Consider the following 450403-nt stretch of genomic DNA (forward strand, 5'->3'; position numbering starts at 1 on the left):
CCACCACGAACGGCGCCGTCACCGGCTCCACCTTCAGCGGCACGACCACCTATTCGTCGAACACGTTGCTCGGCCCGTTCACAGTGACGCTCGCCACCGTGGGCACCGCCACCTACGACGCCCTCGGCCGCCCCACCGACGGCACCTGGACGCTCACCCTGCCCTACAACGCGCTCACGCTCGACATCGACGGTGCGGCGAATCGGGTGACGCTGATGGTCGACCACGGCGCCAACGGCAGCATCGAGCACACCTTCACCTGGACGGTGAACCAGGCGCTGAACCAGGCGGGTTGATCGACGTCAACGACTCAAAGGCAGGCGCAGGCACACGAGGTGCCCTGCGCTCGTTTGCTCGAACGACAACTCGCCGCCCAGGCGCCGGGCCCCTTGGCGTGCGATGGCCAGGCCGAGGCCGGTGCCCGCCACGTGGCGGCTCGCATCGCCCCGCGCAAAGGCCTGCTGCAGGTGCTCACGATCGGCCGGCGCGATGCCCGGCCCCGCGTCGTGCACCTCGAGCACCGCATGCGGCCCCTGCGTCGTGAGGTTCACGCGCACCGGCGGCCGGCCATGCTTGAGCGCGTTGTCGACCAGGTTGGCCACCATGCGCTCGATCAGCAAGCCGTTGACACGATGGACCGGCAGCGCCTGCGGCGCCTCGACCGACAACTCGGCGGCCGGCCGGTCGGCGCGGGCCACCACGGCCCGCACCAGCGCCGCCACGTCGACCGTCTCGTTCAAGGGCAGCTCGCCGCTGCGCACGAAGTCGACGAAGCTTTCCACCAGCCGGTCGGCCACCTGCACGTTGCGCACGATGGCGGCGCGGCGGGTGGCGGTGTCGGCGCTGTCGGGCATCAGCTCCACCGCCATGCGGATGCGCGACAGGGGGCTGCGCAGGTCGTGCGACACCCCGGCCAGCAGCAAGGCACGCTCGCGTTCCTGCTGGCGCAGGTCGCGCAGCAGCTCGGCGTGCGCCGCTTCGATCTCGGCCACCTCGGGTGGCACCTGGGTGTCGCTCGTCACGTCACCGCTGCGGCCTTCGCGGATCTGCCGGCGCAGCCGCTCGAGCGGGCGCGTGAGCTTGCGGGTGAACGACCAGGCCGCCCACGCGAGCAGCGAGCCGCCCACCAGCGTGAGCAGCAGCAGCCGCCAGGTCCACTGTGGCTCCATCACACGGCCCGGCAGGCCATACCAGACGAGGCGCCCGTCGGGCCGCTCGATCTCGAGCCAGGTGACGCCGCCCTCACCCGCCGCCTCGGCCAGCGAGAAGGCCAGGCGCCGCACCACGATGCCCTGGGCGGCGAGTGCGCCGCGCAGCGCATCGACACGCGGCGCGATGGGCCACGACCAGATCACCGGCGTGGGCTGCGTGTCGCGCTGCACCAGCGTCACGCCGTCGGCGGCCGGCGGCGGCATGCCGGGCATGGCCTGCCGCAAGATGGGCGCCCACAGCTGCGCCTGCAGCACCGCCACCGTGCGGCTGCGCTCGATGTAGAAGACCAGGCTGAAGAGCGTGATCATGGCCGCGGCCAGCAGCAGCTGCAGCACGAAGAGCCGCATGAAGAGGCTGTCGAAGCGGCGCCAGGTCGGAGCGCTCATCGACGGTCCTCAGCCTCTCGGCACGAACACATAGCCCTCGCCGCGCACGGTGTCGATCCACTCCAGGCCGGGGCTGGCCTCGCGCAGCTTGCGCCGCAGGCGTGTCACCTGCACGTCGACCGTGCGGTCGAGCGGCTTGTAGCCGCCGGTCTGCACCGACTCGCTCAGCGCCTCGCGCGACAGCGCCTGGCCCGGCACACGCGCGAGCGTGACGAGCAGCTTGTATTCCACGCTCGTGAGCGTGACCACGCCGGCCGCGGCGGTGACTTCGCGCTTCACGAGGTCGATCACGAGGCCATCGAAACGCAGCACCGGCACCTCGGCGCGGCCCGGTGCCGTGCGGCGCAAGAGCGCACGCACGCGCGCCACCAGTTCACGCGGCTCGAAGGGTTTGGCGAGGTAGTCGTCGGCCCCGATCTCCAGGCCGAGCACACGGTCGAGCGGGTCGCCGCGTGCGGTGAGCATCACGAGGCCCAGGTGCGGATGGGCGGCACGCCAGCGGCGGCACAGGTCGTAGCCGTTGGCATCGGGCAGCATCACGTCGAGCAGCACCAGCTCGGGCTGCAGCTGCTGCAGTGCGCGCTCGCCGTCGCCGCCGGTCAGCACGCCATGCACCGCCCAGCCCTCACGCTGCAGCAGCTCGACCAGCATCTCGCCCAGCTCGGCATCGTCGTCGACCAGCAGCACCAGGGGCTTGCCGCCGCGAGGAAAAGGAGAGGCCGTGCTCATGGCCGGCCAGTGTAGGGGCGTGGTCGGCGCGACAGCGCCATGTTTCAGCGCTGTCGCAAATCGTCGCAGGCGGGTGGGGAACCCGCTCGGACAGAGGACATCAGGGGGTGCAGGTGACGACGATGTTGGTGGGCGTGCCGGTGGTGACCGTGCCGGGGCTGCCGCTGGTCACCGAACAGGTCTGACCGCCGGCCGGTTGCCCCTGAACACTCACGGAAAACGCCGTGCCGTTGGATTGAATGCCAGAGAAGGCGAAGCCGCCGCTGGTGTTCACGATCAAGTCCGTGGTGTTGCCGCTGGCCGTCAACGTCAACCGCAGCGTCACGTTCGCGCCACTTGCCAGGCCGACAACGGTCCCGCTGATGGACCCCGTCACGGCGCAGGTCACCAGCACATTCTCGACGTCATCGCCCTTCGAGTTGATCGTGCCGGTGTTGTTGGACGCAGTGCAGGTGGCACTGGCAGGGTTCGTCAGCACGGTGACGTTGTAGTCATCCCCATCGTCCAGCGTGTTGTTGAAGGTGAAGCGGCCGTTCTGCGTGAGGGTGAGGTTGTCCTTGCCGTTGTTCTGCAGGATCACGCTGGTGCCGGTGGGCAGGCCGGTGAGCGTGCCGCCCACGGTGGCAAAACCGAAGAACAAGCACCCGGTCAAGGCCAGGCTGGCAACCAGCACACTCGAAATGACGACAACGCGACGGCGCATGACTCTGTCTCCCTGAACGCCCGCTCTCGAAAACGGCAGGCAACGGCCAGAAGAATAGCCGAGTCACCCGCCGCCCGCCTCTGACTCAGGTCACCTTCCCCGTCGCCTTCAGCCGCTCGATCACCACCTTCTCGCGCGCCATCGTGTCTTCGGCGAACTTGCGGTACTGCTCGGGGCTCATGTAGAGCAGCTCCTGGTCGTAGCGGCCCATCACCTCGATGTGGTTGCTCATCTCGATGGCGCGCTTGAAGGTGTCGTGCAGCTTCTTCACGACGGCCGGGTCCATGCCCTTCGGGCCCACCAGGCCGTAGGGCGAGTTCTGCACGATGGGGATGCCCAGCTCGGTGAGCGTGGGCGCATCGGGGAATTTCTTGGCGCGGGTGCCACCCCAGGTGCACAAGAGGCGCAGCTTGCCGCTCAGCACGTGCGGGCCGAAGCCGATGCTGTCGGCCACCGCCATCACCTGGCCGCCGAGGATGGCCGGGATGATCTCGGCCATGCCTTTGTAGGGGATGTGGTTCATCTCGATGCCGAGGCGGTGCGAGATGTCTTCCATCGTGAGGTGCGGCGTGGTGTAGATGCCGCTGGTGGCGTAAGTGAGCTTGCCGGGATTCGCCTTCGCCCAGGCCACGAGGTCGGCCCAGGTCTTGAGGGGCGAATCGGCCGGCACCGCGATGCCGAACGAGTAGCCGGTGATGCCGATCACGTAGCTGAATTCGGTCACCGGGTTCCAGGTGATCTTCTGCGTGTAGGGCAGGCGGAACACGCTGATCGGCAGCTGCGCGAGCGTGTAGCCGTCGGGCTTGGCCTGCAGCAGCAGCTGGCCGGCCATCGTGCCGCCGCCGCCCGGCTTGGCTTCCACGATCACCGTCTGCCCGAAGAGCGGCGAAGCGTTGTCGGCCATCACCCGGAACATCGCATCGGTGGAGCCGCCGGCCGCAAAGGCGAGCAGCAGCTTGATGGGCTGGCTGGGGAAGCTGGCCTGCGCGTGCAGCGGCCCTGCGATGCTCGAGGTGGCGGCCGCGGCACTGGCGAATCGAATGAAGTCTCGGCGTTGCATGAAAGGCTCTCCAGTGAGGGGGATGCGCTGCATCTTCACACCCACCGAACAGCACGCCAGTGAGTGCTTCCCCGCAGCTGTTCCGCGCGGTGAAACAAGCGCGCTGCCGAGGGCGATACTCGTGTCATTCGCGCTTCGGAGATTCCCCATGTTGCACGACCTGCTGCCCCCGCTGCCGCTGCTGCTGGCCTTCCTCACGGCCAGCTTCATCCTCGCGATCACGCCCGGCCCGGCGGTGGTCTACATCCTCGCGCGCACGCTCTCGCAAGGGCGCAGCTCGGGGCTCGCCTCGGTGGCGGGCGTGGCACTCGGCAACCTCGGCAACGCCATCGGCGCGGCGGTGGGGCTGGCCGCGCTCTTCGCCGTCTCGTCGGCCGCGTTCACGGTGGTGAAGTGGGCCGGCGCGGCCTACCTCATCGTGATGGGCGTGAAGATGCTGCGCTCGGCCGGCGCCGCAACCACTGCGAGCAACCCGCAGGTGGAGCCGCTGAAACGCTGGCGCATCTTTCGCGACGGGTTTCTCGTCGCGCTGCTCAACCCGAAGACGGCGCTCTTCTTCGCGGCCTTCCTGCCGCAGTTCATGACCGCGCACGCATCGCCGCTCCTGCAAAGCCTCGCGCTCGGCGCGAGCTTCGTGGCGGTGGCGGCCTGCACCGATCTCTTCTACGTGCTTGCGGCCAGCCTCGTGGCGCCACGCCTCGGCCAGCTGGGCGCGCAGGCCCGCTGGGGCCAGCGGGCGGCGGGTGCGTCGTTCATCGGCCTGGGGCTGCTCACGGCCTTCTCGAGCCGCCCCGCCACGAAGTGAGCCGTCAGCGCTGCGGCGCGAAGGCGATCACGTGGTCCATGTCGAGCCGCACGCCGATGGCTTCGTGCAGGGCATGGTTGTGGTGCGATGGCACGAGCGCCAGCACCCGCGCGCCGCTCGCCAGCTGCAGCGTGTAGAGGATCTCGGCACCACGGAAGGCCTTGTGCTGCACGGTCGCGCGCAGCGGGCTGGCGTCGTCGTGCAGCACGTCGTCGGGCCGCATCAGCACCTGCACACGCTCGCCCGCCACGCAGGGCTGGCCGGTGTCGGCATGGCGCAGCGGCTCGGGTGACGACACCTCGCCCAGCTCGAAGCGCACGCGCTGCGGCGACACGACCTCGGCATCCACGAAGACCCCCTGGCCGATGAAGTCGGCGACGAAGCGACTGTTGGGCCGGTGGTAGAGCTCGTAGGCGCCGGCGATCTGCTGGATGCGCCCGGCGTTCATCACCGCGATCTCGTCGGCCATCGCAAAGGCTTCGTTCTGGTCGTGCGTGACGAACACGGCCGTGGTGCCCGAGGCCTTGAGGATGGCGCGCACCTCACCAGCCAGCTGCTCGCGCAACTCGACGTCGAGGTTGGAGAAGGGCTCGTCGAGCAGCAGCAGGCGCGGCTGCGGCGCCAGCGCACGGGCCAGCGCCACCCGTTGCTGCTGGCCGCCCGAGAGTTCATGCGGGTAGCGATCGGCCGCCGCGGCGAGGCCGACCGTGTGCAGCAGCGCCATCGCGCGGTCGTCGGCGGCGCGCTTGTCGGCCACGCCGAAGCCCACGTTGCGCAGCACCGTGAGGTGGGGAAAGAGCGCGTAGTCCTGGAACACCATGCCGATGCGGCGCTCTTCGGGCGGCACGTGGCGCTGCGCACTGCCCACCACCTGGCCGTCGATGCGCACCTCGCCGTCGCTCACCCGCTCGAAGCCGGCCACGCAGCGCAGCACCGTGGTCTTGCCGCAGCCCGACGGGCCGAGCAGGCAGCACACCGTGCCGGCGGGCAGCGTGAGGTCGAGTTCGCCGAAGGTCGGCTGTGCGCCGTAGCGGTGGCCGAGTCGGCGCAGTTCGAGGACGGGGGGCGGTGTGGGCTGCATGGTCGGCGGTGCGAGACAGGGGCGCACCTTACACTGCCCGCGGCCCGCCATGACCTCGATTCCGCTCTCCCACGCCCCGCATCCCACCCGCTGGCTGACCTGGTGGAGCCTCGTCATCGCCGCGGTGGTGGCGGTGCCGGTGGTGTCGGTCGCCATGAGCCTCTTCAACGCCGGCACCGGCGGCACCTGGGCCCACCTCGTGGCCACCCTGCTGCCCGAATACCTGCTGACGAGCCTCGTGCTCTGCGTAGGCGTGGGCGTCGGCGTGGCGCTGCTGGGCGTGGGCGCGGCGTGGCTGGTGACGCACCTCGACTTCGTCGGCCGCCGCCATTTCGAATGGCTGCTCGTGCTGCCGCTGGCGATGCCGGCCTACGTGATGGCCTACACCTACACCGACCTGCTGCAGTACGCCGGCCCGGTGCAGCGTGCCTTGCGCGAGGCCTTCGGCTGGAGCCGCGCCGACTACTGGTTTCCCGACGTGCGCAGCACCGGCGGCGCGGTGGCGATGTTCATCTGCGTGCTCTACCCCTACGTCTACATGCTGGCACGCACGGCTTTCCTCGAGCGCGGCGGCGGTGTGATGGAAGCCGGCCGCTCGCTCGGGCTGACGCCGTGGAAGAGCTTCCTGCGGCTGTCGATCCCGATGGCGCGGCCGGCCATTGCGGCGGGCGTGGCCCTCTCGCTGATGGAGACGCTGGCCGACTACGGCACCGTCTCGTACTTCGCGGTGCAGACCTTCACCACCGGCATCTACCGCGCCTGGTTCTCCCTCGGCGACCGCGCCGCCGCGGCACAGCTCTCGATGTGCCTGCTTGGCTTCGTGCTGCTGGTGCTCGCGATGGAGCGGGTGTCGCGCGGGCGCGCCCGCTACCACGGGCCCGGCCTGCGCCCGCAGCCGCCGCGCGGTGCACGCCTGCGGGGCTGGCGCGGCGCCTTGGCTTTCGCGGCTTGCTGCGTGCCGCTGCTGCTGGGCTTCTTCCTCCCCAGCGGGGTGCTGCTGCACATGGCGCTCACCGATGGCGATGCGCAGTTCGGCGCACGCTTCTTCGAACTCGCGCGCAACAGCCTCGTGGTGTCGGGCCTCACTGCGGTCATCGCGGTGACGCTGGCCCTGCTCGTGGCCTACGCACGCCGGCTCGACCCCGGCCCCATCGCCCGCAGCGCGCATTGGGCAGCTGGCATGGGCTACGCGCTGCCCGGCTCGGTGATCGCGGTGGGCGTGCTGATCCCGGTGGCGCGGCTCGACAACGCGCTTGCCCTCTGGCTGCGCGAAAGCTTCGGCTGGCAGGTCGGCCTGCTCATCACCGGCAGCATCGCCGCGCTGGTGTTCGCCTGCGTGGTGCGTTTCCTCACCGCTGCGCTGCAAACGGTCGACTCGGCCCTGCACCGCGTCACGCCGCACATGGACGACGCCGCACGCAGCCTGGGCCTCACCCCGGCGCGCACGCTGATGCGGGTGCACGTGCCGCTCTTGCGGCGTGGCCTGCTCACCGCGGCGCTGCTGGTCTTCATCGACGTGATGAAGGAGCTGCCGGCCACGCTCGTGATGCGGCCCTTCAACTTCGACACGCTGGCGACGCAGGCCTACCGGCTGGCGTCGGATGAGCGGCTGGCGGAGGCTTCAACCGCGTCGCTCGCGATCGTGGTGGTGGGGCTGCTGCCGATGATCGTGCTGTGTCGGCAGATTGCGAAGGATCGCGGCTGACGCACATGCCCGTTTGGGCCCTGCGGCTGAGCGGCAACGCGGGCGCAGGGGGAGGGGCTCCGTTCATGTCCCTTCTTGGTGAACGCTCCCGCGTTCACCAATTCATTCCTTTACTTCACTGCGTCCCTCCCCCTGCACCCGCGTTGCGACACGCACTGCCATATGAAGAAGGAGCTTGCTCAGGCCGTGCCGGCACGCGGTGGTGGGGTGCCGCATGGAGCGAAGTAAAGGAGGAGCGCGTGATCGCGGGAGCGATCACGCGCGGGGGACATGAGCGTAATGCGGCGCCCCAGCGCCGCGTGCTCGCGCAGACGTCGAACGTTCAGCGCCAACCAGCGCGATCAAACACCTTCTGAGCCGCCGCCGTGTTCGGCGCCCACTTCGCCAGCGGCGTCTCGTCGGCCTTGAACGGCCCGAGCTTGTCGAGCGCCGGGTTTTTCACCGAGGCGCTCTTCACCACCGGCCATTCGTTGTTGCCGTCGGCGAAATAGGTCTGCGCCGAATCGCTCGCCAGGTATTCGAGGAACTTGACCGCGTTGGCCTTGTTGGGCGCGGTCTTCACGAGGCCGCCGCCCGACACGTTGACGTGTGTGCCCCAGGTCTTCTGGTTGGGCCAGACCACGGTGAGGGCGGCCATGTCCTTCACGTCTTCGGGCTTGGTCGAGCGCATCAGGCGCGCGACGTAGTAGCTGTTGGAGATCGCCACGCCGCACTCGCCGGCGGCCACGGCGCGCAGCTGGTCGGTGTCGCCGCCCTTGGGCGCGCGGGCGAGGTTGGCCACCACGCCCTTGGCCCACTCTTCGGTCTTGGCTTCGCCGTGATGCGCGATCAGCGCGGCGCCCAGCGAGAGGTTGTAGGGGTGCGAGCCTGAGCGCACGCAGATCTGGCCCTTCAGTCGCGGGTCGGCCAGGTCTTCGTAGGTCTGCACCCACTCGGGCTTGATCGTCTTGGCGTTGTAGACGATCACACGGGCGCGGGTCGAGAAGGCCAGCCAGTTGGCGGTGCGCAGGTGCGCGGGCACACGCGCGTCGAGAAGCTTGCTCTGCACGGGAGCGAACACGCCGGCCTTGTCGGCGATTTCCAGGCGCGAGGCGTCGACGGTGATGAACACGTCGGCCGGCGAGCTGGCGCCCTCGTTCTTGATGCGCTCGAGCAGCTCGTCTTCCTTGCCCTCGATGCGGTTGATCTTGATGCCGGTTTCTTTGGTGAAGTTCGCGTACAGCGCCTCGTCGGTCTGGTAGTGGCGGGCGGTGTAGAGGTTGAGCACCTGGGCCTGGGCGGCAACCGCGCCGGTGGCCAGCAGGGCCGCCGCAAGGGTGCGGAGGAAGGAAGTCGTCATGGCGTGTCCTGGAAGTGGCGGTGGGTCTTGGTAGACCCCGGAACGAAGGATCGTATCAGGAACGATTCTCATTCACGAACCGCCCTGCCACCCGCCCGGCCCGGCAATTGCTGAGACACTGCCCGCCATGCTGACCGTCAACAAACTCATCGCGCAGGGCCACGGCCTTGCCCCCGTGCTGCTCAAGCGCGCCGCCACCGTGGTGCTCGACTGGGACACCCGCCAGAAAAGTCGCTTCGACACCGAAGACTCGCAGGGCCGCACGCTAGGTGTCTTCCTGCCGCGCGGCAGCGTGGTGCGCGGTGGCGACGTGCTGGTGGCCGAAGACGGCTCGCTCATCAAGGTGATCGCCACGCCGCAGCCGGTGCTGGTGGTGCGCACCTGCCCCGAGCACGGCACGCCGCTCGACCTGCTGCGTGCGGCCTACCACCTGGGCAACCGCCATGTGCAGCTCGAAGTGCAGCCCGACCACCTGCACCTGGAGCCCGACCATGTGCTGGCCGACATGCTGCGCCACATGCACCTGATCGTGACCGAGGAGCTCGCGCCGTTCGAGCCGGAAGGCGGCGCGTATGCGGCGGGTGGGCATGGGCATGCGCACGGCGGCCACGGTCATGCTCACGGCCACCAGCACGACCACGGTCACGCGCATGACCACGGCCACGTCCACGGCCCCGGCTGCGGGCACGACCACTGACATGCGCTCGTCGCCCCGCTCGCCCCAGCCCACCCCGCTGAGCGCGTCATCGCTGCTGCAGCTGATGTGGCTGGCCTCCCCGGCCTTGCCGGTGGGCGGTTTCAGCTATTCCGAAGGGCTCGAATCGGCGGTCGAAGCCGGCCTGGTGACGAACGAAGCGCAGGCCGGCGACTGGCTGCTCGACCAACTCACCCTCTCGCTCGCCCGCGCCGACCTGGCCGTCGCCGGCAAGGCCTTCAAGGCGTGGCAGCGCGGCGACGACACCACCGTGGCCGAGCTGAACGCCTGGGTCACCACCACCCGCGAATCCGCCGAGATGCGGCTGCAGACCGAGCAGATGGGCCGCTCGCTCGTCGAGTGGGTGAAGAACCGCGGCGTGAGCGACGCGCGTGTCGCCACGCTGGCCGCGCTCTCGCCCGCGCCCACCTGGCCGTTGGCCTTCGCGCTCGCCGCCGCGCAGACCGGCGCACCGCTGCGCGAGGCCATGCTGAGCTTCTGCTTCGGCTGGGCCGAGAACATGATGCAGGCGGCCCTCAAGGCCGTGCCGCTCGGCCAGAGCGGCGGGCAGCGCGTGCTCGCCCGCTTGAGCGCCGCCATCCCCGGCGCAGTCGACCACGCCCTGGCCCTGGCCGACAGCGAGCGCCAGGCCTTCACTCCGATGCTGGCGATCCTGTCGGCGCAACACGAAACCCAGTACTCACGCCTCTTCCGATCATGAGCACCCTTCATTCCATTCCCGGCCGCACCAAGAAACTGCCTCCCCTGCGCGTGGGCGTGGGTGGGCCGGTGGGCTCGGGCAAGACGACGCTGGTCGAGATGCTGTGCAAGACCATGCGCGAGCAGTACGACCTCGTCGTCGTCACCAACGACATCTACACCAAGGAAGACCAGCGCCTGCTCACCGTGGCCGGTGCGCTGGAGGCCGACCGCATCATGGGTGTGGAAACCGGCGGCTGCCCGCACACCGCCATCCGCGAAGACGCGTCGATCAACCTCGAAGCGGTCGACCGCATGCTCGCGAAATATCCGAACGCCGACGTCGTCTTCATCGAGTCGGGGGGCGACAACCTCGCGGCCACCTTCAGCCCTGAACTTTCCGACCTGACCATCTACGTGATCGACGTGGCCGCCGGCGAGAAGATCCCGCGCAAGGGCGGCCCCGGCATCACCAAGAGCGACCTCTTCGTCATCAACAAGACCGACCTCGCGCCCTACGTCGGCGCCAACCTCGAGGTGATGGAAGCCGACACGAAGCGCATGCGGCCGAACAAGCCCTTCGTGATGAGCAACCTCAAGACGCAGGCCGGGCTGAAAGACGTGATCGCCTTCATCGAGACCAAGGGCATGCTGAAGGCTTGATCGCCATGCTGACGCTCTACACCGCCCCCGGCACCTGCGCGCTCGCCTCGCACATCGCGCTCGAACAGGCCGGTGCCGACTACCGCATCGAGCGTGTCGACTTCAAGAGCTCGCAGCAGCGCTCGCCCGAGTACCTGAAGCTCAACCCGCGCGGGCGCGTGCCGGCGCTCGTCACCGAGCACGGCGTGCTGACCGAGACGCCGGCCATCCTGCTGTACATCGCGCACCGCCACCCCGAAGCCCGGCTCGCGCCCTTCGACGACCCGTGGGCGCTCGCCCAGCTCAACGCCTTCTGCAGCTACCTCTGCTCGACGGTGCACGTGTCGCACGCCCATGGCCGCCGCGGTGCGCGCTGGGCCGACGACCCGGCCGCCTGGGAGGCGATGAAGGCCAAGGTGCCGCAGACGGTGGGCGATGGCTTCGCGATGATCGAGACCGAGTTCTTCAAGGGCCCGTGGGTGATGGGCGAGCGCTACACCATCGCCGACCCCTACCTCTACACGCTGGCCACCTGGATGGAAGGCGACGGCGTGGACCCGGCGCGCTTCCCGAAGGTGGCCGAGCACCGCAGCCGCATGGCCGCGCTGCCCGCGGTGCAGAGGGTGCTGGCGGCCGAGGCCTGATCGCTTCTCCTGGCCCGCCCCCCCTGAACGGGGTGGCCCATCGCGGGCTGCCCGATGGCTCCTCCGAGCGATGTTCGGTGGGGCCCCTCCCGGAACACTGGCGACATGCGGCCACCACGCCGCGCCAGATCCTCATACCGGGAGTCTCCATGACCTTCACTCGCCTCGGCCTGGCCCTTGCCATGGCCCTCACCCTTGCTCTGTCCGCCTGCGGCGGCGGGGGCTCCGACAGCGGCCCCAGCACGCCGACCACGCCCGCGAGCGGACAGCAGCTCACCGCCGTGGGCACCTCGGCCCACACGGTCAGCCTGGCCTGGACGCCACCGGCCACCGCCACCACCTACGCCGTGGAGCGCCGCACCGGCACGACAGGCCCCTACACCCGCATCGCGACGGTCGATGCTGCGAGCGGCGCCTATGTGGACGACGGCCTGACCCAGGGCACGACCTACAGCTACCGCCTCGTCAGCACCGACGCGGCGGCCAGCCCGCTCGCCGCCGGCAGCGCGACCACTGGTGACGACGCCGCGCTCATCACCGCCCCCGGCACCGCGCTCGGGGCCAGCACGCAGGCCACGCTCGGCAGCGCCGCCGCGAGCATCGCCTCACCCGACGGCCGCATCACGCTCGAGCTGCCTGCCGGCAGCGTGAGCACGGGCACGACGGTCGAGACCCAGGCCGTCAGCAACACTGCGCCCGATGGCCGAGGCGACGCGCTGCGCGTGCGCCTATCCGCCGTCCCGACTCAGAACGCCACCCTGCGCGTGCGTTACGACGAGGCCGACGCACCCCTCGCCGACGGCCTGCGCATCGCGGTGCAGCGCACCGACGGCAGCTGGCTCTCGCTGCCGCTCACGCAGATCGACAAGACCACGCGCACGCTGGTCGCGCCGCTGCCCATCGCGATGCTGGCGCCGTCATCCGCGCAGGCGCAGGCCACGCGCGCTCGGCCGCACGGCCCGGGCGACGTGAGCGTCGAGTTCACCGTGGTGCGCTACCTCGCCTTCCACCTCGCACCGCGCCAGGCCAGCGTGGCGGTGGGCGGCACGCTGCAGTTCGTGCCCTACGCCCGTGTGCGCGGCTACGAGGTCGAGATCGGCATCTGCGAGCCGATCAACGACGAGCAGCGCGCCTGCATCTACCAGCCGGTGCTCGAGACGCGCCAGCTGCCCTTCCTCAACACCAAGCCGGGCTACACGCGTGGGTGGTATGTGTTCCTCCAGCAAGGCGGCAGCGCCACCGACGGCACCATCGTGCCAAGCGGCGAGGTGGGCGCCACCTACACCGCACCGCAGGAGGTGCCCGACCCCGAAACCGTGGTCGTGAGCTTCCAGAGCACCCACCAGCGCACTGGCCGCACCGTGGTGCTGGCCTCGCCCGTGACGATCACCGACGACCGCTGGGTGGGCACGATCAGCGCGACCGACGGCCCGTCGATCGCGGGCACCACGGCCATCAACATCGCCCACATCACCTGGCGGCGCGACCTCACCGCCGGCAACGCCACCACGCAGGTCTACCGCGCCGAGGGCACCGTCGGCGTGACGGTGACCGACGACGACTGCACCGTGACCATCACGCCCTCGGTGCACGAGGTGTCGACCGACCGCAACTTCGTGTCGCTCGAGATCGACCGCGGCGTGACCCCGGCGCGCTACCGCCTGCGGCTCATCACCTTCTGGAACGGCAACACCTTTGCCGTATGTCCACGCGCCAGCTCATCGGTGGACGGCCTGCTCGGCTACGGCTGGGACGTGCAAGGCGTGCTGGGCGAGAGCAGCTTCAGCGGCCACACGACGCAGGAGACGGCGCGCATCGAGTGGTCGTTCCAGCGTTGACGCTCAACGCTTCGCGAGCTGGCGCAGGCGTGCCTGCAAGAGGCTCGCCGCCTGCTGCAGGCCGGTGACGAAGGCGTCGCGCAGCGGGCTCGCCGGCCGCAGCTGCGGCAGCACGAGCGTCACCGCGAAGGGAATCGAAAACGACAGCGGGCGCACCTGCAAGCCCGCGCCCGCCAGCTCCATTGCGGTGAGCGGGTTGACGATGGCCACGCCGAGGCCTTGCCGCACCAGCGCGCACACCGAGGCCGCGCTCGCGGTCTCGACGGCGAGGCGGCGCTGCACGCCTTCGCGCTCGAAGAGCGCATCGACCAGCTCGCGATACGGGTCGGCCGGCGCAAAGCTCACGAAAGGCTGGCCGGCGAAGTCTTTCGGCTTCAGCACACGGCGGGCGAGCAGCGGGTGGCTATCGGGCAGCACGCAGACCTCGTCGGCCTGCAGCAGTGTCGAGATCGACGTGGCGGCGGGCGCGTGGATGCGCTCGCACAGGCCGAGGTCGAAGCGCTGCTCGGTCAGCCACTCTTCGAGCAGCGGCGACTCCTGCGGCGTGATGGACACGCCCACCTGCGGATGGCCCGCCGCGAACTGCTGCACCGCCAGCGGCAGCAGCCCGTGCGCAAGCGCCGGCAGGCACGCGATGCTGAGCCGCCCCTGCGTGAACTCGCGCAGCGAGCGGGCCGCGGCGGCGATGCGCTCCAAGCCGAGGTAGGAGCGCTGCACCTCTTCCAGCAGCGCCAGCGCCCGCGCCGTGGGCCGCAAGCGGCCGCGCACGCGGTCGAAGAGGTTCATTTGCAGGATTTGCTCGAGCCGCGCCAGCTCGCGGCTCACGGTGGGCTGCGAGGTGTGCAGCGCCTGCGCGGCCTGGGTCACGTTGCCGGTGTTCATCACGGCGCGGAAGACCTCGATCTGGCGGTGGGTGAGCTTCATGGCGTCCTGCGGTAAAGGCCGGAGCATATCCATTCTGAATGGATGATCGACAAACAAATACTTTTCAGAATGCGCGGCCTGGCGCACGATGCGCCCCATGAACCCGTTTTCCACCCCCACCCTGCGCGAGATCGCGCGCACCCACGGCACGCCCTGCTGGGCCTATGACGCCGCCACCATCCGCCAGCGCATTGCCGCGCTGCGGTCGTTCGACACCATCCGCTTCGCGCAGAAGGCCAACTCCAACACGCACCTGCTGCGCCTGATGCGCGCCGAGGGCGTGAAGGTCGATGCGGTGTCGCTGGGCGAGATCGAGCGTGCGCTTGCGGCGGGCTACGTGGCCGGTGGCGACGAGATCGTCTTCACCGCCGACCTCTTCGACCGCGCCACGCTCGCGCGTGTCGTCGAACTGAAGGTGCCGGTGAATGCCGGCTCGATCGACATGCTTCACCAGCTGGGCGAGAGTTCGCCGGGGCACCGCGTGTGGCTGCGCATCAACCCCGGCTTCGGCCACGGCCACAGCAACAAGACCAACACCGGCGGCGAGCACAGCAAGCACGGCATCTGGCACACCGACCTGCCCAAGGCGCTCGCGGCCATCCGCCAGCATGGGCTCAAGCTCGTGGGCCTGCACATGCACATCGGCTCGGGCGTCGACTACTCGCACCTGGAGCAGGTGTGCCACGCGATGGTCGACCTGGTGGCGAAGATCGACATGCCCATCGAGGCCATCTCGGCCGGCGGCGGTCTGTCGATTCCCTACCGCGACGGCGACCCGCAGATCGACACCGCGCACTACTTCAGCCTGTGGGATGCGGCACGCCGCCAGATCGCGCAACAACAAGGCCACGCCATCCACCTGGAGCTGGAGCCGGGCCGCTATCTCGTCGCCGAATCTGGCGTGCTGATCGCCGAGGTGCGCGCCACCAAGCAGATGGGCCGCAACCAGTTCGTTCTGGTCGATGCCGGCTTCAACGAGCTGATGCGCCCGTCGATGTACGGCAGCTTCCACCGCATCGACGTGCTGCCCGCCGACGACAGCGCGCGCGCCGTGCAGCCCACGGTGGTGGCCGGGCCGCTGTGCGAGTCGGGCGACGTGTTCACGCAAGGTGAAGGCGGCGTGGTGCACACGCGTGAACTGCCGCGGGCAGCGGTGGGTGACCTGCTCGTGTTCCACGACGCCGGCGCCTACGGGGCGTCGATGTCATCCAACTACAACACGCGGCCGTTCATCCCTGAAGTGCTGGTCGACGCGGGCAAGATCCGCCTGATCCGCCTGATCCGCCGCCGCCAGACGGTGGCCGAGCTGCTGGCCCTCGAAGACACCGACAGCTGAACAGACAGCGAGCCCACGATGCGTTTGCCGATCACCGCCCTCACCTTGATCGCAGCGCTCGTGGGGTGTGGGGGCAAGTCGGAGACAGCGCCCGGGCCGCAGTGCTCGGGCTTCAGTTCAGGCACCGTGCCGACGCTGCAGACGAACCAGCTGCTCTTCGACTCCGACCGACACGACAACCGTCACGAGATCTACGTGATGCGTGCCGACGGCACCTGCGTCAGCCGACTCACGAACAACGCGCTGTACGAGAACTGGTGGCCACGCGCCTCGCCCGACCGCACCAAGATCCTCTTCTACCGTTCGCCGGCGGGCGACCCGGAGAACTACTTCAACGCGAGCCTGTGGGTGATGAATGCCGACGGCAGCGGCCAGACGCAGCTCATCGCCGACGGTGGCAACGGCTGGGCGGCGCACGGCCACGGCGAGTGGTCACCCGACGGCACCAGGATCGCGATGTTCGGCGCCCTCACCACCACGCGCGCCGAGATCTTCGTCACCGACGCGAATGGGCAGAACCCGGTGCAATACACCAACCGCAACGGTTGGAACACCGACGTGTCGTGGTCGCCGAACGGCACGACTCTGCTCTTCAACGGCTGCGCCAACCCGGCCGTGTGCGCCCCGGCGAACTACGAGCTTTTCTGGATGAACGCCGCACCGCTGGCCCCCGCCAATCAGATCACGTTCGACTCATTGGCCGACTACGACGCGTACTACTCACCCGACGGCACCAAGATCGCGTGGCTGGTCAACGTGAACCCAGCGGCCAACGGCGGCATTGGCCGTTGGGCGATCCGCATCGCCACCGTGGGCTCAGCCGCGAGCTACCTGATCGACGACGGCAACATCAACAGCAAACCGGCATGGAGCCTCGACAGCCAGACGATCTACTTCCACCGCATGGTGCCGGCCGAGGGATTGCGCTTCCGGGTGTTCAGCATCCGGCCCGATGGCACGGGCCTCACTGAACTCACGCCAGGCACGAGCACGGGCAACAGCGAGCACCCGTCGAACTGATCCCTCAGCGCAACGACGGCAGCCCGCGCATCGCCTTCACGGCACCTTCACCCACCGAGGCACCAAAGCGCTTGGCCAGCCGCTCGGCCACGTTTTCCTTCGGGGTGTAGTCGATGATCTCTTCGGCCTTCACCACCTCGCGCGCCACGTAGTCGAGGTTGCCGAGGTGATCGGCCAGTCCGAGCCTGACGGCTTCTTCGCCGTTCCAGAAGAGGCCGGAGAAGGTCTCGCCGTTCATCTTGAGCCGCTTGCCGCGGCCCTCTTTCACCACCTTGATGAACTGCTGGTGGATCTGGTCGATCATGGCCTGCGTGTAGGCGCGGTGCTTTTCCGACAGCGGCGTGAAGGGGTCGCCGATGCCCTTGTTTTCACCCGCGGTGATGAGGCGGCGCTCGACGCCGAGCTTCTCCATCGTGCCGGTGAAGCCGAAGCCGTCCATCAGCACGCCGATCGAGCCGACGATGCTGGCCTTGTCGGTGTAGATCTCGTCGGCAGCCACCGCGATGTAGTACGCCCCCGAGGCGCACTCTTCCTCGATCACCGCGTAGACCTTCTTCTTGTAGAGCGCCTTCAGGCGCTTGATCTCGTCGTTGACGATGCCGGCCTGCACCGGGCTGCCACCGGGCGAGTTGAAGCGCAGCACCACGGCCTGCGCGCCTTCGTCCTGGAAGGCGTTTTTCAAGGCGGCCACGAGCAGCTCAGCGCTGGCCTCGGTGTCGGCCGCGATCTCGCCGCGCACTTCGATCAGGGCGGTGTGCGGTGTGCTTGGCGCCGTGGTGCTGGTGCGGGCGCTCAGCGCGAGCCACACCACCAGCAGGAAGAAGATCAGCCACGACAGGCGGAAGAACACCCGCCACCGGCGCTCGGCGCGGCGGTCGGCGAGGTAGTCGCGCGCAAAAAGGGCGACCGTCTGCTCAAGCGCGCTGGGCGCGGGGGCTGGGGCGGGCGGCGGCACGGCCGCCGCAGAAGCAGACACAGAAGTGGCCGCAGCAGCGGCTTCAGCCGGCGTGGCGGCCGGCGGGAGGTTGTCTTCGGGATTCATGCGGGGGACTGCGGAGTCGGAACGGGACGGGTCTCGCGGGAAGGATACCAATACACCTCGCCGTCACGCTCGATGACCTTGAGCCGCGTCAACTTGCCGCGCCCGCACGGGCCGCCGACGCAGCGCCCGTCCTGCGGCGCGTAACTCGCCCCGTGGATCGAGCAGATGATGAACTCGCGATTGGCATCCAGGAACTCGCCGGGTTGCCAGTCGAGCTCGGTCGGCACGTGCAGGCAGCGGTTGAGGTAGGCCACCACCTGGCCGTCGTGGCGCAGCGCGAAGCCACGCAGCTTCTCGTGGAAGTGCATCACGTCGAAGAGCACAGCTTTGCCGCGCTCGGCCAGCTCGCTCGACGCGCACAGGCGCACGGCCGGCGCATCGGGCTCGAGCTCAGGCATGGCGGGCCAGCCAGTCATCGAGGTCGGCCACGGAATGCGCAATGTGCAGTGGCTTGTATTGGCCGAAGCTCTCCGGCGTGTGCGCGCCGTAGCTCACACCGACGCTCGCGGCCCCGGCGTTCATCGCCAGCTGCAGGTCGTGCGTGGTGTCGCCGATCATGAGCGTGCGCTCGGGGTCGACGCCGAACTCGCGCATCAGCTCCTGCAGCATCAGCGGGTTGGGCTTGGAGGCCGTTTCGTCGGCGGTGCGGGTGCCGTCGAACACACCATGAAGCTCGACGCTCGTAAGCGCTTCGTTGAGCCCCATGCGCGACTTGCCGGTGGCCACCGCGAGCCAGTGGTTGCGCGCCTTCAGCGCCTTGAGCATGTCGAGCGTTCCCTTGAAGAGCACGATCTCGTGCTGCTTGGCGAAGTAGTGGTGGCGGTAGCGCTGGCCGAGTTCGGGGTAGCGCTCGCGCGGCAGGCCGGGGGCGGCATGCTGGAGGGCGTCGATGAGGCCCATGCCAATCACGTAGCTCGCATCCTTGTCGCTCGGCACCTCCACGCCAAGGTCGGCACAGGCGGCCTGGATGGAGCGGGCGATGAGCGCCGTCGAGTCGAACAGCGTGCCGTCCCAGTCGAAGGCAATGAGGTCGAAACGGCGCGGTCGGGTCATGGGGTCTTGGCGGAAGGCAGTGCTTGGAGGAATGCCTCGCATTCTGCGGGCAAGGGGGCGAGGAGCTCGATCGCCTCGCCGCTGGCAGGGTGCTGGAAACGCAGCCGGCGCGCATGCAGGAACATGCGCTCGAAGCGGTGGCCCTTCACCGCCTCGCCTCTGGCCACGGCCTTGTTGAGGGCGAAGTCGCCGTATTTCTCGTCGCCGACGATCGGGTGGCCTTCGTGGGCCAGATGCACGCGGATCTGGTGGGTGCGGCCGGTCTTGATGGTCACGTCCAGCAGGGTGAAGCCGGTGTAGGCCTGGGCCACGCCCACGAGGGTGATGGAGCGGCGGCCTTCGTCGTGGTCGTCGTCCACCGTGCGCACCCGGCGCTCGCCTTCGGCGGTGAGGAACTTGTGCAGCGCCACGTCGATGACCTTGCGCTTGGCAGGCCACGCCCCGACCACGAGCGCGGCGTAGGTCTTGCCGGTTTCGCGGCCGCGGAACTGGTCTTGCAGCGCGACCAGCGCCGAGCGCTTCTTGGCGATGAGCAGGAGCCCTGAGGTTTCCTTGTCGAGCCGGTGCACGAGTTCGAGGAACTTGGCCGTCGGCCGCGCCTGCCGCAGCTGCTCGATCACACCCGAACTCACGCCGCTGCCGCCATGCACGGCCACCCCAGCCGGCTTGTTGACGGCGATGAGGTGCTCGTCTTCGAAGACGACCGGGAATTCACGCGCCGGCGCGGCCGGTGCCGCCTTCGGGTCGGCCATGCGCACCGGGGGCACACGCACCTTGTCACCGAGGGCCAGCTTGGTGTCGGCCGACGCCCGCCCTTTGTTGACCCGCACCTCCCCGGAGCGGATCACCCGGTAGACGTGGGTCTTGGGCACGCCCTTCAGCAGCTTCACGAGGAAGTTGTCGAGCCGCTGGCCTTCGGAGGCCTCGTCGATCTCGACCGTCTGCACCGCGGGTGGCGTGGCGGATGGCCTCGGACTTGCCGGTGTTTCCGCTTTGCCCCTTATAATGCGCTGCACCACGTTTCTGCTGTAAGTGATTGATTTTTCTGAGTTTACGCCGCGAGCGGCGCCCCACTCAGCCGATCACCCAGCACAACGCGGCCGGCCACGCGAAGAAGTTGTGGCCAAAAGGTGATGCAACGCACCCCGGCGTGCAGCAGGCCGAGTCCCCAAGTGACACGGCGGCAGTCAGCCCCGGTGCGGCAGAGAAACAAGAACGAACCCTCGCCAAAAGGTTTCCAGGCCAGAGACAAGCAACTTGCCGACGCGCACCGCGCCGGCCACACGTGCAAGGCTCTGGCCCGCGTCCAGTGATCAAAGCGGATGACGTGCCCCATCTCCCACCCCACGCTGCCCTTGCGCGAATGTCGCGCCGGCAGCGCCGTGGCCGGATGGCGCACCCCCCATGCCTCACGGCCCTGCCCTTTGCCCACTGCCACGCACGCGCCAACGCTGCCTGACGGGCCTCCGATCCTTCGCTGATCGGCCAACGTCACCGCAGTCCAGGGCGATTCCTTCCGGTTCATTCACGTTCCTCGTGCATCGATGAGTCGCCCCCGGGTCTTCCCGGCGGTGACGTGTTGGATGAGCTGCACCTGACCACCTGCTGGTGGCAGCGCAGCGTAGGAGCGCACATGAAACGCATGCTGATCAACGCGACGCAGCAAGAAGAACGTCGCCTGGCCATCGTCGATGGCCAGAAGCTCATGGACTTCGAGACCGAAATCGAAGGCCGCGAGCAACGCAAGGGCAACATCTACAAGGCGGTCGTCACCCGCGTCGAGCCTTCGCTCGAAGCCTGTTTCGTCGACTACGGCGAAGAGCGCCACGGCTTCCTGCCCTTCAAGGAAATCTCGAAGAACTACTTCCGCGACGGCGCCGACGTGCGCAATGCACGCATCCAGGACGCCATCAAGGAAGGCGACGCGCTGCTGGTGCAGGTCGAGAAGGAAGAGCGCGGCAACAAGGGCGCAGCGCTCACCACCTTCGTCTCGCTGGCCGGCCGCTACCTGGTGCTGATGCCCAACAACCCCCGGGGTGGTGGCGTGTCGCGCCGCATCGAGGGTGAAGACCGCGAAGAGCTGAAGGAAAACCTCGACCAGCTCGAGTACCCCAAAGGCATGAGCCTCATCGCGCGCACCGCCGGCATCGGCCGCACCGCGCCCGAGCTGCAGTGGGACCTGAACTACATGCTGAAGCTCTGGACCGCGATCGACGCGGCCTCCAAAGAGGGCAAGGGCGCCTTCCTGATCTACCAGGAGTCGTCGCTCGTGATCCGCGCGATCCGCGACTACTTCACCGCCGACATCGGCGAGATCCTGATCGACACCGACGACATCTACGAGCAGGCCCACCAGTTCATGACCCACGTCATGCCGGAGGCCGCACCGAAGGTGAAGCGCTACCGCGACGACGCGCCGCTGTTCAGCCGCTTCCAGATCGAGCACCAGATCGAGACCGCGTTCTCGCGCACGGTGAACCTGCCCTCGGGCGGCGCCATCGTGATCGACCACACCGAAGCGCTGGTGTCGGTCGACGTGAACTCCGCGCGCTCGACGCGCGGCAGCGACATCGAAGAGACCGCCACCCGCACCAACCTCGAAGCAGCCGACGAGATCGCCCGCCAGATGCGCTTGCGCGACCTGGGCGGCCTGATCGTCGTCGACTTCATCGACATGGAAGAGTCGAAGAACCGCCGCGAAGTCGAGAGCCGCCTGCGCGATGCGCTGCGGCAAGACCGCGCACGCGTGCAGTTCTCGTCGATCTCGAAGTTCGGCCTGCTCGAACTCAGCCGCCAGCGCCTGCGCCCGGCCTTGAGCGAAGGCAGCCACATCACTTGCCCGCGCTGCAACGGCACCGGCCACATCCGCGACACCGAATCGTCGGCGCTGCAGATCCTGCGCATGGTCCAGGAAGAGGCCATGAAGGACAACACCGCCGCCGTGCACGTGCAGGTACCGGTGGAAGTGACCTCGTTCCTCTTGAACGAGAAGCGCACCGAGATCACCAAGATCGAACTCAAGCAGCGCGTGACCGTGCTGCTCGTGCCCAACAAGCACCTCGAGACGCCCAACTACAAGCTCGAGCGCCTGCGCCACGACGACCCGCGCCTGGAGAACCTGCAGGTCAGCTACTCGATGATCGAGGAGCCGGACGACGAGGTGGGCATCACCCGCCGCGAGAAGGCCAAGGCCAAGCAGGAGCCGGTGATCAAGGGCATCCTGCCCGACACCGCCGCGCCGATCGCGCCGCCCAAGCCTGAGCCGGTGGTGGCCGCGCCGGTGCCGGCACCGGCCCCTGTGGCCCCGCCCGCGCCGGTGTCTGGTGGCGGCTTCTTCGCCTGGGTGAAGAAGCTCTTCGGCACGGCCGACACGGCACCGGCTGCTGCGCCGGCCGTGGCGGCACCCGCGGCCGATGCGGGCAACGAACAACGCCGCGAAGGCCGCGGCGACCGCAACAACCGGGGCGGCCGTGGTGGCCGTGACGGGCGTCGCGGAGAACGTGGTGAGCGTGGTGAACGTGGCGAGCGCAGCGCCGAACGCGGTGGGGAGCGCGGCGAACGTTCCGAACAGCGCGGAGAGCGCAACGAGCGTGGTGAGCGCGGCAATCGTGGCCGTCGCAACGAGCGCAGCGAGCGTCCGGAAGAAGCCCAAGCCGAGGGTGGCCGCCGCCCCGAGACCGCCGAAGAAGGCGCCGAGGCCCGCAACGACCAACGTCGTGACCAGCGCCGTGGCGGCCAGCCGCGCCCGGCGCCTGTCGACGCCGTCGCCGGCAGCGAAGACGCACAGGCTCGCGCCTTCGTCGACACCGTACCCGGCGATGCTGCCGAAGGCCAAGGGGGTGACGCCCAGGGCGAGCGCCAGGGCCGTCGCCGCCGCCGTGGCGGCCGCGGTCGTGACCGCGACGAGGCCCGCAACCCCGAGGTGACGGAGGCCGCAGCCGGCGACGAGTCGCAGAGCGCGCTGTCGCTGGAGCCCGCGTCCGACATGTCGGGCGAAGCCGTGACGACCGATGCAGAAGGCGCGCCGCAAGGCGAAGGCCAGGAGCGAGGTGAACGCGAAGGTGGCCGTCGTCGCCGTGGCCGCGGCGGGCGTGATCGCCAGCGCCGCGAGGAATCGGGTGAAGGCGCTGCGGCGGCAGAAGGTACCGCTGAGCCGATGACCGCTGACGCAGAAGCGGCCACGGCGCCCTCGGCAGTGGTCGCCGAAGAAGCGCAGGCACCGGCAGCCGAGCCGCAGGAGATCAAGGCAGAGGCCGCAGCAGAAGCCATCGCGCCTGTCGTCGAAGCGCTCGCGAACGAGCCGGAGCCGATGGTGGCCTCGGCCGCTGCTGCGGCGGTCGTCGAGCCCTATGTGCTCAACACCGAGCAACTGCAGTCCGTCGCCGAATCGGCCGGCCTGCAATGGGTCAACTCCGACGCCGACAAGATCCGCGCGGTGCAAGAGGCGATGGCGCGCGAGCCCAAGCCGGTGCATGTGCCGCGCGAGATCAAGCCGGTGGTGCTGATCGACGAAGGCCCGCTGGTGCTGGTGGAGACGCGCAAGGACCTGTCGCAGGTTCGCCTGCCGTTCGAGACGCAAACGCCGTCTCAGCCGTCGGCCTGATCGGGCCGCTCCAATGAAAAGGGCGCACCGCGGTGCGCCCTTTTTCTTTCATCGGTAGCGGTGGCTCAGGGCAGGCGCTCCAGTGCCCGCTGGTACACGGGGTCGTGCATCAGCTCGTCCCAGGTCAGCGGCGCGGCCTGCGGGAGCAGCCGGAGCCGGCGCATCTCGCTGTCGGCATCGGGTGTCCATTGGCCCTGCTCGGCCGCGGCCTGCAGGCCATCGAGCAAGGCATCGACCGCATGGCCACCGTCGAGTGACTGGTTGCACAAGAGCACCATGTCGCAGCCGGCTTGCAGCGCCGCCACCGCGCCCTCGACGGCGGAGCCCGCGACCTTGGCGCCTTCCATGCTGAGGTCGTCGCTGAAGATCGCGCCGGTGAAGCCCAGCTGCTGGCGCAGGATCTCTTTCAACCAGCGGGGCGAGAAGCCCGCCGGCCGCTCATCCACCTTGGGGTAGATCACGTGCGCCGGCATCACGCTCGTGAGGCTGGTGCTGAGCCACTCGTAGGGCTTGGCATCGTCGGCGAGGATGGCCTTCAGCGAGCGTTTGTCGACCGGCACTTCGGTGTGGCTGTCACCCTTGACGAATCCATGCCCCGGGAAGTGCTTGCCGCAGTTGGCCATGCCGGCTTGCAGCAGGCCATGCATCAGGCTCTTGGCGAGCATCGTGGCCACGCGCGCGTCGCGGTGGAAAGCACGGTCGCCGATCACGCTGGAGCCGCCGTGGTCGAGGTCGAGCACCGGCGTGAAGCTCAGGTCGACGCCGCAGCTGCGCAGCTCGGCGCCAAGCACGTAGCCAGCGGCGGTGGCGGCATCGGTGGCGGTGAGCGCATCGCGCATCCACAACTCGCCCAAGGCGCGCATAGGCGGCAGATGGGTGAAGCCGTCGGTGCGGAAGCGCTGCACGCGGCCGCCTTCGTGGTCGACGCTGATGAGCACGTCGGGCCGGATGGATTTGATCTCGGCCGCCAGCTCGGTGAGCTGCTGGCGGCTCTGCCAGTTGCGTGCGAAGAAGATCAGGCCGCCGGTCAGCGGGTGCTGGAGGCGGCGGCGGTCGTCGTCGTTGAGGGTGGTGCCGGCAACGTCGAGCACGACGGGAGCATGGGGTGTCATGGGGCAGCAGCAGCGTGGATGCAACGCAGGTAGGCGCGCACGGTTTCGGACATGCCGAGTTCGAGCGTGTCGGCGATCAGCGCATGGCCGATCGACACTTCCTGCACACCGGGCACGGCGCGCAGGAAATCGGCGAGGTTGGTGCGGTTGAGGTCGTGGCCGGCGTTGATGCCCAGGCCCACACGTAGGGCCGCCTCGGCGGCGGCGGTGAAGCGCGCGAGCACCTCCGCCTGCTCGGGCGTGCCGTGGGCGCGCGCATACGACTCGGTGTAGAGCTCGACACGGTCGGCGCCCACGTCACGCACGGCGGCCATCATCTCGGGCAGCGGGTCCATGAAGAGGCTGACGCGGATGCCGAGCGACTTGGCCTCGGCGATGAGCGGCTTCAAGATCGCGGCGTCTTCCGGGAAGCGCCAGCCGTGGTCGGAGGTCGGCTGGCTTTCGCTGTCGGGCACGAAGGTGCATTGCTGCGGCGCGCGGCCCTGCGCGGCGAGCTGCCGCAGCAGGTCCATCAGGTTGTGCAGCGGGTTGCCTTCGATGTTGAACTCGGCCTGGGGCCACCGGGCCATCAGCTCGGCCAGGTCGAAGACGTCGTGGGTGCGGATGTGGCGCTGGTCGGGCCGGGGGTGAATGGTGATGCCTTGGGCGCCGGCCTCCAGGGCCATCGTCGACAGGCCGGTCACGCTCGGGAACGACAGCGGGCGGCGATTGCGGATCTGCGCGACCAGGTTCACGTTCACCGACAGGGCGGTGAGGCCGCGGTGCGCATCGAGGCCGCTGGTGAGCAGGGGGTTCATGAGGGGCTATCGATCGAGGGCTTGGACGTCGAGCATCACCTGGCGGGTGCGCAACACGGGCGAGCCGAGATGATAGTGAAGCAGGCCGCGCAAGATGGCCTTGAGCTCGGGCAGCGCAGGGACACAGGCCTGTTGAAGCGCTGCGAGGCTGCCGTGTTCGAGCGCAGCCTGCAGGCCGATCAGCTGCGAGCCCGAGAGTGCGGCATCGCCGGCACGGGACGCGGTGACGCCCGCTTCGGAGCGAATGGCGTAGCGCTGCTCGAGCTGAATGTCTTCCTGTGTCAGCGTCACCAGGCCCAGGTCGGGCAGCAGGCCGATCGCTTTCAACAGCAGCACCTCGAAGGCGCGCAAGGCCGCCTGGGTGTCGTTCTCGTCGTCGGAGGCGAGCGCCGGCAGGGTCTGCGCGTAGAGGTCGAAGAGCGCCGGGTGCGGGTCGCCTCGCGCCAGCAGCTTCATCAGCAACTCGTTGAGGTAGAAGCCACTGAAGAGCGCCGCGCCGGTGAGCATCGCCTGGCCGCCGGCCCATTCGGCGGCGCGGAGGGTCTGCACTTCGCCGGCACCCTCGCCCGCGTCCACCTTGGGCGGCTTGCCCAGCGAGACCTGCAGGCGCTGGAAGGGCAGCAGCACCGCGCGCATCTGGGAATACGGGCGCTTTGCGCCCTTGGCGACGACGGCTTGCCGCCCCTGCTCTCGGGTGAAGAGATCGAGGACCAGACTGGTCTCGCTCCAGTCGTAGTGGTGCAGGACGAAGGCGGCCTGCTGGGCCGCAGGACGCGTGGCGCGCGTGGCCATCCGGCTTACTCGTAGCCGTAGCTGCGCAGGTGCTCTTCGTTGTCGGCCCAGCCGGAGCGCACCTTCACCCACAGCTCCAGGAAGACCTTGGCACCCATCAGGTGCTCGAGTTCCTGGCGGGCTTCGGAGCCGATGCGCTTCAGGCGCTCGCCTTCGTGCCCGATCACCATGCCCTTGTGGGCATCGCGTTCGACCACGATGGTGGCCGCGATGCGGCGCAGGTTGCCTTCTTCCTCGAACTTGTCGATGACGACGGTCGAGGCGTAAGGCAACTCGTCGCCCGTCAGGCGGAAGAGCTTCTCGCGGATCAGCTCGCTCGCGAGGAAACGGTCGCTGCGGTCGGTGAGCGCGTCTTCTTCGTAGAACCAGGGCTGCTCGGGCAGGTAGGGCTGCACGATGTCGAGCAGGCGCTTCACGTCGGCCTCTTTCTTGGCCGACAGCGGCACGAACTCGGCGAAGGCGTGGCGGTCCTGCATGCCCTTGAGCCAGGGCACGAGCTCGGCGCGGCGGTGCACGGCATCGAGCTTGTTGGCCACGAGGATGGCCGGCTTGCCGGGCGGCAGCAGCGCCAGCACCTTGGCATCGTCGAGGCCGAAGCGACCGGCTTCCACGACGAAGAGCACCACGTCGACGTCGAACAGCACGCCTTGCACCGTGCGGTTGAGCGTGCGGTTGAGGGCGGCACTGTGGCGGGTCTGGAAGCCCGGGGTGTCGACGAACACGAACTGGCTCGCCCCCACCGTGCGGATGCCGGTGATGCGGTGGCGTGTGGTCTGGGCCTTGGCCGAGGTGATGCTCACCTTCTGACCGACGAGCGCATTGAGCAGTGTCGACTTGCCGACGTTGGGCCGGCCGACGATGGCCACGAGGCCGCAGCGCTGCGGGCTGTTTTCGGAGTCGTCGGTCATGGCATCAGGAGCGCAGCGCACTGCCGGGTTTGTCGTCGCTGGCCTTCAGCGTCACGAGCATGCGGCGGGCCGCTTCCTGCTCGGCCATGCGGCGCGAGCGGCCTTCACCCGTCTCGGTGAGGCTCAGGGCCGGCACGGCACACTCGACCTCGAAGGTCTGTGCATGAGCTTGGCCACGGGTGTTCAGGATGCGATAGGTCGGCACCGGCAGGCGGCGGGCCTGCAGCCATTCCTGCAATTCGGTCTTGGCGTCTTTCGTCCAGCTGTCGATGTCGGTGTTGACGATGACCTCGCCGAAGAGTCGCTGCACCAGGGCCTGGGCAGGTTCGAAGCCGCCATCGAGAAAGGTGGCACCGATGATGGCTTCGAGCGCATCGGCCAGGATGGATGCGCGCTGGGCACCACCGCCACGGGCCTCGCCCTCGCTCAGGCGCAGCACTTCGGGCAGGCCCAGCGAGAGGGCCACACGGTGGAGCGTGTCTTCTCGGACCAGGTGGGCGCGCACGCGCGTGAGGTCGCCTTCGTCGGACACACCGAAACGCTCGAACAGCAGTGCGCTCACGGCCAGGCTCAGAACAGCGTCACCGAGAAACTCGAGCCGCTCGTTGTGATCGGCCCCGAAGCTGCGGTGCGTCACCGCCCGGCTCAGGAGCTCAGGCTGCGCAAACCTGTGTCCCAGGCGTTGTTGCAGTGCGTTGAGGCGGGCGTCCACGGTACATCGGACGAAGCAGTCGGCACGCGGCCTACTTCGACCGCCCTTCGTATTTGATGAGCAGGTAGACCGGGCTCATGATCTCGATCTCCTTGCCGTAGGCAAAGCCAATCACCACCTTGTCATTGACCTTGGTGATCTCCAGGTCCTTGCTGGTGATGGACTGAATGGAGTATTCGATCTGCACCTGCTTGTCAAAAGCCGCGCGGATCTCGGGCACGGTGGTCGCGCCGCTCGCGGCGATCTGCTCGACCGCACGCTTGATGGTGAAGTATTCGTTGACGGTGGGCAGCACGCGCAGGCCGAGCAGCGCCCCGAAGCCGATCACGATGGCCCAGAACAACAAACCGAACAGCGTGATGCCGCGCTCTGAACGCAGCGTGCGATGTTCAACGGTCATGGCCTCTTGCTCCTCGTGTTGGCGTGGTCAATGGAACGAGCCGATGCGGCGGAGGTTACCGAAATTCATCCACACAAAAAAGGCCTTGCCGACGATGTTCTCGTCGGGCACGAAGCCCCAGAAGCGCGAGTCTTCGGAGTTGTCGCGGTTGTCGCCCATCATGAAATAGTGGCCTGCCGGCACCTTGCACGTGACGCCTTCGGCACTGTAGCTGCAGTTTTCCTTGTAGGGGAACGGGTCCGTCGGGCGGATGTAAGAAGGCCGTTGCACATCGACCAGGATGTTGTGCTCGACCGATCCGAGCTTCTCGCTGTACTGCTTGAAGTAGCGCGTGCTGTCGTCGTCGTAAAACTCGGGCAACGCCGTCGTCTCGACCTGCTGGCCATTCAGGTACAGGCGCTGGTTGCGGTACGACACCTCGTCACCGGGTACGCCCACCACACGCTTGATGTAGTCGATGCTGGGGTTGGCTGGGTAGCGAAACACCATCACATCGCCGCGCTGAGGTTTGTTCAGCTCGATGATTTTCTTGTTGATGACCGGCAGGCGAACGCCGTAGTGGTACTTGTTGACGAGGATCAGGTCGCCCACCAGCAGCGTCGGCACCATCGAGCCCGATGGGATCTTGAACGGCTCGAACAGGAAAGAGCGCAACAGGAACACGATCAGGATCACCGGGAAGAGCCCAGCCGTCCAATCGAGCCACCACGGTTGCATCAACAAGGCTTCGCGCGCCGGTGCGATGTCGCCATCGACCTTGGCGATGCCTTTGCTTGCAAGCTCCTCGCGGCGAGCCTGGTCCTGCTGCTCGAGGGAGCGTGCCGCCTTGGCACGCGCCGGTGCGAAATGGAAGCGCTCAGCCAGCCAGTAAGCCAGCGTCACCAGGGTGAGGATGAAGAGCAGCAGCGAGAAATTGCCCGTCCACTTGCCCAGATACCAGCCTCCCAGATAAACGGCGAGGCACGCATACAGCAAACCTGTGAGAGAACCCATCAATCGTCCACTTGGAGGATGGCGAGAAACGCTTCCTGCGGCACTTCGACAGAGCCGATCTGCTTCATGCGTTTCTTGCCGGCCTTTTGTTTCTCGAGCAACTTGCGCTTGCGGGTGATGTCGCCGCCGTAGCACTTGGCGATGACGTTCTTGCGCAGGGCTTTGATTGTCTCACGCGCAATGATGTTGGCCCCGATGGCAGCCTGCACCGCCACGTCGTACTGCTGGCGGGAAATCAGCTCGCGCATCTTGGCCACGACCGCACGGCTGCGGAACTGGCTCTGAGCCCGATGCACGATGATCGACAGCGCGTCGACCTTGTCGCCGTTGAGCAGGATGTCGACCTTCACGACATCGGAGCCGCGGTACTCCTTGAACTCGTAGTCCATCGACGCGTAGCCGCGCGACACGCTTTTCAGCTTGTCGAAGAAGTCGAGCACGATCTCCGCCAGCGGCATCTCGTAGGTGAGCATCACCTGCCGGCCGTGGTAGGCCATGTTGATCTGTGTGCCGCGCTTGAGGTTGGCCAGCGTCATGACCGGGCCGACGTAGTCTTGCGGCATGTACAGGTGCACCGTCACGATCGGCTCGCGGATCTCGCGGATGCGGCCGAGGTCGGGCATCTTGGAGGGGTTCTCGACCTTGAGCACCTCGCCGCTGTTGAGCTCGACCTCGTAGACAACCGACGGGGCCGTGGTGATGAGGTCCTGGTCGAACTCGCGCTCCAGGCGCTCCTGCACGATCTCCATGTGCAGGAGACCGAGAAAGCCGCAGCGGAAGCCGAAGCCCAGCGCCTGCGACACCTCGGGCTCGTACCGCAACGAGGAGTCGTTGAGCTTGAGCTTCTCGAGCGCGTCGCGGAGCTGGTCGTATTCGCTCGCCTCGGTCGGGTACAGGCCGGCGAAGACCTGCGGCTGGATTTCCTTGAAGCCGGGCAACGCCTCGGTGGCCGGCCCGAGGTTGTTCGGCAGCTTCTTCTCGAGCGTGAGCGTGTCGCCCACCTTGGCATGCTGCAGTTCCTTGATGCCGGCGATCACGAATCCGACTTCGCCCGCCTTCAACATATCGCGCGAGACCGACTTCGGCGTGAACACGCCGAGCTGCTCGGCCGCATAAGCCGCCTCGGTCGCCATCATCTTGAAGCGCTCACCCTTCTTGAGTTCGCCATCGACCACCCGCACCAGCATCACGACGCCAACGTAGTTGTCGAACCAGGAATCGATGATCATGGCGCGCAGAGGCGCATCGGCCTTGCCGCGCGGGGCGGGCATGCGGGCGATCACCGCCTCCAGGATGTCGTCGATGCCCTCGCCGGTCTTCGCGCTGCAAGGGATGGCGTGCTCCGCATCGATGCCGATCACATCCTCGATCTCGGCCTTGGCGCGCTCGGGGTCTGCCTGCGGCAGGTCCATCTTGTTGAGCACAGGCACCACTTCGACGCCGAGGTCGAGCGCGGTGTAGCAGTTGGCCACCGTCTGGGCCTCCACGCCCTGGCTCGCGTCCACCACCAGCAGCGCACCCTCGCAGGCGGACAGCGAGCGGCTCACTTCATATGAGAAGTCGACGTGGCCCGGGGTGTCGATCAGGTTGAGCTGGTAGGTCTTGCCGTCCCGCGCCTTGTACGTCAGCGCGGCGGTCTGCGCCTTGATGGTGATGCCCCGCTCGCGTTCGATGTCCATCGAATCGAGCACCTGGGCCGCCATCTCGCGGTCACTCAAGCCGCCGCAGCGCTGAATGAGGCGATCGGCGAGCGTCGACTTGCCGTGGTCGATGTGGGCAATGATGGAGAAATTACGGATGTGATCCATGCGAAGCGCTCAGTGCTCGAACCGCTCTGAGTCAACAACCAGACGGTTGTGATGAGCGATCGATCGTGAGTGGGAAGGTGGCGCGAAAGTGTCTCGCGCTGAACGAGAAGAGGCTAAAAAAAAGGCACGTCGAATGAGTGACGCGCCTTCCAACAAAACGTATGGCAACTGCTTGTTGGGCCTTCATTGTAGCCAAAAGCACCCCGCTGGAAACCGCGCCATTGCTGGATTTGTTCTCGTTGCAGGGTTCCAACACGGAAATCTATGCACAATTTATCCACAAAGTGTTGTGGGCAGCTTGGGGATAGTTTTTGGGCGCCCGAGTCATTGCCTTGGGCAGCGATAAACGGCCCCGCCAGAACGGGATTCTATGCCGAGGGTGAAGGAATAAACGTTGTAAGTGTGCGCACACAACTTTCGACTAACCTCTTCACCGAAGCACAAAAAATTTTCTTCTCCGATGCCCCTCGACCCTGGTCGGCTTTCGCGAGACGTCACTTCGAAGCCGGGATCCGAAGGAACTGTGCCCACTCGCCACGCAATACCGTGACCGGCAAGGACTTCGTCTTGTCGAACCGGGCCACGACCACCTCGAACTGCTTGAGGTCGGCCACATCCGTGGTCCCCACGGCCAGGATCACATCGCCCGCCCGCAAACCAACGGCCTCGGCGCCACCCGTCACGGCGCTCACGCGCACACCCGACACGCCGCGCGCGGCCTGCCGTTCCGCTTCGGTGAGATTGGCAACCGTCAGGCCCCACGGCTTGCCTCCGGCACTCGAGCCGCGCGACTCAGGCTCGGGGCGTTCGGCCGTCGCCACCTGCGGGCTCATCTCACCCAACGCCGGCTTGAACTCCATCGGCTTGCCACGACGGTTGATCTGCAGCGTCACGGTCGACCCCGGCTTGATAGCGCCCAAAGTGCGGCGCAAATCAACGGCACCATCAATCGGCTTGCCGTTCACGGAGAGCACAACGTCACCGGGCTGGATGCCGGCCTTCTCGGCAGGCCCACCGGCCACCACCTGGCGCACGAAGGCCCCCTTGGCCTTGCCCTTGGCCAGACCGTATTCCTCGGCCATCTCGCGAGGCACGTCCGTCGGCAGGATGCCGAGGTAGCCGCGCACCACACGCCCACCCGACTTGAGCTGATCGGCAATGCGCATCGCCTCATCGATCGGGATGGCGAACGAGATGCCGATGAAGCTGCCGACCGGACTCAGGATCTGCGAGTTGATGCCGACCGCCTCGCCGCGGATGTTGATCAGCGGCCCACCGGAGTTGCCCGGATTCACCGCGACATCGGTCTGGATCAAGGGGATGTCGGAGCCGGTCTCGCGCTGCTTCGCGCTCACGATGCCGGCCGTCACGCTGTTTTCCAGGCCAAAGGGTGAGCCGATGGCCACCACCCATTCGCCCACGCGCAGGCGGTTGGCATCGCCGATGCGCAGCACCGGCAGGCTGGTCGCCTCGATCTTGACCAGCGCCACGTCGGTGCGCTCATCGGCCCCGATGATCTTGGCCCTGAACTCACGCTTGTCGGTGAGGGTGACGTAGACCTCGTTGGCCCCCTCGACGACGTGCGCGTTGGTCAGCACAAAACCATCGCCGCTGATGATGAAGCCCGAGCCTTCGCCGCGCGGCACCTCGTCGCTGCCTTGAAGCGACGGGGACCGCCGGCGAAACGGTGAACGCGGCCCTTCAGCGGCCCGCTCGGTGGTGCGGATGTTGACCACCGCCGGGCCGACCCGCTCCACCAGGTCGGCGAAGTCAGGAAGTTCCCTGGCCTGTGCATGCCCAAGCTGCGGCGCTAGCCCCACGCCGAGCGATATCAAGACCCCGAGGGCGATGGCCCACCCAAGCTGCTGCCACGAACGCCCGTTCGCCACCGAAATGCTGGACCGCATGGAAACTCCCCGAATGAACCCTTTTCCGGCACGAGCCACCACGGCCGCGCCGCCCGCCGACAGATTACTTCTTGCGCTCGAACCCGTTTGCGAACTGACGCAAAGTGCCTGCCGGCACATCGCCCATCGCCGTGATCCACCAATCGCCGTCCCGGCGCATCATGGTCTGGGTCGCGCCGATGGCCGTCACGATGGGCTTCAGGTGACGCTCTGCACTGTAGGGTTCGATGAAGATGGAAACGTAGGTCAGCCCGTCGGAATAGACCGTCTGCAAGGCCTGGTCGCCACTGCCTGAAGCGGGCCCCGGGATGTCGAGCTGGCGTTTCACGCAGCTCACGAGCTTGAAGCCGGGCACCGACGCCTTGAGCGTCCAGCCCTCGCCTTCCGGGCGGGTCGACTGCTGGTGCTGCTTGATGACCTTGTAGCCTTCGAGCTTCTTGACGGCCTGCAACACATTCTCGGGCTGGGCCCGCACGCCGATCGACACCTCGGAAAAGGCGGACGATTCGAGCACCTCACCACGCTCGCCCAGCACCTCGGCCCGCAACAACAGGCCAGACGCCTTCTCGGCCCAGAGCCGATAGCCGAAGCGCAGCTTGTCGCGAGGCTTCAGCAGCAGCACGTTGGCTTCATGCCCGGCGACACGCTCGACGGCGATCGGCTTGAGGTCATAGAACTCCTGAACCCGGTCGTGGCCGGCCTGCAGCAGCCCGGGGAACGAGCTCATCTGATCGCGTTGCTCGACCACGGCGACGCGACGCTGCGGCCACACCGTGTGGACCAGGTCGTTGTGCCGGTACACGCTGCGCACCTGTCCGTCGAGCGAGTCGATGCGCTCGAACTGGTCGCGCCCCTCGCCGTAGTGGGCGATGCGGGTGCTGGCGACGGTGCCACCGGCGCTGAACACCACGGTGCCCACGAAATTGCGCTTGTTGGCGGCGTCTTGGATGCGCGTCAGCCAAGCCCGTGTCTCACGCGCTTCGACCAGCGGGTCGCCGCTGGCCAACGCGCTCTGCGCATGGGCCAGCGGAAGGGAAGCAGCAGCGGCACAGATGACAAGGAACGCGGGCAGGCGAAACAGCATGGCGGGTCAGCGCGCTGGAACTTCGACGGAAGCGTTGCGCAGGAAGCCCGACGGCCCACCGGGAAGCGAGCTGCCACCAAACTTCTTGTGGGCCGCCAGATATTCGTCGAGGCGCGCATCGCGCACCAGCTGACCGTTGAGCGCCGCGTTGGGCATTTCGCTGGCGCCCGACGCAGGCTTGTCGCTCAAGGCCACCGACTGCACCGGCGATGGCGCCTGCGCCAGGGACCTGTCGGCACCCACGTCGCGCGAGCCCAACCCACCCGCCATCTGTGTGACGACCAAGGTGCCCGCCACCACGGCAAACCCCGCGGCAACCGCTGCCGGCGCCATCCACGAACGGCGCACCCGGGTCGGCGCCACGACCGCCGCAGCGACAGCGCTCGAAGGCGCCAGGACCACAGGCTCCTCGGCCAGGCGCGTGCGCACGGCTTCGAGGAACCGGGCATCGCGCTTCGCATCAGAGACCAGATCCTCGGAGCGCATCACATCGCCGATGAGGTGATGCACATGCCACTGGCCGCGCAGCCGCGCATCGTCGCGCCAGGCGCGGCACACAGCCGCCACTGCGGACGACTCCAACTCTCCATCCATCAACGCCGACAGATCTTCCGTCGCGGGCCTTTCAGCTTCAGACCGTTGAGACATCACAACCTCCAACTCTCAAAACCATCGTCATGCCAGGGCGCTACCAGCGCTCACCCTCTCGCGTGTCGAGCAAGGGCCGCAAGCGCTGCGCAATCGCTTCACGCGCGCGAAAGATCCGAGACCGAACCGTGCCGATCGGGCAATTCATCACCTCAGCGATCTCTTCATAGCTGAGCCCTTCGATTTCGCGCAGCGTGATGGCCTGCCGCAAGTCCTCGGACAGCGCTTCGATGGAGGCATTGACGGCTGAGGCAATTTCCTTGCTCGCCAGCATTGCATCCGGGGTTTCGCCGTGGCTTAGTTCAGATTCAACCCGGGAAGTTTCGTCCTCCTCGTCGCGAGCGGATCGTGCGGATTCCGTCACGATCGGGTCGCGTTTGAGGTCGACCAACGCCTTCTTGGCAGTGTTCACCGCGATACGGTACAGCCAAGTGTAGAACGCGCTCTCGCCGCGGAACTGTGGAATGGCCCGGTAGGCGCGGATGAAGGTCTCCTGGGCGATGTCGGGCACGAGGTCGACGTCACGCACCATGCGACCGATCAGGCGCTCGATGCGCCGCTGGTACTTCACGACCAGCATCTCGAACGCCTTCACGTCGCCTTGCTTGACGCGTTCGATCAGCGGTGCATCGGCGTCAGTGGCGGTCATCGGGGAGGTTCAAAACTATGCGGCGGCGGGCGGAGAAACAGGCCGCGCGCAATATACCGTAGCCCGCAGGGCGTGCCACGCAAGTTCGTGCCCACGGCGCTGCACCGGCAACCAATGGCCGCGCCGAGAGCCCTCGGCCTTGAAGCGCAGCAGGATCCACGCCCCAAGGTCGACGGTGACGTCCACGCGGCCGGCCAGCGGCTCCTGGCCCGTCGTGTCCTGCGGGCCGATGTGCCAGAGTTGGCCATCCCACCGCAAGCTCGTCGGCGCCAGCCGCCAGGCTCGCAGACACAGGCCGCTGGTCGCGATGGTCAGCAACAGCAGGGCGACGGCCAACCACTCGGGATGGGTGTGCCGCGCGCTCGCCGCCCAAACGGCCGTCAGCCCCCAGGAGATCGTGGCAAGGCCTGCGCAAACGGCCTGCCACACACCGAACCGGCGCACAGTGATCTGGAACGGTGGGGGCGCATGCATGAGGGGCGGCGCCGAAGCCGGATCGCGACGGCGTGCTCAGATGCGCTTGAACACCAGGGTGCCGTTGGTTCCGCCGAAGCCGAAGTTGTTCTTCACGGCGTACTCGATCTTCAGGTCCCGCGCGGTGTTGGCGCAGTAGTCGAGATCGCACTCCGGATCCTGGTTGAAGATGTTGATGGTCGGCGGCGAGATCTGGCGCTGCACGGCCAGCGTGGTGAACACCGACTCGATGCCGCCAGCGCCACCCAGCAGGTGGCCGGTCATGGACTTGGTCGAGTTCACGACCAGCTTCTTGGCATGGTCGCCAAACGCGAGCTTGATCGCGTTGGTTTCGTTCACGTCGCCCAGCGGGGTCGAGGTGCCATGCGCATTGAGGTATTGCACCTGGCTGCCATCGATGCCGGCGTTGCGCAGCGCGGCACGGATGGACCGCTTGGGGCCATCCACGTTGGGTGCGGTCATGTGGAACGCATCGGCACCCATGCCAAAGCCCGCCAGTTCGGCGTAGATCTTGGCGCCGCGCTTCTTGGCGTGTTCGTACTCTTCAAGCACCAGCACACCAGCCCCTTCGCCCAGAACGAAACCATCACGGTCCTTGTCCCATGGGCGCGAAGCCGTCTTCGGGTCGTCATTGCGCGACGACAAGGCCCGCGGCGCGGTGAAGCCACCGATGCCCAGCGGTGAGATGGTCGACTCGGCACCGCCGGCGATCATGACGTCGGCATCGCCGTATTCGATGATGCGCGCAGCCTGGCCGATGGAGTGCAGCCCGGTCGTGCAGGCCGTGACGATGGCAAGGTTCGGCCCGGTGAAGCCGAAGCGGATCGACACGTGGCCCGAGATCATGTTGATGATCGAGGCCGGCACGAAGAACGGCGAGATGCGACGTGGCCCACGCGAGGTGTACTCGCCGTGCGTTTCTTCGATCATCGGCAAGCCGCCGATGCCCGAGCCCACGAGGCAGCCGATGCGCTCGGCCTTCTCTTCGGTGAGCTGGTCACCCGTGGGAAGCCCTGCATCCTGGATCGCCTGCGCAGAGGCGGCGATGCCGTAGTGGATGAAGGTGTCCATGTGGCGAGCTTCCTTGCCGGGGATGTAGTCCTCGACCTTGAAGCCCTTCACCTCGCCGGCGAACTGGCAGCTGAAGCCCGAGGCATCGAACCTCGTGATCGTGTCGATGCCGGACTTGCCGGCCACGAGATTGGCCCAGCCTTCTTCCACCGTGTTGCCCACGGGGCTGATGAGCCCCAGGCCGGTGATGACGACGCGGCGACGTGACATGGATACAGCTCCGGGAAGAATCAGGCCTTCTGGTGCTTCAGCGCGTAATCGATCGCCAACTGGACGGTGGTGATCTTCTCGGCTTCTTCGTCGGGGATCTCGATGCCGAATTCGTCTTCCAGCGCCATCACCAGTTCCACCGTGTCAAGCGAGTCCGCGCCCAGGTCGGCCACGAAAGCCTTCTCATTGGACACATCGGCCTCAGGCACGCCGAGTTGTTCGGCAATGATTTTCTTCACACGTGCTTCGATATCGCTCATGACTCCTCCAGGAGGGTTTACGTAAACAGCCCGAGATTCTACGGCCTGTAGGGTGGGTGCTCTAAGACACACCCAAGGCACATCCGGCGGGCAAGAAACCGGGGTATTGGTCGAAAGGCGCGCTGGCTCAGTTCATGAACATGCCGCCATTGACGTGCAGTTCGGTGCCGGTGATGTAGCCGGCTTGCGGTGAGGCGAGAAACGCCACGGCGTTGGCGATGTCCGAGGCCTGGCCGAGCCGGCCGAGCGGGATTTGCGTCATCAGGGCGTTGGTCTGCTGCTCCGACAGCTTCTTGGTCATGTCGGTTTCGATGAAGCCCGGCGCCACGCAGTTGACCGTGATGCCACGGCTGCCCAATTCCCGCGCGAGCGATCGGGTCATGCCGGCCACGCCGGCCTTGGCGGCGGCGTAGTTGGCCTGGCCCGGGTTGCCGCTGGCGCCGACCACGCTCGTGATGTTGATGATGCGGCCATAACGCTGCTTCATCATCGGCTTGGTGACGGCACGGCTGGCGCGGAAGACGGCCTTGAGGTTGGTGTCGATCACCGCGTCCCAGTCTTCGTCTTTCATGCGCATCGACAGCATGTCGCGGGTGATGCCTGCGTTGTTGACGAGCACGTGCAGGGCACCATGCTCCTTGACGATGGTCTCGATCGCGGCCTCGAGGGCCTGGCCGTCATTCACATTGAGGCAGATACCGCGGCTGCCGGCATAAGCGGTCAAGCCTTCCGTGATGGCCTGTGCGCCAGCATCGGTGGTGGCCGTGCCGATCACCTTCAGGCCCTGCGAGGCCAGCTGCACCGCGATCGCACGGCCGATGCCGCGTGACGCGCCAGTGACCAGCGCCACCTGCCCAGCGAATTGAACCTCGCTCATGCCAGCGCCCCTTTCACCTCAGCCAGCGTGGCCGGGTCGTACATCGCAAGTCCGGTGGCCTCGGCATCAATGCGCTTGACCATGCCGGCCAGCACCTTGCCCGGGCCGCATTCGACGATGTGCGAGATGCCGCGCGCACGGATGGCCTGTATCGTCTCGACCCAGCGCACCGCGCCGAACGACTGGCGGTACAGCGCTTCGCGGATCGCGGCGGGATCGTTCTGCACCGCCACGTCGATGTTGTTGACCAGCGGAATCTGCGGAACTGCCAACGCGGTGCCGGCCAGACGCGACTTCAGCTGCTCCCCGGCCGGCTTCATCAAGCTGGAATGAAACGGTGCCGACACCGCGAGCGGCAAGGCACGCTTGGCGCCCTTGGCCTTGAGCACCTCGCACGCACGATCCACCGCAGCCTTGGTGCCGGCGATGACCGTCTGCTTGGGGTCGTTGAAGTTGGCGGCCTCTACGGGCTGACCCACTTCGGCCGTCACTTCGGCGCAGCCTTCAATGACTTGTGCAGCGTCGAGGCCGAGGATGGCGGCCATGCCACCTTGCCCGACCGGCACGGCCTGCTGCATCGCCTGAGCGCGAAAGCGCACCAGCGGCAATGCCTGCGAAAGGCTCAGGCTCCCGGCGGCCACGAGGGCGGTGTACTCCCCCAGCGAATGCCCCGCCACAACCGCAGGCTGGGCGCCGGTCTCGGCGAGCCAGGCGCGGTAGCACGCCACGCCGGCCGTCAGCATGTAGGGCTGCGTGTTGGTGGTCAGGTCGAGCGTTTCCTTCGGGCCGGCCTGGATGATGCCGGCCACGTCTTCGCCCAGCACCTCGGAAGCCTCGGCCAGCGTGTCGCGCACGGCAACGTGGTCGCCCCAGGCATTGAGCATGCCCACGGACTGCGAACCTTGCCCCGGAAACACAAAAGCAAACGGTGTCATCACAACGCCTTCTCAGTCGGTTGTCTGCGGCCGCGCTCGGCGGCTCGCCATCGAGCCGTCGTGGCTCAGAAATCCAGCAGCACGGCGCCCCAGGTGAAGCCGCCGCCCACACCTTCCAGCATCAGCGTGTCGCCGCGCTTGATGGAGCCCGAGCGCACGCCCGCATCCATGGCCAGCGGGATCGAGGCCGCCGACGTGTTGCCATGTTCGTCAACGGTGACGATGACCTTGTCCAATGGCAGCTTCAGCTTTTTGGCCGTGCCATGCATGATGCGGATGTTGGCCTGGTGGGGGATCAGCCAGTCGATGTCAGACGCCTCGCGCTGGGCCTTCTGCAGCACCGAGCGAGCCACGTCTTCCAGCACGCCGACCGCCAGCTTGAACACCGCCTGGCCGTCCATCTTGAGGAAGGGCACGCCCATCACCTGGCCGTTGGACACCGCACCCGGGGTGCAAAGGATGTCGACATGACGGCCGTCGGCATGCAGCTCGGTGGCCAGGATGCCGGGTGTATCGCTAGCCTCCAGCACCACGGCCCCCGCCCCGTCGCCGAAGAGCACGCAGGTCGTGCGGTCGGTGAAGTCGAGCAGGCGGGAAAACACTTCCGAGCCGATGATCAACGCCTTGCGCGCAGCGCCGGTGCGGATCATCGAGTCGGCGATGGTCAGGGCGTAGACGAAACCTGAGCAGACGGCCTGCACGTCAAAGGCCGCGCAGCCCTGGATGCCCAGCTTCCGCTGCACGATGCAGGCGGTCGACGGGAAGACCATGTCGGGCGTCGACGTGGCGAGGATGATGAGATCGATTTCCGACGCATCCACCTTGGCGGCGGCCAATGCGTTGCGTGCGGCTTCGACCGCGAGGTCGCTGCAGGCGACATCGGCCTCGGCGAAGTGGCGTGCGTGGATGCCCGTGCGGGCGATGATCCAGTCGTCGGACGTCTCGATGCCCTGGCCCGCCAGTTGGGCGGCCAGGTCGGCGTTGCTCACGCGCTTAGGCGGCAGGTAGCTGCCTGTGCCCGCGATGCGTGAATAGCCGGCAGAAAGAGGTGAGGTCATGCAGCGAGGGCGGCGTCACCGGAATTCGCAGACTCCTCAGCAGTGAGGCCCGGGGGCATCGCCTGAAGCGTCTCTTGAATCTGGTCGTGCACCCGGTCAAGCAAACAATTGCGGGCCGCATCATAAGCCCGATTGAGGGCCCCTTCGAAGGCGAAGGCGTCGGCCGAACCGTGGCTCTTGAAGACGAGCCCGCGCAGGCCCAGCAGTGCCGCGCCGTTGAATCGCCGCGGGTCGATGCGCCGCTTCAGGCTGTTGAGGACGGGCAAGGCCGCCACCGCCGCCATCTTGGTGAAGAGGTTGCGGCTGAATTCCTGCTTGATGAAGCCGACGAGCGTGGCAATGAGGCCTTCGGCGGTTTTGAGTGCCACGTTGCCGACGAAACCGTCGCACACGACGATGTCGGTCGTGCCCTTGAAGATGTCGTTGCCTTCGACGTTGCCGTAGAAGTTGATGTGATCGCCCTCGGCCGCAGCGCGCAGCAGCTCTCCGGCCTTCTTGATGGTTTCGCTGCCCTTGATGACTTCTTCGCCGATGTTGAGCAGGCCCACGGTCGGGTTCTCCTTGCCTTCCACCGCCGACACGAGCGCGCTGCCCATCACGGCGAACTGCAGCAGGTGCTCGGGCGAGCAATCGACATTCGCGCCCAGGTCGAGGACGGTCGTGAAGCCATCGCGCTCGTTGGGCATCACCGTGGCGATCGCCGGGCGATCGATGCCTTCCATCGTCTTGAGCAGATAGCGGGCCACCGCCATCAAGGCGCCAGTGTTGCCAGCCGACACGCACACATGCGCCTTCGGGGCTTGTCCGTCGGGCCCGGCCTTGAGCTGGCTCAGCGCAACGCGCAGGGAGGAGTCCTTCTTCTTGCGCAACGCCACTTCGATGGGGTCGTCCATCTCGACGACTTCACTGGCTGCGACGACGGTACAGCGCTCCCACTGTGCCGCCTCGGCCAGCACATCGGCCTTGCCGACGAGGATCAGCTGGGCTTGCGGATGCGCACTCAGGAAGGCCCGGCAGGCCGGCAGGGTGACCGACGGACCGTGATCACCACCCATGCAATCGACGGAGAGACGAACCGTGTCATTGACCGGATGCGCCACAGGAGGATTCATGGAAACGTCACACAGAAAAGCAAACACCCGACGCTGCGTCGCCGCGCAGGCCGGGTGGGGAGGGGTCTTCAAGCATCAGCGGTGAACGCGGTTTGACGCGAACAGGCGCCGGGTGGCGCCACAAGCCGCTGGGGGTCAGGCGTCTGCCTTGCTCTTGAGCACCTTGCGCCCACGGTAGAAACCGTTGGGGCTGATGTGGTGACGCAGATGCGTTTCGCCGGTGGTGGGCTCGATCGCGGTGCCCGGTGCCTGGACGGCATTGTGCGAACGGTGCATGCCGCGCTTGGAAGGCGACTTCTTGTTTTGCTGGACAGCCATGGAATTGCTCCTTAGATCTCCTGCTGCTCATGCTCTGACAGAGCACAGGAGCCAGGGTTTGGTGCCGTGGGTGGACACCCGAACGGAAAGCCCGAGATTCTAGCATGGGGCTGGCAGACATGGCTAATTGGGCAGGCTGCCCCGCTTCAGCGAAGCCAGGACCGCGAACGGGTTGGGCTTTTCCTCCACATCCTCGGGCTCCTCATCCAGCACCTGCAAGGGTTCGGGGCAAACCTCGTGACGGGGGACCAGCGGTAACTCCAGGAGCAGTTCGTCTTCGACCAGGGCCTGCAGATCCAACGACCGGGTGAGCGCGAGCACGTCGTCTTCACTGTCTGCGTCGAGCTCGGCAGCGGCGCTTTCACCTTGGACGAAGAGAAACGAGCGCTCGGCGTGCACGTCGGCCGACACCGGCCTCAGGCAGCGCTGGCATTCGAGCATCACCTGCGTATCGGCCTTCAGGTGGAGCCAAATTTGCGGCTCACCCCCCCGCACGGCACGGTGCTCACCGTGAGCCTGCCAGCTCACTACGCCAGCCGCCGTGCCTGGGACGGCAGACGCCGCCAAGCGCCCGAGTTCTGCCACGGGCCACGTGCCATCGAGCGAAGCCCCGGCCTTGGCCAAGGCTTCGACGTCCAGCTTGGAAGGATCAAAATCGCGCGCTTTCATGCCGGCAGTTTATGCGGCCCCCTGCCCCGACAATCCCGCCTCATGACCGAACGCCCTCCGCTCATCCTGGGTTCGACTTCGCGCTATCGGCGCGAGATGTTGCAGCGCCTGCGGCTGCCCTTTGACGTGCAATCGCCCCAAGTCGATGAAACACCCCGGGACGGCGAGGCCCCTTCGGCGCTCGCGCTTCGCCTGGCGCTGGCCAAGGCGAACGAGGTGGCGGCCCGTTTCCCGCATGCCGCCGTGATCGGCTCCGACCAGGTGGCCGACCTCGCCGGCCGTCCCATCGGCAAGCCCGGCGACCATGCCCGCGCCACCGCGCAGCTGCGGGCCATGCGCGGTCAGGCGGTCGTGTTCCAGACGGCGGTCGCCGTGGTCTGCCTGGCGAAGCAATACGAAGCCAGCGCGCTGGTGCCGGTGACGGTGCGCTTTCGTGACCTCAGCGATGCCGAGATCGAGCACTACCTGCGGGCGGAGCAACCGTATGACTGCGCCGGGAGCGCCAAGTCGGAAGCCCTGGGGATCGCCCTGCTCAGCGCGATCGAGTCCGACGACCCCACCGCGCTCGTTGGCCTGCCGCTGATCAAGACCTGCGAGCTGCTGCGTGGAGCGGGCGTCGATCCGCTGGTCGCATGAGTGCATCACCGGGCCGGCTGATCCTGGTCCCCAACACCCTCGACCTCGGCAGTGGGGCCGACACCGACCTGCGGCAGGTGCTGCCCCTCGGCGTGCTGGAAACCGCAGCGCGCCTCACGCACTGGGTGGCGGAGAACGCGAAGACGACCCGCGCCTTCCTCAAGCGCGTGGACGCCCTCGTGTCCTTGGCGCAGCCGCTGCAAGCCCTGTCCATCGTGGAGCTGCCACGGCCGCCAAAAGGCGCCAAGTCGCCACCGTCGGCCGACTGGCGCCCCTTGCTCGAGCCTGCGCTGCAAGGGCATGACCTGGGCCTCATCTCGGAAGCCGGCCTCCCCGCCGTGGCCGACCCCGGCGCGGCGCTGGTACAGGCCGCCCACGCACTCGGAATCCCGGTGCAGACCCTGAGCGGCCCCAGTTCGCTGATGCTGGCGCTGGCCGCCAGCGGCCTGAACGGCCAGAGCTTCGCCTTCGTCGGCTACCTGCCGGTCGAATCCGGCGAACGCGCCAGCCGCATCCGCGAACTGGAAGCCACGTCACGCCGCGCCGGCCAGACGCAACTCGTCATCGAGACGCCCTACCGAAACGAAGCCCTGCTTGCCGCCCTGGTCGCCCAATTGAAGGCCGACACGTGGTTGTCGGTCAGCTGCGGCCTCACGCTGGCCTCGGGCTGGACCCGCACCGACACGGTGGCCCGATGGAAGTCTGCGCCCGCCCACATGCCGGCTGACGTGCCGGCCGTGTTCTCGTTTCTTGCGCGCTGAGGCGACTCAGTCGCCCGACGGAGCCGGCGGCTTCGCGCCGAACAGCGCGGCGACCTTCTTCTTCGGCTTGATGTTGGGCGACAAGCCGCGCGCCGCAGGCACCTGGGCCGACTTGCTGCTCTCCCACGCCGGCGCCTCATCGGAGGCCGGGCTGGCCTCATACGGCTTGTCGAAGAACGGATCGCGCGGCGCGGGCCGGGGCGCGCTGTAGCTGCTGCGCGCAGGCCGCGGCGCGGCATCGTCGTCCCGCGAGCGACGGCGATCCTCCCGCTCACGCTCGCGAGGAGGCCGGCCCTCCTCCAACTCCAGGGGCTCCAGGTCGATCTTCTTCTTGATGAGCTTTTCGATGTCGGCCACGAGACGGCTGTCTTCGCGCGTCACCAGCGTCACTGCCAGACCCGAGGCGCCTGCGCGGCCGGTGCGGCCAATGCGGTGCACATAGTCTTCGGCGTTGAACGGCACATCGAAATTGAAGACAGCCGGCAGGTCGGCGATGTCGAGGCCGCGGGCGGCCACGTCGGTACACACGAGCACGTCGACCTCGCCGCGCTTGAACGCGTCCAGCGCTTTCAGGCGCTCGTCCTGCGACTTGTCACCATGCAGTGCGTTGGTGCGCAAGCCATCGCGCTCCAGCGAACGCGCCAGCCGAGCGCAGCCCAGCTTGGAGTTGACGAAGACGATCGCCTGCGTGATCCCGCGGTCCTTCAGGAGCTTGCGCACCGCGGCGCGTTTGTCATCGGTGGCGACGCTGTAGAAGCGCTGCTCCACCGTGGAGGCGGTGGCATTCGGGCGAGCCACCTCGACCAGGATCGGGTCCTGCAGATAACTCTCGGCCAGTCGCTTGATCTCGGGCGAGAAGGTCGCCGAGAACAGCAGGGTCTGGCGCTGCTTGGGCAGGTAGCTCAGGATGCGCTGCAGGTCGGGCAGGAAGCCGATGTCGAGCATGCGGTCGGCCTCGTCGAGCACCACGTACTCCACCTGGTTCAGCGCGCAGTTCTTGGCTTCGATATGGTCGAGCAGGCGGCCCGGCGTTGCAATCAACACCTCCACACCCTTCTTGAGCTCCAGCGTCTGCGGCTTCATGTCGATGCCGCCAAAGACGACCATCGCGCGCAGCTTGGTGTGCTTGGAATAGGTCTGGATGTTCTTGGCGACCTGATCGGCCAGCTCGCGGGTCGGGGCCAGCACCAGCGCGCGCACCGGGTGGCGCGCCGGCGAGGCGCTGCTGTTCTCGTGCTTCATCATCTTGTGAAGCAGGGGGAGCGAGAACGCAGCCGTCTTGCCGGTACCCGTCTGTGCGGCGCCCATCACGTCACGGCCGGCCAGCACGATGGGGATTGCCTTGGCCTGGATGGGTGTCATCGTCGTGTAGCCGGACTCGGCCACGGCCTTCTCGAGCACAGGGTCGAGCCCCAAAGACGAGAACGCCATGTTTTCGGGAGGGGGCGCAATGGCAGGCACCTCTTGTGAAGGCACGGTACCGAGGGGTTCAACGTCTGTCTGAGTCATCCGAGGATTATCCCCCGAGCCCCCGATCTCCCCTTCAGGAGCCTTGCCAGCCCTCTAGAATCCGTCGATTCCCAGCCCGCGCGGGCCCGCAACGCTCCTCCGTTCCACAGGAAGCTCATGATCCTTGTCACCGGCGGCGCCGGCTTCATCGGCGCGAACTTTGTGCTCGACTGGATCGAGGCCACCGGCGAGCCGGTCGTCAACCTCGACGTTCTCACCTACGCCGGCAACCTCGCCAACCTGAAGTCGCTTGCGCAAGACCGCCGGCACATCTTCGTGCAGGGCGACATCGGCGACCGGGCCCTCGTCGACCAGCTGCTCAAGGACCACCAGCCGCGCGCCATCGTGCACTTCGCGGCCGAGAGCCACGTCGACCGCAGCATCCACGGCCCGGGTGCCTTCATCCAGACCAACGTCAACGGCACCTTCACGCTGCTCGAAGCGGCGCGGGGCCACTGGATGTCGCTGCAGGGCGCTGCCAAAGACGCCTTCCGCTTTCATCACGTCTCGACCGACGAGGTCTACGGCTCGCTCAAGCCTAACGACCCGCCCTTCACCGAAACCCACCCCTACGAGCCCAACAGCCCGTACTCGGCCTCCAAGGCGGCCAGCGACCACATGGTGCGCGCCTGGCACCACACCTACGGCCTGCCGGTCGTCACCACCAACTGCAGCAACAACTACGGGCCCTATCACTTTCCCGAGAAGCTGATCCCGCTCATGATCGTCAACGCGCTGGCCGGCAAGCCGCTGCCGGTCTACGGCGACGGCATGCAGGTGCGCGACTGGCTCTACGTGAAAGACCACTGCACCGCGATCCGCGAAGTGCTGGCGCGCGGCAAGGTGGGCGAGACCTACAACGTGGGCGGCTGGAACGAAAAGCCCAACATCGAGATCGTGAAGACGATCTGCGCCCTGCTCGACGAGCTGCGGCCCGATACGGGCGGCAGCTACGCCCGCCACATCACCTACGTCACCGACCGCCCCGGCCACGATCGCCGTTATGCGATCGACGCCCGCAAGCTCGAACGCGAGCTCGGCTGGAAGCCCGCCGAGACCTTCGAGACCGGCATCCGCAAGACGGTGCAGTGGTACCTCGACAACGCCGAGTGGGTGTCACAAGTCCAAAGCGGCGCCTACCGCGAGTGGGTCGCGCGCAACTACGCCGATCGGTCGACCGCATGAAGATCCTTCTGCTGGGGAAGAACGGGCAGGTCGGCTGGGAGCTCCAGCGCTCGCTCGCCCCGCTCGGCGAGGTGGTGGCCCTCGATTTCGACAGCCCGGGCCCGCTCGCGGCCGACTTCTCCAAGCCCGAATCGCTGGCCGCCACCGTGCGCGCCGTGGCCCCGCAGATCATCGTCAATGCCGCGGCCCACACCGCCGTCGACAAAGCCGAAAGCGAGCCCGAGCTGGCACGCACCATCAACGCCTCGGCCGTGGGCGTGATCGCCCGCGAAGCCGCATCGCTGGGCGCCTGGCTCGCGCACTACAGCACCGACTACGTCTTCAACGGCAGCGGCAGCACGCCGTGGGTCGAAGACTCGCCCACCGGCCCTTTGAGCGTCTACGGCCAGACCAAGCTCGAAGGCGAAGACGCCATCCGCGCGAGCGGCGTGAAGCACCTCATCTTCCGCACCAGCTGGGTGTATGCCGCGCGCGGCGGCAACTTCGCCAAGACGATGCTGAAGCTCGCGAAGGAGCGTGACAAGCTCACCGTCATCAACGACCAGTTCGGCGCGCCCACCGGCGCCGAGCTGCTGGCCGACATCACCGCGCATGCCCTGCGCACCGCACAGCAGCAGCCGGTGTTGTCGGGCACCTATCACGCCGTGGCGGCAGGCGAGACGAATTGGCACGACTACGCACGCCACGTGATCGAGTTTGCCCGGCGCGCCGGGCAGCCCATCAAGGTGGCACCCGAGGCCATCGAGCCCGTGCCCACCAGTGCGTTTCCGACCCCCGCCAAACGCCCGGGCAACTCGCGCATGAACACCTCGAAGCTGCAGCAAGCCTTTGGCCTGACCTTGCCGCACTGGCAAACAGGCGTCGAGCGAATGCTGACTGAAACCCTCGCCTGACCTCTTTCCGGAACAGCACATGAGCACTGCCTCCCAACGCAAGGGCATCATCCTCGCCGGCGGCTCCGGCACGCGCCTGCATCCCGCAACGCTTGCGATCAGCAAACAGCTGCTGCCGGTGTACGACAAGCCGATGGTGTACTACCCGCTGGCCACCTTGATGCTCGCCGGCATCCGCGACATCCTCTTGATCAGCACGCCGCAAGACACACCCCGCTTCGAGGCGCTTCTCGGCGACGGCGCCAAGTGGGGCGTCAACATCAGCTACTGCGTGCAGCCGAGCCCGGATGGGCTGGCGCAGGCGTTCATCCTCGGCAAGCAGTTCGTGAACGGGCAGCCGAGCGCGCTGGTGCTGGGGGACAACATTTTCTATGGGCACGACCTGCAACGGCTGCTGCAGTCGGCCGCCAGCCGCGAGACCGGCGCATCGGTCTTTGCGTACCACGTGCACGACCCCGAGCGGTACGGCGTGGTGGCCTTCGATGACCAGAAACGCGCTCTCAGCATCGAAGAAAAACCGAAGGTGCCGAAGAGCAACTACGCGGTCACCGGCCTGTACTTCTACGATGAGCAGGTCTGCGACATCGCGGCCAGCATCAAGCCCTCGGCGCGCGGCGAACTCGAGATCACCGAGGTCAACGCTCGCTACCTGAAGCAGGACCAACTCAACGTCGAGATCATGGGGCGTGGGTATGCGTGGCTCGACACCGGCACGCATGACAGCCTGATGGAGGCGGGGCAGTTCATTGCCACGCTTGAAAAGCGCCAGGGGCTGAAGGTGGCGTGCCCGGAGGAGATCGCTTACCGCTCGGGCTGGATCACGGCACAGCAGGTCGAGGCGATGGCACAGCCGATGCTCAAGAATGGGTATGGGCAGTACCTGATGCAGATCGTGAAAACTCAGGTTTTCTAATGGACGCCATCGAAACGGCCCTCGATGGCGTGCTCATTCTTCAACCCAAAGTTTTTGGCGACGAACGCGGCTTCTTCCTGGAAAGCTTCAATCAGCGTACATTCAACAGCCTCGTCGGAGCCAACGTATCCTTTGTCCAGGACAACCACTCCCGCTCGGCTCGGGGTGTGCTGCGAGGCCTCCACTATCAGCTCGGAGAACACGCGCAAGGCAAATTGGTTCGGGTAACACAAGGCACGGTTTTCGATGTTGCCGTCGACTTGCGCAGATCCAGCCGGAGCTTCGGCCGATGGGTTGGCGTTGAACTCAGCGCCGAGAATCATCGCCAGTTGTGGATCCCGGCGGGGTTTGCCCACGGTTTCATCGTGCTGAGTGAGAGCGCCGACTTCATGTACAAAACCACACAGTACTACGCCCCCTCATGGGAACGCTGTATTCGGTGGGACGACCCAAAGCTAGCCATAGCGTGGCCAGATGTTGGGAGCCCTCCGCTTGTGTCAGTGAAAGATGTGGCAGGGCGCACCTTCGACACAGCCGATCTCTTCGATACAGCGTGAACACCCGCCTGCTTGGCCGCACCGTCGGCCCACCCATATCCTGCATCGGGCTGGGCTGCAACAACTTCGGGCAGCGCCTGAATCCCGATCAGGCCACTAGCGTCATCGAGGCAGCGCTTGACGCCGGTGTCAACTTCTTCGATACCGCGGACGTTTACGCGGGCGGCGAGTCAGAGCGCATCCTCGGCGGTGTCCTCACGACATGCAGACACGAAGCCGTCATCGCCACGAAGTTTGGGTACGTCACGCCGACAGGTTTCGGACCAGGTAGCCGCGCCAACGTGCTGGCATCGGTGGAGGCCAGCCTCCGCCGACTTCGCACCGACTACATCGACCTCTATCAATTGCATAGGCCTGACGAGACGACACCATGGGAGGAAACCTTGCAGGCACTGCAAGACGTGGTGAAGGCCGGCAAGGTGCGATACGTCGGCGCCTCCAACCTGTCGGCGGCGCAAATCGAACAAGCCCGTCGAATCGCGGAGCAGTTGGGCGTAGACCATTTCGTCACGCAGCAAAATGAGTACAGCCTTCTCCGTCGTTCGGTGGAGACATCCGTGCTTCCTGCGACCTTGCAACAAGGTGCGGGCTTCTTGCCCTACTTTCCACTGGCCAACGGCATGCTTTCAGGCAAGTACCGCTCCGGAGAACCGATGCCAGAGGCAGCACGACTGTCAAGCCCAGGCAAATGGCAGAACCTCTACGTGACCAATGCGGATTTGTCGACGACCGCACGGCTGCGTGTCTGGGCAGAAGAGCGGGGACACAGCCTTCTCGAACTCGCCTTCGCATGGCTGCTGTCAAGCGATGCAGTCGTCAGCGTGATCGCTGGGGCGACCTCTGCGCCGCAAATTCGACAGAACGCCCAAGCCTCGAATTGGCAATTGACCGCCGCCGAGTTGCTCGAAATCGACGTCCTGGCACCGCGCATCGCTTGAGCTTTAGCGGCCGCAACGTCAGCGGACCAGCAGCTTCAATATCTGACCAATCACGCGATCCTGCTGCTCATCGGTCATATTGGAGCCTGACGGCAAGCAAGCACCTCGCAAGAACAGGTCTTCGGACACGGAGACCTCACCATGCGGGTAGTAGAGGCATCCAGCAAAAACCGGCTGCAGTTGCATCGGCTTCCACAGGTGCCGCGCCTCGATGCGTTCGGCGGCCAGGTGTTTCATCAGATCTTTGGCCGAAACTGGGGTGACCTTGGAGTCGATGGTGCAGGCAGATAGCCAGCGGTTGGATCGACTCCATGCGGGCTCCGGCATCCACTGGATCGCCTCTACCCCCGCCAGGCCCTCGCGGTAGCGGTCGAAGATGCGACGGCGTGCCGCCACCCGCTCGCTCAGCACCTTGAGCTGGCCGCGACCCACGCCGGCGAGGATATTGCTCATCCGGTAGTTGAACCCGATGGTAGTGTGCTCGTAGTGGGACACCGGTTCACGGGCCTGCGTGGCGAGGAAGCGTGCGCGCTTGACGAGTTCGGCATCTTCGGACACCAGCATGCCGCCGCCAGAGGTGGTGATGATCTTGTTGCCATTGAAAGAGTAGACACCCAGGCGGCCGAAGGTGCCGCTCTGGCGGCCCTTGTAGGTGGCACCCAGCGACTCAGCCGCATCCTCGACAACCGGCACACCGTAGCGCTCGCACAGTTCGACCAGCGGGTCCATGTCGGCGCTCTGGCCGTAAAGGCTGACGATGATCACCGCCTTGGGCAGCCGGCCGGATGACTTCGCCTCTGCAAGTGCAGCCTCCAGCGCGGAGGGAGACATGTTCCAGCTCTCAGGCTCGGAGTCGATGAAGACCGGCTCGGCCCCCTGGTAGACGATCGGGTTGGCCGAGGCAGCGAAGGTCAGCGCCGAGCAGAACACACTGTCGCCACGGCCGATGCCGAGCAGCACCAGCGCAAGGTGGATCGCCGCCGTGCCTGAACTCACCGCCGCCGCATGGGGCACACCGACCCACTCTGCCAGTTCCTGTTCGAAGGCGTCGACGTTGGGGCCAAGAGGCGCGATCCAGTTGGTACGGAAGGCCTCTTCCACATAGCGCCGCTCATGCTCGCCGAGGTGCGGCGTGGACAGCAGGATCTGGTCGTCGACCTCCATGCGCGAAACCACCTGCACCACCCGGCCAGACGCACCCAATACCGGCATGTGGTGGATGGAGTGCTGATTCATCAGCTCCAGCACGCCCTGGCGGGTGAAGCCCTCGGGCACCACCACCGACTGGATGGTCGGCAAAGCAGCGAGCGTGCAGTCGAGCGACCCCGATTCAAGCAGCAGGCGGCGCAGGTCGCCGTCGCTCACCGTGCGCTCGAAGGTGCCGTCGGCCCTGACCAGCAGCAGGAGCCCACTGCCGGCCTCGTCGAGCCGGCGCAAAGCATCGCGCACCGTGTCCTGCCGCTGCACCGTGATCTGGCTGACTTCAATCACTTCACTACCTCTTTCCTTTGCCGCGCGGGCAAGCCGATCACGACGGCCCCCACTGGCACATCTTCGCTCACAACCGCCCCGGCACCGACCACCGCACGGTCACCCACGCTGACACCGGGTAGCACATTCGCCCCCGCACCGACCAGCACGCCGCTGCCAATCTTCACGCCGCCCGACAAGGCCGCGTTCGGCGCCACGTGGCTGAACGCCCCCACCACGCAGTCGTGGTCGACGACCGCACCGTGGTTGACGATCACTCCGTCCTTGATCAGCGCCAGCGGTGCCACCACCGCCCCTGCGGCGACGAACACCCCGTGGCCTAGCCGTGCGTGCACCGACACGCTCGCACCGGGATGCACCACCGTGTGCGGCAGCGCACCGAGCGCGACGAGCTGCGCATGCAGCGTCGACCGCACCGGGTTCGAGCCGATCGCCACATGGAATCGATCGGAAGCCCGCACCACCTGCCTCACCGGCCCCTCCACTCTGCAGCCCAGCAGCCGGGTCCCGAAGAGCCGCTCGTCGTCGTCGGCAAAGCAGCATTCGCCCGCCCCCTGAGGACCAGCGGCGAGCGCATCCATCACCACTTTGGCATGGCCACCCGCGCCGACGATCCAGGTCAGCGACTCAGTAGGCATTGCTCTTCGCCATGAGGCCGTCGGTTCGTTCGAGACTGGCCAGGCTCTCCACGATGCGATGGGCCGCCTGCCCGTCGCCGTAGCGGTTGATGCAGGGCCTGCGGCCCGCACGCAGCGCGGACTCGATCGCTGCCTGCAATGCCAGCGGCTCGGCTACAACGTCGGCCACGTTGTCGTTACGCTCACGCAGGTTCTGACGGCTGCCGATGTTGATCACTGGCGTGCCGAAGGTGGCCGCCTCGATGATGCCGCTGCTGGAGTTGCCCATCATCACGTCGCACACCGCCATCCAGGACACAAAGCGCGGCCGGGGCAGGTGCGTCTTCACCACCACGCGGCCACTGCCCTGCTGTCGCATAAGCGCCTCGCGCACCGCCTGGCTGCCGGCGTCGGCGTTGGGCATCATCGCCAGCACTTGGCAGCCGGCAGCGACGGCCGCCGATAGTGCAAGGGAGGCTTCCAGGCCCGCGCTACCGGCTTCATGCAGCACGGGGTGATAGACGAAAAGCGCAACCGGCCGCGTGGGATCGAAACCATCTTCGGCGCACAGCGCCTGCCGCGACTCGGTCGCAAGCGCCGCCAAGCCGTCGAGTCCCGGTGCGCCGGTGACATGCACCTGGGCACCCTGCTCCCCCAGCCGGATCAGCCGGTCGCGCGACTGTGTGGTCGCCACCAGATGGAGGTGGGCGAGCTTCGAGATCGCATGGCGCACTGGTTCATCGACCGTGCCGGAACGTTCTCCGCCATGCAAATGGGCGATAGGAACGCCCAGGTGGATGGCAGCCAGCGCACCGGCGAGCATCTCGCCCCGGTCGCCCAGGAGCAGCAGCACGTCCGGCTTTATGCGCTCGAGCGCATCGACTGCGCCGACGAGTGTCGTGCCCAAGCCCCGTGCCATCGCGGCACCGGTGGCGTCCGACAGGTCGACTGGGACGCGTGCGGCGATATCGAAGCCCTCGGCCTCGACCTCGCGCACGGTGCGCCCGTAGGCATCGGACAGGTGCATGCCGGTCACGATGAGCGAGAGCGAGAACCGCGGGTCGCGCCGGATGGCGTGCAGAGTCGACACCATCAGGCCAAAGTCGGCCCGGGTGCCGGTGAGGTAGCACACGCGGCGCGGTAGCGTCATTCCAGGTCGCTCCATTGCAGCGTCGTGCCGGCCGGGATGGCGGCCTTCACCCTGCGGCCGATCACAGCGGCAAGGTCCTTGGGTGCAATGCCGGTACCCGGACGCAGCAGGCAGACCTGTCCTTCACCGATCAGGCTGCCCGCGGCGAGCGGGACCCGGGTGGTGACGCTTCGGCGCACCAGCTCGCGCACCGGCAACTCGGTCGCCGTCGGCTTCTTCTCGGCTTGGCCGAGGGAGGCCTCCACCGTGCGTATATGGTCGACGAGCGTGGCCAGCTCCTGCGGCGTGAGGGAGGCCTGGTGATCGGGACCGGGCAGGTCCTTGTCAAGCGTGAAATGCTTCTCGATGACGCGTGCGCCGAGCGCCACTGCGGCCGTCGAAACCGCCACGCCCAGTGTGTGATCGGAGTAGCCGACCGGCAAACCAGTCTCGGCAGCGATGGTCTGCATCGCGCGCAAGTTCACGTCGGCCGGAGCAGCGGGATAGTTCGAAGTGCAATGCAGGATCGTCAGCACCTCGCCGAGCGGCCGAGTCAGCCCGAGTTCCGCGCGGCGCTCGCGGATCACCTGCACCGCCTCGGTGATCTCGACGAGTGTCGCCATGCCGGTGGACAGGATGAGCGGCAGATCCTTGGCCGCGAGAAAGCGCAGGAACGGGTGGTTGGTGATCTCACCCGACGGCACCTTCAGGCGGCGCATGCCGAGCATGATGAGGAAGTCAGCGGCCTCCTCGTCGAACGGCGTGGACATGAACTCCAGGCCAAGTTCGGTGCAGCGATCGAAAAGCCGGCGGTGCAGCTCCTGCGACATCTCCAGCTGCTTGAGCATGCTGTGCTGGTCGCCGCCGCCGGTAGCCTGCTGCTGGTAGGCTGCCTTCTCGGCGCCAGGTCGCACGAGCTTGTCGGCGGAGAAGGTCTGAAACTTCACCGCATCGGCGCCGCAGCGCTTGGCGACGTCCACGAGCTGCAGGGCGAGTTCGTCCGAACCGTTGTGGTTGACGCCGGCTTCGGCGATGACGAAGGTCTTGCTGGACATGATGCGGTCCTGGTTCACCAGACGGTCAGCCCGCCATCGATCACGATATTCTGGCCGGTCACATAGCCAGCAGCGTCAGACATCAGGTAGGTCAGCGCACCGCACAGGTCGAGCGGACTCCCCATACGCTCCATCGGCACTCGCTGGCTGTATCGGTCGACGAAAGTCTTGTTCTGGCCGCTGTAGATGCCGCCAGGGGTCAGCGCATTCACGCGCACACCCTGCTTGGCCCAGTAAGCGCTCAGGTAGGCGGTCAGTCCCCAAAGGCCTGCCTTGCTCGCGCTGTAGACCGCCGGCGTGTTGATCGCGCGACCGAGGTACTCCGATCCTTCGTAGATTCGCTGATCAGGTGCGGCGATGCCATAGATGGAGAGCACGTTGACAATGCTGCCGCGGCCACGCCGGGCCATCTCCCCGCCGAACACCTGGGCGCAAACCATCGCGCCGGTGAGGTTCACCGACATCACATGGTTCCAGTCTTCGATCGGGAATGTCTCGAAGGGCTCGAAGAAATTGGGGCTCTTGGTGGCGGCGTTGTTGAGCAGGCCGTCGACGCTGCCGAACCTCGCTTCGGCTGCTTCCCGCACGCCCTGCACAGCGGCACGGTCGCGGATGTCGACGCAGTGGAGAGACAGGCGCTCGCCCTGCCCCAGCCGGGCCTGCAGGCGATCGAGCGCTTCCTGCGATGCATCGATGGCGACGATGCGTGCGCCGTCGGCAAGCAGCTCGCGGCACAAGTGCTCGCCGAGGATGCCAGCAGCGCCGGTGACGGCGAGCGTCTTGTCAGTGAGGTCGAAGCGGTTCATTTTGCAGCTTCCAGGCTGTCGGTCATGAGCATCTCGACAATGCGGAAATCGAGCGAGCTGTCGATGTCGATCGAACGCTCGCGCGGCATCTCGTGCAGCTTGAGCCGACCGTTCCACAGACCCTTGGTGAGGGTGTGCCGGTGCCAGACGTAGATCGACGCGTTCATCGAGTACACATGCGGCGCCAACTGGCGCGCCACGACCCCGCCGCCCGCGTCGCTCTTGACCAGGCCGATGCTGCCATCGGGCTTGCGCTCCACCATGTTGAAGTATGGGTTCTTCTCGGATTCGAAGGCCGTGATGACGGCGTCGGTCTCGTCGTCGAGCAGAGAGAGGCAGGTGGTGATGTCGTCGAGGGTGCGCAGCGGGGAGGTCGGGTCCAAGTCGACCAGGCGATCGAAAGTACCGTCGTTCGACTCGACCCAGTGGCACAGGTGCTCGATGACGGGAATCTTGGGCGCGGTGCTGGTAGCCAGCTCCGCGGGCCGCAGGAAGGGCACCCGCGCGCCGTGCTGCCGCGCCACCTCGGCGATCTCGGCGTCGTCGGTCGAGACGTAGACCGCGTCGATTTGCGGCAGCCCCAGCGCCTGTTCGATGGTGTGGGCGATCAGCGGCTTGCCGAGCAGCGGCCGGATGTTCTTGCGGGGCACGCCGACGGAGCCGCCGCGTGCGCAGATGGTGGCGATGGTCTTCATGAGAGGTGGGCGGATGCGCGCGCGCGCATCACCAGTTCGAGCGCCTTGAGGCCCTCTTCCAGAGGTTGTGAAGTCGGTCTGTCCTGCGCCACGGCGTCGAGCAGTTCGCGCATTGCCGCGGGGTAGGTCCGCGGCACGTCGAAGGCGTCGGCAGGGAGGTCCAGCGCCTGCACGCCCTCGGGCCCCGACAGCGTGAGTGACTTGCGAGGCAGGTCCCACTCGGCGGAGGCGGCATCGCCGACGACCATGTAGCGGCGCACCGGACGGCGGCTCACGTAGTCCAGCTGCACCGTGGCGAGCGGCCCGGCGGAGCGCGACAGCAGCAGGGTAGCGCAGTCCTCCGTCTCGATCTCGAGGCCCGAGGCGCGTGTGGCCGCCGCCTGCACGACCGGGAAGTCGCCGAGCAGCCAGCGCGCGGCGTCGATCTCGTGGATCAGGTCGAAGAGCACACCGCCGCCCAAGGCGCGGCTGGCGCTGTAGCTGCGGCGGTAGTCCTGCTGCGGCCGCCAGTCGGGCAGCCACTGGCCGGCCTCGAAGCCGGCGCGCACCACGCGGCCGAGTTCGCCCCGTGTCACCAGCGACTTCAGCCGCTGCAGCGACGGCAGGAAGCGCAGGTTGCAGCCCACGATGTTCGGCGGCACGCGCGGGCTGCGGGCGAGGGCAAGCCGCAACACCACAACGTCGTCCGCCGTGGTAACGACGGGCTTCTCGGCGTAGAACGGAATGCCACGCTCGATCGCCGCGAGCAGCGGCCGCAGGTGCATCGAGCTCGGACTGGCGACCACCATCAGCGCCGGCCGCTTGTCGAGCGCCTGATCCAGCGTCGAAGAGACGCTCACCTCGCCCGGCAGCCCTTCCACCGAAGCGGACCGGCCGGCTTCGCGCAAAATGTCGAAGCGCACCTGCGGCACCAGGGACGACAGGCTGGCCATGTGCCGCCGGCCAATCGAACCGGTGCCGATGACGAGTGCACGCAAGGCGCTTACCTCCGCAGGGCTACAGCTCGACGAATCGGCGCACCAGCGCCAGGCCGGTCTCGCCGCTGCGCTCGGGGTGAAACTGGCTGGCCATCAGGTTGTCCCGCTGCACCGCGGCGCAAATCCGGTACCCGCCATAGACGCAATCGGCCAGCCGGTCCTGCTCGTTCGCGGGCACGGCGGCGAACGAATGCACGAAATACACGGCGGGATGCGCGCGGGCGATCGGCTCGAGCACTGTTCCCTCCCAGCTGCGCCCGCTGCTCGGCTCCACCAGGTGGTTCCATCCGATGTGGGGCACACGCTGGGCCCGTCCCTCCAAGGTAGTCGCTGGCACCGCCTTCACACGGCCAGGGAGGATGCCCAGGCCCGCGTGCTCACCGAACTCCTCGCTCGCGTCGAAGAGGATCTGCATGCCCACGCAGATGCCGTACATCGGGCGGCCGGTGGCCCGGAAGCGCCGGATGGCATCGCCGAAACCGCGGGTCTCGACTTCCTTCATGCTGTCGCGAAAAGCGCCCACGCCGGGCACCACCAGGCGGTTCGCCGCCAGTGCGACGGCGGGATCCTCGGTCACGGTGACGTCGGCCCCCACGTGCTCGAACGCGCGGGCGACGTTGAGCAGGTTGCACATGCCGTAGTCGACGATCGTCACGGACTTGTTGTTGCTCATCATCAGAACTTTCGTACCGGTAGGCCCGCCTCGATCGCAGACTTGCGGATGTCTGAAATCGACATCCGGCCGTAATGAAGTACGTCGGCCATGGCCACCGCGTCGGCCTGTCCCTTGGATGCAGCCTCGATGAAGTGCGTCATGTTGCCCATACCGCCGCTGGCGATGACCGGCACCGGAACGGTCGACGACACTTGCTGGACGAGATTGAGGTCGAAGCCAGAGCGCGTGCCCTCACGGTCCACCGCCGTCAGCAGAATCTCGCCTGCGCCCAACTCCACGCCGCGCTGCACCCACTCAAGGACGTCCAGCCCAGTTCGTTCTCGGCCGTTGTCGGTGTAGGCCTCCCACTTGCCTGCCGCGACCTGCTTGGCCTCGATGGACAGCACCATGGCCTGCGAGCCGAAGCGATGCGCGACCTCGGTGATCAGCTCCGGCCGCGCGACGGCAGCCGTGTTTATGGCCACCTTGTCCGCACCCGAACGCAGGATGTGCCTTGCATCATCGACCGAACGGATGCCACCGCCCACGGTAATGGGGATGAACACGTTCTTCGCCGCACGGCTGATGATGTCGCTCAGGTTGTTGCGGCCGTAGAGGCTCGCGACGATGTCCATGTAGACCAACTCGTCGGCACCCGCCTCGTAGTAGCGGATCGCGAACTCCTGAGGATCGCCGATGACGCGCAGGCCCTCCAGCCGGATCCCCTTGATGAGGTTTGGCCCCTTGATGTCAAGGCGCGGGATGATGCGTAGGTTGCTCATGGATCACTTCGAGGCGTCGTGCCACACCGCGTGGCGTAGCTTCCATTGCTCTTCCTCCCATTTCCACAGGTGGGGGGAACGGAAGGTGTCTGCCAGCCGCATGAAGTAGTCGCGTGTCATGACGGGTTCCTCGAACATCTTGCTGGCCTCGGGGAACTCGCTGGCCGGGATGCTGAGGTAGCGGAAGATCTCGTCGGCGAAGCGCTCGGGGAATTCATGGTCGAAGCGCTTGACGAGTGCCACGCCCTCGTCGCGCGTGATGTCGAGCGAGCGAATTTCCTGGGCGGCGTCGTAGGTCGCGCGCCCGATGCCGAACTTCACGCCCGTCGTGTAGTAGTGGAAGTCGTCGATGCGGTCGTCGATGCTGTTGTACTTGCTGTAGGTGCCCGGGGTTCGCTCGGGCGAGGCCTCGAAGCCACCATGCTCGACCGCGTAGTAGTAGCAGGCCTGCGGGTGCCACTTCAGGTAGTAGCCGAGGTAGTGGACTTCCGTCTTCTTCTCCTCGATTTCGGCCGGGTTGGCCGGCAGATAAGGGATCAGGTCCTGCTGCTCCAGGCCGAAGTGCTGCTTCAGGTCGGTGACCGCCACGCCGCCCAGGTGCACCTTGGACTGGTCGCCCGCGGTGAAGTAGGACCAGTCGCGCTTGGCCGTCTCGGTGTCGCCGATCGGGTTGCCGTATTCGGCCTCGTTCTCGCCGTAGATCACGAGGGGGATGTTGAACAGCAGCGCCATCTTGGGGGCGAGCGCCTTCTGGCCGAACATGAACGCCTGGAACGGGTGGAACAGGTTATCCACGGCCAGACGCGTCAGCAGGCGGTGTGCGCGCCCGTTCGGGGTCATGAGGTAGTTGTCGTGGCCCGCATGGATCCAGCGCTGGAAGTTGCGCCAGCCCCATTCGGTGTAGACGTGGGGCGCCCAGGTCACCGTCAGCGGGTGCATGCCGTACTTGGTGCGCAGGATGTGAGAGGCGTAGAAACTGTCCTTGCCCCCCGAGCCGGGTACCAGGCAGTCGTAGCTGCCGTCCTTGCTGCGGTGGCGGTCGAGCAGGTCGCGCAGCTGGCGCTCGCGCTCCTCCCAGTTGATCTTGCCGTGCTTCTTCTCGGCGAAGCGGCAGGCATCGCATACGCCTTCGTCGTCGAAGTTGATCGTCTTCTTCTTCGATTCCTTGGTGTGCGTGTACTCGACGGCCGAGTTTGGGCGCTGGTTGGAGATGACACAACGCGCGCAGAACGCCACGTCCGTGGGAAGGCCGTACTTCGCCTCCGGGTTCGACACATCCGGCGCGAATTTGGACTTGTCGATGAGTTCCGGGAAGGGCACGCGTTTCATTTCAGACTCCGTTGGGAAAGAGATTCGATCACTTGCAGGATTCGGTGGGCCGCTCCACCGGCGGCCTCGGCGCCTGCGCCGCCGGGGGATCCGGAGGCCCGGCCCTCGCGCACCAGGGTGAGCAGCGCGCCGGGCAGCGCCGCGGGAGATTCGACGCCGGTCGACACCCCCATGGCGGCATACGGTGCATCCGCGGTGAAAACCGAGCAGTCTACCGACACCACGGGGCGGCCGGCCATGGCGGCCTCCAAGCCGACCGTCGAGGCCGTCACGACTACCACGTCCACGGCATGCAGCAGCGGCACCAGCGGTTCGTCGGAGCGGCTGAGCGACACCCGGTCCTGGGCCTCGAACGCGATCTGTTCGCTCGGGTGGTACCGCACCACCAGGCGCAGCCCGGGATGGTCGGCGACCACCCGGCGCAGCACCTGCTCCACCTGCCGGGGCAGGCTCGGGTCGCCGATGCGGTCGTCGAACGGGTGGCGTGCGGGCTCGGCCTGCGATGCCCACAAGACGGTGGTCTTGCCGTCGTCCCACCCGCGCGCACGACGCTGGTCCTGCCCTACGCTGACTAGCGCCGGATCGCGCAACCGGTCGAAAGCCGGATTGCCGGTCACCACGACCTCGGCCTCGCCGCGGCCATGGCGCAGGAACATCTGGCGCACCTGCTCGTTGAGCACGCAGATGCGGTTGGCATAGCCCCGCTGTCCGATCCACTGGACCTCCTGCATCGCAAACAGGTCGACGGCACACAGTGAGGGAAGGCCTAGATCGCTCGCGGCGAGGAGGGCGGCCTGTTCGGCCCGCGGCGAGTTGGTCGCCGCCACCAGATCGGGACGGATGTGCTCCAGCACGCGGCGCAGGAAGGCGCGTGGCAGGAAGGCATGGCGGCCCCGCTGCTCGTAGAGGCGGCGGGCTGCCGCCTCGCCTTGGGCATCGACCAGGTCGGCGAACGAGATGCCCATGTAGGCCTCGCTTTCCTCCGGTGCAACCGGGCCGCCGGTGGGCAGCCCCGCCGCCAGCTCGGCCCCGAACTCGCGCGCCCGCGCTGCCGCGAAGGGCCACAGGTCGGCGAAACCGATGGCCGGGATGCCGGCCTGGGACAGGGCCACCCGAGCCGTCGTGAGGCCCAGGAACACCACCTCGTGCCCCGCCTCGAGCGCCAGCCGTGCCACCGGGATCAGCATGGCCGCATGGCCACCACCGTAGGCAACGAAGAACAACTTAGCCACGTGCGGCCACCCTGCCGTCAAGCATCCTGCGGTCCATCAGAACCCGTGTTCGCCGAAGACCGCACCATCGGGTCGGAACGCCACCCAAAAGGTTTCGCCCACGGGCTGCTCGAGGCTCATCAGCCAGGAGACGAACACCGGTTCACCCGCGGTCGGGTCGAGGTCCAGCACCTGGGACAGGCGGATGGCGGTGCACGACTCCGCGGCGCACTCGACCCGGATGGTCTTGTCGAAGCTATCGCTGAAGAGGCGGATGTCGCCCGCGTTGGCGACCGTCTTCGACGGCGAATGGGTGTTGTTGCGCAGGAGCACGTAGGTGTCGAATCCACCGCCGATGCAGCCGTGGCCCCAGTGCCGCCATTTGGGCGGGTACACGATCGACTTGGCACCGGTGGCGATGTCCGTCGCGAAGCAGCGCGGGGCCCCCTCGACCCGGTATCGGTACGACGCGTTGAGGCGCGAGGGGATGGTCTGGCCCTGCAGGTGCAGCACCCGGAACTCCTCGCCGGTCGCCAGCGTGAGGTGCAGCCCGTCGTGGCCGGGCGACGACTCGAACTCGAAACCTTCACCGTCATCGGCCAGCCGATCGTCGCCGTAACGTTTGCGGCGGGTCACCGCAGAGACCCGCCCGGCGCAGTTGGTCGGGAAGACGCGCAGCTCCAGCGCGAGCCCCGGCGCCGTCTGGGCGGCGAGCAGCGACGCGAAGCTCCCATTGGCACGCGCCGGGTCGAGCTTCGGGCAGTGGTCCGTGAACTCGGTGACGGGGAACGAGTGTGTGACCTCGAGAAAATCGACCTCGCGGTGGAAGTTGCCGACGACCAGACGCGGAAAGATGTCGTTCGCCCTCAGAGCCACCGACAGGAACGATCCCGCAGGTGGCACCTGGGCGAGGTCGAACAGCTCATCGGCGAAGAAGAGGCGGGACGAGAACGGCCCCATGTCGCCTACCTGCACCTGGCGGCTGACGAGGACCTTGCCCGCCGGGTCGCGCAGCTTCACCTCGATCGTCTCGTCGGGTGCGAGCGGGCTCGCACCGACGAAGTAGTGGAAGAACGGCACCACGGCGTAGGCGTCGTCACGCCGTTCGAAGCTGCAGCTCCAGTTGGTCTCTTCAGAGCGCTGCGGCTTCTTGGTCTCGTCGGGATTCTTCACGCGCCCCGCAGCATGGACGCAGCTGAACAGGCCGTTCGCCTCGTACACGCCCAGGATGGCGGGGAATGGGAATGCGAGGTTGGAGGTCGAGACGATCTCCACCTCGAGCATGCCGTCGAAGGGCAGCGGCACGGCGTTCGGCCGCAGCAGCACCTCGCGCACGGAGACGTCGTTGTGCTGCGCTACCTCGCCGAGCGACTGCCGGGCGCGCAACGCGCCGTCGTGACCGTAGACGCGGAAGTTGACGCCAACGCTCGGGATGTCGTTCTTCAGCAGCCAGTAGTTCATGAACAGCACGCGCAGGTCGCTGTGCTCGCGGATGCGCAAGGGAAAGACCGCGGACGCCCGGTGGGCGAAGAACGATTTGCGTGCGTCGAAGGCTTTGGCGAGGGTGTTCTGAGTGGTCATTTCGACTCCTTGCAAAGGCATCAAGGCGGGAGGGCGGATGTCAGCGGGGCGGGGGGCGCTCTCCGCGCCCGAAAGCCTATCGGCCTCGGCATCGCAAGCAGATCCCGGCGCCAACCCGACATCAGCCACACGAGCGGGAAGAACAGAGCGAGAACGCCCAGGCCTTCCATGAGTACACCCGGAAAACAGCAAAGAAGGACGTGACGCCCCTTCTGCGCCTCCTTGTCCCTGAGAAGAGACACGAGCTTGAAACCAAGGTATGCAGCGATCACCAGGTAGACGATGAACCGCATGTACTGCCCCTCCACGAAGCTCACGAGCAGCGTGCTCCTGCTGACGATCGACAGCACCAAGCTTTCTGAGGTAAACGCGTGGGCTTCATAGCCGGCACTCCCCACCTGGAACCCTTGGTATTTGTCGATCAAGGACGCCAGAAAAGACAAACCGAGAACGAAGAGCGCCGCAGCCCAGTGAAGACGCGCGCCGAGCTTCGACGTCTTTTCGGAGTTCACAAAGACCAGCAAGAGCAGCGACGTCATCACCGAGGCCGAGCTGAGATTCGCAAAACCAAGCCCAAGCCAGAGATTCCAGGCGCCTGAGTCTCGACGCAGCAAATAGATCAAGACATAGGCCACACCAACAGACACAAGCACGCTGCGGCCGCTCACCAGCAACGGCAACATCAAGGGCACCAACTGCATCGGCGACCATTTGTCCTCGACGGGGTAGCGCACAAGCGGCAGCAGCAGCAGCAGCAGAAGGACCAACGAACCGGCTGAACCCAGTGCCAGCTCGATGCTCACAAAGGGAGAAACCGCGAAAAGCCTGGCCAAGTGGACCCAGACAAGAGAACTGTCCTCCGCCCCACTGAACAGCTCCCCGTCACTCAGCAGCGAACCCACATACAGCAACTGCGCCTGAAACCCGTCCTCGGACGCATCGACGGGCGGAAGAAATCCCTCGTACACGAAAAGACCGGCCACCAGGACAACCAGGACCGCAATAAGGTACGGGAACACGGGCAACGCATGCGGGCGCCGGCGCAGGCGAGCTCGCCCCCGCCGACGCAAGGTCGACGTCGCAGGTCGCGCGCCCTCCGATAAGGCGTTGTCGAGACTGCCCATTGCCGGTCCTACCATCCGATCGCCTTCACCCGCTGCTGCAGCGGGGCGTCGACGAATCGATCAACCAGCCACGCCCCCACGATGACGACCAGCACCAGAAACGGCCATGCGGTAGCCATCTCGACCCGACCCTTCAACGCGAAGTAGACCAGCGGGTGGATCAGATAGAGCGGATAGCTGATCCCTGCCGCCACATCAGCGGCGGGGCGCCAGCTGGTAGCCATGGGCAATCGGGCGATCGCACCGACGAAGGCAAGGGAGACAGTTACGAGTATGGCGCGCCTCCAGCCGGTCACCAGATCCAACTCGGTTGCGTTGTGCGCCGCAACCAAGAGCACGACTGCGGACGTCAGCGCCAGCGTCAGCGTCCAGCGGAGCCGGACATAACGGGTCCACTGATCAAACTGCCGCAGGCATATCCCCCCAACGAAAAAAATTAGGTGGTTAGCCGGGTGAACGTAGACGCGCCAACCGTCTGCAAGTGTCGAGTAGCGCTGTAATTCGGCGGATATCCAGATGGCGAAGAAGACAGAGGCGGCCAGCACGGCAAGCGAACCGCGCTGGGCCAGGAGAACCATCGGGAGCCCGAAGTAGAAGACAACCTCTACCCCGATGCTCCAGCCGCCCACGACTGGGCTGTTCGCAGGATCGAAGAATCCGAACAACAACACGGCGTTCGCCAAGACTGCAAATGGATCTGGCTCGTTGTGTGTGATGAACAGCTTGCCTGCGATGGAGAGAAGCAACACCGTCACGAACAAGGGCCCAAGACGCCCGAGTCGTCGTTGGAAGTAGTGCCGAAGATCCGCCTGCCTGATGCCACTCTCGAATGCAGCTCCATAGGCGTGAGCGAGGCTGTACCCGCTGAGAACGAAGAACATCGAAACTCCGTACGTCCCGAAAAGCGACAGCAGCGGAGACACAGAGCCATCCCCGCTCCACAACGCGAAGTGGTACGCACAGACGCCGAGCGCACACACGCCCCTGAGAACGTCCAGCGCATGAAGCCGAGAGCGATCGGAATAGGTTCGACTGCCAACCATCTTTAGGACTTGTGCGGAATGCGCAAGAAGGTGCGCCAGCCACCGAAGAACACACGCAGGAGATACCTGGCCGGCGGCGTCTGGCCATCATCGTCATCGAGTCCGATGCGAGCCGAACCAGCTTCTGCCTTAGAAGGATGTAGCGCCGTGCCGAAGATCACGTCCCAGATCTGGAAGAGGCTCGCGAAGTTCTTGTTGTGATGCGCGGCGTCTCGAGAGTGATGGATCCAATGCGCGGCCGGAGACTGAATGACATAGCGACCGAACCAACCCCAATTGTGTGGCAGGTTGCTGTGCTTGATCAGCCCGACCAGCTTGGCGAGGAGGTGTACGACAACATAGTCGCCGGCAGGCATGGCGACCAGTGCGGCCGGGACAGCCACGACGGCGGCAGAGAAGGCGCGCTCCATTGGATGATCACGGAACGCGGTGAGAACGGTCATCTCGGGCGCACTATGGTGATATCGGTGGATTTCCCATAGCGCCGGCACGGTGTGGCACCAACGATGCGCCCAGTAGTTGGCGAAGTCGACCGTCACGTAGAAGGCGAGCACGGCCAAGATCTGCAGCGATGGAGACCACTCCACGACCCTCGTCACATGTGCACTGGCATAGCGCTGCAGGACATAGGTCACTCCCAACAGCATCGCAATGCCAACGAAGAGTCCGAGGCTTGTTTCCACAAGAACAAAGGCGAGCAGGTCGGTGCGCGAGGAGTTGGACATGAGCAGCAGGCGTTTCGCCGAGGAGCGCTCCCACCCTAGGAGGGCGACTTCCGCGGCCAGGACTGTTATGGCCAGCGCGGCGGCGAGTCCGATGGACGTGAGTAACTTCAGCGGCTCGTCCGCATAAAACCGCCACAACCTCTCAACGATGTGGGACAGAGCTTCCATCGATCAGCATCGGTCCAGCCAGTGGGCCAGGGAGATCAACGCACGAATCTCTCGGGTGTTGTTTGCTGTACCGTCTCGGTGACGGGTCAGCAGGCTGCTTACCACCTCCGGTTCGAACCAATGTGCCGAAGCCAGCAAGTGCTGCAGGCGCTCCCCCGCGTATGCATTCTTGTTCCCGCGGAACCACTCGCCCACCGGCACGGTGAACATCTGCTTCTTGCGGTACGCCAGGTGATCGCCGATCAGAGGTGCGACCGCCTTCTTGTAGAGATACTTGGTCTCGCCGTCCTTCAGCTTCAGCGCGCCCGGCATGCGAAAGGCGAACTCCATCATTCGGTAGTCGAGGAAGGGTGTGCGTGCTTCCAGCGACACCGCCATGCCCATGCGGTCGGGCTTGACGAGGTTGTTGCCCGAGAGCAGCAGTTGCATGTCGAGGAACAGGGCCTGGTTGATGCGGTCCTGGTGCGCGAACGCCTCGAAGTAAGGTCGCGCCACCTCGTAGCTGTCGAGGCTGGACAGGCGGTCCCGCGTGCCTGCCGCGTACAGGGCCTGCTTCCGGTCGTCGGTGAACAGCGAGATGCTCTGGAAATACGCCCGGCGGAACGCATCGTCACTGAGGCCCGCGAGGTCGGGACGCGCGAAAAAATCGCGGTACTTGTCGTAGCCGGCAAAGAGCTCGTCGCCGCCATCGCCTGTGAGCACCACCGTCACGTGCTTCACCGCCAGCTCCGACACGCGGTATGTCGGGAGGAACGAGATGTCACCGTGGGGCTGGTCGCAGTGGTAGGTGGCCATGGGCCACAGGTCGAGCATGTCCGGGTCCACGCGCTCCATGACGTGTTCGCAGCCGAAGCGGTCGGCCGCCTCCTGCGCGAAGGGCGCCTCGTCGTAGCGCGGATCATGGAAGCCGATGCAGAAGGTCTTCACCGGCTCGTCCATGTGGCGTGCCATCAGCCCGACGACGGTGCTCGAATCGACCCCGCCCGACAGGAAAGCGCCAAAGGGCACGTCAGAGCGCAGGCGCAGGCGCACCGCGTCATCGAGGATGGCGTTGAACTCCTCGATCCATTCGGCCTCGCTGCGCCCGTGCACAGGCTGGACGGCGGCCAGGTCCCACCAGCGGCGTGTCGTCGTCCCTTCGCGCGTGACCTTCATCAGATGCCCCGGCATCAGGTGCCGGATGCCCTGGTACATGGTGTAGGGCGCCGGCACATAGTTGAAGCTCAGGAAGTGGTGCAGCGCCGCTTCGTCGGTGGCGGGGCGGGGCATGCCGGACTTCAGGATCGCCTTGATCTCGGAGCCAAAGGTGATCTGCTGGCCGTCGTCGTGCACGTACAGCGGCTTGACGCCGATGCGGTCACGGACCAGGTAGAGCGCCTGCTCGCGGGCGTCGTAGATGGCGATCGCGAACATGCCGTTGAGCTTCCGGACGAAGCCGATGCCTTCGGCCTCGTACAGGCGCAGCAGTACCTCGGTGTCAGAGTGGCTGCGGCACGGATGGCCGGCACGCCCGAGCTCTTGCGCAAGCTCAACGTGGTTGAAGATCTCTCCGTTTTGCACCACCACGATATGACCGTCGTCGGACACGAAGGGCTGGTGGCCACCCAGAATGTCGATGACCGAGAGGCGCTGGTTGCCCAGCGCGACGCCCTCTGCAGCAAAGACGCCTTGGTCGTTGGGACCGCGGTGCGCGATGGCATGCCCCATGGCCTGGAGTGCAGCAGGCGGAAGGCTGCGCCCTCCACGGTGGAAGTAGCCGAAGATGCCGCACATCTCAGTTGCCACCCTTTCCGAATACTTGTTTGAACGTGAGACCGATGATCTTCAGGTCGAAGAGCACCGAGACGTTCCGTGCGTAGTGGAGGTCAAGCCGCTTGCGTTCCTCGGGCGTGGCTTCCGATCGCACCGTAGCCTGCGCGAGGCCGGTCATACCAGGGCGCACGGTGTGGCGCTCATGCCATTCGGCCTCGGTGTAGAGGCTGCGTTGTTCAGGCACATCGGGCCGTGGGCCGACGACGCTCATGTCGCCGGCCAGCACATTCAGCACTTGCGGCAACTCGTCCAGGCTGGTGCGGCGAATGAAGCGGCCAATCGGCGTAATGCGCGGGTCGCCAGCAGCAGTGGCGTAGCCGCCGATCTTGTCGGCATTGAGCACCATGCTGCGGAACTTGAGCATGGAGAACTCGCGCCCGCCGCGACCCACACGCCGCTGAGCGTAGAACACAGGTCCGCGGTCGAAGCGATATACGGCAGCAGCGACGACGAGCATCACCGGGGACAGCAGGACAAGCGTGAAGAGGGAAAGGACGATGTCGATCACTCTTTTCATGGTCGGGCATCGGAAACGACGGGATCACGGCGGGACAGCAGGCGCACGCCCAGGACGACCGAGCACACGAAAAACGGCAGAGCAAGAGCAGACCGGACGAAGCCGTCGGTCAGGGCAAACCCTCTATCCAGCGCCACCCCAAAAGCGAGGGGACCGGTCGAAGCAGCGACAGCATTGAGCATTTTAACGCCGCCCACTTCGCGCCATCGCACCTCTGTGGCTACCCCTAGCGCCAACGCGAGGGCCAACTGAAAGCCAACCAATGCACCCACCAGTGCTGCCGGCGAATCGTGCCGCAGCGCAGGCCATGCCAGGATCGGCAGCGCGAGCAGACAGCCGACTGTAAGCTTCAGCACGAGGTCGGTGCGGCCCCGAGCGTTCAGGTCGGCGGCTGCGAGCGAGCTGATGCCTACCAACGGCACGCCGAGGAGCGCGATTTGCGTGAGCAGCACGATTCGGTCTACCGCCTCGGCTCCCATCTGGCCGTGACCGAAGAGCACGTCAACGACCGCGCCGGTGAAGCATGCCCCGAAACCTAGGACGACCCACGACAGCAGCAAGGCTCTCTGTAGCTGATTGGCAAGCTCACCGCGAGCCAACACCACCTGCCCGGTCGCATGTAGCTCGCTCAAGCGTGGATAGGCGACCGTCGCCAGGGTAGTGATGAGCACGCCGACCGGCAGCTCGACAAGCTTGGTAGCGTAGTTCACCGCGGCGACGTTGCCCTCTCCTGTAAGCGAGGCCAGAGCCCGAACGATCACCGGCACAAGCACGAGCAGCGAAGTGGCCATCAGCCCGTGCGCAAACGCGCGCAGCAGCGCGCCAGTCAGCAACAGCGAGGAGGGTTCGTCCCGCACCGCCCTCGCGCGCAGCAGGGCCAACATCTGGCTCGCCCAGCGCAGCAGCGAGCCGGCCATGACGGCCCAGCACAGCACAGCCAGAACCGTCGATGGCGCTGCCAGATCCCACGCCAGCAGCGCAGCAACGATGCACGCGTTGAAAATCAGCGTGCCGCAACCAGCCACGAAGAAGCGGTCACGGGAGTTGAGGTAGGCAGTGGAGACGCCTGCCAGCGCGGCCAGCGGTAACGAGATGGCGACGGCAACCACCGCTGTAGAGCCAATAGACGCGGACGGCGGTGGGACACCCGGCGCCATCAGGCCAAACCAAGCGTCCGGCATCAGCGCAAAGGAAAGGCCGACCAAACCGAAGAGTGCCCCTACGGCCAGCGACGCCTGTCGAAAGAGCGCCGCTGCTAGTTCGGGCGCGGTTCGCATCACCGGCACGAGCGCGACGCTGAGCCCCCCGGAGAGCAGGAGATTCACCAGCAGGTCAGGCAGGGTCAGCAGCAGCACCGCAACGTCAGCCTCGGCGGACACGCCGAGGTTGGCGGCGAGCAGTAGCTCACGGAGGAAGCCTGAGGCGCGCCCAGCAAGCAGAGCCAAGCTCAGAAGCAGGGAGGAGCCAAGTAGCCAGCGACCAACGCGCAGGCCACCACCTTTAGACACCCGGCGCTCCGGCGAAGACACGTGCCTGCATGCCGGCGATGATGCCGGCGACGCGGCGTTGCACTTCACTGTGGCGTTCGTCGAGCAAGGCAGCGGGCGCCAACAGGTGCCCCTTCAGCGCCGCACGTAACTTGGCCAGCTCGGCGCCAAAGTCCATATCGGCCTCGATCTCGGCCACGCTCTTGGCCTGCCGATGGAAGGTGCGCGACAGAATGGCCCCTGTCGATCCCAGGCGGGCGTGCTCGGCCAGCAGGAGTTCCGCTGGTAGCAGACCCTCGCCCACCCGCGCCAGCCCTCCAATACCGAAAGGGACGCCCTCGTCGCGCAGAACAGCCGCCAGCCGATCGACAAGCCCGTTCGCGACCGGCTCGAACATGAAGCGCAAGCCGAGGTCCAGGTGCAGATCGTTCAGTCCGATGTGGACTTCGTCGATACCTGGAACGCGAACACAGTCGCGCAGGTTCTCGGCAGCGGCAGCCGTCTCCACCAGCAGGCAGGTCCGCGCCCGCCCACCCACGGCGGCGGAGAAACGGGCTACCTCGGCCGGCGAGCGGAACATGGGGAGCATGATGATGTCGGCGCCCGCCTCGATCACGGCGTCGATCTCACGCTCGATGGACTCGTGCAAGGGATTGACACGTACCAGCAAACCGCCCGGAGGCACCGCCGGGCGCACCGTGGCCACGTCCTCGAGACAATGACGGCTAATGACTGTGCTTAGGTGACCCTGGCGCTCGACCTTGCCGAGCAACTCCAGGTCGACAAAGACACGGTCGACCCCTCGCCCAGTCGCGAAACGCGCCATGTCGGGATCGTTGGTGATCATCAGGAACTTCATGGCTTGGCGGTGGTTGGACGATGCGGACGGGATTTCGCACTGCCAGTGGGCGGCGCGCGGGGAAGCAGACTTTCAGGAATAACGCGCACAGGGTGATTGATGTTTTCGATCGCTCCACTGAACGCGCCATCGACGAAGAAGGCAATTCTGTGATTGTCGGCGTCCGCGATCCACACCTCGCGTGTCCCGCGGTCCAGCGCGTAGCCGTTCGGCGCGTACAGAGTCTGGTCACCGACGACCTGGGCCGAGCACAGTTGCCGCGGCGGTATGCCGTCAGCGACGGTGGCCTGCTCCTCCGCGGCGATCTGCTGGGGCGAGCTGAGGGGGTCCTGGAAAAGCGGATGAGGGCATGCAAGCAACACCTCGCGGATTCCCTCGCGCAAATTCCAGCGGCTGAGCCGATTGCCATGCTCGGAGAGTACGACGAGGTCTTCGCCGACTCGCGACAGGGCGTTCGGGTAGTACTCCGGCATGCGCCGCACTTCCCGCCATCTGTCGCTGCGTTGCAGAAATACCAGGGCATGGCCAAAGGTATCCGCGATGACGAGCGTCCCGTCATCGAGCACGATCGCATCACGCGGGTATTGGGTTCGAGTAGCGATCCGCTGCACCACCGTGACGCTGATCTTGCCCTCCTTGTTCATGCCGAGCCTCGCGATGACAATTCGGCTCGGGCTGGCGGACTCGCCGACGATCAGGACGTCGCCCTGCACCCGCAGGAAGCTTATCGGTTCCGAGTCGTCGTCCAGTAGTCGGATGAGTTCGGTGGTGTCTCCGTTGGCGGGGTTGACGAAGAGCACCTCGCGGCCCAGAGCAACCACGAGCCGGTCCTTGTAGAGGTCCAAGCCATGAGCGCCGCCGCCGTGGCGCACATTGAGAAGCCAGCGCACCGAACCGTCAGGACGGATTCGCATGAGACGCCGACTAATCGCCGTAAGTACGACGACGTCTCCGGGGAGCGGCTCACCTCTAACACTGAAGAGGCGTGGTTCCACAGCCGTGATGTCAATGTTCACCGTCCCGCGGCCCGGGCTGTAGTACGAATAGCGTTGTGCCACCTGGGCGTGCGCGAGCGCGGCGAAAACCCACGCCGAGATCAGGACGAGTACCCTTCTGCGCAGCCACTGTGCAGGCATGGCGTCGCTCTGCTCACAACCCCTTGGCCACGGATGCGCCGACGACCAATTGGAAGATCACCTGCGACCAATCCCTCAAGCCACGCAGCCACGCGGATGTCGAACTGAGCTCGACCGGCTCCTCGGGTACGAAGATGGTGTCGCCCGGGCGGGCCTCACCGTTGAGGTTGTTCGAAAAGAAGCCGCGTTGCGTCACCACCTCAGCCCGACCATTGGCGCGCACGACATAGATCTCTCGCATATCTGCATTCTTTTTCGGCACGGCCGACTCGATGTAGTTGGCGAAGGTGCTGCCCGACATCCACATCGTCGTGACCGGGTTGTACACGGCGCCAGCCACCGTCACGTGGTTGGGTACGGCGGGGATCATGACGACGTCGCCGTCCTCGAGCGGCAGATCGGGCAACTGCTGCGCAGTCACTCCGAACGGCAGATCGAGCACGATGCGACCTTCGGGGCGCTGGTTGCGCAGCATCTGCGCACGCCGGCGCATTTCGATGGCCATCGAATCGGAGAGCGACTTCTGCTCGGCTGTGAGATCGGATCCGAAGGAAAGCCCCACCTGCCGGGAGATGGCGTCCTCGAGCAGCGACGCCGCCTTCTGGAGCTGCTCGCGCTGATCGAGGACTTGAGCCTGACGGGTAATCTTGAGGCCGTAGAGGAAGGCCCGCTGCGAAGGACCTCCCGCACGGGCCAGCAGCTGGCGCAAAGTCTCGCCACGGGAGAGCTGGTAGACACCGGCGCTCACCACCTCTCCCTCGATACGGGCGAAGCGGGTGCGGAGCTCCTCGGGCAACCTCAAATTGCGATCTCCATACACCACGACCTGGTCGCCGGGCCGCAGCTCTGGGTCGTCCGCGCCACCCCGGGCGGCGAGTGCCTTACCCAGATTGAAATGGAAGAGCTGGGTCTGCCCCGTCGTCTCGTCCAGACGTTCGATTGAGGCGAGGTTCCAGTTGATGTTGTCGGCTGGCACCAGACGTTCCGCGCTTCGGGTCGCCAGAGGCGTTCGAAGGACCCGATCTTCCCCCTGGCCGTCCAGCTGCATAGAACGCGCCGTACCACGCGCAGCAGGCGCCGCATCGATGCCGAGCGCCAGATCATTCTTCGCCACCATCGTCTCCGGGGCGTACAGCGCCCGCGCATCGGGGATTAGGTCACTGACGCGCAGACCCGGTCGGTACGAGCGACGGATCGGTTGGAAGACATGCCCGCGCACCGACACCATGTTGTTGTAGCGCGCCCCGACCGCCTGCAGCGAAATGACGTCGCCATCCTTTAGCTGCACGTCCGGGGCGACGGACGACAGGTCGACCGAAATCACATCCTTGGGCGCGGCGGGCTGCGTGGGATCGATTCGGTCGATGGTGACCATCTCAGATCGTGCAACGCTCGGCAGACCTCCTGCGAGCGCAAGCAGCGAGCGCAAGCTGGTGCCTTGAGGCGCGAGTTCGAAGATTGCCTGTACGTTGGCAGAGCCGAGCAGAGCAACCCGCGGGCCTGCCACGCCAACATGGACAACGTCACCATTGCGTAGCGGCAGGTCACCAGCCGTCGATCCGTTGGCGATGAATTCGTAGAAATCGAAGGTGCTGACCTGCTGACCGCCACGCATAAGGCGGATGGTCCGCAAGCTCCCGCCGGCGGACACGCCGCCTGCGACATACAACGCATTGAGGACCGAGCTTGTCGCCGGAACCCGGTAGCCGCCAGGACGCGCAGCCTGTCCGACAACGTACACAGATATGGTTCGTAGCGTGCCGGTATAGACGTGCAAGGTATAGCCGACGTAGTAGCGGGAGACAGCCCGACCGATCACCTGCTGCAACTCGCCACGCTTCACCCCTGCCAAGAGGATCGGGCCGACACGCGGTAGCGTGATGAAGCCGGTGTTGTCCACCACCAGGTTGGCATTCATCTCAACCCCGCCCGTCACCTTCACACGGATCTCGTCGCCCGGGCCGATCTCGTAGTGGTCGGTTGGCGCGCTGTTGACGGGAGCGTCAAACCCTTGGTCCTGGGTGCTGAAGGCGTCCAGGCCGTAGATCGGCAGCCAGCGCCCGTAGTTCCGGTTGACGAATGACTGGAATTCCGTGCCTCCTGGCGACACCTCGGTGAGGGCCTTGCGCACAGGCCCTTTCACCTCCTTCTCGGGCACCTCGCGCACGTCAAATCGATCAGGCCGTCCCTCAGAGTCTCTCTCATAGACGCTAGATCCCCATCGGCGCTCGAAACGCTCGCTGCTCCGCTCCTCATCGTCATAAGAGCGACTGCTTTCAACCGCATGACTGGGAAGGCAGCTCATTGCAGCAACGGCCACTAGAGCCGCACGAAAGTGGCGATGGAAGTTCATCAGCGAGCAAATCCAGTCGAATGAAGGAACGCGCAGCCCTAGCCGCTTCGGGCGGCCTCTCTCCGCGCTTCCTACACCTGGGATAGATGAGAAAAGGGGCGCATGTTAAACCCTCAGCATCAAATCGAAGTGCGCGCTTCCCATCTTGGGCGCCATCTTGCAGCCTCGACGCCGTGGCATGATCCGAACTCACCACGACGCCTGGGTTTCAGCACGCTCTTGTGCTGCCCGTTACCTGCTGGAAGTTCTCACCATCATGCTGCGCAGCCACATCGGCAAAACCCTGGCAAACCTTTCGCAGCCTGCCAAGCTGGGGGTCATGGTTGGCGTAGATGCCGTGTTCCTTCCCCTGTGCGTTCTTGCCTCTGTCACTCTGCGTCTGGGCTCTGTCGACGAGGCAGTACAGAGCGCACTAGCGTTGCAGGTGGCACTCGGTCTGCTCACGTTGCCAGTCCTTGGCATGGCCGGTCTCTACCGCACCGTCGTCCGCTACATTGACCTTCGAGTGGTGGCGGCTTCCAGTGCAGCGCTCGCGGTGGTCGTTGTCGCGGTATTTCTACTCGCGCGCGCCTTTGAGTTCCACGCGATCCCGCGCTCCGCTTTGCTCATCTATTGGTTCGCCGCTTTTACTTACGTCGTGACCTCGCGCTTTGTCGCTCGTGACCTCTTGCGCCAGGGTCTCAAGCGCGCGGGCCGCCCTCGCCTGCGAACCGCGATCTACGGTGCCGGAGAAGCCGGGGTGCAGTTGGCTCAAAGCATGAAGTTCAGCCAGGAATACCGCGCGGTTTGTTTTCTTGACGATGAGCGCTGGCTGCACCGGCGCACCGTTGCGGGACTGCGCGTCTTCCCCCCCTCCGCCTTGGATGACGCAATCTATCGCCTCGATGTGGAGCAGGTCGTTGTAGCCATTCCGTCTGCTAGCAGATCGCAACAGCGCGAACTCATCGCCAAACTTGAGCACGTGGGCCTGCCCATCAAAATCGTGCCTGGCCTGGTCGACCTGGTGAACGGCCACGCATCCGTTTCTGACATCAGAGAGGTTGACGTTGCCGATCTGCTTGGAAGAGACCCGGTCCCACCCCAGGCTGCTCTTTTCTCGAAGAACATCACTGGCAAGGTCGTGCTGGTGACAGGTGCAGGAGGTTCCATCGGCAGTGAGCTGTGCCGCCAGATCGCGTCGCAGCACCCACGTCGACTGGTACTGCTAGACCACTCTGAGTTCGCGCTGTATTCCATTGATCACGAACTCCGACAAACGGCGGCCAGCATCGAAATCGTGGCGCGACTTGGCTCAGTGCTTGACGAACCGCTGCTGCAACGTCTACTGAGCGAAAACGCAGTACAGACGGTCTACCACGCCGCCGCATACAAGCATGTGCCGATGGTGGAGAACAACGTCCAGCAGGGCATTCGCAACAACATCATGGGGACGCAGGTCGTTTCCCGCGCCGCACTCGCGCAACGTGTTGAAACCTGTGTGCTGATCTCGACCGACAAGGCAGTCCGACCCACCAATGTCATGGGGGCGTCAAAGCGCGCCGCCGAGCTGATATTTCAAGCAGCGGCGCATCGCAGCGGATCAACCGTGTTCTCGATGGTTCGCTTCGGCAATGTCTTGGGCTCTTCTGGCTCGGTGGTACCGCTCTTTAAACAGCAGATTCGCTCAGGTGGCCCTATCACCATTACTCACCCGGACATCATCCGCTACTTCATGCTCATTCCTGAAGCCGCGCAACTGGTGATTCAGGCAGGCGCAATGGCGCGTGGCGGAGAGGTGTTCGTGTTGGACATGGGCGAGCCGGTCCGTATTGCCGATCTGGCGCGCTCGATGATCCGTTTGTCTGGGCTGACTGAACGCACTCCAGACCAACCCAACGGCGACATCGAGATCAAGTTCGTCGGCCTGCGACCCGGCGAAAAACTCTTCGAAGAGCTGCTCATCGGCGAAGAAGAGACTCCGAGTGATCACCCTCGCATCATGTGCGCTCGGGAACGCTACATCGACCCACTCTTGCTCGACAAGATGATCGACTCACTCCGCGTCTGCTGTGACAGCAACGATGTCGAGGGCATGCTCCGACAGGTGCGCAATCTCGTTCCGGAGTTCCGCTCACCAGAAGAAGTCAACCGAGAGGGACGGAACTCGTCACACAGGCGCTGAGGCAGCTTCCGCCTAGCCCGGCATCACCTCCAACTCACTCTCAGCCGGGGTGGCGAGGACCGGGAGACCGGTTTTCTTGGCAAGTTCGATCGCCCGCTCGCGCAGAGACGCGTCGGAATTTGGCAGTGCAACGATCACATGCGTCGCGCCCGTGCAGATATGAGGCTTGGTGACTTCATCAACCTTGCCCCACACCGGGATACCCGCGATGTATCGCCCCTGCATTGCCGGGTCATCGTCGAGGACAGCAAGCACTGTCCAGCCGCCGTGCATGTGGATGCCTGCGATGAGTCGACGTGCCACATCACCCGCTCCGATAACGATGGCGCGGTGCGGCTGACCCGCCGCTCCGTTGACACAAGCTCGGGCATGTTCGCCGACCATCCGATATGCCATGCGCACCAAGCTGAGGGCGACGACTGCAAACAGGGGGTGCAACAGAAGTACGGCCCGCGCAACCCCAACGAGTTGTGCCATCAGCACTGCCACGGCACTGAACAGGCCGGCCATCAGGCACGCGGCCGTGATGCGCTTGAAGTCATCAAAGCCAAAAAAGCGCCATAACCCGCGCCGAGCTCCTGTGAGAGCCAAGCACGCCAGGTACACGATCACCACTCCCAGTGAGACAAAGTCGTCATACCACGGCCGCCCCGGCTGCCAGCGTTCGAAACCGAGCCGAAAGAGATACGTCACGTGCCAACAGGCCAATATGGTGAGGGCATCGACCAACATTGCCAGCCAGGAGCGCCGAGGGCTCACCGCGGACATCGTTTGATCGAGCCACGCCCACAATTTGCTGTCATTCATGGGAAGGAGTCTCCATGGGGAAGGCAGAGGAGGAACAAACACCGTGCGCAATGTCAGGCCCAGCACCCGCAAATCGTGGCCAACGGTCGCGTTGTCGACGTAGTCCAGCGCGTACTGGAGCTTCGCAGGCAGGATAACCTCGAGGTATTCCCGCTCAGGGTCGTCAGCCCGGGCGAGCAGGTCGTTCTCATCCCGATAGTGCAACGACGCCAGATCGGTGATACCTGGCCGGACACTCAGTACGCGTTCCCGGTGATCCTCAGGATAGTGGTCGACATACCGCGGCACTTCAGGCCGCGGTCCGACGAGGCTCATCGTGCCCCGCAGCACGTCCAGCAATTGGGGAAGCTCGTCGAGCTTGTAGCGGCGCAGCACCGCTCCGACCCGTGTGATGCGTGCATCCCCTGCCACCGTGAGCTGTGGGCCATTGGGTTGCACCACGTGTGTCATGGTGCGGAACTTAAATATGCGGAATGGCCTGCCGTATCGACCCACGCGTACCTGTCGGAAAAAGACTGGTCCGGGAGAATCAGCCTTGATCAGGACTGCAATTGCGAGCAGCGCAGGCGACAGAATCACCAGCCCGGTGGCCGCCACCACCACGTCCAATACTCGTTTCATGACGGTCGTACAACTAGCCAAGCGCCGCGTGCACGGCGGCAATCACGCGCTGGGTGTGATCGTCATTCATCCGTGTATAGAGCGGCAGACTGACCAACGTTTCAAATGCACGCTGACTGTGGGGAAAGTCTGCAGCCGAGAGTTTGTAGCGGTCACGCCAATAGGGCTGAAGATGCAAAGGGATGTAGTGCACGCTACAGCCTATCCCCGCAGCATAGAGATGCTCGATGAAGGCATCTCGCCGAAGAGGAGCTTCCTCCTGCAGCCTCACGACGTAGAGGTGCCAAGCGTGCAGATCCCCTGGCGCAGCGGGTATGGGCTGGAGGAGTGGCAAGGCGCGGAACGCGGCCATGTACTGCTCGGCAATCTCCTGGCGGCGGCTCTGAAAGGCCCATGCCCGCTTCAACTGCTGCAGACCCAGCGCCGCGGCAATGTCCGTCAGGTTGTACTTGAACCCCGGCGCCACGATCTCGTAGTACCAGCTCGGCACCTTGGCGGTGAAGCGGTCGAACGCGTCTCGGCTCATGCCGTGCAGGCGCATCACCTTCATGCGATGGGCCAGCTCGGCGTGGCGCGTGACGACCATGCCGCCTTCGCCGGTCGTGATGGTCTTGTTGGCGTAGAAGCTGAAGACGGTGACGTCGGAATCGAGCGTGCCGATGAGCTTGCCACCGCAGGTGGTGGGCAGCGCGTGCGCGGCGTCTTCCACGACCTTCAGGCCGTGCTTTTTCGCGAGGGCGAGCAGCGCGGGCATGTCGGCCGAGAGGCCTGCGTAGTGCACCGGCAGGATGGCCTTGGTGCGTGGCGTGATGGCCGCCTCGACCGCCTGCGGGTCGATGCACAGCGTGGCCGGGTCGATGTCGACCAGCACCACGTCGGCGCCGAGGTAGCGCACCACCTCGGCGGTGGCGGTGAAGGTGTGGGTGGTGGTGATGACCTCGTCACCCGGGCCGATGCCCAGCGCTTCGAGTGCGAGGTGCAGGCCAGCGGTGGCCGAGTTCACCGCGAGTGATTGCAGCGAGGGGTCGCCCAGGAAGGCCGTGAAGTCTTCTTCGAAGCGCTTGGTCTTCGGGCCGGTGGTGACCCAGCCGGAGCGCAGGGTGTCCACCACCTCGGCGATTTCTTCTTCACCGATGTCGGGCAAGGCAAACGGCAGGAACGGCAACTTCTCTTGAGTCATGGATCAGGGCTTGGCGAGCCAGCACAGCACGTGGGTGCGCAGCACCGGCACGGCGTTGAACAGAGTGTAGAGCGCAGGGTGCACCCGTACCACGGCGCGAGCGATCGGCGGCGCGAGAGTCAGCTTCTGCGCCGTCACGCGGGCATCTGGGAAGAGCTGGCGCACACGCGACACCGGCACGCCTCGCACATCCTGGTTGCGCGGGTTGTTGACGGTGAAGTCGTACCAGAGCACGCCGCCACCGGGTTTGACGGCGGCCCACATCGCCTCGGCCAGGCGCTGCTGAAACGCATCGTCCAGCAGCGAAGAGAAGACGGTCGACTGCAGCACGATGTCGACACTCGCAGGCGGTGGGCTCAGCACGAGCGCATCGCCCTGCGAGAGCGACACGGCCTGCGGCAAACGCTCACGGGCCTGCGCATGCCGCTCGGGCAGCAGCTCCACGCCAGACAGCTTCGCCGGGTCGAAGCCCAGCTGGATCAGCTCGACGAGGTTGCTGCCGCTGCCACAACCCACTTCGTGCAGGCGCAACGCCGACAGGTCGTGCCAGCCGAGCCGGCGAAACAGCGCGAGCATCGCCCGTTGCCGCTCCTGCATCGGCCACAGCGCGGCCGGGTTGAGCAGGCTGTAGCGCGGGTCTTGCGCCGTGCGCCGCGCATAACGCTCGCGCACGGCCTGCGCTTCGGTGGACTCCTTGGAGGTGTCGCTCACGTTCACCTCGTCAAGGTGGCAAAGCGCGCGCGGCCGGTGACGCCACGCAGCACGTCCCACCAGCCGACCAGCGAGCCGATGCCGTAGCCCAGGTGATAGGCCGCGATCACCGCGGGAATGCGCAGCACCACCGGCCACGGGATGCCCTGCTGCTGCCAGACGCCGAGCGTCATGGCCAGCACGGCCGCACCGTAGAGCGCGAGCAAGGCCACCAGCGGCCCCACCCCACCGAACACCGCGGGCACCGCCAGCACCGCGAGGGCCGCCACGAAGAGGCTCGGCACCAGGTGGCGCAGCGACGCGGCCTGTCCGTGTTTCTTCATCACGAACGGCTTCCAATAGCCGTATTGCAAGTACTGCCGAAACACCTGCGACAGCGTGGCCCGCGGCCGGTAGGTGCTGCGGATGCGAGACGACTGCCAGACCTTGCCGCCGCCTTTGGTGATGCGCAGGTTGTGCTCGTCATCCTGGTTGCGCACCAGCTGTTCGTCGAAGCCACCGAAGCGCTCGAAGGTCTTGCGCGGCCAGCTGCCGAGGTAGACGGTGTCGACCCAGCCATCGAAGTCGAGCTGGCGCGACAGCGCACCACCCGCCACCCAGCGCGATTGAAACGCGGCGGCCACGGCGTGCTGCATGGGGCCGGCCTCGGCGTCGGGCACGGCGCGCCACGGGCCGCCCACATTGTCGGCGCCGGTCTCGGCATGCAGCGCGAGGCACTGCGCGATGTAGTCGGGCGCGTAATCGGTGTGCACGTCCATGCGCACGATGATCTCGCCTTCGGCCACCTTCAGCGCGGCGTTGAGGCCGGGCGAGACGATGCGCGCCGGGTTGGCGATCCAGGCGATGCGCGGGTCGCGCGCATTCAGCTGCTGCAGCAGCTCGCGCGTGCCATCGTCGCTGTCGCCATCGGCGATCACCAGTTGCAGCTGCCAGCCCGGCGGCAGCTGCTGGGCCAGCACGCCGGCGCAGAAGCGCTCGATGTAGCGCCGCTCGTTGCGGCAGGGCACGATCACCGAGACCACGCGCTCGCTCATGCCGCCACCGCCTGGCCATAGGCCTGCTTGACGCCCACCTCACGCAGCAGCGCCGTCCAGCGGCGCTCATGCTCTTGCGGGCTGAAGATGGCCCGACTGCGCGCGATGGCGGCGCGGCCCATGTTGGCGCGCAGCGAGGCCGACGACAGCAGCTCGACCAACGCGGTGGCGAGCGCCGAGGTGTCGCCCGCTGGCACCAGCCGGCCGGTCTCGGGGCTCAGGATCTCGGCCGGGCCGGTCGGGCAGTCGAACGCCACGGCGGGCACGCCGAGGGCCTGCGCTTCCAGCAACGCGAGTGGCATGCCTTCGTAGCGCGAGGCCAGCACGAAGACGGCGGCCTCACGGTAGAGCCGCTCGACCTGCGGCGTGGGGGCGAGCCATTCGATGCTGCCGGCCACGCCGAGCTGTGCGGCCAGCGCCTCGTGTTCGCCTCGCAGCGGGCCGTCACCCACGATGCGCAAGCGCGCCTCGGGTCGTTGCCGCACCACCTCGACCCAGGCGCCCAGCAGCAGGTCGAAGCCCTTCTGGGCCACATGGCGGCCCACCGCCAGCACGATCGGTTGCTGCGGCAAGGTGGGGGATTCCGCTTGCAGCGCCGAGCAGTTGTAGATCACCTCGGTGCGCGGGTTGAGCGCACGAAAGCGCGGCGCGTCGGCCTGCGTCAGGCTCACCACCGCGGCCACCTTCGGGTACAGCCGCGCACGCAGGCGCTGCCACAGCCGCGAGCGGGCCGCGAAGTGGTTGTGGTCGCAGCAGACCACGCGCGTTGCGAAGCGGCCGCTGAAGAGCAGCACCGAGCAGGCGGTGGTCAGGCCGTTGAGCAGCACCACGTCGGGCCGATCGTTGCGTATCAGGTGCGACAGCGACCGGCCGATCTGCCATTGGGTGCGCAGCAGTTGCCAGGCGCGGCCCACGCGCGAGCGAGCCGCCTGCCGCGGCAGCGCATCGCCGCCCGCCAGCACACGCACGGCCGGGGTGAGCGGGTAACGCAGCTCGGCGCGCGATGTCGCCACGCTGCCCACCGCCACGTCCAGCCCCTCACTTGCCAGATGGTTCGCCAGCGTGCAGACGAAGCGCTCAACCCCACCCGCGATGTCGAGGCGGTCGCACAGCAGCAGCACGCGCAGCGGCCGGCTCATCGGGGTTTGCGGATGAGCGCGTGCACGTCGACACGCTGGTAGTCGGGCGCGGGCAGCGAGAGGCCGGCACGCTGCACGGCACGCAAGCGCTCGCGGCCGGCGCGCAGCATGTCGATCAAGCCCCATTCGGCGAGTTGGCGGACGAGGCGCTGACGGGTCGTCGGCGCCGCAGCAGCGCCCGCCGCCGACGGGCCCTTGACCCACTCGTCCTGCGCATAGTCCGACTGCTGCGGCGCCGGCAGCGGCCCAATGTCTTGCAGCTTGCGCGCGAGCACCAGCATGTAGACCTCGTGGCTGTTGCAGAGGTTGACGCGCCGCTTCACGTCCATCGGGTTGGCGACCTTCCACCAGTGGCGGCGGTCACCCTTGACCGAGAACCACAGGCCGAGCAGCTCGAAGCCGTTTTCGCGGCGATAGAGGTTGAAGAAGAGCTCGGGCGAGAACTGGTAGAAGCCGTGGCCCGAGAGGTTGTTGGCCGGCAGCGAATGGAAGACGTGGCCGCCGACCTTGCACAAGTCGACCACGTTGCGCCACGCCACCGGGAAGTTGAAGACGTGTTCCAGGCAACCGAAGTCGAGCACCGCGTCATACGCACCGCGCTGCGCGCTCGGCTCGGGCCACGGCAGGTTCATGTCGTGGAGGTGGGTTGCGTTCTCGTAGCTGGAAGCATCGACCGATTCGGCATCACGCGCGCCCAGCCACTGCTGCATCAGCGGCTCGAAGTAGCGCGGCGCCCCGGCGGCACGCGCCGGCTCTTGCAGCGGCGGCAGGCCGCGGAGGCGGCGGTGGTCTTCCAGCTCGAAGGGCTCGATGAAGAGCGCCTGCCGGCCGATCGCCAGCGTGCGCTCGTAGCGCACGCCGAGGTCTTGCGCATGCGCGAGGAAGTTGAGGTTGTGGATGTCGATGCCCACGTCGTGTGTTCCGTTCGTGTCCGGTTTCGTTCAGCGGCGCGCGGTGAGCCACATGCCACCGACCGCCACCGCCATCACCAGCAACTCGACGCCGATCGCCACCCAGGCCAGGCCGACGGCACCGGCCGCGCCGCCGTAGGTCGCGGCGCCCAGCGTGCCGGCGATGCCACCGATCACCACGCAGCTGCGGTAGGCGGTGTCGAAGCGGCCGCTGCCGAGCATCCAGTAGCCGATGAACTTCCAGCCCAGCAGCAGCGGCAGCAAGGCGCCGAGCACCAGCATCGTGGCGCGCAGCGTGGCGAGGTCGATGTTGGCGGCACGGCTCAGCACCAGCGGCTCGATCAACTGCCAGCCGGCCACGCCGAGGGCATAGAGCACGAGGCCGACCGCGGCCCCGCCCACGCTCCAGCGCGCGGCGTAGCGCAAGGCCGTGCGCGCACCCTGCTGGAAGAGCGTGACGATGCGCGGGTACACCACCGCGAACACCGGCTCGGCCGCGTTGAGCACGGCGCGCACGAGGCGGTCGGCCATGAAGTAGGTGCCCAGATCGGGCTTGCTCATCTGCAGTGACGCCGCGGCCGGCAAGGCATAGGAATACGCGGCCCCGGCGATGGAGACCGGCATCATCGTCCACCCCAGGCGCAGGCCGGGGCGCACGGCGGGCGCGCTCCACAGGCCGTGTTCGCCGGGCAGGTCGCGCCGCAGCCACCACCAGCCAAGGGCGGCCAGCACGGTCGAGGCGACGAGTTGCAGCGTGAGGTAGACGACCGCGCTGTGGGCAAACGCCCAGCTCGCCGCGATGAGCAGCGCGTAGACGACAAGCTCTACCTGCGCCCAGCGCGCGAGCTGCTGCGTGGCCTGCAAGTACCAGGTGGCCGGCCAGCCGAGCGCGCAGGCCAGGGCCGCGATGGTCAGCGTGTCGGCCCAGGGCTCGCCGCCGTGGCCCGCCAGCTGCACGGCCACGATGGACAGCAACACCGCCGGCACACACAGCACACAGCGTGCGCTGAACACCTGCTGCGCGAGCTGCCAGCGGCGCGGCGCGTCAGCATTGACGGCGAGGCGCGTCGCCGCAGCGAGAAAGCCCCCCTCCACCACCATCGCGAGCAGCGCACTCCACACCAGCACGAAGCTCAGGCGGCCGAACTCCTCCGGCCCCATGCGCGTGGCCATCAGCGGCAACACCAGCACCGGCAGCAGCAGGCGCACCGCCGCGGCGGCATAGACCGCCGGCAAGGTGCGCGAAAGCTTCGGTGCTGTGGCCGCCGTCATGCCTTGATGTGCAGGCGCGCGGTGTAGTCCACGCGATGCAGGAACACTGGCTCAGCGGCGTTGGCGAAATACTCGTCCACCGCCTGGCGGGCACCTTGCCAGTGGCCGTAGTCGTCGATGATGAGCGGGCCGTGTTTCGCGAGCAGCGGGTAGAGGTGCTGCAGCTCGTGGCGGGTGGATTCGTACCAGTCGGTGTCGAGGCGCAGCAGGGCGATCTGCTTGGGCAGCGTCGCCGGGATGGTGTCTTCGACCTTGCCCTGCACGTAGTGGATGCGCTCGGCCGGGTAGCCGGTCGAAGCCAGGTTGGCCTTCACGTCTTCCAGCCCGGCCACGGCCCACAGCGGGTGCTCGCGGTCGGTGCGGGCGAGTTGCGTCTGCGCGAGTTCGCCGCTCAGTGCCTTGTCGTGCTCGGTGGGCTCGCTCATGCCCTCGAAGGTGTCGTAGAGGTACAGGTGGCGCGAGGTGTCGCCACGGGCCATCAGCGCAAGCGCAACGGCCATCATGCTGCCGCCGCGCCACACGCCGCATTCGACGATGTCGCCGGCGATGCGGTGCTTGACGATGTGGTCGACGGCGCCGAGCAGGCTGGCGCGCCGCTCCAGGCTCGTCATCGTGAAGGGCGAGACACGCTGGATGATGTGCTGGTCGGCGGCCGACAGATCGGCGATCGCCTGGGCGTCACGGTCGCTGGTACGGGCCAGTTCCCAACCGGCGCGCGCCAGGGCGGCTTTGAGGAGTCTTTTCATGGGCTGTGGTGGGGCCGATCGGGCGGCCGGCGGCCGCGGATCGAAGCGCCGGATTGTCGCACCCGGCATCGGTCAGACGCGGTAGGCCTGCCCCGCTTCGGCCACCAGCCGCTCCCAGCGCAGGGAGGCTTGGGCGGCGGCCAGTTTCTGCCGCACCTCGTCACCGTTCGACGCGAGGAAGTCGAGGCAGGCCAGCACCGCCTCGGGCGTGCGGTCGCGCAGCAGCAGGCCTTCGAGGCCGTGGCGGCGCATGAAGGCACCGAGGTCGCCGGTGTCGGTGCAGAAGAAGACACGGCCGTGGTTGAGCAGCGCGTACAGCACGCCGGATTGCGAGGCGCGCTGGTAGGGCAGCAGGAAGACGGCGTCCTGCGCGAGCAGGGCGAGCAGCTGTGCGTCGTCGAGGTAGCCCTCGTGCAGCGCCACCCCATCGTGGCGCAACTCAGCCTGCAGGGCGTGCAACTCGGGCGACCAGGCCCCGTAGACCGCGAGCGCCAGGCCCCGGCGGCGGACCTCGTCGGACTTCGCCAGCGCGCGAAACACCTCCACGCCCTTGTACGTCTGCACCCGGCCCCAGAACACCAGCGCCTTCGGCTGCGACAGCTGGGCATACGGCACGACATCGTCCTGCGGCGTGACCGGAAGCAAACCGTGCGGCAGCACCGTCGCCTTGACTCGATAGCGCTCGCCATAGCGCCGCAGAAAGTCGTCTCGTGTCGCGTTGCTCACGAACACCAGTTCACGAGCGAGATCGGCCAGCCGTCGCGTCGGCGCGTGCTGCGTGCCGGAGAACCCGTGCGGGACCGCGTTGTGCACGGTGAAGACGAACTTGCGGCGCATCAGCGCGAACACCAGCCACTCCAGCGGCCAGAAGCCGCTGAACTGCAGGTTCACCGTGCCATAGCGGCCGGCCCGCAGCAGCACCGTCCCCAGCTGCAGCGCATAGGCCAGCGCGCCGCCCAGGCGGGACGCGACCGAACTCGAGATCGCACGCTCCACCACCTGCACACTGGGCAAGGAGCGCATCGCCTCGAGGAATTCGCCGTTGTAGCGGGTCGTCGAGCCGTAGAAGTCGACCGGGCGACCGTTGGCCGCCAGCGCCTTCACCAGGTGGAAGTCGTAGGGCAGCACGAAGGAGCCCGGGTCGACGATGGCGATGCGACCGCTCAAGATGCCGTCAATGTGCAAACCAGAAGCGGCGCTTCAGCGTGTAGGCCGGCACACAGCCGCGCTCGCCGATGTCGACCGCCGGGTTGCCGCCGACCATGCGGCCGGGCGGCACGTCTTTCGTGACCACCGCCCCGGCCATCACCACGGCACCCTGCCCGATGTGCACACCCGGCATCAGCATCGCGTCGGCAAACACCACGGCGTGGTCGTCGAGCCGGATTGGCGCGGCCTTGGTGGCAAACGTCGGGTCGTGCGGGTCATGGCCCATCGTGTAGAGCTTCGCGTCGTGGGCGATCGAGACGTTCTTGCCGATGGTGATGCCGCCGCGGTTGTCGAGGTACACCCCGCGGTTGATGAGCGACCCCTCGCCCACCGTGAGCCGGCCCACGTGGAAGAAGCGGATGCCGCCCTGCAGCGTGGCGCTGCGGTGGATGCGGAAACCGCACACCCGATACAGCACCGGTCGGATGAAAAACGGCAGCCAGCCGTGCACGGTGTTGATCAGCGCCAAAGCGATGAAATAGAGCTGATCGGCCACATGCCTCATAGGGGCGCGATTCTAGGGGTGGCCCACTTAGAATTGCCGGTTCGCTCAACCGCTTCATTCCCCCGCCCTGACCATGGAACAAGACGACAACCAGCTCATCGCCGAACGACGTGAAAAGCTCGCGGCGATCCGCAAACAGGGCGTGGCCTTCCCCAACGACTTCAAGCCCAAGGACCACGCGCTGGCGCTGGTGCAAAAGCACGGCGCGCTCGACAACGAGACGCTGGAGCCGCAGAACATCCAGGTGAGCGTGGCCGGCCGGCTGATGCTCAAGCGCGTGATGGGCAAGGCGAGCTTCGGCACGCTGCAAGACAGCACCGCCCGCATCCAGCTCTTCGTCACGAAGGACGCGCTGGGCGAAGAGGTCTACAACGCCTTCAAGCACTGGGACCTGGGCGACATCCTCGGCGCCGAGGGCACGCTCTTCAAGACCAAGACCGGCGAGCTCTCGGTGCGCGTGACCACGCTGCGCCTCTTGACCAAGAGCCTGCGCCCGCTGCCCGACAAGTTCCACGGCATGACCGACCAGGAGCAGAAGTACCGCCAGCGCTACGTCGACCTCATCACCGACGACGAGGCCCGCGCCCGCTTCGCCGCCCGCAGCCGCGCGCTCGCCTCCATCCGCCAGTTCATGGTCGACAACCGCTTCATGGAAGTGGAAACGCCCATGCTGCACCCCATCCCCGGCGGCGCCAACGCCAAGCCCTTCGTCACCCACCACAACGCGCTCGATCAGGACATGTTCCTGCGCATCGCGCCCGAGCTGTACCTCAAGCGCCTGATCGTGGGCGGCTTCGAGCGGGTGTTCGAGATCAACCGCAGCTTCCGCAACGAAGGCATCAGCGTCCGGCACAACCCGGAGTTCACGATGATGGAGTTCTACGCGGCCTACTGGAACCACCACGACCTGATGGACTACACCGAGCAGGTGCTGCGCCATGCCGCCCGTCAGGCCACCGGCTCTGCGGTGCTCACCTACGGCGGCAAGACGGTCGACCTCGACAAGCCCTTCAAGCGCCTCACCGTGCGTGATTCACTGGTCGAATTCGCCGGGCTCAGCGAGGCCGAAGCCAGCGACGCGAAGGTGCTGCGCGACAGGCTCAAGCACCTGGGCGAGGAAGCCCCGGCCCACTGGAAATTGCCCGAGCTGCAGTTCGGCCTCTTCGAAGCCGCGGTGGAAGAGAAGCTCTGGGACCCGACCTTCATCATCGACTACCCGGTGGAGGTGTCGCCGCTGGCGCGCGCCTCCGACACCGACCCGTCGATCACCGAGCGCTTCGAACTCTTCATCACCGGCCGCGAATACGCCAACGGCTTCTCCGAGCTGAACGACGCCGAAGACCAGGCCGCCCGCTTCCAGGCCCAGGCCGCCAACAAGGAAGCCGGCGACGAAGAGGCGATGTACTACGACGCCGATTTCATCCGCGCGCTCGAGTACGGCATGCCCCCCACCGGCGGCTGCGGCATCGGCATCGACCGGCTGATGATGCTCATCACCGACAGCCCGAGCATCCGCGACGTGATCCTCTTCCCGTCGCTGCGCAAGGAAGGCTGACATGGACGCACCGCGGCTCGAATCCCTGGCGGAGATCGAAGCCGCGGTGTGGCGTGAACTCGCCGCCTGCGTGCGCCACAAGCAGCACCCCTGGCGCACCCCGGTGCTGGCCACGACCGACGGCGAGTTGGGCGACGGCCGCATCGTGGTGCTGCGCGAGGTGGTGCCGGAGCAGCAGCGTGTGCTGGTCTACACCGACCGGCGCAGCGCCAAGGCGGCCCAGCTGGCGTCGCACCCACGGGGCACGCTCGTGATGTGGTCGCCCGCCCTGGGCTGGCAGTTGCGCTGCCGGGTGGCGCTGAGCCTGGACACGTCAGGCCTGTCGGTCACCTCGCGCTGGGCACAGATCAAGCTCTCGCCGGCCGCGCAGGACTACCTCTCTCCCCTGCCCCCGGGAACCGACCTCGAAGAACCCAACGAGAAGGCAACGCCACACGACCCGGACGCCCTGGCCCACTTCGCGGTGATCGACGCGCAAGTGCAGGCGATCGACTGGCTGGAGCTTCACCCCGAGGGCCAACGCCGGGCGATCTTCGAGAACGGTGGCGCCCGCTGGGTGCAGCCCTGAAGGGCGCTACTCCTCGGCGACGACCTCGGTCACCGGCTTCTGCGTGCCGCTCATCACGCCGAAGATGTGGGCGTATACATACACGTTGATGTAGAGCAGCACGAAGACCATCGCGATGCGGAAGACCTTGACGCCGAGGCGCTTCCAGTCACTGTTGTCGGCCGCGATGAAGATGCCCCAGCAAACCGCGCTGAACGCGAGCAACAAGCCGACGATGCCGGCAATGATCCAGCCAAAGATAACCATGCGATTGGGGGGTTGACGACCCCGAACCATACCATCGGGAGACGGCGCCTCAGGACAGGGGCACCCCCTAACTTCTTGGAACTACCAGATGTCTGGTAGGCGCCCCATGGGCCCGGTCACCAGGCCGGGGCCAGTTCGGCGAGGCCGGCGGGAGCCTGGCGCTCGTCTTCGAAGGTCACGATCTCGTAGGCCGAAGCATCGGCCAGCACGGCCCGCAGCAGCTTGTTGTTGAGCGCGTGGCCCGACTTGTAGCCGGTGTAGGCGGCGATCAGCGGGTGGCCGAGCACGTGCATGTCGCCGATGGCGTCGAGGATCTTGTGCTTCACGAACTCGTCGTCGTAGCGCAGGCCTTCGCTGTTGAGCACGCGGTAGTCGTCGACGACGATCACGTTGTCCATGCTGCCGCCCAGGCCCAGGCCACGCGAACGCATCATCTCCACGTCCTTCGTGAAACCGAAGGTGCGGGCGCGGGCGATGTCGCGCTTGTACTGGCCCGAGCCCATGTCGAAGGTGAACTGCTGGCCGGTCTGGTCGACCGCCGGGTGCTTGAACTCGATCTCGAAGGTGAGCTTGTAGCCGTCGTAAGGCTCCAGCCGCGCCCACTTGAGCGTCGGGCCCTCGCCTTCGCGCACTTCCACCGGCCGCTTGATGCGCAGGAACCGCTTGGGCGCCTTCTGCACCTCGATGCCGGCGCTTTGCAGCAGGAACACGAACGAGGCCGCCGAGCCGTCGAGGATGGGCACCTCTTCGTTGGTGATGTCGACCACCAGGTTGTCGAGCCCGAGGCCGGCGCAGGCCGACAGCAGGTGCTCGATGGTGTTCACCTTCGGCGCACCCGGGTCGCCCTTCGGCGAGATGGTGGTGGCCATGCGCGTGTCGCACACCGCGGTCACCGTCACCGGGATGTCGACCGGCGACGGCAGGTCGACCCGGCGAAACATGATGCCGCTGTCGGCCGCGGCCGGCCGCAAGGTCAGCTCGACCCGCTGGCCGCCGTGCACCCCCACGCCGACGGCGCGGGTGATGGACTTGAGAGTGCGTTGGGCGAGCATGGCCATGATTTTAGGAGCCGGGGCTAAGCCCCGGCTTGGTTCTGCCTACTACTCCAATAGCGACGACCCAGGTCAATCAGCTTGCTTGCGCAGGAACGCGGGGATCTCGATCTCGTCCATGCCGTTCGACGCGAGCGCATCCACCTTCGCCGCCGCCGTGCGGCCATTGCGCCACACGCTCGGCACCGACAGGCTGCTGTAGTCGTGCGCCGTCTGCGCGGTGTGCACCGGCTGGGTCAGCACCGGGATGTTGTCGGTGCCGGTGCGCTGCGCCACGGTGTTGTGCACCACCGTCATCGGCGCCTGCTGCTGGCGCTTGGCGGGCGACAGGCCGGTGGCGATCACCGTCACGCGCAGCTGGTCGCCCAGGCTTTCGTCGTAGGCGGTGCCGTAGATCACGTGCGCATCGTCGGCCGCATAACGGCGGATGGTGTTCATCGCGTTGCGGCTTTCGCTCAGCTTGAAGGTGCTGCGGCCGGCGGCGATCAACACCAGCACGCCACGCGCGCCGGAGAGGTCGATGCCTTCGAGCAGCGGGCAGGCCACGGCCGATTCGGCAGCCTTGGTCGCACGGTCGGGGCCGGTCGCGATGGCGGTGCCCATCATCGCCTTGCCGGGCTCGCTCATCACCGTCTTCACGTCTTCGAAGTCGACGTTCACGAGGCCGGGCACGTGGATGATGTCGCTGATGCCGCCCACGGCGTTCTTCAGCACGTCGTTGGCGTGCGCGAAGGCCTGGTCCTGCGTCACGTCGTCGCCCAGCACGTCGAGCAGCTTGTCGTTGAGGATGACGATCAGCGAGTCGACGTTGGCTTCGAGCTCGGCCACGCCGTTGTCGGCAGCCTTCATGCGGCGGTTGCCTTCGAAGTCGAAGGGCTTGGTGACCACGCCCACCGTCAGGATGCCCATCTCCTTCGCCACGCGTGCGATCACGGGGGCGGCGCCGGTGCCGGTGCCGCCGCCCATGCCGGCGGTGATGAAGAGCATGTTGCTGCCCTTGATGGCTTCGCGGATGCGGTCCACCGCTTCTTCAGCGGCCGCGCGGCCGGCTTCCGGCTTCGCGCCGGCGCCCAGGCCCGTGCTGCCGAGCTGGATGAGGTGGTGCGCGCTGGAGCGGTTGAGCGCCTGCGCATCGGTGTTGGCGCAGACGAACTCCACGCCTTGCACACCTTGCGCAATCATGTGGTCGACCGCGTTGCCGCCGCCACCACCCACGCCGATGACCTTGATCTGGGTGCCCAGGTCGAACTCTTCGATCATTTCGATTGCCATGTCTGACTCCAATTCTTTGCAGTTGCCGTGTGTGTTGAAAAACTCGTCTTCTCTTCTTGCTGTGCCGCGGGTGGGCCCGCGGTCTGGGGTGGCCAGGCGCCCGGTGGGTCATGGCCCAGGTGGTGCGCCCGCTGGAGACGATCGTTGAGTTGTGGTTGGCGATTCATGTGAACTCCCTGTGTTTTAGAAATTGCCGAGGAACCAGTCTTTGGCTCGGCCGAACAGTGTTTTGACGGACCCGGCTTGTTGCGCAGCCTTGATGCCACGCGCGCGGCCGAGTCGGGCTTCTTCGAGAAGGCCCATCACCGTCGCAGAGCGCGGGTTGGCCACCATGTCGTAGAGCGATCCGTGGTAGGTGGGCAGGCCCTTGCGCACCGGCTTCAGGAAGATGTCTTCCCCCAGCTCCACCATGCCCGGCATCACCGCCGCGCCGCCGGTGAGCACGATGCCGCTCGACAGCAGCTCTTCGTAGCCGCTGTCGCGGATCACCTGGTGCACGAGCGAGAAGATCTCTTCCACGCGCGGCTCGATCACGCCGGCCAGCGCCTGGCGAGACAGCATGCGCGGCGCACGGTCGCCCAGGCCCGGCACTTCGAGCTGCTCGCTGGGGTCGGCGAGCAGCTGCTTGGCCACGCCGTACTCGACCTTGATCTCTTCGGCGTCTTTCGTCGGCGTGCGCAGCGCCATCGCGATGTCGCTCGTGATCAGGTCGCCCGCGATCGGGATCACCGCGGTGTGGCGGATCGCCCCGTCGGTGAAGATCGCCACATCGGTCGTGCCGGCGCCGATGTCGACCAGCGCCACGCCCAGGTCCTTCTCGTCCTCGGTCAGCACCGCATGGCTGCTCGCGCTCGGGTTGAGCACCAGCTGGTCGACTTCGAGCCCGCAGCGGCGCACGCACTTCACGATGTTTTCGGCGGCACTCTGCGCGCCGGTCACGATGTGCACCTTCACCTCGAGACGCCCACCGCTCATGCCGATGGGCTCCTTGACCTCGTGACCGTCGATCACGAATTCCTGCGGCTCCACCAGCAGCAAGCGCTGGTCGTTGGGAATATTGATCGCCTTGGCCGTCTCGACCACGCGCGTCACGTCGACCGGCGTCACTTCCTTGTCGCGCACGATCACCATGCCGGTCGAGTTCTGGCCGCGGATGTGGCTGCCGGTGATGCCGGTGTAGACGCGTGTGATCTTGCAGTCGGCCATCATCTCGGCCTCTTTCAGCGCCTGCTGGATGCTCTGCACGGTGGCGTCGATGTTGACCACCACGCCGCGCTTCAAGCCGTGGGCGGCCGCGATGCCGAGGCCGGCCACGCGCAGCTCGCCGTCGGGCAAGACTTCGGCCACCACCGCCATCACCTTGGCGGTGCCGATGTCCAGGCCGACGACCAGGTCCTTGTATTCCTTGGCCATGTGTTCCCTCAATTTCTCCTGCCGGGCGGGGTGGCCACCGTGGTGGTGGTGATCCCCTTCAGCCGCACGGCATAACCTTCGTTGTGTCGCAGATCGGCGTAGACCAGCGGACGCTGGTAACGCTCGATCACTTGCGTGACGGTGGCGACGAAGCGCTCGCTGCGTGCCACCAGTTCATCTTGTGTGCCCCGGCCGAGCTCGATCTCGGCGCCGTTGTCGAACTCGGCGTGCCACGAGCCACGGCCGCTCATCGACAGCTGGTCGATGTGCATCTCGAGCTTTTCGAACACCGGCACGAGGCGCTGGTACATCGCGAGCACTTCGGCCGAGCTGCCATCCGGGCCCTTGAGCGTGGGCAGCGCCTCGTCTTCCACGTCACCGAGGTTGGCCTGGAACACCTCGCCCTGCTGGTTGACGAGCTGGTCGTCGCCATCCTTCATGGCCCACAGCGCCACCGCGTGGTGCTCTTCGAGCAGCACGCGCAGCCGGTTGGGCCATACGCGCTGCACGATGGCCTGGCGCACCCAGGGCACGGCCTCGAAGGCCTGCTTGCCGCGCGACAGATCCAGCGTGAAGTAGTTGCCCGCGAGCTGGGGCAGCGCATTGGCGCGGATGGTCGACACGCTGTTGCGCGTGACCTCGCCTTCCACCTTCACCGCCTTGATGTTGAACACCGGCTGGCGGATCAGCCACATCAGCGCGAGCGCCGCCATCAACACACCGCCCACGATGAAGAGCATCGAGGCGGTGATGTTGACCAGGCGCACCTCGCCCGGCAGCTCGACGGCGGCCGGGTTGAAGCGAGGGGTGGCGGCGTGGGCGCGCATGTTCAGGTCTTGGAGCTGTCCAGCGAAGCGTTGGCAATCAAGTGCAGGCAAAGCTGCTCATAGGGCATGCCGTTCGCCGCGGCCGACTTCGGCACCAGCGAATGCGAGGTCATGCCCGGCGAGGTGTTCATCTCCAGGAGGAAGGGCTTGCGGTCGCTCTTCCTGATCATCAGATCGGCGCGGCCCCAGCCGCGGCAGTTCAGCGTGCGGTAGGCCTCGACCACGATGCGCTGGATCTCGCGCTCTTCCGCTTCCGGCAGACCGCTCGGCACGTGGTACTTCACGACGTCGGTGAAGTACTTGTTCTGGTAGTCGTAGTCGCCTTCGGGCGCGGCGATGCGCACGACGGGCAGCGCCACTGCGTTGGCGCCGTGGCCGAGCACCGGGCAGGTCACTTCGTCACCGTCGATGAACTCTTCGCACAGCACCTCGTGGTCGTACTTGGCGGCCAGCGCCACCGCATCGGCCATTTCGGAATAGCCGCTCACCTTGCTGACGCCGATCGACGACCCTTCGTGCGGCGGCTTGACGAAGAGCGGCAGGCCCAACTCATCGGGCACGGCGCGCACGTCCTCGCGCGACTGGCGGTCGGCCGGCAGCACCACGTAGCGCGGCGTCGGCAGCCCTTCGGCCAGCCAGATGCGCTTGGTCATCACCTTGTCCATCGCGATGCTGGAGGCCATCACGCCGGAGCCGGTGTAGGGGATGCCCAGCAATTCGAGCGCGCCCTGCACGGTGCCGTCTTCGCCGTGGCGGCCGTGCAGCGCGATGAAGCAGCGGTCGAAGCCCTGCTTCTTCAGTTCGACGAGATCCTGCTTCGCGGGGTCGAACGCGTGCGCATCCACGCCCTGCGATTGCAGTGCCTGCAGCACGCCCTCGCCCGACATCAGCGACACGTCGCGCTCGGCCGAAGTGCCGCCCATCAGCACGGCCACCTTGCCCAAGGCCTTCACGTTGATGCTCATGTGGCCTCCTTCAACATCTCTGCCACCTGCCCCGCCACCGCGCCGATCGTGCCGGCGCCCATCGCGATCACCACGTCACCGCCCTTGGCCTGCTCGGCGATTGCCGCGGGCATCTGCGAAATCTCATCCACGAAGATCGGGTCGACCTTGCCGGCCACGCGCAGCGCGCGGGCGAGCGAGCGGCCATCGGCCGCGACGATCGGCGCTTCGCCAGCGGCGTAGACCTCGCCCAGCAGCACCGCATCGGCCGTGCCCATCACCTTCACGAAGTCTTCGAAGCAGTCGCGTGTGCGGGTGTAGCGGTGCGGCTGGAACGCGATCACCAGGCGACGGCCCGGGAACGCACCGCGTGCGGCCGCGATCACCGCGGCCATTTCCACCGGGTGGTGGCCGTAGTCATCGATCAGCGTGAACTTGCCGCCGTCCTTCGCCGGCCAGTCGCCGTAGCGCTGGAAACGCCGGCCAACGCCGTGGAACTCACCGAGCGCTTTCACGAGCGGCGCATCGGGCAGCTCCAGCTCGGTGGCCACCGCCACCGCCGCGAGCGCGTTGAGCACGTTGTGCTCGCCAGGCAGGTTGAGCGTGATGTCGAGGTCGGGCATCACGACGCCATTGCGGCGCTGCGCGGTGAAGCGCATCTGGCCGCCTTCGAGCGCCTGCACGTTGACGGCACGCACCTGGTTGTCGGGCCCGAAGCCGTAGGTCACGACGGGGCGCGACACCATCGGGATGATCGACTTCACGCCCGGGTCGTCCCCGCACAGAATCGCCGCACCGTAGAACGGCATGCGGTGCAGGAACTCGACGAACGCGCCCTTGAGCTTGGTCAGGTCGTGGCCGTAGGTGTCCATGTGGTCGGCGTCGATGTTGGTCACGACGCTGATCACGGGAAGCAGGTTGAGGAACGAGGCGTCCGACTCGTCGGCCTCAACCACGATGTAGTCGCCCGAGCCGAGGCGCGAGTTGGCACCGGCCGCGTTGAGCCGACCGCCGATCACGAAGGTGGGGTCGACACCGGCTTCGGCCAGCACGCTCGTCACCAGCGACGTGGTCGTCGTCTTGCCGTGCGTGCCGGCGATGGCGATGCCCTGCTTCAGGCGCATCAGCTCGGCCAGCATCACCGCGCGCGGCACCAGCGGCACCCGCTTGGCGCGGGCGGCCAGCACCTCGGGGTTGTCGCCCTTCACGGCCGTCGACGTGACCACCGCCTGCGCGCCCGCGATGTTCTCGGCCGCGTGGCCGACGAAGACCTTGATGCCGAGCGATGCGAGACGACGCGAGACCGGGCTGTCGCTCTGGTCGGAGCCCGACACCGTGTAGCCGAGGTTGTGCAGGATCTCGGCAATGCCGCTCATGCCCGCACCCCCGATGCCGACGAAATGGATGTGCTTCACCGCGTGCTTCATGACTGCCCCTCGTCCGATGAGTACATCGGCCGATCCCCCGAGGGGATGCGATCCGGCTTGGGGCGGCCCGGCGCTCGGATCGCTCTCATGCTGTCACCAACCTTTCAAGTTCATCGGCGACCTTCGACGCGGCGCGCACACGCGCCAGCGCCCGTGCCTTGGTCGCCATGCTCATCAGCGCTTCGCGCGTGAGGCCTTTCAACAGGTCTGCCAATCGTTGCGGCGTCAGCTCGCTTTGCGGCAGGTGGATCGCGGCGCCCTGCCGCGCCAGCCATTCGGCGTTGTCACGCTGGTGGCTGGTGGTGCTCACCACCAGCGGGACCAGCACGCTCGCCACGCCGGCCGCACACAGCTCGCTCACCGTCACCGCACCGGCGCGGCAGATGATCACGTCGCACTCGGCCAGGCGCTCGCTCATGTTGTGGATGAAGGGCAGCACCTCGGCGTCGACGTGCAGCGCGGCGTAGTCGGCGCGGGCTTTCTCGAAATTGGCCGTGCCGGTCTGGTGCGTCACGACCGGCCGCTCGCGCACCGGCAGCAGGGCCAGGGCACGCGGCAGCGCGTCGTTCAGCGCGCTTGCGCCCAGGCTGCCGCCCACCACCAGCACCCGCAGGGCGCCGATGCGGCCCTCGAATCGCTCCAGCGGCGGCGGCAGGCTCTCGATCTCGGCGCGCACCGGGTTGCCGGTCACGATGCCTTGCTTGACCTTGTGCGCGGCCTCGCCATCGAAGCCGAAGGCCACCTTGTCGGCGACCGGCAAAAGGCTCTTGTTGCTCATCAGCAGCGACGCATCGGCATTGACCAGCATCAGTGGCTTGCTCAGCAGCGAGGCCATCAGCCCGCCCGGGAAGCAGACGTAGCCGCCCATGCCGAGCACCGCGTTCGCGTGGCGCTTGCGCAGGATCTGCAGGCAACGCCAGAACGCGACCAATAGACGGAAACCGCCCGTCGCCGTGTGCAGCAAGCCCTTGCCACGCAGCCCGCTGAACGTGATGTTGTCCATCGGGATGCCCGAGGGCGGCACGAGCTTGTTCTCCATGCCGTGCGTGGTGCCGAGCCAGCTGACCGTCCAGCCGCGCTTCTGCATTTCGGTGGCGACGGCGAGGCCCGGGATCACGTGCCCACCCGTGCCCGCCGCCATGATGACGAGGTGCTTGGCGCTCATGCGCGGCCTCCTCTCATCAACTGCCGGTTCTCGATGTCGATGCGCAACACGATCGCAAGCGCCACGAGATTCATCAGGATGCCCGAGCCGCCGAAGCTCATGAGCGGCAGCGTCAGCCCCTTGGTCGGCAGCACGCCCAGGTTCACGCCCATGTTGATGAAGGCCTGGCCGCCGATCCAGATGCCGATGCCTTGCGCGAACAAACCGGCGAACACCCGGTCGAGCGCCACCGCCTGGCGGCCGATGTGGAAGATGCGCCGCGCGAGCCAGAAGAAGGCGCAGATCACCGCGGCCACGCCGATGAAGCCCAGCTCCTCTCCGATCACCGCGAGCAGGAAGTCGGTGTGCGCCTCGGGCAGGTAGTGCAGCTTCTCGACACTGCCGCCCAGCCCCTGGCCGAAGATCTCGCCGCGGCCGAAGGCGATCAGCGAGTGCGAGAGCTGGTAGGCCTTGCCCAGCGTGTACTTCTCGTCCCACGGGTTCAGGTACGCAAAGATGCGCTCGCGCCGCCATTCGCTGAAGGTGATCATCAGCACGAAAGCGCCCACCAGCACGGCGGTGATCAGGAAGAACATGCGCCCGTTCACGCCACCGAGGAAGAGGATGCCCATCGCGATGGCCGCGATCACCATGAACGCGCCCATGTCGGGCTCGGCCAGCAGCAGGAGGCCCACCACCGCCACGCTCACCGCCATCGGCATCACCGCGCGGAAGAAGTTCTCCTTCACCTCCATCTTGCGCACCATGTAGTTGGCGGCGTAGAGCGCGATGGCGAGCTTGGCGAGCTCGGAGGGCTGGAAGTTGGTGAAGCCCAGCGGGATCCAGCGACGCGCGCCGTTCACGCCCTTGCCGATGCCAGGGATCAGCACCAGCACCAGCAGCAGCAGCGCCGCCACGAAAACCCAGGGGGCGAATTTCTCCCACACGTTGACCGGCACCTGGATCACGATCACCGCGGCGACGAAGGCCACGAGGATCGACAGCGCATGCCGCATGAGGAAGTGTGTGGGCGCGTAGCGGGCGAACTTCGGGTTGTCGGGCAAGGCGACCGAGGCCGAATAGACCATCACCAGCCCGAGCGCCATCAAGGCCAGCACGACCCAGATGAGCTGCAGGTCGAAGCCTTGCAGCTTGGTGGGCTGGCCGGACGCGCCGGTCCAGTCGCGGATGGGCACGCTGGTGCCGCCGTCGCGCTTGACGAGCGACAGCAGCCGCTCTTTCAGCGAACCGACGAAGGCGAAACGGCCGGCAAGCGTCGTCACACGACCTCCCCGCCCGCCGACGCCACGGCCTGCACTTCGGCCACGAAGACCTCGGCGCGGTGCGCGTAGTTGCGGAACATGTCAAGGCTCGCGCAGGCCGGGCTCAAGAGCACCGCGTCACCTGCATGCGCGCGCTGGAAAGCCCAGCGCGTGGCCTCTTCCAGCGTGGCATGGCGTTGCACCGGCACGCCGGTGAAGCGCAGCACCTGCTCGATGGCCTCGGCATCGCGGCCGATCGTGGCCACCGCGCGCGCGTGGTGCTGCACGGGGGTGGCGAGCGGCGCGAAGTCCTGCCCCTTGCCGTCACCGCCGAGGATGACAACGAGCTTGCTGGGCGACTTGTCTTCGCCCAGGCCATTCAGCGCCGCGACGGTGGCGCCGACGTTGGTGCCCTTGCTGTCGTCATACGCCTCGACGCCGTTGACGGTGGCGACGAACTCCACGCGATGCGGCTCGCCTGCGTACTCGCGCAGGCCATGCAGCATGGGCGCGAGCGGGCTGCCGGCCGCGGTGGCGAGCGCCAGTGCGGCCAGCGCGTTGGCGGCGTTGTGGCGGCCTCTCACGCGCAGCGCATCCGCCGGCATCAGGCGCTGGATCATGAGGTCTTCCTCTTCGACCGCGGCGCCCTTCTTGGGCTTCTTCACACCGGACTCATCGGGCTCGAGCGCACGCACCAGCCAGGCGATGCCGTTCTCGACCAGCACGCCGAAGTCGCCCGGGCGCTGCGGCGCATCGAGGCCGAAGCGCACCACGTGGCGCTCGATCGGCTTGGCGAAGCGGCCCTTGCCCGGCACAGGCGGCGGGATCATCTTCTCGACCAGCGGGTCGTCGCGGTTGATGACCATCACCGCGCCGCTGCCGAAGATGCGCGCCTTCGCGGCCGCATACGACTCCATGCTGCCGTGCCAGTCCAGGTGGTCCTGCGTCACGTTGAGCACGGTGGCGGCGGTGGGCTCGAAGCCTTGCACGCCGTCGAGCTGGAAGCTGGAGAGCTCCAGCACCCACACCTCGGGCAAGTGCTCGAACACCGGGCCGGGCGGCGGCGGTGGGATCAGGTGAGGCGGAGGGCCGCCGCCGGTGGGCTCATCGTCGGCCGGCGATTCAACGGCAACGGCTGCCACAGCCGGCTCGGCCGCCAGCGCAGCGGCTTCGGCTTCTGCAGAAATCTCCTGCGCACCGAGCGTTTCCGTTTCGGCGGCGATCACGTCGTCGTCGACCGGCGCGGGCGGCTCGGTCACCGGCTCGTTGGGCACGGCCGCGCCAGCCTCGGCAACGGCTTCCACTGCAGGCACCTCGGGCGTCGGCTCCAGCGCCAGCGCATCGGCCAGCGTCTGCAGCATCGTCGGCCCGATGTTGCCGGCCACGGCCACACGTTTGCCGGTGCGCTCGATCAGCTGGCCGGTCATCGAGGTGGTGGTGGTCTTGCCGTTGGTGCCGGTGATCGCGATCACCTTCGGGGCGTAGCCTCGCTCGGCCTTCAGATCGGCCAGCGCACGGACGAAGAGGTCGAGCTCGCCCTGCACCGGCACACCGGTCTCGCGCGCGAGCGTGAGCAAGGGGGCGATGCGTTCGTCGGTCGGGGCGAGGCCCGGGCTCTTCAGCACCAGCTGCACGCCCTCGCGCATCAGTGCGGCGTCGAGCACGCCGCTCAGGCGTTCAGCCGACGGCACCTGCTCTTTCAGCGCCGCGTCTTGCGGAGCGGTTTCGCGCGAGTCCCACACACGCACACGCGCGCCGTGTTCCGCACACCAGCGCGCCATGGCCAAGCCGGACTCACCGAGTCCCAGTACCAGCACATGAGCGTCCTTCAGATGCTTCATCTTCTTATCAACGCAACTTCAGACTGGCCAATCCGACCAGGCACAACAACATGGTGATGATCCAGAAGCGCACGACGACCTGCGTCTCCTTCCAGCCCGATTTCTCGAAGTGGTGGTGCAGCGGCGCCATCTTCAAAATGCGCCGGCCGGTGCCGGTCTTCTTCTTCGTGTACTTGAACCAGCTCACCTGCAGCATCACCGACAGCGCTTCGACCACGAAGATGCCACCCATGATCCCGAGCACGATCTCCTGGCGGGTGATGACGGCAATCGTCCCGAGCGCGCCGCCCAGCGACAGCGCGCCCACGTCGCCCATGAACACCTGCGCCGGATGGGCGTTGAACCACAAGAAGGCGAGGCCCGCGCCGGCCATCGCGGCACAGAAGATGAGCAGCTCGCCGGCACCGGGGATGTAGGGGAACAGCAGGTACTTCGAGTACACCGAGCTGCCCACCACATAGGCGAACACGCCGAGCGCCGAGCCCACCATCACCACCGGCATGATCGCCAGGCCATCGAGGCCGTCGGTGAGGTTCACCGCGTTGCTCGCCCCCACGATCACGAGGTAGGTGAGGATGATGAAACCGAAGACGCCCAGCGGGTAGCTGATCGTCTTGATGAAGGGGATCATCAGGTCGGCCTTGGGCGGCAGGTCGTTCGAGAAGCCGCTCTGCACCCAGCGGATGAAGAGTTCCAGCACCCGCAGGTTGGAAGTCTCCGACACGCTGAACGCGAGGTACACCGCCGCCACCAGGCCGATCAGCGACTGCCAGAAGAACTTCTCGCGCGAGCGCATGCCTTCAGGGTCTTTCTTGACGACCTTGCGCCAGTCGTCGACCCAGCCGATGGCGCCGAAGCCCATCGTCACGATCATCACGATCCAGACGAAGCGGTTGCTCCAGTCAAACCACAGCAGTGTGCTGATGCCGATGGCAATGAGGATCAGCACGCCACCCATGGTGGGCGTGCCGCTCTTGGCGATGTGCTGCTGCACGCCGTATTCGCGGATGGGCTGGCCGATCTTGAGTGCCGTCAAGCGTCGGATCACCCACGGCCCGAAGGCAAGGCCGATCAGCAAAGCGGTCATCGCCGCCAGCACCGCACGGAAGGTGAGGTACTGGAAGACGCGCAGGAACCCGAGTTGCTCCGGGTACAGGCTCTGCAGCCACTGGAAGAGACTCAGCAGCATGGTGGTCAATGTCCTTTTTGTTGTTGTGCAGGAGCCGCGGGCACGAGGGCGGCCACCACCTGTTCCATCTTCATGAAGCGCGAACCCTTGACCAGCATCGAGGCGCAGTCGGGTGCGGCGGGCAGCGCGGTCAGCAGTGCAGCCACCGAATCGAAGTGACGCGCGCCCGGGCCGTAGGCATCGGCGGCGTAGCGGCAGAGCTGGCCGACGGTCCACAGCGCATCGATGCCGTGCGTGCGCGCATACGCGCCCACCTCGCGGTGAAAGGCCGGGCCCTGGTCGCCCACCTCGCCCATGTCACCGAGCACGAGCCAGTGTGGGCCGGGCAGCTGCGACAGCACCTCGACGGCAGCACGCACCGAGTCGGGGTTGGCGTTGTAGGTGTCGTCGACGAGGGCCACTGGCACGCCCTGCACCTGCGCGCGCTTGAGCTGCGAGCGGCCTTTCACCGGCTCGAAGGCTTCGAGGCCGCGCACGATCGCGTCGAGCGGCGCACCGGCAGCGAGCGCGCAGGCGGTGACGGCCAGCGCGTTCTTCACGTTGTGCCAGCCGGGCATGCGCAGTTGCACGGCGGCGAAACCGGCCGGTGTGTGCAGCATCAGCGACCAGTGGTCGATGGCCCACTCGGCATCGGCCGTCACGTCGGCCGCGCCCTTGAGGGCGAAGGTCAGCGTGGGGCGCATGCCGGCGAGCTGGTGCCACAGCGGCGCGTATGTGTCGTCGGCGGGGAACACGGCGGTGCCGGTCGGGCCGAGCGCGTCGAACACCGTCGCGTTCTCGCGCGCCACGGCTTCGACCGTCGCCATGAATTCCTGGTGCTCGCGCTGGGCGTTGTTGACGAGCGCGACGGTGGGCGCCGCCATCGTGGCCAAGCCGGCAATCTCGCCCGGGTGGTTCATGCCGAGTTCGATCACGGCGGCGTGGTGCGTGTCGCGCATCCGCAGCAGCGTGAGCGGCACGCCGATGTCGTTGTTGAAATTGCCTTCGGTCCAGAACGCAGCCTCGCCCTGCCACGCACGCAGCACCGAAGCCGTCATCTGCGTGCAGGTGGTCTTGCCGTTGCTGCCGGTGATGGCAATCAACGGCAGCTGGAAGCGTGCGCGCCATGCGGCAGCCAGCGCGCCCAGCGCCTGCTTGCTGTCGGCCACCTGCAGGCCCGGCAGGCCGGCTTCGACGAGGCCTCGCTCGGCGAGCGCGGCCACCGCACCGGCAGATTGCGCCTGCGAGAGGAAGTCGTGCGCGTCGAAACGCTCACCTTTCAGCGCCACGAAAAAGTCGCCGGCCTGCAGCGTGCGCGTGTCGGAGTGCACGCGGTTCAGCGTGAGCGCGCCATCGCCCACCAGCGTGGAGCCAGAGAGCAGTGCGTGGGCTTGGGCGAGCGTCATCATCATGGCGACACCCTCGCGGCAAGCGCCGTGCGCGACTCGTCCACATCGGAGAACGGGTGCTTCACCCCGCCGATGTCCTGCTCGGCCTCGTGGCCCTTGCCGGCGACGAGGATCACGTCTTGCGGCTTCGCGTTCTTCACCGCATGCACGATGGCCGCGCGGCGGTCTTCGATCACGAGCGCACGATCCGGCCGCGCCATGCCGGCGACGATCTGCGTGAGGATCTGGCCCGGCGCTTCCAGGCGCGGGTTGTCGCTCGTCACCACCACCTGGTCGGCCTCGCGCTCGGCGATGGCGCCCATCAGCGGGCGCTTGGTCGCGTCGCGGTTGCCGCCGCAGCCGAACACGCACCACAGCGTGCCCTGGCGTTCCTGCGCGAAGGGGCGCACGGCCTGCAGCGCTTTTTCCAGCGCGTCGGGTGTGTGGGCGTAGTCCACCACCACCACCGGCTGCTCGCCACCGCCCACCTGCTGCATGCGGCCGGGCACTGGCGTGAGCTGGGCGCAGACCCGCGCCGCGTCGGCGAGCGGGATGCCGAGCGCACGCAAGCCGCCGATCACGGCCAGCAGGTTCGATACGTTGTAGTCGCCGATCAGGCCGGTGCGCACACCGCTCGCGGCATCACCCTCGCGCACGGTGAAACATAGGCCGCCGTCGCGGTAGGCCACGTCGCTGGCCCGCAGGCGCGCAAAGCCTTTGGTGCTGTACGTCCACACGTCGAGGTTGGCCAGCAGGGGCGCGAGCACCGCGCCGCGCTCGTCGTCGACGTTGAGCACCGCCGCATGCAGCCCGGGCCAGTTGAAGAGCTGGGCCTTGGCGGCCCAGTAGGCCTCCATCGTGCCGTGGTAGTCGATGTGGTCGCGGGTGAAGTTGGTGAACAAGGCCACCGCCACCTGCGTGCCCGCCATGCGGTGCTCCACGATGCCGATCGACGAGGCCTCGATGGCGCAGGCCTGGAAACCCTGGTCGACGAAGCCCTTGAAGCCGGCCTGCAGCGTGACGGGGTCTGGCGTGGTGAGGCCGGTCGACTGGATGGTCGCACCCGGCGCTGCCGCGGCCGATGGCGGCTCGCCCACGCCCAGCGTACCGACCACGCCGCAGCGTTTGCCCAGCAGCGAGAGCGCCTGCGCCACCCACCACGCGGTGGAGGTCTTGCCGTTGGTGCCGGTCACGGCCACCACGTCGAGCCGCTTGCTCGGCTGCTCGTACCAGGCGCTCGCGAGCGGCCCGGTGGCGGCCTTGAGGCCTGCCAGCGCACCGACCTTCGCGCCGTCGAAGTGGAAGGCTTCGGCCCCCTTGGCCTCGACCAGGCACGCCGCGGCACCGGCCGCCAGGGCGGCGGGCACGAACTGGCGACCGTCGTTCGCATAGCCCGGCCACGCGATGAAGGCGTCGCCCGGCTGCACACGCCGGCTGTCGGTGCGCAGCTGCTTCACGCCGCGGCTCTTCAGCCACGCGACGGCGCTGCCCACGTCAAGCAAGGTGGTCAATGACACGGGAGAGGCCGTCATCAGAAGCTCTCCTCCACCACCGGCAGCTTGTTCGTCACGATCTGCTGCTTGACCTCGAGGTCGGGCGGCACGCTCATCGAACGCAGCGTCTGCTGCACGACTTCGCTGAACACCGGCGCGGCCACGTCGCCACCGAAATACTTGCCGTCGCTCGGCTCGTCGACCATCACCGCCACCACGATGCGCGGCTTGTCGATCGGCGCCATGCCGACGAACCACGAGCGGTACTTCTTGTCGGCGTAGCCCTTGCCTTCCTGCTTGTGCGCGGTGCCCGACTTGCCGCCCACCGAGTAGCCGATGGTCTGCGCCTTGGGCGCGGTGCCGCCGGGGCCGGCGGCCATTTGCAGCATGTGGCGCACGGCCTGCGCGGTCTTGGGCGACATCACGCGCACACCCGGCGCCTGCACGTCGTTCGGCAGGTTGTGGTTCTTGAGGATCGAGGTCGGCACCAGCTCGCCATCGCGCGCGAACACGGTGTACGCCCGCGCCAGCTGGAAGAGGCTCGCCGACAGGCCATAGCCGTAGCTCATGGTCGCCTGTTCCACCGGGCGCCAGGTCTTGTAGGGACGCAGGCGCCCGCTCACCGCGCCGGGGAAGTCGATCTGCGGCCGCTGGCCGAGGCCCACCTGCGTGTACAGCTCCCACATCTCGCGCGGCTGCATCTGCATCGCCATCTTGACGGTGCCGACGTTGCTCGACTTCTGGATCACCTCTTCCACCGTCAGGTCGCCGTGCGGGTGGGCATCGCGGATGGTGGAGCCGGTGATGTTGATGCTGCCCGGTGCGGTGGCGATCACGGTCTTGGGCGACACGCGGCCGGTCTCCATCGCGAGCGACACGATGAAGGGCTTCATGGTCGAGCCGGGCTCGAAGGTGTCGGTCAGCGCGCGGTTGCGCAGCTGGCCGCCGGTGAGGTTTTGCCGGTCGTTGGGTGAGTAGCTCGGGAAGTTGGCCAGCGCCAGCACCTCGCCGCTCTGCACGTCGAGCACCACCACGCTGCCGGCCTTGGCCTTGTGCTGCGCCACCGCGTCGCGGATGCGCTGGTAGGCGTAGAACTGCACCTTCGAGTCGATCGAGAGCTGGATGTCGCGGCCATCGACCGGCTGCACGCTCTCGCCGATGTCTTCGACCACGCGGCCCAGGCGATCCTTCACCACACGGCGGGTGCCGTTGCGGCCCTGCAGGTCTTTCTGGAACGCGAGCTCGATGCCTTCCTGGCCCTTCTCCTCGATGTTGGTGAAGCCCACCACGTGCGCCGCCGCCTCGCCCTCGGGGTACTTGCGCTTGAACTCGCGCACCTGGTAGAGGCCCTTGATGCCGAGCGACAGCGCCTTTTTCGCCACGGCGTCATCGACCTGGCGGCGCAGCCACACGAAGTTGGGGCTGTCGTCGAGCCGGTTGGCGAGCTCGGTGGGGGTCATGCCCAAAAGCTTGGCGAGGTTGGCGCGCTGGTGCTTGTCGGCCTCGAAGTCCTTGGGGATGACCCACAGCGAAGGCGCGGGCACGCTGGAAGCGAGGATGAGCCCGCTGCGGTCGGTGATGCGGCCGCGGCTGGCGGCGAGCTCCAGCGTGCGGGCGTAGCGGATCTCGCCCTGCTTGAGGAAGAAGTCGTTGCCGACGATCTGCACGTAGACCGCGCGGCCGGCGAGCACGCAGAAGCCCAGGCCGACGAGGCCGACAAGAAACTTCGAACGCCACGGCGGCGTCTTCGAGGCGAGCAGCGGGCTCGTCGAATACATGACGCTGCGCACGTTGACGGCGCCCGCCTTCGGGTTCTTCTGAGACTTGCTACCCGGCAGCTTCATTTCGCGCCCCCCGGGGCCGAAGCGGCCGCAGGCGAATACGGCACGTACTGCGTGACGGCGGGTGTGGCATTGCGCATCGCCAGGCGCTCGCGCGCGACCTTCTCCACCCGCAGCGGCGTGGCCTGAGACTGCTTCTCGGCGATCAGCCGCTCATGCTCGATCTCCAGCTGGCGAGCCTCGCTCTGCGCGCGGTCCAGCTGCGCGAAGAGGCGCCGTGAGTCGTAGGACACACGGACAAGATAGACGCTGCTCATCACGAGCGCCACCAGCAGCAGAACGTTCAGACGGGTCATGCCGCCTTCCGATTCCACAGCACGATCTTCATCGTCATGCCAAGGCCTCCGTTCTTTCAGCAATGCGCATCACGGCAGAGCGTGAGCGTGGGTTGGCGTTGACCTCCTCGTCGGAAGGTTTGACACGCCCCAGTGACTTGAGCCGCATCGCCTTCGGTGCCGCAAACGGAGCCCGGCGGTCGAAGACCTCCTTGCTCTCGTTGGCGATGAAGGTCTTGACGATGCGGTCTTCGAGCGAGTGGAAGCTGATGACCACCAGCCGCCCGCCGGGCAGCAAGAGGTCGATCGCCGCGCTCAGAGCTTGTTCGAGTTCCTCAAGCTCGGCGTTGACGAAAATCCGAAGAGCCTGAAATGTGCGCGTTGCAGGGTTCTGGCCCGGCTCGCGGGTTTTGACCGCGCCAGCCACGACTTCGGAAAGGTCGCGAGTGGTTCGAACTGGATTCCCGCTTTGGCGCCGAGCAACAAGCGCCTTTGCAACCTGTAGAGCAAACCGTTCTTCCCCATAGTTCTTGATCACCTCCGTAATCAGGCGCTCGTCGGCGCGGGCCAGGAAATCCGCGGCGCTCTCACCCCGCGATGTGTCCATGCGCATGTCCAGCGGGCCGTCGTGGCGGAAGCTGAACCCGCGATCCGGGTCGTCGATCTGGGGCGAAGACACACCCAGATCGAGCAGGAGCCCATTGACCTTGGAGATGCCCTGCGCGGCCAAGGCGTCGGCCATGTGCGCAAAGCTCGTGTGATGGATGGAAAAACGCGGGTCATCGACCCGCGTTGCTCCTGTCGTGGCGGCGGCAACGGCTTGCAGGTCCCTGTCGATGGCGACGACCCTCCCCTTGTCGGAGAGCCGCGAGAGCAGCAGCCGCGAATGGCCGCCGCGGCCGAAGGTGCCATCGAGATAGGTGCCGTCGACGCTCGTCACGAGCGCGTCGACCGCCTCGTTCAGGAGCACGGTGGTGTGTTCAAACATGACCGGCTCGCTCAGAAGCTGAAGCTCTTCAGCGACTCGGGCATCGGCGACTGCATCACCTTGGCCTCGTGCTCGGCGTAGCGGGCGGCGTCCCACAGCTCGAAGTGGCTGCCCATCCCGAGCAGCATGACTTCACGCGTGAGGCCGGCCGCCGCGCGCAGCTCGGGCGCGATCAGCACGCGCGAGGAGCCGTCGATTTCCACGTCCATCGCGTTGCCGAGGAAGACACGCTTCCAGCCGGCCGCTTCCATCGGGAGCGCGGCGACCTTGTCGCGGAAGATTTCCCAGGCGGGGCGGGGGAACACCAGCAGCGACCCTTCCGGGTGCTTGGTGATGGTGAGCTGGCTCACGTTCATTGCGGACAGGACCTCGCGGTGACGCGACGGCATGGCGATACGCCCTTTGCCGTCCAGCGTCAGCGCGGCTGGACCCTGGAACACAATGTTTGCCACAAAAACCCACTGAAGTGCACTTATCTGCACTGTAGCTCATCAGAAGAGCCAGGGTCAACGCATCCCCAAAGAAAAAATCAATGGAATCAAGGACTTAGCGAAGGAACTTGAAAGGATGCAACTGCGTGAAAAATTGCTTAAGAAATAAGGACTTGCGATAGGCAGTGAAAGCGATGCCTGAGCTTCGAGACGCATCCCCACCGGGTTAGCGAGCACCTCCGCACCCCATCCACCCCCTCCAAGACGTGGCACGCGCAATGCATCATTCCGCGCTGTCAGCGTCAATGAGGGGGGCTCGTGGACAAGACTCGCATCGCCATCCTGGGCGGCGGCCCGGCCGCGCTGGCCGCCGCCTGGGAGATCACCGAAAGTCCGAATTGGATAAACCGATTCGAGGTCGACGTCTACACGATGGGCTGGCGTCTCGGCGGCAAGTGCGCTTCAAGCCGCAACCCCGACAAGCGCTGGCGCAACGAAGAGCACGGCCTGCATGTGCTCGGCGGCTTCTATCACAACACCTTTCAGCAACTTCGGCCGCTGTATGCCGCGTGGGCCCAGGTGTGCCCGGACACCTCCATCCCTTTCGCAAGCGCCTTCCGGCGTCATCAGGGATTCGCCATCGCGCGAGCGAACGGCGCTCACCGCTGGTCGCATGTGACGGTCAACATGCCTTCGATGCCGGGCGAACCGGGCGTCAATCCGTCCGAGCTGGGCGTCTGGGCCTTGCTGCGGCGTGTCTGGGCCTGGATCGCCGCGGGCCTCGACCGGGTTGGAAAGGAACTCTCGCTCCTCGACTGGAACTCCGATCTCAAGATTCCGGGCCACGGCGACACGCCGCTGCTGACACCCGAACTGCGTGAGCGTGCGCAGCAGTTGCGGGTGTCGGCGCTTCAACTGGCCGGCACAAGCGACCTGGAGGCCGCCATCACAGTCGAAGCAGCCCTGGCTCGCAGCGAGGCATTGCTCGCGTTCGCCGCCGATCTGCCCGAGATCACCAATGCGGACTGGCGCGGCGTACTCAACTTCCTCGGCGCCGTCTCGAAAGGCATCGTGAGGGATCGCGTCTTCGAGCACGGTTTCGATTCGATCAATCACCTCGAAGCCGAGGAATGGCTTCGACAGCATGGCGGCAAAGACCATGGCGTCGCCTGCCCGCTGTTCCAGGCCAGCTACCACTACGCATTCGCCTACATCGATGGGGATCCGCATCGCAAGAACATCGCCGCAGGATCGGGACTGCGCGGCCTGCTGCGAATGCTCTTTACGTATCACGGCACCATCTTCCAGCACATGGATGGTGGCATGGGCGAGGTCTTCGTGGTGCCCTACTACGAAGTGTTGAAGAAGCGCGGCGTTCGTTTCCACTTCTTCCACCGAATCGAAAACATCGAGGTGAAGGACGGCCTGGTGACCCGCATCGACTGCCGCGTGCAAGCCGAGTGCACGGCTGGCAGTGCGGGCTACGAACCGTTGATCGACGTCCAGGACGCCAGCGGAAAGGTACTGCGCCGCTGCTGGCCCACTGCGCCGCTCATGTCTCAGTTGAAGGACGCCGAGGCGGTCGAGGGCGTCGACCTGGAGTCATGGTTCGCCACGACGGGCCTGGGCACACGGAAATCATTGGCGGTCGGGAGCGACTTCCACCATTGCGTGCTCGCGATTTCGGGCGGTGTGCTGCCGAAGGTTGCCAGCACGCTCGCCGCCGACAACCGAAGCTGGCAGACGATGCTCCAGTCGCTGTTCACCACCCCGACGGTGTCGGCGCAACTGTGGCGCCACGACGACGCGGCGAACTACGGCGGGATGTCGCAAGCCGGCATGCTGACCGGCTACGCGCTTGCGCATTCGACGTGGGCCGATGTCTCGTTTCAGCACGCGCTCGAAACCGACCACCAGACGCAAGCCTCGATCTCGATCCTGTGCGGCCCGGCTCCGAAGACCAACGTCCCTCAAAACTCGCACGCCCCGCAGAGCGAGAACGAGCGGGCCGAGAAGATCACGAAAGACTGGCTTGACCAGCATGTGGGCGAAGCACTGCCAGCACTTTCCGGGCGGAACGGCCGCTACGACCCGACGCACGAATACGACCGCTACACGCGGATGAACTCGGACCCGACGTCGCTGTACATGCTCACGCCCAAAGGAACGGTGGACGCACGCATCCGCTGCGAGAAGACAGGCTACCGCAACCTGCTGGTCGCCGGCGATTGGACGCGCCACAACCTTGACATGGGCGCGGTGGAAGCTGCCGTGATGTCGGGGCGGCGCTGCGCGCGTGCCCTGTGTGGCCATCCGCAGGCGATCTATGGCGAACAAGACTGACCCGGGGGTATTGCCGGCCAGCCCCACTCCCACCCGCGGCTCCGTCATCGGTTTCGACGTCGAGAATTTCTCCCGCTACGTGGCGGAAACGACGGCTCAACACGGGCCGAGAGCGGGTGAACTGGCCGCGACCACGCTCATGCGGGGCGAACAGGCGGTCACGCGCATCCTCAGGGACGAAGGCTACGAGTTCATCGACTCCATGGGCGACGGTGCGCTGTACTTCCGCGCAGAGATTCCCCACCCCCGCCAGAGTGAGGCGCTCGTCGAACGGCTGCGCGCGCACCATCATCGACAGTGCGGCCTATGGGCCCGCTTTGCGCAGGTGGAAGGTGGGGTGAATGTCCATTCGTTGCCAGTCCACCTCACGGAGCACCGTAGATTCGTGTGGGGCGATGGACTGGCCCGGCTTCATGACTCCCTGAACCACATCCGCGCCCAACAACGCTCCCGCAAGACGGTTCGACCCGTCTCGCCTGCCCTGCGAAGCGAGATGCGGTCGGGCGAGGTGGTCGACATCGCGTTTCTCTTCCTCAAGCTGCTGGACGCCGGCCGGTGGAGGGAGCTGGACACGTACAAGCTCGACCACGCCCTGCATGGCCTCGTGGAATGGGCGCGTGGCATCGGTGCACAACTGGACCGCCTGGCCCACGATGAAAAAGGCGTGCATCTGCGTCTGAGCGCGCCGGCTTGGGCCGGCGTCGAGGGTTGGACGACACATGCAGCCACGCCACTGGTGATGCTGCGCGAGCACGGCTTCGACCAGGCGGCAGCCGCACTGGCCATCGGCCCGGTCTACCGAGGAACATGGGAAGGCGCCACGAGGGTTGTGCATGGCGCCGCCATCAACCGGGCTGCCAAGCTGTGCGCGAGCCTGCCAGCCGGTGCGATCGAGTTCGATACCTCCGTCGATGCCTACCAGCTGTTGCGTCGGCAGGGACATGACACCTGCGCATTCGTCGGCCGCAGCCGCGTGCTCCAGGACGCACTGGACTGGCTTTCCCGCGAGGGCCCGCGTGCCATCACCCTGCAGGGCGTGGCAGGCATCGGCAAGTCGGCCGTTCTCAAGAATCTGCTCGATCAGCTGAGCAGCAGCACGACCCTGACGGCTTCTGCACGCGGCACGCCTGCCAGCCTGTTTCAACCCCACGCCATCGTCATCGCGCTGCTGCAGTCGGCCTTGCACTCGTGCTGCCGCGACGATGACGAAGAGCTCCAACTGATCGCACAGGCCTTGGCGGGGGAGCCCCTGTCTGCGGAACTTCAGTGGCTTTGCAAGGAGATGCTGCATAACACCGAGGACGAACGCCCCGTCAAGTTGCTGGATGTCTCGCCCGATGAGCGACGGGTTCTGGCCGAACGTGCCCTGGTCGCCGTGTTTGCCGAACTGGGGCGGCGCAGGCATCGCATGGTCTTGGCCATCGACGACATGCATTGGTGCGACGGCGCGTCGCAGACCGTGCTCGCGCAATGCCTGCAGTACATCGACAGGCTGCGCATCGTGAGCTCCGCAAGAACCATGTCGCCGCTTGCCCCGCATTCCCGGAGCGACCTGCCCGAGAACACCCTTTTGCTCGACATCGGGCCGCTGTCTTGCGAGGAGCTACAGGCATTGGTCGATGCAGCCGGACTGCCCTACCCACCTCAGCTGTCGCCCGAACAACTGCACTCGCTGTGTGGTGGCAACCCATTCCATGCGTTGCAGGCGCTCCTCGCGCTGGGCAGCAACGGAGACCGGACTCTCCAATCGATCAAGTCCTTCGATCTCACCCTGGACGCCCGACTCGATGCGCTCGCCCCTGCAGAACTCGACGTCCTTCGCATCCTGGCACTGCATGACGGCAGCGTGCGATGGGAAGACGTGCAAGCCATCCTGCGCCGCCTCACACCGGAAGGCGATGCGCAGGCAGGCGCCGAGTTGCGCAGTGGCTTGGTGCGCAACTGGTACGCGCGGCCCGGCCTTGCCGACGACACCGCCCTTGAAATCGACCATCAGCTGATGCGTGGCGCGCTGATGCGCCGGATGCCGGCCGGCGTGATACGCCTCTGGAGCCAGGCGGCCGCGCGCAACCTCCAGCACCGCTTCCGCCACGAGCCCGCGAGCGGGCACCTGCCGGAGATGGGGCGACTCTGGCGGCAGGCCGGACAAGCCGGCCGCGCGGCAGTTTGTTTTGAGCGGGCCGGCTTGGCGGCCAAGCGCGAGGGCGCGTACAGCGCCGCCGTGCCGCTGCTGGACCTCGCGATCGCCACCACACCCACGACGCGGCGGGCCGTCCGCTGGTTCGCCGAACGGGCTTCTGCCCAATGGGCACTGGGGAACGTCGAAAAGGGCAACGAGTCGGCGCGCCAGGCCCTGGCGCAAGCGCGTAGCGTCCAGGCACTGTCCGCCCGTTTGCGCGCCAACGCGCTGACTGCGGCCGCCATCCGCGTCGAGACAGGCCAATTCCTGGGACGGCTGCCCGACATCATCGGGGGCGCGATCGACACTGCCCGCTACGCCCTGGGTGCCCGAGACATCCAGCTGGCCAGAGGCCGAGCCATCGGGTCGCTCGCCTACGTCTGTGCGTTGCTGCGCCTGGCGCCAGCGGCCGCAGCGCTGTACCGCCTTGGCGAATCCATCGGGATCCGGGACGGGCATCTCCTGCCTTCCGCATACGTCCTGGCATCACGGGCGGTGTGGCGCTTCATGCACGCACGCTGGACCGAAGGGGATGCCGACCTGTCCCGCGCCCTTGAGCGCATCACAGGTCTGAAGGAGCCCCAGATCCACGAGGTCATCGAAACCCTGCGCGGCCTGGGTGCACATCTGCAGGGCGACTTGCCACGAGCGATCGTCCATTTCGAGCGAGTCACCTCGTTGGCCAGCGCGCGCGGGCATGTCATGCACGAAGCCTGGGGGCGCTACGCCAAGGCGCAAACCCTGCTCGCCGCCCGGCGCGCCGACGAAGCGTGGCCACTGCTGTGCCAGGCACAGGCAGGTCTGAGCCAGGTGTCAGACCGCCAGTCACAGCTGATCTGCCTGGGCCTGCGCAGCCGGCTCGCCCTGGCACGCGGGGATGTCGACGAGGCGTTGCGATCTGCCGCGGCCGCGGGGGCACAAGCCAGCACCTTGCCGCCAACCAACTTCTCTTCCACCGAAGGGTATGCCGCCGCCGCACACGTGGGCGCCCTCCTCGAACTGGCCGGCCCCACGGCGGCACACCGCGACGCCGGACACCAGCTTCGCCGCCAACACGCCGCAGTGCTCAATCGCTACGCCATGTTCTTTCCCATCGCTCGTCCCCGAAAGGCCCTGGTCGAAGCGCTCGTCCTCGCACATGCACAGCGCGCCCGCGCCTCGCAGGCAGCCACCGAGGCCGCGCGCCGCGCTGCACGGCTGGGCATGTCCGCCGAAGCCGACATGGGGCACCGCGTGGCCGCGGCGCTGCGGGGCACACATTCGCTCAACCCAATGGAGATGATCTGATGACAGCGTCCACGCCTGCCGCCGCGCCGATCCTGGTCCCTGTTCCCGGCGACATCGTCGGCATACCGCCTTATCGCGCTGAAGGTGGCCACATGCACGTGCTGCTGCTGGAAGGTGACAGGGCGACGCAGCAACGCGAGGTCTGCGACCTGCTGCTCAATCACCCGTCTGGTGGTGCGCTCACCTACCGAGCAATCTCCGACAAGGTGATGCTCGCGGCGTTGTACGTCGACACCATGCGCTCGCTGGATCCAGTGGACGGTCGCAAGGGCGTGATACGCGAATGGGACCTGGGCTTCTGGACGGCGGTGCACGGGGGTCCGACGCATGACAAGCGCCAGTGGAAATTTGGCTGGGTGCCGAGCTTCCTGTTCGTCGATACCGCAAGCGCCATGGCTTCGGGCCGCGAGGTGTACGGGTATCCCAAGACCCTCGCGGCATGGAGGCGCCGGCAGCTTGTACCCCAGGACGCAAGCGTCGAGCTCTGCGTGCTGCACTACGCGCAGCACGCCCCCACCGCTCGCCCACAGGAACAAGTCTTGGTGCAGATCTCACCCCAGAAACCCGACGCGGCTGACGGCCCCGACACCCGGCAACTCGATGCCGCCTTCTGGAGCGACGCAGGCTTGCCCGCTGAACTCGTGCTCGATGCGCTCCCGATACCGTCGGACGTCCTGTCGATGCATCAGGTGATGCTGCGCCAGGTCCGCGATCCGCTGAAACCCGGGCTGGCGCAACACCAGGCGGTGATCGAGGTCGATGTCAAGAGCGACCCGCCGAGGGGCGCGGGGGTCCTGCCAGGCAAGTGGCACGTGGATCTTCTGCCGTCTGCAAGCCATCCGATCGCGAGAACCCTCGGCCTGCAGGCTCGGAGCACCACAGGTTTGGCCTTCTGGGTGGAGCAGGATTTCACAGTCGATGCGGCCCGCCAGCTGTGGCCCTGATCGTCAAAGCGCAATCAGCCCCAGCTCCAGCGCCGTGGTGATCGACTCCTGCCGATTCGTCACCTGCAGCTTGCGCGAGATCTGCTGGAACACGTAGTCGACCGAGCGTTTGCTGAGACCCACCAGGGGCCCGATCTCGTGCGACTCGAAGCCGAGCGCGCCCAGGCGCAGGACTTCCTTTTCCTTGTCCTTGAGCGTCACAGCGCCCAGCTCCGACAAGTCCCACAGCAGGCCGCTGGCCGTGACCCACTGGTGGATGTACTGCGCGAGCAACTGCCCTTCGCAGAGCACTTGGTAGCGCCGGGCCTGCAGGGCCGCCCAGACGTCGGGCAGGCGGCTGTTGAACGACACCGCGCCCCACTCACGGTAGGGCCCGTGCACCGGGAAGCTGATGCGGCTGCGGTAGCTGTCGGACAGGGCCAGGTGCAGGTCGGGCGCCTGCGTCTTCAAACCCGCCTGGTCGACGCGCCACACGGCCGGCACGTGCGAGGTCTTGCAGTGGCGCACGACCTCGTCGGTCTCGAGCAGGTTGCGCGAGTGGTAGGCCACACGCGTTTCGTTGGGCAGCGGGCCGAACACCCAATACGTCGACTCGCCACCGAGCCTGGGCATCCAGCAGGTGTAGCTGATGCAGTCGAAGCCGTTCTGTCGCGCCACCTCGGTGAGGATGGGCGCGAGCTTACGCGTGCGCAGGCGGTCGGCCACTGCGCCGAGGGTGTCGACGAAACCATCGTCGGCATGCGGCACCTCGATCGCCGAGAGGTCGAGCGGGCGCACCCGATAGCGCTGGCCGCAGAACGTTCCTTTGGTGACGATGGGCCCTTGGGCCGGCTGGGAGGCAGTCTCGGCCGGGAAAGAAGCGATCGACATATCCATGAGGCACACCCGTACAGCTTGAGCTCGATGCGGACAGCGCGGACGAGACCACCCCACCCGAAGCATCGACTATTGGGTGAATGGTCGTGCATAAAAATCCCTAATGCGCAGTTCCCCCCTAACTTTGTCGACTCATGGTGGCCGCCGCGCCACGATCGCTTGTCACTAATACAACTGCGTTGCGCGAAGGGTTGATGCGCGAGAGCGTCGCCGCCGATCATGGCCGCCACGCTTTCGACCTCCAATGGGCCCTTCGCCATGCTGCTGTCGCTGTTCAAGACGCGCTCGCGCACCGAGTGCGAAGTCCGCCTCCACGACGGCACGCGCTTTCGTGTGCGCCCCGGGGAAACACTGCTGGACGCCGCGCTCGCCGCCGGTCTCGATGCCCCTTACAACTGCCGGGTCGGCGCTTGCCGCACCTGCCGCTGTGAGGTAGTGGAGGGCAAGGCCAAATCGCTGGTCGACCGCGCCTATGTGCTGGAGCCGCACGACCTGCAGCGCGGCGCCTACCTCGCGTGCCAGACGCAGCCGCTGTCCGACCTGGTGCTGCGCTGGGAGATGGGCCACCGGCCCGAGAGCGGCCTGGCCGCCAAAGTGAGCGGACTGGTGCAGCTCACGCCGCGCGTGTGGCGCGTCTCGCTCATCACCCAGCGTGCCTTGCAGGCCTCGCCCGGCCAGTACGTGGGCGTGCGGGTGCCGCAGGGCGACAACCCGGCGTGGCTGCGGCCCTACTCCATCGTGGCGCTGGCCCCGCACCTCGACGGCAGCCTGCTGCACCTCGACGTGGCACGCCACGCGGGCGGGCGCATGTCGACCTGGCTCACCAGCGCCGACGCCATCGGCCAGGCGGTGCAACTCGCCGGCCCGTTCGGCGACTGCGTGTCGGGCCCCGACCCCACGCCGCTCGCCGCGGCCGGCGCGGGCAGCGGCATCGGCGCCGCCTGCGGCGCCCTGATGGAAAGCCACGCCCGGCACCCCGGCCGCCCCACCCTGCTGCTCGCCTATGGCGTGCAGGTGCAAGACCTCTACGGCGCCGACGAGCTCGCCGCCAGTGCCCGGCGCCACGGCGCGCGCCACCTGAGCCTGGCCTGGGCCGAACACGCGCCTACCGCCACGAGCGGCACCGCACGCGGGCGTGCGCCCCTCGGGCTCGACGCCATCGGCGCCTGGGCGGCCTCGTGGTCGCGCACGCCCTCGCAGGCCACGCCCGACGCGCGCGTGCTGCTCTACGGCCCCGGCGGCTTCATCGACGCCTGCCTGCCGGTGCTGCACGACATGGGCTTCGGCGCCGAGCGCATCCGCTTCGACCGCTATCAATCCCCCTCCGAGGAGACGACATGACCCACTACCTCAAGCACTCGCTCATCCTCGTGGTGATGCCCGCGTTCGCGATCCTCGCGACCGTCGCGCCGCTGTGGGGGCTGGCCGGCGCGCTGGCCCTGGTGGTCTACCAGATCGCCGTCGACGTGGCCACGCCGCGCGAGCTGGCGGTGCCCGAATACCGCCACCCGTGGCTCGTCAACGCCGTGCCCTACGTGCACATCCCCACCTCGCTCTTTGCACTGGTGATGCTGGCGTGGATGGCCGCGCCCGGCGACCTGCTCGGCATCGGTCAACTGCTCGATCGCCTGGGGCTCGATGCCCTGCTCGGCAGCTCGCTCGCCACCCGCCCCGAGCCGGCCGGCTGGGGCGCGCTCGCCGCGGCGGCGGTGACACTCGGCTTCGTGATGTCGACCAACACCATCGCCGCACACGAGCTCGTGCACCGCACCGCGAGCCCCTTCGCCGTGTGGCTGGGCCGCTGGATCCTCGCCACCGTGGGCGACGCGCAGTACTCGATCACGCATGTGTACGTGCACCACCTTCACGTGGGCACGCCCCACGACCCGTCGACCGCGAAGCGAGGCGAGAACCTCTACACCTTCGCGCTGCGCAGCGTGCGCGGCCAGTACCGCGATGCGTGGCAGATCGAGATGCGCCGCCTGCGCGAGCGGCCCTGGCTGCTGCGCGTGCTGGCCAACAAGGTGACGACCGGCCTGGCAATGAGCGGCCTGATCGCGCTCGCCTTCTGGGCCGTGGCCGGCTGGCGCGGCGCCGCGGCATTTGCGATGGTGGCCGCCACCTCGAAGTTCCTGCTCGAAGCGGTGGAGTACATCCAGCACTACGGCCTGGTGCGCACGCCGGGCGGCAAGATCGAGTCGCACCACAGCTGGGAATGCAGCAACCGCGCGGCCTCGCACATCATGTACAACCTGCCGCGCCACGCGCACCACCACCTCGACGCACGCCTGCCCTACTCGGCCTTGAAGCCCACCGAAGCCGCACCCGACCTGCCCTACGGCTACGTCGCGCACATCCTGCTGTCGATGGCGCCGCCGCTGTGGCGCCGCTTCGCCGCGCCGCGCCTGGCGAAGTGGGACGCCGAACTCGCCTCACCCGCCGAGCGTGAGCTGGCGCAGCAGGCCAACCGCGAGAGCCGCCTGCCCTCGTATGCGCTGACGCCAGCGGAGCGTTCCTAGGGCCTGTTCACACTAAATGAGCACCCACGCCAAGGCCTGAAGGCGTGGGCGGCAAGGCGCAGCGGAGGCCGTGTGCCCGTGGCACACAACGACGCTGCAACGCCGCCGCACGCGCCTTCAGGCCCCGGCCCTTCGGGTGATCTCAGCAAAAGCCCGCCCACAGCGTTGCAAATGCTCGCTGTAGCAAGTGCTACAGCTGCGCTTTGCGCCTCGTTGGCGGGCTTTTGTTGAGTCACGTGGGTGCTCATTCAGTGTGAACAGGCCCTAGAACGACTCGAGCACCACCGCGCTCTCTTCCTCGAGCGCGGCGCAGGTGAGGTACACGTCGCGCAGCGCGCCACCCTCGGCGCGCTTGGCGAGCGAGCGCCAGCTGGCCGCCCCCAGGCGCTCGGCCTGGGCCTGCAGGCGGTACTGCTCCTCGACGGGAAAGCGCGCGAAGAAGGCCCGAGCCAGGTCGCCCAGGTCGGGGTTCTGCTCGCGGATCAGCGCCTGCACCACGCCCGCCTGTTCGTGCAGCGCCTCGATGCGCCGCGCCACCTCTTCTTCGCGGGCGGCGCAAGCCAGCAACGCCACACGCCGCTCTCCTTCCTCGTTATCCGCCCAGGTGCGGTAACGCTCGGCGGCCATGCGCTCGGCCAGGGCCATCAGCAGCTGCTGCTGGCCCGGTGCGGCGCGCTGCATCAGCTGGCCGAGCACGGCGGTCAGCTCGCTCGACGGTGTGGTGTCAGGCATGAAGTCCCCCTGTCGTCAATCGGTCGGGCAGTGTGCCACCGGCCCTTCAAAGACCCCATACCGGAGCGGGCTGGCGGGCCATTTCGCACAAATCGCAAACGTGCGGTCTAGGGGGTTGCCGCTGCCGGCGCGCGGCCCGGATCATGCACGCGACCTTGCACTGCAACAACGAACACAAAGGACTCCCACCGTGTCGACCAAAGACGAAATCGATGTGACCTATGGCGTGGACAACGACTTCTTCCGCCTCTGGCTGGACGAGTCGATGGCCTACACCTGCGCCCTCTTCCAGACCGGCGACGAGACGCTGGAGCAGGCGCAGCTTCTCAAGCACGAGCACCACTACAAAGCCGCACGCGTGCGCCCCGAGTCGCGCGTGCTCGACATCGGCTGCGGCTGGGGCGCCAACCTCGAGTACCTCACCGTGCACAAGGGCGTGCGCGAAGCGGTGGGCATCACGCTCTCGCAGGACCAGTACCAGTCGATCCTCGAACGCCAGATCCCCAACACCACGGTGAAGCTCGTCGACTACCGCGACTACGCCCCCGAGAAGAAGTTCGACGCGGTCATCAGCATCGGCATGTTCGAGCACGTGGCCACGCCGCAGCAGACACAGCGCGGCGAGCACATCGGCATCTACCGCGAGTACTTCCGCCGCGCCTGGGAGTGGACGCGCCCCGGCGCCTGGTTCAGCCTGCAGTCGGTGATCGGTGCGCGCATCCCGCGTGGCACGGCGCTGAAGGAGATCGCCTGGACCACCACGCACATCTTCCCCGGCGCCATCTCGCCGCGGCCCGAGGCCATCTTCGCCGCCGCCTCGCCGTATTGGGAAGTGATGGAGTTGCACACCCGCCGCGACCACTACGCCCGCACCACCGCCGAGTGGCTGCTGCGGCTCGAGAAGAACAAGGACACGATCTGCCAGCGCTTCGGCGAGCAGGTCTTCATCGACTACCAGCGCTACCTGCGTGCCTGCGTGATGGCCTTCGAAGAGGGCTACCAGTCGCTTGCGCAATTCGCGCTGCGCCGGCTTGACGACTGAGCCCACCCGTTTCCCCTTCACCCCGGTAAATCTCCCTCTCTTCACACCTACAAGGAATCGCCATGGACCAGGTCATCGACAAAGCGCTCAGCGACGAAGCCATCGTCGCGCTGCTCAAGCGCGCCTACCAATTCGCCAAGCCCGAGCAGGCCGAGGCGGCCGGCCGCTTGACGCTCGACTCCACCGTCGAGTCGCTGGGCATCGACTCGCTGGCTGCGCTCGAGATGTCGGGCTTCGTGGAAGAAGAGCTCGACCTGCACTTCCAGGATGACGAGCTGGTCTCCATCCGCAGCATGCGCGACCTCGCATCGCTGATGCGCAAGCACCTCGCCCGGCGCCATTGACGCGGCAGGAGTCACCGCCATGACACCCACCGCCCTGCAAAGTGCCTCGCCGCGCCTGCGCCGCCGCGAGCGCATGTACCGCGAGTACATGACCTTCTTCGAGCACGCCGAGAAGCACCGCCGCTGGAACCCGATGCACGACATCCCCTGGGAGCAGCTCGAATCGCAGCGCTTCCGCGACGAGGTCGACCAGAAGATGGACGACGCGGCCAAGGCGCGCCTGGCCACCTGCCTCGAGACCTTCTGCGGCGTCGAGCTCTTCATCCCCGACTACACGAAGAACGGGCTCAACCTGAGCCGCGACATCTTCGGCCAGGCCTGGTTCCACCTCGCCTGGGGCTATGAAGAGAGCAAGCACGCCCTCGTCTTCCGCGAGTACCTGCTGCGCTCGGGGCTGCGCACGCTCGACCAGTACATGGACTACGAGGAGGAAGTGCTCAAGACCGAGTGGACGCTGCCCTTCGCCTCGAACCGCCAGATGGCCTGCTACGGCGCGCTGCAGGAGATCGCGACCTTCATGATCTACGTGCAGCAGCGCAACGCCTACCGCCAGATCGGCAACGAGGTGCTGGCCAAGCTCTTCGACCTCGTGGCGCGCGACGAAGCCGCCCACGCGGCCTTCTACCGCAACTTCATGCGCTTCGAGTACGAAGAAGACCCCGAGGGCACCGCGCAAGACCTCGCCTACGTGATCTCCAACTTCGAGATGCCGGGCGAGAAGCTGGTGCCCGAGTTCGAGCGCCGCCTGCAGGTCGAGGGCGTGGCGATCTCGTCGCAGCACTTCCTGCAGCACGGGATCATGCCCACGCTCAAGTCGATCGGCCTCACCCGCCGCGACATGGTGCGCGCCATGCGCAAGCAGGTGCCGCCGACCGTCGCCCCCCACGCCCAGCCCGATCTGGAACTCGCCGCCGCTTGAGGAGCCCCACGATGAACAACATCCAGCGTCCTGCGCTCGACCGTTCGCTGTACGAGCCGTCTCACCTGTGGGCCCTGGCCCACTTCGTCTACGCCGTCGCCCTCTTCTTCGTGCCGGGGGTCCTGAGCTACCAGGTGGCGCTGGCCGAGCTGCCGCTGTGGGCGCAGATCCCGGCCATCGCCTTTCTCACGATCCTGGCGGGGTATGGCCTCAACCTGCTCGGCGTGATCGGCCACGAGGGCACGCACGGCAACTTCGTGAAGAACCGGCGCCTGTCGGCCGTGATCGGCATCTTCAGCGCTTCGGCCGTGGTGAGCTACATGGAGATGGGCTTCGCGCTCAGCCACTGGAACCACCACCGCTTCACCAACCAGAAGGACGACCCCAACGTCTACCCGGTGGAGAACCTGAAGACCTGGTGGTCGCGGCTCTTGATGTCACGCATCAACTACAACCTCGTCTACCTGAAAGACACCTTCTCGATGGCGATGGGGAAGATCCCCACCTTCAAGTACAAGGTGGCGTTCACCGAGGCCGACCAGATCCTCTTCGCGCGGCTCAACTTCCTCTTCGCCGCGATGTGGATCGCGCTTTATGCGGCCATCTTCTACATCGACTGGCGCGCCGGCCTCTTCGTGGTGGCGCTCCCCACGCTGGCGGTGAAGTTCATCGCCGCCTGCCAGATCTTCATCGACCACGGCGGGCTCGACGACGACCGGCTCTTCCGCAACTCGTGGAGCCGCACCTCGCCGCTGATGACGATCCTCTTCTTCGGCGCGAACTACCACAACGAGCACCACGCCTACCCCGGCATCCCCTGCTACCGCCTGCCGCAGGTGCACCGCATCCTGCGCGAGAAGGGCGTGTTCGAGGCCGTGCCCATGCCGGTGGAGCGGGGCTTCTTCAAGTCGTTCAAGCCGCTGTTCCAGGTCTACGCACCCACCGCGAAGGGTGACGATTTCGACCCGTTCGAGATCCCGCAGGCGCCCTCCGCCAGCGACGAGCGCGGCGTGCCGCAAGCCGCTGCGGTGGCGGTCGGTGCCGTGGGATCGGCACGGTGAAACACACCGAGCCGACGCCGCTCTACGCACTGCTCGACGCGATCGAGCGCTGCGAGGAGCGCGGCCACACCTACCTGGCCTCGGGTGGCGCGAGCCGTCAGCGCAGCTACGCCGAGCTGATGGCCACCGCCCTCACCGTGCACGGCCAGCTGCACGCGCGGGGCTTCGTGGCCGGCCAGCGGCTCGCGCTCATCGCGGCCGACGCGTCGAGTTTCATCCCCACCTTCGTGGCGGGCGTGCGTGCGGGCCTGGTGCTGGTGCCACTCTCGCCACCCCCCCTCGGCGGGCGCCAGCAGAGCTACACCACGCTGCTGCGTCAGATCGCCGGGGTGGCCGAGCTGCACGGCATCGTCGCGCCCGAGAGCCTGCATGCCCTCGTGGCCGAGGCCATGCCTGGTGTGCCGGTGCTCGGCTACGACGCGCTGCACACCCCCACCGGCCAGCCCACACCAACGCCAGCCGAGCTGACGCCCGACGACACCTGCTTCCTGCAGTTCACCTCGGGCTCCACCGGCACGCCCAAGGGCGTGATCGTGAGCTACCGCAACCTCGCCGCCAACACGCGCGCGATCATGGAGCACGGCCTGCAGATCACCCCGCGTGACGTGGGCGTGAGCTGGCTGCCGCTGCACCACGACATGGGGCTCATCGGCAAGGTGCTGGCGCCGCTGGCCCACCGCACCGAGATGGTCTACCTCTCGACCGCGGCCTTCATCAAGAACCCCAACCTCTGGCTCGACGCGATCACGCGCCACGGCGGCACGATCAGCTTCGCGCCCAACTTCGCCTTCGCCTACGTCGCCCGCCACTACCTGCGCCGCCCGGTGCCGCTGCACCTGGGCAGCCTGCGCGTGCTCGGCTGTGGCGCCGAGCCGATCAACCCCGAGGTGCTGGCCGAGTTCACCCGCTGCTTCATGCCGCTCGGGCTGCGACCCGAAGCGATTGCGCCGAGCTACGGCATGGCCGAGGCCACGCTCGCGGTGTCGTTCAGCCGCCGCTGGCATGCCCTCGCCATCGACCGCGCCGCGTGCGAGACACGCCGCCGTGCCGTGCCGTGCGACACCGTCGATGCGCTGCGCCTCGTCTCGTGCGGCCCGGCCTTCCCCGAGCATGCGATCACCATCCTCGACGAGCAGGGCCGCCACCTGGCCGAGAGCGTCATCGGCGAGATCGCGGTGCGCGGCCCGAGCGTGAGCCAAGGCTATTTCCGCAACCCCGAGGCCAGCGCCGCCCACTTCGTCGACGGCTGGCTGCGCACCGGTGACCTCGGCTTCCTGCACGAAGGCGAGGTCTACATCTGCGGGCGGGTGAAAGACCTCATCATCGTCAACGGCCGCAACGTCTACCCGCAAGACATCGAGTGGCTGGTCGAGACCGTGCCCAACGTGCGCAGCGGTGCCGTCACCGCCTTCGCCGTGCCCGGCCCCTCGACCGAGCAGGTGATCGTGCTGGCCGAAGTGCGTGGCGACGGCGCCGGGCTCGACGAGCGCATCCGCGAGCTGCTGGCCCAGGAGATGGGGCTCACGGTGCACGAGGTGCGCCTGCTGCCCTCGGGCCGCATCCCGAAGACCACCAGTGGCAAGGTCCAGCGCACGAAGGCACGCAGCGAATACCTCGCGGGCAGCTACGACAGCGTGTTGCCTGAAGCGGAAGAGGCCTCCGCATGAGCACGACCCTGCTTCCGGCCACGCACTATCGGGTCACGGAAATGACGCACCACGTGCGGCCGTCGGACCTCGACATGTTCGGCCACGTCAACCACGCCAAGCCGATCGACTACTTCGAACTCGGCCGCTTCGACTGGCTGCAGCAGAACAACTTCCCCCTCGACGACCGCTGGACGCCCGTGGTCGCCCGCATTGAGGTGAACTACCGGCGCGAGCTCTTCCTCACCGCGATCCGCGTGCAGACGGTGTTGGCCGAGCTCAAGCAGTACACCGCCGAGTTCCAGCAGTCGGTGTTCGTGCCCGGCAGCGAGGCCCCCGCCGTCACCGGCTCGGTGCGCGTGAGCTTCATCAGCAAGGCCACCGGCCGCCCCATGCGCCTGCGCGACGTCGAAGCCCTCGCCTGCTTCCAGGAGCCGCGCGAAACCGCCATCGCCTGACCCTTTCACTCTTCACCCGGAAACGACCATGAAAACCTGGCAGTGCGCCATCTGCGGCTGGATCTACGACGAAGCGGCCGGCATGCCCGAACACGGCATCCCGCCCGGCACCCGCTGGGACGACGTGCCCGCCGACTGGCTCTGCCCCGACTGCGGGGTGAGCAAGGCGAGCTTCGAGATGAGCGAGCTTCAACCGAGCTGAAAGGTGACGATGAGCGAGATCACGCCCGAGACCCTGCGCCTGCGCGCCGCCGACGGCCACGCCATCACGGCGCTGCGTTATGCCGCCACCCGCAACGAGCAGGCGCGCATCGTCGTGGCCGGCGCCACCGGCGTGCCGCAGCGCTTCTACCGCCGCATGGCCGGCTACATGGCGCAGCGCGGCGTGAGCGTGCTCACGCTCGACTACCGCGGCATCGGCCTCTCCAAGCCGCCCACGCTCAAGGGCTTCCCCGCCGACCAGATGGACTGGGTGAGCGACCTCGCCGCCGGTGTCGAACACATGGGCGACGGCAGCGTGCCGCTCTACGTGGTGGGCCACTCGCTCGGCGGCCATGCCTTCGGCCTCCTGCCCAACCACCACAAGGTGAGCGGCGTCTACACCTTCGCCACCGGCGCCGGCTGGCACGGGTGGATGACCCCTGGCGAGCGCCTCAAGGCCATCGTCATGTGGAACACCGTCGCGCCGCTGCTCGCCGCCTGGAAGGGCTACCTCGGCTGGAGCGCGATCGGCATGGGCGAAGACCTGCCGCTGATGGTCTACCGCCAATGGCGCCGCTGGTGCCAGAACCCGCGCTACTTCTTCGACGACCCGCAGATGGCGCAGACGGTGGCGCGCTTCAAGGACGTGCGCACCCCCATCGTCGCCGCCAACGCCACCGACGACGCCTGGGCCCCGCCCGCCTCGCGCGACGCGTTCATGGGCGCCGGCTACGTGAACGCCCCCTGGACGGGCCGCGACATCACGCCGCAGGAGCTGCGCGTGCGCCACATCGGGCACATGGGCTACTTCCGCCCTGGGGCCGAGTCGCTGTGGCAGGACGCGCTCGACTGGTTCGCCGCACTGCCCGAGCGGCACGAGAGCCCAGCGCAGAACGTGACGCAACTCGACGAAAGGCGCCGCGCATGAAGGCCTCTGCCGTGCTCGGCACCGTCGCGCCCACGCGCTCGGTCGACGCGACCGCAGTCACGAGCTTCACCGGCCCGCGCGACCGCGCCCGCTCGGGCGAAGCGCGCGCACGGCAGCGCACCCTCGTGCGGGCGCTCGCGAAGCATGTGCGGTCCGACACGGCCACCGGCGTGCGCCTCGCGGTGGCCGACTACGCGCTCTTCCTGCTGGGCCTCACGCTCGCCGCATTCGCCACCCACCCCGCGCTGCGCATCGCCGGCGCGCTGCTCGCCGGTCTCAAGCTGTGTGGCTTCTCGGTGCTCGGCCACGACGCCGCGCACAACATGCTCACGCGCTCGCGCCCCCTCAACAAGCTGATCGCGGTGGCGGTGTTCACGCCGTGCCTCTTCAACTACCGCCTGTGGCTGCACGCCCACCACGCGCTGCACCACACCTGGACCAACGGCGCCCCGCCCGACATCCACAAGCCCTTCACGCTGCAGCAGTACCGCGCCCTGCCGGCCTGGCGGCGGCTGTGCGTGCGCGCGTCTCGCTCGCCCAGCCTCGTCGCGCAATCGCTCTACTTCATCTACGACCGGCTCACGCGGGTGACGATCTTCTCGCGCGTCTACCCGGCGGCGGTGCGGCGGCAGGCCGTGGCCTACACGCTGCTCACGCTCGCCTACCTCGGCGGCACCGCGGCGCTGCTCGGCTGGCGCCGACAGTTCGAATGGGCCGACACGCTCGTCGACGTCTTCCTCGTGATGGTGCTGCCGCTGCTGGTGTTCCACGCGCTCACATCCATCGTGCTCTTCCTGCAGCACACGCACCCGCGCATCCCCTGGTTCTCGCGCGACGACCCGGTCGAGCATGCCTACGGCCAGGAAGAGCTGGTGGCCCACGTGCCGCTGCCCAACTGGATCGGCTCAGTGATGCACTACTCGCTGGAGCACCCGGTGCACCACATCGTGCCCACCATCCCCTGCTACCACGCCCGCGCCGCGCAGGCCGAGCTGAACCTGCTGATCGGCCCACGTGCGGTGATCTTGAAGCCCACGCTCGGCAACATCCGCAGCGTCTTCCGCCGCTGCAAGCTCTACGACTACGAGACGCACCGCTGGCGAGATTTCGACGGCCGCTACACCAGCGGCAGCCTCGCCCGCAGCGTGCGCGACCCCGTGCACCTTGCCAGGAGATCCGCATGAAGACGCTCACCGAGCAACTGTCGGGCTACGCCACCTGCCACCGCGACCGGCTCAACATCGCCACGCACTACGTCGGCATCCCACTCATCCTCCTGGCGGTGACGGCGCTGCTGTCGCGGCCCGCCGTGATGGTCGACGGCTGGCCGCTGTCACCCGCCGTGCCGGTGGCGGCAGCGGTGATGCTGTATTACCTGGTGCTCGACCTGCGCTTCGGCCTCGCGATGGCGGCCGTGATGGTGGCCTCGCTCGCCGTGGGCGCCTGGGCCGCGTCACTGGCCACGCCCTTGTGGCTGGCCCTCAGCCTCGGCAGCCTGGCCGTCGGCTTCATCGCCCAGCTCGTCGGCCACCGCTACGAAGGCAAGAAGCCGGCGTTCGTCGATGACTTGATGGGCTTCCTGATCGGCCCGCTCTTCCTCGTGGCCGAAGCAGCGTTCGCGCTCGGCCTGCGGCAACGGCTGCAAGGCGAGATCGAAACCTTCGCCGGCCCCACGCGCAGCCACCGACGCGGGCTGCCCAGCCTGCGCGGGCGGGCGCTTCGTCAGAGCTGATGCCCCCGAACGCCCCGTCGCTCAATCCACCTGCGCGCCGCCGGTCGCATTCGCCATCGTCGCGGTCAGGGCCGAGGCCAGGTCGCTCGCCAGCAGCACCGCCGCATTGGCCACTTCGGCCAGCGGCGTGATGCGGCGCAGCGGCACGTCTTTCGCGAACTCGCGGTGCACCTCGTCGACCGTCATGCCGCGCTCGCGGCCGTGGTGCGCCCAGGCCTCGCGCACGCCGGGCGCATCGGGCGAGCCCGGCGAGCGCACCCAGCACACCCGCACCTTGTGCGGCCCGTTCTCGACCGCGAGTTGCCGCAGGTAGTGGTCGACCGCGGCACACGCCACGCCGAACCCGCCCACGTTCGCCGACGGTGACCGCCCCACGTTGGCCGTGATGCCGAGGATGGTGCCGCCGGCATGGCACGCCATGTGCCGGGCACCACCACCGCGCCTTCGCGCGCGAAGGCCCGCGCCACCGCGCCGCCCACCGCCCCCGTCGCGCCATACACGATGGCCCTTCGATTCTTCAACAGCATGGTCCTCGTCTCCTGTTCGGCCCACCCGCCCCCGGGTGATGCCAGACAAGACGACGCACGACCGCCCCGGAAATCGACACGCGGTGGCCATCAGCGCCGCACCTCGAAGATCAGGTTGAACGGCGTCTGCGCCGCCTGCCGGAAGTGCGAGAAGCCGGCCTTGCGGAAGACGTCGGCCAGCCGCTTCGGCCCCGCCTGCGCGCCCAGCACCAGCTTGCCGCCTTCGGAGATGGCGTGCGCGCAGCAGATGAGCGAGGAGCCCGCGTAGTAGAGCTGGCCGACGGGGTTCAGGTTGTCTTCCACCTTGTCGGCCGCATACGGCTCCACCAGCAGCACCGTGCCGCCCGGCGCCAGCACCTCGGCCGCGTGGCGCGCCGCGGCCACCGGGTCGCCGAGGTCGTGCAGCGTGTCGAAGAAGCAGATGAGGCCGTAGCGCTCGTCGGGGTAGTCGGTGGCGCGGGCGACGGCATAGCGCGTGCGCTCCGCCACACCGGCCGTCCGGGCGTTGTGCTGCGCCTGGGCGAGCGACTCGGCATGCGTGTCGAAGCCGAAGAAGCGCGAGTGGGGAAACGCCTGCGCCATCAGGAGCGTCGAGTGGCCGTGGCCGCAGCCCACGTCGGCCACCGCGATGCCGGCTTCGAGCTGTGCCACCACGCCCTCGAGCGCGGGCAGCCACTGCGGCACGAGCGCCGCGCGGTAGCCGTTGCGGTAGAACGCCGCCACGCCACACGCGAGGCGTGCATCGTGCTCGCCCCAGGCCACGCCGCGGCCGGTGCGGAAAGCGTCGAGCGCCTTGGGCTCGTCGGCCCACATCGCGGCCGGCACCTCCCAGGCGGGCGGCACGTAGACGGGGCTGTCCTCGTCGGCCAGCACCATCGCATGCTCGGGTGGCAGCTCGTAGGTGTCGCTGCGCGGGTGGTAGGCGAGGTAGCCGCCGGCCGCCTGCGCGTTGAGCCACTCGCGCACGTAGCGCTCGGCGCAGCCGGCGCGCTGCGCCACCTCTTTCGCGCTCACGGGGCCGGCGCCGGCCATCGCCTTGTAGAGCCCGAGCTTGGCGCCCAGGCTCACCATCACGCCGGTGTAGCCGGTGGTGAGGTCGCCGACGGCGCGGCCGACGAAGGCTTCGAGCTTGGCTTGATCGATCACGGGGGTGTCCATGCGCAGACTCCTCAGCGAATGCGCCGCAGCGCATCGGCCACGGCCTGCCCGATGCGGCGGCCCTGGCGTCTGCCGTCGTGGATGGCATGCGGGAAGTGGATGCCGGCGTAGAGGCGCGACTCGCCGTTCTCATGCGCCGCCTGCGAGAAGCCGCGGAACTGGCGCGTGACGCCGGGCAGCGTGAGGCTCGTCAGGCTGAAGCGCTGCCGGTCGCCGAAGAGTTCGGCCAGCACCTCGGCCGCGCTCCAGCCCAGCACGGTGTGGGTCGACGGGTAGTCGGGCACGGGGGGCGTCACGAGCAGCGGCTGCCAGCTCGCATCGGGCTGGGTGTGCGGGTTGCCGTCGCTCTCGGCCGCGTGGATCGCGGTGACGGGGCGCCAGAAGCGGTGCTCGTATTTCTGGTGGAAGCCGGCGATGAAACCGTCGGCCATTGCGAAGTGCAGCAGCGTGAAGGCACGTGCGGCGTCCCACGCGTCGAGGCGGCGCTCGCGCATCACGGTGTGGGCGATGCGGTTCCAGCCGAGCGGCGAGTCCTCGTACCAGAACTTCGCGATCTCGGTCTGCTCCGGCGTGCGGCTGCGGCTGTTCGCATCGCCGATCTCGCGCACGGTCGCCAGGTCTTTCGCATAACGGTCGCTCGTGAGCAGCAGCGGGCCTTCGAGCGTGTGCTCGCGCAGCGTGATGACGAAGGGCGTCACCTGGCCCCAGCCCGGCGCACCGGCGAAGTCGAAGGGCGCGGTGAACTGGTATTCGCCGGCACCCGGGCGCGGCACGTAGGGGCCGAACGCCGCGTCGGCACCGTCGTTCTGGCGGCGGTTCATCGTGGCCCACGCGGCGGCCTGGCCGAGGGCGATGCCGGCGGTCTTGGCAGCACCATCGGGCAGCGCCTTCAGGGCCTGGCCGTAAGCCGTTTCCACCAGCGCCGCCTGCTCGGGCAGCAGCCGCACCAGCACCTCGCGCGAGGCCGCGGCCACCGCCGCTTCCGGCATCGCCTTGGGCGACTTCGGCAAGCCCGGTGTGTACGACGCGTAGCGCCGGTCGATGGCGTTCAGCGCGTCGTGCACCGAGGCATGCAGGATCGCCAGCGTGCGCGACTGCGACATCGGGTTGGTGCCTTGGCTGGGCGTGAAGGCCGCCTCCACCACCGCGTTCCACTGCAGCACCACGTTGACGGGGGCGGGCCGGTGCGGCGCGCGCGCTTCGGCCGGGCGGGGGTTGGCGGTCAGCGAGGCGGCGGCGCCCACCAGCACCGCGGTGCTGACGAGGCGCATCGCAAACGAGCGGCGCTGTGAATCGAAATGCTTCATGACGGGTCTTCCTTGCAAGCTCACATGCGGAGCAGTTGATGAGGGTTCCCATCGTCTGGGCGTGCCGCTTTTTGCGGCAGTGCCGACCGCGCCCGAAAACGGTTCGTTTGTGCCAACCCGCTGCAACACACCGAGCGCTTCAGCGAAGATGCGCGCCATGTCGAAAGCCACCGCCCACACCAGCTCGCGCACTCCCGGCGCACGCCATGTGTCGCTCGTGGCGCTGCCCGATGCGGTGGTGTCCACGCTCGCCGGCATCTACGACGTGATGAACGCACGCTCGCTGATGGGCACGCCCAGCGACTCGGTGCGCGCGCCCTTCCAGGTCGAGATCGTGGGCGAGACCACCGGCCCGCTAACGCTTGCGAGCGGCGTGCCGATGCCGGTGCAGCGTGCCATCGCCGACATCGACAGCACCGACATCGTCATCGTGCCCTCGGTGCTCTTGCGCGACGGCTGGGCCACCGGCCGCTACCCCGCACTCGTGGCGTGGATCCAGCGCATGCACGCGCGCGGCGCGGTGCTGTGCTCGGCGTGCTCGGGCATCTTCCTGCTCGCCGAGACCGGCCTCTTCGACGGGAAAGACGCCACGGTGCACTTCGGCTACGCACGCGACTTCGCGGCCACTCACCCGAAGGTGACCATCCACCCCGAGCGGGTGCTGGTGATTTCAGGCGGGCGCGAAGACCTCATCAGCTCGGGCGCCTCGACCACCTGGCACGACATGGTGCTGTACCTGGTGGCGCGCTTTGCCGGCGCGACCGACGCGCAGGAGCTTGCGCGCATGTACGCGCTGCAGTGGCACCAGGACGGCCTCGCCCCCTACATCACCTTCGAGGGCAAGAGCGACCACGGCGACGCCGAGATCGAAGCGGCGCAGCGCTGGCTCGCGCAGCATTTCTCGGTGGCAAGCCCGGTGGAAGAGATGATCAAGCGCTCGAAGCTCGCCGAGCGCACCTTCAAGCGCCGATTCACGGCCGCCACCGGCGTGGCGCCCATCGCCTACGTGCAGCGCCTGCGCATCGAAGACGCCAAGCGCCGGCTCGAGCGCACCGATGCCTCGGTCGACGAGATCAGCTGGCGCGTGGGCTACGAAGACGCGGCCTTCTTCCGCCGCCTCTTCAAGCGCACCACCGGCATGGCGCCGGGGGCGTATCGCAAGCGCTTCCGCATTCCCGAGTTCGCACGGCCCTGAGGTCGCGCGACACGCTCAGGTGCGGGTGCGCAGGATGCCGGCGAAGTAGGCCGCGAGTTCGTCGTGCGCCGACAGCGGCAGCACGTGGCCCACGTACTGGTCAGGCCGCACGACCACCACGCCGCCCGTGGCGCGGTCGATGCCGCGCAGCGTGAAGATGTCCTGCCCCGGCCGAGGGTCGGCGCAGAAGACCTTCTCGTAGTCGCACAAGCCGTGGCGGCCCACCGGCGGGCGCAGCAGCGGCGGCATGGCACTGTGGTCGAGCGCGCGGTGGCCTTGCTGGAACACCGCGCGGGTGTCGATCACCGCGTCGAGGTCTTCGCCCGGCGCGGTGTGGCGGCGCAGCGGCGAGGCCGCATCGCGTTCGAGCCAGCGGCACAGCGCCTCGACCTCGCCGCCCGGTGCGCCGGTGTCTGCGGCCGGCGCGAAGATGAACAGGCGAAAGCGCGCGTCGGCGTCGATGCAATGGCCGAGTTGCATCGGCCGCGCATCGGCGAGGCGCACCACCGGCGCCGAATGGAAGCGCTTGCCCAGCTCGAAGCCGGCCGCGAGCCGCTGATGCACCGGCGTGCCGGTCAGCAAACCGGCCGCGTACTCGACCGTCAGGCCGCAGGTGAACGGCAGGTTGTTGACGAACTCGCGCGCCACGCGCGGCAGGCTGCCGGGGGCACACGGCTCGGCGCGCTCGCCCACCACGCGCGACCAGGTGTGGTCGACGGCCACCAGCGCCTGCGCCGCGGCACGGCGCTCGCCCGAGTAGCTGTGCAGCAGCGCCGGCTCGGCGCGGCCGGTGAGCACCGAGATCAGCTTCCAGCCGAGGTTGAAGGTGTCGCCCATCGAGACGTTCATGCCCTGGCCGGCCTTGGGGCTGTGGGTGTGGCAGGCGTCGCCGGCCAGCATCACGCGGGGTGCGCGCATGGCCACCTCGTGCGCGGGCACGTCGTCGAACTTGTCGGTGAGCCGGTGGCCGATCTCGTAGATCGACCACCACACCACTTCCTTCACGTCGAGCTGGAAGGGGCGGAAGATGCGCTGGGCCTTGGCGATGATGTGCTCGGCGCCCAGGCCGCGGCTGGCCACACGCTCGTCGTCGCCGAGGCGGTCGAGCTCGACGTAGAGCCGCACCAGGTGGCCGCCCTCGCGCGGCAGCACCATGAGCGTGCCTTCGCCCTGAGAGCGCACGAAGGATTTCATGCGCCAGTCGGGGAAGTCGGTCACCGCCAGCAGGTCCATCACGCCCCAGGCCTGGTGGGCGGCGTCGCCGTGCAGCGCGCCGCCGATGGCGCGGCGCACGTTGGAGCGCGCACCGTCGCAGCCGATCACGTAGTTGGCGCGCAGCTGCACGGTCTCGCCTTCGCGCTCGGGTGCGGTGTGCGCGAGCGTCACGTGCACCGGGTGGTCGTGGGCCTCGGGGTCGATGCGCAGGTCGAGCACCTTCAAGCCGTAGTCGGGTGCGAGGCGCGTGGGCGCGTGGCGCATGCGGTCGAGGAACATGTCGTGCACACGGGCCTGGTTGATGAGCACGTGCGGCATCTCGGAGGTGCCGGCGGGCACGTCGTCGACACGCGCCACGCGGGTGAGCTGCCCATCGTCGCCAGGCGACCAGAAGGTGGTCTCGTTGATCCACACCGATTCGCGCAGCACCTTCTCGGCGAAGCCGAAGGCCTGGAACATCTCCATCGTGCGCACGCTGATGCCGTCGGCTTGGCCCTTCTCCATCGGCCCCAGCTTCGGCTCGACCACCATCGTGCGGATCTGCGGCACCTGTGCGAGCTGCGCTGCGAGGCAGAGCCCAGCGGGGCCGGCGCCGGCAATCAGCACGTCGACAGTCTCGGGCAGCGGGTCGCCCGCACCGCGATGGCCTGCAGCGGCGGGGTGAACATCGGGGTCGCCGGGGCGAAAGCCATGGAGGTGGAATTGCATGCCGTGTCCTTCCACTTTGTAAGTTCACATATGATATGTATACATACTATATCGGTCAAGGATCATCAAACGGTCAAGACACAAGGAGGCCTGGGTGGAACGAATTGAGATGGCGGGGCATTTGATCCGCCGCCTGCACCAGCAGTCGATGCAGGTGTTTCAGGCGCAGACGCAGGCCGCGGGCTTCGACCTGACCTCGGTGCAGTTCGCCTCGCTCGACGCGATTGCGCAGCAGCCCGGCATCGACCAGGCGAGCCTCGCCGCCACCATCAGCTTCGACCGCGCCACCATCGGCGGCGTGGTCGATCGCCTGGAGCAGAAGGGCCTGGTGCAGCGCGAGGTGAGCCCGCACGACCGCCGCGCCCGCCTGCTGCAGCTCACGCGCGAAGGCAAGCAACTGCTGGCCGCCGTGCGGCCGGTGGTGGTGGATTTGCAGGCCGACATCCTCGCGCCGCTGAGCGCGCGGGAGCAGGCCACCTTCGTGGCGCTGGCGCGCAAGGCCCTGGGGCTGGTCGACTGAAAGGCCGCGACCAGCCGGCCGAGCGCCGGGCCGCCCCAAGCCGGCCGGCATCCCCTCGGGGGATCGGCAGGTATCCCTGCCGAGGGGCCGTCTTCCCTTCAGGCTGCGATGGGATCGAAGGGCGCGTGGCCGGTGTCGTCGTGGAAGACGTTGGGCATCTCGTCGTTCGTCGCCTGCACCTGGTTGCGGCCTGCGCGCTTGGCGCGGTAGAGCGCCTCGTCGGCGCGCATCAAGAGGCGCGAGGGCTCTTCACTCGGGCCCTTCCATTCGGCCACGCCGAAGCTGGCCGAGAGGGCGAGCGGCCCACCCTCGCGCGGCACCTGCTGCGCGGCGAGGTGGGCGCGCAGCGCCTCGGCGGTCTGCGCCGCCTGGGCGAGGCCCACGCCGGGCAGCAGCACGATGAACTCCTCGCCACCGAAGCGGCCCACGCGGTCGACCTCGCGCACGTGGGTTTGCAAGAGCGCGGCCGTGTGCTTCAGGGCCTGGTCGCCGGCGGCGTGCCCGTGGCGGTCGTTGATCGACTTGAAGTGGTCGAGGTCGACCATCACCACCGCGAAGGTGTCGCCCACGCGGCGGCTGCGGTGCAGCTGCTCGTCGATGGCTTCCTGCATGGCGCGGCGGTTCAAGAGGCCGGTGAGCCCGTCGTGCCGGGCGCGCCAGCGCAGCTGCTGGATGAGGCGCGCCACCACCAGCGCCATCAGCATGGCGTGCAGCATCGCGATCACCGCCACCACCGCCATCGCGGTGCCCACGTTGAGCGAGCTGTGCGAGGCGATCTCGGTGGCCAGCGCATCGGGCTTGAGCGCGGTGCGCAGCGCGCGGCCGGCCGAGTTCACGCCCGCGAGCAGCAGCGGCACCGCCAGCACCCACGGGAAGCGCAGGCCGAGCGTGTGGCGCGCGTAGCGGTAGAGGTCCCACGCCGTCCAGAGGTAGAGCGTCATGGTGATGGTGTAATGCACCACCGCCTGCTCGCGGCGCCAGGCCGGGTCGGCGCCGATCCACGAGGCCAGCGCGGCGGTGGCCAGCAGCGCGGCGTGCGGCACGTAGCGCCGCTTCTGCCCGGTGAAGTGCCACACGCCTTGCTGCAGCAGCGCAAGCCCGGCGATGGCGAGCAGGACGCCGGCCATCGGCAGCGCCGCGAGGTGGGTGCCAAGGTAGATGAAGGCGGTGGCGCTGCAGGCCGCGTAGGCCGACCAGTGCGCGGCGGCCGCGCGCGTCTCGCGGATCCACCAGGCGCCCAGGCCCCACATCACCGCCGCGACGGCCTGCACCATCGCCAGCATCAAGAACGCAATTTCAGAAGGCGTGAGATTCGACATGCACCGCCGCTCCCGGATCCCTGATTTTCCCTGGCCGGGGGTATAGCACGCGCGGGCACCGGCCCCGCCGACGAGGCCCCGTGCGGTCGGCGCGTTAGCCGCCCACCACGACACTGACACCTTGGCGACACCGCACCCGTTGTGTTGGCGCGACTCCGCTCATCCAACGTGCCAGATGTCACACAGCGAGGCCAGAATGCGAGGGTTTTCCACTAGGGCCTGTTCACACTAGATGAGCGCCCGCGTGACTCAACAAAAGCCCGCCAACGAGGCGCAAAGCGCAGCTGTAGCACTTGCTACAGCGAGCATTTGCAACGCTGTGGGCGGGCTTTTGCTGAGATCACCCGAAGGGCCGGGGCCTGAAGGCGCGTGCGGCGGCGTTGCAGCGTCGTTGTGTGCCACGGGCACACGGCCTCCGCTGCGCCTTGCCGCCCACGCCTTCAGGCCTCGGCGTGGGTGCTCATCTAGTGTGAACAGGCCCTAAGCAATACCACCATGACCTTCCGCCCCGCCAAGCCTCTCTTCCTGATCGCCCTGGCCCTGCCGATGGCCACCGCCCACGCCCAGAACGGCGGCAATGAGCACGATGCGATGCTGTACCTCGAATCGCTGGCCATGCCCAAGCGCGCCACCGTGTGCGCCAACCGCCTGGCAGGTTATGCGCACAAGTTCGACCCGAAATTCGCCGCCTGGCGCAATGCCAACCAGGCCCGCCTGGTGGCTGGCGAAGCGACCCTGCGTGCCCAGCAAGACTTCGCCAACCAGGTGCAGAGCGTGACCCTGGTCGCCACGCAGAACCTCGAGCGCGCCACGCCCGAGCTGCTGAAGGAAGACTGCAACGCCATGCTGGACGAGCTGACCGTCGCCTCGCGCGACACGCGCTGAGGGGCGATCCACTCGCCACCGGTGGCGGTCAGTCGTGTGCGTTTAAGCTCCCGCTCCACGACCACTGCACACCCCGCCCCCATGTCCTACATGCTGCTCATCCACGAACCGGTCGGCCAGCGTGCCGAGCGCGGCGAGGCCGAAGGCCGGGTCCTTTACGACCGCATGCTGAGCTGGGGGGCGACGCTCAAGGCGCGCGGGGTGCTCGTCGCCAGCGAGTCGCTCAAGTCGCTCGACGAAAGCGCTGCGCGCCTGCAGGTGCGCGGCGGCAAGACCTTGGTGCTCGATGGCCCGTTCGCCGAGGCGAAGGAAATGGTGGGCGGCTTCTTCCTCCTCAACTGCACCACGCGCGAGGAAGCCGTCGCCATTGCCGCCACCTGCCCGGCCGCCGAATGGGCGACGGTCGAGGTGCGGGGCATCGCGCCCTGCTACGAGTGAGCTGATCTCCTGCTGAAACGACGGGCCAGGGTTTTCACCTAGTCGCCCCCTGTCGAAATCGCCACGGCTGCGCCGTCGTGGGAATGAGAGCCGCCAGCGCCGCGGCTCCTTCCACGAACCAGGAGCGCCGACATGCGATTCATGATCATCGTCAAGGCCACGCCGGCGGCCGACGCCGCAGCCGCGATGCCCACCGAGGCCGAGATGGCCACGATGGCCGACTACCACGAGCAGCTGGTGAAGGCCGGCGTGCTGCTCGACGCGGCCGGGCTGCAACCCAGCGCCCGCGGCTGGCGCGTGAGCTACGACGCGCAGGGCCGCAAGCGTGTCGTCGACGGCCCCTTCGCCGAGACCAAGGAGCACGTGGCCGGCTACACGCTGATCCAGGTGCGCTCGGCGGAAGAGGCGCTGGAATGGTCGCGCCGCTTCCCGTCGCCCTTCCCGGGCAGCGAGTGCCACATCGAAGTGCGCCAGCTCCTCGAAGCCGACGACTTCACCCCCGGCGACGCGGTCGAGCGCTTCAAGGCCATCGACGTGCTCGCCCGCACCACGCGTCACTGACGCCGCACTGACCCACCCGCAGGAGCCCCCTCATGGCCAAGATCCTCATCACCTTCGCCGTCGTGCTCGTGGTCGCGCTCGGCACGCTGCTGGCCGTCGCCGCGCGCAAGCCCGACACCTTCCGCTTCGAGCGTTCGATCACCATCGCCGCGAGCCCCGAGAAGATCCACCCGCTGATCAACGACCTCCACCGCTTCAACAGCTGGAACCCGTACAACAAGAAAGACCCGGCGATGAAGACCGCCTACCGCGGCCCGCAGGCCGGCCCGGGCGCGGCCTATGACTTCGATGGCAACGGCAACGTGGGCCGCGGCACGCTGTCGATCGTCGAGCCCTCCGGCCCGAACAGGGTCTCGATGAAGCTCGACATGACGGCCCCGATGGAAGCCCACAACCTGATCGACTTCACCTTGCAGCCCCAGGGCACCGGCACCCACGTGACCTGGGCGATGCACGGCCCCACGCCTTTCCTCGCCAAGGTGATGCACACGATCCTCGACATGGACAAGATGCTCGGCACCGACCTCGACGCCGGCCTGGCCGACCTGAAGGCGCTCGCTGAACGTGCCTGAATCGCGAACCTGATCCACCCCACACGACACCGGAGTACGCCATGACCCACGACATGATCTTCGTGAACCTCCCCGTGAAAGACCTGCCGCGCTCGCGCGCCTTCTTCGAGGCGCTTGGCTACCACTTCAACCCCGAGTTCAGCAACAGCGAAGGTGCCTGTTGCGTGATCAGCGATCACATCTACGCGATGCTGCTCACCGAGCCCTTCTTCAAGACCTTCACGAAGAAGCAGATCGCCGATGCGAACCAGAGCATCGAGACGCTCATCTCTCTCTCGTGCACCAGCCGCGAGCAGGTCGACGAGATCGTGGCCAAGGCCGTGGCGGCCGGTGGCGTGGCCGACGTGAAGCAGGACTACGGCTTCATGTACTCGCACGGCTTCCACGACCTCGACGGCCACGGCTGGGGGCTCGTCTACATGGTGCCGGGGGCAACGCCCAACGCCTGATGGCGCGTGCAACACTGGCCCATGACCACCGAGACGACCCACCAAGCCATCACGGCCGTCTGGCGCATCGAAGCGGCCAAGATCATCGCCAGCGTGGCGCGCATGGTGCGCGACGTGGGCCTGGCCGAAGAGCTGGCGCAAGACGCGCTGGTGAGTGCGCTGGAGCATTGGCCGAAAGACGGCGTGCCCGACAACCCCGCCGCCTGGCTGATGACCACCGCCAAGCGCCGCGCCCTCGACCAGCTGCGCCACCACAAACTCGCCGCCGAGAAACACGAGCAGATCGGCCATGAACTCGAAGCGCAGGAGGCCCTGATCGTGCCGGACTTCGTCGACGCCCTCGACGCCGCCCGCGCCGACGAGATCGGCGACGACATGCTGCGCCTGATCTTCACCGCCTGCCACCCGGTGCTCAGCACCGAGGCACGCGTGGCGCTCACGCTCAAGATGCTGGGCGGCCTGTCGACGGCCGAGATCGCGCGTGCCTTCCTCGTGCCCGAGCCCACCGTCGCACAGCGCATCGTGCGCGCCAAGCGCACCTTGGCCGCGGCCAAGGTGCCCTTCGAGCTGCCGCGGGGCGACACGCTCGCGCCGCGCCTGGGCTCGGTGCTGGAGGTGATCTACCTCGTCTTCAACGAGGGCTACACCGCCACCGCCGGCGACGACTGGATGCGCCCTGCGCTGTGCGACGAAGCGGTGCGCCTCGGTCGCATCCTCGCCGGCCTGGCACCCAGCGAGCCCGAGGTGCATGGCCTCATCGCGCTGATGGAGCTGCAGGCCTCACGCACCGCCGCGCGCACCGACGCCGAAGGCAAGCCCGTGCTGCTGATGGCGCAAGACCGCAACCGGTGGGACCAACTGCTCATCCGTCGCGGCCTCTCGGCGCTGGAGCGTGCCGAGGCGCTCGCCTCGGGCACGCCCGGGCCCTACGTGCTGCAGGCCGCCATCGCCGCCTGCCATGCGCGTGCCCATGGGGCCGACGAGACCGACTGGCTGCAGATCGCCGCGCTCTACGACGCGCTGGCGCAGGTGCAACCTTCGCCGGTGGTCGAACTCAACCGCGCCGTCGCGGTGAGCATGGCCTACGGGCCGGCCGAGGCGCTGGCGATCGTCGACACCATGCGCGACGACCCGGCGCTCAAGAGTTACCAGTGGCTGCCCAGCGTGCGCGGCGACCTGCTCGCCAAGCTCGACCGGCGCGAGGAAGCGCGCGCCGAGTTCGAGCGCGCGGCGGCGCTGGCCGGCAATGCGCGCGAGCGCGAGTTCCTGCTGGAGCGCGCACGCGCGATGCTCAACTGACTCGCCCGCGCCCCGAGGTGCGCCAGCCCAGCAAAGCACCCGATGCGAGCACCAAGGCGGCGATGAAGAACGCGAGCCCCGGCAGGTGCACCCAGGCCTCGCTGCCCACCGAGACAGAGTAGACCCAGCCGAAGAAGAGCGGCGACAGCACGCCCGCGATGCTGGCCACGCTGTTGTTCGCGCCCTGCAGCTGGCCCTGCTCCGACTCCGACACCCGCCGCGTCATCAGCGACTGCAGCGTGGGCATCGCCAGGCCCCACAGGCCGTTGGGGAACATCGCCGCCACGAAGAGCCAGCCGTTGGGGGCGAGCCCCATGCAGGCGATGCCCACCGCGCCGAAGCTCAAGCCCAGCACCATCGTCGGCCCGTCGCCCAGGCGCTTGACCACCGGGCCGACGACCACGCCTTGCATCAGCATGTCGAGGATGCCCACCAGCGCCAGCAGCCCGCCCACCTGCGCCGCACCCCAGCCGTAGCGGTAGCCCGCGTAGAGCACGAACACCGCCGAGAAGAGGTGGTGCGCGAAGTGCAGCAGGAAGTTCACGCCGGCCAGGCCCGAGAGCTCGGGGTGCGAGCGCAGCAGCGTGAGCGCCCCGAAGGGGTTGGCGCGCTTCCAGCTGAAGGCCATGCGCTTCTCGGGCGGCAGCGACTCGGGCAGCACGAAGAGCCCGTAGAGAAAGGTGATGCCCCCGAGCGCCGCCGCCGCCCAGAACGGCGCCCGCGGTGACCACTCGCCGAGCAAGCCGCCGAGCAGCGGCCCGGCCACGAAGCCGCCGCTGAACGCCGCGCCCACGAGGCCGTAGACCCGCGCGCGTTTCTCGGGCGGCGTGATGTCGGCGAGGTAGGCGAACGCGGTGGTGAAGCTCGAGGTGGTGATGCCGGCGATGAGCCGCCCCACCGCCAGCCACCACAGGTTGGGCGCGAGCGCCATCAGCACGTAGTCGGCCGCGAGCCCCAGCGACGACAGCAGCAGCACCGGCCGCCGACCGTACCGATCCGACAGCGAGCCGATGATGGGCGAGGCCACGAACTGCATCAGCGCCCACAGCGCGATGAAGAGCCCGTTGAGCACGCCGGCCTGCGCGTTGGAGCCGACGAACTGCTCGATGAGCTTGGGCAGCACCGGAATGATGATGCCGAGCGCCACGATGTCGAGCGCGGCGGTGACGAGGATGAAACCCACCGCGGCCTGGCGGTGGAAGACGTTGGCGAAAGCACTGGTGAAAGGCATGGGCCGCGAGCTTGCCATGCCTGGCCGCCACCGCGGTCTTGCGCGAAGATGGCTCGATGCGCGACCGCCTGTTCCTTCGCCTGCCGGAAGACGAGCTGCACGGCCCCGAGACCGGCCCGCTCGCCCGCGCGACGCTGCGCGCCTTTGCACCCGACCCCACGCTGCAGCCCCTCATCGGCCCGCTGATGCTGTACCGCGAGACCGTGGCGAGCGATGTGGTGGAGCACGTCGTGCCCGATGGCGGCCTGCGCCTGGTGTTCAACCTCGGCGATGCGCCCACCACCGGCGACGGGCCGGGCCTCGTGGCCGGCGTGCTGGGGGCTTCGGCGGCGCCGGCCCGCGTGACGCTGCGCGGGCGCATGCATGCCTTCTCGGTGACGCTCAAGCCCGGCGCGGCGACGGCCTTGCTGGGGGTGCCGGCGGGGGAGTTCAGCGAAGGCCATGCAAGCCTCGACGCCCTGTGGGGCCCGCACGACGCGGCCGAGCTGCTGGAACGCCTGGCCGACGCGCGCAGCGACGCCGCGCGGGCCCGCCTGGTGCAAGCCGCCCTGCGGCGGCGCTTGCGCGAGGCCGCCCCCGTGCCGGCACGGCAGGCGCACGCGGCGCTGCGGCTCATCGCCACCGGCAGCGGCCCGCTGCGCGCCATCGCCGAACAGGTGGGCTGCAGCGAGCGCCGCCTGCAGCAGCTCTTCCACGCACACGTCGGCCTGCCGCCGCGCACCTGGCGCCGGCTGCTGCGCCTGCAAGACTGCCTGCGGCGCCTGCGCGAACACGGCGCGCACGCGCCGGCCTGGGCCGAGCTCGCCGTCGACTGCGGCTTCTACGACCAGCCCCACCTCGTCAATGAATTCCAGGCGCTGTGCGGCATGAGCCCCACCCACTACTGGCACAGCGCGATTTCGCATTCCTCCAAGACGGCGGCCTGACGGCACGCCACGATGGGCGCCCTTCCCCACGGAGACACCGCATGCCCGACACCTCCCGCCCCTTGCAAGGCCACGTGGCCGTGGTCACCGGCGCCAGCCGCGGTGCCGGCCGCGGCATCGCGCTCGAGTTGGGCGCGGCCGGCGCCACGGTCTACGTCACCGGCCGCAGCACGCGCGTGCAGCCAGCCGAGGGGTATGACCAGATCCTTGCGCTGTCGAAGCTCGACCGCCTCCCCGGCAACATCGACGACACCGCCGACGAGGTCTCACGCCTCGGCGGCCAGGGCATCGCGGTGCGCTGCGACCACACCGCCGAAGACGAGGTGCGCGCACTCTTCGAACGCGTCGGCCACGAGCAGCAGGGCCGGCTCGACCTGCTGGTCAACAACGCCTGGGGCGGTCACGAGAGCTTCGACGGCATGTTCGACGCGCCCTTCTGGGAGCACCCGCTCGCGCACTGGGATTCGATGATGGACCGCGGCGTGCGCAACCACCTCGTCGCGAGCCGCTGCGCGGCGCCCCTCTTCGTCGAACGGCGGCGCGGCCTCGTCGTCACCACCACCTACTGGGACCGCGGGCGCTACCTCCAGGGCAACCTCTTCTACGACCTCGCGAAGTCGGCGATGGCCCGGCTCGCGTTTGGCATCGCGCAGGAGCTGAAGCCGCACGGCGTCGCCTCGGTCGCCCTGTCGCCGGGGTGGATGCGAACCGAGTTCGTGCTGCGGGGCCACCAGACTGACGAAGCGCACTGGCAGGAACGCCCGGCGCTCGCGCGAACCGAATCGCCGCGCTACCTCGGCCGCGCCGTGGCGGCGCTGGCCGCCGACCCGCAGGTGATGGGCCGCACGGGCGAAGTGCTGCGCGTGGGCGACCTGGCGCGCGTCTACGGCTTCACCGACATCGACGGCCGGCAACCGGCGCCCTTCGAGCTCTGACGCCCGCGCGCCACGTCGACGGCCAGCCCCAGCAGGCGGTCAGCGTGCGGAGCCTCGACGGAAGAGATTCACGATGGCCAACAGGATCACGGCCCCCAGCAGCGAGACCCCCAGGCCCGCGATGCTGAAGTCGTTGCTGTTGATCGTGCCGGTGCCCAGCAGCGGGGCCAGCAGGAAGCCGCCGAGGAAGGCGCCCACGATGCCGACCACCACATTCAGGATCACGCCCTGTTGCGCGTCGGTGCGCATGATCATGCTGGCGACCCAACCGATGAGACCGCCGACGATGAGCCAGATGATGAAGTTCATGACCGTTCTCCACTGAAGTTCAAGGTGCGGGCAAGTTAACGCCCGCCCCCCGCGCACACGAGCGGAGAAGGTCCCGAATGGTCGTAGGCGGTGGCCTACGGGCCGTGCAGGCTCAGAACAGGGCGCGCGCCACTTCGTAGAGCGCGAGCAGCACGCCGCTCACCAGCAGGTTGGCGGCGAGGTGCCGGCCCCCGGCGCCCACGCGGATGCCCATGCGCGTGGACACGCAGGCCCACAGCATCACGAGCAGCAGGGCACCCGCATCGCCCTTGGTGAGGTCCATGCGGGCGAAGTGGGCGAGGCCCACGGCGAGCACCCACAGGCCGGAGCCCATCACGGTGGCGGCGGTGAGTTCGTTGAATGCGGGCCGGCGCAGCGGCACACCGATGAGGTTCATGAGCGGTACAGCAGAGGAAGAACAACCCCGACAGCGTAGTCGCTGTACCTGCGGTTACCGGGGCCAATTCCGGGCACAAGTTCGCGCCTGACGGGCGGCTGAGAACGACTGGCACGTGTTCTGCTTTGCATCTTGCATACAAGATGGCATGCACAACAACAGGGCACCCATGAGCACCAGCGACCCCCGCACCCTTGCAGAACTGCAGCAGGCCTTGCGCAGCGGCACCATGACGGTGCGGCAGCTGATACTGCGCTTTCTGAAAGAGCAGACCCAGCACGCGCTCTCGGCCTGGATCTCGCGGCCCGGCGACGACGCCCTGCTCGCACAGGCCGACGCCTGCGACGCCGCCCTGCTGAGCCAGGGCGCCGCCATCTTCGACACGCAGCCGCTGCTGGGCATGCCCTTCGGCGTGAAGGACAACATCGACGTTGCCGGCCTGCTCACCACCGCCGCCTGCAAGGGCTTCGCGACCGAGCCGGCACCGGCCCATGCGGTCGCGGTGCGCAAGCTCGTGGCGGCCGGGGCCATCCCCGTCGGCAAGACCAACCTCGACCAGTTCGCCACCGGCCTCGTGGGCACGCGCAGCCCGTATGGCGCGGTGCCCAACAGCTTCGACGCGGCGCGCGTGAGCGGCGGCTCAAGCTCGGGCTCGGCCTACGTGGTGGCGACGGGCCAGGTGCCGTTTGCGCTGGGCACCGACACCGCCGGCTCCGGCCGCGTGCCCGCGGGCTTCAACAACATCGTCGGCTTGAAGCCCACGCCAGGCCGCGTGAGCACCACCGGCCTGCTGCCGGCCTGCCGCAGCCTCGACTGCCTCTCGGTGCTCGCGTTGACCGCCGACGACGCCGCGCTCGTGCTCGCCGTGATGGAAGGGCCCGACCCGGCCGACGCCTACAGCCACTTCGCGCCTGGCCCCGCGCGGCTCAAGCCGACGCTGCGCGTGGGCATTCCGGCCGTGCCGGTGTTCAAGGGCGACGCCGGCTACCGCGAGACCTTCGCCCAGGCCTGCGCGCAGGTGCAGTCGCTCGGGCACGAGGTGGTGCCGCTCGACTTCGCGCCGCTGCACGCCACCGCCGAGCTGCTCTACGGCGGGCCGTGGGTGGCCGAGCGGCATGCGGCGGTGGAGCGCGTGCTCGACGAGCAGCCCGAAGCCTTCGACCCGGCGGTGAGGAGCATCGTCGAGAGCGCGCGCCACTTCAGCGCCACCGATGCCTTCCGCGGCCTCTACAAGCTGCGCGCCGCGCAGGCCGAGACCGCCAAGGTCTGGCAGCAGGCCGACGTGCTGATGGTGCCCACCGCCCCCGCGCACCCGACGATGGCCGAGGTGGCGGCCGACCCGATCGGCGCCAACGCGCAGCTCGGCAGCTACACCAACTTCGTCAACCTGCTGGGCTGGTGCGCCATCGCGCTGCCCTTCAACTTCACGGTGCGCGGCCTGCCCTTCGGCGTGACCTTCATCGCGCCGGGCGGATACGACGCCGCACTCGCGCATTTCGGTGCCGAATGGCAATCGCAGCTCACGCTGCCGCTCGGCGCGCTGCGCCGCGAGGTGCCGCTGGCGCCCACCCTCACCCGCGCGCCGGCCAGCGCGCCCACGCTCGCCATCGCTGTCGTCGGCGCGCACCTGAGCGGCCTGCCGCTCAACGGCCAGCTCACCGAGCGCGGGGCCACGCTGCGCCGGGCCACCACCACCGCGCCGCAGTACCGCCTCTACGCGCTGCCTGGCACCGTGCCGCCCAAGCCCGGCCTGCAACGCGTGGGCAGCGGCGGCGCCGCCATTGCGGTGGAGGTGTGGGACGTGCCGCTCGACCAGATCGGCTCCTTCCTCGCGCTCATTCCCGCACCGCTCGGCCTCGGCAGTCTGACGCTCGCCGACGGCACGTCGGTGCACGGCTTCGTCTGCGAAGCGCTGGCGCTCGACGGCGCGCGCGACATCACCGAATTCGGCGGCTGGCGGACGTACCTCGCGTCGCTGAAACCTGCTTCTTGAACCCGCCACCTGACCCGACCTGCATCCAACCACGGAGATCCCCATGAGCCAGAAGCACCTCGACACCCGCCGCCGTCGCATCGTCCAGGCCGGTGCCGCCCTCGCGCTTGGCGCACCGGCCGTACTGCGGGCACAGCCCGGCCCCAAGATCCGCATCGGCTACTGGCCCATCGCGGCCGGCCTGCCCTTCTACTCGGCCATCGAGCTGGGCTACTTCAAGGAGGCCGGGCTCGACGTGGAGCCGCTCAAGTTCGCCGGCGCCCAGCAGGTGATGGAAGCGGTGCTCTCGGGCCGCGCCGACGGCACCGCCAACGGCACCGGCTCGGCCAACATCGCCATCGGCGAGATCGCCCAGCCCGGCACCTTCAAGATCTTCTGCTCCAACCCGAGCAACGTGAAGAACGTGCTCGACGAGGTGATCGTGCCCGTGGCCAGCCCCGCCAAGGTGATGGCCGACCTGAAAGGCAAGCGCATCGCCTCCGGCCCCGGCATCCAGAACGTGACGCTCGCCAAGACCGTGCTCGAGCGCGGCGGCGCCACCGGCGCCACCGTGGTCGAGCTGCCCATCGGCCAGCACGTGGCTGCGCTCGCCGCCGGTCAGGTCGACGGGGCCTACACGCTGGAGCCCACCGGCACCATCGGCCGCATGAACGGCAGCACCCGCGTGCTCGAGGCCGGCGTGATCGCCCGCTACGTGCTGGGCGACCCGATGGCGCCGTGGTTCGGCGGCTCGGCTTCGTTGTCGTCGGAGTTCATCAAGAAGAACCCCGACGCCGCCAAGAAGTTCGTCGCCGCCTACGGCCGGGGCGTGGCCTACGTGCGCAGCAAGTCGGTCGAGGCCCGCCAGTACCTGAAGGGCTACACCGCCATCGAAGGCCCGCTCACCGGCGAGGTGCCGCTGGCCGCGTACACGATGTACAACGAGTTCACCCCGGCCGACGTGGCGCACTTCCAGAAGTTCTTCGACCTCTTCGCGGAAAAAGGCATCTTCTCGTCGCGCCTGATGGTCGACTCGATGCTCTACAAGGGCTGAGCATCATGGACGCCAGCACCTCCACCGTGGCCGCGCCCGAGCCGGCCGCCACGCCCAAGCCGTGGTCCCCACCGGCTGCGCTCGCCACACCCGTGGTGCCGCGCAAGCCGGCCTGGGGCAAGGCCCTGCCCTTCGTCGGGCCCATCGTGCTCTTCATCGTCTGGGACCTGGTCGTTCGCCTGGGCTTCATCAAGGCCATCCTGCTGCCGCCGCCACTGGCAGCGCTCGGCACGCTGGCGGGCGGCCTGCTCGGCGGCCCGCTGCTGGGCGACTTCCTCGTCACGGTGTGGCGCACGGTGCAGGCCTTCCTGATCGCCGCGGCGGTGGGCATGCCGCTCGGGGTGCTGCTGGGAAGCTCCGAGAAGGCGTATCGCAGCGTCGAGTTCCTGATCGACTTCTTCCGTTCCACGCCCTCGTCGGCGCTGATCCCGCTCTTCCTGATGATCTTCGGCGTGTCCGACATCAACAAGGTGGCGATTGCCGCCTTCGGGGCCATGCTGATCGTGGTGTTCAACAGCGCCTACGGCGTCATCAACGCGCGCAAGCAGCGGGTGATGGCTGCCAAGGTGATGGGCGCGTCGAAATGGCAGGTCTTCAAGGACGTGCTCATCTGGGAAAGCCTGCAGCCGAGCTTCGTGGGCCTGCGTTCGGCGGTCTCGATGGCCCTCGTGATCGTGATCGTGGCCGAGATGTTCATCGGCGCCGACAGCGGCCTGGGCAACCGCATCATCAACGCGCAGCAGGTGATGAACGTGAAGGACATGTACGCCTCCATCCTCGCGGCCGGCGCGCTCGGCTACGCCCTCAACGTGCTCTTCCTCGTCGTCGAACGCAAGATCGTGCATTGGAGCGGAAGATGAATGCAGTCCTCAATGGCCCGGTGTATGCCGATGTGCCCCAACCCAAGTTCGAGCCTGGCCCCGCGGGCACCCACATCACCATCCGCGGGCTGACGAAATACTTCGCCGGCTGGCCGCTGTACGAAGACTTCAACCTCGACATCCCCAAGCACAAGATCGTCTCGGTGTTCGGGCCCAACGGCTGCGGCAAGTCGACGCTGATCAACATGATCGCGGGCCTCATGCCCATCGACAGCGGCCAGATCCTCTTCGACGGCAAGACGCTGCAGGAGACCAAGATCGGCTACGTCTTCCAGAACTACCGCGAAGCGATGTTCCCGTGGATGCGCACCATCGACAACATCGCCTACCCGCTCAAGCTCGAAGGCAAGTCGAAGGCCGAGGTCGACCGGCGCATGGAAGAGCTCGTCGCCTCGTTCGACGTCAAGTTCGACCTCAAGCGCTACCCGTATGAACTCTCGGGCGGCCAGCAGCAGACCGCCTCGATCATGCGGGCCCTGGCCAACCACCCCGAGGTGCTCTTCCTCGACGAGCCCTTCTCGGCGCTCGACTTCGAGATGACCCTCTTCATCCGCGAGAAGCTGCAGGAGGTCTTCATGAAGACCGGCACCACCATGCTGCTGGTGTCGCACGACCTGGAGGAGGCGGTGTACCTCGCCGACCAGGTGCTGCTGCTCACCAAGCGGCCCACCAAGGTGGCAGAGATCTTGCAATACGAGGATGCGCGGCCGCGCACCGTGGCCACGCTCTCCGAGCCGAGCTTCATCGCCACCAAGAAGCAGAGCCTCGAGATCTTCCAGCGCGAGGTGAGACGTTGAGATGACGACAGCGACGACACAGGAAGACATCGAACGCTACGTGCGCAGCGCGGCCCAGATGGCCTCGCTGCCGCTGGCCGATGCGCAGGTGCAGCGCGTCGCCGTGCACCTGGCGCGCACCAAGGCCCTGGCCGACAGCCTGCTCGCCGTGCCGCTGCCCGAGGAGACGGAGCCCGCCGAGGTGTACCGACCTGCCCCCTTCCCGCCGGGCAACGAATGAGTTTCGCGAGGAGCCAAGACATGACCCCCGGCCTTTCCATCGTTCGCGCGGTCCACGCTGGCGAGATGCAGGCCGAAGAAGCGCTCGAGCACTGCATCGCGCGCATCGAGGTCACCGACCCCAAGGTCAATGCCTTCACCGACGGCAGCTTCGAGCGCGCCGTGCGCGAGGCCCGCGCCATCGACCAGCTTCGCGTGAAGGGCAAGCCACTGCCGCCGCTGGCCGGCATGCCCTACGCGGTGAAGAACCTTTTCGACGTGGAAGGCATGGTCACGCGCGCCGGCAGCAAGGTGCGCAACGATGCCCCGCCCGCCCACGAAGACGCAGAACTCGTGAAGCGCATGCGCGCGGCTGGCGCGGTGCTGGTGGGCGCGCTCAACATGGACGAGTTCGCCTACGGCTTCACCACCGAGAACTCGCACTACGGCCCCTGCCGCAACCCACGGCGGCTGGAGCACATCGCCGGTGGCTCCTCGGGCGGCTGCGGTGCGGCGGTGGCCGCGGGCCAGGTGCCGGTGACGCTCGGCTCCGACACCAACGGCTCCATCCGCGTGCCCTCGTCGCTGTGCGGCGTGTGGGGCTTGAAGCCCACCTTCGGCCGCCTCTCGCGCCGCGGCAGCTTCCCCTTCGTCGCAAGCCTCGACCACCTGGGCCCCTTCGCCCGCAACGTCGAAGACCTGGCTGCCACCTACGACGCCCTGCAAGGCCCCGACCCACTGGACCCCGGCTGCCATGCCACCCGCCTCCAGCCCACCACGTGGCAGATCGGCGCGAGCCTCTCGGGCCTGCGCATCGGCGTGCTCGGCGGCTACTTCGACGAGCACGCGAGCCCCGCCGCCCGCAAGGCCGTGGCCATCGCCGCCGAGGTGCTGAAGGCCACGCCCGGCGTGATCTGGCCCGATGCGGCCCTCGCACGCGCCGCCGCCTTCATCACCACCGCCAGCGAAGGCGGCTCGCTGCATTTGCCGCTGCTGCGGGAGCGCGCGGCCGACTTCGAGCCGCTGTCGGTCGACCGCTTCATCGCGGGGGCGCTGCAGCCGGCCGACTGGTACGTGCGCGCGCAGCGTTTCCGCCGTGTGTACCGCGACAAGGTGCTGGCGCTCTTCAACGAGTGGGACGTGCTCATCGCTCCCGCCACGCCGGTGCAGGCCACGCCGGTCGGCGCCGAGACCTTCGAGCTCAACGGCACCCAGGTGCCGGCACGCCCCTCGATGGGCCTGCTCACCCAACCGATCTCCTTCGCCGGCTGCCCGGTGGTGGCCGCGCCGCTCTGGCCCGAGGGCCGCAACGCCTTGCCGCTCGGCGTGCAGCTGATTGCCGCCCCCTGGCGCGAAGACCTCGCGCTGCGTGTCGGCCGTGCGCTCGAAGCCAGCGGCGCGGCGTGTTCGCCCATCGCCGGCATCTGAGAACAACATGGACATCAACAAACCCGAGGTCCTGGAAGAAGTCACCGCCGCCTTCCACCGCTACGAAGACGCGCTGGTGAACAACAAGGTCGAGGTGCTGGACGAGTTGTTCTGGAACAGCCCGCACACCCTGCGCTACGGCGCCACCGAAAACCTCTACGGCTACGACGAGATCGCCGCCTTCCGCGCCGCACGCCCGTCGGCCGGCCTCGCCCGCACGCTGCTGCGCACCGTGATCACCACCTATGGCGACAGCTTCGCCACCGCCAACGTCGAGTTCCAGCGCGTGGGCGCCACGAAGACGGGCCGACAAAGCCAGACCTGGATGAAGACGCCCGACGGCTGGCGCGTCGTATCTGCGCATGTAAGCTTGCTGGGATGAAACGACCCCCACGTCGCGTTGCTCCTGCCCCCCAAGGGGGCGTTCAGTGCCTTCGGGCGGCCGGGCGGCACTGAAATGAAAGCCCCGGCCGCCAAGAAGTCCAGCACCGCGCCCAAGGAGCCGCCGGCCAACCCGCGGGATCTCACACGCTCCGAGATCGCCTACCGGCGACTGAAGGCGGCGATCTTCGACTTCGTGCTGCTGCCTGGCGACGGCTTCACCGAGAGCGACATGGCCGAGCGCCTGGGCATGTCGCGCACGCCGGTGCGCGAGGCGCTGTTCCGGCTTGAACTGGAGGGCTATGTGAAGGTCGCCTTCCGCAGCGGCTGGAGCGTGGCGCCCTTCGACTTCCGCAAGCTCGAAGAGCTGTACGACCTGCGCGTGATGCTCGAATGCGCCGCCGTCGACCGCCTCTGCACGCAAGACCCCATGCCCGATCTGGGCCTGCTCAAGGCCATCTGGCTCGTGCCCGAAAAAGAGCGCAAGACCGACACCACCGAGGTGGCCACGCTCGACGAAGCCTTCCACACCACGCTCGTCTCGGCTGCGGGCAACCTGCAGATGGCGCGCGTGCACGCCGAGGTGACCGATGGCATCCGCATCGTGCGGCGGCTCGATTTCACCCAGCCGCCGCGCGTGGCGGCCACCTACGACGAGCACGCGAAGATCCTGCGTGCCATCCTCGCGCGGCGGGCCGACCCGGCCAAGCTGATGCTGCGCACCCACATCGAGGCCAGCAAGGCCGAGGTGCGCAAGATCACCATCCACAAGCTGCACAGCGCGCGCCCGGCCAGCACCGATTTGTAGCCAGCTGGCGATGCGCGCAACCGGCGCGTTCTTGTGTGACTTTCGTCGCGCTTTTCGGCCCCCCTATGGCCGGGACCCCTGAGCTTCTGACAGGTCAAACTGCACAGCGGTGCCGCTATGCTTGCGCACCCCGCGGGTCTGGCTCCCTAGAAGAACATGAAATTTGTCGTCTGGAAATCCACGCTCGGCCTTTTGTGCGCGCTGCTCACGGCAGCGCCCGCCTGGGCCGCCGCCTTCGCCACCGCCACCATCGCCGATGGCGAGGTGCAGCTCGTGCGCGCCGCAACCCGCCATGCCCTGACCGAAGGCGTGCGCCTGGCCAAGGAAGACATCGTCGAGACGACGGCCAAGGCCCGCTTCGTGCGCATCGAGTTCGCCGACGGCGTGATCCTCGACCTCGGCCCCGAATCGCGCGCGTTGATCGCCCCGAAGTTCAGCGGCGAGCGTGCGAAGCAGGCCTCGCGCTTCCACCTGCTGCGCGGCACCGCCAAGCTCACCGTGCCCAAGCCGCTCACGCCAGCGGCCGGCAGCTTCACCATCGCCAACACCGACATCACCGGCGTGGCCAAGAGCGCCGTGTTTGCCGCACAGGGCCAGGAGCTGCAGGTCTTCGCCGAGTCGGGCGAGGTCAACCTGCAGGAGCGTCGTGCCGGCAAGGTGGTGGGCAAGGCCACCGTCAAGAACAGCGAGTTCTACAGCCGCGCCGCCGACGGCAAGGCCAGCACCACGCCCCGCCCCACCGGCGCCTTCATCCAGGCGCTGCCCCGCGCCTTCATGGACAGCCTGCCCTCGCGCGCCGCCGCCTTTGCCAGCCGCGACGTGGCCCCCAAGCCGTTGGCCGAGATCAGCTACGCCGAGGCCGAGCCGTGGCTCGACGCCGAAGGCCTGCGCGCCTACTTCGTCACCCGCTGGAAGCCGCTCGCGCAAAACGCGGCCTTCCGCGAGGGCCTGGTCGCCAACATGGCCAACCACCCCGAGTGGGACCGCATCCTCTTCCCCGAGAAGTACCTGCCCAAGCCGGCGGCCTCAGCGGCGGCCGGCAATGCCCCTGCCCCGGTCTACAAGAAGCCCTGAACTGCATCCGCCGCGCCCGCGCGGCACGTAAGTCGCCACAGCACACCGATCCATCGAAAGTCGCCCCATGAAGCTGCTCGTCAAGTTCAACCTCGTGTTCCTGCTGGTCTTCGCCATCGGCCTCGGCGCCTCGGGCTACGTGGCCCGCAAGATGCTGCAAGACGGCGCCCACGAAGAAGTGCTCGACCGCGCCCGCCTCCTGATGGAAAGCGCGATGGCCGTCAGCACCTACACCGCCACGCAGGTGGCGCCGCTCCTGCAGACGCAGATGACCTACACCTTCCTGCCGCAGTCGGTGCCGGCGTATTCGTCGTCCGAGGTGTTGAACGCCCTGCGCAAGAACCACCCCGAATACGCCTACAAGCCGGCGATGCTGAACCCGACCAACCCGCGCGACCGCGCGCAGGACTGGGAGGAAGACGTGATCTCGCGCTTCAAGCAGTCGCCTGACGAGAAGGAGTTCATCGGCCAGCGCAGCACGCCCTCGGGCCTGGTGACCTACATCGCCCGCCCGATCAAGATCACCAACCCCGAGTGCCTGCGCTGCCACAGCACGGTGGAGGCGGCGCCGAAGCCGCTGGTGGAGAAGTACGGCCCGGCCAACGGCTTCGGTTGGAACCTGAACGAAGTGCTGGGCGCGCAGGTGGTGTCGGTGCCGATGTCGGTGCCGCTCGACCGCGCCGACCGCAACTTCAAGGTCGTGATGGGCCTGCTCGCGGGCGTGTTCCTGCTGATCGGCCTGGCGCTCAACCTGATGCTGTGGCAGCTCGTGATCCGCCCGGTGAGCCAGCTGTCGAAACTCTCCGACCGCGTGAGCCTGGGCGAACTCGATGCGCCAGAGTTCAACGTGAAGTCGAAAGACGAGATCGGCACTTTGGCGGAATCGTTCACGCGCATGCGCAAGAGCATGGTCCATGCGATGAAGATGCTCGATTCCTGAGACTGACAATCATTCGATGTCCCATCCGGCCCAACTTGGCAAATATCCGATCACGGGTGTGCTCGGCAAGGGCGCGATGGGCGTCGTCTACAAGGCCTTCGACCCGGTCATCAACCGGCCGGTCGCGATCAAGACCATCCACAAGGCGTTGATCGGGCAAGACCTCTCGGGCTCGTCGACCACCGCCCGCTTCAAGAACGAAGCCCGCGCGGTGGGCCGCATGTCGCACCCCGGCATCGTGGCGATCTACGAGTACGGCGAAGACGCCGACACGGCCTACATCGCGATGGAGTACGTGGAGGGCCGCACGCTCTCGCAGATCCTCCACGGCACGCCGCAGCCGCCCGAGTGCGACGTGCTCACCATCATGGACCAACTGCTCGCCGCGCTCGATTGCGCGCACAAGCACGGCGTGTGGCACCGCGACATCAAGCCGGCCAACCTGCTCGTCACCAACAGCGGGCAGTTGAAGGTCACCGACTTCGGCATCGCCCGCATCGAGTCGGTGGTGCTCACGCAGATCACCTCCACCATCGGCACGCCGGGCTACATGGCACCCGAGCAGTACATCGGCGAAAACGTCGACCACCGCATCGATGTGTTTGCGGCCGGCGCCATCCTCTACGGCATGCTGGTCGGCCACCCGCCCTTCCAGGGCTCGGCCGAGTCGGTCATGTACAAGGTGGTGAACGACCACCCCGTGCCGCCGAGCAAGGTGCCCGATTCGGGCCGCCCGGCGTTCTACGACGCCATCGTCGCCAAGGCCCTGGCCAAGAAGCCGGCCGACCGCTACCAGAGCGTGGCCGAGTTCCGCGCGGCGCTCGCCAAGCGCGACCTCTCGGCCGAGCCCGACACCGGCGAGACGACCATCATCGTCGTGCGCGACGACGCGCCCCCGGCGCCGCCCGTCGGCGTGCTCGACCCGCCCAGCGGCGTGCCGCGCTCCATGCCGACCAGCATCCCCGGCTGGGACCCGGCCACGCTGCACCAGGTGGAGCTGGCGCTGGCCTCCTTCGTCGGCCCGATGGCCAAGGTGATGGTGCGCAAGGCGGCGCGCGACGTGCACGACATCCACGGCTTGAAGACCACCCTGTGCGACCAGCTCGGCAGCGAGCAGGACCGCCAGCGCTTCATGGCCAAGTTCGACGCCGTCACCTCGCCCGGCCGGGTGGGCCATGCGAGCGGTGGCTCGAAGTTCACCGCCGCCGCCCCCCACACGCACGCCCCGGCCACGCAGCCCGGCAGCGGCACGGGCAGCGGCGGCGTGGCCCTCGGCACCGCGATCACCGCCGAGACGCTGGCGCATGCCACGCGCGTGCTCAGCACCAGCATCGGCCCGATCGCGAGCATCGTGGTCAAGAAGAGCGCCGCCAAGGCGCAGACCCTGGAGCAGCTCTATGCGCTGCTGGGTGAGCAGGTGAACGCCGGCAGCGAGCGCGACAAGCTGCTGGCCGCGCTGCGCAAGCCGGCGCGCTGACAGCACCGAGCCCGCACCGCGGAACGGCGTTTGCCGCAAAGCGGCACCCGTGGCTCCCTGCGGAGGCTCTCATGGACCTTCGTTCCCGCCCTCTGGCGCGTGCGCTCGCGCGTGCCATGCTCCCCGTGTTGCTGGGCGCCTGCGCCACCCTCGCGCACGCCGCGTTCATCGACTTCGAAGACCTGCCGCCCATCCCCGGCAATGAAGACCTGAACGGCTACCCCGTCACCGACCAGTACGCGCACCTCGGCGTCCGCTTCCAGGACAACGTCTACCTCGTCCACTGGACGGAAGACGCGACCCTCGTGTCCTTCCTCGACGACAGCTCGCTGACGCTGAGCTTCCGCTTCAGCGGCGCGCTGCCCACCCACGTGAGCTTCGACGTGATGAGCGGGCAGCCGCTTTCGGTGCGCTGGCGGGGCGCCACCGGCCGCGGCGAAAACATCGAGATCGACCGTGGCAACCATGTGTCGTTCGCCTCGCAGGCCGGCATCGCGCTGGTGAAGATCGTGCACCCGCAGGGCGTGCGGGCCGACTACGTGAGCTTCGACAACCTCTACTTCGGCAGCGTGCCGGCGGTGCCCGAGCCGGAACCGTTAGCGATGGCCGGCGTGGGCCTGCTCGCGCTGGCGTGGCGGCGCTGGCGCAACGCGCGGGTGGCAAGAACTGCCAGGCCCGGTAAAGACGACCGTCACCGGAAGGAGACCCCATGCGCCTGAACCGTCATCTGCGTGCCCTCGTCGCCGTCCTGCTGGGCCTCGCCACGGCAGGCGCCCATGCCGTGCTCATCACCTTCGACGACCTGCCGCCCCCCGCCGACCCCGGCCAGTTCGCCGGCACGCCGGTGACCGACGAGTACGCAGCGCTCGGCCTCGTCGTCAACGAGGGCTACCTCGCCGGCTCGGGTGTTCCCGGCAGCGACCAGTCGCTCTACGGTGCGCCCTACCTGAGCCTGAGCTTCATCGGCGGCACGCTGCCCACCTACGTGAGCCTCTACGTCAGCGCGCCGGCGCGCGACCGGGTGTCGGTCGACGCCCGCGGCCCGGGTGGCTGGGGCCAGACCTTCGAGACCGACGGCGCCGGCTGGCCCGACTCGACGCCCTACCGGCCCAACCAGTACGTGTCGTTCCACTCGGCCAGCGGCATCTCGAACCTCGACCTGAGCGCCTTCTACTTCCTGCGCACCGGGCCGGTCATCGACAACCTGTATTTCGGCAACGTGGCACCGGTGCCCGAGCCGGCCTCGCTGCTGCTCGGCGCGGCGGGGGTGCTCACGCTGTGGGCCGCGCGGCGGCGGCGCAACGGCTGAAGGCTCAGGCCCCTTCGAACAAGCCCTTCACGCCATGCGGCGCACTGCGCCAGTACTGCGGCGGCGCGCTCACCTGGGCGCCCAGCGCCGCAGCGGCATGCCAGGGCCAGCGCGGGTCGTAGAGCATGGCCCGCGCGAGCGCCACCGCATCGGCCTGGCCCTCGGCGAGGATGGCCTCGGCCTGCGCTGGCTCGGTGATGAGGCCCACCGCCATCGTGGGCATGCCCACCTCGTCTTTCAGGCGCTTCGCGAGCGGCAGCTGGTAGCCCGGCCCGATGGGAATCGCCTGCTTCGCCGAGAGCCCGCCACTGCTGACGTCGATGGCCGCACAGCCACGCGCCTGCAGCGCCTTCGCATAGACCACCGTCTCGTCGAGCGACCACCCGCCCTCGACCCAATCGGTGGCCGACACGCGCACCCACACCGGCTTGTCGGCGGGGAAGGCAGCACGCACCGCGTCGAACACCTCCAGCGGGAAGCGCATGCGGTTCTCCAGGCTGCCGCCATACGCATCGCTGCGCTGGTTGGACAGGGGCGAGAGGAACTGGTGCAGCAGGTAGCCGTGCGCCGAATGCACCTCGACGCCCTCGAGCCCCAGCCGTGCCGCGCGGCGGGCGGCGGTGGCGAAGTCGTCGCGGATGCGGGCCAGCTCGTCCACGCCGAGGGCATGCGGCGCATCGTAGTGCGCGAGGAAGGGCACTGCCGACGGGGCCACCGTCTTCCAGCCACCGGGGGCCTGGGGTGCGATCTGCGCGCCACCTTCCCACGGCGGGAGCGTCGAGGCCTTGCGCCCGGCATGCGCGAGCTGGATCGCGATGGGCATCGTCGAATGCCGGCGTGCCGCGGCCAGCACACGGCCGAGCGCCGCTTCGTTGGCATCGGAGTAGAGGCCGAGGTCCTGCGGCGAGATGCGGCCTTCGGGCGACACGCCCGTCGCCTCGAGGATCAGCAGGCCGGCGCCCGACAGCGCGAGCTGGCCCACGTGCATCAGGTGCCAGTCGGTGGCACTGCCGTCGACGGCGGAGTACTGGCACATCGGCGCGATGACGATGCGGTTGCGTAAACGCAGCGGGCCGATCTGCCAGGGTTGGAAGAGGCGTGGGGTGGTGGCAGTCATGGCCGCGTCAGCGGTAGTTGCCCGGGAAGAGCTGCCGCTCCACCGACTCGATCAGGATGTGGATCACCTTGATGTGCAGCTCCTGCGAGCGGTCGGCAAACTTGCCGCCCGGGGTGCAGATCTCGATGTCGGCGAGCGTGCCGAGCGTGGCGCCCGGCTTGCCGGTGAGCGCGATCACCTTCATGCCCTTCTTCTTGGCCATCTCGGCGGCGGCGACCACGTTGCGGCTGGTGCCGCTGGTGCTGATGCCCAGCAGCACGTCACCCGCGCGGCCGTGGCCTTCGAGGTAGCGCGAGAAGATGTGCTCGTAGCCGTAGTCGTTGCCGACGCAGCTGATGTGCGAGGCATCGCTGATGGACGCGGCGCCGAGCGCGGGGCGGTCCTGCCGGTAGCGGCCGGAGAGCTCTTCGGCGAAGTGCATCGCATCGCACATCGAGCCGCCGTTGCCGCAGCTGAAGGCGCGGCCCTCGCGCTTGAAGGTGTCGGCGAGCAGGGTGCCGGCCGCGTCGATGGCGCGCAGCGTGGCCTCGTTGGCGATCAGGGCGTCGAGCGCGGCGCGCGCCTCGATCAGGGTCTGCTGGATGTGCGGGCTCATGGTCATCACTTTCAAAACAGTCAAAGTGCCTTGCCAAGCGGCGAGACGCCGATCAGCCAGGCATGGGCGCGCCACATGAAGAGGCCGTAAAGCGCCAGGCCGCCAACGATGGCGATGAGGTCGTTGGCCGCGCCCGGCGGCGCGCCGACAGTGGGGCGCTGCACGCGCCGCTTGAACGAGATGCGGTCGAGCACCGCCCAGGCGAGAAAGCCGCCGAAGAGCAGCACGTCGGCCAGCGTGCCGTTGGCCAGCAGGTGCGACAGCGCCCACAGCTTGGTGGCGGCGAGCATCGGGTGTTTCGTCGCGGTCTTGATGCGCCCGGGCAGGTAGGCCGCCAGCAGCAGCGTGAAGAAGGGCAGCATCAGCAACAGCGACACGTGGCGCAGCCAGGTGGGCGGCGCGTAGAGCACCACCGGCGTCTGCCGCGCCACGCCGTAGCCGTAGACGAGCAGCACGAAGCCGGCGACGGCGATCAGGGTGTAGAGGCCCTTCCAGGCTTTCTCGTTGCGCGCCGCCTGCGCATCGCGCCACGCGGGCGCAACGATCGAGACGGAATGAATGCCGAGAAAGAGGACGAGGCCGAGTACGAGCAGGGTCATGGGCAGCTCCAGCGCGGGGAGTGGCGCAGTCTACCGGCTACCCCTGCCCTATGTCGTGAGCAACCACTGGATGACGAACTTGGCCACGAAGCCCAGCATGCCCAGGCCCAACGCGAGGAAGAGCACGAAGGTGCCGAACTTGCCCGCCTTCGATTCCCACGCCAGCTGGCCGATCACGAAGACCATGTAGAGCATGAAGGCCCCGACCCCGAAGGTCAGGCCGAAGCCCGCGATCTGCTCTTCGCTGAAGCCGAACATCAGCGTTCCCTCGTGAGGGACGACGGCCATTCCGACTCGCGCGCCGGCCAGTGCTCCACGTCGACGAGGTCGCGGTAGGCGTGCCAGCTCGCATGGCCGAGCATCGGCATCACGAAGACGAGCCCGAGGAAGAACGATGCGAGCCCGAGCGCGACGAAGAGCCCGATGAGCACGGCCCAGAAGGCGAGCGGCACCGGGTTGGCGAGCACCGCGCGCCAGCTGGTGAGCACGGCCTGCATGAGCGTCACGCGCCGGTCGAGCAGCAGCGGCATCGCGACCACGCTCGACGCGAAGATGGGCGCCGCCATCACGCCGCCCAGCATCAACCAGCCTTCGAACAGCCAGCCGCGCGTGTCGAGCACCACATGCCGCACGAAGTCGATGGGCTGCAGGATGGGCACCGGCGCATACAGCGTGATGAGCGCCGCCGAGGTGAGCACCCAGCCGGTGCCGGCCAGCGCCAGGCCAATGCCGAAGCGCACGAGGCTCCAGTAGTCGGCGCCCCATTTGTCGAGGTGGTCGCGCTGCCAGTGCAGCCAGGTGTCGATGACCACCCGCAGCGTGGCCGGCTCGCGGCGCTCGAGCGCGCGGCTCAGGGCATAGAGGCTCGTGGCGAGCACCGGCGCCACCAGCAGGAAGCCCGACAGCGCCCCGGCGAGCAGCCAGAAGCGGTCGTGCGCGATGAGCACGATGCCGGCCCCGCCGAGCGCGAGCACCAGCCCGTGCGCGAAGCTCAGCCAGCCCACGCGCGCCATGTCGCGCCAGGCGAGCACCAGCCAGACCAGGGGCTGGCCGAGAGGGATGCTGCGCACCGGGGGGAGCTGGCGAAACCGCGGGTTCATGGGGCCGCACCAGTGTAGGCACGCGGCGGCGCGCGCCTTTGATCCAGAACAGCTACGGGCGCCCCAGGCTCAGCGCAGGTCGGCCAGCCGGGCCGTCCAGCCGACGATGCCGCCCTGCGCCCGGATCATCTCGATGGCCGCCTGCTTGAACTCGGGGAAGTAGGAGCCGGTGGCCTCTTCGATCAGCAGGCATTCGTAGCCACGGTCGTTCGCCTCGCGCATGGTGGTCTGCACGCAGACTTCGGTGGTGACGCCGCCGAAGATCAGGTGGGTGATGCCGCGGGCCTGCAGTTGCTCGCCGAGATCGGTGCCGTAGAAGGCGCCCTTGCCCGGCTTGGCGATCACGAGGTCACCGTCTTGCGGCAGCAGCTCGGGCACGAAGCCGGCGCCCGGCTCGCCGAGGATGAGGATGCGGCCCATCGGCCCCGGGTCGCCGATGCGCAAGGAGGGCTTGCCGCGCAGGCGCTTCGCCGGCGGGCAGTCGGACAGGTCGGGGCGGTGGCATTCCTGCGTGTGGATGACGAGGATGCCGTGCTCGCGGCACCACGCGATGAGATCGGCGGCCGCCGGCACCACGGGCTCCAGCAGCGATACATCGTTGCCGAGCGTCGCGCCGAAACCGCCGGGCTCGATGAAGTCGCGCTGCATGTCGATCATCACGAGCGCGGTGTGTGCGGGGTCGAAGGTGAAGGAGCCCGGCTGGGCGGTGATGGTGATGCTCAATGCGCGCTCCCGCCCATGAAGGCGCCGAGGCGGTTGCGGTCGGCTTGCCGGGCATCCGTCTCATGCACCACTTGCCCACCGCTCATGACGGCGATGCGGTCTGACAGTGCGAGCAACTCGTCGAGGTCTTCGCTGATGAGCAGCACCGCGCCGCCGCGGTTGCGCACGTCCATCAGGCGCTGGTGGATCTCGGCCACCGCCGCGAAGTCGAGGCCGAAGACGGGGTTGGAGACGATCAGCACCTCGGCGTCGTCGCTCAGCTCGCGCGCGAGCACGGCGCGCTGCACGTTGCCACCCGAGAGCGAACGGATCTGCGCCAGCTCGCCACGCGTCTTCACGCCGAACTCACCGATGAGCTTGCGGGCCCGCTCTCGCAAGGTGCGACCCCGCATCCAGCCCAGGCGGGCGGCAGGCGCCACGTCGAAGGCGCGCAAGCCGATGTTGTCGGACACGCTCATGTCGCCCACGCAGGCGTTGCGCAGCGGCTCTTCGGGCAGGCTGCGCACCTTGAGGCGGCGGTTCTGTGCACGCGTGGCCGCAAAGCGCTCGGCGCCGACCCACACCTCGCCCGACACGCGCCGGCGCTGCCCGACCAGCGCTTCGGCGAACTCGCGCTGGCCGTTGCCCGAGACCCCCGCGATGCCGACGATCTCGCCCGCATGCACGTTGACCGACAGGCCGGCCACCGCCACCTGCCCACGGTCGCCGTCGACCACCAGCGACTTCACCTGCAGCCTCGCCTCGCCCCGCTCGCGCTCGGCGCGCTGCGGTGCCGCGAACTCGCGCTTGGCATCGCCCTCGCCGCCCACCATCTCTGCCGCCAGTTGCTGTGGCGTGGTTTCGTCCACGCGATGTGCCGCCACGAGCTTGCCCTTGCGCAGCACGCTCACGTCATCGGCATAGGCGGTGACCTCGCGGAACTTGTGGGTGATGAGCACGATGCTGCACTCGCCCGCGTGCGCACGATCGCGCAGCAGGCCCAGCACCTCGTCGGCCTCTTGCGGCGTGAGCACCGAGGTGGGCTCGTCGAGGATCAGGAGGCGCGGCTTGAGCAAGAGCTGCTTGAGGATCTCCAACTTCTGCTTCTGCCCGGCCGAGAGCTCCTGCGGCGTGGCATCGAGGTCGAGCTTGAAGGGCGTGGTCTGCATGAACGCGGCGAGTGCCGCACGCTCCTTCTTCCAGTCGATCACCGCCGGCAGGTGGCCGCGCGCGAGCAGCAGGTTCTCGGCCACGGTCATGCCGGGCACGACGGTGAAGTGCTGGTAGACCATGCCGATGCCCAGGTCGCGTGCGATCACGGGCGTGGCGATGTCGTGCTCCTTGTTGTCGAGCAGCACCGCGCCTTCTTCGGCGCGCTGGTAGCCGACCACACATTTCACGAGCGTGCTCTTGCCGGCGCCGTTTTCGCCGAGCAGGGCGTGCACGGTGCCGGGGCGCACCTTGAGCGACACATGGTCGAGCGCGGTGAAGGCGCCGAAGCGCTTGGTGAGCTCGTAGGTGTCGAGAGCGAGCGCGCCGGTGGGGCGGGGCACAGGGTCGAGCGGCGCGGTCATGCGGTCACCGTCTCGATGACGGCCTTGGAGTCGGAGACGGCGCCAAACACGCCGCCCTGCATCGTCACCATCTTCAGCGCCGCTTGGTGGTTGCCGAGGTCGGTGGCGCCGGTGCAGTCGGACAGGATCAGACACTCGTAGCCGCGGTCATTGGCGTCGCGCATGGTCGTGTGCACGCAGACGTCGGTGGTGATGCCGGTGAGGATCAAGTTGCGGATGCCGCGGGTGTGCAGGATGAGGTCGAAGTTGGTGGCGTAGAACGAGCCCTTGCCCGGCTTGTCGATCACCGGCTCGCCCGGCAGCGGTGCGAGCTCGGGAATGATTTCCCACCCCGGCTGGCCTATCGTGAGGATGCGCCCGCACGGGCCCATGTCGCCGATGCCGATGCCGTTGGTGCCTGCCTGGCGCGAGCGCCAGAGTTTGTTGGCGGGCAGGTCCGACAGATCGGGCTTGTGGCCTTCGCGGGTGTGGATGAGCGTGTAGCCCGCATCGCGCATCACCTTGAAGAGCTTCTTCAGCGGCTCGATGGGCGCGCGGGTCATCGAGATGTCGTAGCCCATCTTGTCGACGTAGCCGCCGGGGCCGCAGAAGTCGACCTGCATGTCGATCACGATGAGGGCGGTGTTCTCGGGCCGCAGGTCGCCGTCATACGGCCAGCGGTAGGGGTCGGCGGCAACGTAGCGTTTGTTCATTCAGGCCACCTTCTTCAAAGACGGAGCTTCGGCCCCGACGTAGCTGCGCGTCGGGGCCTCGAAGCCGCAACTCGTGCCGTCGGTCACCTGCACGCTCGCTTCCCAGGGCAGCACGTAGCGGCCGGCGGCCATGTCGTGCATGTAGGTGTAGGGGCAGTCTTGCGCGCCGCCCTTCACCGCCACGTAGCCGCGGTGGTAGAGCTGGTAGATGTTGTTCTCCACGCCCCAGGTGGCGCGCGCTTCGCGCACGAGGTCGGGGCGCAGCTCGCAGGTGATGATCTCGTCGGGTCGGCCGCTGCCTTCGACCATCACGGTGCCGTCGAAATTGCAGAACATGCCTTCGCCCATCGAGTCGAAGGTGCCGTCGCTGCCGCACATGCAGACGTTCGCCGTGTAGACGAGGTTGCAGAAGGCGTTGGCCTGGTTGGTGATCTTCCACGCATGGCGGATCGGTGCGGTGTAGCCGGCCGTTCGGATCACGATCTCGGCGCCCTTGTAGGTGGCCTCGCGTGCCATCTCGGGGAACATGCCGTCGTGGCAGATGATGAGTGCGAGCTTGCTGCCATTGGGCCCGTCGCACACCGGGATGCCGAGGTTGCCCGGCTCCCATGGCTCGACCGGCACCCAGGGGTGCAGCTTGCGGTAGTAGAGCTTGATGGCACCGGTGTCGTCGATGATCAGGCCACTGTTGTAGGGGTTGCCCTCAGGGTTGGCTTCCATGATGGAGAAGCAGCCCCAGATCTTGTTGGTCACGCAGGCCTGCTTGAACGCCGCCACCTCGGGGCCGTCGAGCGTGCACATGATCTCGGGGTTGGTGTCCATCGAGAGGCCGTGCAGCGAGTACTCAGGGAAGACGACGAGGTTCATCGTGCCCTGGTTGCGGCGCGCCTTGGCGACCATCTCAACGATGCGCTGGGTCTGTGCCGCAAGGTCGGCCTTCGTCTTCACGACCGGCAGCTGCAACTGCACCAGCCCCATCACCACGCCATTCGGCGACTTGTTCAACCCACCGAGACCACTCATCGTGTTGCTCCTTCAGCGTGTCACGCCCAGCTCCATCGGCGCGCCTTTGAGGCTGCGCGTGGGCGAGCAGGTCCAGATCAGGATGGCGAGCGTCAGCACATACGGCACCGCGTTGAAGAGGTAGTAGCCGCTGCTGATGCCCACCGATTGCAGAGCAGGGCCGAGCGCGCCGGCACCGCCGAAGAGCAAGGCCGCGCCGAGGCAACGCCACGGGCTCCAGCGCGCAAAGATGACGAGCGCGACAGCGATCAGGCCTTGGCCGCTGGAGAGGCCTTCGTTCCAGCTGCCGGGGTAGTAGAGCGAGAGCGACGCACCGCCGAGACCGGCGATGAAACCACCCGCGCAGGTGGCCGCGATGCGGATGCCGTTGACCGAATAGCCGAGCGCACGTGCCGCATCGCTCGAATCGCCGGCCATGCGCAGCACGAGCCCGAAGCGGGTGGCCTTGAAGCCCCAGGCCAGCAACGCGGCAAGCGCCACGCCGATGGGGAACAGCATGTTGATCTGCAGGGCCGACTTGATCTGCGGCGAAGCACTCCACCAGCCCAGGTCGAGCGACGGAATCTGCGGCGCCTGCGGCTGGATCAGCGGCTTGCCGAGGTAGAACGCGAGGCCGCTGCCGAGCAGCATCAGCGCGATGCCTGTTGCGATGTCGTTCACGCGTGGCAGCGAGCACACGAGGCCGTGCAACAGCGAGAGCAAGGCGCCGCAGCCGCCGGCCAGCAGCACGCCGACCCACACGTTGCCGCTGAGATACGCGCCACCGAAACCGGCCATCGCGCTGAAAACGAGCACGCCTTCGAGGCCGAGGTTGATGCGGCCCGACTTCTCGGTGATGCACTCGCCCAGGCTCACCAGCAGGAAGGGTGTGCCCACGCGGATGGCACCGCCGAGCACGGCGATGAGGACGTTGAGGAAGATCTCGCTGCTGCTCATGTGGCGGCTTGGGCTTCGACAGGCCTGTCCTGAGCCTTGTCGAAGGGCTCAGCCCGAACGGTGGTGGTGGGCGCGGGCTTCGGCGCACGCGGTGCGAAGAGCTTGCCGCGCAGCGCCTCGCTTGCGAGGATCAGCAGGAAGGCAAAGCCCTGCAGCACCATCACCGAGGCATCGGGCACGTCCATGCGCCGCTGCAGCAGACTGCCGGCCGCGCCGAAGCCGCCGAAGAGCACCGCCACCGGGATCACCGCCCACGGGTTGTGGCGCGCGACGAAGGACACGAGGATGCCGGTGTAGCCGAGGCCGGCGATCAGCGACGCATTGGCGTTGGTGTGCACTGCCGCCACCTCGATGCCGCCCGCAAGGCCCGCGCAGGCCCCGCCGATGGCACACGCGCCCACCATCAGCCGCGCGCCGGGCAGGCCCACGAGCAAGGCTGCACGCGTGTTGCCGCCGACGATGCGCGTGGCGAAGCCCGAGGTGGTGAAGAAGAGCCACAGGCCGAGCAGCACGCAGGCCACGATGCCGAAGACGAGGCCCCAATGGATGTCGGTGCCGAAGAGGCCGCCGATGAGCAGGCCGTCGCCGAGCGTGCGCGTCGAAGGTTTGTTGAGACTCGCCGGGTCGCGCATCGGCCCTTCCACGAAATGCTTGAAGAGCGCTACCGCGGTGTAGGCGAGCAGCAGACTGCTGATGGTCTCGTTGACGCCGCGCCACTGGCGCAGCGCCCCCACGAGCGCGATCCACACCGCCCCCGTCAAGGCCGCGGCCAGCAACAGCATCGCGGTGCCGAGGGCATTCGCGGGGGGCGCGAACAGATAGGGAAGCCCGGCGCAAGCCAGGCCCCCGAGCACCAGCGCCCCTTCCCCGCCGATGACGATGAGCCCCGCCCGCGCCGGGATGGCCACGCACAACGCCGTCAACATCAACGGCGCCGCCCGCTGCAGCGAGTTCTGCCATGAGAACCAGTCGCCAAAGGCGCCCTTGAAGAGCAGCGCCCACGCGTCGACCGGGCTCTTGCCACCCGCCCAGATGAAGGCGCCGAACAACAGCAGCGCGCCACTCATCGCGAGCACCGGAAGTGCGATCGCTTCCAGCGTCTCGCTCGTGCGGGTGGACAAGGTCATGGTGGTTCCCTCCTCCTCGCCTTGTGCTTGATCAGGCCTTGCCCACGACGCCTTCGACGAGGTAGTTCATGCCTTCGAGGGCGACGTCGGTCTGCGCGTAGGCCTTGCCGGCGGGGATCACTTCCTTGCCGGTGTTGTCCTTCAGCGGGCCTTTGAAGATGTCGAACTTGCCGGCGATCATCGAGGCCTTCACCTCGTCGGCCTTCTTCTTCGCCGCGGCGGTGACCATCGCACCGTAGGGCGAGGGTTTCACGAAGCCCTCTTTCAGGCCGCCGCGCACGAAGTTGGGGTGCGGCTTGCCGGAGCGGGCGGCGTCGATGATGGTCTTGTAGGCGGTGATCCAGTTCCACTCGGCGCCGGTGAGGTAGGCATTGGGCGCGAGCTTGGCCTGGCTCGCGTGGTAGCCGCAGACGAACTTGCCGCGCTTGGCGGCGGTCTCGACGATCACCTTCGGCCCGTCGACGTGCATGGTGAACACGTCGATGCCCTGGTCGGCCAGGCTGTTGGTGGCTTCGGCTTCCTTCACCGGCATCGACCAGTCGCCGGTGAAGATCACCGTGGTGGTGATGCTCAGGTCGACCGAGCGCGCGCCCAGCGTGAAAGCGTTGATGTTGCGCAGCACCTGCGGAATGGGCTTGGCCGCGATGAAGCCGAGCTTCTTGCTCTTGGTCATGTGGCCGGCGACCACGCCGTTGAGGTACTGGCCTTCGTCGATGTAGCCAAAGAAGCTGCCAGTGTTCTTGGGGTGCTTGGCCTCGCTCCACAGGCCGCCGCAGTGTGCGAAACGCACCTTGGGGTTCTTGGCCGCCACCGCCAGCATGTGCGGATCGAAGTAGCCGAAGGACGTGGGAAAGAGCAGCGCCGCGCCGTCCTGCGAAATCATGCCCTGCATCGTCTTCTGCACGGCGGTGGTCTCGGGCACGTTCTCTTCTTCCACAGCCTTGATGCCGGGCAGCTTCTTCACTTCGGCCACGGCCTCGGCCTGCGCCTGGTTGTAGCCGTAGTCGTCGCGCGGGCCCACGTAGATGAAGCCGACGGTGATGGGCGCCTGGCCTTGCACCAGCCCGCTCAAACCGCCGAACGCCGCCGTGGCGCCCACCGCCCCCACCCCTTTCAGAACTCCGCGACGGTTGATTTCCGTTCCAGACATTGCTGCGCTCCTGTGCACGTTGCAGTGGTTGAAGAGGCCTTCGCAGGAGCCGTGCCCACAGGCATGCACCGAGACGAGGCCGGTTTTGAACACCTTCTTGTATACATGCAATGGGTGTGCCAGCTTCGTGTTGCTGAAGTCGGAGCGGCGATGAGGGCTTGGGGCTGCGGATTCCTCCATGTCCCCCGCTGCTGACCGCTCCCGCGGTCAGCAGCTCCTCCTTTACTTACGGAATCCGCAGCCCCAAGCCCTCATCGCGAGACGCACTGCTCCCGCCCACCCTCACACCCACCCACGCAAGGCGCGATGTTTCGCGCCGAGGGGATGGGGTGGGTGAATCCCGCAGGTAAAGGAGGAGCCCTGTCCCCACGGGAGTGGGGACAGGGCGGGGGACACGGAGGGATTCACCCACCCCATCCCCTCGGCGCCGCTCCGGACGCAGCCAAGCCATCCCACAGCCATCGCGACCCCAACCCCCTACCTCCCAGGTAATCGCCTTTCCTCCCGCCCGCCCAAAGAATCGAGGGCTTACCCCAGGGAGCTTCACAAAAAACAAGATGGAAACCTTCGTCCTCTTCGCCACCGGCGCCGCGTCGGGGCTCATTGCCGGACTGGTCGGCCTGGCCGGCGGCATCGTCGTCGTGCCGGCCCTCACCTGGCTCTACGGCACCGACGCCTTGCATGACGCGATCGTCATCTCGTGGTTTGCGGTCTTGTTCAACTCGATCGGCGCCGCGTACAAGCAGTACCGCATCCGCAGCCGCGAAGAGCGGCGCGAGATCCTCGTCGGCTCGCGGTACTACATGGTGGGCGCCCTCATCGTGACGCCCCTCGTGGCGGCCACGCTCAGCGGCGCAAGGCACCTCGTCACGCCCTCGCTCGTGGCACTGCTGCAGCTGTGCCTGGCGGCGGTGATGCTGTACCCGATGAAGGAGGGCCAGGAGAAACGCCACTCCGCCAACCTGCTCGACACCTTCTTCGGCGGCCTCATCGGTGGTGTGTCGACGCTGATCGGCGTGGGCGGCGGCACCTACACCATCGCGTACTTCGTCTACGCGGCCAAACGCCCGTTCCGCGACGCGATCGCCACCGCCAACATCAACGGCCTGGTGGTGGGCGTGTTGTCGGTGGCGGGGTTTCTCGCGTCGCTGGCCTATGCCCCGGCGTCGGCCTCACCCACCACCGCGAGCCCGATCTCGACAGCAGGCATGGTGATCCTGATCGCAACCGGGGTCGTCTTCTCGTCGCTCGGCGTGCGCCTGTCGCGGCGGCTGCCCACCGCGGTGCTGAAGAAGATCCTGATCTTCGCCCTCATCGCCTCGGCGATCCGGCTGCTCGTGGCCTGAGGCCGGCGCTCACCAGTTCACTTCGCGCTCGGGCGTGGCCGTGATGCGGTGGATCGACAGGTCGGCGCCGTCGTATTCCTCTTCCTGGCTCAGCCGCAAGCCCATCGCGAGCTTGATGAGGCCGTAGACCACGAAGCCGCCCACCAGCGCCCACACCACGCCCATCAGGGTGCCGATGAGCTGCGCCGAGAAGGTCACGCCGCCACGACCGCCCAGCGCGGTGAGCCCGAAGATGCCGCAGGCGATGCCGCCCCAGGCGCCGCACAGGCCGTGCAGCGGCCACACGCCGAGCACGTCGTCGATCTTCCATTTGTTCTGGGTGAGGGTGAACATCACCACGAAGATCGCGCCCGCGATGCCGCCGGTGACGAGCGCGCCCAGCGGGTGCATCACGTCGGACCCCGCGCACACCGCCACCAGCCCGGCGAGCGGGCCGTTGTAGGCGAAGCCCGGGTCGTTCTTGCCCACGAGCACAGCCACCAGCGTGCCGCCCACCATCGCCATCAGCGAGTTGACGGCCACGAGCCCGGAGATCTTGTCGATCGTCTGCGCGCTCATCACGTTGAAGCCGAACCAGCCCACCGCCAGCACCCAGGCGCCAAGCGCGAGGAAGGGGATGCTCGACGGCGGGTGTGCCGAGATGCCGCCGTCTTTCTTGTAGCGGTTCGCGCGCGCGCCCAGCAGCAGCACCGCCGGCAGCGCGAGCCAGCCGCCCACCGCGTGCACCACCACCGAGCCGGCGAAGTCGTGCAGCTCGGCGCCGGCCACGCTCTTCAGCCAGGCCTGGATGCCGAAGTTGCCGTTCCACACCACGCCCTCGAAGAGCGGGTAGACGAGGCCCACGATCACCGCCGTGGCGATGAGCTGCGGGTAGAAGCGCGCCCGCTCGGCGATGCCGCCCGAGATGATGGCCGGGATGGCCGCCGCGAACGTGAGCAGGAAGAAGAACTTCACGAGGTCGTAGCCGTTCTTCTGCGCGAGCGTCTCGGCGCCGCTCCAGAACTGCACGCCGTAGGCCACGAGGTAGCCCACGAAGAAGTAGGCGATGGTCGAGACGCTGAAGTCGACCAGGATCTTCACCAGCGCATTGACCTGGTTCTTCTTGCGCACGGTGCCCAGCTCCAGGAAGGCGAAGCCGGCATGCATGGCGAGCACCATGATGGCGCCCAGGAGGATGAAGAGCGCATCCGCGCCCTGCTTGAGTTGCTCCATGTGATCGTTCCGAGTTTGAGAAGCGCCGCACCTCCAACCGCACCAAGCCGGCGCGGTTCCCTCGAAAGGTGCGATCAAGCACCATCGGCAAGCAATTTGTGTGCCTTTTTGGGGCGGGCGAAAGCGCCATTTCGGCACGGCCTTGGGGCGTTTCCGCCGCCGCGTGCACCTGGCTTGTGCGGCCTCAGGCCGTGGCCACGCAGAAGGTGTTGCGTTCGGCCTTGGCCTGGTAGAGCGCCTTGTCGGCCGCCGAGAGCAGCTGCTCCGGCAGCGCCGCCCCCTCGGCATGGAAGGCGATGCCGATGCTTGTGCTCACGCGCAGCTCGTGCCCGGCCACGTGGAAGGGCTGGTCGATGGCCGCGAGGATCTTGCGCGCCACGGCTTTCGGCTCGGCCTCGGTGTGCAGGTCTTCGAGGATGACCACGAACTCGTCGCCTGCCAGGCGCGCCACCGTGTCGGTCTCGCGCACGCAAGCCGAGAGCCGCGCGGCAAACACCGTCAGCACCTCGTCGCCGGCCGCGTGGCCGTGTGTGTCGTTGATGCTCTTGAAGCGGTCGACGTCGAGGAAGAGCAGCGCGATCGGCTGGCGGTGGCGGCGGCTGCGCGCCAGGGCCTCGGCCAGCGTCTCGTTGAAGCGCAGACGGTTGGGCAAGCCGGTCAGCGTGTCGGTGCGCGCCATCAGGCGCAGTTGCTCCTCGGCCGCCTTCATCGCCGAGATGTCGATCGACAGCACGTAGAAGCCCTCCACCTCGCCTTCGGCCGACACGTCGGGCAGGTAGATGGAGTGCAGGTGCCGCATCACGCCGAGGCGGTTCAAGGTGGTGTCGAAGTCGCAGCGCTCGCCGGCCAGCACGCGGTCGAGCACCGCCTTGCGCTGGATGTAGATGTCTTCACCGAGCGCCTCTCGCATGGTCTGGCCGATCACGGCCTGGGGGTCGAGGCCCAGCCAGCGGCCGTAGGTGGCGTTGCAGAACTGGAAGCGCTGGTCGCGGTCGACGTAGCTGATGAGGGCCGGCGTGTTGTCGGCAATCGTGCGCAGGCGCCGCTCGGCGGCCTTGAGCGCCGTCTGGTTGTACGACAGCACGTAGAAGCCTTGCACCTGCCCGTCGGGCGCGATGTCGGGCACGAAGTGGCTCTCGAAATCGACCTTGCGGCCGTCGATCTCGACATGCCCGTTGAAGCTCGCGCGCCGGCCCGCCAGGGCCTGCTCGATGTGCGGGTGGTGTTCGTCGTAGCGGGCCCCGAGCGCGCTGCGCAGCGTGACCTCGTGCAAACGGTCGGGTGTCAGGTGGTGCGTGCGCAGGGCACTCGCATTGGCGAACTGGCAATGCTCGTCGGTGCCGAAGTAGGCGATGAGCGCGGGCACGTTGTCGGCAATGTCGCGCAGGCGTTGCTCGCTCGCAGCGAGTGCGGCGGTGCGCTCGGCCACGCGCTCCTGCAGCGAGTCGTTGGCCTGTTGCAGCTTCGCGGCGTCATCGGCCTGGCGCTCGGCATAGGCGCGCAGCGCGTGGCCCAACACCTCGGCTTCGCGGTAGAGCGGGCTGCGCGAGGGCTGCAGCGGCCGGCCGGCTTCCAGCGCGGCGGTGAGCTCCATCAGCGGCACCGAGAAGCGGCGGGCCAGCCACCAGACGAGCGGTGCCAGCAGCAGGCACAGGCCGAGCGTGGCCCACGCGATGCGCCGCTCGAGCTCGTGGAAGCTCGCCAGCGCCACCGCTTCTGGCTGGCGCAGCAGCACCTTCCAGCCGAGGCCGGGGTAGCGGCCTGCGCCGCGGGTCTTGGATTCGGCGAGCAGGTGCCCGGCCGGCGCATCGAGCTTCCGGCCCTGCAGCGCGGCCGGGCCGAGCAGCACGGTGCCATCGGCCGCGAGCACGAGTGCTTCGGCCTGGTGGCGCTCGACTGCCTGGTCGACCAGCTCACGCTTGATCTGCCCGGCCCAGGCCCAGCTGAGGTGGGTGCCCAGCACACCGGTGAGTTCGCCCTTCGCGTTGACAACGGGCACGGCGATGTCGACGAAGCGCCAGGGCTCGGCCTGTTTGGGCAGGAGCTTTTCGAGCAGCACCGCGGCGTGCACGTCGCCCACGAAGCTTGCCTGCGTGGCGCCGCGGAACCACGGGCGGGCGGAGACGTCGGCCCCTTCGAGCAGGCCGTCGGCCGCGGCCAGCACCCGGCCCTGCGCATCGGCGAGGCCGATCCAGGTGAACTGCGGAAAACTCGCGCGCACATCTTCGAGCACGCGCCGCACCTGCACGGGGTCGCGCTGGCGGGCCACCTGGTCGAGCCGCGAGATCACATGCACTTCTTCGTAGTGCTGCGCCATGCCGCGGTCGAGCGCATCGCGCAGGGCATCCGCGTTGATCTGCAGGTAGCGGTGGGCCTGCTCGCGCGCCTCGTCACGCGTGAAGCGGTCGATGATCACCGCGCAGGTGAGCACGGCCGCCACGAGCGCCGCCATGACGCACACGAAGAGCCAGCCCGCCAGTGCCGGGCGAGACGAGGCGAGCGGTCGGCCAGCACCCATCGAGGAAGTCTCCGGGTGCGCCGGTGCGAGGCTCAGTTCGAGCCTTTGATCATGCGCCCGGCCGAGGCCTGCACCGGGCGGGCGTTCATCGGGTAGAGGCGCGAGAAGATGTCGATCTGCTGGGGCGCGATGGACACCGGGTTCTTCATCACCATCCACAGCACGCCTTCGCTGCAGGGCGGCGTGGTGAGCGAGCCCATGTAGGTGAAGTAGCCGCGGTCGGCGGGCAGCAGCTCGTTCAGGTCGAGGGTCGAACGGGCGGCGAGCTCCTCGCCCTTCTCCAGCGGCAGGTTGTTCCACACCTGCTGCACCACCGGCTGCGCGCTGCCGCGGTCGAGCAGCACGGCCACGACGGCGAGCTTGCCTTCGAGGTCCTTGTGCACCAGGTGCACCACCATGTCGAACTGGCGGCCGTTGATGCGCTCTTCCGAGGGGCGGTGGAAGTGGAACTGCGCCAGCTCGTAGCGCCGGCCCATCACCTCGATGCTGTTGCCCGCCGACACGTTGACCTGCACGGTGTGGCCGTTGTCGATGACGCGGAAGTTGCTCGCCTTGTAGTCGAACTGCACCGGGTCGAGCTGCACCGAGATCTGGTCGCGGATGTCGATCGGGCTTTGGCGCTTGCCGCTGCTGCACAGCGAGTATTCCGACTTCATCGCGCCCCAATGCTCGGGGCCGCCCTCACCGTGGTACGACCAGTGCTCGGCCTTCTTCTTGGGTGGCGCCGCCGGTTTGGCGCCGGCGGTGGCCGCACGGCGCGGCTCGCTCCAGTGGATGCCGGGCTCGGGCGCACCGCCGGGCGACACCGCCGTGGCGGTGGCGGCGGCCGGGGTGGCCGGCGCGGGCGATCGGGCCACCACGCGCAGCACGCCCGGCTCGGGCTTCTCGCTGGCGCGCTCGGCGGCCTCTCGCGCGCCGAGCTTGCGGGCGAGGCGCTCGCGCAGTGCGTCGATGGTGTCGTTGTCTTCCTCGGCGGTCGGCTTGGCCAGCGGCTTCTTCGCCGGCTTGCCGTCGGCGTCGGGCGCGCTGTCGCGCATCAGCGCGGGGCGGCCGGGCGAGGTGCGGATGACCGGGTCGGCGGCCAGGGCGGGCAGCGCCCAGGCCAGCAAGCCCAGGGCAGACAAGGCGGCTGCAAGGGTGCGAGGCGGGGTGTGCATGACGGTGTTTTCTCCAGCGCATGGCCCTGACACAGGGCGTCTGCACCGGATATCGGCCTGCGGCCTCGCCGCTTGAGCGTCGCGGGGCGCGCAGGTGCGCGCTGTGCATCAGGTCACACGCGGTTTGACCCAGATCCACGCCACGATGCCGATGCTCATCAGCAGGAGCGAGGCCACGGCCAGGCCGACCGTGGAATGCATCACGAGTGGCGCGATCACGCCGGCCACGAAGCCGTTGGCCACGCTGCCCACGCAGGCCTGGAAGCTCGAGGCCATGCCACGCCGCTCGGGCACGAGGTCGAGCACGAGGAGCGTGACCACCGGCACCATCAGCGCCCAGCCGAAGGCGAACACCGCGATCGGGAACAAGGCCCACGACACATGCGGCGTGAAGGCGAGGTTCAACCCGAGGTTGAGCAGCGACACCGCCAGCATGATCACGAAGCCGTGGCGGATCTGGTGCTGCGGCTTCACCCGCCCGGCGAGCCGCCCCGAGACGAAGGCGCCGCCCATGATCCCGGCGATGGTGAGCAGGAAGAACCAGAAGAACTGCTCGGGCCGCAGCGCCAGGTGCTCGCCGAGGAACACGGGCGCCGACAGCACGTAGAGGAACATGCCGTTGAACGGGATGCCGCTCGCCAGCGCCAGCGCGAAGAAGCGCGGGTTGGCACCGAGCGACCAGTAGCCGCGCATCAGGTTGCGCAGGTTGAAGGGCTGCTTCTGCTCGGCGTGCAGCGTCTCGGGCAGGAGCTTGTAGTTGGCGATCCACAGCGCCACGCCGATCGCGGTGAGGAACCAGAAGATCGCGTGCCAGTTGAGGTGCACGAAAAGAAAGCCGCCCACCATCGGCGCGATGGCCGGGGCGATGCCGAAGTAGATCGTCACCTGCGACATCACGCGCTGCGCGTCGGCGGGCGGGAACATGTCGCGGATCACCGCACGCGAGACCACGATGCCCGCGCCGGCCGACATGCCCTGCACCGCGCGCCAGAAGACGAGCGTGCCGATGTGGTTGGCGAGCGCGCAGCCGGCCGAGGCGATGGTGAAGACGGCGATGCCCCACAGCACCACCGGGCGGCGGCCGAGGCTGTCGGACAGCGCGCCGTGGAAGAGGTTCATCAGCGCGAAGCCGAAGAGGTACGCCGAGAGCGTCTGCTGCATCTCGACCGGCGTGGCGCCCACCGACTGCGCGATGCCGGTGAAGGCGGGCAGGTAGGTGTCGATGGAGAACGGCCCGAGCATCCCCAGGCAGGCGAGCAAGAACGCAAGGGCCCAGCGCGGTGCGCGCCAGAGGGTGTGGGCGTCGGGGTTCATGGAAGCGAGCGAGTGTAGCGACGGGTGTTTGCCCCGTTTTTCCGCGGACTAAGCGGCGCCCGGCGCTGCTGCAATGAGGCACCGTGAATGCTCAAATGCCCACCCGCCCGCCCAAGCGCGCCGTACTGGCGAGCGCGCTGGTGCTGTCGCTCGTGGCGCATGCCGTGCTCGTGGGTTTCGTGCTGAAGGCCTCGAAAGACAGCCGGCCCGCCGCCTCGCTGGGCCGTCAGAAAGGCGCCCTGCAGGTGACGCTGCGGCGCGATGCCGCCGCCCCCTCGAAGGGGGCCACGTCGCCGTCCGGGCGCAGCAGCACGCCCCCCGCACCGCGCAAGCAGCGCGCCCGGCCCGAGCGGCCTGCCGCGCCACCCAAGGCCGCCCCGGCGCCCGCCACCGCGGCCACGCCCGTCGAAGCGCCCGGTGCGCGCTTCGCAAGCCTCTTCGCCCCCATCGTGCACGCGCCGATGGGCTCGGGCCGCTGGGCCTCGGCACGCACCAGCGCCCCGGCGCCCGTGCCACCCGAGCAGCAGCAGGCCCAGGCGGTGGCGGCGCTGCGCGGTGCGCTTGCCGCCCGCTTCGCCTCGCTCGCCGAACAGCTGCGCATCGCGCAGGCGCAGATCGCCTGCGACCTCGTGATCGACATCGAGCGCCGCATCGGCCAGATCGAGTGCGAAGACGATCAGCAGCGCTCGCTCGCCTGGGGCCACTTCCAGGGCACGCTGGCCGCCGGCCTGGTGTCGGAAGCGGCGCAGCGCCTGTGCCTGCGCCTGTCGGGCCAGCAGGTGCAAGACGCCACCTGCGCCTCGGCCGCCACCCCCTGAAACGAAAAGAGGCGGCCGAAGCCGCCTCTGCCTTGTCAGCTCAACCCTCGCGGGTTCACTGCACGATGCCGTCGATCACCTTCGGCTTCGAGCTGGCCGGGGTGGGCTCGGCGCCAATGGTCGTCATCGGGTTCACGTCATACGCCGACGCATCGGGCAGCGTGAGCGCCGAGGCGGCGGTGAGCGACGGTGCGCTCGCGCACGAGGTGCGGTGCAGGCGCAGCTCGCGCTGGAGGTACTTCACGTGGAAGTTGTTCGAGCCGTCCGACACGGTGGAGCCGTCGAGGATGTCGAACGAGGGCACGAAGCGCGTGTTCTGCGCGCAGGCCACCGGCTGGTTGGTGTCGGGGTCGACACAGCTTCCGGGAATGCCCTGCAGCTGGCCGAAGCCGTTGTACTGCAGCTGCACGGCGTTGCCGTCGAACTTGCTCACGTCGGGCGCGCTGATGTTGGCCGGGCTCGCGGTGGCGGTGAAGCCGAGCGCCTTGGGCGGGTCGATGGTCACGCCCTGTGCGCCGAAGTAGCGGTTCCACTGGTTGGGGCCGGTCTCCCACTGGTAGATCACCGAGGCCTGGTCGACCAGGTGCGGGCAGTAGTAGGCGCCGGCCGAGTTGGCCTGGCCATTCATGTCGCAGCGGATGGCGGGCAGGTCGCTGTCGGTCACCATCGAGCCGCTGGTGAGGCCCCACTGGTTCATGCCCATGCTGTCCTTGCTGGCGCCGGACGCATCGGCGTTGCCGCCGCCGTCCGAGAGCATGCCGGCCTGCCAGGTGTAGGCGTAGCGCGTGGCGGTCGGGCCCCAGGAGTTGCTGTCCTGGAAGGGCGATGCCGCGAGGTTGCCGCCGCTCACGAGGTTGGTGCCGGTCTTGGGGCACATGCCGATGCAGTTGAGCGCCACGTCAGGCGCGCTCGGCTCCACGACTTCGCGGGTGCGATAGGTCACCACGTCGTTGCCCGAGAAGGCGCCACTCTGCGGCACGAGCACCGAGCCGTTGCCACCGCCCGAGGGGAAGAAGATCGGCATGGCACGCACATGGTTGGCGGCGAGCACGGTCGCGTCGAGCGACACCGGCGTGCCGAAGGCGCTGTTCGAGCAGGGGTTGCCCGGCGAGCACTGCTGGTAGCCGATGGCCTTGAGCGCAGCGCCATCCCACTGCAGCTCGTAGTTGGTGTTGGCCGGGCCGCTGCCGATGGCGTTGGGCGACCAGTACATCATCGAGACGTTCTTGAACGCGCCGAGCGTGGACGTGTGCTTGGTCAGCTTCCACAGCTTGCCGCCACGGCGCACGACGGTGAGCGGCACGTCGACGCTGTTTACCTGGCGCGTGAGCGTGCCCGAGGTGCCCACGGTGGCGAGCGCCGAATCGGGCAGCCACAGGCCCCAGAAGCTCCAGAAGCCATAGTACGTGTTGGCACCCGACACGTACTTCACCGGGAAGCCGGGGTTGGTGACGTCGAGGCGCGAGCCGTCCTGGTTGTAGACGCCGTAGCTCCAGGTGGAGGTGTCGGCGAGCGTGCGGTCGCGGGCGAAACATTCGTCGCTGCTGGCGCCGTCGTTGCGGTGGAAGTAGTTGCCGTCGAAGGCGAAGGTGTAGGCGTAGGGGTTGCCGCCTTCGGTGCCCTGCACGCGGCCCATGCCGCTGTCGGTATTGGGGTTCGATTGCAGCTTGAGGTTGGTCTCCGAGGGGCCACCGCCACCGCCCGACTCGGCCTGGTAGAAGCTCAGGCCGGTGCCGTCAGATTTCAGCGTGCCGCGGAACATGCAGGTCGACAGGCCTTCGGGCGTGCCGCAGAAGTACATGCTGAAGAGGCCGTTGGGGTTGCTGTCCGACTTGCCTTCCGTCGCCACGATGTAGACGTAGATCGTGGTCTTCTCGGGGCCGCTGCCGTGGTCTTCTTCCTCGTGCAGCCAGATCTTGACGGTGAGCGGGTCGGCGGTGGTCGCCTGCTCGGAGACCACGGTGGCCGACATGTAGTTGGTCGCGTTCGACGCCCCGGCGTTGGTGCTGCCCGACTTGCTGCTGTCGCCACGGCCGGCGCACTTGCCTTCGTCGACGAGCGCGACATACGCGCCCTGGTTCACCAGCGCGTCGGGCCGCAGGCTGCTCATGATGCACATGATCATGTTGACCGTGCTGATGCGGTCTCCCACACGGTCTTGCACCCAGGTGTTCTGCGGGTCGGTGACGTAGGCGCCCGAGGTGGGAGGCGCGGCCAGGGTCGGTGCGACGAGGGCACCGGCAAGCGCCAGGGCGGCGCCGAGTCGAGAGATGAGGTTCATGCCGTGACCCTCGCCTTACTTCGCGCTCACCACCTGCACCGACGACGGCAGGGTGATGGTCGACTGGGTGACGGGCGTCTGCGTGGTCGGGGCCGACGAGCCGCCGCTGCCACCGGAACAGGCCGCGAGGCCGAGCATCAACACGAGAGCGCAAAGACGATGGAACATGGGCAAGCCTCCGAAGAAGGAACGAAGCGACAACGGTTCTTCGGAAGGCCCAGGCCTGGCTTGAGCGGCCAGCCGTGACGCATCGCACGCCCGGCCCGAGGTGCACCCGCGTGCACTGCGCATGAAAAGTGTGAAGCGAGCCGATAGGCCGGATTCTGTGCACGCAGTTTCCTGCGCGTGACCGCCATTCCTCTGGGCCATGCATCGCTGCATGGCTCGATGCCACCTACCCGCCAGCTCCGCGGAGCCACATCAACGCTGGCCTATTTGGTGTTGCTGCGCGTAGAGATTGCCCGTTTCACCCGAACTGAATCGGCTCGTCTCTGTTGCTCTGATCCTCACCTCACGGTGGACAGCCGTTAGCTGCTACGCCGCCCTGTGCAGTCCGGACCTTCCTCCAGTGCCTCGTTTCCGAGATCGCACCAGCGGCGGTCTGGCCCGCTTCACGGGCGGCATTATCCGTGCCCCGGGATTTCACTGCGCCGATGTGGCAACTCGCTACAAGACGCCCCCCGGGGCAGCACCCTATGGTCGGCGGCCGACGTACTGGGGAAGGAGCGTCGGCAACCCGAAAGGCATCTCATGGGCGCTTCCACACCACACCACTGCGACACCGACCCCCTCCCTGCCTCCGACGACGGCTTGCTCGACAACTCCTACGTGCTGGGCCATCACGGCTTCATCTACACGAGTGCGAGCTTCAGCACCACCATGACGCAGCGCCACCCGGCGGTGCTGCTGCTGAGCGTGGACGGCCGCCCGTTCAAGACCGCACTGCCCGACGGGCGGGTGCTGTCGTCTGCCGCGCTGATGGTGCCGCCGCGCGTGGAGCGCAGCCTCGATGCCACCGGCGTGCCCATCATCAGCCTCAACATCATGCCGGCGCATGCGTCGTACCACGTGTTCCGCGCCATGCAGCACGGCGGCGTGCGCGAGCTCGACCGGCACCTCTTCAACAGGCTCAACGACGAGCTCGACGCACTGCTGCAGGGGCGCGCCACGATCGTCGAGGCCGAGCTGACCTTCTCGCGCGCCGTGGCCGAAGTGCTGCGGGTGCTGCCACCGGCCCCGGCCCCCGACCCGCGCGCGCTGCCGCTCATCCGCATGCTCGACGCCCACCCCGAGCTGAGCCTCGATGCACTCGCGCGCAAGCTCGGCTACTCGCACCAGGTGATGTCGCGGCTCTTCTCGTCGGCGGTGGGCATGTCGATGCGCGACTATCAGAACTGGCTCAAGCAGCGCCGCGTCTACGACGTGCTCTACACCCGCCGCTCGATCACGCAGGTGGCCTACCTCGCGGGCTTTGCCGATTCACCGCAGTTCACGCGCACCTTCCAGCGCTGGTACGGGCAGACGCCCTCGACCGCGCGCGACCCGAAGCATGTGCGGGTGTTCATCCACGGCGGCAGCAACCAGCCGCCGGCCGACCCCGGCGCGCCTCAAGACGCCGGCTGAGACGGCTCGGGGATCAGCGAGCGCTGCTCGGGCGGCAGCTTGGCGCGCAGCTCGTCGAGCCGCTGCTTCTTCTGCTCGAGCGTGAGCGACGGGTCCTGGTCGACGAACATCGCCTCCATCGACACCCGCGCATGCATGTCGGCCGGGCCGAAGAGCGCCTGCGCGGTGGCGGCGTCGAAATGGCGCTGCTTGATCGCCTCCATCTGGTCGAAGAAGGCGTTCATCTCCTGCAGGTTGCGCGGCACGCCGAGCGGCTCCATCTGCCGGCGCACGTCGGCGGTGTAGTCGCGGTAGGAGCCGAAGAGCTTGAGCGCACGCTCGGCGTCTTCGCGCGGCAGGCCCTCGCGCAGGGTGCGCTCCAGGCGCTGCAGGTCGTCGGCCGAGGGCTGCTCGGGCATGGAGTTGAGCACCGCCTCGATCACCGCGCGGGTGTCGCGGTCGATCACCAGGCCGCCGGCAAAGCCGAGTTCGAAGAGGCGCGCGGCGTCGAGGTTGGCGCCCGAGGCGTCGGCCACCATCACCGACGACGAGGCGGCGGCTGCGGACACGCCGGTGGGCTCGTTGGCCGGGCCGCGCAGAGCGCCGCCGGCATGGGGGGCCGTGGTGGCCAGAGGGGCAACGTCAAGCGGCTCGGGCGTCCACACGCGATAGCCCACAGCCACCGCCACGAAAGCGACTGCCAACACCAGAAATACGGGAAGGGGCTTGAAGCGCGGCATGGGGCTTGGCTGCACGGTCATCCAAAACAGGCCAGCAGCATAACCACCCGACAGGCCCGGTCAAAGCCCGGGATTCCCCGCCGGACATGGCCTTCCCAGGGCACCACGCCCCGACGCGCGCGTACCACAAAAGTGGCGCTGGCGATTGATGGTTCTGGTAGCTCGCATGTTCGGATGAAAAAAGACAGTCGTGCACCCAAGATGCGACAGCCCCCAAGGCTCGTGACACCTACACCAACAGGAGACAACATGAACTTTCCCCGCGCTTCCCGCCTGATGCAGGCCGCCGTTCTCGGCGGGCTGATGGCCGTGTCGGCCGCCGCCACCGCCCAGACCAACCCCTACGCCCGCGGCCCGAACCCGACGGCCGCCTCACTCGAAGCCAGCGCCGGCCCGTTCACCGTGCGCTCGTTCACCGTGAGCCGCCCGAGCGGCTACGGCGCCGGCACCGTGTACTACCCCACCAACGCCGGCGGCACCGTGGGCGCCATCGCCATCGTGCCGGGCTACACCGCGCGCCAGTCGAGCATCAACTGGTGGGGCCCGCGCCTGGCCTCGCACGGCTTCGTGGTCATCACCATCGACACCAACTCCACGCTCGACCAGCCGTCCAGCCGCTCGTCGCAGCAGATGGCCGCGCTGCGCCAGGTGGCCTCGCTCAACGGCACCAGCAGCAGCCCGATCTACGGCAAGGTCGACACCGCCCGCATGGGCGTGATGGGCTGGTCGATGGGCGGTGGCGGCTCGCTGATCTCGGCGGCCAACAACCCGTCGCTGAAAGCCGCGGCACCGCAGGCCCCGTGGAACAGCTCGACCAACTTCTCGTCGGTCACCGTGCCCACGCTGATCTTCGCCTGCGAGAACGACAGCATCGCCCCGGTCAACTCGCACGCCCTGCCGTTCTACAACAGCATGTCGCGCAACGCGAAGCAGTTCCTCGAGATCAACGGTGGCTCGCACTCCTGCGCCAACAGCGGCAACAGCAACCAAGCGCTGATCGGCAAGAAGGGCGTGGCCTGGATGAAGCGCTTCATGGACAACGACACGCGCTACTCCACCTTCGCCTGCCAGAACCCGAACAGCACCCGCGTGTCGGACTTCCGCACCGCGAACTGCAGCTGAGTCTCACCGTTTCCAATCAGGCGTGATGCCTTTGGTGGCCGCGGCTCGCAAGAGCCGCGGTCTTTTTGCCATTCAGCCGGGGCACTCCGGGTGGCCCCTCCGCGGCGGTCAGGCGAGCTTCCAGGCGAGGCTCTCCCCGCCGCGCAGGGGCTTGAGCTCGGCGTCGCCGAAGGGCAGCGCTTCGGGCAGCGTCCAGCTCTCCTTCTTCAGCGTGACGGTGCCGCGGTTGCGCGGCAGGCCATAGAAGGCCGGGCCGTGGAAGCTGGCGAAGGCTTCGAGCTTGTCGAGCGCACCCACCGACTCGAAGGCCTCGGCGTACAGCTCGAGCGCCGAGAGCGCGGTGTAGCAGCCTGCGCAGCCGGTCGCGTGCTCCTTCAGGTGCGCCGGGTGCGGCGCGCTGTCGGTGCCGAGGAAGAAACGGTCGCTGCCCGAGGTGGCGGCGGCCACCAGCGCGCGGCGGTGCTCCTCGCGCTTCAACACCGGGAGACAGTAGTAGTGCGGACGCACGCCCCCCAGGAAGATCGCATTGCGGTTGTAGAGCAGGTGATGCGCGGTGATCGTGGCCGCGGTGTACGGGCCGGCTTCGGGCACGTATTGCGCCGCCTCGCGCGTGGTGATGTGCTCGAACACGATCTTGAGTTCGGGGAAGTCGCGGCGCAGCGGGATGAGCTGCGTGTCGATGAAGGCCTTCTCGCGGTCGAAGAGGTCGATGTCGGGGCTGGTCACCTCGCCGTGCACGAGCAGCTTCAAGCCTTCGCGCTGCATCGCTTCGAGCGTGGCGTAGGTCTTGCGGAGGTCGGTCACGCCTGCGTCGCTGTTGGTGGTGGCTCCGGCCGGGTAGAGCTTCAAGGCGACGACGCCGGCCTCTTTCGCGCGGCGGATCTCGTCGGGCGGCAGGTTGTCGGTGAGGTAGAGCGTCATCAGGGGCTCGAAGCTGAGCCCCTGCTCCTTCAGCGATGCGGGCACGGCAGCGAGGATGCGCTCGCGGTAGGCCACCGCCTGCGCCGCGGTGGTCACCGGCGGCTTGAGGTTGGGCATGATGATCGCGCGGCCGAACTGACGCGCGGTGTCGGGCACCACGGCATGGAGCGCCGCGCCGTCGCGAACGTGCAGGTGCCAGTCGTCGGGGCGGGTGAAGGTGAGAGTGGTCGGGGTGGAAGTCATGCGCCCGATTTTCGCAGGCGGCCATGCCCATGAGCGCAACGCCAAGGAACACGACGGCGCCGCCCCCCGCGCTGAGCTACCTGCTCGGCCACGATGGCTTCATCTACGCCACCCGCCACTTCGCAAGCGGCATGACGGTGCGCCCACCGGCCGTGCTGCTGCTGAGCGCCGACTACAAGCCCTTCACGCTCACGCTGAAGAACGGCCACAGCGTGACCACCAGCGCCGCCATCGTGGCCCCGCGCGTGGAGCGCCGCCTCGATGCGCAAGAGGCGGCGCTCTTGAGCTTCAACGTGATGCCCTCGCACGAGTCCTTCCACGTCTTCGGCACCTTGCAGCGCGCGCAGGTGCTGCCGCTCGACCGGCATGCCTTCGCGCCGCTCGACGCAAGCCTGAGCGCGCTCGTCGACGGCAGCGCCGGCCTCTCGGTGGCCGAGGCGGTGTTCGACGCCGCCACGCAGGAGGCGATGCGCCAGCTGCCGCCCACCGCGCCGCCCGACACGATGGCGCTCACCTGCATCCGCGAACTCGAGGCCGACCCCGGCATCAGCCTGGAAACGCTGGCCAAGCGCTGCGGGCGCTCGCAGCAGATGATGTCGCGGCAGTTCTCGGCCGCGGTCGGCATCTCGCTGCGCGACTACCAGACCTGGCTCAAGCAGCGCAGCGTGCTCGACCTGCTGCCCACCGGCCGCTCGTTGACCGAGGTGGCACACGCGGCCGGCTTCGGCGACTCGCCGCAGTTCTCGCGCACCTTCCTGCGCTGGTACGGGCTCAGCCCGTCGAACAGCCGCAACGCGAAGTTCATGCGCGTCGTGAGGCGCAGCCGCTACGACGCCGGCAAGGACGCCGACGGTTCCACCGGCTCCGGCGCCACGTAAGGCGGGATCAGCTCGCGCCGCTCGGGCGGCAGCTTGGCGCGCAATGCTTCGATCGCCTGCACCTTCTGCTCGGCGCTGAGGGTGGCGTCTTGGTGGATGAAGCCGGCCTCCATCGTGAGGCGGGCGTAGCGCTCGTCGGCGCCGAAGAGTGCGTTGGCGGTCGCCTCATCGAAGTAGCGGCGCTTCATCGCGTCCATGCGGTCGTAGAGCTGGCGCGCCTCGTCCTGGTTTTTCGGGATGCCCATCGGCAGCATCTCCCGCTGCACGTCGCGGCTGTAGGAGCGGTAGTTGGAGATGAGCTTGTAGGCCTTCTCGGCTTCCTCGTAGGGCAGGCCGGCGCGCAGCGCGCGTTGCAGGCGGTCCATGTCCTGCGCCGACGGCTCCAGGGGCATGGTGTTGATGAGGGCCTCGATCGAGGCGCGCGTGTCGCGGTCGAGCAGCAGCCCGCCGCCAAACCCCAGCTCGAAGAGGCGCGCGGCGTCGAGCGTCAGACCACTCGCGTCGGACAGGCTGACCTGGGCCGACGGCCCGTTGCCCACCGCGCCGGGCGTCATGCGCCCGGCAGCGGCACCGGCCGGTGCCGGCCCGCCGCCTGCTTCGGCGGAGGCGGAGTCCACCGGAACGGAGGCGCCCCACCAGCAGGCCGCGCCCACCAGGGCGGCTCCGGCGAGAAGCAATATTGCACGCATGGTGATTTTTAGAGCTGAGAACGCTGGCCGCGAGTAAAGCACAGCACCCTGCTCGCACCGCTAGCGCAGACCCGAAGGCTCGGGCAAACCCCAGGAAAACCGACGCAACACGTTGAAACAAAAGGACTATCTCGAAATTCACCCCGGAACCGACGCCTAACACAAAACAGCCCACCAAGCTTGAGTCGAGTCGTATCAGGAAAGCGAGAACGGTCTTGATTGCACGTCGGTTCAATAATTGACCCGCCAGCGAGCAGGCCATGTTGACCCAGAGCTTGTGTCCGCCGGCATCACCCCGAAAAACCTCTGGAGACGAAATGAAGATTCAGCAGTTCCTCAAGGCGGCCTTGCTGGTCGGCGCCGGTCTGATCACCGCCAGTGCCTCGGCCGTGCAGATCGGCCCGAACCCGACCAAGTCGTCGCTCGAAGCCAGCCGTGGCCCGTTCAGCACGAGCCAGTTCACCGTGAGCCGCCCGAGCGGCTACGGCGCGGGCACCGTGTACTACCCGACCAACGCAGGCGCCAAGGTCGGTGCGATCGCCATCGTGCCGGGCTTCCTCTCGTACCAGAACAGCATCAACTGGTGGGGCCCTCGCCTGGCTTCGCACGGTTTCGTGGTCATCACCATCGACACCTACACCACCGGCGACCAGCCTGACAGCCGCTCGCGCCAGCAGCTGGCCGCGCTCGACCAGGTGGTTGCGCTCGGCAACACCAGCAGCAGCCCGATCTACGGCAAGGTCGACGGCAGCCGCACCGGCGTGATGGGCTGGTCGATGGGTGGCGGCGGCTCGCTGATCTCGGCGAAGAACCGTTCCTCGATCAAGGCCGCCGCGCCGCAAGCCCCGTGGAACACCTCGACGAACTTCTCGTCGGTGACCGTGCCGACGCTGATCTTCGGTTGCCAGAGCGACATCGTGGCCCCGGTCGCCACGCACGCCATCCCCTTCTACAACAGCATGAGCCGCAACCCGAAGCAGTACCTGGAGAAGACCCTGGGTGACCACTTCTGCTTCAACAACGCCAACGCGACCGTCGGCCTGAAGGGCGTGGCCTGGATGAAGCGCTTCGTCGACGGCGACACCCGCTACACCTCGTTCGCCTGCTCGAACCCGAATGCCCTCGGCTTCTCGGACTTCCGCACCGCACGCTGCTCGTGATGCACCGGCGCCCGACGCAAGTCGGCGCTGAAACGAAGAAGCCCCGGCATGCCGGGGCTTCTTCTTTGGGGCGGGCGTTGCGCGCTCAGTGCTGGAGGATCTTCGAGAGGAAGTCCTTCGCGCGCGGCGAGCGGGCTTCGGGTTTGCCGAAGAAATCATCCTTCGGGCAGTCTTCGACGATCTTGCCGGCGTCCATGAAGATCACGCGGTGGCTCACCTTCTTGGCGAAGCCCATCTCGTGCGTCACGCACATCATGGTCATGCCTTCGTGGGCCAGCTGCACCATCACGTCGAGCACCTCGCCCACCATCTCGGGGTCGAGTGCGGAGGTGGGCTCGTCGAAGAGCATCACGATCGGGTCCATGCTCAAGGCCCGCGCGATCGCCACCCGCTGCTGCTGGCCACCGGAGAGCTGGCCGGGGAATTTGTCTTTGTGCGCCATCAGGCCCACGCGGTCGAGCATCTTGAGCCCGCGCGTCTTCGCTTCGTCGGCGCTGCGGCCCAGCACCTTGATCTGCGCGAGCGTGAGGTTCTGCGTCACGCTCAGGTGCGGGAACAGCTCGAAGTGCTGGAACACCATGCCCACGCGCGAGCGCAGCTTGGGCAGGTTGGTCTTCGGGTCGGCGATGGAGACGCCGTCGACCACGATGTCGCCCTTCTGGAAGGGCTCGAGTGCGTTCACCGTCTTGATGAGCGTCGACTTGCCCGAGCCCGACGGGCCGCAGACCACGACGACCTCGCCCTTCTGGATGCTGGTGGTGCAGTCGGTCAGCACCTGGAAGGAGCCATACCACTTGGAAACGTTCTTGATGTCGATCATGGCGACCTCGGTCAGCGGATGATTTGGATCTTCTTCTGCAGTCGACGCACGAGCATCGAGAGACTGAAGCAGATCACGAAGTAGACGACGGCGGCGACGAGGTAGGTCTCCACCGGCCGGTTGAAGTTCTTGCCTGCGACCTCGAAGCCCTTGAGCAGGTCGTAGGCGCCGATCGCGTACACGAGCGAGGTGTCCTGGAACAGGATGATGGTCTGCGTGAGCAGCACCGGCAGCATGTTGCGGAAAGCCTGCGGCAGCACGATGAGTTGCATGGTCTGGCGGTAGTTCATGCCCACCGCGTAGCCCGCATACACCTGCCCGCGCGGCACACTCTGGATGCCCGCGCGCATGATCTCGGAGTAATAGGCCGCCTCGAACACCGTGAAGGTGATGATGGCCGACAGCTCCGCCCCCATCGGCCGGCCGATCAGCATGGGGATCAGCAGGAAGAACCACAGGATCACCATCACGAGCGGGATGGAGCGCAGCGTGTTCACGTAGAACGCCGCCGGCACCTCCAGCCACTTCTTGCCCGACAGCCGCATGAGCGCAAGCAAGGTGCCAAGGATGATGCCGCCGATCATCGCGATCAGCGTGAGCTGCACCGAGTAGATGAAGCCCTTGGCGACGAAGCTGGAGATGACGTCCCAGTTGAGGAACTTGAAATCGAGTGTGGAAATCATCGTCCGGCTCCCAGCGTGCCGGGGATCTGCACCTTGTGTTCGATGAACAAGGCGATCCGGTTGATGGCGAAGGCCGAGATGAAGTAGAGGCCGGTCACCGCGAGGTAGACCTCGACGCCGCGCGAGGTCTCTTCCTGCGCCTGCATGGCGAACATCGTCAGCTCGGCCACGCTCACCGCAAAGGCCACGGCCGAGTTCTTGATGATGTTCATGCTCTCGCTCGTGAGCGGCGGGATGACGATGCGAAACGCCATCGGCAGCAGCACGTAGCGGTAGGTCTGCGGCAGCGTGAGGCCCATCGCGAGGCCCGCATAGCGCTGGCCCTTGGGCAGCGCCTGGATGCCCGCCTTCACCTGCTCGGAGACGCGCGCCGAGGTGAAGAAGCCCAGCGCGAACACCACGAGGACGAAGCTCGGCACGCTGCGCAAGCTCAGGAAGATGCCCGGGATCACGTGGTACCAGAGAAAGATCTGGACCAGGAGCGGGATGTTGCGGAAGAGCTCCGTCCATGCTTCGCCGAAGAACGCGAGCCCCTTGTGCGGCACGGTGCGCAGGATGCCGACCAGCGAGCCCACCACCAGGGCCACCACCAGGGCCAGCACGGCCACCGAGAGCGTCCACCCCCAGGCAGACATCATCCACTCGAGGTAGGTCCGTCCTCCTCCGTCATCGCGCAGGAAGACCTGCCAGTCCCATGTTTGCCCCACGGCGCGCTCCTCTTGTCATGTGCCGGGCCCTGGCGGCCTCGTGGGCCCCAAGGAAAAAGCGCGGCCGGATTCCCGTGCCGCGCTCCGAATGTAAGCAAGCCCTGCGCCACCGGGCGCTAGGGCTTGTCTCGATGCGCCTTACTTCTTGGCGTAGTCTTCCATCGGCTTGTCGTTGGGGTTGGCCCAGGCGTCCTTGGTCGCTTGCGACAGGGCCAGGCCGATCTTGGTGTTCGACGGCGGGATCGGCTGCATGAACCACTTGTCGTACAGCTTGGCGAGCTCGCCGCTCTTGACCATGCCCTGGATGCTCGTGTCGACGGCCTTCTTGAAGGCCGCGTCGTCCTTGCGCAGCATGCAGGCGATCGGCTCGACCGACAGCACTTCGCCGACGATCTTGAAATCGGCCGGGTTCTTCGACGAGGAGATGTTCTTCGCGAGGATGGAGCCGTCCATCACGAAGGCATCGGCGCGGCCGGTTTCCAGCAGCAGGAAGCTGTCGGCGTGGTCCTTGCCGAAGACTTCCTTGAAGTCGACGCCGTTGGCGCGCTCGTGCTTGCGCAGCGTCTGCACCGAGGTCGTGCCGGTGGTGGTGGCCACCGTCTTGCCGACGAGGTCCTTGATCGACGTGATGCCGGAGTTCGCCTTCACGGCGATGCGCACTTCCTCGACGTAGGTCGTCATCGCGAACGACACGTCTTTCTGGCGCGCGGCGTTGTTGGTGGTGGAGCCGCATTCGAGGTCGACGGTGCCGTTCTGCACGAGCGGGATGCGGTTCTGCGAGGTCACCGGCTGGTACTTGACCTCGAGCTTGGCAAGGCCCAGCTGCTTCTGCAGGTCGGCGATCACCCGCTCGGCCATCTCGGTGTGGAAGCCCACGTACTTGCCGTTGCCCAGCGTGTAAGACAGGCCGGAAGACTCGCGCACGCCGAGCGTGATCGAGCCGCTGTCCTTGATCTTCTTGAGCGTGTCGGCGTGGGCCACACCCACGGCAAACACCGCGGCCAGGGTGAGCAGGGTCTTTTTCATGCGAACTCCTTCGGGTTAGGAATCAAGTAGGGGCGGCGGGTCAGCCGGAAAAAGCATTCTAGGGACGGCCGCCTGCGTGGAACCACGTAGAAGCCCGCAAGTTGAATGCCGGCCTTTAGCCCTGCGCCGCGCCACCTTCACGCAGGAAATCCCACAACGCTTGAGCCTGCGGTTTGGTATGACGCGCCATCTCGGGCCGCTCGCGATAGAGGCGCACCTCCATCGACAACTCGCATGCGCCTGGCGCCGAGGCGCGCACCAGGCGGTGGTTGCGCGTCTCCTTCTCGACCGAGCTGTTGGGCAGGAAGGCGAGGCCGTGGCCCTCGAGTGCCATCGCCTTCAGGCCCTCGGCCATGTCGGTCTCGTAGATCGGGTCGAGCACCAGCGGCACCGGCGAGAGCTTGATCACCTGCTCGACCAGCCGCCCGAGGTAAGCCCCGGAGGCGTAGCTCAGGAAGGGCACCTTCTCGCCCGGCTTGGCCGGCAGGCGGAACATCGGCTGGCCGTTGGCGTCGGCCCGCGCATAGGGCGCGAGCGTCTCCTGGCCGATGCTGAGCATCTCGTAGCGGTCGGGGTTGAGCTGCAGCGGCTGGCTCGGGTGGTGGTAGGCGATGAGCAGGTCGCAGCTGCCTTCGGTGAGCAGCATGACCGCGTCGTGCACATTGAGCGCCATCAGCCGGCTCTTGAGCGCACCGAAGCGGCGCCGCAGGTCCATCACCCAATGCGGGAAGAAGGTGACGGCCAGCGAGTGCGGCACGGCGAACTCGATCATGTCCTGCCCCGCCACCTGGTGGCTGTGCATCATGTTGCGGGTGGTCTGCAGCGCACCGAGGATCTCGAGCGCCTGCGAGCGGAAGGTCTCGCCGGCCGGCGTGAGGCGCGTGGGGTAGGACGAACGGTCGACGAGGTCGATGCCCGCCCAGGCTTCGAGCGCCTGGATGCGGCGCGAGAACGCCGGCTGCGTGACGTGCCGCAGCTGGGCCGAGCGCGAGAAGCTGTGCGTCTCGGCCAGGCTCACGAAATCTTCAAGCCACTTGGTTTCCATCGTCGCGCAATTTCAGCACAGGGCCCTCACCCCCCGGCCGAGGGGAAACGCAACAACTGGCTTCGAGGCGCTAACGAGCGCACACAAGAGATACCCCCCACCCGCTGGCGTGCAACAGGGGCGGGTGCAACGCTGCATGGCCTCGTTGGAACAGGTCCCGCCATGCCCCACGCTCACCCTCGACTCGCCCTCCTCGGCCTGATGCTCGCCACCGCGCTCGTCGCATGCGGCGGCGGCGAGGGTGGCAGCCCCTCGGCCACCGCGCCTGCCCCGGCACCCGCTCCGGGGGCGCCGCCGTCTCCAGCCCCGGTGCCCGCGCCTTCGCCCGCCCCCGCGCCACCCCCGGCCGAAGAGGCGCCGCGCCCGCCCGGCAATGCCCCCGTCGTGCGCGTGCTGCGCGACGACCGAGTGGCGACCATCGAGATGGACTACAACGCCGCCAGCCCCTGGGGCCAGTTCTGGAACATGAGCGGCTCGCCGGATGACGACGCCGGCTTCCTCGTCACCTGGTGGCCGCAAACCACCACCGCGGCCGAGCGCGCCGATGCCGCCTTGCGCGCCAACGCCGCGCTGTGCCTGAGCCCGGCCACCAACGCACGCGTCTCGGCACTCGCCGCCGGCAACACCGTGGCACCGCAGGCGCTCGACCTGCCCACCGGCGCCCGCTGGCTCGTCACCGCCAACCGGCGCGTGCAGCTGCAGCCGCTCGACAACGGCCGCGCCTACACCGTGCGCGTGCAGCGCCTGAGTGCGCGCGGCAGGATCACCAGCCCGGCCACCGAGTTCAGCTTCAATGGTGGCGACGCCACGCGCGTCAACGCCCTGCGCGCGAGCCTCACCCACTTCGACGACTTCAACCTGCCGCTCGGCCCGGCCGACGAGACGCTGTGGAACAACGCGAGCATGGTCTCGACCGACCCGCGCTTCAACCTCTTCTTCGTCAACGACCAGTTCCATGCCCACACGCTGCACGGCACGCGGGTCGACAACACCGGTGACCGCTCGCAGACCTCGCAGCGTTTCCGCAAGAAGATCCGCATCGAGTCGGGTGCGCGCCGGCGCATCGTCTTCGACATGGACTCGCCGCTCTCGCCGCGCTCGGTGTGGTACCTCGACCTGAACCCGATCCCCGCCGACCTCACCGGCCATGCGAGCTTCTTCGATGAAGAAGGGGCGGTCGGCCTGCCCGCCGGCGTGCTGCGCCTGCGCGCCCAAGGGCAGACACTCAGCGTGAGCATCGTCGACCTGCGCGGCGCCTCGCACCAGGTGGCGAGCGTCAACATGGAAGAGCTTGGCCGCCAGGCGGTGCCCAACGTGCGCCGCGCCTTCGACGTGCGCGTGGGCACCACCGGCGTCCAGGTGTTCATCGACGGCCAGAGCGTCATCGACGCCAGCTACGGCGCCTACACCTTGCCCGCCGCCGACTACGAGCTGCTGTGGGTGGCCTTCGGCTACAACACCGCGAAAGACGGCGTGCCCTACTTCCTGCAGCACTGGGACAACTTCGGCTTCGACGGCCCGGTGGTCGATGCGCGCACCACGCACAACTACGTGACGCGCATTGCCGGCACCGACTACCAGAAGGCGCAAGGCGGTGCGCCGGCCACCTTCACCATCAACATCCCCGACGACCTGCGCCCCACCGTGGCGGGCGCCACGGCCGAAGCCTGGCTGGTCTACACCTACCAGATGGGCGACTACTCGTACCTCAACATCGCAACGGGCGACACCGTGCGCGTCAACGGCGGCAGCCGCTACCCGCTGCCGCAGCCGGCCAACAACAGCTCGCCGCTCAACAGCGAAGCCAGCGGCTGGGGCACGCCGCACACCGCGCGCATCAAGCTCGGCGAGCTCGTGCGCGGCGGCACGTCACCGCTGGTCGTCGGCGCCAACACCTTCCAGTTCAACGCTCAGAACGCCGGCCTGCTCAACGTGCACGTCGAAGTGCTGTACCCACCGGGCAGCGCACCGGCCTACACGCCGCCCTCGGCGATCCACCCCTTCCCCTTGCACTCGCAGTTGCCGCGGCTCGGCCCGCCGGCACGACTGCAGCGCATCGGCAGCACCGACGTCGGGGGCGACCAGCACATCACCAACCCCAATCGCGTGCCGATCGCGGTGCAGGGCCTTGTGCCGGTGAACATCGAAGCCGGAAACGCCAGCTGGGCCGGCTGGGCGCCGCAGCTGATGCATGTGCCCGCCGTGAGCACCGAGGTGTGGAGCACCGGCGGCACGGCCGGGCTGCAGCAGATCGAGGTCTTCATCCGCCGTGTGGGCACCGGCAGCGGGCCCGGCGAGCGCATCCTGCAACTCGACACCGCCGTCGACGCGCCGGCACCGCAAGGCCGCTACCTGCTGGAGTTCGACTCGCGCCGTTTTGCCAACGGCGACTACGAGCTCTTCGTGCAGGCCACCACGCCCAGCGGCCTCAAGAGCCACCCGAGCTATGGCGACGAGACCTACCGCTTCGATGCGGCGCTGCTATCGGGCGCGTACTACCCGATTCCCATCCGCATCCAGAACTGATGAAGACGATCAGGCAGTCTCGGCGTCGGCTTCGGCCGTGTTCTGCTGCAGCTGCCACATCGCTGCGTAACGGCCTTGCAGCGCCAGCAGCTCGGCATGCGTGCCGCGCTCGACGATGCGCCCCTGCTCCATCACCAGGATCTGGTGCGCCTCGACCACCGTCGACAGCCGGTGCGCGATCACCAGCGCCGTCTTGTTGCGCGCCACGCCCTGCAGTTCGGCCTGGATGGCACGCTCGTTGGCCGAGTCGAGCGCCGAAGTCGCTTCATCGAAGATCATGATCGGCGGGTTCTTGAGCAGCGTGCGGGCGATGGCCACACGCTGCTTCTCGCCGCCGCTGAGCTTCAGGCCACGCTCGCCGACCGCGGTGTCGTAGCCCTTGGGCGTGGAGACGATGAAGTCGTGGATGCGCGCCGCCTTCGCCGCCGCTTCGATCTGCTCGCGCGTGGCGCCGGTGCGGCCGTAGGCGATGTTGTAGGCCACGGTGTCGTTGAAGAGCACCGTGTCTTGCGGCACGATGCCGATGGCCTCGCGCACGCTCCCCTGTTGGACCGTGCGGATGTCCTGGCCATCGATGCTGATCGAGCCCGAGTTCACGTCGTAGAAGCGGTACAGCAGCCGGGCGAGCGTGCTCTTGCCCGAGCCCGAGGGGCCGACCACCGCCACCGTCTTGCCGGCCGGGATCTCGAAGCTCACGTCGTGCAGGATGGGCCGCGCCGGCTCGTAGGCGAAGTTGACGTGGCTGAACTTGACGTGACCTTCTGTCACCTGCAGCGGCGGCGCGCCCGGCGCGTCGTCGACCTCGCGTTCGCGCTCCATCAGCGTGAACATCTTGTCGAGGTCGGTCAGGCTCTGCTTGATTTCGCGGTAGATCACGCCCAGGAAGTTGAGCGGGATGTAGAGCTGGATCATGAAGGCGTTGACCATCACCAGGTCACCGAGCGTCATGCGGCCGTCGACCACGCCGCTCGTGGCCATGTAGAGCATCGCCACCAGGCCGACGGCGATGATGAGCTGCTGGCCGGTGTTCAAGATCGACAGCGTGGTCTGCGCCTTGAGCTGCGCGCGGCGCAGGCGCTCCAGGCTCTCGTCGTAGCGCTTCGCTTCGAAGTCTTCGTTGTTGAAGTACTTGACCGTCTCGTAGTTGAGCAGCGAGTCGATGGCGCGGGTGTGGCTGGTGGAGTCGAGCTCGTTGACCTGCTTGCGGAACTGCGTGCGCCAGTTGGTCACCGTGATGGTGAAGGCGATGTAGACCACCAGCGCCGCAATCGTGATCCACGCGAACCAGGCGTCGAACTTCACGCCTAGCAGCGTGAGCACCATCACCACTTCGATGAGCGTGGGCACGATGCTGTAGAGCGAATAGGAGATCAGCGAGTGCACGGCGCGGGTGCCGCGCTCGATGTCGCGCGTCATGCCGCCCGTCTGGCGCTCGAGGTGGAAACGCAGGCTCAGCGAGTGCAGGTGGCGGAAGACGCTCAGCGAAATGCTGCGCGCCGTGCCCTCGGTCGCTTTCGCGAACACCAGCTCGCGCAGCTCGGTGAAGAGCGAGGTCGACAGGCGCAGCGCGCCATACGCGATCAAAAGCCCGACGGGCACGACAAGCAAGGCGCGCGCATCGCCCGGCTTGAGCGACATGCTGTCGACCAGCTCCTTCAACAGGAGCGGCACGCTCACGTTGGCGACCTTCGCCCCCACCATGAAGCCCAGCGCGAGCAGCACGCGCCAGCGGTAGTGCCACAGGTAAGGCAGCAGCTTGCGCAGGGTGGCCCAGTCGGAGCGCGGCCCGCTCGAAGCAGGCGCGGGAGGCATGGAAGACGACACGGATTCTCGACGCATCACCTCAGTGTGCCAGCGCAAAGCGTTCCACAATGCAGCCCATGACTTCTGCGACCAACACCCTGCCCACGACCTTGCCCGTGACGCTGCCCACCGACATGGACCTCGTCATGCGCGTGATGCCCATGCCGTCCGACGCGAACGGCAACGGCGACATCTTCGGCGGCTGGATCATGGCCCAGGTGGACCTGGCCGGCTCGGTGCTTCCGAACCGCATCGCCAAGGGCCGCATCGCCACCGTGGCGGTCAACCAGTTCATCTTCAAGCAGCCCGTCTCGATGGGCGACCTCTTGAGCCTGTACGCACGCGTCGAGCGCATCGGCCGCACCTCGGTCACGGTGCATGTGGAGGTCTACGCCGAGCGCAACCCGGCCAAGCTCGAAGTCGTGAAGGTCACCGAGGCCAGCCTCACCTACGTGGCCATCGACGACCAGGGCAAGCCCCGGCCGCTGCCGCCCCAAGACTGAGCGCGGCAGCGCCCCTCAGAGGTCGAGGGGCTGCGTGTCTTGCGCCTCGCCACGCCGGCTGCGCCGGGTGGGCACGGTCTTCGGCAGGCGCGGCACGATCTCGTGGACGATCAGGCCGGCGAGCTGCTCGGCCCACATCGCATACGCCGCCGGGCCGGGGTGGAAGCCGTCTTCGGCCATCAAGACGCTGGAGTCGTTGCCAGGCGCCGGGATGTCGGGCTCGATGGGCACCGGCAGCCACCAGCGCTCCGACCACCGATCCGACCACGCGCTGAGCGCCTGGTTGTAGGCCTGGGCATCGGTGCCGAGCACCCAGCGCAGCGGGTTGGGCAGCATGGGGAACGCGTGGACCGGCGGGATGCCGGTGTGCACCGTGTGCTTGATGCCGGCACGGCGGGCGGCGGCACGGTCGAGCTTGTCGAGCTGGGCGAGCCAGGTGGCCACCGGCACCTGCGCGATCACGTCGTTGAGGCCGAGCGCCGTCACCATCACGTCCGCCGGGTGGAGCGAGAGCTTGCGCACCGCGGCGAGCGAGCTGCGGGTGGAGTCGCCGCTGCGGGCAATAAGCTGCCAGACCACCGCGCCGTGCAAGCGCTGCGACAGCGCCTCGCTCAAACGGCCGGCCAGGGCCTGGATCTGGTTCTTCGCGCCGACACCGGCCGCAGACGAGTCGCCCACGATCAGGATGCGCAGCTTCACGCGCCCGGTGCCGGCAACCCCCTCGCGCGGGCCCTCGGCTTCGGGCAGGCGCAAGGCACTGCGGCGCACCTGCCGGCCCTGCCACAGCAGCACCGGCACGAGAAGGAACTTGATGGCTTTGAAGAGCCCGGAATTCATGCGCGCGACGATACCCGCAGGCCGCCCGGGCCGGCACCGCTCAAGTGTGCGGAATCAGGAAAACTGACTGAAATCCGGCTTTCGTTTCTGGAAGAAGGCGCTGAACGCTTCCTTCGCCTCGGGGCTCTGGAGCTGAGCCGCGAAGACGGCGTTCTCGGCGTCGATGGTCTGGAACAGACCCTCGGCCAGGCGCCCGCGCATCAGCTTCTTGGTCGCGCGGATGGCGCCCGGCGGCAGCGCGTTGAAGCGCTCGGCCACGCGGCGCGCGTGGGGGGCCACTTCATTAGCCGGCAGCACCGCGTTGGCAATGCCGCACTCCACCGCTTCGGCGCCGGTGAAGGGGTCGCCCAGCATCAGCTTCTCAGCCGCCTTGCGCTGGCCCATCAGCTGCGGAATGAGCTGGCTGGAGGCGAACTCGGGCACCAGGCCCAGGGCCACGAAGGGCATGACGAGGCGGGCTTCGTCCGACACGTAGACGAAGTCGCAGTGCAGCAGCAGCGTGGTGCCGATGCCGATGGCCGCGCCGGTGACGGCGGCGATCACCGGCTTGTCGCAGCCGATCAGCGCGTCCATGAAGGCGCGCGCGGGCGACACGGCCGAGGCGGCGGCCGAGCGCTTGGCGAAGTCTTCGATGTCGTTGCCGGAGGTGAAGATGCCGGGCTGCCCGGTGATGAGCACGCTGCGCACGGCGCCGTCGGCCTTGGCATCGTTGAGGCCCTTGGCCATCGCCAGGTACATCTCGCTCGTGAGCGCGTTCTTCTTGTCGGGGCGGGCGATCTCGATGGTGTAGACGCCGTTGAGCAGCGCAGTCTTGATGGTCATGTCTGTCTCCGAAGGGGAATGGGAATTCTGCGTCAGCGTGCCGTGGCCGGCGTCAACCAACGCGACACCTGCGGCCACAGGCTCTCGGCAAAGCGCTGGCGGAAGAAGCCGAAATGGCCAATGCGCTTGGCGCCGATGTCTTGCGGGGCGATGCGGCGCATCTCGCGCGGTGCGCTGGCGTAGAAGGCGTGCATGTCGGCGGTGTTGCGGGCCGACATGTACTCGTCGTCGGTGAACGAGAGCGAGAGGATGGGCGTGCGCACGGCGGCGTAGTCGCGGCGCATCGTCTCGCCGCCCAAGCCCACGAGGTAGTCGCGGTCGAGGCAGGCGCGGCGCCACTGCTGCATCACGCCCAGCGGCAGGTCGCCGATCTTCTTCAGGCGCTTGCCGGGGAAGTAGCCGAAGAGCTTCATCGACAGCGGCGCCACCACGTACCAGAGCCACCACACGTAGCTGCGCACGAGGGGCGCCTGGCGCAGCCAGTAGCCGGTGCCCACGCCGATGGTGACCACGCTCGCCACCCGCTCGCGGTTGGGCACCATGCCGAAGATCTGGCCACCGAGGCTGTGGCCGAGCCAGTGGATCGGCGTGCCGCGGCCCACCTTCGCATCGAGCCACGCGAGCGCGGCCGAGGTGTCCTGCTTGGCCCAGACGTCGATGTCGGTGTGAAAGCCCTTGAGCGAATGCTTGAGTTGAGACGGGCGCGACGCACCGACCCCGCGGTAGTCGAAGCTCATCACCACATGGCCTTGCGACGCGAGCCACTCGGCGAAGTCGCCGTAGAAGCGCTGGGGCACGCCCATCGCCGGCACGATCAGCAAGGCCGAATGGCACTGCACGGGGTTGCCGTAGAGACGGCCTTGCAGCACGAACCCGTCGGTGGCCTTGAACTCGAATGACTCCATCTGCTCTTCCTCCTAGGTCACGACTTCTTGCCAGTGGTTGGCAAAGTGCATCAGGTGCGCACGCCGGTAGTCGGTCTTGTCGAGTGCGCCATACGCGAAATGGGGGTGCAAGGCGCCGGTGTGGCGCTCGAAGGCCTGCAGTGCCGCGATGGCACGCTCGACGGCCGGCGCGAGCGGCTGGCCCTGCGCGATGTCAGGGGCGCCGGGAATGGGCTCGGTGAGCGAGTGGCTCATGCGGCCACGCGCCGAGAACACGGTGGCCGCGGCCGGGCCGACGGTGGCGCGGAACCAGCCGGGTTTCAGCGACGGGAAACCCTGCAGCGAATACTCGACGCTCTGTGCCGCGTGGTGCAAAACGTGCGCGAGGTCCCACGCGCCGCCCATGCGCACGGGTTGCGTCTTCAACGCAGCGAGGGTGCGCAAGGCACCCTCGGTGGAATCGAAGGACGGCGACTGCAAGGCCGCCGTTCGTGAAGCGGCCCACAACACGGGGGCACCGACTGCCACGGCCCCGAGGCCCAACAGTGCGATGCGGCGCCCGCGTGTCATGGCGCGATCAGACGCGCTCGAAGATGCCGGCAGCACCTTGGCCGGTGCCCACGCACATCGTCACCATGCCGTACTTCAGGTTGTGGCGACGCAGCGCGTGCACGACGGTCGCCGCGCGGATGGCACCGGTGGCGCCCAGCGGGTGGCCCAGCGCAATCGCGCCACCCATCGGGTTCACCTTGGCCGGGTCGAGGCCGATGGTGTTGACCACCGCCAGCGACTGGGCCGCGAAGGCCTCGTTGAGCTCGATCCAGTCGATCTGGTCCTTCGTCAGGCCGGCGTACTTCAGGGCCGCGGGGATCGCCTCGATCGGGCCGATGCCCATGATCTCGGGCGGCACGCCGCGCGCAGCGAAGCTCACGAAACGGGCCAGCGGCTTGAGGCCGAACTGCTTCACTGCCTTTTCGCTCGCGAGAATCAGCGCACCGGCGCCGTCGCTCGTCTGCGAGCTGTTGCCGGCCGTCACGCTGCCCTTGGCGGCGAACACGGGCTTCAACTTGGCCAGGCCTTCGAGCGAGGTGTCGGGGCGCGGGCCTTCGTCGATGCTCACCGTGCGCTTCTTCGCGATCTGCTCGCCGGTCGCCAGGTCGGGCGTGCGCGAGATGACGTCGATCGGGGTGATCTCGTCCTTGAACTCGCCCTTCTCGATGGCCTTCAAGGCGCGCATGTGCGACTCGTAGGCAAACGCGTCTTGCTGCTCACGCGTCACCTTCCACTGCGCCGCCACCTTCTCGGCGGTGAGGCCCATGCCGTAGGCGATGCCGATGTTCTCGTCCTTGGCGAAGATCTCGGGGTTGAACGAGGGCTTGTTGCCGCCCATCGGCACCAGGCTCATCGACTCGGCGCCACCGGCGATCAGGATGTCGGCCTCGCCGACGCGGATGCGGTCAGCCGCCATCTGGACCGCGGTCACGCCCGAGGCGCAGAAGCGGTTGACGGTGACGCCACCCACCGGCTTCGGCAGTGCGAGGCCAGCGGCAATGCGCGCCATGTTCATGCCCTGCTCCCCTTCGGGGAACGAGCAGCCGATGATCGCGTCTTCGATGGCGGCCGGGTCCAGGCCAGGGGCCTGGGCCAGCGCGCTGCGAATGGCGGCGATCAGCAGGTCGTCGGGGCGGGTGTTCTTGAAATAGCCACGGCCCGAGCGGCCGATGGGCGTGCGGGTGGCGGCGACGATGTAGGCGTCTTGAACTTGCTTGCTCATGATGTTGATTCCTTGTGAGGCCGCTGTTTAGTTGCGCACCGGCTTGCCGGTCGAGAGCATGCCCATCGCGCGTTCCTGCGACTTCGGGTGCTCCAGCAACGCGCAGAAGTGCTTGCGCTCCAGCGTCATCAGGTATTCCTCGGAGACCAGCGAGCCTGCGTCGACGTCACCGCCGCAGACCACGTCGGCGATCAGCGAGCCGATGTGGAAGTCGTGCTGGCTGATGAAGCCGCCGTCGCGCATGTTGACCAGCTGCGCCTTGATGGTGGCAATGCCGTTGCGGCCCGCCACCGGGAACACGGCCTTGGCCGGGGCGCGGTAGCCGCTTTCGAACATGCTCTTCGCTTGTTGCGAAGCGACGTAGAGCAGCTCGTCCTTGTTGGGCACCACAATGTCGCTCCACAGCATGTAGCCGTTCTTGCGGTTCTCGATCGCGCTCGTGCCCACCTTGGCCATCGCGGCGGCGGTGAAACCTTCGGTCAGGAACTTGAGGATGTCGGCATTCGCGTTCGCAGCGCTGGCCATCTCGGCCGCACGGCGAGCGATGTAGGTCAGGCCGCCACCGCCGGGGATCAGGCCCACGCCCACTTCCACCAGGCCCATGTAGCTTTCCATCGCGGCCACACGCTTGGTGGTGTAGACGGCGATCTCGCAGCCACCGCCCAGCGCAATGCCGCGCACCGCTGCGACCACCGGCACGGCGGCGTAGCGCATGCGCAGCATGGTGTCCTGCAGCTTCTTGATCATGGGGGCGATGCCCTTGGAGCCGCTCTTCATGAAGACCGGCAGCATCGACTCGAGGTTGGCGCCGGCCGAGAACACGTCGTCGGGCGACCAGATCACGAGGCCCTTGTACTTGGCTTCGGCAACTTCCACCGCCTTGGCCAGGCCGTCGATCACGCCTTCGCCGATCAGGTGCAGCTTGGAGGTGATGCTGAGGATGAGCACCTCGCCATCGAGCGTCCAGGCGCGCACTTCGTCGTTCTTGAACTCTTCGGTGCCCGACTTGAGCGGGTCGACCGCGCCCGAGCCGAACAGCGCTTCGGGGAAGTGCTGGCGCTCATAGACGGGCAGCTTGCTCTTGGGCAGGTACTTGTTCTGCGACGCGCTCCACGAGCCTTCGGCGGTGTGCACGCCATCGCGGCCATCAAAGACCCACGCGGGCAGCGGCGCCTTGCTCAGCGCCTTGCCGGCGTCGATGTCGGCCTTGACCCATTCGGCGACCTGCTTCCAGCCGGCCTGCTGCCACAGCTCGAACGGGCCCTGGTTCATGCCGAAGCCCCAGCGCAGCGCGAGGTCAATCTCGCGCGCCGAGTCGGCCACGTCGGCCAGGTGCACGGCGGCGTAGTGGAAGCCGTTGCGCAGGATGGCCCACAGGAATTGCGCCTGCGGGTTGGTCGATTCACGCAGCAGCTTCAGGCGCTCGGCCGGGGCCTTCTTGAGCATGCGGGCGACGATCTCGTCGGCCTTGCCGCCGGCGGGCACGTACTCGCCCTTGGCCGGGTCGAGGCGCTGGATGTCCTTGCCCACCTTCTTGTAGAAGCCGGCGCCGACCTTCTGGCCCAGCGCGCCCTTCTCGATCAGCGCGGCCACGGCCTTGGGCGTGGCGTAGGCGCCGTAGAAGGGGTCGTCCTTCAGGTTGTCCTGCATCGTCTTCATGACGTGGGCCATCGTGTCGAGGCCCACCACGTCGGCGGTGCGGAAGGTGCCGCTCGACGCACGGCCGAGCTTCTTGCCGGTGAGGTCGTCGACCACGTCATACGAGAGGCCGTAGTTCTCGGCTTCCTTCATCGTGGAGAGCATGTTGGCGATGCCGACACGGTTGGCCACGAAGTTGGGCGTGTCTTTCGCGCGCACCACGCCCTTGCCGAGCGCGGTGGTGACGAAGCTTTCGAGCTGGTCGAGGATCTCCGGGCGCGTGGTCGGGGTGGGGATCAGCTCCACCAGGTACATGTAGCGCGGCGGGTTGAAGAAGTGGATGCCGCAGAAACGCGGCTTGATCTCTTCCGGCAGCACTTCGCTGAGCTTGGTGATGCTCAGGCCCGAGGTGTTCGACGCGACGATCGCGTGCGGGGCGATGAACGGGGCGACCTTGGTGTACAGGTCGAGCTTCCAGTCCATGCGCTCGGCGATGGCCTCGATGATGAGGTCGCAGTCGCGCAGCTGCTCGAGGTGCTCTTCGTAGTTGGCCTGCTGGATCAGCGCGACGTCTTCGGGAATGCCCAGCGGCGACGGCTTGATCTTCTTCAGGCCGTCGACCGCCTTGGTGACGATCCCGTTCTTCGGGCCTTCCTTGGCCGGCAGGTCGAACAGCACGACCGGCACCTTCACGTTGACGAGGTGGGCGGCGATCTGCGCGCCCATCACGCCGGCGCCGAGCACGGCGACCTTGCGGACATTGAATCGACTCACGGTCTTCTCCTTGGAACGGGTTTTCTAAGCGGTTGAGAGAGAAAGGTTGTTCTTGTTCTGACGCGGCTCAGTCGGCGGCGAGGAAATCGCGCACCGCAGGCCAATAAATCTCGGGCTCGCCGCGCAGGCCGTGGGTGTGGTCAGCGCGTGCTAGGGTCAGGCGGCTGAGTTGCGCACCGCGGGGTGCCGCGGCTTGCAGGCGGTCGCCGTGGAACACTGGCGTCCAGGTGTCGCCACGGCTGTGGATCAGCAACAGGCGCGACGACGGTTTCAGGTGCTGGATGTTCCATTCCGCGCGCAGGCCACGCTCCATCGCCGGGGCGAAGAAGCGGCCGACCTGCAGCACGGCGTGGGCAAACGGGTACGCCTTCCAGAAGAGCGGCAAGGTGGCGGCGCAGGACTCGGCCACGACGCGGTCGAAGGGGTAGTCCGCATGCGGCATCGCATTGAGCGCGTGCATGGCGCCGAACGAGGCCCCCATCGCATGCACGGGCAGGCCCGGGAAGCGGCGACGCGCCCACTGCCCTGCGGCCACCATGTCGGCGGGCCAGTCGAAGTTGGTCGACGGGCTTTCACCAAAGCCGTTGAAGTCGAACAGCACGACGTGGAAGCCTTCGTCGAGCAGCTTCTGCGCATGGCCGTGGCGCAGCCAGAAGCCTTTGCTCGCCAGGCCCATCGGGTGGGCGCAGACCACCACGCCGCGCACGCTCGCCGACGTCTCGGCGACGACGGCCGCGAGTTCGGCATGGCTGCCGCTGGCGATCCTCACCTGCTGCCAGCCCTCGGCGGGCACGCCCTGCGGCCAGCGCCAGGGCTTCATGAAGCGGCCGAAGAACGGCTTCTTCAGCTGGCGATGCCACCACCAGCGGGCGCCGTTGCGACCGCTCGTCATGCCGTGCCAGGCGGCACCTGCGATGTCACCCATGGCGGGTCACTCGACGCGCACCCAGGTCTGCGAACGGCCGATCATCGGCGTGCCGATGTAGCCCCGCACTTCGAGCTTCTTGTTGTCGGCCGACGGCCGCAGGCGAAGCTTGTAGGTCTTGCCGTTGGCCGGGTCGAGCACGGTGCCGCCGTCCCACTGCGCGGCTTCCTCGGGGTTCTTCTTGGCGCCGGCAATGATGGTGAGGCCGACGATCGGCTTGCCCTTGAGCTCGCCATGGCATTCGTCGCACACCGCGTCGGGCTTGACGGCCGGGTCGAGCAGCTTCTCGATCTTGCCGACGACGACACCACCGCTCTCGGTGATGCGCACGAGCGACTTCTCGACCTTGCTCTTCTCGTCGATGCTCTTCCACAGGCCCACGGGGGTTGCGTTCTGCGCGAACGCCACGCCCGAGACCATCAACGCGGCCGCAGCCGCCAGCAGCTTCTTCATCGCCTGTCTCTCCTGGCTTTTTGTAGATGGAAACGAAAGCGCGGCCAGCTTAGAACAATGCCTCGTCCATCTCCATCAGCGGCTTCAAGCCCGCGCGTGCGGTGCGGATGAGGCTGGCGGTCTCGGGCAGCAGCTTGGCGAAGTAGAAGCGCGCGGTGGCGAGCTTGGCGGTGTAGAACGGGTCGCCCGAGCCTTGTTTCTCGAGCGCGACCTTGGCCATGCGGGCCCAGAAGTAGCCCATCACCAGGTGGCCAGCCACACGCAGGTAGTCGACGGCGGCGGCACCCACTTCGTCTTGATTGCCGAACGCCTTCATGCCGATCTCGGTGGTGAGCTTCACGACCTTCTCGCCCAGCTCGGCCAGCGGGTTCACGAACTCCTGCATGGCTTCGTTGGTGCCTTCGGCTTCGACGAACTCGGTGACGATCTTGCCGAACTTCTTCAACTTGGCGCCGTTGTCACCCAGCACCTTGCGGCCCAGCAGGTCGAGCGACTGGATGGTGTTGGTGCCCTCGTAGATCATGTTGATGCGGGCATCGCGCACGTACTGCTCCATGCCCCATTCCTTGATGAAGCCGTGGCCGCCGTAGACCTGCATGCAGTGCGAAGTGGAGATCCAGGCGTTGTCGGTCAGGAAGGCCTTGACGATGGGGGTGATGAGGGCGACCAGATCACCGCACTCCTTGCGCACGTCTTCATCGTCGCTGCTCAGTTCCTTGTCGAGCTGCAGCGAGGTCCACATGCCGAGCGCGCGGCCGCCTTCGGCGTAGGCGCGGGCGGTGAGCAGCATCTTGCGCACGTCGGGGTGCACGATGATGGGGTCGGCGGGCTTGTCAGCCGCCTTGGGGCCGGACAGGGCACGCATCTGGATGCGGTCCTTCGCGTAGACGACGGCGTTCTGGTACGCCACTTCGGTCAGGCCCAGGCCCTGGTTGCCCACGCCCAAGCGGGCCGCGTTCATCATCACGAACATGGCGGCGAGGCCCTTGTTGGGCTGGCCCACGAGCGTGCCGACGGCGTTTTCGAGCACCAGCTGCGCAGTGGCGTTGCCGTGGATGCCCATCTTCTCTTCGAGGCCGGCGCAGTAGATGCCGTTGCGCTTGCCCAGGCTGCCGTCGGCGTTGACCAGGAACTTGGGCACGACGAAGAGCGAGATGCCCTTGGAACCGGCGGGTGCGTCGGGCAGGCGGGCCAGCACGAGGTGCACGATGTTGGGCGCCATGTTGTGCTCGCCGGCCGAGATGAAGATCTTGGCGCCGGTGATCTTGTAGGTGCCGTCAGCTTGCGGCTCGGCCTTGGTGCGCAGTAGGCCGAGGTCGGTGCCGCAGTGCGGCTCGGTCAGGCACATGGTGCCGGTCCATTCGCCGCTCGTGAGCTTGGGCAGGTAGGTCTTCTTCTGCTCTTCGGTGCCGTGGGCGTGCAGCGCTTCATATGCGCCGTGCGACAGGCCGGGGTACATCGTCCAGGCCTGGTTGGCCGAGTTGAGCATCTCGTAGATGCACTGGTTCACGGTGACGGGCAGGCCCTGGCCGCCATAGGCGGGGTCGCAGCTGAGCGAAGGCCAGCCACCTTCCACGTACTGCTGGTAGGCCTCCTTGAAACCCTTGGGAGGCGTGACCTCGTGCGTTTCCTTGTTCAGCGTGCAGCCCTCTTCGTCGCCGCTGCGGTTGAGCGGAAAGATCACCTGCGACGCGAACTTGCCGCCTTCTTCGAGTACCGCGTTGATGGTGTCGGCGTCGATGTCCTTGTGCGGAGGCAGCGCCTGCAGCTCGCCTGCCACATTGAACACCTCATGCATGAGGAACTGCATGTCGCGCAGAGGCGGGTTGTACTGGGCCATGGTGAAACTCCTTGAATGTTGGAATCGAACGGAAAGTGAAACGGAGAACAGCTGCTCGGGTTATCGGCGAGCGGCGCGTGCCGCTTGACGCTGCGGGGTGGTGTAGTAACTCACCACCCGCTCGAAGCCGATGCGCGCGCGGTCGAGGGCACCCGGCAGGCGCAGGAAACGGGCGTCGTGGTGGACGGCCAGGATGTGGCCGTGAATCTCGAACAGCATCTGCTGGGCATCGGTGTCGTCACGCAGGTGGCCTTCTTCGATGGCCATGCGGATCGCGCGTTCCAGCGCGAGGTGCCAGGCGCGCACCATTTCCACCAGCGCATCGCGCACCGGGCCGGGCCGGTCATCGAACTCCACCGCGCCGCTGATGTAGATGCAGCCCGAATCGAGCTCGACCGACACCCGCTTGATCCAGCGCTCGAAGAGCGCCCGCAGGCGCGGCATGCCGCGCTCTTCGCGCAGCGCGGGGAAGAACACTTCCTCTTCGAACTTGGCGTGGTACTCGCGGATGACCGAGATCTGCAGCTCTTCGCGCGAGCCAAAATGGGCGAACACGCCCGACTTGCTCATTTGCATCACATCGGCGAGCGCACCGATCGACAGGCCTTCCAGGCCCATGTGCGACGCCAGACCCAGGGCAGCCTCGAGGATGGCGGCGCGGGTCTGCTGGCCTTTCTGCAGTTGCCGCGGGGTGTCGCGCAGCGAGCGGGGGTTGGCACTCATGGGTCGTCGTGCAACAGAAATGAAACGAACGATCGTTCTATTCTTACCGACCTGCCCGGCAGAAAGCGAGCCCTTCGTGCGCTGTTTGTCACCTTTTTCTAGGCGTTGTCGCCTAAGAGACTGAAGCACGGGCGAGGGATCAAGGGTTAACCCTTGCTTGGTCACGCGGCCGCCCCACCGGTGCAGGGCGACTCCATCGCTCCGGCGCGTGATCGCTTGATGACACTGTGGCGCCGCCACAGCGAGGCCCCTCCCACCGCTATTGAGCGACTGGCAATGAATGGATTACTCTCGGTCAAGGAGATTGATCCGTGGAAGTGCTGCAACTCGATGTGTCCGGCCGCCCGCAATCGTGGATCTCGGCCAAGGAAGCGGCGGTCATCTATGCCAGCGACGGCATCGCCTGGACCCTCGGCGATGCGTTCTACGTGCTGCGCGGTGGCATGCAACGCCGCACCGGCCTTCAATCGCGCATCGAAGTGCACCCGATCATCGCGGTGCGCGGCGCCATCCCCAGCCGCGCATGGCGGCAGACGCCCGCGCTCTCCAACCCCAAGCTCTTCGCCCGTGACCGCCAGGTCTGCGCCTACTGCGCCGGGCATTTCCACACCGACGACCTGACGCGCGAGCACATCGTGCCCACGTCGCGTGGCGGCCACGACACGTGGATGAATTGCATCACCGCCTGCCGCGCCTGCAACGGCCACAAGGGCAACCGCCTGCCCGAAGAGGCCAACATGACGCTGATGTACCTGCCCTACGTGCCGAGCCTCCACGAGGACATGATCCTGCGCGGCCGGCGCATCCTCGCCGACCAAATGGAGTTCTTGCTGGCGAGCGTGCCTCGCCACAGCAGGCTTCGCTCCTAGCCGATCGCCTCCAGGTCGGCCTCGACCTGTTGCGCCGTGATGAACTGGATCGCGTGCCAGCCGTGCGCGCGCGCGATCTCCACGTTCTTGGCCACGTCGTCGATGAACACCGTCTGCGAGGGCTCGATGCCGAAGCGCTTCGTGGCAAGTTCGAAGATCTCGGGCTCAGGCTTGATGAGCTTCACGCGCGACGAGAACACCCCATCGGTGAAACGCGAGAAGAACTCGTGCGTGCTCTCCAGGTGCACCGCGTAGGGCTCGGGCATGTTGGACAGGAAGTACAGCCGGTGGCCGTTCTCATGCAGGCGATGCAGGAGGTCGACCGTTTCCTTCTGCGCCTCGAGTTCGCCCGGCACCGCGTCGATCACGGCCTGCACTTCGCCCAGCTCAAAACCCAGGCGCTCGGCGATCAGCGGTGCCAGCTCCGGCACCTCGATCGTGCCGCGGTCGAAGCGGCCCCAGTCGCCTTCGTAGTTCTGGAAGAAGTCGGCCACCAGCTGCTGTGCCGCGGCTTCGTCGACGGCGCGGTGCGGCAGCGTGCGCTTGAGCAGCTCCTTGGGGCGCCACTGGAAGACGACGCCGCCGAAGTCGAACACCACGTGCATCTTCATGCGCGCAGTCTGGTCATCAGGCCGGCGGTGGACGCGTCGAGCCCGTCGGTGTCACCCGAAGCGAAGCGCGGCAGCAGGTCGTTGCACAAGGCCTTGCCGAGCTCCACACCCCATTGGTCGAAGCTGTTGATGCCCCACAGCACGCCGGCGGTGAAGACGCGGTGCTCGTACATCGAGATCAAGGCGCCCAGGCTGCGCGGCATGAGCTCGTCGAGCATCAGCGTGGTGCTGGGCCGATTGCCGGGGAAGGTGCGGTGGCGTGCGACGGTCGCGGCATCCAGCTCGCGCGACGCGGTCGGTGCCTTCTCGCCCAGCGCCTGCTCCGTGCTCTTGCCCAGCATCAGCGCCTGGCTTTGCGCCAAGCCGTTGGCCAGCAGCTTGGTGTGCAAGTCGGCGAGGCCATGCGTCGGCCGCTTGACGAGGATGAACTCGACCGGCACGACGTCGGTGCCCTGGTGCAGCATCTGGAAGTACGCATGCTGCCCGTTGGTGCCCGGCTCGCCCCAGACCACCGGGCTGGTGCCGTAGGGCAGGCGCGCGCCGGTGAAGTCGACGCACTTGCCGTTGCTTTCCATCTCCAGCTGCTGCAGGTAGGCCGGCAGGCGGCGCAGGCCCTGGTGGTACGGCGCGACGCTGCGGCTCGTGAAGCCGTGGAAGTTGCGGTACCAGACGTCGAGCAGCCCCAACAGCACCGGCAGGTTCTGCGCGAGCGGTGCCTCGGCGAAGTGGCGGTCCATCGCGTGCGCGCCGGCCAGCAGGGCGCGGAAGTGGTCGGCGCCGATGGCGAGCGCAATCGGCAGGCCAATGGCCGACCACATCGAATAGCGGCCCCCTACCCAGTCCCAGAAGCCGAAGGTGGTGTCGATGCCGAACTCGGCTGCGGCCTTCACGTTGGTGGTGGTGGCGACGAAATGCTTGTGCGTGTCGGTGCCGCCGTGCTCCAGGAACCAGGCCTTCGCCACCTGGGCGTTGGCCATCGTCTCCTGTGTGGTGAAGGTCTTGCTCGCGATGATGAAGAGCGTCTCGGCCGGCTTCAGCTCGCGCAGCACCGGCGTGATGTCGTGGCCATCGACGTTGGAGACAAAGTGGAAGCTGAGCCCGCGGTGGCAGAAGGCATCGAGCGCCGGCACCACCATCTGCGGGCCGAGGTCACTGCCGCCGATGCCGATGTTGACGATGTGGCGGATGCCGCTCTTCGCGGTGTCGCGCACCGTCTCCACAAACGCGAGCATGCGGTCGAGCACCTCGTGCACCTCGGCGTTGAAGGCCGAACGGCCACGCGGGGCGCGCAGCGCGGTGTGCAGCACGGCGCGGCCCTCGGTGAGGTTGGCCACGTCGCCGCGCAGCATGGCGTCGCGGCGTGCTTCGAGCCGGCATTCGGCGGCGAGGTCGAGCAGGAAGCGCTGCGTCGCCACGTCGATCAAATTCTTCGACAGGTCGGCAAACACCTCGGGTGCCTCGACCTTGAAGGAATCGAAGCGGCCGGGGTCGCGGGCGAAGGCTTCGCGCAGGTCAAGGTCGCGCCCGTGCGCCTCGAAGTGCCCGGCCAGTGCGGCCCAGGCTTCGGTCTGGTCGCAGCGAGGACCGGCGGTCATCGAGGAGGTCGTCACTTGAGCCCCTCGATCATCTTGTCGAGCTTGATTGCGTCGGCCGCAAACGCGCGGATGCCTTCGGCGAGCTTTTCAGTCGCCATCGCGTCTTCGTTCAAGGCGTAGCGGAAGCTGGCTTCGTTGAACGTGACCGCGTGGATGCTGGACTTGCGGGCGCTTTCGGCGTCGAGCCGGCGCACGATGGGCGCGTCGCTGGCCTGCAGCTGCGCGAGCAGCTCGGGGCTGATGGTCAGCAGATCGCAGCCCGCCAACGCCACGATCTGGCCGACGTTGCGGAAGCTCGCGCCCATCACCTCGGTGTCGATGTCGAACTTCTTGTAGTAGGTGTAGATCTGCGTCACCGACTTCACGCCGGGGTCGTTGACGCCCGCGTTCGCGGCCTCGTCCCAGCCGCTGCCGGCCGACTTCTTGTACCAGTCGTAGATGCGGCCGACGAAGGGCGAGATGAGCCGCACGCCGGCATCGCCGCACGCCACGGCCTGGCAGAAGGAGAAGAGCAGCGTGAGGTTGCAGTGGATGCCCTCGTGCTCGAGGATGCGCGCGGCCTGGATGCCTTCCCACGTGGCGGCAATCTTGATCAGCACCCGCTCGCGGCCGATGCCTGCGGCCTCGTACATCGCCATGATGCGGCGCGCCCGCTGCACGGTGCAGGCGGTGTCGAAGCTCAGGCGCGCATCGACTTCGGTCGACACACGGCCCGGCACCACCTTCAGGATCTCGCGGCCGAAGCGCACCAGCACCTCGTCGACCACCTGTTCCATCGGCTGGCCCTTGTGCGCGGCCACGGTTTCGGCCAGCAGCGGCGCATATTCGGGCTGCTGCACGGCCTTGAGGATGAGCGAGGGGTTGGTGGTCGCGTCGCGCGGGGCGAACGCGCCGAGCTGCTTGAAATTGCCCGTGTCGGCGACGACCGTGGTGTGCTGTTTGAGCTGATCGAGTTGGTTCATGGTGAAGGCCTGGTGCGACGTTGACGATGATTAGAACCCGAGCCCGCGGTGGGGTTCTCGAAGCCCCCGCGTGTTTGACGGCTCAACGAAACAGGGGCATCATCCGCGATGAAACAAAGTTACATCCTAGCGCACGGCTAGGCACTGCAGATGTCCTTCGATCTGGTTTTTTTCGGTGGTACCGGCGACCTCACCTGGCGCAAGCTGATGCCGGCCTTGTTTCAAGCCTTCCGCCACGGCAAGCTGCCGGCCGGCGGGCGCATCCTCGCCGTCGCACGAGACGAGCAGAGCGACGAGAAGTACCGCGCCTGGCTCAAGGAACGCTTCCAAGACGTGGAAGGTGCCAAGCGCCCGAGCGACGAGGAGTTCGCCCGCTTCGCCGAGCTGCTGCACTACCTTCGCATGGACCTCTCGCAGCCGGCCGACTACGCCCGGCTGAAGACCTGGCTGCAGGCGCGCAATGCCGACACGGCGGTGCTCTACCTCGCCACCAGCCCGCACCTCTTCCCGCAGATCTGCGAGCAGCTGGGCGCGGCCGGGCTCAACGCCCCGCACATCCGCGTGGTGCTCGAAAAGCCGCTCGGCCATGACCTCGCCAGCGCCCAGGAGATCAACCGCGTGGTGCGCTCGGTGTTCAGCGAGACGCAGGCCTTCCGCATCGACCACTACCTCGGCAAACCCTCGGTGCAGAACCTGATGGCGCTGCGCTTCGGCAACGTGCTCTTCGAGCCGCTGTGGCGCCGCGAGAGCATCGCCAACATCCAGATCACGCTGGCCGAAGGCATCGGCGTGGGCACGCGCGGCGACTTCTACAACCGCACCGGCGCGCTGCGCGACATGATCCAGAACCACGCGCTGCAGCTGCTCACGATGGTGGCAATGGAGCCGCCGTCGAGCCACGATGCCGATGCGATCCGCGACGAGAAGCTCAAGGTGCTGAAATCGCTGAAGCCCTTCACCGAAGAGTCGGTGGCGCGTGACGTGGTGCGCGGCCAGTACCGCGCCGGCACGGCAGGCGGGCAGTCGGTGCCCGGCTACCAACAGGAGCAGAAGGTGCCGGCGGGCAGCACCTGCGAGACCTTCGTGGCGCTGCGCACCGAGATTCAGAACTGGCGCTGGGCCGGCGTGCCCTTCTACCTGCGCACCGGCAAGCGGCTCGCCGCGCGCGATGCGCAGATCGTCGTCAACTTCCGCCCCACGCCGCACAACATCTTCCCGGGCGTGAGCCAGCCCAACAAGCTCGTGATCAAGCTGCAGCCGGAGGACGGCCTCGAGCTGCACCTGCTCGCCGCCAAGGGCACGGGCCAGCAGGAGATGCTCGCGCCGGTGTCGCTCGACCTCGACTTCGACAAGGCCTTCGCCGAGAACCGCGTGGGCGCCTATGAGCGCCTGCTGCTCGACGCGATCGCCGGCCGGCTCAACCTCTTCGTGCGCAGCGACGAGCAGGAGCAGGCGTGGCGCTGGGTCGAGCCCATCCTGCAGGCCTGGGCGAAAGACACCACCGGCCCGCGCCCCTATGCGGCCGGCACCTGGGGCCCGGCCGCGGCGAGCGCACTGGTCGCCCGCGACGGCTTCGCCTGGTCCGAGGAACAATGAGTTCCATGCTCGATCGCATCCGCGCCTCCCTGCCCGCCCTGCCGCCCGCCGAGCAGCGCGTGGCCAAGCTGCTGCTCAACGACTCGCGCAGCTTCGCCACCCTGCCCGTCAGCGAGCTGGCCAAGCGGGCCCACGTGAGCAAGCCGACCGTGGTGCGCTTCTGCCGCAGCGTGGGCTACGACGGGCTGGCCGACTTCAAGCGCAAGCTGGCAGGCAGCGTCAACGAAGGCGTGCCCTTCGTGCACCGTGCCGTCGATGAAGACGACAAGGTCGACGATGTGATCGTGAAGGTGATCGACAACGCGGTGAGCGCCTTGCTCAAGTACCGCAACGATGCGGCGGGCCTCGCCTTCGACCGCGCGGTGGCCGCGCTCGTGGCGGCCGGCAAGGGCGGCCGACGCATCGAGTTCTACGGCGTGGGCAATTCGGGCATCGTGGCGCAGGACGCGCAGCACAAGTTCTTCCGCCTGGGCGTGAATGCCGCGGCCATCAGCGACAGCCATGTGCAGGTGATGAGCGCCACCATGCTGCAGCCCGGCGACTGCGCGGTGATCATCTCCAACTCGGGCCGCAGCCGCGACCTGATCGACGTGGCCGAGATCGCGCGCAAGAAGGGGGCGACCACCATCTTCATCACGACGAGCGGCTCGCCGCTCGCGGCCATGGGGCAGTCGGGATCGCAGCAGGTGCTGCTGCCGGTCGACCACCCGGAAGACTTCGACCGCTACAGCCCGATGGTGTCGCGACTGCTACACCTCTTGGTGATCGACATCCTTACCACCAGCGTGGCGCTCAAGCTCGGCAAGGAGCTGCGCCCCATGCTGCAGGACATCAAGCGCAACCTGCGCAGCAAGCGCTACGCGGTGCCGAGCTGAAGTTGCGTCAAGCCGCCTGGTCGTCGGGCGGCATCAGGAGCACGTCGACGCCATAGAGGCGTGCCAGCTCCGCCAGCTTCTTGGGTGCATTGCGCACCGCGAAGCCCTTGCGCCAGCCCGTGGCCAGCCGCTGGCATTCCAGCAGCACGGCCAGGGCCGACGAGTCGAACTGCTGCAAGCCCGAGGCGTCGATCATCACGACCGACTGGTGGGCCTGCGACTGGGCTTCCTGCTGCAAGGCCTGCGACAGCATGCGCTGCGCATCGCGGGCCTCTTGCAGCGTGACGGTGGCGGGCAGTACCAGCATCGCGTTCGGCCGTTCAGCTCTTGGCGCTGGCCGACGCCTTGTTGCGCTCGGCCAGCTTGGCGATCAAGCCATCGATGCCGCCCGCGCTGATCTCCTGCGCGAAGGTGTTGCGGTAGTTCTCGACCAGCCAGATGCCCAGCACGTTGACGTCGTAGATCTTCCAGCCGTCGCCGGCCTTTTCGAGGCGGTAGTCGAGCTGGATCGGGTCGCCCTTGCCACGGATCTCGGTGCGCACCAGCACCTCGGTGTCACCGGCGGCAGCCCGCAGGGGCTTCATCTGCACCGTCTGGTCCTTCACTTGCGCCAGCGCACCGGAATACGTGCGCACGAGCAGCGTCTTGAATTCGTCTTGCAGGCGCTTCTGCTGCTCGGGTGAGGCCTGGCGCCAGTAGCGGCCCACGGCGGAAGAGGTCATGCGTTGGAAGTTCACATGCGGCATGACCTTCTGTTCGACCAGCTGCATGACCTTGTTGACGTCACCCGCCTGGATGGACTTGTCGGCCCGTGCGGCTTCGAGCACTTCGTTGGAGACCTGCTTGACCAGCGCATCGGGGGCCTGCTGGGCAAACGCCGTGCCCGACGCTGCGGCCGCTACGGCCAGCGCCGAGACCCATGTCATGAAACGTCGACGAAGAAGAAGCATTGGAAATCCTTTCAGGGCTCGCGCCATGCGGCACGGTCCAAGTTGGAGACACGTGTGCCGGCTGAGTTCAACGATCAACGCGGCGGCGGGCGCCGCGGTTGGCAGCATTACACAACAGCAACATGCGCCTCAGCGGCTCGCCTCCGACGGGGCCGAGGCTCCAGACGCTGCCGGCGCAGGGGCTTTGGGTGCCGGCTCGGCGGGCGGCTCGGCGTCGTCTTCCGGCTCTTTCTCTTCAGGCGGATCGCCGTCGTACACGAGGTTGCGGCGGCGTTGCAGATAGGCATCGCGCACGAACACGTATTTGTCGAGCGCGATGTCGTTGAGCATGCCGGTTGCCCCGAGCAGGTTGGCTCGCTGGTTGACGGCCTGCAGCCCGGCGGTGGCGAGCTTGGCGGTGTTGCTGTGCATGGCCAGGGCCGGCGAGACCTGCACGTCGAGCGGCAGGGCGATGGAGTCGCGCAAGGTCGAGGGGCCGATCACCGGCCACACCACGTAGGGGCCGGGCGCCATGCCCCAGTAACCGAGCGTCTGGCCGAGGTCTTCACCCTGGCGATCGGCGCCGAACTCGCTGGCCACGTCGAGAAAGCCACCCAGCCCGAACAAGGTGTTGGTGCCCACGCGCACCATGTCCTGCAGGCCGTTGCTGAACTTGCCCTGCAACATGTTGTTGACTGCCGACCACACGTCGGACACGTTGCCAAAGAAGTTGTTGACGCCCCGGCGCACCGGCTCGGGCACGACCTTGGTGTAGGTCGTGGCGGCAGGCTTCAGCACGGCCTCGTCGACCTTGTCGTTGAATTTGTAGACCTTGCGGTTCCAGCGCTCCCACGGGTCGATGCGCTCGGAGCGCGACACCGGGCCCGACGGTGTGCTCGTCGTCGCACAGCCGGTGAGCAGCACCACCCACAGTGCCGCGAGCACGAGTGACAGTCTGCGCATCACTTCTTCGTGCCAGCGGGGGCCGGTGACGGCGCCGGGGCAGGCGATCCGGCGTCGGCCGCCTTGTTGTAGAGGAACTGGCCGATGAGGTTTTCGAGCACCACGGCCGACTGCGTCTGCGTGATGACGTCACCCGGCGCCAGGTTCTTCTCCGACGCGCCCGGCTCCAGGCCGAGGTACTGCTCGCCCAGCAGGCCGGCCGTGAGGATCTTGGCCGAGCTGTCTTTCGGGAACACGAACTTCTTCTGCATCTGCAGCACCACGCTCGCCTGGTAGGTCTTGTCGTCGAAGCCGATCGACTCGACACGCCCCACCACCACGCCAGCGCTCTTGACCGCGGCGCGTGGCTTCAGGCCGCCGATGTTGTCGAACTTCGCGGTGACCGGGTAGGTTTCATCGAAGTTCAGCGTCAGCAGGTTGCCGGCCTTGAGTGCGAGGAAGAGCACCGCCGCCGCACCGACCATCACGAAGAGGCCCACCCACAGGTCCTGACGCGCTTTCTGCATGTCGTCTTTCTCCCATCAAATCGAAAACATCATCGCCGTCATGACGAAGTCCAGCGCCAGCACCGAGAGCGAGGCCATCACCACCGTGCGCGTGGTGGCGGCCGACACACCTTCCGGCGTGGGGCGGCAGAAGTAACCCTGCAGCAAGGCCACGAAGGTGACCGTGAAGCCGAACACCACGCTCTTGATCACGCCATTGCCGACGTCGGCCCAGACCTCCACGCCGCCTTGCATCTGCGACCAGAACGCCCCTTCGTCGATGCCGATCATCTTCACCGCGACCAGCCAGCCGCCAATGATGCCCACGGCGCTGAAGACCGCGGCCAGCAGCGGCATCGCGATCACGCCGGCCCAGAAGCGCGGTGCCAGCACCCGCTTCACCGGGTCGACGGCCATCATCTCCATCGCGGCGAGCTGCTCACCGGCCTTCATGAGGCCGATCTCTGCCGTGAGCGAAGTGCCGGCGCGGCCCGCGAAGAGCAGCGCCGTGACCACCGGGCCGAGCTCGCGCACCAGCGACAGCGCCACCATCAGCCCCACGGCCTCGGTCGAGCCGAAGTCCGACAGGATGTAGTAACCCTGCAGGCCGAGCACGAAGCCAACGAAAAGGCCTGAGACGGCAATGATCGACAGCGACAGGTTGCCGAGCAGGAACACCTGCGTCACCACCAGCTGCAGGCGCCGGAACGTGGGTGCCACCAGCGCGACGAGGCGCACGAAGAGGCGTGCGGCGACGCCGATGTCGACCAGCTTGGTGCGCACCTGCTGGCCCACACGGGCGGGGTGGAGCCAGCCGATCATGCGCGGCCTCCCAGGCCGAAGTCTTCGGCCACCGGCACCGCCGGGTAGTGGAAACGCACCGGGCCATCCGACTGACCGCCGACGAACTGGCGCACGAGCGGGTCGTCGCTCGCCCGCATCTCGGCCGGTGTGCCTTGCGCCGCGATGCGGCCGTTGGCGATGAAGACCACCTGGTCGGCGATGAGGAAGGTCTCGTCGACGTCGTGCGAGACCACGATGCTGGTCACGCCCAGGGCATGGTTCAGGTCCTTGATCAGCGTGGCGGCCACGCCCATCGAGATCGGGTCCAGGCCGGCGAAGGGCTCGTCGTACATGATGAGGTCGGGGTCGAGCGCGATCGCACGCGCGAGCGCCACGCGCCGCGCCATGCCGCCCGACACCTGCGAGGGGAGGAGGTCGCGCGCGCCGCGCAGCCCCACCGCGTTGAGCTTCATCAGCACCAGGTCGCGGATCATGGCTTCCGACAGATCGGTGTGCTCGCGCAGCGGAAACGCGACATTCTCGAAGACGGACAGGTCGGTGAAGAGGGCCCCGAACTGGAACAGCATGCCCATGCGCCGACGCAGGGCATACAGCCCCTTGGTGTCGAGCGTGGCCATGTCGACACCGTCGAACATGACCTGCCCGCTCATGGGCTCGAGCTGCCGCCCGATCAGGCGCAGGACGGTGGTCTTGCCGCCCCCGGAAGTGCCCATCAGCGCGAGCACCTTGCCGCGGGGCACGGTGAGGTTCACGCCTTCGAGAATGACCCGGTCGCCGTAGCCGCAGGTGACGTTGCGCAGTTCGATCATCGCGATGGGCCTGTTGACTCCTGGAGCAGGTTTGAGGATTTGCGGCTCGCGCTGACAGGCGGACCGCTTTGAAGGACGCCCGGCATCGCAGAGGCCGGCGCGGCGCAGAGAATGTAGCGCAGGCGCGCATGACCTTGCTGCCGGTCTCGCGGCCCGGCGCATTCTCACCAGGATGGCAACCTCGAGCGATTTTTTGCGATACCCCTTCAAGGCGGGCCGCTCTGTGGCCGTGGCGCTTCTGGTCGTCGCCGTCTCTCTCGGGCACGTGTCGCTGCCATGGCTGTTGCAATACAGCAGCCGGCAAATCCAGTTCACGTCTAGCTTGCCGCCGGAGGCCGTGACGGTGGTCACGCTGAAAAGCGTTCCTGACACATCACCCGCCGCACCACCCGTCGTCACAGCGAAACCCGACACGCCGCGCCCACCGGCTACCCGGAGCACACCTGCGCCACGAGTGTCGACACCGCAGGCCGCCCCGGCCTCCGCGGCAGCCGCCGCGCCTGCGACCGCTGCGTCGGCCGCACCGCTGGACGACACCGGAGGGGAAGCCGCGTTGCTCTACGCCTTGAGTGGCCAGTTCGGTGGCCATGCCGTCGGGGGCAGCGCCACCTTGCAGTGGAAGCTCGAGCCGAGCGGCTACCTCTTGTCGCTGCAAGTGACGGGATCGCGGCAGTTCAAGACCGTCTTCGCATGGGAACTCAGGACACGCGGCCGCTCCTCCAGCGGAAGCATGCACCCCGATGTCTATGAAGAAGAGCTGCGCACCGCGGGCGAGGGCCAGCAGTCAGTGGCGGTGCCGTTTTCGGACAGCCCCACGCACGACCCCGGGGCCGGCCCGAGACTCGACCCCTTGAGCGCATTGCTGAAGCTGTGCAACGACCTGCACCTGCGCCATCAAGAGGAAGCATCGCAGCCCTACCCCGTCGTTGTGCGACTGGGGAGCCGCAGCCTGCACCTGAGCTTCGCGCGTGAAGGTGAGGAAGAGCTGCCCACCTCGTGGGGAAACCTGCGCACCGAGAAATACGTCACGAAGTATCCCAACGAGTTCTACATCGGCCCCCGCGTCACGCTGTGGCTGGCACAGGGCTTCCGCCACGCACCCGTGCGGGTGAGGGTCGAAGAGCAAGACCTCGCCAGGCTCGATTTCGACCTGCTGTCCGAGCCGGTCGCCTTTCCCGCTTGGCGTTAGGGCCCGGCGCCCCGGCAAGAGCTGCGCCGCCGTCCGTCGGCCACAAGCTGCCTCCCGTCGAAACGCCCGCGACGGGCCTTGTCGCCGTCACTATGCTGGCCACATTCAGAATTTCTCCCCATTCCGCCATGAACAAGGGCCTTCAGATGTCGACCGACCACCACGCCGCCTCCCGTTTCGCCCGTGGCTTCACGCTGATTGAAGTGATGATCGTGGTGGCCATCGTGGCCATCCTGGCCACGGTGGCGCTGCCGAGCTATCGGGACTACATCCTGCGCGGCCACCTCGTCGATGGCACCAATGGTCTCCTGACGATGAGAGCCGACATGGAGCGTTACTTTCAGGACAACCGCACCTACGCATCGACCGGGGGCTTCAACCCGCCCTGTTTGACCCCTCGCATCACTGACGCTTTCACCGTGAGCTGCGAAGCGGCTCCTGGCGCCTCCGCGTATGTCCTGACAGCTCGAGGCCGGAATGCCGCGAATGGCTTTGTTTTCACGCTCACCCAGGTCGACGCCCGCGACACCACGGGGATCCCGACTGGCTCCAATTGGGGCGTGCCGAATTCCGGCTGCTGGCTCATGAAGCGGGGCCAAACGTGCTGAGCCCCAACGTGCGTCGCCCGCGTGCCGGCGGCAGCGCCCATCCGCGCGGATTCACCCTCATCGAATTGGTGATCACCTTGGCGCTGTTTGGCTTGCTCTTCAGCCTGGCGCTGCCGTCGTTGAGCACCTGGATCCGCAACAACAACATCCGCAGCACCGCCGAGATCTTGCAAAGTGCCCTGCGGACTGCGCAGCAGGAAGCCGTGCGTCGCAACCGCACGGTGGTGTTCTTCCTGACCTACGCCACGCCGATGATGGGTGCACCGGCAGGGTTCGGCGGGCGCAACTGGGTCATCCAATATGTGCCCACAGCAATCGACACGCCGGTAGCGCCAGAGCCCGTGGTGCAAACCGGCCGGATGAGCGAAGTCGGCTCCAACAGCGTTTTGGCCCTCGCGACCAATACGCTTGGCAACGTCACCGCCATCTGCTTCAACTCGAGCGGCCGGATGACCACCGCGACCGCGGCGACGACGGGCGTTCCCAACGGCGACTGCAACGCAGCGGTCACCACCTTCAACATCACGCAGGCCACCGGCACCACCGACCGCCCCTTGCGCGTGATGGTCGACATCGGCGGCCGGGTGCGCATGTGCGACCCGAACCGCCCCTCCACCGCCCCTGAGGGATGCTGATATGCAGCGCAGAACTTCCAAACCCCAACAGGCCGGCTTCACGCTGATCGAAGTCCTTGTGGCGATCCTGATCTGCTCCATAGGCCTGCTCGGGCTCGTGGGCTTGCAATCGCGGGCGATGCAGTACTCGGTCGGCGCGGAAGACGTGACCCGCGCTGCGCGACTGGTGGACGAAGCCGTCTGGGCCATCCAGGACCAGGGGACGCTGCCCTTGCGCCAGTCGGCCTACGACGCCTGGCGGCAGCGCGTCCAGGACCCGGCGGTCGGCTTCGCCTACGGGGAAGGCGAGATCGTCCCCGACCCTGCCGTGGCCGGGGTCGTTCGCATCACGATCACCTGGAACCCGCCGGATTCCCCCAACGGCGCGCAGCCTCGCCGCTACACCACGGAAGTGGGCCTATGAGATCCACCATGCATAAGTCCGCCCGACCGGCCTCCAAGGGCTTCTCGCTCATCGAGCTGCTGGTGGCCATGGCCATCGGCCTCGTGGTAACACTCGTGATCACGCGCGTGCTGATGCTGTCCGAAGGCCAGAAACGCACGTCGACGGCGCTCAACGACACTGTCCAATCGGGCGCCTATTCGAGCTTCGTGCTGGAGCGCGCTATCCGGCAAGCCGGCACCGGCTACACCCAGAAGCTCACCGAACTCTTCGGCTGTCGCATCAATGCCGCCAGCGTGACCGCCGGTGGCCCCCTCTTGCCGGCCACTGCCCCCTTCGACGCTCCGTTTGCCGCCGCGGCGCAGATGCGGCGCTTGGCCCCGGTGCTGATCGAGAAGAACGCCGCCGACTCGGGCGGAGAAACCCGCGGCGACGTCATCACCGTGCTCTCGGGTGCGGGCGGCAAGAGCGAAATGCCCATGCGGGCCACGTCGTTCAACCTCGCTCTGCCGATGAGCTTTTCTCTGCCGTTCACGGGCGAGTACAACGTGGGTGACCTCGTTCTCATCGGCGGAGACCGTGCCGCTGGCGGGCAACGGGAATGCATGGTGCAGCAGGTCTCGGCCATTGCCGGCAAATCGCTGATCCTCGGCGGCGATTACTTCACTGCGACGGGGAACACCGTCAACTTCGCCGACTTCGCCACCATGAGCGTCGTGTACGCCGCGCAGATCGGCAAGGGACAGCCGGCCCTGCCCGCACCGCAGACACCGCCGAATCCCCCGCTCTTCCAGATGTTCGCCGTGGGCGACAACAACACCCTCTTCGCTCTCGATCTGCTGAAGACAGGCTCGACCGCGGTGGCCAACCAGCCGCAGCCGGTGTCCGATAACGTGGTCGAAGTCCGTGCCTTGTATGGCATCGACGCCAACTTTGATCACCAGGTCGACACCTGGTGGGACCCGGCCACCTCGCCTTTCACCTATGCCGAGCTGACGAACGGATCGGGCGTCGCCCTCGGCAACCTGAAGCGCATCAGCTCCATTCGCCTCGGCCTGATCACCCGCTCGCCAGTGCAGGAGAAGCTGCGCGACGACGGCACGCCGATCAGCCCCGAACAAGTCGTGTTGTTCCCCGGCCTCACGAGTTCGGGTGGTGCCCAGCTGCAGTACGTCAGAACGCTGACGGCCGATGAGCGGAATTTCCGCTACCGCACCTACGAAACCATCATCCCGTTGCGCAACATGCAATTTGCACCCCTGCCATGAAGATCCGCCCCACGCGAATTCAATCTGGCCGCCCACTCGGCCGCGAACGTGGCGTCGTGCTGCTGTTCGCCCTCATTGCCGTGCTCATCATGATGATCGGCGCGGTGGCCCTGGTCAGGTCGTTCAACAGCTCCCTGCTGAACACCGGAAGCCTGGCGTTCAAGAAAGACCTCGTCCACCGCAACGAAGCGGCGATCGCCCGGGTCATCGCGATGGCCAAGGAGCCGACCCGACTGGCGGACCCGGCCGTTTCCGCAGCGCTGTATCCGACGATGAACTACAGCCCGCAGATCCTGAACTACAACTACCAGGGCATTCCCAACCTGCTGCTGATGAACGACGCCGACTTCAACAGCTCGGGCGTGGCCAACAGCAGCCGCGACATCGTGATCGCCGACGATGGTGTCCGGCTGCGCTACGTGATCGACCGGCAGTGCGACCGAGACGGCGCTCCGTCTAACGACAACTGCGTGACGGGTGCAGGAGGCCCTCCCGGCGGCAGCGCCGACAAGCCGATCCGTGCAGAAGACGCCAGCAGCGGCGGCTCCGGTGCGCTCACGGTCGTGCCGGTCTACAGGCTGTCGATCCGCGCCACCGGCCCGAAGGGCACCCTGGCCTTCTATCAAACCACCTTCACGCTCCAGTGAGGCACCCCATGTTCCAGAACACCTTTACCTCGCTGCGCCGGTCGCTTGTGACCCTTGGCGCCGGCACCCTGGTTGCAGCGGGTTCGCTCGTGCAGGCGCAGACGCCGCTGGCCGACCAGCCTCTCTTCACCAACAACCCCGTGCCGGGCAACCTGGCCCTGGCGCTGTCGGTCGAATTCCCGACCGCGGTGAGCGTCGCCCACATCGGCAACTACTCGAGCGCCAGAACCTACCTCGGCTACTTCGACCCAGCCAAGTGCTACAGCTATCGCTCCAGCGCAACCGACAGCACCACCGCGCCCAACACCACCGCCCCAGACAGCTATTTCTACCCCGTCGCCATGGCCTCAGCGACGCGCACCTGTAGCGGCCAGTGGAGCGGCAACTTCCTCAACTGGGCGACGATGCAGACCATCGACCCGTTCCGCTGGGCGCTGACAGGTGGATCCCGCGTGATCGACACCGCGAGCCTCACGGTCCTGGAAAAGGCCTGGGCGTCCGGCCAAGGCGGTACCGGCAACTTCCCGAACCGTTCCATCACGAACAGCACCGTGCTCACGGGCGCCACGCCGCTCACGTCGCTGTCGCGCATCTACATGCGCGTTGAAAGCATGGGCAATCGCCTTCGTTTCAGTAACAACGAGAGCAACCTCACCAACGGCACGGCACCCGTTCACTACGACAACACGACCGGCGCCAACAACGTCGTCTATGAAGTGTTCGGCCGTGTGAAGGTCTGCGACAGCGCCGTCGGCATCGAATCGAACTGCAGAGCCTACGGCTCGAACTACAAACCCGAAGGGCTGATCCAGCAGTATTCCGATCGGATTCGTTATAGCGCCTTTGGTTATCTCAACGACGGCAGCCATCTGCGCGACGGCGGGGTGCTGCGCGCGCGCCAGAAGTTCGTGGGCCCGACCCAACCCGTCGTGGGCTCCCCACCCACTGTCAACCCGGCGCGCGAGTGGAGCGCCACCACTGGCGTCTTCAACGTCAACCCTGACGCCGCAGACGCTGCCACCACCGCAACCATCTTCAACACCCCGGTGGCCAACAGCGGCGTCATCAACTATCTCAACAAGTTCGGTGCCTCGGGTACCTACAAGACCTATGACCCGGTTGGGGAGCTCTATTACGCCGCGGTGCGCTACTTCAAGAACCTCGGCAACATCGACAGCTGGACCAGCGTGGGCAGCGCAGGCCCCGGCATGCGGGCGCAGTGGGTCGACAACTTCCCGGTGATCACCACCTGGGACGACCCGATCCAATACTCCTGCCAACGCAACTTCATCCTGGGCATCGGCGACGCCAACACACACGCCGACAAGAACGTCCCGGGCGCCGGATCGCTCACCGCCAACGAGCCCACCAAGCCGAGCTTTGGCGACACGATCAACGCCGTCACGTCGACCAACCGCATCGGCGTGATGGAAGGGCTCGGTGCCTCCCTAGGCACCGTCAACCCCTACAACGGCTGCTGTACCAACAACAGCGCGTTGATGGCCGGCATTGCCTACGACGTGCACACCCGCGACATCCGACCCGACGTCAATTCGCAGCCGAACACCCTGGGCGTGCAGACGATCTCGACCTACTGGCTCGACGTCATGGAGTACCAGACCCTGAAGCCGAACAACCAGTTCCTGCTGGCGGCGAAATATGGTGGCTTCGAGGTGCCGGACGGGTTCAACCCCGCCACCCGCACCACGGCCTTGCCGGAAGCCTGGTGGCACACGAACACCGACACCCTGCCGAATAGCGGCGGGCCACGCCCCGACAACTACTTCACCGCCGGCGCGCCGGACCAGATGATCGCCGGGCTGACACGAGCCTTCTTCGACATCGCATCGCGCATCCGTGCCTACACCACCTCGTTCTCGACCACGCTGCCCCAGGTCGCGCAGACCGGCAACGCCAGCTTCTCTACGCTCTACGACTCGCAGAGCTGGACCGGTGAAGTCCAGGCAAACGTGTTGAATTTCGACACCGTGACCGGCAACCCGGTGCTGGAGCAGCCGCCCGTCTGGTTCTTCTCGACCCGCCTTGAAACACAGGCCGGCAGCGGGGGCTGGAACACGGGCCGTCGCATCGCGAGCTGGGACCCTGTCTCGCGAACCGCCGTGGCGTTCCGTGCGACGGGCAGCTCGCGCCTGACTGATTCGCAGCTGGCCACGCTCGACACCGGCTATGACGCCACCAACGACAGCGCGAACTACCTCAACTACCTGCGCGGGGATCGCACCAACGAGATCAACTCGACGGTGACGGGCAGCACCCGTGCCTATCGCACGCGCTCGACGCTGGTGGGCGACATCGAAGGCTCGAAGGCCGTTCCGGTCGGAAAGCCCGACTACCCCTTCTCAGACGCCGACAACCCAGGCTACGATGCCTTCAAGACGGCGAACCGGAACCGCCGCACCGTGGTGTATGTGGGGGCAAACGACGGCATGATGCACGCCATCGACGGCACGCTCACCGCCGCCGGTGGCAGCGAACTCTTCGCCTACGTGCCCAGTGCCCTCTTCAACGGGCCGACCAACACACCCGCCGTCAATGGCCTGGCCGCACTGGGCCGCTCACCCTACGTGCACAAGTACTTCGTGAATTCGACGCCCGTCACCTTCGACGTCGACTTCCACAACACCCGCAACCCGGACCCGCTCGTCACAGGCCCCGACTGGCGCACCATCCTCGTCGGCGGCCTCGGCAAGGGTGGCAGGGGTTTTTATGCGCTTGACGTGACCAACCCGGATTTCAACGCGACCAGCGAGTCCAACCTCGTGAGCAAGGTCCTGTGGGAGTTCACCGACCCGGACATGGGGTACAGCTACGGCGCGCCGCTGGTTGGCAAGACCCGCAAGTACGGCTGGGTGGTGGTCCTGACATCGGGCTACAACAACGGCAGCAGCACCGGCTACATCTACATCGTCAACCCGCGCACCGGCGAGTTGCTCGAGAAGATTGCCACGCCGACGTCGAGCAATGGTCTGGCTCAGGTCAATGGCTACGTCGAGCGCTACACAGACAACGCCATGGACACGCTCTATGCCGTCGACCTGGACGGCAACATCTGGCGCGTGGCCCTCACCGGCCTGACCGGCAACTACCCGGCGCCGGAGCTGTTTGCCATCGCCACAGACGACAACGGCGTGCGCCAGCCCATCACTGCCCGCCCCGTCATCGAGGCAGATCCGCGCACCAACACCCGCTTCGTGATGGTGGGCACCGGCAAGCTGCTCGACACCACCGACATCGGCTCGACCCAGTACCAGAGCTTCTATGCCATCACCGACGGCAACGGGCGGGAGGGTGGATACGCGACCATCTCGACACCGGTCAACAAGTCGAACCTGGTCCGGACCATCGATCCGGTGAATCCGCCGACCATCGACTACTCGACCCGGCGCGGTTGGTTCATCAACATCAACGAACTCGATGCCCCCACGGCCTCCGGCCCGCCGTACCGGGTGGTCACCCGTCCGTCGAGCTTCTACGGCACGGTGACCTTCGTGGCGATTGCCCTGGTGAACGATCCCTGCAGCCCGACCGGCACCAGCCGCCTCATTGGCGTGGACTTCTACAACGCCCAGTCGCTGCTGCTCTCGTCGGTGACCAACGAGCGGCTGCCCTTCGTGCAGGTGGCCAGCAACGTGACCGACATCAATCACCTGAGCGTGAACGGCAAGCACGAGATCATCTTCGGCGACGACCGAGGCGGTCTCAGCCAAGCCCGCAGTGCACCGCCTCCTGGCAAGCCGCCTGGCCGCCTGAACTGGCGCGAAATCCAGACGCTGAGCAACTGATCGGCATCCCGGGGCCCTGTGAAAGGCCCCGAAACAAAAAGGCGGGCACATGCCCGCCTTTTTTCATGGAGAACCAGCGGGCTCAACGCGGCAGGTCGCTCACCCCCATCAAAAACTCATCCACCGCCCGCGCTGCCTGCCGCCCTTCGCGGATGGCCCACACCACGAGCGACTGGCCGCGGCGAACGTCGCCCGCGGCGAACACCTTGGGCACGTTGGTCACATAACCGCCCGTGAAATCGGTCGAAGCCTTTGCGTTGCCACGCGCATCCTTGTCGATGCCGAAGGACTCCAGCATGCTGGCCACCGGGTTCACGAAGCCCATCGCCAGCAGCACGAGATCGGCCGGGATGATCTGCTCGGACCCCGCCACCTCGGTCATCTTGCCGCCCTGCCATTCCACGCGAACGGCCTTCAGCGCCTTGACCTTGCCCTTGTCCTTGCCTTCGCCGCCGATGAACTCCTTCGTGGCGATGGCGAACTCGCGCTCGCAACCTTCTTCATGGCTTGAGCTCGTGCGCAGCTTGATCGGCCAATACGGCCACACGAGCGGCTTGTCTTCCTGCTCGGGCGGCATGGGCATCAGCTCGAACTGGGTCACGCTCTTGGCACCGTGGCGGTTGCTGGTGCCCACGCAGTCGCTGCCGGTGTCGCCGCCGCCGATCACGACGACGTGCTTGCCGTCGGCGCGCAGCTGGTCCTTCAGCTTGTCGCCTGCATTGACCTTGTTCTGCTGCGGCAGGAACTCCATCGCGAAGTGCACGCCGTCGAGGTCGCGGCCCGGCACGGGGAGGTCGCGCGACTGCTCGGCTCCACCGGCCAGCAGCACGGCGTCGAACTGCTGCTGCAGCTCTTCGGCCGAGATCGTCTCCTTCGCCCAATTGGTGACCTTGCTGCCTTCGGGCAGCTTGCCGACCAGCACACCAGTCTTGAAGACCACGCCTTCCTTTTCCATCTGCGCCGTGCGGCGATCGATGTGCGACTTCTCCATCTTGAAGTCGGGGATGCCGTAGCGCAGCAGGCCGCCGAGGCGGTCGTTCTTCTCGAACACGGTCACGTCGTGGCCAGCACGCGCCAGCTGCTGCGCGGCGGCGAGGCCAGCGGGGCCGGAGCCGACCACCGCGACCTTCTTGCCGGTCTTCGCCTTGGGCAGGCGCGGCTGCACCCAGCCTTCGGCCCACGCGCGGTCGATGATCGCGTGCTCGATGCTCTTGATACCGACCGCATCGTCGTTCACGTTGAGCGTGCAGGCCGCCTCACAGGGTGCGGGGCAGATGCGGCCGGTGAACTCGGGGAAGTTGTTGGTGGAGTCGAGCACCGCCCAGGCGTTCTGCCAGTCATTGCGGTACACGAGGTCGTTGAAGTCCGGAATGATGTTGTTGACCGGGCAGCCGTTGTTGCAGAACGGCGTGCCGCAGTCCATGCAGCGTGCGCTCTGGACCTTCGCCTCGTCTTCCTTCAGGCCGATGACGAATTCCTTGTAGTTCTTCAGGCGCTTCTGGACGGGCTCGTAGCCCTCTTCCAGACGCTCGTATTCCATGAAGCCGGTGACTTTTCCCATGATCGTGTCTCGTTCGAATTGCTACCTGAACGCTCAAGCCTTCGCGCGGCTCTTGCCGCCGGCCTTGGTGTCGCTGCCCTTGGCGCGGGCGATGGTGTCGCCGGCTTCGCGGGCGGCGCTCATCTCGCCCAGTGCACGCTTGTATTCGTTCGGGAAGACCTTCACGAACTTGCCGCGTGCCTCGGCCCAGTGGTCGAGGATCTCGCGTGCACGCAGGCTGCCCGTCCAGCGGTGGTGGTCGTTGAGCAGCTTCTTGAGCAGAGCTTCGTCGGTCTCGCCGCGGTGCCACACCGACTTGTCGGATGCCGCTTCCTGCTCGGCAGTGGTCAGCACCTTCTCCAACGACACCATCGCCGTGTTGCAGCGCTTGGCGAATTGGCCGTCCTCGTCGTAGACGTAGGCCACACCACCGCTCATGCCGGCGGCGAAGTTGCGGCCGGTCTTGCCGAGCACGGCCACCGTGCCGCCGGTCATGTACTCGCAGCCGTGGTCGCCGGTGCCTTCGACGACCGCCGTCGCACCCGACAGGCGCACGGCGAAGCGCTCACCGGCCACGCCGCGGAAGAAGGCCTCACCGCTCGTCGCACCGTAGAGCACGGTGTTGCCGACGATGATGTTGCGCGCCGCGTCGCCGCGGAAGTCGATGCTCGGGCGCACGACCACGCGGCCACCCGACAAGCCCTTGCCGGTGTAGTCGTTGGCATCGCCGATGAGGTACAGCGTGATGCCCTTGGCCAGGAACGCGCCGAAGCTCTGGCCGCCGGTGCCTTCCGTCTGGATGAACACCGTCTCGTCAGGCAGGCCTTCGGGGTGGTGGCGCACCAGTTCGCCCGAGAGCATCGCGCCGACCGTGCGGTTCACGTTGCGGGCCTGCTCGATGATCTGCACCTTCTCGCCACGCTCGATGGCGGGCTTGCACTTCTCGATCAGCTTGACGTCAAGCGCACGGGACAGGCCGTGGTCCTGCGACTCGACATGACGCCGTGCCACGTCGGCCGGGGCAGCGGGCAGGTGGAAGACGCGGCTGAAGTCGAGCCCCTTGGCCTTCCAGTGCGAGATGCCCTTCTTGGTGTCGAGCAGGTCGGCACGGCCGATCAGGTCGTCGAACTTGCGGATGCCCAGCTGCGCCATGATCTGGCGCGCTTCTTCGGCAACGAAGAAGAAGTAGTTCACCACGTGCTCGGGGCGGCCCTGGAACTTGGCACGCAGCACCGGGTCCTGCGTGGCCACGCCCACGGGGCAGGTGTTGAGGTGGCACTTGCGCATCATGATGCAGCCCTCGACCACCAGCGGTGCGGTGGCGAAGCCGAATTCATCGGCGCCCAGGAGTGCACCGATCACCACGTCGCGGCCGGTCTTCATCTGGCCATCGGCCTGCACGCGCACACGGCCGCGCAGGCGGTTGAGCACGAGGGTCTGCTGCGTCTCGGCGAGACCCAGCTCCCACGGCGTGCCGGCGTGCTTGATCGACGACCAGGGCGATGCGCCCGTGCCGCCGTCGTGGCCCGCGATCACGATGTGGTCGGACTTGGCCTTGGCCACACCCGTCGCGATGGTGCCCACGCCCACTTCGGACACCAGCTTCACGCTGATGTCGGCGCGCGGGTTGGCGTTCTTCAGGTCGTGGATGAGCTGCGCCAGGTCTTCGATGGAATAGATGTCGTGGTGCGGCGGCGGGCTGATGAGGCCGACGCCCGGCACCGAGTAGCGCAGCATGCCGATGTATTCCGACACCTTGCCGCCCGGTAGCTGGCCGCCCTCGCCCGGCTTCGCGCCTTGGGCCATCTTGATCTGGATCTGGTCGGCCGACGCGAGGTACTCGGTCGTCACGCCGAAGCGGCCCGACGCGACCTGCTTGATTTTCGAACGCAGCGAGTCGCCAGCCTTCAGGTCGTAGTCGGCCTCGACGACCTTGATGCCGACCACGTCGGACAGCTTGGTGCCGTCGGTGATCTTGATGCCCTTCAACTCGTTGCGATAGCGCGCCGGGTCTTCGCCACCTTCACCGGTGTTGCTCTTGCCGCCGATGCGATTCATCGCAACCGCGAGCGTGGCGTGCGCTTCGGTCGAGATCGAGCCGAGGGACATGGCACCGGTGGCGAAGCGCTTCACGATCTCGGCCGCAGGCTCCACTTCGTCGAGCGGAATGGCCTTGCTGGGGTCGAGCTTGAACTCGAACAAGCCGCGCAGGGTCATGTGGCGACGCGACTGGTCGTTGATGATCTGGGCGTATTCCTTGTAAGTGTCGTAGCGGTTGGCGCGTGTGCTGTGCTGCAGCTTCGCGATCGCGTCCGGCGTCCACATGTGCTCTTCGCCACGGGTGCGCCAGGCGTATTCACCGCCGGCGTCGAGCATGCCGGCGAGCACCGGGTCATCGCCGAAGGCGGCCTTGTGCATGCGGATACCTTCTTCGGCCACGTCGAAGACGTCAATGCCGCCGACCTGGCTCGCGGTGCCACGGAAATACTTGTCGATCAGCGACTTCTCGAGACCAATGGCCTCGAAGAGCTGCGCGCCGCAGTACGACATGTAGGTCGACACGCCCATCTTCGACATGATCTTCGAGAGGCCCTTGCCGATCGCCTTCACGTAGTTGTAGATCGCCTTCTCGGCTGACAGGTCGCCCGGCAGCTCCTTGTGGAGCGACGTGAGGGTCTCCATCGCGAGGTAGGGGTGCACGGCTTCGGCGCCGTAGCCGGCGAGCACGGCGAAGTGGTGCACCTCGCGCGCCGAGCCGGTCTCGACCACGAGGCCCGCGGTCGTGCGCAGGCCCTCCCGCACCAGGTGCTGGTGTACGGCCGACAGCGCCAGCAGCGCGGGGATCGCGACGTTGTTGCGGTCCATGCGGCGGTCGCTGATGATGAGAATGTTGTGGCCGCTCTTGATTGCATCCACGCTCTCGGCGCACAGCGAGGCAAGCTTGGCTTCCACGCCCTCGTCACCCCAGGCCAGCGGGTAGGTGATGTTGAGCTCGTAGCTCTTGAACTTGCCGTTGGTCGTCTTCTCGATCTCGCGCAGTCGGGCCATGTCGGCGAAGTCGAGCACCGGCTGCGAGACCTCGAGCCGCATCGGCGGGTTGACCGCGTTGATGTCGAGCAGGTTGGGCTTCGGGCCGATGAAGGACACGAGCGACATCACCACCGCTTCGCGGATCGGGTCGATCGGCGGGTTGGTCACTTGCGCGAACAGCTGCTTGAAGTAGTTGTAGAGCGGCTTGTTCTTGTCCGACAGCACCGCGAGCGGCGAGTCGTTGCCCATCGAGCCGGTGCCTTCTTCGCCGGCCTGCGCCATCGGGCTCATCAGGAACTTGATGTCTTCCTGCGTGTAGCCGAAGGCTTGCTGGCGGTCGAGCAGCGACTCGCTGAATTCGGAGGCGCTGCCGATGGCTTCGATCGAGTCGAGGCGCACGCGCACGTTCTCGATCCACTGGCGGTAGGGCTTGGCGAGCGCGAACTGATTCTTCAGCTCTTCATCTTCGATGATGCGGCCCTGCTCGAAGTCGATCAGGAACATCTTGCCCGGCTGCAGGCGCCACTTCTTGACGATCTTGTTCTCGGGGATCATCGGCAGCACGCCGGACTCCGAGGCCATGACGACGAGGTCGTCGTCGGTCACGATGTAGCGCGAGGGGCGCAGGCCATTGCGGTCGAGCGTGGCGCCGATCTGGCGGCCGTCGGTGAAGACCATCGACGCGGGACCGTCCCACGGCTCCAGCATCGCGGCGTGGTACTCGTAGAACGCGCGGCGGCGGTCGTCCATCAGCGTGTGCTGCTCCCACGCCTCTGGGATCATCATCATCGCGGCGTGCGCGAGCGAATAGCCGCTCATGGTGAGCAGCTCCAACGCGTTGTCGAAGGTGGCGGTGTCGGACTGGCCTTCGAAGCTGATCGGGTAGAGCTTCTGCAGGTCGTCACCCAGCACCGGCGACTTCATCACGCCTTCGCGGGCGCGCATCCAATTGAAGTTGCCCTTGACCGTGTTGATCTCGCCGTTGTGGGCGACCATGCGGTAGGGGTGCGCGAGCGGCCACTCGGGGAAGGTGTTGGTCGAGAAGCGCTGGTGCACGAGCGCGAGCGCGGAAGTGACGCGCGGGTCCTGCAGGTCCTTGTAGTACTTGCCCACCTGGTCGGCGAGCAGCAGGCCCTTGTAGATGATCGTGCGGCAGCTCATGCTGGGCACGTAGTACTCGTGGCTGTGCGTGAGCTTCAGGCGCTGGATGGCGCTCGAGGCCGTCTTGCGGATCACGTACAGCTTGCGCTCGAGCGCGTCGGGCACGATCACGTCGGGGCCGCGGCCGATGAAGACCTGGCGGATGATCGGCTCCTTCTGGCGGACGGTGGGCGACATCGGCATGTCGGTGTCGACCGGCACGTCGCGCCAACCCAGCAGCACCTGGCCCTCGACCTTGACGGCGCGCTCCACGGCCTGCTCGCAAGCCAAGCGCGAGGCGTGCTCCTTGGGCAGGAAGATCATGCCCACGCCGTATTCGCCCGGCGGCGGCAGTTCCACGCCCTTGGCGGCCATCTCGGCGCGGTAGAACTCGTCGGGGATCTGGATCAGGATGCCCGCACCGTCGCCCATCAGCCTGTCGGCGCCGACGGCGCCGCGATGGTCGAGGTTTTCCAGGATCTTCAGGCCCTGCTCGACGATGTGGTGAGCCTTCTGGCCCTTGATGTGGGCGACAAAGCCGACGCCACAGGCGTCATGCTCGTTGGCCGGGTTGTACAGGCCGTGCTCGGCACTGTCTTGAAGTTCTGCGGGGGTAGCGACACCCTTGGCGGCCTGGTTCATGGCGCACTCCATCTCGGAAAACGGGGATGTCGCGAGAATACTGCGGCGCAGCAGGGGCTTCAATCGAAATAAATGGTGTCTGTCCCCAATTAAAGCGATCCGGGGTTGCGCCTACAGATAAATAGGGACAGAAGATTCACGCGACTTTGCGCGGGCGGCCGCGGGGCAAGGGCTCCAAGCGTCGGTCGGTCTTCGCTTCGAGCGAGCGCCGGAACTCTTGCGTTCCAAGGGGCCAACCCGCCTGCAACGCCGATCCAATCTCCTCGATCTGTCGAGTTGTGAGCGCTTGCTCAAAAAGCTGACGATAGGCAGCCTCGCGGTCGAAGGGCGTGTTCCCCAAAGCCCAGTATTGGGGGGGCTCCGTCACCAACGCGTCGACTTTTGCCCCAAGGTGGTGGAGAGCGCTGGACCAAGCACGTTCTGAGGGCCCAGACGGCGCCCCGTCGGCCGCGCCTTCCACAAACAGCATGCACTCAAGCAAGTGCCGTTCCGGTTCGACAACCGTTGCCCGAAACCGCCCCTCCCACAGTCCTCCGCGTCGGCCGTGCCGGCGATTGAATCGGATCACGTATCCGCGCCCGATCGACTGGATCAGTTTGCTGAGGCTGTCGGCGGACACGGGCTTGGCCAGCAGACGTACTTCGTCCTCCCGCAAGCCATACGCGTGGACTTGAACGCCATGCCGGACGGCCGCCTCCTGGAGGAGATTGCGAAACAGCGCGCGGTCGACGTCATCCACGAAGACGGGCCCCCGGTCATGGCCCCGCTGCACCACGAGGTGCGGCCAGCCGGGGATGCACAAGCGTGTCAGCCGGGCCATGGCTCAATCGAACAGCCGACGGCCGGTCAGGCGCTCGTGCTCCTTGAGGGCATAGCGGTCGGTCATGCCGGCGATGTAGTCGGCCATGCCGCGCGGCGTGGCCTCGAAGCGCCCCTGTCCCAATTCCGCCGGGTCGACCCGGTAAGCCTCGAAGAGGTCGCGGATCACCTGCTTGGCGCTGTCGGTCGTGGCGACGACCTGGGGGTGTCGGTATAGATTGGTTCGCAGGAAACGCTTCAGCGCCTGGCTGTCGGCGGCCATCGTGTCGCTGAACGACACCAGCGGCCGCAACCGCCGGGCTTCGTCGACGCTCGCGGGCGCAGCCTCTTCAAGCGCCCGCGAGGTCGCGTCGAGCACGTCATAGACCTGCGCGGAAAGCATGCGCCGGATGGTCTCGAACAGCAGGCGCCGGCCCGCCAATGTCGGGTGCTGCGCCACCGCCTCGCGCCGGAAGCGCGCGAAGAGCGGCACCTCGTCGAGCTGCTCCATGTCGATGAGCCCAGAGCGCACGCCATCGTCGACATCGTGTGCGTTGTAGGCGATCTCGTCTGCGATGTTGCACAACTGCGCCTCGAGGCTCGGCTGCGTGCGGTCGACGAAGCGTCGAGCGACACCATCAGGCTCGATGGCCACGAGCGCCTTGGCATGCCTCAGGGAGCAGTGCTTGAGGATGCCTTCGCGCGTCTCGAACGTGAGGTTGAGGCCATCGAAATCGGGGTAGCGCTCTTCCAAGGTGTCGACGACCCGCAGACTCTGCAGGTTGTGCTCGAACCCACCCCCCTCCGGATCGGCCTCGCGCAGGCAGTCGTCCAGCGCATCCTGGCCCGCGTGGCCGAACGGCGTGTGGCCGAGGTCATGCGCCAGCGCAATCGCCTCCACCAGATCCTCGTTGAGCCCGAGCGTCCTGGCGATGGAGCGGCCGAGTTGTGCCACTTCAAGCGAGTGCGTCAGCCGGGTCCGGAAAAGATCACCCTCGTGGTTGAGAAAGACCTGCGTCTTGTAGACCAAGCGGCGGAACGCGGTGCTGTGAACGATGCGGTCGCGGTCTCGCTGGTAGTCGCTGCGCGTGGGCGCAGGCGGCTCGGCATGCCGTCGGCCGCGCGTGAAGGCGGGGTCGCACGCGTAGGGCTTCAGCATGCGTGGAAAGCGCGTGGCAGGTCGTCAGGCCGTGTGGGCGGCGATCACGTCTCGCACCATGGCGTCGGGTGCGGGCCGCATGACGGCACGGCCAGGCGCTTCGATCACGACGAACCGGATCTCGCCGGCTTCGGCCTTCTTGTCGACCCGCATCAACTCCAGGTAACGGTCAGCGCCCAACGCCGGGCCGCGGATCGGAAGACGCGCACGTTCGATGAGCCGCGTCAGCCGTTCGGCATAGGCCGCATCGACCAAGCCGAGCCTGTGCGATAGATCGATGGCCATCACCATGCCGCAGCCCACCGCTTCGCCATGCAGCCATTCGCCGTATCCGAGGCCGGCTTCTATCGCGTGGCCGAAGGTATGGCCGAAGTTGAGGATCGCTCGCAAGCCTGTCTCCCGCTCGTCCTGTCCGACCACCCACGCCTTGATCTCGCAGGAGCGCTTCACTGCGTGGGCCAGGCTTGCCTTGTCGAGCGCAAGCAAGGCATCGAGATTCACCTCGATCCAATCCAGAAAAGCATCGTCGGCGATGGGGCCGTATTTGATGACCTCAGCCAGCCCTGCCGAGAGTTCACGCTCGGGCAAAGTATCAAGGGTGTCAAGGTCGGCAATGACGCGCAGCGGTTGGTAAAACGCGCCGATCATGTTCTTGCCCAGCGGATGGTTGATGGCGGTCTTGCCGCCCACCGAAGAATCGACCTGCGCCAGCAATGTCGTCGGGACCTGCACGAAAGGCACGCCGCGCATGTAGCAAGCAGCGGCGAATCCAGCCATGTCGCCGACGACACCGCCACCGAGCGCAAAGATCAACGTCTTACGGTCGCAAGCGGCACCCAGCAGCGTATCGAAGATGAGACTGAGAGACTCCCAGCTCTTGTACGACTCTCCATCAGGCAACTCGACCACCAAAACATTGTGGTACTTGGGCCGAAGTAGCGTCAGCAAACGCTCTGCGTACAGCTTTGAAACAGTGGGATTCGTGACGATGAGGGCCGTGGCAGACGCGGGAAGGCCGTCGAGGCTCGCCGCAGTGCCCAACAACCCTGAACCGATGACGATGTCGTAACTCCGATCAGCAAGCTCGATACCGACGCGCTCTGTCTTTGCATCCATGCGAAAGAGTTTACCGGCGCAGAGCATCAACTGCCGGCTGGCCGTGGCGGCGCCGGATCGACGGGTGACGGTGACAACGTGGGATCGATCGCACCCGCCAGTTCCAACTGCATGAGAACGGTGTTGACCAGTGCCCCCACCGACGGACGCCCGGTTTCGACGATGAAATGGGCTGTCTCCCGATACAGTGGGTCGCGTTGCGCGTACAGCTCGCGCAGCCTCCCGAGCGGATCGTCGACCTGAAGGAGTGGTCGGGAGTTGTCGTGTCGCAGACGGCGATAGAGCTCTTCAGGCGAAGAGCGCAAATAGACCACACGGCATCGGTCGTGCAGGTGTCGCCGGTTCTCGGAACGGAGAACAGCCCCCCCACCGGTGGCGATCACAACCTGTGGGATGGCGGTCAGTTCATCGAGGACGGCCGCTTCGATTTCGCGAAACGATGCCTCGCCATGCTGCTCGAAGTAGGTGCGGATCGTCGACCCCAGTCGCTTTTCGACAACCGAGTCCGAGTCGAAAAACTGGCACCCCATGCGTTTCGCGAGTTGCCGCCCGACGGTGGACTTTCCACCGCCCGGCATGCCGACAAGAGCAATGCTTGACGCCAACGGAAGCTTGTCGCTTTCCGACCGAGAGGGAGGCGTCAGGAGGTCAATTTGAGCCGGAGGCTTTGTACGAAACTTCGATGGTCGCGACACGTCTCAAGTCGTCCAGGACCGTCACAACCGCAGGGTCGAAACATCCCTCAATCCAGATCGCAAATGACGTGTTGCGATTGGGAACCGTGTAGGTGCCCGCATGCGTGGGACCGCTGGCACCCGTCGCACTGAAAGTGACCAACTCGAAGTACGGGCTGTAAACGGTATACGGCGCCGTTCCCCCGATGACCACGAAATCTCCAGCTTTGATGGCGGGGCAGGTCGTCAATGCCGTTTCGATGTTCTGTTCGTCCGGCGAAACCTGAAACGGCGACGACTGACCCGCTCCGTCATCTGACGAACCTCCACAGGCAGTCAGCAGAGCGAGCGAAACCGTCGCCAACGAGAGATATTTGTTGAGTTGAACATTCATTCGCTTCACCTGTTGTTGCGTCTCGGAGGCCAACTGAGAAGCCCCGATTCCGCGACGCGTTTATCGAGCTGCCGTGCGATCCGTGATGACCTTGGGCGTCAGGAACACCAGCAGTTCCGTCTTGGCCGTCGTGCGCGTCTTGGTCTTGAAGAGATTCCCAAGCACTGGAATATCACCCAACAGCGGCACTTTGGTCACATCGTCGCGCTCGTTCTGCGTAAAGATGCCGCCAATCACTACCGTCCCGCCGTTCTCGACAAGGATCTGGGTCCGCACATGTTTCGTGTCGATGGCAAAGCCAGCGGCGGTGTTGCGACCCACGCTGTCCTTGTTGACGTCCACGTCGAGGATCACATTGCCTTCCGGTGTGATCTGTGGTGTCACCTCAAGCTTCAGATTGGCCTTGCGGAACTGCAGGGCCGTCGCACCACTGGAAGTGGCCATCTGATACGGCAACTCTTCGCCCTGCTCAATCAAGGCCTTGACCTGGTCGGCAGTGATGACGCGAGGACTGGAAACCACTTTGCCCTTGCCATCGGCCTCAAGCGCCGAGATCTCGAGGTTGAGGAAGCGATTCGCTGCGGCGCTGAAGAGCGAAACGGCAAACGTTGCGGCGTTGTAGTTGTTTTGCCCAACCGCCGGCAGGTTGATGAACTGCGTGTCGTTGAACGGGATGGTCGTTCCGCTGACCTGCCCGGTTTGCAACCCGATGGCATTCATGTTGCCGCCTACGCCGACACTCATCTCGGGCGTGCCATAACCCGCCACCCCACCGCGCAGACCACGCAGGTCCGTAGAGCCAAGCTTTACGCCCAATGAGCGTCCGAAGGTGTCGCCAGCCTCCACGATGCGAGCTTCGATGAGCACCTGGCGAACAGGAATGTCGATCTTCGCGATCATGGCTTGAATCTCTTCAAGCTTTGACGGTATGTCGGTGATGAACAGCTGGTTGGTGCGCGACTCCGCAATCACGCTGCCGCGCGACGACAGGATGCGAGACGAGGCACCGCCTCCGCCACCGCTGCTTTGCCCGGCCAGCCCCTTGGCAACGTCTTCCGCCTTGGTGTAATTCAGCTGGAAGGACTGCGTGCGCACCGGCTCCAGGCTGGCGATCTGGGCCTTGGCTTCAAGTTCAACCTTCTCCTTGGCCGCCAACTCATCCTTCGGTGCAATCAGAATCACATTGCCCGATTTGCGCAGTCCGAGACCCTTTGCCTGGAGAATGATGTCGAGCGCCTGGTCCCAGGGAACATCCTTCAAGCGCAGGGTGACACTTCCCGTCACCGTGTCACTCGTGACCACGTTGAAGTTGGTGAAGTCGGCAATGACCTGAAGCAATGCGCGAACCTCAATGTTCTGGAAATTCAGCGACAACTTCTCGCCGGCGTAGCCCGGGCCCTGAACGAGCTTGTTCGGGTCAACCTTTTGGGCACGGACTTCCAGAACGAACTGGTTGTCCGTCTGATAGGCGCTGTGCTCCCACGCCCCACGGGGCTCCACCACCATGCGAACGCGATCACCCGACTGGAATGCCGAAATCGATTGAACCGGCGTTCCGAAATCGGTGACATCAAGCCGCTTGCGCAGGCTTTCAGGCAAATTCGAACGAAGGAACTCGACGACAAGGCTCTGGCCTTGTTGCCGGATGTCGACGCCGACCTGATTGTTGGGAAGGTCCACCACCACACGGCCCGAGCCATCTTGGCCACGGCGGAAATCGATGCCCTTCAACGGGAGCTGCGAGGGGTTCTGACTCTCGGCAAAGTGCACCGGCTCGCTGCTCGTCGACGATCCGCCAGCCGTAGGCGAAGCCGTGCTTTCCATCACCACCAACAGCACTTTGCCCTGAAGCTGCGCACGATAGTTCGCCGCCTGCTTCAGGTTCAGCACGAGTCGCGTGCGATCACCCGCCTGGGCAACGTTCACCGAACGAAGGTTGCCCTGGTTGATTTCAATGTTGGAGCGACCCAGCGCGTTGCCCACGTTGGGCAGGTCGAGCGCGATGCGGGGAGGCGTCTGCACCGTGAACCCGGACGGCACAGCCGACAGCGGTTCCGACAGTTCGATCCGCACGACTTCGGATCCGGCCTGCTGAGCGCTGTTGATCGACTGGATCGCGTTCTGCGCGTGAGTTGCCGCGGAAGCGCCGAAGAACAACGCGAGCGCGTAGAGTCCTGCCCGCAATTTCCCCATGGTCTGTATCTCCTGCATGTTCTTCATCGCGCCTTCTCCTGAAGTTGAAGGGAGCTGGTGCGCTCGATCCATTCGCCTGCTGCGTCTTGAACAATCTCGCGGAACGAGATGTCGGTCTCGGTGATCTTGGTGATCTTTCCGTAGTTCTGGCCGAGGTAGTCACCCGTCTTCACCTGGTACAGCAGGTTGTCGACTCTCAGCAGGGCATACGGACGCCCTTGCTTGGTGACACTGCCCACCATGCTCATGCTGTCGACGGGGTAGGCCTCCAGCGGCTCCTTGCGCCGGTTGATCTCGGCAGCAAGCAGCGAGTTGGACTGCCGGGCTTCCTGCTTGATGGCAACCGTCAGCTTTTGAGCACTGAACGGCTCAACCGCATTGCCCGCAAGGTAGGCCTGCGGAATGAACTTCTTTGGTGCCGACAGAGGCGGGACGTTTGGCTTCACCTCTCGGCGCTGCTGCTCGATCCATTGCTGCAGCTCTTCCTGCGAGCCCGTGCAGCCCACCAACACCGCCGAAACCGGCAGCGCCACGAGGATCGCACGAGCCGCATGCACAAAACTGTTGCTCATTTCTTGGCCCCCGCCTTGGCCTTCGCGGCGGCTGCCCGCTGTTCCGCGATCTCGTTGCTGTCGAGGTAGCGGTAGGTACGAGCGGTCGCCTCCATCGCCAACAAGCCCGTGCCCGCACCATCCTTGCCAGTGGGGTTCGCAGCTCCGATGGTCAAGCCATGAAGGGTGACGATGCGAGAGAGGTTGGCCACGTCGGCCGCGAAATTTCCGATGTCGTGGTAGCGGCCGGACACACGCACCGAGATCGGGAGTTCGGCGTAGTAGTCCTTCACGACCACCTGGCCAGGACGGAACAGCTCGAACTGCAACCCGCGGCCGAGACCGGCCTGGTTGATGTCGGACAGCAGGGCGTCCATCTCGGCCTTGCCGGGCAGCTGCTTCTCCAGCTGGGTCACGTATTCCTCGACCTGCAACTTCTGCTTGCGCAGCTCTTCGAGGTTGACGGCTTGTGCGAGCTTGCCGCGATAGTCCTGCTTGAGCGTCGGCTCCTTGCCGCGCTCAGTTTCCAGCTCTTCCGCCGCGGTGGACAGAAGCAGGAACCACCCGACCACCACCATGAAGATCGCCAGGGCGATCCATACGGCGATCTTGGGCAGCATCGGCCATTGGCCAGGCTCGTTGGGATTCAGCCCACGGAACTGGGATGCAGCCGCGCCGAAGACGGAGTTGAGGTCGACGTTGAGAGATTTGCCTTGTGTTGCCATGGCGTGTGGCCTTCAGGGTTTCGGCGTCACAGCAGCAGCCCCACCAGCAGCCGGCTGAGGAACCACGCCCGATGCGGCTGCAGCGGCCTTGTCAACGTCCTGCGGGCGCTTGATGCTGATCCGCATCGCGAAGTCATAGAGGCGCTTCTGCTCCCGGCCACCCGCGGCTTGAACCGTCGCGGCCTTGATTTCGACGAGTTCGGGGCGCACGAGCCATTCCGAGTTGTTGCCCGTGTTGCGCAGGAGTTCGGAAACACGCTCATTGGTCTGGGCTACACCCGACAGGGTCAACACTTGGCCATCCTGCTTGATGGTGCGGTAGTAGATCCCTTCCGGTGTCTGCTTGACGAGTTCGTTGAGCACGTGCACCGGCACGTTGCGGTCGATCTGCAGGTCCTCGACGGCCTTTTGGCGCGCCTTGAGGGCTTCGATCTCCGAACGAAGGTTGGCGATGTCCTTGATTTGGACCTCGAGCTCCTTGATCTTCGCGGTCAGGAACTGGTTGCGCTCCTGCTGGCTGACCGTCATCTGCTGGAGCACCAGATACCACAGCCCCACAACCACCAAGCCGGCCGCGGCAGCAAGGCCCAAGCCCACGAAGAAGGCCGCTTTGCGGCGCTTGCGCTTTTCTTCCCGATGCGGGAGCAGGTTGATCAAGATCACTGCAGGAACCTCCGCATCGCCAAGCCACAGGCCGTCAGGTACGACGGCGCCTCACGGCGCAGCTTGCTTTCACGCACGGCGGACCCGAGCTTCATGTTGTCGAAAGGGTTGACTACCATCGACGCAAAGCCGGTCAACTCGGTCACGCGGTCCTTAAGGCCAGGCAGCGTCGCCGTGCCGCCCGCGAGCATCACGTAGTGCACCTTGTGGTGCGGCGTGCTGGTGAAAAAGTACTGCAGCGCGCGGCCGATTTCCTGCGACAGGCTGTCGACAAATGGCGCCAGGATCGACGTCTCGTAATCTTCCGGCAGGTCGGCGGCCAGCTTCTTCTGCTCGGCTTCCTCAAACGAGAACCCGTACTGGCGCGAGATGAGCTGCGTCAACTGGGCGCCGCCGAACGCCTGATCGCGGTCATAGAGCATCTCGTCGTCACGGAGCACCTTGAGGCTCGTCGTGTCGGCACCGATCTCGAAGAGCGCCACCAGTGCATCCTTGCCTTCGTTCGGCAAGGCTTCGATCAGTCGGCCCATGGCGAGGCGGGACGCGTGCGACTCGATGTCGAGCACCACGGGCTTCAGGCCCGCCGCCTCGGCGAGGCCTTGGCGATCCTGCACACGGTCTTTGCGAGACGCGGCGATCAGCACCTCGACGTCGCCCACAGACGTGGGGCTCGGGCCGATCACCGAGAAGTCAAGGCTGACTTCATCCAGCGAGAACGGAATGTATTGATTCGCTTCGGACTCGACCTGCAGCTCAAGCTCTTCTTCGCGCAAGCCGGCCGGCAGCATGATCTTCTTGGTGATCACCGCCGACTGCGGCATGGCCATGATCACCTGCCTCGTCTTGGTGCCACTTTTTGTGACCACACGACGAACAGCCTCGGCGACCTCATCGAACTTCTCGATCTGCCCATCGGCGATCCAACCCTTTTCAAAGGGCTCCGCCGCAAAGCGCTCGAGTACGTACTCACCAGACGCGCTCTGCCCCAACTCGACCAGCTTGACGCTGGACGAGCTGATGTCCAAGCCGATCATCGGTGGATGCTTGCGGCCCAACAACAAGTCTAGGAAGCTCACGAGACCCTCTCCCAACGCGCTCAAAAATGGGCGCTGGATTGTTAAGAAGTTACTTCAATGCTAGCAGTAAAGTCTTTGTACAACAAAGAAATTTCCAATTTTCACAACCTCAGCTCGTTGCGAAACTCTGACGCAAAAAGGCGCCAAAAAACGGCAACTCCGGGTCAACCCTGAGCGCGTTTTGTCGCTTATTTGAGAAGCAGTTCACACCTCCGGGTGGACGGGGGCGATTCCTATAATCAGCCCCCACTTCGTTGGAGTTCCATGAGCGAAACCGATCGACCAGACGCCAGCCCGCCGAGCCGTTTTGGGGCGTTGCCGCCGTGGGCGCGCTGGTTGGCCAAAGTGGCGGCCTGGTCGATGGGGGGGCTGGCCGCTCTGGCGCTGATGGGGCTGATGCTGGTGGGCCTGGCGCTGGCCGTGGCTTACCCGAACCTGCCCGAGATCAGCGGGCTGGTGGATTACCGCCCCAAATTGCCGATGCGTGTGTACACATCGGATGGCGTGTTGCTCGGCGAGTTTGGCGAAGAGCGGCGCAACTTCACGCCCATCGCCCAGGTGCCCAAGGTGATGCAGCACGCGGTTCTGGCCATCGAAGACGCACGCTTCTATCAGCACAGCGGCGTCGACTACAAAGGTGTGCTGCGCGCGGCGCTGGCGCAGTTCGCCGAATCTCGCAGCCAGGGCGCATCGACCATCACGATGCAGGTGGCCCGCAACTTTTACCTGTCAACCGAGAAGACCTTCACCCGCAAGATTTACGAGGTGCTGCTGGCACTGAAGATCGAAAGCCTGTTGACGAAGGAGCAGATCCTCGAGGTCTACATGAACCAGATCTTCCTCGGCCAGCGGGCCTACGGCTTCGCCGCCGCCAGCGAGATCTATTTCGGCAAGCCACTGAAGGACATCACCGTCGCCGAAGCGGCCATGCTCGCCGGCCTGCCCAAGGCGCCATCGGCCTACAACCCGATCACCAACCCCCGCCGGGCCACCGTTCGCCAGCAGTACATCATCGACCGCATGCTGGAAAACGGCTTCATCACGCCCGAGCAGCATGACGCCGCGCGCAACCAGACCTTGCGCTACCGCGCGCCGTCCGAGGTGGCCGTGCACGCGGAGTACGTGGCGGAAGCCGCCCGTCAGATGATCTTCAGCCAATACGGCGACGAGGCCTACACCCGCGGGCTCAACGTCCACCTCACGATCAACGCCGCCGAGCAGGTGGCCGCCTACCGCGCGCTGCGCAAGGGCATCCTCGACTACGAGCGACGCCAGGTCTACCGCGGCCCCGAGGCCTACGTGAACCTGCCCGGTGACGCCAAGGACATCGACGCACGCGTCGCCGAAGCGCTCGATGACCACCCCGACAACGACGAGCTACGAGCCGGCGTCGCGCTGGAAGCCGGCCCCCGCAAGGTGGTCGCGGTGCTGCAGAACGGCGAGACGATCACCGTCACGGGCGAGGGCCTGAAACCCGTCACCTCCGGCCTCGCGGAGAAGGGCAACCCCAAGACGCAGATCCGCCGCGGTGCGGTGATCCGCCTGGTGAAGGGCCCCAAGGGCGACTGGTCGGTCACGCAGTTACCGGAGGTCGAAGGCGCTTTCGTGTCGCTCGACCCTCGCACGGGCGCGGTGCGTGCGATGGTCGGCGGCTTCGACTACGCCAAGAACAAGTTCAACCATGTGATCCAGGCGTGGCGCCAGCCCGGCTCCAGCTTCAAGCCCTTCATCTACTCGGCCGCGCTGGAGAAGGGGTTCACTCCCGCCACGGTGGTCAACGACGCCCCGCTTTTCTTCGATGCTGTGACGACGGGCAGCCAGCCCTGGGAGCCAAAGAACTACGACGGCAGCTTCGACGGCCCGATGTCGATGCGCCGCGGCTTGGCCAAGTCGAAGAACATGGTGTCGATCCGCATCCTGCAGTCCATCACCCCGGCCTACGCGCAGGAGTGGGTGACCCGCTTCGGCTTCGAGCCCGAGAAGCACCCCGCCTACCTGACGATGGCGCTCGGCGCCGGCTCGGTGACGCCACTGCAGATGGCCACGGCCTATGGCGTGTTCGCCAACGGCGGCTACCGGCTCAACCCCTACCTGATCAGCAAGATCACCGACAACAAAGGCCGCACGCTCAACGAAGCCCAGCCCCAGGCCCGCGACGACAGCACCCGCACGATCGACGCCCGCAACGCCTTCGTGATGACGAGCCTGCTTCAGGAGGTCACACGCTCGGGCACCGCCGCGCGGGCGCAAGGCACGCTGAAGCGCCCCGACATCTACGGCAAGACCGGCACCACCAACGATTCGATGGACGCCTGGTTCGCCGGCTACCAGCGCAGCGTGGTGGCGGTGGTCTGGATCGGCTACGACACCCCGCGCAAGCTGGGCGACCGCGAAACCGGTGGCGGCTTGTCGCTGCCGGTGTGGGTCGACTACATGAAAGAGGCCCTGAAGGGCGCGCCGGTCGAGGAGGCGTCAGCGCCCGAGGGCGTGGTCAACCTGGGTGGCGAGTGGTACTACGACGAGTTCACGCACGGCAAGGGCGTGAGCAGCCTCGGCCTCGACGACAAGCTTCCAACAGCGCCGACCGAGGAAGAGAAGAAAAGCATCCTCGATCTCTTCAAGCGCTGACCTTCAGCGCAGAGGCCGGTTCAGGCTGGCGGCGCGAACTTGAGCGCCACACCGGCCTGCTCGCTGGCGCACGCCGACAGCAGGGCGAAAAACTCATGGCCCTCGCGCGAGTCAAGCCACTGGCCGTTCACATGCTTGAAGTGGTAGCCGCCCGATCGGGCCGCCAGCCACAGCTCGTGCAGCGGCGGCTGGGTGTTGACGATGAGCTTGCTGCCGTTGGGCAAGCTCAACTCGAGCAGGCCGCCGGTACGATGGGTGTCGATGTCGACCACGTCGTCTTGCAGCCATGCATCGACCGTGGATTCGATCGACGACAGCACCGCCCCCGCCAGCGCATGGAACTGGGCATCGGTGAGCGGGGTGGGCACAAGTTCTACGGTCATGATCACAAGGAGTCAGCGCATGGCGGTCAGGCGGATCAGTTTAGCGGCGCGTGCCATCGGCCGGTTCGCAATCGGTCGGCTCGCAGTAGGCCCATTGGTGGGGCTGCTCCTCCTGTCGGCCTGCGGCCAGAAAGGCCCGCTCACCCTGCCGACGGCACCGGCTGCCGCAGCGGCCAGTGCACCGGCCGCGTCGGCACCTCGCTGAGCGGGTTTTAAAGCCGGCCTTCCTCGACCGCGTGGCAGGCCACCTGGATGCCGTTCAGGCGCTGCAGCGCCGGGCGCTCCACCCGGCAGCGCTCGTTCGCATGTGGGCAGCGCGGGTGGAATGAACACCCGGCCGGTGGCGCCAGCGGGTTGGGCACCTCGCCCTGCACCGGCGTGCGCGCCCGGCCCGTCATGCCGATGTCGGGAATCGCATCGATCAGCATGCGGGTGTACGGGTGACGAGGGGCGCTGAAGATCCTCGACTTCTCCGCGACTTCGACCAGACGCCCGAGGTACATCACGCCGACCGTGTCGCTCACGTGCCGCACCACCGCGAGGTTGTGCGAGATGAAGAGGTAGGTGAGGCCGTGCAGTTGCTGCAGGTCCTTCATCAGGTTGAGCACCTGGGCCTGCACCGACACGTCGAGCGCCGAGGTCGGCTCATCGCACACCAGGAACTCGGGCTGCGTGGCCAGCGCGCGCGCGATCGACACCCGCTGGCGTTGCCCGCCCGAAAACTGGTGCGGGTACTTGCGCATGTCGTTCGCGACTAGGCCGACCGAGCCCAAGAGCTGTGCCACGCGTTCGTCGAGCTCGTGCCGGCCCGACACGAGACGATGTTCCGTCAGGGCCTCGGCGACGATGTCGCGCACCGTCCAACGCGGGTTGAGGCTCGCGTAGGGATCCTGGAAGATCATCTGCATGCGGCGACGCAACGACAGCGCTTGCCGCCCTGCGAGCGTATGCGCGATGTCCTGCCCGTCGAACAGCACTTCGCCCGCGGTCGGGCGGTGCAGCCCCACGAGCAAGCGCGCCACGGTGCTCTTGCCACAGCCCGACTCGCCGACGAGCGCCAGCGTGCGGCCCCGCTCGATGGAGAAGCTCACGTCGTCGACCGCGTGCACCCATTGGCGCTCACGGCCTTCGATCACCCGGTTCAACCACGGCCGCGAGACGTCGAAGCGTTTGCTCAGATGTCGGGTTTCGACCAGCGCGCTCATGTGGCTTCGCTCCGATCATGCAACCAGCACCCGGCCTGCGCCCGGCCTGCCGCGAACATCACCGGCCGCTCCACGCGACAACGCGGCATCGCCTGCGGGCAGCGCGGGTGAAACGCACACCCCGACGGCACCGCATCGAGCCGAGGCATGGCGCCGTCGATCTGCAGCAGCCGGTCGCGGTCGTGGTCGAGCGCCGGGATCGCCCCCATCAGCCCCGCCGTGTACGGGTGCGCCGGCTCGTGGATGACCGACTGCACCGGCCCAAGTTCGACCACGCGGCCGGCGTACATCACGGCCACACGGTCGCAGGTCTCGGCGATCACGCCCATGTCGTGCGTGATGAGCATGACGGCCGCACCATGCTCGTTGCACACACGCTTGAGCAACGCGATCACCTGCGCCTGCACCGAGACGTCGAGCGCCGTCGTCGGCTCGTCGGCCACCACGAGGCGCGGCTGCGCGGCCAGCGCCAGGGCAATCACCACACGCTGCCGCATGCCACCGGAAAACTGATGTGGGTAGTGATCGAAGCGCTGCTCCGGCGCCGGGATGCCGGTCTCGTGCAGCAGCGCGATCGCCCGCTGCCGGGCCTGGGCTTCGCTCATCGGCAGGTGCACACGGATGGTCTCGGTGAGCTGGCGCCCCACGGTGTAGAGCGGGTTGAGCGAGGTGAGCGGGTCCTGGAAGATGGCGCCGATGTGGCGGCCGCGCAGCTTGCGCATCTCATCGTGCGGCAGCTTGTCGATCCGCCGACCGTCGAAGCGGATCTCACCACCCGCGATGCGCCCGGGCGGCTCGATCAGCCCGATGATGGCCGCGCCCGTCAGCGACTTGCCCGCACCCGACTCGCCCACCACGCCGAGCACTTCGCCCGGCGCGATGCTGAACGACACCTCGTCGAGCGCCACCAGGGTGCCGCGCCGCGAGGGGAACTCCACGCGCAGGCGATCGACTTCAAGCAATGCAGGTGAATTCATTCGTCAGCGCAGGCGGGGGTTGAGCGCATCGCGTAGCCAGTCGCCGAGAAGGTTGATGCTCAGGGCGATCAGCACCAGCACCGCGCCCGGGAAGATCGTGATCCACCACTCGCCCGACATCAGGAAGTCGTTGCCCACGCGGATCAAGGTGCCGAGCGAGGGCGAGGTGACGGGCATGCCCACGCCCAGGAAGGAAAGCGTCGCCTCGATCAAGATGGCAGTGGCCACCTGGATCGTGGCCAGCACGGTCACCGGCCCGAGCACGTTGGGCAGCACGTGCCGGCGCATCAGCCGCAGCGGCGGCACGCCGATCACGCGGGCCGCCTGCACGTATTCCTTGTTCCGCTCGACGAGCGTGGAGCCCCGCACCGTGCGCGCGTATTGCACCCAGCCGGTCAGCGAGATGGCGACGATGAGCACGGCGAAGGCGAGACTGTCGTGTGCGGCCGGAAAGATCGCGCGCCCGACACCGTCGACCAGCAAGGCCACCAGAATGGCAGGGAAAGACAGCATCACGTCGCACACCCGCATGATGAGCGCATCGGTCTTGCCGCCGGCATAGCCTGCGATCAGCCCGAGCGCCACGCCAATCAGCATGGACACGATCACCGAGGCCACACCCACCATCAGCGAGATGCGGGTGCCGTACATCAAGGCTGAGAGGATGTCGCGGCCCTGGGCGTCGGTGCCCAGGAGATAGCGCACCTTTCCTTCGGCGAGCCATGCCGGTGGCAGCAAGGCATCGGCCAGCTCCAGCGTGGCCAGGTCCATCGGGTTGTGCGGCGCCACCCAGCCGGCAAACACCGCGCAGAAGACACACACCAGCGCGACGCCCGCCGACACGATCGCCGACGGCGAACGCTTGAAGCTGTGCCAGACGTCGCTGTCGAAGAAGCGCCCCGTGACCACGGCGCTCACGTGGCCTGCTCGCTCATGTGGGCGTCCTGGGTCATCTGGCCTTCTCGCTCAGGGTCACCCACTTGTACGGCATGAAGTTGTCAGCCAGCTGCACGAGGGTCACGCTCTTCTTCATCGCCCAGGCCAGCGACTGCTGGTGCAGGGGCAGGTGGCCGATGTCGGCGGCGTGCGCATCGAACGCCTCCTTGATCATCGCGTTGCGTTTGGCCTGATCGGTTTCGCTCTGGATCCTGAGCGTGAGTTCGTCGACCTTCGCGTTGCTGTAGGCGCCGAGGTTGAACTGGCCCTGGCCCTTCTCGGTCGGCGTGGCCATCAGCGCCGAGAGCGCGTTGTGCGCGTCGTAGGTGCTCGGCGTCCACCCCAGCAGGTAGAAGCTCGTGTCGCGGCGAAGGATCTTCGGGAAGTAGGTGACCTTGGTCTCAGTCTGCAGGTTCACCTTCACGCCAACGCGCGCCAGGTTGGCCGCCACCGCCTGGCAGATGTCGGCATCGTTGACGTAGCGGTCGTTGGGGCAGTTGAGCGCGACTTCGAAGCCGCTCGGGTAGCCGGCTTCGGCCAGCAGCTTCCTCGACGCCTCGGGGTCATAGGGCAGGCGCTTGTTCTGGTCAGATGAGAAGCCACGGATGCCCGGCCCCACCATCAGCCCCATCGGCAAGGCCGCGCCGCGCATCACCCGGCTCTTGATCGTCTCGATGTCGATGGCCTGGTAGAAGGCCTGGCGGACGCGCTTGTCTTTGAACGGGTTCTTGCCCTTGACGTTGGAAAAGAGCAGCTCGTCGCGCTTCTGGTCCATGCCGAGGAAGATGGTGCGCAGCTCGGGGCCTTGCATCACCTTGAGGGTGGGCGAGGCCTTGATGCGCTCGACGTCCTGCAGCGGCACCGGCTCGATCACGTCGACTTCGCCCGACAGCAGAGCCGCCACGCGCGTGGCGGCGTTGCCGATCGGGGTGAAGATCACCTCGGTCACGTTGCCTTCGACCTTGTCCCAGTAGGCGCCGTGGCGCACCAGCACCGTTCGCGAACCGGGCTGGCGCTCCTTCAACCTGTAAGGCCCCGTGCCATTGGCCTTGAAGCTCGCGGCGTTCTCGATGCCTTTTCGTCGGTCGACCGGAGCGAGCGCCTTGTTCTCCTCGCACCACTTCCGGCTCATCACATACACCTGCGTGAGCACATCCGGCAGGATCGGAAACGGCGTGAGCGTCTCCACTTCCACCGTGTGATCGTCGAGCTTGCGCACCTCCTTGAAGGTGTTGGTGTAGCCCTGCATGTCGGAGCCCGCACCGGCCGCCCGGTTGAAGGAGAAAACGACGTCGTCCGCGGTGAACGGCGTGCCGTCGTGGAATTTCACGCCGCGCCGCAGCTCGAAGCGCCAGACGTTCGGCCTGGGCTGCGACCACCTCGTTGCCAGCCCGGGGGTGAGGCCCAGCTGCTTGTCGCGCGCGACCAGCGGCTCGTACACGTTGCCGGTGAACGTGAGCTGCAGCGACTCGTTGAGCGAGTGCGGATCCATCGACATCGCATCGCCCTGGTTGGCCACGCGCAAAGTCACGGCCTGTGCGGCGCCGGCCGCCAGCGCCAGGCCCAGTGCCATCGAGACGAGGTGACAGGTCTTCATCGTGCGTCCTCCGAGGCCAGCTACGCAGCGCGCCCGGTGGCTGGGCTTTCGATGCGCAGCCGCGGGTCCACCGCGAAGTAGAGCAAGTCCACCACCAGGTTGATGCAGACGAAGACCAGTGCGATCAGGCACAGGTACGCCGCCATCACCGGCACATCTGCAAACGCGACCGCCTGGATGAAGAGCAAGCCCATCCCAGGCCATTGGAACACCTGCTCGGTGATGATGGAAAAGGCAATCAGCGAGCCCAGCTGCAAACCCGTGATCGTGATGACGGGCACGAGCGTGTTCTTCAGGGCGTGGCCGAAGTACACCACTCTGTCGGGCAGGCCACGCGCACGCGCGAAGCGGATGAAATCCGTGCGCAGCACTTCCAACATCTCGGCACGCACGAGCCGCATGATTAGCGTGAGCTGGAACATCGCCAGCGTGATCGCCGGCAACACAAGATGCTTCCACCCATCGAGCGTGGCCAAGCCGGTCGTCCAAGGGCCCAGCGACACCACCTCTCCGCGGCCGAAACTCGGGAGCCACTGGAGTTGCACCGCGAAGACAAGGATCAGCACGATGCCGATCAGGAAGGTGGGCAAGGACACGCCGAGCAAGGAGACCGTCATCAGCATCTGAGACACCACCGAGCCGCGTTTCAGCGCCGCGTAGACGCCCATCGGCACACCCACCAGCAGGGCCATCAGCGCGGCCACGACGGCGAGCTCGAGCGTCGCCGGGAAACGTTCGATCAAGAGACGCGACACCTTCTGCCCCTGGCGCAGGCTCAGCCCGAATTCACCCTGCACCGCGTTGCCGACGAAATGTGCGAACTGGACGGGAAACGGCTGGTTCAGCCCCAGATCTGCACGAAGCTGCTCGCGCTGGGCCGGCGTGGCGTCTTGCCCGAGCAGGTGAGTGACTGGGTCGCCCACGTACTGGAACAGCATGAAGGCCATGAAGGCCACCGTCAGCATGACGGCGATGGCTTGGGCCAGTCGGCGGAGGATGAAGACGAGCATCTCGGGGTTTGTACAGCGGGACGGCGAGCTGTGTACGCAGGCAATAAAAAGGCCACCCGAAGGTGGCCTTGAGAATCAATCCCGCGTCAAGGACGCAGGAACTTGAATCAGAAGTCGTGACGCACACCCAGCGCGAAAGCGCTGTTGTTGGTCTGACCGGTCTCCTTGAACTGAGCGTAGTCGGCATAGACCTTCGTACGCTTGCTCAGGAAGTAGTCATAACCAATGCCGATCTTCTTCAGCTTCACGTCAGCAGGGACGCCAGCCAGCGGAGCGGCATCGGTGTTGCGCATCGTGTAGTGCGCCTTGATCAGGCCGGGGCCAGCCGGAGCCGTCAGGCCGATCGACAGGGCATCGGTATCGACGAGGCTATTGGTACGCGTTTCGCTGGTCGCATACGAAATCATCGGACGGATGAAGCCGAAGTTGTAGGCAAAGCCGGCGACGATCAGCGAGTTGCCATCAACGGCACCCGTCGTGGCAGAGAACGTCGGGGTGCCGCCATCGACCTTCTCGTAGGCCAAACCAGCGTAGATTGGGCCAGAGGTGAATTCAACGTTGACACCAGTGTCCCGACCAGCCGTGCCACCCTCGCCGAGGCCGACGGCCACGTTGGCGGTAAAGCCGCCCCAATTCGGGGTTTTGTAGCCGACGGTGTTGGTCGTGCGAGCACCCAGCCCCACAGCCGACGGCGTGCTGAAGTTCGCAAAGGTCAAAGCGCCGACCTGCGCAATACCACCGTAACCGAACGGGTCGGTCTTCAAGCTGACCCAGAATGCCGGCGAGTACCAACGGCCCATGTACACGCTGCCGACCATGCTGCTGGTCAGCTGGACATACGAACCACCCATCCAGAATGGCGTGCCGTTCTGAGCACCCGTATCGGGAGAAAAGCGATGCTCAATGAGGAACTGAGCCGACAGGCCACCGCCCAGATCTTCATTGCCGCGGAAACCCAGACGCGAGCCAGGGCCACCGTCGCGCACTTGCCATGCCTTGCTGGTGGGGCCTGTGCCCCAATTAGCCAATGCACCGCCGGCAGTACCACCATTACCCTTGGCGACGCTTTCGTCGATGATGCCGTAAATCGTCACCGACGACTGTGCGTATGCGCCAGCGGCGTATGCGCCCAGCAGTGCGAGAGCGAGAAGAGATTTTTTCATTGCGACTATCTCCTAGGTTGAACACAAGTGGTCCCGGTCTCCCCCTTGGGTGCACCGGGCCGAACTCCTCAGCGGAAGTTGGCGTATTCCACCAGAGGGCCCATTCGCTGCAAAGCGTGACAACCGCAAATCAGGCGCAAATGTTGTCCGCGCACAACGAGAAAAATGAGCCTGCGAACACCATGGAATCACCCATGAATCCACGTCAAAAAAGCGCTCGAAATGCGGCTCTTCGCCTAGGGTAATCTCGGGGGCATGACGCGTACACAGACCGCACGCCCTCGCTCTCCGATCGACGACTGGATCAACGCAGCCGACAACGCATTGCGAACGCTCTCAGGCGCTCACACGGCAGCAAGGCCCACACCAGCCCCCAAGGAAAACCCTCAGGCCTTGAGCTCAGATGAAGCGAAGCTGTCGGCGTCACTGATGCGGGTGAATCACGTGGGAGAGATTTGCGCACAGGCCCTCTACAACGCCCAACTGGTGGCCACCCGCAACCCAGGGCTGCGCGAGAGTTTTCGCCAGGCCGCGCGCGAAGAAACCGATCACCTCGCGTGGACCCAACAGCGCCTGCGTGAACTCCACGCCCGCCCGAGCGTGTTCAACCCCTTGTGGTACGCAGGCGCCTTCGGCATCGGACTCATCGCCGGACGCATCGGCGACGCCACCAGCCTCGGCTTCGTGGTCGAAACAGAAGCCCAGGTCGAGCAGCACCTCGCGTCTCACCTCGACCGTCTGCCCCCAGCAGACACCGCCTCGCGTGCGATCGTCGAACAAATGAAGGTCGACGAGGCCCAGCACGGCGCCCAGGCCCAGCAAGCCGGTGCGACGCAGCTTCCCGCCTCCGTCCGGTGGGCAATGCGCGCGGCCGCCAAGGTCATGACGACCACCGCGCATTACCTCTGATCGCCTCTGATCGGCGGCTCAGGCCTCGACGATCTCGTAGCTGGTGGTGATGTCGGCCGTCTTGGCCAACATGGCACTCGCCGAACAGTACTTCTCGTGTGACATCTGGATGGCGCGCTGCACCGCTTGGTCGGACAGGGCCTTCCCCGAGATCACGAAATGCATGTTGATGCGCGTGAACACCTTGGGGTCGGTCTGGGCGCGCTCGGAGGTCAGCTTGGCCTGGCAGCCGCGCACGTCGTGACGGCCGCGCTTGAGGATCAGCACGACGTCATAGGCGGCGCATGCGCCCGTTCCCGCCAGCACCGTCTCCATCGGCCGCGGCGCCAGGTTACGACCGCCACCCTCGGGCGCGCCGTCCATCGTCAGCACATGGCCACTGCCGGTTTCGGCCATGAAGGTCATGCCACCGGAGGACACCCAATTGATCGTGCATTCCATGCTGAATCCTGCTGCTCTCAAACGTCGAAGCCGCAGATTGTGCGGCGCCTTGCTTCACCCGTTTGGGTGGACAAAATTTATTGCGGCGCAACATGCGCACGAGTACACTCTTGTCCATCGATGTGAACGCTGTACCGCAAGGCGCACATCACCGTTTGTCTCCTCCACCTCCTCCATTGGTGGATTCAGCCCAAGGCAGCAATGCCTTGGGCTTTTTTCTGGGTCACGGGTGCCCTCAGCCCCTGCCTTATGATCCGGCGCCCTTTTGTTCCCGCCGCATCTCCAGGAGCAGCCATGACCGGCCCCCTTCGCACAACGCCCAAACGCCGAGGCAAGGCGCCCAGGGACGACATCGGTCTGGCCGGCTACCTGCAGAAGATCCTGACCGCGCGCGTCTACGACGTCGCCATCGAATCCGCGCTCGAGCCGGCGAAGAATCTTTCGCGCCGCCTGGGCAACCAGGTGTGGCTGAAGCGGGAAGACACGCAACCCGTCTTCAGCTTCAAGCTTCGGGGGGCCTACAACAAGATGTCGGGCCTGAGTGCAGCCCAGCTCAAGCGGGGCGTGATCTGCGCATCGGCCGGCAACCACGCACAAGGGGTGGCACTCGGCGCCCATCGCCTGGGCTGCAAGGCCTTGATCGTGATGCCGGTGACCACACCCAAGCTCAAGATCGACGCGGTACGCGCGCTCGGCGGCGAGGTGGTTCTGCACGGTGAGAGCTACTCCGACGCCTACCTGCACGCCCTCGAACTCGAGCGCAAGCAACAGCTGACCTTCGTCCACCCCTTCGACGACCCCGACGTGATCGCCGGCCAGGGCACGATCGCGATGGAAATCCTGCGGCAGCTCCAGTCACCGATCGACGCCGTCTTCGTCGCCATCGGGGGCGGCGGCCTCGTGTCCGGCGTGGCGGCGTACATCAAGTCGGTGCGCCCCGAGATCAAGGTGATCGGCGTGCAGACCACCGACTCCGACGCCATGGTGCGCTCGGTCAAGGCTGGTAAGCGCGTGCAGCTGGCCGAGGTCGGTCTTTTCTCTGACGGCACGGCCGTCAAGCTCGTAGGCGAGGAGACCTTCCGCCTCACCCGGGCCCTGGTCGACGACTTCGTGATCGTCGACACCGACGCCGTCTGCGCCGCCATCAAGGACGTTTTCCAGGACACGCGCAGCATCCTCGAGCCGGCGGGCGCCCTGGGTGTCGCCGCCATCAAGCAGTACACCGAGACGCACAAGCTGAAAGGCAAGACGCTCGTCGCCATCACCTGCGGCGCCAACATGAACTTCGACCGCCTGCGCTTCGTGGCCGAGCGTGCCGAGGTGGGCGAGGAGCGCGAAGCCGTGTTCGCGGTCACGATCCCCGAGGAGCGGGGCAGCTTCAAGCGCTTTTGCGAACTGATCGGCCCGCGCAGCGTCACCGAGTTCAACTACCGCATCTCCGACGACCAACAGGCCCACGTGTTCGTCGGCCTGGCCACGAGCAACCGAGGTGAGTCAGAGAAGCTGACCCGCAATTTCACGAAGCACGGCTTCGCCACCGTCGACCTCACGCACGACGAGCTGGCCAAGCAGCACCTGCGCCACATGGTGGGCGGGCGAAGTGAACTCGCGCGCGACGAGCGCCTCTACCGCTTCGTCTTCCCCGAGCGGCCCGGTGCCTTGATGCAATTCCTCTCGAGCATGCACCCCAGCTGGAACATCAGCCTTTTCCACTACCGCAACCAGGGCGCGGACTACGGCCGCATCCTGGTCGGCATCCAGGTGCCGCGCGGCGACAAAAAGGCGTTCAAGGATTTCCTGGAAGGGCTGAGCTACCCGTGGGTCGACGAGACCGACAACCCGGCCTACCGCCTCTTCTTGCGGTAGCGCCAGGCTGAAGCCTCACAATCGCGGCACAACCCCTCTGGCCGCACTGACTTTCCAGCAGACCTTGCCATGCCCGTCAGCCGATCGCTCATCGCTCCCACCGCCAACCCGCTGCTCGAGCGGGCGCTGCGCGACAAGCTGAAGCGGCGCAGCGACACCGTCGGCCAGCTCGGCGAACTCGAGCCGCTGGCGATTCGCCTGGGCCTGATCCAGAACTCCCTCAAGCCCCGCTTCCGGGCGCCGCAAATCGCGCTGTTTGCCTCCGACCACGGGCTGGCGGTCGACGGGATTGGAGCGCCCAACCAGACCTCCACGGCGAAGCTGGTGCAGGGCCTGTTGAGTTCGCAGTTGCCGGTGGCGGTGTTCGCTCGCATCCAGGGCATGGACCTCAACGTCGTGGACTGCGGTGTCGCCGAGACGGTGGCCCCGCACCCACGCTTGATGTCACGCAAGATCGCCCACGGCACCCGCAACTGCCGGGTCAACATGGCGATGACGCTCGACCAGGCGCATGCGGCGATCCGCGCCGGCATGGAGATCGCCGACGCGATGACGGGCAACCTGATCGCGTGCGCCGGCATCGGCGTGGGCTCGCACGAAAGCGCCGCGCTGGTGCTGTCGGCGCTCGCCAACGAACCGATCCACAACCTCGTCACCACGCCGATCATGGTGCCGGAAGACGAGGCCCGGCTGATGATGGTCCTTCAGGCCGCCCAGGTACGACACCGCGACCTGAGCGACCCGGTCGAAGTGCTGGCCGCGTATGGCGGTTTCGAGATCGCGATGATGGTCGGCGTGATGCTCGTGGCCTCGAGCAAACGGCGACTGATCATGGTCGACGGCATGCCGGCCTGCGCCGCGCTGATGGTGGCGGCGCGCATCGCGCCCACGGTCACCGAATACTGCGTCTTCTCGCGCAGCCATGGCCATCCGGGCCTCACGGTGGCCCTCGGCCTGTTCAAATCCCTGGCCTTGCTGGAGCTGGGCATGGAAAGCACCGACGGCACCGGCGCCACGCTGTCGTTCCCGCTGTTGCTGAGCTCGGCCGCGCTGCTGACCGAAGTGGCGGAAGGCGAAGACGCGGGACCGTCTCAGCCCGCGGACATGCCGAATTCGGTGCCCGGCAAACTCTGACGCAACGCTCGCCCACGCGAGCCGGGATTCATCGAGCGTTGTTGGGCACGCCGCGCAGCGGTGCAGGCCGCGGCGTCGCGGGCGGTGGCACCTGCGCGCCCGGCGCGGGAATACCCGGCACCGAGATGGGTGGCCCAAGGGGCGCTGCGCCAGGCGAGTCCATCACAGCGCGGGGCAAGGTGCCGGTGGCCGGCGGCGGCAAGGCCGGCAGCTCCAAGACGAACGACGTGGGGCCTTTGTCCACCCCGATCGATGCGGTGCGCAGGCTCACGTTCTGCAACACCAGCTGATCTTCGATGCGAGCACCGGCGCTGAAGGCCCGCGCCGGCTTGCCATCGATCGAGATCAGCGCCACACCGGGCGTCATGCCTTCGGCCGCGGGTTTTGCCGCCATCACCCCGAGCAGGCGGAAACGTGTGCTGGCGGCCGGCGCCACTGCAACTTGTGCAACGGGTTCGGCACCAAAGAGACGTGAGAGGTCGCCGCGCGCACTGGTACTTTCACCAACCACGGCCGCGTTCAGCGGCACCGGGTCGGCGCGCACCACGAGGCGCATGCCCCAGAAAACAAGGGCTGCAGCCACCAAAGCCCAGATCACGAAAGCTGACAATCGCGCCATCATCGGACGATTATGATTCAACGCCCCGTTTGCAAGCCATCCGTGCAAGACATGAACTCTTCCGCTTCGTCATCCACGCCACGCCGCGCACGCGGCTTCACCCTCATCGAACTGATGGTGGTGCTCGTGATCATCGGCGTGCTGGCAGCGCTCATCGCCCCCAACGTGCTCGACCGCGCTGACGATGCGCGCGTGACGGCCGCGCGCACCGACGTCGGCAACATCATGCAGGCGCTCAAGCTCTACAAGCTCGACAACCAGCGCTACCCCACCGGCGAACAAGGCCTGCAGGCTCTGGTCACCAAGCCCACCACCGGAGCCGTGCCTCCCAACTGGCGGCCTTACCTCCCCAAGCTCCAGAACGATCCCTGGGGTCGTCCGTACCAGTACGCCAACCCCGGCGTGAAAGGCGAGATCGATGTCTATAGCTTTGGTGCCGACGGCCAAGTCGGCGGCGAAGGCAAGGACGCCGAGATCGGCTCCTGGCAGTAAAGCCGGCATCAGGGGAGCCCGCGGCTTCACCCTGATCGAACTGATGGTGGTGATCTCGCTGATCGCCATCGCCGCCGGCCTCATCAGCCTCTCGCTTCGAGACCCGGCCAGCACCCAGCTCGAGAACGAGGCCGCGCGTCTTGTGGCCTTGCTGGAATCGGCACGCGCCGAATCGCGCGCCTCCGGCATCCCGGTGCGCTGGGAGCCGCGCCACGAAGCGCAGAACGAAGGTTTCGAGTTCAAGGGGCTCACCAACCCCGGTGAATTCCCCGCGAACTGGATGGGCGACGGCGTCTCCGCCGAGATCGTCGGTGCCACGGCGATCACGCTGGGCCCGGAGCCTTTCATTCCGCCGCAACGCATCGTGCTCAGACTGGAAAACCAGCGCCTCGCGCTGGCCACCGATGGCCTCGGCCCGTTCGCCGTGGTCGACAACGACAGCGCCAACACCCCACCATGATGCGTCGTCACAACACCGGGTTCACCCTGATCGAGGTGATGGTCGCCCTGGCGATCGTCGCGGTGACGCTCGGCGCGGGCATCAAGGCGGCAGGCGCGCTGGCCGACAACTCGCAGCACATCGTCGAAGTGACCGCGGCGCAGTGGTGTGCCGAGAACCAGCTCACCGAGCTTCGCCTGAGCTCCTTCTTCACCGTTCCCACCGAGTTCGAGTTCCAGTGCGAACAACTGGGCGCGTCCTACAAGGGCAAGCTGGTGTCGAAGCGCACGCCCAATCCCAACTTCCTCCGCGCCGACGCGCAGATCTTCACCGAAGACGGCAAACCGATCCTCACGCTGTCCACCGTGCTCGGCCGGTCGCTCAGGTCATGAAGCAACAACCGCGCCCACGGCAAGCCGGCTTCACGCTGGTGGAAGTGCTCGTCGCGATGTTCATCATGGCCATCCTGGCCGTGATGGCGTGGCAAGGCGTCGACAGCATCGTCAACGCGCGCAACGCGAGCCAGGACCGCATGGAAAAGCTGCTCAAGCTCAACACCGTGCTTGCGCAATTCCAGCAAGACCTCGAAGCCATGCAGGACAGCGGTGCCCTGCCGCAACCCATGCCCTCCTTCGACGGCATCTCGCTGCGCCTCACCCGCCGCGCCGAGACCGGCCTGCAGCTGGTGGTGTGGTCGCTGCGCGGCGGCACGTGGTTGCGATGGGCGGGCAACCCCGTCACCACCACGCAGGCGCTGCAGGATCAATGGATGACCAGCCAGCAGTTCATCGGCAACGAGTCGGGGCAGCTGCGCACGGTCACCGGCCTCTCGGAGTGGCAGGCCTACTGCTTCCGCGACAACGCCTGGAGCAACTGCCAATCGAGCGCCGGCAACAACACCGTCGGCGGCGCCACTCCGCCCGCCGGCGCGGCATCGGCGCCTGTGCAGACCGACCCGCTCAAAGCCCTGCGCGTGGTGCTGAGCTTCGCCGAAGGCAGTGGCTTCGCCGGCAGCATCACGCGCGACATCGCGCTCGGCCCGCAATGAAACACGCCCCCCGTCGCCACCAACGCGGTGCCGCCCTGCTGCTGGCCATGATCATCGTGACCCTCGTGGCCACGCTGGCGGTGTCGATGGTCTGGCAGCAGTGGCGTGCGGTGCAGGTCGAGACGGCCGAGCGCTCGCGGGCGCAATCAGCGTGGATCCTCTCCGGCGCGCTCGACTGGGCAGGGCTCATCCTGAAAGAAGATGCCCGCCCCTCGGCCGGCCAGGTCGACCACCTCGGCGAGCCCTGGGCGGTGCCGCTCGCGGAAGCGCGGCTCTCGACCTTCCTCGCCTCCGACAAGGACAACAACGCCGACGACGGCCCCGAGGCATTTCTCTCCGGCTCCATCACCGATGCCCAGGCGCGCTTCAACCTGCGCAACCTCATCGACGCCAAGTTCGAAGTCTCGGCAGAAGACCTCAACGCGCTGCGCCGCCTGTGCGAGAACGTCAACATCGCGGTCAGCGTGGCCGACACGCTCGCGACCGGCATGAAGGCCGCCTATGTGCCGCCCGGCGCCGCCACAGCGGTGGCCAACCCACCGCTGCAACCCAAGCGCATCTCGCAACTCACCTGGCTCGGTGTCGATGCGCAAGCACTGCAACGCCTCGAGCCCTACGTCGTGCTGCTGCCGACCGAAACGCCGATCAACGTCAACACGGCCTCGCGGGAAGTCATCGCGTCGGTCATCCCCGGCCTCAACGTCGGCGACGCCGAGCGCCTGATCCAGTACCGCCAGCGCACGCCCTTCAAGAAGCAGCAGGACCTGCTGGCGCAGTTGCCCGGCGTGGCGGCCGACAAGATCGGCAGGGTCTCCATCGCCACCAACTACTTCGAAGTACGCGGCCGCTTGCGCCTGAACGACCGTGTGCTGGAGCAGCGCTCGCTCATCGAACGAAACGCGCGGACCATCACGGTGCTCAGCACCGAACGCATCAACTCGACCGACCGCGAGCGCTGAATGCCAGTTGCAGGAATCACTACAACAAAGCGCCGCAAGCTGTTGATTCGGGTAGGTTTGTACGGTCGTGCAGTTTTAATTCCGTTACTCTCGCACCCTGTATGAGCACGCTCGTCGTCCAGATCCCACCGCGCCCGCGCCTGCAGGCCCGTGAAGCCGCGCCCGCTCCCGAGGGTGGCCTCAGCACCGAGTACGACTATGTGCTGACGCCCGACGGCCTCGCCACGTCGGCCCAGGGCCGCGCCCCCGTGGCCCTGGTGCCCAAGGCGGCCAGCGCCGTCGCCGTGCTGGCCGATGCCGACGTGAGCTGGCACCGCATCACCCTGCCCAAGGCCCCCGCGGCTCGCTTGCAGGCCGCGCTGGTCGGCGTGCTCGAAGACGCCTTGCTCGAAGAAGCTGCCACCGTGCACATCGCCGTGGCGCCGGGCGCCAGCGCCGGCGAGCCCACCTGGGTGGCGGTCGTCGACCGCGCCTGGCTGACCGCCGAGCTGGCCACGCTGGAAAAGGCCAACATCTTCATCGACCGCGTCGTGCCGATGTCGTGGCCCGACGAGCCGCCCTCCGGTCACTTCGCCGAGCTGGGCGACCCGTCCCAAGGTGCCACGCTGACCTGGGCCCACCCCGAGGGCGTGGCCCAGATGAACCTGCAGGGCACGCTCGCCCGCTCGCTGCTGCCCAACCCGCTGCCCGAAGGCGCCCGCTGGAGCGCGACGCCGGCCACCGCCGCCGCCGCCGAACGCTGGCTCGGCGTGCCCATGACGGTGATGGACTGGCCCCAGCGCGCCCTCCAGGCCTCGCGCTCGCTGTGGAACCTGCGCCAGTTCACCCTCGCCCGCAAGAACCGCGGCACGCGTGCCCTGCGCGACCTGTGGCGCCAGTTCCTCACGCCAGCCTGGAAGCCGGCCCGCTACGGTCTTGCCACGCTCGTCGTGGTGCAGCTCATCGGCCTCAACCTCTGGGCCGGCCACCAGAGCCGCACCATGAAGGCCAAGCGCGATGCGATGGTCACGCTGCTGAAGCAGGCCCACCCGCACGTCTCGGGCGTGCTCGATGCTCCGGTGCAAATGCGCCGCGAGACCGACACGCTGCGCGCCGCCGCGGGCATTCCCGGCGAAACCGACCTCGAGCCCATGTTGCAAGCTGCCGCCAATGCCTGGCCGGGCGACCGCCCGCCCGTTGACAACCTGCGCTTCGAACCGGGCCGCCTCACGCTGTCGGCCGCGGGCTGGAACCCCGACCAGATCGAGCAGTTCCGCAACCAGCTGCGCCCGCGCGGCTGGCAAGTCGATGCCCGCGACGGCACCCTCACCTTGAGCCGTGCCCCCGCCGGCCTTGCCGCAGGAAAGCCGCTGTGACCCGCCCCGCCGCCAAACTTCCCGCCCCGATCCAGGCCTTGCGCACCGAGGCGCTGCAGCGCTGGGCTGCCATGCCGCCGCGCGAGCGCATGGGCCTCACGCTCGCCGGCATCGCCATCGGCATCGCCATCGTCTGGATGATCGGCGTCGCGCCCGCGCTGCGCACCCTGCGCGAAGCGCCCGCGCAGATCGACTCGCTCGACCTGCAACTGCAGGCCATGCAGCGCATGGCCACCGAAGCGCGCGACCTGCGCGGCGCCGCCCCGGTGCCTGCCACGCAGGCCGCACAGGCCTTGAAGTCGGCGACCGACCGGCTGGGCGACAAAGGCAAGCTCGCGGTGATGGGTGACCGCGCCACCCTCACACTCAGCGGGGTGACCGGCGAAGCCCTGCGCGCCTGGTTGACCGAAGCCCGCAGCGGCGCACGGGCCCGCCCCGTGGAAGCGCAGCTGACGCGCGGCCCGCAAGGCTATGCCGGCACGCTCGTGGTGAGCCTGGGAGGGGGCAACTGATGGCCGTCGTTCGCAAACCCGCCCGCCGCGGCTTGCGCCGCCGCTTCGCGTCGAGCGCCGTGCCCACGCAGTGGCAAGAGTCGTCATACGCCGAGATCGCCTGGGAAAAGTCGCGCAGCGCGGCCACCCGCTGGGCGGTGTTCGGCGCCTTGCTGGGCGTGCTCTTCGGGCTCGTGCTCTTCGCGCCCGCTGCGTGGCTCGCCAGCGCCGTGGCCAGTGCCACCGGCCAGCGGGTGTTGCTCTCCGACGCCCGCGGCACCGTGTGGTCGGGCAGTGCCATCGCCGTGCTCACCGGCGGCCCCGGCAGCCGCGACGCCAGCTCGCTGCCCGGCCGCCTGGAATGGACGCTGCGGCTCAAGGGCCTCGGCTTCGAGCTGCGCGCGCGGCACGCCTGTTGCCTCAACGACACCGTGAGCGTGCTCCTCAAACCGGGCCTCGGCCGCATGTCGGTCGAGCTGGCCCCCAAACCCGACTGGATCGGCCAGTGGCCGGGCGCCTTCCTCGGCGGCCTGGGCACGCCGTGGAACACGCTGCAGCTCGGCGGCTCGCTGCGCCTCATGTCTTCGGGCCTCAAGATGGAGCTGGTGCAGGGCCGCTGGATCGTCGACGGCTCGGCCGAGATCGACATGCTGCAGGCCTCGTCGCGCGTGTCCACGCTCGAGCCGCTCGGCAGCTACCGCTTCAGCCTGATCGGCGCAGCCGGCGGCTCGTCGCAACTGCGCCTGTCCACGCTCGAAGGTGCGTTGCAACTCAATGGAGAAGGCACCGCCGGCCCCAACGGCGTGCGCTTCCGCGGCGAAGCGCGCGCCGCCACCGAAGCCGATGAATCCGCGCTGAACAACCTGCTCAACATCATCGGCCGGCGCAACGGCGCCGTGTCAGTCATTTCGATCGGATAAGCATGAAAAATGCACCCCTCCACAAGTCGCTGCGACCGCTCGCCGCAGCACTTGCCGCCGTGCTGCTCGGCACGACGATCCTGCCGCCGCTGGCCTACGCGCAAGCGCGCGAATCGCGCTTCAAGGGCGAACCCGTCACGCTGAACTTCGTGAACGCCGAGATCGAAGGTGTGTCGCGTGCGATGGGGGCGATCCTCAAGCAGCAGTTCGTCGTCGACCCGCGCGTGAAGGGCACGATCACGCTCTACAGCGAAGAGCCACTGTCGCCGCGCGAGGCTTACCTCAACTACCTCGCCGCACTGCGTGGCCTGGGCTTCACGGTGGTCGAGTCGGGCGGTCTCTTCAAGGTGGTGCCGGAAGCCGACGCGAAGCTGCAGTCGAGCACCGTCTCGGTGGGCGGCGTGGCGCGCCAGGGCGACCAGGTGCTCACGCAGATCTTCAAGCTGAGCCACGAGAACGCCAACAACCTGGTGCCGGTGCTGCGCCCGCTGATCAGCCCCAACAACACCATCAACGCCAACCCCGGCAACAACACGCTCGTCATCACCGACTACGCCGACAACCTGGCGCGCATCGCGAAGATCATCGCGGCGATGGACACACCGAGCGCCGGTGACGTCGAGATCATCACGCTCAAGCATGCAGTGGCGGCCGACGTGGCCACGCTGGTGCAGCGCCTGAGCGACGGCGGCTCCACCGCGGGCGCGCCGGGCGTGCCCAGCATGGGCGCCGCCACCTCGTCGGTGATGGTCGACCCACGCAGCAATGCGCTGATCGTGCGCGCCTCCACGCCAGCGCGCATGGCCAGCATCAAGGCCATCGTCGAGAAGCTCGACCGGCCGACCACGGGCGACAACCCGATGGGCAACATCTACGTCGTCTACCTGAGGAACGCCGACGCGACCCGACTGGCCACCGTGCTGCGCGCGGCGTACAGCGCCGGCAGCACCTCCACCAGCGGCGGAGGCGGCCTCGGCGGCGGTGGTGCTGCAGCGCAGCCCCAGGCCCCGGCCAACGTGGGGATCGGCGGGCAGGCGGCGGGCGGCAACACCGGCGGCCAAAGTGCCGCCGCGGCCAGCCCCATCACCCCTGCAGCGGCGGTCTCGACCGGCGGCATGATCCAGGCCGACCCGGCCACCAACTCGCTCATCATCACCGCGCCCGAGCCGGTGTACCGCCAGCTGCGCGCCGTGATCGACCAGCTCGACTCGCGCCGCGCGCAGGTCTACATCGAAAGCATGATCGTCGAGGTGGTCGGCAACAACGCCGCCGACTTCGGCTTCCAGTGGCAGGGCCTCTCTGGCAAGGAAGGCGACAAGGTCGGTGTGGTCGGCGGCACGAACTTCGGCACCACCGGCAACCTGCTCGGCATCACCGCCGCACTGGCCGGTGGCTCCGTCACCAGTGCCAGCGCCTCGCTGTTGGGCGAAGGCCTCAACATCGGCATCATCAAGGACTTCGCCGGCACCTATGGCCTCGCCGCCATCGCACGCTTCCTGCAGAGCCAGACCAACACCAACATCGTCTCCACGCCGAACCTGATCACGCTCGACAACGAAGAAGCGAAGATCATCGTCGGCAGCAACGTGCCCTTCATCACCGGCCAGTTCACCAACACCGGCACCGCCACGACCAACCCGTTCCAGACGGTCGAGCGCAAGGACGTCGGCATCACGCTGCGCATCAAGCCGCAGATCGGCGAGACGGGCACCGTGCGCATGACGATCTACCAGGAGTCGTCGAGCCTCAGCCGCGATGTGGCGCCCGGCACCACCAACGCCGGCCCGACCACCAACAAGCGCTCGATCGAGTCGAACGTGGTCGTCGACGACGGCCAGATCATCGTGCTCGGCGGCCTGATCGAAGACCGCTTCGAGGAAACGAAGAACAAGGTGCCGCTGCTGGGCGACATCCCCTTGATCGGCGCCCTCTTCCGCAGCGAGACGCGCGAGAAGCGCCGCACCAACCTGATGGTGTTCCTGCGCCCGGTGGTGATGCGCGACGGCCCGTCCGTCAACAACTTCTCCCTCGACCGCTACGACCTGATCCGCGCCACGCAGAAAGACGCACAACCCGGCTACAGCATCGTGCTGCCCAACGGCGCGCCGGTGGTGCCGCCGCTGCGCTCGCCGCAGGACAGCGAAGCGTCGCGACGCCTGCGCGAGTCGGCACCCGCCACGCCACCGCCCGCGTCGACGCCGCCCCAACCGGTGCCGCCGCCGCTCGTCTCGCCGCCTGCAGGGGCCTCCGCTCCGTCGGCCACGCCGCGCACGAACTGATCGGCCGAGACACACATGGGCGCCCGCCATCCCCTCCCCTATGCCTACGCCAAGGCCCACAACCTGCTGCTTGAAGACGACGGCGAGCAGCTGGTGCTGTGGGCGCCCGAGACCGTCTCACTGCCAGCGCTGAGTGAAGTGCTGCGGCTGTACTCCATCGACAAGCTGGAGCGCGAATCGGCCAGCACGCTGGGCAACCGCATCGCCGCCGCCTATGCGGGAGGCGAGTCGAGCGCGGCCACGGTGATCGGCGAAGTCGAGAGCAAGGTCGACCTCTCGCGGATGATGCAGGACCTGCCCGCGGTTGAAGACCTGCTCGAAGCCGCGAACGACGCGCCCATCATCCGCATGCTCAACGCGCTGCTCACGCAGGCCGCAAAAGACGGCGCGAGCGACATCCACATCGAGCCCTATGAGCGCAGCAGCTCGGTGCGCTTCCGCGTCGACGGCACACTGCGCGAAGTGGTGCAACCCAACAAGGCGCTGCACGCCGCGCTGATCTCGCGCCTGAAGATCATGGCCGAGCTCGACATCTCCGAGAAGCGCCTGCCGCAAGACGGCCGCATCTCGCTGCGCATCGGCGGCCGTGCGGTCGACGTGCGGGTGTCCACGCTGCCCTCGTCGCATGGCGAGCGTGCGGTGCTGCGTCTGCTCGACAAGGGCGAGACCAAGTTCACCCTCGAAGGCCTGGGCATGGGCGGCGACACGCTCGAGCGCTTCAACAAGCTCGTGCAGCAGCCGCACGGCATCGTGCTCGTGACCGGCCCCACCGGCTCGGGCAAGACCACCACCCTTTATGCCTCGCTCGGCCGCATCGACACCAGCACCACCAACGTGCTGACGGTGGAAGACCCGGTCGAATACGAACTCGCCGGCATCGGCCAGACGCAGGTCAACGCCAAGATCGATCTCACCTTCGCGAAAGCCCTGCGCGCCCTGCTGCGCCAGGACCCGGACGTGATCATGATTGGCGAAATCCGCGACTTCGAGACCGCGCAGATCGCGGTGCAGGCTTCGCTCACTGGCCACCTGGTGCTGGCCACGCTGCACACGAACGACGCGCCCAGCGCCGTCACGCGACTCACCGACATGGGCATCGAGCCCTTCCTGTTGTCGTCGTCGCTGCTGGGCGTGCTGGCCCAGCGCCTCGTGCGCAAGCTGTGCCCGCATTGCAAGAAGCAAGACGCACGCGGCCGCTGGCACCCCGTGGGCTGCAACGAATGCGGCCAGAGTGGCTACAAGGGCCGGACCGGCGTCTATGAACTCATGGTCGCCGACGAGAAGGTGCGCGCGCTCATCCACGGCCGTGCGGCCGAATCGCAGATCTTCGTGGCGGCCGAAGCCGCCGGCATGCGCTCGATGCGTGAAGACGGCGAGCGGCTGGTGATGGAAGGCATCACCTCGCCGGAAGAAGTGATGCGGGTCACACGGGAATAAGCAGGAGTAAGGCTCGGTGCCCGCCTACAAGTTCGAAGCGCTCAACGCCGCCGGCAAGACGACGACCGGCCTGGTCGAGGCCGACAACCTCAAGGCCGCACGCTCGCAGCTGCGGGCGCAGGCACTGGTGCCGCTCGACGTCACGCAGGTGGCCTCGGCCGGCACCCAGACGAAAGGCCTCAACCTCTCGCGCAAGGTGTTCAGCTCGACCAGCCTCGCGGTCTGGACCCGCCAGCTCGCCGGCCTCGTCGGCGCCGGACTGCCGCTGGAGCGCGCCCTCACCGCCCTGAGCGACGAAGCCGAAGACCCGAAGCAGCGTGAGCTCGTGGCCCACCTGCGCAGCGAGGTCAACGGTGGCTCGCCCTTTGCGCGCGCGCTCGGCAGCATGCCGCGCGAGTTCGATGACGTGTACCGCGGCGTGGTCGCGGCCGGTGAGCAAAGTGGCGCGCTCGGCACCGTGCTCGAAAAACTGGCCGATGACCTGGAAGGGCGCCAGCAGCTCAAGGCCAAGCTGATCGGCGCCACGCTGTACCCCGCCATCGTGTCGCTGATCGCCGTCGTGATCGTGATCTTTCTCGTCACCTATGTGGTGCCGCAGGTGGCCTCGGTGTTCACCAACTCGAAGCGCGCCCTGCCCGCGCTGACGGTGGCGATGCTCGCCATCAGCGCCTTCGTGCGCAACTACGGCTGGTTCATGCTGCTGGCGCTGATCGGCGGCGGCATCGGCCTGAAGCTGATGCTGCGCAACGAGGTGTTCCGCGAGCAGTTCGACGCGTCGATGCTCACCGTGCCGCTCATCGGCAAGCTGGCGCGCGGCTACAACGCGGCGCGCTTCTCCGGCACGTTGGCCATGCTGGCCGGTGCCGGCGTTCCCATCCTGAAAGCCCTGCAGGCGGCGGCCGAAACACTCTCCAACCGTGCGATGCGCGCCGACGCGATGGATGCACTGGTGCAGGTGCGTGAAGGCGCGCCGCTCGCCTCTGCGCTCGCCGGCAAGAAGCGCTTCCCCGGGATCATCGCGATGTTCGCCCGCCTGGGCGAACAGACCGGCCAGCTGCCGCGCATGCTGGAACGCGCCGCCACGCAGACGAGCACCGAGGTGCAACGCCGCGCGCTGGCGATGGCCACGATCCTCGAGCCCTTGCTCATCGTCGTGATGGGGGCGGTGGTGATGCTGATCGTGCTCGCAGTGCTGATGCCGATCATTCAGCTCAACACCTGGGTCAAGTAGAGCCTCCAGTCGCTTCGCTGCCGCCTTGCAGGCCGCGCTGGGCCAGCGGCCCAGCTCCTCGCCAGGCGCCGACAGTCCACTGGACTGTCGACGTCCCGGCTCGGCCCCCGAGGGGCGCCGCCCTGAGGACCGGCGGATCCGGATCCTTGGGCGTGGCTCGATCTCGCCTGGCTTCGCCGGTGATCGTTGGCACGGTGTTTGCGAAGAACTGCGCAGGAATTCGGGTTGTTATTGATGGCTAGACGACAGCGTCGTTTGCTTCAATAAAACCGACGGTTTGCGTTTTCTGGAGGTTGTATGAGCGCATCCAAGGACCTGGTCACCGTGTCGGCTCGGGGCGGCAGCATCCCGATCGCCCGCATGCGCAGCCTTTACCGGGTCGACGAAGTCGGTCGCAAGCTCGACAAGCTGCCCGAGAAGGAGCACGAGCACCTGCGCTCTACCTACGAGCGCATGCTGGAGAAGGGGCCTGAGCGCTTTCAGGTCAAACCGTCGGGCCTGCCGGCGATGGACCACCTCTACGACGACCTGCCCAATTTTTCGGACGTGCTCGACGATGTGAAGCGGCAGATCGCGCTGTGCGAAGACAGCCGCGATGCGCTCGAGATCACGCCGCTGCTGCTGCTCGGCCCACCGGGCGTCGGCAAGACGCATTTCGCGCGCGAACTCTCCAAGCTGCTCGGCACTGGCATGGGCTTCATCTCGATGAGCTCCCTCACGGCGGGCTGGGTGCTGTCGGGCGCGTCGAGCCAGTGGAAAGGCGCGCGGCCCGGCAAGGTGTTCGAGACGCTTGTCGACGGCCAGTACGCCAACCCCGTGCTCGTGGTCGACGAGATCGACAAGGCCGGTGGCGAACACGCCTACGACCCGCTCGGCGCGCTCTACAGCCTGCTCGAGCACGACACGGCGGGAAGCTTTACCGACGAATTTGCCGAGGTGCCCATCGATGCGAGCCAGGTCATCTGGGTGGCCACCGCCAACGACGGCCGCAGCATCCCCGAACCCATCCTCAACCGGATGAACGTCTACGAGGTGCAGGCCCCGGATCGCGATGCCGCACGCCACATCGCCACCAAGCTCTACCGCAGCATCCGCGCCGACCACGATTGGGGCAGCCGCTTCGCCCCCGAGCCGGCGAGCGACGTGCTCGACCGCATGAGCGAGATGGCCCCGCGCGAGATGCGCCGCGCCTGGATGACCGCCTTCGGCAACGCCAAACTCGCGCGTCGCGACCGTGTCGACGTGGCCGACCTGCCCGACGCCGGCTTCAAGAAATCCAGCATCGGATTCGTGCAGTAACCCCCTGCTCCAGGGGGCCGCATTCCATCCCTCTTCCAGGGGGCTGTAACGCTTTGTGTGCCGCATGCCGCGACGAAGCCGGCGCTGCAAAATTCCCGCTCGAAATCGGCACAGGGAAGACACAAGAATGCGAGACCGACTCAGCGACGCCGTGCAAGGCGCCGTGGGGAGCGTGCTCAGTGGGCTCGATGGCGCACTGAGCTCACTGCTCGCCAGCTGGACGAGCGCGCAGCGCCTCTACAACGTGGAAGGCGAAGGCCAGCTGAGCGATCTGATGGTCGAGCGCTTCAGCCTGGTCGATGCGATCAGCGAGCCCTTCCAGCTGCAGCTGCACACCCTGTGCGTGCACAACCGCATCCGCCTGCAAGGCCTGCTGGGCCAGCGCATCACGCTGCTGGCCACCCTGGCCGACGGCACCCGCCACCGCCGCAGCGGCCTCGTCTTCGAAGCGCGTGACGGCGGCGCCGATGGCGGCCTCGTGCGTCACCAGTTGCTCATCCAACCCTGGATCGCCCTGCTCGGCCACACCCGCACGAGCCGCGTGTGGCAAGACAAGACCCTCGTCCAGATCCTCGACGACGTGCTCGGCGCCGAGGCCTACCAGGCCCATGCCGCGTGGCGCTGGGGCGAGACCGGTGCCGACGGCGAGACCGAAGACCTCGCCGCCTTCCTCGCCCGCGGCCCCAACGGCGGTGTGCGTTCCTATTGCGTGCAGTACCGCGAGAGCGACTTGAGCTTCCTGCAACGCCTGCTCGCCGAAGAAGGCCTGGGCTGGCGAGTCGAAGAAGCCGACGACGCACCCAGCGGCCACCGTGTCGTCTTCTTCGCCGACAGCGCGCGCTGGCCCGAGAACGCCACCTCCAAGAGCGCAGTGGGTGGCTCAGGCCCTTCGACGGGGCTCAGGACAGGCATCCGCTTCCACCGTTCATCCGCGGCCGAAGAACAAGACGCCATCCAGAGCTTCGGCGGCTGGCGCCAGCTGAGCCCTGCGGCCAGCGCCGTGCTCCAGTGGGACTACCAGGCCAAGCGCGCCATCGCCGCCGAAGCGCCCACCGCCTACGACTACACCAGCGAGTCGATGCGCGACATGGCCGCCTGGCTGCAGCACTACGACCCGAGCGGCGCCACCGCCGATGTGGGGACGTGCAGCAGCGCCGAGCTGCAACACCGCGCCACCTGCCGCCAGCAGGCCTTCGAGGCGCGCCACAAGACCTGGCTCGGCCGCAGCACCGTGCGCAGCCTGCGCGCCGGCGAGCACTTCGCGCTGACCCAGAGCACGCTCGACGCGCTCTCCGAGCTGCAAGGCGAGGCCGACCGCGAGTTCTGCGTGCACAGCGTGCACGGCCTCGGGGTCAACAACCTGCCCAAGGAGCTGGGCAAGCGCCTGATGCGCAAGCCCGCGGCCGACCCGTTCGCCGAGCTCGACGACACGCCTTCCGACGCACTGCTCGACACCCTGGCGCACGACCCGCTGCTGAGTGAGCAGGCCGCCGAGCTCGGCTACGCCAACCGCTTCGAAGCGCTGCGCCGGCTGATCCCCTGGCGCCCGCTGCCGCCTACGGCGCCCACTGCCCTCGGGGCGCAGACCGCCATCGTGGTCGGCCCGGACGGCAGCACCAGCCCCAACGGGGCGGATGAGCTCTACACCGATGCGCTCGGCCGCATCCGGGTGCAGTTCCACTGGCAGGCCGCCCCGGGCGCCGATGGCCGGGCCGACAACCGCAGCAGCTGCTGGGTGCGCGTCGCCCAACGTTGGGCCGGGGCCGGCATGGGCTGGCAACACATCCCGCGCATCGGGCAGGAGGTGCTGCTCGACTTCATCGAGGGCGACATCGAGCGGCCCATCGTGCTGGGCAGCCTGTACAACGGCCGGGGTGAAGCGGGCCTGCCCCCGACCCCAGGTGGCGCTGCCGCCGAGGCGGATACGAGCGCCTACAAGAGCAGCCACAACCACTCCCCGAGTGCTCAGGGCAACCTCGTCGCAGGCGGCGCAGGAGGCCACAGTCCGGCCTGGCACGGCGGTGCCCCCGGCACGGCCACGAAGAACGCTGCGGCCCAGAACAACGCCGCAGCGCTCAGCGGCGTCAAGAGCAAGGAGTTCGGCGGCGAGGGCTTCAACCAGCTGGTGTTCGACGACACGCCGGGGCAACTGCGGGTGCAACTGGCCACCACGCAGCATGCGACGCAGCTCAACCTGGGGCACCTGATCCACCAGGCCGACAACCACCGGGGCCACTACCGCGGGCTCGGCTTCGAGTTGCGCACCGATGCGTATGGCGCCGTGCGGGCCAGCAATGGGCTCTTGATCACGAGCTTCGCCACCCGCGAGGCCGACCCGGCCGGGGACAACGCCGCGGGCATGGCCTTGCTCAAGCAGGCGGCGACGCTGGCCGACAGCTTCAGCCAGGCGGCGAAGACGCACCAGGCCACGGCGCTGGCAAGCGCCATCGGCACGCTCAAGGCCAATCAGAGCAGCCTCTCCGACACGCTGGCACCGATGAAGGCGCTGCACCAGGCGGCCAGTGGGATGGTGAGCAACGCCTCGCTCGATGCGGCGATCACCGACGCGGGCCAGAAGCGCACGCAGGCGAGCAACGGCAAGCTGCCACACAGCACCGACCCGATCGTCGCCATCACGGCGAAGGCGGGCCTGGCGACGGTGGCTGGGCAAGACATCCAGATCGCCAGCGGCGAGGCCATCAGCTGGCAGGCGGGGCAGGACGTGCAGCTGGCAGGCGGTGAGCAACTGCGCCTGCACACGGGGCAGAGCATCGGCATCCTCGCCGGTGCGGTTCAGGCGGGCCAGGGCGCCAAGGGCACGGGGCTCACGATGATCGCGGGCCAGGGGCCGGTGCAGATGCAGGCACAGGCCGATCAGGCAGAAGTGGCGGCGAAGAAGCTCGTCAACGTGCAGAGCGCCAATGCGCACATCGATTGGGCGGCGGCGAAGAAGATCACGCTGACCACCTCGGGGGGCGCGCAGATCGTCATCGGCTCGGAGGGCGTCACGGTGCAGTGCCCGGGGAAGATCACGGTCAAGGCGGCGACGAAGTCGTTCGTTGGTGGCGGAAGTGACAGCTATCCACTGCCGACACTGCCTGGTAGCTTGTGTATTTCGTGCCTTCTGGCAGCAGCGAAGTACGGTTCCCCGTTTGCGTTGAAATGACCACGTCATGTCGCCAGCCGCCACGACGCTTGCCGCAGCACTCGATTCGATGTCAGAGGGAGCAGTCGCCTATGCTCTCATTGACCCCGCTTTGTGCGCAGAAACACTCGACCACCGAGACACCCAAGGTGTGCGGCACCCGCTTGAAGTCCAGGGGGTGAGCACCCCCGACGAAGCGGCAAGTGTCGCGATTCCGTTTCTGGTGGCGTTGAGCGATGAGGCGAGCAAGTTGCGGAGCCAGCTGGCCACATTCGAGCGCTGGGCGCTTGAATTTCATGCCGTAAGTTGGCTAGCCTCAAGCATTCCCGTTGATGCATTGGCCGCTGCTCTCGGTCGGCGACTTGATGTAGTCCTGGGAGACGAGCTGCCCGCACTTCTACGTATCAGTGACACACGGATCTTGCCCGCCGTGCACGCCGTACTCACTGAAAGCGACCGCGAACGATTCTTTGCCCTCGCATCGCACTGGTGGTACTACAACCGCGAAGGAGCATTGCGGGTCATCACCACCGCGGCAAATGACGAGGAGGCGTGGCCAACACCCTGGCAGATTGCGCCTCAGCAAGAGTCAGCGTTGCTGCTCGCAGCAGAGCCCGATACCGTTCTGGCTTTGCTGCGTGAGCAGGCACCAGTCGAGCTGAGCGCCGTACATCGAGACAAGAGGCATGGCTTTGTGGTGGAACAGATGGAACTTGCCCGCCAATGGGGCATTGAGAGCACTCAGCAACAAATGCTTTTTTGCGCCATCGCGCTCAATCTTGGCGCTGAATTCAGCCAACAGCCCACATGGGAGACAGCACTGGCCAAAGTGAAATCCGGCGCCCTCACCTTGACCCAGGCATTGGCACTGGTCGAACAAGGTGCGCCATGAGGCGCCAAGAAATTCCAAAGGCTCCAACAAATGAATGAAGATGTCGCTCGCTTATCACGGCAAAAGATTTGGGCTGCGTTGGCGCTTTCGCTGATGCTGCTCGGCGGATGCGACGCCGCTCAGCCCGATGCACCCAAGCAAGGTGAGCGTCAAAGCCACGCTCTCACGATTTACGGCTACAACTACACCAATCGGTACATTGACCAGTTCTACGTCGATGGGCAAGGCGGAGGGAACCTCGACGTGAGCACGCCAACCTCAGGCGGCGGCGGCCGCGTTTGTTGCATCAGCTGGCGCGACGGGACACCGCTACCGCAAAAAGTCAAAGTGCGGTGGATGAATGCCGCCTGCAAACGGTGGGTGACGAACTCAAGCGGTGAGAGTCGACAAGTACCCGTCCCGCAATTTGTAGAAACGGAAGCTGCCCTGCAAGGGCCAGTACCGGCAAACCCTCGGTACTTTGAAGTCCACATTTATCCAGATGAGCATATCGAAGTAGCCATTACTGCAATGCCATCCGAGCCACGCCTCAAGCTCAGTGAAGCACGGGAAGTTCGAGGTTACCCAGAGTGCAAGGAGGGAGTGAAATGAGCGAGGAGAAAGCCAAGCTGCAAGGTAAGGGGCAGTCAGCTTTTGTATTCAACTCGTCGCCAGCGTGCACAGGCGAAGGCAGCATTGTTGACCCTGTGCCTCGTGCCTCGAGCAGGCCAACGCTCGGCAAAAGGATAGCGGGTATGGACGCCGCCACCGCGAATCGCCTGCCAGCCTACTCCTGCAAACAGTGTCTGAAAATCAGCCTGTTCTTTGACGGCACTGGAAATAATCTCAAGGCCGATCTGCACACACTCGAACATAGCAATGTTGCTCGCATGTACCGTGCGCACGTGCCAGAGACTCCGAGTGAAGGCATTTTCCGAATCTACGTTCCAGGCATCGGCACGTTGTTTCCCGAAATCGGCGACCGTGGGAAGGGCATCATCATCGACACCCACAATGCAATGGGTGCGGTGGGCCAAGCGCGGCTCGACTGGGCTTTGAAGGAAGTTCAGCAAATCATCGCGCAAGCCGAAGCACGCGCCACAAACCCCACCAACAAGATCGTCAGCATTACGTTCGCCATTTTTGGTTTTTCTCGCGGAGCCACCTTGGCGCGTGCATTTGTGCGAGACCTGTTGAAACTCGACGGTGGCAAAGTCATTGGCCCAGCAGGTGCCTTGCGCTGGAAGCAAGGGAACTACCCCGTTGAGCTTTCATTCCTGGGGCTGTGGGACACGGTGGCATCCGTGGGTGTACCCATTGGGGCAAACAACGTAGCACCGGTACGTCGCGAGCGGGCTGGCTGGGGCAATGCCGCTCGCAGCGCTCTCTTCGGTCCGGCGGTACCGACCCTGCGGGCAAAGGACTTGGCATTTGGCGCCCCTGGCGCCGATCCCCTGAGCGGCCCTGCCAACGGCCACAACAGCTGGGCAGACAACCTGCATATTCCTGACGCCGTGACCACGTGTGTTCACATGATGGCTGCGCACGAGATTCGCAATTCCTTCCCGGTAGACAGCGTCGCTGTGAAGTCGATCAAACCTAGCAATTGCAAGGAATTTGTCTATCCCGGTGTTCATTCCAACGTGGGTGGCGGATATCGACCCGGCGAAGGAGGCAAGGGGAAGGCTACCCCCGCCGACTCAGAGGCGCCCGACGCGGACAAGCTTCTGAGCTTGATTCCACTCAGAGCCATGTATGACGAGGCGTTGCTTGCAGGTGTGCCATTGCGCAAGATGGGATCTAAGCAGTGGCAGGATTTCAATGAAAGTGACTTCTACGCATCTCCCAAAATGCTGGCCGATTTCGACCATTACATGGATCAAGTAGGCCGAAGCGGTTGCACGCTGGGTGCAGCATTTTTGGCACACACCCGGCTGTACCTGGCGTGGCGCTTTCACCGAATCCGCGAAAAGCTGGCCGTGCGCCCCGATTTGCAAGAGCCCGGGCCCAAGAACAAGACCCGCGACGAGCTCGGCATCGAGGCCAACGAAATGGTGTGGGCCGAAGACCAGAGAAGGCTCGACGATGAAATGACGACGTTAAAGGCGCAGCAGCAAAAACTCGAGCAAGGCCGCATGAGCGAGCAGTTGGCGCTGTCGCGCGGCGGCAAGAGCATTGATCCCAAGACCATGCTGCCAACGCCAGAAGGGCAGCGCATGGCCGCTGAAATCAATGCAAAGTACGACCCGCAAATTGCCCGAATCAAGACGCAACTGGCGGAGCTGCAAGCTCGAAAAGAGACCTTGCCCAGCCAAGGCTCACTGGTCAAACAATTGGCCGAGTACGACGCAGCGCTGCTTGATGACGTGAACGCCATCTTGAAGGAGATCCACGACAAGCCCAAGCTGCGTGCCCAGCTGCGACCGCACTACCGCGGCCTGGTGGAGACCTACGAAAACGAATTCGTTTACAAGAGAGGCCTCGACAAAAACAAAGAGAGCGATCGGAAGATCATCGATTTCTTCGACAACTATGTCCACGATTCGCTGTCCGACTTCGGGCTGGACTCGACCCTGCCTAGCGACCCACGTGTTGTTTACGCCGGCGGCAGCTTCAAGACCAAGTACGCGGCTGTCACACCGACGGAAATGCCGGACACGATGACCGCGTAGCAACCAAAGAAACAAGCTCGTCCGATTTTTGAAACAACGCTGAATCACGCCTCTAACACCATATGGTCTCCCTCGAGGGCCTCGCCCTCAAATCAGGAGACCCCATGACCCCCGCCCAGATCGGCCACATCCGCCGCAGCTTCTCCCTCGTCGAACCCATCGCCCAACAAGCCGCCGCGCTCTTCTACGACAACCTCTTCACCGCCGACCCGAACTTGCGTCGTCTGTTCCAAGGCAACATGGCCCAGCAGGGCGCACGGCTGATGAACATGATCGCAACCGCGGTCGATTTGCTGGAAGAACCCGACGCGCTCTTGCCTGCGTTGCGCAAGCTGGGGTCGCGCCATGTGAACTACGGTGTGCGCGACGAGCACTACGCAACCGTCGGGGCAGCACTGCTGAAGACGCTGAAACAGGGCCTTGGCGAGGCCTACACCGATGAAGTGCACACATCGTGGGTGGCGCTGTATGGCGTGGTGAGCAGCACCATGATCGAAGCGGCTCGCAATGCGCCTGCTGCTCAGGCGGCCTGAGCGGGCAACCAGCGCCAGCCTCTACTCCACCAGCCTGGCCACAGCGGCCAGCAAATCACCCTTGGAGAAAGGCTTGTCCAGGCCCGCACAACGGGCATTGCGCAAGAACTCCCGCGCACCGGGCGACAAGGTGTCGCCCGTCACGAACAGCATGCGGCGTGACAACTTCGGGTGATGCTGGTCGATCTCGCGCCACAAGGTGGCGCCATCCATGTCGGGCATGCGCAGGTCGGAGACGATGGCATCGAAGCGCGCGGTTTCGAGCAGCGCCAATGCGACCGCGCCGGACTCGGCGGTGGCCACCTCGTAACCCGCTGCTTCGAGGATGTCGCGCATTAACTCGGTGATCTCCGATTCGTCGTCGACCACCAGCACCCGTGTCTGCAGTGCCGCGTCCGTCGCCTGTAGCGGCACGGGCGCCGACTCCTGCACCGGCTCGCCGCTGATGGGCAGGTTCAAACGGAAGCTCGCGCCTCCGTGATGCGACGTAGGTTCGAGCGTAAGGTCACCGCCGTGGTCGCGCGCGAGCGAGCGTGACATCGCGAGGCCCAGCCCGGTGCCGATGCCTTCGGGCTTGGTGGTGAAGAACGGCTCGAACAACTTGCCGCGCAACTCGGCCGGCACGCCGGGCCCGTTGTCGGACACGCGCAGCCACACGCGTGGCTCGCGGTTCTCGCGCCGCGCTTCGACACCCGTTTCCACCAGCACGCGCCGCTCGCCCTCGCATGCCGCGAGGGCCTGCTGGGCATTCACGAGCAGGTTCAACACGATCTGGCCGACCTGGTCGCCGTCGGCCTTCACGCTCGGCAACTCGTCGGCCAGTTGCAGCCGCATCTCCACGCCGTGGCTGCGGTAGCTGTAGTTCAGCATCTCGGCCGCCGCGCGCGTGAGGTCGTTGAGCGACACGTTCTCGCGCGTGGCCGGCTTGCTGCGCGCCATGTTGAGGAAGGTGCGCACGATGCGGCCGCAGCGCTCGGCGGCTTCGCGGATGCGCTGCACGTCGACCAGCAGCACCGGGTCGTCGCACTTCTCTTCGAGCAGGCTCGCGCGGCCCATCACGATGGCGAGCGGGTTGTTCAGCTCGTGGGCCACGCCGGCGAGCAGGCTGCCCATCGCGCTCAGCTTCTCGCTCTGGCGCAGCGCGTCGCGTTGTCGCTCGATCTGCTGCGCGGCGCTATGCCGCTCGGTCACGTCGACGAGCGAGGCGGTGTAGTAGCCGGTACCGCCCACGTTCGTGCGCCACAGCACCATCTCGATGGGGAACTCGCTGCCGTCGGCGCGCAGCGCATGCATCTCCATGCGCTTGCCCAGCACACGCGGCGCGCCGCCTGACTCCATGCGGCGGATGCCGGCCTCGTGCGCGGCACGGTAGCGCTCCGGCATGATCACGTCACTCACCGAGCGCCCCATCACGTCGGCACGTTGCCGTCCGAACATGGCCTCGGCCGCGGGGTTGAATTCGACGATGTTGCCGTTGCCGTCGGTGGAGATCAGCGCCGCGAGCGCATGGTCGACGATGGCGGCCTTGAGCGCTTCGCTCGCCTGCAGCTGGCCGATCTGTTCGGCGAGCTCTTCCTCGCGCAGCTTGAGCTCGGTATGGTCGCGGCCGAAGACGATGATGGCCTGCACGTCTTTGCCGTCGAAGGCAAACGGCACCATCGTCTCTTGCAAGAAACGCCGGCCATGCGTGGGGTACTCCACCCAGCCCTGCCAGCGCAGAGATTCGCCGCTGAAAAGCCGCTCGGCCCACGGCAGGTAGCCCGAGTACGCCGTTTCGCCGAGGATCGCCGAGAGGTGCTGCCCGATCACCTCTTCCTGCGAGCGACCGTAGAACGCCACGGCTTCGCGGTTGGCATAGATGAAACGGTGGTCACGCCCCACCACCGCCACGCGGGCGGTGATGTTGTCGAGCAGGGCGCCCATCAGTTCGGGCGCCAGAGTCGGGAGCGTGTTGCGCCGCAGGCCCCAATGAGACTGGCCCGTCCAGGCGAACTCCCGCTCCAGCTTTTTCATGACCGCCCCTCGGCGAGCGAATACGCCCGCCGATCCCCCGGGGGGATCACGGGCCGGCTCGGGAGCGGCCCAGCGCGCGGCCCGTGCTTCATCCGCCAGCCGGCACGAACACGTAGCCCACGTTGCGCACGGTCTTCAGCACCTCCGGCTTGTCGGGGTTGGTTTCGATCTTGCGCCGCAGGCGCATCACGCGCAGGTCGATGGAGCGGTCGAACACGTCCCAGCCGCGGTTGTGGGCCTGCTCCATGATCTGGTCGCGGTTGAGCGGGCGGTTGGGGTTGCGGGCGAAGAGCGCGAGCAGGTCGAACTCGGCCGCGCTGATGTCGATCTCCTGGCCGTCGGCGCCGAAGAGGCGGCGCTCGTCGAGGTCGAGTTGGCAGACGCCGAAGCGCACGCGGCGAGACGCCTGCGCGTCGGCGGATGCTGCGGCGGCCGCCGCCAGCACGCCTTGCGAGAGCTTCAGCCGCCGCAGCACCGCACGGCAGCGTGCCAGCAGCTCGCGCATCTCGAAAGGCTTGGGCATGTAGTCGTCGGCCCCCAGCTCCAGGCCGACCACGCGGTCGACCGACTCGCCGGCGGTCGTGAGCATCACCAGGCCGACGCTCGGGTGCGCATCGCGCAGCCAGCGCGCGAGCGAGAGGCCGTTTTCGCCGGGCATGTTGACGTCGAGGATCGCTAGGTCGGGCGCGGCTTCGGCGATGGCCGCGCGGGCCGCCAGTGCATCGGCGGCGGCGCGCACGGTGAAGCCGTGCCGGCCAAAGTATTCCCCGAGCAGCGAGCGCAACTCGGGCTCATCGTCGACCACCAGCACGCTGGTGGCCACGCTCGCATCGCCCTCGGTCATGGGTCGTGCTCCCCTGTTCTGTGACAGGGCCGGATCATATCGGCCACGCTCGGCGACGGCATGCGCGCTGGCACCGGCCTGGCCGGCTGTCGCCAGCACGGCGGCGAGCCACTGGCGCGTGGGCAGTGCACTCATGGCCACACTCACGCGGCCAGGGGTTGCAGGTCTTCGGCGAAAGCCTCGCTGCGGAACACCACCGGCCGGGTTTCGGCGAAATCGGGGCGGCGCGGCCGGTCGTTGGCGGCACGCAGCGCCACGGCCTTGTCGAACTCGGTGGCCGGGGCGGCGGTGCGGTGGAAGATGCGGTGCAGCGTCTGGGCAACGAGTTCGGTCATGGCGGGCTCCTGAAGGGTTTTGTCTGGGTGTGACCGTGACTGTGGCGGGCCCGCGTGTCGCGCGCATTTCACGGCGGCGACGGCCATGTTTCGTTTGTTTCACCGGGGCGGGAATCTATGATCCGGCCCATGCCCGTCACCCTCGCCGGCCAGCTGGTCGTGGCCATTTCCTCGCGTGCCTTGTTCGACTTCGAGGAAGAGAACCGCCTCTTCGAAGCGCAGGACGACCGCGCCTACATGCAGCTCCAGCTCGAGCGGGTGGGCGTGCCGGCCAAGCCGGGCGTCGCGTTCTCGCTGGTGCACAAGCTGCTGGCGTTCAACGCCAAGTCGCCGGCGGTCGAGGTGGTGATCCTCTCGCGCAACGACCCGGTCTCGGGCATGCGCGTGTTCCGCTCGGCCAAGCACTACGGCCTGCCGATCCAGCGCGGGGTGTTCACCCGCGGCGAATCGCCCTGGCGCTACCTGAAGCCGCTCAACGCGCACCTCTTCCTCTCGACCAACGAGGCCGACGTGCGCTCGGCGCTCGGCGCCGGCGTGCCGGCCGCCCGGGTGTACCCGCACTCGGCGCGTGCGTCGGACGCGCACCCGAACGAAGTGCGCATCGCCTTCGACGGCGACGCCGTGCTCTTCTCCGACGAGTCGGAGCGAGTCTTCCAGCAGGCCGGGCTCGACGCCTTCCAGGCCCACGAGCGCGACCGCGCCAACACCCCGCTCGCCGCCGGCCCCTTCAAGCCGCTGCTCGAAGCGCTGAAGACCTTGCAGAACCAGGAATCGGCCGCGATGCGCCTGCGCACCGCGCTCGTCACCGCACGCAGCGCCCCGGCGCACGAGCGCGCGATCCGCACGCTGATGGAGTGGGATATCGACATCGACGAGGCCATGTTCCTCGGCGGCCTGCCGAAGGGCGCCTTCCTGCGCGAGTTCGAGCCCGATTTCTTTTTCGACGACCAGACCGGCCACATCGAGAACGCCCTGCCCCACGTGCCCTCGGGCCACGTGGCGGCGGGTGTCACGAACGGCTGAGGCGGCGCAGCCAGCCCAGGCCCTCGCGCGTGCCGGCACGCGGGCGGTACTCGCAGCCCACGTGGCCCGCGTAGCCGAGCGCATCGATCAGCTCGAAGAGGTAGGCGTAGTTCACCTCGCCCACGTCGGGCTCGCCCCGGTCGGGCACCCCGGCGATCTGCAGGTGGCCCACCCGCCCGGTGGGCAGGTACTGGCGAAGCTTCGCGGCCAGGTCGCCCTCGACGATCTGGCAGTGGTACAGGTCCATCTGCACCTGCAGGTTGGGCGCGCCCACTTCGTCGACGATCGCGTGCGCGTGGTCCTGCCGGTTGAGGAAGTAGCCCGGCATGTCGCGCCGGTTGATCGGCTCGATGAGGAGGTTGACGCCCGCATCGGCCGCGCGCTGTGCGGCCCAGGCGAGGTTGCGGACATAGAGCGTCTGCAGCGGCGCACGGTCTGCACCGTTTGGCACTAGGCCGGCCAGCACGTGAACGCGCGGGCACTGCAGCGCCGCGGCGTATTCCAGCGCCTGCTCGATCGCACGCTTGAACTCGGCCTCGCGCCCGGGCACGCACGAGATGCCACGGTCGCCCGCCGCCCAGTCGCCGGGCGGCGCATTGAAGAGTGCCTGCTGCAGCCCCTGCTCACGCAGGCGAGACGCCAGCAGCGCCGGCGCGTGCTCATAGGGGAACAGGTATTCCACCGCCTCGAAGCCGTCTTCACGCGCAGCGGCAAAGCGGTCGAGGAAGGCGTGCTCCCCATACAGGAAGCTCAGGTTGGCGGCAAAGCGGGGCATGGCCGTCACGATATCAGCAGGGTGTTCTGTCTTGCGCACCGCGCCGTGTCGCACGCTTCGGTATAACGACCGGCTCACACGAACATCAAGAAGGCACGACACATGAACTACCGACGTCTGGGCCGCAGCGGCCTGCAGCTGAGCGAGTTGTCGCTGGGCTCCTGGGTCACCTACGCCAACCAGGTCGACATCGACGCCGCCAAGGAGATGATGGCCGCCGCGTATGACGCCGGCGTCAACTTCTTCGACAACGCCGAGGCCTATGCGCTCGGCCAGAGCGAGGTGGTGATGGGCGAAGCGCTCAAGGCGCTGAAGTGGCCGCGCCTCAACTACGTGGTGTCGACCAAGTTCTACCTCGGCCTCTCGTCGCCGAAAGACCGCATGGCCTTGAACGGCCGCGCCACGCTCAACCGCAAGTACCTCATGCAGGCGATCGACGGCTCGCTCAAGCGCTTGCAGCTCGATTTCGTCGACCTCGTCTTCTGCCATCGCCCCGACCCCGGCACGCCCATCGAAGAGACCGTGTGGGCCATGCACGACATGATCAGCCAAGGCAAGGCGCTCTACTGGGGCACGAGCGAGTGGAGCGCGGGCGACATCCGCGCCGCCTACGAGATCGCCGAGCGCCACCACCTGCACAAGCCGGTGATGGAGCAGCCGCAGTACCACCTCTTCCACCGCAAGCGCGTCGAGAAGCAGTACCTGCGCCTCTATGACGACATGGGCCTGGGCCTCACCACCTGGAGCCCGCTCGCGAGCGGCCTGCTCACCGGCAAATACAAGGCCGGCGTGCCCGACGACAGCCGCGGCGCACGGCGCGACATGGCCTTCCTCGTCGAGGGCCTCACGCACGAGGCGAAGAACGCCGCAGTGGCGAAGCTCGAGCCGGTGGCGGCCGACCTGGGCTGCAGCCTGGCGCAACTCGCCATCGCCTGGGCCGCGAAGAACCCGCGCGTGAGCACCGTCATCACCGGCGCCTCGAAGCTGAGCCAGCTGCAAAGCAACCTGGCCGCGGCCGAGATCATCCCCAAGCTCACGCCCGAGGTGCTGCAGCGCATCGACGAGATCACCCTCCCGCTCGCCGACTGACGCCGGTCAGGCGGATTCCAACTCGCGCACAGGGCCTCCGGCGAAACCTCGTCGCCGGGGTCCAGAATGCAGTGCTGCACTGCATGAATCTCGACATCCAAACCATTCTGGTGGTGCTGCTGGCCAACGTGTGGGCCACCGCCATCGCGTTGCCCCTGCTGATGGGCTGGCAGGTGAGCAGTGCTGCCCGCCTCTTCCAGGGCAGCATGGTGCTGCAGGGGTTGAGTTGGGCGGTCTTCCTCGTCGCGCCGAAGCTTCACGACCGTGCGCTCACCTCGCTCTCGCTGGGCCTGCTGGCGCTGAGCTTCGCGATGCTGTGGTCGGCCCTGCAGCACTGGCTGGGCCCGCGCCCGGGGCAGCGGCTCATGTGGGTGCTGGTGGCCGCCGTCCCGACGGTCTACTTCCTCACCTACCCGAGCTACCCGGTGCGCGTGGGGGCGTCGAACGCGCTCTACGCGCTGCAGATGCTCACCATCTGCCTTGCGGTGGCGTGGCCCGCTCCCCACATCGGCCGGCGCTGGCGGGGCCTGGTGTTGGCGAGCTTTGCCGCGCTCACCATCGTCACGCTGTGGCGCGGCGTACTCGGTGCCTTCTTCACCGACGCCTACCCCTTCTACCGCGCCACGCACCCGGTCAACGTGGCCGCGGTCTTCCTCAACCACGTGGCGCTGTCGCTGTGCACGCTGGGCCTGCTGGCCGCCTGGCGCGAAGAAGCCGAGCGCGAGCTGCGGCGCCAGGCCCAAACCGATGGACTCACCGGCCTGCTCAACCGCCAAGCCTTCCTCGAGCGCGCACACACCTTGCTCGCCCACGCCGTGCGCTATGACGAGCCGCTGACGCTGCTGATGCTCGACATCGACCACTTCAAGCGCATCAACGATCGCCACGGCCACGCGGCCGGCGACGCGGCCTTGCAGACCGTCTCGCAAGGCCTGCGCGCCTGCACCCGCGGCGGCGACCTGGTGTGCCGCTACGGCGGCGAAGAGTTCTGCGTGCTGATGTCGCGGGCCAGCGCAGCCGATGCGCTGCGCTTCGACGAGCGCCTGCGCGCTTGGCTCGTCAGGTTCGCCACCGAGAGCGGCGCCGAACTCATCGACTACAGCGCCGGCATCGCCGTGCGCCAGCCCGACGACCACACGATGGACGCCCTGCTGCTGCGCGCCGACACCGCGCTCTACCAGGCCAAGGCCGCGGGTCGCGGCCGGCTGGCGGGCAGTGCCGACGTCGAGCAGAAAGAGCTGAGCTTCGACCTCGCCATGTGAGGCGCCGCGGGTGAACGCCCGTCAGGGCACGCTCCACCCCAGCAGCTCGGCCAGGCGCCGCAGCACCCATTGCGCTTCGGCCTCGTCGACACCGGCCTGCCCACCCTGCAGCCCCTGGCCGATGCGCTCGAGCACGTCCGACTCGGCCACGCCCAGCTGCCAGAGCTGGGTGCTCGCCGTCTCGGTGAGCATGTTGGCGAGATCCTCGCAGTACTCGTAGCGCTCGCGGATTTCGCGGAACGAGGCCGTCGGCTTGATGCGCCCTTCGGGCACGAAAAGCGCGATGAACGACGGCGGGATCTCGATCTGGTACTCGTCGTCGGACATCAGCTGGCGGTGGCCTCGCGCGGCCGTTCGTTGAACTGCCAGATGCGCCCGCCGTCGACCACCAAGTCGTGGCAGTTGACGAAGCTGCCTTCGTCGCTGGCGAGGAAGAGTGCCGCGTTGGCGATGTCGTCGGCCAGGCCGGCACGCGGCGTGGGCGTGGCGTGCGCCAGGTTCTGCTGCAGCTTGGCCAGGCGCTTGGCGTTCACCTCGTCGGTGGCCGTGGAGGCGCCGCCCCAGAAGATGGGCGTGGCAATCGCCCCGGGCGAGATCGAGTTGACGCGGATGTTGTCGGGCCCGAGCTGCACGCCCATCAGGCGCGTGAGGTGGCTCACCGCCGCCTTGGCGCTGGAGTAGAGCATCGCGCCCTGCGCGAGGCGGTGCGCCGCGATGCTGGAGTTGTTGATGATGCTGCCGCCGCCCGTGCCCTTCATCACCCGCGCCGCGTGCTTGATGCCGAAGAGCGCACTGCCGAAGAGCAGCTTCATCGCGTAGTCGACCTGCTCTTCGGTCACGTCGGCAAGCGTGCCCGGCGTGTTGCCGCCCGCGTTGTTGAACATGCAGTCGAGCCGGCCGAAGCGCTGCACGGCGGTGTCGACGAGGGCGGCGATGTCGGCCTCGCGCATCACGTCGGCCGCCTGGAAGAGCACCCGCTCGCCCAGCTCCTTGGCGAGCGCCTCGCCGCGCTCCACGCTGCGCCCGGCGATCACCACCGAAGCGCCTTCGGCCGCGAACTTGCGCGCCGTCGCCTCGCCGATGCCGCTGGTCGCGCCCGTGATCACCGCCACCTTGCCCTGCAGTCTGCTGCCCATGAAAACCGTCTCCATCTGTGTGTGCAAACCGGAGAGCCTACTTCAGCGGCAGCAATTCACGGCCGCGGGCCGGAAATCGGGGAACTGAGAGCCGCTTCGCCTCTCAAAACGCGATCCTCAGCAGTACCGGGAGACCCGCTTGGCACCTTTCGCGCAGCCCCTGCAATCGATGTTCCTGATCGGCCGGCACCTCCTGGTCACGGCGCTCGTTGCCGTCGGCGCAGTCGCCCACGCCGCCCCGGAATCGGCCCAGGCCCTGCGCGAGCGCCACGCCCAGCTGGCGGCCCAGATCGAACAAAGCCCCTTCCAGCGGCCGCTGGTCGTGCAAAGCAGCGACGGCGGAAACGCCTTGAGCGGCAGCGTCGACGCGGTGATGCCGCAGCCCTTCGCCCTGGCCCGCGAGCACCTGCAGCAGCCGGGTGCGCTGTGCGAGATCCTCATGCTGCAGGTCAACACCAAGCAGTGCATCGTCAACGGCCAGGAGCTGGTGGTGCACATCGGCCGCAAGAACGACCAGCCGCTGGAAGACGCCTACCGCGTGGCGTTCAACCTGAAGCCGCAGGCCAGCACCGACGACTACATGAGCCTGCGCCTGGGTGCCGACAGCGGCCCCTTCTCCACGCGCGACTTCCGCATCCAGCTGCAGGCCATCCCGCTCGACGGCGGCAAGCGCACCTACCTGCACCTGGGCTACTCCTACGGCATGGGCATGGCCGCCAAGCTCGCGATGCAGGGCTACTTCGCCACGGCCGGCGCCAGCAAGGTGGGCTTCACCCGCACCGGCGGTGACGCCTACATCGGCGGCATGCGCGGTGCGATCGAGCGCAACACCATGCGCTATTACCTGGCGATCGAGGCCTATCTCGCCTCGCTGGCCGCCCCGGCGCCGCAGCAGCGCGCCCAGCGGCTGGAACGCTGGTTCAATGCCACCGAGCAATACGCCCGGCAGCTGCACGAGGTGGAGCGTGGCGAATACCTCGCGATGAAGCTGCGCGAATTCCGCCGCCTCGGCGCCTGAGCTCCCTGCAACCGCACCGGCCGTGAGGGCATCGCGGCCGGTGGTGTTCGTCCCTGCAGCTTGCACGTTAGAGTACACAGCACACAAGGGAGAACACACGATGCCAGCTCAGCTGCACATCCTCGGCAGCCGCACACCGCGGCCTGCCGCCGCCAGGGTCTTCTACTGCGACGGCGGCATCGACGAGCACCACCGCCCCGGCCATGACCTCGAGCTGAGCCACTGGATCCCGAACCACACGCCGCCCGAGTTCCGCGCCAGCACCTCGACCGCCATCTGCCTGCGCTACGTCGAGCGCCACACGCCCGAGGTCGGCGACCTGGTGGTCAACAACCACGTCGACACCGACGGCGTGCTCTCCACCTTCGTGCTGTGCCACCCCACGCTGGCGCTCGGCCACCGCGAGCTGCTGCGCCAGGCGGCCGAGGTGGGCGACTTCTGGGCCTACGCCGAGCCGCCCGCGCTCGGGCTCTACCAGCTGCTCGCCCGCTCGAAGCAGGCGCTGCAGGCCGAGTCGGCCGACCCGCTTTCCATCTACCGCCGCGCCCACGAGCTCACCGCACGCTGGCTCGAAGGCGAAGCCTTCGCCGGCACCGAGATCGCCGCCGAAGCGCTCGGCCGCACGTGCGACGCCATCGAGCGCGGCCACATCGCCCGCAGCCTGCACGGCCCGCGGCTCGCGCTCTACCAGGTGCCGCACGCACTCGACGACGGCACGGGCGGCGTGCACGCCTTCGACGCCCCTTTCGAGCGCCACGAGCGCCTGCTGCCGCACGCCCGCAACCACCGCGACGGCCAGCGCATGCAGCTCGTGGCGATGGAGCGCAAGGCCGGCTGGGCCTACGACCTGTGGGTGCCCGGCTACGCCTGGGCCGAGACGGTGGGCCTGTGGCAGATGCCCGGGCTGCGCTCCGCCGGCTCGAGCAACCAGCACCACCTCGCGCACGCGCCGCTCACGCGGGCCTTCGAGACGCTCAACGACATGGAGCACGGCGACGGCCACTGGACGCTCGCCGACACGCTCTCGCCCTTCTCGCGGGTGGACGGCCGGCCCTTCCCCATCGTCGGCGCCTTCACGCACGAGGGGCAGCCCGGCACCAGTCGCCTCGCGCCCGAGCGGGTGGCGAGCGTGCTCGGCGAAGCGTGGCCGGCCTGAAGGCCAGGCCGTACCCGCGTCAAGGCGCTTTCAAGGCGCTTGCAACCCGAACATCGCCGCGCCGTTCTCCCAGGCGATGCGCCGCGCCGCGGCGGGTGGCAGGTCGCCCAGCCAGGCCCGCGCTTCGCGCATCAGGTTTTCATACTCGGGCCAGCGGCCGTTGGTCCAGGTGTCGGAGCCCACGAAGAAGCGCTCGGGCTTCTCGGTGAGCAGCGCCTTCCACGCGGCGCTGAGCTTCCCATCGTCGACCGTCAGGCCCGGCCGGTACGACAGCTCGCCATACAGCGTGGGATGCTTGTCGAGCAGCGCGCGCACTCGCTCCACGGGCACGCCGCCGATGCCGGTGTGGGCCCAGATCATGCGGGCCTTGGGGGCGTGGGCGAAGAGCTTCTCCACCGCCACGTCGTCCACGTGCGCGAGCACCACCAGGTTGCGCTCCTGCGCGAGCTGCATCAGGCGCTTCGCGGTCGGGCCGTCGGCGTTGCGGCTGTCGTAGAGGTGGAACTCGCCGAGCCCGCGGTAAGGCCCGGCCTCGGTGCCGGCGGCCAGCTCGCGCAGCACCATGTCGACGATCGTCGGGTCGGTGGGCCAGCCGGTGTAGTCGGCGCGGTTGCGATAGAGCCGCACGAAGGGCACGACGGTGACGCCGGCCTTCTTCGTGGCCTCGCGCGCGGCGGCGAGGGCCTTGGTGCCGTCGTTGGGGCGGCTGTTGGCGATGATGGCGCGCACGCCGCTGCGCTGCATGCGGCCGAGCACGTCGTCGATCGGGTGCGGGTCGACCGCCTCCACGTTGTAGTGCAGGTGCGCATCGAAGAGCGGCCCGGCGTAAGGCGGCGCGGCCGAGGCCAGCGCCGGCATGAGCAGCACGGCAGCCACGCCGCGGCGGATGAGCAGGGGGAGCGTGGTCATGGTCATGAGCAGAAAGCAAAGCCTCGACCCCGCATCTATACAACACCCGCCGCCGCATCGCCCGTTGGCAGGATGCGCCCCCAGCCTGCCACGGGATATGGTCGCAGGCTGCGAACCGAGGGAGACGAAGAGATGCGAGCGTTGTGGAGCAGTGCGGTGATGCTGGGTGCAATGGCCGCGAGTGCCCCCGCGGCGCTGGCCCAGGCCCCCGGGCAGGAACACGAAGGCCGCCTGCAAGGCTGGGCCTTCGCGCTGGAGAACGACTTCTTCGGCCGCGCCACCATCAGCACCGACCGCTGGTACACCAACGGCTTCCACTACGCCCACAGCTACCGCCAGGGCCGTCCGGTGCACCGCCCGCTGCAGCTCGTGCGCGAGCTCGGGCGCGACTGGTTCGGCGTGGCCGGAGACGACGGCCAGTCGGCGACGGCCGGCGAATTCCTCGGCCACAACATCTACACGCCCAACGACGTCGACCCGAGCACGCCGCAGATCCACGACCGGCCCTACGCGGCGCTGCTGTCCTACGGACTGGGCAGCTTCGCCTACCGCGGCCGGCACCACCGCGCGCTCGACATCCGCATCGGCGTGGTCGGCCCGGCCGCGGGGGGCGACGAGGTGCAATCGGGCTTCCACCGGCTGATTGACGACGGCCTGCCCAACGGCTGGGCCTACCAGGTGCGGCCACGCCTCGCGCTGCAGGGCACCTTCACCCACACGCATCGCTTCTTCGACCAGTCGCCCCTGCCGCACTGGGGCGCGGTGCACCTGCACGGCCGCGCCACCGTGGGCACGATCAAGAACCTGGTGGCCACCGGCATCACCTTCGTGGCCGGCGAGAAGACGCGGGTCTTCGGTGCGCCCGACGAAGGCGACTTCTTCACCGTCGACTTCAACAACCGGCAGAACCACTTCGCGGCCGGCGAGCTGCGGCGCAGCACCTTCTTCGCGCAGTTCCAGGTGGCGGCGGTCGCGTCGAACTACCTGATCGAGGGCCGCACCTACGGCCCGCGCCCCGAGATCGAACTCAAGCGCGGCGTGTGGATGTCGACCTTCGGCATCTCGCAGCGCCTGTCGCGCGAGTGGCGGCTCGAATACCGCATCAAGCGCCGCTCGGCCGAGTTCACCGCCAACACGCCCTACGGCCGCAACGGGCAGATCCAGAGCTACGGCGAAGTGCGCCTGGTGCGCGACTACGACGCCGGCCCCGACGACATCGAGAGCTTCCGGCGCTAAACCGGCCGCTCAGCGCCGCGGCACGAAGACGAAGTCGCCGGCCTCGTGCCCCGCGAAGCGGATGGGCGCGTATTGCGGCTTCTGCTGCACCTTCAGGCGCTGCGCCCGCAGGCTGAAGCGCGCGGCCACGGCGTCGAAGAGCCGGCGTGTCTCGATGGGCTCGTGCACCGCGTCGAGCACCTCCAGCAGGCTGCTCGCGAAGAGCGAATTGCGCCCGGCGCCGCCGTCGACCACCGGCTCCAGCCCGCCGCTCGTCATCGCCACCCGCGCCCGCAGCTGCGAGATGGTGCGCAGCGCCTCCCAGCGCCGCTCGCCCACCAAGTCGGCATCGGCCACCGGCAGCGCGGTGCGCGCCATCGTGCCGGAGTAGCACGAGTCGGCGATCACCAGCACCTGGCGCACGCCGAGTGCGTTGATCTGGTCGGTGACGTCGACCACCGAGACCCAGTTGCTGCGGTTGCCGCGCTCGCCGTCCACCGGCACCCAGTAGCCGCGCTGCGTGCTCTCTTCGATGTCGCCGTGGCCGGCGTAGAAGACGAGCAGGTTGTCGTCGGGCTTGAGCTTGCTGCGCAGCGCGTTGAAGGTGGCGAAGAGCTCGCGCCGCGTCGAGTCGATGAGCAGCGTGGTCTCGAAGCCGTAGCGCTGCTCGAGCATGCGCTTCAGGTCCTGCGCATCGTTGACGGGGTTGTTGAGCTTGGGCCAGTGGCGGTAGGCCTGGTTGGCGATGATGAGCGCGTGGAAGCGTGCGTTCGGCAGGCCGTGGTTGAGCTTGGGGGGCGGCGGTGCGCTGCCGGCCGGCACCGCGCGGAAGTTGAGCGAGGCCTGCCCACCCTGCCGGTCGACCGCGGTGAAGCGCGCCTCGGCGCCGCCGGACGCAAGGTCGATCTCCGCGCGGAACACACCTTGCGAATCGACCGCCAGCGGCTTGTTGTTGAACATCAGCTGGCGCAGGCCGGCATCGCTGCTCACCTTGCCGCGGATCTCGCGCCGCGCCCCTTCGCCGCGCAGCGGCACGAGCGGCGACGCACCTTGCTGCTCGGGCGTGGGCACCACGATCACCGGGTCGACGAGGTCGATGGTGATGCGCCCCGGCACCCCCACCTGCCCGCTCGCCTGCCGGAAGAGGCGCGCGGCCAGCACCGGGTCGCGCTTCACGCCCAGGCCACGCTCGTGCAGCGAGGCGAGGTTGATCAGCGCACGGCTGTCGCCCTGGGCCGCCGCTTTGGCGTACCACGAGGCGGCGGTGGCCGGGTCGGCCACGGTGCCGATGCCACGCTCGTACATCTCGCCCACCTGCGTCTGTGCCTCCGCCTGGCCCTGCTGCGCAAACGGCAGCCAGATCGCGAGGGCACGCGCCGGGTCTTTCGACGCCAGCGCGAACTCGCCGCCGGCCGTGGCGCACTCGTGCGCGGGCAACTTCTGCGGGCGGCGTGCCGAGAGCGAGGTGGCGAAGTTGCCGAGCTGGCGCACTTGGCCGGGCAGCAGGCAGTCGACGATCATCAGCTGCTCTTCGCTCAGGTTGGCGGGCACGGGCGATGGCCCGCTCGCACAGGCAGCAAGCCAGAGCGCGCCGAGGGCGACAAGATGACGCACGTCAGATCTCGAACTTGAGGCCGAGGCCGACGCGCGTTTCCTGCAGGTCGTTGCTGCCGCGACGGTGCGACACGTCGACGAAGCTGCTGATGCCGCGCGTGAGCTGCAGCACCACGCCGGCCGCGAGGCCGATGGAGCTGCGGCTCTCGGCGCTGTCGGGGTCGAGCTCGCGGGTCAGGCCGTTGGCGTTCGTCCCGAGGATCGGGTCGGTGTCTTTCCACAGGCGCTGGCGCCAGGTCACGCGGCCATAGGGCGTGAGCGTGCCGAAGCGCAGGCTGATCGGCTGCTGCAGCTGCGCGCTGAGCACGCTGGCCAGCACACGCTGCTTCTGCTCGCCCACGCGGAAGCCCACCGTGCCGTTGGCGCCGTTCAACGGGTCCGACAGGTCCTGGTAGATGGCGGCCAGCGCGTCGGTTCGCGTGTCGGTGTATTCGAGCCCGATCTGCGGCACGAACGCGCGCGGCCCGAAGCGCCAGATGCGGCTCGCGCTCAGCCACAGGCCCCAGGCATGGCTCACGTTTTCGCCGGTGAACTGGTCGGTGTCGTTGCTGATGCGGCGCGTCTCGAGTTGCGTGCGCATCAGCGAGAACGCGCCGTCGATCGCGATCGCATCGCGCGTGAAGTAGCTGAGCGAGGCCGCGAGCGAGGTGCTGCGCGTGTCGACCGTGGTATCGCTGCGGATCACGTTGGGCGGCAGGCCGTTGGTCGAGTCGAACTCGGTCTGCTGGCGCTGCAGCTTACCCTTGGACACGTTGACCAGGCCCCCGAGCACCCACTGCGGCGACAGCGCGTGGTCGACCGCCAGGCTCACCCCGAAGTTGCGCACCTTGAGCGGGCCGCGCTCGAAGCGCAGCGAGGGCGCCGGGCCCCCAGGGCCACCGGCCGGGCCGAGCGGCGCGTCGCCCACCACTTGCGGTGCCGCGGCGTCGGGGTTGCGCACGCGGCGGTCTTGCTCTTCGGCGCTGGCGCAGTCGTCACCGCGCTTGTCGTCGGGGCATGGGGGGTTGGGGTTGCCCTGGGCCTGCGCGAGGGCACAGACCACGAGGAGCGCGAGGGGCGGAATGCTGGAACGCAGGGACATGGGGCACCTCCTGATCGGTGCCGAGCTTATCCCCGCCACGATGCCCTTCAGCCCCCCAGAACGACGGGATGTGACCTTCGTCCAGGCGCGAGGCCCACGGGCGCTTCCAGCCCGGCCTGCAAGCCGCGCCGCAGGTGCGCCAGGTGCAGCTTCACGTTGACCCACAACATCACCGCCCCGAGTTCCACCGCCAGCAGCAGGTGCAGCAGCGCCTCGGCCGCCGGCACTTTGCCCGCCGCCTGCGCGGTGGTCAGCACGCCCGTGATGACCCAGGGCTGCCGCCCCGACTCGCAGACGATCCAGCCGGCCTCGATGGCCACCCAGGGCAGCGGCAGCGCGGCCACGCAGGCGCCCAGCAGCCACCGGCCACCGAGGCGCTGCGGGTCGGGCATGCACCACAGCACGAGCAGCATCAGCACCGTCAGCAGCCCCCACGCGAGCAGCATCGCGCGGAAGGACCAGAACACGAGGCCCACATTCGGCAGCCCGGCCGGGGAGGCCTTGCCGAGCGCCTTGAGCCCCTGCAGAGGCACCTCGCTCGTGTCGACCACCCAGCCCAGCGCGCCCGGCAGCGCCAGCTCGAAGCGGTTGTGCTGCGCTGCCTTGTCGGGCACCGCGAAGAACAGGAAATCGGCGGTGCGGCCATCGGTCTCCCAAAGCGCCTCGATGGAAGCGAACTTCATGGGCTGGTAGCGCACCAGCCGCTCGCCGCTCCAGTGCCCGGCGAGGGCCGTGACGACGAGCGCCACGAGGCAGAACACCGCGCCCCCCTTCAAGCCGGCACGCGCCACTTCCGTGTGCCGATGCTTCAGGCTGAACCACGCACAGATCGCCACCACGAGCCCACCTGCCAGCACCCACGCCCCGGCGATGGTGTGCAGCACCTTGGGCACCACGAGCGGGTGGCCCGCCAGATCGAGCACCGAGGAGATGCGCGCCTGGCCATTGACGAACTCGGCGCCCTCGGGCCACTGCATCCAGGCATTGATCATCAGGATGGCCGTCGACTGCACCACCAGCACCACCGCAAGCGCCGTGCTTGCCAGAAAGTGCCACACCGGCTTGAGATGCCAGCCGAGCGCCACCACCGCCACCAGCGTGAAGAGGAACGGCGCCACCTGGGCTTCGAACGCGAACACCGGCCCCACGATCCCCTGCACCACCTGCGCATAACCGGCCCAGTGCAGCTCGATCTGCGTGCGCAGCGGGTAGCCCGTCAGCACCCCGCAGACGAAGTTGATGACGAAGGGCCACGAGAGGAACTGCGCGAGCTGGCGCAGTGCCGGCCGGCCCGTCAGCAACGACCAGCCCTCGAACACGGCGATCAGCGCCATGAGCCCGATGGTCAGCGGCACGAAGAGGAAGTGGTAGGCCGCGGTGAAGCCGAAGAGCAGCCGTGAGGCATCAACGTCGGAGTACTGCATGGGGATGGATTCGCGTTGAGGCGCACACGCTCCGTTCGCACTGAGCTTGTCGAAGTGCAGCGCAAGGCTTCGACAGGCCTGTCCTGAGCCCCGTCGAAGGGCTCAGCCCGAACGGAGGGAGTGGCAGGGCTTCAGCTCCCGAAGGCCAGCTGCACGCCGGTGCCCGGCACCGCACAGGTGTAGGTCACCTCGGTGCCCGCCGTGATCGCGTTGAAGCGCAGCGTGGTGTCGGAGATCAGCGCGCCCGAGGCGCTGGCGAAGTCACCGCTGGCCGGCCGGTAGAGGTAGCTCACCGGCTGCCCGTTGGCCACCGCACGCGCCACCAGCTCGCATTCCTTCACCGTGCCGCCGAGGATCTTGGAGGTGAAGTTCGCCGCCGCACGCGCCTTCAGCAGGTCGGCCCGCGCCCCGGCGCTCAGCACCGTGGCCCGGCTGTAGGTCACCTGCTGGCCGACGATGGGCGCGAGGTCGCTGTCGATCGCGAGCAGGAACTGCTCCACGTCACGCTGCATCGATTGCGCCCGGCTGTTGTCCACCGGGAAGCCCATCTGGAAGAAGCTCGTCGACATCAGCGCAAAGGCCGTGAGCTCCGACGAAGTGCCGCGGTGCATGCGGTCGAACTGGATCAGCGGGTCGTTGAACTGGAAGAGGTTCAAGAAGCGGAAGAGCGTGTCCATCGAGCCGTCGTGGATGTAGCCGAAGCCGCGGATCTGGTCGCCCTGGAAGGGCGCACCGGGCAGGCGCACCGTCGTCAGCTCCTTGGTGCCGAACATGCCGACCTTGGTGTAGAGGTCACGCAGGTGCGGCACCTTGAAGATCTGCGTCTCGCCCTCGAAGTTCGACTCGCCCTGCGTGCCGAAGCGCCCGTTGGCCGAATCGATCTTGTGGCAGCCCTCGCAGGTGAACGACGCACGGCCGGTGCCGCGCAGGTCGGCCAGCGGCTGCAGGCCGGGCAGGCCGTCGAAGGGGCGGATGGAGCCATCGAGGTTGCGAGGGCCGAAGTAGATGTCGCGGCCGCGCTGCTGCGAGGCGTTGAGCGTGTTGTTCAGCGACCGCACCGGATTGGGCGGCAACTGCACCTGCAGCTGGAAGGCGGTGAAGCGGTCCATGATGCCCACGTCTTCCGGCGTCGGCCCGCTCGTGGGCGTGGGTTTGCCGAGCAGGCCTCCGAGCGCGACGATGAAGTTGCGGAAGTTGAGCACCTCGTTGTCGCCGTAGGCGGCGCGCTTCATGTTGTTGTCGGCCGAGCCGATGTAGCCGTCGATGCCGAAGAAGCCGTTGGAGCGGTCGCCGCGCCAGTGCATCGCGCCCGAGTTGGTGAGGCCCTGCAGCGTCTGCGTGGTCATCGGCCCCTTCATCGGGTGGAAGTCATCGGCGTTCTTGGTGCCGTTCAAGTGGGCGATCTTGAAGGTGACGATGCCAATCTCGGGATTGAGGTTGATCGGGATCGGGTTCTTCTCGACCTTGCCGTTCGGATCGCCGAGGTCCCAGGCGAGATCGTCCTTGCCGCCGAAGGTGTGGCAGGCGGCGCAGGCCGATTCGCCGTTGCCGCTGGTGCGGTTGGCGTCGTAGAGCATGGGCCGGCCGGCGACCACGTCCGACGGCTCGGGGTTGGGCATCGCGTTGGCGCCGATCTCGCGGTTGGTCGCCAGGTCGATCACCTTCACCGCGTTGTCGAAGCGGGTGGTGACGTAGAGGCGATTGCGCGTCTCGTCGAGCACCAGGCCGCTCGGGCCACCACCGCTCACCGTGATGTAGCGCGCGCTCTGGGTGCGCGGGTTGAAGGTGTCGGCCTCCAGCGTGGCGGTGTCGAAGACGCCGATCTTGCTGGAGCCGAAGGCGGCCACGTAGAGCGTGCGGCCGTCGCGGCTCACCACCATGTCGAGCGGGGTCGAGAGGCTGTGGTCCTTGGCCGTGGCATCGAACCCGGCTTGGCCCGCGAGCTTGGTGTAGTCGATGTGCTTGTTGAGATGGCGCGGCGTGGCCGTGGTGCCGTTGACGACGGTGATGCGCGTCTTGGCGATCTGGCCCTGCACGGTGCTGCCACCGTACACGCCCGAGCCCTCGAAGCGGATGTGGTTCATCGCCTCGGTGTTCGACACGTAAAGCTTGCCGGTCACCGGGTTGGTGACCATGTTGAAGAGCGTGGTGCCCACGTGCGGGATGGCGCTGCGCTGCGTGAGCGCGGCGGCGTCGACCGAGAAGACGTCGAGGTCGGGCATGGTGAAGCCGACGGCAGCCGTCCAGTCGCGGCCGGCGGCGTCGAGCCAACGGCGGCGGGTGTTGTCGAACTTGACGATCAGGCCCACCTCGGGCGCGCGGTGGCCCTCGTAGTTGGTGGCCGGGCCGAGCTGGCCGCCGGGCACGGTGACGCCCTTGCGCACGCAGGGCGTGGTGGAGAAGTCGGGGCACATGTAGTCGCCGGGCACCACCGTCGTCTGGTTGCCCGACTTGAACGCCGCCACGTAGACCGTGTTCTTGTCGGGGCTGAGCGCGAGTGCGCGCGGCGTGTCGGAGAAGAAGGTCATGATCTTCAGCGGCGTGCCGCCGAAGGTCGTGCCAAGCGAGGCCGAGTCGAAGACCCACACGTCGGCACGGCCCACGCCGGGCGTGGTGAGCTGCGGGTCGCCGGCGCCGGGCACCGACGAGATCGACGAATCGGTGCGGTGCTGGCCACGGTGTGCCGTGGTGATGAAGGCGCGGCCGTTGGCGGCGAAGACGATGTCGCGCGGCTCGTCGCCCACCAGCAGCGTGCGCGTGACGCGTGGCAGGCCGGCGAGCGTGACCACGCTCACGCTGTCCGACAAGTGGTTCACCACCCAGACCTCGTCGTTGTTGCGCGCGGCCACGGCCACCGGCTCCAGGCCGACGGGAATGCGCGCGGCCAGCGTGAGCGCACCGGTGCTGCCCACGTTGAACACCTCGAGCGTGTTGTTGGGCGTGTTGACGGCGAAGAGCTTCTTGCCGTCGGGCGACATCGCCACCGGGCGCACCGGGCCGCTGTCGAACGTGACCGCGCCCAGCGCCTGCGTGGCGCCAAGCATCGCCAGCGGCACCGCCAGCCACGCGGCCAGGCGTGACCCGAGGTCACGCCAACCGCCGAATCCTCTGAACCTTTCTTGAGCACTCATGCCTTGTCTCCTCTAGCAGCAACGAAGGCGCGGACGGTATCGCCCGGAGGCCGCACGGATCAACGTTCAAAAGGGTGGGCCGCCACCCGCCGCCACCCCGGGGGACCACCTAATAGGCGTTGCCCGGGGTGAGGCCTAGATTCCGCTGCCGACGCCACCGTGCAGTGAAGGAAAGGGTGCGAGCGCAGATGCAGCAGGCTGCAGAGTTGTTGACAGGCCAGCCTGTGTGTGGCGCTCGCTTGCGCCCGGTGTTGCTGCCCGCAGCCGCGGTGCCGCGAGAGGCCCTCGTGGCCCGCATCGACGCCGCATCGCGTGCGCGCCTGCTCGCCGTGGTGGCCCCCGCCGGCTCGGGCAAGACGACCGCGCTCGCGCAGTGGCATGACAGCGTGCGCAGCGAGCGGCAGGTGGCGTGGCTGTCGCTCGATGCCCACATCGTCGGCCAGGCGCGCGTTTTCACCTACCTGCATGCGGCGCTGCAAGCGGCGGGTGTGGCCCTACCCGACGCCTTGCCCGCCGCCGACTCGCTGGGCGTGGCGATGCTGCTCGACACGCTCGACCGCGCGGCGCACGGGTTGTGCATCGTGATCGACGGCTTCGAGTCGCTGCAGGTCAACGGCCACTCGGGCCACGGCCTGCTGCGTGCCCTCGAATACCTGGTGCTCAACTCGCCGGCGCACGTGCACTGGATCGTGGCCAGCCGCTGCGCGCCCGGCCTGTGCGTGAGCCAGCTGCAGCTGAGCGACCAGTGCTCGGTGCTCGGTGCTCGCGATCTCGCGTTCGACGCCACCGAGCTTGCGTCGCTCGGCAAGGCGCTGTGCCGCCGCACGCTCGCCGAAGCCGAAGTGGCCGGCGTGTCGGCCACCACCGAAGGCTGGTGCGCCGGCGCGAAGCTCGCCTTCCTCGCGCTGCGCGCGCACACGCCAGCCGGCGACTTCAACGGCGCCCACCGCAGCGTGGTGCGCTACTTCGACGAAGTGCTGCTGTGCGACCTGCCCGCCGAGACGCAACGCCTGCTGGTGCTCTGCGCCGTGGTCGACCGCCTGAACGGCGCGCTGTGCAACGCCCTCACCGGCGACGAGCGCGGCTACGCCCTGCTCGACCGGCTGGAGCAGTCGGAGTTCTTCCTCATCCCGCTCGACGAGCACCGCCAGTGGTACCGCCTGCACACGCTGCTGCTCGGCTACGCGCGCGACCGGCTCGGGCGCGAGCATGCCGACGCCATCCCCTCGCTGCACCAGAAGGCAAGCCGGTGGTATCTGTCGCAGGGCCTGAAGGACGAGGCGCTCACGCACGCGCTCGCCTCGCAAGACCGCGCCTGGCTGGTCGACGCGATGGAAACCTGCGCCACCGACTGGATCAAGGAAGGCGACCCGCTCGTCGTGATGCGCTGGACGGCACACCTGAGCACCGACGAGATCGTGGGCCGCGACGAGATCTGCTGTGCCTACATCCTGAGCCTCGTGCTCTCGCACCGGCTGGTGGAGGCGCGGCGCATCCTCTACCTCGCGCGCAACCACCCCGGCCGCGAGCACAACGAGGTGGTGCAGTACCGTTTCCGCGTGCTGCACCGGCTGATCTGCAGCGGGGTGTTCGCCAAGCAGGAGTCGGTGGAGGGCTACCTCGAAGGCGACCAGATGCCCGACCCGTTCTTCACCGGCATCCTCATCGCCGCGCAGGCCACCACCCTGCTCGGCCGCAACCAGTTCGACGAAGCGCGCCGCCTGGCGCTGCGCGCTCGAGACATCGGCGTGCGCTGCGTCACGCCCTACCTCACCAGCCACACCGAGACGCTGCTGTGCGCCGCCGAGTACCAGCAAGGCAACCTGCGCGCCGCCGCCCGCATCTCGGCCCGCAACTACGCTGCGCTCAAGGGTGCACCGCACTCGCCTGCGTGGGTCAACGCCGCCGTCACGCTCGCGTGTGCGCGCTACGAGCGGGGCCGCCTCGACGGCGCACGCGCGCTGCTGCTGGAGCTCATCCCCCACGTGGCGATGTGCTCCACGCCGTGGGTGTATTGCGCCGCGCACGTGGTGCTCGCGCGCCTGATGGCGATGGAAGGCCGCTTCGACGACGCCGTGCAACTGCTCGACGTCGCCCACAGCGTGCTCGACGACGTGGGTCACCCACGCTACCTCGCCGAGATCTGCTACGAGAAGGTGCGCCTCGGCCTGGAGGCCCACGACACCACGCTCGCCGACACCACGGCCGCCAGCTTCGGCCTGCGCGAACGCGAAGGCCACGGCGAATGGTCGGCCCCGCGCCGCTACGAAGAGGCGTGGGCGCGCTGTGGCTTTGCAACCGCGCTGCTCGCGATGCAAGGCGGCGAGCACGACAAGGCCCGCACGGTGCTGCAGGTCATCCGCGACAGCGCCGACGGCGCGGGGCGCGTGGCGCGGCGCATGTCGCTCGACTTCGCGCTCGCGGTGTGCCACTGGAACGCCGGGCGCGACAAGCTCGCGTATGAGGTGCTGAAGCGCAGCCTGTCGCACGACCCGAAAGCCGGCTTCTCACGCGCGGTGTTCGACGACGTGCCCCGCTTCTCGACGCTGATCCGCGCCGCCTTTGCGGCTGGCAAGCTGGAGATCACCGCGCCGGCCAAGCCGCTCAGGCAGTGGCTGGGCCTGGCGTTGGAGCCGGTGTCGAGTGCTCACCCCGCGCTCGCGGCAAGCAGCGCGGCCGTGCCCGCGCGCGAGCCGCTCACCGACCGAGAGCTGGAGGTGCTGCAGCTCCTGTCCAAGGGCTTGTGCAACAAGTCGATCAGCCGGGTGTCGGGCATGGCGCTCAACACCATCAAGTGGCACCTGCGCAACGTCTACGCCAAGCTCGATGCGAAGAGCCGCACGAGTGCGGTGGCGCGGGGGCGGGAGTTGCAGCTGGTGGAGTGAGGCCTACCCGGCCTTGCTGTCCTGGTTCTTCTCGTCGTCCACGTTCTCGATGTCCGTGAGATTGATCAGGTGCCCCCAGCCGCGCTTGGCCTTGAGGTAGCGCTGGTTCGCCGAGCTCACTCCAGTGACGTGCGCTTCCGGCTGGAGATGCGTCAACCCACCGGCCCGCAGGTCCTTGAGCTTCTTGGGGTTGTTGCTCATCAGGCGGATCGGCTTGTCGCCGCCGCGCAGGTGCAGCAGCATCGCCGCCGCATCGCTGAAGTCGCGGCTGTCGTCGGGCAGGCCCAGTGTGCGATTGGCCTGATAGGTGTCTTCGCCGTTGTCCTGCAGCAGGTAGGTGATCGCCTTGGCCCAAAGCCCGATGCCACGGCCTTCGTGCCCGCTCATGTAGACCACGGCGCCGGTGCCTTCTTCTTCGATGCGCTTGAACGCACGATGCAGCTGCGGCCCGCACTCACAGCGCATCGAGCCGAACACGTCGCCCGTGAGACAGCAGGAATGCACGCGCACCAGCGGGTTCTCCGCCGCGCGCAGATCGCCCATCACCAGCACGCTGTTGACCGACATGTTGTTGGAGAGCACCGAGAAGAGATGCTGCTCGCCACGGCCCCGCAGCGCATCGGCGATCCGGTTGGCCTCTGCCAGCTCGGTGTGGCGCACGAAGGCATACCACTTGAAGGTCTCGCGCTTGCCGCCCACGTCCATCGGCAGCGGGATCGGGCCCAGCACATTGAGCGTGGCCCCCGGGCCTTCGCCGACCTGATCAGCGGCGAGCACCGCGCCGGTCGAGTCGATGCGGATCAGCTGGCCCTGCTCGACGAGGCGGGCGCGGATCGTGGGGTCGATGTAGGAAAACATGGGCGGTGGGGCGGTCAGCCGGCGGCACTCTGGGAGCGCCAAATTGTAGGCAGCAGCTCCTGGGCGCGCTGTCGGTCAGGCGACTCGGTCAACGGGTGCCAGACACCGCGAAACGCGTGGTAGGCCGTGCTGGGCTCGAACCAGCGACCAAAGGATTATGAGTCCTCTGCTCTAACCAACTGAGCTAACGGCCCCTCTCGAAAGAGCCGCGATTGTAGGCAGCCTGTGCCTTCGCTATTTCACGCTCAGCGCATTGCTCACCAGGCGCGAGGTGATGTCGACGATCTGGATCATGCGGTCATACGCCATGCGCGTGGGCCCGATGACGCCGAGCGTGCCCACGATCTGGCCGTTGACCTCATACGGCGCCGAGACGACCGAGAGTTCCTCGAACGGCACCACCATGCTCTCGCCGCCGATGTAGATGCGCACGCCTTCAGCGCGGCTGCTCACGTCGAGCAGGCGCATGAGCTGCGTCTTCTGCTCGAAGAGGTCGAAGAGCTTGCGCAAGGACCCCATGTCGCTGGAGAAGTCTTGCACCGTGAGCAGGTTGCGCTCGCCGCTGATGACCACCTGCTCCTGCTGGGCCATCGCATCGCTACCGGCCTGCACGGCGGCCTGCATCAAGGTGGCGATCTCGCCGCGCAGCACGTCGACTTCGCGCTTCAGGCGCTCGCGCACTTCTTCGATGGTGAGGCCGGCGTATTGCTGCGTGAGGTAGTTGCTGGCCTCGATCAGCTCGCTCTGGGTGTGGTCGTGCGCGGTCATGATGACGCGGTTCTGCACGTCGCCATCGGGCGCCACCATGATCACCAGCACGCGCCGCTCCGACAGGCGCAGGAACTCGATGTGATGGAACACGCTCGCCTTGCGCGGCGCCGTGACCACGCCGACGAAGCTCGACAGGCTGCTCAACATCTGCGCCGCATTGGCGATCACGCGCTGCGGCTGGTCGGGCTGGAGCTGGGTTTCGAGCGGGGCGCTGGCGACGCTCAGGTCGATGGGCTGCGCCGTGAGCATGGTGTCGACGAAGAGCCGGTAGCCCCGCGCAGTGGGAATGCGGCCCGCGCTGGTGTGGGGGCTGGCGATCAGGCCCAGCTCTTCCAGGTCGGCCATCACGTTGCGGATGGTCGCGGGCGACAGGTCGAGCCCCGACGCCTTGGAAAGGGTGCGCGAGCCGACGGGTTGCCCGTCGGCGATGTAGCGCTCGACCAGCGCTTTGAGAAGGGTTCTGGCTCGCTCGTCCAACATGGTTTTTCATTGTAGGACGCGGGGCGTTGGACACCCGCCTGACACCTCATTTTCCGAAGGCCCTGTGGTGTAATCCTTCGCATGCCGTCACGCTTTCGACATGCCGCTCTCGTGGGCAAATACCAGGCCCGGGGCATCCGTGGGGTGCTCGAAGAAATCGCGCATTTCCTGTCGCGACAGGGCCTCGAAGTCTCTCTCGAGCGCGAGACCGCCCTCAACACCGGCATCACCGATTTCAACGCACTGAACCCGGCCGAACTCGGCAAGCAGTGCGACATGGCCATTGTGGTGGGCGGCGACGGCACCATGCTCGGGATCGCCCGCCAGCTCGCCCGTTTCGACCTGCCGATGGTCGGCATCAACCAGGGGCGGCTCGGCTTCATCACCGACGTGCCGGTGGGCCACTACGCCGAGGCGCTCGCGCCCATCATCGCGGGTGACTACGAAGAAGAGCGCCGCACCATGCTCGAAGGCAGCGTGGTGCGCGACGAGCAGCGCATCTTCGACGGCTTCGCGATGAACGACGTGGTGGTGAGCCGCAGCGCCACCGCCGGCATGCTGGAAGTGAAGGTCGACATCGGCACCGAATTCGTGGCCAACCTGCGGGCCGACGGCGTGATCATCGCGTCACCCACCGGCTCGACGGCCTACGCACTGTCGGCGGGCGGGCCCATCCTGCACCCGGGCATCGGCGGCTGGCTCCTGGTGCCGATCGCGCCGCACGACCTGTCGAACCGGCCCATCGTGCTGCCCGACACCCAAGACATCCTGATCGAAGTGGTGAACGGCCGCGACGCGAGCGTCAATTTCGACATGCAGAGCCTGGCGAGCCTGATGCCGGGCGACCGCATCGTGGTGCGGCGGTCCAAGCACCAGGTGCGTTTCCTGCACCCGCGGGGCTGGAGCTATTACGCGACCTTGCGTCGCAAACTGCACTGGAACGCCGGAGTCAATTGAAATGTTGCGCCGCCTCTCGCTGCGGGACTTTGTCATCGTCACCACACTGGAAGTGGAACTGGCCGGTGGTTTCTCGGTGCTGACCGGCGAGACCGGCGCCGGCAAATCCATCCTCATCGATGCGCTGCAACTGGCGCTCGGCAGCCGGGGCGACGCCGGTGTGGTGCGCGAAGGCGCAGCGCGTGCCGAGATCAGCGCCGAGTTCGACTCGCCCGCGAGTCTCGCGGGCTGGCTCGACGAAGCCGGCTTCGAGTCGTCCGACACGCTGCTGCTGCGCCGCGTCATCGACGCGCAAGGCAAAAGCCGCGCATGGGTCAACGGCAGCCCGGCCACCGTGGCACAGCTGCGCGAGGCGGCGGATCACCTGGTCGACATCCACGGCCAGCACGCCTGGCAAAGCCTCACCCGCGCGGCCTCGGTGCGCGGCCTGCTCGACGCCTATGCCGGGGTCGACACCTCAACGCTGGGCACGGCTTACCAAACCTGGAAGACAGCGGGTGATGCCCTTGCCAAGGCGCGCACGCAGCAGGCCGATCTGGAACACGAGCGTGAGCGCCTGGCCTGGCAGGTCGGTGAGATCGACAAGCTCGCCCCCGGCGCCGACGAGTGGGACGAGCTGGAAGCCGACCACAAGCGCCTGTCGAACGCGCAATCGCTGATGGATGCTGCGCAGGCTGCGCTCGACGCGGTGAGCGAAGCCGAAGTCAACGCCGACGGCCTCACCGGCCGTGCCATCGACGCGCTGCAAGACGTGGCCGACTACGACCGCCGCCTCGCCGACGTGGCCGAGGTGCTGCAGAGCGCGCAGACCCAACTGCAGGACGCCGCACACACGCTGACCAGCTACCTCGGCCATGCCGAGCTCGACCCCGAGCGCCTGCGCGAGCTCGACGAGCGCCTCTCCGCCTGGATGAGCCTCGCCAAGCGCTACCGCCGCCCGCCGGCCGAGCTGCCGGCGCTGCTCGATCAATGGAAGGGCGAGCTGCGGGCGCTCGACGCCGCGGCCGATCTCGACGGCCTGGAGCGGGCGTTGAAAGACGCCGCAACCGCCTACGACGCCGAGGCCAAGCGCGTGTCGGCCCAGCGCAAGGCGGCAGCCCCGAAGCTCGCCGCCGCGATCACGCAGGCGATGCAGCAGTTGGGCATGGCCGGTGGGCGCTTCGAGGTGCAGCTGAATGCCCAAGACGAGCGCCAGGCCTTCGGCGTGGAGTCGGCCGAGTTCCTGGTGGCGGGCCACGCGGGCAGCACGCCCCGCGCGCTCGGCAAGGTCGCCTCGGGCGGTGAACTCTCGCGCATCGCACTCGCCATCGCGGTGACCACCAGCCAACTGGCGCAAGGGGGTGACGGTGCCGGCACGCTGATCTTCGACGAAGTGGATGCCGGCGTGGGCGGCGCCGTGGCCGACACCGTCGGCCGCCTCATGAAACAGCTCGGCCGCGACCGCCAGGTGATGGCGGTGACGCACCTGCCGCAAGTCGCCGCCTGTGCCGACCACCATTTCGTCGTCAGCAAGGCGCTGCGCGACGGCACCACCCGAAGCGACGTGCAGCCGGTGGGCGGCGAAGCACGCGTGGCCGAGATCGCGCGCATGCTGGGCGGCGAGCGCCAGACGGGCACCACGCTGGCCCATGCGCAGGAGCTGCTGTCGGTGGCCGCCGAATCCAGCGGCCGAAGCACCGGCCGCAAACGCTCATGAGCACCCTGCCCGACCCCGCGCCGACGGCGCTGGCCGCGGCGCCCGCGGTGCCGCACGAGATCGTGCTCGTGACGGGCATCTCGGGCTCGGGCAAGTCGGTCGCGCTGCATGCGCTCGAAGACGCCGGCTTCTTCTGCGTCGACAACCTGCCGCCCGAGCTGCTGCGCGAATTCCTGCGGCTGGAGCACGAGCGCCAGCAGCGCCGCGTGGCCATCGCGGTCGACGTGCGCAGCGCCGGCTCGCTGCCGCACCTGCTGCCGCTGATCCACGAGCTGCGCCAGGAAGGCGTGACGGTGCGCTCGATCTTTCTCGATGCGAGCACCGATGCCCTGGTGCGCCGCTTCTCCGAGACGCGCCGCCCGCACCCGCTGAGCCAGGAGCTGCCGCCCGTGGCCCCGGCACGGCGCCGCGACGACGAAAACACCGTGAGCCACCGGGCGCTCAACGACGCCATCGAGATGGAGCGCGAGCTGCTCGCCGACCTGCGCGAGGCCTCCACCGTGGTCGACACCAGCCTCCTGCGACCGGCGCAGCTGCGGGTGTGGATCCGCGACCTGGTGCGGGCGCAGGCGCGTGCGCTCACGCTCGTCTTCGAATCGTTCGCCTTCAAGCACGGCGTGCCGCTCGATGCCGACTTCGTGTTCGACGTGCGGGTGCTGCCCAACCCCTACTACGTGCGCGAGCTGCGCGCCCAGACCGGCCGCGACCGCGAGGTCATCGCCTACCTCGAAGCCCAGCCCGAAGCGCTGGAGATGCTGTCGCAGATCGAGGCCTTCATCTCGCGCTGGCTGCCGTCGTTCGAGAACGACCAGCGCAGCTACCTCACCGTCGCCATCGGCTGCACCGGCGGGCAACACCGCTCGGTCTACCTGGTCGAAACCCTTGCGAAACGCTTTGCCGGCCGCGGCATCGCGCTGGTTCGCCATCGAGAGCTTGATGCCCGAGACTGAAGCGCTCATTTCTCTTCCCCTCTTCCCGCTGCAAGCCGTTCTCTTCCCCGGTGGGCTGCTGAGCCTGAAGGTGTTCGAGGCCCGCTATCTGGATCTGGTGAGCGCGAGCCTGCGCGAACAAAAGCCCTTCGGCGTGGTGGCGCTGCGGCAAGGCAGCGAGGTGCGCAAGGCCGGCGAGCCGGTGGTGCTCGAAGACATCGGCACCACCGCCGAGCTGCTCGACGTCGACAGCACGCAGCCGGGCATCCTGCAAGTGCGTTGCCGCGGGCTGCATCGCTTCAAGGTGCAGTCGAAAGCGCAGCAGCCCGATGGCTTGTGGCTCGCGCAGGCGCGGGTGATCGACGATGACGACGAGAACATCGCACCCGTCGGGGCGTATCTCGAAAGCGTGCGCGGTCTCGCCAACGCGATTGCCACGCTCAAGCAGCAAGGCACCGAACCGTTCCTGAAGCCCTTCAAGTTCGAGAGCGCCGGCTGGATCGCCAACCGCTGGTGCGAGATCCTGCCGATCTCGGTGGCGGCCAAGCAGAAGCTGATGGAGCTGCCCGACCCGCAGGTGCGGCTTCAGCTCGTCAACGAATTCCTGCGCACCAAGGGCGTGGTCAAGTAACAGCGGACTTGAGCAGCTTGCGCAGCGGCGCGGGCAGGCCCATCGCGAGGGCCTCGTCGAGGCCGTACCAGCCACCGGCGGGCAAGGAGGCGGTGATCGCATCGAGGACCTTCTTCGACATGTTCTGAGGCAGCGCGACGCGCAGCGGGTGCAGCGTCCAGTCGAGGTGCGTGAGCACATGGGTGAAGCTGGGCAAGGCCGTCGCCTCGCCGGGCCAGGTGGAGGCCGCGGCGCTCAAGGCCTCGGGCGAGTCGAATTCCGGCAGGCTCCACAGGCCAGCCCACACACCGGTCTCGGGCCGTTGGCACAACCAGAGTTCATCGCCCTTGCTGAGCCACAGCCACGCGTTCTCGCGCTTGCTGCGCTTGAGCTTGCGCGTCTTGATCGGGTACTTGTCCTGCGTACCGCTGCGCCGTGCTTCGCACTCGGCTTGCACCGGGCACAACAGGCACTGCGGTGAGCGCGCCAGGCACACCGTCGCGCCCAGATCCATGATGCCCTGCGTGTAGGCGGGCATATCGGTGTGCGGCAGGAGTTCGGTGGCGGCCGCCCACAGCTCGCGCTCATGGCGCGGCACCGCGAGGTCTTTGTCGAACGCGAGAAAGCGCGTCAGCACGCGTTTGACGTTGCCGTCGAGGATGGCCACACGCTCGCCGAAGCAGAAGGAGGCAATCGCCGCGGCGGTCGAGCGGCCGATGCCGGGCAGCGTCTCGAGCACCTCGGCTGTCTTCGGAAACTCACCCCCGTGCTCGGCCACCACGGCCTTGGCGCACGCATGCAGGTTGCGCGCTCGGCTGTAGTAGCCGAGGCCGCTCCACAGTGCGAGCACATCGTCTTGCGAGGCCGCGGCCAGCGCCTTCACATCGGGAAAGCGCTGCAGGAAGCGCTCGTAGTAGGCGAGCACGGTGCTCACCTGCGTCTGCTGCAACATGATCTCGGACAGCCAGACCCGATACGGGTCGGTCGTGCGCTGCCAGGGCAGGTCATGGCGCCCGTGCGTGGCTTGCCACGCAATCAGAGGGGTGGCGAAACGATCTTGGGGTGTCGGCCGACTCAAGCTTGAGCCGCGTACAGCATGCCGGCTTCGCTGTTCTGCGCTTCGGCCGGGGCACCATCGGCGCGGGCCTGCTCTTTCACGCGCATGGCCATCTCGTGGCAGCGTGCCTGCAGCTGCTGCAGCTGCTCGTCTTGCGCCTCGAGTTCGGCAATGCGCTGCTCGAGGTCACCCGACGCGGCCTGGATGCGCTCGAGCGCCTCGCGGCGGCGGCGGAAGCCACGGCGGCGCTCGCGCAGCTGCGAGTCGACCTGCGACGAGGCCATCTTGTTCCACAGCTCCATCTCGGAGCTCGCGTTCTCGAACACCACGCGCAGCTTGGAGACGAGCATGCGGCGGAACTGCTCCATGAACTTCGGTTGCGACAGCCGCAGCGCCTGGGTCAGCCCGAGGTACTGCACGTAGCTGCGCTGGATGAGCGACAGCTCGTTGATGAAGCGCTGCAGGTCGGGCGCCTTGTTGACCTGCAAGCTGAAGCCGAATTCGGCATTGAGCTTGCTGAACGATGCACCGAGCATGTCGTGGATCTCGCCGGCCCGCACCTGCGAGGCTTCGAGCAGCTCGCGCAGGCGGCCGCACAGGGCGAGGAAGGCCTTCTTCGCGCCCAGGTTGAGCAGCGAGGCGTTCATCGCCTTCTGCATCTCGTTGACTTCTTCGCGCAGGCGGTCGCTGGTCAAGTCGACCAGCGCGTTCTTCAGCATGCGGCTGTGGACCATGCGCATGGCCTGCAGCTTGGACGTGCACTGCTCGAACTCGGCCGTCTCGGCGTCAACACGCTCGATCATCACGCGCGTCTTGGCGCTGCTCTTGCCGCGCAGACCGCGCAGCTCGAGCATCTGTTCGGCCATCTGACGGCGGCGATCAGCAAGGCCGCGGTTGACCTGCGCTTCCATGCGGGCGATGGCGTCGGTCACCAGGTCTTGAAGGATGTCGCGGCGCTGCGGCAGCAGTTGCGCGCCGAGGGCAGCTTCGAGTGCGGGGAGGCGGCTCTCGGCCAGTCCTTGCGGGTTCTTCTCGATGCGCGAGGCGAGCGCCTGGCGTGCGGAGAGAGGGAACACACGCGCGGCATCCATGTCGAGCGTGCGGGCGGTGGACTGGCGCTGCGACTCGATCTGCTCGCGCACCTGCTCAGGCGTGGCGAGCGGGTCGATCAGCGCATCGATCTTGTTGAGCACCACGAAGCTCGTCTGCGCCGGCGAGCCGAGGTGGTCGCGCCAGATCGCCATGTCGGACTTGGTGACGCCGGTGTCGGCCCCGAGGATGAACACCATCGCATGCGCCGAAGGCAGCAGGCTCAGCGTCAGCTCGGGCTCGGCGCCGATGGCGTTCAGCCCCGGGGTGTCGAGCACCACCAGGCCCTGCTTCAAGAGCGGGTGCGGGTAGTTGATGATCGCGTGGCGCCAGGCCGGCACTTCGGCGCGGCCCTGCTCGTCGGTGGGCGGGTTGTCTTCGGGGTGCTCGTCGTCCCAGAAGCCGAGGGCCTTGGCGTCGTCGATGCTGACCCACTGTGTGCGCATCACTTCCTGCAGCGCACTCGACAGCTTGTCGGGCGAACTCACGTCGAGCGGCAGGTGCGTCCACATCTTGGGCTGGCCGCGCAGCTCGCCCAGCGACAGGCCTTCGAGGCGGGTGCCGATGGGCAGCAGCGCGAGCGCCGGCTCTTCGCCCAGCTCGAAGCCGAGTTCAACCGGGCACATCGTGGTGCGGCCCGGCGTGGCCGGCAGCACGCGGCGGCCGGCATCCGAAAAGAAAATCGCGTTGATCAGCTCGGACTTGCCGCGCGAGAACTCGGCGACGAAAGCCACGATGAGCTTCTCGCCCGACAGGCGGCGGCGCAGCGCGTCGAGCGATTCGTGGGCGGACGGGTCGGCGACGTCGTGCTCGGAGAGGAAGCGGCTGTACTCGTCAAGCCGCGCTCCCAGCACCGCACGCCACTGGGAGAGTTCGTCAAGACTGCTTGCGAATGAAGTCGCCATGGGGGTGGTCGCGGGCCCGCAAAAGAGCGTCAGGCATGGTAGCGCAGCATCGTTTTGACGCAGCGCAGCGGAAACAACTCGTTGCCCAGGCAGGTGACGAGATGTGAGGTTTTTGGCGCTTTGTCAGAACGCCGTGCTGCCGCGCCTCAGCGCCGCTGGCAGTGCGGGCAGAAGAAGGTGGAACGCTGGCCCTGCACGATGCGTCGGATGGGCGTGCCGCAGACGTGGCAGGGCAGCCCTTCGCGGCCGTAGACCTGCGCCTGCAGCTGGAACTCGCCGGCCATGCCGTGCGCATCGCGGAAGTCGCGCAGCGTGGAGCCGCCAAGTGCCAACGCGCGGGCCAGGGTCTCGCGCACCGCCACGGCCAGGCGCTCGGCGCGTGGGCGGCTCACGGTGTCGCTACGCGTGCGCGGGTCGATGCCGGCGTGGAAGAGCGCCTCGCAGGCGTAGATGTTGCCGGCACCGACGACGATGTCGCCCGCCAGCAGCGCGAGCTTCACCGCGACGCGGCGGCGCTTGAGCGCAGCATGCAGGTAGGCGCCGTTGAAGACCGCATCGAAGGGCTCGACGCCGAGGGTCGAGAGCAGCTGCCCGGCCATGCCGCTGTCGAGCCCGGGCGACCAGACGACCGCGCCGAAGCGGCGCGGGTCGGTGAGGCGCAGCACGCCGCGCGTGGTCGATAGATCGAAGTGATCGTGCCTGCCGGGGGGCGGCGCGCCGTCCTGGAACGCGAGCGAGCCCGACATGCCCAGGTGCATCAAGAGCCCACCGCCAGTGAGGGGTAGCCAGAGGTACTTGCCGCGGCGGGTGGCGTCGCCCACGGTCTGGCCGACGAGCGCGGCGGGCTCGCAACCGAGCGGCCAGCGCAAGGGCTTGCCCAGGCGGACCGCCGTCACGCGCGCACCCGCAATGCGGTGGGCAAAACTCTGGCGGGTGACCTCGACCTCGGGAAGTTCTGGCATCCGGGAATTATCACGAGCGGAACGAATCGGAACAGGCGACGAATCGATGCGACACCTAGAATCTTTCGAGCCCAAGGAGCCCTGCATGCCGTCTTCTTCCCTGTTCCCTCGCGCGGGTCTGGCCCTGGCTTGCGCGCTCGTGCTGATGCATGGCGCCCACGCCCAGAACGCCCCGGCGACGAAGGAGCCCGCCGAGCCGGTGCGCAACTCCGCACTCGACGGCCCGTTGTTCTACCAATTGCTGCGCGGTGAACTGGAGCTGCGCTCCGGCCAGGTGGTGGAAGGCCACCAGGCCTTGATCGATGCCGCACGGCGCACGCGCGACGAGGCGCTGTTCCGCCGTGCCACCGAAGCGGCGCTGCAGCAGCGCGCGATCGAACTGGCGCTGCAGTCGACCCAGGTCTGGCGCGCCACGCTGCCCGATTCGCTCGAAGCCGCGCGCTACCAGCTGCAGCTGCTCATCGTCATGAACCGGCCCAACGAGACCGTGGAGCCGCTGCGCACGCTGCTGCGACTCACGCCCGCGGCCGAGCGCTCTGCCGCCATCACGGCGCTGCCGCGGGTGTTCGAGCGCAGCGGCGACAAGGCCCAGACCGCCAAGCGGCTGGAGCAGATCCTCCAGCCCTCGCTCGGCAGCGCCGACACCCGCGTGGCAGCGCAGGTGGCGATTGCGCGGGCCTGGCTGGCTGCGGGTGACAGCGCCCGTGCGAACGAACTCGCCAAGGCCGCGCACGCGCAAGACCCGGCCGCCGAATTGCCGGCGCTGCTGGCGCTGGAGTTGATGGCCACCACACCTGCGGCCGAGAGCCTCGTGCAGTCGCACTTGCAGGCCAAACCGTCGAGCCAGGCCATCCGCATGGTGTATGCCCGCGTGCTGAGCGCCGCACAGCGCTATGCCGATGCGGTGCCGCAGCTCGAAGCCGTCACCCGCGCCGACAACGCGCAGCTCAACGCCTGGCTCACGCTGGGCGCCCTGCAGCTGGAGCTGAAGCATCCGCGCGAAGGCACGGCCGCGCTGCAGCAGTACGTGCAGCGCGCACAGAGCGCGCCGCCGCCGGTGGCCGCGGCCGCGTCTGCCCCGCAGGACGACGATGACGACAACCCCGCCACCGCCACCGACCGCGGCCTGACGCAGGCCTACCTGCTGCTCTCGCAAGCGGCCGAACAGCAGCGCGACTACGCGGGCGCAGAAGCATGGCTGGCGAAGGTCACCGATGCCCAGCGGGCGCTCGAGGTGCAATCGCGCCGGGCCTCGCTGCTGGCCAAGCAGGGCAAGGTGGCAGCAGCACGCGAGCTGATCCGCAACGTTCCCGAAAAAGGCCCCGACGACCAGCGCGCCAAGCTGCTGGCCGAGGCGCAGGTGCTGCGCGAGGTGAAGCAGTGGGAAGAGGCAAACCGCGTGCTCGCCACGGCGAACCAGAAATTCCCGGACGACCCCGACCTGCTGTACGAGCAGTCGATGATGGTCGAGAAGCTCAACCGCATGGACGAGATGGAGCGTCTGCTGCGCAAGGTGATCGCGCTCAAGCCCGACCATCACCACGCCTACAACGCGCTCGGCTATTCGCTGGCCGAACGCAACCTGCGCCTGCCCGAAGCACGCGAGCTCATCAAGAAGGCGCTCGACCTCGCCCCCGGCGAACCCTTCATCACCGACAGCCTCGGCTGGGTGGAATACCGCCTGGGCAACCGCGACGAAGCGCTGCGCCTGCTGCAGCAGGCCTACAAGTCGCGGCCCGACGTCGAGATCGGCGCCCACCTCGGCGAGGTGCTGTGGATGAGCGGCCAGCGCGACGAGGCCCGGCGCGTGCTGCGCGAGTCGCACAACCGCGACCAGGGCAACGAAGTGCTCAAGGAAACGCTGGCGCGCCTGCGGGTCGACCTGTGAGGCAACCCGCTGTTGCGTGGCTGCTCGCGGCCGGCCTGCTCGGCGGCTGCGCGACCGTCGGCCAGAAAGCGCCGCCCGACAGTGCCACGCTCTCGGGCAAGCTCTCGGTCCGTGTCGATGCCACCGCCACCAAGCCCTCGCGCAGCGAGAGTGGCAACTTCGAACTCAAAGGCACGCCCGAAGCGGGCCAGCTCAACCTGTCGACGCCGCTCGGCACCGTGATGGCCCAGGCGCGCTGGGCCGGCAACCGGGCCTGGCTCGCGACCTCGCAAGGCGAGACGGCCTACCCCGACCTCGACACCCTCACGCAAGAGATGCTCGGCGAAAGCCTGCCGGTGGCCGCGCTGTTCGACTGGCTGCGCGGCCGGCCCTGGCCCGGCACCGCGAGCCGCCCTGTCGAGGGCGGTTTCGAGCAGCTCGGCTGGACCATCGACCTCGCCCGCTTCGGCGAAGGCTGGGTCGCCGCCCGTCGCGCGCAAGCGCCTGCCGTGCTCGTGCGCGCCAAGGTCGACCCCTCCTGACCATGCCATGCCCCTTACCGCCCTGTACGACGTGGCCGCGCCGGCCAAGATCAACCTCTTCCTGCACGTCACCGGCCGCCGGGCCGACGGCTACCACCTGCTTCAGTCGGTCTTCGTGCTGATCGACTGGGCCGACACGCTGCACTTCGAGCGCCGCACCGATGCCCAGATCACCCGGCGCGACCTCACGGCAGCCCTGCCGGCCGAAGACCTTTGCCTCAAGGCCGCCCGCGCGCTGCAAGCCGCCTCGGGCACGCCCCTCGGCGCCGACATTTCGATCGACAAGCAAGTGCCCTGGGGCGCCGGCATGGGCGGCGGCAGCTCCGACGCCGCCAGCACGCTGCTCGCGCTCAACCGGCTGTGGGGCCTCGATTGGCCGCTGTCTCGTCTGCTGGACATCGGCCTGAAACTCGGCGCCGACGTGCCGTTTTTCCTGGGCGGCGACAACGCCTGGGTCGAAGGCATCGGCGAACGGCTCACCCCGCTGGCCCTGCCCCAGCAGTGGCTGGCCGTGGTCAAACCGGCCGCCAGCATCGAAACCCGCGCGATTTTCACGAGCCCCCTGTTGGCCCGGAATACCGAAGCTGCTATAGTCGCGGGCTTCCTTGCAAAGGCCGGCATCGATGCCCTGCTGGAAGGCTTCGGTCACAACGACTTGCAGCCGCCCGCCGAGCACCATTGCCCCGAAGTGGCGCAAGCCGCTTCCCTGCTCAAGTCCCAATTCGGCAACAGCCGCATGACGGGCTCCGGCAGCGCGGTGTTTGCGAGGGCAGGCAAAGACGCCACACCCATGGCGACGCTTCCGGCGGATCTTTCGCCGGGCTGGGTGGGGCGGATGTGCCGAAGTCTGGAGCAGCATCCCTTGAAGGGCTGGGCTTCGGGCTGACAAAGTTGAAGGTGGGCTGCGCAAGCAGCCAGCCGGTGTAGGGGAGTCGCCAAGTTGGTTAAGGCATCGGATTTTGATTCCGACATGCGAGGGTTCGAGTCCTTCCTCCCCTGCCAAATTTTCTGTGTTTGATTCCCGGTGCCGCGGGCAGGTCAGCAGACCACACCAGGCGGCACGCCGGGGCTGATGTGCAAGGGCGCCGTTCACAATGGCGACGACCCAATGAGCCTCGACGGAGGGAACGTGCTTTTCAACACCGTGTTGTTCACCGGGAATGCGAATCCGGCGCTTGCGCAGGAAATCGCCGGCAACCTCGGCATCGAACTCGGCAAGGCCCGCGTCGGCCGCTTCTCCGACGGCGAAGTCGACGTCGAGATCCAGCAGAACGTCCGCGCACGCGACATCTTCATCGTCCAACCCACCTGCGCGCCGACGAATGAAAACCTGATGGAGCTGTGCATCATGGTCGACGCGCTCAAGCGCGCTTCGGCCCGGCGCGTGACGGCGGTGATCCCCTACTTCGGCTACGCCCGCCAAGACCGCCGCCCGCGCTCCACCCGCGTGCCCATCAGCGCCAAGGTCGTGGCCAACATGCTCGAGGCCGTGGGCGTCGAGCGCCTGTTGACGATGGACCTGCACGCCGACCAGATCCAGGGTTTCTTCAACATCCCCGTCGACAACATCTACGCCTCGCCGGTGCTGCTGTCTGACGTGCAGAACAAGCGCTACCGCGACCTCGTGGTCGTGTCGCCCGACGTGGGCGGCGTGGTGCGCGCCCGTGCATTGGCCAAGCAGCTCGGCTGCGAGCTGGCGATCATCGACAAGCGCCGCCCGAAGGCCAACGTGTCGGAAGTGATGCACGTGATCGGCGAGATCGAAGGCCGCAACTGCGTGATCATGGACGACATGATCGACACCGCCGGCACGCTCGTGAAGGCGGCCGATGTGCTCAAGGAACGCGGCGCGAAGAACGTCTACGCCTACTGCACGCACGCCGTGTTCTCCGGGCCCGCCATCGAGCGCATCAAGGCCTCGCAGCTCGACGAGGTCGTGATCACCAACACCATTCCGCTCAGCGCCGACGGGAAGAAGTGCGACAAAGTGCGCCAGCTGTCGGTGGCCTTCCTGTTCGCCGAGACGATCCGCCGCATCTCTGACGGCGAGTCGGTCACTTCGCTCTTTGCCGAGCAGAACAATAACTTTTAAGAACGAGAGCGGGTTCCTGGCGGAACCCTTCTTAGCCGCGGGCTTCGTCCCGTCTACCCCGAGGAGCCTGGTCGCGGGCCCTCATCCATCATTGGAGTCACTATGAAATTCGTCGCTTTCGAGCGCACCAAGCAGGGGACCGGAGCGAGCCGCCGCCTGCGCAACGCCGACAAGGTGCCCGGCATCGTTTACGGGGCCGGCACGCCCACGATGATCGAACTCGATCACAACGCCCTCTTCCATGCGCTGAAGAAGGAAGCCTTCCACTCGACCATCCTCGAGATGGAACTCGCCGGCAAGACCTCGCAAGTGCTGCTGCGCGACTACCAGCTGCACCCCTTCCGCCAGATCGTGCTGCACGTCGACTTCCAGCGTGTCGACGCCACCACCAAGATCACCAAGAAGATCCCGCTGCACTTCGTGAACGAGGAAAACTCGCCGGCCGTGAAGACCGACAAGTGCCTGGTCAACCACGTCGTGACCGAACTGCGCATCCAGTGCCTGGCCTCGGCCCTGCCTGAGTACATCACCATCGACCTGGGCGAGCTGACCAAGGGCCAGTCGCTGCACGTGAGCGACCTGAAGCTGCCCGCCGGCATCACCGTCGTGACGCAAGGCAAGCCGAACCCCGTGATCGTGTCGACCTCGGTCGTGGCTGAGGAAGAAGAGGCGGCACCGGTCGTGGCCGTCGCCGCTGCTCCGGCTCCGAAGGCGAAGAAGAGCGAGAAGCAGAACAAGAAGTGATGCCTTCCCTGAAGGCATGAACAAGCCCCGCCATGCGGGGCTTTTTTTCGCCCCTCCTTTTGGACGACAGCCTCATGCGGGATCGCGTCCTCTGGCCCGCTCTGGATAATCCGCCTGATCATGATTCGACTGCTGGTAGGCCTGGGCAACCCGGGCACGGAATACGAAGCCACGAACCACAACGCCGGGTTCTGGTGGATCGACGCGGTGGCGCGCGAGCTGAAGGCTTCGCTGCAGCCCGACCGCAGCTACTTCGGCCTCGTCGCGCGCGTGAACCGGCCCGGCGACCAAGGCCCGCTGTGGCTGCTGGAGCCTCAGACCTACATGAACCTGTCGGGCAAATCGGTCGCGGCGCTGGCCCGCTTCTTCAAGATCACGCCCGACGAGATCCTGGTGGCGCACGACGAGCTCGACCTGCAGCCCGGCCAGATGAAGTTCAAGCGGGGCGGCGGCCACGCCGGCCACAACGGGCTGCGCGACATCCACGCGCAACTGGGCTCCTCCGACTACTGGCGGCTGCGCCTGGGCATCGGCCACCCGGGCGTGAAGGCCGAGGTGGTGGACTACGTGCTGCGCAAGCCCAAGCCCGAAGCACGCGACGCCATCCACGACTGCATCGCCAAGACGCTACCGGCACTCGACCTGATCCTGGCCGGCGAGATGGAACGCGCCACGATGAAGATCAACGCCAAGCCGCCAAGGCCCAAGCCGCCGCGCCCTGAAGGCTTGCCACCTGCCACGTCCAAACCGTGAGAACCCTTCTGCTGTTCCTCGCCGCGTTCATCGGCAGCGCTGTCCAGGCACAGACGGTCTACCGCTGCGGGCCGGACGGCAGGAGCTACTCGCAGACACCTTGTGCGCTGGGTCGCACCGTCGAGGTGAACGACGAACGCAGCGCACAGCAACGCCGGGACGCGATCGAGGTGGCCGAGCGTGACCGGGCGCTCGCCGATTCGCTTCAACAGGACCGCCTCGCGCGCGAATCTCAGCCCCGCGCCAGCGCCGGCCTGATCGACGGCCGCATCGGCCGTGCCCGCGTGGCGCAGGCCGAGCCGGTGAAGAAGAACATGAAGACGAAGAAGCGGTCGCCCAAGACGCCGCAGCACGCCGACCGCTACAAGGCGGTCTCAGCGCCTCGCTCTTAGGACGTGCTGGCCGCCTGCAGCCGGCGGTACTTGTCCCACAGCGACTCCTTCGACTCGATGTGCGCCGGGTCCACCGGAATGCAAGCCACCGGGCACACCTGCACGCACTGCGGCTCGTCGAAGTGGCCTACGCACTCGGTGCAACGCTTGGGGTCGATCTGGTAGATCACCGGGCCCATCGAGATGGCCTGGTTCGGGCACTCGGGCTCGCACACGTCGCAGTTGATGCAATCGTCGGTGATGAGGAGCGCCATGGCGGGTACTGCTTTGGAACGGTCGGAACTCAGGCCTTGGCACTGACACGCGCTTTGAGCCGCTTGAGCACCGAGGGTGACACGAACTTGGAGACATCACCCTTCAAGGTGGCAATCTCGCGCACGAAGGTGCCCGACACGAACTGGAACTGATCGCTCGGCGTCAGGAACACGGTTTCGACCTTGGGCATCAGGTGCCGGTTCATGCCGGCCATCTGGAACTCGTATTCGAAGTCGCTCACCGCACGCAGGCCGCGCACTACGACCTTGCCACCGTGGTGGGTGACGAAGTCGCTCAAGAGGCCATCGAAGGCGATCACCTCGACGTTTGGGTACTTCGCCGCCAATTCGGTGGCGATCTCCAGGCGCTCGTCGAGCGAGAACATCGTCTTCTTGTGGTGGCCGGCCGCCACTGCGAGGATCAGCCGCTCGAAGAGCGTGCTCGCCCGGTGCATCAGGTCTTCGTGGCCCAGGGTCATCGGGTCGAAGGTCCCGGGGTAGACGGCGGTGAGGCGGGTGGCAGACGTCAAGGCGCTTCCTTCCGTGGCGTGCGTTTTCGCGAGGGTCCGGGCAGTTTAGCCGGGCACCCCGCGTTGTATCAGGTGGTAATGCACGGCGCCGGCCTTGCCGTAGCGGTGCAGGCGCAAGCCGGGGCCGAGCGACGCGTCATCGAAGGCACGATCGGCCTCGAGGTAGATGAAGCCATCGGGCACCACCACGCGGGCAGCCGCTTTCAGGGCCGGCTCGAAGACGTTCGCGTCGAAGGGCGGGTCGATGAAGACGAGCTCGAAGCTGTCGGGCGCGCAGCGGGCCATCCAGGCCAACGCGTCGGCGGCTTCGATGCGCACCGTCTCGGCCTTCAGCCGCTGCTGCACGGCGCGCAGCCCCTGCGCCAGGCGGGCATCGCGCTCGACCAGCACCACCGCATCGGCACCACGCGAGGCCGCCTCGAAGCCGAGGGCGCCGCTGCCGGCATAGGCGTCGAGGCAGCGCCAGCCTTCGAGGTCCTGGCCCAGCCAGTTGAAGAGTGTTTCGCGAACCCGGTCGGGCGTGGGGCGCAGTCCCGGCGCATCGGCGACCGGCAGCTTGGTCCGCTTCCACTGCCCGCCAATGATCCGCACCTCGTGAGGTGCGGATGACGACACCCCCCGCACGGCACGCCGTGCGGGGCCCTCCGAGAGGGCCGGGCCTTGCTTGGGGCGGCCCGGCGCAGCGGCTCGTGGCCTCGCCGGCTTCACAGGCGAACGGGAATCCCGCGCTGCGCCATCAGCGCCTTCGCCTCGCCGACCGTGTGGTGGCCGTAGTGGAAGATGCTCGCGGCCAGCACCGCATCGGCGTGGCCCTGCTGGATGCCTTCCACCAGGTGCTCGAGGTTGCCGACACCGCCCGAGGCGATCACCGGCACCTCGACCGCATCGCTCACCGCGCGGGTCAGCGGCAGGTTGAAGCCGATCTTGGTGCCGTCGCGGTCCATGCTCGTGAGCAGGATCTCGCCAGCCCCATGCTCGACCATCTTCTTCGCCCACTCGACGGCGTCGAGGCCGGTGTTCTTTCGCCCGCCGTGGGTATAGACGTCCCAGCCGGAGCCATCTTCACGGCCCTTGGCGTCGATGGCGACCACGATGCACTGCGCACCGTACTTGTCGGACGCATCCCGGATCACCTGCGGGTTGGCCACCGCAGCGGAGTTGAAGCTCACCTTGTCGGCCCCGGCGTTGAGCAGGCGCCGCACGTCGTCGACGGTGCGCACGCCTCCGCCGACCGTGAGCGGAATGAAGACCTGGGAGGCCACCGCCTCGATCATGTGCAGGATCAGGTCGCGGTCGTCGCTGGTGGCGGTGATGTCGAGGAAGGTGAGTTCGTCGGCGCCCTGCTCGTTGTAGCGGGCGGCGATCTCGACCGGGTCACCGGCATCTCGCAGCTCGACGAAATTGACGCCCTTGACGACCCGCCCGCCGGTGACGTCGAGGCAGGGGATGATGCGTTTGGCCAGCATCAGGCTTCGCCGTTCAACTCGTCGGCGCGCTTCTGGGCCGCGGCGAAATCGAGTGCACCGGTATAGATGGCACGGCCGCAGATCACGCCTTCGACGCCTTCGCCTTCCACGGCACAGAGCTTCTCGATGTCGGCGATGTTCGACAGGCCACCGGAGGCAATGACGGGAATCGACAAGGCCTGCGCCAGCTTCACCGTCGCATCGATGTTGATGCCCGAGAGCATGCCGTCGCGACCGATGTCGGTGTAGATCACGCCTTCGACGCCGTAGTCCTCGAACTTCTTCGCGAGGTCGATCACTTCGTGGCCGGTGAGCTTGCTCCAGCCGTCGGTGGCGACCTTGCCGTCTTTCGCGTCGAGGCCCACGATGATGTGGCCGCCAAAGGCGCTGCAGGCGTCCTTCAGGAAGCCGGGGCTCTTGACCGCGGCGGTGCCGATGATGATGAAGCTCAGGCCATCGTCGAGGTAGCGCTCGATGGTGTCGAGGTCACGGATGCCACCGCCCAACTGCACCGGAATCTCATCGCCGACCTCGGCCAGGATGGCCTTGATCGCCGGCTCGTTGACCGGCTTGCCGGCAAACGCCCCGTTGAGGTCGACGAGATGAAGCCGCCGCGCACCGGCGTCGACCCACCGCCGCGCCATCGCAGCCGGGTCTTCGCCGAAGGTGGTGGACTCGGCCATGTCGCCCTGTTTCAGGCGCACACATTGGCCATCTTTCAGGTCAATCGCAGGTATCAGCAACATGGCCGAAGGCAGTGGTGGTGGAGGAAGGGGAGGAGGGGTGCCCGAGGGGTGTATCGCAGATGACGCTTCAGCAGCGGATCAGGGGTTCCAGTGAAGGAAGTTGCGGTACAGCGCGAGACCGTGCTCTGCGCTTTTCTCAGGGTGGAACTGGGTGGCGAAAATATTATCGCGTGCCACGGCGCTGGTAAAGCGCAGCCCGTAGTCGGTTTCGCCAACGCTGTGGCGCGGGTCCGACGGGCGGGCGTAGTAGCTGTGCAGGAAGTAGAAGTACGCCCGGTCGGGCACGCCGGCCCACATCGGGTGCGGCTGGGCCTGGATGACCTCGTTCCAGCCCATCTGCGGCACCTTGTAGCGGCTGCCATCGGGCTGGAGTTCGCCCTTGAGCTGGAAGCGGAGCACCTCGCCGGCGATCAGGCCGAGCCCGTCGCAGGGTCCCTCTTCACTGCGGTCGAGCAGCATCTGCATGCCCACGCACACGCCCATGAGCGGCTTGCCGGCGGCAGCTTCCATCACCGCTTCGGTGAGGCCGGCGTCGTGCAGGCCGCGCATGCAATCGTGGATGGCGCCCTGGCCCGGCAGGACGACGCGCTCGGCCGCACGCACATCCTCGGCACGGGCGCTCACCAGCACGTCGAAACCGGTGTCGCGTGCGACGTGGATCACCGCCTGCGACACCGAGCGCAGGTTGCCGCTGCCGTGGTCGACCACGACGACTGTTCTGGCCATGACTAGAGGCTGCCTTTGGTGGACGGGATAACGCCTGCGGCGCGTGGATCGATTTCCAAGGCCATCCGCAAAGCCCGTGCGAACGCCTTGAAGATGGTCTCGCACTGGTGATGGGCGTTGTCGCCCTCCAGGTTGTCGATGTGCAGCGTCACGCCGGCGTGGTTGGAAAAGCCCTGGAAGAACTCGTAGGCGAGCTGGGTGTCGAAAGCGCCGATCATGCCGCTCTTGAAGTTCACGCGCATGTGCAAGCCCGGGCGGCCCGAGAAGTCGACGACGACGCGCGACAGCGCTTCGTCGAGCGGCACGTAGGCGTGGCCGTAGCGGCGCAGGCCCTTCTTGTCGCCCACCGCCTTGGCGACCGCCTGGCCCAGCGTGATGCCCACGTCTTCCACCGTGTGGTGGCCGTCGATGTGCAGGTCGCCCTTGCAGTCGATGTCGAGGTCGATCAGCCCGTGGCGGGCGATCTGGTCGAGCATGTGGTCGAAGAAGCCGATGCCGGTGGCGAGCTTGGCCTGCCCCGTTCCGTCGAGGTTGAGGGCGACCCGGATCTGGGTCTCGTTGGTGTTGCGGGTGACGTCCGCAGTGCGCATGGTCATGACAGGCTGGCCTTCATCGCGTCGATCATCTGGTCATTCTCTTCCGGCGTGCCCACGGTCAGGCGCAGGCAGTTGTCCAGCAGAGGGTGCATCTTGGAGACGTTCTTCACCAGCACCTTGCGTGCCTTCAGCGCGGAGAAGAGCGCGGCGGCATCGGGCACGCGGGTGAGGATCATGTTGGCCTCGCTCGGGTAGGGCGTGACGCCGGGCATGGCCGACAGCGCAGCGATCAACCGTGAGCGCTCGCTGCGCAGGATCTTCGCCTGCCGGTCGAACTCGTCGCCATGCTCCAGCGCGAAAAGCGCCGCCTCGGCGTTGAGCACACTCACGTTGTAGGGCGGGCGCACCTTGTCCACCTGGTCGATCAGCAACTGGGGCCCGAGCATGTAACCGAGGCGGATGCCGGCGAGGCCGAACTTGCTGAGCGTGCGCATCACGAGCACGTGCTCGTGTTTCGCCACGCGGTCGATGTAGCTGCGCGAGGCGAAGGGCTGGTAGGCCTCGTCGATCACCACCAGGCCCGGCGCGGCCTCGACGATGCGCTCCACGATGGCATCGTCGAAGAGGTTGGCCGTCGGGTTGTTGGGGTAGGCGATGTAGACGATGGCCGGCTGGTGCTCGGCCATCGCGGCCAGCATCGCGGCTTCGTCCAGCTCGAAATCGGCCCGCAGCGGCACGCCCACGAAGCGCAGGCCCTGCAGCTTGGCCGACATCTCGTACATCACGAAGCCCGGCAGCGGCGCGAGGATGCTCGCGCCCGGCACGTCGCAGGCCATCGCCAGCAGGCTGATCAGCTCGTCGGAGCCGTTGCCGAGCATGAGGCCGAAGCCCTCGGGCAGGCCCACGTGCTGCGCCAGGGCCGCACGCAGGTCATCGATGCGTGGCCCCGGGTAGCGGTTGATCGCCACCTCGGCCAAGCGCTCGCCCAACTGCGCGCGCAAGGCCGGCGGCAGGCGGAACGGGTTCTCCATCGCGTCGAGCTTGACCATGCCCGCGCTGGGCTGGATGGCGTAGCCGTGCATGGACTGGACGTCCTGCCGGATGAAGCGCGCGATGACGGATTCGAGCTTGGATGGCATGGGTTTGTCAGGAGGCGGCTTGAATTCAGCGCCCATTACATAAGATGTTGCCCGTCTCGTCTGACGGAGCCTCTGGTGGCCACCATCCCGACCCACGTGCATCTGCAACCCGCGCAACGCGAGTTTCTCGAGAAACAAGCCAAGCTGCGCGGCACCAACGTGTCTGCGGAAATGCGCGCGTCGGTTGATCTGTACCGCGCCGGCGTCGACTCGATGGCCGAACTGGAATTGCTGGACTTCGCCACACGCAAGGCGAAGGACGACATTGATGCCACCCTGGCCACGCTCGATGCCGGCCAACGCCGTGCAACCGCTTTTTTCGCACAGATCGAAGCGCTCAAGGCAGGAACCCCCACATGAGCCTGGTTGCCGAAATGCTCGACCGGCTGTCCGGCGTGTCCGCATTGCGCGAGAAGGTCGCCCAGCAAGACAAGGTGCTCGAAGGCATGCAGCGCATCCTGCTCGACCAGCAGCGTGAGCTGGCCGAGGTGAAGGGGACCTTGCGCGCGTTGGTCACGATGCAGCAGGCTTTGCCCAGGAAGTAGTCAGCGCTTGAGACCGCTGTTGAGTCTCATCTCGGCGGCTTGCGCGTGGGCCTGCAGTCCTTCGCCGTAGGCGAGCTCAGCGGCGATCACACCCAGTTTCTGCGCCCCGGCTTCGCTCACCTCGATGAGGCTGCTGCGCTTCTGGAAGTCGTACACACCCAGCGGCGACGAGAAGCGGGCGGTGCCCGAGGTCGGCAGCACGTGGTTCGGCCCGGCGCAGTAGTCGCCAAGGCTTTCGCTGGTGAAGGCTCCCAGGAAGATCGCACCCGCGTGCTTGAGCAGTGGCTCCCATTGGCCGGGCTCACGCGAGCTCACCTCCAGGTGCTCGGGCGCGATGCGGTTGCTGATGGCGCAGGCTTCTTCCATCGAGCGGGTCTGGATCAGCGCACCCCGGCCTTCGAGCGAGGCACGGATCACGTCGCGCCGCGGCATGCCCGGCAACAGGCGTTCGATCTCGGCTTTCACCTTGGCGATGTAGCCCGCATCGGGGCACAGCAGGATGCTCTGCGCCAGCTCGTCGTGCTCGGCCTGGCTGAAGAGGTCCATCGCCACCCAGTCGGGCGGCGTCGTGCCGTCGGCCAACACCAGGATCTCGCTCGGGCCGGCGATCATGTCGATGCCGACCTTGCCGAAGACGCGGCGCTTGGCACTCGCGACGTAGGCGTTGCCAGGGCCTGTGATCTTGTCGACGGCGGGCACGGTCGCCGTGCCGTAGGCCAAGGCACCGACAGCCTGCGCACCCCCGAGGGTGAAAGCACGGTCCACACCGGCGATCGCCGCCGCGGCCAGCACCATCGCATTGCGCTCGCCCTTCGGTGTGGGCACGACCATCACGATCTCGCCCACACCGGCCACCTTGGCCGGCACGGCGTTCATCAGCACGCTCGACGGATACGCCGCCTTGCCACCCGGCACGTAGATGCCCACGCGGTCGAGCGGCGTCACCTTCTGGCCCAGCAGCGTGCCGTCGGCATCGCGGTAGCTCCACGAGCGGCCGCAGGCCTCGAGCTGGCGCTGGTGGTAATCGCGCACCCGCGCGGCGGCGGCTTCGAGTGCATCGCGCTGCTTCGGCGTGATCGCCGACACCGCCGCCTGCAATTCATCGCGCGTGATCTCCAGCGCAGCCACCGACGGCGCCGCGAGCCCATCGAAACGCTGCGTGTATTCCAGCACCGCCGCGTCGCCGCGCTTTTGCACGTCGTCGAGGATCGCCGCCACCCGCTCCTCGATCGCATGGTCGGTCTCGGCCGACCAGTGCAGCACGCGCTGGAATTCGGCTTCGAAGTCGGCGGCGGTCGTGGCGAGCTGGCGGACGTTGACGCTCATGATGTGGTCTTACGCAGGAATGGCCGACGCAATCGCGTCGATGATCTGGCGGATGGGCTCGCGCTTGGTCTTGAGCGCGGCCTGGTTCACCACCAGGCGAGCGGAGATCTTCATGATCTCTTCCACCTCGACGAGGTGGTTGGCCTTGAGCGTGCTGCCGGTCGACACGAGGTCGACGATGGCGTCGGCTAGGCCGGTGAGCGGCGCGAGCTCCATCGAGCCGTAGAGCTTGATCACGTCGACGTGCACACCCTTGTCGGCGAAGAAGTCGCGGGCGCAGCTGGTGTACTTGGTCGCCACGCGCAGGCGCGAGCCCTGCTTCACGGCGGCGGCGTAGTCGAAGTCGTCGCGCGTGGCCACGCTCATGCGGCACTTGGCGATCTTCAGGTCAAGCGGCTGGTAGAGGCCCTGGCCACCGTGCTCCAGCAGCACGTCCTTGCCGGCCACGCCAATGTCGGCACCGCCGTACTGCACGTAGGTGGGCACGTCGGTCGCCCGCACCAGCACCACGCGCACATCGGGCTTGGTCGTGCCGATGATGAGCTTGCGGGATTTCTCCGGGTCTTCGAGCACCTCGATGCCGGCCGCTTTCAGCAGCGGCAGGGTTTCTTCAAAGATCCGTCCCTTGGAGAGCGCCAGAGTAATCATTTGATTCTTTGGATGTCCGCGCCGATGCCGCGCAGCTTGGTTTCCATCTGGTCGTAACCACGGTCCAGGTGGTAGATGCGGTCGACCGTCGTTTCGCCCTCGGCCACGAGGCCAGCGATCACGAGGCTCGCGGAGGCACGCAGGTCGGTCGCCATGACGATGGCGCCCGAGAGTTGCGGCACTCCGTGCACGATGGCCGTGTGGCCATCGACTTCGATCTTCGCGCCCAGGCGCACGAGTTCGTTCACGTGCATGTAGCGGTTCTCGAAGATGGTCTCGGTGATCTTGGCCGTGCCCTCGGCGATGCAGTCGAGCGCCATGAACTGCGCCTGCATGTCGGTCGGGAAGGCCGGGTACTCGCTGGTGCGAAAACCCACGGCGCGCAGGCGCTTGTCGTTCTTCACACGAATCCAGTCGGCGCCCGACTCGATGGTGGCGCCGGCCTCGCGCAGCTTGTCGATCACGGCGTCGAGGTGGTCGGCGCGGGCACGGCGCAGCGTGACATCACCCCCGGCAGCCGCCACGGCGCAGAGAAAGGTGCCGGCCTCGATGCGGTCGGGCACGATGCGGTGGGCCACACCGCCCAGGCGCTCCACGCCCTGGATGCGGATCTTGCTGGTGCCGTGGCCTTCGATCTTGGCGCCCATCTTGATGAGCATCTCGGCGAGATCCGGAATCTCGGGCTCCTGCGCCGCGTTCTCCAGCACCGTCTCGCCCTCGGCGAGCACGGCGGCCATCATCAGGTTTTCGGTGCCGGTGACGGTGACCATGTCGGTCGTGATGCGCGCACCCTTCAGACGCTTCGTCTTCGCATGGATGTAGCCGTGCTCGACGGTGATCTCGGCGCCCATCGCCTGCATGCCCTTGATGTGCTGGTCGACCGGGCGCGAGCCGATGGCGCAGCCGCCCGGCAGCGACACCTTCGCTTCGCCGAAGCGCGCGAGCAGCGGGCCCAGCACGAGGATCGACGCGCGCATCGTCTTGACCAGGTCGTAGGTCGCTTCGCGCGAGGTGACGTTCGAGGCGTTGATCGCCACGGTGTCGGGCTGCGACTCGCTGCGCTCGGCCTGCACGCCCATCATGCGCAAGAGCTTGAGCGTGGTGTTCACGTCCTGCAGGCGCGGCACGTTGGTCAGCGTCACCGGCTCGGCGGTGAGGAGCGTTGCGCAGAGCTCGGGCAGCGCGGCGTTTTTCGCGCCCGAGATCACCACCTCGCCCTGGAGGGGCCGGCCGCCTTTGATGAGGAGTTTGTCCATGTGGGGCTTTCAGCCGCCATGCCCACCCGGCTCACGAACCCGCTGGCGCAGGCCCGCCAGCCGCAGTGAACACTGCGGCAGGTTTCAATGGTGGTGGGTGGAAGCCGACGAGGCGTTGGAAGCCCACTCGGCCGGGGTCAGCGTCTTCATGGACAGCGCGTGGATTTGCTCGCGCATTCTATCGCCCAGGGCCTGGTAGACCCGCTGGTGGCGCATCACGCGGCTCTTGCCCTCGAATTCGGCCGACACGATGGTGGCGAAGAAATGGCGCCCGTCGCCCTCCACCTGCAGATGGTCGCAGGCGAGGCCTTGCGCGATGTAGCGCTCGACGTCGGCGGGGGTAGGGTCGGCCATAGGGGCTGGATTATCGCCGGGTCAGGAGCGGATCTTGTAGCCGATGCGCAGAAGGTGCAGGCAGAAGGCGCAAACCACCACCAGCGTCGTCCCCACAATGCCCAGGCTCAGCCAGGGCGACACGTCGCTCGTGCCGAAGAACCCGTGCCGGAAACCGTCGACCATGTAGAAAAACGGGTTCAGGTGGCTCACCCCTTGCCAGAAGGCGGGCAGCGACTTGATCGAATAGAACACGCCCGAGAGCATGGTCATGGGCATGACGATGAAGTTCTGGAAGGCGGCGATCTGGTCGAACTTCTCGGCCCACAGGCCTGCCACGAGCCCGAGCGCGCCCATCATCGCGGCGCCACAGAGCGTGAAGACGACGATCCACAGCGGGTTGGCGATCGGCGGCGGGGCGAACCACACGGTCACCAGCAGCACGCCCAGCCCTACCACCACGCCGCGGATGATGGACGCGCCCACGTAGGCCACGAACCACGCCCAATGGCTAAGCGGCGTGACCAGCAGGAACACGAGGTTGCCGGTGATCTTGCTCTGGATGAGCGAGGAGCTGCTGTTGGCGAACGCGTTCTGCAGCACGCTCATCATGACGAGGCCGGGGATCAGGAAGCTCGTGTAGCCCACCTCGCCGAACACCTGCACGCGCCCTTCGAGCACGTGGCCGAAGATGAGCAGGTACAGAACGGCGGTGAGCACGGGTGCCGCCACCGTCTGGAAGCTCACCTTGTAGAAGCGCAGCATCTCTTTGTAGAGCAGCGTGCGGGCGCCTTCGAGCACGATGTTCATACCGCCACCTTCACCTGGTCGACCGAGCGTGGCGCGCCCTGCATGATTTCGAGGAACACGTCTTCGAGGTCGGCGCGGCCGATCTCCAGGTCTTCGGGCTGGCAGCCGTTCGCTCGCAGAATCTGCAGCACCCGCTCGACCTCGGCCGTGTCGTGTGCGGTCACCTGCACGATGCGGCCGGTCACGCGCGCGTGGGACGCGAGCTCGGCCGGCAGCGCCTGGTCCATCTTGAAACGCATCATCGTGCTGGCGGTGCCCGCGAGCAGCGCCGACGTGCGGTCGAGTGCCACCACGCGGCCGAGCTTCAGCATCGCGATGCGGCCACACAGCGCCTCGGCTTCTTCGAGGTAGTGGGTGGTGAGCAGCACAGTGTGCCCGGCCTTGTTGAGCTTGGCGACGAAGTGCCACAGCGTCTGGCGCAATTCCACATCCACGCCCGCGGTGGGCTCGTCGAGCACGATCACCGGCGGCCGGTGCACCAGGGCCTGCGCGACCAGCACGCGCCGCTTCATGCCGCCCGAGAGCTGGCGCATGTTGGCGTCGGCCTTGTCGGCCAGGCCCAGGCCCTGCAGCAGCTCGTCGATCCAGGCGCCGTTGTTCTTGACGCCGAAGTAGCCGCTCTGGATGCGCAGCGTCTCGCGCACGCTGAAGAAGGGGTCGAACACCAGCTCCTGCGGCACGATGCCGAGCGCCTTGCGCGCGGCGGCGAAGTCGTTCACCACGTCGTGGCCCAGCACCGAGACGCTGCCGCCACTGGCCCGCGTGAGCCCGGCGAGGATGCTGATGAGGGTGGTCTTGCCCGCACCGTTCGGCCCGAGCAGGCCGAAGAACTCGCCCGGTTCGATGTTGAAGCTCACGCCATCGAGGGCCTTGAGCTCCCGCCCGGCGGTGCGGTAGACCTTGCTGACGTTCTGGAACGAGACGGCGGAAGAGGCAGTGGACATGAGGGCGCGGATTGTAGGCAGCCCGCTCTTTTCTCGCTGGCGGCGGCCCACTCGCGCCCCGCGCGGTGCTAGATTCCCCGGCACACCGCAAAGAGGCTTTCCCGAGACATGGCCCCACCCCCGAAGAAACCGCGGCGCACCGCCGAGCGCATCCTCGAAGTGACGCTGGAGCTGTTCAACCGCTTCGGCGAGCCCAACGTCTCCACCACGCTCATCTCGGCCGAGCTGAACATCAGCCCCGGTAACCTCTACTACCACTACCCCGCCAAAGACGAGCTGATCAACGCGCTCTTCGGCCGCTACGAAGAAGCGCTCACGCAGCTGCTGCACGCCGCCGACGACGTGCGCAACGTGGAAGACGCCTGGCTCTTCTTCCACATGCTCTTCGAGTTGATCTGGCGCTACCGCTTTCTCTACCGCGACCTCAACGATCTCCTGAGCAAGAACCGCAAGCTGGAAACGCATTTCCAGGCGGTGCTCAAGAACAAGACCCACGCCGTGAAGGCCGTGCTCGACGGCCTCTCGCGCGGCAACGCCATCAAGCTCGACAGCCGCGCCGCCGACCCCACCGCCACCGCGATGGTGGTCGTGCTCACCTACTGGCTCTCTTACGAGTACGTGCGTGACCCGCGCCACGCGCTCGAACCCGACAGCGCCGGCCCCGCGCTCCTGCGCGGCGCCTTCCACGTGCTCAGCCTCTTGATGCCTTACCTCGAACCCGGCCAGCGCGAGCACCTGCTCGGCCTGGTGGGCCCTTATCAAAAGCCCTGACAGGAGACGCCTCATGGCCAAGTGGACCGCCTTCCCCTACGACGCTGCCGAGTACACCTACGACGCCGCCACGCTGAAGAAGAAGTGGGCCCGCCTGCACGCGGGCGACGCCGAGCCGCTGCCGAAGGACGACAAGGTGCTCGCCGCCTGGGCGCTCTACCACGCGGGCGAGTTCCAGAAGGCCGTCGAGGCCGGGCTCAAGGCGGGCGGCGCCGGCATCACCGTCGCCAACAAGGCGCAGTGCATCTACGCCAACTACCTGGAGAAGAGCGAAAAGAACAAGCTCGCGCTCTTCCTCGAAGCGGCCGAGCGCGCCGAAGCGCAGATGGCCGAAGACCCGAAGAACGCCAACGCCTTCTACCTCGCCGCCTACGCCATCGGCCGCTACAGCCAGGGCATCAGCGTCGCCAAGGCGCTCACGCAAGGCCTGGGCGCCAAGGTCAAGAACGCGCTCGAAACCGCGATCAAGCTGCAACCCAAGCATGCCGACGCCCACATCGCGCTTGGCACCTTCCACGCCGAGGTGATCGACAAGGTGGGCTCGCTGCTCGCGCGCACCCAGGGCGCGAGCAAGGACGCCGGCCTCAGCGCCTTCAAGACCGCGCTCAAGCTCAACCCGGCCTCGGCCATCGCCCGCGTGGAATACGCCAACGGCCTCGTGATGCTCGACGGCGACAAGAAGATGAAGGAAGCCGAGAAGCTCTACGCCGAGGCCGCCGAATGCGAGCCGCTCGATGCGATGGAACGTCTCGACGTCGAGATGGCCAAGGCAGAACTCGAAGACTAGTCATGTCGGCCGCTCGTCCGGCGAGTACGCCGGGCGATCCCCCGAGGGAATAAGCGGGCCGGCTTGGAAGCGGCCCGGCGCTCGGCCCGCTCCCGCGTCCCATGACCTGCCCGCCCCCTGAGGCCGGCGGGTTTTCTTTTGCTCACTTGCAAATAAGAACCATTCGCATTTAAAGTTCGAGCCTCGCATCCGCCAGCCCCGCGCCAGCCGTGCTCTTCACGACACCGACTGACCGGAGCCCCCGATGTGCCAGACCCCCGACCCGGGCCTCGACGCCCTGGTGCTGCAGGCCGCTGCCGCCACCGGCGCCACCGTGCTGTCCTTGCCCGCGGGCGCCGCCAAGACCGGCTCGCGCCGTCGCCGCCTGTGGGAGCTCGACGCCCACGCGCACTGCCCCGTCATCGGCGTGTGCCTGCCGCTGCCGGCGCTGCGCCGCATCGTCGGCAAGGTGCTCTCAGGCGTTGCCCTCGCCGACGACTACGAGCTGCATTGCGGCGTGATCGCCGAATGCCGCCGCCGCACGCCGATGGCCGAAGCGGTGCAACGCGAGCTCGACCGCCGCTGCCTGCTCGCGCTGCGCCAGGCCGCGCTTGCCAAGACCACCGAAGGCCTCGCCGCCTGGTGGCAGGCCGCCTCGGCCGGGCAAGACCTGGCCGGCGCCTTCTGGGCCACGCTCACCCACCCGCGCTGCACGCCCGAACTCGAACACCGCGTGCTCGGCGACGTGCACATGCTCCAGCACCAGGTCGGCGTGGCGCGCCGGGTCGACCTGAAGCATTTCGAAGAAGTGATGCACGAGAACGGCGTGCTCGGCCGGGAACTCGCCGCCGCGCAGCAACGCAACACGCGCCAGGCCGACGAGCACCGCCAGCGCCATGACGCGCAGCAGTCGCAGATCGTGCAGCTGCGCGCGCAGCTCATCGGCCGCGACACGCTGATCGCCTCGCTGCGCCACGACCTGCAGACGCTCGAAGACGCCGTGCCCGGCCTCAAGACTCGGCAGGCGCTGGTGCAGGACAACGAGCGCCTGCTGCGCCGCCTGCACGACACCGAGCGCTCGCTGATGCAGGCCCAGCACGAGCTCGAGCGCGCCCGTGCCCGCGCCGATGAACTCACGCTCGCGCTGCAACGCCTGCCGCAGGCCGAAACGCCGGCCACACCCGCCGCGTGGCCCGACCCGACCGCGCTCGCCGACCGCGCCGTGCTGTGCGTCGGCGGCCGCCCCGCGAGCGTGCCCGTCTATCGCCACCTGGTCGAGCGCACCGGCGGCCGCTTCCTGCACCACGACGGCGGCGAAGAAGACAACCCCGCCCAGCTCGACGCCACGCTCGCCGCCGCCGACCTCGTGATCTGCCAGACCGGCTGCATCAGCCACGACGCGTACTGGCGCGTGAAGGACCACTGCAAGCGCACCGGCAAACGCTGCGTCTTCGTCGAGACGCCGAGCACGGCCGGCCTCAAGCGTGCGCTGCGCTCGCTGGTGCCGGTGGTCGAGTCGCCACCCGCCTGATGGCCTGACCCATTTTTTGTCCACTGAAGAAAAGCCTCTCCATGAACACCAAGAACCACCCGGGGGATTCCCACCGGCTGGCCGCCATCGCCCTGGGTGCGATGGCGGCCCTTTCGTCACTGGCCGCGCACGCGCAACCAGCCGAACAAGCGCCCGCGCCGGCCCCCGCTACCAGCGCACCGGAGGTCATCACCCTGCCCACCGTGCGCGTGAAAGCCACCGCCGAGCAGGAAAACCCGACCGGCCCGGTGAGCGGCTACAAGGCGCGCCGCGCCACCACCGCCACCAAGACCGACACGCCGCTGAAGGACACGCCGCTGTCCGTCACCGTCCTCACGCGTGACCTCATCGTCGACCAGGGCGCCACCAACGTGCAAGACGCCCTCAACTACGCCGCCGGCGTGCGCCCCGATGCCTACGGCCTCGACTCGCGCACCGACTCCATCCGCGTGCGCGGCGGCTACCCCGACGAATACCTCGACGGCCTGCGCAAGAACTTCGACTGGTACACCAGCAACGCGCGCACCGAGCCTTTCACGCTCGAGCGCATCGAGCTGCTGCGCGGCCCCGCGGCCATGCTCTACGGGCAAGGCACGGTGGGCGGCGTGGTCAACATGGTCAGCAAACGCCCGCAGGCCGAAGCGCAAGGCGAGATCGGCGTGCAACTCGGCAGCTGGAACCGCAAGCAGGTGCAGGCCGACGTCACGGGCCCGCTCACCGCAAGCGGCGAGTGGCTCTACCGCGTGATCGCCGTCGGCCGCGAGGCTGACACGCAGGTCGACCACGTGCGCGACGACCGCCGCCTCTTCGCGCCCAGCATCACCTGGAAGCCGAGCGCCGCCACCGCCCTCACCCTGCAGGCGCTCTCGCAACGCGACCGCACCGGCTCCACCTCGCAGTTCTTCCCCTGGGCCGGCACCCTCGCGCCGAACCCCAACGGGCCGATTCCGACGAATCGCTTCATCGGCGACCCCGGCTGGGACCGCTACAACACCGACCGCGACTTCCTCGGCTACCTCTTCGAGCACAAGTTCAGCGAGACGCTCGCGCTGCGCCAGAACCTGCGCTACACGAAGACCGACGTCGACTACCGCTCGCTCTACGGCGACTCGTTCAGCACCCCAGGCGGCTGGAATGCCGACCCGATCAACCAGCGCCTGCTCGGCCGCTACGCCTACGGCAACCTCAACCGCACCAAGCTCTTCACCGTCGACCAGAACCTGCTCGCCAAGTTCGACACCGGCTCCGTGCAGCACGAGCTGCTCGCCGGCCTCGACCTCGCCCGCTACCGCAAACGCAGTGCGAGCGCTTTCGAAGACTCGTCGACGGTGCCGCTGATCGACGTCTACAACCCGGTGTACCCGGCCTACACGCCTCCGGCCTTCGGCCCCGAGGCGAAGTCGACCCAGGCGCAGGTCGGCCTCTACCTGCAAGACCAGCTGCGCTTCGCCCGCGACTGGCTCGTCACCCTCGGCCTGCGCCATGACCGCGCGCGCAACCAGACCGAGGGGGCGGCCACCGAGCGCCACCAGGCCACGACCAAGCGCGTGGGCCTGCTGTACTCGGCGCCGATGGGTGTGTCGCCCTACGTGAGCTACAGCGAATCGTTCACACCGCAGGCCAACCGGGGATCGGTGAGCTTCAAGCCCCTCACGGGCAAGCAGTGGGAAGTGGGCGTGAAGGTCGAGCCCACCAATCACCTGAAGCTCAACGTCGTCGCTTTCGATGTGCGCGAAGTCAACCAGATCGAAGAGCCCACGCCTGGCACGTTCAACCAGCTCGGCGAGACGCAAGCGAGCGGCTTCGAACTCGACCTGACCGCCGCCCTGTCGCGCAGCGTCGACCTGATCGGCAGCTACACCTACACCGACCTCGACGTGAAGCTCGAGCAGATGCCACGCCACCAGTCCTCGGTGTGGGGCAAGTGGAAGCTGGCCTCGCTGGGCATGCAGGGCCTCTCGCTGGGCGCTGGTGTTCGCTACCTGTCGGACTACCGCGATGGCGGCGCCCCCACCGTGCCGTCGCTCGCCCTCGTCGACGCCATGATCGCGTGGGAACACACCCACTGGCGGGCCGCGCTCAACGTCAGCAACCTCACCGACAAGGTCTACTGGGCCAGCTGCGGCTCGCGCGGCGACTGCTGGGCCGGTGCACGCCGCAACGTGGTGGGCACCGTGAGCTACCGCTGGTGAGCGTGACCATGCGGCCACTGCTCGTCACCCTCCACCGCTGGTTCGGCCTCGCCACCGCGGCCTTCCTTTTCATCGCCGGGGCCACCGGCGCCGTGATCTCGTGGGACCACGAACTCGACGCCTGGCTCAACCCGCAGCTCTACGAGGCGCGCAGCACGAGCGGCACGCCCTTGGCACCGCTCGAACTCGCACGCCGCGTGGAAGCGGCCGACCCGCGCGTGCGGGTGAGCTTCATGCCGCTTTCCATCGAGCCCGGCCACGCGTTCGTGGCGTCTGTGCAGCCGCGCGTGAACCCCGCCACCGGCAAGCTCTTCGAGCCCGGCTACAACCAGGTCGCGCTCGACCCGGTGACGGGCGAGGTGCAGGGCCGGCGCGAGTGGGGCAAGGTGTCGCTCACCCGCGAGAACCTGCTCCCGTTTCTCTACAAGCTGCACTACAGCCTGCACATTCCCGACGGCTTCGGCGTCGAGCTGGGCATCCTCTTCATGGGCATCGTCGCCATCGTGTGGGTGATCGACACACTGGTGGCGCTGTGGATCTCGTTCCCCAACTGGCGCGCCTGGCGGCGCTCGTTCGCGTTTCGCCTCCGGGGCGGCGGCCACAAGCTCACGTTCGACCTGCACCGCTCGGGCGGCATGTGGGTCTATGGGCTGGTGCTGATGCTGGCCATCACCTCGGTGGGCATGAACCTCGGCAACCAGGTGATGCGGCCGGTGGTGTCGTGGTTCTCCACGCTCACGCCTTCGCCGTTTGCCAGTCGCACGCCGGCGCCGCCCGATCAGCCCATCGTGCCGGTGGTGGCGATCCCGCAGGTGATCGAGCAGGCGCGCGCCGAAGCGCAACGGCGGGGCTGGCAGGCGCCGGCCGGTGGGGTGTTCGTCTCGGCCGATTTCGGCATCGTCGGCGTCGGCTTCTACGAAGGTGACAACAGCCACGGCGACGGTGGCCTCGGCAACCCCTGGCTCTACTACGACGCGCGCAGCGGCGCCTACGCCGGCGACAACGTGCCCGGCACCGGCACGGCCGGCGACATCTTCATGCAGAGCCTCTTCCCGCTGCACTCGGGCCGCATCCTCGGGGTGACGGGGCGTGCATTGATGTCGTTCATGGGGGTCGTGATCGCCACGCTCAGCGTGACGGGCGTGCTGATCTGGGCGCGCAAGCGCAAGGCACGCGCTCGCGCGAGCGCACCGGCGCTTCAGCCACGCCCGGCGCCGGCCATGTAGCGCGCGGCCTGCGACAGGTCAGCCAGCCACTCGCGGTAGGCCTCGTCGCGCTGCGCCGGGTCGCCGCGCAGCAGCGCCGAGGGGTGCACCGTCACCAGCACCGGAAGCGAGTGCTGGCCGGTGAGCCAGGTGCCGCGTGCTTTCAGCACCGGCACCGCGTGGCCGATCAGCGAGCGGGTGGCGGTGGCGCCGAGCGCGATCAGCGCCTGCGGTTTCACCTGCTCGATCTCGCTTTCCAGCCAGTGCAGGCAGGCCTCGGCCTCGCGCTGCGTGGGCGTCTTGTGGATGCGCCGCTGGCCGCGCAGCTCGTACTTGAAGTGCTTCACCGCGTTGGTGACGTAGAGCTGGGTGCGGTCCCAGCCGAGGTCTTCGAGGGCCTTGTCGAAGAGGTGCCCCGCCGGGCCGACGAAGGGCCGGCCTTGCAGGTCTTCCTTGTCGCCCGGCTGCTCGCCCACCACCATCAGCCGCGCCGTCACCGGCCCTTCGCCGAACACCGACTGCGTGGCGTGCTCGCCGATCGGGCACTCGCGGCAACGGTCGGTCGCCATGCGCAGCGCGGCGAGCGCTTTCTGCGGGTCGTTCGGCAAGGGTTTCGATGCAGCGCTGCGGCTCACGGGTTCCTCCATCGCCAGCAAGGCGATGCGCCGCTTCGGCACGGTGGCCGGCGCATCGACCATGCGACCGGTGCGCGGCAAGGCATGTGCCGTGAGCTCCGAGATCAGCTCGGCCTCGGGCAGGTTGCGCCAGTAGCGGCGCGGCATCTCCTTGCGCATCTGGTCGAGCTTCAGGCGCGCGGGGTTGAAGATGTGGCGGTAATAGGTGAGCCACAGCGCCTCGCCCGCATCGGACGAAGGCGCATCGCTGCGCGCCGCGCCGGGGCCGAAGGTGAGCGAGCTGCCATCCCACCGCACGCTGCGCCTGGGCGTGAGGATGGCCCAGCGCATGTGGGTGAAGCGGCGCATGAAGAAGGGCGCGTTGGCTTCGACGATGTGGTGCTCGGGCTCGAACCACGCCACGTGCAGCGGCTCGGGCAAGCCGTCGTGCACGGGGCGGAAGCGCACGAAGGCGCGCATCTTGTGGAGGTCGCGCCCGACGGCCTTGGCCATCGCCTGCGCGCGCAGCCGGTCGGCGTCGAGCGGGTCGTGGCGCAGCGCGGGCTCGTGCTGCAGGCGCCACAAGAGCCGGTACATCAAGGCGAAGCGCGAAGGGTCGCGGTGCAGGCGCACGCGCTCGCACAGGTCGACGAAGGCGGCAGGCACGGTGGTGGTGGCTTCTGCAGAGCCGGCCCATGCGTCAACCGAAGGAGTGTCGAAGAGATCGGCCTCGGTGCCGGTCGACCAGCTGGCCTCTTCCGGCGGCACGCCCTGCGCGATCAGTCGTCGCGCCGCAGCGCGAAAGCCATCCCAATCGATCTCGCCTTCGAGGGCGATGCGGACTGTCGACATGGCGGCCTCGTGGTCACGCAAACAACGCGGCCTGCACCTGCACGGGCGCCGGCTTCAAGGCCGCCGCCACCTGCGCATCGTCGATCACGCGCGGCTTGTGGTCAGGCAAGAGCAGGAAGGGCAAGGCCTTGCCCAGCGGCACGCTCAGGCGCTTCAGGTCGTCGCTGCGCAGCCGGCGCACGCGGCGCGCAGCCAGCACCCGTTCGACCGCCTTGGCACCGAGCCCCGGCACGCGCAGCAGCAGCTCGCGCGGAGCACGGTTGAGGTCGACCGGAAAACGCTCGCGATGCGCCAGCGCCCAGGCGAGCTTCGGGTCCACATCGAGCCGCAAGAGGCCGTCGTCGGACGCGACGATCTCCTCGTGCCCGAAGCCATAGAAGCGCATCAGCCAGTCGGCCTGGTAGAGCCGGTGCTCGCGCACCAGCGGCGGCGGCTTCAGCGGCAGCGACGAGGCGGCATCGGGGATCGGGCTGAACGCCGAGTAGTACACGCGCCGCAGGCGATACGACCCATAGAGCTGCGCGCTGGTGGCGAGGATGGCGCGGTCGTCGGCCGCATCGGCGCCCACGATCATCTGCGTGCTCTGGCCGGCCGGCGCAAAACGCTCGGCCTTCGCGCGTTTCGGCCGGCTCTTCGGCATCGACACCACGGCTTCGTCGCCTTTGGCGGCCTCTTTCGCGTCGTCGATGTGCACCCGCAGCCGGGCCATCGAGCGTTTGATCGCCGGGGCGTCTTTTTCGGGCGCGAGCGTGGCAAGGCCCGTCTCGGTGGGCAGCTCGATGTTGATGCTCAGCCGGTCGGCATAACGCCCGGCGCGGGCGAGCAGCTCGGGCGCCGCATCGGGGATCGTCTTCAGGTGGATGTAGCCGCGAAAGTCATGCTCTTCGCGCAGCACGCGCGCCACCTCGACCACCTGCTCCATCGTGTAGTCGGGGCTCTGGATGATCCCGGAGCTGAGGAAGAGGCCCTCGATGCAGTTGCGGCGGTAGAAGTCGAGCGTGAGCTGCACCACTTCGTCGACGCTGAAACGTGCGCGCGGCACGTTGCTCGTGACGCGGTTGACGCAATAGAGGCAGTCGTACTGGCAGAAGTTGGTGAGCAGGATCTTCAGCAGCGAGATGCAGCGCCCGTCGGGCGCGTAGCTGTGGCAGATGCCCATGCCCTCGGTGGAGCCGAGGCCACGCCCACCCAGCGAATCTCGCCGCTCGGTGCCACTGGAGGCACACGAGGCGTCGTACTTGGCGGCGTCGGCAAGGATGGCGAGCTTCCCTTGGATGTTCACTGTACAAATATACAGTGATCCACCCTTGGCGCCGGCTGAATGCCGCTCAGGGCGCTATGGCTTTTCTCACGGCATGCTCCCACTGCGCCATGCGCTCCTGCGCCCGTTCGCGCGGCAACGTGGGGCGGAAGGTGCGGTCGACCTGCCACTGCGCCGAGAGTTCGTCGAGGTTCTTGTAGACCCCGCACGAGAGCCCGGCGAGGTAGGCCGCGCCGAGCGCGGTGGTCTCGATCACCTTGGGCCGCACCACCGGAATGCCCAGCAGGTCGGCCTGGATCTGCATCAGCAGGTTGTTGACGCACGCCCCGCCATCCACCCGCAGCTCGGCCACCGGCGAGCCCCCGGCGGCGACGGCGTCGCGGCTCATCGCCTGCAGCAGTGCGGCGCTCTGGAAGGCGATGCTCTCCAGCGCGGCGCGCGCGATGTGCGCCACCGTCGTGCCGCGTGTGAGGCCGACGATCGCACCGCGGGCATCGGCGTTCCAGTACGGCGCGCCCAGGCCGGTGAAGGCCGGCACGAAGATCACGCCACCGCTGTCGGGCACGCTCTCGGCGAGCTGCTGCACCTCGCCGCTGGCCTTGATGGCATGCAGCCCGTCGCGCAGCCACTGCACCACCGCGCCGCCGATGAAGACGCTGCCTTCGAGCGCGAACTCGGGCGTGGCGGTGGGTTGGGCCGCGCTCGTGGTCACGAGCCCGTTGGCCGAGAGCTGGAAGTTGCTGCCGGTGTGCATCAGCATGAAGCAGCCGGTGCCGTAGGTGTTCTTCGCGAGGCCGGGCTTGAAGCAGGCCTGGCCGAAGAGCGCGCTCTGCTGGTCGCCGGCCACGCCGCCGATGGGCAGCGCGGTGCCGAGGATGTCGGCTTTGGTGTGGCCGAACACGTGCGACGACGGGTGCACCGACGGCAGCATCTCGCGCGGCACGCCGAGGATGCCGAGCAGCTCGTCGTCCCAGGTGTTGGTGTTGACGTTGAGCAGCAGCGTGCGCGCGGCGTTGCTCACGTCGGTGACGTGGACCTGGCCGCCGGTGAGCTGCCACATGAGCCAGGTGTCGATGGTGCCGAAGGCGAGCTCGCCCTTTTGCGCGGCCTCACGCGCGCCGGGCACGTGGTCGAGGATCCATTTGAGCTTGGTGCCGGAGAAGTAGGCGTCGAGGATGAGGCCGGTCTTCTGCTGGAAGGTCTTTTCCTTGCCTTGCTGGCGCAGCTCGGCGCAGGTTGGCTCGGCGCGGCGGTCTTGCCAGACGATGGCGTTGTAGACGGGTTCGCCGGTTGTCTTGTTCCAGACGACCGTGGTTTCGCGTTGGTTGGTGATGCCGATGCTGGCGATGTCTTTGGCTTGCAGCTTGGCTTTTTGGAGGACTTCTCTGGCGGTGGCCAGCTGGGTTTCCCAGATTTCCTTGGGGTCGTGTTCGACCCAGCCTGGCTGGGGGTAGATCTGGCGGAACTCGCGCTGGGCCATCGCGACGATGTGGCCGTCTTGGTCGAAGACGATGCTGCGGGAGCTGGAGGTGCCTTGGTCTAGGGCTAGGAGGTAGGTCATTTGGTTTCCTCACTGCGTGGCGGCATGCCGGGTCTCGCCCCGGCGGGCGAGTTACTTCTTTTGCTTCGCCAAAAGAAGTAACCAAGAAAAGGCGACCCGACGGTGGCGGTCCGGCCGAAGGCCGGACTGCTCTGCGGTGCTCGGGTTTGAGGGGCCGCGCCGAACTCACTTCGCGGCCTTTGGCCGCTACGTTCAAACAGGCGGCGCGAAGTCAGTTGTTGATGCGCGCTGGCGCGCGCGCCCCTCAAGCCCTGCGCTCCTCGACGCCACCCACGGGACGCGGTGCGATACGGCTCGCTTCGCATCGCCTTACTCCCCTCCCATACCGTTCGGGCTGAGCTTGTCGAAGCCAGCGCGTGGCACGGGCCCTTCGACAAGCTCAGGGCGAACGGAAAGGATGATCCAGCACGAGGCGAAGCGGGCGAGGGTATCCCGGGACCCTTGAGAGCCGTCGAGCAGCGCAGGGCTTTGGGGCTGCGCGCGTCAGCGCGCTTCGTGAACTGACTTCGCGCCGCCTGTTTGAACGTAGCGAGCGCAGCTCGCGAAGTGAGTTCGGCGCGAGCCCCAAAGTCCGAGCAGCGCAGAGCAGTCGGCCCTAGGCCGACCGGCGAACGGGGGGCCCTTTCTTTTGCCTTCTTTTCTTTGGGCAAGCAAAGCTCGCGAAGCGGGGATCTGCTCACTTTGCGAAGCAAAGTTATGCAGATACCAAAAGAAGGTCGCCCGCCGGGGCGAAATCCCGGCAACCCGCCACGCAGTGAAAAACTCAAGAAGCCACTTCGCACTGCACACCAGCCTCAGCCAAGAGCGAAGGAAACGGCTCCGGCGGCGCCTCATCCGTGAACAACATATCGACCTCGTCGAGCCCAGCAAGCTTCACCATCGCCGGCCGATTGAACTTCGAATGGTCCGCCGCCAGCCACACCTGCCGAGAGTGCTCGATGATCGCCCGCGCCACCTTCACCTCGCGATAGTCGAAATCGCGCAAGGTCCCGTCATCCTCGATGCCCGAGATCCCGATCAACCCGATGTCCACCTTGAACTGCGAGATGAAGTCGACGGTCACCTCCCCCACGATCCCGCGATCCCGCGACCGCACCACCCCACCCGCCACGATCACCTCGCACGCCGGGTTGTCCGACAGGATCGCCGCCACATTGAGGTTGTTGGTGATGACCCGCAAGCCCTTGTGATGCAAGAGCTCGCGCGCAATCGCCTCCGTCGTCGTCCCGATGTTGATGATCAACGAGCACCCCTCCGGCACGGCGGCGGCCACCGCCCGCGCAATGCGCTGCTTCGACTGCTCGTTGAGCTGCTGCCGTTGCCGATAGGCGATGTTTTCCGTCGTCGAGGTCGGCAATCGCACACCGCCGTGGAAGCGCGCCAGCAGCCCGGCCGCCGCCAGTTGCTTCACGTCGCGCCGCACGGTCTGCAGGGTCACGCCGAACTGTTCGGCCAAGGCTTCCACGGAGACAGCACCGCGGTTGCGCACCTCCTGGATCAGGAGCGCTTGTCGGGGGTTGGGGGTCATGCGAAGCGGAATGAGGCCAAGTCTGGGGCGCGAGCGTAGCGGCACCCGCGGGGTTTCGAGTGGGTGGATGTCCGGTCTTGCGTTGCGTTCGTTTGTCCGCTAAAAAGAAAAAAGAGGAAAACAAACGAACACAAACCGAAAACGCCTGTGCGATAGTCCGCGTCTCCCTGAAGGCCGCGCGGCTTTGAATGCACTTCACGACGCAAACGGTCACCTTTTCTGATCGAACGGAGACAGCCGCTTGAACCATCCTGACCCGGGCGCGACCGCACTGGCCGCGCCCGCTGCCCCGCCCTCCGCCCCGCGCGACTGCGATGTGCTCATCGTGGGCGGCGGCATCAACGGGGCCGGCATCGCACGCGACCTCGCGGGGCGCGGGCTGTCGGTGGTGCTGTGCGAGAAAGACGACCTCGCGGCGCACACCTCGTCGTCGTCGACCAAGCTCATCCACGGCGGGCTGCGCTACCTCGAGTACTACGAGTTCTCGCTGGTGCGCAAGGCGCTCGCCGAGCGCGAGGTGCTGCTGAAGAGCGCCCCGCACATCATGTGGCCGCTGCGCTTCGTGATGCCGCACGACCCGTCGATGCGGCCCTCGCTGATGATCCGCGCCGGGCTCTTCCTCTACGACCACCTCGCGCGCCGCGAGGTGCTGCCCGGCTCGGAGACGGTCGACATGCGCCGGCACAAGGTCGGCGCGCCGCTGAAGGCGCAGTTCAGGAAGGGCTACGTCTATTCCGACGGCTGGGTCGACGATGCACGGCTGGTGGTGCTCAACGCCATCGACGCCGCCGCCCACGGCGCGACGGTGCTCACCGGCTGGCGCTGCACCGACGCACGCCGCGAAGCCAAGGGCTGGCAGCTCACCCTGGCCGACGCCTCGGGCGCCACCCAGCAGTGGAAGGCCAAGGCGCTCGTCAACGCCGCCGGCCCGTGGGCCGCGCAGTTCCTCCACGAGCACGCGCACCTGAAAGACACGAAATCGCTGCGCCTCGTGAAGGGCAGCCACATCGTGGTGAAGAAGCTCTTCGAGCACGACCACGCCTACATCTTCCAGAACCCCGATCGCCGCATCATCTTCGCCATCCCCTACGAGGGCGAGTTCACGCTGATCGGCACCACCGACGTCGAAAGCGACAGCCCCATCGGCAAGGCGCAGATCGACGACAGCGAGATCGCCTACCTGTGCGAGCAGGCCAGCCGCTATTTCGAGAAGCCCATCGTGCCGGCCGACGTGGTGTGGACGTATGCCGGCGTGCGCCCGCTGCTCGGCGACGAGCGCAGCGATGCCTCGGCCGTGACGCGCGACTACATGCTCGACTACGACAGCCACGGCGCGCCACTGCTCACCGTGTGGGGCGGCAAGATCACCACCTTCCGCAAGCTGGCCGAAGAAGCCGCCGACGGCCTGTGCAAACGCCTGCACAACCGCCAGCCCGCGTGGACGGCCAAGGCCTACCTGCCCGGCGGTGACTTGAGCGCCTGGATCGGCCCGCCGCAGCGCCCCGACACCGACTTCGAGCGCTTCGATGCCGCCCTCGCCGAGCGCCACCCGCAATGGCCCGCTGCCACCCGCCGCCGCCTCGCGCGCTGCTACGGCTCGCGCATCGAGATGGTGGCCGGCGCCGCCGGTCTCGGCGAAGAGATCGCCCCCGGCCTGCACGAGGCCGAGCTCGTCTACCTGCACGAGCACGAATGGGCGCGCAGTGCCGACGACGTGCTGTGGCGCCGCACCAAGCTCGGCCTGCACATGACCGACGCGCAACGCCAGAGCGTCGCCCGCTGGTGGGCGGCGCGCTGGCCGACTGAAACGATGAACACCGGAGACAACGTGAGGACGACGCAATGGAGTTGACCCTGGAGCGGGTCGACAAGATCGTGGGCCCCGAGACCCACCTCTACCCGCTGGACCTGACGCTCGCACCGCGCGCAGTCACCGTGCTGCTCGGCGCCACGCAAGCGGGCAAGACCACGCTGATGCGTCTGATGGCCGGGCTCGATGCGCCCAGCCACGGCCTGGTGCGGGTCGACGGGCACGACGTGACCGGCATGCCGGTGCGCGAGCGCAACGTTGCGATGGTCTACCAGCAGTTCATCAACTACCCGTCGATGACGGTGTTCGACAACATCGCCTCGCCGCTCAAACTGCGCGGCGAGAAAAGCATCGCCGAGCGCGTGCAGGCGCTGGCCGCCAAGCTGCACATCGAGCCCTTCCTCAAGCGCCTGCCGGCCGAGCTTTCCGGCGGCCAGCAGCAGCGTGTGGCCCTGGCCCGCGCGCTTGCGAAGAACGCGCCGCTGATGCTGCTCGACGAGCCGCTGGTGAACCTCGACTACAAGCTGCGCGAAGAGCTGCGCGACGAGCTCACGCAGCTCTTTGCCGCCGGTGACTCGACGGTCGTCTACGCCACCACCGAGCCCACCGAAGCGCTGCTGCTCGGCGGCTACACGGCGGTGATGGACGCGGGCGAACTGCTGCAGTACGGGCCGACGGCCGAGGTGTTCCACAAGCCGAAGTCCATCCGCGTGGCGCGGGCCTTCAGCGACCCGCCGATGAACCTGATCGCCTCCACCTCCGTTCGCCCTGAGCTTGTCGAAGGGCTTCGACAAGCTCAGCCCGAACGGGTGGGTGGCGCAGGCCCCGTCACCATCGGCGTGCGCGCCAGCGCCCTGCGCGTGCAGCAACGCCCCGGCGACGTGGCCCTGCCCGGCAAGGTGGAGCTGGCCGAGATCTCCGGCTCCGACACCTTCGTGCACGTGGAGACGGTCGTCGGCGAACTGGTCGCACAGCTGACCGGCGTGCACTTCTTCGAACTCGGCTCGAACATCACGCTGTACCTGCACCCGGCGCAGGTCTATGTGTTCGATGCCACCGGCGCCCTGCTCGTCGCACCGTCCCGGGGGATGACCTGATGGCCAAGATCGATCTCGACCTCGCGCACTCGTACCGCCCGAATCCCCAGAAGGATGAGGACTACGCGCTGCTGCCCTTGAAGATGAGCTTCCGCGATGGCGGCGCCTATGCGTTGCTCGGCCCCTCGGGCTGCGGCAAGACCACGCTGCTCAACATCATCTCGGGCCTCGTCACGCCCTCGCAGGGCACGGTGAAGTTCAACGGCACCGACGTGACGAGGCAGACGCCGCAGCAGCGCAACATCGCCCAGGTGTTCCAGTTCCCCGTCATCTACGACACGATGACGGTGGCCGAGAACCTGGCCTTCCCGCTGAAGAACCGCGGCGTCTCGCCCGACAAGATCAAGCAGCGCGTCGGCACGATCGCCGAGATGCTGGAAATGAGCCACCAGCTCGACACCCGCGCGGCCGGCCTCGCGGCCGACGCCAAGCAGAAGATCTCGCTCGGCCGCGGCCTGGTGCGCGAAGACGTGAGCGCGGTGCTCTTCGACGAGCCGCTCACCGTGATCGACCCGCACCTCAAGTGGCAGCTGCGCCGCAAGTTGAAGCAGATCCACCATGAGTTGAAACTCACGCTGATCTACGTGACGCACGACCAGGTGGAGGCGCTGACCTTCGCCGAAGAGGTGGTGGTGATGACGCGCGGCCGGGCGGTGCAGATCGGCAGCGCCGACCAGCTCTTCGAGCGCCCGCAGCACACCTTCGTCGGCCACTTCATCGGCTCGCCGGGCATGAACTTCCTGCCCGCGGCCATCGTGCCCGGTGCACCCGAGGGCGCCGACACGCTGGGCGTGCGCCCCGAATACGTGACGCTCGCCGACCCGCACGCCACCGGCGCCTTGCAGGCGGTGGTGACGCAGCGGCAAGACGTCGGCACCTACTGGCTCGTCACCGCCAAGGCCGGCGACAGCCTGATTCGCGCACGGCTCTCGCCCGAGACCACCGCGCCGCCCATCGGCGAGCCCGCGTGGTTCGCGGTGAAAGGCACGCACACCTGCTATTACAAGAACGAGGAACTCGTCGCATGAAGCCCGTCAACCAGAAAGCGTGGTTCCTGATCCTGCCGGTCATCCTGTGCGTGGCCTTCTCGGCCATCCTGCCGCTGATGACGGTGGTGAACTACTCGGTGCAAGACATCATCTCGCCCGAGCGGCGCGTGTTCGTCGGCACCGAGTGGTTCAAGGCGGTGATGCGTGACGAAGACCTGCAGGGCGCGCTCTTGCGCCAGATGGGCTTCTCGTTCTCGGTGCTGCTGGTGGAGATTCCGCTCGGCATCGCGCTCGCGCTTTCGATGCCGGCGCAGGGCTGGAAGTCGTCGGCCGTGCTGGTGCTCGTCGCCATCTCGCTGCTGATCCCGTGGAACGTGGTCGGCACCATCTGGCAGATCTACGGCCGCACCGACATCGGCCTGCTCGGCGCCTCGCTTGCCGCGCTCGGCATCGACTACAGCTACACCGGCAGCGCCACCGACGCCTGGCTCACCGTGCTCGTGATGGACGTGTGGCACTGGACGCCCCTCGTCGCCCTGCTCTGTTTCGCCGGCCTGCGCGCCATCCCCGACGCCTACTACCAGGCGGCCCGCATCGACGGTGCCAGCAAGCTCGCCGTCTTCCGCTACATCCAGCTGCCCAAGCTCAGAGGCGTGCTGATGATCGCCGTGCTGCTGCGCTTCATGGACAGCTTCATGATCTACACCGAGCCCTTCGTGCTGACGGGCGGTGGCCCGGGCAATGCGACGACCTTCCTGAGCCAGTACCTCACGCAGAAGGCGGTGGGCCAGTTCGACCTCGGCCCGGCCGCCGCGTTCTCGCTCATCTACTTCCTGATCATCCTGCTGCTCTGCTTCATCCTCTACAACTGGATGCAGCGCGTGGGCACCGCCAGCAAGGAAGGGGCCCAACATGGATGAGCGCCGCTTCAAGAAGCGCAGCATCTTCCTGCTGCTGTACCTGCTCTTCGCCATCCTGCCGGTGTACTGGATGGTCAACATGTCGTTCAAGACGAACGAGGAGATCCTCTCCACCTTCAGCCTCATCCCGCAAGACTTCACCTGGGAGCACTACAAGACGATCTTCACCGACGAGAGCTGGTACTCGGGTTACATCAACTCGCTCATCTACGTGGCCATCAACACGGTGATCTCGCTCTTGGTGGCGCTGCCCGCGGCCTATGCGTTCAGCCGCTACCGCTTCCTCGGCGACAAGCACGTCTTCTTCTGGCTGCTCACCAACCGCATGACGCCGCCGGCGGTGTTCCTGCTCCCGTTCTTCCAGCTCTACACGACGCTCGGGCTGATGGACACGCACATCGCCGTGGCGCTGGCGCACCTGCTCTTCAACGTGCCGCTGGCGGTGTGGATCCTCGAAGGCTTCATGAGCGGCATCCCACGCGAAATCGACGAGACGGCCTACATCGACGGCTACAGCTTCCCGCGCTTCTTCCTCACGATCTTCATCCCGCTGATCAAGGCCGGTGTGGGTGTGGCGGCGTTCTTCTGCTTCATGTTCAGCTGGGTCGAACTGCTGATGGCGCGCACGCTCACCAGCGTCGATGCCAAGCCCATCGTCGCCACGATGACGCGCACGGTGTCTGCGTCTGGCATGGACTGGGGTGTGTTGGCCGCGGCCGGTGTGCTGACGATCGTGCCGGGCGCGATCGTGATCTGGTTCGTGCGGCACTACATCGCCAAGGGCTTTGCGATGGGGCGGGTGTGATGTTCGCTGTTGCCTCTTCATTCGTCACTCGGCGCGGGGTCGTGCCGGTGGGGTGCCCTGCTCCGCTCATGTCCCTCCTCGATGAACGCTCCCGCGTTCATCGATTCCTTCCTTTACTTCGCTGCGCAGGGCACCCCACCGGCACGACCAGCACCCCCGGTGGCACGCCACCCTCTCTTTTCTTCGCATGCCACCACGGTCTCCAGCCGGGAGTGATGGGTACCGGGCGCAGTGAGGTAAAGGAGGAGAAATGGGCGCAGCCCATTTCGGGGGACACGAACGGAGCCCGGTACCCGTCTCTCCCGGCCCGCACCGACGACACACGCTTGCCCTTCGACAGGCTCAGGGCGAACGGAGCTTGGGAGACCAACAGAGATAGGGAGACATCGAATGTTTGAGTGGATGGCCTGGACCCCTCCGGTCGCGATCTTCTTCACCAGCATCGTCCTCATGCTGATCGGCATGACCGTGTGGGAGCTGAAGTCGCCGACCACGATGCGCAAGGGTTGGCTTCCCATGGAGACGACGAGAGGCGACCGCCTCTTCATCGGCCTCCTCACCGCCGCCTACGTCAACCTCGCCTTCGTCGCCGTGAGCGAGAAGCTGATGACCTGGCTGAGCCTGGAGAACGAACCCTCGATCTGGATCAGCTTCGTCATCTCGATGGCACTGCTCGCGCTGATCATGAGGAAGGGCTAGAGCAAGTTTTTCGAAAAGGCATCCGGCCATCACTTCCCAGCCGGCGTGCCAACTTGAGCAATGGGAAGCATCGTCAGGAGACAGACATGAAATTGCGCTTGAACGCTGTGGCCCTGGCCGCTGCTGCTCTGGTCATTGGCCAGAGCGCATGGGCCGGTGAAGCCGAAGCCAAGAAGTGGATCGACAGCGAGTTCCAGCCGTCCACGCTGAGCAAGGATCAGCAAGCGGCCGAATTGAAGTGGTTCATCGAAGCGGCCAAGAAGCTGCAGGCCAAGGGCGTGAAGGAGATCTCGGTCGTCTCCGAGACCATCACCACGCACGAGTACGAGTCGAAGACGCTCGCCAAGGCCTTCGAAGAAATCACCGGCATCAAGGTCAAGCATGACCTGATCCAGGAAGGTGACGTCGTCGAAAAGCTGCAGACCTCCATGCAGTCCGGCAAGTCGATCTACGACGGCTGGATCTCCGACTCCGACCTGATCGGTACGCACTACCGCTACGGGAAGATCATGAACCTGACCGACTACATGGCCGGCAAGGGCAAGGAGTGGACGAACCCCGGCCTCGACCTGAAAGACTTCATCGGCACCAGCTTCACCACCGGCCCCGACAAGAAGCTCTACCAGCTGCCCGACCAGCAGTTCGCCAACCTGTACTGGTTCCGCGCCGACCTCTTCGCCCGTGCCGACCTGAAAGACAAGTTCAAGAAGAAGTACGGCTACGACCTCGGCGTGCCGCTCAACTGGTCGGCCTATGAAGACATCGCCGACTTCTTCACCAACGACGTGAAGACCATCGACGGCAAGCCCATCTATGGCCACATGGACTACGGCAAGAAAGACCCGTCGCTCGGCTGGCGCTTCACCGATGCCTGGCTCTCGATGGCCGGCACCGCCGACATCGGCATCCCCAACGGCAAGCCGGTCGACGAATGGGGCATCCGCGCCTCGGCCGACGGTTGCACGCCGCTCGGCGCTTCGGTCTCCCGCGGTGGCGCGACCAACTCGCCCGCTGCCGTCTACGCACTCACCAAGTACGTCGACTGGATGAAGAAGTACGCCCCGAAGGAAGCCACCGGCATGACCTTCGGCGAAGCCGGCCCGGTGCCCGCGCAAGGCCAGATCGCGCAGCAGATCTTCTGGTACACCGCCTTCACCGCCGACATGACCAAGCCCGGCCTGCCGGTGGTCAATGCCGACGGTACGCCCAAGTGGCGCATGGCCCCCGGCCCCAACGGCCCGTACTGGAAGCAAGGCATGCAGAACGGGTATCAAGACGTGGGCTCGTGGACCTTCTTCGACAAGCACGATGAAAACCGCACCGCCGCGGCGTGGCTCTACGCGCAGTTCGTGACGGCCAAGACCGTGTCGCTGAAGAAGACCATCGTCGGCCTGACCCCCATCCGCGAGAGCGACATCCAGAGCAAGGCCATGACCGACATGGCCCCGAAGCTGGGTGGCCTGGTCGAGTTCTACCGCTCGCCCGCCCGCGTGGCCTGGACGCCCACCGGCACCAACGTGCCCGACTACCCCAAGCTCGCGCAGCTCTGGTGGAAGAACGTAGCCGTGGCCGTGACGGGTGAGAAGACGCCGCAGCAGGCCATGGACAACCTCGCCGAAGAGATGGACCAGGTGATGGCCCGCCTCGAGCGCGCCGGCATGGCCCGTTGCGCGCCGAAGCTCAACAAGAAGGAAGACCCTAAGAAGTATCTGAGCGACAAGGGCGCACCATGGGCCAAGCTCGCCAACGAGAAGCCCAAGGGCGAAACGATTGCCTATGACACGCTGCTGAACGCGTGGAAGGCAGGCAAGGTGCGTTAATCACTGTCCAGAAGCGAGCGGCCCGCGGGTGGGCCGCTCTTCATGCCCCCGACGCTCACGCGCCGGGGGCATTTTTCGTTCAGCGGCCCAGCTTGCCGGCCATGCGCAGGATGTCGTCGAGCGCGTTGCCGTCGCCGTTGAGGTCGAGCAGCGAGCCGAGGCCGCCGCCCGAACTCGCACCCGCGCTGCGAGCACCGCCAAGTCCACCGACCAGGCCGCCGAGCAATCCACCCAAGCCGCCTTCCGAGCTACTGTCAGCCTGCGCACCACCACCCTGCTGCTTGGCCATGAAGCCCGCCACGGCCATCGCCAAGAGGGGCAGCATCTTGCGCAGGAGCGCCGGGTCGAGGCCCGAGCTGCCGGCGGCGTTTTGCGCGACCTCGCGGCTCACGTCCTTGGAGCCGAAGATCTGGCCCAGCACGTCGTTGCCGCGGCCCACGTCGGTAGGCTGCGGCGAGAGCACGTTGTCGAGCAGGCCGCCGCCGCCCAGCTGACCGAGCAGGCCGCCCAGGCCGTCGAGCCCCGAGGGCTGCGCCTGCGCCTGTTTCTTGAAGCCGCCGAGGATGGCGGGCAGCAGCGCCTCGGCGCCGCTCGCCGCCTGCGCCTCGCTCACGCCCAGCTCGCGGCCGATCGCAGACAGGCCGCCCGTCTGCGACAGGATGTCGGTGATGTTCATGGTGGCCTCCGTCAGTCGAGCAGCTCGGCGGGCACGTTGCCGCCGTTGGCCGCGATGTGGGCCAGCACGTTCTTGTGCAGCCACATGTTCATCTTGGCCGAGTCGCCCATCAGCTCGTCGGGGCAGTAGAGCTCCTTGGCGAGGGCCTTGCGCGCTTCCAGGCTGCTGTCGATCTCGAGCAGCTTGAGCAGGTCGACGATGGAGGTGCGCCAGTTGAGTTTCTGCGGGTTGGCGGCGGCGCGTTTTTCGAGCTGGGCGACCACGTCGACCACCGCGATCGGGTTCACGACCGCCGGAGCCGGAGCCGCCGCAGCCGCCACTGGCGCGGGCGCAGGAGAGGCCGCAGCCGGGGCCGCGGGCGTGGCCGCCTGGGCGCTGTTGATGCCGAGCTTGTCGAGGATCTTGCTGAAGAAGCTCATGGGATCTCCTGTTGAGGTGGTGGGAAGGACGCAGTCCATCCTAAGCCCCCACCGCGACAAAAGGTTTAACCCGACACGGCCGCTGGGCCGGGCGGCGGCGCACGCCGCACGAGCCTCAGCAGCACACCGAGCACCCGGCTCAGGAAGCGCGCTGGTGGCAGCACCGAGCGCCGGTTGAACGACAGCTTGCGCACGTGCTGCGGCACCTCCCACTCCCACCAGGTGCCGGTCGGAAAGTAGGCCACCGTGCCGGGCACGAGCCGCTGCACACACCCCTGCGCATCGGTCACGCGCACCTCGCCCTCGAGGATGAGCACCGTCTCCTCCACACCGAAGAACCAGCGGAAGCGCCCGGCGCTGCACTCCCACACATGCGTGGCGGCCCAGCCGTCGGTGTTGGTGGAGTGGCAGCCGCTGCGTGCACACGGCTGCCCTTCGAGCACCCAGCCCGGCTCGATCGGGTCGTCTTGCAGGGTGATGCTGTCGAGCGTCTTGAAAACGGCCGCATCCACTCGCCCTTCTTGCGCGTAAGAAGGGCCAGCCGCCCCACGACAATCGACTCCGCTCATGGCCCTGCTCCTCGTTCGTTTCCTGTGGATCGCCACCGGCCTGCTGTGCGCCGGTGCCGCTGCCGCCCACGACACCTGGTTCGAGCCGCTGCCCGCGGCGCGGCCCGGCGAGGTGCTGCTCAAGCTCGGCACCGGCAACCGCTTTCCACGCCATGAGTTCACCGTGGGTGAAGCCTCCTTGCGCGAGCAGGGGTGCCGCCGCACTGGGGCAAAGGCCGTGCCGCTGCAGGTGACGGGCGAAACGGTGCAGGCGCTGTCGTTGACCGCGCGGCCGGGGGGTGTGGGGCCGGTCACCTGCTGGGCGCAGCAGCAGCCCTTCGAGATCGAGATCGCGCCAGCCACCGTCGAGGTCTACCTGAAGGAGGTCAATGCCTCACCCGAGGTGCGCGCGGCGTGGGCCGAATTGCAATCACGCGGACGGCCGTGGCGCGAGCGGTATGCGAAGCATGCGCGCATCGAGATCGCCGCGCGTGGCGAGACCCGCGCCACCGCCACTCCCACGCCGATGGCGATGGACATGCTGCTCGAAAGCGGCCTGCATGCCCTCACCGCGGGCGACACGCTGCGCGTGCAGGTGCTGCGCGATGGCGCGCCGCTGCCCGGGCTGGCCGTCGAGCTGCAGAACGACCAGAGCCCGATCGGCTTCTGGAAGACCACCGACGCCGACGGTCGCGTGAGCTTCACCGTGCCGGTGGCCGGCCAGTGGCTGCTGCGCGGTACCGACCTGCGCCTGTCGGCCACCACCCCCGACACCTGGGACAGCCGCTTCGTGACGCTCGCCGTGCGCGTCAGCGAGAAGCGCTGATCGCGCCGAGCATCAGGTCGAGGTTCTGCACCGCCGCGCCGGAGGCGCCCTTGCCCAGGTTGTCGAACACCGCGGCCAGGAGCACCTGGCCTTCGGCCGCGTTGTCGAACACCGCGAGCTGGAGGTCGTTGCTGCCGTTGAGTGCCTGCGGGTCGAGCCGCTCCAGCGCCCCCGATTCGGCGGCGCTCAGCACCCGCACATGGCGCGCACCCTCGAAATGCGACGCGAGCGTGGCACGCAGGCGCAGCGCGTCGACCCCGGGCAACGAGCGCAGGTGCAGCGCGATGGTCAAGACGATGCCCTGGCGATAGGCGCCGTAGGCCGGCACGAACACCGGCCGGTGCGCGAGCCCCGCATGCAACGCCATCTCGGGCGCGTGCTTGTGCTGCAGGCCCAGGCCGTACACCTGGAAGGGCAGCGCCTGCTCGGCCTGCGGCCCCTCGTGCTCGTCGACGCCCATCCGGCCGCGGCCCGAATAGCCCGACACGGCGTGGATCGTCAGCGGGTGATCGCGCGGCACGAGGCCGGCGTCGACCAGCGGGCGCAGCAGCGCCACCGCGCCGGTCGGGTAGCAGCCGGGGTTGCTGACCCGCCTGGCCTGCGCAATGCGCTCCGCCTGCCCCGCCACCATCTCCGGGAAGCCGTAGACCCAATCGGCGTGCGTGCGGTGCGCCGAGCTGGCGTCGATCACGCGCACCGCGGGGTTGTGGATCATCGCCACCGCCTCGCGCGCCGCCTCGTCGGGCAGGCAGAGGATGGCGACGTCGCAGTGGTTCAGTGCCTCGGCGCGGGCGCCGGGGTGCTTGCGGCGGTCGGCACGCAGGGTCAGCACCCGCAGGTCGGTGCGCCCTTGCAGGCGCGCGTGGATCTGCAGGCCGGTGGTGCCCTGGTCGCCGTCGATGTAGACGATGGGGAGCATGGAAGCCTTCGAAAACTGGCGTGAGGGTGGCATCTTCAGCGCCGCGCCAGATTAAGAAAAGTTGCTTTTCACAACCCTCATCTTCAGAATTCACGAATCATGCGTGAACTCGACCTCGACCGCCTGCGCACCCTCGTCACCATCGCCGACCTGGGCTCCTTCGCCGCGGCGGCCCGCGCGCTGCACCTCGCACCACCCACGGTGAGCCTGCATGTCTCCGAGCTGGAGTCGCGCCTCGACACCCCGCTCCTGCTGCGCAACCGCGGCCAGGTCGCGCCCACCGGGCCGGGCGCCGCGCTCATCGAGCGGGCGCGCCGCCTGCTGGCCGATGCCGACGCTGCGCTCGACGAAGTGCAGCGCCTGGTGGAAGGCCGCACCGGCCGCGTGCGCGTGGGCGCCTCGACCGGCGTGCTGGCACACCTGCTGCCGCAGGCGGTGGAAGTGCTGTCGCGCGACCACCCGGGGATCGACGTGCAGGTGGCCGTGCTCACCTCGCAGGAGACGATGGCCCGCCTGGCCGGCGGCACGGTCGACATCGGCCTCGTCGCGCTGCCGCAACCGGCGAGCGTCGGCCTCAAGGTGCTGCCCTGGCGGCGCGACCCGGTGATGGCCTTCGTGCCCGCCTCCTGGAAGGCGCCGAGCCACGCCACGCCCACCTGGCTCGCGCAGCAGCCGCTGATCCTCAACGACGCGAGCACGCGGCTGTCGCGCCTCACCGGCGAGTGGTTCGCCGAAGCCGGCGAGCAGCCGCGCGCGCGCATCGAGCTCAACTACAACGACGCGATCAAGAGCCTCGTCGCCGCCGGCTACGGCGCGGCCCTGCTGCCGCACGAGGCCACCGCCGCGCAGGCCGACAAGCGCATCGCCATGCTGCCGCTCAAACCCAAGCTCTGGCGCCCGCTCGGCATCGCCCACCGCACCGGGGCGCTGGAGCCGTCGACCGCGCACGTGCTGGACGTGCTCTGGCGCTTGCGACAAACCTAGACCGACGCCGCCCTTCGCAACTGCGCCCCGAGCGGCGCAAAGCGCTTGCGGTACTGCGCCGGCGTCAACGCCACCTTGCGGCGGAACAGGCGGCCGAAGAAGCTCGCGTCCTGGTAGCCCACTTCGAGCGCGATGGCTTCCACCGGCAGCTCGGTCGACTCCAGCATCTGCTTGGCCTCTTCGAGCCGCACGGTGTGCACGTAGTCGAGCGGCGTCATGCCGGTGGCCTGAAGGAAACGGCGCTTGAAGGTCCGCTCGGCCAGCCCGGAGAGGGCCTGCATCTGTGCCACCGGTGATTCCTCGCGGTAGTTCGACGCCACCCACAGCTGGCAGCGCGCCACCAGCTCGTCGGCCGCACGCGGCCCGCGCGTGAGCGAGGCATAGGCGGTGGCGCTGGTGCTGTTGAGGTCGAGCAGGTTGATGCGGGCCACCTGCATCGCCTCGTCGGGCGAGGCATAACGCGCGATCAGCGCGAGCGCGAGCATGTGCCACGCCACGCCGCTGCCGGCCATGATGAGCCGCTGCTGCGGCCCCGCGACGATGAGGCCCCGCTCGGCATGCCAACGTGTGCGTGGGTACTCGCGGGCGAGCAGGTCGCAGTAGGCCCAGTGCGAAGTGGCCTCCTGGTCGTCGAGCAGGCCGGTGCGCGCGAGCAGCAGCGCGCCCGAGCAGGCCGAGGCAAGCGTGGCCCCTGCGTCGTAGGCACCGCGCAGCCAGGCCACCTCGGCGTCGTAGAGGCCGGCCAACGGTGTGCCCGGGGGAATCATCAGGTCGGTGATCACCGCCACGTCGGGGTGCGGGCAGTCGGCGAAGCTCGCCTCGGGCGTGATGAGCACGCCGTTGCCACCCTCCAAAGGCCGGCCATCGGCGCTCACCACCAGCGGCCGGAACGGCGACGGCGTGTCGGGCCCGCCGTGCAGCATGTGCCAGTCGCGGCGCGTGCTGTACAGCGTGTCGTAGAAACCATAGAGCGTGGCAGCGCTGACGGCCGGCGTGGCCAGCAGCGCGACGGTGATGGGGCGAAGCGGCTCGGTCATGGCAGTTTCGGACGGGTTGTGGCCGGTTCGGCTCTGGTGCGGCCGGCGTGGCGCGCCGACGATGCAGGCTCATCCACCGAAACGACAGGGACCGCATCATGAACCTCATCGACCCCCAAGGCCACCGCGTGAGCAACGCCACGCCGCCCAGCCTCGACGCCTACGAACGCGCCGCGCGCGAGCTGCTGTGCATGGTGGGCGACCCGCTCGCCACCATCGAACAGGCCATTGCCCTCAACCCCGAGATGCCGATGGCCCACGCCTTCAAGGCCTGGGTGCTGCTGCTCGGCACCGAAGCCCCCGCACTGCCCGCCGCACGCGCCGCGCTTGATGCCGCGGCCGGCCTGCCGGCCGACGATCGCGAGCAGCGCCACCTCGCTGCCGCACGCGCCTTGTGCGACGGCCGCTGGCGCGACGCCGCGCTGCAGCTCGAAGACCTGAGCCTGCGCCACCCGCGCGACACGCTCGCGCTGCAGGTGGGCCACCAGCTCGATTTCTTCCGCGGCGACAGCCGCATGCTGCACGACCGCATCGCCCGCGCCCTGCCCGCGTGGGACGCCACCGTGCCCGGCTGGCACGCGCTGCTGGGCATGCACGCCTTCGGGCTGGAGGAGTGCGGCCAGTACGACGAGGCCGAACGTCAGGGCCGGCGCAGCGTGGAGCTGGAGCCGCACGACAGCTGGGGCTGGCATGCCGTGGCGCACGTGCACGAGATGCGGCACGACCCGCGCGCCGGCATCGCCTGGCTGCAGGGCACGAGCGACACATGGTCCGACGGGAGCTTCCTCGCCACGCACAACTGGTGGCACCTCGCGCTCTTCCACCTCGAGCTCGACGAGCACGCCGAGGTGCTGCGCCTGTACGACCGCCGCATCGGCGGCACCGGCTCGGGCGTGGTGCTCGACCTCATCGACGCGAGCGCGATGCTGTGGCGCCTGCAGCTGCGCGGGGTCGACGTCGGCGACCGCTGGCTGGCCATCGCCGAACGCTGGGTGCCGCATGCGGCAAGCGGCCACTACGCCTTCAACGACCTGCACGCAATGCTCGCCTTCACCGGTGCGGGCATGACGGCCGCGCAGCAGCAGCTGCTGGACGCGCAGCAGGCAGCCATGGCGAGTGACGGCGACAACGCGATGTTCACCCGCGAGGTGGGCCACCCCGCGGTGCTCGCGGTGCAGGCCTTCGCCGAAGGCGACCACGCGCGGGCGGCTGGCCTGCTGCGCGGCATCCGCTCGCAGGCGCACCGCTTCGGCGGCAGCCATGCGCAGCGCGACCTGATCGACCTCACGCTCATCGAGGCCGCCCTGCGCTCGGGTGACGTGCCGCTGGCCCGCGGCCTCGCGCACGAGCGCCTGGCCCAGCGCCCGCGCAGTGCCTGGGCACAACGCCTGGGGCCAGCGCGCGCAGGCCCTGCGGCCCGCGTGAAGTGATGACGAAAGTGATGACGAGAAGGGAGGGCGCGGGAACCCGCACCACGGGCACGGGTGTTCGCGTCGGCCGACACTTGGCGCATGTCGAGCCTCGCCGCCCCGCCCCCGCGCCACCCCGTCATCGGCCTCGCCGTCTGGCTGCTGCTGAGCGCCGCCGTGGCGGCGGCCGGTGGCATCGCCTCGGCCGACGCCGGCAGCTTCTACGCCCGCCTCGAACAGCCGACCTGGGCACCGCCCGCCTGGCTCTTCGGGCCGGTGTGGACGCTCCTCTACGCGGCGATGGCGGTGGCCGCCTGGTGGGTGTGGCGCACGCCACCCACGCCCGCCCGGCGCACCGCACTCACGCTTTACGTGATGCAGCTGCTGCCCAACGTGCTGTGGAGCTGGCTCTTCTTCGCCTGGCACCAGGGGGCGCTGGCGATGGCCGACATCGCGCTGCTGTGGGGGCTGATCGTGGCCACGATCGTGGCCTTCCGCCGCGTGCAGCCCCGCGCGGCCTGGCTGCTCGTGCCCTACCTGGCATGGGTGAGCTTCGCCTCGGCGCTCAACTTCTGGCTCTGGCAGCACAACGCGGGTCTCCTCGGCTGAACGGCACTGTCGTCGATCGGCACGAGCTGCGATCATCCTGGTCGCCATGAACGCCGTCCCCGACACCTTCGACAGCCCGCTCGACGCCGCCGAGTTCAAGCGCCCGGCGCGCGACGGGGTGGAGCTGTACCGGGCGCACATCGTGCGGCATGCCTTCGACCCGCACCTGCATGAAGCCTTCGGCCTCGGGGTGATTGACGCGGGTGTCGAGCGCTTCCGTTACCGCGGCGCCGAGCACCTGGCCGCACCGGGCACGCTGGTGCTGATGAACCCGGGCGAGCTGCACACCGGGCGCGCCGAGACGGCGCAGGGCTGGCGCTATCGCATGGTCTACCTCGACGAGGCGCTGGTCGAAGCCGTGACAGGCGAGCGCTGGTGGTTTGCCGACGCCACGGCGCACGACCCGGCCGCTGCGCGGCGGCTGAGCGCGCAGCTCGCCGCGCTGTGGCAGGCGCCCGACGCGCTCGCGAGCGACAGCGCGCTCGCCGAGCTGCTGGCCGCGCTGCGCCCGCATGCCCAGGTTGCCCAGCAGGCGAACGAGCGCGTGACAACCCACGACAGGGCCCACGACACCGCGCTCGCGCGCAGCCTCACGCTGATGCACGACGACCACGCCAACGTGTTGACGCTCGACCGCCTGGCCGCCGAGGCGGGCTTGAGCCCTTTCCACTTCCTGCGCCGCTTCAAGCTGCGCTACCACGTCACGCCGCACCAGATGCTGATGGCGGTGCGCCTCGCGCGTGCGAAGCAGCTGCTCGCCGCGGGCATGCCGCCGGCCGAGGTGGCGCCCGCCGTGGGCCTGGCCGACCAGGCGCACCTCACCAAGCGCTTTGCGCGCATGCACGGCGTCACGCCCGCGCGCTACCAGGCGCAGGTGCAGGCGCACGGTCGTGAGCAATCTCAGACAAGACCCCGCCCGCGCCGCTGACCGACACTGGCCGGATGACCGCTGGATTCCTCTTCGCCCTGGCCGCCGGCCTGATGTGGGGCCTCGTCTTCGTGGGGCCCTTGATGCTGGCCGAGTACCCGGCCACGCTGCAGTCGTTCGGCCGCTACCTGGCCTTCGGCCTGATCGCGCTGCCGCTCGCCTGGTTCGACCGCGCCCGCCTGCGCGAGCTGACGCGCAGCGACTGGGTCGAGGCGCTGAAGCTCGCCGCCGTGGGCAACGTCGTCTACTACCTCTTCCTCGCGAGCGCCATCCAGCGCGCGGGCGGGCCGCTGCCGACGATGATCATCGGCACGCTGCCGGTGGTGATCGCGATCACCGCCAACCTGCGCACCGCGGGCCACGGCGCGCGCCGGGAAGCCAAGCTGCCGTGGGGGCGCCTGCTGCCCTCGCTCACGCTGATCGCGGCCGGCATCGCGCTCGTGAACCACGTCGAGATCACGCACCTGCGCGCCGACCCGGCGGCCGACCTCGCGCGCTATGCGCTGGGCGCCGCGCTCGCGGTGGGCGCCGTGGTGTGCTGGACCTGGTATCCGATCCGCAACGCCGAATGGCTGCGCGCCCACCCCGACCGCAACCCGCGCAGCTGGGCCACGGCGCAGGGCCTCGCGACGCTGCCGCTGGCCGTGATCGGCTACGCCTCGGTGTGGGTGTGGAGCCTTGCGAGCGGCGACCCCTTCCCCATGCCCTTCGGCCCGCGCCCCGGCGACTTCCTGCTGCTGATGTTCGCCATCGGCCTCTTCGCCTCGTGGGGCGGCACCGTGTGCTGGAACGAAGCGAGCCAGCGCCTGCCGCCGAGCCTGTCGGGGCAGCTGATCGTGTTCGAGACGCTGGCGGCGCTGAGTTATGCCTTCATCTTGCGCCGCCAGTGGCCGGCGCCCGAGACGTTCGCCGGCATCGCGCTGCTGGTGGCGGGCGTGCTGTGGGCGCTGCGCACGCGCCCCGAGCCGCTGGCGGCGGAGGGGCACGCCTCCTAGCGCCGCCGCGCGAAAGCGCTGTGAGAAGATCCCGCGGCCACAGCCACAGGGGAGAAAAGACATGGCATTGCTGATCGCGGGCGCCCTCATGGTCGCCTTGGGTCTGTTCGCGGGAGGGGTGCTCGTTGCGGCGCCGCTCGGCCTCATCGCCGGCACCTTGGACGTCACCTTGTGGGTGCTCTTTCCGCTGCTGAGCATTGCCGGCTTCGTGCTCTTCGTCATCGGCGCGAAGACGGCGCAGATCCGCGGGCTGTCTCAGCTCATCTCGTGGGCCCTGCTCGCACTCGCGCTGGCCTCGGCGGCGGGCCTCGTGCTGCGCGCGGCATCGCTCGTGGCCGGCGAGACCAGCACGCTGCCGCTCTGGTACGTGCTGCTGGTGGCGGGCATCCTCGGCGCCGTGGGCGCCGCCTCGGGCAGCCGGCGCCTCGACGACGGCACCGCCTGACGGCCGCGCGGGCCACGCGCCGCCCTGTGGCTCAGTGGCAGGCGTGCGAGGGGGCAGCGGGTGCCTCGCCGCGCAGCTCGGCGCGGGCCTGCCGGAACACCGTCACCGACCCGGTTATCGCCAGCACCGCCATGAAGGCAGCCACCAGCAGGTCGGGCCAGGCGGTGCCGGTGCCCAGCACCCCCAGGGCCGCCGCGCCCACCGCCAGGTTGCCGAGCGCATCGTTGCGCGAGCAGATCCACACCGAGCGCATGTTGGCGTCGCCCCCGCGGTAGCGAAAGAGCAGCAGCGCCACGAACACGTTGGCGATGAGCGCCGCGATGGCCACCGCGCCCATCGTCACCGGCTCGGGCACCACGCCCGATTGCACCGCCCACGCCGCACGCGCCAGCACGAAGACGCCGAAGGCCGCCATGCAGGCCGCCTTCAGCTGCGCGGCGCGGGCGCGCACGCGGGTCGCCATCGCGAGCACGGCGAGCGACACGCCATAGTTCGCGGCATCGCCGAAGAAGTCGACCGCATCGGCCAGCAGCGACACCGAGCCGGCCGACAGGCCAGCGGCCACCTCGACGAAGAACATCGCGGCGTTCACGATGAGCGCGATCCACAGCACCTTGCGCACGCGCGGGTCGGCCGAAGGCGGGGTGGGGGCACAGCAGGAAGCGGACATGGGCAACACCGGGAAGTCGTGATGCCTTCATTGGAAACCCTATAGTCGCTGCAAGGTCAACCCTGGGGTCTTGTGATGAAGATCGGTGAACTCGCCAATGCCGCCAGCTGCGACGTGCAGACCATCCGCTACTACGAGCGCGAAGGCCTGCTCGACGCGCCGGAGCGCCTCGCGTCGGGCTACCGCCACTACGCGCCGCGGCACCTCGCGCGACTGCAGTTCATCCGCCACTGCCGGGCGCTCGACATCCCGCTCAGCGAGGTGCGCCAGCTGATCGAATACGCCCAGACGCCCTACCAGTCATGCCATGCGGTCGATGCGCTGCTCGACGATCACATCGAGCGGGTGCGCCGCCACCTCGCGGCGCTGCAGGCGCTGGAGCAGCAGCTCGTGGCGCTGCGCGAGCAATGCGAAGGCGCCACGAGCGAGCGGGCCTGCGCCATCATCGATTCGTTCATGAGCGCCCCGGCCGAGCACGCGTGCCCGTGCCATCCGGCCGAGGCATGAAAAAAGCCGGCCCGCAGGCCGGCTCAACACACTTCATGCAAACCCGGGATCAGAACGAGTGGCGCAGGCCGAACTCGATGCCGCTCGACTTCTTGCCACCCGGCAGCGCCGGCGTGGTGCTGCCCACGGCGAAGGTCTGGGCGCCCTTGTTGTCGATCTGGGCGTAGGTGCCGTAGAGCGCGGTGCGCTTCGACAGGTTGTGCACGTAGCCGATGGCCAGCAGGTTGGCATCGGCATCGTTGGCAGTGGTGCTGCCAGCGGCGCCGCCCGACACGTCGGCGCGGCCATACGAAGCGCGGATCACGCCCGAGCCGACCGGCACCGTGGCGCCGAGGTTGAAGAGCTTCTCTTCGCGCGCCACGAACTTGAACTGCGAGTACGAGGCCAGCAGGCGCATGAAGCCGAAGTTGTAGCCGGCACCGACGGTGGCGACCTTGTACTTGTCTGCCGCGGCGTTGGCTTCGGTAGTGCCATAGGCCACCGACGCATCCACCGGACCGCCGGCATAACCGACGCGGCCACCGACGTACTTGTTGCCGACCGTGCCTTCACCGGCGGCGACCGCCAGGTTGGCGTACACGCCGCCGAGGTCCTTCGGCAGGAAGTACTGCACTTCGTTGTCGGCGCGGCTGGTGGTGTTCACGGTGCCGGTCAGCTTCGATTGCAGGTTGGTGATCTTGCCGACGCCGTTGTCGCCGAAGGCGTCGTAAGCGCTGAGGGCGGTGTAGGTGGGGGTGAAGTCGCGGCCGAGGCGCACTTCGCCGAACGCACCTTCGAGGCTCACGGTCGAGCGGCGATGCCAGAACTTGCCGCTGCTGTTGATCGTGCCGTCATCGGGGTTGAGCGCGGCTTCGAGCCAGAAGCCGGCCTTCAGGCCGCCGCCGAGGTCTTCGGTGCCGCGAAAGCCCAGGCGGCTGCTGGACAGGCCGTCGGTGCCGAGCTGGCGCACCTTGGTGCCGTTGTTGTCGATCTGGCGCAGGTTGGCGTCGACGATGCCGAACAGCGTGACGCTGGAGGTCTGGGCCGAGGCGGCGCCGGCGAAACCGGCGAGCAGCGAGAGGGCGAGCAGGGTCTTCTTCATGGGATGTGGACTGCGAGTTGAGGAATGCCGTCTTGCGGTTCAAGACTGCGGCGATTCCACCAAGCCACCCCCCGTGTCTTGACGACAGATCCGTGACACCGCGCGCGGCGTTGGCATGGGCCGACAGGGCCATCGGCGCGCAAGGGCATGTCACGCCCTTGTCATCGCGCGGTGTTCTCGTCGGGACTCAGCGGCACTCGCCACTCGGCGGGCACACGCGCACCGTGGTGCGGCCGGCGGCGTAGGCACCCTTCTCGGCCCGGGCCTGCAAGGATTGCAGTTGCTGCAGGCCCAGCGCCGACAGCTGGCCGACGACCTCCTGCAGCACGCCCGTCTCGTCGTGCTCGCCATCGGCCACCGCATACAGGTCGAGCGGCTCGCGGGTGACGATGGCGGCCACCAGCGTGCGGCCGAAGGGCTGGCCCGCGGTGAAGCCGATCCGCATCGACGGGGTGGGCAGCGTCACCACCGCACCCGCGCTCACCCGGTGTGCGCGGTGCTGGGCATTGGGAAAGAGCAGCAGCGGCACGCCATCGGGGCCGACGCTCACCACGTGCAGGTACCCGGCCCGCGTGCTGCGCACTTCGAGGCGCATCGCCGCGCCTTCGGCGTAGCGCGGCTGGCTGAACGCGACGCTCACCCCCGTCTCACCGGTCGACAACTGCTCCACCTTGCGCCACGCCGCGCCGCCGCCGTCGGCCAGCGAGGGCAAGGGCAGCGCCACATCGGCCATCGCGAGGTTGCCGTCGAGCTGCGGGTGGAAGCGCAGCGGCCCGTCGAGCTTGGAGGCGATGAGGACCGTGGCCTCGTGCCACAGCTCGCGCATCGACACCTGCCCCGCGTCGCGCCGCGCGGCGATGGCTTCGCGCAGCGCCATCGTGAACACACTGCCGCGCTCGGTGGCGAGCGACTGCTCGGCATCGCGCGCCGCGCTGATCGCGAGGTGGTTGTTGCCCCGCACGACCTTGCGTTTCACCCCGGCGGGCGCCGCTTCGGCCTGCGGCACCCGGTAGAACTTCCCCACCGCCTGCTTCGCGCCCAGGCGCGGCAGCACACCCAGGCCGGCGCGGGTGGAGGTGCCGCTGTGGCAGGCGTCGACCAGCACCAGCACCTGCTGGCTGGGGATGCGCGCGAGCGTCTCGGCCAACTCGTCGTCGAGCAGCACGCCGTCGAGCGTGGCGCGGCCGTGGCGGCGCGCGGGTGCCATGTCGTGCAGTGTCCAGGCTTCGTCGAGGCCGTCGTCTTCGTCGCCGTCTTCGTCGGGCAGCTGGGTGCCGTGGCCGCTGTAGTAGAGCAGCACACGGTCGCCCGCTGACGTGCCCTCGACCAGCCACTGCTGCAAGGCCTGGCGCACCGCGGCGAGCGTGGCCTGCTGGTTCAGCAGCACCTTCGTCGCGGTGGGTTTGAAGCCGAGGCTTTCGGCCACCTCCTGCATCACGCCGAGGTCGAGCTCGATGCCCGGCAGGTCGGCGCCCATGCCCGGCTCGCGGTACTGGCCCACGCCGATGAGCAGCGCGCGGTCTTCGGCCCGGGCGGCCATCGTGCAGAGGGCGAGCAAGAGGAAAGCGAGCAGGCGGCGCATGGCGCATTTATCGCGCACCGCCGGCGCGTGTGGCGGTGACCTTGGTCAGCTGGCGGCGGCGTGCGGTAAGTCGCACCATCGCGCCGTGCGGGCGCACAGGCGCGCGCCGCTGCTGCAAGATCGACCCGTGAAACCCGCCCCCATCCTTTTCGCCGCCTTGGCCTTTGCCGTGTGCGCCGCCTTGCCGGCCCACGCCTTCGAGCTCGTCACCGCCGACGAGGCGAAACGCGACGCCGCCGCGCCCGACTACGCCACCAAATCGTTGCCCATGCCCGGCGCGCCGAGCATCGAGCTGCTGTCGCCCGACGTGAAACGCCCGCTCACCGGCGCCGTCAACATCGTCGTGCGCTGGTCGGCCAGCGACGGCGCCACCATCGACCTCTCGACCTTCCGCGTGCTCTACGGCCGCCTGCGGCTCGACGTGACCGAGCGCCTCGCCGCGCATGCGAAGGTCACGCCCAGCGGCGTGGAAGCGCCCGATGCCAAGTTGCCCGAGGGGAGCCACCGGCTCATCATCCAGGTGGCCGACACGCTCAAGCGCGTGGGGCGGCAGGAGGTGAACTTCGAGGTCGCGCCGGCGAAGCCTTAGGCGCTCAACGCTGCGTCGATCACTTCGATCCAGTGCCGCACCGGCGTTGACGTGCCGGTTTGCAAGTGCTGGATGCAGCCGATGTTGGCCGAGATGATCACCTCGGGTTCGCTGGCCTGCAGGTGCCCGATCTTGCGGTCGCGCAGCTTGGTGGCGAGTTCCGGTTGCAAGACCGAGTAGGTGCCGGCCGAGCCGCAGCACAGGTGGCTCTCGGCAGCCGCGAGCTTCACGTCGTAGCCCAGCGCGGCGAGGTGTTCTTCCACACCGCCACGCAATTGCTGGCCATGCTGCAGCGTGCACGGCGGGTGGAACACGAGGCGCTTGGCCTTCGGCTTGCGCAGGCGGGTCTTCAGCCGCGGGGCGATGTCGGCGAGCAGCTCGCTCAGGTCTTTCGTGAGTTCGCTGATGCGCGCGGCCTTGTCGGCATAGGCCGGGTCGGCGGCGAGCGCATGGCCGTAGTCCTTCACCGTCACGCCGCAGCCTGACGCGTTCATCACGATGGCTTCGACCTTGCCGGTGCTCACCAGGGGCCACCAGGCGTCGATGTTGCGGCGCATGTCGTCACGGCCGCCGTCCACGTCGGCCAGGTGCGTGCGGATCGCGCCGCAGCAGCCGGCGTCGTCGGCCACCAGCGTCTGGATGCCGGCCGCATCGAGCACACGCGCCGTCGCACTGTTGATGTTGGGCATCATCGCCGGCTGCACGCAGCCCATCAGCATCAACACCTTGCGCGGGTGCTCGCGCGTGGGCCATTGGTGGGCACGTTCGCCAGCCTTCGGCGGCACCTTGGCCTTGAGCGAGGCCGGCAGCAGCGGGCGCACCATCTGGCCGAGCTTCATCGCCGGGCCGAAGAGCGGCGAAGGCAGCCCTTCCTTCAACAACCAGCGCACCGCCTTCTCTTTCGGCGGGCGCTCCACCTTCGCTTCGACGATCTTGCGGCCGATGTCGACCAGCTGCCCGTACTGCACGCCCGAGGGGCAGGTGCTCTCGCAGTTGCGGCAGGTGAGGCAGCGGTCGAGGTGCAGCTGCGTGCTCTGCGTGACGGGCTCGCCTTCGAGCACCTGCTTCATAAGGTAGATGCGGCCACGCGGGCCGTCGAGCTCGTCACCGAGCAGCTGGTAGGTCGGGCAGGTGGCGGTGCAGAAGCCGCAGTGCACGCACTTGCGCAGGATGGCCTCGGCCGCGTCGCCGTCGGGCGTGCCTTTGAATTCGGGGGCGAGCTTCGTTTGCATTCACATGACCTGATAGGTGCAAGCCCAGAAATGTTCCCACTCGACCCATTCGAATCCGAAGGTCCGGTGGCCGAGGAAGAAGCGCAAGCCGTTCGGGTCGGGGAAGTTTTTCAGCACCTCGTGCGTGGAGCCGTCGTCGAGCCGGCGCTGCTGGTAGGTGTTGCCCTGCGCATCGGTGCGTGAGATGGGGGTGCTGCTGCCTTCGACGTATTGGTTGTCGATCAACACCACCCGCCCGCCAGGCGTGAGGCAGCGGTGCAGCCCCACCAGCCACTCGCCCGCACGCTGCAGCGGCACATGCGACCACCAGAAGCCGGCGAAGGCGGCGTCGAACTCGCAGCCGTATTCGAGCGCATACGCATCGCCGATCTGGAACTGCACCCGCTCGTGCGCCTGCGGCTTGGTGCGCGCGATGGCGAGCACTTCGTCGTTCACGTCGGTGGCGAGCCACGACTGGCTGCGCGCCGCGGCGTGCGGCGTCCAGTAGCCGGTGCCGCAGGCGATCTCGAGCACCCGCCGGTCGTCGAACTGCGCCGGCAGCCACGCCTTGATCGCCGCCAGGTCGGCCTGCCGCTCGGGCTTGGCATAGATGCGCTCGTACTCGTGGGCCCGCTGTGCGTAGTAACGCTGCATGTCGAGTTCGGCGGCGCGCTGCATGTCGTCAGAGGTCCGGGTACAGACGGCCGCGGTTGAACACGGCATCGGGGTCGAACGATTTCTTCAGCTCGCGGTGGATGCGGTCGAGCGGTGCCTTGAGCGGCGCGAACACGCCCGCCTGCTTGTGCTGCGACATGAAGATCGTGGCGTGCCCACCGGCCCGCAGCGCAGCCTCGCGCACCTTGGCGCCCGAGGCCGAGGTGCACAGCCAGCGTTGCGCGCCATGCCACTCGATCAGCTGCTCGCCCGGCAGGATGAGCGGCTTGGCCGTGGGCGGCAGCGACACGCGCCACAGCGACACCGTGCCACCGTTCACCGCCGCGTGGGCCTTGGTGAAGTATTCGTCGGTGTGGTGGCGCAGGCCCTCCCAGAAGGGGCTGGCAAGCGCGGGCTCGATCACGTCGCCACCCATCGTCTGCATCGCCGCCTGCACCGCAGCGAGTGCGCCACGCAGGCGCACGAGCAAGGTGCCGTCCCACCACGCGCTGGCGTTGAGGGGCAAGGGCTGGGCGCCCCACAGGTTCAATTGGTCGAGCGCGGCCACCTGCTCCATCTGGAAGCGCAGCGTGGCGGTGGCCGGTGCGATGGGCAGCACCTTGAGCGAGACCTCGAGGATCACGCCCAGCGTGCCCAGCGAGCCGGCGAGCAGGCGCGAGACGTCGTAGCCCGCCACGTTCTTCATCACCTGGCCGCCGAAGCTCAGCACCTCGGCCTTGCCGTTGAGCATGGACGCGCCGAGCACGTAATCGCGCACCGCGCCCACCGAGGCGCGCGACGGGCCCGAGAGCCCCGCCGCCACCATGCCGCCCACGGTGCCACCGGCCATGAAGTGCGGCGGCTCGAAGGGCAGGCACTGGCCGCGTTCGGCGAGCGCCGCCTCCAGCTCGGCGAGCGGCGTGCCGGCCCGCGCGGTGACGACGAGCTCGCTCGGCTCGTAGCTCGAGATGCCGCTCAGCTCGCGCAGGAACAAGGGCTCGCCTTGCGCGGGCTCGCCGTAGAAGCTCTTGGTGCCACCGCCGCGAATGTCGAAATGCCGGCCCTCGGCGCGGGCCGCCTGCACCTGGTCGATGAGGCGCTGCAGCGCCGGGTCGTGGTCGTTCATGTCGCGTCGTATTCTCGTCCACCCGCCTGCCTCCGGGCGGAAGAATGCACAGGGATGAAGAAGACCACCACCATCGCGCCCAGCGCCTGGGTGCCGCTCGACCCCGACTACCACAACCGCCCCGGCTACGACGCCGGCTTCCTGGGCCTGCCGGTGCCGGCCCCGAAGCTCAAGCCCGCGCTCAAGGCGCTGGCCACCGAGCCGGTGCTGCCCTACCAGCACTTCAGCATCCTGATGAACCCGGCGCGCCGCCTCGCCTTCTGGACCGCCGTCAACATCGACGGCCAGCAGGAGCGCCACCTCGGCGACCGCAAGCGCGACGAGTGGTGGTTCGACGCGCGCACGCCGGAGAAGCAGCAGGTCGGCGGCAATTTCTACGCCGGCTCGGGCTTCCAGCGGGGGCACCTGGTGCGCCGCCTCGACCCGGCCTGGGGCCCGAGCGACGCCCACTCCGGCCGCGGCGAAGCCGACACCTTCCACTGGACCAACTGCTCGCCACAGATGCCGCAGCTCAACACCCAGTGGTGGCTGCACATCGAGAACCATGTGCTCGAAACCGCCAATGCGCGCGACCTGAAGGTGTCGGTCTTCACCGGCTGCCTCTTCACCGATGCCGACCCCCGCTACCGCGGCGTGCAGATCCCGCTCGCGTTCTGGAAGGTCGCGGCCTGGGTGGTCACGGCGCAACGCAAGCCGGCGTTGCGCTCGCTCGCCTTCCTGGTGAAGCAGGACGAAGCCGTGGCGGCACTGCTGAAGAAGCGCGGCGTGCAGCCGCTGGCGGTCGATTTCGACGACGTGCCCGAGCGCATCCAGGGCTACCAGACGACGGTGGCCGAGCTGCAGCGGCTCACGCAGTGCCAGTTCGGCGAACTGGCGTCGCCCGAGGTCGATGTGTATGCCCGCGCGCGTGAGAAGCGCCTCGCGCCACAGGTGTTCAACGCGATCGACACCTACCGCCGCCTCGGCCGCCCGGCCGACCTGATCACGAATTGACGTGCTTCGGGCCCCGGCCCTGGCGCGACCTCAGTCGGGCTTGCCGAAGCCGCCTTCCACCCAAGCCGTGGCGCGGGCGAGGCTCAGCTTGAACGTCGGCGCCACGCGCTGCTGCGCCAGCTGGGCGCGGGCGACGTCATACGCCGCCAGCAGCGCATGCGGGTCGTCCTCGTCGGGCACGATGTCGAGCGTGACCTCCAACCGGCCGTCTTCCGTGTCGACATAGACGCTCTTGTGCAGGCTCGCATGCAGCTGCTGCTCGTGGCGGCGGATCACCTCGGAAGCGGTCTTCACCAGCGTGTTGAACGCTGACACGTCGAGCGGCTTCGGGTTCTTCTTGTCGCGCCCCATCGTCCACGGCCCCACGAGCGCGGGCTCAGGCTCGCCGTCTTTCACCATCTCGACGGCCCAGCCGTCGTCTTCCTCGTTCTTGATGACGCGGGCCGTCCAGCCGTTGTCGCGCCAGAGGCGGTCTTGCTTGATGGGGGTGTCGTCGTCGGTGAACTCGGAAGTCATGGTCGGCAGGCGTTCAAAACGCCGAGGATATCTGCCGCCCTCGCGCCTGTTCAGCGCTTGCCCAAGACCCTCTGTAGACGGCCTCGATGTTGTTGCCGTCTGGGTCCAGGACGAACGCGGCGTAGTAGATCGTCGACGACTGGCCTCCCCGATCTCCGGGTGCGCCGTTGTCTCTACCGCCGGCGCTCAGAGCCGCAAGGTAGAAGGCATCGACTTCCGCACGACTTCTGGCCACGAATGCGGTGTGTTGGCGGGTTGAGTGTGGATGGAACCTGTCAATCCAAAAGACTGGATAGTCGATTCCGTACCCAATTCCGTCGGTTCCCACGCCTTCTGGCATCTGCATGGATCTGCACATTCCGAGAGCGCCTAGCGCCGCGTCGTAGAAAGCCGCGGACACCGCGACATTGGCAACACCGATTCCTGTGTGATCGATCATGAAGAGATGGTTGTGCGAAACGAAACGAATGGCTTGAGAAGCGGCGCTAGGCCGCACACTCGGCTTCACTCAACTGCTTGAGTGACATCAGTGCCTTCGGCCAGGCCTCGTTCATGTACTCCACCCATTCGCCGGGTATGTCCAGCTCGATCAACAGCTTGGTGCCTTCGGGAACGCTGATGAACGTGTAGTTTTCATAGGCGGGCGCCCATGCACGAACGGACTCGCTCGTGGTGTCCTCGACTCCGCCGGAGATGAGGCCCAGGTGCCGGATAGAGATGAACTCGTTGTGGCGGCTTTGCACGATCTCGGAGACCATGCCATCCCCCGACGGAGGAGACAGAAACCTGATCTTCCTTCCCTGCTCCCAAGAGCCTTCGAAGTACGTGCCCTCTGCGAATGCGGCGGCCCAGCGCTTGTAGCTCTCGTCGCCCGTCATGAGGCGCCACACCGTGGGAGCCGGCGCGTGGATGGTGATGGCGAACTGGAGTTGTTTCTCGGATGACACGCGCTTCTCCCAGTGTGGGGTGATCGTTTTGGGGGCTAACCAATGCAGGATGTGAAACCGTGGCGACTCATTGCCTGAGGATTTTTTCCAGCGCCTTTCCTTTCGCCAGCTCGTCAACCAGCTTGTCGAGCTGTCGGACTTTCTTCATCAGAGGGTCGGCTACGTCTTCCACGCGTATCCTGCAGACAACGCCCCGAATGAGATCACGGTTCGGATGCATCGCCGGTGCTTGGGCGAAGAACGTCTTGATGTTCGCCTCCCCCTCGATTTGCTGTTGGAGTTCCGCGCGGTTGTAGCCCGTGAGCCAGCAAATGACACGGTCGACTTCGTCTTGCGTTCGTCCCTTGCGCCTCGCCTTCTCGATGTACAGCGGATAGACCTTGGCGAAGGCCATGGAGAAGACTTTGTGCTCGGGCATTGGTAACTCCTTTCGCTCCGCTGCGAATCGATGTTGGAGACCTAGCGGTTCTTGATGAAAGGGGTACGGCACCGCTTCTGCATGATCACCAGCTTGACAGTAAGCGCGCAGCCCCGAGGCCTGACAGGAAACAGACCAACGCAAGGGTGACGCCCACCATTGGAATGCTGAACCAATAGAGCTTGGCCAGAACGACGAAAGCAACGAGCACGGCCACCCCGAGCACCTGGAGATAGACAGAGCGAAAGAGAAGCTCGGGATGGAAAACCGCGAGGAAGCCGAAGACCAATGCGAAGAAGACAGCGCAAATGCTATGGCTCGCATTGAAGCCAATCCACGCGCGCCACACGGTGGTCTCCGATGTGAGCACCATGGGCGTGGCGTTCATGGCTTCTTGAAGCGCAGGATCTCTCGGAGTGAGCTTGTTGCCCCAGAACGTATAGACGAGATGGATGCCCCCTAGAAGCAGCATGATCGATGAACTGGCGGAAACGAGGATGCGCGCTAACACTCCGACTCTCCTCTGCGGCCTAAGGCTTGATCTGCGAGGCGGCGGCCGGCTTCCCGGGTTCCGTCCTCTCGATGAGCGGTTGGGGTGAGCACTCTCAGATGACCCGCCGGATAGCGGCGGTTTCGGGGCTGCCAGTATTGGGAGTGCCCGACGGCTCAATGAGAAGAATGTGAGCCTCTTCTTCGGCGACGGGCCGATGCTCGACCCCCTTTGGAACGACGAACATTTCACCTGGCCCCAGGACAACGTTTCCGTCTCGCATCTGAAGGGTGAGACGACCTTCGAGCACGAGAAAGAAATCGTCGGTGTCGTCGTGCTTGTGCCAGACGAATTCTCCTTTGACCTTGACCACCATGAGGTCGTGGCCATTGAACTGGCCCACGGTCCGTGGTTGCCAGTGCTCTGCAAAGGTGGCGAGTTTCTCGGCAAGGTTGATGACGGTCATTTGAGATTGATCCTTTTGCTTGAGAATGATGGGGTGAGTGTCAGGCCAGGCGAGTTCATCCGCGGGGCGGCCGACGCAGGACGCGCGTTCGTGGCGACACTTGGGCGCACCTCATGGCACCACCTGCCGCCGCAGACCTTCAAGGTCCAGCACACGAAGCCCACCGTACTCGATGCGAATCAGCCCGAGCGCCTGCAGCGCGTGCAGCGCTTCGTTCACCCGCTGGCGTGACAAACCCACGAGGTAGCCCAGCTCCTGCTGCGTGATCTTCAGCATCGATCCCACACCCGGGTAGAGCGTGGGGTGAAAGAGCGCCGCGAGGCTGCGCGCCACCTTCACGTCGGGGTCGTTCATGCGGTCGATCTCGCGCGCACCGATGAACTGGCCGAGGCGCTCGTTCAGCTGCTGCATCACGAAGCGGTTGAACGGGATGCTGCGATCGATCAGCCAGTGGAAGGTCTCCACCGAGATGCCTGCCACCACGCTCTTGCGCAGCGCCTGGATGTTGTAGCGGTAGACCTCGCGTTTGAGCACCGTGCCTTCGCCAAACCAGCCGCCAGGCGGCACGCCGGTGAAGGTGATGGGGATGCCGCTCGCGCTGTCGTTGCTCATCTTCAGCAGGCCATCGACCACGCCGAACCAGAAGGTCGCCGGCCGGCCCACGCGGCAGAGCAACTCGCCGGTGTCGACGTTCACCACCTTCAGGTCGGCGACCGCACGCGCGTGCTCATCGGAGTTGAGCGTCTTGAGCCAGGGGATGTCGGCCCTCTCGGCCGCCGTGGCTGCGCGTGCGCGTGCATGCAGCGGCGCTGCGGATGACGAGGCCTCGGGTGCGGTGCGCATCTGAAAAGGCATCGGGAAAGAACCAAGGGGAGAGTCCCTAGGATTGTCGTTAGAACGACATCTCGGCGTCAAACTTCTTCCTACAGTCCGCCTCACACCCACTCCACGAGAGACGAGGTTGCTGTGGCGAACACCACCTTTCCGCACCTGCTGATGGAGCACGCTGCCAAGCGGCCCACGGCACCCGCCTTGCGCGAGAAGGAGTTCGGCATCTGGCAGACGCTCTCGTGGCAGCAGCTCGCCGCGCTCGTGCGCGCGCTCGCCGGCGGCCTGGCTGCGGCGGGCCTGCAGCGGGGCCAGCACGTCGTCGTGATCGGCGACAACCGGCCGCGCCTCTACGCCACGCTGCTCGCGGCGCAATCGCTCGGCGCCATCCCGGTGCCGCTCTACCAAGACGCGGTCGCGGCCGAGTTCGTGTTCCCCCTCGTCAACGCCGAGATCGGCTTCGCCGTCGTCGAAGACCAGGAGCAGGTCGACAAGCTGCTCGAGATCCGCACGCAATGCCCCGGCCTGCAGCGCATCTGGTACGACGACCCGCGTGGGCTGCGCCACTACAGCGAGCCGGGCCTCGCCTCGCTCGACGCGCTGGTGCACGAGGGCGAGGCCTTCAACTCTTCGCACGCCGGCTTCTTCGACGCCGAGGTGGCGAAGGTGCAACCGAGTGACGTGGCGGCGATGTTCTTCACCTCGGGCACCACCGGCAATCCGAAGGGCGTGGTGCACACGCACCTCTCGCTGATCGACCGCGCGGTGGCCGGCGCGCGCTTCGACAAGCTCACCGAACGCGAAGAGGTGCTGGCCTACCTGCCGCTCGCATGGATCGGGCAGAACGTGTTCTCGTATGCGCAGTGGCTCGCCTGCGGCTACGTGGTGAACTGCCCCGAGTCGGCCAACACGGTGTCGATCGACCTGCGCGAAGTGGGGCCCACCTATTACTTCGCGCCGCCGCGCGTCTTCGAGGGCCTGCTCACCACGGTGATGATCCGCATGGAAGACGCGGGTGCGCTCAAGCGCTGGCTCTTCCACCGCTGCATGGCGCTCGCGCGGCGGGTGGGGCCCGCGTTGATGGACGGTAAGCCCGTGGGCCTGCTCGACCGCCTGCGCTACACGCTCGGCACGCTCTTCATCTACGGCCCCTTGCGCAACACGCTCGGCCTCTCGCGCGTGCGCGTGGCCTACACCGCGGGCGAGGCCATCGGCCCCGACCTCTTCACCTTCTACCGCTCGATTGGCGTCAACCTCAAGCAGCTCTACGGCTCGACCGAAACCGCTGTCTTCGTGTGCCTGCAGCCCGACGACCAGGCGCGCGCCGACACCGTGGGCGTGCCCATCGAGGGCGTGGAGATCAAGGTGAAGGACAGCGGCGAGATCCTCGTGCGCTCGTCGGGCCTCTTGCGCGGCTACTACAAGAACGACGCTGCCACCGCCGAGGTGCTCGATGCCGAAGGCTGGTACCACACGGGCGACGCCGGCTTCCTCGACGCCAACGGCCACCTCAAGATCATCGACCGCGCGAAGGACGTGGGCCGCATTGGAAGCGGACCGAATGCGGGCGCGATGTTCGCCCCCAAGTACGTGGAGAACAAGCTCAAGTTCTTCCCCTTCATCAAGGAGGCGGTGGCCTTCGGCGACCAGCGCGACAAGGTCTGCGCCTTCATCAACATCGACATGGAAGCGGTGGGCAACTGGGCCGAGCGCCGTAACCTGCCCTACGCCGGCTACACCGACCTGGCGCAGAAGCCGGAGGTGTACGAGCTCATCCGCGACTGCATCGAGAAGGTGAACGCCGATCTCGCGGCCGACGACAAACTCGCCGGCTCACAAATCAGCCGCTTCCTCGTGCTGCACAAGGAGCTCGATGCCGACGACGGCGAGCTCACCCGCACGCGCAAGGTGCGGCGCGGCTTCATCGGCGAGCGTTATGAGGTGCTGGTGGATGCGCTCTACAGCGGCAAGAGCGAGCAGTACATCGAGACGGCGGTGAAGTTCGAGGACGGCCGCAGCGGCATGGTGGCCGCCACCTTGAAGATCGGGGACGTGAAGACCTTCCCGCCCTCCTCCGTTCGGGCTGAGCCTGTCGAAGCCCAGGCGCGCCGCTCCACAAGCCCTTCGACAAGCTCAGGGCGAACGGAGGTGAATGCATGAGCCGGAAAATCGGCGACGTCATCCTGAAGGTCGACAACATCTCGCTCGCCTTCGGCGGCGTGAAGGCGCTCACCGACATCAGCTTCGACGTGCGCGAGCACGAGGTGCGCGCCATCATCGGCCCCAACGGCGCGGGCAAGAGCAGCATGCTCAACTGCATCAACGGCGTCTACACGCCGCAGCAGGGCTCGATCACGCTCAAGGGCCAGTCGTTCAAGCACATGAGTTCGAGGCAGGTGGCCGAGATGGGCGTGGCCCGCACCTTCCAGAACCTCGCGCTCTTCAAGGGCATGAGCGTGCTCGACAACATCATGACCGGCCGCAACCTGCGCATGAAGACCAACCTCTTCCAGCAGGCCATACGCTTCGGCGCCGCCGAGCGCGAGGAGATCGCGCACCGCGAGGTGGTGGAACGCATCATCGACTTCCTCGAAATCCAGGCCTACCGCAAGACCCCCGTGGGCCGCCTGCCCTACGGTTTGCAAAAGCGCGTGGACCTCGGCCGCGCGCTCGCGATGGAGCCATCGCTCTTGCTGCTCGACGAGCCCATGGCCGGCATGAACGTGGAAGAGAAGCAGGACATGAGCCGCTTCATCCTCGACGTGAACGACGAGTACGGCACCACCATCGTGCTGATCGAGCACGACATGGGTGTGGTGATGGACATCAGCGACCGCGTGGTGGTGCTCGACTACGGCAAGAAGATCGGCGACGGCACGCCCGACGAGGTGCGCCGCAATCCCGACGTGATCAACGCATACCTCGGAGCGGGCCACTGACATGGGCTTCTTCCTCGAAACCCTCTTCGGCGGCCTGATGGCCGGCATGCTGTATTCGCTGATCGCGCTCGGCTTCGTGCTGATCTTCAAGGCGAGCGGCGTCTTCAACTTCGCGCAGGGCGCGATGGTGCTCTTCGCGGCGCTTGCGATGGCGCGCTTCTCGGAGTGGTTCCCGAAGCTCCTGGGCCTGGACAGCAAGCTGCTCGCCAACCTGCTGGCGATCATCGCGGCGATGCTGCTGATGGTGGTGGTGGCCTGGGTGATCGAGCGGCTGGTGCTGGGCAAGCTCGTCAACCAGGAAGGCGTGACGCTCCTGATGGCCACGCTCGGCATCGCCTACTTCCTCGACGGCCTGGGGCAGACGCTCTTCGGCAACGCCATCTACAAGATCGACATCGGCCTGCCCAAAGACCCGATGTTCCTGATGGAGAGCACCTTCCAGGGCGGCATCCTCGTCAGCAAGGAAGACCTCTACGCCGCCGCCATCGCGGCGGTGCTGGTGGCCGCGCTCAGCCTCTTCTTCCAGAAGACGGCCACCGGCCGCGCGCTGCGTGCGGTGGCCGACGACCACCAGGCCGCGCAGTCGATCGGCATCCCGCTGTCGCGCATCTGGGTGATCGTGTGGTCGATCGCGGGCTTCGTGGCGCTCGTCGCCGGGATCATCTGGGGCAGCAAGCTCGGGGTGCAGTTTTCCCTCTCGCTGGTGGCGCTGAAGGCGCTGCCGGTGGTGATCCTCGGGGGCCTCACCTCTGTGCCGGGCGCCATCCTCGGCGGGCTGATCATCGGCGTGGGCGAGAAGCTGTCGGAGGTCTACATCGGGCCGATGTTCGGCGGCGGCATCGAGATCTGGTTTGCGTATGTGCTGGCGCTCATGTTCCTTCTCGTGAGGCCACAAGGCCTCTTCGGCGAAAAAATCATCGATCGGGTCTGACCATGCTTTATCGCGAGAACGGCCAGTTCAAGACCAGCTACCGCGCCGACCAGCAGATCTTCCCGATCGCGCAAGACCGCGTCGTGATGGCACTGCTGCTCATCTTCGCCGTCGCCGTGGTGCCGCTCGTGATGCCGGAGTACTTCTTCCGCGCGGTGCTGATCCCGTTCCTGATCCTGTCGCTGGCGGCGCTCGGGCTCAACATCCTCGTGGGCTACTGCGGGCAGATCTCGCTCGGCACGGGCGCCTTCATGGCGGTGGGGGCGTATGCGGCCTACAACTTCCAGGTGCGCATCGAAGGCATGCCGCTCATCGTCTCGCTGCTGATGGGCGGCGTGTGCGCCACGGTGGTGGGGGTGCTCTTCGGCATCCCGTCGCTGCGCATCAAGGGTCTGTACCTCGCGGTGGCCACGCTGGCGGCGCAGTTCTTCATCGACTGGGCCTTCCTGCGCATCAAGTGGTTCACCAACGATTCGTCGTCGGGCTCGGTCAGCGTGGCCGGCATGAACGTGCTGGGCCTGCCCATCGAGACGCCGGTGCAGAAGTACCTCTTCTGCCTGGCCTTCCTGATCGTCTTCGGGCTGCTGGCCAAGAACCTGGTGCGCGGCCACATCGGGCGCGAGTGGATGGCCATCCGCGACATGGACGTGGCCGCCGCCGTGATCGGCATCCGCCCGGTCTACGCCAAGCTCAGCGCGTTTGCCGTCAGCAGCTTCATCGTGGGCGTGGCCGGCGCGTTGTGGGGCTTCGTGCACCTGGGCTCGTGGGAGCCGGCGGCGTTCAACATCGACCGCTCGTTCCAGCTGCTCTTCATGGTGATCATCGGCGGGCTGGGTTCCATCATGGGCAGCTTCTTCGGCGCCGCCTTCATCGTGGTGCTGCCCATCGTGCTCGACAACCTGCCGTACTGGTTCGGCATCCCCATCGACACCGCACTCGCCGCGCACCTCACCTACATGATCTTCGGCGCCCTGATCGTCTTCTTCCTGATCGTCGAGCCGCATGGCCTGGCCCGCCTGTGGTCGACCGCGAAAGAAAAGCTCAGGCTCTGGCCTTTCCCCCATTGACGCTCACTGACCCTCACTGACCCACCGACAACAGCAGGAGACAGCACCATGAACCGCCTCAAACCCATCGCCCTCACCGTGGCCCTCGTGGCCGCCCACCTCGCCACGCCCGCCCTGGCGCAAGACAAGGTCCAGTTCTTCCCGAGCCTGACCGGCCGCACCGGGCCCGTGGCGCCGAATGCCACGCCCTTCGCCAACGGCTACGCCGACTACATGAAGCTCGTGAACCTGCGCGGCGGCATCAATGGCGTGAAGACGCTGGTCGAGGAATGCGAGACCGCCTACGCCACCGACAAGGGCGTCGAGTGCTACGAGCGCCTGAAGGGCAAGCACGGCGGCGCCACGGTGTTCCAGCCGCTCTCGACCGGCATCACCTTCGCGCTCACCGAGAAGGCGCCCAACGACAAGGTGCCGCTCATCACCTCGGGCTACGGCCGCAGCGACTCGGCCGACGGCGGCATCTTCAAGTGGAACTTCCCGCTGATCGGGCACTACTGGGTGGCGGGCGACACCGTGCTGCAGCACATCGCCAAGAAGGAAGGCGGGTGGGACAAGCTCAAGGGCAAGAAGATCGGCGTCGTCTACCACGACAGCCCCTTCGGCAAGGAGCTGCTGCCGATCATGCAGGAGCGTGCGGCGATGCACGGCTTCGAGCTGCTGCTGCTGCCCGTGCCGGCCCCGGGCGTGGAGCAGAAGGCGATCTGGCTGCAGGTGCGCCAGCAGCGGCCCGACTTCGTGGTGATGCAGACCTGGGGCGTGATGACGCCCACCGCCATCAAGGAAGCGGTGGCCACCGGCTACCCGCGCGAGAAGATGTTCGGCACCTGGTGGTCGGGCGCCGAGCCCGACCTGCGCGACGTGGGCGCCGCGGCCAAGGGCTACAGCGCGGTGATGATGCAGCACGGCGCCGAGCCGCAATCGGCGGTGGTGCAAGACATCCTCACCAAGGTGCACGGCCCCGGCCAGGGCACCGGCCCGAAGGAAGAAGTGGGCTCGGTGCTCTACATGCGCGGCGTGGTGGGCGCGATGCTGGCCGTGGAGGGCGTGCGGGCGGCGCAAGAGCGCTTTGGCAAGGGCAAGGTGATGCGCGGCGAGCAGGCACGCTGGGGCTACGAGAACTTGAACCTCACGCAGGCCAAGCTCGATGCGCTGGGCTTCAAGGGCGTGCTGCGGCCGGTGTCCACCAGCTGCGTCGACCACATGGGCTCGGCCTGGACGCGGGTGCACACCTGGGACGGCGCCAAGTTCACCTGGGCCTCCGACTGGCTGCAGGCCGACGAGGCGCTGATCCGGCCCTTGGTGAAGAACTCGGCGGAGAAATACGCCGGTGAAAAGAAGCTCACTCGCCGTCCTCCTGCCGACTGCCAAAGCTGATGACCACCCCTCGTCCGGCGGGTACACCAGCCGATCCCCCAAGGGGATGCGGGCCGGCTTGGGAGCGGCCCGGCGCTCGGCCCGCCTCTTCGATGGAGACCGTTTCACCATGAGCAACGTCTTCCTCAACGTCAACGGCATCGAGGTCATCTACAACCATGTGATCCTGGTGCTGAAGGGCGTGTCGCTTCAGGTCCCGGATGGCAAGGTCGTGGCCTTGCTCGGTGGCAATGGCGCAGGCAAGACCACCACGCTGCGCGCGGTCAGCAACCTGCTGGCCGGCGAGCGTGGCGAGGTGACCAAGGGCAGCATCGAGCTGCGCGGCGAGCGCATCGAGAAGCTCTCGACCGCCGAGATGGTGAACCGCGGGGTGGTGCAGGTGATGGAAGGCCGGCACTGCTTCGCACACCTCACCATCGAGGAGAACCTGCTCACCGGCGCCTACACGCGCCGCGACGGCAAGGCCGCGGTGGCCGAGACGCTGGAGAAGGTCTACGCCTACTTCCCGCGCCTGAAGACGCGACGCACGTCGCAGGCCGCCTACACCTCGGGCGGCGAGCAGCAGATGTGCGCCATCGGCCGCGCGCTGATGGCCAACCCGAAGATGGTGCTGCTCGACGAACCCTCGATGGGGCTTGCGCCTCAGATCGTGAGCGAGGTGTTCGAGATCGTGAAGGACCTGAACACCAAGGAGCGTGTCACGTTCCTGCTGGCCGAGCAGAACACCAACATCGCGCTGAAGTATTCCGACTACGGCTACATCCTCGAGAACGGCCGGGTGGTGATGGACGGCGAAGCGAAGGCGCTGCGCGAAAACGAGGACGTGAAGGAGTTCTATCTCGGCACGGGTGGCACGAAAGACGACAACGCGCGCAAGAGCTTCCGCGACGTGAAGAGCTACAAGCGGCGCAAGCGCTGGCTGGCATGAGAGGGTTGGCATGAGTGAAGAAGAAGGCTGGGGCTTTGCACCGCCACCGTTCAAGCCCGACGAAGCCCTGCAGCGCCTGAAGCGCGACCTGCGCGACGCGGGTCTCACCGAACGCGGCGGCGTTTTCGAGCGGCGGGGAACGGCCATTGCACGCGTGTCGGTCGACGGGGCGCAGCTCAAGGTCGAGACGGTGAAACAACCGGCCCGTTCACCCGACTGGCAGGTGCAGGCCTTCAAGAGTTCGGCCGAGCTGCGCGACTACGTGGCGGCCTTGAAGAAGAAGCTGGCCGGTTGGAGCGATCGCGATGACTGAGTTCTACGACGTGCTGGAGCAGCGCGACCCCGCAGTGCGCGAAGCGTCCCTCATGGCCGCGCTGCCGCAGCAGATGGCGGCGGCGTTGAAGGTGCCTGCGTTCGCCGAGCGCTTCGCGGGGGTCGATGCCCACGCCATCACCTCGCGCGAAGCGCTCGCCGCGCTGCCCGTCACGCGCAAGCATGAGCTGCTCGCACGTCAACAGGCCGAGCGTGCACGCGACCCGTTTGGTGGCTTCTCGGCCATCGGCTGGCAAGGCCTGCAGGGGCGCCGGGGCGCGCAACGCGTCTTCCAGTCACCCGGCCCCATCTACGAACCCGAAGGCCGCGCCCGCGACTACTGGCGCACCGCCCGCGCCCTCTGGGCCGCCGGCTTTCGCGCAGGCGACCTGATGCACAACAGCTTCAGCTACCACCTCACGCCCGCAGGCTCGATGCTGGAGAGCGGCGCGCATGCGATCGGCTGCACCGTCTTCCCCGGTGGCGTGGGCAACACCGAGCTGCAGCTGCAGGCGATGGTCGAACTCAGGCCCGACGGTTATGCCGGCACGCCGAGCTTCCTGCGCATCGCGCTGGAGAAGGCGGCCGAGACCGGCGTGTCCTTGCCCTTCCTGAAGAAGGCGATGGTGAGCGGCGAAGCCTTCCCCGCCGCGCTGCGCGACTGGCTGCGCGCACGCGGCCTCGAGGCCTACCAGTCGTATGCCACCGCCGACGTCGGCCTCATCGCCTACGAGACCGCCGCACGCGAAGGCCTGGTGCTCGACGAGGGCGTGATCGTCGAGATCGTGCGCCCCGGCACCGGCGACCCGGTGCCCACAGGCGAGGTGGGCGAGGTGGTGGTCACCGTGCTCAATCCCGACTACCCGCTGGTGCGCTTCGGCACCGGCGACCTGTCGGCCGTGCTGGCCGGCCCCTGCCCCACCGGCCGCACCAACACCCGCATCAAGGGTTGGCTGGGTCGCGCCGACCAGACGGCCAAGGTGCGCGGCATGTTCGTGCACCCGAGCCAGGTGGCCGAGGTGCTGAAGCGCTTTCCCGAAGCCGGCAAGGGCCGGCTCGTGGTCAGCGGCGAAATGGCCAACGACCGGATGACGCTGAAAGTGGAAACCTCGTCATCCGCAGAGTCTTTGATCCAGCGCATGACCGACGCGATCCGCGACGTGACCAAGCTGCGCGGCGAGGTGGAGCTGTGCGCGCCGGGCAGCCTGCCCAACGACGGCAAGGTGATCGACGACACGCGCAGCGTGGGCTGAGAGCCCACTACGGCCGAACCATTACGTAGTTCCCGCCATGTCCGGGGGGCCCGGCGCTTCTAGCATTCCTGGGTCCGATCAACCCCCGAAGGGAACCCCGCCATGAAGAAGCTCCTGATCGCTTGCGCTGCAGCATTCGCAGCGACCAGTGTGTTTGCCTACCCCGAGAAGGCCATCACGATCGTCGTGCCGTTTGCCGCAGGCGGCCCGACCGACAAGGTGGCCCGCGACTTCGCCGAAGCCGTGCGCAAGCCGCTGGGCAACGCCACCATCGTGATCGACAACGTGGCAGGCGCTGGCGGCACGCTCGGCAATTCGAAGGTGGCCAAGGCCACGCCCGATGGCTACACGCTGCTGCTCACGCACGTGAACATGGCCACCTCGGTGGCGCTGTACCGCAACCTGCAGTTCAAGCCGCTCGAAGATTTCGAATACGTCGGCCTCGTGAACGAAGTGCCGATGACGCTGGTGGGCCGCCCCACGCTGCCGGCCAACAACTACGGCGAGCTGTCGACCTGGATCAACGCCAACAAGGGCAAGATCAACCTCGCGCACGCGGGCCTGGGCTCGGCCTCGCACCTGTGCGGTTTGCTGTTCCAGTCGACGATCAAGGTCGAGATGACCCCGGTGCCGTACAAGGGCACCGCGCCGGCCATGAACGACCTGCTCGGCGGCCAGGTCGACATCATGTGTGACCAGACCACCAACACCACCGGCCAGATCGAGGCCGGCAAGATCAAGGCGTTTGCGGTGAGCACGACCAAGCGGCTGTCGACCCCGGCGCTGGCCAAGCTGCCCACGCTGGACGAGGCGGGCCTCAAGGGCTTCAACGTGACGATCTGGCACGGCGTGTATGCACCGAAGGGCACGCCCAAGGCGGTGATCGACAAGCTCAACACCGCCCTCAAGGCTGCGCTGAAGGACCCGACCTTCGTGAAGAACCAGGAGTCGCTCGGCGCGGTGATCGTGTCGGATGCGCGCGCCAACCCGGCCGAGCACAAGAAGTTCGTCTCGGACGAGATCAACAAGTGGACGCCGATCATCAAGGCGGCCGGTCAGTACGCCGACTGATCTTGGCTCTCTGATCACGAGGCCGCCTTCGGGCGGCCTTTTCATTTCACGCGCGCAGCGTGATGGGGATGGTGACGGGGCCGTCGTTGACGAGGTGCACCTGCATGTCGGCGCCGAACTCGCCTTCGCCCACGATGGGGTGCTGCGCACGCGCCGTGGCGAGCACACGCTCGTAGAGGCGGCGGCCGAGCTCGGGCGGCGCGGCGTTGGTGAAGCTCGGGCGGTTGCCGCCAGAGGTGTCGGCGGCGAGCGTGAACTGGCTGACGATGAGCAGGCCGCCTTGCACGTCGACCACGCTGCGGTTCATCTTGCCGGCCTCGTCGGAAAAGATGCGCAGCTTGAGCAGCTTGGCGACGAGCTTGTCGACGAGCGCGTCGGTGTCAGACGGCTCGGCGCAGACGAAGACCAGCAGGCCCTGCTCGATGCTGCCGGTGATGCGGCCCGCCACTTCCACGCGTGCGCTGCGCACACGCTGGATCAAGGCGATCATCGGCCGTCGTCCATGCGCTTCAGCTCGTCTCCGAGAAAGCGCGCGGCGGGGATCTGCCGGCCGTCCTGGAAGCGGATCTGGTAGACCTCGCCCGTGGTGCTCGACTTCGAGGCGATCTGCTCGATGAACTGCTGCGCGGTGGTGACGTGCTCGCCCATCTTTTCGAACTTTTTGCGCAGGAAGGTGGCCGCGTCTTTCGACGAGTAGGCCGAGCCGTTGCGCACGAAGCGGATCGTGGTCTGCGCTTCGACGTAGGCGATCAGGCGCTGGATGCGGGCCTGCTCGGCGGCGCTCGGGGCGGCGTTTGCTCCAGCTGCGGCGAGCAGCGCCGCGAACATCACAGCGCGACGCTGCACGGCGATCAGGCCAGCGTCACGCGGGCGAACTTGCGTCGGCCCACTTGCACAACATAAGTGCCGGCGTTGAGCTTCAGGCCTTTGTCGCTGACAACACCGCCGTCAACCTTGACACCCCCTCCGTCAATGAGACGACCTGCTTCACTGGTCGAAGGTGCGAGGTTGGCTTGCTTCAGCAGAGCACCAATGCCGAGCGGCGCGCCGCCGAGCGACACCTCGGGGATGTCGTCGGGCACACCCCCGCGCGCGCGGTTGTTGAAATCGGCCTCGGCCGCCTCAGCCGCCGCGGCGCTGTGGAAGCGGGTGGTGATCTCCTTGGCGAGCATCACCTTCGCATCCTTGGGGTTGCGACCGGCTTCGACCTCGGCCTTGAGCTTCGCGATCTCGGCTTCGGGCTTGAAGCTCAGGAGGGTGAAGTACTTCCACATCAGCTCGTCGCTGATGGACAGGATCTTCGCGAACATGCCGTTCGCCGGCTCGGTGATCGCGATGTAGTTGCCCTTGCTCTTGGACATCTTCTCGACGCCATCGAGCCCTTCGAGCAGCGGCATCGTCAGGATGCACTGCGGCTCCTGCCCGTATTCGGCCTGCAGCGTGCGGCCCATCAGCAGGTTGAACTTCTGGTCGGTGCCGCCGAGCTCGAGGTCGCTCTTGAGTGCCACCGAGTCGTAGCCCTGCATCAGCGGGTAGAGGAACTCGTGCACGCTGATCGGCGTGCCGGCCTTGAAGCGGTCGTGGAAGTCGTTGCGCTCCATCATGCGCGCTACCGTGTAGCGCGCGGCGAGCTGGATCATGCCGCGCGCCCCCAGCGGGTCGCTCCATTCGCTGTTGTAGCGAATCTCGGTCTTGGCCGGGTCGAGCACCAGGCTCGCCTGCTTGTAGTAGGTCTCGGCGTTGGCCTTGATCTGCTCGGGCGTGAGCGGCGGGCGGGTGGTGTTGCGGCCCGAGGGGTCGCCGATCATCGAGGTGAAGTCGCCGATCAGGAAGATGACCTGGTGGCCGATGTCCTGCAGCTGGCGCATCTTGTTGAGCACCACCGTGTGGCCGACGTGGATGTCGGGCGCGGTCGGGTCGAGGCCGAGCTTGATGCGCAGTGGCACGCCCGTTGCTTCTGAACGAGCCAGTTTGGCCAGCCAGTCGGCTTCAGGAAGCAGCTCATCGCATCCCCGGCGGCTGATGGCCAGCGCTTCCAGCACCTTGTCGGTGACGGGGTACTTGGCCGCGGGGGAGGTCTTTTCTTCTGACAAAGACATAGGAGAAAGGGAACCTCAGGGGTTTTCCGGGAGTCAGGCAATGCGGGGGACGAAAAGGGTGCCGCTTATACTGCGCCGCACCCGACGGAACACCCCGTGAATGGGGTCCGCAACGGCGACCGCGATTCTAGTGGACGCCCCAGGACGAGAAGATCAACCAGAGCATCGCCCCGCGCGGTGCTTGCAGCTCGGGGCCTCGTGCCCCCCGATCAAAATTGAGTTCGTTGGAAACGCTTGAGCGCGACGCGGTTGCGGCCGGTTCGCGCCTCACCCAATTCATCGGTCGCCACCCGCGCACCCTCACCACCCTCATCGTCACCGGCCTGATGGGCTTTGGCGTGACCGCCTTCGGCATCGCCCCGCTGGCGCCCGATGCGGCCGACCTGCCGCGGCGCATGGTGACGGAAATCGTCACCCCGGAAGACATCTCGTCGCAGCTGGAAGCGCTGGCCAGCCACACGCTGCAGCTCTACCGCAACGACCTGACGCGCCCAACCGACACCGCCGACAGCCTGCTGGCCCGCCTGAGCGTGGCCGACGTCACGGCGGCTGCCTTCATCCGCAGCGACCGCACCGCGCGCAAGCTGCTCGAAGGCCGCGCCGGGAAGATCGTGCGGGTGCGCATCGACGAATCGGGTGTGCTGGAAGAGCTCGTCGCCCGCTACCCCGCTGAAAACAGCGACCAGTTCGGCACCCACTTCTCGCGCCTGCGCATCACGCGCGTCGGCGACAAGTTCCTCGCCGGCGTGGAAACGGCCAAGCTCGAAAGCGAAGTGCGCACCGGCACGGGCACCATCCGCAGCTCGCTCTTTGCCGCGACCGACGAAGCGAAGATTCCCGACCCCGTGGCCACGCAGCTCGCCGAGGTGTTCTCGACCGACATCGACTTCCGCCGCGAGCTGCGCCGCGGCGACAGCTTCCACGTGGTCTACGAAGCACTCACCGCCGATGGCGAGCCCATCACCTGGAACCAGGCCTCGGGCCGCGTGCTCGCCGCCGAGTTCGTCAACAACAACCGCACTTACTCGGCCGTCTGGTACCAGGACGCGCACAGCAAGGGCGGCTATTACGGCTTCGACGGTCAGAGCAAGCGCCGTGCGTTCCTCGCGAGCCCGATGGAGTTCTCGCGCGTGACCTCGGGTTTCTCGATGCGCATGCACCCGATCCACAAGGTCTGGCGCCAACACCTGGGCGTGGACTACGGCGCTCCCACCGGCACGCCGGTGCGCAACGTCGGTGACGGCGTCGTCGAATTCGCCGGGCGGCAAAACGGCTACGGCAACGTCGTGCAGATCCGCCACAGCAACGGCCGCGCCACGCTCTACGCGCACTTGAGCCGGATCGATGTGCGCAACGGCCAGCGCGTCGAACAGGGCGCCCGCATCGGCGCTGTCGGTTCGACGGGCTGGGCGACCGGGCCGCATCTGCACTTCGAGGTCAAGGTCAACGGCCAGCAGCAAGACCCGCTCGTGATCGCCAAGACCTCCGAGGCCGTGGAGCTCTCACCCGAATCGCGCGCGCAGTTCACCGCCGTGGCACAGGGGCTGCGCCAGCAGCTCGAAGTGGCCAAGGCCAACCCCTACCGCTTCGCCCAAGCGGAGTGAGCCGCTGCACAATTCGGCGATGGCTGAATTGTTTGCAGGGCTGATGTCGGGCACCTCGCTCGACGGGGTGGACGGTGTGCTGGCCGAGTTCTCGGCGAGCGGCTTTCCGAAGGTCATCTCACACGCCTACCGGGCCTTCCCGGAAGCGCTGCGTGAAGAGCTGCTGGCGCTCAACACCTCGGGCGCCGACGAGTTGCACCGCTCGGCGCTGGCGTCCAACACGCTGGCCACGCTCTACATCGAGGTGGTGGCCGAATTGCTCGCCAACGCGAACATCGATGCGCGCGCCGTGCGCGCCATCGGCAGCCACGGCCAGACGGTGCGCCACCGGCCGGGCCTTGGCTACACATGGCAGATCAACAGCCCGAGCCTGCTCGCCGAACGCAGCGGCATCGCGGTGGTGGCCGACTTCCGCACCCGTGACGTGGCCGCCGGCGGGCAAGGCGCGCCGCTGGTCGCCGCATTCCACCGGGCGCTCTTTGGCCAGGAGGGTGAGACACGTGCCGTGCTCAACCTTGGCGGCATCAGCAACCTCACCGCCCTGCTCGCCAGCGGCCACACCACCGGCTTCGACTGCGGCCCGGCCAACGTGCTGATGGACCTCTGGTGCCTGCGCCACACCGGCCAGCGCTTCGACGCCGACGGCGCATGGGCGGCGCAAGGCACCGTGCAAGCCGGCCTGCTCGACCTGCTGCTGCAAGAACCCTATTTCGCGGAGCTACCACCCAAGAGCACCGGGCGCGACCTGTTCAACGTCGCCTGGCTCGAGGGCCGTCTGCGGGCGCATGGGCCCTGTCACCCCGTCGACGTGCAGGCCACGCTGTGCGAGCTGACGGCGGTGACCTGCACCGATGCAGTCAAGGCTCATGCGGCGGATGCGAACGAATTGCTGGTCTGCGGAGGCGGCGCCCTCAACCTGCACCTGATGGGGCGCCTGGCCCATCACCTGCCCGGCATGGCCGTGCGGCCGAGCGACGCGCGCGGCCTGCCGGCACAGCACGTGGAAGCCGCCGCCTTCGCTTGGCTGGCCTACCGGCATGCCCACGGCTTGCCGGGCAACCTGAGCGCCGTCACCGGCGCCAGCGGCCCTCGCGTGCTCGGGGCCTGGTACCCCGCCTGAATGCAAAAGGCCGCCTCGCGGCGGCCTCTGGCGGCGATACGTCGCCGCGGGTCAGACCGAGAAGCTCGACCCGCAGCCGCAGGTCGTCGTCGCGTTGGGGTTCTTGATCACGAACTGGGCGCCTTGCAGGTCGTCCTTGTAGTCGATCTCGGCACCCGCCAAGTACTGCAGGCTCATGGCGTCGATCAGCAGCGTGACGCCGTTCTTGTTCATCTGCGTGTCGTCTTCGTTGACGATCTCGTCGAAGGTGAAGCCGTACTGGAAGCCCGAGCAGCCACCGCCCTGCACGAAGACACGCAGCTTCAGGTCGGGATTGCCTTCCTCGTCGACCAGTTCCTTCACCTTGTTGGCTGCGCTGTCGGTGAAGACCAGCGGCACCGGGGGGGCATCGGCTGCAGGGGTTTGAACTTCGTGTGCCAGGGCGCTCATGGGGACATCCTTCCTATCGAGGGCTCAATTATCCACGCCCCGGACAAGACCTCACTGGGCGTTGGAAGCCGCCAACTTGATCATTGCGGGCTTTTCTTCCGCCTTCAGCGTGCGCAATTCACCTTCAATGGTGGCGCCCTGGTGCATTTCAAGCGCTTCGTACTTCACGTCGCCCACGATCACCGCCTTGGGCTGCAACTCGAGCAGCGCATCGGCCTGAACCGGGCCGGTGACGTGGCCGTTGATGATGACGTGACCGGCCTTCACACGCCCCACGACGCGGGCCTTTTCGCTGATGACGAGGATGCTGGTTTCCACTTCACTGGCGATCACGTCGCCCTGCACTTCGCCATCGATGCGCAGGCCGTCGGAGAACTGCAGCTCTCCGCGGATCACCGTGCCCTCGCCGATGAGGGTGCGAATGGGAGGCTGCTTTTTCTTCGCGAACATGGTGATGGCTCCTGGTAGAGATTGACGGAGGAAGGTCACAACTTGACGGTCTGGGTCGCCCGGACCCCGCCCTGGTTGTCGGTCACCTTGACCTGCACCGTCTTCACCACCGCTTCTTGCGGGTAGCTCACGGTGCCTTCGAGGCGGGCTGACTGCTTCACTTGCAGTGGCTTCGGCCCGCCGGGCTGGGAAATCGTCCAAGGTTTGTCACCCAGTGTGCCCGACAGCACGATGTCGTAGCGGCCGGCAAACTCGGGTGGATTCTTGCCTATTTGCATGATCAGAACCTGAAATCGCACCTGGCCCGGGCCCGCCGCCTCGGCCTGGAGGGCTCTGACGTTGAGCCCGGAGGCGCTCGCCGGCAGCAGCCGCTCGAAGAATCCCAGGTCCGCTTTCAGCGACAGGTTTTCGGACTCGACCTGCTTGATCTGCTGGGCCAAGCGCTCTTGGGCCACTTTCTCAGCCTTAAGCAGGCTCTGTGCCGTGTTCGCGATGGACTGGGCGCCCTCGCGCTCCTCGCGCAGCTTGGCCACCTCGACCCGCAACTCGGCCAACTCGGCCTTGGCGTCCTTGTCCAGGCCAGCGATGCTCTTGCCAAACTCGAACGCCCACAAGGATAGCGCCGCCGAGAAGCCAAACACCAGCGCCACCACCGCCCAACGCAGCGGCCACGGCAGGTGGCTGCGGACGATCATGCGCGGGGCGCTGATCGACAGCCGTCGGCGTAGCAATTTCCAGCGCATGGGAGGTTCTGGGAGGCAGGGCGGCTACAGGAGGCGCGATTGTAGAAGCCACCTTTTGGTGCGGCCTGTGTCGAAAGCTTGCAGGTGTGTGCAAGCGGCTCCAGGAATGAAAAAGGCCGCTGAAAGCGGCCTTTTCGCACGGTCTGGCAGGAAGTCAGCGCTTGCTGAACTGCTTGCGGCGACGGGCGCCGTGGAGGCCGACCTTCTTCCGTTCGACTTCACGCGCGTCGCGCGTGACGAAGCCGGCGCGGCTCAGTTCGGGCTTGAGTGCTGCGTCGTAGTCGATCAGGGCGCGGGTGATGCCGTGGCGCACCGCACCGGCTTGGCCGGACTCGCCGCCGCCGTGCACGTTGACCTTGACGTCGAACGCGGCGTCATTGGCGGTCAGCACGAGGGGCTGGCGCACGACCATGATGGACGTCTGGCGACCGAAGTACTGGTCGACGGGCTTGCCGTTGACGAGGATCTGGCCAGTGCCCTTCTTGATGAACACGCGTGCCACCGAAGACTTGCGGCGGCCGGTTCCGTAGTTCCAATTTCCGATCATCACCGCTCCTTAGATTTCCAGCGCCTTGGGCTGCTGGGCGGCGTGCGGGTGGGAACCACCGGCGTACACCTTCAGCTTCTTCACCATCGCGTAGCCGAGCGGGCCTTTAGGCAGCATGCCCTTGACGGCCTTCTCCAGCGCGCGGCCGGGGTGCTTGGCTTGCATGTCCTTAAACTTGGTGCCGTAGATGCCGCCCGGGAAACCGGAGTGGCGGTAATACACCTTGTCGTTGGCCTTGTTGCCCGTCACGCGGAGCTTGTCTGCATTGACGACGACGATGAAATCGCCGGTGTCGACGTGAGGCGTGTAAATGGCCTTGTGCTTGCCGCGCAAACGGAGTGCCACTTCGCTGGCAACACGTCCGAGCACCTTGTCGGTGGCGTCAATCACAAACCACTCGTGCGTCACTTCGGCCGGCTTGGCGCTGAAGGTCTTCATGAGGATCTTTCGATGTGCCTGCCCTGGTGAGGCGAGGCGGGATGTGGCTCAATGTCGGGCCGGCGGTGTTCTCGGTGCTGCTTATCGAGGCAACCTCTCAAACAACTGACGGCGCTGTTCTTCCCCGGAGCCGATCGGGAAAGCCTTCTAGTGTATCCGAAGCCCGGCGACACAGGTAGACCTATCGCCACCGGGTCTGCTGGCGCACCCGATAGAATTAGGGTTTTCACCAATACGAGGTCTGCATGGTCTCCAGCACCACCTCCCAGCTTCACACAACCCCAAAGCCCGCCCCGGAACGGCTTTCCTGGGTGCCGATCCGGTCGCTCGCGGAGCGCCATCGCGAACGCATCGCAACGCACATTCTCGGACTGAGCGAGAGTGACCGCTACCTGCGGTTCGGTTACCCCGCCACCGATGAACAAGTGCAGCGCTACGTGGAGTCGATCGACTTCGAGCGCGACGAGGTGTTCGGCATCTTCAACCGCCGCCTCGAACTCATCGCCATGGCGCATCTGGCGTATCTGCCAGTGCCAACACAGCCCGAAGCCCCCGCCACGGCCGAATTCGGGGTCTCGGTCATCGGCCGGGCGCGAGGCCGAGGCTATGGGGCTCGCCTTTTCGAGCACGCGGTGCTGCACGCACGCAATCGTGGATGCGAGCGTCTCTTCATCCACGCATTGAGCGAGAACGCCGCCATGCTCAAGATCGCCCGCAACGCGGGGGCCACCGTTGAACGAGATGGGCCGGAATCGGAAGCGTGGTTGAAGCTGCCGCCCGACAGCATCTCGTCGCAAGTCGGCGAACTCGTCGGCCACCAAGTCGCGGAGTTCGACTACCAGCTCAAACTGCATGCACAGCGTCTCAGCGCGTGGCTGAAAGGGTCACCTGAAGTCAAGACTCACACGGTCGAGATCGACCGCAACGCATCGGAGTAGTCAGCCAATCAATCGGCCGCCAAGCCGCGCCATTGCTGGGTTTGCGGCAAATTCCCACACCCATGTCGGGGATGGGAGGCCTCAGGGGGCACGGTTAGCATGACCTGAACACGTCATGCTGAATCTCCCTAACACTTATTGGGCTGTTGCACTGGGCGGCATTGCCGCACTGCTCGTCCTGGCCCTGATCGTCGTCGTGCTGCGTGGCCGCAAGCCGCGGCCGAAGCCTCTGCCGCTGGAGTGGGCCCTGACCGGCCGCCCCGTCTTCAGCACCGACGAGCGGCGCATCTACCGCTTGCTGCGCGAAGCGCTGCCGCACCACATCATCCTGTCGAAGCTGCCGTTGGTGCGCTTCTGCCAGCCCACGGACCCGAGCGAGGTGCGCTACTGGTACGAGCTGCTGGGCACGACGCACGTCACCTTCGCCGTGTGCAGCGCCAACGGCCGTGTGCTGGCCGCGGTCGACCTCGACATCGAGCGCGGCCACTCGCACCGTGCGCAGCAGGTCAAGCAGGCGGTTCTCTCGACCTGCCGCGTGCGCTACATGCGCTGCCCCGTCGACCGCATGCCATCGGTGGCCGAGCTGCAGCTGCTGGTGCCGCACAGCGGCGCTGCCGCGCGCGCCCCCGAGCCGATGCCGCCCCACAGCTTGAACCAGGCACGCAGCTCGCTCGCCAGCACGGTGGCGCACCGTCGCGCCGAGCGGACCGCGCTGTGGCAGGACTCGTCGCTGTTCCAGGACTCCTTCTTCGCACCCGACAGCCGCCTCGACGCCTTCACCGCCAGCGACCTCGTCGGCCTGTCGGACCGGCCTTCCTCGCTGGTTGGCGGCGACGACATCGGCGGCGTGGTGGTCGACGGCCCCGGCAACGACTCGCGCCGCTGACCCAGGGCCGCTGCACCGGGCGCTTACGATGCGCCCATGCCTTCCCCCTCGACGCCCACGAGCGCCACCCCCTATGCCGGCCTGACGCCGGACGCCGTGCTCGATGCACTCGACTGCGTCGGCCTGCGCGGCGATGGCCGGCTGATCCAGCTCAACTCTTATGAAAATCGCGTCTTCCAGGTCTTCCTGGAAGACGGCTCAGTGGTGGTGGCGAAGTTCTACCGGCCCGGCCGTTGGAGCGACGCGCAGATCCTGGAGGAACACGCCTTTGCGGCCGAGCTGGCCGAGGCCGAGATCCCGGTGGTTACACCGCGCCTGCTGGGCGACACGACCTTGCCCTCGTTCACCATCGACGGGCAGCCCTATCGCTTCAGCATCACGCCGCGCCAGTCGGGCCGCGCCCCCGAGCTGGAAGACCCCGCCACCCTCGAGTGGATCGGCCGCTTCATCGGCCGCATCCACACCGTCGGGGCGCGCAAGCCGTTCACCCATCGACTGACACTCGACCTCCACAGCCACGGCACCACGCCACGCGACTGGCTGCTCGACTCCGGCCTGATCGCCGTCGAGACCCAGACCGCCTGGAAGCAGACCGTCGACCAGGTCCTCGACGAAGTGCAGCGCAGTTTCGACGCCGCCGGGGCCTACCGCGCGATCCGGCTGCACGGCGACTGCCATGTCGGCAATGTGCTCTGGACCGACGCCGGCCCGCACTTCGTCGACCTCGACGACGCGCTGATGGGCCCGCCGGTGCAAGACCTGTGGATGCTGCTCTCGGGCGAGCGCCAGCAGATGCAGCAGCAGCTCACCGCCCTGCTCACCGGCTACGAAGACTTCATGGAGTTCGACTGGCGCCAGCTGCGCCTGATCGAAGCACTGCGGGCGCTGCGCATGATCCACTACAGCGCCTGGCTCGCGCGCCGTTGGGCCGACCCGGCCTTCCCGGTTGCGTTCCCGTGGTTCGGCGATCGCAACTACTGGAGCGAGCAGATCATCCGTCTTCGCGACCAGCTCGATGCGATGCGGGAGCCACCGCTCGGCGGCTCCGTCTTCTGAGCACGAATCAGGCGGTCAGCAAGGCGTTCACACGCCGCACGTAGGCCGCCGGATCTTCGAGATGGCCGCCCTCGGCCAGCACCGCCTGGTCGAAGAGGATGTGCGCCAGCTCCTCGAAATGCGCACTGCCGTCGAGGCGCTTGACCAGTGCGTGTTCGGCGTTGACTTCCAGCGTGGGCTGCTGCGCCGGCGCGTTCTGGCCTGCCTGCTTCAGCATGCGCGCGAGGTGGCCGCTGATGTCGCCTTCTTCCACCACCAGGCAGGCCGGCGAATCGACGAGCCGCGTGGTCACGCGCACGTCCTTCGCGCGGTCCTTCAGCACCTCCTTCAGGCGGTCGAGCACCGGCTTGAAGGCAGTGGCCGCTTCTTCGGCCTGCTTCTTCTCAGCCTCGTCCTGCAGCTTGCCAAGGTCGATCGCACCCTTGGCCACGCTTTGCAGCGGCTTGCCCTCGAACTCGTAGACGTGGCTCAGCATCCACTCGTCCACGCGGTCGGTGAGCAGCAGCACCTCGATGCCCTTCTTGCGGAAGATCTCGAGCTGCGGGCTGTTCTTCGCAGCGGCCAGCGTGTCGGCGGTCACGTAGTAGATCGCTTCCTGGCCTTCCTTCATGCGCTTGACGTAGTCTTCCATCGACACGCCTTCGTCCGCCTGGGTCGAGGCGAAGCGGAAGAGCTTCACCAGCCGCTCCTGGTTGGCGTGGTCTTCACCCACGCCTTCCTTCAGCACCGCGCCGAAGTCTTTCCAGAACTTCGCGTACTTCGTGCGTTCGGCTTCGTCCTCGCTGTTGGCCAGGCCTTCGAGCATCGACAACACGCGCTTGGTCGACCCTTCGCGGATGGCCTTCACGTCGCGGCTTTCCTGCAGCAGCTCGCGGCTCACGTTGAGCGGCAGGTCGGCGCTGTCGATCACGCCCTTCACGAAGCGCAGATACACCGGCATCAGCGCTTCGGCGTCGTCCATGATGAAGACACGCTTCACGTAGAGCTTCACGCCGCCGCGCTTGTCGCGGTTCCACAGGTCGAACGGCGCCTTGGCCGGGATGTAGAGCAGCTGCGTGTATTCGCTGCGCCCTTCCACGCGGTTGTGCGTGTAAGCGAGAGGCGCTTCGGTGTCGTAGCTGATCTGCTTGTAGAACTCTTCGTACTGCTCGGGCGTGATGTCGCTCTTGCTGCGGGTCCACAGGGCCGCGGCCTTGTTGATCGGCGCCCATTCGTCTTTGACGATCTGCTCGCTTTTCTCCGGATCCCACTCTTCCTTCTGCATGAGCACCGGCAGGGAGATGTGGTCGGAATATTTGCTGATGATCGAGCGCAGCTTCCAGCCGCTCAGGAATTCTTCTTCGCCCTCGCGCAGGTGCAGGATCACGTCGGTGCCGCGCGTGGGCTTGGTGATGGTCTCGACCTCGAAGTCGCCGCTGCCGTCGCTGCTCCAGCGCACGCCCTCTTCCGCCTTCGCGCCCGCACGGCGCGATTCCACGGTGATGCGGTCGGCCACGATGAAGCCCGAGTAGAAGCCCACGCCGAACTGGCCGATCAGCTGCGCGTCTTTCTTCTGGTCGCCTTCGAGCTTGGCCATGAACTCGCGCGTGCCGCTCTTGGCGATGGTGCCGAGGTTGGCCACGGCTTCCTCGGCCGACAGGCCAATGCCGTTGTCCCGGATCGTGATGGTCTTGGCCGCCTTGTCGAAGCTCACGCGCACCTCGAGGTTGGGCGCGTCCTCATACAGGCCGGCATTGTTCAGGGCCTCGAAGCGCAGCTTGTCGCACGCGTCGGACGCATTCGACACCAGCTCGCGCAGGAAGATCTCCTTGTTCGAGTAGAGCGAGTGCGTGACGAGGTGCAGGATCTGCTTGACCTCGGCCTGGAAGGAAAGGGTTTGTTTTTCCATGGTGTTCGGGAAGACGCTTTAGGTTCTGACCAATCGGCCGCGCCAGCACATAGGGTCGCAGCGACCGTTTTCAAGAGCGGGCGGGGATCATAAGGACAAGCCCTCGACAAGCCCCTTTGGCGCGCTTGGGCACCAGCCGGTCGTGTCGCAGCGCTCCGCTACGATCCGCCGCTCCTTCCAAGAAGAGCGGGCGCCCTGCCTGCCACCCTATCCGCATGACTGCATTGGAAAGCTGGCTCTCAAGCTCACCCGGTTCTGCGGCCCCGTTGTGGACGCTGGAGGGCCTGCGCGGTGCCGACCCCGTGCTCGGCTTTGCGCTGGTGATGCTGGCCGCCGTGGCGCTCGCCGAGCTGCTGCACCGCAAGCTGCGTGCCCCGCGCATGCTGGGCCACATGATCACCGGCGCGCTCGCGAGCCCACTCGCGCTGCGCCTGCTCGACCGCACCGACCTCGACCCGTGGAAGCCGATCATCGACCTCGCGATCGGCGTGCTCGTGTTCGAGCTCGGCAGCCGCATCCGCCCGCGCTGGCTGATCGACAACCCCTGGCTCGCCTTCACCTGCGCGCTCGAAGGCATGCTGGCCGGTCTGTGCGTGGCGGTCACGCTCGTGTGGCTGGATGCGCCCGTGGCGTCGGCCTGGCTGGCCGGTGCGGTGGCCATGTCGACTTCGCCGGTGATCACCCTCGTGCTCGTGCACGAGCTGCGCTCGCGCGGGCAGGTGACCGAACGGCTGCTCATCACCACCGCCATCAACAGCGCCCTCGCGATGCTGGCGCTGAAGGCCTGGAACGTGGTGGCCGCCGCCGGCAGCATCAACATCGGCAACGAGCTGCTGCCGGTGGTGACCGACGCGGTGGTGGTGATCGGCGGCTCCTTCCTGCTCGGCGTCTTCGCCGGCTGGCTGCTCGCCAAGCTGCACCAGCCGCTGCGCGATGCCGCCGCCGCCCCGGTGTTGCAGATTGCGCTGGTGATCCTCGCCGCGATGGTCGCGGCGCAGTGGAAGCTGTCACCGCTGCTCGCGCTGCTCATCGCTGGCATGGCGGCGCGTTCGAAGATGGGCCACATGCTCACCGTCGAGCCGCAGCTGGGCAGCGCCGGCGCGGTGCTGACCGTGCTGCTCTTCATTGCTCTCGGCATGCTCTTCACGCTGGACGACGTGGCGACGCTCTGGCCGTGGGTGGTGGCGATCCTCCTGGCCCGCCTGGTCGGCAAGGGCGTGGCGGTGTCGCTGCTCGCCCGCCTGAGCGCGCTGAGCTGGCGCCAGGCCGCCGCGCTCACGCTCACGCTGCAGCCGATGAGCAGCCTCGCGGTGCTGCTCGCCGGCAACACCTTCGGCTGGGCCTCCCAGATGCCCGGCGTGGCCGGGGGCGTGCTGCAAGCGTTGCTGATCGCGACCACCGTGTCGCACCTCCTCGGCCCGGTGCTTACCAAGTTCTCGCTCAAGTCGCTGGCCGACGAGTGCCCGCAGCCCGCCACCAAGGAGCGCTGAGATGTCACTCGCCACCTTCACCCAATCCGAACCCTTGACGCTGGGCGTGGAGCTCGAGCTGCAGCTCGTCAGCATGTACGACCACGACCTCTCGCCGCAGGCCGACGACCTGCTGCGCGAGCTCGACCGCCACCCCGGCGCGTGGGACGTGAAGCCCGAGATCACGCGCAGCATGATCGAGATCGGCACCTCCATCCAGCGCCAGCACGCGCCGCTCGTGGCCGAGCTCACCGACCTGCGCCAGCAGCTCTCGCGCGCCGCGCGCAAGCTCAACATCGGCATCGCCGGCGGCGGCACGCACGCCTACCAGCACTGGAGCGAGCAGCAGATCTACCCGACCGAGCGCTTCCACTACATCAGCGAGCTGTACGGCTACCTCGCCAAGCAGTTCACCGTGTTCGGCCAGCATGTGCACGTGGGCTGCGAAGACGGCGACACCGCGCTCTGGCTGCTGCACGCCCTCTCGCGCTACGTGCCGCACTTCATCGCACTCTCGGCCTCGTCGCCCTACGTGCAGGGCGTGGACACCGGCTTCGACTCGGCCCGCCTCAACTCCGTCTTCGCCTTCCCGCTCTCGGGCCGCGCGCCCTTCGTGCGCTCGTGGGACGAGTTCGGCGGCTACTTCGACAAGATGACGAGCACCGGCGTCGTTCAGTCGATGAAAGACTTCTACTGGGACATCCGCCCCAAGCCCGAGTACGGCACCATCGAGCTGCGCGTGTGCGACACACCGCTCACCGTCGACAAGGCCGCCGCGCTCGCCTGCTACCTGCAGTGCATCTGCCGCTACCTGCGCGAGGAAAAACCCTTCGAGCCGGCCGAAGACGACTACCTCGTCTACACCTTCAACCGCTTCCAGGCCTGCCGCTTCGGGCTCGACGGCGAGATCGTCGACCCCAAGACCAAGACTCGCCAGAAGCTCAGAGACGACATCCTGCGCACGCTCGCCCGCATCGACGAGCACGCGCTCGACCTGCAGGCGCTCGAAGCCAGCAACCTGATCCGCGAGACGCTCTTCGAGGGCAACGATGCGCAGTGGCTGCGCTCGCGGCGCAAGGGCGGCGTGCCGCTCTCGGCCGTGGTGGAAGACGCGACGAAGCGCTGGATGGCTTAGTGGAGCTTGATGCGCGGCCGGTAGGTGCGGTCGAGCATTTCCGACAGCGTGATCATCGCGGTCTTGCGCACGCCACCGAGCGCGAGCTGGTGCTGCTTGTGCAGCGACCAGTACATCAGCTGCGCCAGCCGACCTTCGATGAAGAGGCTGCCGCGCGTCAGGCTGCCCATCAGGCTGCCCACCGATGAATATTCCGACAGCGACACCAGCGAGCCCTGGTCGCGGAAGACGAACGGCGTGACCGGCTCGCCCTTCATCAGCTTGGGCAAAGCCTTCACCAAATACATCGCCTGCTGGTAGGCCGCCTGCGCCCGTGGCGGCACCCAGGTGCCGTCGGGCTGCTGGCAGGCGGCGCAATCGCCGAAGGCGTAGATGTCGGGGTCCTGCGTCGATTGCAGGTTGCCGTTGACCATGAGCTGGTTGAGGCGGTTGGTCTCGAGCGGCTTCTCTCCACCCAGTGTCTTCAGGAAGTCGGCCGCCTTCACGCCCGCGGCCCACACGGTGAGCGTGGAGCGGATCACCTTGCCGCTGGCCATCTTCACCGCATCGGCCGTCACCTCGACGACCTTCTCGTTGGTGTGCACCTCGACCGCGAGCTTGCGCAGCTCCCGCACGGCCGAATCACTCAGCCGCTCGGGCAGCTGCGACAAGAGGCGCGGCGCCGCTTCCACCAGCACGATCTGCAGGTCCTTCTCGGGGTGGATGTTGTCGAGGCCGAAGTTGGCGAGCACACGCGCTGCGGCATGCAGCTCGGCCGCGAGCTCCACGCCGGTGGCGCCGCCGCCGACGATGGTGACGGTGAGCCGCCCCATGCCTGGCACGCGCGGCACGCTCTGCGCGCGGATGCATTCATTGATGAGGCGGTTGTTGAAACGCTTGGCGGCCTGCGGGCTGTCGAGCTTGATGGTGTGCTCACCGGCGCCCAGCGTGCCGAAGTCGTTGGTCTGGCTGCCCACCGAGATCACCAGCGTGTCGTAGGCCAGCTCCTGCGCCGGCGTGATCTCCATGCCGGTCTCGTCGTAGCTGGCGGCGAGCTGGATGGTCTTGCGGGCACGGTCGACGCCCACGAGGCTGCCCAGGCGGAAGCGAAAGCAATTCCAGCGCGCCTGCGCGAGGAACTCGATCTCTTCGGCATGCGTGTCGTAGCTGCCGGCCGCCAGTTGGTGCAGCAGCGGCTTCCACACATGGGTGCGAGCAGAGTCGACCAGGGTGATCTCGGCGAGCTTCTTCTTGCCCAGCTTCTTGCCGAGCTGTGTGGCGAGCGCGAGGCCTCCCGCCCCGCCACCCACGATCACGATCCGATGCATGTCTTGGAACCCTCGTTGGTGTGCTTGTTTGTCGGCCGCACCTTCTGTGTGTACCAGGGCCCGCGGACAGCGGGCGGCATGATAACGGAAGCGAACGACCGTTCTTTTTCAGCTGCTCGCTCTGGCTGCTGAATAGAGCGCTCAGTCCAGCGTCTGTCGGTAGCGCGCCAGCGCCACCGCCCCGGCCACCAGCATGAAGAGCGCGATCGGCCACAGCTCCGGCAGGATCTGTGCCGCCCCGTTGCCCTTGAGCAGGATGCCGCGCACCACCCGCAGGAAGTGCGTGAGCGGCAGCGCCTCGCCGATGGCCTGCGCCCAGCCGGGCATGCCGCGGAACGGGAACATGAACCCCGTGAGCAGCATCGAGGGCAGGAAGAAGAAGAACGTGAGCTGCATGGCCTGCAGCTGGCTTTTCGCAAGCGTCGAGAAGGTAAAACCTACCGCCAGGTTGGCGGCGATGAAGAGCACCAAGACCGCCGACAGCAGCCAGAGGCTGCCCACCATCGGCACGTCGAACAGCAGACGCGCCACCACCAGCACCACCGCCACCTGCACATAGCCGATCAGGATGTAGGGCGCGATCTTGCCGAGCATCACTTCCAGCGGCGTGGCGGGCGTGGCGAGCAGGTTTTCCATCGTGCCCCGCTCACGTTCGCGTGTCATCGCGAGCGAGGTCATCATCACCATCGTCATCGTGAGGATCACGCCGATGAGGCCGGGCACGACGTTGTAGGCGGTCACGCCTTCGGGGTTGTAGCGGCGCTGGATGCGCAGGTCGAACGGCGGCTCGGTGGCGCGCAGCGCGGCGTAGGGGCCGGTCAGGTCGCGTGTCAGGCTTTGGCGGCCGATCAAGGTGAGCGCCGCGATGGCGTTGCCCGTGGCCGAGGGGTCTGTGGCGTCGGCCGCGAGCAGGAGCGCGGGGCGCTCGCCGCGCAGCAGGCGGCGCGAGAAGTCGCTCGGCACCACGAGCGCGAACTGCACCGCGCCTTGGGCGAGCAGTTCATCGGCCTGCTGCACGGTGGCCGGCCGCTCGGTGACCTGGAAGTAGCCCGAGTTCTCCAGCCCCGCCACGAAGCTGCGCGTGTGCTCGCTGTGGTCCATCACCACCACCGCGAGCGGCAGGTGCTTGGGGTCGCTGTTGATCGCGAAGCCGAAGAGGATCAGCTGCACGATGGGCACCGCCACCATCATCCCGAAGGTGAGCCGGTCGCGGCGCACCTGGCGCAGCTCCTTCAGCAGGATGGCGAGCAGCCGAGACCAGCTCATGACGCGCTCGACGCGAAGTTGTCTTGCGCCTGCTGCATCAGCGCGATGAACACGTCTTCCAGGCTGGGCTCGATGGATTCGATGCGCAGGCCCTGGCCGGCCAGCGGGGCGGTCGCCGCGCGCAAGGCTTCTTCGCTGTCGGCGCTCACGTGCAGCGTGGCCCCAAACGGAGCAACGGTGCGAATGCCCGGTGCGGCGCGCAGGCGATGGCCCACCTCCACCAGGCCCTCGCCACTGAGCGCCCAGGTGACGAGGCCCGCCCCGGCGATCACCTCGGCCACCGTACCGCGCGTGAGCAGCCGGCCGTAGGAGATGTAGGCCAGCTCGTGGCAACGCTCGGCCTCGTCCATGTAGTGCGTGGAGACGAGCACGGTGAGCCCCTGCGCGGCGAGGTCGTGGATCTGGTCCCAGAAATCGCGGCGTGCGGCGGGGTCGACGCCGGCCGTGGGCTCGTCGAGCAGCAGCAGTTGCGGCGCATGGATCAGGCAGGCCGCGAGCGCCAGGCGCTGCTTCCAGCCGCCCGAAAGCGCACCGGCCAGCTGCTCGCGGCGCGTGGCCAGGCCCAGGCGCTCCAGCGTGTCGGCCACCTTGCGGCGGCGGTCGGCCACGCCGTAGACGCGGGCGACGAAATCGAGGTTCTCTTCAATGCTCAAGTCGTCGTAGAGGCCGAAGCGCTGCGTCATGTAGCCGACCTCGCGCTTGATCTTGAGCGCATCGCGGCGGATGTCGTGGCCGAGGCAGGTGCCCTCGCCTTCGTCGGGCGTGAGCAGGCCGCACAGCATGCGGATGGTGGTCGTCTTGCCGCTGCCGTTGGGGCCGAGGAAGCCGTAGATGCGGCCGCGGGGCACGCGCATGTCGAAGTGGTCGACGACGACGCGCCCGCCGAAGCGCTTGGTCAGCCCGCGCACGTCGATGACCGGCGCGTCCGTCACCGGCGCACCTCCAGCGGCTGGCCCGGGTGCAGGCGCGTCGCGTCTGCTGCCGACGGCCGCGCCTCGACCATGAAGACGAGCGCCGCGCGGTTTTCCTTGCTGTAGATGAGCGGCGAGGTGAACTCGGCTTCGCGGGCGATGTAGCTGACCTTCGCCGGGATCGGCGCCGTGCACCCATCGCAATGCAGCGTGACGGCCTGGCCGAGCTGCAGCGTGCCGAGCACCGGCTCGGGCACGAAGAAGCGCGCTTTCACCTGCGACGGTGGCAGCAGCGTGAGCACCGGGCTCCCCTGCGGCACCCATTCGCCTTCGCGGTAGAGCACGTCGGTCACCTGGCCGGCGGCGGGCATGCGCTGCGTCTTCTGCTGCACGCGCCACTCGGCCTGTGCGAGCTGTGCCCGGGCGGCGAGCACTTCCTGCTGTGCCGCGGCGATCTCCTGCACACGGCCGCCCTGGCCGGCCAGACGGAGCTGCGCATCGAGCTCGTTCACCCGCGCCTGGTCGCGTGCGACGGCAGCACGCACCGCGTCGAGGCTCGCGGGCGAGCTGAAGTTCTGCGCCACCAGCTCCTGGGCCCGCGTGAGTTCGCGGGTCGACAGGTTCAGCGCGGCCTGTGCCTGTGCCCGCTGCGCGCGCAGGGCAGCGATCTCGTCGGGCCGTTTGCCCGCCTGCAGGTTGCCGAGCTGCTGCTCGGCACGCCGCAGCCGTGCCTGCGCTTCTTCGCGGGCCGCGCGTTCGCTGTCTTGTTCGAGCACGAAGGCCGGCGCACTCGCCTGCACCGCGTCGCCGCGCTGCACGTGCAGCTGGGTCAGCGTGCCGCTGATAGGCGCGGCCAGCCGCACGCTCTCGCCTTCGACATACCCCGCGAAGCCTGCGGGCGGCGCGGCGGTGCACGCCGCGATGACACCCACCGCCACACCGCTCGCCAGATGCTTGAAGAGCCAGGTCATCGTGAACCTCCTCATGCCGACAGGCCGCGCAAGGCCCAGTCGATGCGCCGTGCCACGGCGGCGTCCGAGAGCACGTGTCGCTCGATCACGCCCGCCACCGCGTCGGGGGCCTGCGCCTGCACCGCGCCGCCCATCAACACCGGCGCGCCAACGGCGCCGAACAGGAAGGCCACCACCTCGGGCGGCGGCGCCTTGACGATCAGCCCTTCGCGCTGCGCCTGCGCGATGAGGCCCGCCACCACGGCCACATGGCGCGGCAGGTTGGCGCGGAAGAACTCGACCACCGCCGCCTCGCCCGCCATCGCATCGCCCGCCATGCGCAGCAGCAAGGCCTGCTGCTCACGCCCGAAGCGCGCGAGCGAGGCGACCACCGCCCGCAGGTTGTCGAGCACCGGCCGCTTCGGGTCGACCTTCAGCGTGAGCGCCGAGAACATCTCTTCGTAGACCCGCTGCAGCACGGCGCGGATGAAGGTGTCCTTGTTCTTGAAGTGGTAGTGAAACATGCCGAGGTTGACCCCGGCGTGGTCGGCGAGCTTGCGCACCGACAGGCCGGCACAGCCGGTCTGCGGCAGCAGTTCGAGGCCAGCATCGAGCAGGGCCTGGTCGACGTTTTGGGACGGGCGTGGCATGCCGATAACTATACGGACGTATAGTTATCAATGCAAGGGCCCGCTCGGACGGCCCGCTTTCGCCAGGTTCAGGTCTTGGGGCTCGGCGGGCGCGCACGCCGGTAGTCGGTCGGCGTGGCCCCAAACGCCTCGCGAAAGGCCCGGTTGAACGGGCCGATGCTGGCAAAGCCCGCGTCCATCGCGATGGTGAGCACCGGCAGATGCGCGCACGCGGGGTCGTGCAGGCGCTCGGCCGCTTCGCGCAGGCGGAAGTGGTTGAGAAAGGCCGCGAAGTTCTTGAAGCCGAGGTGGCCGTTGATGACGTGGCGCAGCCGGTGCTCGGGCAAGGCCACCCGCGCGGCCAGCTCGCCGATGCTCAGGCCGTGGTGGCGGTACAGGGCCTCGCGCTGCAGGGTGTCGAGCAGCTGCTCCGCCTGCAGGGCTGCCAGCGCCTGGTTGACGCCGCTGCGGTGGGCGCCGACCGCTTTCAAGTCGTGCTGGACTGCCGGCTCGGGCGCACGCGCCACGTCCAGCACCCTCGCCCAGGGGCTGGGCTGGCCAACCGCCAGCGCCAGCCAGAAGAGCTTGAACAGCGTCTGCGCCCCGACGAAGGCCACACTCATCTCGACCGGAGCCAGCTGCCGCAGGCCGGCCGCATACACCCCCAGCGCCAGCACCACGTAGGCCACGCAGGCCAGCGCCAGTGCGACCCGCATGCGTCGGCGGAATTCATCGAGGTCGTCGCGCCGCCGGCTGACCAGGTGCCACAGCATGTGGGCCACGAAGCCGGCCAGCAGCATCGACAGCAGCCCGAACCAGAGCGGGCGCTGGCCGGGCCAGGCCCAGGCCGCCGCCACCAGCAGCACTGCTGCAGCGCCACCCGCTGCCGCCGGTCGAAGGCTCATCACCCCGTCGAACAGGAAGCGCAGCACGAGCCACAGCGCCGGCACGCCACAGCAGGCCAGCGCCCGCAAGATCCAGCGGACCGCGTCGGGCGCCTGCAGCACCGAAGGCAGCGGCAGCAGGCTGTACGCCGCGCCACTCACGGCCAGGCACCCCACCGCCACCACCAGGGCGCGCGGCGCCCCCGGCATCACCGCCATCGCCACACCCACCCCCACCGACAAGGCCACCGAGGCGCCCACCAGAAGCATCAACAGTTCGATCGACGACATGCAGGCCCCCGGGCGACAACGAGCCGGCGGATTCTAGGAATCCTTCACCCGATTTCGAATCCGGCCAGCATCCCTCCAAACACGGCAAGACCTCGACGCACGCCGCCGGCACCCTGGGGGCCTCTTCAACCACCGGGTTCTTTCTGTCATGGCATGGGGTCTTCTCACTTTGGCCGGCCTGTTCGGCGGCTACGCGCTGGCGGACGCGCCGTCCACGCACATCCACGAGTTCGGGCTCGACCGTTTCGAGCCCTTGCACGCCAACCGGCAACTTCATCTCACGAACGCACACGCCTACCTGCGCGAGAGACGATTCGAGAACTGGCCGCTCACGCTGCGCCTGGGGCTGGTGGCCCAACACGCGCGAGGTGAGATCACGCAGCTCACCGACAGCTTGTCAGCGCAGACGCTCGACAGCCCCGGCCACGGCCTGGGCGTGAGCGCCGAAGCGCGCCTGCGCGTGTGGGGTGGCTTTCACCTGGATGCGAGTGCTGCACCCATGCTCTACGACCGCCGCTTCCCAGCGGGCGGCACGCACTACAACGGGATGTTCCAGGCCGGCCCGTCATTCACCTGGCCGATGGGCTCAGGCCAGTGGACGCTGGGCGCCCGCTGGCTGCACATCTCCAACGGCCGCGGCCTCGGGCCCGACAACCCGTCGACCGAAGGGCGGGGGCTGGTGCTGCGCTACCAGCTCCCGCTCTGAGCCGCCTCGGTTGGCGCTCAGTTCGCGAACGCGGCAATGCCCGTCTGGGCACGGCCGAGGATCAGCGCATGCACGTCGTGCGTGCCCTCGTAGGTGTTCACGACTTCGAGGTTGACGAGGTGGCGCGCCACGCCGAACTCGTCGCTGATGCCGTTGCCGCCCATCATGTCGCGCGCCAGGCGGGCGATGTCGAGGCTCTTGCCGCAGGAGTTGCGCTTCATGATCGAGGTGATCTCGACCGCGGCCGTGCCTTCGTCCTTCATGCGGCCCAGGCGCAGGCAGCCTTGCAGGCCGAGCGTGATCTCGGTCTGCATGTCGGCCAGCTTCTTCTGGATGAGCTGGTTGGCCGCGAGCGGGCGGCCGAACTGCTTGCGGTCGAGCACGTACTGGCGGGCGCGGTGCCAGCAGTCTTCGGCGGCGCCGAGCGCACCCCAGGCGATGCCGTAGCGCGCGCTGTTGAGGCAGGTGAACGGGCCCTTCAGGCCGCGCACTTCGGGGAAGGCGTTCTCCTCGGGGCAGAACACGTTGTCGAGCACGATCTCGCCGGTGATCGACGCCCGCAGGCCGACCTTGCCGTGCACGGCCGGGGCGGAGAGGCCCTTCCAGCCCTTCTCGAGCACGAAGCCGCGGATCGCGCCTTCATCGTCTTTCGCCCACACCACGAACACGTCGGCGATCGGGCTGTTGCTGATCCACATCTTGGCGCCGGTGAGGCTGTAGCCGCCCTGCACCTTCTTCGCGCGCGTGACCATGCTGCCGGGGTCGGAGCCGTGGTCGGGCTCGGTCAAGCCGAAGCAGCCGATCCACTGGCCGCTCGCGAGCTTGGGCAGGTACTTCTGCTTGGTCGCTTCGTTGCCGAACTCGTTGATGGGCACCATCACGAGCGAGCTCTGCACGCTCATCATCGAGCGATAGCCGGAGTCGACACGCTCCACTTCACGCGCGATCAGGCCGTAGCAGACGTAGTTGAGTGCGGCACCGCCGTATTGCTCGGGGATCGTCGGGCCGAGCAGGCCCAGCTCGCCCATCTCGCGAAAGATCGACGGGTCGGTCTTCTCGTGGCGGAAGGCTTCGAGCACGCGCGGCGCGAGCTTGCCCTGGCAGTAGTCGCGGGCGGCGTCGCGGATCTGGCGTTCGTCGCTGGTGAGTTGTTGGTCGAGCAGCAGGGGGTCGTCCCACTGGAAGGCGGCTTTGGTGGTGGCCATGTGTGTCTCCGGAGGTGTTCAGGCAGCGAGCGGGATGTCGCGTTGGGTGAGTGCGGCAAATCGCTGAAGGTGGGTGTCAGTGTCACCGAAGCTCAGCTCGATCGCCATGAGCCGCTTGAAGAAGTGGCTGACGTTGAGCTCTTCGGTCATGCCCATGCCGCCGTGCAGTTGCACCGACTGCTGGCCGATGAAACGACAGGCGTTGCCGATCACCACCTTGGCGGCCGAGAGGGTCTTGCGGCGCTGGGTCTCGTCGGCCACGTTGCAGTGCATCGCGGCCAGATACGCCATCGAGCGCGACTGCTCCAGGTGCATCAGCATGTCGGCGGTGCGGTGCTGCAGCGCCTGGAAACGGCCGATGGGCTGGCCGAACTGCTGGCGGGTCTTGAGGTATTCGATGGTGGCGTTGACGGTGGCTTCCATCACGCCCAGCGCTTCGGCGCAGACGGCCGCGAGGCCGATGTCGAGCGCACGGTCGATGGCAGCGGTGGCGCTCTTCGAGGGTGAGCCGAGCAGCGCGCTGGCAGGCACCTTCACGTCGCTCAGCACCACGTCGGCGGCGCGGCGGCCGTCGAGCGTCTTGAAGGCCTTGAGCGTGAGGCCGGGCGCGTCTTTCGCCACACGGAAGACGGCCACGCCGTCGGCATCGCCGGGCTGGCCGCTCACGCGGGCCGAGACCAGCAGCTCGTCGGCGGCCGGGGCGAGCGAGACCACGGCCTTGTGGCCGTTGAGCACGTAACCCTCGCCGCTTTTCTTCGCGCTCGTCTCCACCCACACCGCCTGCCCACGGCCCGCCGCTTCGGTGTGCGCGAGCACCACGATGCGCTCACCGCCGCCCATCGCCGGCAACAGCTCGGCGCGCTGCTCGGGCGAGCCGAAGTCGCGCACCAGCGCGGTGGCGATCACGGCGCTGTCGAGCAAGGGCTCGCACAGCATCGCAGGGCCGGCCGATTGCAAGGCGAGCAGCGTCTCGATCGGGCCGTAGCCCAGGCCGCCGTCGGCCTCGGGGATGTTCATCGCGAGCACGCCGAGATCGGCCAGGCCTTGCCACACCTCGTGGCTCCAGCCTTCGGCGCTCTTCAGGATCTTGTGGCGGCGCTCGAAGCTGTAGTCGCCCTGCACGAAGCGGGCAATGGCGTCTTGCAGTTGCTGCTGCTCTTCGCTGAAAGAAAAGTCCATGGTTGCCCCTTACAGCCCCAGCAGCTGCTGGGAAATGATGTTCTTCTGGATCTCGTTGGAGCCGCCGAAGATCGAGAGCTTGCGCATGTTGCAGTAGTGCGCGCCCAGGCCGGCGGCATAGCGCGGGCCGATGTCGCCCTCTTCGTCGCTCTCGCTTTCTGCCTTGTACGGCAGCGCATACGGGCCGACGGCGGCCACCAGCAGCTCGGTGATTGCCTGCTGGATCTCGGTGCCCTTGATCTTGAGGATCGACGCGGCGGGGCCGGGGGCCTTCTCGTTCGCCTCATCGGACAACACGCGCAGGTTGGTCATCTCGAGCGCCATCAGGTCGATCTCGATCTGCGCGATCTTGGCGGAGAAGAGCGGGTCTTCGAGCAGCGGCTTGCCGTTCTTCCGCTCGGTGGCCGCCACGCGCTTCAGCCGCTCGATCTCGCGCTTGCTGATGCCGATGCCGGCGATGTTGCTGCGCTCGTGGCCGAGCAGGAACTTGGCATACGTCCAGCCCTTGTTCTCTTCGCCGATCAGGTTCTCGGCGGGCACGCGCACGTTTTCGAACCAGACCTCGTTCACCTCATGGGCGCCGTCGAGCGTGATGATGGGCCGCACGGTGATGCCGGGCGTCTTCATGTCGATCAGCAGGAAGCTGATGCCGCGCTGGGCTTTCGCCTGCGGGTCGGTGCGCACGAGGCAGAAGATCCAGTCGGCGTGCTGGCCGAGGGTCGTCCAGGTCTTCTGGCCGTTGACGATGAAGTGGTCGCCGTCCTTGTCGAGGCCGCGCACCGCGCGGGTCTTGAGCGACGCGAGGTCGGAGCCCGAGCCCGGCTCCGAGTAGCCCTGGCACCACCACTTCCGCGCGCTGCTGATGTCGGGCAGGAAGCGCTTCTGCTGCTCGGGCGAGCCGAAGGCCATGATGACCGGCGCCACCATCTTGATGCCGAAGGGGATGAGCCGCGGCGCCCCGGCCGCCGCACATTCCTCTTCGAAGATGTACTGCTGCACCGCGTTCCAGCCTGGGCCGCCGTGCTCTTTGGGCCAGCCGGGGCCACCCCAGCCGCGCTCGTGCAGCGTGCGCTGCCACATCACGTGGTCGTCACGCGTGAGGCGAAGGCTGTTGACCACCTTGTGGCGCAGCGACTCGGGCAGCTTCTCGCGCACGAAGGCGCGCACCTCCTCGCGGAAGGCTTGTTCTTCGGGGGTGAAGGTCAGGTCCATGCGGGCGTCTCTCGGTGAGCAGGGGCAGCGGGGTGACACGCTTGCGCCACGCTGCGTTTTGTGCTGCAATGCGGAACTTGATTCCGCAAGTAAAAACAGAAGGAGGATTGTTCATTCTCCCCAGCAGACTTGTCAACTTGCGGTCTTTCCCGAGGTAAAACGATTCATCACCCGGGAAGCGGCTTGCGGAAAATCCCCCGAAGCAAGGTGAACTGGGGAATCCCAGAGGCTGCAATTTTTGGATTTGTGTTCCACTTTGGACGCTTTCCGCACGACGACTGACAGACATGATGGACACACTCACCAAGAACGCCCGGGTCGAGCGCCCCCGCGCTGCACCGAAGCCCAAGGAAGATCGCCACTTCGTGACGGCGCTGGCGCGCGGGCTGGAGGTGCTGGCCTGCTTCCGCTCGGGCGACAAGGCCCTGGGCAACCAGGAAATCGCCACCCGCTGCCGGCTGCCGAAGTCGACGGTGTCGCGGCTCACCTCCACGCTCACCAAGCTCGGTTATCTGATCCAGGTGGAAGAGAGCGGCAAGTACCGCCTGGGCACGGCCACGCTGTCGCTGGGCAGTGCAATGCTGGCCCGGCTCGACGTGCGCCAGATCGCCCGGCCCATGATGCAGGAGCTGGCCGACGCCACCCGCTCGATGGTGTCGCTCGGCACGCGCGACCGGCTGTCGATGATCTACGTCGAGAACTGCCGCAGCTCGGCGGCGCTCACCTTGAGCCTCGACGTGGGCTCGCGCATCCCGGTGGCCACCTCGGCCATCGGCCGCGCCTGGCTCGCGGCCATTCCCGAGCGCGAGCGCCAGGACTTCATGGAGCGCGTGCAAGAGCTCGACGAAGTGGCCTGGCCCGACATCCGCGACGGCATCGCCCGCGCAATGGACGAGTACGCCACCCTGGGCGTCACCTGCTCCTTCGGCGACTGGCAGAAAGACGTGAACGGCATCGCCCGCGCCTTCCAGCCGGGCGGCGGGCTGCCGCCGATGGCCATCAACTGCGGCGGGCCCTCGTTCAACCTGTCGAAGGACTTCCTGCTCAACGAAGTGCGGCCCCGCCTGATCGACATGGTGACGCGGCTCGAAACCTCGCTGCTGCGCTGAGGCAGCGCCGCGTCAGCGCTTCAATTTAATAGCGTGACGCGCTGCCGCCCTGCGAGGCGCCGTTGCGCCGCGCGCCGGTGGCCGCGTCGATGCCGGCCGCCGCCGCCAGCCCGCGGCGCACGCCCTTCTCCAGCTGCGTGGCGCTGATCGGCTTCACCCAGTATTCGTAGGCCCCCAGGCTCATGGCCTTCAGGATGTCCATCGACAGGTGGTCGGCCGTCAGCAGCGCCACCTTCAGGCCCTGCGAGATCTCGACGTTGAGCGCCCGCACCACCTCCAGGCCGCCGGTGTCGGGCAGGTGCATATCGAGCAAGACCAGCTGCGGGTGCTCGGCGCGCACCTTCTCGACCCCTTCGGCACCGGTCGCCGCGCGGATCAGCTGCACGCCGGGCAGCGTAGCCGCGAGCTGCGCCTGGACCAGCAGGAAGTTCAGATCCTGGTCTTCGATGTAGAGGACGGTGCCCTGGGGATCAGGGCCGGTCATGCGCACGTCGTCCATGTGAAGCTGTTCTTGTTGCAGTGCACCAAGCATAGAACTCGGCGGAAAGAGCACAAGCCCAACCGACGCCCGAAGCAGGGTTTTGCGGGTTCGGCCCGTTGTAATTATTAATTTCGAAGCGTAGATTGCACGGCATCACTGCTCCATCCACTCCGGCATTACCCCATGGTCGATGTCACCCCGCTACGCCGGCTCTCACTTCATGAAGAAGTGGCCACTCGCCTTCGACACATGGTGTTCGAGCGGCAGCTGGCGCCGGGCGACTGGATCGACGAGCTGGCGCTGGCCCAGCAATGGCAGATCAGCCGCACGCCGCTGCGCGAGGCCTTGAAGGTGCTGGCCGCCGAAGGGCTGGTCGAGCTGGTGCCCCGCCAAGGTTGCCGGGTCACCGAGATGTCGGAAGACGACGCCGACGAACTGTTCCCGGTGATGGCGCTGCTGGAGGGCCGCTGCGCCTTCGAGGCGGTGCGCAAGGCCACGCCGGCCGGCATCGCCCGGCTGCGCCAGCTGCACGAGGCGCTGGAGCGCCACGCCGCCGCGCACGACGTCGACGGCTACTACCGCGCCAACCATGACTTCCACAGCACCGTGCAAGCCCTGGCCGACAACCGCTGGCTCGACCGTGCGACCAACGAGCTGCGCAAGTTCCTGCGCCTGCTGCGCGGCCGGCAGCTCAACTGGCCGGGCCGCATCGAGGATTCGATCAACGAACACCGGGTGCTGATGGCTGCCTTCGAGCAGCGCGACGCCGCGCGCGCCGAACGCCTGATGCACGACCACCTGATGGCGCAGCTCGGCGCACTGAAGGCCCTGCGCGCCCATGAAGAAGAGGCGAAGCACCATGCTTGAAGAACTCAAGACCGCCGCGCGCCGCGCCACCGACGGCCGCCAGCTGCGCCACCTGCTGCTCGACTGCCACCGCCTGCTCTCCGAGCGCGGCGAAGCCAACAGCGTGGCCATCGCACGCCAGCTCGTCTCGCGCTTCAGCGCCCTGCCCGAAGAGCAGCAGGCCGGCTTCTTCGACAAGCTCTCCACCGACTTCAGCCCCGACCCGCAGGCCGTGCTCAACGTGGCGCAGGCCTATGCGCAGGCGCCCACGCCCGAGAACCTGATCCGTTTGACTCGCCTGGCCGAGCCGCCGCGGCAGGAGCTGCTCCGCCGCATCAACCGCACGCCCGGGGGCACGGCGCAGATCGTCGCGATGCGGCGCAAGCTGCTCTCGCGCCTGCCCGCGCAACCCGGCCTCAGCGCGCTCGAGAGCGACTTCCACCACCTGCTCTCGTCGTGGTTCAACCCCGGCTTCCTGCAGATGCAGCAGGTCGACTGGCGCTCGCCCGCCGAGCTGCTCGAGCAGATCATCCGCCACGAGGCGGTGCACGAGATCGACGGCTGGGACGACCTGCGCCGCCGCCTGCAGCCCGACCGGCGCTGCTTCGCCTTCTTCCACCCGCAGCTGCCCAACGAGCCGCTGATCTTCGTGGAGGTGGCGCTCGTGCCCGAGATGCCCGACGCCATTGCGCCGCTCATCGACAAGCGCGCGCACCCGCTGCCGCCGAGCGACTTCAAGGTCGCCGCGTTCTACTCGATCAGCAACTGCCAGCCGGGGCTGCGTGGCGTGTCGCTGGGCAACTTCCTCATCAAGCGCGTGGCCGAGCAGCTGCACCGCGAGCTGCCGCAGATCCGCCGCTTCTGCACGCTCTCGCCCATCCCCGGCTTTGCGAAATGGCTGCAGGCGGGCACGCCGCCGCCCGAGGGCCTGAAGCGCGGCGTGGCCGAGCGCATCAACGAGGCGCGTGAGCTGCTGCTGAAGGCGACCGGCGACGACCTGTCGACGCTTGCCCACGCCGCCAAGCTGCAAGCGCTCGACGAGCCCGCACGCGAGGCGCTGTCGCGGCTGTGCGCCTCCTACCTCGTGCACCACGCGCCCACGCCACAAGGCGACTCGGTGGCGCGCTTCCACCTCGACAACGGCGCGCGGCTGGAGCGGCTCAACCCTATGGGCGACATGTCGCGCAAGGGCCTGAAGCAATCCTTCGGCATGATGGTCAACTACCTCTACGACCTTCAGAAGATCGAAGCCAGCCACGAGCAGTTCGTGCACGGCGAGGTGGCGCACTCGCGCGCCGTCAGCGCCCTGATCTGATCTCTCTCACAACCACACACAGGAGACGACATGACCCACCCTGAGCACCCCGTGCTGCGCCGCAGGCGCCTTATCACCCTCGGCTCGCTGGGCGCCGGCGCCATGCTCGCCGCACCCTTCGTGCGCGCGCAGTCGGCCGGCTGGCCGAGCCGGCCGGTCACCATCGTCGTGCCCTTCCCGGCCGGTGGCGGCACCGATGCGTTCGCCCGCCCGCTCTTCGCCGCGATGACCCGCAACAGCGGCAAGCAGTTCGTGATCGACAACAAGGGCGGCGCCGGCGGCACCGTGGGCGCGACCATCGCCTCCAAGGCCACGCCCGACGGCTACAACTTCTTCATGGGCGCGGTGCACCATGCCATCGCGCCGGCCATGTACCCGAAGCTCGAATACAACCTCGAGGCCGACTTCATTCCCGTCGGCCTGATCTCCAGCGTGCCGCAGGTGATCGTGGTCAACCCGCAGCGTGTGCCAGTGAACGACCTGAAGGGCTTCCTCGAGTACGTGCGCAAGAACCCGGCGAAGCTCAACTACGGCAGCGCCGGCAACGGCACCTCGCACCACCTCGCCGGTGAGCTCTTCAAGCTGCAGACCAAGACCTTCATCACGCACATCCCGTATCGGGGCGCAGGCCCCGCCCTGCAAGACCTGATCGCCGGCCAGGTCGACCTGATGTTCGACGGCTTGGGCTCGTCGGCTTCGCACATCAAGGGCGGCCGCATCAAGGCCCTGGCGGTGGCGAGCGAGAAACGCGCACCCGGCTTCCCCGACGTGCCGACCAGCGGCGAAGGCGGCGTACCCACCTACCAGGTCGCCACCTGGTACGGCCTGTGGGCGCCCAAGGGCACACCGAAGGAGCTGGTGGAGGCGATGCGCGCCGAGATGCAGAAGGCGCTGCAGTCCGACGAACTGAAGAAGACCTGGAACGGCCTCGGCACCGACACGCCCAACCTCTATGGCGATGCCTTCGGCCGCTTCGTGAGCGCCGAGATCAAGCGCTGGGGCGAAGTGGTGAAGAAGTCCGGCGCAACCCTCGAATGACCTGCAAGAAGACATGAGCCAGAACCACAACATCTTTGCCGCCGTGCGCGGCGGCTTCCCGCAAGACCTCGACCTCACGGCGATCGAGACGCTCGACACGCCGGGGTTCTACACGTGGCGCGACCTCGAGCGCGGCTCGGCGATGCTCGCCAACCTGCTCGCCTCGCTCAACCTGCCCGAGGGCAGCCGCGTGGCGGTGCAGACCGAAAAATCCGTCGAGGGGCTGATGCTCTACCTCGCGGTGCTGCGGGCCGGTTTCGTCTACCTGCCACTCAACACCGCCTACCAATCGGCCGAGATCGAATACTTCATCGGCAACGCCGAGCCCGCGGTGGTGGTGTGCGCCAGCAAGAACTTCGGCTGGATCAGCCAGCTCGCGTTCAAGGCCGGCACCACCCACGTCTACACGCTCGACGACGACCGCACCGGCAGCCTGCTCGCGCGTGCCGCGCACCACAGCGACCAGCACGTGCCGGTGCAACGCCAGGCCGACGATCTCGCCTGCATCCTCTACACCAGCGGCACCACCGGGCGCAGCAAGGGCGCGATGCTGACGCACGGCAACATCCTGTCCAACACGCTGACGCTGAAGGCGTATTGGGGTTGGCAGGACGGGCGCGACGTGCTCATCCACGCCCTGCCGCTCTTCCACGTGCACGGCCTCTTCGTGGCCGCGCAGGCGGCGCTGATCAGCGGCAGCAAGATGCTGTGGCTCGCGAAGTTCGACCCCAAGCTCGTGGTCTCGCGCCTGCCCGACGCCACCGTCTTCATGGGCGTGCCCACGCTCTACGTGCGCCTGCTCGCCGAAGCGGGCCTCACGCGCGAGGCCTGCCGCAACATGCGCCTCTTCACCGCCGGCTCGGCGCCGCTCTTGATCGAAACCTTCAACGAATGGCGTGAGCGCACCGGCCACACCATCGTCGAACGCTACGGCATGAGCGAGACCTCGATCCTCACCTCGAACCCCTACCGCCCCGAAGACGGCGAGCGCCGTGGCGGCACGGTGGGATTCCCGCTGCCGGGCATCGGCCTGCGCGTGCAAGACGACCAGGGCAAGGCCTGCCTCACCGGCGAGGTGGGCGGCATCCAGGTGAAGGGCGACAACGTCTTCGCCGGCTACTGGCGCATGCCCGAGAAAACCAAGGAAGAGTTCACCGCCGACGGCTGGTTCAAGACCGGCGACGTGGGCCGCATCGACGAACGCGGCTACGTCACCATCGTTGGCCGCAGCAAGGACCTCATCATCTCGGGTGGCTACAACGTCTACCCCGCCGAGGTGGAAGGCTTCATCAACGAGATGCCCGGCGTGGCCGAGAGCGCGGTGGTGGGCGTGCCCCACCCCGACTTCGGCGAGGTGGGCGTGGCCCTGGTGGTGCCCAAGCCCGGCGCGTCACTGGACGACGCAACCGTGCTCCAGGCCCTCAAGGGCCGCATCGCGAACTTCAAGGTGCCGAAGCGGGTGTTCGTGATGAACGAACTGCCGCGCAACACCATGGGCAAGGTGCAGAAGAACGTGCTGCGCGACCAGCACAAGCAGTTGTTCTCTTAGAAGGACACCTGCAGGCCGATGGAGAAGAAGTCTCCATCGCCGCCGCCGATGTTTTCGTACTCGAGGCGCAGCGCGGTCGTGTGCGTGATGTTGAAGAGCATGCCCGCGCCGAGGCCCAGCTCAAGATCGCTGTCGGAGCTGACGCCGGGCCCGCTGCGCTTCACGCGCAGGTAGTGCAGGCCGGCCTTGCCGAAGGCGGTGAACTGCGAGTTGAGCGGGAAACGTGCGACGGCCGAGCCGCCGAGCGAGATCGCCGAGTGCTTGCGGCCGGGGGCGTAGTCTTCCGAGCCGTGGCTCACCACCTGGCCTTCCCAGCCGAAGATCGGCGTGACCTTGCCGCCGAGGTAGACCTTGAGGCCGGTGCCGTAGTCGGTGCTGCCGATCGAGGCGCCCGCCCACGAAGGCGCGAACGATTGGGCCGAAGCCGGGCCGGCCACGGCCAGGCCGGCCACGAGGGCGGTGAGTGCGAGCGAAATCTTGTTCATGTGTGTGACTCCTGGGAGAAAGCGCCGCCGGGTCGACGCGACCGCAGCGGATCTGGAGCTTACGCAGCCCGCACCTCCAAACCGGCACAAAGCCCGAGCAGAGCACCCGGCGGCGTTGGCGCCCCGCCACTCCTGGTAAGCAGACGCATCCCGGCGTGACACGCGGCAACCGCCACGCGCGCCCTACCCCGAACAGCGCGTAACAACCTGGTGCAGACGCGCCAGCACGCGCGCGATGAAATCCGCAGACCGTTTCGCTCCGGGCCGCCGCGCCGCTCGCATGAACTTCCTCGAACGCATCCCCACCGGCTGGTTGATCACTGGCGCCGCTTTTGCCTGCCTCGTGTTGTGGGCCGGGCCCGGGTGGGCGCAGGCGACCTCCGGCGACCCCGTCGCCGGCAAGTTGCTCTTCGAAGACACGCCGGGCGAGAGCGGCATGGGGCAGCTCGGCTCGTGCACCAACTGCCACACCATCCACGAGCGGCGCAACCGCATCGCCACCGGCACGGCCTCGGCCACGCCGATCTTCACGGCCGTGAGCTTCACGAGCGCGTCCGGCCGCTTCGGCACCGCCATCGCCGCCAACTACGGCGGCGTGATGGGCCAGTTCAGCGCCCTCAACAACACGCAGTTCGCCGACATCGCGGCCTACATCGCCGACACGCCCAAGCTGAGCGTCGCCTCGCTCAGCTTCAGCCCGAGCGCCATCAACACCAACACGCTGTCGCAGGACGTCGACCTGCGCAATGCCGTCACCAACGGCACGCTGACCATCACCAGCGTGGCCCTGTCCGGCACCGGAGCTTCGCGCTTCAACGTCACTGCCGACACCTGCACCTCGCAGACGATCGCGGCGAGCACGGTGTCCTCGACGAGCAGCTGCCGTGTGTCGGTGCGCTTCTCGGCACCCACGACCAGCGCCTACACCGCCTCGCTCACGCTGACGATGCGTGTGCAGGGCAGCATGACCACCTTCACGCGTGTGCTGCCGCTGAGCGGCCAGGTCGTGACCGCACCGCCCCCGAGCAGCGGCGGCGGCGACTCGGGCGGCGGCGGCCTCGGCCTCGTGTGGCTGGCGGGCCTCGCGCTCGCCACGGCAGCGCTGGCCCGTCGCCGCGCTTGAGCGACGCCCGCTGCCCCCGCTGCGGCGGCAGCTTTCACTGCGGCGCGCAAGACACCACGCCCTGTGCGTGCGGCACGGTCGACCTGACAGCCGAGACGCTTGCGCACCTGCGTGAGCGCTACACCGCCTGCCTGTGCCTGCGCTGCCTGCGCGAGATCGCGCAGGTGACCCCCGACGCGCTGAACGCCGACATGAAAAGGCCGGCCCCGTCGTCCTGAGACGGGCCGGCCCAACAAAAAGCCGGCGCAACCTTGTGGGTTGGCCGGCGGAGCCCGAAGGCGCGCGTCGCTCTCTGGTTACTGCGACGCGGCCGTGCTAGGGGCAGAAGCGGGCGCAGAAGCCGCCGCCGGGGCATGCGATGTATCGATGCCGTGTTTCTCACCGCTCATGTCGATGTCACCACCTTTGCTGAGCAGCCACACGGTCACCGCTGCGATGACCACAAAACCCACGACGAGCTTCCACATTTCAAAAGTCCAGTTGCTTGGTTGAAAAAATCAGTCCTTGGCGTAGATGTCCACGTCCTTGGTTTCCTTCACGAACAGCACGCCGACCACGAAGGTCATGAGCGCGATGATGATCGGGTACCAGAGGCCGTTGTACATGTTGCCGGTGGCCGCCACGATGGCAAACGCGGTGGTGGGCAGCAGGCCGCCGAACCAGCCGTTGCCGATGTGATACGGCAGGCTCATCGAGGTGTAGCGGATGCGCGTCGGGAAGAGCTCCACCAACATCGCCGCGATCGGGCCGTAGACCATGGTCACGTAGATCACGAGCAGCGTGAGGATCGCCACCACCAGCACCTTGTCGATCTTGGCCGGGTCGGCCTTCGACGGGTAGCCAGCAGCCTTCAGCGTGTCGGCCACGTCCTTCTTGAAGGCGGCGATGGCCTTGGTGCTGGCCTCGTCGAACTTCGAGTTCACCACGTTGCCCACCGGCGCGGTCATGACCTTGTCACCCACGGTGATGGTGGCCGGGCCGCTGCCGGCCTTGTTCTCGTAGCTCACCGAGCTTTGCGCCAGGTAGCGCTTGGCGATGTCGCACGACGAGCGGAAGTCGATCTCGCGGGCAATCGGGCTGCCCTGGAACGAGCAGTCCTTCGGGTCGGCCGTCACCACCACCTGGGTCTTGGCTTGCGCCGCGGCCAGGTCGGGGTTGGCGGCCTTGGTCAGCGCACCGAAGAGCGGGAAGTAGGTGAGCGCAGCCAGCAGGCAGCCCGCCATGATGATGGGCTTGCGGCCGATCTTGTCGGACAGCGTGCCGAACACGATGAAGAACGGCGTGCCGATCAGCAGCGACACCGCGATCATGATGTTGGCGGTGGCCGGGTCGACCTTGAGCGCCTGCGTCAGGAAGAAGAGCGCGTAGAACTGGCCGGTGTACCAGACCACGGCCTGGCCGGCGGTGAGGCCCACGAGCGCCAGGATCACGATCTTCAGGTTCTTCCACTGGCCGAAGGATTCGGTCAGCGGCGCCTTGGAGGTCTTGCCCTCTTCCTTCATCTTCTTGAAGGCGGGCGACTCGTTCATGGACAGTCGGATCCACACGCTGATGGCCAGCAGGAAGATCGACACCAGGAACGGAATGCGCCAACCCCAGTCGCCGAAGGCGGCTTCGCCCATCGCGGTGCGGGTGCCAAGAATCACGATCAGCGACAGGAAGAGACCCAGCGTCGCCGTGGTCTGGATCCACGAGGTGTAGGCGCCACGCTTGCCGTGCGGCGCGTGCTCGGCCACGTAGGTGGCGGCACCGCCGTATTCACCGCCGAGCGCGAGGCCCTGCAGCATGCGCAGGCCGATCAGGATGACCGGCGCGGCCACGCCGATCGAGGCGTAGGTCGGCAACACCCCCACGATGAAGGTCGCGAGACCCATGATCAGGATGGTGACCAGGAAGGTGTACTTGCGGCCGATCATGTCGCCCAGGCGGCCGAACACCAGCGCGCCGAAGGGGCGCACCAGGAAGCCGGCTGCGAACGCGAGCAGCGCAAAGATGAAGGCGGAAGTCGGGTCCAGGCCCGCGAAGAATTGCTTGGCGATGATCGGTGCCAGCGAACCGTACAGATAGAAGTCGTACCACTCGAACACCGTGCCGAGGCTGGAGGCGAAGATGACCTTCTTTTCCTCTCCAGTCATCGGCGCGGTCGATGCGCTTGCAGCTGCCATGAATATCTCCTCGTATGAACCCCACCCGATTGATGAGGATCAGGCAGTGTCACGGCGGGCTCTGACCCTGCCCTGACACGACGCTGATACGAAGCTGACAAACTCAGGTGCAACCCTGAGTCTTCATTTCTTCATGCGAGAACCCAAGGGCTTGCGAGATCAGTGTTTTCTCTGAACGGCCGCCGGCAAGGCTGACACCGAAGCCCACTCGGGGCCGTCGAACCAGGGCTCGCCGCGCAGGTAGGCCGAGAGCAGCTCCAGGCCGTCGAGGCCCCAGAAGAGCTTGTCGTCGACCTCCACCGTGGGCACGCCGAAGAGACCGCGTGCGGCGGCCGCGGCGGTGGCCGCCTTGAGTTCGTCTTTCACCTCGGCGCTCGCCACGTCGCGCTGCGGCGCGAGGCGCTGGGTGAGCGCGGCCAGCCGTTCGGCATCGTTGGCATCGGCCCCGCCACGCCACACGTGGTGCAGCACCTGCTCGCTCGCCCAGCGGTTGGGGGTACCGCCGGCCGGCGCGGTGGCCAGCAGCAGGCGCAGCAGCGCCAGCGGGTTGAAGGGGTGCGCGGCCGGCATGTGCAGGGGCAGTTGGAGCTTGTGGCCGAGCCACAGCACCTGGCGGTAGGTCCAGTCGCGCTTGGGCACGATCTCGGCCGGGCCCTTCTGGCCCCAGTGCTGCAACAGGCCGGCGAGCAGGATGGGCTCGTAGCTCACGTTGTAGCTCAGCCCTTCGAGCACCTGCGGCAGGCGCTCGAATGCGAGGTAGGCGTAAGGCGAGATCGGGTCGAAGCTGAAGCGCAGGTGTCTCATGGCGGGTGCTTCAGGAGGTGGGGGTGTCGAAGAAGGGGTGTTCGGCCTGGCGCTGCTCGATGCGCTGCCACACCACGCGCTTGGCCTCGTCGCCCAGCGTCGACCAGGCGGCGATCTCGTCGAGCGTGCGCAAGCAGCCTTCGCACAGGCCGCTTGCGGCATGCATGCGGCACACGCTGATGCAGGGGCTCGGCACCGGGGCGATGACGCCCGGCATGTCAGGACGGCGTGACATCGGCCATCGGCGCGCCGGTCATTGCCTGCAGCTGCGCGGGGGTGAGCTTGAAGACACCGTTGGGGTGGCCGGCGGCGGCCCAGATCTCGTCGAAGCGCGCGAGCTCGCGGTCGATCAGCATCACCGGCGGCGTGAGGTGGCCCACCGGCGAGACACCGCCGATGGAATACCCGGTGGCAGCCTTCACGAAATCGGCATCGGCGCGGCCCACCGGGCCGGTGAGCGCGGCGACCTTCTCCACGTCGACCCGCAGGTCGCCCGAGGTCACGACGAGCACCGGCGCGCTGTCGTGTTTGCGCTTGAAGATCACGCTCTTGGCGATCTGGCCGAGCTGCACGCCGAGGGCATCGGCGGCCTCTTGCGCGGTGCGTGCGGTGACGTCGAGGTAGACCGGTGCGTGCGGATGGCCTTTCTCTGCGAGCAGCGCGGTCACGCGGCGAAAACCTTCCGGCAAGGATGACGACCCCTCGTCCGGTGAATACACCGGCCGATCCCCCGGGGGGATGCGGGCCGGCTTGGGAGCGGCCCGGCGCTCGTCCCGCTGTCGTTCGTCGCTCATGCCGCCGCCTTCTCGCGCTTGGCGAGCACCGCCCGCCCCACGCGCGACACCGGCGAGCGGCCCAGCACGCCCGAGATGTAGGCCCCGGCGTCGACCAGTGCATCGAGGTCGATGCCGGTCGAGATGCCCAGGCCGTTGAGCATGAAGAGCACGTCTTCGGTCGCCACGTTGCCGGTCGCGCCCTTCGCATACGGGCAGCCGCCAAGGCCGGCCACGCTCGCATCGAAGGTGTGCACGCCCATCTCGAGGCAGGCGTAGATGTTGGACAGCGCCTGGCCGTAGGTGTCGTGGAAATGCCCGCTCACCTCGACCAGCGGGTAGTGCTTCAACGCACGCTCCATCGCGAGCTGCACCTTGCGCGGCGTGCCCACGCCGATGGTGTCGGCCACGCCGCAGTGGTCGACACCGATCTGCTTCATGAGCTTCACCACGCGCTCCACCTCGTCGGCACCCACCTCGCCCTGGTACGGGCAGCCGAGCGCACACGAGATCGCACCGCGCACCTTGAGGCCCGCTTCGTGTGCCGCTGCCACGACCGGCGCAAAACGCTCGAAGCTCTCGGCGATGCTGCAGTTGATGTTGCGCTGGCTGAAGGCCTCGCTCGCCGCACCGAAGACGACCACCTCATCGGGCTTCGTGGGCAGCGCCGCTTCGAGCCCCTTCATGTTGGGCACCAGCACCGAGTAGCGCACACCACCCTGGCGCGCGATGCCCGCCATCACCTCGGTGTTGTCGGCCATCTGCGGCACCCACTTGGGGCTCACGAAACTGGTGGCCTCAATCTCGCGCAGGCCGGCTGCCTGCAAGCGGTGCACGAGCTCGATCTTGTGCGCTGCGGCGACGGGCTGCTTTTCGTTCTGCAACCCGTCTCGCGGACCGACCTCGACCAGCGTCACATGACTCGGAAACATGACCAAATCCTCAATATGGGTGACTGAAGTCACGGACCCCCTCGTATAGGGATGTGCGGGCCTTCGAGCAAGGATGAAGATACTCCAACTGCCGGAGTGAGACCGTGTCCAACCAAGTTCAATTGCGCATCGCAGCACGCATCCATTTCATCCTCAAGCGGGACCTGGGTGAAGGGATCAACGTGCCCGCGATGCTGTCCGACCCGGACGAAGCCCGCGAGGTGCTCTTCGTCTGCCAGGCCTCGGGCAACCGCGAACTGGTGTCGCTCGCACGGCAGTTCGTGCACGCTGGCAAGCTGGCCGCGCCGGAAGTCGCCGTCAAGGCCGACGGGCCGCAAGACGCCGCCTGGGCTCGCCACACTTCGGGCTTCGGCATGCCGCAACCCGCCGCCCCGGTACCGGCAGAAAGCAGCTGGCGCAGCGCCACGCAGTGGCTGCGCCGCGGGGCACGCGCCGTCACGCGCTGAGCTTCAAGAGTTCGCCGCCTTCGGGCACCTGATCGCCGGGCGCATACAGCAGCGCCTCGACCTTGCCATCGCGGGGCGACACGATGGCGTGCTCCATCTTCATCGCCTCCATCAAGGCAAGCGCCTGCCCCTGCCTCACGGCCTGCCCCGGCTGCACGAGGAAGCTGATGACCTTGCCCGGCATCGGCGCGGTGAGCCGCCCGCCTTCCGCCGCGCCATCCCCCGCGTGGGCCAGCACGTCGACCTCCGACACCGTGGCCGCGCCGTCGGGCGCGAACACGCTCACGCGCTCACCGAAGGCATAGACCGCGAGCGTCAGCCGGCGATCGCCGAGCTGCACCTCGTGCCGCTCGCCACCGATCGACGCCGTGGCAAACGGCCAGCGCTGCTCGCCGATCACAAGCGTCATCGCGCCGCCGCGGTGGGCACGCTCCAGCACCACCGTCTGGTGCCGGCCGTGCAGCTGGAGTTCGAAGCGGCGGCGCGCGCCACCGAAGAGCCGCCAGCCATCGCGGCGCGACCACGGGTCGTCGCCCTGCAAGGCCAGCTCGGCCGCGAGTGCATGCGCCACCACGCCGGCCGCGGCCAGCTCGGGCGCGAGCGGCGGGGCGTTGAAGAGAGATGCCTTTTCGCGTTCGATGAGCGCGGTGTCGAGGTCGGCGTCGGCAAACGAGCGGCTCGCCACCACGCGCCGCAAGAAGGCCACGTTGGTGTGCAGGCCCACGATGTGCGTCTGCGCGAGGGCGGCGTCGAGCCGCGCCAGCGCCTGCGCGCGGTCGGCGCCCCAGACGATGAGCTTGGCGATCATCGAGTCGTAATACGGCGAGATCGCATCGCCTTCGCGCACGCCGGCATCCACACGCACGTCGCTGCGCTCGAAGCTCGATGACGCGGGCGTGCGATAGACCTGCAGCGTGCCGGTCGCCGGCATGAACTGCTTGTCGGGGTTCTCCGCGCAGATGCGCGCTTCGATCGCATGGCCGTGGATGCGCAAGTCGTCCTGCCGAACCGGCAGCGGCTCGCCGCTCGCCACGCGCAGCTGCCACTCCACCAAGTCGAAGCCGGTGATGGCCTCCGTCACCGGGTGCTCGACCTGCAGGCGGGTGTTCATCTCCATGAAGTAGAAGCGCAGACCGCCATCACCTGAGGGCTCGGCGATGAATTCGACCGTGCCCGCGCCCACGTAGCCCACCGCCTTCGCGGCGGCCACGGCCGCCTCGCCCATCTGACGGCGCAGCGCTTCGGTCATGCCGGGCGCAGGGGCTTCTTCCAGCACCTTCTGGTGACGACGCTGCACCGAACAATCGCGCTCAAAGAGGTAGACGCAGTTGCCGTGCGTGTCGCCGAACACCTGGATCTCGATGTGCCGTGGCTTGGTGACGTAGCGCTCGATCAGCACCGCCGAATCGCCGAAGCTGTTTTGCGCCTCGCGCTGGCACGACGCCAGCGCCTGCGCGAACTCGCTGGCCGCCGTCACGATGCGCATACCCTTGCCGCCACCCCCAGCACTCGCTTTGATGAGCACCGGGTAGCCGATGGCCTCGGCCTCGCGCTGCAGCAGCGTCGGGTCCTGGTCGGCGCCGTGGTAGCCGGGCACGAGCGGCACGCCGGCCTTGGCCATCAGGCGCTTGCTCTCGGCCTTCAGGCCCATTGCCTGAATCGCCGACGCGGGTGGGCCGATGAAGACGAGGCCCGCCTCGGCACACGCCTGCGCGAAGTCTTCGTTCTCGCTCAGGAAGCCGTAGCCGGGGTGGATGGCCTCGGCGCCGGTCGCTTTGGCCGCGGCGAGGATGCGCTCGGCGCGCAGGTAGCTCTCTTTCGGCGACGAGGGACCGATGTGCACCGCCTCGTCGCACACCGCCACATGCTTGGCGCGCGCATCGGCATCGGAATACACCGCGACGGTGCGAATGCCGAGGCGGCGCGCGGTGGCCGCGACGCGGCAGGCGATCTCACCTCGGTTCGCGATCAGGATCTTCTTGAACATCGTGTTGTCTCCATTCAGGCTGCTCATGAGCTCGGATCAACTCGGGATGGCTCGGGCAAAACGCCGCAGCAGCTGGCGCAGGAATTTCGCCAGCACCCAGATCAGCACCCCCATCACCACCACCGCCACCGCGAGGCCGGCGAAGAACAGCCCCGGGTGCACCCACGACAGCCACAGCATCAGCGGCACCGCGCCGTCACCGGCGAGCGACAGGCCCCAGTTCGAGAAGGGCTCGGGCGAGGTGTTGACGGCCGCCCGCGTGGTGGCCTTGGCCGCGTGGCTGGTGGCGGCCAGCAGGCCGCCCAGCACCGCAGCGACGGCGGCCGTCGACGCGTGGTCCATGCCGAACACGCCGGCTGCGAGCGCTGCGCCGGCCGGGATGCGCACGAGGGTGTGCAGCACGTCCCACACGGTGTCGAGGCCGGGGATCTTGTCGGCAAAGAACTCGGTGAACATCATCAGCGCGCTCGCGCCGAGCATCAGCGGGTTCTGCAGGATGTGCAGGCCGGTCGGCAACTGCACCCAGCCCAGCGTGCCAGCGAGGCCGGTGAGAAACACGACCGCATACAGGCGCAGGCCGCTGGCCCAGCCGAGGGCGGCCGCAATCGCGAAGAGCTGTGTCGTGTCGAGCGTGTTCACGCACCGTCAAGCCACGAAGGCTTGCGTTTGTTCAGGAACGACTGCACGCCCTCGCGGCCTTCGTCGCTTGCGCGGATGTCGGCGATGCGGCGTGCGGTCTCGGCGCGCAGGGCTTCATCGACGGGCCGGCCCGCCACGTCCTGCACGAGCTGCTTGCAGGCCCGCAGCGCCATCGGCCCGTTGGCGCACAAGGCGGCCACGATCTCGTCGACCTTGGCGTCGAGCGCCTCGGCGCTGCACAGCTCGTGCACGAAGCCGAGCGCGTGCGCCTGCGCGGCGCTGAAGCGCTCGGCGGTGGTGAAGTAGCGGCGCGAGGCCTGCTCGCCCAAGGCGCGGATCACATACGGGCTGATGGTGCCCGGCAGCAGGCCGAGCTTCGCTTCGCTCAGGCAGAAGGCCGCGGCGTCGGAGGCCACGAGCACGTCGCACACCGCCGCAAGCCCCACACCGCCGGCATAACAGTCGCCGTGGATGCGGCCCACCACCGGCACCGGGCAGCGCCACACCGTCCACAGCATGTCGGCCAGCGCCTGCGCGTCGGCTCGGTTCTGCTCCCAGCTGTAGTCGGCCATCGCGCGCATCCACGACAGGTCGGCCCCGGCGCAGAAGGCCTTGCCGTGGCCGCCGAGCACGATGGCGCGCAGGCTCGCGTCGCCGCCGAGTTGCGTGAAAGCGGCAGTGAGCTCGCCGATCACCGCATCGTTGAACGCGTTGCGCACCTCGGGGCGGTTGAGGAAGACACGCGCCACGTGGCCTTGCCGCTGGATGTCGAGAAAACTCATGGCGTGTGCTCCTGTGGGTTTCACTCGTTGCCGAGCTGCCCGCTGCGGCCGATGCGGCGGGCCGGGTCGGCCTGCCACACCACGCGGTGGTCGACCGCGTACAGCCAGCACACCTTGCCGTTGCTCTGGCAGTAGTCGAGCGCCTTGGTCATCGCGTCGGGGTCGCCGTGATAGAAGCGCCAGGTCTGGCCGCCGTCGAAGATCACGAAGGCCTTGGGCGACGGCAGGCTCAGGTAGTGGCGGTAGCGGCTGCGGCCGGCGTCGTTGAGCGGCACCGCATTGAGGTCGTCGACCTCGGCGAAGCCCGACGCGGGCGGCACCGGGCTGCGGTGCTGTGCCGAGATGGCACCCTTGCCGATCACGGTCACCATGCCGGCACGCCCCGGCGTCGCAAGCATCGCCTTGAGGTCGACCACCGAGCGGGTCTGCCCCGAGCGGCACTCGTAGCGGTCCTTGTCGTCGCGCACCTGGTCGTCGTAGTTGCTGACGATGCCGAGGACTGTCTTGCTGCCAGCCTTGCGCGCCTGCTTGGCCAGCTCGGCCACCGCGTTGATGAAGGCAATGCGGCAGGCCTCTTCGTCGGTCAGCTGCAGCGTGCCCGGGCGCAGGATCGAGGGGCGCGGGTCCACCTTGCCGCGGGCCTTGAGGTTGTCGTCGGTGATGACGAACCCGTCGGGCAGCGCGCCGCCGAACGAGAAGGTGATGTCATCGCCGAGGGCCGCACGCGCCTCCGGCGTGGCGAGCGTCGGCTGGATGGGCAGCAGGTGCTCGGTGTTGCGCGCCGCAGCGGGCCAGGCCACCGCCGCCAGCCCGAGCGCGAGGACGAAGCGGCCGGCCTTGAAAAGCAACGTGGTCATGGTGGAGCGGGTCATTGGCTGCCGTTGTCGGAGGCGGCCGATGCCGCCGGCTTGACCTCGGGCGCAGGGTTGCGCAGCGCGGCGGCGTTGCTCGGCGCGGGCAGGCCCACGCGCTTGGCCGCGTCGTCGTGCCACACCACCTGGTCGTCCACCGCATAGAGCGAGCACGCGTAGCCGCGCGACACGCAGGCCTCGAGCACGCGCGGCACCGCCTTCGCGTCGTTGGCCACGATGCGCCAGAGGCCGTCTTCCGAGATGGCAAACGCCTTCGGCGCCGGCAGGCTCAGGTAGTGCTGGTAGCGCGCCTTGCCAGCGTCGGACAGGGGCACGGCCTTCACGTCGGCCGCCGCCGCAAAGCCGCTGGCCGCGGGCACGGGCTTGGCATGCTTGCGCGTGCCCGCACCTTTGGCGAGGCGGGCGGGCGATGCATCCACGTCGGCCACTTCGGTGAGCCAGTCGGTCATGTCGTTGGCCAGGTTCTCGGCCAGGTTGGTGAGGATCCGGCAGGTGCCCGAGAACGGGCCGCCACGGCCGGAGTCGCGGAAACTCTTGCTTGCCACGATGCGCCCGTTTTCCAGCAGGTCGGCGCGGATGCTCATGATCTTGGGCCCCGACCAGCCACCGCCGCCCACGCCGATCACGTTGTTGACCGTGACCCGTACATAGGGCTCGGCCGCCACGCGGGTGACCTCGGTCACCGCTTTCACGTCGGCGATCTTCTCCTGCGCTTCCTTCAGGATGTACTCGCTCAGCACGCGGTCGATGCCGCACTCCTTGCGCACGTGGTCGACGAACGACGCCTCGGATGCGAAGAGCACCGGCGACTGGATCTGCACCCCGGCCAGGGCCGGCCCCACGGCGAGCGCCGCGAGCCCCGCCGCGGCGACTCTCGCGAGTCGCGCCATGTGCTTTGCGTTGAAGATGATGGTCATTCTTCTTTCCTCCCTCTCTTTGGTTTGCTGGTGTTGAACTACATGCGGAACACGCCGAATTTCGCGTCGGCGATGGGCGCGTTGAGGCTCGCGCTCAAGCCCAGGGCCAACACGCGGCGCGTGTCGGCGGGATCGATGATGCCGTCGTCCCAGAGGCGGGCCGTTGCGTAGTACGGATCGGCCTGGCGCTCGAACTGCTCGCGGATGGGTGCCTTGAAGGCAGCCTCGTCGTCGGCGCTCCACTGGCCGCCCTTGGCCTCGATGCCATCGCGACGCACGGTGGCGAGCACGCTCGCGGCCTGCTCGCCGCCCATCACCGAGATGCGCGCGTTGGGCCACATCCAGAGGAAGCGCGGGTCGTAGGCGCGGCCGCACATGCCGTAGTTGCCGGCGCCGAAGCTGCCGCCGATGATGACGGTGAACTTCGGCACGTTGGCCGTGGCCACCGCCGTCACCATCTTCGCGCCGTGCTTGGCGATGCCTTCGTTCTCGTACTTCCTGCCGACCATGAAGCCGGTGATGTTCTGCAGGAAGATGAGCGGGATCTTGCGCTGGCAACACAGCTCGATGAAGTGCGCGCCTTTCTGCGCCGACTCGGAAAACAGCACGCCGTTGTTGGCCACGATGCCCACCGGCATGCCTTCGATGTGCGCGAAGCCGGTGACGAGCGTCTGCCCGTAGCGCGCCTTGAATTCGTCGAACTCGCTGGCGTCGACGATGCGGGCGATGATCTCGCGCACGTCGAAGGGCTTCTTCGTGTCGGTGGGGATCACGCCGTGCAGCTCGGCTGCATCGAAGAGCGGCTCGCGCGGCGCGATGCAGGCGAGCGGCTGCGGCTTCTTCCAGTTGAGGCGAGCGATGGCATTGCGCGCGATGGCGAGCGCGTGCGTGTCGTTCTTCGCCAGGTGGTCGGCCACGCCGCTCAAGCGCGTGTGCACGTCGCCGCCCCCTAAGTCTTCGGCACTCACCACCTCGCCGATGGCCGCCTTCACCAGCGGCGGGCCGGCGAGGAAGATGGTGCCCTGCTCCTTCACGATGATCGACTCGTCGCTCATCGCCGGCACATACGCACCGCCCGCGGTGCACGAGCCCATCACCACCGCGATCTGCGGGATGCCCTGCGCGCTCATCTGCGCCTGGTTGAAGAAGATGCGGCCGAAGTGGTCGCGGTCGGGGAAGACTTCGTCCTGGTTGGGCAGGTTGGCGCCGCCACTGTCGACGAGGTAGATGCACGGCAGGCGGTTGGCTTGCGCGATCTCCTGCGCGCGCAGGTGCTTCTTCACCGTCATCGGGTAATACGTGCCGCCCTTCACCGTGGCGTCGTTGCAGACGATCATGCAGTCGACACCCGAGACCCGGCCGATGCCGGCGATCACGCCGGCGCCCGGCGCGTCACCGTTGTAGAGGCCGTGCGCGGCGAGGGGCGCCACTTCGAGGAAGGGTGTGTCGGGGTCGAGCAGCATCTCCACACGGTCTCGCGGCAAGAGCTTGCCGCGCGCCACGTGCTTCACGCGAGGGCCCGTGCCGCCACCCAAGGCCACCTCGGCAAGGTGGGCATTGAGCGCGTCCACCAGAACGCGCATGGCCCCTGCGTTGACCTTGAATTCCTCGGACCGTGGGCTGAGCTTGGAAGTGAGTGCAGGCATGGACCTTCCAGTGATGCGGATTGACGTATACGTCAAATTCTAGGGGGTGGTCATTGCGGCGCGACGCGGCGCATCATGGCCCGGTCTGCACGCCGTTTCACCGCGGCGCGCATGTGCAAACGGCGCCACCGCGCCGCTTGCCCCACCTGTTGGCAGCGCTGGCGCTCATCCAGCCAGCGCTGCACAACCGGCCCGGTGTCTTGACCGAGGCCGCCACATCGCAAATGGAGGACACATGACTGCATTGAACCCTCAGCGACTGGAGCAGACGATCTCGGCCATCGCCGCCCTCGATCTCACCCCGATCAAGTTCAAGGCCACGCGCCATGAAGACGGCGGCTACGGCTGGACGCCCGAGCACGCCGACCGCATGGAGCTGGCCTACAAACGCTACCTGACGCTGCACGCGAAGTACCCCGACCTGATGCTGGCCCCCGACCAGGACGTGGACCACTTCTGGCACCTGCACATCCTCGACACCCGCAAATACGCGGCCGATTGCGAGGCGACCTTCGGCTACTTCCTGCATCACTACCCCTACTTCGGCTTGCGGGGCGAAGACGATGCGAAGGCTTTGCAGTCGGCCTTCGAGATGACCCAGTCGCTCTACGCCCGCGAGTTCGGCGAATCGGGCACCGGCCAGGCCACCTGGTGCGGCGCCGAGAGCGCGCAGGGCCAGGCGGCGTGGTGTGGCGCGGAAGGCGCTGCCCGGCAGGCTGCCTGGTGTGGTGCAGAAGCGCCCGCGAAGCAGGCCGCCTGGTGTGGCGCCGAAGTCGCCACGTCGAAGCCCGCGGCATGGTGCGGCGCCGAAGGGCCGAAGGCGCAAGCCGCGTGGTGCGGTGCCGAGAGCCCGAAGGCACCGCACGCAGCGTGGTGCGGTGCCGAAGTCAGGGGCGCCGCCGCACCCTGATCGCAACCCGAGGCTCAGCCGGCGCCCGAGCGCGCCGGTGTGGGGGCCACGCCGGTCTCCGTGAGGACCTGCGGGGTCTGCGCCGAATGCCATCCAGAGATCGCTGCTAGAACGGGCCCTTCTCCAGCCAGCGCTCCATCTGCGCCCGCCGGTCGTTGCCCCAGAACGGCTCGCCGTCGATCACGAAGAACGGCGCGCCGAACACGCCCGCGGCGATGGCCTGCTCGTTCTCTTGCTTGAGCCTGGCTTTCCACACCGGGTCGTTCCACACGGCCTCGGCCTCGCCTTGCAGCAAACCGAATTCCTGCGCCAGCGCCGCGAGCGCTGGCGGCTCGTTGAGGTTGATGCCACGGGTGAAGTAGGCGCGCAGCGCATGCCGCGCCCAGGCGATGGCACGGCTTTCGTTCTGCGCGTTCAGCCACCAGAAAAGCCGCGCGGCGTTTTGCGTGGCGATCGGAAAAGGCTGAGGCATCGTGAGCGGCACCCCGGCAAAGCGGGCAGAGCGCTCGAAGTCGAGCAGCGAATACTCGCGCTTGATCGGGTGCGACACCGGGCTCTTCAACTCGGCGGCCTGGAAAGTGGCCCCCAGCAGGATGGCGTGCCAGCGCACGGTGCGCGCGTGGCGCGCGGCCAGCGCGCCGATCCACTCCGACGCGATGTACGAATACGGCGAGGAGAAGTCGAAATAGAACTCGATCGGTGCGCGGCCCATGACCCTCATTTGTAGAGCAACTGCGGCAACCACAACCCGATCTGTGGAAAGAGGTAGAGCAGGATGATCGCGATGACCTGGATGCCCATGAAGGGCAGCATGCCGGCGAAGATCTGGTTCAGCGTCACGTGCTTGGGCGCCACGCCCTTAAGGTAGAAGGCCGACATCGCAACAGGCGGGCTCAGGAAGGCCGTCTGCAGGTTGAGCGCGACCAGCAGGCCGAAGAAGAGCGGGTCGACACCGAACTTCGGCAGCAGCGGCACGAAGATCGGCATGAAGATCACGATGATCTCCGTCCACTCGAGCGGCCAGCCGAGCACGAAGATGATGATCTGGCTCAGCACCAGGAACTGCACCGGCGTGAGGTCCATGCCCAGCACCCAGTGCTCGACCAGCGCCTGCCCGCCGAGCAGCGCAAACGCGGCCGAGAAGATGGCCGAGCCGACGAAGAGCCAGCACACCATCGCCGAGGTCTTGGCGGTGAGGTACACCGACTCCTTCACCATCGTGAGGTTGAGCTGCCGGTAGGCCGCGGCGAGCACGAAGCCGCCGAGCGCGCCCACCGCTGCCGCCTCGGTGGGCGTGGCCAGGCCGAACACGATGGAGCCGAGCACCGCGAGGATCATGATGAGCAGCGGGAAGAACGACGCCAGCAGCATCTTGAAGATCTCGAGCCGCGAGAAGCTCAGCAGCGCGTAGTACACGAGCAGCGCCAGCGCGCCGATGGCCAGACCGATCCAGTAGCCGGCCGGTGCGGGCTTGGAACTCACCGGCTCCGCCGCGCTGGCCGACGCGCCCGGTGGCTCGGCCACCGCGGCCGGGGGTGCCGCAGGCTCCTGCACGGCGCCCGCCGCACTGGCCGCGTCTGCCGGCTCGGCCGGCGGCTCCGCCAGCCCGCCATCGGACGACGGCGGCTCGGCCAGCCCGCCCTGCGCCGGCTCGTCGGCCGACGGCGGCTCGCTCAACCCACCCGTGCTGCGCTCGCTCGACATCGCGCCGATCTGCTGCAGGCCTGCGTCGTCGGGTGCGGCGTCCACGCTCGTGGCGGTGCGGTAGCTCATCACGCCCACCACCGCGAAGAGGAGCAGGGGCAACAGCGCGACGAAGAGCTGCTGCAGCAGGTAGCCCACCGGCACGTTGGCGTTGCGCCGGCCCTTGATCGCCGACAGCAGCGCCGGCACCGCATGCCGCGAGCCGGTGGCGCCAATGGCCAGCAGCTGCGGCGGCAGCGGCACCAGGCGCTGCTCGGCGGTGAGCGGCGGTGCGAGCTTGGGCTTCACCTTGGCGAGCACGATCACGTACACGATGTAGAGGCCCGCCAGCATCACGCCGGGGAAGAAGGCCCCCGCGTAGAGCTGCACCACCGAGACACCCGCCGTCGCACCGTAGACGATGAGCAGCACCGAAGGCGGGATGAGGATGCCCAGGCAGCCCCCGGCCGTGATGGCCCCGGCCGACATGCGCACGTCGTAGCCCGCCCGCAGCATGGGCGGCAACGCGAGCAGGCCCATCAGCGTGACCACCGCGCCCACGATGCCGGTGGCCGTGGCGAAAATCGCGCAAGTCACGAGCGTGGCCACCGCCAGCGAGCCTGGCACACGCGCGAGTGCCAGGTGCAGGCTGTGGAAGAGCTTGGCGATCAGGTTGGCCCGCTCGACCAGGTAGCCCATGAAGACGAAGAGCGGAATGGCGATGAGCACGTCGCTCGACATCACCGAGAACGCGCGCTGCACCATGAGGTCGAGCGTCTGCGTCATCGCGCCACCCGCCGTCTGCCCGCCCGAGTGGTAGGCGAAGTAGGCGAAGAGCATGCCCATGCCCATGAGCGTGAAGGCGGTGGGGAAGCCCAGCATGATGGCCACCACCACCAGCGCCAGCATCACGAGGCCGATGTGGCCGTTGGTGATCTCGGGCGCGCTCGCCAGCATGTACAGCACGCCAGCCACGATCACGCCCATGAGCGTGAGGCCGAACCACAACTCCTTGCGCAGCTTCATGCACCCTCCTGGCGCTGGGCCGCGGGCAACGGGCGGGCCGTGGGGTCGGGGGCGAGGTCGGCGGCGTCGCCGTCGGTCGCGTGCACCATCTCCTTGAGCTTGTCGACGTCGACCTCCTCGACGTCTTCTTCACGGGCGGGCCACGCGCCATCGCGCAGGCACACCACGCAGCGCACGATCTCCACCAGCCCCTGCAGCAGCAGCACGGCGCCCGCCACCGGGATCACGAACTTGAACGGGTAGACCGGCAGCGGGTCGGCGTTGAAGGTCTGCTCGCGGATGGCGAGCGAGTCGTTCGCATACGTCCAGCCGGCCCAGGTGAGCGCGATGATGCCCGGCAGGAAGAAGACGATGTAGAGCAGGAGGTCGATGCTCGCCTGCGTGCGCGGCCGGAAGAAGCCGTAGAGCACGTCGCCGCGCACATGGCCCGACTTGGCGAGCGTGTAGGCCCCGGCGCACATGAAGAGCGTGCCGTAGAGCATGATCTGCGCGTCGAGCACCCAGGCATGCGGCTTGTTGAGCACGTAGCGCGAGAACACCTCGGCCGAGATGAGCAGGGTCAGCGCGACGGCCGCCCATGCGGTGACCTTGCCGAACCAGGTGGACAACTTGTCCACCGCAAAGAGATAGCGCTGCATCCGTCGTCCCCGCATGAAAAACACGAACCGGGGCGCCGCAGGTGCAGCGCCCCTGGGCTGGCGCCGGCCGGTCAGGTCTTCTTCGCGCCGCGACCGAAGTAGCGGTTGTAGGCCATGTTGAAGTCGACCATGTAGTCGTTCTGCCAGGCCTTGGCGCGCTGCGCGAAGGCGCGCTGCGAGTCGAGCACCTTCTTGAAGAGCGGGTTCTCGCCGCCCTTCTTCTTCATGATGTCGTCCCACGCATCGAGCTGCGCCTTCAAGATGGCGTCAGGCGTCTTGTAGAACTTCACGCCCATCTTCTTCAGCTCGTCGTAGTCCTTCGAGTTGCGGTCGATGGCCTTCCAGCTCATGTCGGCACTCGCGGCCTGCACGCCGTAGTCGACGATGGCGCGCAGCTCGGCCGGCAGCGCGTCGAGCTTGCCCTTGTTGAAGAGGATCTCGAACTGCTCGCCGCTCTGGTGGAAGCTCTGCAGCATGCAGTTCTTGGCCACGTCGGGGAAGCCCAGCACCTTGTCGCTCGACGCGTTGTTGAACTCGGCGCCGTCGATCAGGCCGCGGTCGAGCGCGGGCACGATCTCGCCGCCGGGCAGCGGGTTCACCGCCGCGCCCATCGCGGTGTACATGTCGACCGCTAGGCCGACGGTGCGGAACTTCATGCCCTTCACGTCGGCCGCCTTGCCGATCGGCTTCTTGAACCAACCGAACGGTTGCGTGGGCATCGGCCCGTAGAGGTACGAGACCACGTCCATCTTGATGGACTTGTAGATCTCTTCGAGCAGCGCCTTGCCGCCGCCGTAGTTGTGCCAGGCGAGCACCATGTTCGGGTCCATGCCGAAGGCCGGGCCCGAGCCCCACAGCGCAAGCGCCGAGTTCTTGCCGTAGTGGTAGGCCACCACGCCGTGGCCGCCGTCGAGCGTGCCCTTGTTGACGGCTTCGAGCAGCTGGAACGCAGGCACCACGGCGCCTGCCGGCAGCACCTCGATCTTGAGGCGGCTGCCCGCCATGTCGTTCACCTTCTTGGCGAAGTCGTTGGCGTACTCGTGGAAGATGTCTTTCGCGGGCCAGGTGCTCTGGAAGCGCAGCGAGGTGGTCTGCGCGTTCGACACCATCGGGGCGGCGAGTGCGCCAGCGCCGGCGGCAGCGGCCGTGGCGGTCTTGAGGAAGCGGCGACGTTGCGGTGCGGGTGTGCTCACGTGATGTCTCCTTCGGATGCGGTCTGTGGACCTGTTGAACCCCGCCCACTGGGTGCGGGGCGAAGGCCTATCCTAGGGACGGCAGCACCCTCGACGCTGCTGGAACAAACCCGCGGAAGAGGACTTGTGGGAACTACGTAGCGCTGCGCCAGCCTGGATCAGCGCGCCGTCGGCAGGCGGACCACGATGGCCGTGTCGACCGACTCCCACAAGGTCATCGCGACCGAGCGTGTGCTCGCGTCCCAATGCAGGCGTGTGCCGGCGTAGGGCTCGCGGTTGGCGGCCGTCAGGGTGGCGTGGATGTCGCGGCGCTCGTCACCCAGAGCCAGCGCGGCCACGAGGCCCAGGCGCTGCAGTTCGACGTCGTAGCCACGCGCCACGTACTTCGCATACCCACGCATCGGCGCTTCGAGCTGGAGGTAACGCGTGCCGCTGTTGCGCCATGCGATGCGACGCCACCATTGGGTTGGCGGCTCGGGCTGTGCACGCGCCCACTCCAACGCCGCAGGCGCAGGCTGAGCCAGCGCATCCATGAATGCAACCCAGCCTGGCTGCCGCTCGTTGCGGGTCTGCTCTGCATGAAAGGCCAGCGGGAAGGCACCGTCGCATGCCCCCATGCGCAGCAGGTGAACACCAAAACTCATCTTCTGCGACAAGCCCCCGTGGCAGGCATCACGCATCAGCCCGGCACCGCTGCGATCCAACGCTGCTTCATAGCGAAACGCGCGCCGCATGTCGAGCGCCTGGGGCGGCAACGGCGCGGCGATCACCGAAAGGCGATCGCGCCACTCAGGCCGCTCCGAGGCCATGTGCGCAGCCCACTCGTAGGTGAGGCCGAGGTAACGCACCCCGATCATGTGCGTGATCAGCGTGCGGCCACCCATCAGAGCCTGCACGGCCAGCTGGCGCGATGCAACGAGGCTCTTCAACGCCTCCGAGGGCCGCGCCTGACGCCAGGCGATCAGCGTGTCGGCATGCAACACCTTCATGCACTCAACGAGCCCCTGGCTGGCCATCATGGGCGAGATCACATCAGGCACTCCGGGCTCTTCTTCGTGACGCAAGGCCGCGAGCTCCTTGCAGCGCTCGAGCGTTTCCTCGCGCGCCGCAGCTGCACCCATCACGATCTCGGGCTTGGTGTCCCACAAGGCAAAGCACGGCTTGAAGCGCTCGCAGGTGGCAAACGAACTTGCGTTCTTCAGTGCCTCGGTCCGGTCTTCATCGAAAGGTGGCAGCACCTCGTCGGGCCCACGCTCACGCACGGGATGCGCTGCGAGCCAGAGCTGGGCATCGTCCCATTGGGCGAAGCCCGCGTCGATGTAATCCTCATCGGGCGACCACAGGCCAATGAGCCCGAAGTAGGCGTTCTCGCGTGGCGCCAGCGTGACCGGCGCCTCCTTCAATTGCGGCGCCAGCGGCAGCGGGTCTTCGTCGTAGACGTTCGACAGCACCCAGGCCAGCACGAGCAGCAGGAGCGACGCACCCAGCCACATCACCCCCCTCAGCAGCCGTGCCATCTTCGGGTTACGCCAGCGCGCGGCCGATGAGGATCTTCTGCACTTCGCTCGTGCCCTCGTAGATCTGGCAGACCCTCACGTCGCGGTAGATCCGCTCGACGGGGAAGTCGCTCACATAGCCGTAACCCCCATGCACCTGGATCGCGGCCGAGCACACCCGCTCGGCCATCTCGCTCGCGAAGAGCTTGGCCATCGCGGCTTCCTTCAGGCAGGGCTGGCCGGCGTCTTTCAAGCTCGCGGCGTGGTGGATGAGCTGGCGCGCCGCTTCGATCTGCGTGGCCATCTCGCTCAAGGAGAACTGCACCGCCTGGTGCTCGAAGATCGGCACGCCGAAGGCGATGCGCTCCTTCGCGTAGCGCAGCGCCGCCTCGAAGGCCGCACGCGCCATGCCCACGCATTGCGAGGCGATGCCGATGCGCCCGCCCTCCAGGCCCGAGAGCGCGATCTTCAGGCCCTGGCCTTCGTCACCGATCAGGTTCGCCGCCGGCACGCGGCAGTTCTCGAACAGGATCTGCGCGGTGTCGCTCGCGTGCTGGCCCATCTTGTCTTCGAGGCGTGCGACGGTATAGCCCGGCGTCGACGTGGGCACGATGAAGGCGCTGATGCCTTTCTTGCCGGCGGCCTTGTCGGTGACCGCCATCACGATGGCGACGTCGCCGTTCTTGCCGCTGGTGATGAACTGCTTCACGCCGTTGAGCACGTAGTGCTCGCCGTCTTTCGTGGCGGCGGTCTTGAGGCCGTCGGCCTGCGAACCCACGTGCGGCTCGGTGAGACAGAAGGCCCCGAGCAGCTCGCCGCTGGCGAGCGGCTTCAGCCACTGCGCCTTCTGCGCCTCGCTGCCCCAGGCCATGAGGATGGAGCACACCGGGCAGTTGTTGACGCTCACGACGGTGGAGGTGGCGCCGTCACCCGCGGCGATCTCTTCCAGGATGAGCGAGAGGCTCAAGTAGTCGAGCCCCGCACCGCCCCACTCGGTGGGCACGGCCACGCCGTAGCAGCCGAGCGCCGCCAGGCCTTTCAACTCGTCGGCGGGAAAGTGGTGGGACTTGTCCCACTGCGCGGCCTGCGGCGCGATGCGGTCTTGCACGTAGGCGCGCACGGCGTCCTGGATGGCGCGGTGGTCGTCGGACAGCAGCATGGTCTGGCCCTCTTCAGTCGTCGGCGAGGATGTTGCGCAGCGCTTCCAGCAGGCGGTCGGTCTGGGCCTCGTCGCCGACGCTGATGCGCAGGTGGTCGGCAATGCGCTCCGGTTGCGCGAAGCGCCGCACCAGCACGCCCTGCTGGCGCAGCGCGGCAGCGAGCGCCTCGCCGCGGTGCTGCGGGTGGCGGGTGAAGACGAAGTTGGCCTCTGACGGCAAGGTCTCGAAGCCCATCGTGTGCAGCGCGGCCACCAGCCATTCGCGGGTGGCCATCACCGCGTCGCGGGTGTGCTCGAAGTAGGCCACGTCTTCGATCGCGGCGATGGCGCCGGCCGTGGCCAGGCGGTCGAGCGGGTAGGAGTTGAAGCTGTCCTTCACCCGCGTGAGCCCTTCGATCAGCGGCGCCTGGCCCATCGCGAAGCCGACACGCAGGCCGGCCAGCGAGCGTGACTTCGACAGCGTGTGCACCACCAGCAGGTTCGCGTGCTGCGCGATCAGCGGCACGGCCGAGTCGGCGCCGAAGTCGACATAGGCTTCGTCGATCACGACCAGCGTGTCGGGGCGCGCGATCAGCAGGCGCTCGATCTCCGTGCGCGGCAGTGCGCGACCGGTGGGCGCGTTCGGGTTGGGGAAGATGATCGCGCCGGCCTCGGCGTGCAGGTAGTCGTCGATGCGCAGGCTGAGGTCGTCGGCCAACGGCACGGCGCGGTACGGGATGCCGTAGAGCCCGCAATACACCGGGTAGAAGGCGTAGGTGATGTCGGGGAAGAGCAGCGGGCGCGGCGCGTGGTTGAGCAGCGCCATGAAGACGTGCGCCAACACCTCGTCGGAGCTGTTGCCCACGAACACCTGGTCGGGCGTGAGACCGTGGTGCTGCGCGATGGTCTCGCGCAACTTGCGCCCTGTGGGCTCGGGGTAGAGGCGCAGGCCTTCGCCCACCTCGGCATGCAGCGCGGCCAGCACGCGCGGGCTCGGTGGATAGGGGTTCTCGTTGGTGTTGAGTTTCACGAGGCCGGCGATCTGCGGCTGCTCGCCCGGCACATAGGGCACGAGGCCGCGCACGACCTCGCTCCAGAAGGGGCTGGTCACCATCCGATGGGTGTCCCGTCGTGGTCGAAAAACTTGCCGTTGTCGGCCGGTGAGAGGCCGGCGATCACACGCCGCATGTGACCCACGCTCACGTCGACCGCGAGGTCGGCGCCCTCGCCGCCCATGTCGGTGCGCACCCAGCCCGGGTGGAAGCTCACGCAGGTGGCTTTGCCCTGCAACACGATGGAAGCATCCTTCAGCACCGAGTTGACCGCCGCCTTCGACGCGCGGTACAGCCAGCCGCTGGCCGAGCTGCGCGGGCCGATGGCCCCCATGCGCGACGACAGCACGGCGAGCTTCGCATTCGGCGCCAGCGCATCGGCGATCTGCGGGATCACGCGCATCGGGCCGAGCACGTTGGTGTGCATCACGGTGTCGAAGTCGGCTTCGGTGGGCGGCTGCAGGCCGCGCGTGCTCGGGCCGTAGACGCCCGCCACCACGATGGCCACGTCGAAGGCCGCGCCTTCGATCTGCCAGCCCAGGCGCGAGGCGCTCTCGGTGCTGGCCACGTCGAGTTGGAGGGCGGTGGCGCCAAGCTTCCGCAAGGTCTGCAGCGCGTCATCGCTGCGCGCCGTGGCGGTGACCTGCGCCTTGTCGGCCCGGTACTGGCGCACGAACTCGAGGCCGATGCCGCGGGAGCCGCCGATGATGAGGACGTTCATTCAGACGAGTTCCACGCCGAGCGCCGTGGCCTCGCCACCGCCAATGCACAGCGCCGCCACCCCACGCTTCTTGCCCTGCTTGCGCAGCGCCCCGAGCAGCGTGACCACGATGCGCGCACCGCTCGCCCCGATCGGGTGGCCGAGCGCACACGCCCCGCCATGCACGTTGACGATCTCGTGCGGAAGCTTGAACTCGTGCATGGCCGCCATCGTGACGGCGGCGAAGGCTTCGTTGACTTCCCACAGGTCGACGTCCTTCGCCGCCCAGCCGTTCTTCTTGAGCAGCTTGTCGATCGCGCCCACCGGCGCGGTGGTGAACCAGGCCGGCGCCTGCGCGTGCACCGCGTGGCCGACGATGCGGGCTACCGGCGCGAGCTTGAGCTGCTTCGCGGTCGACTCGCGCATCAGCACCAGCGCGGCGGCGCCGTCGGAGATGCTCGAGGCGTTGGCCGCGGTGATGGTGCCGTCTTTCTTGAACGCGGGCTTCAAGCCCGCGATCTTGTCGAGCTTGGCCTTGAAGGGCTGCTCGTCGTGCTTGACCACGGTGTCACCCGCCTTGCCCTTGAGCGTGACGGGGGCGATCTCCCAGTCGAAGCTGCCGTTTTCATTGGCGGCCTTGCTGCGCTGGGTGGAGGCGATGGCGAACGCATCCTGCGCCTCGCGGCTGAACTGGTACTTGGCCACACACTCCTCTGCGAACACGCCCATCGCGCGGCCGCGCTCGTAAGCGTCTTCCAGGCCGTCGATCGCCATGTGGTCGAACATCTGCGCCGCGCCGTAGCGCACGCCCTTGCGCGCGAACATGAGGTGCGGTGCGTTGGTCATGCTCTCCATGCCGCCGGCGACCATCACGTCGGCGGTTTCGGCCTTCAGCATGTCGTGCGCGAACATCATCGCGCGCATGCCGGAGCCGCACATCTTCGACAGCGTCACGGCGCCGGCCGACTGCGGCAGCCCCGCACCAAGCGCGGCTTGGCGCGCCGGCGCCTGGCCCTGGCCGGCCATGAGGCAGTTGCCCATCAGCACTTCGTTGACGGCGTCGCCCGGAATGCCGGCGCGCTCGACCGCGGCCTTGATGGCGACGGCACCGAGCTCATGCGCGGCGAGGTTGCTGAAATCACCCAGCAGGCCCCCGATGGGCGTGCGGGCGGCGGAGACGATGACGATGGATTCGGTGGACATGGCAATGCTCCTTCACGACAGGATGACCGCGCCGCGCTCCTCCTGCGCGACACGCTTGATGTAACTCTGGAAGCCCGGGTCCTCGCCGCGCAAGAGGAGCGGCAAGGCGTTGAAGAAATCGTCGCGGCGGCACCACTCGCGCATGTAGTCGTCCCACGAGTTCCAGCGGCGCTGCTCGGTGGTCGACATGTCGTCCTTCCAGGCCACGAGGTAGGCGCGCTCGAAGAGCGAGATGAGCATGTCGAAGATCACGAGCATGCGCTCGTTCTGCTCGGGCGTGGGGTTGGGCAGCGCGGCGTTGGTGCGCAGCTGCAGGTCGGAGTTCGCGAGCACGATCTTCAGGAAATCGTTGTACGCATCCGAGAGCAGCTGGTAGCCCTCTTCCTCTTCGTTCTCACGCTCGCGGCGCTGCTCGAAGAGGAAGACGCCAATGGCAAAAGGCAGGCCGACGACCGTGACGACGAAACTTGCGAGTTCGAAGAAGTCACGGAAGTTCATGACAGGTGGACCGTTAGGCCAGGCTGTTGTCGAGCGCCGACGGGTTCTCGGGCTGCAGCTCCGAACGGCGCCGCTCCTGCCCATCGGGCGGAACGCCATCGCGCAGCCGGCGCTGGTTCTTGAAGCGCTTCGACGGGTCATACGGGAACACGTCGTGCACATGGCCCGCGAGGATGCGGTCCTTGTGGCCTTGCCAGAACGCCACGTCGAGCAGGTCGCCGTGGTGCTTCAGGAACACGTCGCGCACCGCCGGGTTGCCGAGCAGGAAGGGGCCGAAGGTCTCGGGGAAGACGTCGTGCTTGCCCACGCTGTACCAGATCTCGCCCGACATCTCTTCTTCCTCGTTGCGCGGCGTGGGCACCTTGCGGAAGTTGCAGTCGGTCAGGTACTCGATCTCGTCGTAGTCGTAGAACACGACCTTGCCGTTGCGGGTGACGCCGAAGTTCTTCCACAGCATGTCACCGGGGAAGATGTTGGCCGCCACCAGGTCCTTGATGGCGTTGCCGTATTCGACGACGGCATGCGCCATGCGCGAGGGCTCGGCCTCCTGCAGGTAGATGTTGAGCGGGATCATGCGCCGCTCGATGTAGACGTGGCGGATCACCAGGTCGTCGCCGTCTTCTTCGAGCAGGCTCGGGCAGAAGTGCTTCAGCTCGGCGATCAGCTCTTCCTCGAAGCGCGCCCGCGGGAAGGCCACGTTGCTGTACTCCAGCGTGTCGGCCATGCGGCCCACGCGGTCGTGCGTCTTCACGAGCAGGTACTTGCTCATGATCAGCTCGCGCGAGGTCTCCTTGGGCGCGGGGTAGAAGTCCTTGATGACCTTGAAGACGAAGGGGAACGAAGGCAGGTCGAACACCAGCATCACCATGCCCTTGATGCCGGGCGCGATGCGGAACTTGTCGGACGAATGCCGCAGGTGCGCGAGGAAGTCGCGGTAGAAGAGGTTCTTGCCCTGCTTCTGCAGGCCGAGCGCGTTGTAGATCTCGGAGCGGGGCTTCCTCGGCATCAGCGAGCGCAGGAACTGCACATACGCCGACGGGATCTCCATGTCGACCAGGAAGTAGGCGCGCGCGAAGCTGAACAGCATCTGCAGCTCGTCTTCGCCGAAGAGCATGGTGTCGATGATGAGCAGGCCCGAGCTCGGCGAATGCAGGATGGCCAGTGCGAACGGCGTCTCGTTGAAGCCGTTGATGATCTTGCCGACGATGTAGGCGCCCTTGTTGCGGAAGAAGAGCGAGCTCAGCACCTGCAGCTGGAAGTTGGCGCGCGGGCGGAAGTCGCCCAGCTCGCGCGCCACGGCGGTGAGCACGTGGTCGACGTCGCGGCCGAGGTCTTCGAACTCGCGCGCGAGCTGGAAGTTGTTGACCACGCGCAGCCAGGTGTCGCGCATCGTCTCCTTGGTGGGGTAGTAGGCGCGGTAGGTGGGCTGGAAGGTGGGCTCTTCGTTCTCGATGTACTCGGTGCTGACGGCCGGGCGCAGGAAGATGAAGTCGTTGTGGAAGTAGCTGCGGTGCAGGATCTTGGTCGTGACCGAATTGAAGAAGGTCTCGGCCAGCTCGGGCTGGTGGTGGTTGGTGAGCAGGCCGATGTAGTGCAGCTTGACCTGCTGCCACACGTTCATCGACAAGGTGCTCGCCATGAACTCCGTCTGCAGCCGCTCAGCGCATTCGTCGACGCGCATGTCGTAGAACTCGATGCGCTCGCGCTGGGCACGCTGCTGGCCGTGCCAGTCGGCGGCCTCGAAGCGCTTTTTCGCCTGCGCGCTGGTCTCGCGAAAGAGCGTGTAGTGGCGGTCGAAGCCGTCGAGCATCGCGTTGGCGATGTCGAAGGCACGCAGGTCGGTCAGCTCCTGCGGGAAGACGGCCATGCGCTTCATAGGGCGCCGTGCGCGGTGACGGGGGCCAGGTCGGGTGCCGTGTCGGGCGTGTAGCGCAGCCGCACGTCGGTGATGGCCTTCTCATACGCGGGCACCGCCTCGTCGGGGCCGGAGACCGTCATGTGCAGGTCTTGCAGCAGGCCGTTGTGCAAGCCATAGACCCAGCCGTGCACCACCAGCTCCTGGCCGCGGCCCCAGGCGTCTTGCACGATGGTGGTCTGGCAGGCGTTGAGCGCCTGTTCGATCACGTTCAGCTCGCACAGGGCGTTGACCCGCTGGCTCGCGTCGACCATGTCGAGCCAGTTCTGATGGCGGTTGCGCACGTCTTGCACGTGGCGGATCCAGTTGTCGGCGAGGCCCACCCGCTGGTCACGCAGGGCCGCGGCCACACCGCCGCAGTTGGAGTGGCCCACGACGATGATGTGCTTGACCTTCAGCATGTCGGTCGCGAACTGGATCACCGACAGGCAGTTGAGGTCGGAGTGCACGACCACGTTGGCGACGTTGCGGTGCACGAAGAGCTCGCCCGGCAGCAGGCCGACCAGGTCGTTCGCCGGCACGCGGCTGTCGGCACAGCCGATCCACAGGTACTGCGGCGCCTGCTGCTTGAGCAGGCTGGTGAAGAAGCCGGGGCTGCGCGCTTCGGTGTCGCGCGCCCAGCGCAGGTTGTTGCCGAAGAGTTCTGAAAGTTCGTTGCTCATATGTTGCACTGCGCCAAAAAGACCCGCCAGTCTGTCACATCGTCTCGGCGAACAGCTCGCGGCCGATCAGCATGCGGCGGATCTCGCTGGTGCCGGCGCCGATCTCGTAGAGCTTGGCGTCGCGCCACAGGCGGCCCAGCGGGTACTCGTTGATGTAGCCGTTGCCGCCGAAGATCTGGATGCCCTCGCCGGCCATCCAGGTGGCCTTCTCGGCGCACCAGAGGATGACGCTTGCGCAGTCCTTGCGGACCTGGCGCACGTGCTGCTCGCCCAGCGCATCGAGGTTCTTGCCGACGGTGTAGCAATAGGCGCGGGCGGCCTGCAGCACGGTGTACATGTCGGCCACCTTGCCCTGGATCAGCTGGAACTCGCCGATGCTCTGGCCGAACTGCTTGCGGTCGTGGATATAAGGCACCACGTTGTCCATCACCGATTGCATGATGCCAATGGGGCCGGCGGCGAGCACGGCGCGCTCGTAGTCGAGGCCGCTCATCAAGACTTTCGCGCCGCCGTTGAGCGCGCCCAGCACGTTCTCGGCGGGCACCTCGACGTTCTGGAACACCAGCTCGCCGGTGTGGCTGCCGCGCATGCCGAGCTTGTCGAGCTTCTGCGCGATGGAAAAGCCCTTCATGCCTTTCTCGATGAGGAAGGCGGTCACGCCGCGTGCCCCCAGCTCGGGCTCGGTCTTGGCGTAGACCACCAGCGTGTCGGCATCGGGGCCGTTGGTGATCCAGAACTTGCTGCCGTTGAGCAGGTAGTAGCCGCCTTTGTCTTCCGCCTTCAGCTTCATGCTGATGACGTCGGAGCCGGCGTTGGGCTCGCTCATCGCAAGCGCCCCCACGTGCTCGCCGCTGATGAGCTTGGGCAAATACTTCTTGCGCTGCGCCTCGTTGCCGTTGCGGCGGATCTGGTTCACGCACAGGTTGCTGTGCGCGCCATACGAGAGGCCCACGCTGGCCGAGGCGCGGCTGATCTCCTCCATCGCCACCATGTGCGCGAGGTAGCCCATGCCGGCGCCGCCGTATTCCTCACCCACCGTCACGCCGAGCACCCCGAGTGCGCCCATCTTGCGCCACAGGTCCATCGGGAACTGGTCGCTCTTGTCGATCTCGGCAGCGCGTGGCGCGATCTCGGCCTGCGCGAAGTCGTGCACGCTCTCGCGCAGGGCGTCGATGTCGTCGCCGAGCTGGAAGTTGAGGCCGGGCAGGTTCATGGGGGTCTCCTGTTAACTCTTGCTGCTCTGGGCGAGAAGGCGCTTGGCCTCTTTCTCGTGGGTGCGCACCTCGTCGAGCGTGACGTTGAGGTCGGCCATCTGCTGCTCGAGCTGGGCGCGGTGCACGGCCAGCACGGTGAGGAATTTCTTGAGCTGGGGCACGGTGTCACGCGGCGATTCGTACATGTCGACCAGCTCCTTCACCTCGGAAAGCGTGAGCCCGAGCCGCTTGCCACGCAGCGTGAGCTTGAGCCGCGTGCGGTCGCGCGGGCTGTAGACACGGTTGCGGCCCTGGCGCTGCGGCTGCAGCAGGCCGCAGTCTTCGTAGAAGCGGATGGCGCGGGTGGTGAGGTCGAATTCCTTCGCCAGCTCGCCGATGGTGTAGGTGACCTGCGAGGGGGCCTGCCCTGCGGAAGGGCTTGAAACCTGGGTGACAGCAGCGGCGGACATGGCTCCCTAGAATGCCTCTTCAATTGACGTATACGTAAAGTGTAGCCAAGCCATGAACGCCCTTGAACACGAGCTGAACTACCCACATGGCGAGGTGATGCCGGAGCCGGGCACCACGATGGAAGTGGCCCCTGGCGTGCGCTGGGTGCGCATGGCCCTGCCCTTCGCACTCGACCACATCAACCTCTGGCTGCTGCGCGACGAGATCGACGGCCAGGCAGGCTGGAGCATCGTCGACTGCGGCATTGCCAACGACGCCACCCGCGCCTGCTGGGAACAGGTGTTCGCGAACGAGCTGCAAGGCCTGCCGGTGCTGCGCGTGATCGTCACCCACCTGCACCCCGACCACATCGGCCTGTCGGCCTGGCTCACCGAGCGCTGGAGCACCGCCGAGCACGAGTGCCGCCTGTGGATCAGCGGCACCGACTACAACGGCGCCCGCATGTCGAGCAACCCGAGCGCCAAGGCCAGCGTCATCACACCTGTGTTCGCCAAGCGCCACGGCATCACCGACCCCGAGGCGTTGCAGATGATCCAGACGCGCGGCGGCCACTACGCGACGATGGTGCCCAAGGTGCCCGATCGGTTCCGCCGCATGGTCGATGGCGACGTGATCCGCATCGGTGACCATGACTGGCACTGCCACGTGGGCTACGGCCACGCGCCCGAGCACATCTCGCTGCACTGCCCGGCGCTCGGTGTGCTGATCTCGGGCGACATGGTGCTGCCGCGCATCTCCACCAACGTGGGCGTGCACGAGAACGAACCCGAAGGCGACCCGCTCAAGCGCTACCTCGACTCGATCGAGCGCATGCGCGCCCTGCCCGCCGACAGCCTGGTGCTGCCCTCGCACGGCCGGCCCTTCAAGGGCCTGCACACCCGCATCGACCAGCTGCAGCAGCACCACGACGAGCGCCTGGCCGACGTGATGGAAGCCTGCGCCAAAGCACCGCAAAGCGCCGCCGACCTGCTGACCGTGCTCTTCAAGCGCAAGCTCGACCTGCACCAGACCACGTTTGCGATGGGCGAGTCGATCGCACACCTGCATGCGCTGTGGCACGCCGGCAAGCTTCAGCGCCAGTGTGATGCCGAGGGCGTGTACCGGTTCGCACCCACGAGCTGACCCGATACCATCTCCCTGCCTCGAGAAGAAACAACTGCAGGGAGGGGCCATGAGTTCATGGATGGAGCGCCGCGACCCGGTGCTGGTGGATCAGGCACTCGCCACCGAACCCACACACGACGAGCTGGCCTTCATGCAAGAGGCACGCGACCGGCGCCGGCGCGCCGGCATCCTGCTGTGGACGGGCGCCGCCCTATCGCTGGCCCTGCTGCTGGGCTTGACGCTCACCTACGGCGTGAAGGCCGGCGCTTCATCGGCCTACCAGATCGGCCAGGTGCTCAGCTGCTTCTTCTGGCCGGCGCTGGTGGTCGGCGTGGCCAAGCTGCTGAATCCCGACCGCAGCCAGCGCAGCCTGGTGCTGGTCTTCCTCATCGCCTGCCTCGCGCTCGTGGCCCTCAACGCCACGCTCGTCATCGACCGGCGCGGTGGCCTGAAGCGCCTGCTGAACAAGGAATCGCTGACGGCCGAGGACCACCTCGCACAGGTGCGCCGCTGCGCGCGGGATGGTGATGCCACCTGCCAGGAGCAAGGCTGGCGCGACTACATCGCGAGCCGCCCCAACGACGGCAAAGGCCGGGCCAATCTCGGCATGGTGCTCAACCGCCAGGGCCGGCATGCCGATGCGGTGGAGCAGTTCAAGGCGGCCATCGGCCTCGGCGAAGGGGCCTATGACCTCTTCGCGTACCACGCCGACAGCCTGGCCAAGCTCGGCCGCACCGAAGAGGCGATCGAGTGGAACTACAAGGCGCTCTCGGTGGTGCCCGCGCTGGTCGATGTGCGCGGCGACCTGGCCAGGCTGCTGGTCGCGGCCAAGCGCCCCTATGAAGCGCTGGCGGTGCTGCAAGCGCACGACAACCACCTCGAAAGCCTCGGACAGGCGGCGTACTTCTCGGGCCAACGCATCGCGATCCAGACCGCGATCGAACAGGACACCTCACCCGCCAGCACCGAGCGCAAGGCTTTGCGCCTGCCGAGCTATGCCGGCCATTTCTTCGCCCCCGTCGCGCTCGGCGATGCCAAGCCGGTGCCCTTCATGGTCGACACCGGCGCGACCCGCACCACGCTGAGCGAGAAGCTGCTGAAGGAATCGAAGGCCACCTACCGCGTGACGCAAGCCAACGTGCAGATGGTCACCGCCGACGGCCGTCGGGTGACCGCGCAGGCCATCACCCTCGACGCGGTGTCCATCGGCTGGTTCAGGCTCACGAACGTGCAGGCGCTCGTCTGCCGCGACTGCTCATCGCTCCTGGGGCAGTCGACGCTGTCGGGCTTCGACATGCAGTCGTCGAAGGTGCAGGGCGTGGAGTCGCTGGTGCTGGTTCAGCGCTAGCTCGTTCAACGGTAAGCCTTGAACACATCGCGCAGCGGCGCGACCTCGCGGGTGGCCGGCTGCGACAACGAGCGCTCGATCTCGTTCAGGTGCCGCTTCATCTCGGTGCCGGCCGCGGTCGCCGAGTCGCCCTTGCCGATCACCTGCAACAGGCTCTTGTGGCTGTGCGCCACGCACATCGGCTCGCCGGGGGCCTTGTAGAGCGCCATCAGCAGCGAGGTCGTGGGCAAGAGCTCTTCGAGCAGCCTCACGAAGATCGGGTTGCCGCTCATTTGCGCGAGCTTCAGGTGGAACTCGCCGGACAGGCGGATGGCCTCCTGCTTGTTCTGCGACTTGGTGGCACGCGCCTCGGCCTCGACGATCTGCTTCAGCTCGGCCAGCTGCGCGGCGCTCAACCGGCCCACGAGCCGCCGCGCCACCTCGCACTCAACCACACGCCGCGCATCGAACACATGCTCGCCGTCGCGGCGCGTGGGCTCGGGCACCTGCGCGCCGCGGTTGGGGCGCAGCACGATCACGTTGTCTTGTGCGAGCTTGTGCAGGGCCTGGCGCACCAGGGTGCGTGAGACGGCGAAGGTCTCGGCCAGCTCCTCCTCGCGCAGGCGGGTGCCGGGGGCCAGGCGGTGGTCGACCACGGCGGCGTAGATCGCGTCGTAGACGCGGTCGGCGGCCATCACGGGGCCGGTTTCGTCAGATCCTGTCTTGCGCGGACGGCTGGGCATGCGGCATTGTCACGCGCGCACGGGCTGGCGCTTGAGAAGGCGGATGAGCAGCAGCGTGCCGCCCATCACCGCAAACGACACGATGGTCGTCACCGTGCCCAGCGCATAGATCGCCGGTGTGGTGACGGTGCTGGTGAGGCCCTGCAATTCAAGCGGCAGGGTGTTCACGTCGCCGATGGCCTGCGAGGTGCGGGCGATCTCGTCCCAGCTGAGCGTGAAGCCGAACATGCCCACGCCCACGAGGCTTGGGGCGATGAGCGGCAGCACCACGTGGCGGAAGCTCTGCCAGGGTGTGGCGCCCAAGTCGTCGGCCGCTTCTTCATACGCCGGGTTGAAGCGGTTGAAGACGGCCAGCATGATGAGCAGGCCGAAGGGCAGCGTCCACGTGAGGTGCGCGCCGAGCGCCGAGGTGTAGAGGCCCATGGCGGTGCCATAACTTTCGAGCCAGCTGCCGAGTCCGATGGTTTCGAGCCCGCTCTTGAGCAGCGTGTCGATCAGGCGGAATTGCAAGCCGATGCCGAGCGACACCACGATCGACGGCATGATGAGGCTGGCCACCGAGGTGTAGAAGAGCAGCCCCGAGCCCTTGAACTTCTTGCGAAACGCGAGGCCCGCGCCGAGCGAGAGCAGCACGGTGCACAGCATCACCACGATGCCGAGCGCCACCGAGCGGCGGAAGGCGGCGGCGATGTCGACCACGCCCATGCCTTCCCACAACTTGGCGAACCAGTGGAAGGACACGCCGCGCATCGGGAAGGTGAGCCCGCCTTCCGGGCCCTGGAAGCTCAGCACGAAGATGGTGAACATCGGGCCGTAGAGGAAGAGCACGAAGAGGCCGAACACCGCGGCCAAGGCGTAGAAGCTTCCCGGGCGCTTTCCTTCGTTCATCAGAGTTCCTTGCGGATGTCGACGAGCTTCGTGAGCCCCCAGATCATCATCAGCGTGACGATGAGCAGGATCACCGCATTGGCCGCCGCCATCGGGAACTGGAGGTAGCTCGTCTGCACCTGGATGATCTTGCCCACCGAGGCGATCTGCTGGCCGCCCATCACGCCGATGGTCACGAAGTCGCCCATCACGATGGTGATGACGAAGATCGAGCCGATGATGATGCCGGTGCGGCACAGCGGCACGATCACGTTCCACGTGGTCTGCCAGCCCGTCGCACCGTTGTCGCGGGCGGCTTCGAGCAGCGCGCGGTCGATGCGCATCATCGAGTTGAAGATGGGCACGATCATGAACATCGTGTACAGGTGCACGAAGGCCAGCACCACCGAGAAGTCGCTGAAGAGCAGCCACTCGATGGGCGTCTCGATGACGTTGGCGCCGATCAGCGCCTGGTTCACCACGCCGTTGCGGCCGAGCAGCGGCACCCACGAGATCATGCGGATCACGTTGGACGTCCAGAACGGGATGGTGCACAGGATGAAGAGCAGCGTCTGCGCGCCCACCGAGCGCACGTGGAAGGCGAGGAAGTAGGCAACGGTGAAGCCGACCACCAGCGTGATCAGCCAGACGAGGAAGCAGAACTTGAGCGTGGAGAGGTAGGTCTTCAGCGTGACGCACAGCTCCGAGGTGGAGCCACAGCCGTTGAAGATCTCGATGTAGTTCTGCGCAGTGAAGGCGGGGATCAGCTCGTAGTCGGTGGCGCGCCAGAAGCTGACGATCGCCACCAGCACCAGCGGCAGCACCAGGAAGAGCACGAAGACCAGGGTGAACGGCGTGGCCTGCGCCCAGGCCGAGAGGCCGCCGCGCGGCATCCCGGCTTTGGGCGGTGAGGTAGGAGTGCTCATCAGGCCAGCCGTGTCAGGTGTCAGAACGCGTGGGGCTTAGAACGAATGGCTGAGGCCGAGGGTGAAGACGTTCTGGCTCTTGGCACCCGCGGCCAGGCCATAGAAGCTCTCGGTGGCCGTGCCCTTGTTCTTCATCGCCACCACATTGGCGCTCACCTGCGTGCGCTTCGAGAGGTTGTACTTGCCGAGCACGCGGAAGAAGTGCGAGTCGTTCGACGAGCTCTTCAGGTCACGCGCCACGTAGTCGACCGACACCGCGGCGGGGCCAAAGCCGATGTCGGCGCCGATGTCGTAGGCCGCGGCCTTGTACGCGCCGGCCACCAGCGAGTAGTCGTCGTACTCGTTGTCGGCGCTCGAGTAGCCGCCGCGCACCGTCACCGAGCCGATGCTGTAGGCCACACCGCCGGTGGTCAGCTTGTTGACCAGGCCGACGCGCTTGGCTTCGTGGTAGGTCAGGCCGGCCTTGACCGGTCCGATGGCGTACACACCGCCCATTTCCACCGTGCGCGGGGTGGTGGTGCTGCCTTCGCCTGCACCGAAGAGGGCTTCCACGGTCAAGCCGCCCAGGTTCGGCGACACGTACTTCACCGAGTTGTTCACCAGGTCGCTGGTGAAGCCGAAGCCGGTGAAGTTGAAGACCGCGAAGCCGCCGAAGACGAAGAAGTTGCCCAGCAGGTCGTCGTTGACGTTCCAGTGGCGGCCGACGGTCACCGTGCCCAGCGCGCTGCTGGAGAGGCCGACGTTGGCACCCCGGCCCCAGAACGGCGCACCGGCTGCGCCGGTGTCAGGCCCGATGGCCGATTCGATGTTGAACACGGCGGAGAGGCCGCCGCCCAGGTCTTCACTGCCCTTGAAGCCCAGGCGGGCCGGGTTCACACGCCCCGGCTCGATCTTGTTGACCTTGCCAGTGGGCGTGTTGGTGGCATGCACGTAGTCGGTGGAGACGATGCCGTAGACGGTGACGCTGGATTGCGCCTGGGCCAGGCCGCACGCCGCGAAGGCGGCCGCCGCGAGCATGGAGCGAGTGATGTTGGTTTGCACGATGGTTCCCTCTCGATGTGTGTAGTGGGTCTTCTTTGAAAGATGGACGACGCCCGTCAGGCGGCGACGAACTCGTTCCATTTCTGGACCATGTACGCGTTCTCGTCCATGATCGCGTTCCAGCAGGCGATGCCACCCATGCGCTGCTCGTAGCTGCCGCCGTCGCGCACGCTGCCGGCCTTGGCGAGCAGGTCGCCGTTGGGCGACTTGATGTCTTGCGTGGCGGCCTTGCCTTCCATCCAGTAGGCCCACTCATACGGCTCCATCTTGGCCTTGGCGGTTTCGAGCACCGCGCTGTAGTAGCCCTGGCGGTTCAGGTAGGCGCCGGCCCAGCCGTCGAGGAACCAGTTGATGAACTCGTACACCGCGTCGGCCTTCTTGCCGGTGACCGACTTCGGCACGCCGAAGCCCGCGGCCCAGGCGCGATAGCCTTCCTTCAGCGGCTGGAAGGTGCAGGCGATGCCCTTGGTGCGCACGGCGGTGACGGCCGGCGACCACATCGACTGGATCACCACCTCGCCCGAGGCCATCAGGTTCACGCTCTCGTTGAAGTCTTTCCACAGCGCGCGGAACTGGCCGGCCTTCTTGGCTTCGATCAAGGTCCTGATCGTGAGATCGATCTCCTTCTTGGTCATGTTGCCCTTGTCGGGGTACTTGTAGATGCCCGAGGCCTCGACCACCATCGCCGCGTCCATGATGCCGATCGACGGGATGTTGAGGATGGCCGCCTTGCCCTTGAACTCGGGGTTCAAGAGTTCCTTCCACGATTCGATCGGCCGCTTGATGAGGTCGGGCCGGATGCCCAGCGTGTCGGCGTTGTAGACGGTGGGGATCAGCGTCATGAACTGCGTGGGGCTTGCCGCGAACGTCTTCGCATCGGGCTTCTCCACGTACATCACCTTCTTGGGCGCGGTGCCCTGGTCACCCACCTTCTTGCCGGCCACTTCGCCCTTGGTGAAGAGCGTGGTGATCTTGTCGGCGTTCTTGATGCGCTTGGTGTCGATGCCGAGCAGGTTGCCGGTGGGCAGGATCTTCTTGAGCGAGAAGTACTCGGTGTCGATCAGGTCGAAGCTGTTGGGTGCGGTGACGGCGCGCTTGGTCACGTCGTCGGTGGTGACCGGGATGTACTGGATCTTGATGCCGGTGTCTTTCTCGAACTTCTCGGCGATGGCCTTGTCCTGGTTGACCGCGGTGCCGAGGTAGCGCAGGGTGATCTTTTCCTGGGCGTGCACGAAGGGGAAGCCCATCGCGCCGCCCCCGGCCACCACACCTCCCACGGCACCTTTGAGCAGGGTGCGGCGATGGGCGTCGGGCTGGGCGGTCTTGTCTTGCGGGTCGGACATGGTCAGAGCTCCTTGATCGGGATGTGGGGGAAGAAAGGGTCAGGCGCTGGGTTGCAGCGCATGGGCGGCATCGGGCAGCCAGGAAACGTGCGCCGTGTCGCCCGGCTGCCAGGGCGCGGCGTCGAAATCGGCATCGGGCAAGGTGGCCGTCCACTGCGCATCGGCAGACTCGCCCTGCGGCACCAGGCTCAGTTGCACGTAGGTGCCCTGGTATTCGATGGCCTTCACGGCCGCGGCCCGCGTCACGCCATTGGCGCTGCGCGCGAGCTGCATGCGGTCGGCCCGCACGGCGACGGGGCCCGCTTCGGAGGCGATCACGTTGTGCGCGCCCATGAAGCGCGCGACGAACTCGGAGCGCGGCGCGTTGAACACCTCGCGCGGCGAGCCGGTCTGCTCGATGCGGCCGTGGTTCATCACCACCACCTGGTCGGCGAGCGCCATCGCTTCTTCCTGCGAGTGGGTCACGTGCACGAAGGTGAAGCCCAGCTCCTGCTGCCAGCGCTTGAGCTCGGCGCGCATCTGCACGCGCAGGAAGGGGTCGAGCGCGGAGAGCGGCTCGTCGAGCAGCAGCACGCGCGGCTCGGTCATCAGCGCACGCGCCAGCGCCACACGCTGCTGCTGGCCGCCCGAGAGTTCGCTCGGCAGGCGCGCGAGGTAGGGCGTCATCGAGACGAGGGCCAGCAGCTCCTTCGCCCGCGCATGGCGCTCGGCCACGGGCTTGCCACGCATCTTCCAGCTGAAGGCCACGTTGTCGAGCACGCTCAGGTGGGGAAAGAGCGCATAGCTCTGGAACATCATCGCCGTGCCACGGTCGGCAGCGGCGCTGTAGGTGATGTACTTCCCACCGAGCAGGATCTGCCCGTCGCTCGCCAGCTCGTGGCCCGCGATCATGCGCAGCGTCGAGGTCTTCCCGCAGCCCGAGGGCCCGAGCAGGCAGCAGTAGCTGCCCGACGGGATGGTGAGGTCGATGCCGTCGACCGCCACGGTGTTGCCATAGCGTTTGACGAGCGAGGTCAGCACCAGGGACGAGTCGAGCACGGGTTTCATGCGGCGCCATGTATGCAATGCATGTGCCATGCGTTTTGCCGCTCGAACCGCACTCCTTTGGTTCAGAAGCCGCCGCAAACGTGGGTGCGCGTCTTGCTCAAGCGCTGCATCGAAGCGCACTTTGTATACAAAATGGTGCGAACCACCGCGAAAGACAACCATGAAGATCCGAGTCATCAACCCCAACACCACGCTCGCGATGACCACCAAGATCGGCGAGGCCGCGCGGGCCGTGGCCGCCCCCAGCACCGTGATCGACGCGGTGCAGCCGAGCTTTGGTGCACCTTCCATCGAAGGGCACCACGACGACGTGTGGGCCGCCGCCGGGGTGGCCGAACAGGTGCGCGCGGGCGAAGCCGCCGGCGCCGACGCCCACGTCATCGCCTGCTTCGGCGACCCGGGCCTGCACGCCGCGCGCGAGCTGGCGCGCGGCCCGGTGATCGGCATTGCCGAGGCGGCCTTCCACGCCGCCTCGCTGCTGGCCACCGGCTTCTCGGTGGTGACCACGCTCACCCGCACGGTGGTGATCGCCGAGCACCTCGTCCTGCAATACGGCTTCGAGCGCCGCTGCCGCGGCATCCACGGCACCGACATCGCGGTGCTCGAACTCGACGACCCCGCGAGCGATGCCTACGCGCGCATCCTCGCGTCCTCACGCGAGGCACTGGCCCACGACCGCTCGGGAGCCATCGTGCTGGGCTGCGCGGGCATGGCCGATCTGTGCCGGCGATTGCAAGGCGAGCTCGGGGTGCCCGTCATCGACGGGGTGGCGGCGGCGGTGAAGCTGGCTGAGGGGCTGGTCTCGCTCGGATTGGGAACCAGCAAACGTGGGGACTACGCGTCGCCGTTGCCGAAGGTGTATGCGGGGTTGGCCGCGCCCTATTCGCCGGCCTGAGCGGCCAAGGGGCTGGGGTAGGCGAATTCCGGAGGTAAAGGAGGAGCGTCTGATCGCGGGAGCGATCAGACGCGGGGGACACGGAGGAATTCGCCTACCCCAGCCCCTTGGCCGCTCCGACGGCGCGGCATGCCAGACCGAACCCTCACTCCCAAGGCAACATCAGCGTCACCAGCAGCAGCCGCTGAAACTCCGGCTCGAAGCGCTCAATGATCTTGTGCGGATCGGGGCACATCTGCGCGTCGGTGATGAGCCCGAACTGCACGCCTCCGCCATAGCTGAGGATCGAGACCCCCACCCCGATCTCGCCCGACTGCGGCACCCAGAACATCACCTGCGACAGCGTCGAGCCGCAGATCTGGAGCGGCGTGCCCGGCCCCGGCACGTTGGTCATCACCGCCGTGGCCTTCTTCGCGAAGAGGTTGAGCAGCGCGTCCTGCATCGGCTTGATCAGCAAGCCGGCAACGGCCAGCACCGCAAACGCCAGCAGCGGCTGGTAGCTGCCCTTCAGCTCCTGCATGCGCGAGCGCACCGCGTACACCCGCTCGATGGGGTTGACGATGCCGATGGGCAGCACGAGCGGCACGAGGCCGAACTGGTTTCCGAGCTTGTAGGCCTTCTCCATCGGGCGCAGGTTCACCGGCACCATGGCGCGGATCTCCTTGCCGCTCGTGTCTTCGCCCTGTTCGCGCAGCCAGCCGCCAATGGCACCGGCCACGCAGGCGAGCAGCACGTCGTTGACCGAGCAGCCGAGGCCCTTGCCGATGGCCTTCACCACGTCGAGCGGGATCGGTTCGCCCCAGGCCACCCGCTTGGTGCCGATGGGCCTGCCCTTGAGTTGGGTGGGCGAGTCGTCGGGCATCAGGAGCATCGAGGCCGCATCCGACACCACCTGCGCCCCCATGCGCGCCAGCTCCACCGTGCCCTGCAGCGGCTGCTGCGGGTTGGCCAGCATCTCCACCGATTTGGCCATGCCGCTGCCGGTGAGGCCGATGGCCTTGACCGTCACGTCGGCCAGCGGGCGCATGATGGCTTCGGCGAACCAGTCGAACTCGGCACCCTCTTCCTTCTCGCGCTTCTTGCGCTGCGGCGGGTCGCTGCCGCCGTCGGTGATCGACAGCAGCACCGAGATCAGCGCGATGCCATCAGCGATGCAGTGATGGATGCGCGCGATGAGCGCGCTGCCGCCGTCGTAGTGTTCGATGAAGTGGAACTGCCACAGCGGCCGCGTGCGGTCGAGCGGGCTCGTGCAGAGTTCGCCCACACGCTCCTGCAGCGCCTCGCGTTCGCCCTGGCCGGGCTTGCGGTTGAGCTTTTCCAGCCGCACGTGGTGCGTGAGGTCGACCTCGGGCACGTCGACCCACAGCGCGCCCATCGCGTCTTCCACCACCTTCTGGCGGAAGCGCCCGTACTTGAGCAGCCGCTCCTGCACCCGCTCCATCAAGGCCGCATGGCGGATGCCGGGCTCGATGCGCCACACGCCGACGATCATCATCAGGTTGACGTCGTTGTCCATGCGCAGCCACGCGGTGTCGACCCGCGACATGCGTTCGGCGCTTGCTGCTGCAGCCATGTTTGGAGCCCTTCTTCTAGTGATGCGGCGCACGATGCTGGGTAACATCCGAGCCGTCAATGCCCGCTAATACCGAACCCCTACAGGAGACCGCCATGTCCGATCTGCAAGCCCGCTTCGAGAAAGCCCGCGAGGAGTCGAAGAACCTGCCCGAGCGCCCCGACAACATGACGCTGCTGCAGCTCTACGCGCTGTACAAGCAGGGCAGCGTGGGCGACGTGGAAGGCAAGCGCCCCGGCTTCACCGACATGGTGGAACGCGCCAAGTACGACGCGTGGGCCATGGCAAAGGGCAAGTCGAAGGAAGAGGCGATGCAGGCCTACATCGACTTGATCGAGAGCCTGAAGTAACTATTTCTTGGCGGCCTTCTTGGCCGCCGTTTTCCCACCGGCCGCGAGCAGCGCGTCGAGGTTCTTCTCGATCTCGCTCTCGATGGTCTTGCTGAACGCACCCAGCAGGAAGCCGAGCTTGGCCGTGAGGTCGAAGTGATCGGGGGCGACGATGAGTTGCCCGTTCACCCCGCTGCGCTTGAACTCCACCGTGTCGGAGAGTTCGCCTTCGAGGATGGTGCACTCCATGTCGAACTTCTTCTCGGCGTCTTCCGCCCACTTCAAGGCGACCTTGCGCGCCTTGGCGAGACCGAGCGTGTGCTCGCGGTGGATCTTGATGTCGGGCATGGGTGTTCTCCTTAGCGCGCGAGTGTCGCCCGCCGCTCGGCCATCGGCAAGGCGGCCAGGCGTTTGACCTCGGCGTAGAAGCGCTCGAAGTCACGACCCTCGCGCTCGTACAAGTGCTCGAACTGCGGCACCAGCTCGTTGTACGCCGCCATCACGCCGAGCGAGGCGTTGTTGGCGGTCGCAAACCAGTTGTCGTAGCCGGTGTAGCCGTTCCAGGGGCCGGCCTTCAGCGCTGCGTGGTCGGCGCGCAGGCGCGCCAGGCGGTCGGCCTTCGCGGCGCGCTTGGCGTCGTCGCTCAAGGTGGTGCTGGTGTAGATCGCCTCCAGGTCGGCGCGGGCCGAGAGCGCGAGGCGGCGGAACTCCTGCCGGCGCACGTCGAGCGTGGCCGACTCCTGCATCGCCTGCGGGCTCGCGTGCCGCTCCAGCCACAAGCGGCCGCCGAGGCGCTCGACCGCCGTCGCGAAGGACTCGTTGAACATCGTGTCGCCCTTGGCATAGGCGACTTGGTGCGCCAGCTCATGGAACATCAGGTGCGCGAGATCGCCCTCGGCCCAGCGCAGGAAGGTGTTGAGCAGCGGGTCGGCGAAGTAGTCGCCGGGCAGCTTGCCGAGCGTCGAATACGCGGGGATGGACTGCACCACCGCCTCGTAGCCCTGCGTGCGCAGCTCGGCGGCCAGCGCGTCGGCATCGGCTTTGTCGTAGTAGCCGCGGTAGCCCACGCAGCCCACGACGGGGAAGCACCAGGTCTTGAGCGTGAGGCTCAGCTCGGGCGCGGCCACCACGTTATAGACGGCGGCGTTGCGGCCGAGGTCGGCATAGCGCCGGTAGCTGGCGTTGTCGGGCAGCTTGAGTTCGCTCACGGCGAAGTCGCGCATGCGCTGGCTCAGGGCGAGCCGCTCCTTCAGCGGCGCGGGGGTCGTGTTGTCGGCCAGCCACTCGGGCACGGGCTTCGCCTTGTTGAGCAACGAAAAGTGTCCCCCGGCCGCCTGCGCGTAGTAGCCGAGGCTGCTGCAGCCCGACGTGAGGCACACGGCGCCCGCGGCCAGGGCCGCGATGCCGATCAGGCTGGCCACCCCCATCAGCAGCCAGCGCTTCAAACGGCCCGCACGTCGACCAGGCAGTCGTAGAACGCCGGCCCGCGGCCGAGGTCGGTGAGCTGCTGGTGCGTGACTTCGTTGACGTTGGTGCCGTCAGGCCCGAGCTTGCGCCACCACACGCCCAGGCCGTTGACCACCCCGGGCCGTGCTCGCGGGCTCACCTGCAGGCGGCAGCGGTATTCGCCGCGCTGGTTGAAGACGCGCACCATCTCGCCACCCCGCAGACCGCGCGCGGCGGCGTCGTCGGCGTGCATCTCGACAAGCGGCTCGCCTTCGATGTCACGCAGGCTCTTCACGTTGACGAAGGTGGAGTTGAGGAAGTTGCGCGCCGGCGGCGAGATCATCGCGAGCGGGTAGTCACGCGCGAGCTGCGGCGACGACTGCACCGACTCGTAGTTCGGCACGTGATCGGGCACGCCGAGGCCGGGGGCGTCGATCATGCACTTGCCGGTCGGCGTCTTGAAGCCGCCGTTCGCAAACGGGGCCTCGGCGATCGGCAGCTTCACCCAACCCACGGCGCGCAGCGTCTCGAAGTCCACGCCATTCAGGGCATGGCGGGCCATCGACTCGTCGCTCTCGCGGAAGCACGGCTCGGCGAAGCCCATGTGCGCGGCCAGCTCGCGAAAGATCTGCGTGTTGGGCTTGGCCTCGCCGAGCGGCGCGATGGCCGGCTCGTTGAACATGGCATAGGTGTGGCCGTAGCTGGTGTGCACGTCGAGGTGCTCGAGCTGCGTGGTGGCAGGCAGCACATAGTCGGCGTGGTCGGCGGTGTCGGTCATGAAGTGCTCGAGCACCACGGTGAAGAGGTCGTCGCGAAGGAAACCCTTCACCACCTTGGGCGACTCGGGCGCCACGGCCACCGGGTTGCTGTTGTAGACGACGAGCGCTTCGATCTTCGGGCCGAAGTCCGACGAGCTTTCTTTCAGCAAGGCATCGCCGATGGTGCTCATGTTGAGGATGCGCGGGCGCTTGGCTGGCATCAGCTCGGGGTGCTGCAGGTGCGCCGCATTGCGCGGGAACCAGCCCGAGGCCGACAGCAGCAGCCCACCCGCCGGGTGGCGCCAGGCGCCGACGAGGCAGGGCAGGATCGCGATCAGCCGCGCCGCATTGCCGCCGCCGCGCACGCGCTGCATGCCGTAGTTGAGGCGGATGGCGGCGGGCTTCGTGGTGCCGTAGTCGCGGGCCAGTTGGCGCACTTCTTCTGCGCTGATGCCGCAGACCGCGGCTGCTCGCTCGGGCGGCCACTGCAGCGCACGCTCGCGCAGCTTGGGCCAGCCGTCGGTGTGGCGGTCGATGTAGTCCTGGTCGAGCCAGTCGTTGACGATCAGCTCGTGCATCAGGCCGAGCGCCAGCGCGCCATCGGTGCCGGGCAGCAGCGCGATGTGCTGGTGGCATTTGTCGGCCGTCTCGGTCTTGCGCGGGTCGATGCAGATGAGCTTCGCGCCCTCGCGCTTCGCCTTCTGCGCGAAGGTCCAGAAGTGCAGATTGCTGGCGATGGAGTTGCTGCCCCAGATGAGGATCAACTTGCTGTCGGCGTAGTGCTCCAGGTGCATGCCGACCTTGCCGCCGTAGGTGGCGGCAAGCGCGTCGCCGCCGGCCGCCGAGCAGATGGTGCGGTCGAGCAGCGAGGCACCGAGCTTGTGGAAGAAGCGGCGGTCCATGCTCTCGCCTTGCAGCAGGCCCATGGTGCCGGCGTAGCTGTAGGGCACGATCGCCTCGGGGTCGCGCGCCGCGATGGCTTTCAGGCGCGAGGCGATGTCAGCCAGCGCTTCCTCCCACGTCACCCGCGCGAACTGCCCGCTGCCCTTGGGGCCCACGCGCTTCATCGGGTGCAGCACGCGCTCGGGGTGGTAGGTGCGCTCCGGGTAGCGCGAGACCTTGGTGCACAGCGCGCCGTGCGTCGGCGGGTGGTCGGGGTCGCCCTGCACCTTGACCGCCTTGCCGTCTTCGACCGTCACGCGGATCGCGCAGGTGTCGGGGCAATCGTGCGGACAGGCGGCGTGGATTGTGCGAATGGCGACTCGGTCGAACGCGGTGGTGCTGCTCATGCGAGGAACTATTGCACAAGGGTCTCCGCAGCGCGTCGCGCGGGGCTAGGTCGGGCAAAACCTAGGGTTTACACTGAGTTCGCCTGGCGCGATCCGCCGGGTTTCGCTTTTTCGGACTCCACAACTCCATGAAACGCCGACACCTGCTCCAGCACCTGGCCGCCACGAGCGCCACCCTCGCCCTCCCTTCAGCTTTCGCCCAATCCGAGCGCCGCATCGTGCTCGGCCAGTCGGCCGCCTTCAGCGGCCCGGCCGCCTACCTCGGCACGCAGATGAACCGGGGCGCCAA

General features: G+C 67.3%; 437 protein-coding genes, 2 tRNA genes and 1 other RNA gene (2 of these 440 running past the window's edge). 172 read left to right on the top strand and 268 right to left on the bottom strand.

Going from position 1 to position 450403, the window contains the following annotated elements; genetic code table 11:
- Positions 1-296, top strand: partial view of a hypothetical protein gene (locus tag KF892_10485; GenBank protein MBX3625429.1) — the end only. Its footprint begins 667 nt before the window's first position; 296 of the gene's 963 nt are visible here — the last part of the coding sequence; its start codon lies off the left edge, out of view; its stop codon occupies positions 294-296.
- A gap of 6 nt (positions 297-302) precedes the next feature.
- Here the strand turns inward: KF892_10485 and KF892_10490 are convergent, their stop codons facing one another.
- From KF892_10490 to KF892_10505, 4 genes are all read right to left on the bottom strand, one after another.
- Positions 303-1598, bottom strand: coding sequence for a hypothetical protein (locus KF892_10490; protein MBX3625430.1), 1296 nt, complete (start codon positions 1596-1598; stop codon positions 303-305).
- A 9-nt stretch (positions 1599-1607) separates the two neighbouring features.
- The gene (locus KF892_10495) at positions 1608-2327 is read right to left on the bottom strand and encodes a response regulator transcription factor (GenBank protein MBX3625431.1); all 720 of its coding nucleotides are present in this window, start codon (positions 2325-2327) and stop codon (positions 1608-1610) included.
- Between the two features lie 100 nt (positions 2328-2427).
- Positions 2428-3030, bottom strand: coding sequence for a hypothetical protein (locus KF892_10500; protein MBX3625432.1), 603 nt, complete (start codon positions 3028-3030; stop codon positions 2428-2430).
- Between the two features lie 85 nt (positions 3031-3115).
- Entirely contained in the window at positions 3116-4090 is a 975-nt protein-coding gene (locus tag KF892_10505) for a tripartite tricarboxylate transporter substrate binding protein (protein MBX3625433.1), read from the bottom strand.
- Positions 4091-4241: 151 nt separating this feature from the next.
- On the opposite strand from KF892_10505, the gene KF892_10510 reads away from it, so the two are divergent.
- Complete coding sequence (locus KF892_10510) at positions 4242-4895, top strand: LysE family translocator (protein MBX3625434.1); 654 nt, start codon at positions 4242-4244, stop codon at positions 4893-4895.
- 4 nt (positions 4896-4899) lie between these two features.
- On the opposite strand, the gene KF892_10515 is transcribed toward KF892_10510, so the two are convergent.
- The gene (locus tag KF892_10515; protein MBX3625435.1) at positions 4900-6027 is read right to left on the bottom strand and encodes an ABC transporter ATP-binding protein; all 1128 of its coding nucleotides are present in this window, start codon (positions 6025-6027) and stop codon (positions 4900-4902) included.
- Here KF892_10515 and KF892_10520 point away from each other — a divergent pair.
- Positions 6026-7681 carry an iron ABC transporter permease gene (locus KF892_10520; GenBank protein ID MBX3625436.1) on the top strand — a complete coding sequence of 552 codons (1656 nt, stop codon included), beginning with the start codon at positions 6026-6028 and terminating at the stop codon, positions 7679-7681. The two genes, KF892_10515 and KF892_10520, sit on opposite strands and share 2 nt — an antisense overlap.
- 322 nt (positions 7682-8003) lie before the next feature.
- On the opposite strand, the gene KF892_10525 is transcribed toward KF892_10520, so the two are convergent.
- Positions 8004-9020: a Fe(3+) ABC transporter substrate-binding protein gene (locus tag KF892_10525; GenBank protein MBX3625437.1), complete on the bottom strand. Its 1017-nt coding sequence runs from the start codon at positions 9018-9020 to the stop codon at positions 8004-8006.
- 127 nt (positions 9021-9147) lie between these two features.
- Between KF892_10525 and ureE the strand changes: the two genes are divergently transcribed.
- The 5 genes from ureE (at position 9148) to KF892_10550 (ending at position 13537) form a co-directional block, all read left to right on the top strand.
- A complete protein-coding gene (gene ureE, locus KF892_10530; GenBank protein MBX3625438.1) occupies positions 9148-9717 on the top strand; it encodes an urease accessory protein UreE in 570 nt (189 codons plus the stop codon).
- A complete protein-coding gene (locus KF892_10535) occupies positions 9671-10435 on the top strand; it encodes an urease accessory protein UreF (GenBank protein MBX3625439.1) in 765 nt (254 codons plus the stop codon). The genes ureE and KF892_10535 overlap by 47 nt, the downstream gene beginning before the upstream one ends.
- A complete protein-coding gene (gene ureG, locus KF892_10540; GenBank protein MBX3625440.1) occupies positions 10432-11076 on the top strand; it encodes an urease accessory protein UreG in 645 nt (214 codons plus the stop codon). The genes KF892_10535 and ureG overlap by 4 nt, the downstream gene beginning before the upstream one ends.
- Positions 11076-11699 (top strand): glutathione S-transferase family protein, encoded by a 624-nt coding sequence (locus KF892_10545; protein ID MBX3625441.1) that lies wholly within the window; start codon positions 11076-11078, stop codon positions 11697-11699. Before ureG ends, KF892_10545 begins: the two co-directional genes overlap by 1 nt.
- A 149-nt stretch (positions 11700-11848) precedes the next feature.
- Positions 11849-13537 carry a fibronectin type III domain-containing protein gene (locus KF892_10550; GenBank protein MBX3625442.1) on the top strand — a complete coding sequence of 563 codons (1689 nt, stop codon included), beginning with the start codon at positions 11849-11851 and terminating at the stop codon, positions 13535-13537.
- A 3-nt stretch (positions 13538-13540) separates the two neighbouring features.
- On the opposite strand, the gene KF892_10555 is transcribed toward KF892_10550, so the two are convergent.
- Positions 13541-14461: a LysR family transcriptional regulator gene (locus tag KF892_10555; GenBank protein ID MBX3625443.1), complete on the bottom strand. Its 921-nt coding sequence runs from the start codon at positions 14459-14461 to the stop codon at positions 13541-13543.
- Between the two features lie 97 nt (positions 14462-14558).
- Here KF892_10555 and lysA point away from each other — a divergent pair, with 97 nt between their 5' ends.
- Together lysA and KF892_10565 are read left to right on the top strand one after the other, a co-directional pair.
- The gene (lysA, locus tag KF892_10560; GenBank protein MBX3625444.1) at positions 14559-15797 is read left to right on the top strand and encodes a diaminopimelate decarboxylase; all 1239 of its coding nucleotides are present in this window, start codon (positions 14559-14561) and stop codon (positions 15795-15797) included.
- Between the two features lie 18 nt (positions 15798-15815).
- Positions 15816-16817: a PD40 domain-containing protein gene (locus KF892_10565; GenBank protein ID MBX3625445.1), complete on the top strand. Its 1002-nt coding sequence runs from the start codon at positions 15816-15818 to the stop codon at positions 16815-16817.
- 4 nt (positions 16818-16821) lie between these two features.
- On the opposite strand, the gene KF892_10570 is transcribed toward KF892_10565, so the two are convergent.
- The 4 genes from KF892_10570 to KF892_10585 are packed head-to-tail and all read right to left on the bottom strand — an operon-like array spanning position 16822 to position 19859.
- Positions 16822-17859 (bottom strand): S49 family peptidase, encoded by a 1038-nt coding sequence (locus KF892_10570; GenBank protein ID MBX3625446.1) that lies wholly within the window; start codon positions 17857-17859, stop codon positions 16822-16824.
- A complete protein-coding gene (locus KF892_10575) occupies positions 17856-18257 on the bottom strand; it encodes a Rieske 2Fe-2S domain-containing protein (GenBank protein ID MBX3625447.1) in 402 nt (133 codons plus the stop codon). Before KF892_10575 ends, KF892_10570 begins: the two co-directional genes overlap by 4 nt.
- Positions 18250-18912 carry an HAD-IA family hydrolase gene (locus tag KF892_10580; protein ID MBX3625448.1) on the bottom strand — a complete coding sequence of 221 codons (663 nt, stop codon included), beginning with the start codon at positions 18910-18912 and terminating at the stop codon, positions 18250-18252. The genes KF892_10575 and KF892_10580 overlap by 8 nt, the downstream gene beginning before the upstream one ends.
- Complete coding sequence (locus KF892_10585) at positions 18909-19859, bottom strand: RluA family pseudouridine synthase (GenBank protein ID MBX3625449.1); 951 nt, start codon at positions 19857-19859, stop codon at positions 18909-18911. Before KF892_10585 ends, KF892_10580 begins: the two co-directional genes overlap by 4 nt.
- Positions 19860-20545: 686 nt before the next feature.
- On the opposite strand from KF892_10585, the gene KF892_10590 reads away from it, so the two are divergent.
- Positions 20546-23515 (top strand): Rne/Rng family ribonuclease, encoded by a 2970-nt coding sequence (locus KF892_10590; GenBank protein MBX3625450.1) that lies wholly within the window; start codon positions 20546-20548, stop codon positions 23513-23515.
- Between the two features lie 65 nt (positions 23516-23580).
- Here KF892_10590 and nagZ read toward each other — a convergent pair whose 3' ends face one another.
- From nagZ to KF892_10695, 21 genes are all read right to left on the bottom strand, one after another.
- Positions 23581-24627, bottom strand: coding sequence for a beta-N-acetylhexosaminidase (gene nagZ / locus KF892_10595; GenBank protein ID MBX3625451.1), 1047 nt, complete (start codon positions 24625-24627; stop codon positions 23581-23583).
- The gene (locus KF892_10600; GenBank protein ID MBX3625452.1) at positions 24624-25424 is read right to left on the bottom strand and encodes a pyridoxine 5'-phosphate synthase; all 801 of its coding nucleotides are present in this window, start codon (positions 25422-25424) and stop codon (positions 24624-24626) included. The genes nagZ and KF892_10600 overlap by 4 nt, the downstream gene beginning before the upstream one ends.
- 6 nt (positions 25425-25430) lie before the next feature.
- Positions 25431-26216: a DNA repair protein RecO gene (gene recO, locus KF892_10605; GenBank protein ID MBX3625453.1), complete on the bottom strand. Its 786-nt coding sequence runs from the start codon at positions 26214-26216 to the stop codon at positions 25431-25433.
- A 5-nt stretch (positions 26217-26221) separates the two neighbouring features.
- Positions 26222-27124, bottom strand: a complete 903-nt coding sequence (era, locus tag KF892_10610; protein MBX3625454.1) for a GTPase Era — start codon at positions 27122-27124, stop codon at positions 26222-26224.
- Between the two features lie 4 nt (positions 27125-27128).
- On the bottom strand, positions 27129-27836 hold the full coding sequence (rnc, locus tag KF892_10615; protein MBX3625455.1) for a ribonuclease III: 708 nt from the start codon (positions 27834-27836) through the stop codon (positions 27129-27131).
- A gap of 31 nt (positions 27837-27867) precedes the next feature.
- Complete coding sequence (locus KF892_10620) at positions 27868-28236, bottom strand: DUF4845 domain-containing protein (GenBank protein MBX3625456.1); 369 nt, start codon at positions 28234-28236, stop codon at positions 27868-27870.
- 27 nt (positions 28237-28263) lie between these two features.
- Entirely contained in the window at positions 28264-29229 is a 966-nt protein-coding gene (gene lepB, locus KF892_10625) for a signal peptidase I (GenBank protein ID MBX3625457.1), read from the bottom strand.
- Positions 29229-31037, bottom strand: a complete 1809-nt coding sequence (gene lepA / locus KF892_10630; GenBank protein ID MBX3625458.1) for a translation elongation factor 4 — start codon at positions 31035-31037, stop codon at positions 29229-29231. The genes lepB and lepA overlap by 1 nt, the downstream gene beginning before the upstream one ends.
- A gap of 494 nt (positions 31038-31531) precedes the next feature.
- Complete coding sequence (locus KF892_10635; GenBank protein MBX3625459.1) at positions 31532-32944, bottom strand: Do family serine endopeptidase; 1413 nt, start codon at positions 32942-32944, stop codon at positions 31532-31534.
- Between the two features lie 64 nt (positions 32945-33008).
- Positions 33009-34016, bottom strand: coding sequence for a MucB/RseB C-terminal domain-containing protein (locus KF892_10640; protein MBX3625460.1), 1008 nt, complete (start codon positions 34014-34016; stop codon positions 33009-33011).
- 18 nt (positions 34017-34034) lie between these two features.
- On the bottom strand, positions 34035-34676 hold the full coding sequence (locus KF892_10645) for a sigma-E factor negative regulatory protein (protein MBX3625461.1): 642 nt from the start codon (positions 34674-34676) through the stop codon (positions 34035-34037).
- Positions 34677-34716: 40 nt separating this feature from the next.
- Positions 34717-35325, bottom strand: a complete 609-nt coding sequence (gene rpoE / locus KF892_10650; GenBank protein MBX3625462.1) for an RNA polymerase sigma factor RpoE — start codon at positions 35323-35325, stop codon at positions 34717-34719.
- Positions 35326-35340: 15 nt separating this feature from the next.
- Positions 35341-35799, bottom strand: coding sequence for a hypothetical protein (locus KF892_10655; protein MBX3625463.1), 459 nt, complete (start codon positions 35797-35799; stop codon positions 35341-35343).
- 36 nt (positions 35800-35835) lie between these two features.
- Entirely contained in the window at positions 35836-37080 is a 1245-nt protein-coding gene (fabF, locus tag KF892_10660; GenBank protein MBX3625464.1) for a beta-ketoacyl-ACP synthase II, read from the bottom strand.
- Between the two features lie 20 nt (positions 37081-37100).
- Positions 37101-37340, bottom strand: a complete 240-nt coding sequence (gene acpP / locus KF892_10665; protein ID MBX3625465.1) for an acyl carrier protein — start codon at positions 37338-37340, stop codon at positions 37101-37103.
- A 127-nt stretch (positions 37341-37467) separates the two neighbouring features.
- Positions 37468-38217 carry a 3-oxoacyl-ACP reductase FabG gene (gene fabG, locus KF892_10670; protein MBX3625466.1) on the bottom strand — a complete coding sequence of 250 codons (750 nt, stop codon included), beginning with the start codon at positions 38215-38217 and terminating at the stop codon, positions 37468-37470.
- Complete coding sequence (gene fabD, locus KF892_10675; protein MBX3625467.1) at positions 38214-39152, bottom strand: ACP S-malonyltransferase; 939 nt, start codon at positions 39150-39152, stop codon at positions 38214-38216. The genes fabG and fabD overlap by 4 nt, the downstream gene beginning before the upstream one ends.
- Positions 39153-39217: 65 nt before the next feature.
- A complete protein-coding gene (locus KF892_10680) occupies positions 39218-40210 on the bottom strand; it encodes a ketoacyl-ACP synthase III (protein ID MBX3625468.1) in 993 nt (330 codons plus the stop codon).
- Positions 40207-41322 (bottom strand): phosphate acyltransferase PlsX, encoded by a 1116-nt coding sequence (plsX, locus tag KF892_10685; GenBank protein ID MBX3625469.1) that lies wholly within the window; start codon positions 41320-41322, stop codon positions 40207-40209. The genes KF892_10680 and plsX overlap by 4 nt, the downstream gene beginning before the upstream one ends.
- Before the next feature lie 135 nt (positions 41323-41457).
- The gene (rpmF, locus tag KF892_10690) at positions 41458-41640 is read right to left on the bottom strand and encodes a 50S ribosomal protein L32 (protein MBX3625470.1); all 183 of its coding nucleotides are present in this window, start codon (positions 41638-41640) and stop codon (positions 41458-41460) included.
- A 123-nt stretch (positions 41641-41763) separates the two neighbouring features.
- Positions 41764-42309 (bottom strand): DUF177 domain-containing protein, encoded by a 546-nt coding sequence (locus KF892_10695; protein ID MBX3625471.1) that lies wholly within the window; start codon positions 42307-42309, stop codon positions 41764-41766.
- A 42-nt stretch (positions 42310-42351) separates the two neighbouring features.
- Here KF892_10695 and maf point away from each other — a divergent pair, with 42 nt between their 5' ends.
- Both maf and KF892_10705 read left to right on the top strand, forming a co-directional pair.
- Positions 42352-42945 (top strand): septum formation protein Maf, encoded by a 594-nt coding sequence (maf, locus tag KF892_10700; GenBank protein ID MBX3625472.1) that lies wholly within the window; start codon positions 42352-42354, stop codon positions 42943-42945.
- Positions 42942-43706 carry an SAM-dependent methyltransferase gene (locus KF892_10705; protein ID MBX3625473.1) on the top strand — a complete coding sequence of 255 codons (765 nt, stop codon included), beginning with the start codon at positions 42942-42944 and terminating at the stop codon, positions 43704-43706. The genes maf and KF892_10705 overlap by 4 nt, the downstream gene beginning before the upstream one ends.
- 6 nt (positions 43707-43712) lie before the next feature.
- On the opposite strand, the gene KF892_10710 is transcribed toward KF892_10705, so the two are convergent.
- Positions 43713-45137 carry a DEAD/DEAH box helicase gene (locus tag KF892_10710; protein ID MBX3625474.1) on the bottom strand — a complete coding sequence of 475 codons (1425 nt, stop codon included), beginning with the start codon at positions 45135-45137 and terminating at the stop codon, positions 43713-43715.
- A gap of 195 nt (positions 45138-45332) precedes the next feature.
- On the opposite strand from KF892_10710, the gene rfbB reads away from it, so the two are divergent.
- The 5 genes from rfbB to KF892_10735 are packed head-to-tail and all read left to right on the top strand — an operon-like array spanning position 45333 to position 49701.
- Positions 45333-46400, top strand: a complete 1068-nt coding sequence (gene rfbB, locus KF892_10715; protein MBX3625475.1) for a dTDP-glucose 4,6-dehydratase — start codon at positions 45333-45335, stop codon at positions 46398-46400.
- Positions 46397-47293 (top strand): dTDP-4-dehydrorhamnose reductase, encoded by an 897-nt coding sequence (rfbD, locus tag KF892_10720; protein ID MBX3625476.1) that lies wholly within the window; start codon positions 46397-46399, stop codon positions 47291-47293. Before rfbB ends, rfbD begins: the two co-directional genes overlap by 4 nt.
- Positions 47294-47312: 19 nt before the next feature.
- A complete protein-coding gene (gene rfbA / locus KF892_10725) occupies positions 47313-48206 on the top strand; it encodes a glucose-1-phosphate thymidylyltransferase RfbA (GenBank protein MBX3625477.1) in 894 nt (297 codons plus the stop codon).
- Positions 48206-48763 carry a dTDP-4-dehydrorhamnose 3,5-epimerase gene (gene rfbC / locus KF892_10730; GenBank protein ID MBX3625478.1) on the top strand — a complete coding sequence of 186 codons (558 nt, stop codon included), beginning with the start codon at positions 48206-48208 and terminating at the stop codon, positions 48761-48763. The genes rfbA and rfbC overlap by 1 nt, the downstream gene beginning before the upstream one ends.
- Complete coding sequence (locus KF892_10735) at positions 48760-49701, top strand: aldo/keto reductase (protein ID MBX3625479.1); 942 nt, start codon at positions 48760-48762, stop codon at positions 49699-49701. The genes rfbC and KF892_10735 overlap by 4 nt, the downstream gene beginning before the upstream one ends.
- Positions 49702-49719: 18 nt before the next feature.
- Here KF892_10735 and KF892_10740 read toward each other — a convergent pair whose 3' ends face one another.
- From KF892_10740 to KF892_10840, 21 genes are all read right to left on the bottom strand, one after another.
- Positions 49720-50865 (bottom strand): aminotransferase class I/II-fold pyridoxal phosphate-dependent enzyme, encoded by a 1146-nt coding sequence (locus tag KF892_10740; protein ID MBX3625480.1) that lies wholly within the window; start codon positions 50863-50865, stop codon positions 49720-49722.
- Between the two features lie 323 nt (positions 50866-51188).
- Positions 51189-51830, bottom strand: coding sequence for a NeuD/PglB/VioB family sugar acetyltransferase (locus KF892_10745; protein ID MBX3625481.1), 642 nt, complete (start codon positions 51828-51830; stop codon positions 51189-51191).
- Positions 51820-52959, bottom strand: coding sequence for a UDP-N-acetylglucosamine 2-epimerase (hydrolyzing) (neuC, locus tag KF892_10750; GenBank protein ID MBX3625482.1), 1140 nt, complete (start codon positions 52957-52959; stop codon positions 51820-51822). Before neuC ends, KF892_10745 begins: the two co-directional genes overlap by 11 nt.
- Positions 52956-53993, bottom strand: coding sequence for an N-acetylneuraminate synthase (neuB, locus tag KF892_10755; GenBank protein ID MBX3625483.1), 1038 nt, complete (start codon positions 53991-53993; stop codon positions 52956-52958). The genes neuC and neuB overlap by 4 nt, the downstream gene beginning before the upstream one ends.
- A gap of 14 nt (positions 53994-54007) precedes the next feature.
- Positions 54008-54799, bottom strand: coding sequence for an SDR family oxidoreductase (locus tag KF892_10760; protein ID MBX3625484.1), 792 nt, complete (start codon positions 54797-54799; stop codon positions 54008-54010).
- A complete protein-coding gene (locus tag KF892_10765; GenBank protein ID MBX3625485.1) occupies positions 54796-55494 on the bottom strand; it encodes an acylneuraminate cytidylyltransferase family protein in 699 nt (232 codons plus the stop codon). Before KF892_10765 ends, KF892_10760 begins: the two co-directional genes overlap by 4 nt.
- Positions 55491-56471, bottom strand: a complete 981-nt coding sequence (locus KF892_10770) for a Gfo/Idh/MocA family oxidoreductase (GenBank protein MBX3625486.1) — start codon at positions 56469-56471, stop codon at positions 55491-55493. The genes KF892_10765 and KF892_10770 overlap by 4 nt, the downstream gene beginning before the upstream one ends.
- 19 nt (positions 56472-56490) lie before the next feature.
- Entirely contained in the window at positions 56491-57144 is a 654-nt protein-coding gene (hisH, locus tag KF892_10775; protein ID MBX3625487.1) for an imidazole glycerol phosphate synthase subunit HisH, read from the bottom strand.
- Positions 57145-57146: 2 nt separating this feature from the next.
- Positions 57147-57908, bottom strand: coding sequence for an imidazole glycerol phosphate synthase subunit HisF (gene hisF / locus KF892_10780; GenBank protein MBX3625488.1), 762 nt, complete (start codon positions 57906-57908; stop codon positions 57147-57149).
- Between the two features lie 3 nt (positions 57909-57911).
- The gene (locus KF892_10785; protein MBX3625489.1) at positions 57912-59237 is read right to left on the bottom strand and encodes an N-acetyl sugar amidotransferase; all 1326 of its coding nucleotides are present in this window, start codon (positions 59235-59237) and stop codon (positions 57912-57914) included.
- A complete protein-coding gene (locus tag KF892_10790) occupies positions 59234-60460 on the bottom strand; it encodes a UDP-glycosyltransferase (GenBank protein ID MBX3625490.1) in 1227 nt (408 codons plus the stop codon). Before KF892_10790 ends, KF892_10785 begins: the two co-directional genes overlap by 4 nt.
- A 45-nt stretch (positions 60461-60505) precedes the next feature.
- Complete coding sequence (locus tag KF892_10795) at positions 60506-62029, bottom strand: hypothetical protein (protein ID MBX3625491.1); 1524 nt, start codon at positions 62027-62029, stop codon at positions 60506-60508.
- 20 nt (positions 62030-62049) lie between these two features.
- Positions 62050-63153 carry a hypothetical protein gene (locus KF892_10800; protein ID MBX3625492.1) on the bottom strand — a complete coding sequence of 368 codons (1104 nt, stop codon included), beginning with the start codon at positions 63151-63153 and terminating at the stop codon, positions 62050-62052.
- A gap of 8 nt (positions 63154-63161) precedes the next feature.
- Positions 63162-64196, bottom strand: a complete 1035-nt coding sequence (locus KF892_10805) for an acyltransferase (GenBank protein MBX3625493.1) — start codon at positions 64194-64196, stop codon at positions 63162-63164.
- 2 nt (positions 64197-64198) lie between these two features.
- Entirely contained in the window at positions 64199-65089 is an 891-nt protein-coding gene (locus tag KF892_10810; protein ID MBX3625494.1) for a sterol desaturase family protein, read from the bottom strand.
- 3 nt (positions 65090-65092) lie between these two features.
- A complete protein-coding gene (gene asnB, locus KF892_10815; GenBank protein ID MBX3625495.1) occupies positions 65093-66862 on the bottom strand; it encodes an asparagine synthase (glutamine-hydrolyzing) in 1770 nt (589 codons plus the stop codon).
- A gap of 1 nt (position 66863) precedes the next feature.
- Positions 66864-67418: a sugar transferase gene (locus KF892_10820; protein ID MBX3625496.1), complete on the bottom strand. Its 555-nt coding sequence runs from the start codon at positions 67416-67418 to the stop codon at positions 66864-66866.
- Positions 67415-68863, bottom strand: a complete 1449-nt coding sequence (locus tag KF892_10825) for a hypothetical protein (protein MBX3625497.1) — start codon at positions 68861-68863, stop codon at positions 67415-67417. The genes KF892_10820 and KF892_10825 overlap by 4 nt, the downstream gene beginning before the upstream one ends.
- Before the next feature lie 55 nt (positions 68864-68918).
- Positions 68919-69764: an aldolase gene (locus KF892_10830; GenBank protein ID MBX3625498.1), complete on the bottom strand. Its 846-nt coding sequence runs from the start codon at positions 69762-69764 to the stop codon at positions 68919-68921.
- Positions 69761-70900, bottom strand: a complete 1140-nt coding sequence (locus KF892_10835) for a hypothetical protein (protein ID MBX3625499.1) — start codon at positions 70898-70900, stop codon at positions 69761-69763. Before KF892_10835 ends, KF892_10830 begins: the two co-directional genes overlap by 4 nt.
- A 13-nt stretch (positions 70901-70913) precedes the next feature.
- A complete protein-coding gene (locus KF892_10840; GenBank protein ID MBX3625500.1) occupies positions 70914-73067 on the bottom strand; it encodes an SLBB domain-containing protein in 2154 nt (717 codons plus the stop codon).
- A 442-nt stretch (positions 73068-73509) separates the two neighbouring features.
- Between KF892_10840 and KF892_10845 the strand changes: the two genes are divergently transcribed.
- A complete protein-coding gene (locus KF892_10845) occupies positions 73510-75414 on the top strand; it encodes a polysaccharide biosynthesis protein (GenBank protein ID MBX3625501.1) in 1905 nt (634 codons plus the stop codon).
- Positions 75415-75426: 12 nt separating this feature from the next.
- On the opposite strand, the gene KF892_10850 is transcribed toward KF892_10845, so the two are convergent.
- The 10 genes from KF892_10850 to KF892_10895 all read right to left on the bottom strand — a co-directional run bounded on the left by KF892_10850 (position 75427) and on the right by KF892_10895 (position 85549).
- Positions 75427-76842: a sugar transferase gene (locus tag KF892_10850; GenBank protein ID MBX3625502.1), complete on the bottom strand. Its 1416-nt coding sequence runs from the start codon at positions 76840-76842 to the stop codon at positions 75427-75429.
- 13 nt (positions 76843-76855) lie between these two features.
- On the bottom strand, positions 76856-78022 hold the full coding sequence (locus KF892_10855) for a DegT/DnrJ/EryC1/StrS family aminotransferase (protein ID MBX3625503.1): 1167 nt from the start codon (positions 78020-78022) through the stop codon (positions 76856-76858).
- Between the two features lie 3 nt (positions 78023-78025).
- Positions 78026-78619: a class I SAM-dependent methyltransferase gene (locus KF892_10860; protein MBX3625504.1), complete on the bottom strand. Its 594-nt coding sequence runs from the start codon at positions 78617-78619 to the stop codon at positions 78026-78028.
- A gap of 116 nt (positions 78620-78735) precedes the next feature.
- A complete protein-coding gene (locus tag KF892_10865; GenBank protein MBX3625505.1) occupies positions 78736-79767 on the bottom strand; it encodes a glycosyltransferase family 2 protein in 1032 nt (343 codons plus the stop codon).
- On the bottom strand, positions 79764-80906 hold the full coding sequence (locus KF892_10870) for a glycosyltransferase family 4 protein (GenBank protein ID MBX3625506.1): 1143 nt from the start codon (positions 80904-80906) through the stop codon (positions 79764-79766). Before KF892_10870 ends, KF892_10865 begins: the two co-directional genes overlap by 4 nt.
- Positions 80903-81817, bottom strand: a complete 915-nt coding sequence (locus KF892_10875; GenBank protein ID MBX3625507.1) for a hypothetical protein — start codon at positions 81815-81817, stop codon at positions 80903-80905. Before KF892_10875 ends, KF892_10870 begins: the two co-directional genes overlap by 4 nt.
- Positions 81818-81847: 30 nt before the next feature.
- Entirely contained in the window at positions 81848-83089 is a 1242-nt protein-coding gene (locus KF892_10880) for an oligosaccharide flippase family protein (protein ID MBX3625508.1), read from the bottom strand.
- A complete protein-coding gene (locus KF892_10885; GenBank protein MBX3625509.1) occupies positions 83086-83835 on the bottom strand; it encodes a class I SAM-dependent methyltransferase in 750 nt (249 codons plus the stop codon). Before KF892_10885 ends, KF892_10880 begins: the two co-directional genes overlap by 4 nt.
- Positions 83836-83907: 72 nt before the next feature.
- Positions 83908-85002, bottom strand: a complete 1095-nt coding sequence (locus tag KF892_10890; GenBank protein ID MBX3625510.1) for a glycosyltransferase — start codon at positions 85000-85002, stop codon at positions 83908-83910.
- A 7-nt stretch (positions 85003-85009) separates the two neighbouring features.
- Positions 85010-85549 (bottom strand): acyltransferase, encoded by a 540-nt coding sequence (locus tag KF892_10895; protein ID MBX3625511.1) that lies wholly within the window; start codon positions 85547-85549, stop codon positions 85010-85012.
- A 73-nt stretch (positions 85550-85622) separates the two neighbouring features.
- Between KF892_10895 and lysS the strand changes: the two genes are divergently transcribed.
- Positions 85623-87104 carry a lysine--tRNA ligase gene (gene lysS / locus KF892_10900; GenBank protein ID MBX3625512.1) on the top strand — a complete coding sequence of 494 codons (1482 nt, stop codon included), beginning with the start codon at positions 85623-85625 and terminating at the stop codon, positions 87102-87104.
- A 1-nt stretch (position 87105) separates the two neighbouring features.
- Positions 87106-87672 (top strand): pyridoxamine 5'-phosphate oxidase family protein, encoded by a 567-nt coding sequence (locus KF892_10905; protein ID MBX3625513.1) that lies wholly within the window; start codon positions 87106-87108, stop codon positions 87670-87672.
- A gap of 6 nt (positions 87673-87678) precedes the next feature.
- Here KF892_10905 and KF892_10910 read toward each other — a convergent pair whose 3' ends face one another.
- The 17 genes from KF892_10910 to mraZ form a co-directional block, all read right to left on the bottom strand.
- Positions 87679-87918 (bottom strand): hypothetical protein, encoded by a 240-nt coding sequence (locus KF892_10910; GenBank protein MBX3625514.1) that lies wholly within the window; start codon positions 87916-87918, stop codon positions 87679-87681.
- A 116-nt stretch (positions 87919-88034) separates the two neighbouring features.
- Positions 88035-88970 (bottom strand): UDP-3-O-acyl-N-acetylglucosamine deacetylase, encoded by a 936-nt coding sequence (locus KF892_10915; protein MBX3625515.1) that lies wholly within the window; start codon positions 88968-88970, stop codon positions 88035-88037.
- 72 nt (positions 88971-89042) lie between these two features.
- Positions 89043-90242: a cell division protein FtsZ gene (gene ftsZ, locus KF892_10920; protein ID MBX3625516.1), complete on the bottom strand. Its 1200-nt coding sequence runs from the start codon at positions 90240-90242 to the stop codon at positions 89043-89045.
- A 183-nt stretch (positions 90243-90425) separates the two neighbouring features.
- Positions 90426-91655 carry a cell division protein FtsA gene (gene ftsA / locus KF892_10925; protein MBX3625517.1) on the bottom strand — a complete coding sequence of 410 codons (1230 nt, stop codon included), beginning with the start codon at positions 91653-91655 and terminating at the stop codon, positions 90426-90428.
- 8 nt (positions 91656-91663) lie between these two features.
- Positions 91664-92482 (bottom strand): cell division protein FtsQ/DivIB, encoded by an 819-nt coding sequence (locus tag KF892_10930; protein ID MBX3625518.1) that lies wholly within the window; start codon positions 92480-92482, stop codon positions 91664-91666.
- Between the two features lie 2 nt (positions 92483-92484).
- Positions 92485-93447 carry a D-alanine--D-alanine ligase gene (locus tag KF892_10935; protein MBX3625519.1) on the bottom strand — a complete coding sequence of 321 codons (963 nt, stop codon included), beginning with the start codon at positions 93445-93447 and terminating at the stop codon, positions 92485-92487.
- Positions 93444-94853, bottom strand: coding sequence for a UDP-N-acetylmuramate--L-alanine ligase (locus KF892_10940; protein MBX3625520.1), 1410 nt, complete (start codon positions 94851-94853; stop codon positions 93444-93446). The genes KF892_10935 and KF892_10940 overlap by 4 nt, the downstream gene beginning before the upstream one ends.
- Positions 94854-94938: 85 nt before the next feature.
- Positions 94939-96018 carry an undecaprenyldiphospho-muramoylpentapeptide beta-N-acetylglucosaminyltransferase gene (gene murG / locus KF892_10945; protein MBX3625521.1) on the bottom strand — a complete coding sequence of 360 codons (1080 nt, stop codon included), beginning with the start codon at positions 96016-96018 and terminating at the stop codon, positions 94939-94941.
- Positions 96015-97280, bottom strand: coding sequence for a putative lipid II flippase FtsW (gene ftsW, locus KF892_10950; GenBank protein ID MBX3625522.1), 1266 nt, complete (start codon positions 97278-97280; stop codon positions 96015-96017). Before ftsW ends, murG begins: the two co-directional genes overlap by 4 nt.
- A complete protein-coding gene (gene murD / locus KF892_10955; GenBank protein MBX3625523.1) occupies positions 97277-99100 on the bottom strand; it encodes a UDP-N-acetylmuramoyl-L-alanine--D-glutamate ligase in 1824 nt (607 codons plus the stop codon). The genes ftsW and murD overlap by 4 nt, the downstream gene beginning before the upstream one ends.
- A gap of 7 nt (positions 99101-99107) precedes the next feature.
- A complete protein-coding gene (gene mraY, locus KF892_10960) occupies positions 99108-100289 on the bottom strand; it encodes a phospho-N-acetylmuramoyl-pentapeptide-transferase (GenBank protein MBX3625524.1) in 1182 nt (393 codons plus the stop codon).
- Positions 100290-100294: 5 nt separating this feature from the next.
- Positions 100295-101680, bottom strand: coding sequence for a UDP-N-acetylmuramoyl-tripeptide--D-alanyl-D-alanine ligase (gene murF / locus KF892_10965; GenBank protein ID MBX3625525.1), 1386 nt, complete (start codon positions 101678-101680; stop codon positions 100295-100297).
- The gene (locus KF892_10970; GenBank protein MBX3625526.1) at positions 101677-103188 is read right to left on the bottom strand and encodes a UDP-N-acetylmuramoyl-L-alanyl-D-glutamate--2,6-diaminopimelate ligase; all 1512 of its coding nucleotides are present in this window, start codon (positions 103186-103188) and stop codon (positions 101677-101679) included. The genes murF and KF892_10970 overlap by 4 nt, the downstream gene beginning before the upstream one ends.
- Positions 103188-104993 carry a penicillin-binding protein 2 gene (locus tag KF892_10975; protein MBX3625527.1) on the bottom strand — a complete coding sequence of 602 codons (1806 nt, stop codon included), beginning with the start codon at positions 104991-104993 and terminating at the stop codon, positions 103188-103190. The genes KF892_10970 and KF892_10975 overlap by 1 nt, the downstream gene beginning before the upstream one ends.
- Positions 104990-105286, bottom strand: coding sequence for a cell division protein FtsL (gene ftsL, locus KF892_10980; protein MBX3625528.1), 297 nt, complete (start codon positions 105284-105286; stop codon positions 104990-104992). Before ftsL ends, KF892_10975 begins: the two co-directional genes overlap by 4 nt.
- 34 nt (positions 105287-105320) lie before the next feature.
- Positions 105321-106253, bottom strand: coding sequence for a 16S rRNA (cytosine(1402)-N(4))-methyltransferase RsmH (gene rsmH / locus KF892_10985; GenBank protein ID MBX3625529.1), 933 nt, complete (start codon positions 106251-106253; stop codon positions 105321-105323).
- A gap of 11 nt (positions 106254-106264) precedes the next feature.
- The gene (gene mraZ / locus KF892_10990) at positions 106265-106705 is read right to left on the bottom strand and encodes a division/cell wall cluster transcriptional repressor MraZ (protein ID MBX3625530.1); all 441 of its coding nucleotides are present in this window, start codon (positions 106703-106705) and stop codon (positions 106265-106267) included.
- Between the two features lie 297 nt (positions 106706-107002).
- Here mraZ and KF892_10995 point away from each other — a divergent pair, with 297 nt between their 5' ends.
- From KF892_10995 to KF892_11005, 3 genes are read left to right on the top strand one after another with little or no spacing between them, the layout of a single operon-like run.
- The gene (locus KF892_10995; GenBank protein MBX3625531.1) at positions 107003-109027 is read left to right on the top strand and encodes an FAD-dependent oxidoreductase; all 2025 of its coding nucleotides are present in this window, start codon (positions 107003-107005) and stop codon (positions 109025-109027) included.
- Complete coding sequence (locus KF892_11000) at positions 109011-112493, top strand: AAA family ATPase (GenBank protein ID MBX3625532.1); 3483 nt, start codon at positions 109011-109013, stop codon at positions 112491-112493. Before KF892_10995 ends, KF892_11000 begins: the two co-directional genes overlap by 17 nt.
- Complete coding sequence (locus KF892_11005; GenBank protein MBX3625533.1) at positions 112493-113437, top strand: hypothetical protein; 945 nt, start codon at positions 112493-112495, stop codon at positions 113435-113437. Before KF892_11000 ends, KF892_11005 begins: the two co-directional genes overlap by 1 nt.
- A 3-nt stretch (positions 113438-113440) precedes the next feature.
- Here KF892_11005 and KF892_11010 read toward each other — a convergent pair whose 3' ends face one another.
- Complete coding sequence (locus KF892_11010) at positions 113441-114307, bottom strand: autoinducer binding domain-containing protein (GenBank protein MBX3625534.1); 867 nt, start codon at positions 114305-114307, stop codon at positions 113441-113443.
- A 225-nt stretch (positions 114308-114532) separates the two neighbouring features.
- Here KF892_11010 and KF892_11015 point away from each other — a divergent pair, with 225 nt between their 5' ends.
- Together KF892_11015 and KF892_11020 are read left to right on the top strand one after the other, a co-directional pair.
- Positions 114533-115654, top strand: a complete 1122-nt coding sequence (locus KF892_11015; GenBank protein MBX3625535.1) for a 2Fe-2S iron-sulfur cluster binding domain-containing protein — start codon at positions 114533-114535, stop codon at positions 115652-115654.
- A complete protein-coding gene (locus KF892_11020; protein ID MBX3625536.1) occupies positions 115651-116832 on the top strand; it encodes an alkane 1-monooxygenase in 1182 nt (393 codons plus the stop codon). The genes KF892_11015 and KF892_11020 overlap by 4 nt, the downstream gene beginning before the upstream one ends.
- A gap of 264 nt (positions 116833-117096) precedes the next feature.
- On the opposite strand, the gene KF892_11025 is transcribed toward KF892_11020, so the two are convergent.
- Entirely contained in the window at positions 117097-117564 is a 468-nt protein-coding gene (locus KF892_11025; protein ID MBX3625537.1) for a hypothetical protein, read from the bottom strand.
- 190 nt (positions 117565-117754) lie between these two features.
- On the opposite strand from KF892_11025, the gene KF892_11030 reads away from it, so the two are divergent.
- From KF892_11030 to KF892_11075, 10 genes are all read left to right on the top strand, one after another.
- Entirely contained in the window at positions 117755-118606 is an 852-nt protein-coding gene (locus KF892_11030) for a class I SAM-dependent methyltransferase (GenBank protein MBX3625538.1), read from the top strand.
- Positions 118607-118668: 62 nt separating this feature from the next.
- Positions 118669-118950, top strand: a complete 282-nt coding sequence (locus KF892_11035) for an acyl carrier protein (GenBank protein ID MBX3625539.1) — start codon at positions 118669-118671, stop codon at positions 118948-118950.
- Positions 118951-118969: 19 nt separating this feature from the next.
- Complete coding sequence (locus tag KF892_11040) at positions 118970-119869, top strand: acyl-ACP desaturase (protein ID MBX3625540.1); 900 nt, start codon at positions 118970-118972, stop codon at positions 119867-119869.
- Between the two features lie 11 nt (positions 119870-119880).
- Positions 119881-120930 (top strand): fatty acid desaturase, encoded by a 1050-nt coding sequence (locus KF892_11045; protein MBX3625541.1) that lies wholly within the window; start codon positions 119881-119883, stop codon positions 120928-120930.
- On the top strand, positions 120927-122597 hold the full coding sequence (locus tag KF892_11050; protein MBX3625542.1) for a fatty acyl-AMP ligase: 1671 nt from the start codon (positions 120927-120929) through the stop codon (positions 122595-122597). Before KF892_11045 ends, KF892_11050 begins: the two co-directional genes overlap by 4 nt.
- Entirely contained in the window at positions 122594-123034 is a 441-nt protein-coding gene (locus KF892_11055) for an acyl-CoA thioesterase (GenBank protein MBX3625543.1), read from the top strand. The genes KF892_11050 and KF892_11055 overlap by 4 nt, the downstream gene beginning before the upstream one ends.
- 28 nt (positions 123035-123062) lie before the next feature.
- Entirely contained in the window at positions 123063-123236 is a 174-nt protein-coding gene (locus KF892_11060) for a rubredoxin (GenBank protein ID MBX3625544.1), read from the top strand.
- A 9-nt stretch (positions 123237-123245) separates the two neighbouring features.
- Entirely contained in the window at positions 123246-124163 is a 918-nt protein-coding gene (locus tag KF892_11065) for an alpha/beta fold hydrolase (GenBank protein ID MBX3625545.1), read from the top strand.
- Entirely contained in the window at positions 124160-125347 is a 1188-nt protein-coding gene (locus KF892_11070) for a fatty acid desaturase (protein ID MBX3625546.1), read from the top strand. Before KF892_11065 ends, KF892_11070 begins: the two co-directional genes overlap by 4 nt.
- Positions 125344-125895, top strand: coding sequence for a DUF962 domain-containing protein (locus tag KF892_11075; protein ID MBX3625547.1), 552 nt, complete (start codon positions 125344-125346; stop codon positions 125893-125895). The genes KF892_11070 and KF892_11075 overlap by 4 nt, the downstream gene beginning before the upstream one ends.
- Positions 125896-125916: 21 nt before the next feature.
- Here KF892_11075 and KF892_11080 read toward each other — a convergent pair whose 3' ends face one another.
- The 3 genes from KF892_11080 to KF892_11090 form a co-directional block, all read right to left on the bottom strand.
- Complete coding sequence (locus KF892_11080; GenBank protein MBX3625548.1) at positions 125917-126315, bottom strand: SDR family oxidoreductase; 399 nt, start codon at positions 126313-126315, stop codon at positions 125917-125919.
- A 197-nt stretch (positions 126316-126512) separates the two neighbouring features.
- The gene (locus KF892_11085; GenBank protein MBX3625549.1) at positions 126513-127580 is read right to left on the bottom strand and encodes a class I SAM-dependent methyltransferase; all 1068 of its coding nucleotides are present in this window, start codon (positions 127578-127580) and stop codon (positions 126513-126515) included.
- An 11-nt stretch (positions 127581-127591) separates the two neighbouring features.
- Positions 127592-128887 (bottom strand): vanadium-dependent haloperoxidase, encoded by a 1296-nt coding sequence (locus KF892_11090; GenBank protein ID MBX3625550.1) that lies wholly within the window; start codon positions 128885-128887, stop codon positions 127592-127594.
- A gap of 157 nt (positions 128888-129044) precedes the next feature.
- Between KF892_11090 and KF892_11095 the strand changes: the two genes are divergently transcribed.
- Positions 129045-130082 (top strand): helix-turn-helix domain-containing protein, encoded by a 1038-nt coding sequence (locus tag KF892_11095; GenBank protein ID MBX3625551.1) that lies wholly within the window; start codon positions 129045-129047, stop codon positions 130080-130082.
- 15 nt (positions 130083-130097) lie between these two features.
- Here KF892_11095 and KF892_11100 read toward each other — a convergent pair whose 3' ends face one another.
- On the bottom strand, positions 130098-132005 hold the full coding sequence (locus KF892_11100; protein MBX3625552.1) for an FAD-dependent monooxygenase: 1908 nt from the start codon (positions 132003-132005) through the stop codon (positions 130098-130100).
- Positions 132006-132114: 109 nt separating this feature from the next.
- Here KF892_11100 and KF892_11105 point away from each other — a divergent pair, with 109 nt between their 5' ends.
- Positions 132115-132525, top strand: a complete 411-nt coding sequence (locus tag KF892_11105) for a MarR family transcriptional regulator (protein MBX3625553.1) — start codon at positions 132115-132117, stop codon at positions 132523-132525.
- A gap of 98 nt (positions 132526-132623) precedes the next feature.
- Here KF892_11105 and KF892_11110 read toward each other — a convergent pair whose 3' ends face one another.
- Positions 132624-133844, bottom strand: coding sequence for a GGDEF domain-containing protein (locus tag KF892_11110; GenBank protein ID MBX3625554.1), 1221 nt, complete (start codon positions 133842-133844; stop codon positions 132624-132626).
- A 495-nt stretch (positions 133845-134339) separates the two neighbouring features.
- On the opposite strand from KF892_11110, the gene KF892_11115 reads away from it, so the two are divergent.
- The 6 genes from KF892_11115 to KF892_11140 all read left to right on the top strand — a co-directional run bounded on the left by KF892_11115 (position 134340) and on the right by KF892_11140 (position 138048).
- A complete protein-coding gene (locus KF892_11115) occupies positions 134340-134729 on the top strand; it encodes a hypothetical protein (protein MBX3625555.1) in 390 nt (129 codons plus the stop codon).
- Positions 134730-134810: 81 nt separating this feature from the next.
- Positions 134811-135167: a dehydrogenase gene (locus tag KF892_11120; protein MBX3625556.1), complete on the top strand. Its 357-nt coding sequence runs from the start codon at positions 134811-134813 to the stop codon at positions 135165-135167.
- 132 nt (positions 135168-135299) lie between these two features.
- A complete protein-coding gene (locus KF892_11125) occupies positions 135300-135728 on the top strand; it encodes a YciI family protein (protein MBX3625557.1) in 429 nt (142 codons plus the stop codon).
- Positions 135729-135760: 32 nt separating this feature from the next.
- Positions 135761-136300: an SRPBCC family protein gene (locus KF892_11130; protein ID MBX3625558.1), complete on the top strand. Its 540-nt coding sequence runs from the start codon at positions 135761-135763 to the stop codon at positions 136298-136300.
- A 41-nt stretch (positions 136301-136341) separates the two neighbouring features.
- Positions 136342-136749, top strand: a complete 408-nt coding sequence (locus tag KF892_11135; GenBank protein MBX3625559.1) for a glyoxalase/bleomycin resistance/extradiol dioxygenase family protein — start codon at positions 136342-136344, stop codon at positions 136747-136749.
- A gap of 21 nt (positions 136750-136770) precedes the next feature.
- On the top strand, positions 136771-138048 hold the full coding sequence (locus KF892_11140; GenBank protein ID MBX3625560.1) for an RNA polymerase sigma factor: 1278 nt from the start codon (positions 136771-136773) through the stop codon (positions 138046-138048).
- On the opposite strand, the gene KF892_11145 is transcribed toward KF892_11140, so the two are convergent.
- On the bottom strand, positions 138041-139279 hold the full coding sequence (locus KF892_11145) for a TCR/Tet family MFS transporter (protein ID MBX3625561.1): 1239 nt from the start codon (positions 139277-139279) through the stop codon (positions 138041-138043). The genes KF892_11140 and KF892_11145 overlap by 8 nt on opposite strands.
- Before the next feature lie 56 nt (positions 139280-139335).
- Here KF892_11145 and KF892_11150 point away from each other — a divergent pair, with 56 nt between their 5' ends.
- Positions 139336-140205 carry an AraC family transcriptional regulator gene (locus KF892_11150; GenBank protein MBX3625562.1) on the top strand — a complete coding sequence of 290 codons (870 nt, stop codon included), beginning with the start codon at positions 139336-139338 and terminating at the stop codon, positions 140203-140205.
- 41 nt (positions 140206-140246) lie between these two features.
- Complete coding sequence (locus KF892_11155) at positions 140247-141140, top strand: SDR family oxidoreductase (GenBank protein ID MBX3625563.1); 894 nt, start codon at positions 140247-140249, stop codon at positions 141138-141140.
- 39 nt (positions 141141-141179) lie between these two features.
- Here KF892_11155 and KF892_11160 read toward each other — a convergent pair whose 3' ends face one another.
- Positions 141180-141449, bottom strand: a complete 270-nt coding sequence (locus KF892_11160) for a GlsB/YeaQ/YmgE family stress response membrane protein (protein MBX3625564.1) — start codon at positions 141447-141449, stop codon at positions 141180-141182.
- A 112-nt stretch (positions 141450-141561) separates the two neighbouring features.
- Positions 141562-141846 carry a hypothetical protein gene (locus KF892_11165; GenBank protein ID MBX3625565.1) on the bottom strand — a complete coding sequence of 95 codons (285 nt, stop codon included), beginning with the start codon at positions 141844-141846 and terminating at the stop codon, positions 141562-141564.
- A 169-nt stretch (positions 141847-142015) separates the two neighbouring features.
- Here KF892_11165 and atzF point away from each other — a divergent pair, with 169 nt between their 5' ends.
- From atzF to KF892_11230, 13 genes are all read left to right on the top strand, one after another.
- Positions 142016-143839, top strand: coding sequence for an allophanate hydrolase (atzF, locus tag KF892_11170; GenBank protein ID MBX3625566.1), 1824 nt, complete (start codon positions 142016-142018; stop codon positions 143837-143839).
- A gap of 43 nt (positions 143840-143882) precedes the next feature.
- Positions 143883-144872, top strand: coding sequence for an ABC transporter substrate-binding protein (locus KF892_11175; protein MBX3625567.1), 990 nt, complete (start codon positions 143883-143885; stop codon positions 144870-144872).
- Positions 144873-144877: 5 nt separating this feature from the next.
- A complete protein-coding gene (locus KF892_11180; GenBank protein MBX3625568.1) occupies positions 144878-145732 on the top strand; it encodes an ABC transporter permease in 855 nt (284 codons plus the stop codon).
- Positions 145729-146550, top strand: a complete 822-nt coding sequence (locus tag KF892_11185) for an ABC transporter ATP-binding protein (GenBank protein MBX3625569.1) — start codon at positions 145729-145731, stop codon at positions 146548-146550. The genes KF892_11180 and KF892_11185 overlap by 4 nt, the downstream gene beginning before the upstream one ends.
- Before the next feature lies 1 nt (position 146551).
- Positions 146552-146770 carry a DUF4089 domain-containing protein gene (locus KF892_11190; GenBank protein ID MBX3625570.1) on the top strand — a complete coding sequence of 73 codons (219 nt, stop codon included), beginning with the start codon at positions 146552-146554 and terminating at the stop codon, positions 146768-146770.
- A 20-nt stretch (positions 146771-146790) separates the two neighbouring features.
- Positions 146791-148176, top strand: coding sequence for an AtzE family amidohydrolase (locus KF892_11195; GenBank protein ID MBX3625571.1), 1386 nt, complete (start codon positions 146791-146793; stop codon positions 148174-148176).
- A 7-nt stretch (positions 148177-148183) separates the two neighbouring features.
- Entirely contained in the window at positions 148184-148558 is a 375-nt protein-coding gene (gene hpxZ, locus KF892_11200; protein MBX3625572.1) for an oxalurate catabolism protein HpxZ, read from the top strand.
- A gap of 75 nt (positions 148559-148633) precedes the next feature.
- The gene (locus KF892_11205; protein ID MBX3625573.1) at positions 148634-149365 is read left to right on the top strand and encodes a GntR family transcriptional regulator; all 732 of its coding nucleotides are present in this window, start codon (positions 148634-148636) and stop codon (positions 149363-149365) included.
- Between the two features lie 156 nt (positions 149366-149521).
- Entirely contained in the window at positions 149522-150439 is a 918-nt protein-coding gene (locus KF892_11210) for a FecR domain-containing protein (GenBank protein MBX3625574.1), read from the top strand.
- 67 nt (positions 150440-150506) lie between these two features.
- Positions 150507-151379, top strand: coding sequence for a DUF3365 domain-containing protein (locus KF892_11215; GenBank protein MBX3625575.1), 873 nt, complete (start codon positions 150507-150509; stop codon positions 151377-151379).
- A 16-nt stretch (positions 151380-151395) separates the two neighbouring features.
- Entirely contained in the window at positions 151396-152856 is a 1461-nt protein-coding gene (locus KF892_11220; protein ID MBX3625576.1) for a serine/threonine protein kinase, read from the top strand.
- Between the two features lie 71 nt (positions 152857-152927).
- Complete coding sequence (locus KF892_11225; GenBank protein ID MBX3625577.1) at positions 152928-153575, top strand: PEP-CTERM sorting domain-containing protein; 648 nt, start codon at positions 152928-152930, stop codon at positions 153573-153575.
- A complete protein-coding gene (locus tag KF892_11230) occupies positions 153566-154165 on the top strand; it encodes a PEP-CTERM sorting domain-containing protein (protein ID MBX3625578.1) in 600 nt (199 codons plus the stop codon). The genes KF892_11225 and KF892_11230 overlap by 10 nt, the downstream gene beginning before the upstream one ends.
- Before the next feature lie 4 nt (positions 154166-154169).
- Here the strand turns inward: KF892_11230 and KF892_11235 are convergent, their stop codons facing one another.
- The 12 genes from KF892_11235 to KF892_11290 all read right to left on the bottom strand — a co-directional run bounded on the left by KF892_11235 (position 154170) and on the right by KF892_11290 (position 164780).
- Positions 154170-155282 (bottom strand): NADH:flavin oxidoreductase/NADH oxidase, encoded by a 1113-nt coding sequence (locus KF892_11235; protein ID MBX3625579.1) that lies wholly within the window; start codon positions 155280-155282, stop codon positions 154170-154172.
- Between the two features lie 7 nt (positions 155283-155289).
- Complete coding sequence (gmhA, locus tag KF892_11240; GenBank protein MBX3625580.1) at positions 155290-155883, bottom strand: D-sedoheptulose 7-phosphate isomerase; 594 nt, start codon at positions 155881-155883, stop codon at positions 155290-155292.
- Positions 155884-155897: 14 nt separating this feature from the next.
- Positions 155898-156476 (bottom strand): NnrU family protein, encoded by a 579-nt coding sequence (locus tag KF892_11245; GenBank protein ID MBX3625581.1) that lies wholly within the window; start codon positions 156474-156476, stop codon positions 155898-155900.
- A gap of 48 nt (positions 156477-156524) precedes the next feature.
- Complete coding sequence (locus KF892_11250) at positions 156525-156734, bottom strand: DUF2788 domain-containing protein (protein MBX3625582.1); 210 nt, start codon at positions 156732-156734, stop codon at positions 156525-156527.
- Positions 156734-157576, bottom strand: a complete 843-nt coding sequence (locus KF892_11255; GenBank protein ID MBX3625583.1) for a DUF2189 domain-containing protein — start codon at positions 157574-157576, stop codon at positions 156734-156736. The genes KF892_11250 and KF892_11255 overlap by 1 nt, the downstream gene beginning before the upstream one ends.
- Before the next feature lie 69 nt (positions 157577-157645).
- Entirely contained in the window at positions 157646-158233 is a 588-nt protein-coding gene (locus KF892_11260) for a cysteine hydrolase (protein ID MBX3625584.1), read from the bottom strand.
- A 62-nt stretch (positions 158234-158295) separates the two neighbouring features.
- Complete coding sequence (locus tag KF892_11265; protein MBX3625585.1) at positions 158296-159852, bottom strand: ABC transporter ATP-binding protein; 1557 nt, start codon at positions 159850-159852, stop codon at positions 158296-158298.
- On the bottom strand, positions 159849-160544 hold the full coding sequence (locus tag KF892_11270; protein MBX3625586.1) for a cysteine hydrolase: 696 nt from the start codon (positions 160542-160544) through the stop codon (positions 159849-159851). Before KF892_11270 ends, KF892_11265 begins: the two co-directional genes overlap by 4 nt.
- Positions 160545-161567, bottom strand: a complete 1023-nt coding sequence (locus KF892_11275; protein ID MBX3625587.1) for a formamidase — start codon at positions 161565-161567, stop codon at positions 160545-160547. It lies immediately after the preceding gene.
- Positions 161568-161579: 12 nt separating this feature from the next.
- Positions 161580-162503 carry an ABC transporter permease gene (locus tag KF892_11280; protein ID MBX3625588.1) on the bottom strand — a complete coding sequence of 308 codons (924 nt, stop codon included), beginning with the start codon at positions 162501-162503 and terminating at the stop codon, positions 161580-161582.
- Positions 162500-163630 carry an ABC transporter permease gene (locus tag KF892_11285; protein ID MBX3625589.1) on the bottom strand — a complete coding sequence of 377 codons (1131 nt, stop codon included), beginning with the start codon at positions 163628-163630 and terminating at the stop codon, positions 162500-162502. Before KF892_11285 ends, KF892_11280 begins: the two co-directional genes overlap by 4 nt.
- A 31-nt stretch (positions 163631-163661) precedes the next feature.
- Positions 163662-164780, bottom strand: coding sequence for a BMP family ABC transporter substrate-binding protein (locus KF892_11290; GenBank protein MBX3625590.1), 1119 nt, complete (start codon positions 164778-164780; stop codon positions 163662-163664).
- A 557-nt stretch (positions 164781-165337) separates the two neighbouring features.
- On the opposite strand from KF892_11290, the gene KF892_11295 reads away from it, so the two are divergent.
- On the top strand, positions 165338-166126 hold the full coding sequence (locus KF892_11295; protein MBX3625591.1) for a sulfite exporter TauE/SafE family protein: 789 nt from the start codon (positions 165338-165340) through the stop codon (positions 166124-166126).
- A 9-nt stretch (positions 166127-166135) separates the two neighbouring features.
- Here the strand turns inward: KF892_11295 and KF892_11300 are convergent, their stop codons facing one another.
- From KF892_11300 to KF892_11315, 4 genes are all read right to left on the bottom strand, one after another.
- Entirely contained in the window at positions 166136-167338 is a 1203-nt protein-coding gene (locus KF892_11300) for an ammonium transporter (GenBank protein MBX3625592.1), read from the bottom strand.
- Between the two features lie 184 nt (positions 167339-167522).
- A complete protein-coding gene (locus tag KF892_11305) occupies positions 167523-169856 on the bottom strand; it encodes a diguanylate cyclase (GenBank protein ID MBX3625593.1) in 2334 nt (777 codons plus the stop codon).
- A 32-nt stretch (positions 169857-169888) separates the two neighbouring features.
- Positions 169889-170893 (bottom strand): carbonic anhydrase family protein, encoded by a 1005-nt coding sequence (locus tag KF892_11310; protein MBX3625594.1) that lies wholly within the window; start codon positions 170891-170893, stop codon positions 169889-169891.
- A 228-nt stretch (positions 170894-171121) separates the two neighbouring features.
- Positions 171122-172327, bottom strand: a complete 1206-nt coding sequence (locus KF892_11315; GenBank protein ID MBX3625595.1) for a multidrug effflux MFS transporter — start codon at positions 172325-172327, stop codon at positions 171122-171124.
- Between the two features lie 95 nt (positions 172328-172422).
- Here KF892_11315 and KF892_11320 point away from each other — a divergent pair, with 95 nt between their 5' ends.
- Positions 172423-173145, top strand: a complete 723-nt coding sequence (locus KF892_11320) for a hypothetical protein (protein ID MBX3625596.1) — start codon at positions 172423-172425, stop codon at positions 173143-173145.
- A gap of 55 nt (positions 173146-173200) precedes the next feature.
- Here KF892_11320 and KF892_11325 read toward each other — a convergent pair whose 3' ends face one another.
- From KF892_11325 to rnpB, 3 genes are all read right to left on the bottom strand, one after another.
- Complete coding sequence (locus tag KF892_11325; protein MBX3625597.1) at positions 173201-175426, bottom strand: hypothetical protein; 2226 nt, start codon at positions 175424-175426, stop codon at positions 173201-173203.
- 15 nt (positions 175427-175441) lie between these two features.
- The gene (locus tag KF892_11330) at positions 175442-175594 is read right to left on the bottom strand and encodes a hypothetical protein (protein ID MBX3625598.1); all 153 of its coding nucleotides are present in this window, start codon (positions 175592-175594) and stop codon (positions 175442-175444) included.
- A 128-nt stretch (positions 175595-175722) separates the two neighbouring features.
- Positions 175723-176039: RNase P RNA component class A (rnpB, locus tag KF892_11335), an RNA gene on the bottom strand.
- Between the two features lie 137 nt (positions 176040-176176).
- Here rnpB and KF892_11340 point away from each other — a divergent pair.
- Complete coding sequence (locus KF892_11340) at positions 176177-177049, top strand: helix-turn-helix transcriptional regulator (protein MBX3625599.1); 873 nt, start codon at positions 176177-176179, stop codon at positions 177047-177049.
- Here the strand turns inward: KF892_11340 and KF892_11345 are convergent.
- Positions 177034-177735 (bottom strand): hypothetical protein, encoded by a 702-nt coding sequence (locus KF892_11345; protein ID MBX3625600.1) that lies wholly within the window; start codon positions 177733-177735, stop codon positions 177034-177036. The two genes, KF892_11340 and KF892_11345, sit on opposite strands and share 16 nt — an antisense overlap.
- Before the next feature lie 282 nt (positions 177736-178017).
- On the opposite strand from KF892_11345, the gene KF892_11350 reads away from it, so the two are divergent.
- Positions 178018-178890 carry a dienelactone hydrolase family protein gene (locus KF892_11350; GenBank protein ID MBX3625601.1) on the top strand — a complete coding sequence of 291 codons (873 nt, stop codon included), beginning with the start codon at positions 178018-178020 and terminating at the stop codon, positions 178888-178890.
- A 108-nt stretch (positions 178891-178998) separates the two neighbouring features.
- Here the strand turns inward: KF892_11350 and pyrC are convergent, their stop codons facing one another.
- Positions 178999-180054 carry a dihydroorotase gene (gene pyrC, locus KF892_11355; GenBank protein MBX3625602.1) on the bottom strand — a complete coding sequence of 352 codons (1056 nt, stop codon included), beginning with the start codon at positions 180052-180054 and terminating at the stop codon, positions 178999-179001.
- A 29-nt stretch (positions 180055-180083) separates the two neighbouring features.
- On the opposite strand from pyrC, the gene KF892_11360 reads away from it, so the two are divergent.
- Positions 180084-180932, top strand: a complete 849-nt coding sequence (locus KF892_11360; protein ID MBX3625603.1) for a helix-turn-helix transcriptional regulator — start codon at positions 180084-180086, stop codon at positions 180930-180932.
- Here the strand turns inward: KF892_11360 and KF892_11365 are convergent.
- Positions 180881-181621: a hypothetical protein gene (locus KF892_11365; protein MBX3625604.1), complete on the bottom strand. Its 741-nt coding sequence runs from the start codon at positions 181619-181621 to the stop codon at positions 180881-180883. The genes KF892_11360 and KF892_11365 overlap by 52 nt on opposite strands.
- Before the next feature lie 317 nt (positions 181622-181938).
- On the opposite strand from KF892_11365, the gene KF892_11370 reads away from it, so the two are divergent.
- Positions 181939-182781: a dienelactone hydrolase family protein gene (locus KF892_11370; protein MBX3625605.1), complete on the top strand. Its 843-nt coding sequence runs from the start codon at positions 181939-181941 to the stop codon at positions 182779-182781.
- Positions 182782-182866: 85 nt separating this feature from the next.
- On the opposite strand, the gene KF892_11375 is transcribed toward KF892_11370, so the two are convergent.
- The 5 genes from KF892_11375 to KF892_11395 all read right to left on the bottom strand — a co-directional run bounded on the left by KF892_11375 (position 182867) and on the right by KF892_11395 (position 187062).
- Positions 182867-183601, bottom strand: coding sequence for an amino acid ABC transporter ATP-binding protein (locus tag KF892_11375; protein MBX3625606.1), 735 nt, complete (start codon positions 183599-183601; stop codon positions 182867-182869).
- An 11-nt stretch (positions 183602-183612) separates the two neighbouring features.
- Positions 183613-184284, bottom strand: coding sequence for an amino acid ABC transporter permease (locus KF892_11380; GenBank protein ID MBX3625607.1), 672 nt, complete (start codon positions 184282-184284; stop codon positions 183613-183615).
- A complete protein-coding gene (locus KF892_11385; protein ID MBX3625608.1) occupies positions 184281-184922 on the bottom strand; it encodes an amino acid ABC transporter permease in 642 nt (213 codons plus the stop codon). The genes KF892_11380 and KF892_11385 overlap by 4 nt, the downstream gene beginning before the upstream one ends.
- Positions 184923-185129: 207 nt before the next feature.
- Entirely contained in the window at positions 185130-186017 is an 888-nt protein-coding gene (locus KF892_11390; GenBank protein MBX3625609.1) for an amino acid ABC transporter substrate-binding protein, read from the bottom strand.
- 115 nt (positions 186018-186132) lie between these two features.
- A complete protein-coding gene (locus KF892_11395; protein ID MBX3625610.1) occupies positions 186133-187062 on the bottom strand; it encodes a LysR family transcriptional regulator in 930 nt (309 codons plus the stop codon).
- 162 nt (positions 187063-187224) lie between these two features.
- On the opposite strand from KF892_11395, the gene KF892_11400 reads away from it, so the two are divergent.
- Complete coding sequence (locus tag KF892_11400; protein ID MBX3625611.1) at positions 187225-189588, top strand: hypothetical protein; 2364 nt, start codon at positions 187225-187227, stop codon at positions 189586-189588.
- Between the two features lie 9 nt (positions 189589-189597).
- On the opposite strand, the gene KF892_11405 is transcribed toward KF892_11400, so the two are convergent.
- The gene (locus KF892_11405) at positions 189598-191427 is read right to left on the bottom strand and encodes an ABC transporter ATP-binding protein/permease (protein MBX3625612.1); all 1830 of its coding nucleotides are present in this window, start codon (positions 191425-191427) and stop codon (positions 189598-189600) included.
- A gap of 98 nt (positions 191428-191525) precedes the next feature.
- Between KF892_11405 and KF892_11410 the strand changes: the two genes are divergently transcribed.
- Positions 191526-191894 carry an acyl-CoA thioesterase gene (locus tag KF892_11410; protein ID MBX3625613.1) on the top strand — a complete coding sequence of 123 codons (369 nt, stop codon included), beginning with the start codon at positions 191526-191528 and terminating at the stop codon, positions 191892-191894.
- Between the two features lie 15 nt (positions 191895-191909).
- Here the strand turns inward: KF892_11410 and KF892_11415 are convergent, their stop codons facing one another.
- From KF892_11415 to KF892_11460, 10 genes are all read right to left on the bottom strand, one after another.
- The gene (locus KF892_11415; GenBank protein ID MBX3625614.1) at positions 191910-192731 is read right to left on the bottom strand and encodes an SGNH/GDSL hydrolase family protein; all 822 of its coding nucleotides are present in this window, start codon (positions 192729-192731) and stop codon (positions 191910-191912) included.
- Between the two features lie 54 nt (positions 192732-192785).
- Positions 192786-193553 (bottom strand): enoyl-CoA hydratase, encoded by a 768-nt coding sequence (locus KF892_11420; GenBank protein ID MBX3625615.1) that lies wholly within the window; start codon positions 193551-193553, stop codon positions 192786-192788.
- A gap of 32 nt (positions 193554-193585) precedes the next feature.
- On the bottom strand, positions 193586-194458 hold the full coding sequence (locus tag KF892_11425) for an alpha/beta fold hydrolase (GenBank protein MBX3625616.1): 873 nt from the start codon (positions 194456-194458) through the stop codon (positions 193586-193588).
- 12 nt (positions 194459-194470) lie between these two features.
- Positions 194471-195007, bottom strand: a complete 537-nt coding sequence (locus KF892_11430; GenBank protein ID MBX3625617.1) for a DUF1569 domain-containing protein — start codon at positions 195005-195007, stop codon at positions 194471-194473.
- Positions 195008-195014: 7 nt separating this feature from the next.
- Complete coding sequence (locus KF892_11435) at positions 195015-196211, bottom strand: acetyl-CoA C-acyltransferase (GenBank protein MBX3625618.1); 1197 nt, start codon at positions 196209-196211, stop codon at positions 195015-195017.
- Positions 196212-196238: 27 nt separating this feature from the next.
- Positions 196239-198623: an enoyl-CoA hydratase/isomerase family protein gene (locus tag KF892_11440; protein MBX3625619.1), complete on the bottom strand. Its 2385-nt coding sequence runs from the start codon at positions 198621-198623 to the stop codon at positions 196239-196241.
- A gap of 67 nt (positions 198624-198690) precedes the next feature.
- On the bottom strand, positions 198691-199548 hold the full coding sequence (locus KF892_11445; protein ID MBX3625620.1) for an alpha/beta hydrolase: 858 nt from the start codon (positions 199546-199548) through the stop codon (positions 198691-198693).
- A gap of 6 nt (positions 199549-199554) precedes the next feature.
- Positions 199555-200001, bottom strand: a complete 447-nt coding sequence (locus KF892_11450; GenBank protein ID MBX3625621.1) for a DUF2147 domain-containing protein — start codon at positions 199999-200001, stop codon at positions 199555-199557.
- 49 nt (positions 200002-200050) lie between these two features.
- Positions 200051-201841, bottom strand: coding sequence for an acyl-CoA dehydrogenase C-terminal domain-containing protein (locus tag KF892_11455; GenBank protein ID MBX3625622.1), 1791 nt, complete (start codon positions 201839-201841; stop codon positions 200051-200053).
- A 60-nt stretch (positions 201842-201901) separates the two neighbouring features.
- Complete coding sequence (locus KF892_11460; protein MBX3625623.1) at positions 201902-202564, bottom strand: TetR/AcrR family transcriptional regulator; 663 nt, start codon at positions 202562-202564, stop codon at positions 201902-201904.
- A gap of 311 nt (positions 202565-202875) precedes the next feature.
- Between KF892_11460 and KF892_11465 the strand changes: the two genes are divergently transcribed.
- The gene (locus tag KF892_11465; protein MBX3625624.1) at positions 202876-203433 is read left to right on the top strand and encodes an HNH endonuclease; all 558 of its coding nucleotides are present in this window, start codon (positions 202876-202878) and stop codon (positions 203431-203433) included.
- Here KF892_11465 and KF892_11470 read toward each other — a convergent pair.
- From KF892_11470 to tal, 3 genes are read right to left on the bottom strand one after another with little or no spacing between them, the layout of a single operon-like run.
- Positions 203430-204044, bottom strand: coding sequence for an HAD family phosphatase (locus KF892_11470; GenBank protein ID MBX3625625.1), 615 nt, complete (start codon positions 204042-204044; stop codon positions 203430-203432). The two genes, KF892_11465 and KF892_11470, sit on opposite strands and share 4 nt — an antisense overlap.
- Complete coding sequence (pgi, locus tag KF892_11475; protein MBX3625626.1) at positions 204041-205639, bottom strand: glucose-6-phosphate isomerase; 1599 nt, start codon at positions 205637-205639, stop codon at positions 204041-204043. The genes KF892_11470 and pgi overlap by 4 nt, the downstream gene beginning before the upstream one ends.
- An 11-nt stretch (positions 205640-205650) precedes the next feature.
- Entirely contained in the window at positions 205651-206601 is a 951-nt protein-coding gene (gene tal / locus KF892_11480) for a transaldolase (GenBank protein ID MBX3625627.1), read from the bottom strand.
- 150 nt (positions 206602-206751) lie between these two features.
- Here tal and zwf point away from each other — a divergent pair, with 150 nt between their 5' ends.
- Together zwf and KF892_11490 are read left to right on the top strand one after the other, a co-directional pair.
- Entirely contained in the window at positions 206752-208197 is a 1446-nt protein-coding gene (zwf, locus tag KF892_11485) for a glucose-6-phosphate dehydrogenase (GenBank protein MBX3625628.1), read from the top strand.
- Positions 208198-208202: 5 nt separating this feature from the next.
- Positions 208203-209072 (top strand): MurR/RpiR family transcriptional regulator, encoded by an 870-nt coding sequence (locus tag KF892_11490; GenBank protein MBX3625629.1) that lies wholly within the window; start codon positions 208203-208205, stop codon positions 209070-209072.
- Between the two features lie 7 nt (positions 209073-209079).
- On the opposite strand, the gene KF892_11495 is transcribed toward KF892_11490, so the two are convergent.
- The 6 genes from KF892_11495 to KF892_11520 form a co-directional block, all read right to left on the bottom strand.
- Entirely contained in the window at positions 209080-209379 is a 300-nt protein-coding gene (locus KF892_11495) for an STAS domain-containing protein (protein MBX3625630.1), read from the bottom strand.
- Between the two features lie 13 nt (positions 209380-209392).
- Positions 209393-210022, bottom strand: coding sequence for an ABC transporter substrate-binding protein (locus tag KF892_11500; GenBank protein MBX3625631.1), 630 nt, complete (start codon positions 210020-210022; stop codon positions 209393-209395).
- 129 nt (positions 210023-210151) lie between these two features.
- On the bottom strand, positions 210152-210964 hold the full coding sequence (locus KF892_11505; GenBank protein ID MBX3625632.1) for a VacJ family lipoprotein: 813 nt from the start codon (positions 210962-210964) through the stop codon (positions 210152-210154).
- Positions 210964-211470, bottom strand: a complete 507-nt coding sequence (gene mlaD / locus KF892_11510) for an outer membrane lipid asymmetry maintenance protein MlaD (GenBank protein ID MBX3625633.1) — start codon at positions 211468-211470, stop codon at positions 210964-210966. The genes KF892_11505 and mlaD overlap by 1 nt, the downstream gene beginning before the upstream one ends.
- Before the next feature lie 15 nt (positions 211471-211485).
- A complete protein-coding gene (gene mlaE / locus KF892_11515; protein ID MBX3625634.1) occupies positions 211486-212268 on the bottom strand; it encodes a lipid asymmetry maintenance ABC transporter permease subunit MlaE in 783 nt (260 codons plus the stop codon).
- Positions 212268-213062, bottom strand: a complete 795-nt coding sequence (locus KF892_11520; GenBank protein MBX3625635.1) for an ABC transporter ATP-binding protein — start codon at positions 213060-213062, stop codon at positions 212268-212270. Before KF892_11520 ends, mlaE begins: the two co-directional genes overlap by 1 nt.
- Positions 213063-213516: 454 nt before the next feature.
- Here KF892_11520 and KF892_11525 point away from each other — a divergent pair, with 454 nt between their 5' ends.
- The 7 genes from KF892_11525 (at position 213517) to KF892_11555 (ending at position 221594) form a co-directional block, all read left to right on the top strand.
- A complete protein-coding gene (locus KF892_11525) occupies positions 213517-214251 on the top strand; it encodes a DUF3108 domain-containing protein (protein ID MBX3625636.1) in 735 nt (244 codons plus the stop codon).
- Positions 214252-214397: 146 nt separating this feature from the next.
- Positions 214398-214859: a prepilin-type N-terminal cleavage/methylation domain-containing protein gene (locus KF892_11530; protein MBX3625637.1), complete on the top strand. Its 462-nt coding sequence runs from the start codon at positions 214398-214400 to the stop codon at positions 214857-214859.
- Positions 214853-215494: a GspH/FimT family pseudopilin gene (locus KF892_11535; GenBank protein MBX3625638.1), complete on the top strand. Its 642-nt coding sequence runs from the start codon at positions 214853-214855 to the stop codon at positions 215492-215494. The genes KF892_11530 and KF892_11535 overlap by 7 nt, the downstream gene beginning before the upstream one ends.
- A gap of 1 nt (position 215495) precedes the next feature.
- Positions 215496-215897: a prepilin-type N-terminal cleavage/methylation domain-containing protein gene (locus KF892_11540; protein MBX3625639.1), complete on the top strand. Its 402-nt coding sequence runs from the start codon at positions 215496-215498 to the stop codon at positions 215895-215897.
- A gap of 8 nt (positions 215898-215905) precedes the next feature.
- Positions 215906-217144: a PilW family protein gene (locus KF892_11545; protein MBX3625640.1), complete on the top strand. Its 1239-nt coding sequence runs from the start codon at positions 215906-215908 to the stop codon at positions 217142-217144.
- Positions 217141-217791 (top strand): hypothetical protein, encoded by a 651-nt coding sequence (locus tag KF892_11550; GenBank protein MBX3625641.1) that lies wholly within the window; start codon positions 217141-217143, stop codon positions 217789-217791. Before KF892_11545 ends, KF892_11550 begins: the two co-directional genes overlap by 4 nt.
- An 8-nt stretch (positions 217792-217799) precedes the next feature.
- Complete coding sequence (locus KF892_11555) at positions 217800-221594, top strand: pilus assembly protein (GenBank protein MBX3625642.1); 3795 nt, start codon at positions 217800-217802, stop codon at positions 221592-221594.
- A gap of 82 nt (positions 221595-221676) precedes the next feature.
- On the opposite strand, the gene KF892_11560 is transcribed toward KF892_11555, so the two are convergent.
- The 12 genes from KF892_11560 to KF892_11615 form a co-directional block, all read right to left on the bottom strand.
- Positions 221677-223155, bottom strand: coding sequence for a glutamate synthase subunit beta (locus tag KF892_11560; protein MBX3625643.1), 1479 nt, complete (start codon positions 223153-223155; stop codon positions 221677-221679).
- Positions 223156-223188: 33 nt separating this feature from the next.
- On the bottom strand, positions 223189-227946 hold the full coding sequence (locus KF892_11565; GenBank protein ID MBX3625644.1) for a glutamate synthase subunit alpha: 4758 nt from the start codon (positions 227944-227946) through the stop codon (positions 223189-223191).
- Positions 227947-228082: 136 nt separating this feature from the next.
- The gene (locus KF892_11570; GenBank protein ID MBX3625645.1) at positions 228083-228766 is read right to left on the bottom strand and encodes a transposase; all 684 of its coding nucleotides are present in this window, start codon (positions 228764-228766) and stop codon (positions 228083-228085) included.
- Positions 228767-228769: 3 nt separating this feature from the next.
- Positions 228770-229903: a deoxyguanosinetriphosphate triphosphohydrolase gene (locus KF892_11575; GenBank protein ID MBX3625646.1), complete on the bottom strand. Its 1134-nt coding sequence runs from the start codon at positions 229901-229903 to the stop codon at positions 228770-228772.
- A 24-nt stretch (positions 229904-229927) separates the two neighbouring features.
- Complete coding sequence (gene aroB / locus KF892_11580) at positions 229928-231046, bottom strand: 3-dehydroquinate synthase (GenBank protein ID MBX3625647.1); 1119 nt, start codon at positions 231044-231046, stop codon at positions 229928-229930.
- On the bottom strand, positions 231046-231597 hold the full coding sequence (locus KF892_11585) for a shikimate kinase (GenBank protein ID MBX3625648.1): 552 nt from the start codon (positions 231595-231597) through the stop codon (positions 231046-231048). The genes aroB and KF892_11585 overlap by 1 nt, the downstream gene beginning before the upstream one ends.
- A gap of 70 nt (positions 231598-231667) precedes the next feature.
- A complete protein-coding gene (locus tag KF892_11590; protein MBX3625649.1) occupies positions 231668-232087 on the bottom strand; it encodes a hypothetical protein in 420 nt (139 codons plus the stop codon).
- Between the two features lie 60 nt (positions 232088-232147).
- Positions 232148-234280, bottom strand: a complete 2133-nt coding sequence (locus tag KF892_11595; GenBank protein MBX3625650.1) for a type IV pilus secretin PilQ — start codon at positions 234278-234280, stop codon at positions 232148-232150.
- A gap of 23 nt (positions 234281-234303) precedes the next feature.
- Positions 234304-234852, bottom strand: coding sequence for a pilus assembly protein PilP (locus tag KF892_11600; protein MBX3625651.1), 549 nt, complete (start codon positions 234850-234852; stop codon positions 234304-234306).
- Entirely contained in the window at positions 234849-235556 is a 708-nt protein-coding gene (locus tag KF892_11605) for a type 4a pilus biogenesis protein PilO (protein ID MBX3625652.1), read from the bottom strand. The genes KF892_11600 and KF892_11605 overlap by 4 nt, the downstream gene beginning before the upstream one ends.
- 12 nt (positions 235557-235568) lie before the next feature.
- Positions 235569-236219 carry a PilN domain-containing protein gene (locus tag KF892_11610; GenBank protein ID MBX3625653.1) on the bottom strand — a complete coding sequence of 217 codons (651 nt, stop codon included), beginning with the start codon at positions 236217-236219 and terminating at the stop codon, positions 235569-235571.
- Positions 236216-237253: a pilus assembly protein PilM gene (locus KF892_11615; GenBank protein ID MBX3625654.1), complete on the bottom strand. Its 1038-nt coding sequence runs from the start codon at positions 237251-237253 to the stop codon at positions 236216-236218. The genes KF892_11610 and KF892_11615 overlap by 4 nt, the downstream gene beginning before the upstream one ends.
- Positions 237254-237691: 438 nt before the next feature.
- Here KF892_11615 and KF892_11620 point away from each other — a divergent pair, with 438 nt between their 5' ends.
- Positions 237692-239923: a penicillin-binding protein 1A gene (locus tag KF892_11620; protein MBX3625655.1), complete on the top strand. Its 2232-nt coding sequence runs from the start codon at positions 237692-237694 to the stop codon at positions 239921-239923.
- Between the two features lie 20 nt (positions 239924-239943).
- Here the strand turns inward: KF892_11620 and cyaY are convergent, their stop codons facing one another.
- The 7 genes from cyaY to KF892_11655 all read right to left on the bottom strand — a co-directional run bounded on the left by cyaY (position 239944) and on the right by KF892_11655 (position 247194).
- The gene (cyaY, locus tag KF892_11625; GenBank protein ID MBX3625656.1) at positions 239944-240306 is read right to left on the bottom strand and encodes an iron donor protein CyaY; all 363 of its coding nucleotides are present in this window, start codon (positions 240304-240306) and stop codon (positions 239944-239946) included.
- A gap of 212 nt (positions 240307-240518) precedes the next feature.
- Positions 240519-241511, bottom strand: coding sequence for an ATP-binding cassette domain-containing protein (locus tag KF892_11630; GenBank protein MBX3625657.1), 993 nt, complete (start codon positions 241509-241511; stop codon positions 240519-240521).
- Positions 241508-242488, bottom strand: a complete 981-nt coding sequence (locus KF892_11635; GenBank protein ID MBX3625658.1) for an ABC transporter ATP-binding protein — start codon at positions 242486-242488, stop codon at positions 241508-241510. Before KF892_11635 ends, KF892_11630 begins: the two co-directional genes overlap by 4 nt.
- 3 nt (positions 242489-242491) lie before the next feature.
- The gene (locus tag KF892_11640; GenBank protein MBX3625659.1) at positions 242492-243397 is read right to left on the bottom strand and encodes an ABC transporter permease; all 906 of its coding nucleotides are present in this window, start codon (positions 243395-243397) and stop codon (positions 242492-242494) included.
- A 40-nt stretch (positions 243398-243437) separates the two neighbouring features.
- Complete coding sequence (locus KF892_11645; protein MBX3625660.1) at positions 243438-245021, bottom strand: ABC transporter substrate-binding protein; 1584 nt, start codon at positions 245019-245021, stop codon at positions 243438-243440.
- A gap of 20 nt (positions 245022-245041) precedes the next feature.
- On the bottom strand, positions 245042-246031 hold the full coding sequence (locus KF892_11650; GenBank protein MBX3625661.1) for an ABC transporter permease: 990 nt from the start codon (positions 246029-246031) through the stop codon (positions 245042-245044).
- 107 nt (positions 246032-246138) lie between these two features.
- Positions 246139-247194, bottom strand: a complete 1056-nt coding sequence (locus tag KF892_11655) for a porin (protein ID MBX3625662.1) — start codon at positions 247192-247194, stop codon at positions 246139-246141.
- A 255-nt stretch (positions 247195-247449) separates the two neighbouring features.
- Between KF892_11655 and coq7 the strand changes: the two genes are divergently transcribed.
- A complete protein-coding gene (gene coq7 / locus KF892_11660) occupies positions 247450-248103 on the top strand; it encodes a 2-polyprenyl-3-methyl-6-methoxy-1,4-benzoquinone monooxygenase (protein MBX3625663.1) in 654 nt (217 codons plus the stop codon).
- Positions 248104-248121: 18 nt separating this feature from the next.
- Here coq7 and KF892_11665 read toward each other — a convergent pair whose 3' ends face one another.
- Entirely contained in the window at positions 248122-248544 is a 423-nt protein-coding gene (locus KF892_11665; protein ID MBX3625664.1) for an OsmC family protein, read from the bottom strand.
- A gap of 294 nt (positions 248545-248838) precedes the next feature.
- Here KF892_11665 and ilvA point away from each other — a divergent pair, with 294 nt between their 5' ends.
- A complete protein-coding gene (gene ilvA, locus KF892_11670; protein MBX3625665.1) occupies positions 248839-250410 on the top strand; it encodes a threonine ammonia-lyase, biosynthetic in 1572 nt (523 codons plus the stop codon).
- 69 nt (positions 250411-250479) lie between these two features.
- Complete coding sequence (locus KF892_11675; protein MBX3625666.1) at positions 250480-251544, top strand: nicotinate-nucleotide--dimethylbenzimidazole phosphoribosyltransferase; 1065 nt, start codon at positions 250480-250482, stop codon at positions 251542-251544.
- Positions 251545-251572: 28 nt separating this feature from the next.
- On the opposite strand, the gene KF892_11680 is transcribed toward KF892_11675, so the two are convergent.
- Positions 251573-252211, bottom strand: coding sequence for a hypothetical protein (locus KF892_11680; protein MBX3625667.1), 639 nt, complete (start codon positions 252209-252211; stop codon positions 251573-251575).
- 3 nt (positions 252212-252214) lie between these two features.
- On the opposite strand from KF892_11680, the gene gspG reads away from it, so the two are divergent.
- The 17 genes from gspG (at position 252215) to KF892_11765 (ending at position 271334) form a co-directional block, all read left to right on the top strand.
- Positions 252215-252655 carry a type II secretion system major pseudopilin GspG gene (gene gspG, locus KF892_11685; protein ID MBX3625668.1) on the top strand — a complete coding sequence of 147 codons (441 nt, stop codon included), beginning with the start codon at positions 252215-252217 and terminating at the stop codon, positions 252653-252655.
- On the top strand, positions 252582-253115 hold the full coding sequence (locus KF892_11690) for a prepilin-type N-terminal cleavage/methylation domain-containing protein (GenBank protein MBX3625669.1): 534 nt from the start codon (positions 252582-252584) through the stop codon (positions 253113-253115). The genes gspG and KF892_11690 overlap by 74 nt, the downstream gene beginning before the upstream one ends.
- On the top strand, positions 253115-253486 hold the full coding sequence (gspI, locus tag KF892_11695) for a type II secretion system minor pseudopilin GspI (GenBank protein MBX3625670.1): 372 nt from the start codon (positions 253115-253117) through the stop codon (positions 253484-253486). Before KF892_11690 ends, gspI begins: the two co-directional genes overlap by 1 nt.
- Entirely contained in the window at positions 253483-254142 is a 660-nt protein-coding gene (locus KF892_11700) for a prepilin-type N-terminal cleavage/methylation domain-containing protein (protein ID MBX3625671.1), read from the top strand. The genes gspI and KF892_11700 overlap by 4 nt, the downstream gene beginning before the upstream one ends.
- Complete coding sequence (gene gspK / locus KF892_11705; protein MBX3625672.1) at positions 254139-255101, top strand: type II secretion system minor pseudopilin GspK; 963 nt, start codon at positions 254139-254141, stop codon at positions 255099-255101. The genes KF892_11700 and gspK overlap by 4 nt, the downstream gene beginning before the upstream one ends.
- Before the next feature lie 101 nt (positions 255102-255202).
- Positions 255203-256456 (top strand): general secretion pathway protein GspL, encoded by a 1254-nt coding sequence (locus KF892_11710; protein MBX3625673.1) that lies wholly within the window; start codon positions 255203-255205, stop codon positions 256454-256456.
- A gap of 71 nt (positions 256457-256527) precedes the next feature.
- Positions 256528-256968, top strand: a complete 441-nt coding sequence (locus KF892_11715) for a type II secretion system protein M (GenBank protein ID MBX3625674.1) — start codon at positions 256528-256530, stop codon at positions 256966-256968.
- Positions 256968-257867, top strand: a complete 900-nt coding sequence (gene gspN, locus KF892_11720) for a type II secretion system protein N (GenBank protein ID MBX3625675.1) — start codon at positions 256968-256970, stop codon at positions 257865-257867. Before KF892_11715 ends, gspN begins: the two co-directional genes overlap by 1 nt.
- Before the next feature lie 2 nt (positions 257868-257869).
- The gene (gspD, locus tag KF892_11725; protein MBX3625676.1) at positions 257870-260146 is read left to right on the top strand and encodes a type II secretion system secretin GspD; all 2277 of its coding nucleotides are present in this window, start codon (positions 257870-257872) and stop codon (positions 260144-260146) included.
- Positions 260147-260161: 15 nt separating this feature from the next.
- Positions 260162-261583: a type II secretion system ATPase GspE gene (gspE, locus tag KF892_11730; GenBank protein MBX3625677.1), complete on the top strand. Its 1422-nt coding sequence runs from the start codon at positions 260162-260164 to the stop codon at positions 261581-261583.
- A gap of 16 nt (positions 261584-261599) precedes the next feature.
- Positions 261600-262814, top strand: a complete 1215-nt coding sequence (gene gspF / locus KF892_11735) for a type II secretion system inner membrane protein GspF (GenBank protein ID MBX3625678.1) — start codon at positions 261600-261602, stop codon at positions 262812-262814.
- A gap of 297 nt (positions 262815-263111) precedes the next feature.
- On the top strand, positions 263112-264113 hold the full coding sequence (locus KF892_11740; GenBank protein ID MBX3625679.1) for an AAA family ATPase: 1002 nt from the start codon (positions 263112-263114) through the stop codon (positions 264111-264113).
- Positions 264114-264240: 127 nt separating this feature from the next.
- The gene (locus tag KF892_11745) at positions 264241-267279 is read left to right on the top strand and encodes a type VI secretion system tip protein VgrG (GenBank protein ID MBX3625680.1); all 3039 of its coding nucleotides are present in this window, start codon (positions 264241-264243) and stop codon (positions 267277-267279) included.
- A 7-nt stretch (positions 267280-267286) separates the two neighbouring features.
- Positions 267287-268150, top strand: a complete 864-nt coding sequence (locus tag KF892_11750; protein MBX3625681.1) for a DUF4123 domain-containing protein — start codon at positions 267287-267289, stop codon at positions 268148-268150.
- Positions 268151-268180: 30 nt separating this feature from the next.
- Positions 268181-268741, top strand: coding sequence for a DUF3304 domain-containing protein (locus tag KF892_11755; protein ID MBX3625682.1), 561 nt, complete (start codon positions 268181-268183; stop codon positions 268739-268741).
- 278 nt (positions 268742-269019) lie between these two features.
- Positions 269020-270801: a DUF2235 domain-containing protein gene (locus tag KF892_11760; GenBank protein MBX3625683.1), complete on the top strand. Its 1782-nt coding sequence runs from the start codon at positions 269020-269022 to the stop codon at positions 270799-270801.
- Positions 270802-270905: 104 nt separating this feature from the next.
- A complete protein-coding gene (locus tag KF892_11765) occupies positions 270906-271334 on the top strand; it encodes a hemin receptor (protein MBX3625684.1) in 429 nt (142 codons plus the stop codon).
- Positions 271335-271355: 21 nt separating this feature from the next.
- On the opposite strand, the gene KF892_11770 is transcribed toward KF892_11765, so the two are convergent.
- The 3 genes from KF892_11770 to KF892_11780 all read right to left on the bottom strand — a co-directional run bounded on the left by KF892_11770 (position 271356) and on the right by KF892_11780 (position 274526).
- The gene (locus KF892_11770; protein MBX3625685.1) at positions 271356-273347 is read right to left on the bottom strand and encodes a PAS domain S-box protein; all 1992 of its coding nucleotides are present in this window, start codon (positions 273345-273347) and stop codon (positions 271356-271358) included.
- Positions 273348-273435: 88 nt separating this feature from the next.
- Positions 273436-274191, bottom strand: a complete 756-nt coding sequence (locus KF892_11775; GenBank protein MBX3625686.1) for a response regulator — start codon at positions 274189-274191, stop codon at positions 273436-273438.
- Positions 274192-274334: 143 nt separating this feature from the next.
- Entirely contained in the window at positions 274335-274526 is a 192-nt protein-coding gene (locus tag KF892_11780) for a hypothetical protein (protein MBX3625687.1), read from the bottom strand.
- Between the two features lie 129 nt (positions 274527-274655).
- Between KF892_11780 and KF892_11785 the strand changes: the two genes are divergently transcribed.
- The gene (locus KF892_11785) at positions 274656-275549 is read left to right on the top strand and encodes a 5'-nucleotidase (protein ID MBX3625688.1); all 894 of its coding nucleotides are present in this window, start codon (positions 274656-274658) and stop codon (positions 275547-275549) included.
- On the opposite strand, the gene KF892_11790 is transcribed toward KF892_11785, so the two are convergent.
- Positions 275536-276324, bottom strand: coding sequence for a hydroxypyruvate isomerase family protein (locus KF892_11790; protein ID MBX3625689.1), 789 nt, complete (start codon positions 276322-276324; stop codon positions 275536-275538). The genes KF892_11785 and KF892_11790 overlap by 14 nt on opposite strands.
- A 102-nt stretch (positions 276325-276426) precedes the next feature.
- Here KF892_11790 and KF892_11795 point away from each other — a divergent pair, with 102 nt between their 5' ends.
- Positions 276427-277413, top strand: coding sequence for an aldo/keto reductase (locus KF892_11795; GenBank protein ID MBX3625690.1), 987 nt, complete (start codon positions 276427-276429; stop codon positions 277411-277413).
- Between the two features lie 83 nt (positions 277414-277496).
- Positions 277497-278675 carry a GGDEF domain-containing protein gene (locus KF892_11800; GenBank protein ID MBX3625691.1) on the top strand — a complete coding sequence of 393 codons (1179 nt, stop codon included), beginning with the start codon at positions 277497-277499 and terminating at the stop codon, positions 278673-278675.
- Between the two features lie 21 nt (positions 278676-278696).
- Here KF892_11800 and KF892_11805 read toward each other — a convergent pair whose 3' ends face one another.
- Together KF892_11805 and KF892_11810 are read right to left on the bottom strand one after the other, a co-directional pair.
- On the bottom strand, positions 278697-279002 hold the full coding sequence (locus KF892_11805) for an ATPase with chaperone activity (GenBank protein MBX3625692.1): 306 nt from the start codon (positions 279000-279002) through the stop codon (positions 278697-278699).
- The gene (locus KF892_11810) at positions 279002-279811 is read right to left on the bottom strand and encodes an SDR family oxidoreductase (GenBank protein MBX3625693.1); all 810 of its coding nucleotides are present in this window, start codon (positions 279809-279811) and stop codon (positions 279002-279004) included. The genes KF892_11805 and KF892_11810 overlap by 1 nt, the downstream gene beginning before the upstream one ends.
- A 169-nt stretch (positions 279812-279980) precedes the next feature.
- Between KF892_11810 and KF892_11815 the strand changes: the two genes are divergently transcribed.
- Positions 279981-280829 carry a hypothetical protein gene (locus KF892_11815; GenBank protein ID MBX3625694.1) on the top strand — a complete coding sequence of 283 codons (849 nt, stop codon included), beginning with the start codon at positions 279981-279983 and terminating at the stop codon, positions 280827-280829.
- A 100-nt stretch (positions 280830-280929) separates the two neighbouring features.
- Positions 280930-281985, top strand: coding sequence for a hypothetical protein (locus tag KF892_11820; protein ID MBX3625695.1), 1056 nt, complete (start codon positions 280930-280932; stop codon positions 281983-281985).
- A gap of 30 nt (positions 281986-282015) precedes the next feature.
- Here KF892_11820 and KF892_11825 read toward each other — a convergent pair whose 3' ends face one another.
- A complete protein-coding gene (locus KF892_11825; GenBank protein ID MBX3625696.1) occupies positions 282016-282894 on the bottom strand; it encodes an amidohydrolase family protein in 879 nt (292 codons plus the stop codon).
- 132 nt (positions 282895-283026) lie between these two features.
- On the opposite strand from KF892_11825, the gene KF892_11830 reads away from it, so the two are divergent.
- Positions 283027-284130 carry a lipid A deacylase LpxR family protein gene (locus tag KF892_11830; GenBank protein ID MBX3625697.1) on the top strand — a complete coding sequence of 368 codons (1104 nt, stop codon included), beginning with the start codon at positions 283027-283029 and terminating at the stop codon, positions 284128-284130.
- Between the two features lie 9 nt (positions 284131-284139).
- On the opposite strand, the gene KF892_11835 is transcribed toward KF892_11830, so the two are convergent.
- The 4 genes from KF892_11835 to KF892_11850 form a co-directional block, all read right to left on the bottom strand.
- Positions 284140-285723: a caspase family protein gene (locus tag KF892_11835; GenBank protein MBX3625698.1), complete on the bottom strand. Its 1584-nt coding sequence runs from the start codon at positions 285721-285723 to the stop codon at positions 284140-284142.
- 1 nt (position 285724) lies between these two features.
- Positions 285725-286804, bottom strand: a complete 1080-nt coding sequence (locus KF892_11840) for an autotransporter outer membrane beta-barrel domain-containing protein (GenBank protein ID MBX3625699.1) — start codon at positions 286802-286804, stop codon at positions 285725-285727.
- A gap of 47 nt (positions 286805-286851) precedes the next feature.
- Positions 286852-288228, bottom strand: a complete 1377-nt coding sequence (locus KF892_11845; protein MBX3625700.1) for a cytochrome ubiquinol oxidase subunit I — start codon at positions 288226-288228, stop codon at positions 286852-286854.
- A gap of 131 nt (positions 288229-288359) precedes the next feature.
- A complete protein-coding gene (locus tag KF892_11850) occupies positions 288360-291359 on the bottom strand; it encodes a hypothetical protein (GenBank protein MBX3625701.1) in 3000 nt (999 codons plus the stop codon).
- Between the two features lie 248 nt (positions 291360-291607).
- On the opposite strand from KF892_11850, the gene KF892_11855 reads away from it, so the two are divergent.
- Positions 291608-294244, top strand: a complete 2637-nt coding sequence (locus KF892_11855) for a hypothetical protein (protein MBX3625702.1) — start codon at positions 291608-291610, stop codon at positions 294242-294244.
- Positions 294245-294247: 3 nt separating this feature from the next.
- On the opposite strand, the gene KF892_11860 is transcribed toward KF892_11855, so the two are convergent.
- The 3 genes from KF892_11860 to hrcA all read right to left on the bottom strand — a co-directional run bounded on the left by KF892_11860 (position 294248) and on the right by hrcA (position 296353).
- Positions 294248-295102, bottom strand: a complete 855-nt coding sequence (locus KF892_11860; protein MBX3625703.1) for a GTP cyclohydrolase II — start codon at positions 295100-295102, stop codon at positions 294248-294250.
- A 117-nt stretch (positions 295103-295219) separates the two neighbouring features.
- Positions 295220-295296 (bottom strand) — tRNA-Ile (locus tag KF892_11865).
- Between the two features lie 40 nt (positions 295297-295336).
- Positions 295337-296353: a heat-inducible transcriptional repressor HrcA gene (gene hrcA, locus KF892_11870; GenBank protein MBX3625704.1), complete on the bottom strand. Its 1017-nt coding sequence runs from the start codon at positions 296351-296353 to the stop codon at positions 295337-295339.
- 81 nt (positions 296354-296434) lie between these two features.
- On the opposite strand from hrcA, the gene KF892_11875 reads away from it, so the two are divergent.
- From KF892_11875 to KF892_11890, 4 genes are read left to right on the top strand one after another with little or no spacing between them, the layout of a single operon-like run.
- Positions 296435-297310, top strand: coding sequence for an NAD kinase (locus KF892_11875; GenBank protein ID MBX3625705.1), 876 nt, complete (start codon positions 296435-296437; stop codon positions 297308-297310).
- 1 nt (position 297311) lies between these two features.
- The gene (gene recN / locus KF892_11880) at positions 297312-299006 is read left to right on the top strand and encodes a DNA repair protein RecN (GenBank protein MBX3625706.1); all 1695 of its coding nucleotides are present in this window, start codon (positions 297312-297314) and stop codon (positions 299004-299006) included.
- A 47-nt stretch (positions 299007-299053) separates the two neighbouring features.
- Positions 299054-299956, top strand: coding sequence for an RNase adapter RapZ (gene rapZ / locus KF892_11885; protein MBX3625707.1), 903 nt, complete (start codon positions 299054-299056; stop codon positions 299954-299956).
- On the top strand, positions 299943-300566 hold the full coding sequence (locus tag KF892_11890) for an LON peptidase substrate-binding domain-containing protein (GenBank protein ID MBX3625708.1): 624 nt from the start codon (positions 299943-299945) through the stop codon (positions 300564-300566). The genes rapZ and KF892_11890 overlap by 14 nt, the downstream gene beginning before the upstream one ends.
- Here KF892_11890 and mutY read toward each other — a convergent pair.
- The 3 genes from mutY to mutM all read right to left on the bottom strand — a co-directional run bounded on the left by mutY (position 300559) and on the right by mutM (position 304558).
- Positions 300559-301623, bottom strand: coding sequence for an A/G-specific adenine glycosylase (mutY, locus tag KF892_11895; protein ID MBX3625709.1), 1065 nt, complete (start codon positions 301621-301623; stop codon positions 300559-300561). The genes KF892_11890 and mutY overlap by 8 nt on opposite strands.
- The gene (locus KF892_11900) at positions 301620-303596 is read right to left on the bottom strand and encodes a dynamin family protein (GenBank protein ID MBX3625710.1); all 1977 of its coding nucleotides are present in this window, start codon (positions 303594-303596) and stop codon (positions 301620-301622) included. Before KF892_11900 ends, mutY begins: the two co-directional genes overlap by 4 nt.
- Before the next feature lie 146 nt (positions 303597-303742).
- Positions 303743-304558, bottom strand: coding sequence for a bifunctional DNA-formamidopyrimidine glycosylase/DNA-(apurinic or apyrimidinic site) lyase (gene mutM, locus KF892_11905; GenBank protein ID MBX3625711.1), 816 nt, complete (start codon positions 304556-304558; stop codon positions 303743-303745).
- Positions 304559-304643: 85 nt separating this feature from the next.
- On the opposite strand from mutM, the gene KF892_11910 reads away from it, so the two are divergent.
- The 8 genes from KF892_11910 to KF892_11945 all read left to right on the top strand — a co-directional run bounded on the left by KF892_11910 (position 304644) and on the right by KF892_11945 (position 310948).
- Entirely contained in the window at positions 304644-306446 is a 1803-nt protein-coding gene (locus tag KF892_11910) for a tetratricopeptide repeat protein (protein ID MBX3625712.1), read from the top strand.
- Positions 306443-306967 (top strand): outer membrane lipoprotein LolB, encoded by a 525-nt coding sequence (locus KF892_11915; protein ID MBX3625713.1) that lies wholly within the window; start codon positions 306443-306445, stop codon positions 306965-306967. The genes KF892_11910 and KF892_11915 overlap by 4 nt, the downstream gene beginning before the upstream one ends.
- Before the next feature lie 7 nt (positions 306968-306974).
- Entirely contained in the window at positions 306975-307853 is an 879-nt protein-coding gene (gene ispE / locus KF892_11920; GenBank protein MBX3625714.1) for a 4-(cytidine 5'-diphospho)-2-C-methyl-D-erythritol kinase, read from the top strand.
- Positions 307854-307892: 39 nt separating this feature from the next.
- A tRNA-Gln gene (locus KF892_11925) sits at positions 307893-307969 on the top strand.
- Between the two features lie 106 nt (positions 307970-308075).
- On the top strand, positions 308076-309059 hold the full coding sequence (locus KF892_11930; GenBank protein ID MBX3625715.1) for a ribose-phosphate pyrophosphokinase: 984 nt from the start codon (positions 308076-308078) through the stop codon (positions 309057-309059).
- A gap of 102 nt (positions 309060-309161) precedes the next feature.
- On the top strand, positions 309162-309803 hold the full coding sequence (locus KF892_11935; GenBank protein MBX3625716.1) for a 50S ribosomal protein L25/general stress protein Ctc: 642 nt from the start codon (positions 309162-309164) through the stop codon (positions 309801-309803).
- Between the two features lie 120 nt (positions 309804-309923).
- Complete coding sequence (gene pth / locus KF892_11940) at positions 309924-310556, top strand: aminoacyl-tRNA hydrolase (protein MBX3625717.1); 633 nt, start codon at positions 309924-309926, stop codon at positions 310554-310556.
- Positions 310553-310948 (top strand): hypothetical protein, encoded by a 396-nt coding sequence (locus KF892_11945; protein MBX3625718.1) that lies wholly within the window; start codon positions 310553-310555, stop codon positions 310946-310948. The genes pth and KF892_11945 overlap by 4 nt, the downstream gene beginning before the upstream one ends.
- Here the strand turns inward: KF892_11945 and KF892_11950 are convergent.
- The 8 genes from KF892_11950 to KF892_11985 form a co-directional block, all read right to left on the bottom strand.
- Positions 310945-311202 (bottom strand): YfhL family 4Fe-4S dicluster ferredoxin, encoded by a 258-nt coding sequence (locus tag KF892_11950; GenBank protein MBX3625719.1) that lies wholly within the window; start codon positions 311200-311202, stop codon positions 310945-310947. The two genes, KF892_11945 and KF892_11950, sit on opposite strands and share 4 nt — an antisense overlap.
- A gap of 29 nt (positions 311203-311231) precedes the next feature.
- Complete coding sequence (coaD, locus tag KF892_11955; GenBank protein ID MBX3625720.1) at positions 311232-311732, bottom strand: pantetheine-phosphate adenylyltransferase; 501 nt, start codon at positions 311730-311732, stop codon at positions 311232-311234.
- A gap of 45 nt (positions 311733-311777) precedes the next feature.
- Positions 311778-312356, bottom strand: a complete 579-nt coding sequence (gene rsmD / locus KF892_11960; protein MBX3625721.1) for a 16S rRNA (guanine(966)-N(2))-methyltransferase RsmD — start codon at positions 312354-312356, stop codon at positions 311778-311780.
- Between the two features lie 80 nt (positions 312357-312436).
- Positions 312437-313198, bottom strand: coding sequence for an imidazole glycerol phosphate synthase subunit HisF (gene hisF / locus KF892_11965; protein ID MBX3625722.1), 762 nt, complete (start codon positions 313196-313198; stop codon positions 312437-312439).
- Positions 313198-313944 carry a 1-(5-phosphoribosyl)-5-[(5-phosphoribosylamino)methylideneamino]imidazole-4-carboxamide isomerase gene (gene hisA, locus KF892_11970; GenBank protein ID MBX3625723.1) on the bottom strand — a complete coding sequence of 249 codons (747 nt, stop codon included), beginning with the start codon at positions 313942-313944 and terminating at the stop codon, positions 313198-313200. The genes hisF (KF892_11965) and hisA overlap by 1 nt, the downstream gene beginning before the upstream one ends.
- A 78-nt stretch (positions 313945-314022) precedes the next feature.
- Positions 314023-314670, bottom strand: coding sequence for an imidazole glycerol phosphate synthase subunit HisH (gene hisH, locus KF892_11975; protein ID MBX3625724.1), 648 nt, complete (start codon positions 314668-314670; stop codon positions 314023-314025).
- 2 nt (positions 314671-314672) lie between these two features.
- The gene (gene hisB / locus KF892_11980; protein MBX3625725.1) at positions 314673-315266 is read right to left on the bottom strand and encodes an imidazoleglycerol-phosphate dehydratase HisB; all 594 of its coding nucleotides are present in this window, start codon (positions 315264-315266) and stop codon (positions 314673-314675) included.
- Complete coding sequence (locus KF892_11985; protein MBX3625726.1) at positions 315263-316345, bottom strand: histidinol-phosphate transaminase; 1083 nt, start codon at positions 316343-316345, stop codon at positions 315263-315265. The genes hisB and KF892_11985 overlap by 4 nt, the downstream gene beginning before the upstream one ends.
- Positions 316346-316420: 75 nt before the next feature.
- Between KF892_11985 and KF892_11990 the strand changes: the two genes are divergently transcribed.
- Both KF892_11990 and KF892_11995 read left to right on the top strand, forming a co-directional pair.
- Positions 316421-316705 carry a hypothetical protein gene (locus KF892_11990; GenBank protein ID MBX3625727.1) on the top strand — a complete coding sequence of 95 codons (285 nt, stop codon included), beginning with the start codon at positions 316421-316423 and terminating at the stop codon, positions 316703-316705.
- Positions 316702-316890: a hypothetical protein gene (locus tag KF892_11995; protein ID MBX3625728.1), complete on the top strand. Its 189-nt coding sequence runs from the start codon at positions 316702-316704 to the stop codon at positions 316888-316890. Before KF892_11990 ends, KF892_11995 begins: the two co-directional genes overlap by 4 nt.
- Here KF892_11995 and hisD read toward each other — a convergent pair whose 3' ends face one another.
- The 6 genes from hisD to KF892_12025 form a co-directional block, all read right to left on the bottom strand.
- A complete protein-coding gene (hisD, locus tag KF892_12000) occupies positions 316891-318216 on the bottom strand; it encodes a histidinol dehydrogenase (GenBank protein ID MBX3625729.1) in 1326 nt (441 codons plus the stop codon).
- A 9-nt stretch (positions 318217-318225) separates the two neighbouring features.
- Positions 318226-318864, bottom strand: a complete 639-nt coding sequence (locus tag KF892_12005) for an ATP phosphoribosyltransferase (protein ID MBX3625730.1) — start codon at positions 318862-318864, stop codon at positions 318226-318228.
- Positions 318861-320120 (bottom strand): UDP-N-acetylglucosamine 1-carboxyvinyltransferase, encoded by a 1260-nt coding sequence (gene murA / locus KF892_12010; GenBank protein MBX3625731.1) that lies wholly within the window; start codon positions 320118-320120, stop codon positions 318861-318863. The genes KF892_12005 and murA overlap by 4 nt, the downstream gene beginning before the upstream one ends.
- A gap of 84 nt (positions 320121-320204) precedes the next feature.
- Positions 320205-320474 carry a BolA family transcriptional regulator gene (locus KF892_12015; GenBank protein ID MBX3625732.1) on the bottom strand — a complete coding sequence of 90 codons (270 nt, stop codon included), beginning with the start codon at positions 320472-320474 and terminating at the stop codon, positions 320205-320207.
- Positions 320475-320495: 21 nt separating this feature from the next.
- Positions 320496-321263: an ABC transporter permease gene (locus tag KF892_12020; protein MBX3625733.1), complete on the bottom strand. Its 768-nt coding sequence runs from the start codon at positions 321261-321263 to the stop codon at positions 320496-320498.
- On the bottom strand, positions 321260-322207 hold the full coding sequence (locus KF892_12025) for an ABC transporter ATP-binding protein (GenBank protein MBX3625734.1): 948 nt from the start codon (positions 322205-322207) through the stop codon (positions 321260-321262). Before KF892_12025 ends, KF892_12020 begins: the two co-directional genes overlap by 4 nt.
- Before the next feature lie 108 nt (positions 322208-322315).
- Here KF892_12025 and KF892_12030 point away from each other — a divergent pair, with 108 nt between their 5' ends.
- The 5 genes from KF892_12030 to KF892_12050 all read left to right on the top strand — a co-directional run bounded on the left by KF892_12030 (position 322316) and on the right by KF892_12050 (position 328693).
- Positions 322316-322978, top strand: coding sequence for a TetR/AcrR family transcriptional regulator (locus tag KF892_12030; GenBank protein MBX3625735.1), 663 nt, complete (start codon positions 322316-322318; stop codon positions 322976-322978).
- A gap of 13 nt (positions 322979-322991) precedes the next feature.
- The gene (locus KF892_12035) at positions 322992-323765 is read left to right on the top strand and encodes a hypothetical protein (protein ID MBX3625736.1); all 774 of its coding nucleotides are present in this window, start codon (positions 322992-322994) and stop codon (positions 323763-323765) included.
- A gap of 244 nt (positions 323766-324009) precedes the next feature.
- Positions 324010-325275, top strand: a complete 1266-nt coding sequence (locus KF892_12040; protein MBX3625737.1) for a DUF2325 domain-containing protein — start codon at positions 324010-324012, stop codon at positions 325273-325275.
- Between the two features lie 41 nt (positions 325276-325316).
- Positions 325317-327467 carry a TonB-dependent siderophore receptor gene (locus KF892_12045; GenBank protein ID MBX3625738.1) on the top strand — a complete coding sequence of 717 codons (2151 nt, stop codon included), beginning with the start codon at positions 325317-325319 and terminating at the stop codon, positions 327465-327467.
- 8 nt (positions 327468-327475) lie between these two features.
- On the top strand, positions 327476-328693 hold the full coding sequence (locus KF892_12050) for a PepSY domain-containing protein (protein MBX3625739.1): 1218 nt from the start codon (positions 327476-327478) through the stop codon (positions 328691-328693).
- Here the strand turns inward: KF892_12050 and KF892_12055 are convergent.
- The 4 genes from KF892_12055 to KF892_12070 all read right to left on the bottom strand — a co-directional run bounded on the left by KF892_12055 (position 328666) and on the right by KF892_12070 (position 334488).
- Positions 328666-330138, bottom strand: a complete 1473-nt coding sequence (locus KF892_12055) for a UdgX family uracil-DNA binding protein (protein ID MBX3625740.1) — start codon at positions 330136-330138, stop codon at positions 328666-328668. The genes KF892_12050 and KF892_12055 overlap by 28 nt on opposite strands.
- Before the next feature lie 13 nt (positions 330139-330151).
- Positions 330152-331420: a putative DNA modification/repair radical SAM protein gene (locus tag KF892_12060; GenBank protein ID MBX3625741.1), complete on the bottom strand. Its 1269-nt coding sequence runs from the start codon at positions 331418-331420 to the stop codon at positions 330152-330154.
- Between the two features lie 46 nt (positions 331421-331466).
- Positions 331467-332960, bottom strand: a complete 1494-nt coding sequence (glpK, locus tag KF892_12065; GenBank protein MBX3625742.1) for a glycerol kinase GlpK — start codon at positions 332958-332960, stop codon at positions 331467-331469.
- Positions 332961-333723: 763 nt separating this feature from the next.
- Positions 333724-334488 (bottom strand): DeoR/GlpR transcriptional regulator, encoded by a 765-nt coding sequence (locus tag KF892_12070; protein ID MBX3625743.1) that lies wholly within the window; start codon positions 334486-334488, stop codon positions 333724-333726.
- 241 nt (positions 334489-334729) lie between these two features.
- Here KF892_12070 and glpD point away from each other — a divergent pair, with 241 nt between their 5' ends.
- The 7 genes from glpD to KF892_12105 all read left to right on the top strand — a co-directional run bounded on the left by glpD (position 334730) and on the right by KF892_12105 (position 342628).
- Positions 334730-336340 carry a glycerol-3-phosphate dehydrogenase gene (gene glpD, locus KF892_12075; GenBank protein MBX3625744.1) on the top strand — a complete coding sequence of 537 codons (1611 nt, stop codon included), beginning with the start codon at positions 334730-334732 and terminating at the stop codon, positions 336338-336340.
- The gene (locus KF892_12080) at positions 336331-337395 is read left to right on the top strand and encodes an ABC transporter ATP-binding protein (GenBank protein MBX3625745.1); all 1065 of its coding nucleotides are present in this window, start codon (positions 336331-336333) and stop codon (positions 337393-337395) included. The genes glpD and KF892_12080 overlap by 10 nt, the downstream gene beginning before the upstream one ends.
- Positions 337395-338423, top strand: a complete 1029-nt coding sequence (locus KF892_12085; protein ID MBX3625746.1) for an ABC transporter ATP-binding protein — start codon at positions 337395-337397, stop codon at positions 338421-338423. Before KF892_12080 ends, KF892_12085 begins: the two co-directional genes overlap by 1 nt.
- Positions 338420-339304: a sugar ABC transporter permease gene (locus KF892_12090; protein MBX3625747.1), complete on the top strand. Its 885-nt coding sequence runs from the start codon at positions 338420-338422 to the stop codon at positions 339302-339304. The genes KF892_12085 and KF892_12090 overlap by 4 nt, the downstream gene beginning before the upstream one ends.
- Positions 339297-340109 (top strand): carbohydrate ABC transporter permease, encoded by an 813-nt coding sequence (locus KF892_12095; GenBank protein ID MBX3625748.1) that lies wholly within the window; start codon positions 339297-339299, stop codon positions 340107-340109. The genes KF892_12090 and KF892_12095 overlap by 8 nt, the downstream gene beginning before the upstream one ends.
- 390 nt (positions 340110-340499) lie before the next feature.
- Positions 340500-340808 carry a DUF2160 domain-containing protein gene (locus KF892_12100; protein MBX3625749.1) on the top strand — a complete coding sequence of 103 codons (309 nt, stop codon included), beginning with the start codon at positions 340500-340502 and terminating at the stop codon, positions 340806-340808.
- An 86-nt stretch (positions 340809-340894) separates the two neighbouring features.
- On the top strand, positions 340895-342628 hold the full coding sequence (locus KF892_12105; protein MBX3625750.1) for a carbohydrate ABC transporter substrate-binding protein: 1734 nt from the start codon (positions 340895-340897) through the stop codon (positions 342626-342628).
- A gap of 79 nt (positions 342629-342707) precedes the next feature.
- Here KF892_12105 and KF892_12110 read toward each other — a convergent pair whose 3' ends face one another.
- From KF892_12110 to KF892_12120, 3 genes are all read right to left on the bottom strand, one after another.
- A complete protein-coding gene (locus KF892_12110; GenBank protein MBX3625751.1) occupies positions 342708-343304 on the bottom strand; it encodes a DUF937 domain-containing protein in 597 nt (198 codons plus the stop codon).
- Positions 343305-343315: 11 nt separating this feature from the next.
- Positions 343316-343723, bottom strand: a complete 408-nt coding sequence (locus KF892_12115; protein MBX3625752.1) for a DUF3597 domain-containing protein — start codon at positions 343721-343723, stop codon at positions 343316-343318.
- Positions 343724-343788: 65 nt separating this feature from the next.
- Complete coding sequence (locus KF892_12120; protein ID MBX3625753.1) at positions 343789-344235, bottom strand: DUF861 domain-containing protein; 447 nt, start codon at positions 344233-344235, stop codon at positions 343789-343791.
- Positions 344236-344290: 55 nt separating this feature from the next.
- Between KF892_12120 and KF892_12125 the strand changes: the two genes are divergently transcribed.
- Complete coding sequence (locus KF892_12125) at positions 344291-345097, top strand: DUF4198 domain-containing protein (protein ID MBX3625754.1); 807 nt, start codon at positions 344291-344293, stop codon at positions 345095-345097.
- On the opposite strand, the gene argC is transcribed toward KF892_12125, so the two are convergent.
- On the bottom strand, positions 345081-346049 hold the full coding sequence (argC, locus tag KF892_12130) for an N-acetyl-gamma-glutamyl-phosphate reductase (GenBank protein MBX3625755.1): 969 nt from the start codon (positions 346047-346049) through the stop codon (positions 345081-345083). The two genes, KF892_12125 and argC, sit on opposite strands and share 17 nt — an antisense overlap.
- Positions 346050-346115: 66 nt before the next feature.
- On the opposite strand from argC, the gene KF892_12135 reads away from it, so the two are divergent.
- Entirely contained in the window at positions 346116-347000 is an 885-nt protein-coding gene (locus tag KF892_12135) for a LysR family transcriptional regulator (protein ID MBX3625756.1), read from the top strand.
- Here the strand turns inward: KF892_12135 and KF892_12140 are convergent.
- Entirely contained in the window at positions 346997-348037 is a 1041-nt protein-coding gene (locus tag KF892_12140) for a helix-turn-helix domain-containing protein (protein MBX3625757.1), read from the bottom strand. The genes KF892_12135 and KF892_12140 overlap by 4 nt on opposite strands.
- Positions 348038-348135: 98 nt before the next feature.
- Between KF892_12140 and KF892_12145 the strand changes: the two genes are divergently transcribed.
- The 5 genes from KF892_12145 (at position 348136) to KF892_12165 (ending at position 352423) form a co-directional block, all read left to right on the top strand.
- Positions 348136-349467, top strand: a complete 1332-nt coding sequence (locus tag KF892_12145) for a tetratricopeptide repeat protein (protein ID MBX3625758.1) — start codon at positions 348136-348138, stop codon at positions 349465-349467.
- Between the two features lie 81 nt (positions 349468-349548).
- Complete coding sequence (locus tag KF892_12150; GenBank protein ID MBX3625759.1) at positions 349549-350055, top strand: tryptophan-rich sensory protein; 507 nt, start codon at positions 349549-349551, stop codon at positions 350053-350055.
- Between the two features lie 46 nt (positions 350056-350101).
- Positions 350102-350983 (top strand): AraC family transcriptional regulator, encoded by an 882-nt coding sequence (locus KF892_12155; protein MBX3625760.1) that lies wholly within the window; start codon positions 350102-350104, stop codon positions 350981-350983.
- A gap of 14 nt (positions 350984-350997) precedes the next feature.
- Positions 350998-351978: a DMT family transporter gene (locus tag KF892_12160; protein MBX3625761.1), complete on the top strand. Its 981-nt coding sequence runs from the start codon at positions 350998-351000 to the stop codon at positions 351976-351978.
- A 61-nt stretch (positions 351979-352039) separates the two neighbouring features.
- The gene (locus tag KF892_12165; protein MBX3625762.1) at positions 352040-352423 is read left to right on the top strand and encodes a hypothetical protein; all 384 of its coding nucleotides are present in this window, start codon (positions 352040-352042) and stop codon (positions 352421-352423) included.
- 31 nt (positions 352424-352454) lie between these two features.
- Here the strand turns inward: KF892_12165 and KF892_12170 are convergent, their stop codons facing one another.
- Positions 352455-353093, bottom strand: a complete 639-nt coding sequence (locus KF892_12170) for a cation transporter (GenBank protein ID MBX3625763.1) — start codon at positions 353091-353093, stop codon at positions 352455-352457.
- Positions 353094-353168: 75 nt separating this feature from the next.
- Between KF892_12170 and cadR the strand changes: the two genes are divergently transcribed.
- Positions 353169-353600 (top strand): Cd(II)/Pb(II)-responsive transcriptional regulator, encoded by a 432-nt coding sequence (cadR, locus tag KF892_12175; protein MBX3625764.1) that lies wholly within the window; start codon positions 353169-353171, stop codon positions 353598-353600.
- Positions 353601-353649: 49 nt separating this feature from the next.
- Here cadR and KF892_12180 read toward each other — a convergent pair whose 3' ends face one another.
- Both KF892_12180 and KF892_12185 read right to left on the bottom strand, forming a co-directional pair.
- On the bottom strand, positions 353650-354681 hold the full coding sequence (locus KF892_12180; GenBank protein MBX3625765.1) for a porin: 1032 nt from the start codon (positions 354679-354681) through the stop codon (positions 353650-353652).
- Positions 354682-354868: 187 nt separating this feature from the next.
- Positions 354869-356263 carry a caspase family protein gene (locus KF892_12185; GenBank protein MBX3625766.1) on the bottom strand — a complete coding sequence of 465 codons (1395 nt, stop codon included), beginning with the start codon at positions 356261-356263 and terminating at the stop codon, positions 354869-354871.
- A 127-nt stretch (positions 356264-356390) separates the two neighbouring features.
- Here KF892_12185 and KF892_12190 point away from each other — a divergent pair, with 127 nt between their 5' ends.
- Positions 356391-356852: a hypothetical protein gene (locus KF892_12190; GenBank protein MBX3625767.1), complete on the top strand. Its 462-nt coding sequence runs from the start codon at positions 356391-356393 to the stop codon at positions 356850-356852.
- Here the strand turns inward: KF892_12190 and glcF are convergent.
- Genes glcF through glcE form a run of 3 tightly spaced genes read right to left on the bottom strand, consistent with a single transcriptional unit; the run spans position 356849 to position 359843 of the window.
- The gene (gene glcF / locus KF892_12195; GenBank protein ID MBX3625768.1) at positions 356849-358084 is read right to left on the bottom strand and encodes a glycolate oxidase subunit GlcF; all 1236 of its coding nucleotides are present in this window, start codon (positions 358082-358084) and stop codon (positions 356849-356851) included. The genes KF892_12190 and glcF overlap by 4 nt on opposite strands.
- Positions 358085-358717: a class I SAM-dependent methyltransferase gene (locus tag KF892_12200; GenBank protein MBX3625769.1), complete on the bottom strand. Its 633-nt coding sequence runs from the start codon at positions 358715-358717 to the stop codon at positions 358085-358087. It abuts the gene before it with no gap.
- Positions 358718-358745: 28 nt separating this feature from the next.
- Entirely contained in the window at positions 358746-359843 is a 1098-nt protein-coding gene (gene glcE / locus KF892_12205; protein ID MBX3625770.1) for a glycolate oxidase subunit GlcE, read from the bottom strand.
- Positions 359844-359897: 54 nt separating this feature from the next.
- On the opposite strand from glcE, the gene KF892_12210 reads away from it, so the two are divergent.
- Positions 359898-360836: a DNA/RNA non-specific endonuclease gene (locus KF892_12210; GenBank protein MBX3625771.1), complete on the top strand. Its 939-nt coding sequence runs from the start codon at positions 359898-359900 to the stop codon at positions 360834-360836.
- Positions 360837-360866: 30 nt separating this feature from the next.
- On the opposite strand, the gene KF892_12215 is transcribed toward KF892_12210, so the two are convergent.
- The 7 genes from KF892_12215 to KF892_12245 form a co-directional block, all read right to left on the bottom strand.
- The gene (locus KF892_12215) at positions 360867-361352 is read right to left on the bottom strand and encodes a hypothetical protein (protein ID MBX3625772.1); all 486 of its coding nucleotides are present in this window, start codon (positions 361350-361352) and stop codon (positions 360867-360869) included.
- A gap of 13 nt (positions 361353-361365) precedes the next feature.
- Positions 361366-361791, bottom strand: a complete 426-nt coding sequence (locus KF892_12220; protein MBX3625773.1) for a VOC family protein — start codon at positions 361789-361791, stop codon at positions 361366-361368.
- A 46-nt stretch (positions 361792-361837) separates the two neighbouring features.
- Entirely contained in the window at positions 361838-362299 is a 462-nt protein-coding gene (locus KF892_12225; protein ID MBX3625774.1) for an SRPBCC domain-containing protein, read from the bottom strand.
- Between the two features lie 67 nt (positions 362300-362366).
- Positions 362367-362717: a DUF2200 domain-containing protein gene (locus tag KF892_12230; GenBank protein MBX3625775.1), complete on the bottom strand. Its 351-nt coding sequence runs from the start codon at positions 362715-362717 to the stop codon at positions 362367-362369.
- A gap of 85 nt (positions 362718-362802) precedes the next feature.
- Positions 362803-363228 carry a hypothetical protein gene (locus KF892_12235; protein MBX3625776.1) on the bottom strand — a complete coding sequence of 142 codons (426 nt, stop codon included), beginning with the start codon at positions 363226-363228 and terminating at the stop codon, positions 362803-362805.
- Positions 363229-363322: 94 nt separating this feature from the next.
- The gene (locus tag KF892_12240; GenBank protein ID MBX3625777.1) at positions 363323-363673 is read right to left on the bottom strand and encodes a cupin domain-containing protein; all 351 of its coding nucleotides are present in this window, start codon (positions 363671-363673) and stop codon (positions 363323-363325) included.
- Positions 363674-363784: 111 nt separating this feature from the next.
- A complete protein-coding gene (locus KF892_12245; protein MBX3625778.1) occupies positions 363785-364528 on the bottom strand; it encodes a Crp/Fnr family transcriptional regulator in 744 nt (247 codons plus the stop codon).
- A gap of 141 nt (positions 364529-364669) precedes the next feature.
- On the opposite strand from KF892_12245, the gene KF892_12250 reads away from it, so the two are divergent.
- From KF892_12250 to KF892_12290, 9 genes are all read left to right on the top strand, one after another.
- Positions 364670-366661 carry an AMP-binding protein gene (locus KF892_12250; protein ID MBX3625779.1) on the top strand — a complete coding sequence of 664 codons (1992 nt, stop codon included), beginning with the start codon at positions 364670-364672 and terminating at the stop codon, positions 366659-366661.
- Entirely contained in the window at positions 366658-367440 is a 783-nt protein-coding gene (locus KF892_12255) for an ABC transporter ATP-binding protein (GenBank protein ID MBX3625780.1), read from the top strand. The genes KF892_12250 and KF892_12255 overlap by 4 nt, the downstream gene beginning before the upstream one ends.
- 1 nt (position 367441) lies before the next feature.
- Positions 367442-368371: a branched-chain amino acid ABC transporter permease gene (locus KF892_12260; protein ID MBX3625781.1), complete on the top strand. Its 930-nt coding sequence runs from the start codon at positions 367442-367444 to the stop codon at positions 368369-368371.
- A gap of 2 nt (positions 368372-368373) precedes the next feature.
- Positions 368374-369438: a branched-chain amino acid ABC transporter permease gene (locus KF892_12265; protein MBX3625782.1), complete on the top strand. Its 1065-nt coding sequence runs from the start codon at positions 368374-368376 to the stop codon at positions 369436-369438.
- 48 nt (positions 369439-369486) lie between these two features.
- Complete coding sequence (locus tag KF892_12270; GenBank protein ID MBX3625783.1) at positions 369487-370812, top strand: ABC transporter substrate-binding protein; 1326 nt, start codon at positions 369487-369489, stop codon at positions 370810-370812.
- Between the two features lie 109 nt (positions 370813-370921).
- Positions 370922-371740: an ABC transporter ATP-binding protein gene (locus KF892_12275; protein ID MBX3625784.1), complete on the top strand. Its 819-nt coding sequence runs from the start codon at positions 370922-370924 to the stop codon at positions 371738-371740.
- Positions 371741-371750: 10 nt separating this feature from the next.
- On the top strand, positions 371751-372053 hold the full coding sequence (locus tag KF892_12280; GenBank protein ID MBX3625785.1) for a hypothetical protein: 303 nt from the start codon (positions 371751-371753) through the stop codon (positions 372051-372053).
- The gene (locus tag KF892_12285; GenBank protein MBX3625786.1) at positions 372046-373305 is read left to right on the top strand and encodes an AMP-binding protein; all 1260 of its coding nucleotides are present in this window, start codon (positions 372046-372048) and stop codon (positions 373303-373305) included. The genes KF892_12280 and KF892_12285 overlap by 8 nt, the downstream gene beginning before the upstream one ends.
- Before the next feature lie 102 nt (positions 373306-373407).
- Positions 373408-374376 carry a tripartite tricarboxylate transporter substrate binding protein BugD gene (locus tag KF892_12290; protein ID MBX3625787.1) on the top strand — a complete coding sequence of 323 codons (969 nt, stop codon included), beginning with the start codon at positions 373408-373410 and terminating at the stop codon, positions 374374-374376.
- Positions 374377-374422: 46 nt separating this feature from the next.
- On the opposite strand, the gene dtd is transcribed toward KF892_12290, so the two are convergent.
- From dtd to KF892_12305, 3 genes are read right to left on the bottom strand one after another with little or no spacing between them, the layout of a single operon-like run.
- On the bottom strand, positions 374423-374866 hold the full coding sequence (dtd, locus tag KF892_12295) for a D-tyrosyl-tRNA(Tyr) deacylase (GenBank protein MBX3625788.1): 444 nt from the start codon (positions 374864-374866) through the stop codon (positions 374423-374425).
- Positions 374863-375222, bottom strand: a complete 360-nt coding sequence (locus KF892_12300) for a DUF5329 family protein (GenBank protein ID MBX3625789.1) — start codon at positions 375220-375222, stop codon at positions 374863-374865. The genes dtd and KF892_12300 overlap by 4 nt, the downstream gene beginning before the upstream one ends.
- A gap of 5 nt (positions 375223-375227) precedes the next feature.
- A complete protein-coding gene (locus KF892_12305) occupies positions 375228-376475 on the bottom strand; it encodes a tyrosine--tRNA ligase (GenBank protein MBX3625790.1) in 1248 nt (415 codons plus the stop codon).
- Positions 376476-376801: 326 nt separating this feature from the next.
- On the opposite strand from KF892_12305, the gene KF892_12310 reads away from it, so the two are divergent.
- Together KF892_12310 and KF892_12315 are read left to right on the top strand one after the other, a co-directional pair.
- The gene (locus KF892_12310; protein MBX3625791.1) at positions 376802-378079 is read left to right on the top strand and encodes a M23 family metallopeptidase; all 1278 of its coding nucleotides are present in this window, start codon (positions 376802-376804) and stop codon (positions 378077-378079) included.
- A 19-nt stretch (positions 378080-378098) separates the two neighbouring features.
- The gene (locus KF892_12315) at positions 378099-379199 is read left to right on the top strand and encodes an anhydro-N-acetylmuramic acid kinase (protein ID MBX3625792.1); all 1101 of its coding nucleotides are present in this window, start codon (positions 378099-378101) and stop codon (positions 379197-379199) included.
- Between the two features lie 51 nt (positions 379200-379250).
- On the opposite strand, the gene erpA is transcribed toward KF892_12315, so the two are convergent.
- The 5 genes from erpA to rplM form a co-directional block, all read right to left on the bottom strand.
- A complete protein-coding gene (gene erpA / locus KF892_12320; protein ID MBX3625793.1) occupies positions 379251-379628 on the bottom strand; it encodes an iron-sulfur cluster insertion protein ErpA in 378 nt (125 codons plus the stop codon).
- 51 nt (positions 379629-379679) lie between these two features.
- Complete coding sequence (locus KF892_12325; GenBank protein MBX3625794.1) at positions 379680-380078, bottom strand: polymer-forming cytoskeletal protein; 399 nt, start codon at positions 380076-380078, stop codon at positions 379680-379682.
- Positions 380079-380113: 35 nt separating this feature from the next.
- Complete coding sequence (locus KF892_12330) at positions 380114-380821, bottom strand: hypothetical protein (GenBank protein MBX3625795.1); 708 nt, start codon at positions 380819-380821, stop codon at positions 380114-380116.
- A gap of 154 nt (positions 380822-380975) precedes the next feature.
- Positions 380976-381368, bottom strand: a complete 393-nt coding sequence (rpsI, locus tag KF892_12335) for a 30S ribosomal protein S9 (GenBank protein MBX3625796.1) — start codon at positions 381366-381368, stop codon at positions 380976-380978.
- A 9-nt stretch (positions 381369-381377) separates the two neighbouring features.
- Positions 381378-381806, bottom strand: coding sequence for a 50S ribosomal protein L13 (rplM, locus tag KF892_12340; GenBank protein MBX3625797.1), 429 nt, complete (start codon positions 381804-381806; stop codon positions 381378-381380).
- 245 nt (positions 381807-382051) lie between these two features.
- Here rplM and KF892_12345 point away from each other — a divergent pair, with 245 nt between their 5' ends.
- From KF892_12345 to KF892_12355, 3 genes are all read left to right on the top strand, one after another.
- Positions 382052-382744, top strand: coding sequence for a GNAT family N-acetyltransferase (locus KF892_12345; protein MBX3625798.1), 693 nt, complete (start codon positions 382052-382054; stop codon positions 382742-382744).
- A 115-nt stretch (positions 382745-382859) separates the two neighbouring features.
- Positions 382860-383630: a DUF2726 domain-containing protein gene (locus tag KF892_12350; protein ID MBX3625799.1), complete on the top strand. Its 771-nt coding sequence runs from the start codon at positions 382860-382862 to the stop codon at positions 383628-383630.
- 36 nt (positions 383631-383666) lie between these two features.
- Positions 383667-384686, top strand: coding sequence for a serine/threonine protein kinase (locus KF892_12355; GenBank protein MBX3625800.1), 1020 nt, complete (start codon positions 383667-383669; stop codon positions 384684-384686).
- 7 nt (positions 384687-384693) lie between these two features.
- On the opposite strand, the gene htpG is transcribed toward KF892_12355, so the two are convergent.
- Positions 384694-386574, bottom strand: coding sequence for a molecular chaperone HtpG (gene htpG / locus KF892_12360; protein MBX3625801.1), 1881 nt, complete (start codon positions 386572-386574; stop codon positions 384694-384696).
- Between the two features lie 215 nt (positions 386575-386789).
- Between htpG and KF892_12365 the strand changes: the two genes are divergently transcribed.
- Positions 386790-388064: a cation:proton antiporter gene (locus KF892_12365; GenBank protein ID MBX3625802.1), complete on the top strand. Its 1275-nt coding sequence runs from the start codon at positions 386790-386792 to the stop codon at positions 388062-388064.
- A gap of 1 nt (position 388065) precedes the next feature.
- On the top strand, positions 388066-389178 hold the full coding sequence (locus KF892_12370) for a glutamate--cysteine ligase (protein MBX3625803.1): 1113 nt from the start codon (positions 388066-388068) through the stop codon (positions 389176-389178).
- Here the strand turns inward: KF892_12370 and KF892_12375 are convergent.
- The 6 genes from KF892_12375 to KF892_12400 all read right to left on the bottom strand — a co-directional run bounded on the left by KF892_12375 (position 389175) and on the right by KF892_12400 (position 395416).
- Entirely contained in the window at positions 389175-390485 is a 1311-nt protein-coding gene (locus KF892_12375; protein ID MBX3625804.1) for an NAD(P)/FAD-dependent oxidoreductase, read from the bottom strand. The genes KF892_12370 and KF892_12375 overlap by 4 nt on opposite strands.
- Positions 390486-390626: 141 nt before the next feature.
- A complete protein-coding gene (locus KF892_12380) occupies positions 390627-391751 on the bottom strand; it encodes an ABC transporter permease (GenBank protein ID MBX3625805.1) in 1125 nt (374 codons plus the stop codon).
- Positions 391748-392683: an ABC transporter ATP-binding protein gene (locus tag KF892_12385; protein MBX3625806.1), complete on the bottom strand. Its 936-nt coding sequence runs from the start codon at positions 392681-392683 to the stop codon at positions 391748-391750. The genes KF892_12380 and KF892_12385 overlap by 4 nt, the downstream gene beginning before the upstream one ends.
- On the bottom strand, positions 392680-393633 hold the full coding sequence (locus KF892_12390; GenBank protein MBX3625807.1) for an HlyD family efflux transporter periplasmic adaptor subunit: 954 nt from the start codon (positions 393631-393633) through the stop codon (positions 392680-392682). Before KF892_12390 ends, KF892_12385 begins: the two co-directional genes overlap by 4 nt.
- An 11-nt stretch (positions 393634-393644) precedes the next feature.
- Positions 393645-394262, bottom strand: a complete 618-nt coding sequence (locus KF892_12395) for a TetR/AcrR family transcriptional regulator (GenBank protein ID MBX3625808.1) — start codon at positions 394260-394262, stop codon at positions 393645-393647.
- Between the two features lie 68 nt (positions 394263-394330).
- Positions 394331-395416, bottom strand: coding sequence for an AraC family transcriptional regulator (locus KF892_12400; GenBank protein ID MBX3625809.1), 1086 nt, complete (start codon positions 395414-395416; stop codon positions 394331-394333).
- Positions 395417-395564: 148 nt separating this feature from the next.
- Here KF892_12400 and KF892_12405 point away from each other — a divergent pair, with 148 nt between their 5' ends.
- Positions 395565-396122: an acyloxyacyl hydrolase gene (locus KF892_12405; protein MBX3625810.1), complete on the top strand. Its 558-nt coding sequence runs from the start codon at positions 395565-395567 to the stop codon at positions 396120-396122.
- A gap of 17 nt (positions 396123-396139) precedes the next feature.
- Here KF892_12405 and KF892_12410 read toward each other — a convergent pair whose 3' ends face one another.
- From KF892_12410 to KF892_12420, 3 genes are read right to left on the bottom strand one after another with little or no spacing between them, the layout of a single operon-like run.
- Positions 396140-397327: an acyl-CoA dehydrogenase gene (locus KF892_12410; protein ID MBX3625811.1), complete on the bottom strand. Its 1188-nt coding sequence runs from the start codon at positions 397325-397327 to the stop codon at positions 396140-396142.
- 18 nt (positions 397328-397345) lie between these two features.
- Positions 397346-398506 carry an acyl-CoA dehydrogenase family protein gene (locus tag KF892_12415; protein MBX3625812.1) on the bottom strand — a complete coding sequence of 387 codons (1161 nt, stop codon included), beginning with the start codon at positions 398504-398506 and terminating at the stop codon, positions 397346-397348.
- A gap of 9 nt (positions 398507-398515) precedes the next feature.
- A complete protein-coding gene (locus KF892_12420; GenBank protein MBX3625813.1) occupies positions 398516-399718 on the bottom strand; it encodes an acyl-CoA dehydrogenase family protein in 1203 nt (400 codons plus the stop codon).
- Between the two features lie 290 nt (positions 399719-400008).
- Here KF892_12420 and KF892_12425 point away from each other — a divergent pair, with 290 nt between their 5' ends.
- Positions 400009-400827 carry an IclR family transcriptional regulator gene (locus KF892_12425; GenBank protein MBX3625814.1) on the top strand — a complete coding sequence of 273 codons (819 nt, stop codon included), beginning with the start codon at positions 400009-400011 and terminating at the stop codon, positions 400825-400827.
- A 25-nt stretch (positions 400828-400852) separates the two neighbouring features.
- Here KF892_12425 and KF892_12430 read toward each other — a convergent pair whose 3' ends face one another.
- On the bottom strand, positions 400853-401326 hold the full coding sequence (locus KF892_12430; protein ID MBX3625815.1) for a response regulator: 474 nt from the start codon (positions 401324-401326) through the stop codon (positions 400853-400855).
- 165 nt (positions 401327-401491) lie between these two features.
- Here KF892_12430 and KF892_12435 point away from each other — a divergent pair, with 165 nt between their 5' ends.
- The 4 genes from KF892_12435 to KF892_12450 are packed head-to-tail and all read left to right on the top strand — an operon-like array spanning position 401492 to position 406056.
- A complete protein-coding gene (locus tag KF892_12435) occupies positions 401492-402175 on the top strand; it encodes a GntR family transcriptional regulator (GenBank protein MBX3625816.1) in 684 nt (227 codons plus the stop codon).
- On the top strand, positions 402168-403469 hold the full coding sequence (locus tag KF892_12440; protein MBX3625817.1) for a malonyl-CoA decarboxylase: 1302 nt from the start codon (positions 402168-402170) through the stop codon (positions 403467-403469). Before KF892_12435 ends, KF892_12440 begins: the two co-directional genes overlap by 8 nt.
- A gap of 30 nt (positions 403470-403499) precedes the next feature.
- Positions 403500-404507, top strand: a complete 1008-nt coding sequence (locus KF892_12445) for a tripartite tricarboxylate transporter substrate binding protein (GenBank protein MBX3625818.1) — start codon at positions 403500-403502, stop codon at positions 404505-404507.
- Between the two features lie 13 nt (positions 404508-404520).
- Entirely contained in the window at positions 404521-406056 is a 1536-nt protein-coding gene (locus KF892_12450) for a malonyl-CoA synthase (GenBank protein MBX3625819.1), read from the top strand.
- On the opposite strand, the gene KF892_12455 is transcribed toward KF892_12450, so the two are convergent.
- Positions 406053-406541 (bottom strand): porin family protein, encoded by a 489-nt coding sequence (locus KF892_12455; GenBank protein ID MBX3625820.1) that lies wholly within the window; start codon positions 406539-406541, stop codon positions 406053-406055. The genes KF892_12450 and KF892_12455 overlap by 4 nt on opposite strands.
- Before the next feature lie 280 nt (positions 406542-406821).
- On the opposite strand from KF892_12455, the gene KF892_12460 reads away from it, so the two are divergent.
- Entirely contained in the window at positions 406822-407664 is an 843-nt protein-coding gene (locus KF892_12460; protein MBX3625821.1) for a hypothetical protein, read from the top strand.
- Entirely contained in the window at positions 407610-407882 is a 273-nt protein-coding gene (locus tag KF892_12465; GenBank protein ID MBX3625822.1) for a cysteine-rich CWC family protein, read from the top strand. The genes KF892_12460 and KF892_12465 overlap by 55 nt, the downstream gene beginning before the upstream one ends.
- A gap of 78 nt (positions 407883-407960) precedes the next feature.
- On the opposite strand, the gene KF892_12470 is transcribed toward KF892_12465, so the two are convergent.
- From KF892_12470 to KF892_12495, 6 genes are all read right to left on the bottom strand, one after another.
- Positions 407961-408131 (bottom strand): hypothetical protein, encoded by a 171-nt coding sequence (locus KF892_12470; protein MBX3625823.1) that lies wholly within the window; start codon positions 408129-408131, stop codon positions 407961-407963.
- Positions 408132-408161: 30 nt separating this feature from the next.
- A complete protein-coding gene (locus KF892_12475) occupies positions 408162-409799 on the bottom strand; it encodes an MFS transporter (GenBank protein ID MBX3625824.1) in 1638 nt (545 codons plus the stop codon).
- A 189-nt stretch (positions 409800-409988) separates the two neighbouring features.
- On the bottom strand, positions 409989-410633 hold the full coding sequence (locus tag KF892_12480) for a DsbA family protein (protein ID MBX3625825.1): 645 nt from the start codon (positions 410631-410633) through the stop codon (positions 409989-409991).
- A 10-nt stretch (positions 410634-410643) separates the two neighbouring features.
- A complete protein-coding gene (locus tag KF892_12485; GenBank protein MBX3625826.1) occupies positions 410644-410868 on the bottom strand; it encodes a DUF1289 domain-containing protein in 225 nt (74 codons plus the stop codon).
- Positions 410852-411427 carry a YbaK/EbsC family protein gene (locus tag KF892_12490; GenBank protein ID MBX3625827.1) on the bottom strand — a complete coding sequence of 192 codons (576 nt, stop codon included), beginning with the start codon at positions 411425-411427 and terminating at the stop codon, positions 410852-410854. Before KF892_12490 ends, KF892_12485 begins: the two co-directional genes overlap by 17 nt.
- Entirely contained in the window at positions 411424-412338 is a 915-nt protein-coding gene (locus KF892_12495) for a hydroxymethylglutaryl-CoA lyase (protein MBX3625828.1), read from the bottom strand. The genes KF892_12490 and KF892_12495 overlap by 4 nt, the downstream gene beginning before the upstream one ends.
- Before the next feature lie 104 nt (positions 412339-412442).
- Between KF892_12495 and KF892_12500 the strand changes: the two genes are divergently transcribed.
- Positions 412443-412805, top strand: a complete 363-nt coding sequence (locus tag KF892_12500) for a hypothetical protein (protein MBX3625829.1) — start codon at positions 412443-412445, stop codon at positions 412803-412805.
- Here KF892_12500 and KF892_12505 read toward each other — a convergent pair.
- Genes KF892_12505 through KF892_12530 form a run of 6 tightly spaced genes read right to left on the bottom strand, consistent with a single transcriptional unit; the run spans position 412795 to position 419648 of the window.
- Entirely contained in the window at positions 412795-414792 is a 1998-nt protein-coding gene (locus KF892_12505) for an acetyl/propionyl/methylcrotonyl-CoA carboxylase subunit alpha (protein ID MBX3625830.1), read from the bottom strand. The genes KF892_12500 and KF892_12505 overlap by 11 nt on opposite strands.
- A 36-nt stretch (positions 414793-414828) precedes the next feature.
- Entirely contained in the window at positions 414829-415431 is a 603-nt protein-coding gene (locus KF892_12510) for a DUF4126 domain-containing protein (protein ID MBX3625831.1), read from the bottom strand.
- Positions 415428-416213, bottom strand: coding sequence for an enoyl-CoA hydratase/isomerase family protein (locus KF892_12515; GenBank protein ID MBX3625832.1), 786 nt, complete (start codon positions 416211-416213; stop codon positions 415428-415430). Before KF892_12515 ends, KF892_12510 begins: the two co-directional genes overlap by 4 nt.
- A 20-nt stretch (positions 416214-416233) precedes the next feature.
- The gene (locus KF892_12520; GenBank protein ID MBX3625833.1) at positions 416234-417070 is read right to left on the bottom strand and encodes a hypothetical protein; all 837 of its coding nucleotides are present in this window, start codon (positions 417068-417070) and stop codon (positions 416234-416236) included.
- Positions 417071-417081: 11 nt separating this feature from the next.
- The gene (locus tag KF892_12525; GenBank protein MBX3625834.1) at positions 417082-418002 is read right to left on the bottom strand and encodes a hypothetical protein; all 921 of its coding nucleotides are present in this window, start codon (positions 418000-418002) and stop codon (positions 417082-417084) included.
- Between the two features lie 38 nt (positions 418003-418040).
- Complete coding sequence (locus KF892_12530) at positions 418041-419648, bottom strand: methylcrotonoyl-CoA carboxylase (protein MBX3625835.1); 1608 nt, start codon at positions 419646-419648, stop codon at positions 418041-418043.
- A 235-nt stretch (positions 419649-419883) separates the two neighbouring features.
- Between KF892_12530 and KF892_12535 the strand changes: the two genes are divergently transcribed.
- Positions 419884-420558, top strand: coding sequence for a hypothetical protein (locus tag KF892_12535; protein MBX3625836.1), 675 nt, complete (start codon positions 419884-419886; stop codon positions 420556-420558).
- A gap of 106 nt (positions 420559-420664) precedes the next feature.
- On the opposite strand, the gene KF892_12540 is transcribed toward KF892_12535, so the two are convergent.
- The 14 genes from KF892_12540 to KF892_12605 form a co-directional block, all read right to left on the bottom strand.
- Positions 420665-421270, bottom strand: coding sequence for a 2-hydroxychromene-2-carboxylate isomerase (locus KF892_12540; protein MBX3625837.1), 606 nt, complete (start codon positions 421268-421270; stop codon positions 420665-420667).
- Positions 421271-421275: 5 nt separating this feature from the next.
- Positions 421276-423267 (bottom strand): TRAP transporter large permease subunit, encoded by a 1992-nt coding sequence (locus tag KF892_12545; protein MBX3625838.1) that lies wholly within the window; start codon positions 423265-423267, stop codon positions 421276-421278.
- Entirely contained in the window at positions 423264-423905 is a 642-nt protein-coding gene (locus KF892_12550) for a TRAP transporter small permease subunit (GenBank protein MBX3625839.1), read from the bottom strand. The genes KF892_12545 and KF892_12550 overlap by 4 nt, the downstream gene beginning before the upstream one ends.
- 71 nt (positions 423906-423976) lie before the next feature.
- Entirely contained in the window at positions 423977-425098 is a 1122-nt protein-coding gene (locus KF892_12555; GenBank protein ID MBX3625840.1) for a TRAP transporter substrate-binding protein, read from the bottom strand.
- Positions 425099-425256: 158 nt separating this feature from the next.
- Complete coding sequence (locus KF892_12560) at positions 425257-426615, bottom strand: hypothetical protein (GenBank protein MBX3625841.1); 1359 nt, start codon at positions 426613-426615, stop codon at positions 425257-425259.
- 7 nt (positions 426616-426622) lie between these two features.
- Positions 426623-427753 (bottom strand): acyl-CoA dehydrogenase family protein, encoded by a 1131-nt coding sequence (locus tag KF892_12565; GenBank protein MBX3625842.1) that lies wholly within the window; start codon positions 427751-427753, stop codon positions 426623-426625.
- A 13-nt stretch (positions 427754-427766) separates the two neighbouring features.
- The gene (locus tag KF892_12570; GenBank protein MBX3625843.1) at positions 427767-428846 is read right to left on the bottom strand and encodes a histidinol-phosphate transaminase; all 1080 of its coding nucleotides are present in this window, start codon (positions 428844-428846) and stop codon (positions 427767-427769) included.
- A complete protein-coding gene (locus tag KF892_12575; protein ID MBX3625844.1) occupies positions 428840-429505 on the bottom strand; it encodes an SDR family oxidoreductase in 666 nt (221 codons plus the stop codon). Before KF892_12575 ends, KF892_12570 begins: the two co-directional genes overlap by 7 nt.
- Positions 429506-430687 (bottom strand): acetyl-CoA C-acyltransferase, encoded by a 1182-nt coding sequence (locus KF892_12580; protein ID MBX3625845.1) that lies wholly within the window; start codon positions 430685-430687, stop codon positions 429506-429508.
- 12 nt (positions 430688-430699) lie between these two features.
- Entirely contained in the window at positions 430700-431185 is a 486-nt protein-coding gene (locus KF892_12585) for a hypothetical protein (GenBank protein ID MBX3625846.1), read from the bottom strand.
- Between the two features lie 13 nt (positions 431186-431198).
- Positions 431199-433052, bottom strand: a complete 1854-nt coding sequence (aceK, locus tag KF892_12590; protein ID MBX3625847.1) for a bifunctional isocitrate dehydrogenase kinase/phosphatase — start codon at positions 433050-433052, stop codon at positions 431199-431201.
- Between the two features lie 5 nt (positions 433053-433057).
- On the bottom strand, positions 433058-433762 hold the full coding sequence (gene can, locus KF892_12595) for a carbonate dehydratase (protein ID MBX3625848.1): 705 nt from the start codon (positions 433760-433762) through the stop codon (positions 433058-433060).
- A 34-nt stretch (positions 433763-433796) separates the two neighbouring features.
- Positions 433797-434975 carry an isovaleryl-CoA dehydrogenase gene (locus KF892_12600; protein MBX3625849.1) on the bottom strand — a complete coding sequence of 393 codons (1179 nt, stop codon included), beginning with the start codon at positions 434973-434975 and terminating at the stop codon, positions 433797-433799.
- 12 nt (positions 434976-434987) lie between these two features.
- The gene (locus KF892_12605; protein MBX3625850.1) at positions 434988-435425 is read right to left on the bottom strand and encodes a MerR family DNA-binding transcriptional regulator; all 438 of its coding nucleotides are present in this window, start codon (positions 435423-435425) and stop codon (positions 434988-434990) included.
- A 52-nt stretch (positions 435426-435477) separates the two neighbouring features.
- Between KF892_12605 and KF892_12610 the strand changes: the two genes are divergently transcribed.
- Both KF892_12610 and KF892_12615 read left to right on the top strand, forming a co-directional pair.
- Positions 435478-436548: an MBL fold metallo-hydrolase gene (locus KF892_12610; GenBank protein ID MBX3625851.1), complete on the top strand. Its 1071-nt coding sequence runs from the start codon at positions 435478-435480 to the stop codon at positions 436546-436548.
- Between the two features lie 49 nt (positions 436549-436597).
- Positions 436598-437878 (top strand): retroviral-like aspartic protease family protein, encoded by a 1281-nt coding sequence (locus KF892_12615; protein MBX3625852.1) that lies wholly within the window; start codon positions 436598-436600, stop codon positions 437876-437878.
- 5 nt (positions 437879-437883) lie between these two features.
- On the opposite strand, the gene KF892_12620 is transcribed toward KF892_12615, so the two are convergent.
- From KF892_12620 to KF892_12645, 6 genes are read right to left on the bottom strand one after another with little or no spacing between them, the layout of a single operon-like run.
- Positions 437884-438600, bottom strand: coding sequence for a GntR family transcriptional regulator (locus KF892_12620; protein ID MBX3625853.1), 717 nt, complete (start codon positions 438598-438600; stop codon positions 437884-437886).
- Between the two features lie 9 nt (positions 438601-438609).
- Positions 438610-439488 (bottom strand): ABC transporter permease, encoded by an 879-nt coding sequence (locus tag KF892_12625; GenBank protein ID MBX3625854.1) that lies wholly within the window; start codon positions 439486-439488, stop codon positions 438610-438612.
- A complete protein-coding gene (locus tag KF892_12630; GenBank protein ID MBX3625855.1) occupies positions 439488-440393 on the bottom strand; it encodes an ABC transporter permease in 906 nt (301 codons plus the stop codon). The genes KF892_12625 and KF892_12630 overlap by 1 nt, the downstream gene beginning before the upstream one ends.
- A 36-nt stretch (positions 440394-440429) precedes the next feature.
- On the bottom strand, positions 440430-441434 hold the full coding sequence (locus tag KF892_12635; GenBank protein MBX3625856.1) for a porin: 1005 nt from the start codon (positions 441432-441434) through the stop codon (positions 440430-440432).
- Between the two features lie 56 nt (positions 441435-441490).
- On the bottom strand, positions 441491-442777 hold the full coding sequence (locus tag KF892_12640) for an extracellular solute-binding protein (protein MBX3625857.1): 1287 nt from the start codon (positions 442775-442777) through the stop codon (positions 441491-441493).
- A 39-nt stretch (positions 442778-442816) separates the two neighbouring features.
- Positions 442817-443824, bottom strand: coding sequence for an ABC transporter ATP-binding protein (locus KF892_12645; protein MBX3625858.1), 1008 nt, complete (start codon positions 443822-443824; stop codon positions 442817-442819).
- A gap of 160 nt (positions 443825-443984) precedes the next feature.
- Here KF892_12645 and KF892_12650 point away from each other — a divergent pair, with 160 nt between their 5' ends.
- A complete protein-coding gene (locus tag KF892_12650; protein MBX3625859.1) occupies positions 443985-444719 on the top strand; it encodes an aspartate/glutamate racemase family protein in 735 nt (244 codons plus the stop codon).
- 145 nt (positions 444720-444864) lie between these two features.
- On the opposite strand, the gene KF892_12655 is transcribed toward KF892_12650, so the two are convergent.
- Positions 444865-446265 (bottom strand): wax ester/triacylglycerol synthase family O-acyltransferase, encoded by a 1401-nt coding sequence (locus tag KF892_12655; protein ID MBX3625860.1) that lies wholly within the window; start codon positions 446263-446265, stop codon positions 444865-444867.
- A 122-nt stretch (positions 446266-446387) separates the two neighbouring features.
- Between KF892_12655 and KF892_12660 the strand changes: the two genes are divergently transcribed.
- The gene (locus KF892_12660) at positions 446388-446642 is read left to right on the top strand and encodes an acyl-CoA-binding protein (GenBank protein ID MBX3625861.1); all 255 of its coding nucleotides are present in this window, start codon (positions 446388-446390) and stop codon (positions 446640-446642) included.
- Here the strand turns inward: KF892_12660 and KF892_12665 are convergent, their stop codons facing one another.
- Genes KF892_12665 through KF892_12675 form a run of 3 tightly spaced genes read right to left on the bottom strand, consistent with a single transcriptional unit; the run spans position 446643 to position 450114 of the window.
- Positions 446643-446969, bottom strand: coding sequence for a polyhydroxyalkanoic acid system family protein (locus KF892_12665; protein MBX3625862.1), 327 nt, complete (start codon positions 446967-446969; stop codon positions 446643-446645).
- An 11-nt stretch (positions 446970-446980) separates the two neighbouring features.
- Positions 446981-448048 (bottom strand): aminopeptidase, encoded by a 1068-nt coding sequence (locus tag KF892_12670; protein MBX3625863.1) that lies wholly within the window; start codon positions 448046-448048, stop codon positions 446981-446983.
- Between the two features lie 14 nt (positions 448049-448062).
- Positions 448063-450114 carry a molybdopterin oxidoreductase family protein gene (locus KF892_12675; protein MBX3625864.1) on the bottom strand — a complete coding sequence of 684 codons (2052 nt, stop codon included), beginning with the start codon at positions 450112-450114 and terminating at the stop codon, positions 448063-448065.
- Positions 450115-450242: 128 nt separating this feature from the next.
- On the opposite strand from KF892_12675, the gene KF892_12680 reads away from it, so the two are divergent.
- Positions 450243-450403 carry the 5' portion of an ABC transporter substrate-binding protein gene (locus tag KF892_12680; protein ID MBX3625865.1) on the top strand. Its footprint extends 973 nt past the window's final position, so only the first 161 of its 1134 coding nucleotides appear in the window; the start codon lies at positions 450243-450245; its stop codon lies beyond the right edge, outside the window.

The organism is Rhizobacter sp. (assembly GCA_019635355.1).
GTDB lineage: Bacteria > Pseudomonadota > Gammaproteobacteria > Burkholderiales > Burkholderiaceae_C > Rhizobacter.

What these genes read in the sequence shown, in the direction of transcription:
- KF892_12050 (MBX3625739.1), top strand. Translation starts at nt 327,476, where the DNA reads ATGCGGCCACTGCTCGTCACCCTCCACCGCTGGTTCGGCCTCGCCACC.
- mraY (MBX3625524.1), bottom strand. Translation starts at nt 100,289, where the DNA reads ATGCTGCTGAGTCTCTTCCAGTGGCTGCAGAGCCTGTACCCGGAGCAA.
- KF892_11605 (MBX3625652.1), bottom strand. Translation starts at nt 235,556, where the DNA reads ATGGCAACACAAGGCAAATCTCTCAACGTCGACCTCAACTCCGTCTTC.
- KF892_10885 (MBX3625509.1), bottom strand. Translation starts at nt 83,835, where the DNA reads ATGAAAAGACTCCTCAAAGCCGCCCTGGCGCGCGCCGGTTGGGAACTG.
- murD (MBX3625523.1), bottom strand. Translation starts at nt 99,100, where the DNA reads ATGAAGCATCTGAAGGACGCTCATGTGCTGGTACTGGGACTCGGTGAG.
- KF892_11125 (MBX3625557.1), top strand. Translation starts at nt 135,300, where the DNA reads ATGCGATTCATGATCATCGTCAAGGCCACGCCGGCGGCCGACGCCGCA.
- KF892_11155 (MBX3625563.1), top strand. Translation starts at nt 140,247, where the DNA reads ATGCCCGACACCTCCCGCCCCTTGCAAGGCCACGTGGCCGTGGTCACC.
- KF892_11410 (MBX3625613.1), top strand. Translation starts at nt 191,526, where the DNA reads ATGGACCTCGTCATGCGCGTGATGCCCATGCCGTCCGACGCGAACGGC.
- KF892_11215 (MBX3625575.1), top strand. Translation starts at nt 150,507, where the DNA reads ATGAAGCTGCTCGTCAAGTTCAACCTCGTGTTCCTGCTGGTCTTCGCC.
- KF892_11300 (MBX3625592.1), bottom strand. Translation starts at nt 167,338, where the DNA reads ATGGAGCAACTCAAGCAGGGCGCGGATGCGCTCTTCATCCTCCTGGGC.
- hisF (MBX3625488.1), bottom strand. Translation starts at nt 57,908, where the DNA reads ATGAGCAACCTACGCATCATCCCGCGCCTTGACATCAAGGGGCCAAAC.
- erpA (MBX3625793.1), bottom strand. Translation starts at nt 379,628, where the DNA reads ATGAGCGCCCTGGCACACGAAGTTCAAACCCCTGCAGCCGATGCCCCC.
- KF892_10905 (MBX3625513.1), top strand. Translation starts at nt 87,106, where the DNA reads ATGGACGCACCGCGGCTCGAATCCCTGGCGGAGATCGAAGCCGCGGTG.
- KF892_11600 (MBX3625651.1), bottom strand. Translation starts at nt 234,852, where the DNA reads ATGAGCAACAGTTTTGTGCATGCGGCTCGTGCGATCCTCGTGGCGCTG.
- KF892_12660 (MBX3625861.1), top strand. Translation starts at nt 446,388, where the DNA reads ATGTCCGATCTGCAAGCCCGCTTCGAGAAAGCCCGCGAGGAGTCGAAG.
- ftsZ (MBX3625516.1), bottom strand. Translation starts at nt 90,242, where the DNA reads ATGGCAATCGAAATGATCGAAGAGTTCGACCTGGGCACCCAGATCAAG.
- KF892_11310 (MBX3625594.1), bottom strand. Translation starts at nt 170,893, where the DNA reads ATGCGCGACAGCGCGCCCGACGCCGACGGCAAGCCGGCGAAGAAGCCG.
- KF892_11205 (MBX3625573.1), top strand. Translation starts at nt 148,634, where the DNA reads ATGAAAGCCCCGGCCGCCAAGAAGTCCAGCACCGCGCCCAAGGAGCCG.
- KF892_11305 (MBX3625593.1), bottom strand. Translation starts at nt 169,856, where the DNA reads ATGGGTGCTGGCCGACCGCTCGCCTCGTCTCGCCCGGCACTGGCGGGC.
- KF892_11395 (MBX3625610.1), bottom strand. Translation starts at nt 187,062, where the DNA reads ATGGAAACCAAGTGGCTTGAAGATTTCGTGAGCCTGGCCGAGACGCAC.
- KF892_11010 (MBX3625534.1), bottom strand. Translation starts at nt 114,307, where the DNA reads ATGTCGATCGCTTCTTTCCCGGCCGAGACTGCCTCCCAGCCGGCCCAA.
- KF892_10765 (MBX3625485.1), bottom strand. Translation starts at nt 55,494, where the DNA reads ATGAAGACCATCGCCACCATCTGCGCACGCGGCGGCTCCGTCGGCGTG.
- KF892_11775 (MBX3625686.1), bottom strand. Translation starts at nt 274,191, where the DNA reads ATGACCGAGGGCGATGCGAGCGTGGCCACCAGCGTGCTGGTGGTCGAC.
- KF892_10910 (MBX3625514.1), bottom strand. Translation starts at nt 87,918, where the DNA reads ATGGTTATCTTTGGCTGGATCATTGCCGGCATCGTCGGCTTGTTGCTC.
- KF892_10645 (MBX3625461.1), bottom strand. Translation starts at nt 34,676, where the DNA reads ATGTCTCAACGGTCTGAAGCTGAAAGGCCCGCGACGGAAGATCTGTCG.
- KF892_11545 (MBX3625640.1), top strand. Translation starts at nt 215,906, where the DNA reads ATGCATAAGTCCGCCCGACCGGCCTCCAAGGGCTTCTCGCTCATCGAG.
- KF892_12140 (MBX3625757.1), bottom strand. Translation starts at nt 348,037, where the DNA reads ATGACCGAGCCGCTTCGCCCCATCACCGTCGCGCTGCTGGCCACGCCG.
- KF892_12540 (MBX3625837.1), bottom strand. Translation starts at nt 421,270, where the DNA reads ATGGGCCGCGCACCGATCGAGTTCTATTTCGACTTCTCCTCGCCGTAT.
- KF892_12345 (MBX3625798.1), top strand. Translation starts at nt 382,052, where the DNA reads ATGGTCTCCAGCACCACCTCCCAGCTTCACACAACCCCAAAGCCCGCC.
- KF892_12305 (MBX3625790.1), bottom strand. Translation starts at nt 376,475, where the DNA reads ATGTCTTTGTCAGAAGAAAAGACCTCCCCCGCGGCCAAGTACCCCGTC.
- KF892_11175 (MBX3625567.1), top strand. Translation starts at nt 143,883, where the DNA reads ATGAGCCAGAAGCACCTCGACACCCGCCGCCGTCGCATCGTCCAGGCC.
- KF892_11560 (MBX3625643.1), bottom strand. Translation starts at nt 223,155, where the DNA reads ATGGGAAAAGTCACCGGCTTCATGGAATACGAGCGTCTGGAAGAGGGC.
- KF892_11810 (MBX3625693.1), bottom strand. Translation starts at nt 279,811, where the DNA reads ATGGGCAGCAGACTGCAGGGCAAGGTGGCGGTGATCACGGGCGCGACC.
- KF892_11025 (MBX3625537.1), bottom strand. Translation starts at nt 117,564, where the DNA reads ATGCCTGACACCACACCGTCGAGCGAGCTGACCGCCGTGCTCGGCCAG.
- KF892_10975 (MBX3625527.1), bottom strand. Translation starts at nt 104,993, where the DNA reads ATGAAGCTGCCGGGTAGCAAGTCTCAGAAGAACCCGAAGGCGGGCGCC.
- KF892_11820 (MBX3625695.1), top strand. Translation starts at nt 280,930, where the DNA reads ATGCCAGCTCAGCTGCACATCCTCGGCAGCCGCACACCGCGGCCTGCC.
- KF892_10570 (MBX3625446.1), bottom strand. Translation starts at nt 17,859, where the DNA reads ATGAATCCCGAAGACAACCTCCCGCCGGCCGCCACGCCGGCTGAAGCC.
- KF892_12085 (MBX3625746.1), top strand. Translation starts at nt 337,395, where the DNA reads ATGGCCAAGATCGATCTCGACCTCGCGCACTCGTACCGCCCGAATCCC.
- KF892_11555 (MBX3625642.1), top strand. Translation starts at nt 217,800, where the DNA reads ATGTTCCAGAACACCTTTACCTCGCTGCGCCGGTCGCTTGTGACCCTT.
- KF892_10810 (MBX3625494.1), bottom strand. Translation starts at nt 65,089, where the DNA reads ATGGAAGCTCTGTCCCACATCGTTGAGAGGTTGTGGCGGTTTTATGCG.
- KF892_11825 (MBX3625696.1), bottom strand. Translation starts at nt 282,894, where the DNA reads ATGACCACGCTCCCCCTGCTCATCCGCCGCGGCGTGGCTGCCGTGCTG.
- KF892_12280 (MBX3625785.1), top strand. Translation starts at nt 371,751, where the DNA reads ATGAGTGAAGAAGAAGGCTGGGGCTTTGCACCGCCACCGTTCAAGCCC.
- KF892_10915 (MBX3625515.1), bottom strand. Translation starts at nt 88,970, where the DNA reads ATGCTCGCCCAACGCACTCTCAAGTCCATCACCCGCGCCGTCGGCGTG.
- KF892_11185 (MBX3625569.1), top strand. Translation starts at nt 145,729, where the DNA reads ATGAATGCAGTCCTCAATGGCCCGGTGTATGCCGATGTGCCCCAACCC.
- KF892_11930 (MBX3625715.1), top strand. Translation starts at nt 308,076, where the DNA reads ATGAGCCTCGACGGAGGGAACGTGCTTTTCAACACCGTGTTGTTCACC.
- ureE (MBX3625438.1), top strand. Translation starts at nt 9,148, where the DNA reads ATGCTGACCGTCAACAAACTCATCGCGCAGGGCCACGGCCTTGCCCCC.
- KF892_11910 (MBX3625712.1), top strand. Translation starts at nt 304,644, where the DNA reads ATGCCGTCTTCTTCCCTGTTCCCTCGCGCGGGTCTGGCCCTGGCTTGC.
- KF892_11460 (MBX3625623.1), bottom strand. Translation starts at nt 202,564, where the DNA reads ATGAGTGCCAACCCCCGCTCGCTGCGCGACACCCCGCGGCAACTGCAG.
- KF892_11110 (MBX3625554.1), bottom strand. Translation starts at nt 133,844, where the DNA reads ATGTCGAATCTCACGCCTTCTGAAATTGCGTTCTTGATGCTGGCGATG.
- KF892_11135 (MBX3625559.1), top strand. Translation starts at nt 136,342, where the DNA reads ATGACCCACGACATGATCTTCGTGAACCTCCCCGTGAAAGACCTGCCG.
- rfbA (MBX3625477.1), top strand. Translation starts at nt 47,313, where the DNA reads ATGAGCACTGCCTCCCAACGCAAGGGCATCATCCTCGCCGGCGGCTCC.
- KF892_12020 (MBX3625733.1), bottom strand. Translation starts at nt 321,263, where the DNA reads ATGAACATCGTGCTCGAAGGCGCCCGCACGCTGCTCTACAAAGAGATG.
- KF892_11105 (MBX3625553.1), top strand. Translation starts at nt 132,115, where the DNA reads ATGGCGGGGCATTTGATCCGCCGCCTGCACCAGCAGTCGATGCAGGTG.
- KF892_11570 (MBX3625645.1), bottom strand. Translation starts at nt 228,766, where the DNA reads ATGGCCCGGCTGACACGCTTGTGCATCCCCGGCTGGCCGCACCTCGTG.
- KF892_12625 (MBX3625854.1), bottom strand. Translation starts at nt 439,488, where the DNA reads ATGAACGAAGGAAAGCGCCCGGGAAGCTTCTACGCCTTGGCCGCGGTG.
- atzF (MBX3625566.1), top strand. Translation starts at nt 142,016, where the DNA reads ATGAGCACCAGCGACCCCCGCACCCTTGCAGAACTGCAGCAGGCCTTG.
- KF892_10495 (MBX3625431.1), bottom strand. Translation starts at nt 2,327, where the DNA reads ATGAGCACGGCCTCTCCTTTTCCTCGCGGCGGCAAGCCCCTGGTGCTG.
- KF892_11145 (MBX3625561.1), bottom strand. Translation starts at nt 139,279, where the DNA reads ATGCCTTTCACCAGTGCTTTCGCCAACGTCTTCCACCGCCAGGCCGCG.
- KF892_11690 (MBX3625669.1), top strand. Translation starts at nt 252,582, where the DNA reads ATGTCTATAGCTTTGGTGCCGACGGCCAAGTCGGCGGCGAAGGCAAGG.
- hisH (MBX3625724.1), bottom strand. Translation starts at nt 314,670, where the DNA reads ATGGCCAGAACAGTCGTCGTGGTCGACCACGGCAGCGGCAACCTGCGC.
- KF892_12160 (MBX3625761.1), top strand. Translation starts at nt 350,998, where the DNA reads ATGACCGCTGGATTCCTCTTCGCCCTGGCCGCCGGCCTGATGTGGGGC.
- pth (MBX3625717.1), top strand. Translation starts at nt 309,924, where the DNA reads ATGATTCGACTGCTGGTAGGCCTGGGCAACCCGGGCACGGAATACGAA.
- KF892_11230 (MBX3625578.1), top strand. Translation starts at nt 153,566, where the DNA reads ATGCGCCTGAACCGTCATCTGCGTGCCCTCGTCGCCGTCCTGCTGGGC.
- KF892_11255 (MBX3625583.1), bottom strand. Translation starts at nt 157,576, where the DNA reads ATGAACCCGCGGTTTCGCCAGCTCCCCCCGGTGCGCAGCATCCCTCTC.
- KF892_12210 (MBX3625771.1), top strand. Translation starts at nt 359,898, where the DNA reads ATGAAGAAGACCACCACCATCGCGCCCAGCGCCTGGGTGCCGCTCGAC.
- KF892_11265 (MBX3625585.1), bottom strand. Translation starts at nt 159,852, where the DNA reads ATGACCGCGCCGCTCGACCCTGTGCCCCGCCCCACCGGCGCGCTCGCT.
- KF892_11665 (MBX3625664.1), bottom strand. Translation starts at nt 248,544, where the DNA reads ATGGAATGCACGATCAATTGGGTGTCCTCCGGTGGCATGACCTTCATG.
- KF892_11190 (MBX3625570.1), top strand. Translation starts at nt 146,552, where the DNA reads ATGACGACAGCGACGACACAGGAAGACATCGAACGCTACGTGCGCAGC.
- gmhA (MBX3625580.1), bottom strand. Translation starts at nt 155,883, where the DNA reads ATGACCATGAGCCCGCACATCCAGCAGACCCTGATCGAGGCGCGCGCC.
- KF892_10515 (MBX3625435.1), bottom strand. Translation starts at nt 6,027, where the DNA reads ATGGCGGGCCGCGGGCAGTGTAAGGTGCGCCCCTGTCTCGCACCGCCG.
- KF892_12585 (MBX3625846.1), bottom strand. Translation starts at nt 431,185, where the DNA reads ATGAACTTCCGTGACTTCTTCGAACTCGCAAGTTTCGTCGTCACGGTC.
- KF892_11330 (MBX3625598.1), bottom strand. Translation starts at nt 175,594, where the DNA reads ATGTTCCATCGTCTTTGCGCTCTCGTGTTGATGCTCGGCCTCGCGGCC.
- KF892_10845 (MBX3625501.1), top strand. Translation starts at nt 73,510, where the DNA reads ATGCTGCGCAGCCACATCGGCAAAACCCTGGCAAACCTTTCGCAGCCT.
- KF892_11430 (MBX3625617.1), bottom strand. Translation starts at nt 195,007, where the DNA reads ATGACACGCGGGCGCCGCATCGCACTGTTGGGCCTCGGGGCCGTGGCA.
- rsmH (MBX3625529.1), bottom strand. Translation starts at nt 106,253, where the DNA reads ATGTTTGAACACACCACCGTGCTCCTGAACGAGGCGGTCGACGCGCTC.
- KF892_12135 (MBX3625756.1), top strand. Translation starts at nt 346,116, where the DNA reads ATGCGTGAACTCGACCTCGACCGCCTGCGCACCCTCGTCACCATCGCC.
- KF892_11840 (MBX3625699.1), bottom strand. Translation starts at nt 286,804, where the DNA reads ATGTCCCTGCGTTCCAGCATTCCGCCCCTCGCGCTCCTCGTGGTCTGT.
- KF892_12125 (MBX3625754.1), top strand. Translation starts at nt 344,291, where the DNA reads ATGGCCCTGCTCCTCGTTCGTTTCCTGTGGATCGCCACCGGCCTGCTG.
- KF892_11715 (MBX3625674.1), top strand. Translation starts at nt 256,528, where the DNA reads ATGCCGCCGCGCGAGCGCATGGGCCTCACGCTCGCCGGCATCGCCATC.
- KF892_12035 (MBX3625736.1), top strand. Translation starts at nt 322,992, where the DNA reads ATGGCCAAGTGGACCGCCTTCCCCTACGACGCTGCCGAGTACACCTAC.
- KF892_12070 (MBX3625743.1), bottom strand. Translation starts at nt 334,488, where the DNA reads ATGACCCCCAACCCCCGACAAGCGCTCCTGATCCAGGAGGTGCGCAAC.
- KF892_11180 (MBX3625568.1), top strand. Translation starts at nt 144,878, where the DNA reads ATGGACGCCAGCACCTCCACCGTGGCCGCGCCCGAGCCGGCCGCCACG.
- rfbB (MBX3625475.1), top strand. Translation starts at nt 45,333, where the DNA reads ATGATCCTTGTCACCGGCGGCGCCGGCTTCATCGGCGCGAACTTTGTG.
- glcE (MBX3625770.1), bottom strand. Translation starts at nt 359,843, where the DNA reads ATGAACGACCACGACCCGGCGCTGCAGCGCCTCATCGACCAGGTGCAG.
- KF892_11225 (MBX3625577.1), top strand. Translation starts at nt 152,928, where the DNA reads ATGGACCTTCGTTCCCGCCCTCTGGCGCGTGCGCTCGCGCGTGCCATG.
- KF892_12530 (MBX3625835.1), bottom strand. Translation starts at nt 419,648, where the DNA reads ATGCCTGCACTCACTTCCAAGCTCAGCCCACGGTCCGAGGAATTCAAG.
- KF892_11890 (MBX3625708.1), top strand. Translation starts at nt 299,943, where the DNA reads ATGCCCGAGACTGAAGCGCTCATTTCTCTTCCCCTCTTCCCGCTGCAA.
- KF892_11565 (MBX3625644.1), bottom strand. Translation starts at nt 227,946, where the DNA reads ATGAACCAGGCCGCCAAGGGTGTCGCTACCCCCGCAGAACTTCAAGAC.
- KF892_12230 (MBX3625775.1), bottom strand. Translation starts at nt 362,717, where the DNA reads ATGCCCGAGCACAAAGTCTTCTCCATGGCCTTCGCCAAGGTCTATCCG.
- KF892_12405 (MBX3625810.1), top strand. Translation starts at nt 395,565, where the DNA reads ATGGCATGGGGTCTTCTCACTTTGGCCGGCCTGTTCGGCGGCTACGCG.
- KF892_12265 (MBX3625782.1), top strand. Translation starts at nt 368,374, where the DNA reads ATGCTTTATCGCGAGAACGGCCAGTTCAAGACCAGCTACCGCGCCGAC.
- KF892_11270 (MBX3625586.1), bottom strand. Translation starts at nt 160,544, where the DNA reads ATGAACAAACGCTACGTTGCCGCCGACCCCTACCGCTGGCCGTATGAC.
- KF892_11100 (MBX3625552.1), bottom strand. Translation starts at nt 132,005, where the DNA reads ATGCAATTCCACCTCCATGGCTTTCGCCCCGGCGACCCCGATGTTCAC.
- KF892_10940 (MBX3625520.1), bottom strand. Translation starts at nt 94,853, where the DNA reads ATGAAGCACGCGGTGAAGCACATCCATTTCGTCGGCATCGGGGGTGCG.
- KF892_11805 (MBX3625692.1), bottom strand. Translation starts at nt 279,002, where the DNA reads ATGTCCGACGACGAGTACCAGATCGAGATCCCGCCGTCGTTCATCGCG.
- KF892_12330 (MBX3625795.1), bottom strand. Translation starts at nt 380,821, where the DNA reads ATGCGCTGGAAATTGCTACGCCGACGGCTGTCGATCAGCGCCCCGCGC.
- KF892_12310 (MBX3625791.1), top strand. Translation starts at nt 376,802, where the DNA reads ATGGGCTTTGGCGTGACCGCCTTCGGCATCGCCCCGCTGGCGCCCGAT.
- KF892_10520 (MBX3625436.1), top strand. Translation starts at nt 6,026, where the DNA reads ATGACCTCGATTCCGCTCTCCCACGCCCCGCATCCCACCCGCTGGCTG.
- KF892_11290 (MBX3625590.1), bottom strand. Translation starts at nt 164,780, where the DNA reads ATGTCTGGAACGGAAATCAACCGTCGCGGAGTTCTGAAAGGGGTGGGG.
- murF (MBX3625525.1), bottom strand. Translation starts at nt 101,680, where the DNA reads ATGATGATGACGCTCGCCCAAGCCCACGCACTGCTCTCTGGCTCCACG.
- KF892_11195 (MBX3625571.1), top strand. Translation starts at nt 146,791, where the DNA reads ATGACCCCCGGCCTTTCCATCGTTCGCGCGGTCCACGCTGGCGAGATG.
- KF892_11645 (MBX3625660.1), bottom strand. Translation starts at nt 245,021, where the DNA reads ATGAAGACCTGTCACCTCGTCTCGATGGCACTGGGCCTGGCGCTGGCG.
- KF892_11040 (MBX3625540.1), top strand. Translation starts at nt 118,970, where the DNA reads ATGACACCCACCGCCCTGCAAAGTGCCTCGCCGCGCCTGCGCCGCCGC.
- KF892_11770 (MBX3625685.1), bottom strand. Translation starts at nt 273,347, where the DNA reads ATGAAAAAGCTGGAGCGGGAGTTCGCCTGGACGGGCCAGTCTCATTGG.
- KF892_11755 (MBX3625682.1), top strand. Translation starts at nt 268,181, where the DNA reads ATGAATGAAGATGTCGCTCGCTTATCACGGCAAAAGATTTGGGCTGCG.
- KF892_12375 (MBX3625804.1), bottom strand. Translation starts at nt 390,485, where the DNA reads ATGCATCGGATCGTGATCGTGGGTGGCGGGGCGGGAGGCCTCGCGCTC.
- KF892_12145 (MBX3625758.1), top strand. Translation starts at nt 348,136, where the DNA reads ATGAACCTCATCGACCCCCAAGGCCACCGCGTGAGCAACGCCACGCCG.
- KF892_11055 (MBX3625543.1), top strand. Translation starts at nt 122,594, where the DNA reads ATGAGCACGACCCTGCTTCCGGCCACGCACTATCGGGTCACGGAAATG.
- KF892_11875 (MBX3625705.1), top strand. Translation starts at nt 296,435, where the DNA reads ATGCCGTCACGCTTTCGACATGCCGCTCTCGTGGGCAAATACCAGGCC.
- KF892_11260 (MBX3625584.1), bottom strand. Translation starts at nt 158,233, where the DNA reads ATGATCGACATGCAGCGCGACTTCATCGAGCCCGGCGGTTTCGGCGCG.
- htpG (MBX3625801.1), bottom strand. Translation starts at nt 386,574, where the DNA reads ATGGAAAAACAAACCCTTTCCTTCCAGGCCGAGGTCAAGCAGATCCTG.
- KF892_10870 (MBX3625506.1), bottom strand. Translation starts at nt 80,906, where the DNA reads ATGAGCCGGCCGCTGCGCGTGCTGCTGCTGTGCGACCGCCTCGACATC.
- KF892_11015 (MBX3625535.1), top strand. Translation starts at nt 114,533, where the DNA reads ATGGCCGCCACGCTTTCGACCTCCAATGGGCCCTTCGCCATGCTGCTG.
- KF892_10565 (MBX3625445.1), top strand. Translation starts at nt 15,816, where the DNA reads ATGCGTTTGCCGATCACCGCCCTCACCTTGATCGCAGCGCTCGTGGGG.
- KF892_12105 (MBX3625750.1), top strand. Translation starts at nt 340,895, where the DNA reads ATGAAATTGCGCTTGAACGCTGTGGCCCTGGCCGCTGCTGCTCTGGTC.
- maf (MBX3625472.1), top strand. Translation starts at nt 42,352, where the DNA reads ATGACCGAACGCCCTCCGCTCATCCTGGGTTCGACTTCGCGCTATCGG.
- KF892_12545 (MBX3625838.1), bottom strand. Translation starts at nt 423,267, where the DNA reads ATGAAGCTGCGCAAGGAGTTGTGGTTCGGCCTCACGCTCATGGGCGTG.
- KF892_12325 (MBX3625794.1), bottom strand. Translation starts at nt 380,078, where the DNA reads ATGTTCGCGAAGAAAAAGCAGCCTCCCATTCGCACCCTCATCGGCGAG.
- KF892_12080 (MBX3625745.1), top strand. Translation starts at nt 336,331, where the DNA reads ATGGAGTTGACCCTGGAGCGGGTCGACAAGATCGTGGGCCCCGAGACC.
- ftsL (MBX3625528.1), bottom strand. Translation starts at nt 105,286, where the DNA reads ATGACCCGTCTGAACGTTCTGCTGCTGGTGGCGCTCGTGATGAGCAGC.
- KF892_12390 (MBX3625807.1), bottom strand. Translation starts at nt 393,633, where the DNA reads ATGACCTGGCTCTTCAAGCATCTGGCGAGCGGTGTGGCGGTGGGTGTC.
- KF892_10710 (MBX3625474.1), bottom strand. Translation starts at nt 45,137, where the DNA reads ATGGCGTTCTCGTCTTTGGGGCTCGACCCTGTGCTCGAGAAGGCCGTG.
- KF892_11385 (MBX3625608.1), bottom strand. Translation starts at nt 184,922, where the DNA reads ATGATGTCTGCCTGGGGGTGGACGCTCTCGGTGGCCGTGCTGGCCCTG.
- KF892_12580 (MBX3625845.1), bottom strand. Translation starts at nt 430,687, where the DNA reads ATGTCCACCGAATCCATCGTCATCGTCTCCGCCGCCCGCACGCCCATC.
- KF892_11370 (MBX3625605.1), top strand. Translation starts at nt 181,939, where the DNA reads ATGAAGATTCAGCAGTTCCTCAAGGCGGCCTTGCTGGTCGGCGCCGGT.
- KF892_12445 (MBX3625818.1), top strand. Translation starts at nt 403,500, where the DNA reads ATGACCCACCCTGAGCACCCCGTGCTGCGCCGCAGGCGCCTTATCACC.
- KF892_10635 (MBX3625459.1), bottom strand. Translation starts at nt 32,944, where the DNA reads ATGCGGTCCAGCATTTCGGTGGCGAACGGGCGTTCGTGGCAGCAGCTT.
- KF892_11065 (MBX3625545.1), top strand. Translation starts at nt 123,246, where the DNA reads ATGAGCGAGATCACGCCCGAGACCCTGCGCCTGCGCGCCGCCGACGGC.
- KF892_11830 (MBX3625697.1), top strand. Translation starts at nt 283,027, where the DNA reads ATGCGAGCGTTGTGGAGCAGTGCGGTGATGCTGGGTGCAATGGCCGCG.
- KF892_12515 (MBX3625832.1), bottom strand. Translation starts at nt 416,213, where the DNA reads ATGAGTTTTCTCGACATCCAGCGGCAAGGCCACGTGGCGCGTGTCTTC.
- KF892_11785 (MBX3625688.1), top strand. Translation starts at nt 274,656, where the DNA reads ATGCCCGTCACCCTCGCCGGCCAGCTGGTCGTGGCCATTTCCTCGCGT.
- KF892_11530 (MBX3625637.1), top strand. Translation starts at nt 214,398, where the DNA reads ATGTCGACCGACCACCACGCCGCCTCCCGTTTCGCCCGTGGCTTCACG.
- acpP (MBX3625465.1), bottom strand. Translation starts at nt 37,340, where the DNA reads ATGAGCGATATCGAAGCACGTGTGAAGAAAATCATTGCCGAACAACTC.
- KF892_11160 (MBX3625564.1), bottom strand. Translation starts at nt 141,449, where the DNA reads ATGAACTTCATCATCTGGCTCATCGTCGGCGGTCTCATCGGTTGGGTC.
- KF892_12645 (MBX3625858.1), bottom strand. Translation starts at nt 443,824, where the DNA reads ATGAAACCCGTGCTCGACTCGTCCCTGGTGCTGACCTCGCTCGTCAAA.
- KF892_12110 (MBX3625751.1), bottom strand. Translation starts at nt 343,304, where the DNA reads ATGAACATCACCGACATCCTGTCGCAGACGGGCGGCCTGTCTGCGATC.
- lepA (MBX3625458.1), bottom strand. Translation starts at nt 31,037, where the DNA reads ATGGATCACATCCGTAATTTCTCCATCATTGCCCACATCGACCACGGC.
- lysS (MBX3625512.1), top strand. Translation starts at nt 85,623, where the DNA reads ATGGAACAAGACGACAACCAGCTCATCGCCGAACGACGTGAAAAGCTC.
- KF892_11285 (MBX3625589.1), bottom strand. Translation starts at nt 163,630, where the DNA reads ATGACCTTGTCCACCCGCACGAGCGAGACGCTGGAAGCGATCGCACTT.
- KF892_11815 (MBX3625694.1), top strand. Translation starts at nt 279,981, where the DNA reads ATGTTCCTGATCGGCCGGCACCTCCTGGTCACGGCGCTCGTTGCCGTC.
- KF892_11035 (MBX3625539.1), top strand. Translation starts at nt 118,669, where the DNA reads ATGGACCAGGTCATCGACAAAGCGCTCAGCGACGAAGCCATCGTCGCG.
- KF892_11500 (MBX3625631.1), bottom strand. Translation starts at nt 210,022, where the DNA reads ATGCTTCTTCTTCGTCGACGTTTCATGACATGGGTCTCGGCGCTGGCC.
- KF892_12475 (MBX3625824.1), bottom strand. Translation starts at nt 409,799, where the DNA reads ATGACTGGAGAGGAAAAGAAGGTCATCTTCGCCTCCAGCCTCGGCACG.
- KF892_11590 (MBX3625649.1), bottom strand. Translation starts at nt 232,087, where the DNA reads ATGAATGTTCAACTCAACAAATATCTCTCGTTGGCGACGGTTTCGCTC.
- KF892_12615 (MBX3625852.1), top strand. Translation starts at nt 436,598, where the DNA reads ATGAGTTCATGGATGGAGCGCCGCGACCCGGTGCTGGTGGATCAGGCA.
- KF892_11950 (MBX3625719.1), bottom strand. Translation starts at nt 311,202, where the DNA reads ATGGCGCTCCTCATCACCGACGATTGCATCAACTGCGACGTGTGCGAG.
- KF892_12040 (MBX3625737.1), top strand. Translation starts at nt 324,010, where the DNA reads ATGTGCCAGACCCCCGACCCGGGCCTCGACGCCCTGGTGCTGCAGGCC.
- KF892_11505 (MBX3625632.1), bottom strand. Translation starts at nt 210,964, where the DNA reads ATGCGCAGACTGTCACTCGTGCTCGCGGCACTGTGGGTGGTGCTGCTC.
- KF892_12600 (MBX3625849.1), bottom strand. Translation starts at nt 434,975, where the DNA reads ATGAACCTGCCCGGCCTCAACTTCCAGCTCGGCGACGACATCGACGCC.
- KF892_12565 (MBX3625842.1), bottom strand. Translation starts at nt 427,753, where the DNA reads ATGCTGCTGTCCGACGACCACCGCGCCATCCAGGACGCCGTGCGCGCC.
- KF892_11085 (MBX3625549.1), bottom strand. Translation starts at nt 127,580, where the DNA reads ATGGACACCCCCGTGATCGATCAAGCCAAGCTCGAAGCCTTCGTCGGC.
- KF892_12030 (MBX3625735.1), top strand. Translation starts at nt 322,316, where the DNA reads ATGGCCCCACCCCCGAAGAAACCGCGGCGCACCGCCGAGCGCATCCTC.
- KF892_11650 (MBX3625661.1), bottom strand. Translation starts at nt 246,031, where the DNA reads ATGCTCGTCTTCATCCTCCGCCGACTGGCCCAAGCCATCGCCGTCATG.
- KF892_12480 (MBX3625825.1), bottom strand. Translation starts at nt 410,633, where the DNA reads ATGAGACACCTGCGCTTCAGCTTCGACCCGATCTCGCCTTACGCCTAC.
- gspI (MBX3625670.1), top strand. Translation starts at nt 253,115, where the DNA reads ATGCGTCGTCACAACACCGGGTTCACCCTGATCGAGGTGATGGTCGCC.
- nagZ (MBX3625451.1), bottom strand. Translation starts at nt 24,627, where the DNA reads ATGACACCCCATGCTCCCGTCGTGCTCGACGTTGCCGGCACCACCCTC.
- recN (MBX3625706.1), top strand. Translation starts at nt 297,312, where the DNA reads ATGTTGCGCCGCCTCTCGCTGCGGGACTTTGTCATCGTCACCACACTG.
- fabD (MBX3625467.1), bottom strand. Translation starts at nt 39,152, where the DNA reads ATGACACCGTTTGCTTTTGTGTTTCCGGGGCAAGGTTCGCAGTCCGTG.
- KF892_12420 (MBX3625813.1), bottom strand. Translation starts at nt 399,718, where the DNA reads ATGGACCTGACCTTCACCCCCGAAGAACAAGCCTTCCGCGAGGAGGTG.
- KF892_11365 (MBX3625604.1), bottom strand. Translation starts at nt 181,621, where the DNA reads ATGCGTGCAATATTGCTTCTCGCCGGAGCCGCCCTGGTGGGCGCGGCC.
- hisF (MBX3625722.1), bottom strand. Translation starts at nt 313,198, where the DNA reads ATGCTGGCCAAACGCATCATCCCCTGCCTCGACGTCACCGGCGGGCGG.
- KF892_12255 (MBX3625780.1), top strand. Translation starts at nt 366,658, where the DNA reads ATGAGCCGGAAAATCGGCGACGTCATCCTGAAGGTCGACAACATCTCG.
- aroB (MBX3625647.1), bottom strand. Translation starts at nt 231,046, where the DNA reads ATGCTCTGCGCCGGTAAACTCTTTCGCATGGATGCAAAGACAGAGCGC.
- KF892_10760 (MBX3625484.1), bottom strand. Translation starts at nt 54,799, where the DNA reads ATGAACCGCTTCGACCTCACTGACAAGACGCTCGCCGTCACCGGCGCT.
- recO (MBX3625453.1), bottom strand. Translation starts at nt 26,216, where the DNA reads ATGGCCACGCGCGCCACGCGTCCTGCGGCCCAGCAGGCCGCCTTCGTC.
- KF892_11120 (MBX3625556.1), top strand. Translation starts at nt 134,811, where the DNA reads ATGTCCTACATGCTGCTCATCCACGAACCGGTCGGCCAGCGTGCCGAG.
- KF892_10820 (MBX3625496.1), bottom strand. Translation starts at nt 67,418, where the DNA reads ATGAAAAGAGTGATCGACATCGTCCTTTCCCTCTTCACGCTTGTCCTG.
- neuC (MBX3625482.1), bottom strand. Translation starts at nt 52,959, where the DNA reads ATGACGCTACCGCGCCGCGTGTGCTACCTCACCGGCACCCGGGCCGAC.
- KF892_12155 (MBX3625760.1), top strand. Translation starts at nt 350,102, where the DNA reads ATGAACGCCGTCCCCGACACCTTCGACAGCCCGCTCGACGCCGCCGAG.
- KF892_12670 (MBX3625863.1), bottom strand. Translation starts at nt 448,048, where the DNA reads ATGGGGGTGGCCAGCCTGATCGGCATCGCGGCCCTGGCCGCGGGCGCC.
- KF892_11000 (MBX3625532.1), top strand. Translation starts at nt 109,011, where the DNA reads ATGGCGAACAAGACTGACCCGGGGGTATTGCCGGCCAGCCCCACTCCC.
- cadR (MBX3625764.1), top strand. Translation starts at nt 353,169, where the DNA reads ATGAAGATCGGTGAACTCGCCAATGCCGCCAGCTGCGACGTGCAGACC.
- KF892_11490 (MBX3625629.1), top strand. Translation starts at nt 208,203, where the DNA reads ATGCTCGATCGCATCCGCGCCTCCCTGCCCGCCCTGCCGCCCGCCGAG.
- KF892_11655 (MBX3625662.1), bottom strand. Translation starts at nt 247,194, where the DNA reads ATGAAAAAATCTCTTCTCGCTCTCGCACTGCTGGGCGCATACGCCGCT.
- KF892_10555 (MBX3625443.1), bottom strand. Translation starts at nt 14,461, where the DNA reads ATGAAGCTCACCCACCGCCAGATCGAGGTCTTCCGCGCCGTGATGAAC.
- KF892_12395 (MBX3625808.1), bottom strand. Translation starts at nt 394,262, where the DNA reads ATGCCACGCCCGTCCCAAAACGTCGACCAGGCCCTGCTCGATGCTGGC.
- KF892_12180 (MBX3625765.1), bottom strand. Translation starts at nt 354,681, where the DNA reads ATGAAGAAGACCCTGCTCGCCCTCTCGCTGCTCGCCGGTTTCGCCGGC.
- KF892_10785 (MBX3625489.1), bottom strand. Translation starts at nt 59,237, where the DNA reads ATGAAACGCGTGCCCTTCCCGGAACTCATCGACAAGTCCAAATTCGCG.
- KF892_12260 (MBX3625781.1), top strand. Translation starts at nt 367,442, where the DNA reads ATGGGCTTCTTCCTCGAAACCCTCTTCGGCGGCCTGATGGCCGGCATG.
- ispE (MBX3625714.1), top strand. Translation starts at nt 306,975, where the DNA reads ATGCCCCTTACCGCCCTGTACGACGTGGCCGCGCCGGCCAAGATCAAC.
- glpK (MBX3625742.1), bottom strand. Translation starts at nt 332,960, where the DNA reads ATGACCTACCTCCTAGCCCTAGACCAAGGCACCTCCAGCTCCCGCAGC.
- KF892_11405 (MBX3625612.1), bottom strand. Translation starts at nt 191,427, where the DNA reads ATGCGTCGAGAATCCGTGTCGTCTTCCATGCCTCCCGCGCCTGCTTCG.
- mlaD (MBX3625633.1), bottom strand. Translation starts at nt 211,470, where the DNA reads ATGCAGAAAGCGCGTCAGGACCTGTGGGTGGGCCTCTTCGTGATGGTC.
- gspG (MBX3625668.1), top strand. Translation starts at nt 252,215, where the DNA reads ATGAACTCTTCCGCTTCGTCATCCACGCCACGCCGCGCACGCGGCTTC.
- rfbC (MBX3625478.1), top strand. Translation starts at nt 48,206, where the DNA reads ATGGACGCCATCGAAACGGCCCTCGATGGCGTGCTCATTCTTCAACCC.
- KF892_11595 (MBX3625650.1), bottom strand. Translation starts at nt 234,280, where the DNA reads ATGGGGAAATTGCGGGCAGGACTCTACGCGCTCGCGTTGTTCTTCGGC.
- KF892_11935 (MBX3625716.1), top strand. Translation starts at nt 309,162, where the DNA reads ATGAAATTCGTCGCTTTCGAGCGCACCAAGCAGGGGACCGGAGCGAGC.
- KF892_11415 (MBX3625614.1), bottom strand. Translation starts at nt 192,731, where the DNA reads ATGAATTCCGGGCTCTTCAAAGCCATCAAGTTCCTTCTCGTGCCGGTG.
- KF892_12400 (MBX3625809.1), bottom strand. Translation starts at nt 395,416, where the DNA reads ATGTCGTCGATCGAACTGTTGATGCTTCTGGTGGGCGCCTCGGTGGCC.
- KF892_12550 (MBX3625839.1), bottom strand. Translation starts at nt 423,905, where the DNA reads ATGCAGCGCTATCTCTTTGCGGTGGACAAGTTGTCCACCTGGTTCGGC.
- KF892_10935 (MBX3625519.1), bottom strand. Translation starts at nt 93,447, where the DNA reads ATGAGCATCAACGTGAAGGCCTTGGGCAAGGTGGCCGTGCTGATGGGC.
- KF892_11585 (MBX3625648.1), bottom strand. Translation starts at nt 231,597, where the DNA reads ATGCCGGGCGGTGGAAAGTCCACCGTCGGGCGGCAACTCGCGAAACGC.
- KF892_11020 (MBX3625536.1), top strand. Translation starts at nt 115,651, where the DNA reads ATGACCCACTACCTCAAGCACTCGCTCATCCTCGTGGTGATGCCCGCG.
- KF892_11075 (MBX3625547.1), top strand. Translation starts at nt 125,344, where the DNA reads ATGAAGACGCTCACCGAGCAACTGTCGGGCTACGCCACCTGCCACCGC.
- can (MBX3625848.1), bottom strand. Translation starts at nt 433,762, where the DNA reads ATGAGCAACGAACTTTCAGAACTCTTCGGCAACAACCTGCGCTGGGCG.
- KF892_12485 (MBX3625826.1), bottom strand. Translation starts at nt 410,868, where the DNA reads ATGTCACGCCGTCCTGACATGCCGGGCGTCATCGCCCCGGTGCCGAGC.
- KF892_11220 (MBX3625576.1), top strand. Translation starts at nt 151,396, where the DNA reads ATGTCCCATCCGGCCCAACTTGGCAAATATCCGATCACGGGTGTGCTC.
- KF892_11615 (MBX3625654.1), bottom strand. Translation starts at nt 237,253, where the DNA reads ATGATCGGCTTGGACATCAGCTCGTCCAGCGTCAAGCTGGTCGAGTTG.
- KF892_10590 (MBX3625450.1), top strand. Translation starts at nt 20,546, where the DNA reads ATGAAACGCATGCTGATCAACGCGACGCAGCAAGAAGAACGTCGCCTG.
- KF892_12415 (MBX3625812.1), bottom strand. Translation starts at nt 398,506, where the DNA reads ATGGACTTTTCTTTCAGCGAAGAGCAGCAGCAACTGCAAGACGCCATT.
- KF892_11780 (MBX3625687.1), bottom strand. Translation starts at nt 274,526, where the DNA reads ATGACCGAACTCGTTGCCCAGACGCTGCACCGCATCTTCCACCGCACC.
- gspD (MBX3625676.1), top strand. Translation starts at nt 257,870, where the DNA reads ATGAAAAATGCACCCCTCCACAAGTCGCTGCGACCGCTCGCCGCAGCA.
- KF892_11540 (MBX3625639.1), top strand. Translation starts at nt 215,496, where the DNA reads ATGCAGCGCAGAACTTCCAAACCCCAACAGGCCGGCTTCACGCTGATC.
- KF892_11790 (MBX3625689.1), bottom strand. Translation starts at nt 276,324, where the DNA reads ATGCCCCGCTTTGCCGCCAACCTGAGCTTCCTGTATGGGGAGCACGCC.
- KF892_10860 (MBX3625504.1), bottom strand. Translation starts at nt 78,619, where the DNA reads ATGCAGGAGCGGCAACGGGCGATGCTCGCGCTGTTTCGCCGGCTCGGC.
- KF892_11295 (MBX3625591.1), top strand. Translation starts at nt 165,338, where the DNA reads ATGGAAACCTTCGTCCTCTTCGCCACCGGCGCCGCGTCGGGGCTCATT.
- KF892_11390 (MBX3625609.1), bottom strand. Translation starts at nt 186,017, where the DNA reads ATGAAAAAGACCCTGCTCACCCTGGCCGCGGTGTTTGCCGTGGGTGTG.
- gspK (MBX3625672.1), top strand. Translation starts at nt 254,139, where the DNA reads ATGAAACACGCCCCCCGTCGCCACCAACGCGGTGCCGCCCTGCTGCTG.
- tal (MBX3625627.1), bottom strand. Translation starts at nt 206,601, where the DNA reads ATGAACCAACTCGATCAGCTCAAACAGCACACCACGGTCGTCGCCGAC.
- KF892_10620 (MBX3625456.1), bottom strand. Translation starts at nt 28,236, where the DNA reads ATGACCGTTGAACATCGCACGCTGCGTTCAGAGCGCGGCATCACGCTG.
- KF892_11765 (MBX3625684.1), top strand. Translation starts at nt 270,906, where the DNA reads ATGACCCCCGCCCAGATCGGCCACATCCGCCGCAGCTTCTCCCTCGTC.
- KF892_12450 (MBX3625819.1), top strand. Translation starts at nt 404,521, where the DNA reads ATGAGCCAGAACCACAACATCTTTGCCGCCGTGCGCGGCGGCTTCCCG.
- KF892_10855 (MBX3625503.1), bottom strand. Translation starts at nt 78,022, where the DNA reads ATGACTCAAGAGAAGTTGCCGTTCCTGCCGTTTGCCTTGCCCGACATC.
- KF892_11045 (MBX3625541.1), top strand. Translation starts at nt 119,881, where the DNA reads ATGAACAACATCCAGCGTCCTGCGCTCGACCGTTCGCTGTACGAGCCG.
- hpxZ (MBX3625572.1), top strand. Translation starts at nt 148,184, where the DNA reads ATGGACATCAACAAACCCGAGGTCCTGGAAGAAGTCACCGCCGCCTTC.
- KF892_10535 (MBX3625439.1), top strand. Translation starts at nt 9,671, where the DNA reads ATGACCACGGCCACGTCCACGGCCCCGGCTGCGGGCACGACCACTGAC.
- KF892_11380 (MBX3625607.1), bottom strand. Translation starts at nt 184,284, where the DNA reads ATGATTTCCACACTCGATTTCAAGTTCCTCAACTGGGACGTCATCTCC.
- KF892_11060 (MBX3625544.1), top strand. Translation starts at nt 123,063, where the DNA reads ATGAAAACCTGGCAGTGCGCCATCTGCGGCTGGATCTACGACGAAGCG.
- KF892_11700 (MBX3625671.1), top strand. Translation starts at nt 253,483, where the DNA reads ATGAAGCAACAACCGCGCCCACGGCAAGCCGGCTTCACGCTGGTGGAA.
- KF892_11375 (MBX3625606.1), bottom strand. Translation starts at nt 183,601, where the DNA reads ATGATCGACATCAAGAACGTTTCCAAGTGGTATGGCTCCTTCCAGGTG.
- KF892_11900 (MBX3625710.1), bottom strand. Translation starts at nt 303,596, where the DNA reads ATGGCGACTTCATTCGCAAGCAGTCTTGACGAACTCTCCCAGTGGCGT.
- KF892_12675 (MBX3625864.1), bottom strand. Translation starts at nt 450,114, where the DNA reads ATGAGCAGCACCACCGCGTTCGACCGAGTCGCCATTCGCACAATCCAC.
- KF892_12315 (MBX3625792.1), top strand. Translation starts at nt 378,099, where the DNA reads ATGGCTGAATTGTTTGCAGGGCTGATGTCGGGCACCTCGCTCGACGGG.
- KF892_12370 (MBX3625803.1), top strand. Translation starts at nt 388,066, where the DNA reads ATGTCACTCGCCACCTTCACCCAATCCGAACCCTTGACGCTGGGCGTG.
- KF892_12215 (MBX3625772.1), bottom strand. Translation starts at nt 361,352, where the DNA reads ATGACTTCCGAGTTCACCGACGACGACACCCCCATCAAGCAAGACCGC.
- KF892_10895 (MBX3625511.1), bottom strand. Translation starts at nt 85,549, where the DNA reads ATGAGGCATGTGGCCGATCAGCTCTATTTCATCGCTTTGGCGCTGATC.
- KF892_12150 (MBX3625759.1), top strand. Translation starts at nt 349,549, where the DNA reads ATGTCGAGCCTCGCCGCCCCGCCCCCGCGCCACCCCGTCATCGGCCTC.
- KF892_12430 (MBX3625815.1), bottom strand. Translation starts at nt 401,326, where the DNA reads ATGGACGACGTGCGCATGACCGGCCCTGATCCCCAGGGCACCGTCCTC.
- KF892_10795 (MBX3625491.1), bottom strand. Translation starts at nt 62,029, where the DNA reads ATGACCACTCAGAACACCCTCGCCAAAGCCTTCGACGCACGCAAATCG.
- KF892_10865 (MBX3625505.1), bottom strand. Translation starts at nt 79,767, where the DNA reads ATGAGCGAGCGCGTGGTCTCGGTGATCGTGCCCTGCCGCAACGAGCGG.
- KF892_12270 (MBX3625783.1), top strand. Translation starts at nt 369,487, where the DNA reads ATGAACCGCCTCAAACCCATCGCCCTCACCGTGGCCCTCGTGGCCGCC.
- KF892_10850 (MBX3625502.1), bottom strand. Translation starts at nt 76,842, where the DNA reads ATGAAACGAGTATTGGACGTGGTGGTGGCGGCCACCGGGCTGGTGATT.
- KF892_12470 (MBX3625823.1), bottom strand. Translation starts at nt 408,131, where the DNA reads ATGTGGAAGCTCGTCGTGGGTTTTGTGGTCATCGCAGCGGTGACCGTG.
- KF892_12505 (MBX3625830.1), bottom strand. Translation starts at nt 414,792, where the DNA reads ATGTTCAAGAAGATCCTGATCGCGAACCGAGGTGAGATCGCCTGCCGC.
- hisB (MBX3625725.1), bottom strand. Translation starts at nt 315,266, where the DNA reads ATGACCATGCGCACTGCGGACGTCACCCGCAACACCAACGAGACCCAG.
- KF892_11210 (MBX3625574.1), top strand. Translation starts at nt 149,522, where the DNA reads ATGAAATTTGTCGTCTGGAAATCCACGCTCGGCCTTTTGTGCGCGCTG.
- ftsA (MBX3625517.1), bottom strand. Translation starts at nt 91,655, where the DNA reads ATGGCCAAGGAATACAAGGACCTGGTCGTCGGCCTGGACATCGGCACC.
- KF892_11165 (MBX3625565.1), bottom strand. Translation starts at nt 141,846, where the DNA reads ATGAACCTCATCGGTGTGCCGCTGCGCCGGCCCGCATTCAACGAACTC.
- KF892_12005 (MBX3625730.1), bottom strand. Translation starts at nt 318,864, where the DNA reads ATGATTACTCTGGCGCTCTCCAAGGGACGGATCTTTGAAGAAACCCTG.
- KF892_11620 (MBX3625655.1), top strand. Translation starts at nt 237,692, where the DNA reads ATGCTGGTGGGCCTGGCGCTGGCCGTGGCTTACCCGAACCTGCCCGAG.
- hisH (MBX3625487.1), bottom strand. Translation starts at nt 57,144, where the DNA reads ATGAGCAACAACAAGTCCGTGACGATCGTCGACTACGGCATGTGCAAC.
- KF892_11315 (MBX3625595.1), bottom strand. Translation starts at nt 172,327, where the DNA reads ATGAACCCCGACGCCCACACCCTCTGGCGCGCACCGCGCTGGGCCCTT.
- KF892_10800 (MBX3625492.1), bottom strand. Translation starts at nt 63,153, where the DNA reads ATGGGCAGTCTCGACAACGCCTTATCGGAGGGCGCGCGACCTGCGACG.
- KF892_12290 (MBX3625787.1), top strand. Translation starts at nt 373,408, where the DNA reads ATGAAGAAGCTCCTGATCGCTTGCGCTGCAGCATTCGCAGCGACCAGT.
- coq7 (MBX3625663.1), top strand. Translation starts at nt 247,450, where the DNA reads ATGACGCGTACACAGACCGCACGCCCTCGCTCTCCGATCGACGACTGG.
- KF892_12455 (MBX3625820.1), bottom strand. Translation starts at nt 406,541, where the DNA reads ATGAACAAGATTTCGCTCGCACTCACCGCCCTCGTGGCCGGCCTGGCC.
- KF892_11325 (MBX3625597.1), bottom strand. Translation starts at nt 175,426, where the DNA reads ATGAACCTCATCTCTCGACTCGGCGCCGCCCTGGCGCTTGCCGGTGCC.
- KF892_12605 (MBX3625850.1), bottom strand. Translation starts at nt 435,425, where the DNA reads ATGTCCGCCGCTGCTGTCACCCAGGTTTCAAGCCCTTCCGCAGGGCAG.
- KF892_11070 (MBX3625546.1), top strand. Translation starts at nt 124,160, where the DNA reads ATGAAGGCCTCTGCCGTGCTCGGCACCGTCGCGCCCACGCGCTCGGTC.
- KF892_11470 (MBX3625625.1), bottom strand. Translation starts at nt 204,044, where the DNA reads ATGAAGATGCACGTGGTGTTCGACTTCGGCGGCGTCGTCTTCCAGTGG.
- KF892_11150 (MBX3625562.1), top strand. Translation starts at nt 139,336, where the DNA reads ATGCGCGACCGCCTGTTCCTTCGCCTGCCGGAAGACGAGCTGCACGGC.
- KF892_11710 (MBX3625673.1), top strand. Translation starts at nt 255,203, where the DNA reads ATGAGCACGCTCGTCGTCCAGATCCCACCGCGCCCGCGCCTGCAGGCC.
- KF892_12365 (MBX3625802.1), top strand. Translation starts at nt 386,790, where the DNA reads ATGACTGCATTGGAAAGCTGGCTCTCAAGCTCACCCGGTTCTGCGGCC.
- KF892_10505 (MBX3625433.1), bottom strand. Translation starts at nt 4,090, where the DNA reads ATGCAACGCCGAGACTTCATTCGATTCGCCAGTGCCGCGGCCGCCACC.
- KF892_10805 (MBX3625493.1), bottom strand. Translation starts at nt 64,196, where the DNA reads ATGGTTGGCAGTCGAACCTATTCCGATCGCTCTCGGCTTCATGCGCTG.
- neuB (MBX3625483.1), bottom strand. Translation starts at nt 53,993, where the DNA reads ATGTCCAGCAAGACCTTCGTCATCGCCGAAGCCGGCGTCAACCACAAC.
- murA (MBX3625731.1), bottom strand. Translation starts at nt 320,120, where the DNA reads ATGGACAAACTCCTCATCAAAGGCGGCCGGCCCCTCCAGGGCGAGGTG.
- KF892_12285 (MBX3625786.1), top strand. Translation starts at nt 372,046, where the DNA reads ATGACTGAGTTCTACGACGTGCTGGAGCAGCGCGACCCCGCAGTGCGC.
- KF892_10500 (MBX3625432.1), bottom strand. Translation starts at nt 3,030, where the DNA reads ATGCGCCGTCGCGTTGTCGTCATTTCGAGTGTGCTGGTTGCCAGCCTG.
- KF892_12355 (MBX3625800.1), top strand. Translation starts at nt 383,667, where the DNA reads ATGCCTTCCCCCTCGACGCCCACGAGCGCCACCCCCTATGCCGGCCTG.
- era (MBX3625454.1), bottom strand. Translation starts at nt 27,124, where the DNA reads ATGACCGACGACTCCGAAAACAGCCCGCAGCGCTGCGGCCTCGTGGCC.
- KF892_11750 (MBX3625681.1), top strand. Translation starts at nt 267,287, where the DNA reads ATGTCGCCAGCCGCCACGACGCTTGCCGCAGCACTCGATTCGATGTCA.
- lepB (MBX3625457.1), bottom strand. Translation starts at nt 29,229, where the DNA reads ATGGGTTCTCTCACAGGTTTGCTGTATGCGTGCCTCGCCGTTTATCTG.
- KF892_11420 (MBX3625615.1), bottom strand. Translation starts at nt 193,553, where the DNA reads ATGACCATCAAGACTGCGCTGCTCAACGGCGTCTACACCATCGAGATC.
- KF892_11985 (MBX3625726.1), bottom strand. Translation starts at nt 316,345, where the DNA reads ATGCCATCCAAGCTCGAATCCGTCATCGCGCGCTTCATCCGGCAGGAC.
- KF892_12200 (MBX3625769.1), bottom strand. Translation starts at nt 358,717, where the DNA reads ATGCAGCGTTACTACGCACAGCGGGCCCACGAGTACGAGCGCATCTAT.
- KF892_10680 (MBX3625468.1), bottom strand. Translation starts at nt 40,210, where the DNA reads ATGACCTCACCTCTTTCTGCCGGCTATTCACGCATCGCGGGCACAGGC.
- KF892_11250 (MBX3625582.1), bottom strand. Translation starts at nt 156,734, where the DNA reads ATGTTCGGCTTCAGCGAAGAGCAGATCGCGGGCTTCGGCCTGACCTTC.
- KF892_12560 (MBX3625841.1), bottom strand. Translation starts at nt 426,615, where the DNA reads ATGGCACGGCTGCTGAGGGGGGTGATGTGGCTGGGTGCGTCGCTCCTG.
- KF892_12650 (MBX3625859.1), top strand. Translation starts at nt 443,985, where the DNA reads ATGAAGATCCGAGTCATCAACCCCAACACCACGCTCGCGATGACCACC.
- rpoE (MBX3625462.1), bottom strand. Translation starts at nt 35,325, where the DNA reads ATGACCGCCACTGACGCCGATGCACCGCTGATCGAACGCGTCAAGCAA.
- KF892_11495 (MBX3625630.1), bottom strand. Translation starts at nt 209,379, where the DNA reads ATGCTGGTACTGCCCGCCACCGTCACGCTGCAAGAGGCCCGCGATGCG.
- plsX (MBX3625469.1), bottom strand. Translation starts at nt 41,322, where the DNA reads ATGAATCCTCCTGTGGCGCATCCGGTCAATGACACGGTTCGTCTCTCC.
- fabG (MBX3625466.1), bottom strand. Translation starts at nt 38,217, where the DNA reads ATGAGCGAGGTTCAATTCGCTGGGCAGGTGGCGCTGGTCACTGGCGCG.
- KF892_12410 (MBX3625811.1), bottom strand. Translation starts at nt 397,327, where the DNA reads ATGGCCACCACCAAAGCCGCCTTCCAGTGGGACGACCCCCTGCTGCTC.
- KF892_11280 (MBX3625588.1), bottom strand. Translation starts at nt 162,503, where the DNA reads ATGAGCAGCAGCGAGATCTTCCTCAACGTCCTCATCGCCGTGCTCGGC.
- cyaY (MBX3625656.1), bottom strand. Translation starts at nt 240,306, where the DNA reads ATGACCGTAGAACTTGTGCCCACCCCGCTCACCGATGCCCAGTTCCAT.
- KF892_11860 (MBX3625703.1), bottom strand. Translation starts at nt 295,102, where the DNA reads ATGTTTTCCTACATCGACCCCACGATCCGCGCCCGCCTCGTCGAGCAG.
- KF892_11350 (MBX3625601.1), top strand. Translation starts at nt 178,018, where the DNA reads ATGAACTTTCCCCGCGCTTCCCGCCTGATGCAGGCCGCCGTTCTCGGC.
- asnB (MBX3625495.1), bottom strand. Translation starts at nt 66,862, where the DNA reads ATGTGCGGCATCTTCGGCTACTTCCACCGTGGAGGGCGCAGCCTTCCG.
- KF892_12185 (MBX3625766.1), bottom strand. Translation starts at nt 356,263, where the DNA reads ATGCGCCGCCTGCTCGCTTTCCTCTTGCTCGCCCTCTGCACGATGGCC.
- KF892_11740 (MBX3625679.1), top strand. Translation starts at nt 263,112, where the DNA reads ATGAGCGCATCCAAGGACCTGGTCACCGTGTCGGCTCGGGGCGGCAGC.
- KF892_12275 (MBX3625784.1), top strand. Translation starts at nt 370,922, where the DNA reads ATGAGCAACGTCTTCCTCAACGTCAACGGCATCGAGGTCATCTACAAC.
- KF892_10580 (MBX3625448.1), bottom strand. Translation starts at nt 18,912, where the DNA reads ATGACCCGACCGCGCCGTTTCGACCTCATTGCCTTCGACTGGGACGGC.
- KF892_11630 (MBX3625657.1), bottom strand. Translation starts at nt 241,511, where the DNA reads ATGAGCGCGCTGGTCGAAACCCGACATCTGAGCAAACGCTTCGACGTC.
- KF892_12165 (MBX3625762.1), top strand. Translation starts at nt 352,040, where the DNA reads ATGGCATTGCTGATCGCGGGCGCCCTCATGGTCGCCTTGGGTCTGTTC.
- zwf (MBX3625628.1), top strand. Translation starts at nt 206,752, where the DNA reads ATGTCCTTCGATCTGGTTTTTTTCGGTGGTACCGGCGACCTCACCTGG.
- KF892_10745 (MBX3625481.1), bottom strand. Translation starts at nt 51,830, where the DNA reads ATGCCTACTGAGTCGCTGACCTGGATCGTCGGCGCGGGTGGCCATGCC.
- KF892_10490 (MBX3625430.1), bottom strand. Translation starts at nt 1,598, where the DNA reads ATGAGCGCTCCGACCTGGCGCCGCTTCGACAGCCTCTTCATGCGGCTC.
- rpsI (MBX3625796.1), bottom strand. Translation starts at nt 381,368, where the DNA reads ATGATCGGAAATTGGAACTACGGAACCGGCCGCCGCAAGTCTTCGGTG.
- KF892_12055 (MBX3625740.1), bottom strand. Translation starts at nt 330,138, where the DNA reads ATGTCGACAGTCCGCATCGCCCTCGAAGGCGAGATCGATTGGGATGGC.
- pyrC (MBX3625602.1), bottom strand. Translation starts at nt 180,054, where the DNA reads ATGACTTCCACCCCGACCACTCTCACCTTCACCCGCCCCGACGACTGG.
- KF892_11745 (MBX3625680.1), top strand. Translation starts at nt 264,241, where the DNA reads ATGCGAGACCGACTCAGCGACGCCGTGCAAGGCGCCGTGGGGAGCGTG.
- KF892_11140 (MBX3625560.1), top strand. Translation starts at nt 136,771, where the DNA reads ATGACCACCGAGACGACCCACCAAGCCATCACGGCCGTCTGGCGCATC.
- KF892_12095 (MBX3625748.1), top strand. Translation starts at nt 339,297, where the DNA reads ATGGATGAGCGCCGCTTCAAGAAGCGCAGCATCTTCCTGCTGCTGTAC.
- KF892_11340 (MBX3625599.1), top strand. Translation starts at nt 176,177, where the DNA reads ATGGGCGCTTCCACACCACACCACTGCGACACCGACCCCCTCCCTGCC.
- KF892_12250 (MBX3625779.1), top strand. Translation starts at nt 364,670, where the DNA reads ATGGAGCACGCTGCCAAGCGGCCCACGGCACCCGCCTTGCGCGAGAAG.
- KF892_12115 (MBX3625752.1), bottom strand. Translation starts at nt 343,723, where the DNA reads ATGAGCTTCTTCAGCAAGATCCTCGACAAGCTCGGCATCAACAGCGCC.
- KF892_12015 (MBX3625732.1), bottom strand. Translation starts at nt 320,474, where the DNA reads ATGGCCGACCCTACCCCCGCCGACGTCGAGCGCTACATCGCGCAAGGC.
- KF892_10575 (MBX3625447.1), bottom strand. Translation starts at nt 18,257, where the DNA reads ATGCCTGAGCTCGAGCCCGATGCGCCGGCCGTGCGCCTGTGCGCGTCG.
- KF892_11850 (MBX3625701.1), bottom strand. Translation starts at nt 291,359, where the DNA reads ATGAGTGCTCAAGAAAGGTTCAGAGGATTCGGCGGTTGGCGTGACCTC.
- KF892_11760 (MBX3625683.1), top strand. Translation starts at nt 269,020, where the DNA reads ATGTACCGTGCGCACGTGCCAGAGACTCCGAGTGAAGGCATTTTCCGA.
- hisA (MBX3625723.1), bottom strand. Translation starts at nt 313,944, where the DNA reads ATGTTGCTGATACCTGCGATTGACCTGAAAGATGGCCAATGTGTGCGC.
- KF892_12490 (MBX3625827.1), bottom strand. Translation starts at nt 411,427, where the DNA reads ATGAGCGACGAACGACAGCGGGACGAGCGCCGGGCCGCTCCCAAGCCG.
- KF892_12570 (MBX3625843.1), bottom strand. Translation starts at nt 428,846, where the DNA reads ATGGTGACCAGCCCCTTCTGGAGCGAGGTCGTGCGCGGCCTCGTGCCC.
- hisD (MBX3625729.1), bottom strand. Translation starts at nt 318,216, where the DNA reads ATGAGCGTCAACGTCCGCCAGCTCGCCACGACCGCCGCCGACTTCGAA.
- rplM (MBX3625797.1), bottom strand. Translation starts at nt 381,806, where the DNA reads ATGAAGACCTTCAGCGCCAAGCCGGCCGAAGTGACGCACGAGTGGTTT.
- KF892_12425 (MBX3625814.1), top strand. Translation starts at nt 400,009, where the DNA reads ATGGACACACTCACCAAGAACGCCCGGGTCGAGCGCCCCCGCGCTGCA.
- KF892_10550 (MBX3625442.1), top strand. Translation starts at nt 11,849, where the DNA reads ATGACCTTCACTCGCCTCGGCCTGGCCCTTGCCATGGCCCTCACCCTT.
- KF892_11845 (MBX3625700.1), bottom strand. Translation starts at nt 288,228, where the DNA reads ATGCAGTACTCCGACGTTGATGCCTCACGGCTGCTCTTCGGCTTCACC.
- KF892_10705 (MBX3625473.1), top strand. Translation starts at nt 42,942, where the DNA reads ATGAGTGCATCACCGGGCCGGCTGATCCTGGTCCCCAACACCCTCGAC.
- KF892_11275 (MBX3625587.1), bottom strand. Translation starts at nt 161,567, where the DNA reads ATGAGTGGTCTCGGTGGGTTGAACAAGTCGCCGAATGGCGTGGTGATG.
- KF892_10970 (MBX3625526.1), bottom strand. Translation starts at nt 103,188, where the DNA reads ATGACGGCCTCTCCCGTGTCATTGACCACCTTGCTTGACGTGGGCAGC.
- KF892_12170 (MBX3625763.1), bottom strand. Translation starts at nt 353,093, where the DNA reads ATGTCCGCTTCCTGCTGTGCCCCCACCCCGCCTTCGGCCGACCCGCGC.
- KF892_11550 (MBX3625641.1), top strand. Translation starts at nt 217,141, where the DNA reads ATGAAGATCCGCCCCACGCGAATTCAATCTGGCCGCCCACTCGGCCGC.
- KF892_11425 (MBX3625616.1), bottom strand. Translation starts at nt 194,458, where the DNA reads ATGGAGTCATTCGAGTTCAAGGCCACCGACGGGTTCGTGCTGCAAGGC.
- KF892_10930 (MBX3625518.1), bottom strand. Translation starts at nt 92,482, where the DNA reads ATGCGCGCCCACGCCGCCACCCCTCGCTTCAACCCGGCCGCCGTCGAG.
- KF892_12640 (MBX3625857.1), bottom strand. Translation starts at nt 442,777, where the DNA reads ATGTCCGACCCGCAAGACAAGACCGCCCAGCCCGACGCCCATCGCCGC.
- murG (MBX3625521.1), bottom strand. Translation starts at nt 96,018, where the DNA reads ATGAGCGCCAAGCACCTCGTCATCATGGCGGCGGGCACGGGTGGGCAC.
- KF892_10525 (MBX3625437.1), bottom strand. Translation starts at nt 9,020, where the DNA reads ATGACGACTTCCTTCCTCCGCACCCTTGCGGCGGCCCTGCTGGCCACC.
- KF892_11090 (MBX3625550.1), bottom strand. Translation starts at nt 128,887, where the DNA reads ATGAAGCATTTCGATTCACAGCGCCGCTCGTTTGCGATGCGCCTCGTC.
- KF892_12520 (MBX3625833.1), bottom strand. Translation starts at nt 417,070, where the DNA reads ATGACCACGTTGCTTTTCAAGGCCGGCCGCTTCGTCCTCGCGCTCGGG.
- gspN (MBX3625675.1), top strand. Translation starts at nt 256,968, where the DNA reads ATGGCCGTCGTTCGCAAACCCGCCCGCCGCGGCTTGCGCCGCCGCTTC.
- glcF (MBX3625768.1), bottom strand. Translation starts at nt 358,084, where the DNA reads ATGCAAACGAAGCTCGCCCCCGAATTCAAAGGCACGCCCGACGGCGAC.
- KF892_11095 (MBX3625551.1), top strand. Translation starts at nt 129,045, where the DNA reads ATGTCGAAAGCCACCGCCCACACCAGCTCGCGCACTCCCGGCGCACGC.
- KF892_12495 (MBX3625828.1), bottom strand. Translation starts at nt 412,338, where the DNA reads ATGTTTCCGAGTCATGTGACGCTGGTCGAGGTCGGTCCGCGAGACGGG.
- KF892_12440 (MBX3625817.1), top strand. Translation starts at nt 402,168, where the DNA reads ATGCTTGAAGAACTCAAGACCGCCGCGCGCCGCGCCACCGACGGCCGC.
- KF892_10830 (MBX3625498.1), bottom strand. Translation starts at nt 69,764, where the DNA reads ATGAAGTTCCTGATGATCACCAACGATCCCGACATGGCGCGTTTCGCG.
- KF892_11005 (MBX3625533.1), top strand. Translation starts at nt 112,493, where the DNA reads ATGACAGCGTCCACGCCTGCCGCCGCGCCGATCCTGGTCCCTGTTCCC.
- KF892_11445 (MBX3625620.1), bottom strand. Translation starts at nt 199,548, where the DNA reads ATGGGTGACATCGCAGGTGCCGCCTGGCACGGCATGACGAGCGGTCGC.
- KF892_12535 (MBX3625836.1), top strand. Translation starts at nt 419,884, where the DNA reads ATGACTGCATTGAACCCTCAGCGACTGGAGCAGACGATCTCGGCCATC.
- KF892_11435 (MBX3625618.1), bottom strand. Translation starts at nt 196,211, where the DNA reads ATGAGCAAGCAAGTTCAAGACGCCTACATCGTCGCCGCCACCCGCACG.
- rpmF (MBX3625470.1), bottom strand. Translation starts at nt 41,640, where the DNA reads ATGGCTGTCCAGCAAAACAAGAAGTCGCCTTCCAAGCGCGGCATGCAC.
- KF892_11130 (MBX3625558.1), top strand. Translation starts at nt 135,761, where the DNA reads ATGGCCAAGATCCTCATCACCTTCGCCGTCGTGCTCGTGGTCGCGCTC.
- ureG (MBX3625440.1), top strand. Translation starts at nt 10,432, where the DNA reads ATGAGCACCCTTCATTCCATTCCCGGCCGCACCAAGAAACTGCCTCCC.
- KF892_11520 (MBX3625635.1), bottom strand. Translation starts at nt 213,062, where the DNA reads ATGATCGAACTGCGCAACGTCACCTGCGGCTACGGCGACCGGGTCATT.
- KF892_11800 (MBX3625691.1), top strand. Translation starts at nt 277,497, where the DNA reads ATGAATCTCGACATCCAAACCATTCTGGTGGTGCTGCTGGCCAACGTG.
- mutM (MBX3625711.1), bottom strand. Translation starts at nt 304,558, where the DNA reads ATGCCAGAACTTCCCGAGGTCGAGGTCACCCGCCAGAGTTTTGCCCAC.
- KF892_11675 (MBX3625666.1), top strand. Translation starts at nt 250,480, where the DNA reads ATGCCCGTCAGCCGATCGCTCATCGCTCCCACCGCCAACCCGCTGCTC.
- KF892_12655 (MBX3625860.1), bottom strand. Translation starts at nt 446,265, where the DNA reads ATGTCGCGGGTCGACACCGCGTGGCTGCGCATGGACAACGACGTCAAC.
- KF892_12435 (MBX3625816.1), top strand. Translation starts at nt 401,492, where the DNA reads ATGGTCGATGTCACCCCGCTACGCCGGCTCTCACTTCATGAAGAAGTG.
- KF892_11795 (MBX3625690.1), top strand. Translation starts at nt 276,427, where the DNA reads ATGAACTACCGACGTCTGGGCCGCAGCGGCCTGCAGCTGAGCGAGTTG.
- KF892_10600 (MBX3625452.1), bottom strand. Translation starts at nt 25,424, where the DNA reads ATGAACCCCCTGCTCACCAGCGGCCTCGATGCGCACCGCGGCCTCACC.
- KF892_10695 (MBX3625471.1), bottom strand. Translation starts at nt 42,309, where the DNA reads ATGAAAGCGCGCGATTTTGATCCTTCCAAGCTGGACGTCGAAGCCTTG.
- KF892_11235 (MBX3625579.1), bottom strand. Translation starts at nt 155,282, where the DNA reads ATGACTGCCACCACCCCACGCCTCTTCCAACCCTGGCAGATCGGCCCG.
- KF892_12630 (MBX3625855.1), bottom strand. Translation starts at nt 440,393, where the DNA reads ATGAGCACTCCTACCTCACCGCCCAAAGCCGGGATGCCGCGCGGCGGC.
- KF892_12380 (MBX3625805.1), bottom strand. Translation starts at nt 391,751, where the DNA reads ATGAGCTGGTCTCGGCTGCTCGCCATCCTGCTGAAGGAGCTGCGCCAG.
- KF892_12090 (MBX3625747.1), top strand. Translation starts at nt 338,420, where the DNA reads ATGAAGCCCGTCAACCAGAAAGCGTGGTTCCTGATCCTGCCGGTCATC.
- KF892_12610 (MBX3625851.1), top strand. Translation starts at nt 435,478, where the DNA reads ATGAACGCCCTTGAACACGAGCTGAACTACCCACATGGCGAGGTGATG.
- KF892_11450 (MBX3625621.1), bottom strand. Translation starts at nt 200,001, where the DNA reads ATGAAGAAGCTGCTGGCGGCTGCGGCCGCGTTGATGGTCTCGGGCGTG.
- KF892_11995 (MBX3625728.1), top strand. Translation starts at nt 316,702, where the DNA reads ATGAGCCTGGTTGCCGAAATGCTCGACCGGCTGTCCGGCGTGTCCGCA.
- KF892_10740 (MBX3625480.1), bottom strand. Translation starts at nt 50,865, where the DNA reads ATGGAGGTCGACGACCAGATCCTGCTGTCCACGCCGCACCTCGGCGAG.
- KF892_12220 (MBX3625773.1), bottom strand. Translation starts at nt 361,791, where the DNA reads ATGATCGATCACACAGGAATCGGTGTTGCCAATGTCGCGGTGTCCGCG.
- KF892_11245 (MBX3625581.1), bottom strand. Translation starts at nt 156,476, where the DNA reads ATGACCCTGCTCGTACTCGGCCTCGTCCTCTTTCTCGGCATTCATTCC.
- KF892_12460 (MBX3625821.1), top strand. Translation starts at nt 406,822, where the DNA reads ATGAACTTCCTCGAACGCATCCCCACCGGCTGGTTGATCACTGGCGCC.
- KF892_12100 (MBX3625749.1), top strand. Translation starts at nt 340,500, where the DNA reads ATGTTTGAGTGGATGGCCTGGACCCCTCCGGTCGCGATCTTCTTCACC.
- argC (MBX3625755.1), bottom strand. Translation starts at nt 346,049, where the DNA reads ATGCCACCCTCACGCCAGTTTTCGAAGGCTTCCATGCTCCCCATCGTC.
- KF892_11400 (MBX3625611.1), top strand. Translation starts at nt 187,225, where the DNA reads ATGCCCCACGCTCACCCTCGACTCGCCCTCCTCGGCCTGATGCTCGCC.
- KF892_11320 (MBX3625596.1), top strand. Translation starts at nt 172,423, where the DNA reads ATGCCCACCCGCCCGCCCAAGCGCGCCGTACTGGCGAGCGCGCTGGTG.
- KF892_11575 (MBX3625646.1), bottom strand. Translation starts at nt 229,903, where the DNA reads ATGCTGAAGCCCTACGCGTGCGACCCCGCCTTCACGCGCGGCCGACGG.
- KF892_12245 (MBX3625778.1), bottom strand. Translation starts at nt 364,528, where the DNA reads ATGCCTTTTCAGATGCGCACCGCACCCGAGGCCTCGTCATCCGCAGCG.
- lysA (MBX3625444.1), top strand. Translation starts at nt 14,559, where the DNA reads ATGAACCCGTTTTCCACCCCCACCCTGCGCGAGATCGCGCGCACCCAC.
- rfbD (MBX3625476.1), top strand. Translation starts at nt 46,397, where the DNA reads ATGAAGATCCTTCTGCTGGGGAAGAACGGGCAGGTCGGCTGGGAGCTC.
- KF892_12025 (MBX3625734.1), bottom strand. Translation starts at nt 322,207, where the DNA reads ATGTCCACTGCCTCTTCCGCCGTCTCGTTCCAGAACGTCAGCAAGGTC.
- KF892_10835 (MBX3625499.1), bottom strand. Translation starts at nt 70,900, where the DNA reads ATGCCTGCACAGTGGCTGCGCAGAAGGGTACTCGTCCTGATCTCGGCG.
- KF892_12525 (MBX3625834.1), bottom strand. Translation starts at nt 418,002, where the DNA reads ATGACCATCATCTTCAACGCAAAGCACATGGCGCGACTCGCGAGAGTC.
- KF892_12240 (MBX3625777.1), bottom strand. Translation starts at nt 363,673, where the DNA reads ATGACCGTCATCAACCTTGCCGAGAAACTCGCCACCTTTGCAGAGCAC.
- ilvA (MBX3625665.1), top strand. Translation starts at nt 248,839, where the DNA reads ATGACCGGCCCCCTTCGCACAACGCCCAAACGCCGAGGCAAGGCGCCC.
- hrcA (MBX3625704.1), bottom strand. Translation starts at nt 296,353, where the DNA reads ATGTTGGACGAGCGAGCCAGAACCCTTCTCAAAGCGCTGGTCGAGCGC.
- pgi (MBX3625626.1), bottom strand. Translation starts at nt 205,639, where the DNA reads ATGACCGCCGGTCCTCGCTGCGACCAGACCGAAGCCTGGGCCGCACTG.
- KF892_11455 (MBX3625622.1), bottom strand. Translation starts at nt 201,841, where the DNA reads ATGGCCCAGTACAACCCGCCTCTGCGCGACATGCAGTTCCTCATGCAT.
- KF892_12045 (MBX3625738.1), top strand. Translation starts at nt 325,317, where the DNA reads ATGAACACCAAGAACCACCCGGGGGATTCCCACCGGCTGGCCGCCATC.
- KF892_12575 (MBX3625844.1), bottom strand. Translation starts at nt 429,505, where the DNA reads ATGAACGTCCTCATCATCGGCGGCTCCCGCGGCATCGGCCTCGAGTTC.
- KF892_11115 (MBX3625555.1), top strand. Translation starts at nt 134,340, where the DNA reads ATGACCTTCCGCCCCGCCAAGCCTCTCTTCCTGATCGCCCTGGCCCTG.
- aceK (MBX3625847.1), bottom strand. Translation starts at nt 433,052, where the DNA reads ATGGCCGTCTTCCCGCAGGAGCTGACCGACCTGCGTGCCTTCGACATC.
- KF892_11635 (MBX3625658.1), bottom strand. Translation starts at nt 242,488, where the DNA reads ATGAATTCACCTGCATTGCTTGAAGTCGATCGCCTGCGCGTGGAGTTC.
- KF892_12665 (MBX3625862.1), bottom strand. Translation starts at nt 446,969, where the DNA reads ATGCCCGACATCAAGATCCACCGCGAGCACACGCTCGGTCTCGCCAAG.
- KF892_10655 (MBX3625463.1), bottom strand. Translation starts at nt 35,799, where the DNA reads ATGCATGCGCCCCCACCGTTCCAGATCACTGTGCGCCGGTTCGGTGTG.
- KF892_11080 (MBX3625548.1), bottom strand. Translation starts at nt 126,315, where the DNA reads ATGGCGTGCCATGCCGGCGGCACCATCCTCGGCATCACGGCCAACGTG.
- dtd (MBX3625788.1), bottom strand. Translation starts at nt 374,866, where the DNA reads ATGATCGCCTTGATCCAGCGTGTGCGCAGCGCACGCGTGGAAGTGGCG.
- KF892_11360 (MBX3625603.1), top strand. Translation starts at nt 180,084, where the DNA reads ATGAGCGCAACGCCAAGGAACACGACGGCGCCGCCCCCCGCGCTGAGC.
- gspE (MBX3625677.1), top strand. Translation starts at nt 260,162, where the DNA reads ATGGGCGCCCGCCATCCCCTCCCCTATGCCTACGCCAAGGCCCACAAC.
- KF892_12620 (MBX3625853.1), bottom strand. Translation starts at nt 438,600, where the DNA reads ATGCCCAGCCGTCCGCGCAAGACAGGATCTGACGAAACCGGCCCCGTG.
- fabF (MBX3625464.1), bottom strand. Translation starts at nt 37,080, where the DNA reads ATGTCACGTCGCCGCGTCGTCATCACCGGCCTGGGGCTCATCAGCCCC.
- KF892_12350 (MBX3625799.1), top strand. Translation starts at nt 382,860, where the DNA reads ATGCTGAATCTCCCTAACACTTATTGGGCTGTTGCACTGGGCGGCATT.
- KF892_10880 (MBX3625508.1), bottom strand. Translation starts at nt 83,089, where the DNA reads ATGACGGCGGCCACAGCACCGAAGCTTTCGCGCACCTTGCCGGCGGTC.